The 413,497-nt window shown below is 66.3% G+C and carries 399 protein-coding genes, 4 tRNA genes, 1 other RNA gene and 4 riboswitches (1 of these 408 only partly in view); of the genes, 170 read left to right on the top strand and 234 right to left on the bottom strand.

Going from position 1 to position 413,497, the window contains the following annotated elements:
* Window positions 1–166: 166 nt before the first annotated feature.
* The 3 genes from AC5RT8_RS11480 to sp36 are packed head-to-tail and all read right to left on the bottom strand — an operon-like array spanning window position 167 to window position 1,753.
* On the bottom strand, window positions 167–1,078 hold the full coding sequence (locus tag AC5RT8_RS11480; RefSeq protein ID WP_494095830.1) for an NUDIX hydrolase: 912 nt from the start codon (window positions 1,076–1,078) through the stop codon (window positions 167–169).
* Complete coding sequence (locus AC5RT8_RS11475) at window positions 1,071–1,553, bottom strand: RidA family protein (protein WP_494095829.1); 483 nt, start codon at window positions 1,551–1,553, stop codon at window positions 1,071–1,073. Before AC5RT8_RS11475 ends, AC5RT8_RS11480 begins: the two co-directional genes overlap by 8 nt.
* Window positions 1,550–1,753, bottom strand: coding sequence for a Sp36 family protein (sp36, locus tag AC5RT8_RS11470; RefSeq protein ID WP_494095828.1), 204 nt, complete (start codon window positions 1,751–1,753; stop codon window positions 1,550–1,552). The genes AC5RT8_RS11475 and sp36 overlap by 4 nt, the downstream gene beginning before the upstream one ends.
* On the opposite strand from sp36, the gene AC5RT8_RS11465 reads away from it, so the two are divergent.
* The 3 genes from AC5RT8_RS11465 (at window position 1,744) to AC5RT8_RS11455 (ending at window position 5,177) form a co-directional block, all read left to right on the top strand.
* Window positions 1,744–3,999 carry a transglycosylase domain-containing protein gene (locus tag AC5RT8_RS11465; protein WP_494095827.1) on the top strand — a complete coding sequence of 752 codons (2,256 nt, stop codon included), beginning with the start codon at window positions 1,744–1,746 and terminating at the stop codon, window positions 3,997–3,999. The two genes, sp36 and AC5RT8_RS11465, sit on opposite strands and share 10 nt — an antisense overlap.
* Window positions 3,999–4,952: a metallophosphoesterase gene (locus AC5RT8_RS11460; protein WP_494095826.1), complete on the top strand. Its 954-nt coding sequence runs from the start codon at window positions 3,999–4,001 to the stop codon at window positions 4,950–4,952. Before AC5RT8_RS11465 ends, AC5RT8_RS11460 begins: the two co-directional genes overlap by 1 nt.
* Before the next feature lie 148 nt (window positions 4,953–5,100).
* Window positions 5,101–5,177 (top strand) — tRNA-Pro (locus AC5RT8_RS11455).
* A 65-nt stretch (window positions 5,178–5,242) separates the two neighbouring features.
* On the opposite strand, the gene AC5RT8_RS11450 is transcribed toward AC5RT8_RS11455, so the two are convergent.
* The gene (locus AC5RT8_RS11450; protein WP_494095825.1) at window positions 5,243–6,154 is read right to left on the bottom strand and encodes a phosphoribosylaminoimidazolesuccinocarboxamide synthase; all 912 of its coding nucleotides are present in this window, start codon (window positions 6,152–6,154) and stop codon (window positions 5,243–5,245) included.
* The gene (gene purD, locus AC5RT8_RS11445; RefSeq protein WP_494095824.1) at window positions 6,151–7,491 is read right to left on the bottom strand and encodes a phosphoribosylamine--glycine ligase; all 1,341 of its coding nucleotides are present in this window, start codon (window positions 7,489–7,491) and stop codon (window positions 6,151–6,153) included. The genes AC5RT8_RS11450 and purD overlap by 4 nt, the downstream gene beginning before the upstream one ends.
* Window positions 7,492–7,787: 296 nt before the next feature.
* On the opposite strand from purD, the gene AC5RT8_RS11440 reads away from it, so the two are divergent.
* The 5 genes from AC5RT8_RS11440 (at window position 7,788) to purM (ending at window position 12,316) form a co-directional block, all read left to right on the top strand.
* On the top strand, window positions 7,788–8,792 hold the full coding sequence (locus AC5RT8_RS11440) for an asparaginase (protein ID WP_494095823.1): 1,005 nt from the start codon (window positions 7,788–7,790) through the stop codon (window positions 8,790–8,792).
* A gap of 4 nt (window positions 8,793–8,796) precedes the next feature.
* Window positions 8,797–9,162: a sterol carrier family protein gene (locus AC5RT8_RS11435; RefSeq protein WP_494095822.1), complete on the top strand. Its 366-nt coding sequence runs from the start codon at window positions 8,797–8,799 to the stop codon at window positions 9,160–9,162.
* A gap of 72 nt (window positions 9,163–9,234) precedes the next feature.
* Entirely contained in the window at window positions 9,235–9,591 is a 357-nt protein-coding gene (locus tag AC5RT8_RS11430) for a hypothetical protein (RefSeq protein ID WP_494095821.1), read from the top strand.
* A gap of 50 nt (window positions 9,592–9,641) precedes the next feature.
* Window positions 9,642–11,210: an amidophosphoribosyltransferase gene (gene purF, locus AC5RT8_RS11425; RefSeq protein ID WP_494095820.1), complete on the top strand. Its 1,569-nt coding sequence runs from the start codon at window positions 9,642–9,644 to the stop codon at window positions 11,208–11,210.
* Complete coding sequence (purM, locus tag AC5RT8_RS11420; RefSeq protein WP_494095819.1) at window positions 11,207–12,316, top strand: phosphoribosylformylglycinamidine cyclo-ligase; 1,110 nt, start codon at window positions 11,207–11,209, stop codon at window positions 12,314–12,316. Before purF ends, purM begins: the two co-directional genes overlap by 4 nt.
* 175 nt (window positions 12,317–12,491) lie before the next feature.
* On the opposite strand, the gene AC5RT8_RS11415 is transcribed toward purM, so the two are convergent.
* The gene (locus tag AC5RT8_RS11415) at window positions 12,492–12,725 is read right to left on the bottom strand and encodes a DUF3073 domain-containing protein (protein ID WP_146361664.1); all 234 of its coding nucleotides are present in this window, start codon (window positions 12,723–12,725) and stop codon (window positions 12,492–12,494) included.
* A 278-nt stretch (window positions 12,726–13,003) separates the two neighbouring features.
* Between AC5RT8_RS11415 and AC5RT8_RS11410 the strand changes: the two genes are divergently transcribed.
* On the top strand, window positions 13,004–14,434 hold the full coding sequence (locus AC5RT8_RS11410; RefSeq protein ID WP_494095818.1) for a septum formation family protein: 1,431 nt from the start codon (window positions 13,004–13,006) through the stop codon (window positions 14,432–14,434).
* A 48-nt stretch (window positions 14,435–14,482) separates the two neighbouring features.
* On the opposite strand, the gene clpB is transcribed toward AC5RT8_RS11410, so the two are convergent.
* Together clpB and AC5RT8_RS11400 are read right to left on the bottom strand one after the other, a co-directional pair.
* Complete coding sequence (gene clpB, locus AC5RT8_RS11405; protein WP_494095817.1) at window positions 14,483–17,107, bottom strand: ATP-dependent chaperone ClpB; 2,625 nt, start codon at window positions 17,105–17,107, stop codon at window positions 14,483–14,485.
* Between the two features lie 93 nt (window positions 17,108–17,200).
* Complete coding sequence (locus AC5RT8_RS11400) at window positions 17,201–17,797, bottom strand: SRPBCC domain-containing protein (protein WP_494095816.1); 597 nt, start codon at window positions 17,795–17,797, stop codon at window positions 17,201–17,203.
* A gap of 251 nt (window positions 17,798–18,048) precedes the next feature.
* On the opposite strand from AC5RT8_RS11400, the gene AC5RT8_RS11395 reads away from it, so the two are divergent.
* Window positions 18,049–20,007, top strand: coding sequence for a penicillin-binding transpeptidase domain-containing protein (locus AC5RT8_RS11395; protein WP_494095815.1), 1,959 nt, complete (start codon window positions 18,049–18,051; stop codon window positions 20,005–20,007).
* Between the two features lie 16 nt (window positions 20,008–20,023).
* On the opposite strand, the gene AC5RT8_RS11390 is transcribed toward AC5RT8_RS11395, so the two are convergent.
* The gene (locus tag AC5RT8_RS11390; RefSeq protein WP_494095814.1) at window positions 20,024–20,488 is read right to left on the bottom strand and encodes a YccF domain-containing protein; all 465 of its coding nucleotides are present in this window, start codon (window positions 20,486–20,488) and stop codon (window positions 20,024–20,026) included.
* Window positions 20,489–20,575: 87 nt separating this feature from the next.
* On the opposite strand from AC5RT8_RS11390, the gene AC5RT8_RS11385 reads away from it, so the two are divergent.
* Complete coding sequence (locus AC5RT8_RS11385) at window positions 20,576–21,037, top strand: pyridoxamine 5'-phosphate oxidase family protein (protein WP_494095813.1); 462 nt, start codon at window positions 20,576–20,578, stop codon at window positions 21,035–21,037.
* 68 nt (window positions 21,038–21,105) lie between these two features.
* Here the strand turns inward: AC5RT8_RS11385 and AC5RT8_RS11380 are convergent, their stop codons facing one another.
* On the bottom strand, window positions 21,106–22,719 hold the full coding sequence (locus tag AC5RT8_RS11380; RefSeq protein WP_494095812.1) for a DEAD/DEAH box helicase: 1,614 nt from the start codon (window positions 22,717–22,719) through the stop codon (window positions 21,106–21,108).
* Window positions 22,720–23,017: 298 nt separating this feature from the next.
* Here AC5RT8_RS11380 and trmB point away from each other — a divergent pair, with 298 nt between their 5' ends.
* The gene (gene trmB / locus AC5RT8_RS11375) at window positions 23,018–23,884 is read left to right on the top strand and encodes a tRNA (guanosine(46)-N7)-methyltransferase TrmB (RefSeq protein ID WP_494095811.1); all 867 of its coding nucleotides are present in this window, start codon (window positions 23,018–23,020) and stop codon (window positions 23,882–23,884) included.
* Here the strand turns inward: trmB and AC5RT8_RS11370 are convergent.
* Window positions 23,881–24,633: an SDR family oxidoreductase gene (locus AC5RT8_RS11370; RefSeq protein ID WP_494095810.1), complete on the bottom strand. Its 753-nt coding sequence runs from the start codon at window positions 24,631–24,633 to the stop codon at window positions 23,881–23,883. The genes trmB and AC5RT8_RS11370 overlap by 4 nt on opposite strands.
* Before the next feature lie 101 nt (window positions 24,634–24,734).
* On the opposite strand from AC5RT8_RS11370, the gene AC5RT8_RS11365 reads away from it, so the two are divergent.
* The 4 genes from AC5RT8_RS11365 (at window position 24,735) to AC5RT8_RS11350 (ending at window position 28,203) form a co-directional block, all read left to right on the top strand.
* The gene (locus AC5RT8_RS11365; RefSeq protein ID WP_494095809.1) at window positions 24,735–25,568 is read left to right on the top strand and encodes a helix-turn-helix transcriptional regulator; all 834 of its coding nucleotides are present in this window, start codon (window positions 24,735–24,737) and stop codon (window positions 25,566–25,568) included.
* Window positions 25,569–25,720: 152 nt separating this feature from the next.
* Entirely contained in the window at window positions 25,721–26,701 is a 981-nt protein-coding gene (locus AC5RT8_RS11360) for an NYN domain-containing protein (RefSeq protein ID WP_494095808.1), read from the top strand.
* 7 nt (window positions 26,702–26,708) lie between these two features.
* Window positions 26,709–27,377, top strand: coding sequence for a class I SAM-dependent methyltransferase (locus AC5RT8_RS11355; RefSeq protein ID WP_494095807.1), 669 nt, complete (start codon window positions 26,709–26,711; stop codon window positions 27,375–27,377).
* Between the two features lie 199 nt (window positions 27,378–27,576).
* Window positions 27,577–28,203 (top strand): dihydrofolate reductase family protein, encoded by a 627-nt coding sequence (locus AC5RT8_RS11350; protein ID WP_494095806.1) that lies wholly within the window; start codon window positions 27,577–27,579, stop codon window positions 28,201–28,203.
* A gap of 22 nt (window positions 28,204–28,225) precedes the next feature.
* Here the strand turns inward: AC5RT8_RS11350 and AC5RT8_RS11345 are convergent, their stop codons facing one another.
* The 5 genes from AC5RT8_RS11345 to dnaK form a co-directional block, all read right to left on the bottom strand.
* The gene (locus tag AC5RT8_RS11345; RefSeq protein ID WP_494095805.1) at window positions 28,226–28,960 is read right to left on the bottom strand and encodes an MOSC domain-containing protein; all 735 of its coding nucleotides are present in this window, start codon (window positions 28,958–28,960) and stop codon (window positions 28,226–28,228) included.
* 35 nt (window positions 28,961–28,995) lie between these two features.
* On the bottom strand, window positions 28,996–29,502 hold the full coding sequence (locus AC5RT8_RS11340; protein WP_494095860.1) for a heat shock protein transcriptional repressor HspR: 507 nt from the start codon (window positions 29,500–29,502) through the stop codon (window positions 28,996–28,998).
* Between the two features lie 75 nt (window positions 29,503–29,577).
* A complete protein-coding gene (locus AC5RT8_RS11335) occupies window positions 29,578–30,576 on the bottom strand; it encodes a DnaJ C-terminal domain-containing protein (RefSeq protein ID WP_494095804.1) in 999 nt (332 codons plus the stop codon).
* A 137-nt stretch (window positions 30,577–30,713) separates the two neighbouring features.
* Window positions 30,714–31,349: a nucleotide exchange factor GrpE gene (locus AC5RT8_RS11330; protein WP_494095803.1), complete on the bottom strand. Its 636-nt coding sequence runs from the start codon at window positions 31,347–31,349 to the stop codon at window positions 30,714–30,716.
* 2 nt (window positions 31,350–31,351) lie between these two features.
* The gene (gene dnaK, locus AC5RT8_RS11325; protein WP_494095802.1) at window positions 31,352–33,232 is read right to left on the bottom strand and encodes a molecular chaperone DnaK; all 1,881 of its coding nucleotides are present in this window, start codon (window positions 33,230–33,232) and stop codon (window positions 31,352–31,354) included.
* A 231-nt stretch (window positions 33,233–33,463) separates the two neighbouring features.
* Between dnaK and AC5RT8_RS11320 the strand changes: the two genes are divergently transcribed.
* Together AC5RT8_RS11320 and AC5RT8_RS11315 are read left to right on the top strand one after the other, a co-directional pair.
* The gene (locus tag AC5RT8_RS11320; RefSeq protein ID WP_494095801.1) at window positions 33,464–34,267 is read left to right on the top strand and encodes a methyltransferase domain-containing protein; all 804 of its coding nucleotides are present in this window, start codon (window positions 33,464–33,466) and stop codon (window positions 34,265–34,267) included.
* Window positions 34,268–34,359: 92 nt separating this feature from the next.
* Window positions 34,360–34,932, top strand: coding sequence for a nucleoside/nucleotide kinase family protein (locus tag AC5RT8_RS11315; RefSeq protein WP_494095800.1), 573 nt, complete (start codon window positions 34,360–34,362; stop codon window positions 34,930–34,932).
* A 10-nt stretch (window positions 34,933–34,942) separates the two neighbouring features.
* Here AC5RT8_RS11315 and cls read toward each other — a convergent pair whose 3' ends face one another.
* Window positions 34,943–36,418, bottom strand: coding sequence for a cardiolipin synthase (gene cls / locus AC5RT8_RS11310; protein WP_494095799.1), 1,476 nt, complete (start codon window positions 36,416–36,418; stop codon window positions 34,943–34,945).
* A gap of 84 nt (window positions 36,419–36,502) precedes the next feature.
* Here cls and AC5RT8_RS11305 point away from each other — a divergent pair, with 84 nt between their 5' ends.
* Window positions 36,503–37,390, top strand: a complete 888-nt coding sequence (locus AC5RT8_RS11305) for an aminodeoxychorismate lyase (RefSeq protein WP_494095798.1) — start codon at window positions 36,503–36,505, stop codon at window positions 37,388–37,390.
* Between the two features lie 11 nt (window positions 37,391–37,401).
* Here the strand turns inward: AC5RT8_RS11305 and AC5RT8_RS11300 are convergent, their stop codons facing one another.
* From AC5RT8_RS11300 to AC5RT8_RS11290, 3 genes are read right to left on the bottom strand one after another with little or no spacing between them, the layout of a single operon-like run.
* Window positions 37,402–38,205 carry an energy-coupling factor transporter transmembrane component T family protein gene (locus tag AC5RT8_RS11300; protein WP_494095797.1) on the bottom strand — a complete coding sequence of 268 codons (804 nt, stop codon included), beginning with the start codon at window positions 38,203–38,205 and terminating at the stop codon, window positions 37,402–37,404.
* On the bottom strand, window positions 38,202–39,797 hold the full coding sequence (locus AC5RT8_RS11295) for an ABC transporter ATP-binding protein (RefSeq protein ID WP_494095796.1): 1,596 nt from the start codon (window positions 39,795–39,797) through the stop codon (window positions 38,202–38,204). The genes AC5RT8_RS11300 and AC5RT8_RS11295 overlap by 4 nt, the downstream gene beginning before the upstream one ends.
* A 2-nt stretch (window positions 39,798–39,799) precedes the next feature.
* Complete coding sequence (locus tag AC5RT8_RS11290) at window positions 39,800–40,417, bottom strand: ECF transporter S component (RefSeq protein ID WP_494095795.1); 618 nt, start codon at window positions 40,415–40,417, stop codon at window positions 39,800–39,802.
* Between the two features lie 89 nt (window positions 40,418–40,506).
* Window positions 40,507–40,641, bottom strand: a riboswitch (TPP riboswitch).
* Between the two features lie 91 nt (window positions 40,642–40,732).
* Here AC5RT8_RS11290 and AC5RT8_RS11285 point away from each other — a divergent pair.
* Window positions 40,733–40,996, top strand: a complete 264-nt coding sequence (locus AC5RT8_RS11285; RefSeq protein ID WP_494095794.1) for a DUF4235 domain-containing protein — start codon at window positions 40,733–40,735, stop codon at window positions 40,994–40,996.
* On the opposite strand, the gene mnhG is transcribed toward AC5RT8_RS11285, so the two are convergent.
* The 6 genes from mnhG to AC5RT8_RS11255 are packed head-to-tail and all read right to left on the bottom strand — an operon-like array spanning window position 40,993 to window position 47,559.
* Entirely contained in the window at window positions 40,993–41,571 is a 579-nt protein-coding gene (gene mnhG / locus AC5RT8_RS11280; RefSeq protein ID WP_494095793.1) for a monovalent cation/H(+) antiporter subunit G, read from the bottom strand. The two genes, AC5RT8_RS11285 and mnhG, sit on opposite strands and share 4 nt — an antisense overlap.
* A 4-nt stretch (window positions 41,572–41,575) precedes the next feature.
* Complete coding sequence (locus tag AC5RT8_RS11275; RefSeq protein WP_494095792.1) at window positions 41,576–41,836, bottom strand: MrpF/PhaF family protein; 261 nt, start codon at window positions 41,834–41,836, stop codon at window positions 41,576–41,578.
* Window positions 41,833–42,411, bottom strand: a complete 579-nt coding sequence (locus AC5RT8_RS11270; RefSeq protein WP_494095791.1) for a Na+/H+ antiporter subunit E — start codon at window positions 42,409–42,411, stop codon at window positions 41,833–41,835. Before AC5RT8_RS11270 ends, AC5RT8_RS11275 begins: the two co-directional genes overlap by 4 nt.
* Before the next feature lie 14 nt (window positions 42,412–42,425).
* Complete coding sequence (locus tag AC5RT8_RS11265; RefSeq protein ID WP_494095790.1) at window positions 42,426–44,036, bottom strand: Na+/H+ antiporter subunit D; 1,611 nt, start codon at window positions 44,034–44,036, stop codon at window positions 42,426–42,428.
* Window positions 44,033–44,518, bottom strand: coding sequence for a Na(+)/H(+) antiporter subunit C (locus AC5RT8_RS11260; protein ID WP_494095789.1), 486 nt, complete (start codon window positions 44,516–44,518; stop codon window positions 44,033–44,035). Before AC5RT8_RS11260 ends, AC5RT8_RS11265 begins: the two co-directional genes overlap by 4 nt.
* Window positions 44,515–47,559 carry a Na+/H+ antiporter subunit A gene (locus tag AC5RT8_RS11255; protein WP_494095788.1) on the bottom strand — a complete coding sequence of 1,015 codons (3,045 nt, stop codon included), beginning with the start codon at window positions 47,557–47,559 and terminating at the stop codon, window positions 44,515–44,517. Before AC5RT8_RS11255 ends, AC5RT8_RS11260 begins: the two co-directional genes overlap by 4 nt.
* A 222-nt stretch (window positions 47,560–47,781) precedes the next feature.
* Between AC5RT8_RS11255 and AC5RT8_RS11250 the strand changes: the two genes are divergently transcribed.
* Entirely contained in the window at window positions 47,782–49,155 is a 1,374-nt protein-coding gene (locus AC5RT8_RS11250) for an MFS transporter (RefSeq protein ID WP_494095787.1), read from the top strand.
* 48 nt (window positions 49,156–49,203) lie between these two features.
* Here the strand turns inward: AC5RT8_RS11250 and dcd are convergent, their stop codons facing one another.
* Window positions 49,204–49,824, bottom strand: a complete 621-nt coding sequence (gene dcd / locus AC5RT8_RS11245; protein ID WP_494095786.1) for a dCTP deaminase — start codon at window positions 49,822–49,824, stop codon at window positions 49,204–49,206.
* 21 nt (window positions 49,825–49,845) lie between these two features.
* Window positions 49,846–50,700 carry a tryptophan 2,3-dioxygenase gene (locus AC5RT8_RS11240; RefSeq protein WP_494095785.1) on the bottom strand — a complete coding sequence of 285 codons (855 nt, stop codon included), beginning with the start codon at window positions 50,698–50,700 and terminating at the stop codon, window positions 49,846–49,848.
* Between the two features lie 69 nt (window positions 50,701–50,769).
* Between AC5RT8_RS11240 and AC5RT8_RS11235 the strand changes: the two genes are divergently transcribed.
* The 11 genes from AC5RT8_RS11235 to AC5RT8_RS11185 all read left to right on the top strand — a co-directional run bounded on the left by AC5RT8_RS11235 (window position 50,770) and on the right by AC5RT8_RS11185 (window position 60,074).
* Window positions 50,770–51,252: an SseB family protein gene (locus AC5RT8_RS11235; protein WP_494095784.1), complete on the top strand. Its 483-nt coding sequence runs from the start codon at window positions 50,770–50,772 to the stop codon at window positions 51,250–51,252.
* Between the two features lie 136 nt (window positions 51,253–51,388).
* On the top strand, window positions 51,389–52,456 hold the full coding sequence (locus tag AC5RT8_RS11230) for a M4 family metallopeptidase (protein WP_494095783.1): 1,068 nt from the start codon (window positions 51,389–51,391) through the stop codon (window positions 52,454–52,456).
* Complete coding sequence (locus AC5RT8_RS11225) at window positions 52,453–52,731, top strand: protealysin inhibitor emfourin (protein WP_494095782.1); 279 nt, start codon at window positions 52,453–52,455, stop codon at window positions 52,729–52,731. The genes AC5RT8_RS11230 and AC5RT8_RS11225 overlap by 4 nt, the downstream gene beginning before the upstream one ends.
* 114 nt (window positions 52,732–52,845) lie before the next feature.
* Window positions 52,846–52,916, top strand: a tRNA-Gly gene (locus tag AC5RT8_RS11220).
* Between the two features lie 115 nt (window positions 52,917–53,031).
* A complete protein-coding gene (gene panD, locus AC5RT8_RS11215) occupies window positions 53,032–53,493 on the top strand; it encodes an aspartate 1-decarboxylase (protein WP_494095781.1) in 462 nt (153 codons plus the stop codon).
* A gap of 9 nt (window positions 53,494–53,502) precedes the next feature.
* The gene (locus AC5RT8_RS11210) at window positions 53,503–54,429 is read left to right on the top strand and encodes an AEC family transporter (protein WP_494095780.1); all 927 of its coding nucleotides are present in this window, start codon (window positions 53,503–53,505) and stop codon (window positions 54,427–54,429) included.
* Window positions 54,430–54,569: 140 nt separating this feature from the next.
* The gene (locus AC5RT8_RS11205; RefSeq protein WP_494095779.1) at window positions 54,570–55,892 is read left to right on the top strand and encodes an extracellular solute-binding protein; all 1,323 of its coding nucleotides are present in this window, start codon (window positions 54,570–54,572) and stop codon (window positions 55,890–55,892) included.
* Entirely contained in the window at window positions 55,889–56,851 is a 963-nt protein-coding gene (locus AC5RT8_RS11200) for a carbohydrate ABC transporter permease (RefSeq protein ID WP_494095778.1), read from the top strand. The genes AC5RT8_RS11205 and AC5RT8_RS11200 overlap by 4 nt, the downstream gene beginning before the upstream one ends.
* A complete protein-coding gene (locus tag AC5RT8_RS11195) occupies window positions 56,852–57,694 on the top strand; it encodes a carbohydrate ABC transporter permease (RefSeq protein ID WP_494095777.1) in 843 nt (280 codons plus the stop codon).
* A gap of 40 nt (window positions 57,695–57,734) precedes the next feature.
* Entirely contained in the window at window positions 57,735–58,994 is a 1,260-nt protein-coding gene (locus AC5RT8_RS11190; RefSeq protein ID WP_494095776.1) for an ABC transporter ATP-binding protein, read from the top strand.
* 102 nt (window positions 58,995–59,096) lie between these two features.
* Window positions 59,097–60,074 carry a hypothetical protein gene (locus AC5RT8_RS11185; protein WP_494095775.1) on the top strand — a complete coding sequence of 326 codons (978 nt, stop codon included), beginning with the start codon at window positions 59,097–59,099 and terminating at the stop codon, window positions 60,072–60,074.
* 95 nt (window positions 60,075–60,169) lie between these two features.
* Here AC5RT8_RS11185 and AC5RT8_RS11180 read toward each other — a convergent pair whose 3' ends face one another.
* The 10 genes from AC5RT8_RS11180 to AC5RT8_RS11135 all read right to left on the bottom strand — a co-directional run bounded on the left by AC5RT8_RS11180 (window position 60,170) and on the right by AC5RT8_RS11135 (window position 70,537).
* Window positions 60,170–62,131: an NHL domain-containing thioredoxin family protein gene (locus AC5RT8_RS11180; protein ID WP_494095774.1), complete on the bottom strand. Its 1,962-nt coding sequence runs from the start codon at window positions 62,129–62,131 to the stop codon at window positions 60,170–60,172.
* Window positions 62,131–64,335, bottom strand: a complete 2,205-nt coding sequence (locus tag AC5RT8_RS11175) for a bifunctional copper resistance protein CopD/cytochrome c oxidase assembly protein (protein WP_494095773.1) — start codon at window positions 64,333–64,335, stop codon at window positions 62,131–62,133. Before AC5RT8_RS11175 ends, AC5RT8_RS11180 begins: the two co-directional genes overlap by 1 nt.
* Window positions 64,336–64,471: 136 nt before the next feature.
* A complete protein-coding gene (locus AC5RT8_RS11170; protein ID WP_269440137.1) occupies window positions 64,472–64,759 on the bottom strand; it encodes an HU family DNA-binding protein in 288 nt (95 codons plus the stop codon).
* A 277-nt stretch (window positions 64,760–65,036) separates the two neighbouring features.
* Window positions 65,037–65,342 carry a 30S ribosomal protein S14 gene (gene rpsN / locus AC5RT8_RS11165; RefSeq protein WP_227902692.1) on the bottom strand — a complete coding sequence of 102 codons (306 nt, stop codon included), beginning with the start codon at window positions 65,340–65,342 and terminating at the stop codon, window positions 65,037–65,039.
* A 2-nt stretch (window positions 65,343–65,344) separates the two neighbouring features.
* Window positions 65,345–65,512: a 50S ribosomal protein L33 gene (rpmG, locus tag AC5RT8_RS11160; RefSeq protein WP_227919278.1), complete on the bottom strand. Its 168-nt coding sequence runs from the start codon at window positions 65,510–65,512 to the stop codon at window positions 65,345–65,347.
* Window positions 65,512–65,748: a 50S ribosomal protein L28 gene (gene rpmB / locus AC5RT8_RS11155; RefSeq protein WP_494095772.1), complete on the bottom strand. Its 237-nt coding sequence runs from the start codon at window positions 65,746–65,748 to the stop codon at window positions 65,512–65,514. The genes rpmG and rpmB overlap by 1 nt, the downstream gene beginning before the upstream one ends.
* 372 nt (window positions 65,749–66,120) lie before the next feature.
* Window positions 66,121–67,263: a glucose-1-phosphate adenylyltransferase family protein gene (locus tag AC5RT8_RS11150; protein WP_494095771.1), complete on the bottom strand. Its 1,143-nt coding sequence runs from the start codon at window positions 67,261–67,263 to the stop codon at window positions 66,121–66,123.
* Between the two features lie 83 nt (window positions 67,264–67,346).
* Window positions 67,347–67,841, bottom strand: a complete 495-nt coding sequence (locus tag AC5RT8_RS11145; RefSeq protein ID WP_494095770.1) for a MarR family winged helix-turn-helix transcriptional regulator — start codon at window positions 67,839–67,841, stop codon at window positions 67,347–67,349.
* Window positions 67,842–67,976: 135 nt separating this feature from the next.
* Window positions 67,977–69,548 (bottom strand): MFS transporter, encoded by a 1,572-nt coding sequence (locus AC5RT8_RS11140; protein WP_494095769.1) that lies wholly within the window; start codon window positions 69,546–69,548, stop codon window positions 67,977–67,979.
* Between the two features lie 215 nt (window positions 69,549–69,763).
* The gene (locus tag AC5RT8_RS11135; RefSeq protein WP_494095768.1) at window positions 69,764–70,537 is read right to left on the bottom strand and encodes an SGNH/GDSL hydrolase family protein; all 774 of its coding nucleotides are present in this window, start codon (window positions 70,535–70,537) and stop codon (window positions 69,764–69,766) included.
* A 127-nt stretch (window positions 70,538–70,664) separates the two neighbouring features.
* Here AC5RT8_RS11135 and AC5RT8_RS11130 point away from each other — a divergent pair, with 127 nt between their 5' ends.
* The gene (locus tag AC5RT8_RS11130) at window positions 70,665–71,627 is read left to right on the top strand and encodes a diacylglycerol/lipid kinase family protein (protein ID WP_494095767.1); all 963 of its coding nucleotides are present in this window, start codon (window positions 70,665–70,667) and stop codon (window positions 71,625–71,627) included.
* A 20-nt stretch (window positions 71,628–71,647) separates the two neighbouring features.
* On the opposite strand, the gene AC5RT8_RS11125 is transcribed toward AC5RT8_RS11130, so the two are convergent.
* The 9 genes from AC5RT8_RS11125 to AC5RT8_RS11085 form a co-directional block, all read right to left on the bottom strand.
* Complete coding sequence (locus AC5RT8_RS11125; RefSeq protein WP_494095766.1) at window positions 71,648–72,532, bottom strand: M23 family metallopeptidase; 885 nt, start codon at window positions 72,530–72,532, stop codon at window positions 71,648–71,650.
* A 292-nt stretch (window positions 72,533–72,824) separates the two neighbouring features.
* Entirely contained in the window at window positions 72,825–73,877 is a 1,053-nt protein-coding gene (locus AC5RT8_RS11120) for a FecCD family ABC transporter permease (RefSeq protein ID WP_494095765.1), read from the bottom strand.
* The gene (locus AC5RT8_RS11115) at window positions 73,874–74,977 is read right to left on the bottom strand and encodes a FecCD family ABC transporter permease (protein WP_494095764.1); all 1,104 of its coding nucleotides are present in this window, start codon (window positions 74,975–74,977) and stop codon (window positions 73,874–73,876) included. Before AC5RT8_RS11115 ends, AC5RT8_RS11120 begins: the two co-directional genes overlap by 4 nt.
* A gap of 4 nt (window positions 74,978–74,981) precedes the next feature.
* Window positions 74,982–76,004 (bottom strand): iron-siderophore ABC transporter substrate-binding protein, encoded by a 1,023-nt coding sequence (locus AC5RT8_RS11110; RefSeq protein ID WP_494095763.1) that lies wholly within the window; start codon window positions 76,002–76,004, stop codon window positions 74,982–74,984.
* Between the two features lie 67 nt (window positions 76,005–76,071).
* Window positions 76,072–77,073, bottom strand: coding sequence for a siderophore-interacting protein (locus AC5RT8_RS11105; RefSeq protein ID WP_494095859.1), 1,002 nt, complete (start codon window positions 77,071–77,073; stop codon window positions 76,072–76,074).
* Between the two features lie 92 nt (window positions 77,074–77,165).
* Complete coding sequence (locus tag AC5RT8_RS11100) at window positions 77,166–78,071, bottom strand: ABC transporter ATP-binding protein (RefSeq protein WP_494095762.1); 906 nt, start codon at window positions 78,069–78,071, stop codon at window positions 77,166–77,168.
* Between the two features lies 1 nt (window position 78,072).
* Window positions 78,073–79,146, bottom strand: a complete 1,074-nt coding sequence (locus AC5RT8_RS11095) for a FecCD family ABC transporter permease (protein ID WP_494095761.1) — start codon at window positions 79,144–79,146, stop codon at window positions 78,073–78,075.
* Window positions 79,143–80,252, bottom strand: coding sequence for a FecCD family ABC transporter permease (locus AC5RT8_RS11090; protein WP_494095760.1), 1,110 nt, complete (start codon window positions 80,250–80,252; stop codon window positions 79,143–79,145). The genes AC5RT8_RS11095 and AC5RT8_RS11090 overlap by 4 nt, the downstream gene beginning before the upstream one ends.
* 119 nt (window positions 80,253–80,371) lie before the next feature.
* Window positions 80,372–81,442: a glutathione S-transferase family protein gene (locus AC5RT8_RS11085; RefSeq protein WP_494095759.1), complete on the bottom strand. Its 1,071-nt coding sequence runs from the start codon at window positions 81,440–81,442 to the stop codon at window positions 80,372–80,374.
* Window positions 81,443–81,571: 129 nt separating this feature from the next.
* Between AC5RT8_RS11085 and AC5RT8_RS11080 the strand changes: the two genes are divergently transcribed.
* Window positions 81,572–82,618: an NAD-dependent epimerase/dehydratase family protein gene (locus AC5RT8_RS11080; RefSeq protein ID WP_494095758.1), complete on the top strand. Its 1,047-nt coding sequence runs from the start codon at window positions 81,572–81,574 to the stop codon at window positions 82,616–82,618.
* A 7-nt stretch (window positions 82,619–82,625) separates the two neighbouring features.
* Here AC5RT8_RS11080 and AC5RT8_RS11075 read toward each other — a convergent pair whose 3' ends face one another.
* Window positions 82,626–83,603, bottom strand: a complete 978-nt coding sequence (locus AC5RT8_RS11075; RefSeq protein WP_494095757.1) for an NAD(P)/FAD-dependent oxidoreductase — start codon at window positions 83,601–83,603, stop codon at window positions 82,626–82,628.
* A 66-nt stretch (window positions 83,604–83,669) separates the two neighbouring features.
* Between AC5RT8_RS11075 and AC5RT8_RS11070 the strand changes: the two genes are divergently transcribed.
* Window positions 83,670–85,040, top strand: a complete 1,371-nt coding sequence (locus tag AC5RT8_RS11070; RefSeq protein WP_494095756.1) for an APC family permease — start codon at window positions 83,670–83,672, stop codon at window positions 85,038–85,040.
* Window positions 85,041–85,221: 181 nt separating this feature from the next.
* Here AC5RT8_RS11070 and AC5RT8_RS11065 read toward each other — a convergent pair whose 3' ends face one another.
* The 8 genes from AC5RT8_RS11065 to AC5RT8_RS11030 all read right to left on the bottom strand — a co-directional run bounded on the left by AC5RT8_RS11065 (window position 85,222) and on the right by AC5RT8_RS11030 (window position 92,185).
* Entirely contained in the window at window positions 85,222–86,295 is a 1,074-nt protein-coding gene (locus AC5RT8_RS11065; protein ID WP_494095755.1) for a YihY/virulence factor BrkB family protein, read from the bottom strand.
* A 107-nt stretch (window positions 86,296–86,402) separates the two neighbouring features.
* The gene (locus AC5RT8_RS11060) at window positions 86,403–86,714 is read right to left on the bottom strand and encodes a PRC-barrel domain-containing protein (RefSeq protein WP_494095754.1); all 312 of its coding nucleotides are present in this window, start codon (window positions 86,712–86,714) and stop codon (window positions 86,403–86,405) included.
* Window positions 86,715–86,820: 106 nt separating this feature from the next.
* Complete coding sequence (locus AC5RT8_RS11055) at window positions 86,821–88,044, bottom strand: mechanosensitive ion channel family protein (protein ID WP_494095753.1); 1,224 nt, start codon at window positions 88,042–88,044, stop codon at window positions 86,821–86,823.
* A gap of 67 nt (window positions 88,045–88,111) precedes the next feature.
* The gene (locus AC5RT8_RS11050) at window positions 88,112–89,155 is read right to left on the bottom strand and encodes an iron-siderophore ABC transporter substrate-binding protein (RefSeq protein WP_494095752.1); all 1,044 of its coding nucleotides are present in this window, start codon (window positions 89,153–89,155) and stop codon (window positions 88,112–88,114) included.
* Window positions 89,156–89,301: 146 nt separating this feature from the next.
* Complete coding sequence (locus AC5RT8_RS11045; protein ID WP_494095751.1) at window positions 89,302–90,546, bottom strand: NAD(P)/FAD-dependent oxidoreductase; 1,245 nt, start codon at window positions 90,544–90,546, stop codon at window positions 89,302–89,304.
* Window positions 90,543–90,887 carry a bifunctional 3-phenylpropionate/cinnamic acid dioxygenase ferredoxin subunit gene (locus tag AC5RT8_RS11040; protein ID WP_494095750.1) on the bottom strand — a complete coding sequence of 115 codons (345 nt, stop codon included), beginning with the start codon at window positions 90,885–90,887 and terminating at the stop codon, window positions 90,543–90,545. Before AC5RT8_RS11040 ends, AC5RT8_RS11045 begins: the two co-directional genes overlap by 4 nt.
* 100 nt (window positions 90,888–90,987) lie before the next feature.
* Window positions 90,988–91,446, bottom strand: coding sequence for a MarR family transcriptional regulator (locus AC5RT8_RS11035; RefSeq protein WP_494095749.1), 459 nt, complete (start codon window positions 91,444–91,446; stop codon window positions 90,988–90,990).
* 109 nt (window positions 91,447–91,555) lie between these two features.
* The gene (locus tag AC5RT8_RS11030) at window positions 91,556–92,185 is read right to left on the bottom strand and encodes a TIGR03085 family metal-binding protein (RefSeq protein WP_494095748.1); all 630 of its coding nucleotides are present in this window, start codon (window positions 92,183–92,185) and stop codon (window positions 91,556–91,558) included.
* Between the two features lie 197 nt (window positions 92,186–92,382).
* Between AC5RT8_RS11030 and AC5RT8_RS11025 the strand changes: the two genes are divergently transcribed.
* Window positions 92,383–94,353 carry an acyl-CoA dehydrogenase family protein gene (locus AC5RT8_RS11025; protein WP_494095747.1) on the top strand — a complete coding sequence of 657 codons (1,971 nt, stop codon included), beginning with the start codon at window positions 92,383–92,385 and terminating at the stop codon, window positions 94,351–94,353.
* A gap of 15 nt (window positions 94,354–94,368) precedes the next feature.
* Here AC5RT8_RS11025 and AC5RT8_RS11020 read toward each other — a convergent pair whose 3' ends face one another.
* A complete protein-coding gene (locus AC5RT8_RS11020) occupies window positions 94,369–94,980 on the bottom strand; it encodes a TetR/AcrR family transcriptional regulator (protein ID WP_494095746.1) in 612 nt (203 codons plus the stop codon).
* A 113-nt stretch (window positions 94,981–95,093) separates the two neighbouring features.
* Between AC5RT8_RS11020 and AC5RT8_RS11015 the strand changes: the two genes are divergently transcribed.
* From AC5RT8_RS11015 to AC5RT8_RS11005, 3 genes are read left to right on the top strand one after another with little or no spacing between them, the layout of a single operon-like run.
* Window positions 95,094–95,876: an SDR family oxidoreductase gene (locus AC5RT8_RS11015; protein WP_494095745.1), complete on the top strand. Its 783-nt coding sequence runs from the start codon at window positions 95,094–95,096 to the stop codon at window positions 95,874–95,876.
* A gap of 29 nt (window positions 95,877–95,905) precedes the next feature.
* Window positions 95,906–97,165 carry an acyl-CoA dehydrogenase family protein gene (locus AC5RT8_RS11010; RefSeq protein WP_494095744.1) on the top strand — a complete coding sequence of 420 codons (1,260 nt, stop codon included), beginning with the start codon at window positions 95,906–95,908 and terminating at the stop codon, window positions 97,163–97,165.
* 4 nt (window positions 97,166–97,169) lie between these two features.
* Window positions 97,170–98,267 carry a phosphotransferase family protein gene (locus AC5RT8_RS11005; RefSeq protein ID WP_494095743.1) on the top strand — a complete coding sequence of 366 codons (1,098 nt, stop codon included), beginning with the start codon at window positions 97,170–97,172 and terminating at the stop codon, window positions 98,265–98,267.
* A gap of 1 nt (window position 98,268) precedes the next feature.
* Here the strand turns inward: AC5RT8_RS11005 and AC5RT8_RS11000 are convergent, their stop codons facing one another.
* The 3 genes from AC5RT8_RS11000 to AC5RT8_RS10990 all read right to left on the bottom strand — a co-directional run bounded on the left by AC5RT8_RS11000 (window position 98,269) and on the right by AC5RT8_RS10990 (window position 101,044).
* The gene (locus AC5RT8_RS11000; RefSeq protein ID WP_494095742.1) at window positions 98,269–99,306 is read right to left on the bottom strand and encodes an NAD(P)-dependent alcohol dehydrogenase; all 1,038 of its coding nucleotides are present in this window, start codon (window positions 99,304–99,306) and stop codon (window positions 98,269–98,271) included.
* A 237-nt stretch (window positions 99,307–99,543) separates the two neighbouring features.
* Window positions 99,544–99,645, bottom strand: coding sequence for an MFS transporter small subunit (locus tag AC5RT8_RS10995; RefSeq protein ID WP_494095741.1), 102 nt, complete (start codon window positions 99,643–99,645; stop codon window positions 99,544–99,546).
* Entirely contained in the window at window positions 99,638–101,044 is a 1,407-nt protein-coding gene (locus tag AC5RT8_RS10990) for an OFA family MFS transporter (protein WP_494095740.1), read from the bottom strand. Before AC5RT8_RS10990 ends, AC5RT8_RS10995 begins: the two co-directional genes overlap by 8 nt.
* Window positions 101,045–101,347: 303 nt before the next feature.
* Between AC5RT8_RS10990 and AC5RT8_RS10985 the strand changes: the two genes are divergently transcribed.
* Window positions 101,348–103,156, top strand: a complete 1,809-nt coding sequence (locus AC5RT8_RS10985; protein WP_494095739.1) for a hypothetical protein — start codon at window positions 101,348–101,350, stop codon at window positions 103,154–103,156.
* Window positions 103,157–103,262: 106 nt separating this feature from the next.
* Here the strand turns inward: AC5RT8_RS10985 and AC5RT8_RS10980 are convergent, their stop codons facing one another.
* The 4 genes from AC5RT8_RS10980 to AC5RT8_RS10965 all read right to left on the bottom strand — a co-directional run bounded on the left by AC5RT8_RS10980 (window position 103,263) and on the right by AC5RT8_RS10965 (window position 106,575).
* Window positions 103,263–104,018: an IclR family transcriptional regulator gene (locus AC5RT8_RS10980; protein WP_494095738.1), complete on the bottom strand. Its 756-nt coding sequence runs from the start codon at window positions 104,016–104,018 to the stop codon at window positions 103,263–103,265.
* A 79-nt stretch (window positions 104,019–104,097) separates the two neighbouring features.
* Window positions 104,098–104,739, bottom strand: a complete 642-nt coding sequence (locus tag AC5RT8_RS10975; protein WP_494095737.1) for a dihydrofolate reductase family protein — start codon at window positions 104,737–104,739, stop codon at window positions 104,098–104,100.
* 91 nt (window positions 104,740–104,830) lie between these two features.
* Complete coding sequence (locus tag AC5RT8_RS10970; protein ID WP_494095736.1) at window positions 104,831–105,379, bottom strand: acyl-CoA thioesterase; 549 nt, start codon at window positions 105,377–105,379, stop codon at window positions 104,831–104,833.
* A gap of 107 nt (window positions 105,380–105,486) precedes the next feature.
* Window positions 105,487–106,575, bottom strand: a complete 1,089-nt coding sequence (locus AC5RT8_RS10965; RefSeq protein ID WP_494095735.1) for an NAD(P)-dependent alcohol dehydrogenase — start codon at window positions 106,573–106,575, stop codon at window positions 105,487–105,489.
* 141 nt (window positions 106,576–106,716) lie between these two features.
* Between AC5RT8_RS10965 and AC5RT8_RS10960 the strand changes: the two genes are divergently transcribed.
* Window positions 106,717–107,013, top strand: a complete 297-nt coding sequence (locus tag AC5RT8_RS10960) for an EthD family reductase (protein WP_494095734.1) — start codon at window positions 106,717–106,719, stop codon at window positions 107,011–107,013.
* A gap of 10 nt (window positions 107,014–107,023) precedes the next feature.
* Here AC5RT8_RS10960 and AC5RT8_RS10955 read toward each other — a convergent pair whose 3' ends face one another.
* The 8 genes from AC5RT8_RS10955 to AC5RT8_RS10920 all read right to left on the bottom strand — a co-directional run bounded on the left by AC5RT8_RS10955 (window position 107,024) and on the right by AC5RT8_RS10920 (window position 113,592).
* Entirely contained in the window at window positions 107,024–107,710 is a 687-nt protein-coding gene (locus AC5RT8_RS10955; protein WP_494095733.1) for a DUF6308 family protein, read from the bottom strand.
* A 10-nt stretch (window positions 107,711–107,720) separates the two neighbouring features.
* On the bottom strand, window positions 107,721–108,722 hold the full coding sequence (locus AC5RT8_RS10950) for a glycine betaine ABC transporter substrate-binding protein (RefSeq protein ID WP_494095732.1): 1,002 nt from the start codon (window positions 108,720–108,722) through the stop codon (window positions 107,721–107,723).
* Entirely contained in the window at window positions 108,722–109,504 is a 783-nt protein-coding gene (locus AC5RT8_RS10945; RefSeq protein ID WP_494095731.1) for an ABC transporter permease, read from the bottom strand. The genes AC5RT8_RS10950 and AC5RT8_RS10945 overlap by 1 nt, the downstream gene beginning before the upstream one ends.
* Window positions 109,501–110,781, bottom strand: a complete 1,281-nt coding sequence (locus tag AC5RT8_RS10940; RefSeq protein WP_494095730.1) for an ATP-binding cassette domain-containing protein — start codon at window positions 110,779–110,781, stop codon at window positions 109,501–109,503. Before AC5RT8_RS10940 ends, AC5RT8_RS10945 begins: the two co-directional genes overlap by 4 nt.
* Window positions 110,774–111,415 (bottom strand): ABC transporter permease, encoded by a 642-nt coding sequence (locus tag AC5RT8_RS10935; RefSeq protein WP_494095729.1) that lies wholly within the window; start codon window positions 111,413–111,415, stop codon window positions 110,774–110,776. The genes AC5RT8_RS10940 and AC5RT8_RS10935 overlap by 8 nt, the downstream gene beginning before the upstream one ends.
* 641 nt (window positions 111,416–112,056) lie before the next feature.
* Window positions 112,057–112,728 carry a DUF6308 family protein gene (locus tag AC5RT8_RS10930; protein ID WP_494095728.1) on the bottom strand — a complete coding sequence of 224 codons (672 nt, stop codon included), beginning with the start codon at window positions 112,726–112,728 and terminating at the stop codon, window positions 112,057–112,059.
* A 106-nt stretch (window positions 112,729–112,834) separates the two neighbouring features.
* A complete protein-coding gene (locus AC5RT8_RS10925; RefSeq protein WP_494095727.1) occupies window positions 112,835–113,398 on the bottom strand; it encodes a DUF4352 domain-containing protein in 564 nt (187 codons plus the stop codon).
* Between the two features lie 44 nt (window positions 113,399–113,442).
* Entirely contained in the window at window positions 113,443–113,592 is a 150-nt protein-coding gene (locus AC5RT8_RS10920) for a hypothetical protein (protein ID WP_494095726.1), read from the bottom strand.
* A 586-nt stretch (window positions 113,593–114,178) separates the two neighbouring features.
* Between AC5RT8_RS10920 and AC5RT8_RS10915 the strand changes: the two genes are divergently transcribed.
* The 6 genes from AC5RT8_RS10915 (at window position 114,179) to AC5RT8_RS10890 (ending at window position 125,371) form a co-directional block, all read left to right on the top strand.
* Window positions 114,179–116,230 (top strand): helix-turn-helix transcriptional regulator, encoded by a 2,052-nt coding sequence (locus tag AC5RT8_RS10915; protein ID WP_494095725.1) that lies wholly within the window; start codon window positions 114,179–114,181, stop codon window positions 116,228–116,230.
* Complete coding sequence (locus tag AC5RT8_RS10910; RefSeq protein ID WP_494095724.1) at window positions 116,230–117,843, top strand: class I SAM-dependent DNA methyltransferase; 1,614 nt, start codon at window positions 116,230–116,232, stop codon at window positions 117,841–117,843. The genes AC5RT8_RS10915 and AC5RT8_RS10910 overlap by 1 nt, the downstream gene beginning before the upstream one ends.
* Window positions 117,843–119,012: a restriction endonuclease subunit S gene (locus AC5RT8_RS10905; protein WP_494095723.1), complete on the top strand. Its 1,170-nt coding sequence runs from the start codon at window positions 117,843–117,845 to the stop codon at window positions 119,010–119,012. Before AC5RT8_RS10910 ends, AC5RT8_RS10905 begins: the two co-directional genes overlap by 1 nt.
* 50 nt (window positions 119,013–119,062) lie before the next feature.
* On the top strand, window positions 119,063–120,106 hold the full coding sequence (locus tag AC5RT8_RS10900; protein ID WP_494095722.1) for a 5'-nucleotidase: 1,044 nt from the start codon (window positions 119,063–119,065) through the stop codon (window positions 120,104–120,106).
* Window positions 120,099–123,293: a type I restriction endonuclease subunit R gene (locus AC5RT8_RS10895; protein ID WP_494095721.1), complete on the top strand. Its 3,195-nt coding sequence runs from the start codon at window positions 120,099–120,101 to the stop codon at window positions 123,291–123,293. The genes AC5RT8_RS10900 and AC5RT8_RS10895 overlap by 8 nt, the downstream gene beginning before the upstream one ends.
* A gap of 125 nt (window positions 123,294–123,418) precedes the next feature.
* Window positions 123,419–125,371 (top strand): hypothetical protein, encoded by a 1,953-nt coding sequence (locus AC5RT8_RS10890; protein WP_494095720.1) that lies wholly within the window; start codon window positions 123,419–123,421, stop codon window positions 125,369–125,371.
* Between the two features lie 151 nt (window positions 125,372–125,522).
* On the opposite strand, the gene AC5RT8_RS10885 is transcribed toward AC5RT8_RS10890, so the two are convergent.
* On the bottom strand, window positions 125,523–125,657 hold the full coding sequence (locus AC5RT8_RS10885; protein WP_494095719.1) for a hypothetical protein: 135 nt from the start codon (window positions 125,655–125,657) through the stop codon (window positions 125,523–125,525).
* A 410-nt stretch (window positions 125,658–126,067) separates the two neighbouring features.
* On the opposite strand from AC5RT8_RS10885, the gene AC5RT8_RS10880 reads away from it, so the two are divergent.
* Window positions 126,068–126,625 (top strand): hypothetical protein, encoded by a 558-nt coding sequence (locus AC5RT8_RS10880; RefSeq protein WP_494095718.1) that lies wholly within the window; start codon window positions 126,068–126,070, stop codon window positions 126,623–126,625.
* Here the strand turns inward: AC5RT8_RS10880 and AC5RT8_RS10875 are convergent.
* The gene (locus tag AC5RT8_RS10875; RefSeq protein WP_494095717.1) at window positions 126,612–127,073 is read right to left on the bottom strand and encodes a DoxX family protein; all 462 of its coding nucleotides are present in this window, start codon (window positions 127,071–127,073) and stop codon (window positions 126,612–126,614) included. The genes AC5RT8_RS10880 and AC5RT8_RS10875 overlap by 14 nt on opposite strands.
* Window positions 127,074–127,133: 60 nt before the next feature.
* A complete protein-coding gene (locus AC5RT8_RS10870) occupies window positions 127,134–128,309 on the bottom strand; it encodes a M20 metallopeptidase family protein (RefSeq protein ID WP_494095716.1) in 1,176 nt (391 codons plus the stop codon).
* 259 nt (window positions 128,310–128,568) lie between these two features.
* Between AC5RT8_RS10870 and AC5RT8_RS10865 the strand changes: the two genes are divergently transcribed.
* The 4 genes from AC5RT8_RS10865 to AC5RT8_RS10850 all read left to right on the top strand — a co-directional run bounded on the left by AC5RT8_RS10865 (window position 128,569) and on the right by AC5RT8_RS10850 (window position 133,026).
* Window positions 128,569–129,972, top strand: coding sequence for a sensor histidine kinase (locus tag AC5RT8_RS10865; protein WP_494095715.1), 1,404 nt, complete (start codon window positions 128,569–128,571; stop codon window positions 129,970–129,972).
* A 107-nt stretch (window positions 129,973–130,079) separates the two neighbouring features.
* Complete coding sequence (locus AC5RT8_RS10860; RefSeq protein ID WP_494095714.1) at window positions 130,080–130,811, top strand: response regulator; 732 nt, start codon at window positions 130,080–130,082, stop codon at window positions 130,809–130,811.
* Between the two features lie 107 nt (window positions 130,812–130,918).
* A complete protein-coding gene (locus AC5RT8_RS10855) occupies window positions 130,919–131,800 on the top strand; it encodes an ABC transporter ATP-binding protein (protein WP_494095713.1) in 882 nt (293 codons plus the stop codon).
* Complete coding sequence (locus tag AC5RT8_RS10850) at window positions 131,797–133,026, top strand: ABC transporter permease (protein ID WP_494095712.1); 1,230 nt, start codon at window positions 131,797–131,799, stop codon at window positions 133,024–133,026. Before AC5RT8_RS10855 ends, AC5RT8_RS10850 begins: the two co-directional genes overlap by 4 nt.
* Before the next feature lie 51 nt (window positions 133,027–133,077).
* Here AC5RT8_RS10850 and AC5RT8_RS10845 read toward each other — a convergent pair whose 3' ends face one another.
* From AC5RT8_RS10845 to AC5RT8_RS10830, 4 genes are all read right to left on the bottom strand, one after another.
* Entirely contained in the window at window positions 133,078–134,643 is a 1,566-nt protein-coding gene (locus AC5RT8_RS10845) for an acyl-CoA synthetase (RefSeq protein WP_494095711.1), read from the bottom strand.
* A 4-nt stretch (window positions 134,644–134,647) separates the two neighbouring features.
* Window positions 134,648–135,658: an ABC transporter substrate-binding protein gene (locus tag AC5RT8_RS10840; protein ID WP_494095710.1), complete on the bottom strand. Its 1,011-nt coding sequence runs from the start codon at window positions 135,656–135,658 to the stop codon at window positions 134,648–134,650.
* A gap of 241 nt (window positions 135,659–135,899) precedes the next feature.
* Complete coding sequence (gene malQ, locus AC5RT8_RS10835) at window positions 135,900–138,074, bottom strand: 4-alpha-glucanotransferase (protein ID WP_494095709.1); 2,175 nt, start codon at window positions 138,072–138,074, stop codon at window positions 135,900–135,902.
* Between the two features lie 66 nt (window positions 138,075–138,140).
* Window positions 138,141–138,467 carry a DUF6221 family protein gene (locus AC5RT8_RS10830; RefSeq protein WP_494095708.1) on the bottom strand — a complete coding sequence of 109 codons (327 nt, stop codon included), beginning with the start codon at window positions 138,465–138,467 and terminating at the stop codon, window positions 138,141–138,143.
* Window positions 138,468–138,608: 141 nt separating this feature from the next.
* Between AC5RT8_RS10830 and AC5RT8_RS10825 the strand changes: the two genes are divergently transcribed.
* Window positions 138,609–138,812: a hypothetical protein gene (locus tag AC5RT8_RS10825; RefSeq protein ID WP_494095707.1), complete on the top strand. Its 204-nt coding sequence runs from the start codon at window positions 138,609–138,611 to the stop codon at window positions 138,810–138,812.
* 24 nt (window positions 138,813–138,836) lie between these two features.
* Here the strand turns inward: AC5RT8_RS10825 and AC5RT8_RS10820 are convergent, their stop codons facing one another.
* On the bottom strand, window positions 138,837–139,601 hold the full coding sequence (locus AC5RT8_RS10820) for an SDR family NAD(P)-dependent oxidoreductase (protein WP_494095706.1): 765 nt from the start codon (window positions 139,599–139,601) through the stop codon (window positions 138,837–138,839).
* Window positions 139,602–139,741: 140 nt separating this feature from the next.
* Between AC5RT8_RS10820 and AC5RT8_RS10815 the strand changes: the two genes are divergently transcribed.
* A complete protein-coding gene (locus AC5RT8_RS10815) occupies window positions 139,742–141,352 on the top strand; it encodes an AMP-binding protein (protein WP_494095705.1) in 1,611 nt (536 codons plus the stop codon).
* On the opposite strand, the gene AC5RT8_RS10810 is transcribed toward AC5RT8_RS10815, so the two are convergent.
* Window positions 141,349–144,813, bottom strand: coding sequence for a proline dehydrogenase family protein (locus AC5RT8_RS10810; RefSeq protein ID WP_494095704.1), 3,465 nt, complete (start codon window positions 144,811–144,813; stop codon window positions 141,349–141,351). The two genes, AC5RT8_RS10815 and AC5RT8_RS10810, sit on opposite strands and share 4 nt — an antisense overlap.
* Window positions 144,814–144,953: 140 nt before the next feature.
* Between AC5RT8_RS10810 and AC5RT8_RS10805 the strand changes: the two genes are divergently transcribed.
* Window positions 144,954–145,853 (top strand): LysR substrate-binding domain-containing protein, encoded by a 900-nt coding sequence (locus AC5RT8_RS10805; RefSeq protein WP_494095703.1) that lies wholly within the window; start codon window positions 144,954–144,956, stop codon window positions 145,851–145,853.
* A 29-nt stretch (window positions 145,854–145,882) separates the two neighbouring features.
* Here the strand turns inward: AC5RT8_RS10805 and AC5RT8_RS10800 are convergent, their stop codons facing one another.
* The 5 genes from AC5RT8_RS10800 to AC5RT8_RS10780 form a co-directional block, all read right to left on the bottom strand.
* The gene (locus tag AC5RT8_RS10800; protein WP_494095702.1) at window positions 145,883–146,668 is read right to left on the bottom strand and encodes a hypothetical protein; all 786 of its coding nucleotides are present in this window, start codon (window positions 146,666–146,668) and stop codon (window positions 145,883–145,885) included.
* Window positions 146,669–147,041: 373 nt separating this feature from the next.
* Window positions 147,042–147,971 carry a YsnF/AvaK domain-containing protein gene (locus tag AC5RT8_RS10795; RefSeq protein ID WP_494095701.1) on the bottom strand — a complete coding sequence of 310 codons (930 nt, stop codon included), beginning with the start codon at window positions 147,969–147,971 and terminating at the stop codon, window positions 147,042–147,044.
* Between the two features lie 213 nt (window positions 147,972–148,184).
* On the bottom strand, window positions 148,185–149,873 hold the full coding sequence (locus AC5RT8_RS10790) for a long-chain-fatty-acid--CoA ligase (RefSeq protein ID WP_494095858.1): 1,689 nt from the start codon (window positions 149,871–149,873) through the stop codon (window positions 148,185–148,187).
* 101 nt (window positions 149,874–149,974) lie between these two features.
* Window positions 149,975–150,940 (bottom strand): ATP-grasp domain-containing protein, encoded by a 966-nt coding sequence (locus AC5RT8_RS10785; RefSeq protein ID WP_494095700.1) that lies wholly within the window; start codon window positions 150,938–150,940, stop codon window positions 149,975–149,977.
* A 116-nt stretch (window positions 150,941–151,056) separates the two neighbouring features.
* A complete protein-coding gene (locus AC5RT8_RS10780; RefSeq protein WP_494095699.1) occupies window positions 151,057–151,809 on the bottom strand; it encodes an SDR family NAD(P)-dependent oxidoreductase in 753 nt (250 codons plus the stop codon).
* A 95-nt stretch (window positions 151,810–151,904) separates the two neighbouring features.
* Between AC5RT8_RS10780 and AC5RT8_RS10775 the strand changes: the two genes are divergently transcribed.
* From AC5RT8_RS10775 to AC5RT8_RS10765, 3 genes are all read left to right on the top strand, one after another.
* Window positions 151,905–152,597, top strand: coding sequence for a phosphoribosyltransferase (locus tag AC5RT8_RS10775; RefSeq protein ID WP_494095698.1), 693 nt, complete (start codon window positions 151,905–151,907; stop codon window positions 152,595–152,597).
* A gap of 125 nt (window positions 152,598–152,722) precedes the next feature.
* The gene (locus tag AC5RT8_RS10770; protein ID WP_494095697.1) at window positions 152,723–153,274 is read left to right on the top strand and encodes an HdeD family acid-resistance protein; all 552 of its coding nucleotides are present in this window, start codon (window positions 152,723–152,725) and stop codon (window positions 153,272–153,274) included.
* Window positions 153,275–153,513: 239 nt separating this feature from the next.
* Complete coding sequence (locus tag AC5RT8_RS10765; protein ID WP_494095696.1) at window positions 153,514–154,800, top strand: ammonium transporter; 1,287 nt, start codon at window positions 153,514–153,516, stop codon at window positions 154,798–154,800.
* Window positions 154,801–154,863: 63 nt separating this feature from the next.
* Here AC5RT8_RS10765 and AC5RT8_RS10760 read toward each other — a convergent pair whose 3' ends face one another.
* Complete coding sequence (locus AC5RT8_RS10760) at window positions 154,864–156,657, bottom strand: thiamine pyrophosphate-requiring protein (RefSeq protein WP_494095695.1); 1,794 nt, start codon at window positions 156,655–156,657, stop codon at window positions 154,864–154,866.
* A 140-nt stretch (window positions 156,658–156,797) separates the two neighbouring features.
* Between AC5RT8_RS10760 and AC5RT8_RS10755 the strand changes: the two genes are divergently transcribed.
* From AC5RT8_RS10755 to AC5RT8_RS10740, 4 genes are all read left to right on the top strand, one after another.
* Window positions 156,798–157,340 carry a dihydrofolate reductase family protein gene (locus tag AC5RT8_RS10755; protein WP_494095694.1) on the top strand — a complete coding sequence of 181 codons (543 nt, stop codon included), beginning with the start codon at window positions 156,798–156,800 and terminating at the stop codon, window positions 157,338–157,340.
* A gap of 191 nt (window positions 157,341–157,531) precedes the next feature.
* Window positions 157,532–158,347 carry an alpha/beta fold hydrolase gene (locus AC5RT8_RS10750; RefSeq protein ID WP_494095693.1) on the top strand — a complete coding sequence of 272 codons (816 nt, stop codon included), beginning with the start codon at window positions 157,532–157,534 and terminating at the stop codon, window positions 158,345–158,347.
* Between the two features lie 7 nt (window positions 158,348–158,354).
* Entirely contained in the window at window positions 158,355–159,953 is a 1,599-nt protein-coding gene (locus AC5RT8_RS10745; RefSeq protein WP_494095692.1) for an ATP-binding protein, read from the top strand.
* A gap of 108 nt (window positions 159,954–160,061) precedes the next feature.
* Window positions 160,062–160,538, top strand: a complete 477-nt coding sequence (locus tag AC5RT8_RS10740) for a GtrA family protein (RefSeq protein WP_494095691.1) — start codon at window positions 160,062–160,064, stop codon at window positions 160,536–160,538.
* Between the two features lie 15 nt (window positions 160,539–160,553).
* Here AC5RT8_RS10740 and AC5RT8_RS10735 read toward each other — a convergent pair whose 3' ends face one another.
* The 7 genes from AC5RT8_RS10735 to AC5RT8_RS10705 all read right to left on the bottom strand — a co-directional run bounded on the left by AC5RT8_RS10735 (window position 160,554) and on the right by AC5RT8_RS10705 (window position 165,910).
* Window positions 160,554–161,933, bottom strand: a complete 1,380-nt coding sequence (locus AC5RT8_RS10735; protein ID WP_494095690.1) for an NAD-dependent succinate-semialdehyde dehydrogenase — start codon at window positions 161,931–161,933, stop codon at window positions 160,554–160,556.
* 154 nt (window positions 161,934–162,087) lie between these two features.
* A complete protein-coding gene (locus AC5RT8_RS10730) occupies window positions 162,088–162,810 on the bottom strand; it encodes a trimeric intracellular cation channel family protein (protein ID WP_494095689.1) in 723 nt (240 codons plus the stop codon).
* 89 nt (window positions 162,811–162,899) lie between these two features.
* The gene (locus AC5RT8_RS10725; RefSeq protein ID WP_494095688.1) at window positions 162,900–163,190 is read right to left on the bottom strand and encodes an Rv3202a family protein; all 291 of its coding nucleotides are present in this window, start codon (window positions 163,188–163,190) and stop codon (window positions 162,900–162,902) included.
* Between the two features lie 100 nt (window positions 163,191–163,290).
* Window positions 163,291–164,340 carry a glucose 1-dehydrogenase gene (locus tag AC5RT8_RS10720; protein WP_494095687.1) on the bottom strand — a complete coding sequence of 350 codons (1,050 nt, stop codon included), beginning with the start codon at window positions 164,338–164,340 and terminating at the stop codon, window positions 163,291–163,293.
* Window positions 164,341–164,477: 137 nt separating this feature from the next.
* Window positions 164,478–164,847: a transfer-messenger RNA gene (gene ssrA / locus AC5RT8_RS10715) on the bottom strand.
* 209 nt (window positions 164,848–165,056) lie between these two features.
* Window positions 165,057–165,353 (bottom strand): hypothetical protein, encoded by a 297-nt coding sequence (locus AC5RT8_RS10710; protein WP_494095686.1) that lies wholly within the window; start codon window positions 165,351–165,353, stop codon window positions 165,057–165,059.
* Window positions 165,354–165,421: 68 nt separating this feature from the next.
* Complete coding sequence (locus AC5RT8_RS10705; RefSeq protein ID WP_494095685.1) at window positions 165,422–165,910, bottom strand: hypothetical protein; 489 nt, start codon at window positions 165,908–165,910, stop codon at window positions 165,422–165,424.
* A gap of 138 nt (window positions 165,911–166,048) precedes the next feature.
* Between AC5RT8_RS10705 and AC5RT8_RS10700 the strand changes: the two genes are divergently transcribed.
* The 7 genes from AC5RT8_RS10700 to AC5RT8_RS10670 all read left to right on the top strand — a co-directional run bounded on the left by AC5RT8_RS10700 (window position 166,049) and on the right by AC5RT8_RS10670 (window position 172,332).
* The gene (locus AC5RT8_RS10700; protein WP_494095684.1) at window positions 166,049–166,708 is read left to right on the top strand and encodes a nucleoside/nucleotide kinase family protein; all 660 of its coding nucleotides are present in this window, start codon (window positions 166,049–166,051) and stop codon (window positions 166,706–166,708) included.
* 99 nt (window positions 166,709–166,807) lie between these two features.
* Window positions 166,808–167,728 (top strand): SMP-30/gluconolactonase/LRE family protein, encoded by a 921-nt coding sequence (locus AC5RT8_RS10695; RefSeq protein ID WP_494095683.1) that lies wholly within the window; start codon window positions 166,808–166,810, stop codon window positions 167,726–167,728.
* Between the two features lie 175 nt (window positions 167,729–167,903).
* A complete protein-coding gene (locus tag AC5RT8_RS10690) occupies window positions 167,904–169,370 on the top strand; it encodes an amino acid permease (RefSeq protein WP_494095682.1) in 1,467 nt (488 codons plus the stop codon).
* A gap of 121 nt (window positions 169,371–169,491) precedes the next feature.
* The gene (locus tag AC5RT8_RS10685; protein ID WP_494095681.1) at window positions 169,492–169,902 is read left to right on the top strand and encodes a hypothetical protein; all 411 of its coding nucleotides are present in this window, start codon (window positions 169,492–169,494) and stop codon (window positions 169,900–169,902) included.
* A 31-nt stretch (window positions 169,903–169,933) separates the two neighbouring features.
* Complete coding sequence (locus tag AC5RT8_RS10680) at window positions 169,934–170,263, top strand: hypothetical protein (protein ID WP_494095680.1); 330 nt, start codon at window positions 169,934–169,936, stop codon at window positions 170,261–170,263.
* Between the two features lie 157 nt (window positions 170,264–170,420).
* Entirely contained in the window at window positions 170,421–170,903 is a 483-nt protein-coding gene (locus AC5RT8_RS10675; protein WP_494095679.1) for a DUF5684 domain-containing protein, read from the top strand.
* Window positions 170,904–171,072: 169 nt separating this feature from the next.
* Complete coding sequence (locus tag AC5RT8_RS10670) at window positions 171,073–172,332, top strand: Nramp family divalent metal transporter (RefSeq protein ID WP_494095678.1); 1,260 nt, start codon at window positions 171,073–171,075, stop codon at window positions 172,330–172,332.
* A gap of 34 nt (window positions 172,333–172,366) precedes the next feature.
* Here the strand turns inward: AC5RT8_RS10670 and AC5RT8_RS10665 are convergent, their stop codons facing one another.
* Window positions 172,367–173,605: an S-layer homology domain-containing protein gene (locus tag AC5RT8_RS10665; RefSeq protein ID WP_494095677.1), complete on the bottom strand. Its 1,239-nt coding sequence runs from the start codon at window positions 173,603–173,605 to the stop codon at window positions 172,367–172,369.
* A 218-nt stretch (window positions 173,606–173,823) separates the two neighbouring features.
* Between AC5RT8_RS10665 and AC5RT8_RS10660 the strand changes: the two genes are divergently transcribed.
* From AC5RT8_RS10660 to AC5RT8_RS10650, 3 genes are all read left to right on the top strand, one after another.
* Window positions 173,824–174,345, top strand: a complete 522-nt coding sequence (locus AC5RT8_RS10660) for a GNAT family N-acetyltransferase (protein ID WP_494095676.1) — start codon at window positions 173,824–173,826, stop codon at window positions 174,343–174,345.
* 212 nt (window positions 174,346–174,557) lie between these two features.
* Window positions 174,558–176,291 (top strand): HNH endonuclease signature motif containing protein, encoded by a 1,734-nt coding sequence (locus tag AC5RT8_RS10655; RefSeq protein WP_494095675.1) that lies wholly within the window; start codon window positions 174,558–174,560, stop codon window positions 176,289–176,291.
* 78 nt (window positions 176,292–176,369) lie between these two features.
* Window positions 176,370–176,831 (top strand): hypothetical protein, encoded by a 462-nt coding sequence (locus tag AC5RT8_RS10650; RefSeq protein ID WP_494095674.1) that lies wholly within the window; start codon window positions 176,370–176,372, stop codon window positions 176,829–176,831.
* Window positions 176,832–176,925: 94 nt separating this feature from the next.
* Here AC5RT8_RS10650 and AC5RT8_RS10645 read toward each other — a convergent pair whose 3' ends face one another.
* From AC5RT8_RS10645 to AC5RT8_RS10610, 8 genes are all read right to left on the bottom strand, one after another.
* On the bottom strand, window positions 176,926–177,801 hold the full coding sequence (locus AC5RT8_RS10645; protein ID WP_494095673.1) for an ABC transporter permease: 876 nt from the start codon (window positions 177,799–177,801) through the stop codon (window positions 176,926–176,928).
* Window positions 177,798–178,730, bottom strand: coding sequence for an ABC transporter ATP-binding protein (locus AC5RT8_RS10640; RefSeq protein WP_494095672.1), 933 nt, complete (start codon window positions 178,728–178,730; stop codon window positions 177,798–177,800). The genes AC5RT8_RS10645 and AC5RT8_RS10640 overlap by 4 nt, the downstream gene beginning before the upstream one ends.
* Window positions 178,731–178,752: 22 nt before the next feature.
* Entirely contained in the window at window positions 178,753–179,298 is a 546-nt protein-coding gene (locus AC5RT8_RS10635; protein WP_494095671.1) for a GNAT family N-acetyltransferase, read from the bottom strand.
* A 25-nt stretch (window positions 179,299–179,323) separates the two neighbouring features.
* Complete coding sequence (locus AC5RT8_RS10630) at window positions 179,324–179,500, bottom strand: hypothetical protein (RefSeq protein WP_494095670.1); 177 nt, start codon at window positions 179,498–179,500, stop codon at window positions 179,324–179,326.
* A 206-nt stretch (window positions 179,501–179,706) separates the two neighbouring features.
* Window positions 179,707–179,847, bottom strand: a complete 141-nt coding sequence (locus AC5RT8_RS10625; RefSeq protein WP_494095669.1) for a hypothetical protein — start codon at window positions 179,845–179,847, stop codon at window positions 179,707–179,709.
* Between the two features lie 67 nt (window positions 179,848–179,914).
* Window positions 179,915–180,640: an SDR family NAD(P)-dependent oxidoreductase gene (locus AC5RT8_RS10620; RefSeq protein ID WP_494095668.1), complete on the bottom strand. Its 726-nt coding sequence runs from the start codon at window positions 180,638–180,640 to the stop codon at window positions 179,915–179,917.
* A 225-nt stretch (window positions 180,641–180,865) separates the two neighbouring features.
* The gene (locus AC5RT8_RS10615) at window positions 180,866–181,840 is read right to left on the bottom strand and encodes an NAD(P)/FAD-dependent oxidoreductase (RefSeq protein ID WP_494095667.1); all 975 of its coding nucleotides are present in this window, start codon (window positions 181,838–181,840) and stop codon (window positions 180,866–180,868) included.
* A gap of 239 nt (window positions 181,841–182,079) precedes the next feature.
* A complete protein-coding gene (locus tag AC5RT8_RS10610) occupies window positions 182,080–182,940 on the bottom strand; it encodes a class I SAM-dependent methyltransferase (protein WP_494095666.1) in 861 nt (286 codons plus the stop codon).
* A gap of 47 nt (window positions 182,941–182,987) precedes the next feature.
* Between AC5RT8_RS10610 and AC5RT8_RS10605 the strand changes: the two genes are divergently transcribed.
* Window positions 182,988–183,563, top strand: a complete 576-nt coding sequence (locus AC5RT8_RS10605; RefSeq protein ID WP_494095665.1) for a helix-turn-helix domain-containing protein — start codon at window positions 182,988–182,990, stop codon at window positions 183,561–183,563.
* Window positions 183,564–183,758: 195 nt separating this feature from the next.
* Here AC5RT8_RS10605 and AC5RT8_RS10600 read toward each other — a convergent pair.
* A tRNA-Ala gene (locus AC5RT8_RS10600) sits at window positions 183,759–183,831 on the bottom strand.
* A gap of 222 nt (window positions 183,832–184,053) precedes the next feature.
* Between AC5RT8_RS10600 and AC5RT8_RS10595 the strand changes: the two genes are divergently transcribed.
* On the top strand, window positions 184,054–184,458 hold the full coding sequence (locus tag AC5RT8_RS10595) for a four-helix bundle copper-binding protein (RefSeq protein ID WP_494095664.1): 405 nt from the start codon (window positions 184,054–184,056) through the stop codon (window positions 184,456–184,458).
* Between the two features lie 47 nt (window positions 184,459–184,505).
* On the opposite strand, the gene AC5RT8_RS10590 is transcribed toward AC5RT8_RS10595, so the two are convergent.
* A complete protein-coding gene (locus tag AC5RT8_RS10590) occupies window positions 184,506–185,021 on the bottom strand; it encodes a mycothiol transferase (protein ID WP_494095663.1) in 516 nt (171 codons plus the stop codon).
* A gap of 145 nt (window positions 185,022–185,166) precedes the next feature.
* Here AC5RT8_RS10590 and AC5RT8_RS10585 point away from each other — a divergent pair, with 145 nt between their 5' ends.
* The 4 genes from AC5RT8_RS10585 (at window position 185,167) to AC5RT8_RS10570 (ending at window position 189,223) form a co-directional block, all read left to right on the top strand.
* Window positions 185,167–185,391, top strand: a complete 225-nt coding sequence (locus AC5RT8_RS10585) for a hypothetical protein (RefSeq protein ID WP_494095662.1) — start codon at window positions 185,167–185,169, stop codon at window positions 185,389–185,391.
* Window positions 185,392–185,447: 56 nt separating this feature from the next.
* On the top strand, window positions 185,448–186,164 hold the full coding sequence (locus AC5RT8_RS10580) for an IclR family transcriptional regulator (RefSeq protein WP_494095661.1): 717 nt from the start codon (window positions 185,448–185,450) through the stop codon (window positions 186,162–186,164).
* Window positions 186,165–186,243: 79 nt separating this feature from the next.
* Window positions 186,244–188,193, top strand: a complete 1,950-nt coding sequence (locus AC5RT8_RS10575; RefSeq protein WP_494095660.1) for a heavy metal translocating P-type ATPase — start codon at window positions 186,244–186,246, stop codon at window positions 188,191–188,193.
* Window positions 188,194–188,227: 34 nt separating this feature from the next.
* Complete coding sequence (locus tag AC5RT8_RS10570; protein ID WP_494095659.1) at window positions 188,228–189,223, top strand: magnesium and cobalt transport protein CorA; 996 nt, start codon at window positions 188,228–188,230, stop codon at window positions 189,221–189,223.
* A gap of 25 nt (window positions 189,224–189,248) precedes the next feature.
* Here AC5RT8_RS10570 and AC5RT8_RS10565 read toward each other — a convergent pair whose 3' ends face one another.
* Entirely contained in the window at window positions 189,249–190,610 is a 1,362-nt protein-coding gene (locus tag AC5RT8_RS10565) for an MFS transporter (RefSeq protein ID WP_494095658.1), read from the bottom strand.
* Between the two features lie 272 nt (window positions 190,611–190,882).
* Between AC5RT8_RS10565 and AC5RT8_RS10560 the strand changes: the two genes are divergently transcribed.
* Window positions 190,883–192,385 carry a DHA2 family efflux MFS transporter permease subunit gene (locus AC5RT8_RS10560; protein WP_494095657.1) on the top strand — a complete coding sequence of 501 codons (1,503 nt, stop codon included), beginning with the start codon at window positions 190,883–190,885 and terminating at the stop codon, window positions 192,383–192,385.
* A 104-nt stretch (window positions 192,386–192,489) separates the two neighbouring features.
* Here the strand turns inward: AC5RT8_RS10560 and AC5RT8_RS10555 are convergent, their stop codons facing one another.
* Window positions 192,490–193,371 (bottom strand): manganese catalase, encoded by an 882-nt coding sequence (locus tag AC5RT8_RS10555; RefSeq protein WP_494095656.1) that lies wholly within the window; start codon window positions 193,369–193,371, stop codon window positions 192,490–192,492.
* A 196-nt stretch (window positions 193,372–193,567) separates the two neighbouring features.
* Between AC5RT8_RS10555 and AC5RT8_RS10550 the strand changes: the two genes are divergently transcribed.
* The gene (locus tag AC5RT8_RS10550) at window positions 193,568–195,058 is read left to right on the top strand and encodes a S10 family peptidase (protein ID WP_494095655.1); all 1,491 of its coding nucleotides are present in this window, start codon (window positions 193,568–193,570) and stop codon (window positions 195,056–195,058) included.
* A gap of 29 nt (window positions 195,059–195,087) precedes the next feature.
* Here AC5RT8_RS10550 and AC5RT8_RS10545 read toward each other — a convergent pair whose 3' ends face one another.
* Window positions 195,088–195,588, bottom strand: coding sequence for a DUF456 domain-containing protein (locus tag AC5RT8_RS10545; RefSeq protein WP_494095654.1), 501 nt, complete (start codon window positions 195,586–195,588; stop codon window positions 195,088–195,090).
* 307 nt (window positions 195,589–195,895) lie between these two features.
* On the bottom strand, window positions 195,896–196,804 hold the full coding sequence (locus AC5RT8_RS10540) for an SDR family oxidoreductase (RefSeq protein WP_494095653.1): 909 nt from the start codon (window positions 196,802–196,804) through the stop codon (window positions 195,896–195,898).
* A 220-nt stretch (window positions 196,805–197,024) separates the two neighbouring features.
* On the opposite strand from AC5RT8_RS10540, the gene AC5RT8_RS10535 reads away from it, so the two are divergent.
* Window positions 197,025–197,465: a universal stress protein gene (locus AC5RT8_RS10535; RefSeq protein WP_494095652.1), complete on the top strand. Its 441-nt coding sequence runs from the start codon at window positions 197,025–197,027 to the stop codon at window positions 197,463–197,465.
* A 57-nt stretch (window positions 197,466–197,522) separates the two neighbouring features.
* Here the strand turns inward: AC5RT8_RS10535 and AC5RT8_RS10530 are convergent, their stop codons facing one another.
* Window positions 197,523–199,043, bottom strand: coding sequence for an MFS transporter (locus AC5RT8_RS10530; RefSeq protein WP_494095857.1), 1,521 nt, complete (start codon window positions 199,041–199,043; stop codon window positions 197,523–197,525).
* 130 nt (window positions 199,044–199,173) lie between these two features.
* On the opposite strand from AC5RT8_RS10530, the gene AC5RT8_RS10525 reads away from it, so the two are divergent.
* The 3 genes from AC5RT8_RS10525 (at window position 199,174) to AC5RT8_RS10515 (ending at window position 200,876) form a co-directional block, all read left to right on the top strand.
* Window positions 199,174–199,740: a TetR/AcrR family transcriptional regulator gene (locus AC5RT8_RS10525; RefSeq protein ID WP_494095651.1), complete on the top strand. Its 567-nt coding sequence runs from the start codon at window positions 199,174–199,176 to the stop codon at window positions 199,738–199,740.
* A gap of 72 nt (window positions 199,741–199,812) precedes the next feature.
* Complete coding sequence (gene rraA, locus AC5RT8_RS10520; protein WP_494095650.1) at window positions 199,813–200,280, top strand: ribonuclease E activity regulator RraA; 468 nt, start codon at window positions 199,813–199,815, stop codon at window positions 200,278–200,280.
* An 8-nt stretch (window positions 200,281–200,288) separates the two neighbouring features.
* Window positions 200,289–200,876 carry a dienelactone hydrolase family protein gene (locus tag AC5RT8_RS10515; RefSeq protein WP_494095649.1) on the top strand — a complete coding sequence of 196 codons (588 nt, stop codon included), beginning with the start codon at window positions 200,289–200,291 and terminating at the stop codon, window positions 200,874–200,876.
* On the opposite strand, the gene AC5RT8_RS10510 is transcribed toward AC5RT8_RS10515, so the two are convergent.
* Both AC5RT8_RS10510 and AC5RT8_RS10505 read right to left on the bottom strand, forming a co-directional pair.
* Window positions 200,873–201,718 (bottom strand): HpcH/HpaI aldolase/citrate lyase family protein, encoded by an 846-nt coding sequence (locus tag AC5RT8_RS10510; protein ID WP_494095648.1) that lies wholly within the window; start codon window positions 201,716–201,718, stop codon window positions 200,873–200,875. The genes AC5RT8_RS10515 and AC5RT8_RS10510 overlap by 4 nt on opposite strands.
* 107 nt (window positions 201,719–201,825) lie before the next feature.
* Window positions 201,826–202,152: a 2-oxo-4-hydroxy-4-carboxy-5-ureidoimidazoline decarboxylase gene (locus tag AC5RT8_RS10505; protein WP_494095647.1), complete on the bottom strand. Its 327-nt coding sequence runs from the start codon at window positions 202,150–202,152 to the stop codon at window positions 201,826–201,828.
* A gap of 109 nt (window positions 202,153–202,261) precedes the next feature.
* On the opposite strand from AC5RT8_RS10505, the gene AC5RT8_RS10500 reads away from it, so the two are divergent.
* Window positions 202,262–202,843 (top strand): DUF3995 domain-containing protein, encoded by a 582-nt coding sequence (locus tag AC5RT8_RS10500; protein ID WP_494095646.1) that lies wholly within the window; start codon window positions 202,262–202,264, stop codon window positions 202,841–202,843.
* Between the two features lie 63 nt (window positions 202,844–202,906).
* Here the strand turns inward: AC5RT8_RS10500 and AC5RT8_RS10495 are convergent, their stop codons facing one another.
* Entirely contained in the window at window positions 202,907–203,800 is an 894-nt protein-coding gene (locus AC5RT8_RS10495; protein WP_494095645.1) for a dihydrodipicolinate synthase family protein, read from the bottom strand.
* Window positions 203,801–204,050: 250 nt separating this feature from the next.
* Between AC5RT8_RS10495 and AC5RT8_RS10490 the strand changes: the two genes are divergently transcribed.
* The gene (locus tag AC5RT8_RS10490; RefSeq protein ID WP_494095644.1) at window positions 204,051–204,920 is read left to right on the top strand and encodes a hypothetical protein; all 870 of its coding nucleotides are present in this window, start codon (window positions 204,051–204,053) and stop codon (window positions 204,918–204,920) included.
* A 23-nt stretch (window positions 204,921–204,943) separates the two neighbouring features.
* On the opposite strand, the gene AC5RT8_RS10485 is transcribed toward AC5RT8_RS10490, so the two are convergent.
* Together AC5RT8_RS10485 and AC5RT8_RS10480 are read right to left on the bottom strand one after the other, a co-directional pair.
* On the bottom strand, window positions 204,944–205,930 hold the full coding sequence (locus tag AC5RT8_RS10485; protein WP_494095643.1) for a hypothetical protein: 987 nt from the start codon (window positions 205,928–205,930) through the stop codon (window positions 204,944–204,946).
* Complete coding sequence (locus AC5RT8_RS10480; protein WP_494095642.1) at window positions 205,927–206,265, bottom strand: PadR family transcriptional regulator; 339 nt, start codon at window positions 206,263–206,265, stop codon at window positions 205,927–205,929. Before AC5RT8_RS10480 ends, AC5RT8_RS10485 begins: the two co-directional genes overlap by 4 nt.
* A 225-nt stretch (window positions 206,266–206,490) precedes the next feature.
* Between AC5RT8_RS10480 and AC5RT8_RS10475 the strand changes: the two genes are divergently transcribed.
* The 6 genes from AC5RT8_RS10475 (at window position 206,491) to AC5RT8_RS10450 (ending at window position 211,472) form a co-directional block, all read left to right on the top strand.
* The gene (locus tag AC5RT8_RS10475; RefSeq protein ID WP_494095641.1) at window positions 206,491–206,829 is read left to right on the top strand and encodes a PadR family transcriptional regulator; all 339 of its coding nucleotides are present in this window, start codon (window positions 206,491–206,493) and stop codon (window positions 206,827–206,829) included.
* Window positions 206,826–207,848, top strand: a complete 1,023-nt coding sequence (locus tag AC5RT8_RS10470; protein WP_494095640.1) for a hypothetical protein — start codon at window positions 206,826–206,828, stop codon at window positions 207,846–207,848. Before AC5RT8_RS10475 ends, AC5RT8_RS10470 begins: the two co-directional genes overlap by 4 nt.
* Before the next feature lie 123 nt (window positions 207,849–207,971).
* A complete protein-coding gene (locus AC5RT8_RS10465; RefSeq protein ID WP_494095639.1) occupies window positions 207,972–208,937 on the top strand; it encodes a hypothetical protein in 966 nt (321 codons plus the stop codon).
* 183 nt (window positions 208,938–209,120) lie between these two features.
* Entirely contained in the window at window positions 209,121–209,900 is a 780-nt protein-coding gene (locus tag AC5RT8_RS10460; RefSeq protein WP_494095638.1) for a GNAT family N-acetyltransferase, read from the top strand.
* Window positions 209,901–209,960: 60 nt separating this feature from the next.
* Window positions 209,961–211,229, top strand: a complete 1,269-nt coding sequence (locus AC5RT8_RS10455) for a glycosyltransferase 87 family protein (protein WP_494095637.1) — start codon at window positions 209,961–209,963, stop codon at window positions 211,227–211,229.
* A 42-nt stretch (window positions 211,230–211,271) separates the two neighbouring features.
* Complete coding sequence (locus AC5RT8_RS10450) at window positions 211,272–211,472, top strand: hypothetical protein (RefSeq protein WP_494095636.1); 201 nt, start codon at window positions 211,272–211,274, stop codon at window positions 211,470–211,472.
* On the opposite strand, the gene AC5RT8_RS10445 is transcribed toward AC5RT8_RS10450, so the two are convergent.
* The 4 genes from AC5RT8_RS10445 to bsh all read right to left on the bottom strand — a co-directional run bounded on the left by AC5RT8_RS10445 (window position 211,442) and on the right by bsh (window position 214,580).
* Complete coding sequence (locus tag AC5RT8_RS10445) at window positions 211,442–212,029, bottom strand: GNAT family N-acetyltransferase (protein WP_494095635.1); 588 nt, start codon at window positions 212,027–212,029, stop codon at window positions 211,442–211,444. The two genes, AC5RT8_RS10450 and AC5RT8_RS10445, sit on opposite strands and share 31 nt — an antisense overlap.
* Window positions 212,030–212,153: 124 nt before the next feature.
* Window positions 212,154–212,651, bottom strand: a complete 498-nt coding sequence (locus AC5RT8_RS10440; protein WP_494095634.1) for a MarR family winged helix-turn-helix transcriptional regulator — start codon at window positions 212,649–212,651, stop codon at window positions 212,154–212,156.
* Window positions 212,648–213,544 (bottom strand): alpha/beta hydrolase family protein, encoded by an 897-nt coding sequence (locus AC5RT8_RS10435; protein ID WP_494095633.1) that lies wholly within the window; start codon window positions 213,542–213,544, stop codon window positions 212,648–212,650. Before AC5RT8_RS10435 ends, AC5RT8_RS10440 begins: the two co-directional genes overlap by 4 nt.
* Before the next feature lie 91 nt (window positions 213,545–213,635).
* Entirely contained in the window at window positions 213,636–214,580 is a 945-nt protein-coding gene (gene bsh, locus AC5RT8_RS10430; RefSeq protein WP_494095632.1) for a choloylglycine hydrolase, read from the bottom strand.
* A gap of 231 nt (window positions 214,581–214,811) precedes the next feature.
* On the opposite strand from bsh, the gene AC5RT8_RS10425 reads away from it, so the two are divergent.
* Complete coding sequence (locus AC5RT8_RS10425) at window positions 214,812–215,489, top strand: M23 family metallopeptidase (RefSeq protein ID WP_494095631.1); 678 nt, start codon at window positions 214,812–214,814, stop codon at window positions 215,487–215,489.
* A 506-nt stretch (window positions 215,490–215,995) separates the two neighbouring features.
* Here the strand turns inward: AC5RT8_RS10425 and AC5RT8_RS10420 are convergent.
* From AC5RT8_RS10420 to AC5RT8_RS10375, 10 genes are all read right to left on the bottom strand, one after another.
* Complete coding sequence (locus AC5RT8_RS10420) at window positions 215,996–217,438, bottom strand: MFS transporter (RefSeq protein WP_494095630.1); 1,443 nt, start codon at window positions 217,436–217,438, stop codon at window positions 215,996–215,998.
* A gap of 11 nt (window positions 217,439–217,449) precedes the next feature.
* Window positions 217,450–218,247 carry an HpcH/HpaI aldolase family protein gene (locus AC5RT8_RS10415; protein ID WP_494095629.1) on the bottom strand — a complete coding sequence of 266 codons (798 nt, stop codon included), beginning with the start codon at window positions 218,245–218,247 and terminating at the stop codon, window positions 217,450–217,452.
* Window positions 218,232–219,017, bottom strand: coding sequence for a 2-oxo-hept-4-ene-1,7-dioate hydratase (gene hpaH, locus AC5RT8_RS10410; RefSeq protein WP_494095628.1), 786 nt, complete (start codon window positions 219,015–219,017; stop codon window positions 218,232–218,234). Before hpaH ends, AC5RT8_RS10415 begins: the two co-directional genes overlap by 16 nt.
* A gap of 67 nt (window positions 219,018–219,084) precedes the next feature.
* Window positions 219,085–220,182, bottom strand: coding sequence for a 3,4-dihydroxyphenylacetate 2,3-dioxygenase (gene hpaD, locus AC5RT8_RS10405; protein ID WP_494095856.1), 1,098 nt, complete (start codon window positions 220,180–220,182; stop codon window positions 219,085–219,087).
* 50 nt (window positions 220,183–220,232) lie between these two features.
* Window positions 220,233–221,750 carry a 5-carboxymethyl-2-hydroxymuconate semialdehyde dehydrogenase gene (hpaE, locus tag AC5RT8_RS10400; protein ID WP_494095627.1) on the bottom strand — a complete coding sequence of 506 codons (1,518 nt, stop codon included), beginning with the start codon at window positions 221,748–221,750 and terminating at the stop codon, window positions 220,233–220,235.
* Between the two features lie 51 nt (window positions 221,751–221,801).
* Complete coding sequence (locus AC5RT8_RS10395; RefSeq protein ID WP_494095626.1) at window positions 221,802–222,503, bottom strand: GntR family transcriptional regulator; 702 nt, start codon at window positions 222,501–222,503, stop codon at window positions 221,802–221,804.
* On the bottom strand, window positions 222,500–223,972 hold the full coding sequence (locus AC5RT8_RS10390) for a fumarylacetoacetate hydrolase family protein (RefSeq protein WP_494095625.1): 1,473 nt from the start codon (window positions 223,970–223,972) through the stop codon (window positions 222,500–222,502). The genes AC5RT8_RS10395 and AC5RT8_RS10390 overlap by 4 nt, the downstream gene beginning before the upstream one ends.
* A gap of 269 nt (window positions 223,973–224,241) precedes the next feature.
* Window positions 224,242–226,233, bottom strand: coding sequence for a hypothetical protein (locus tag AC5RT8_RS10385; protein WP_494095624.1), 1,992 nt, complete (start codon window positions 226,231–226,233; stop codon window positions 224,242–224,244).
* Window positions 226,234–226,314: 81 nt separating this feature from the next.
* Window positions 226,315–226,920 (bottom strand): hypothetical protein, encoded by a 606-nt coding sequence (locus AC5RT8_RS10380; protein WP_494095623.1) that lies wholly within the window; start codon window positions 226,918–226,920, stop codon window positions 226,315–226,317.
* Entirely contained in the window at window positions 226,917–227,957 is a 1,041-nt protein-coding gene (locus AC5RT8_RS10375) for a hypothetical protein (RefSeq protein WP_494095622.1), read from the bottom strand. Before AC5RT8_RS10375 ends, AC5RT8_RS10380 begins: the two co-directional genes overlap by 4 nt.
* Before the next feature lie 560 nt (window positions 227,958–228,517).
* Between AC5RT8_RS10375 and AC5RT8_RS10370 the strand changes: the two genes are divergently transcribed.
* The gene (locus AC5RT8_RS10370; protein WP_494095621.1) at window positions 228,518–229,597 is read left to right on the top strand and encodes an alkene reductase; all 1,080 of its coding nucleotides are present in this window, start codon (window positions 228,518–228,520) and stop codon (window positions 229,595–229,597) included.
* Between the two features lie 113 nt (window positions 229,598–229,710).
* Here AC5RT8_RS10370 and AC5RT8_RS10365 read toward each other — a convergent pair whose 3' ends face one another.
* From AC5RT8_RS10365 to AC5RT8_RS10355, 3 genes are all read right to left on the bottom strand, one after another.
* Entirely contained in the window at window positions 229,711–230,535 is an 825-nt protein-coding gene (locus AC5RT8_RS10365; RefSeq protein ID WP_494095620.1) for an Rv1352/Rv1906c domain-containing protein, read from the bottom strand.
* Between the two features lie 295 nt (window positions 230,536–230,830).
* Complete coding sequence (locus tag AC5RT8_RS10360) at window positions 230,831–232,105, bottom strand: hypothetical protein (RefSeq protein ID WP_494095619.1); 1,275 nt, start codon at window positions 232,103–232,105, stop codon at window positions 230,831–230,833.
* A 39-nt stretch (window positions 232,106–232,144) separates the two neighbouring features.
* Window positions 232,145–232,636: a hypothetical protein gene (locus AC5RT8_RS10355; protein ID WP_494095618.1), complete on the bottom strand. Its 492-nt coding sequence runs from the start codon at window positions 232,634–232,636 to the stop codon at window positions 232,145–232,147.
* Between the two features lie 904 nt (window positions 232,637–233,540).
* Here AC5RT8_RS10355 and AC5RT8_RS10350 point away from each other — a divergent pair.
* The 4 genes from AC5RT8_RS10350 to AC5RT8_RS10335 all read left to right on the top strand — a co-directional run bounded on the left by AC5RT8_RS10350 (window position 233,541) and on the right by AC5RT8_RS10335 (window position 237,055).
* Window positions 233,541–233,729 (top strand): hypothetical protein, encoded by a 189-nt coding sequence (locus AC5RT8_RS10350; RefSeq protein WP_494095617.1) that lies wholly within the window; start codon window positions 233,541–233,543, stop codon window positions 233,727–233,729.
* Window positions 233,730–233,762: 33 nt separating this feature from the next.
* Complete coding sequence (locus tag AC5RT8_RS10345) at window positions 233,763–234,338, top strand: hypothetical protein (protein ID WP_494095616.1); 576 nt, start codon at window positions 233,763–233,765, stop codon at window positions 234,336–234,338.
* A 30-nt stretch (window positions 234,339–234,368) separates the two neighbouring features.
* On the top strand, window positions 234,369–236,057 hold the full coding sequence (locus tag AC5RT8_RS10340; protein WP_494095615.1) for an excinuclease ABC subunit UvrA: 1,689 nt from the start codon (window positions 234,369–234,371) through the stop codon (window positions 236,055–236,057).
* A 305-nt stretch (window positions 236,058–236,362) separates the two neighbouring features.
* The gene (locus AC5RT8_RS10335; RefSeq protein ID WP_494095614.1) at window positions 236,363–237,055 is read left to right on the top strand and encodes a hypothetical protein; all 693 of its coding nucleotides are present in this window, start codon (window positions 236,363–236,365) and stop codon (window positions 237,053–237,055) included.
* Between the two features lie 60 nt (window positions 237,056–237,115).
* Here the strand turns inward: AC5RT8_RS10335 and AC5RT8_RS10330 are convergent, their stop codons facing one another.
* Complete coding sequence (locus AC5RT8_RS10330) at window positions 237,116–237,847, bottom strand: AAA family ATPase (protein ID WP_494095613.1); 732 nt, start codon at window positions 237,845–237,847, stop codon at window positions 237,116–237,118.
* Between the two features lie 181 nt (window positions 237,848–238,028).
* Here AC5RT8_RS10330 and AC5RT8_RS10325 point away from each other — a divergent pair, with 181 nt between their 5' ends.
* Window positions 238,029–238,331, top strand: coding sequence for a hypothetical protein (locus tag AC5RT8_RS10325; RefSeq protein ID WP_494095612.1), 303 nt, complete (start codon window positions 238,029–238,031; stop codon window positions 238,329–238,331).
* A 70-nt stretch (window positions 238,332–238,401) separates the two neighbouring features.
* Here the strand turns inward: AC5RT8_RS10325 and AC5RT8_RS10320 are convergent, their stop codons facing one another.
* Window positions 238,402–239,316 (bottom strand): lantibiotic dehydratase C-terminal domain-containing protein, encoded by a 915-nt coding sequence (locus tag AC5RT8_RS10320; RefSeq protein ID WP_494095611.1) that lies wholly within the window; start codon window positions 239,314–239,316, stop codon window positions 238,402–238,404.
* A gap of 289 nt (window positions 239,317–239,605) precedes the next feature.
* Here AC5RT8_RS10320 and AC5RT8_RS10315 point away from each other — a divergent pair, with 289 nt between their 5' ends.
* The 4 genes from AC5RT8_RS10315 (at window position 239,606) to AC5RT8_RS10300 (ending at window position 242,648) form a co-directional block, all read left to right on the top strand.
* A complete protein-coding gene (locus AC5RT8_RS10315; protein ID WP_494095610.1) occupies window positions 239,606–240,322 on the top strand; it encodes an NADPH-dependent F420 reductase in 717 nt (238 codons plus the stop codon).
* A gap of 98 nt (window positions 240,323–240,420) precedes the next feature.
* Complete coding sequence (locus tag AC5RT8_RS10310) at window positions 240,421–241,089, top strand: MBL fold metallo-hydrolase (RefSeq protein ID WP_494095609.1); 669 nt, start codon at window positions 240,421–240,423, stop codon at window positions 241,087–241,089.
* Window positions 241,090–241,127: 38 nt separating this feature from the next.
* Window positions 241,128–241,982, top strand: coding sequence for an aldo/keto reductase (locus AC5RT8_RS10305; RefSeq protein ID WP_494095608.1), 855 nt, complete (start codon window positions 241,128–241,130; stop codon window positions 241,980–241,982).
* A gap of 27 nt (window positions 241,983–242,009) precedes the next feature.
* A complete protein-coding gene (locus AC5RT8_RS10300) occupies window positions 242,010–242,648 on the top strand; it encodes a class I SAM-dependent methyltransferase (protein ID WP_494095607.1) in 639 nt (212 codons plus the stop codon).
* A 31-nt stretch (window positions 242,649–242,679) separates the two neighbouring features.
* Here the strand turns inward: AC5RT8_RS10300 and AC5RT8_RS10295 are convergent, their stop codons facing one another.
* The 3 genes from AC5RT8_RS10295 to AC5RT8_RS10285 form a co-directional block, all read right to left on the bottom strand.
* The gene (locus AC5RT8_RS10295) at window positions 242,680–243,828 is read right to left on the bottom strand and encodes a baeRF2 domain-containing protein (RefSeq protein ID WP_494095606.1); all 1,149 of its coding nucleotides are present in this window, start codon (window positions 243,826–243,828) and stop codon (window positions 242,680–242,682) included.
* Window positions 243,829–244,066: 238 nt separating this feature from the next.
* Complete coding sequence (locus AC5RT8_RS10290) at window positions 244,067–244,795, bottom strand: Ltp family lipoprotein (RefSeq protein ID WP_494095605.1); 729 nt, start codon at window positions 244,793–244,795, stop codon at window positions 244,067–244,069.
* A 355-nt stretch (window positions 244,796–245,150) separates the two neighbouring features.
* Window positions 245,151–245,582, bottom strand: coding sequence for a MarR family winged helix-turn-helix transcriptional regulator (locus AC5RT8_RS10285; protein WP_494095604.1), 432 nt, complete (start codon window positions 245,580–245,582; stop codon window positions 245,151–245,153).
* Window positions 245,583–245,675: 93 nt separating this feature from the next.
* Here AC5RT8_RS10285 and AC5RT8_RS10280 point away from each other — a divergent pair, with 93 nt between their 5' ends.
* Window positions 245,676–246,554, top strand: coding sequence for an alpha/beta fold hydrolase (locus AC5RT8_RS10280; RefSeq protein WP_494095603.1), 879 nt, complete (start codon window positions 245,676–245,678; stop codon window positions 246,552–246,554).
* A gap of 19 nt (window positions 246,555–246,573) precedes the next feature.
* Here the strand turns inward: AC5RT8_RS10280 and AC5RT8_RS10275 are convergent, their stop codons facing one another.
* From AC5RT8_RS10275 to AC5RT8_RS10265, 3 genes are read right to left on the bottom strand one after another with little or no spacing between them, the layout of a single operon-like run.
* Window positions 246,574–248,175: a DUF6297 family protein gene (locus AC5RT8_RS10275; protein ID WP_494095602.1), complete on the bottom strand. Its 1,602-nt coding sequence runs from the start codon at window positions 248,173–248,175 to the stop codon at window positions 246,574–246,576.
* Between the two features lie 3 nt (window positions 248,176–248,178).
* On the bottom strand, window positions 248,179–248,865 hold the full coding sequence (locus tag AC5RT8_RS10270; RefSeq protein ID WP_494095601.1) for an ABC transporter ATP-binding protein: 687 nt from the start codon (window positions 248,863–248,865) through the stop codon (window positions 248,179–248,181).
* Between the two features lie 30 nt (window positions 248,866–248,895).
* A complete protein-coding gene (locus AC5RT8_RS10265) occupies window positions 248,896–249,210 on the bottom strand; it encodes a DMT family transporter (protein ID WP_494095600.1) in 315 nt (104 codons plus the stop codon).
* 10 nt (window positions 249,211–249,220) lie between these two features.
* Window positions 249,221–249,287, bottom strand: a riboswitch (guanidine-III (ykkC-III) riboswitch).
* A gap of 286 nt (window positions 249,288–249,573) precedes the next feature.
* Here AC5RT8_RS10265 and AC5RT8_RS10260 point away from each other — a divergent pair.
* The 3 genes from AC5RT8_RS10260 to AC5RT8_RS10250 are packed head-to-tail and all read left to right on the top strand — an operon-like array spanning window position 249,574 to window position 251,966.
* Entirely contained in the window at window positions 249,574–249,813 is a 240-nt protein-coding gene (locus tag AC5RT8_RS10260; protein ID WP_494095599.1) for a hypothetical protein, read from the top strand.
* A gap of 7 nt (window positions 249,814–249,820) precedes the next feature.
* A complete protein-coding gene (locus AC5RT8_RS10255; RefSeq protein WP_494095598.1) occupies window positions 249,821–251,134 on the top strand; it encodes an LssY C-terminal domain-containing protein in 1,314 nt (437 codons plus the stop codon).
* Between the two features lie 25 nt (window positions 251,135–251,159).
* A complete protein-coding gene (locus tag AC5RT8_RS10250) occupies window positions 251,160–251,966 on the top strand; it encodes an SDR family oxidoreductase (protein WP_494095597.1) in 807 nt (268 codons plus the stop codon).
* On the opposite strand, the gene AC5RT8_RS10245 is transcribed toward AC5RT8_RS10250, so the two are convergent.
* The 7 genes from AC5RT8_RS10245 to AC5RT8_RS10215 form a co-directional block, all read right to left on the bottom strand.
* Complete coding sequence (locus AC5RT8_RS10245) at window positions 251,963–252,454, bottom strand: ASCH domain-containing protein (RefSeq protein ID WP_494095596.1); 492 nt, start codon at window positions 252,452–252,454, stop codon at window positions 251,963–251,965. The two genes, AC5RT8_RS10250 and AC5RT8_RS10245, sit on opposite strands and share 4 nt — an antisense overlap.
* A gap of 86 nt (window positions 252,455–252,540) precedes the next feature.
* The gene (locus AC5RT8_RS10240; protein WP_494095855.1) at window positions 252,541–254,439 is read right to left on the bottom strand and encodes an FAD-binding monooxygenase; all 1,899 of its coding nucleotides are present in this window, start codon (window positions 254,437–254,439) and stop codon (window positions 252,541–252,543) included.
* A gap of 178 nt (window positions 254,440–254,617) precedes the next feature.
* Entirely contained in the window at window positions 254,618–255,085 is a 468-nt protein-coding gene (locus AC5RT8_RS10235) for a ribose-5-phosphate isomerase (protein ID WP_494095595.1), read from the bottom strand.
* A gap of 8 nt (window positions 255,086–255,093) precedes the next feature.
* Window positions 255,094–255,897: a triose-phosphate isomerase gene (locus AC5RT8_RS10230; RefSeq protein ID WP_494095594.1), complete on the bottom strand. Its 804-nt coding sequence runs from the start codon at window positions 255,895–255,897 to the stop codon at window positions 255,094–255,096.
* On the bottom strand, window positions 255,894–257,642 hold the full coding sequence (locus tag AC5RT8_RS10225) for a dihydroxyacetone kinase family protein (RefSeq protein ID WP_494095593.1): 1,749 nt from the start codon (window positions 257,640–257,642) through the stop codon (window positions 255,894–255,896). Before AC5RT8_RS10225 ends, AC5RT8_RS10230 begins: the two co-directional genes overlap by 4 nt.
* 96 nt (window positions 257,643–257,738) lie before the next feature.
* A complete protein-coding gene (locus AC5RT8_RS10220) occupies window positions 257,739–258,734 on the bottom strand; it encodes a 3-hydroxyacyl-CoA dehydrogenase family protein (RefSeq protein WP_494095592.1) in 996 nt (331 codons plus the stop codon).
* A 172-nt stretch (window positions 258,735–258,906) separates the two neighbouring features.
* Window positions 258,907–259,641 (bottom strand): GntR family transcriptional regulator, encoded by a 735-nt coding sequence (locus AC5RT8_RS10215; RefSeq protein WP_494095591.1) that lies wholly within the window; start codon window positions 259,639–259,641, stop codon window positions 258,907–258,909.
* A 210-nt stretch (window positions 259,642–259,851) separates the two neighbouring features.
* Here AC5RT8_RS10215 and AC5RT8_RS10210 point away from each other — a divergent pair, with 210 nt between their 5' ends.
* The 3 genes from AC5RT8_RS10210 to AC5RT8_RS10200 all read left to right on the top strand — a co-directional run bounded on the left by AC5RT8_RS10210 (window position 259,852) and on the right by AC5RT8_RS10200 (window position 262,676).
* Window positions 259,852–261,270 (top strand): GntP family permease, encoded by a 1,419-nt coding sequence (locus AC5RT8_RS10210; RefSeq protein WP_494095854.1) that lies wholly within the window; start codon window positions 259,852–259,854, stop codon window positions 261,268–261,270.
* A 47-nt stretch (window positions 261,271–261,317) separates the two neighbouring features.
* On the top strand, window positions 261,318–262,268 hold the full coding sequence (locus AC5RT8_RS10205) for a sugar phosphate isomerase/epimerase family protein (protein ID WP_494095590.1): 951 nt from the start codon (window positions 261,318–261,320) through the stop codon (window positions 262,266–262,268).
* A gap of 66 nt (window positions 262,269–262,334) precedes the next feature.
* Window positions 262,335–262,676 carry a YnfA family protein gene (locus AC5RT8_RS10200; RefSeq protein ID WP_494095589.1) on the top strand — a complete coding sequence of 114 codons (342 nt, stop codon included), beginning with the start codon at window positions 262,335–262,337 and terminating at the stop codon, window positions 262,674–262,676.
* Between the two features lie 3 nt (window positions 262,677–262,679).
* Here the strand turns inward: AC5RT8_RS10200 and AC5RT8_RS10195 are convergent, their stop codons facing one another.
* Window positions 262,680–265,073, bottom strand: a complete 2,394-nt coding sequence (locus AC5RT8_RS10195; RefSeq protein WP_494095588.1) for an ATP-binding cassette domain-containing protein — start codon at window positions 265,071–265,073, stop codon at window positions 262,680–262,682.
* Between the two features lie 350 nt (window positions 265,074–265,423).
* On the opposite strand from AC5RT8_RS10195, the gene AC5RT8_RS10190 reads away from it, so the two are divergent.
* From AC5RT8_RS10190 to AC5RT8_RS10175, 4 genes are all read left to right on the top strand, one after another.
* Window positions 265,424–266,386 carry an alpha/beta hydrolase gene (locus tag AC5RT8_RS10190; RefSeq protein WP_494095587.1) on the top strand — a complete coding sequence of 321 codons (963 nt, stop codon included), beginning with the start codon at window positions 265,424–265,426 and terminating at the stop codon, window positions 266,384–266,386.
* Window positions 266,387–266,417: 31 nt separating this feature from the next.
* Window positions 266,418–266,660, top strand: a complete 243-nt coding sequence (locus AC5RT8_RS10185) for a hypothetical protein (RefSeq protein ID WP_494095586.1) — start codon at window positions 266,418–266,420, stop codon at window positions 266,658–266,660.
* 138 nt (window positions 266,661–266,798) lie between these two features.
* On the top strand, window positions 266,799–267,053 hold the full coding sequence (locus tag AC5RT8_RS10180) for a hypothetical protein (protein ID WP_494095585.1): 255 nt from the start codon (window positions 266,799–266,801) through the stop codon (window positions 267,051–267,053).
* The gene (locus AC5RT8_RS10175; RefSeq protein ID WP_494095584.1) at window positions 267,053–267,619 is read left to right on the top strand and encodes a hypothetical protein; all 567 of its coding nucleotides are present in this window, start codon (window positions 267,053–267,055) and stop codon (window positions 267,617–267,619) included. Before AC5RT8_RS10180 ends, AC5RT8_RS10175 begins: the two co-directional genes overlap by 1 nt.
* Here AC5RT8_RS10175 and AC5RT8_RS10170 read toward each other — a convergent pair.
* Entirely contained in the window at window positions 267,606–268,451 is an 846-nt protein-coding gene (locus AC5RT8_RS10170) for an aldo/keto reductase (RefSeq protein ID WP_494095583.1), read from the bottom strand. The two genes, AC5RT8_RS10175 and AC5RT8_RS10170, sit on opposite strands and share 14 nt — an antisense overlap.
* Before the next feature lie 101 nt (window positions 268,452–268,552).
* Window positions 268,553–268,957: a VOC family protein gene (locus AC5RT8_RS10165; RefSeq protein ID WP_494095582.1), complete on the bottom strand. Its 405-nt coding sequence runs from the start codon at window positions 268,955–268,957 to the stop codon at window positions 268,553–268,555.
* Between the two features lie 252 nt (window positions 268,958–269,209).
* On the opposite strand from AC5RT8_RS10165, the gene AC5RT8_RS10160 reads away from it, so the two are divergent.
* Window positions 269,210–269,962: a glucose 1-dehydrogenase gene (locus tag AC5RT8_RS10160; protein WP_494095581.1), complete on the top strand. Its 753-nt coding sequence runs from the start codon at window positions 269,210–269,212 to the stop codon at window positions 269,960–269,962.
* 50 nt (window positions 269,963–270,012) lie between these two features.
* On the opposite strand, the gene AC5RT8_RS10155 is transcribed toward AC5RT8_RS10160, so the two are convergent.
* From AC5RT8_RS10155 to AC5RT8_RS10140, 4 genes are all read right to left on the bottom strand, one after another.
* Entirely contained in the window at window positions 270,013–270,816 is an 804-nt protein-coding gene (locus AC5RT8_RS10155) for a MerR family transcriptional regulator (RefSeq protein ID WP_494095580.1), read from the bottom strand.
* 93 nt (window positions 270,817–270,909) lie between these two features.
* Complete coding sequence (locus tag AC5RT8_RS10150) at window positions 270,910–271,152, bottom strand: hypothetical protein (RefSeq protein WP_494095579.1); 243 nt, start codon at window positions 271,150–271,152, stop codon at window positions 270,910–270,912.
* A gap of 248 nt (window positions 271,153–271,400) precedes the next feature.
* Window positions 271,401–271,781 carry a hypothetical protein gene (locus AC5RT8_RS10145; RefSeq protein WP_494095578.1) on the bottom strand — a complete coding sequence of 127 codons (381 nt, stop codon included), beginning with the start codon at window positions 271,779–271,781 and terminating at the stop codon, window positions 271,401–271,403.
* A gap of 115 nt (window positions 271,782–271,896) precedes the next feature.
* A complete protein-coding gene (locus tag AC5RT8_RS10140) occupies window positions 271,897–273,033 on the bottom strand; it encodes a serine hydrolase domain-containing protein (RefSeq protein ID WP_494095577.1) in 1,137 nt (378 codons plus the stop codon).
* Window positions 273,034–273,138: 105 nt separating this feature from the next.
* A riboswitch (TPP riboswitch) is annotated at window positions 273,139–273,228 on the top strand.
* Here AC5RT8_RS10140 and thiM point away from each other — a divergent pair.
* The 3 genes from thiM to thiD all read left to right on the top strand — a co-directional run bounded on the left by thiM (window position 273,220) and on the right by thiD (window position 275,572).
* The gene (gene thiM / locus AC5RT8_RS10135) at window positions 273,220–274,029 is read left to right on the top strand and encodes a hydroxyethylthiazole kinase (protein WP_494095576.1); all 810 of its coding nucleotides are present in this window, start codon (window positions 273,220–273,222) and stop codon (window positions 274,027–274,029) included. Its footprint overlaps the riboswitch before it by 9 nt.
* Window positions 274,026–274,706 (top strand): thiamine phosphate synthase, encoded by a 681-nt coding sequence (gene thiE / locus AC5RT8_RS10130; RefSeq protein WP_494095575.1) that lies wholly within the window; start codon window positions 274,026–274,028, stop codon window positions 274,704–274,706. The genes thiM and thiE overlap by 4 nt, the downstream gene beginning before the upstream one ends.
* On the top strand, window positions 274,694–275,572 hold the full coding sequence (gene thiD / locus AC5RT8_RS10125) for a bifunctional hydroxymethylpyrimidine kinase/phosphomethylpyrimidine kinase (protein WP_494095574.1): 879 nt from the start codon (window positions 274,694–274,696) through the stop codon (window positions 275,570–275,572). Before thiE ends, thiD begins: the two co-directional genes overlap by 13 nt.
* On the opposite strand, the gene AC5RT8_RS10120 is transcribed toward thiD, so the two are convergent.
* Window positions 275,559–276,119, bottom strand: coding sequence for a GNAT family N-acetyltransferase (locus tag AC5RT8_RS10120; protein ID WP_494095573.1), 561 nt, complete (start codon window positions 276,117–276,119; stop codon window positions 275,559–275,561). The two genes, thiD and AC5RT8_RS10120, sit on opposite strands and share 14 nt — an antisense overlap.
* Before the next feature lie 78 nt (window positions 276,120–276,197).
* A complete protein-coding gene (locus AC5RT8_RS10115; protein ID WP_494095572.1) occupies window positions 276,198–276,383 on the bottom strand; it encodes a DUF8730 family Cys-rich protein in 186 nt (61 codons plus the stop codon).
* Window positions 276,384–276,556: 173 nt separating this feature from the next.
* Here AC5RT8_RS10115 and AC5RT8_RS10110 point away from each other — a divergent pair, with 173 nt between their 5' ends.
* Window positions 276,557–277,954 carry an MBL fold metallo-hydrolase gene (locus tag AC5RT8_RS10110; protein ID WP_494095571.1) on the top strand — a complete coding sequence of 466 codons (1,398 nt, stop codon included), beginning with the start codon at window positions 276,557–276,559 and terminating at the stop codon, window positions 277,952–277,954.
* 47 nt (window positions 277,955–278,001) lie between these two features.
* On the opposite strand, the gene AC5RT8_RS10105 is transcribed toward AC5RT8_RS10110, so the two are convergent.
* Window positions 278,002–278,259 (bottom strand): metal-sensitive transcriptional regulator, encoded by a 258-nt coding sequence (locus tag AC5RT8_RS10105; RefSeq protein WP_494095570.1) that lies wholly within the window; start codon window positions 278,257–278,259, stop codon window positions 278,002–278,004.
* Between the two features lie 101 nt (window positions 278,260–278,360).
* Here AC5RT8_RS10105 and AC5RT8_RS10100 point away from each other — a divergent pair, with 101 nt between their 5' ends.
* Window positions 278,361–278,951, top strand: a complete 591-nt coding sequence (locus AC5RT8_RS10100) for a rhodanese-like domain-containing protein (protein WP_494095569.1) — start codon at window positions 278,361–278,363, stop codon at window positions 278,949–278,951.
* A 43-nt stretch (window positions 278,952–278,994) separates the two neighbouring features.
* Window positions 278,995–279,753: a sulfite exporter TauE/SafE family protein gene (locus AC5RT8_RS10095; protein WP_494095568.1), complete on the top strand. Its 759-nt coding sequence runs from the start codon at window positions 278,995–278,997 to the stop codon at window positions 279,751–279,753.
* Here the strand turns inward: AC5RT8_RS10095 and AC5RT8_RS10090 are convergent.
* Window positions 279,750–281,132 carry a DUF2254 domain-containing protein gene (locus AC5RT8_RS10090; RefSeq protein WP_494095567.1) on the bottom strand — a complete coding sequence of 461 codons (1,383 nt, stop codon included), beginning with the start codon at window positions 281,130–281,132 and terminating at the stop codon, window positions 279,750–279,752. The two genes, AC5RT8_RS10095 and AC5RT8_RS10090, sit on opposite strands and share 4 nt — an antisense overlap.
* 214 nt (window positions 281,133–281,346) lie before the next feature.
* Here AC5RT8_RS10090 and AC5RT8_RS10085 point away from each other — a divergent pair, with 214 nt between their 5' ends.
* Window positions 281,347–283,077, top strand: a complete 1,731-nt coding sequence (locus tag AC5RT8_RS10085) for an MDR family MFS transporter (protein ID WP_494095566.1) — start codon at window positions 281,347–281,349, stop codon at window positions 283,075–283,077.
* Between the two features lies 1 nt (window position 283,078).
* Window positions 283,079–283,543 carry a MarR family winged helix-turn-helix transcriptional regulator gene (locus AC5RT8_RS10080; RefSeq protein ID WP_494095565.1) on the top strand — a complete coding sequence of 155 codons (465 nt, stop codon included), beginning with the start codon at window positions 283,079–283,081 and terminating at the stop codon, window positions 283,541–283,543.
* A gap of 720 nt (window positions 283,544–284,263) precedes the next feature.
* Here AC5RT8_RS10080 and AC5RT8_RS10075 read toward each other — a convergent pair.
* From AC5RT8_RS10075 to AC5RT8_RS10045, 7 genes are all read right to left on the bottom strand, one after another.
* Window positions 284,264–285,877: an ATP-binding protein gene (locus AC5RT8_RS10075; RefSeq protein WP_494095564.1), complete on the bottom strand. Its 1,614-nt coding sequence runs from the start codon at window positions 285,875–285,877 to the stop codon at window positions 284,264–284,266.
* Window positions 285,870–286,706, bottom strand: a complete 837-nt coding sequence (locus AC5RT8_RS10070; protein ID WP_494095563.1) for an alpha/beta fold hydrolase — start codon at window positions 286,704–286,706, stop codon at window positions 285,870–285,872. Before AC5RT8_RS10070 ends, AC5RT8_RS10075 begins: the two co-directional genes overlap by 8 nt.
* Window positions 286,707–286,764: 58 nt before the next feature.
* Window positions 286,765–287,700: a hypothetical protein gene (locus AC5RT8_RS10065; protein WP_494095562.1), complete on the bottom strand. Its 936-nt coding sequence runs from the start codon at window positions 287,698–287,700 to the stop codon at window positions 286,765–286,767.
* 161 nt (window positions 287,701–287,861) lie between these two features.
* Entirely contained in the window at window positions 287,862–288,428 is a 567-nt protein-coding gene (locus AC5RT8_RS10060; RefSeq protein ID WP_494095561.1) for a WxL domain-containing protein, read from the bottom strand.
* A 465-nt stretch (window positions 288,429–288,893) separates the two neighbouring features.
* A complete protein-coding gene (locus tag AC5RT8_RS10055; RefSeq protein WP_494095560.1) occupies window positions 288,894–290,537 on the bottom strand; it encodes a sensor histidine kinase in 1,644 nt (547 codons plus the stop codon).
* Window positions 290,530–291,345 (bottom strand): alpha/beta fold hydrolase, encoded by an 816-nt coding sequence (locus AC5RT8_RS10050; protein ID WP_494095559.1) that lies wholly within the window; start codon window positions 291,343–291,345, stop codon window positions 290,530–290,532. Before AC5RT8_RS10050 ends, AC5RT8_RS10055 begins: the two co-directional genes overlap by 8 nt.
* Window positions 291,346–291,828: 483 nt before the next feature.
* A complete protein-coding gene (locus AC5RT8_RS10045) occupies window positions 291,829–292,305 on the bottom strand; it encodes a MarR family winged helix-turn-helix transcriptional regulator (protein ID WP_494095558.1) in 477 nt (158 codons plus the stop codon).
* Between the two features lie 91 nt (window positions 292,306–292,396).
* Here AC5RT8_RS10045 and AC5RT8_RS10040 point away from each other — a divergent pair, with 91 nt between their 5' ends.
* Window positions 292,397–294,253: an ABC transporter ATP-binding protein gene (locus AC5RT8_RS10040; RefSeq protein WP_494095557.1), complete on the top strand. Its 1,857-nt coding sequence runs from the start codon at window positions 292,397–292,399 to the stop codon at window positions 294,251–294,253.
* 16 nt (window positions 294,254–294,269) lie between these two features.
* Here the strand turns inward: AC5RT8_RS10040 and AC5RT8_RS10035 are convergent, their stop codons facing one another.
* The 15 genes from AC5RT8_RS10035 to gcvP all read right to left on the bottom strand — a co-directional run bounded on the left by AC5RT8_RS10035 (window position 294,270) and on the right by gcvP (window position 314,526).
* A complete protein-coding gene (locus AC5RT8_RS10035) occupies window positions 294,270–294,647 on the bottom strand; it encodes a VOC family protein (protein ID WP_494095556.1) in 378 nt (125 codons plus the stop codon).
* A 138-nt stretch (window positions 294,648–294,785) separates the two neighbouring features.
* Window positions 294,786–297,305, bottom strand: coding sequence for an MMPL family transporter (locus tag AC5RT8_RS10030; protein WP_494095555.1), 2,520 nt, complete (start codon window positions 297,303–297,305; stop codon window positions 294,786–294,788).
* The gene (locus AC5RT8_RS10025; RefSeq protein ID WP_494095554.1) at window positions 297,298–298,020 is read right to left on the bottom strand and encodes a TetR family transcriptional regulator; all 723 of its coding nucleotides are present in this window, start codon (window positions 298,018–298,020) and stop codon (window positions 297,298–297,300) included. Before AC5RT8_RS10025 ends, AC5RT8_RS10030 begins: the two co-directional genes overlap by 8 nt.
* A 111-nt stretch (window positions 298,021–298,131) precedes the next feature.
* Window positions 298,132–299,016 (bottom strand): Rieske (2Fe-2S) protein, encoded by an 885-nt coding sequence (locus tag AC5RT8_RS10020; protein ID WP_494095553.1) that lies wholly within the window; start codon window positions 299,014–299,016, stop codon window positions 298,132–298,134.
* A gap of 103 nt (window positions 299,017–299,119) precedes the next feature.
* The gene (locus tag AC5RT8_RS10015; protein ID WP_494095853.1) at window positions 299,120–300,448 is read right to left on the bottom strand and encodes an FAD-binding oxidoreductase; all 1,329 of its coding nucleotides are present in this window, start codon (window positions 300,446–300,448) and stop codon (window positions 299,120–299,122) included.
* Window positions 300,449–300,578: 130 nt separating this feature from the next.
* Window positions 300,579–302,390 carry an L-lactate permease gene (locus AC5RT8_RS10010; RefSeq protein ID WP_494095552.1) on the bottom strand — a complete coding sequence of 604 codons (1,812 nt, stop codon included), beginning with the start codon at window positions 302,388–302,390 and terminating at the stop codon, window positions 300,579–300,581.
* 206 nt (window positions 302,391–302,596) lie between these two features.
* Entirely contained in the window at window positions 302,597–303,061 is a 465-nt protein-coding gene (locus AC5RT8_RS10005) for a DUF4383 domain-containing protein (RefSeq protein WP_494095551.1), read from the bottom strand.
* Window positions 303,062–303,190: 129 nt separating this feature from the next.
* On the bottom strand, window positions 303,191–304,945 hold the full coding sequence (gene ctaD / locus AC5RT8_RS10000) for an aa3-type cytochrome oxidase subunit I (protein WP_494095550.1): 1,755 nt from the start codon (window positions 304,943–304,945) through the stop codon (window positions 303,191–303,193).
* A gap of 129 nt (window positions 304,946–305,074) precedes the next feature.
* Complete coding sequence (locus AC5RT8_RS09995) at window positions 305,075–305,497, bottom strand: ChaB family protein (RefSeq protein WP_494095549.1); 423 nt, start codon at window positions 305,495–305,497, stop codon at window positions 305,075–305,077.
* A gap of 154 nt (window positions 305,498–305,651) precedes the next feature.
* Window positions 305,652–307,226 (bottom strand): alanine/glycine:cation symporter family protein, encoded by a 1,575-nt coding sequence (locus AC5RT8_RS09990; RefSeq protein ID WP_494095548.1) that lies wholly within the window; start codon window positions 307,224–307,226, stop codon window positions 305,652–305,654.
* 101 nt (window positions 307,227–307,327) lie between these two features.
* On the bottom strand, window positions 307,328–308,743 hold the full coding sequence (locus AC5RT8_RS09985) for an L-serine ammonia-lyase (RefSeq protein ID WP_494095547.1): 1,416 nt from the start codon (window positions 308,741–308,743) through the stop codon (window positions 307,328–307,330).
* An 8-nt stretch (window positions 308,744–308,751) separates the two neighbouring features.
* Complete coding sequence (glyA, locus tag AC5RT8_RS09980; protein ID WP_494095546.1) at window positions 308,752–310,059, bottom strand: serine hydroxymethyltransferase; 1,308 nt, start codon at window positions 310,057–310,059, stop codon at window positions 308,752–308,754.
* The gene (gene gcvH / locus AC5RT8_RS09975; RefSeq protein WP_255765372.1) at window positions 310,056–310,433 is read right to left on the bottom strand and encodes a glycine cleavage system protein GcvH; all 378 of its coding nucleotides are present in this window, start codon (window positions 310,431–310,433) and stop codon (window positions 310,056–310,058) included. Before gcvH ends, glyA begins: the two co-directional genes overlap by 4 nt.
* A gap of 106 nt (window positions 310,434–310,539) precedes the next feature.
* Window positions 310,540–311,664 carry a glycine cleavage system aminomethyltransferase GcvT gene (gene gcvT, locus AC5RT8_RS09970; protein ID WP_494095545.1) on the bottom strand — a complete coding sequence of 375 codons (1,125 nt, stop codon included), beginning with the start codon at window positions 311,662–311,664 and terminating at the stop codon, window positions 310,540–310,542.
* Between the two features lie 12 nt (window positions 311,665–311,676).
* The gene (gene gcvP, locus AC5RT8_RS09965; RefSeq protein WP_494095544.1) at window positions 311,677–314,526 is read right to left on the bottom strand and encodes an aminomethyl-transferring glycine dehydrogenase; all 2,850 of its coding nucleotides are present in this window, start codon (window positions 314,524–314,526) and stop codon (window positions 311,677–311,679) included.
* Between the two features lie 147 nt (window positions 314,527–314,673).
* A riboswitch (glycine riboswitch) is annotated at window positions 314,674–314,779 on the bottom strand.
* 295 nt (window positions 314,780–315,074) lie between these two features.
* Here gcvP and cycA point away from each other — a divergent pair.
* Entirely contained in the window at window positions 315,075–316,565 is a 1,491-nt protein-coding gene (gene cycA, locus AC5RT8_RS09960) for a D-serine/D-alanine/glycine transporter (protein WP_494095543.1), read from the top strand.
* A gap of 7 nt (window positions 316,566–316,572) precedes the next feature.
* On the opposite strand, the gene AC5RT8_RS09955 is transcribed toward cycA, so the two are convergent.
* From AC5RT8_RS09955 to AC5RT8_RS09935, 5 genes are read right to left on the bottom strand one after another with little or no spacing between them, the layout of a single operon-like run.
* On the bottom strand, window positions 316,573–317,196 hold the full coding sequence (locus AC5RT8_RS09955) for a hypothetical protein (RefSeq protein WP_494095542.1): 624 nt from the start codon (window positions 317,194–317,196) through the stop codon (window positions 316,573–316,575).
* 46 nt (window positions 317,197–317,242) lie between these two features.
* On the bottom strand, window positions 317,243–317,854 hold the full coding sequence (locus AC5RT8_RS09950) for a DUF6286 domain-containing protein (RefSeq protein ID WP_494095541.1): 612 nt from the start codon (window positions 317,852–317,854) through the stop codon (window positions 317,243–317,245).
* Complete coding sequence (locus AC5RT8_RS09945; RefSeq protein WP_494095540.1) at window positions 317,851–318,249, bottom strand: Asp23/Gls24 family envelope stress response protein; 399 nt, start codon at window positions 318,247–318,249, stop codon at window positions 317,851–317,853. Before AC5RT8_RS09945 ends, AC5RT8_RS09950 begins: the two co-directional genes overlap by 4 nt.
* Window positions 318,246–318,425, bottom strand: coding sequence for a hypothetical protein (locus AC5RT8_RS09940; RefSeq protein ID WP_494095539.1), 180 nt, complete (start codon window positions 318,423–318,425; stop codon window positions 318,246–318,248). Before AC5RT8_RS09940 ends, AC5RT8_RS09945 begins: the two co-directional genes overlap by 4 nt.
* Before the next feature lie 30 nt (window positions 318,426–318,455).
* Window positions 318,456–318,914, bottom strand: coding sequence for an Asp23/Gls24 family envelope stress response protein (locus AC5RT8_RS09935; RefSeq protein ID WP_494095852.1), 459 nt, complete (start codon window positions 318,912–318,914; stop codon window positions 318,456–318,458).
* A 277-nt stretch (window positions 318,915–319,191) separates the two neighbouring features.
* Here AC5RT8_RS09935 and AC5RT8_RS09930 point away from each other — a divergent pair, with 277 nt between their 5' ends.
* A complete protein-coding gene (locus AC5RT8_RS09930) occupies window positions 319,192–319,836 on the top strand; it encodes an RNA polymerase sigma factor (RefSeq protein ID WP_494095538.1) in 645 nt (214 codons plus the stop codon).
* A gap of 103 nt (window positions 319,837–319,939) precedes the next feature.
* Entirely contained in the window at window positions 319,940–321,538 is a 1,599-nt protein-coding gene (aceB, locus tag AC5RT8_RS09925) for a malate synthase A (RefSeq protein ID WP_494095537.1), read from the top strand.
* Between the two features lie 33 nt (window positions 321,539–321,571).
* On the opposite strand, the gene AC5RT8_RS09920 is transcribed toward aceB, so the two are convergent.
* Both AC5RT8_RS09920 and AC5RT8_RS09915 read right to left on the bottom strand, forming a co-directional pair.
* A complete protein-coding gene (locus AC5RT8_RS09920; RefSeq protein WP_494095536.1) occupies window positions 321,572–322,621 on the bottom strand; it encodes an alpha/beta hydrolase in 1,050 nt (349 codons plus the stop codon).
* Window positions 322,621–323,766, bottom strand: coding sequence for an alcohol dehydrogenase catalytic domain-containing protein (locus AC5RT8_RS09915; RefSeq protein ID WP_494095535.1), 1,146 nt, complete (start codon window positions 323,764–323,766; stop codon window positions 322,621–322,623). The genes AC5RT8_RS09920 and AC5RT8_RS09915 overlap by 1 nt, the downstream gene beginning before the upstream one ends.
* Before the next feature lie 168 nt (window positions 323,767–323,934).
* Here AC5RT8_RS09915 and AC5RT8_RS09910 point away from each other — a divergent pair, with 168 nt between their 5' ends.
* Window positions 323,935–324,393 carry a helix-turn-helix domain-containing protein gene (locus tag AC5RT8_RS09910; protein ID WP_494095534.1) on the top strand — a complete coding sequence of 153 codons (459 nt, stop codon included), beginning with the start codon at window positions 323,935–323,937 and terminating at the stop codon, window positions 324,391–324,393.
* 126 nt (window positions 324,394–324,519) lie between these two features.
* On the top strand, window positions 324,520–325,638 hold the full coding sequence (gene ald / locus AC5RT8_RS09905) for an alanine dehydrogenase (protein WP_494095533.1): 1,119 nt from the start codon (window positions 324,520–324,522) through the stop codon (window positions 325,636–325,638).
* Between the two features lie 60 nt (window positions 325,639–325,698).
* Here ald and AC5RT8_RS09900 read toward each other — a convergent pair whose 3' ends face one another.
* Window positions 325,699–327,033: an MFS transporter gene (locus tag AC5RT8_RS09900; RefSeq protein WP_494095532.1), complete on the bottom strand. Its 1,335-nt coding sequence runs from the start codon at window positions 327,031–327,033 to the stop codon at window positions 325,699–325,701.
* 210 nt (window positions 327,034–327,243) lie between these two features.
* Between AC5RT8_RS09900 and AC5RT8_RS09895 the strand changes: the two genes are divergently transcribed.
* Window positions 327,244–327,699, top strand: coding sequence for a hypothetical protein (locus tag AC5RT8_RS09895; RefSeq protein ID WP_494095531.1), 456 nt, complete (start codon window positions 327,244–327,246; stop codon window positions 327,697–327,699).
* Here the strand turns inward: AC5RT8_RS09895 and AC5RT8_RS09890 are convergent.
* On the bottom strand, window positions 327,696–328,289 hold the full coding sequence (locus AC5RT8_RS09890; RefSeq protein ID WP_494095530.1) for a TetR/AcrR family transcriptional regulator: 594 nt from the start codon (window positions 328,287–328,289) through the stop codon (window positions 327,696–327,698). The genes AC5RT8_RS09895 and AC5RT8_RS09890 overlap by 4 nt on opposite strands.
* A gap of 112 nt (window positions 328,290–328,401) precedes the next feature.
* Here AC5RT8_RS09890 and AC5RT8_RS09885 point away from each other — a divergent pair, with 112 nt between their 5' ends.
* Complete coding sequence (locus AC5RT8_RS09885) at window positions 328,402–328,962, top strand: NADPH-dependent FMN reductase (RefSeq protein ID WP_494095851.1); 561 nt, start codon at window positions 328,402–328,404, stop codon at window positions 328,960–328,962.
* An 83-nt stretch (window positions 328,963–329,045) separates the two neighbouring features.
* Here the strand turns inward: AC5RT8_RS09885 and AC5RT8_RS09880 are convergent, their stop codons facing one another.
* Both AC5RT8_RS09880 and AC5RT8_RS09875 read right to left on the bottom strand, forming a co-directional pair.
* Window positions 329,046–329,261, bottom strand: coding sequence for a hypothetical protein (locus AC5RT8_RS09880; RefSeq protein WP_494095529.1), 216 nt, complete (start codon window positions 329,259–329,261; stop codon window positions 329,046–329,048).
* Window positions 329,262–329,263: 2 nt separating this feature from the next.
* On the bottom strand, window positions 329,264–330,223 hold the full coding sequence (locus AC5RT8_RS09875) for a lantibiotic dehydratase C-terminal domain-containing protein (protein WP_494095528.1): 960 nt from the start codon (window positions 330,221–330,223) through the stop codon (window positions 329,264–329,266).
* A 472-nt stretch (window positions 330,224–330,695) separates the two neighbouring features.
* On the opposite strand from AC5RT8_RS09875, the gene AC5RT8_RS09870 reads away from it, so the two are divergent.
* Window positions 330,696–331,664 carry a helix-turn-helix transcriptional regulator gene (locus AC5RT8_RS09870; protein WP_494095527.1) on the top strand — a complete coding sequence of 323 codons (969 nt, stop codon included), beginning with the start codon at window positions 330,696–330,698 and terminating at the stop codon, window positions 331,662–331,664.
* A gap of 68 nt (window positions 331,665–331,732) precedes the next feature.
* Window positions 331,733–333,028 (top strand): aminotransferase-like domain-containing protein, encoded by a 1,296-nt coding sequence (locus tag AC5RT8_RS09865; protein ID WP_494095526.1) that lies wholly within the window; start codon window positions 331,733–331,735, stop codon window positions 333,026–333,028.
* 35 nt (window positions 333,029–333,063) lie between these two features.
* On the opposite strand, the gene AC5RT8_RS09860 is transcribed toward AC5RT8_RS09865, so the two are convergent.
* The 4 genes from AC5RT8_RS09860 to AC5RT8_RS09845 all read right to left on the bottom strand — a co-directional run bounded on the left by AC5RT8_RS09860 (window position 333,064) and on the right by AC5RT8_RS09845 (window position 338,006).
* Window positions 333,064–334,479: a dihydrolipoamide acetyltransferase family protein gene (locus AC5RT8_RS09860; protein WP_494095525.1), complete on the bottom strand. Its 1,416-nt coding sequence runs from the start codon at window positions 334,477–334,479 to the stop codon at window positions 333,064–333,066.
* Window positions 334,480–334,522: 43 nt separating this feature from the next.
* Entirely contained in the window at window positions 334,523–335,500 is a 978-nt protein-coding gene (locus AC5RT8_RS09855; RefSeq protein ID WP_494095524.1) for an alpha-ketoacid dehydrogenase subunit beta, read from the bottom strand.
* Window positions 335,497–336,729: a pyruvate dehydrogenase (acetyl-transferring) E1 component subunit alpha gene (gene pdhA / locus AC5RT8_RS09850; protein ID WP_494095523.1), complete on the bottom strand. Its 1,233-nt coding sequence runs from the start codon at window positions 336,727–336,729 to the stop codon at window positions 335,497–335,499. Before pdhA ends, AC5RT8_RS09855 begins: the two co-directional genes overlap by 4 nt.
* Window positions 336,730–336,872: 143 nt before the next feature.
* Window positions 336,873–338,006 carry a histidinol-phosphate transaminase gene (locus tag AC5RT8_RS09845; protein ID WP_494095522.1) on the bottom strand — a complete coding sequence of 378 codons (1,134 nt, stop codon included), beginning with the start codon at window positions 338,004–338,006 and terminating at the stop codon, window positions 336,873–336,875.
* Between the two features lie 41 nt (window positions 338,007–338,047).
* On the opposite strand from AC5RT8_RS09845, the gene AC5RT8_RS09840 reads away from it, so the two are divergent.
* Window positions 338,048–338,467: a phage holin family protein gene (locus AC5RT8_RS09840; RefSeq protein ID WP_494095521.1), complete on the top strand. Its 420-nt coding sequence runs from the start codon at window positions 338,048–338,050 to the stop codon at window positions 338,465–338,467.
* Window positions 338,468–338,563: 96 nt separating this feature from the next.
* On the opposite strand, the gene AC5RT8_RS09835 is transcribed toward AC5RT8_RS09840, so the two are convergent.
* Window positions 338,564–339,982 carry a hypothetical protein gene (locus tag AC5RT8_RS09835; protein WP_494095520.1) on the bottom strand — a complete coding sequence of 473 codons (1,419 nt, stop codon included), beginning with the start codon at window positions 339,980–339,982 and terminating at the stop codon, window positions 338,564–338,566.
* A gap of 18 nt (window positions 339,983–340,000) precedes the next feature.
* A complete protein-coding gene (locus AC5RT8_RS09830) occupies window positions 340,001–340,243 on the bottom strand; it encodes a hypothetical protein (protein ID WP_494095519.1) in 243 nt (80 codons plus the stop codon).
* Between the two features lie 279 nt (window positions 340,244–340,522).
* On the opposite strand from AC5RT8_RS09830, the gene purB reads away from it, so the two are divergent.
* Entirely contained in the window at window positions 340,523–341,938 is a 1,416-nt protein-coding gene (gene purB, locus AC5RT8_RS09825; RefSeq protein ID WP_494095518.1) for an adenylosuccinate lyase, read from the top strand.
* Between the two features lie 208 nt (window positions 341,939–342,146).
* Window positions 342,147–342,821, top strand: coding sequence for a PadR family transcriptional regulator (locus tag AC5RT8_RS09820; RefSeq protein WP_494095517.1), 675 nt, complete (start codon window positions 342,147–342,149; stop codon window positions 342,819–342,821).
* Window positions 342,822–342,943: 122 nt separating this feature from the next.
* On the opposite strand, the gene rlmN is transcribed toward AC5RT8_RS09820, so the two are convergent.
* Window positions 342,944–344,194 carry a dual-specificity RNA methyltransferase RlmN gene (rlmN, locus tag AC5RT8_RS09815; protein ID WP_494095516.1) on the bottom strand — a complete coding sequence of 417 codons (1,251 nt, stop codon included), beginning with the start codon at window positions 344,192–344,194 and terminating at the stop codon, window positions 342,944–342,946.
* 127 nt (window positions 344,195–344,321) lie between these two features.
* On the opposite strand from rlmN, the gene AC5RT8_RS09810 reads away from it, so the two are divergent.
* A complete protein-coding gene (locus AC5RT8_RS09810) occupies window positions 344,322–344,846 on the top strand; it encodes a GNAT family N-acetyltransferase (RefSeq protein WP_494095515.1) in 525 nt (174 codons plus the stop codon).
* A gap of 12 nt (window positions 344,847–344,858) precedes the next feature.
* Here the strand turns inward: AC5RT8_RS09810 and AC5RT8_RS09805 are convergent, their stop codons facing one another.
* The gene (locus AC5RT8_RS09805; protein ID WP_494095514.1) at window positions 344,859–345,341 is read right to left on the bottom strand and encodes a nucleoside deaminase; all 483 of its coding nucleotides are present in this window, start codon (window positions 345,339–345,341) and stop codon (window positions 344,859–344,861) included.
* A gap of 271 nt (window positions 345,342–345,612) precedes the next feature.
* Here AC5RT8_RS09805 and AC5RT8_RS09800 point away from each other — a divergent pair, with 271 nt between their 5' ends.
* The gene (locus AC5RT8_RS09800; RefSeq protein ID WP_494095513.1) at window positions 345,613–346,086 is read left to right on the top strand and encodes a VOC family protein; all 474 of its coding nucleotides are present in this window, start codon (window positions 345,613–345,615) and stop codon (window positions 346,084–346,086) included.
* Window positions 346,087–346,121: 35 nt separating this feature from the next.
* Here AC5RT8_RS09800 and AC5RT8_RS09795 read toward each other — a convergent pair whose 3' ends face one another.
* The 4 genes from AC5RT8_RS09795 to AC5RT8_RS09780 all read right to left on the bottom strand — a co-directional run bounded on the left by AC5RT8_RS09795 (window position 346,122) and on the right by AC5RT8_RS09780 (window position 350,434).
* Complete coding sequence (locus AC5RT8_RS09795; RefSeq protein WP_494095512.1) at window positions 346,122–347,012, bottom strand: carbohydrate ABC transporter permease; 891 nt, start codon at window positions 347,010–347,012, stop codon at window positions 346,122–346,124.
* Between the two features lie 4 nt (window positions 347,013–347,016).
* On the bottom strand, window positions 347,017–347,961 hold the full coding sequence (locus AC5RT8_RS09790; protein ID WP_494095511.1) for a carbohydrate ABC transporter permease: 945 nt from the start codon (window positions 347,959–347,961) through the stop codon (window positions 347,017–347,019).
* A complete protein-coding gene (locus tag AC5RT8_RS09785; RefSeq protein WP_494095510.1) occupies window positions 347,961–349,343 on the bottom strand; it encodes an ABC transporter substrate-binding protein in 1,383 nt (460 codons plus the stop codon). Before AC5RT8_RS09785 ends, AC5RT8_RS09790 begins: the two co-directional genes overlap by 1 nt.
* Window positions 349,344–349,543: 200 nt before the next feature.
* Entirely contained in the window at window positions 349,544–350,434 is an 891-nt protein-coding gene (locus AC5RT8_RS09780) for an alanyl-tRNA editing protein (protein WP_494095509.1), read from the bottom strand.
* Between the two features lie 93 nt (window positions 350,435–350,527).
* Here AC5RT8_RS09780 and AC5RT8_RS09775 point away from each other — a divergent pair.
* Window positions 350,528–350,604, top strand: a tRNA-Met gene (locus AC5RT8_RS09775).
* A 55-nt stretch (window positions 350,605–350,659) separates the two neighbouring features.
* On the opposite strand, the gene AC5RT8_RS09770 is transcribed toward AC5RT8_RS09775, so the two are convergent.
* Window positions 350,660–351,418 (bottom strand): HAD family hydrolase, encoded by a 759-nt coding sequence (locus tag AC5RT8_RS09770; protein ID WP_494095508.1) that lies wholly within the window; start codon window positions 351,416–351,418, stop codon window positions 350,660–350,662.
* A gap of 2 nt (window positions 351,419–351,420) precedes the next feature.
* Window positions 351,421–352,938, bottom strand: a complete 1,518-nt coding sequence (locus AC5RT8_RS09765) for a mannitol dehydrogenase family protein (protein WP_494095507.1) — start codon at window positions 352,936–352,938, stop codon at window positions 351,421–351,423.
* Window positions 352,939–353,253: 315 nt separating this feature from the next.
* Between AC5RT8_RS09765 and AC5RT8_RS09760 the strand changes: the two genes are divergently transcribed.
* A complete protein-coding gene (locus AC5RT8_RS09760) occupies window positions 353,254–354,411 on the top strand; it encodes an alpha-hydroxy-acid oxidizing protein (protein ID WP_494095506.1) in 1,158 nt (385 codons plus the stop codon).
* A 34-nt stretch (window positions 354,412–354,445) separates the two neighbouring features.
* On the opposite strand, the gene AC5RT8_RS09755 is transcribed toward AC5RT8_RS09760, so the two are convergent.
* Together AC5RT8_RS09755 and AC5RT8_RS09750 are read right to left on the bottom strand one after the other, a co-directional pair.
* Window positions 354,446–355,075: a TetR/AcrR family transcriptional regulator gene (locus AC5RT8_RS09755; RefSeq protein ID WP_494095505.1), complete on the bottom strand. Its 630-nt coding sequence runs from the start codon at window positions 355,073–355,075 to the stop codon at window positions 354,446–354,448.
* A gap of 98 nt (window positions 355,076–355,173) precedes the next feature.
* A complete protein-coding gene (locus tag AC5RT8_RS09750) occupies window positions 355,174–355,908 on the bottom strand; it encodes a glucose 1-dehydrogenase (protein WP_494095504.1) in 735 nt (244 codons plus the stop codon).
* 244 nt (window positions 355,909–356,152) lie between these two features.
* Between AC5RT8_RS09750 and AC5RT8_RS09745 the strand changes: the two genes are divergently transcribed.
* The 4 genes from AC5RT8_RS09745 to AC5RT8_RS09730 all read left to right on the top strand — a co-directional run bounded on the left by AC5RT8_RS09745 (window position 356,153) and on the right by AC5RT8_RS09730 (window position 360,738).
* Entirely contained in the window at window positions 356,153–356,992 is an 840-nt protein-coding gene (locus AC5RT8_RS09745) for a formate/nitrite transporter family protein (protein ID WP_494095503.1), read from the top strand.
* A 292-nt stretch (window positions 356,993–357,284) separates the two neighbouring features.
* Window positions 357,285–357,797 carry a CarD family transcriptional regulator gene (locus tag AC5RT8_RS09740; protein ID WP_494095502.1) on the top strand — a complete coding sequence of 171 codons (513 nt, stop codon included), beginning with the start codon at window positions 357,285–357,287 and terminating at the stop codon, window positions 357,795–357,797.
* A gap of 546 nt (window positions 357,798–358,343) precedes the next feature.
* Window positions 358,344–359,705, top strand: a complete 1,362-nt coding sequence (locus AC5RT8_RS09735) for a hemolysin family protein (RefSeq protein ID WP_494095501.1) — start codon at window positions 358,344–358,346, stop codon at window positions 359,703–359,705.
* Window positions 359,698–360,738: a hemolysin family protein gene (locus tag AC5RT8_RS09730; protein WP_494095500.1), complete on the top strand. Its 1,041-nt coding sequence runs from the start codon at window positions 359,698–359,700 to the stop codon at window positions 360,736–360,738. Before AC5RT8_RS09735 ends, AC5RT8_RS09730 begins: the two co-directional genes overlap by 8 nt.
* Window positions 360,739–360,741: 3 nt before the next feature.
* Here the strand turns inward: AC5RT8_RS09730 and AC5RT8_RS09725 are convergent, their stop codons facing one another.
* The 4 genes from AC5RT8_RS09725 to AC5RT8_RS09710 all read right to left on the bottom strand — a co-directional run bounded on the left by AC5RT8_RS09725 (window position 360,742) and on the right by AC5RT8_RS09710 (window position 364,748).
* Entirely contained in the window at window positions 360,742–361,332 is a 591-nt protein-coding gene (locus AC5RT8_RS09725) for a DnaJ family domain-containing protein (protein WP_494095499.1), read from the bottom strand.
* Window positions 361,333–361,404: 72 nt separating this feature from the next.
* The gene (locus AC5RT8_RS09720) at window positions 361,405–361,980 is read right to left on the bottom strand and encodes a hypothetical protein (protein WP_494095498.1); all 576 of its coding nucleotides are present in this window, start codon (window positions 361,978–361,980) and stop codon (window positions 361,405–361,407) included.
* A 16-nt stretch (window positions 361,981–361,996) separates the two neighbouring features.
* Window positions 361,997–363,142 (bottom strand): zinc-dependent alcohol dehydrogenase, encoded by a 1,146-nt coding sequence (locus AC5RT8_RS09715; RefSeq protein ID WP_494095497.1) that lies wholly within the window; start codon window positions 363,140–363,142, stop codon window positions 361,997–361,999.
* Between the two features lie 52 nt (window positions 363,143–363,194).
* Window positions 363,195–364,748, bottom strand: coding sequence for an ATP-binding protein (locus tag AC5RT8_RS09710; RefSeq protein ID WP_494095496.1), 1,554 nt, complete (start codon window positions 364,746–364,748; stop codon window positions 363,195–363,197).
* A 389-nt stretch (window positions 364,749–365,137) separates the two neighbouring features.
* Between AC5RT8_RS09710 and AC5RT8_RS09705 the strand changes: the two genes are divergently transcribed.
* The gene (locus AC5RT8_RS09705) at window positions 365,138–366,088 is read left to right on the top strand and encodes a lantibiotic dehydratase C-terminal domain-containing protein (RefSeq protein WP_494095495.1); all 951 of its coding nucleotides are present in this window, start codon (window positions 365,138–365,140) and stop codon (window positions 366,086–366,088) included.
* 56 nt (window positions 366,089–366,144) lie between these two features.
* Window positions 366,145–366,876, top strand: a complete 732-nt coding sequence (locus tag AC5RT8_RS09700) for an ANTAR domain-containing protein (protein ID WP_494095494.1) — start codon at window positions 366,145–366,147, stop codon at window positions 366,874–366,876.
* A gap of 115 nt (window positions 366,877–366,991) precedes the next feature.
* Here AC5RT8_RS09700 and AC5RT8_RS09695 read toward each other — a convergent pair whose 3' ends face one another.
* The 7 genes from AC5RT8_RS09695 to AC5RT8_RS09665 form a co-directional block, all read right to left on the bottom strand.
* The gene (locus AC5RT8_RS09695) at window positions 366,992–368,470 is read right to left on the bottom strand and encodes a mannitol dehydrogenase family protein (protein ID WP_494095493.1); all 1,479 of its coding nucleotides are present in this window, start codon (window positions 368,468–368,470) and stop codon (window positions 366,992–366,994) included.
* Between the two features lie 91 nt (window positions 368,471–368,561).
* Entirely contained in the window at window positions 368,562–368,762 is a 201-nt protein-coding gene (locus AC5RT8_RS09690) for a hypothetical protein (protein ID WP_494095492.1), read from the bottom strand.
* 115 nt (window positions 368,763–368,877) lie between these two features.
* Window positions 368,878–369,993, bottom strand: coding sequence for a phosphate ABC transporter substrate-binding protein PstS (pstS, locus tag AC5RT8_RS09685; RefSeq protein WP_494095491.1), 1,116 nt, complete (start codon window positions 369,991–369,993; stop codon window positions 368,878–368,880).
* Window positions 369,994–370,212: 219 nt separating this feature from the next.
* Window positions 370,213–371,115: a DNA-3-methyladenine glycosylase family protein gene (locus AC5RT8_RS09680; protein WP_494095490.1), complete on the bottom strand. Its 903-nt coding sequence runs from the start codon at window positions 371,113–371,115 to the stop codon at window positions 370,213–370,215.
* Window positions 371,112–371,795 carry an alpha-ketoglutarate-dependent dioxygenase AlkB family protein gene (locus tag AC5RT8_RS09675; protein ID WP_494095489.1) on the bottom strand — a complete coding sequence of 228 codons (684 nt, stop codon included), beginning with the start codon at window positions 371,793–371,795 and terminating at the stop codon, window positions 371,112–371,114. The genes AC5RT8_RS09680 and AC5RT8_RS09675 overlap by 4 nt, the downstream gene beginning before the upstream one ends.
* On the bottom strand, window positions 371,792–372,421 hold the full coding sequence (locus AC5RT8_RS09670; protein ID WP_494095488.1) for a methylated-DNA--[protein]-cysteine S-methyltransferase: 630 nt from the start codon (window positions 372,419–372,421) through the stop codon (window positions 371,792–371,794). The genes AC5RT8_RS09675 and AC5RT8_RS09670 overlap by 4 nt, the downstream gene beginning before the upstream one ends.
* Window positions 372,408–372,881 (bottom strand): RNA polymerase sigma factor, encoded by a 474-nt coding sequence (locus AC5RT8_RS09665; protein WP_494095487.1) that lies wholly within the window; start codon window positions 372,879–372,881, stop codon window positions 372,408–372,410. Before AC5RT8_RS09665 ends, AC5RT8_RS09670 begins: the two co-directional genes overlap by 14 nt.
* Before the next feature lie 124 nt (window positions 372,882–373,005).
* Here AC5RT8_RS09665 and AC5RT8_RS09660 point away from each other — a divergent pair, with 124 nt between their 5' ends.
* Window positions 373,006–374,547 carry a long-chain-fatty-acid--CoA ligase gene (locus AC5RT8_RS09660; RefSeq protein ID WP_494095486.1) on the top strand — a complete coding sequence of 514 codons (1,542 nt, stop codon included), beginning with the start codon at window positions 373,006–373,008 and terminating at the stop codon, window positions 374,545–374,547.
* Window positions 374,548–374,626: 79 nt separating this feature from the next.
* Here AC5RT8_RS09660 and AC5RT8_RS09655 read toward each other — a convergent pair whose 3' ends face one another.
* Window positions 374,627–375,607, bottom strand: a complete 981-nt coding sequence (locus tag AC5RT8_RS09655) for an EamA family transporter (RefSeq protein ID WP_494095485.1) — start codon at window positions 375,605–375,607, stop codon at window positions 374,627–374,629.
* A 324-nt stretch (window positions 375,608–375,931) separates the two neighbouring features.
* On the opposite strand from AC5RT8_RS09655, the gene AC5RT8_RS09650 reads away from it, so the two are divergent.
* The 5 genes from AC5RT8_RS09650 (at window position 375,932) to AC5RT8_RS09630 (ending at window position 382,189) form a co-directional block, all read left to right on the top strand.
* Window positions 375,932–377,317: an LPXTG cell wall anchor domain-containing protein gene (locus AC5RT8_RS09650; protein ID WP_494095484.1), complete on the top strand. Its 1,386-nt coding sequence runs from the start codon at window positions 375,932–375,934 to the stop codon at window positions 377,315–377,317.
* A gap of 342 nt (window positions 377,318–377,659) precedes the next feature.
* Window positions 377,660–380,122, top strand: coding sequence for a trypsin-like serine protease (locus AC5RT8_RS09645; RefSeq protein WP_494095483.1), 2,463 nt, complete (start codon window positions 377,660–377,662; stop codon window positions 380,120–380,122).
* A 96-nt stretch (window positions 380,123–380,218) separates the two neighbouring features.
* Window positions 380,219–380,866, top strand: a complete 648-nt coding sequence (locus tag AC5RT8_RS09640; protein ID WP_494095482.1) for a hypothetical protein — start codon at window positions 380,219–380,221, stop codon at window positions 380,864–380,866.
* 98 nt (window positions 380,867–380,964) lie between these two features.
* Window positions 380,965–381,288, top strand: coding sequence for a hypothetical protein (locus tag AC5RT8_RS09635; protein ID WP_494095481.1), 324 nt, complete (start codon window positions 380,965–380,967; stop codon window positions 381,286–381,288).
* A gap of 103 nt (window positions 381,289–381,391) precedes the next feature.
* On the top strand, window positions 381,392–382,189 hold the full coding sequence (locus AC5RT8_RS09630; RefSeq protein ID WP_494095480.1) for a sigma-70 family RNA polymerase sigma factor: 798 nt from the start codon (window positions 381,392–381,394) through the stop codon (window positions 382,187–382,189).
* Window positions 382,190–382,197: 8 nt separating this feature from the next.
* Here the strand turns inward: AC5RT8_RS09630 and AC5RT8_RS09625 are convergent, their stop codons facing one another.
* Window positions 382,198–383,136 carry a glycosyltransferase family 9 protein gene (locus AC5RT8_RS09625; RefSeq protein ID WP_494095479.1) on the bottom strand — a complete coding sequence of 313 codons (939 nt, stop codon included), beginning with the start codon at window positions 383,134–383,136 and terminating at the stop codon, window positions 382,198–382,200.
* Between the two features lie 157 nt (window positions 383,137–383,293).
* Here AC5RT8_RS09625 and AC5RT8_RS09620 point away from each other — a divergent pair, with 157 nt between their 5' ends.
* From AC5RT8_RS09620 to AC5RT8_RS09590, 7 genes are read left to right on the top strand one after another with little or no spacing between them, the layout of a single operon-like run.
* A complete protein-coding gene (locus AC5RT8_RS09620; RefSeq protein WP_494095478.1) occupies window positions 383,294–383,824 on the top strand; it encodes a D-glycero-alpha-D-manno-heptose-1,7-bisphosphate 7-phosphatase in 531 nt (176 codons plus the stop codon).
* Entirely contained in the window at window positions 383,821–384,882 is a 1,062-nt protein-coding gene (locus tag AC5RT8_RS09615) for a glycosyltransferase family 9 protein (RefSeq protein ID WP_494095477.1), read from the top strand. The genes AC5RT8_RS09620 and AC5RT8_RS09615 overlap by 4 nt, the downstream gene beginning before the upstream one ends.
* Window positions 384,879–385,901 (top strand): glycosyltransferase, encoded by a 1,023-nt coding sequence (locus AC5RT8_RS09610; RefSeq protein WP_494095476.1) that lies wholly within the window; start codon window positions 384,879–384,881, stop codon window positions 385,899–385,901. The genes AC5RT8_RS09615 and AC5RT8_RS09610 overlap by 4 nt, the downstream gene beginning before the upstream one ends.
* A complete protein-coding gene (locus tag AC5RT8_RS09605) occupies window positions 385,898–387,154 on the top strand; it encodes a glycosyltransferase (protein ID WP_494095475.1) in 1,257 nt (418 codons plus the stop codon). Before AC5RT8_RS09610 ends, AC5RT8_RS09605 begins: the two co-directional genes overlap by 4 nt.
* A gap of 2 nt (window positions 387,155–387,156) precedes the next feature.
* A complete protein-coding gene (locus tag AC5RT8_RS09600; RefSeq protein WP_494095850.1) occupies window positions 387,157–387,789 on the top strand; it encodes a D-sedoheptulose-7-phosphate isomerase in 633 nt (210 codons plus the stop codon).
* Window positions 387,786–389,150 carry a D-glycero-beta-D-manno-heptose 1-phosphate adenylyltransferase gene (rfaE2, locus tag AC5RT8_RS09595; protein WP_494095474.1) on the top strand — a complete coding sequence of 455 codons (1,365 nt, stop codon included), beginning with the start codon at window positions 387,786–387,788 and terminating at the stop codon, window positions 389,148–389,150. Before AC5RT8_RS09600 ends, rfaE2 begins: the two co-directional genes overlap by 4 nt.
* A gap of 49 nt (window positions 389,151–389,199) precedes the next feature.
* A complete protein-coding gene (locus AC5RT8_RS09590) occupies window positions 389,200–389,907 on the top strand; it encodes an SDR family oxidoreductase (RefSeq protein ID WP_494095473.1) in 708 nt (235 codons plus the stop codon).
* Window positions 389,908–389,958: 51 nt separating this feature from the next.
* On the opposite strand, the gene AC5RT8_RS09585 is transcribed toward AC5RT8_RS09590, so the two are convergent.
* Together AC5RT8_RS09585 and AC5RT8_RS09580 are read right to left on the bottom strand one after the other, a co-directional pair.
* Complete coding sequence (locus AC5RT8_RS09585; protein WP_494095472.1) at window positions 389,959–391,302, bottom strand: MFS transporter; 1,344 nt, start codon at window positions 391,300–391,302, stop codon at window positions 389,959–389,961.
* 35 nt (window positions 391,303–391,337) lie between these two features.
* Complete coding sequence (locus AC5RT8_RS09580; RefSeq protein ID WP_494095471.1) at window positions 391,338–392,261, bottom strand: amidohydrolase family protein; 924 nt, start codon at window positions 392,259–392,261, stop codon at window positions 391,338–391,340.
* Window positions 392,262–392,505: 244 nt separating this feature from the next.
* Here AC5RT8_RS09580 and AC5RT8_RS09575 point away from each other — a divergent pair, with 244 nt between their 5' ends.
* Entirely contained in the window at window positions 392,506–392,952 is a 447-nt protein-coding gene (locus tag AC5RT8_RS09575) for an ATPase (protein WP_494095470.1), read from the top strand.
* Here the strand turns inward: AC5RT8_RS09575 and AC5RT8_RS09570 are convergent.
* From AC5RT8_RS09570 to gap, 5 genes are all read right to left on the bottom strand, one after another.
* Entirely contained in the window at window positions 392,937–393,206 is a 270-nt protein-coding gene (locus tag AC5RT8_RS09570) for a helix-turn-helix domain-containing protein (RefSeq protein ID WP_494095469.1), read from the bottom strand. The genes AC5RT8_RS09575 and AC5RT8_RS09570 overlap by 16 nt on opposite strands.
* Window positions 393,206–393,697, bottom strand: a complete 492-nt coding sequence (locus AC5RT8_RS09565) for a DUF2975 domain-containing protein (RefSeq protein WP_494095468.1) — start codon at window positions 393,695–393,697, stop codon at window positions 393,206–393,208. Before AC5RT8_RS09565 ends, AC5RT8_RS09570 begins: the two co-directional genes overlap by 1 nt.
* Before the next feature lie 198 nt (window positions 393,698–393,895).
* Window positions 393,896–394,930, bottom strand: coding sequence for a CU044_5270 family protein (locus tag AC5RT8_RS09560; protein ID WP_494095467.1), 1,035 nt, complete (start codon window positions 394,928–394,930; stop codon window positions 393,896–393,898).
* Window positions 394,896–395,492: an RNA polymerase sigma factor gene (locus tag AC5RT8_RS09555; RefSeq protein ID WP_494095466.1), complete on the bottom strand. Its 597-nt coding sequence runs from the start codon at window positions 395,490–395,492 to the stop codon at window positions 394,896–394,898. The genes AC5RT8_RS09560 and AC5RT8_RS09555 overlap by 35 nt, the downstream gene beginning before the upstream one ends.
* 145 nt (window positions 395,493–395,637) lie before the next feature.
* Window positions 395,638–396,645, bottom strand: coding sequence for a type I glyceraldehyde-3-phosphate dehydrogenase (gene gap / locus AC5RT8_RS09550; RefSeq protein WP_494095465.1), 1,008 nt, complete (start codon window positions 396,643–396,645; stop codon window positions 395,638–395,640).
* Between the two features lie 96 nt (window positions 396,646–396,741).
* Here gap and AC5RT8_RS09545 point away from each other — a divergent pair, with 96 nt between their 5' ends.
* Complete coding sequence (locus tag AC5RT8_RS09545; RefSeq protein ID WP_494095464.1) at window positions 396,742–397,947, top strand: ROK family protein; 1,206 nt, start codon at window positions 396,742–396,744, stop codon at window positions 397,945–397,947.
* 8 nt (window positions 397,948–397,955) lie between these two features.
* On the opposite strand, the gene AC5RT8_RS09540 is transcribed toward AC5RT8_RS09545, so the two are convergent.
* The 3 genes from AC5RT8_RS09540 to AC5RT8_RS09530 form a co-directional block, all read right to left on the bottom strand.
* On the bottom strand, window positions 397,956–398,366 hold the full coding sequence (locus tag AC5RT8_RS09540) for a VOC family protein (protein ID WP_494095463.1): 411 nt from the start codon (window positions 398,364–398,366) through the stop codon (window positions 397,956–397,958).
* Window positions 398,367–398,371: 5 nt separating this feature from the next.
* Window positions 398,372–398,860 (bottom strand): helix-turn-helix transcriptional regulator, encoded by a 489-nt coding sequence (locus AC5RT8_RS09535; RefSeq protein WP_494095462.1) that lies wholly within the window; start codon window positions 398,858–398,860, stop codon window positions 398,372–398,374.
* A 102-nt stretch (window positions 398,861–398,962) separates the two neighbouring features.
* Window positions 398,963–399,445: a hypothetical protein gene (locus tag AC5RT8_RS09530; protein WP_494095461.1), complete on the bottom strand. Its 483-nt coding sequence runs from the start codon at window positions 399,443–399,445 to the stop codon at window positions 398,963–398,965.
* Window positions 399,446–399,681: 236 nt separating this feature from the next.
* Here AC5RT8_RS09530 and AC5RT8_RS09525 point away from each other — a divergent pair, with 236 nt between their 5' ends.
* Together AC5RT8_RS09525 and AC5RT8_RS09520 are read left to right on the top strand one after the other, a co-directional pair.
* The gene (locus AC5RT8_RS09525; RefSeq protein ID WP_494095460.1) at window positions 399,682–401,187 is read left to right on the top strand and encodes an acyl-CoA synthetase; all 1,506 of its coding nucleotides are present in this window, start codon (window positions 399,682–399,684) and stop codon (window positions 401,185–401,187) included.
* A 57-nt stretch (window positions 401,188–401,244) separates the two neighbouring features.
* Window positions 401,245–402,582: an MFS transporter gene (locus tag AC5RT8_RS09520; RefSeq protein ID WP_494095459.1), complete on the top strand. Its 1,338-nt coding sequence runs from the start codon at window positions 401,245–401,247 to the stop codon at window positions 402,580–402,582.
* 78 nt (window positions 402,583–402,660) lie between these two features.
* Here AC5RT8_RS09520 and AC5RT8_RS09515 read toward each other — a convergent pair whose 3' ends face one another.
* The gene (locus AC5RT8_RS09515) at window positions 402,661–403,119 is read right to left on the bottom strand and encodes a MarR family winged helix-turn-helix transcriptional regulator (protein ID WP_494095458.1); all 459 of its coding nucleotides are present in this window, start codon (window positions 403,117–403,119) and stop codon (window positions 402,661–402,663) included.
* A gap of 175 nt (window positions 403,120–403,294) precedes the next feature.
* Between AC5RT8_RS09515 and AC5RT8_RS09510 the strand changes: the two genes are divergently transcribed.
* The 4 genes from AC5RT8_RS09510 to AC5RT8_RS09495 all read left to right on the top strand — a co-directional run bounded on the left by AC5RT8_RS09510 (window position 403,295) and on the right by AC5RT8_RS09495 (window position 406,905).
* Window positions 403,295–404,239 (top strand): SDR family NAD(P)-dependent oxidoreductase, encoded by a 945-nt coding sequence (locus tag AC5RT8_RS09510; protein ID WP_494095457.1) that lies wholly within the window; start codon window positions 403,295–403,297, stop codon window positions 404,237–404,239.
* Between the two features lie 61 nt (window positions 404,240–404,300).
* On the top strand, window positions 404,301–405,182 hold the full coding sequence (locus AC5RT8_RS09505; protein ID WP_494095849.1) for an amidohydrolase family protein: 882 nt from the start codon (window positions 404,301–404,303) through the stop codon (window positions 405,180–405,182).
* Window positions 405,179–406,375 (top strand): acyl-CoA dehydrogenase family protein, encoded by a 1,197-nt coding sequence (locus AC5RT8_RS09500; protein WP_494095456.1) that lies wholly within the window; start codon window positions 405,179–405,181, stop codon window positions 406,373–406,375. The genes AC5RT8_RS09505 and AC5RT8_RS09500 overlap by 4 nt, the downstream gene beginning before the upstream one ends.
* A 53-nt stretch (window positions 406,376–406,428) precedes the next feature.
* Window positions 406,429–406,905 carry a MaoC family dehydratase gene (locus AC5RT8_RS09495; protein ID WP_494095455.1) on the top strand — a complete coding sequence of 159 codons (477 nt, stop codon included), beginning with the start codon at window positions 406,429–406,431 and terminating at the stop codon, window positions 406,903–406,905.
* A gap of 19 nt (window positions 406,906–406,924) precedes the next feature.
* Here the strand turns inward: AC5RT8_RS09495 and AC5RT8_RS09490 are convergent, their stop codons facing one another.
* The gene (locus tag AC5RT8_RS09490) at window positions 406,925–407,152 is read right to left on the bottom strand and encodes a hexameric tyrosine-coordinated heme protein (RefSeq protein ID WP_494095454.1); all 228 of its coding nucleotides are present in this window, start codon (window positions 407,150–407,152) and stop codon (window positions 406,925–406,927) included.
* Between the two features lie 236 nt (window positions 407,153–407,388).
* Between AC5RT8_RS09490 and AC5RT8_RS09485 the strand changes: the two genes are divergently transcribed.
* Genes AC5RT8_RS09485 through AC5RT8_RS09475 form a run of 3 tightly spaced genes read left to right on the top strand, consistent with a single transcriptional unit; the run spans window position 407,389 to window position 411,687 of the window.
* Window positions 407,389–408,201 (top strand): SDR family NAD(P)-dependent oxidoreductase, encoded by an 813-nt coding sequence (locus AC5RT8_RS09485; protein ID WP_494095453.1) that lies wholly within the window; start codon window positions 407,389–407,391, stop codon window positions 408,199–408,201.
* 50 nt (window positions 408,202–408,251) lie between these two features.
* Window positions 408,252–409,421: a serine hydrolase domain-containing protein gene (locus AC5RT8_RS09480; protein WP_494095452.1), complete on the top strand. Its 1,170-nt coding sequence runs from the start codon at window positions 408,252–408,254 to the stop codon at window positions 409,419–409,421.
* Between the two features lie 22 nt (window positions 409,422–409,443).
* Window positions 409,444–411,687: a cytochrome P450 gene (locus tag AC5RT8_RS09475; RefSeq protein WP_494095451.1), complete on the top strand. Its 2,244-nt coding sequence runs from the start codon at window positions 409,444–409,446 to the stop codon at window positions 411,685–411,687.
* 18 nt (window positions 411,688–411,705) lie between these two features.
* On the opposite strand, the gene AC5RT8_RS09470 is transcribed toward AC5RT8_RS09475, so the two are convergent.
* Entirely contained in the window at window positions 411,706–412,302 is a 597-nt protein-coding gene (locus tag AC5RT8_RS09470) for a TetR/AcrR family transcriptional regulator (protein WP_494095450.1), read from the bottom strand.
* Window positions 412,303–412,379: 77 nt separating this feature from the next.
* A protein-coding gene (locus tag AC5RT8_RS09465) for a glycosyltransferase family 9 protein (RefSeq protein ID WP_494095449.1) crosses the window boundary here: on the bottom strand, window positions 412,380–413,497 show its 3' portion. It continues 79 nt past the right edge of the window; only the last 1,118 of its 1,197 coding nucleotides appear in the window; its start codon lies off the right edge, out of view — the gene reads right to left on this strand; the stop codon is at window positions 412,380–412,382.

Below are 413,497 nucleotides of genomic sequence, written 5' to 3'. Positions count from 1 at the left end.
GTTTGTTCTGTCGGAGGGCCCCCTCTTTTGGTGGGTTGGGTGGGGGAATTGGTTTGTCGGGTTCTCTGGGAGGCGAGAGCCAAAACGGTGGGGGGGTTTGTCCCGTTGAGTGTGCCCCCGCCGCTGTTTTGCGTGCACATTTGTGCACCGGCGGGACTGATGCCCGCTAGCGCCCGTGCTGGGAGGATCCTTCGGCGCCGCCGCCGGTACGCACGGCCACGCAGGGCTTTCCGTCAACTTCCACCAGTTCCGGCTGGTAGACGGCGGCGGGCCTGCGGGTCGAAAGATAGGCAATGCAGCCGCGGGCTGACGCTACCTTTTCCAAGGTGAGTTCCACGGCGGGAACCACCAGTTCCCCCAGGGTCAGGCCGGAGGTGTCCGGCAGGCCGATTTCGTCGCCGAGCTCGGTAGTCTCCCGGGCTGCAATGACGTCCGCTGCCGCCTTCCAGTCTCCCCAGACCCCCTTTCCGTCCAGCAGGGTCGCGTCCTGGCCCACCGGCTGGACCGCCGCGAAGTAGCGGGTGTCGAAGCGCCGGAGGGCAAAGTCGGGGCTGTGCCAGTTGGACAGCGGGCGCAGCAGGTCCGTGCGCAGGCCGAGGCCGCGCTTTCCGAGCAGTTCCAGGAAGGATGCCTCCTGGGTGGCAATCGCCGTTCGTGCAGCCATCCACTCGGGGCCGCGGTTGCTTTCCAGCAGCGTGGATTCGTCGGGGCCGGCGAGGAGGATGCCGGTTTCTTCGAACAGCTCGCGGATGGCCGCCACGACGTGGCGGCGGGCCAGCCGGGCGTCGTCGGCCCCCAGGGACTTCGCCCACAGCGCCGGCGCCGGACCGTACCAGGCGACCTGCGCGTCGTCGTTCTCTTCGATGCTGCCGCCCGGGAAGGCCACCTTGCCGAGGGGTGATTCGCCCCTCCGGTAGGAAAGGTAGGTCTGGGTACCGCGGGGGGAATCCCGCAGCAGCACCACGGAGGACGCCAGCCGCGGTTTGCGGGGCGTCCGGTCGGGGCGTTCAAACCAGCTCTGGGCCGCCACCCGTTCAGAGGGGGCAACCGGGAACAGCCGGACTGTTGAGTTAGGCAAATTCAACGATCATTTCTATTTCCACGGGCGCGTCCAGCGGCAGGACGGCAACGCCGACGGCGGAGCGTGCATGGCTCCCCGCCTTGCCGAAGATCTTGCCCAGCAGTTCCGAAGCACCGTTGATGACGGCGGGCTGCCCGGTAAAGGACGGGTCGGAGGCAACATAGCCGACCAGTTTCACCACCCTGCTGATGCGGTCGAGGTCACCGATCTCGGCCTTCACGGCAGCCAGTGCATTAACAGCGCAGATGGCCGCGTAGGATGCCGCGTCTTCGGCTCCGACCTCTGCCCCGACCTTGCCCGTGCCGGGAAGGACCCCGTCCACGAACGGCAGCTGGCCGGACGTGTAAACGAGGTTCCCGGTGATGACGGCCGGAACATAGACAGCCACCGGAGATGCGACCGCGGGAAGGCTCAGGCCCAGTTCCCGGAGCCGGATCTCAACGGCCGATACTGCACCGGCAGCGCCCGTCACGAGCTTTTTTCGCGTTTCATGTAGGCCACGGAACCGGTTCCGTTGGGCGCCGCAGCGATCTGCACCAGTTCCCAGCCTTCTTCCCCGTGCATATTCAGGACCTGCCCGGGTGTGTGCAGTGGAAGAGGTGTTATGAAGTATTCCCATTTGGTCATAAGGGAAAGCCTAACGTGCTTGTAGACTGTCTCGCATGGCAGCACGCAACTCACCGTTCTTTGACACGGCGACCACTCTCGGAAAGCTCGTCGCGTTCTTCGGCATCAGTGCTCTCTGCGGGGTCCTTGCAGCCGGTCTCCTGGTCCCCGTGGCCGCAGCAGCCGGCACCGCTGCCTCCGGATCCATCCAGTTCTTTGACGAACTTCCCTCGGAGTTGGAGCGCGGGGCGCTGGCCACGCCCTCCAAGATCCTGGCCAATGACGGTTCGCTGATCGCGACCGTATATGACGAAAACCGCCAGCCCGTGACCCTGGACCAGGTGTCCCCGCATATGGTGGACGCCATCCTGGCGATCGAGGATGACCGCTACTACGAGCACGGCGGCGTCGACCTCCAGGGCATCGTCGGAGCCCTGGTTTCCAATGCGACCAGCGACAACACCCGCGGCGCCTCCACCATCACGCAGCAATACGTGAACAACGTCATTATCGACACCAACCGGCAGAACGAAGAGGAAGTCGTTTTCAGCGGCGACAAGGATTACGGCGACAAGCTGCGGGAAATGAAGCTCGCCATTGCCGTGGAAAAAGAACTCAGCAAGGACGAAATCCTCGAGGGCTATTTCAACATCGTGCCCTTTAGCGGAACCACCTACGGCGTGCAGGCCGCGGCCCGCTATTTCTACAACGTTGATGCCAAGGACCTGACCATCGCACAGTCGGCCGTGCTTGCGGGTGTGGTCAACGGCACCACGTTCTTCAGCCCCGAGTTGAACCCGGAACGCTCGCTGAAGCGCCGGGACATCGTCCTTAAGCGGATGCTGGACACCGGCCGCATCACCCAGGAAGAGCACGACGCCGCGGCCGCCACCGGCCTGGACCTGCAGATCACGCCCGTGTCCAGCAACTGCGTCGGTGCCGCGCAGGCACCCTATTTCTGCGATTACGTCACCCGCCTGGTGCTCAATGATGAGAGCTTCGGTGCCACTGAAGAAGACCGGGACAAGCTGCTTCGGCGCGGCGGCCTGACCATCAAGACCACGCTGAACCCCACCTTCCAGCAAGCGGCCCAGACTGCCGTCAATGAGACTGCGAATCCCGACAGCACGGATGCCGAAATCGGGCATGCGATGATCAGCCTCGAACCCGGCACCGGCAAGATCCTGACCATGGCGCAGAACACCAGGTACACACCGGAACTCGCGGACGGCAACTCGGTCCAGAACTTCAACGTGGATTCGTACCAGAAGGGCGATCCGAGCAAACCGCTGAACGGGCTGGGCGGTTTCCAGCCCGGATCCACCTACAAGCCGTTCACGGTCGCCGCCTGGCTGGATGCGGGCAAGACGCTGAACACCACCCTGAACGGGGCCAAACGGACCTACCCGGTGGGCACCCGATGGAACGCGAGCTGCTTCGGCGGCGCGTATGTGAGCACCACCGAGTGGACGCCGATCAACTACGGCGACACGAACTACCGGAACACCACCGTCCTGGACGGCCTGGCCAACTCGCTCAACACCATCACACTGGCTGAGGCCCGTGAGCTGGACCTGTGCAAGTTCCAGGAAATGGCCTTCGCCGCCGGTGTGCACAACGGCAAGGGTGCCAACGGCGAAGAGGAGATGCTCGAGGTTAACCCGCCCTCGACCTTCGGCGGCGGCGGTGACGCTTCCCCGATGGCCATGGCCACCGGCTTCGCCACCTTCGCGGCCGAGGGCCTGAAGTGTGAACCGATTGCCCTCGAATCCGTCACCGGCCCGGACGGCACCGAATATCCGGTGCCGCCGGAGTCCTGTGAGCAGGTTATGCGCAAGGAGGTGGCCCAGGGCGTGAACATGGCCACCCAGCGGGTCATGACGAACGGCTCGGGCGTCAACCTGCAGGTGGGCGTCCCGACCGCAGGCAAGACCGGCACCAATGACACCCGCTCGCAGACCTGGTTCCTGGGCTACAGCACCGGCATGGTCACTGCCTCCTGGATCGGTAACTGGAAAGCCAACAACACCACCATGTCCGACAAGCTGATCGGCGGACGGGTCTACCCCGAAATCGACGGCTCGCTGATTGCCGGACCGTCCTGGAAGAACTACATCCAGCGCATCGCCGGCCAGTACGAGGCCAACCCGTTCGCCAATCCCCCGGCCAGCATGGTGGGCGGCAGCACCCCGCCTCCGCGCGCCAACGCTCCCGTCCCGCCGCCGGCCTCTCCCCCGGCCCCTCCGGCTCCTCCGGCAGGCGGAGAAGGTGACGACAACGGCGGAGGCGGCGACGCCGGAGGGGACGACTAGTGGGTGACTCCCCCCTGGTGTCCGCCGGGAAAAAGGCTGCCTGGCTTGCCGGCGGCCTGGCCGGCACCGGTGCTGCAGCCTTCGCTTACGGCTGCCTGATCGAACGGAACCTCTTCGGTGTCCGGGAAGAAACGGTGCGGGTGCTTCCCGCAGGCAGCGCTCCCCTGCGGGTGCTGCACCTGTCGGACATCCACTTTGTTCCCGGCCAGGACCGGAAGACACGCTGGCTGCAGGAACTGGCGGAGCTGGAACCGGACCTCGTGGTGAACACGGGTGACAACCTCAGCCACCCCCTGGCCGTGCCCGCGGTGCTCGAGGCTTTGAAGCCCGTGATGCGTTTTCCCGGCGTCTTTGTCCCCGGCTCCAATGACTACTACGCGCCGGTGCTGAAGAATCCGTTCACGTATTTCACCGGTCCGTCCAAGCACCGGAAGGATCCGGAAAAGCTGCCGTCGGGTGAGCTGTTCGGCGCCTTCGAGGACGCCGGCTGGCAGGACCTGACCAACACCGCCGCCGTGATGGATCTGTCCGGTCTGCGGCTGAATTTTTCGGGAGTGGATGACCCGCATCTGCGGCGGGACCGGTACCAGGGTTTCGCGAAGACGGCTTCGGGGGCAGACGCATCAGGTAACGCTGCGGTGCCCGAAGTGAAGATCGGCGTCGCCCACGCCCCTTACCAGCGCGTGCTGAACCAGTTTACCGGCGGCGGTGCGGAGATCATCCTTGCCGGCCACACCCACGGCGGACAGGTCTGCGTGCCGGGCTACGGTGCCCTGGTCAGCAACTGCGACCTCCCCACCTGGCAAGCCCGCGGCCTGACCTCCTGGGCCGCTGCGGGGCGGCGGGTGCCGCTGAACGTCTCGGCCGGCATCGGCACCTCCCGTTTCGCTCCGGTGCGTTTCGCCTGCCGCCCAGAGGCTGTGCTGCTGACCCTGACGGCCCGCGATTCCTGAAGGAGGCACCGGGCGGGACCGCGAAAAAGGGGTTCCTACGGGAGTCGCCGACACGTTCCCGTAGGCCCGTTTCGCGGAATCGGGATTTGTCTAGTATCCTTGTAAAGTTGCTTCGCGGGGTCGCAAAGACTTCGGGAAACAGTGGTTACGGGGTGTGGCGCAGCTTGGTAGCGCGCGTCGTTCGGGACGACGAGGTCGCAGGTTCAAATCCTGTCACCCCGACCAGAAAGGGCCCGGCCAGAGAAATCTGGCCGGGCCCTTTTGCGTTAAGCGCTTGCCGAGCGCCGGGCTCAGGCGAACTGCTCTCCGGTGAGGCGCTCATAGGCCTCCACGTACCTTGCCCTGGTCCGTTCAACGACGTCGGCGGGCAGCGCAGGCGGCGGCGTGTCCGCGGCGCGCTCCCAGCCCGAGGCCGGTGAGGTGAGCCAGTCGCGGACGTACTGCTTGTCGAAGGACGGCTGGGCCTTGCCCGGCGCATACAGCGACGCGTCCCAGAAACGGGAGGAGTCCGGCGTCAGCACCTCGTCGCCGAGCGTGACCGCGCCGGTGGCGGGGTCCCGGCCGAACTCCACCTTGGTGTCGGCGAGGATAATCCCGCGGTCCCGTGCGACGGCCTCGGCCCGGGTATAGATCTGCAGGGTCAGCGAACGCAGTTGTTCCGCCGTTTCCCCGCCGACAATCTGCTCCACTGCTTCGTAGGTGATGTTCTCGTCGTGTTCGCCCAGCTCCGCCTTCGCCGAGGGCGTGAAGACCGCCGGTTCAATCTGTGAGCCGTCCACCAGCCCGGCCGGAAGCGGAAGCCCGCAGACCGTCCGGGACACCTGGTACTCCGCCAGCCCGGAGCCGGTGAGGTAACCGCGGGCAATGCACTCCACCGGATACATCTCCAGCTTCCGGCAGATCATTGCCCGGCCGGCCACGGCCGCCGGAATGCCTTCCCGGGCGGACACCACATGGTTCGGGATGTCCGGCAGCTGGTTGAACCACCAGAGGCTGAGCTGGGTGAGGATCCTGCCCTTGTCGGGGATGGTAGTGGCGAGCACATGGTCATATGCGCTGATCCGGTCGCTGGCCACCACGAGCACCCTGTCGGGGTCGTTGCCGCCGTCAGCCGGCACGTACAGGTCCCGGACCTTGCCCGAATACACATGCTGCCAGCCCGGCAGTTCCGGAGCGGGAGCCGTACCTTCCGCCCCGCTCATGCCCGATTCCCTTCGCGGACCGCGGCGCCCTCCGGAACGGCAGTGCCGCCGGCACCCGCGCTGCCGTCCGGAACCCGCACTTCACCGCGGGCCGCCTTCAGCGCTATGTCGGTACGGTGCTGCGATCCTTCCAGCCGGATCAGGTCAACACCGGCATAGGCACGCTCCCGTGCCTCCTGCAGATCCGCACCGAGCGCGACCACGGACAGCACCCGTCCTCCCGCGCTGCGTATCTTTTCCTTCTTGATCCTGGTGCCGGCGTGCAGCACATGCACACCTTCGAGCCGTCCGGCTTTCTTCAGCCCCCGCACCCGGTCCCCCGAGCGTGGTTTGCCCGGATAGTTGCCGGCCGCCACCACCACGGCCACAGCGGGGCGGGGATCCCATTTGAGCTGTTCCATGGCATCAAGTCCGCCCTTGGCGGCCGCCATCAGCAGTCCGCCGAGCGGAGTCTTCAACCGGGCCAGCACCGCCTGCGTCTCCGGATCACCGAAGCGGGCATTGAATTCAATGACCCGCACGCCGCGCGTTGTCAGGGCGAGTCCGCAGTAGAGCACTCCCACGAAGGGGGTTCCGCGCGAAGCCATTTCATCGATGGTGGGCTGCGCGACCCGGTTCACCACGTCCTGGACCAGTCCGGCCGGCGCCCAGTCCACCGGCGAGTAGGCGCCCATCCCGCCGGTGTTGGGGCCGGCGTCGTCGTTGAAAACCCGTTTGAAGTCCTGGGCCGGAGCCAGCGGCACCACATGCCGCCCGTCGGAAAGCACGAAAAGCGAGATTTCCGGTCCGTCAAGGAATTCCTCGATGACCACGCTGCCGCCCGCTTCGAAGCAGGCCCGGGCGTGGTCGAGTGCTTCCCCGCGGTCCGAGGTCACCACCACGCCCTTGCCGGCGGCCAGCCCGTCGTCCTTGACGACGTACGGTGCGCCGAAGGTATCCAGGGCGTCGGAGGCCTCCTCGACCGTATTGGCCATGCGTGCCATGGCGGTGGGAACGTTTGCGGCCGCCATGATCTGCTTGGCGAAGGCCTTGGAGGCTTCGAGCTGGGCGGCGGCTCGCGACGGCCCGAAGACGGCAAACCCCGCTTCCCGCAGCGCGTCGGCCACACCCGCGGCCAGGGGTGCTTCGGGCCCGATCACCACCAGGTCGGAACCGAGGGTGCGCGCCAGGTCCGTCACCGCCGCCGGATCGGCAGCATCCACCGGGTGGACCGGGGCGATCTGGGCAATGCCGGCATTCCCGGGAGCCGCATGGACCTCGCGGACGTAGGGATCGGCCAGAAGCGCTCGGACAAGGGCATGTTCGCGGCCGCCGGGGCCTACTACGAGAACCTTCACAGTAGATCAGGGTACTTGCTGGAACCGACCACCTGAAAGCATCTGTCCAACATGACACAGCAGCCCCGCGGCGGACCCCCGGTGCAGGTGTTCGCCGCGGAGTTACCTAATTGCGCCCGTACGCCGCCGGTATGCCGGCGGCCCATTGCAGGTAGCGGGAACGTGCCCTGATAGTGGAACTGCGGGTGTCGCTCCGGGCGGCACCCGCCGCGGAGCAGCGGGGGGCAGCGAGATCGACGGCGGTGCCGGGGCCGTCATCGCCGGTTCGCCCCCCGCACCCCCTTAGACTGAAGAACATGAACGCAACTTTCACCGCGTCCGACGCCGTTGAACTGGCAGTGCTCGAGCGCAACGGTTTCATTGAATCCCGCCACATCGGCTCCGCTGTGGTGATGGCCGCCGACGGCACCGTGGTCACCGAACTCGGCGACATCACCTCGCCCATTTTCCCGCGGTCAACGCTCAAGCCCTTCCAGGCCATCGCGGCCATGCAGGCCGGGGTGCCGCTCCGCGGCGCACAGGTGGCGCTGGCAGCCGCCAGCCATGTCGGTTCCCGCGAACACACCGAGGTCGTCCGCGGCATGCTCGCTGCCGCCGGTGTCACCGAGGGCCATCTGCAGTGCCCCGAGGACTGGCCGCAGGAGACCGAAGCCCGCAACGAACTGATCCGTGAGGGCAAGGGACCGCAGCGGATTGCCTTCAACTGCTCAGGTAAGCATGCAGCCTTCCTCTGGGCCTGCACCGAGAACAACTGGGACCACGCCACGTATTTGGACCCCCAGCATCCGCTGCAGCGCCGCATCGCCGAGGTCATCGAGGAGTTCACCGGCGAAACGGTGCAGCACTGGGCCGTGGACGGGTGCGGCGCACCGCTGGCCGCCGTCTCCCTGACCGGCCTGGCCCGCGGCATCGGCCGACTGTCGAAGGCACCGTCCGGCAAGCACGGCAACGCCCGGGCAGCGACCGTTGCTACCGCCATGCTCGATTATCCGTGGGCGGTCCACGGCCACGGCCGCGAAAATTCGATCGTCATGGAGGACCTCGGGATCATCGCCAAGAACGGCGCCGAGGGCGTCCTGGTGCTGGGCACCGACACCGGCGTCTCGGTGGCGCTGAAGATGCTCGACGGCAACACCCGCGCCGCTTCGCTTGTGGGGCTGACCCTGCTGGCCGCAAGCGGCGCCGTCGACCCGCTGGCCGTGGAGAAGGTCCTGGACAAGATCATGCAGCCCGTGCTCGGCGGCGGCCAGCCGGTGGGAAGCCTCCGGCTGGGCGCGCCCGTCACGGCGCTGCTGGGCTAGGCCCGTGGCACGGCGCCGGATCTCCGGCGAGGACGGCCGGGCGGCCCTGCAGGCAGCAGCAGCCGGAGCGTCAGACCGCGGCACCATGGCCATGGCTGTGCGCTACGCGTTGGAGGAACTTGCCGAGCGGGCCCCCGGCAACAGCGTGGAGGTCCGTGTCCCGCCGTTCGGGGTGACGCAGTGCGTTGCCGGCCCGCGGCACACGCGGGGCACTCCCCCGAATGTCATCGAGACCGACGGCGCCACCTGGCTGGCACTGGTCACGGGCCGGCAGTCCTGGGCCGATGCCGTGGCAGCAGGAAAGGTGGCGGCCTCGGGACTGCGCGCGGACCTGTCGGACGTGCTGCCGCTGTTCCGCACCGGATCCTAGGGTCCTCCTCCGGATCCGCCTCTGTCCCCTGCGCCCGCACCCGGGAGACTGACCACCCGGTAGAATCGACGTATGGTTTCCGAGCAGCACGGCCTTTCGGGGCAGCACAGCCTTTCCGAGCAGCACAGCCCTGAACGCCGTGAGATTACGATCCGCCGCGCCCCCCGCTTCGTTCCCTTCCTGGCACTGGGCGTGATTGCCGGGTTCATTGCTGCGCTCTTTGTCGCCTACGGCGGTGCCGAGAACCCCAGCTTCACGCGCGAGGCCACCCTGGGTTTCTTCACCATGATGTTCGCTCTGCCCGGTCTGCTCCTCGGCGCCCTGGCGGCCCTGATCCTGGACAGGATCAGTGTCCGCAAGGCCCGACGATCCACGGTGGAAAGCATTGATCCTGCCGAACCCGAAGACGGGGAGCAAGCGCCGTCGTAACGGTTGCGCACAGTGCCGTCTCCGCCCCGGGAGCATGAGAGAATGCTCACATGGCACGTGGAGACGGACAGCTTTCCCATGATCTGATGCCCGGCGAGAAAGGCCCGCAGGATGCCTGCGGAGTCTTCGGCGTCTGGGCCCCCGGCGAAGAGGTAGCCAAGCTCACCTATTACGGGCTTTACGCTTTGCAGCACCGCGGACAGGAATCCGCCGGCATCGCCACCAGCGACGGCAGCCGCATCAGTGTGTACAAGGACATGGGGCTGGTGTCCCAGGTCTTCGACGAAACCACGCTCAACACCCTTCATGGGCACATCGCCGTCGGGCACTGCCGGTACTCGACCACCGGCGCCTCGCACTGGGCCAATGCCCAGCCCACGCTCGGGGCCACCGCCAGCGGTACCGTGGCACTGGCCCACAACGGCAACCTGACCAATTCCGCGGAACTGTACCAACTGATCCTCCAGCGTGAGGGCCGCCCGCGCACCGGTGAAATCGCCCAGGGCAACACCTCCGACACTGCACTTGTCACGGCCCTGCTCAACGGCAGTGACGGCCGGTCCCTGGAGGACACGGCCATGGAGCTGCTCCCCCAGCTGCGCGGCGCCTTTTCGTTCGTCTTCATGGACGAGGGCACCCTGTACGCCGCGCGTGACACCTATGGGGTCCGCCCGCTGGTACTCGGACGCCTGGAACGCGGCTGGGTGGTTGCTTCTGAAGGATCGGCGCTGGCTACCGTCGGGGCCAGCTTCATCCGCGAGATCAAACCCGGCGAGTTCATCGCGATTGACGAGTCAGGGGTGCGCAGCCGCACCTTCGGGGAGCCGACGCCGGCCGGGTGCGTATTCGAGTACGTCTACCTCGCCCGCCCCGATGCGACCATCGCGGGCCGTTCGGTCTACGAATCCCGCGTGGAGATGGGCCGCCAGCTGGCCCGGGAGCATCCGGTGGAAGCGGACATTGTCATTCCCGTCCCGGAGTCCGGCACCCCGGCTGCGGTTGGTTACGCCGAAGAATCCGGCATTCCCTTCGCCCACGGATTCGTCAAGAATTCCTATGTGGGCCGCACCTTCATCCAGCCCAGCCAGACCCTCCGCCAGCTCGGGATCAAGCTGAAGCTGAACGCCCTGGAGTCGGTGATCCACGGCAAGCGGGTGGTGGTCGTGGATGACTCGATTGTGCGCGGCAACACCCAGCGCGCCATCGTGCGGATGCTGCACGAGGCCGGTGCCGTCGAAGTCCACGTCAAGATTTCCTCACCCCCGGTGAAATGGCCGTGCTTCTACGGCATCGACTTTGCCTCCCGCGCAGAGTTGATCGCCAACGGTGCCGCCGTCGAGGAAATCCGTGTATCGATCGGCGCCGACAGCCTGGCGTACATCTCTGAAGACGGGATGATTGATGCCACCCGGCAGCCCCGGGAGCGGCTGTGCACCGCGTGTTTCACGGGTACTTATCCCATTGAGCTGCCCGATGCGGACTCACTGGGCAAGCACCTGCTGGAACCGGCCAACCCCGCCAACCCAGCCGAGGATGCCGGGTCCAACGGCTGCGATCCGGGCCCGGACAGCGAATACGAGAACCTGCTGACAGATGCCGACAAGAAGGAAGCCGTATGAACGCCACCTCCATCACCTATGCCTCCGCCGGAGTGGATGTCGAAGCCGGCGACAGGGCCGTTGAATTGATGAAGGCAGCCGTGAAGGCCACCCACAATTCGTCGGTGCTGGGCGGGGTTGGCGGTTTCGCCGGGCTGTACGACGCCTCCCGGCTGCTCACCTACCGGAAGCCGCTGCTGGCGACCTCGACGGATGGCGTCGGCACCAAGGTCGCCATCGCGCAGGCCATGGACATCCACGACACCATCGGATTCGACCTGGTGGGCATGGTGGTCGATGACATTGTGGTGGTCGGAGCCGAGCCGCTGTTCATGACCGACTATATTGCCTGCGGCAAAGTGGTCCCGGAGCGCATCGCCGATATCGTCCGCGGCATCGCGTCCGCCTGTGAAGTGGCCGGTACGGCCCTTGTCGGCGGGGAAACCGCCGAACATCCCGGCCTGCTCGGTGAGCACGAATACGACGTCGCAGGGGCCGCCACCGGAGTGGTGGAGGCAGACCGGCTATTGGGCCCGGACCGGGTCCGCAGGGGCGACGTGGTGATCGGCATGGCGTCCTCGGGCCTCCATTCCAACGGTTATTCGTTGGTCCGCCGCGTGATCAACCATGCCGGCTGGCAGCTAGAGCGCCAGGTTTCCGAGCTGGGACGGACGCTGGGAGAGGAACTGCTTGAGCCCACCCGCGTGTATGCGGCGGACTGCCTGGACCTGGCCCGCGATGACGCAGCCGGGGTGCATGGCTTCAGTCACGTAACAGGCGGCGGTCTGGCCGCCAATCTGGCCAGGGTGCTGCCCAAGGGGCTGCAGGCCACCGTGGACCGCTCCAGCTGGGAGCTTCCTCCCGTGTTCAAGCTGATTGCCGAACTGGGAAATGTTCCGCAGCCGGATCTGGAACGCACGCTGAACCTCGGCGTCGGAATGGTCGCCGTCGTCGACGCCGGCAGCGCCGACGCAGCACTCGAACGGCTCGCAGCCCGCGGCGTCCCGGCCTGGGTCATGGGCGGCGTCGGCGAGGTGGAAACGCCCGCCGGCAGCGATGTCGATTTTGTCCAAGGAGCCAAGGGCGTCGACGGCGGCGCGGTACGGCTGGTGGGCAGTTACGCCTGAGGGGGCCCTGCCGCCGCTGTTCTCTCCCCCAGAAGTAAGGCTCCGGACCGGATATCCGGTTCGGAGCCTTACCCGTTGCGTCGGGAACATCTGCCTTAACGCCGTTCAGCGGATCCACCCTAAGGTGATCCGCTGAATGGATGGCAATTGGCCAATGTCTTTGAGGAACGTACCGCTACCCTACGCGGCGGTTACCCTCATCATCGTCATCGTCGCCAAATTGATCCGCGTACTTATCTTCGTACGCCGAGTAGTCGGGCTCAGCCGGCTCCTCGGGATATCGACTGGATGGACGACTCGTCGGTCCTGAGAGCTCACGCTGGAGCGCCGAGTAGTCCGTGGCCGGAGTGAAGTACTTCATCTCCCGAGCCTGCTTAGTTGCTTTTGCCTTTTGACGGCCGCGCCCCATGGCGTGACCCCCTTTTTGCGTCGATCCGGCGGTTAGTCGTTCGGGCAGATGAACGAGGCCCCCGGAATATTTGGTCAATTTGTCGTAAGTACAGGTTACATGCTTTCCCGCTGCCTTGTGCCCCCTCAGCCGCTGCAGGGGGCACAAGCGGAGATAGCGGCCCGGCACTTCCGGCATGGCGCTCCCCTCCGCCGCCCCTCGATATTGGCTAAAGTCAGGGGTAGAGACAGTCTTGGAGTGCTTCACGGCACCGCCTACAGGGAGGACAAACGTTCACCATGAGCGATCAGAAAAATACACCGGGAGCGGGTTTTCCGCCACCGGAGCAGGAAGGCACCCCGGTCACCTTCCCGGATCTGAGCGCCCATTCGGACTCCCCCTCCTGGCTCTCGGAGGACGGCAGCCACGACGCGGGAATCTGGGACCGCAGCTTCGAGGACGCAGCGGAGGGTGACGCTTCCGCTGCATCCGCCGAACACGGGGCCGGCTCCGCAGCGGAGACCGACCCCTCAGAGGACACACCCGCGGACCTGCCTGCCGAGCCGGTGGTTGTTGCTCCCGATGACCTCACACTCGAAGAGCCTTCCCTGGACCGACCCTCACTGGGCAAAGACGCCGTAGAAGCCGCGGCACTGGACCAGATCGCTTCGGAAACCGCAGCAGCAGAGGCGGATGCAGCCGAGGCAGGACGCCTTTCCGGCCTCGAACCCGCACCCAGCGGTGCGGAAGTCCAGGTGGACCGCGGCGATGCTGAGTCCAACGTTCCGGAAACCGTGGCAGAACCCCGGGAACTCGGGGCTCCCGTCCCTCCCGCCCCGGAAGCTGCGGACCCGGAGGAACCGGAGGCGAACCCGGCACCGGGACCCGGCGCGGAAGCCGCGGAACAGGAGGGCCCGGAGGGCCCGAAGGGCCCCGAGGAACCGAAGGGCTCCGCGGAACCGGAGGGCACACCGCCGCACCCCCTGGACGGCATCGACGCGGCCGCACCCATGACGGACGCCCCTGCCGCGACGGCTGCCGATGCCGGTCCTTCACGGGAACCGGAAGCCACTACGGCAGCCGTTCCCACCGGGGAAACACGCCGATCCCGCCGGCTGGCGGAAAGCGGGCGGATCGTGGGAGCATCCGCCGCTGCCTCCCGGCCCGGCGACGCCCCGGATCACACTGCAGCAGGCCCCGGGGCGGGCGGCACGGGGTCCGCAGCCAGTGCTGCCGGAACATCCTCCCCCTCCGGCGGTGGAAAAAGCGGACGCAGCACCCGGCTCCTTCTGGTCCTGGGCGCCGTTGTACTGGCAGCGGTCGTCGCCATCCTTCTTTTCGTCTTTGTCTTCAATGACAAGGCAGAAGGTGTCCTTGCCGATGACGTCAGCCCGCTGGAACTGGAAACCGGGGCATGTCTGCAGGAATGGGATGACGTGAATTCAAGCGCTACCGTCGTCACCTGCGAAACACCGCACAACGCCCAGCTGGTTGCCACCGACAGCTTTACCGAGGACGCCGCCTTCCCCGGTACCGAGGCATTGGAGGAACGGGTCAACGATGTCTGCGCCGCAGTGGACTACGTCGACGCCGCCGCCGGCTTCCCGGACCTGAAGCTCACCAAGTCCATCCCCACGGAACAGACCTGGGCCTCGGGTGACCGCCGCGTCGACTGCTTCGTGTTCTCCCCCGAGGACCAGGACCTCACCGAATCGCTGCTCTCCGAGTAGGCCCGACAGGGCAGCGGGCTCACCCCGCCGCACCGTTGAAGTCCGGGCCTAGGAGACCGCCGCTACCGTCAGGCCGGGCTCGGCAACCAGCCCGTCACCGTTCAGGTTGTCAGCGTTCCGGTCCACCAGCACTGTGTCACCGTCGCTGATCTTTCCGGCCAGGATGCCGCGGGCCAGCTGGTCGCCGATTTCCCGCTGCACCAGCCGGCGGAGCGGCCGCGCGCCGTAGGCCGGATCATAGCCGGTCAGCCCCAGCCACTCCCGCGCCGCGTCGGTCACGTCCAGCACCAGCCGGCGCTCATGCAGCCGGTTAGCCAGGGCACGGACCTGGATGTCCACGATCCGGGTCAGATCCTCGAGGCTTAGCGGATCGAACAGGATCACGTCGTCGAGCCGGTTGAGGAACTCCGGCTTGAAGTTCGCGTTAACCATGGCCATCACGGATTCACGCTTCTGCTCCTCATTGAGCCCCGGGTCGACCAGAAACTGGGACCCCAGGTTGGATGTCAGGATCAGGATGACGTTCCGGAAGTCCACTGTCCTGCCCTGGCCGTCGGTCAACCGGCCGTCGTCGAGCACCTGCAGGAGGATGTCGAAGACATCCGGATGCGCCTTTTCCACTTCATCCAGGAGGATCACCGAATAGGGCCGGCGGCGTACCGCTTCGGTGAGCTGGCCGCCCTCTTCATAGCCCACGTATCCGGGAGGGGCTCCCACCAGCCGCGACACCGCGTGCTTCTCGGAGTACTCGCTCATATCGATGCGGACCATGGCCCGCTCGTCGTCGAAGAGGAAGTCGGCCAGGGCCTTCGCGAGCTCGGTCTTGCCGACGCCGGTGGGGCCCAGGAACAGGAAGGAACCGGTGGGACGGTCGGGGTCGCTGACGCCGGCCCGGGAGCGGCGCACCGCGTCGGAAACCGCGGCCACGGCCTTCGACTGGCCGATCAGCCGCGAGCCGATGACCTCTTCCATGTCCAGCAGCTTCTGGGATTCGCCCTGCAGCATGCGCCCGGACGGGATCCCGGTCCAGGCCGAGACCACTTCGGCAATATCGTCAGCGGTGACCTCCTCGGAAACCATCAGCTCCCGGGTTTCCTCGCCGAAACTGTCTTCCTCGGCCTGCTGCGCCGCGTCCAGTTCCTTCTGCAGGGCCGGTATTTCGCCGTACAGGATGCGCGAGGCTTCGGTGAGGTCGCCGTCGCGCTGGAACTTTTCCGCCTCGCTGCGCAGCTCGTCAATCTTCGCCTTCAGGTCGCCCACCCGGTTCAGCCCTGCCTTCTCGGCTTCCCACCGGGCGTTGAGCGCAGCCAGCTGCTCCTTCTTATTGGCCATGTCCTCGCGCAGGACGGCCAGCCGCTCCATTGAGGCCTCGTCCGTTTCATTGGCCAGCGCGAGTTCCTCCATGGTCAGCCGGTCCACGGCCCGCCGGAGCTCATCGATTTCCTCGGGGGCGGAATCGATCTCCATCCGCAGCCTGGACGCTGCCTCATCCACCAGGTCAATGGCCTTGTCCGGGAGCTGGCGGCCGGTGATGTAACGGTTCGAGAGCGTGGCTGCGGCTACGAGTGCCGAGTCGGCGATGGCGACCTTGTGGTGCGCCTCGTACCGCTCCTTGAGCCCGCGCAGGATGCCGATAGTGTCCGGAACGCTGGGCTCGCCTACGTACACCTGCTGGAAGCGCCGCTCCAGCGCAGCATCCTTTTCAATGTTTTCGCGGTATTCGTCGAGGGTGGTGGCGCCGATCAGCCGCAGCTCCCCGCGTGCCAGCATGGGCTTGAGCATGTTTCCGGCGTCCATGGACCCTTCGGCGGCGCCGGCACCCACCACCGTGTGCAGCTCATCGATGAAGGTGACAATCTGCCCTTCGGCACTGGAAATCTCCTCCAGCACTGCCTTGAAGCGCTCTTCGAACTCTCCACGGTATTTGGCCCCGGCCACCATGGAACCGAGGTCAAGGGACAGCAGCGTCTTGCCGTTAAGGCTCTCGGGCACGTCCCCCGCAACAATGCGCTGGGCCAGGCCCTCGACGACGGCGGTCTTGCCGACGCCGGGCTCGCCGATCAGCACGGGGTTGTTCTTGGTCCGCCGGCTGAGCACCTGGATGACGCGGCGGATCTCCCCGTCCCGGCCAATCACCGGGTCCAGCTTGCCCGAACGGGCCATTTCCGTCAGGTCCGTACTGAATTTCTCCAGGGCCTGGAAGGTGTTTTCCGGATCAGCATTGGTCACTTTACGGTCTCCTCGTACTGATGGAAGCACTGCGTTGAGGGCGTCATGCCCGGCGTTGTTGTCCCGCAGTGCTTTTCCTGCCGGACCGTTGTCCAGGGACAGCCCGAGCAGGAGGTGTTCAGTGGACACAAAGGCATCCCCTAGTTTCTCGGCTTCCTGCTGCGAGGCGTTGATGACCTGGAGCAGCGGCCGGGAAAACTGCGGCTGGGCCACCGAGGAACCGGAGGACGAGGGTAGCTGGTGGATGGCCGTGCTGGCGGCGGCACTGACGGTATCCACGTTGACGCCGGCTGCTTTCAGCAGTGCGACGGCTACTCCCTGCCGCTGGTCCATCAGTGCTTTCAGCAGGTGCGCAGGTTCAATCTGCGGGTTTCCTGCGGTGTTGGCGTTCATGGCCGCAGCCGACAGAGCTTCCTGGCTCTTGTTCGTGAATTTCGTGTCCACGGTGACTCCTCAGAGGCCTCAATGAAGAATGCTGGCAAAGTTGAGTCTAGTTAGCTCAACTTTTGAAGTAAAGTTCCCCGGGCCACACCGCGTCTAGGGCAGGTGCTCCTGGTCGAAATCATCCGCCGTTCGGCGCCACCGTTCATTACGGGCTTCGAAAAGCTGCGCCAGCTCTCCGCCGGACTCGATTTCGAACCGGATGCCGGCCGGCTCGTCGGGGATGCTGCCTGCTAAGTACTCCTCCAGGACATCGAGGAAATACTCCCACCCTGCACCGCCGGTCCACAGCCCGGCGCCGGGCGCCGCCGACACCGCAAATCCCTTCCGAACCGAGGCGTAGCGCAACTCGAACCGGGTATAGCCTTCCTCCCCGGTCAGGTGGAATTCCACTTCGGCCGCCGATGAACCCTCCCGGGCCCAGGACAGGGTCAGGAGCCGGGGTCCGTCGCAGCGCAGAATCGCGCCGTGGGATCCGTCCGGAAGACTGTAGCTGCCGCCGCGCCGCAGATCACCGACCGGCAGGGCCACCCATTGGCCAAGGCGTTCGGGGTCCGCAACCGCTGACCACACGTCACCGATGGGGAAGGGAATATCCCGGGTCATCACGATCATCAGGGCGTGGCCCGCCTGGATCTGCCGGCGTCCGTAGGACCGCACCGTCTTCTCAAGAATCATGTCCAGATCGGACATTTGCCCACTCCTGCCGTAGGACAACCGGCAACCGATCCGGTCCTCCAGCGGCCAACAGCGACCTTTCCGGCCGTCGGCGGGATGCCGGGGGAAGCGAGTTGTAGTCGAGCGCCAATTCCTGGCCGTTTTCCACACCGTAGCAGGGAAACCAGGCCCTGCACAGGGTCGACAGGAAGGGCCGCGCAGCGGTCCACGCAGCGCCGGAAGGCGTAATCCGCGGAGCCGGGGCCTGCTGGCGGTAGCCTGTGCGGATGGGGAAAAACCGTTCTGCCGTTTCCGTTCTTGCCGTTACCGCCCTGGCCCTGACGCTGGTGTCCTGCTCGGCGGATAAGCCGGCTCCGAATGACGCCGCCGCCACCTTTGCGAAGGGCCTGAGCCAGCTGGATGTTTCGGCATCGGCCTTCACCGCGGGCTCTCCCGACCAGGTGAACAGCGAGCTGGAGCAGCTGCTCGGCGGTATGGGCACACTCCGCCCGGCGGTTACGGTGGCGGGCGTTGACGAGGACTCCGAGAACGACGACGCCGCGACTGCCCGGCTGGCCTACGCGTGGGACTTGAACAGCGATTCACAGCCGGACTGGTCCTACGAGAGCACGGCCGAGCTGCGCCGCGGCGAAGACGACCAGTGGCTTGTGGAGTGGGCTCCGTCCGCAGTGTTCAGCTCCTTGGCGGATGGCGACCGGCTGGTCCGCAGCACCACCCCCGGCACACGAGCGCTTATCCGGGACCGCAACGGTGCGCCGTTGATGGACCTGCGCCCGGTATTGCGCATCGGCGTCAACAAACCGGACCTCACGGAAGATCAGCTGGCCTCCTCAGCGGCGGCAATGGCCAACCTGACCGGCCTGGATCCTGCCGCCTACACCGCCCAGGTCCAGGCCGCCGGCCCCGAAGCCTTCGTCGAGGCAATTGTGCAGCGCGAGGAAGCGGAGGGGCCTGCAACGGTCCCCGGGGTCGAAGCAATCCCGGGAGGGCTGGCCCTCCCGGCACAGCGGATCCTGGCTCCCACCCGCAATTTTGCCCGTGCCCTGCTCGGCACCGTGGGCGAGGCAACAGCGGAACTGGTCGAGGAGTCCGAAGGCCGGGTTTCCGCCGGCGACCAAACCGGACTCTCCGGTCTCCAGAAGCAATACAACGACCAGCTCGCGGGCAGCCCCGGCGTGACGGTCACTGTTGAGGACGACGCCGGGACCAAGGACACCCTCATGAGCATCGACCCGCAGGGCGGCACCGACCTGCAGACGAGCCTGGACCCGCGGCTGCAGCAGCTCGCCGAAGATGTCCTGGAAGAGGAGCCGTCGGCGTCCGCAATCGTCGCGATCCAGCCCTCCACCGGCGAGATCCTCACCGTGGCCAACGGTCCGGGCAGCGAGGGCCAGCAGACTGCCCTCCTCGGCCAGTACCCGCCGGGATCCACGTTCAAGACGGCCACCGCGCTGGCCATGCTGCGCAACGGCACCACGCCGGCCAGCACCGTGGAGTGTCCCTCGGAGCTCAACGTCGACGGCCGGATGTTCACCAACGTGCCCGGCTACCCGGCCGCGGCCACCGGCAGCGTTCCGCTGCGCACCGCTTTCGCGAACTCCTGCAACACCGCGTTCCTGAATGCCCGGGACAGCGTTTCCCAGCAGGACCTGTCAGCGGCTGCCGCGGACCTGGGTATCGGCATAGACGCTTCCATCGGCACCGACGCCTTCCTTGGCTCCGTCCCCGCAGAAGCCGAAGGAACCGCGCATGCCGCGTCGCTGATCGGACAGGGCGATGTCCTGGTATCGCCGCTGGCCATGGCCGTCGCGGGTGCCTCGATCAGCAAGGGCGAACGCATCTCCCCCACCTTGGTCCGGAACACGGCGGAGGAGCCCGCAGGAGCGTCGCCGTCCGGATCGGCTACGGCGTCGCCTGCCCCTGAGGAATCAAACGCTCCTGCCTCGGGCAACCTCACGTCCGAGGAGGCCGCCTCGCTGCGGGAGATGATGCGTGCCGTCGTTGCCGAGGGCGGAGTCCAGATGCTGCTCGATGTGCCGGGGGAACCCGTGCTGGCCAAGACCGGAACAGCCGAGTTCGGCAGCCAGACCCCGCCGGAAACCCACGCCTGGGTGCTGGCCGTCCAGGGCGACCTGGCCGTTGCAGTGTTCGTGGAACAGGGTGAACGCGGCTCAACCTCGGGCGGTCCGCTCATGAAGGCCTTCCTCGAGGGTGCCCAGGGCTAGCGGAAACGGGTTTCCGTCAGGAGGGCCACTGCTGCGCGGGTGCCACCCGGCCCTGGTAACCGGGCTGCCGGTAGGCGTTTCCCGCGTACGGGGTGATCTGCCAGGTATCCGTCGGAACGATGACCTTGCCCAGCGGCATCAGCGAAATAGGCAGCATTTTCAGGTTGGCAATGCCCAGCGGGATCCCGACGATGCTCACGAACATCGGGATGGCCGTCAGGACGTGGCCGATGGCGATCCAGATGCCGGCCAGCAGCAGCCAAATGATGTTGCCGATCAGGCTGAGGGGTCCGGTGAAACCGCCCCGGTCCACGACCGTCCGCCCGAACGGCCACAGTGCGTAGTTCGCGATGCGGAAGGACGCGATGCCGAACGGGATGGTCACGATCAGCAGGCAGCAGACCACGCCCGCAAGCGCATACCCCAGGGCAAGCCAAATGCCGCCGAACAGGAGCCAGATAACATTCAGGATCGCTTTCATGGCTCCATTGTTCTCCACCGGGCACTGATTGGCCACGGCAGCGCTGCCTGCATACCCGCCTGCCTGCTCCTGCCCTAGACTGGCGCCATGCCGATCAGTGACGAAAGCACCGCAGACCACTTGACCTCCAGCCAGTGCTGGGACTACGTCCGGCAGGCCCGGTTCGGCCGTCTCGCCGTCGTCGTCGACGGACAGCCGGAAATCTTCCCCGTCAACTTTGCCGTAGACCACGGCACAGTGGTTTTCCGCACCGCGGCCGGAACCAAGCTGGCCGGCGCCCTCTCGGGAAACCCCGTGGCGTTCGAAATCGACGGTTACGACGACACGCTCTCCTCCGCCTGGAGCGTGGTGCTCAAAGGCGGGGCAGACCTGCTCGAAGACGTCTCGGAGGTCCTGGACTCTGAGGATCTGCAGCTCTTTCCGTGGCAGTCCGGCACGAAGGACGCGTTTGTCCGCATTGCCCCGGAGGTGACCGCGGGCCGCCGGTTCATCATTTCCCACGCCGCACGCCGCAATATGCTGCGCGGCATGGGGCTGTATACGGAATAGCCGCAGCATTGCCGACACAAAAGGCGCCGCACCGATGGGTGCGGCGCCTTTTCAAGAGAGGCTAAGCCTTAGCGGGAACGGCGTTCGTTCGACGCCGGTGCGGTGGCACGGCGGGGGCCGCCGGACCGTGCCGGACGGCCGGAGGCTGCACCTGCGGCACCGCGGGGGGCACCGCCTGCACGCTGGCCGCTGCCGGCGCCCTCGGCACGCTGGCCGGTGGCAGGACGGCGGTTCCGGCCGGAGGCGGTGGCAGCAGAGGCGCCGTCCCGGCGGCCGGACCGTGCCGGACGCTGCGTACGGGTGTCGTCACCTGCGGCAGGGCGGTCGCCGCGGTCGGTCCGTTCGGCCGAAACGCGTCCGCGTCCGCCTGCACCGCCGCGTCCGCCGGCGCGGGGAGCACCGGCAGAGCGGGCGGCCCGCTTCCGCTGGGCATTGGCGCCGGTGGAGCGGCCTCCGCCCTGCTGCGGGGACTTCGCGGCAAGCTGTGCGGCGCGGACGTGCGGTTCCACGACGGCGGCACGCTCGCCCACGAGCTTGGCGATCGACGGCGAATTGTGGCTGACCTTCTCGATGGAGACGTCGACGCCCGCAGCCTTCATCAGCTTGGACACCTCGTTCTTCTGCTCCGGGAGGGTCAGCGTGACGACAGTTCCGCTGGACCCGGCACGGGCCGTACGGCCGGAGCGGTGCAGGTAGGCCTTGTGCTCGGTGGGCGGGTCGATGTGGACAACGAGTTCGACGTCGTCGACGTGCACGCCGCGGGCGGCGACGTCGGTGGCCACCAGTACGCGGACATCACCCGATGCGAACTCCGCCAGGTTCCGGTCACGGGCATTCTGCGACAGGTTGCCGTGCAGGTCCACTGCGGGGATGCCGTTGTCCGTGAGGAACTGCGCCATCTTGCGGGCGTGGTGCTTGGTGCGCATGAACATGATGCGGCGGCCCTGGCCGGAGGCCAGTTCCTTGACCAGCAGCTTCTTGGCCGTCTGGTCCTGGACCAGCAGCACGTGGTGTTCCATGGTGGACACCGCTGCCTGCGGCTCATCCACGGAGTGCGTCAGCGGATTGGACAGGTAGCGGCGGACGAGCTTGTCCACGCCGTTGTCCAGGGTCGCGGAGAACAGCATGCGCTGGCCCTTTTCCGGAGTGCGGTCCAGCAGCCGCTGGACCACCGGCAGGAAGCCGAGGTCGGCCATGTGGTCAGCCTCGTCGAGCACCGTGATTTCGACGGATTCGAGGCTGATGACCTTCTGCTTCATCAGGTCTTCCAGGCGACCCGGGCAGGCGATGACGATATCGACGCCGGCCTTGAGTGCCTTTTCCTGGCGCTGCTGGGACACGCCGCCGTAAATGACGGTGGTGTTCAGGCCCAGTTCCTTGGCCAGCGGCTCAATCACGTTGTTGATCTGCGTGGCCAGTTCGCGGGTCGGCGCCATAACCAGGCCCAGGGGGCGGTTCGGGCGGCGGCGGTAGGCTGCCTCGTTCTCGGCCAGCCGGGCAACCAGCGGGAGGGAGAAGGCCAGGGTCTTGCCGGATCCGGTGCGGCCACGGCCCAGGACGTCACGGCCCTTGAGGGTGTCCGGAAGGGTTTCCACCTGAATGGGGAACGGCTCTGCGATTCCGGCAGCGGCGAGGGAGGAAACAAGTGCCTTGGGCACGCCAAGGGCAGCAAAAGTGGTCATTAAAGACAGGCAACTTTCGGTAAGAGGCCCCCAACGCCGTTTGGGCCGGGGGTTCGCCGAAGAAAAGTCAGACAGTGTCTACCGCACTGAAGCGGGACAAAAGAAAGCGTTCATCGACGCAGGCTGGACTGCTTACACACGCTGTTTCATCCGCGGTTTCAACTGGAGGCTTCATCCGGGATCGGCAGTGGCAGGACCAACATCTGCCTCCAGTTTACCGTAATGCGGAAACTTTCCTAATCGGAGGCGGCTGCTGCGGTGAAATCCGTGCGCGTGCCAGCCGATAGCATTAACGGTAATGACTACTGAACCAGCCCTGCCCGACGCCGCCGAGACCGGACCCGCCGACATCGACACGGAGACCGATGCGGAGCAGCACTTCCGCTCCCCTGTCTCCTTTGTCCGGCGCGGCTCGCGCCTGCAGGGCCGCCGCCAGCAGGCGTGGGATGAGCTTTCGGACCGGTTTGTGGTGGACGTGCCGCGCGATGAAGCCGACACCTCGGTGCATCCGGACTATGTGTTCGACGCCGCGGCGGAGTTCGGGCGCACGGCACCCCTCGTCGTCGAAATCGGCTCCGGGCTGGGTGAAGCGGTGGCCCATGCAGCCGAGCAGTACCCGGAAAAGAACTTCCTGGCCGTGGAGGTTTACCTGCCGGGCCTGGCGCAGACCCTGCAGCGGATCGGCCAGAAGGGCCTGACGAATATCCGCGTGGTCCAGGCGAACGCCCCGGAGGTACTGAGCACCATGCTCCCCGCCGGCTCCGTGGACGAGGTATGGGTGTTCTTCCCCGACCCGTGGCACAAGACCCGCCACCACAAGCGCCGCCTGGTCAAGGAATCCTTCGCCGAACTGGTGGCGCGGGTGCTGGTGCCCGGCGGTACCTGGCGCCTGGCAACCGACTGGTCCGACTACGCCGTGCAGATGCGCGAGGTGCTGGATGCATCGACACAGTTCGAGAACCTGCACGCCGGTGAACGTGCCGGTGAAGACAGCCCGCTGACCCGCGTGCACCGTGAAGGCCTGGAAAACAAGGCGCCGCAGGACGAGGTTGATACCCGGGGCGGCTGGGCTCCCCGTTTCGAGGGCCGGACCCTGACCAGCTTCGAGAACAAGGCCCATGAGGCCGGCCGGCTGATTTTCGACCTGGCGTACCGCCGGGCCTAGGCCGGAACGGCGGGGTTGATAGCGGCAACCGCGGCGTCGTAGCGGCCTTCGGTTTCCGCAAAGCGTAGGAACCCCACGGCGTCGACCAGGATTTCCGTGGCGTCCGGCTGTGCCTCCAGGAGGGACATTACTTCGTCGGCAAATTCGTCCAGCGGAAGATAGCGTTCATCCGCGGAGCCGCCGGGCATCAGCTCGGTCTGCACTGCCGGCGGAACCAGTTCGATGACCTGAACCGAAGTTCCTGCGAATTGGAGCCGGATGGTCTCGCTGAACCGGTGGATGAAGGCCTTGGTGCCGTTGTAGGTGGGCGTGGCGGCCAGCGGCGTATGCGCCAGCCCGGAGGAAACCGTTATGAAGACTGCATCGGGCCTGGACTGCAGGTGCTCGGTAAACGCGGACAGCAGCCGCAGCGGTCCGTTGATATTGGTTTCGATGATGCGTTCCGCTTCGGCCAGGAAGCCTTCGCTGCGGATGTCTTCGCCCGACATGATGCCCGCCATGGCCATTACTACGTTCAGCTCCGGGAGCTTCGCCAGGACAGCATCGCGCGCTGCACGGACGGAACCGGGATCGGTGGTATCGACGGGGACGGTGGAGAAGCCGTGCTCGGCGGCCAGCCGCTCCAGCACGTCGGTCCGCCGTCCGCCGATGATGACAGTGTTCCCGGCAGCCTGCAGACGGACGGCGAGCGCCAGTCCGATACCGGAGGTGGCACCGGGAATGAAAATGGTGTTTCCGTGAATGTTCATGCCACCAGTGTTGGCCGCACCGGAAGCGGGCGGGAGAGGAGCGTTTGTCGTAGGATTCCCGATCCCTGTATAGATGCGCCGCGGTGGCCCATGATGGATTCATGGACCGCTCCACGCTTGCCGAATTCCTGAAATCACGCCGCGGTGCCCTGCGCCCGGAAGATGTGGGACTTTCCACCGGGCCGCGTCGCCGGGTAGCCGGTCTCCGCCGGGACGAAGTGGCCCAGCTGGCGGGGATGTCCGGCGATTACTACACCAGGCTGGAGCAGGCCCGCGGGCCGCAGCCGTCCGATCAGATGCTGGCGGCGCTGGCGCGTGCGCTGCGCCTCAGCATTGACGAGCGCGACTACCTTCACCGGCTCGCCGGGCGCAACCCGCCGCTGCGGGCCTCCCTTGATACGCATGTTGCCCCGGCGCTCCTTCGGGTACTGGACCGCCTGGATGACACTCCCGCGTTGATCCTTTCCGGGCTGGGCGAGACCTTGGCGCAGAACGGCTTGGCCAAGGCGTTGCTGGGAGACCATTTTCGGTTCACGGGGGCCGCCCGCAGCAGCGTCTACCGTTGGTTCACCGATCCCGCTGAACGCGCACTTTATCCGCCGGATGACCGGGTACGGCAGGGCCGGGCACAGGTGGCAGGACTGCGGATCGCGGCGCCGCAGTCCGCCCGCGCCCGCGAACTGGTGAAGCTGCTGGAGCGGTCGAGCCCGGAATTCGCTGCAATGTGGCAGGCCCATGACGTGGCCGCCCGGTTCCCCGAGCACAAAACACTCATCCACCCCGAACTCGGTGCCATCGAGCTGGACTGCCAGACCCTGTACAGCGAAGACCGGAGCCAGACCCTGCTAGTACTCACCGCCGCCCCGCGCAGTGAAGCCGCGCAGAAGCTGGGCGTGCTGGCGGTGATCGGCCAGCAGCGGTTCGCAACTGCCTGATCCCCCGGGCGGCGCAAGCCTTTGAAACAGTCCCGGCAGAGTCCGGACGGGTCTTAGGCGCAGTCCCGGTTTGCCCTGGCCGTACCGGCGGAAGGAAACTGATGGTACGGACGGCAGCTAGCCCTCCGCCGGCCCAGAAGGATTTTGCACCCATGCCCGAACCGAGCGACGCCCGCGTCGGCCTCTACATCGACTTCGACAACATCGTCATTTCGCGCTACCAGCAGCTGCACGGCCGGAACGCTTTCCAGCGCGACGGGATCCGCAACTTCGACAAGACCAGCCGGGACGCCGATTCCGAAATTGCTGCGAAGCTCAGCGCGGCCACCGTGGATTTCAACGCCATCATCGACTTCGCCGCCTCGTTCGGCACCCTGGTGGTAAACCGGGCCTACGCCGACTGGTCGGTCCCCGTGAACGCCAGTTACCAGCGGCAGCTGATGTCCCGAGCCGTGGACCTCACCCAGTTGTTCACCACCACCACCCGCGGCACCAAAAACGGCGCCGACATCCGGCTTGCCGTGGACGTGGTGGAAGACCTCTTCCGGCTGCCGGACCTCACGCACATCATCATTGTGGCCGGGGATTCGGACTACATTGCCCTGGCACAGAAGGCGAAGCGGCTGGGCCGTTTCGTGGTGGGCATCGGTGTGGCCGGTTCCACCAGCACCTCGCTGGCCGCGGCGTGTGACGAATTCGAGGATTATGACTCCCTGCCCGGCATTGTCGCGGCCGGCGCTGCGGCACCGGGTTCCGCGAAGGCACCGGCGGCCGCCATGGACCAGACGCCCAGCAAGGCACGCAAGCTCACCGTGGTGCCCATGTTTTCCCACACCGAGGACGTCCGCTTCGACGAACCGGACACCGCCGAGGACATCGATCCGCGGACCCTTGCGAGCGAACTGCTGGTGCGTGCGCTGAAGATCGGCCATGCCAAGGGCGACGACGAGTGGCTCAACACCGGCACGGTGAAGAACCAGATGCGGCGCATGGACCCTTCGTTCAACGAAAAGCCGCTCGGGTTCCGGTCCTTCACCGATTTCCTGTCCTCGCACGGCGACCTGGTGGAACTGGACGACGACGGTCCGCAGCGCCTGATCCGGCTGCGGCCCGAGGCGGAAACCCGGGACTGACACCGCCATGGACGAGAATAGCCCGCAGCAGTCGGCCGGCCCCTCCTCACGGTCTGTCCCTCCCCTGCCGGAGCCGGCAGCGGTGGAAGAAGAATGGGACCAGCGCTATGCCGCGCGGGACGCCCTCTGGAGCGGGCAGCCGAACACGGCCCTGGTCTCCGAGGCGGCAGTCCTGACACCCGGGCGCGCCCTCGACGTCGGCTGCGGCGAGGGCGCGGACGCCCTGTGGCTGGCCTCCCGCGGCTGGGACGTCACGGCACTCGATGTCTCCTCAGTGGCCCTGGAACGGGCCGCACGGCAGGCGGAGGCGCAGCGGCTGCACGTGGCGTGGGTCCACAGCGGCCTGGTCGAAGCGCAGCTCGAAACGGCATCGTTTGGATTGGTTACAGCTCAGTATCCGGCATTGCCGCGTACCGCAGGCCTTGCCGCGGAGCGGGCCCTGATGCAGGCAGTTGCCCCCGGCGGACTACTGCTGGTGGTGCACCATGCACTGCCCGCCGGCGGTCACGGGGAGGGACACGATGTGGACGGGTATGTCCTTCCGGCAGACGTCGCAGCCGCACTGGACAGCAACTGGCGGATCGAGGTGCAGGAAACCCGGCCGCGGCAGGTGGCCTCCGGCGCGGGGGCACACCATACCGAGGACGTAGTGCTTCGGGCCCGCCGCCTGCGCTGACCCCGTCAGCCGGCATTCCGCGCAGCCCGCTTTCCGGGGCGAAGTATTCACCTCCGCGCACCTCAGAACACTCCTGCTGGAGATACTGCTCGAGGGACTGCGCCCCCTAAGCTCCAACGTTTCCGTTGACAGGCGCGGGCGACCGTCGCCAGCATGGAAACCGGCGGCGCTGCCGCCTCCGCGGGAAGAGGGGAACACCATGGCCGGCCGTATTTCCATCGATCTGTTTATGACGCTCGACGGCGTCGCCCAGGCCCCGGGCGGACCGGAGGAAGACCCGGAGGGTGGCTTCGGCTACGGCGGCTGGCAGGCTCCCCTGCTCGATGAAACGGTTGGGGCCCAGGTGGACGAGGGCATCTCCTCCATGGACGCGCTGCTGCTGGGGCGGAAGACGTATGACATCTTCGCCGCCTACTGGCCGAAGCAGCTGGACGGTGAGGACTCCGGCATCGCCCGCAAGTTCGACGCCATCCCCAAGTACGTCGCGTCCCGGGGAACTCCGGACCTGGGCCGCTGGCGGGACTCGCACCTCCTCGACGGGGACCTGGCGGACGCGGTGGCCGGCCTAAGGGCGCGGCACCAGGACATCCACGTCATCGGGAGCATCGATTTCGCCCGCGCCCTGGTTGCGGGCGGTATGTTCGACTCCCTGAACCTGTGGGTGCATCCCGTGGTCCTCGGCCCCGGCAAGCGCCTATTCCCGCCGGACGGACCGCCCGCGGAACTGAAACTGCTGGGAGCTTCAGCCGCTTCGGAAAAAGGCGTAGTCCTGCTGCGCTACGGCTGGGCAGGTCCGGCCCCCGAAACCGGGCTCATCGGGTCCTGAGCAGAGCGCCTGCCCGCAGCCTTTAGCCGTTCCCGCGGCGGAGGGCAACGGGGTCTCCGACCCGCACTATCCCGGTCCGCCCCACCTGCGCCTGCAGGCCGAACTCTGCGGAGCGGCGGCTGCCGAGCAGCTTCAGGGCTTTGGTTCCTGCCGGGACACCGGCCTGCTCCTGGTCGATCATCACGCAGCGCGGCATCCCCTCCCCCAGACGCAGAAGAACTTCACCGCCGAGAGCAAGTTCGGCGCCGACCCAGTCGTCCTCGCAGAACGCCGGGCGGGACCCGGTGTCAATGACGATGTTGGCGCGGAAGCGCCGGTCATCCAGCGCGCCGCCGGCCAGGTCCTCGAGGGACGCCAGGGAAGACGTTGTCACCAGGTGCAGGGGCGTCTCGTCGTGGTGCTGGACGGCGGCCTCGGGCCGCAACTCCAGTTCCCTGTCGAAGGCAGCGCTCAGGGCCTCGGAGGCGGCCGGGTCATCCACCCGATACCGCAGGCCCCCGGGACTGCGCAGCAGCGGCACGCCGTCGCTGCCCTCGACCGTGGAGGACCAGTGCATCAGTCCGGGCACGGGACGGAACCGGCGGGTCCGCTTGCCACTGGCGATGCCGCCGTCGTCGGTGTAGACGGCCCAGCGGCGGTCATGCAGCAGTCCCCCGTCGGTGACGGCGCAGGTGTCCAGGGCCTGGCCCGCGGTCGACTTGACCGGATAGCGGTACAGCGCCCGGACCGTACCTACCGGAGTCTCCTCATATGGCATTCCGGCATTGTGCCACAGGGCGCTGCGGTGCTGCGCTAGAGGGACTGCACGTAGCCGTCGTCGGCGTAGCTCCGCTCGGCGGACTTGCCGGCGGGAAGGGCGCGCAGTCGGCTGCGCCGTTCCATCAGGGAGACCAGGCCGAGCTGCTGCACGGCTGTTGCAGCCGCCGGCGGCCGCTGCCCGGGGCTGAGCGTGACGACGTCGCCGGCCAGCCCGGCGGCGAAGACGCGGCTGCGGTCGGAGGAACGGCGCTGCGCCTCATCCAGTTCGGTGGAGAGCTCCACGATCCGCTGGCGCAGGCCGGTGACCTGGTTCTGCAGCTCCATGATCCGCTTGATGCCCTCAAGGGACACGCCCTCCTGGGACAGCTTCTGGACCTCGCGCAGCAGCTCGATATCGCGCTGGGAGTAGCGGCGTGAGCGCCCCGGCGCCCTGCTGGGCTTGACGATGCCGAGCCGGTCGTATTGCCGGAGGGTCTGCGGGTGCATTTCCGCGAGCTCAGCGGCAACGGAGATCACAAAAATAGGCGCATTCACGTCTATGCCCACTGTTCCTCCTTCACTGCTGTTGACATGGTAACGCGGAAGCGGACGCCCTCCGGCGGATGAAACCACCTGTTAAAGCCGCGCCTTGGCAGCCAGTCCGGCCCGGGGGTCCTCGCCCTTGGTTGCTTCGGCAAACGCCTCCACGGCTTCCCGGGCCTCCTTGTTCAGGTGGGTCGGGACGGCGACGTCGACGGTCACCAGCAGGTCGCCGTTGCCTTTGGAGGTGTGCACGCCGCGGCCCTTGACCCGCAGCGTACGGCCCGACCTCGTTCCGGCCGGCACCTTGAGCCGGACCGTGTCCGAGGTCAGTGTCGGCACCTCGATGGTCGCCCCCAGGGCGGCCTCCGGGAAGGACACCGGCACATGGATGCGGATGTTGTTGTCTTCCCGCACGAAGAAGTCATGAGGGGTGACGTGGACGGTGACCATCAGGTCCCCCGCACCGGCGGCGCCGGGCTGGCCCTTGCCGCGCACACGGATCTTCTGGCCGTCCTTGACCCCGGCCGGCACGCGGACTTCAACCGTTTCGCCGCTGGGTTCACGCAGCCCGATCACGGTTCCGTTGATCGAGCCGGCGAAGGAAATGGTGGTGCTGGCCGTGCGGTCTGCGCCCTTGGTGGGCGGAGCGCCGAACCCGCCGCCGCCGAAACCGCCCCCGCCGCCGAAGAGGTCGGCGAATTCGGGCGGGATGTTGCTGCCGCCGGCATTGAAGGTGGTGCGCCGGCCGCCGCCGCGCGCAGTCTGGCCGAACAGGTCCCCGAAGATATCCTCAAAGCCTGCTCCGCCGGCTCCGCCGCCACCGCCCGGAGCACCGCCGGCGGTGAAGCGTGCGCCGCTGCCCATGGCGCGGATGGCGTCATATTGCTGGCGTTCCTCGGGATCGGAGAGGACCGAATACGCCTCGGACAGGTCCTTGAACATCCGCTCGGAGTTGGCGTCCCCCTGGTTCTGGTCGGGATGGTACTTCCGTGCCAGTTTCCGGTACGCCTTCTTGATGTCGGCGTCGGACGCATCCTTGGGAACACCCAGAATTTTGTAAAAGTCCTTATCGACCCAATCCTGACTAGCCAATTGGTGTCCCTTCCTCATGTGCCAATCCCGCTGCATTGCCGCACTGATGCGGGTGCCGGGCGTGCTGCCCCTGCTGCGGGACCTGCCGATGGAAAAATGTCCGGGGCCGCTGTGCTGCGGCCCCGGACACGGTGCAACTACTGTTCCGGAACCGAAACAATCACCTGCGCGGCACGCAGGACCCGGTCGCCGGACTTGTAGCCGGCCCTCAGGATCTGCGTGACGGTATCAAACGTGACGTCCGCGCTCTGCTGCTGGATCAGCGCCTCGTGGATGTTCGGATCGAACTCCACTCCGGTCTCATCGATGCGGCTGAGTCCGTACGTCTTCAGCGAGTTCTCCAGCTTGGTGGCGATCGCAGCGAAGGGGCCCTCCGCCAGGTCGCCGTGCTGGCGTGCGGCGTCAATGTCGTCCAGGACCGGCATCAGTGAGTTCAGCACACCGATGACCGCCATTCCCCGGGCAACGTCGCGGTCGCGTTCCACCCGCTTGCGGTAGTTCACGTACTCGGCCTGCAGGCGCAGCAGGTCGTTGCGCAGTTCAGCTGCCTCCGGCGAACCGGAGGCTGCAGGCTGCGCGGGCACGTCCGCGTTGTTCAGGATCTGCTCTGCCTGGGAGAGTGCATCTCCGTCAGCCCCGGCGGCCGGGGCGGAAGCCGAAGCTTCCTCCCCTGCCGCGGCACCGTTGGCGGAATCCGCAGTCCCACCCGAATCCTGGCCGTTGACCGGCTCTTCACCTTCGGGAGTGTTCCCGTGCTCGTTTTCCGCCGCCATGGTTACTTCTTTTCTTCGTCGTCGACAACTTCGGCGTCAACGATGTCTTCATCGCCGGCACCTGCAGCGGAACCGTCACCGGCCGGAGCGCCGTCAGCCGCACCCGGGGCGCCTTCGGCACCGGCCGCGGAGGCCTGCGCGTAGATCGCTTCGCCCAGCTTGGTCTGGGAAGCCTGCAGCTTCTCAAACGCGGCCTTGACCTCGTCGTCGTTGTCGGTGCCTTCCAGCGCCTTCTTCAGCGCGTCGACGTCGGACTTGACCTCGGTCTTGACGTCTTCGGGCAGCTTGTCGTCATTGTCGGTGAGGAGCTTGTCCACCGAGTAGGCCAGCTGCTCTGCCGAGTTGCGGATATCGGCGGCCTCGCGGCGCTTCTTGTCCTCGGCGGCGTGCTCTTCGGCCTCGCGGACCATGCGGTCGATGTCTTCCTTGTTGAGGGAGGACCCGCCGGTGATGGTCATGGACTGCTCGGCGCCGGTGCCCTTGTCCTTGGCGGACACGTGCACAATGCCGTTGGCGTCGATGTCGAAGGTGACCTCGATCTGCGGGACGCCGCGCGGTGCCGGTGCAATGCCGGTCAGCTCGAACGTGCCCAGCGGCTTGTTGTCCCGGGTGAACTCGCGTTCGCCCTGGAAGACCTGGATGGCCACGGACGGCTGGTTGTCATCCGCGGTGGTGAAGGTCTCGCTGCGCTTGGTCGGGATGGCCGTGTTGCGCTCGATCAGCTTGGTCATCACACCGCCCTTGGTTTCGATGCCCAGGGACAGCGGGGTGACGTCGATGAGCAGGACGTCCTTGCGCTCGCCCTTCAGCACGCCGGCCTGGAGTGCAGCGCCAACGGCCACAACCTCGTCCGGGTTCACGCCCTTGTTCGGTTCCTGGCCGCCGGCCAGTTCCTTCACCAGTTCGGAAACGGCGGGCATACGGGTGGAGCCGCCCACGAGGATGATGTGGTCGATGTCCGAAACCTTGATGCCGGCTTCGTTGATGACGTCATTGAACGGCTTCTTGGTGCGGTCCAGCAGGTCCTTGGTCAGGTCCTGGAACTTGGCACGGGAGAGGTGCTCGTCCAGGTGGACCGGGCCTTCGGGGGTGACCGAGAGGTACTGCAGGGAGATGTTGGTGGAGGTAGCCGAGGAGAGTTCCTTCTTGGCCTGCTCCGCTGCTTCCTTCAGGCGCTGCAGGGCGATCTTGTCCTTGGACAGGTCCGCACCCTTGGCCTTGGCCTGGGACAGCAGGTAATCGACGATGCGCTGGTCCCAGTCGTCGCCGCCGAGGCGGTTGTCACCGGCGGTGGCGCGGACCTGGATGGTGGAGAACTCGTCTTCGTCCTTGCCGACTTCGAGCAGGGAGACGTCGAAGGTGCCGCCGCCGAGGTCGAAGACCAGGATGAGTTCGTCTTCCTTGCCCTTGTCCAGGCCGTAGGCCAGCGCAGCCGCAGTGGGCTCGTTGACGATGCGCAGCACGTTCAGGCCCGCGATTTCGCCGGCTTCCTTGGTGGCCTGGCGCTCGGCATCGTTGAAGTAGGCGGGAACGGTGACCACGGCGTCCGTGACCTTCTCGCCGAGGTAGGCCTCGGCGTCGTTCTTGAGCTTCATCAGGATGCGGGCGGAGATCTCCTGGGCGGTGTACTTCTTCCCGTCGATGTCCACGTTCCAGTCAGTGCCCATGTGGCGCTTGACCGAAGAGATGGTGCGGTCGATGTTGTTGACGGCCTGGCGCTTGGCGATCTCGCCGACCAGGACTTCGCCGGACTTCGCAAACGCGACGACGGACGGAGTGGTGCGGCCGCCTTCCGCGTTGGCGATGACCGTGGGCTCGCCGCCTTCCAGGACCGAGACAACCGAGTTGGTGGTACCGAGGTCAATACCTACTGCACGTGACATATTTGCTTCCTCTTTCCTTGGAAAAACCCGCATCTTCCGTGGCGCCGGGCCTGCACGGAGCCGGCCGGAACGCCACGGAGGGCAATTGAGCGTTCTGCACTCAACTTTACTCAGGGCCGCGGTTTTGTCAACAAACTTGAGCGCCCCCGACTCAACTTCTACCGGTCGGGTTGCAGAACACGGCGGTACCCGTTCCACACCGCCCGGGACCGTGGCCGGTAGGGTCCTGCCATGGCTTCCGAAACCTATTCCCACGGCCATCACCGCAGCGTGGTGGACGCCCATGCCGCCCGCACCGCGCAGGACTGCGCAGCGTATCTGCTGCCGGAACTGGCAGCCGGAATGAGCGTGCTCGACGTCGGCTGCGGCCCGGGCAGCATCACCGCCGGCTTCGCGGCGCTCGTGGCGCCGGGACCGGTGGTGGGCGTGGACTCCTCCGACGACGTCCTCGTCCGCGCGCGGGCACTGGCCGCCGGGCGCGGAGCAGCCAATGCCTCGTTTGTTGCCGGAAATATCTATGACCTCGACTTTCCGGATGAAACCTTCGACGTTGTCCACGCCCACCAGGTACTGCAGCACCTCATGGATCCCGTGGCTGCGCTGCGGGAAATGCGCCGGGTTGCCAAACCGGGCGGAACGGTGGCCGTGCGTGACGCCGATTTCTCCGCCATGGCCTGGTATCCACCCACCGCGGAGCTGAGCGAATGGCTGCGGATCTACCGGGAGATCGCCCGCGGCAACTCCGCCGAGCCCGACGCCGGCAGGCACCTGCTTGCCTGGGCGCTGGAGGCAGGCTTCACCGACATCACGCCCTCCTCCTCCAACTGGCTCTACGCCACCCCCGAGGCACGCCGCCGGCACGCGGATTCCTGGTCCGGGCGCGTGCTCCACTCGGGATTCGCGGAACAGGCCCTGGAACGCGGACTGGCGGACCGGGAACTGCTCGGGCGGCTGGCGGCGGGCTGGCAGGAATGGTCCGCCGCCCCGGACGGGTGGTTCCTGATCCCCTGCGGGGAGCTGCTGCTGCGGACCTGACGTGCCTGGCCGGATTTCTGGCTAGGGTTGAAGAATGTTCCGAACCGTTGACCCAGGCAGCCGCTGCGATGCCCGCTAGGCCGGACACCCCCGTGCTCATAGGAGTGGACGGCTTTTCCGGTGCCGGCAAAACCACTCTCGCCACGGAAGTCGCCGCTGCCATGGCCTGCTGCGGTTCCGTACAGCTGTTCCACCTGGAGGACGTCTATCCGGGCTGGGACGGGCTGGAATCGGGAATGACCTACTACCGGGAGCAGATCCTGCGGCCGCTCGCCGAGGGCCGTCCCGCCCGCTGGCAGGCCTGGGACTGGGCTGCCGGCCGCCGGGGCGGCACACGGACCACGGAACCGGCCGACGTCGTCGTTTTCGAAGGCGTCGGTGCCGCGCACCGCGCCGCCCGGCCGCTGCTGCACACCACGGTGTGGGTGGCGGGTGAGGAACCCGTCCGGCGCCGGTATGCGCTGGAACGTGACGGCGACATGTACGCTCCGCACTGGGAGCGCTGGGCCGCGCAGGAACGCCGGTGGTCGGCCGACGACGACGCCGCCTCCGCCGCCGACGTCACTGTCCGCCTCGTTGGTCCCCGCGGCAACGCATCGGCGGCACTGGCGGCGGTCCTTGCCCGGCTGCACCCGGAGCGGCTGCCCGCGGATATCCGGACCTGAGGCAGGAAACCTACTGCAGGGTCGCGGTCAGCCGGGCCACGTTGTCGATGTACCGCTGCCACAGCGGCCGCCCCACCCAGTTCTCCAGGACGAGTTCCTTGGACAGCGCACGGTAGGTGTCTTCGATGCGGCGCATCTGCTCCACGATGGTGCCGTCGAACATCATGACCGACACCTCCAGGTTCAGCGAGAAGGACCGCATGTCCATGTTGCTGGAACCGAGCACCGCCACCTCGTTGTCGATGGTGAAGTGCTTCGCGTGCAGTACCAGCGGTTTGGGGTACTGATAGATCCGGACCCCGGCCCGCAGCAGTGCCTCGTAGTAGGAGCGCTGCGCGTGGTCCACCAGGAACTGGTCTCCCCGCTCGGAAACGAACAGTTCCACCTCCACCCCGCGCTGCGCCGCCGTCGTCACGGCATACAGCAGGGTGTCGTCAGGAACGAAGTACGGGCTGGTGATGGATATCCGGTCGCTGGCCGAGTAGATAAGGGAGGCGAAGAGGCGCAGGTTGTTTTCGGTGCTGAACCCGGGGCCGCTGGGCACCACCTGGCAGGTGACGTTGCCCGGATCGAACGACCACTCGTACAGGTCCATTTCGCGTTCCAGGTTTTCGTCCGTCTCGGCATTCCAGTCGGTGATAAAGACCACGTTCAGTTCATCCACCACCGATCCTTCCACCCGGGCCATCAGCTCGACCCATTTCCGGCCCGACCGGCGGTTCCGGCGCTTGTTGTACCCCGGCTCCACCAGGTTCTGCGAACCGGTGAAGCCGACGGCACCGTCCACCACCAGGATCTTGCGGTGGTTGCGCAGGTCCGGGCGGCGCCAGCGGCCGCGGAAGGGGTTGACCGGCAGCATCCGGCGCCACTGGATGTCACTGCCACGGAGTTCGGCCAGCAGTTTCCGGTAGCCGGGGATCCGGACCGTGCCGATGTGGTCATAGAGCAGCCGAACGGTGACCCCGCGACCGGCGGCGTCCTTCAGTGCGCGGAAGAAGTCCCGTGTGACCGCGTCATAGGCCATGATGTAGAACTCCACATGGACGTACCGCTCGGCCTCCTTCACTGCGTCGGTCATCTCGGCAATGGACTCAAGGTAGTCGCGCTGCAGGTCCACCTTGTTGCCGTCGAGAGTGGGGAACGAGCCCAGCCGCCGGTTGAGTTCCGCGGCATTGAGCACCCACTCGGGACCGTCGTAAGTGGTGCCCTCGGCTTCCAGCTCCTTGGTGTTCTCACGCACCAGGCGGTTGATTTCCGCCTGCCGTCTCACCCGGTGGTCGGAGAGCCGGTGGTTGCCGAAGAAGGAAAACAGGATGATTCCGGGGATCGGGAGGAAGAAAATGCACAGCAGCCACGCCATCGCGGTGGTGGGTCGCCGGTTGCCGGGGACCACGCCCAGGGCGATGATCCGGATGGCATAGTCCACCGCCGTCAGTATCGCCGTTATCCACCCGGACGGGTCCAGGCCGGTCAGAGACCACCACACACTCAAGCTCCTCCCAGACGCCGCCTTCCGACCAGCCTATCGGTCCTGCGGTTCAGGCTGTGCCCGCGCGGCTACGCTGGGGCCATGACTGTTCTGGTTTTCCTGGATTCCGCCTTTCCCGACGGGCGTCCGGCCGACGCCGGTGTGCCGCACCTCATGGTCACTGACCTGGGTGTGACGCGCGGAGACGGGATTTTCGAATCCCTGCTGGCCGTCGACTCGGTGCCCCGCAAGCCGGACGCCCATCTGGACCGGCTGGCGTCCTCCGCCCGGCTGCTGGACCTGGAGGTGCCGCCTCGGACGGCCTGGGAACGGGCCATCGCCACCGCACTGGCGCTCCACGCGGAGGAGCAGTCCGACGGTTCCGGCCGCACCGGCCGGGCCGCAGTGAAGCTCGTGGCCACCCGCGGCGTCGAGGGTGCGCACACCCCGACGGCCTGGGTCCAGGTAACCGCCGCAGCCGATGCCGCACCGCAGCGCTCGGAGGGCCTCAAGGTCCTGCTGCTGAACCGCGGCTATGACAGCCAGGCCGCCGCCCATGCTCCGTGGCTGCTGCTCGGCGCCAAGACGCTCTCCTACGCCGTGAACATGGCGGCCCTTCGCTACGTGCGGCAGAACGGCGCCGACGACGCCATCTTCACCTCGTCCGACGGCAAGCTCCTCGAAGGGCCCACGTCCACCGTTGTGCTCGCCCGCGAACGCGGCGGGGTCCGGACCCTGCTGACCCCCGAACGGCGCAGCGGCATCCTGGCCGGAACCACCCAGGATGCCCTCTTCAGGGCCGCCGAGGCAGCCGGCTGGGAACTGGGGTACGGTCCGCTGGTGCCCGAGGACCTGTTCACGGCCGACGGCGTCTGGCTGGCCTCCAGCATCCGGCTGCTGGTGCCGGTGCGTTCGGTCGACGGCCGGGAACTGCCCTTCTCCGAGGACCTGAACACCGAACTGGGCAAGCTGGCGGACGCCGCCCTCTAGGGGAAACCGCCTCAGGTGAGGATGAAGGTGAACGTCCCGGCCGCCACGGCTGCCGCTATGGCCGCAGCGGATACGGTTATCCCGGCTCCCAGGACGAGCACGTCGATCCTGCTGAAGGTCGACGTCCGGGCCCAGGTCCGCTCCGCCGCTCCGAAGCCGCGCGCTTCCATGGCCGTGGCGAGGCGGGTGGCCCGGCGGATAGCCTGCACCAGCAGCGCCAGGGACTGCCCGGCGAAACCCCGGAGCCGGGCTGCCCGGCCGGCGTCCGATCCCGCGCCGCGGGCGTGCCGGGCCAGGCCGATGGTGCGCCATTCCTCCACGAGCAGTCCCACCAGGCGCATGGCAGCCAGCGCCCCGAGGACAAACCGGTGCGGCAGCCGCAGCTTCTGGGCAAGGGCGTCGGCCAAATCGGTGGGGTCCGTGGTGGCCAGCAGGTAGATTCCCGGCAGGGCGATTGCCAGGCCCCGCAGCCCGATGGCGATGCCCGCGCCCACCGACCCGGAGGTGAACACCAGCGGGCCCAGGTCCACCAGCACCGTTCCGGTTTTTTCCGCCAGCAGCGCGGTGCCCCACGAGCCAATCACCGCCGCGGCCAGCAGCGGCCAGATCCGCCGTGCCAGCGTGGAGGCCCGGATGTGCAGCAGCGGCAGCAGGGCCAGTTCCGCCGTGAGGACGACGGCGGCGCTGACCCAGTCCACCGTAATCAGCACCGCCGCGGTCAGCAGTACCGCCGCGGCGAGCTTGGAGAGCGGATTGGCCCGGGCCAGGAATGTTCCGGCAGGGCGGGCCGGCGCCCCGGCCACGGCGGCGCTCACCGGCGCACCTCCCCGGCTGCCGTTCCGGCGGGAACATCCGGGCCCAGGGTCCCGTCCGCGGCCCGCAGGTTCCGGGAGGCGAGCGCCCGGACAAACTCAGCGTCGTGGGTCACGGAGACCACGCACCGCCCCTCCGACAACTGTTCGCGCAGCAGTGCCACGAGCTCGGCCCAGGTCCGGGCGTCCTGCCCGAAGGTCGGTTCATCCAGGAGCAGGATGGACGGTTCCGTGGCGAGCATGGTGGCCACGGACAGGCGCCGTTTCTCCCCGCCCGAGAGGGTGAACGGGTTGGCGTCGAGCAGCGCGTCCAGCCGGAGCCGTTCGGCCAGCAGCTGTACCCGGACCAGCACCTGCGCTTCCGGCTCCCCGCCCAGCCGTCGGGGACCGAAGGCAAGTTCGTCCCGCACGGTGGTGGCCAGGAACTGGTGTTCGGGTTCCTGGAAGACAGTGCCGATGCGGTCCACGAGCTGCGCCGAGGTCCAGCGGCCCGGTTCCGTGCCCGCGGTGCCGGCCAGCGGCGGAGCTGCGGCCAGGGTGCCGTCCCGCGGCAGGAGCAGTCCGCCCAGGGTCAGGGCGAGGGTGGACTTGCCGGCACCGTTGGGTCCGGTGATCCCGACGGCGGTGCCGGCGGCCAGTGCCAGGTCCGCTCCGGCCAGTACGGCCGGACCGCGGACGGACCGCGCAACGGCCAGCCCGCGGGCTTCCAGCAGCAGGGGTCCGGCCGCTGCCGGGGTCCACGGACCTCCCGGGATCTCCGGCGCGGTGCCCGGAAGCCAGACGCCGGATTCCGCCAGGGTGCGCCGGTACCCCGGATTTCCCAGCACGTGTTCCGGCGGACCGTCCGCAAGGACGCCTCCGCCGGCGGAAAGGACCACTACCCGGTCCACGACGCCGGCCCAGACCTCCACCCGGTGTTCGACCACAATGAGCGTTGCACCGGTGCGGTCGAGCACCCGGGTCACGGCGTCGCGGATTTCCGCTACGCCGTCCGGGTCCAGGTTGGCGGTGGGTTCATCGAGCAGCAGCAGCCCCGGTTCCATGGCCATCACGGAGGCCAGCGCCAGGCGCTGCTTCTGCCCGCCCGAGAGCGCTGACGTCGAGCGGTCCAGCGGCACGGCCAACCCGACGTCGGCGAGGGCGGACCGCACCCGCGGCCAGATCTGAGCGGCCGGGACGGCCAGGTTCTCTGCGCCGAACGCCACTTCGTCCCCTACCCGGGACAGGACGGTCTGGGAGTCCGGATCCTGCAGGACCAGCCCGGTCCTGCCGCGGGCAGCGGGATCCGCCGGGTGGACGCCGTCGAGCGTCAGCGTCCCGTGTTCCTCCCCGCCGGTGTCGGGGCCCAGGACGCCGGCGAGGGCGTGCAGGAACGTGGACTTTCCGCCACCCGAGGCGCCCAGCAGCAGCACCCGCTCCCCGGGGGAAATGGCCAGGTCCAGGCCGGACACCGCCGAACCGGTCCGTCCCCCGTGCCGCCAGCCCCAGCCCCGTGCCTCCACCGCCGCGGGGCGGGAACGCCGGGAGGCCGGGAGCGGGCCGGACGGAACCGGGCCGGGCCGGCGGTTCCGACCGCCCTTCCTACCGAACAGCACCGCTACGCCGTTCCCGTCCGGCCGGACGCGAACGGGGCGAGTGCACCTGTCCGGGCCAGCGCCCGGACCGCCAGCCAGGACAGGCCGCCGGCGATGACCGCACCGGAAAGGCAGGTGAGCAGGACGTAGAGCAGCTGCCACTGTGCGGCCCATTCCACGTTGTACAGGACGTTTTCACTCAGGCCGAGGAACAGGCCCGCGCCCAGGCCGGCGAGCAGCGCCACGGGCAGGGAGAACCGGCGGTACAGGAAGAGCAGGAACACCAGTTCGGCGCCCAGGCCCTGCAGGAAGCCGGACAGCAGGACGGAAAGGCCGAACTGCGTGCCCAGCACGCCCGAAACGGCCGCGGCCAGCATTTCGCAGTAGATTGCCGCACCGGGTTTGCGGATGATGAGCCCGCCCAGCACCCCGGCAATCAGCCACCCTCCGGTATAGAGCCCTGCGAGCGGCGGAAAAGCTGCGGTGAGGGCGCTGATCCCGGCATAGCCCAGGGACCAGGCCCAGAAGATCACGCCGACGGCCACCGCAAGGACGGAGGCAACAACAATGTCGACCACCCGCCAGGTACGCCTCGAGGCTGCAGGCCGGGTGTGGTGCGGTGCTGCGGAAAGGTCTTTCATGAATATCCTCCTGATATCAGGAGGGGAGGGAGATACTGCGCCGCGAAACCGGCGCACTCCCCCGCAGGCCGTTACCGGCCAACGGGGAATTCCCTGAGCTCTCGACTCCCTTCGCCGGTACTAACCGGATCAGGTTCGAGGGTCTGCGGCTACCCGCACTCTCAGCGCCTTTTCCTTCGCGGTCCGAAGACCTGCTGCGGGACGGCGCTCCCCTGTCGTATGTTTGCGGTTCCACTCTACACACGCACCCCCGATCCGGCGACGGGCAGACGGGTACCGTAGGGTTAGGGAAAACGCCCGAAGCTAGGAGTATTCATGAACCTGATCCTCAAACTGCTGGGAACCGGAGCGAGTGTCCTCTCCGGCATCGTCGCCGCCAAGGTGCTGGACTTCGTCTGGACCAAGGCCACCGGCAACGAGCCGCCCAAGGATGCCGAAGGCAGCCTGGAAAACAGCCTCCGCTCAGCCGTGGCTTTCGCAGTGGTCTCGGGCGCCGTCAGCTCCGTCATCCGCGTGCTGACGAACCGGGGTACGCAGCGGGCTATCCAGCGCTACCAGAAGACTCCGGAAATCGTCTAGGCCGCACCGTCCTTGCCTCTGCCGCAGGCGGAGGAGCCGCGCTCAGCCCTCGGGGTTTTCTCCGGGCGCTGGGCGTCGCTGTTTAAGCCGTCCCCGGCACTTCCGCGGGCACGCAGCAGCTCGTCGTCGTCGAGCTCCCCGGTATACCGGTGCCCGGGATCGTCATCCACGCGCGGATCATCGTCCTCGTCTTCGAGGGCCTCGTCCTCTTCCGCCTCCCGGAGCAGGCGCTGTGCCCGCTCGACGACGTCGTCCAGCTCGTCGATCACCAGCAGTTCCGGCCGCAGGTGCTTGGTCCGGTACCCGGCGCGGCCCACCATGTGGGCGGAAACCGGTGCGGTCAGGAGCATGAAGATCCAGGCCACGAACAGGATGGGCAGCAGCTTCCAGCTCCGGAATTCCACAGCCAGGGCCAGCAGGAACAGGAGCAGCCCGAGCACCTGGGGTTTGGTGGCAGCGTGCATCCGGCTGAGCAGGTCCGGGAAGCGGATCAGGCCGACGGCGGCGGCCAGGGACATTGAAGCCCCGCCGATCATCAATACGGCCACGATGGCGTCATAGACGGTCTCTTCCATGGTGCTACCGCCGATCCGTCACGAAGCGGGCCACCGTCACGGAACCGATGAAGCCGATGAGGGAGATGGCGACCACCAGCGCCAGGTAGTCCAGGTTGCGGTAGACGATCATGTCGGTGATCAGGGCAGCCCCGACAATGGCCAGCAGTACGTCCGATGCCAGCACCCGGTCCAGGATCGAGGGGCCGCGGGCAATCCGGTAGATGGCGCCGGCGCCGGACACGGCCAACATGACGGACACTGCCACCACGGCTACGGTCATCATGCCCGGCCTCCGATCTTTCGTTCCCGTGTTTCTTCTGTTTCGGCGCGCAGGGCGGCCAGCTCCTCTTTGGTTCCGAGTATGCGGATCAGCCAGGCTTCCGCGTTCAGGGCATCCGCCCGCACCCTTTCGGCCTGTTCCGCCGTGGACACGTCCAGGGCGTGCAGGTAGAGAGTCGAGGTGGAGCGGTCGACGTCGACAATCAGCGAACCCGGGATCAGGGACAGCACATGGCCGGTGGCCGTGACCAAAAGGTCCGACCGGCTGCGCAGCTTCACCCCGATGACGCCGTTGCGGATCCGCGGGCCGCGGACAAGGGCCAGCCGGAACACATGGATGCTTGCCTGCACCAGCTTGTAAAGGAAGCGCCCCGCGAAGGCGACCGCGTAGAACGGGTTGAATCTGCCGCTGAGCTCCACGGGCGGGAGATAGAAGATGTTCGCCACGACAAAGGCGATGGCGGCCCCGAAGATCAGGTTGCCGGCACTGAAGTCCTGCCAGAGCGCGCCCCACAGGAACACCAGCCAAATCAGCAGGGGCAGCTCCTGCAGGAGCGGGACGCGCGACCGCTTGCGCATGCGTGCTTCCTTGGTCACTGGGCGGCCCCCTCGCCGAGCACGGCTTCAATGTACGGTGTCCGGTCCAGCAGGTCCCGCGCGGCGTCGTCGCTGAGCGAAAACAGCGGTCCGGCGGCCACCGTGAGGGCGACGCCGAGGGCAACCAGGCCCACCGTGGGGTAGACCATGGTACGGGGCAGCAGGTCCACGGATTCCCTGCCGGAGAAGCGCCCCGTGGCGTGCTCGATGACATGCTCGGAGCTGCGCAGGCTGGAACCGTCGGTGCTGGTGGCCAGCAGAATGGGGTCCGGGTGCACGGCGTCCTCGGGGGTACGCCAGAACGCGCGGTTCCACACCCGCGCCATCACCAGCAGGGTCAGCAGGCTGGTGGCGGCGCCCGCACCCACCAGGACGTATGCCAGCGGGGTGCCCAGTTCCACGCCGGCCTGCATCAGGCCGAGTTTGCCCAGGAACCCGGAGAACGGCGGGATGCCGGCGAGGTTGATGGCCGGGATGAAGTACAGGACGGCCAGCAGCGGCGCGAGTTTGGCGAGGCCGCCGAGCCGGTCCATGTTGGCGGTGCCGCCGCGGCGTTCGATCAGGCCCGTGACCATGAACAGCGATGTCTGCACCGTAATGTGGTGCACCACGTAGAACACGGCGGAACCGATGCCGACCACGGATGCGATGGCCAAGCCGAAGACCATGTAGCCGATGTGGCTTACCAGGGTGAAGGAGAGCATACGTTTAATGTCGGTCTGCGCCAGGGCACCCAGGATGCCCACCAGCATGGTCAGCCCCGCCACCACCATCAGCAGCGTGTTGATCCGGTCCCCGGGGAAGAGCAGGGTCTCGGTGCGGACCATGGCGTAGACGCCCACCTTGGTCAGCAGGCCCGCGAACACGGCGGTGACCGGGGCCGGGGCGGTGGGGTAGGAGTCCGGCAGCCAGAAGGACAGCGGGAAGACAGCGGCCTTGATGCCGAACGCCACCAGCAGCATCAGGTGCAGCATCAGCTGCGTCGCCGGGTCGAGGTCGCCGAGTTTCAGCGCCAGGTCAGCCATGTTCACGGTTCCGGTGGCGGCGTAGATCATGGCAATGGAGATCAGGAACAGCAGCGAGGACACCACGCTGACCACAACGTAGGTCACGCCGGCCCGGATGCGCGGCGTGGTCCCGCCGAGGGTCATCAGGACGTAGCTGGCGGTCAGCAGGATCTCGAAGCCGACATACAGATTGAACAGGTCCCCGGCCAGGAAGGCGTTGGACACCCCGGCGACGAGGATCAGGTAGGTGGGATGGAAGATGGAAATGGGTCCGTCTTCGTCGCCGTCGGCCATACCCTGGCCGGTCGCGTAGATCAGCACCGACAGGCTGATCGCCGAAGAGACCACCAGCATCAGTGCCGAGAACTGGTCCACCACCATCGTGATGCCGAACGGCGGAAGCCAGGCACCCAGGTTGACGGCCTGCGCCCCGGACTGCCAGACCGACCCCAGCAGGATAATCTCCAGGACCAGGGTGACACTGAGGATACTGATGCTCACTGCACGCTGGGAGCGCTGGTGGCGGATCAGGATGAACGCGAGGGCCGCACCGAGGACCGGCAGCACCACCGCCAACGGGGCAAGGCTGGCTGTGGTCATCGTGTCACCTCCGGTCCGTTTGGTGTGTTGCTGCGCTGGGAGCCGGGAGCCTCTTCGGCTTCCTCCGGCGGTGTGAATTCCGTGGTGTCCTCCGGGACGTCCGCGTCGTCTTCGGCGTCGAAGCTGCTCTGGCTGGCCACGCGCCGGTCCTCGATATCGTCCTGGACCTCGTCCTGCCGGCCCAGTACCCAGGACCGGTAAATGATGCCGAGCATAAAGGCCGTCACCGAGAAGGAGATCACGATCGAGGTCAGGATGAACGCCTGCGGGAGCGGATCGTTGTAGGCGTCCGGCGCGATGTCCTTGTTGAAGATCGGAGCCAGGCCCGCCGGTCCGCCCGTGGCGAGCAGCAGGATATTCGTTGCGTTGGTGAGCATGGCCAGGCCCAGCACCACACGCGTCAGGCTCCGCTCAAGCAGCAGGTAGATGCCGGCCGCATACAGGCAGCCCATAACCAGCAGGAGGGTGAGGTTCACCGTCACCGTGCCACCTCTTCCTCTTCGGGCCGGGGTCCGTCGCCGGCGTCGGCCCGGGAAGCAAGCTCGATGATCTGCGGTTCCTCCACAATGTCCTCGTCGTCGTCGTCGGCATCGCCCTCGCTCCGCTCGTCGATTTCCGAGCCGAGGCTGCGCAGGACATCCAGCACCAGCCCCACCACCACCAGGTACACGCCGATGTCGAAGATCGTGGAGGTGACGAATTTGACCTCTCCGAAGACCGGCCAGGTGAACTTGAGGATCATGCTCTGCAGGATCTGCCCGCCGAAGAACAGCGGTGCCGCGGCGGACAGGGCAATCACGCCCAGACCGCCGCCCAGCAGCGTACCGGCACTGACCGGGCTGGCTTCGGCCAGCTCGAAGCGCCCGCCGGCCAGGTAGCGGATGGTCAGCGCCAGCCCGGCCATCAGCCCGCCGGCGAATCCGCCGCCGGGCGCATTGTGCCCGGCGATCAGCAAATAGACCGAGAACAGCATGACGGAGTGGAACAGCAGCCGGGTGATGACCTCGAAGATGATGGACCGGCGCTCGGGTGCCAGGGTCCGTCCCGCCACCAGCCAGGCGTCGCGGCCTACGCTGGAGAATTTCCGAGCGAGGGCGAGGGTGGCCTCGCGGCGTCCGGTGGGGGCGAACTGCTCCCGGCCGCGGTCCACGGAACCGCTGGCCACGCCCTCTGCCCGGCGCCGCTTGTCGCCGCGTCCGCGGACGAAGATCAGGGAGGCAAGGCCCGTGGCCGCGATGGCCAGCACGGTGATTTCGCCGAACGTGTCCCAGGCGCGGATATCGACCAGGGTGACGTTGACGATGTTGGACCCGCCGCCGCCCTCGTAGGCCAGCTCCGGGAAATCGAGGGATACGGGCGCGGCGACGCGGGAGGCCATGGCGGTCATGGCGAACACGACCATGCTGGCACCGAAGACGATGCCCAGCAGCGCCCGCAGGAAACGGTGGCGCTTGGGTTCGCGCTTCCACAGGCGGGCGGGCAGGGACCGCAGGGCCAGCACAAAGGCGACCAGCACAATCGTCTCGACGAGCATCTGGGTCAGGGCCAGGTCCGGAGCGCCCTGCAGGGCGAAGATCAGGGCGATGCCGTAACCGCTGACGGAAACCATCAGCACCGCAAGGAACCGCTTGGTAGCACGGGCCGCGGCAACGGCACCCAGGACAACCGCCGCTCCGACCACCGCCTGCAGCGGGGTGTCGTACAGGCGGAAGTTATCCGGCATGGGCGCGGACCGCAGGATCAGGGCCGTCATCGGCGTGAGGATCGCCATGGTCAGGATGACGAACAGGTAGAACGTCAGCGAACCGCGCTGCGTGCGTCCGGTTACCCATACGGCGACGTCGTCGAGCACCCCGATGGTGCCGCGGTAGGACCGCTCGGCGTCAAGCGGGGACGCGACGTCCCGCTGGAGGGATTCCACCTGCCGGGCCATCAGGAACAGGACGACGCCGACGCCGAGCGTGAGCGCGGTCAGTCCAAGCGCCGGGGTCAGGCCGTGCCAGAGGGCCAAGTGGGTGGGTTTGCCTTCCGCCGGGAAGAGATCCGCGTAGGAGGCAATCGCGGTATCCAGCGGTGCGGGCCAGAGCCCGAAGAGCACCGTGACGCCGGCCAGGATCGCCGGAGCCGCGAGGAAGGACCAGGACACCGTCTTGAACGGGGTGGGCGCGCAGCCCTCCTTGGCGGCGAAAGCACCCCAGATGAAGCGGGCACTGTAGGCAAAGGTCAGCATGGAACCCGTCACCACGCCAGCGAGCAGGAGCCACGCCGCGATGGTGCCCTGCTGCTCGCCGTAATGTACAAACGTTTCGTAAATCGATTCCTTGGCCACGTACCCGAGGAGCGGCGGCACACCCGCCATGGACGCAGCACCGATGACGGCGACGACGGCGAGCTTCGGCGCTGCACGAAAGATGCCGGAGAGTTTGCGGATGTCCCGGGTTCCGGCCTGGTGGTCAATGATGCCGACCACCAGGAACAGGGTCGCCTTGAAGAAGCCGTGTGCCAGGAGCATGCCCATTCCGGCGACGGCGGCCTCACGGTTGCCCAGGCCCACCACCAGCGTGAGGAAGCCGAGCTGGCTGACCGTGCCGTAGGCGAGGATCAGTTTGATGTCGTACTGGCGCAGGGCGCGCCAACCGCCCAGCAGCATGGTCGCCAGGCCCAGCACCAGCACCATCGGGTGCCACAGCAGCGTCTCGGAGAAACCGGGGGCCAGCCGGGCAATCAGGTAGATGCCGGCCTTCACCATGGCCGCGGCATGCAGGTAGGCGCTGACCGGGGTGGGAGCCGCCATGGCCGCAGGCAGCCAGAAGTGGAAGGGCACCAGCGCGGACTTCGAGACGGCACCGACCAGAAGGAGGGCAATGGCCACGTCGACCAGGGTCCCGGCCTGCACCAGTTCCGGTGCCTGCGCCATGATCTCCGAAATCCGGTACGTCCCGGCAGCGGTGCCGAGCATGATCATGCCGACCAGCATGGTCAGGCCGCCGAAGGTGGTGACGATCAGGGCTTGCAGGGCCGCACGGCGGGCGGAGAGCCGGTGCGCCGCGTACCCGATCAGCAGGTAGGAAAGGATGGTGGTCAGTTCCCAGAAAATGAACAGCAGGATCAGGTCATCTGCCGTAACCAGGCCGAACATTGCGGCAGCGAAGGCCAGCAGCTGGGCACCGAAGCTGCCCATTTTCGGGTCATTGGGCCGGAAGTACCGGGCACAGTAGAACAGGACCAAGGCGCCCACGCCGAGGATCAGGATGGACAGCACAGCCGCAAGGGTGTCCATCCGGAAGGCGAGCTCCACCCGCAGGTCCGGAATCCAGGCAATGGTGACGGACGGCGGCGCGTTCGGTGCACCGGAGGCCAACGTCTGGTCCGCGCCCGTGTAGCTGCGGAAAGTCACCATCAGCCAGACAAACGCGGCGGCGGGGAAGGCCGCCAGGACGTAGAAGGCCGACCTGCCGATGCGGCGGAACAACAAGGGCGCTACTAGTGCCACCGCAAACATAACGGTGAGCACAAACAGCACTATGATCTCCCGGGCTTTTGTCGACGTCGCAGCGGTGGACAGCCGTAGCTGTCGCTGTGGTTATCGCTGTAGTTATCAAGGGGGCGGTCAAGGTCGGTACATCCATTCTACCCATGCCACATGTGCCTCCTCCTATTCGGGCCGTTCTGCAGGACGGAGCGTTCCCGGCGTTTTAGCCCTTGAATACCGCTGCCTGGCCCGTCAGCCGCTAGGCTCTGCGGCATGAGTCTCAGCACAAAAAACACGTCTAAACCCCCGGCAGCCGGGGGGCCGGCACCTGCGCGCTGGAAGCAGGTCGGGGCATGGGCTGCCTGGGACTGGGGGTCTGCGGCCTTCAACGCCGTGATGACGACTTTCGTGTTCACCGTGTACCTGACGTCCGCTTCATTCGGGGACGCGGATCGGAATTCAGCCGTCCTTGGTGCGGCTCTTGCAATCGCCGGTGTCGCCGTCGCCGTCCTCGCGCCGGTCACCGGCCAGCGCTCGGACGCGGGCGGACGCCGCCGCAAATGGCTGACCATCAACACCCTTCTGACCTGCGCATTGGTGGCCGCGTGCTGGTTTGTCCTGCCCAACCCCAACTACCTGATCCTTGGCGTGGCCCTGATCGCCGCGGCGAACCTGTTCTTCGAGTTTGCCGGCGTGAACTACAACGCCATGCTCAGCCAGGTCTCCACTCCGGCTTCCGTAGGCAGGATCAGCGGACTTGGCTGGGCCATGGGCTATGTGGGCGGCATTGCCGCACTGGCCCTGGTCCTGGTGGGTTTCGTCCAGCCTGAGGTGGGCTGGTTCGGGGTAACTGCCGAAAACGGATTGAACCTGCGGTCGGTGGCATTGTTTTCCGCCGTCTGGTTCCTGCTCTTCGCCCTGCCGCTGATGTTCGCCGTGCCCGAGGTCCCCCGGCAGGACCAGGCGGCGCGGTTGGGGATCCTGGCGTCCTACAAGCTGCTGTTCCACCGCATCAAGGTCCTCTTCCGGACCGACCGGCACACCATTTACTTCCTGCTCGCCAGCGCCGTCTTCCGGGACGGGCTCGCAGCGGTGTTCACGTTCGGCGGCGTCATCGCGGCGGGCACCTTTGGCTGGGAGCTGTCCGAAGTGATCATGTTTGCCATCTTCGGCAACGTGGTCGCTGCCGTGGGCTCCGTGATCGGCGGGTTCCTGGACGACCGCGCCGGCCCCAAGGCCGTGATTGTCGGTTCGCTGATCGGGCTGATCCTTGCCGGGACGGCCATCGTGGTCCTGGGGCCGGAGGACCAGGACCTGTTGGGGCTGCAGTGGAGCGGTGACACGACCTTCTGGATCTTTGGCCTGCTGCTATGCCTGTTCGTCGGCCCGGCCCAGTCCGCCTCCCGCGCATTCCTGGCCCGGCTTGCCCCGGAGGGCAAAGAAGGCGAACTGTTCGGCCTGTATGCCACCACCGGACGGGCGGTCAGCTTCCTGGCACCCACCCTGTTCTCCGCCTGCATCGTCATCTTCGGAGCCCAGCGCTACGGCATCATCGGCATCATGGCCGTGCTGCTGGCCGGCCTGCTGGTCCTGCTTCCGGTCCGTTCCCCTGCGGCACGGACCGCACCGGCCGCCGATAAGGGCTAAGCGCTACGGGTTCGGCCTACGGGCCTGCGGTCTCTCCCCGCCAGGCCCCTAGGAGGCGCTGATGCCCGCCGTGTCTTCGTCAGTCGAGGCAGCGCTGACATCGGTGCGGTGGAAGTTCAGGTGGCTGCGCGACGCCGTCGGGCCCCGCTGCCCCTGGTACCGGTTGCCGTAGCGGCCGGAGCCGTACGCGTGCTCCGCCGGGGAGCTCAGCCGGAAGAAGCACAGCTGGCCGATCTTCGAGCCGGGCCACAGCTTGATGGGCAGGGTCGCCATGTTGGACAGCTCCAGGGTGACATGGCCGGAGAAACCGGGGTCAATGAACCCGGCGGTGGAGTGCGTGAGCAGGCCGAGGCGTCCGAGCGAGGACTTGCCTTCCAGCCGCGCGGCGATGTCGTCCGGAAGGGTGACCTGCTCGTAGGTGGAGCCCAGGACGAACTCGCCGGGGTGGAGGATGAACGGTTCATCCGGATCCACTTCCACCAGGCGGGTCAGCTCGGGTTGGTCCTGCGAGGGATCAATGTGGGCGTACTTATGGTTGTCGAAGAGCCGGAAGAAGCGGTCGATGCGCACATCGACGCTGGAAGGCTGGACCATTGCGGGGTCATAGGGGTCCAGGGCAATCCGGTTGTCGGCAATCTCGGCTCGGATGTCGCGGTCAGAAATCAGCACTCTTCAAAAATAGCGCATGCCCTAGCGGCCGATTTCTGTCCTCACCGCATATAACTCCGGGAAAAACGTGAGTTCGAGGGCCCGCCGCAGGAAGCCCGCACCGCTGGAACCGCCGGTTCCCCGCTTCATGCCGATGGTGCGTTCCACCGTTTTCAGGTGTCGGAAACGCCACAGCTGGAAATTGTCCTCCAGGTCCACCAGCTCTTCGCAGGCTTCGTACACGTCCCAGTTCGCAGTCGGGTTTTCGTAGACGTACTTGTAGACCGCCAGCAGCGACTCGTCGTAGACATGCGCCCGGGTAACGTCCCGCTCCAGGAGTTCGGGCGCCACTGCGTAGCCCCGGCGGGCGAGGTAGCGGATAAATTCGTCGTAGATGCTGGTTTCCGAGAGCAGCCCGGACAGCAGCTCCTGAGCAGCGGGGTCTGCCGCAAACACGGCAATCATTGCCTCGTTCTTGTTGCCCAGCAGGAACTCGACGGCACGGTACTGGTAGGACTGGAATCCGCTGGATGCACCCAGGTCATCGCGGAATTCGGAATACTCGGACGGGGTCAGTGTTGCCAGCACGGACCACTGCTCCGTCAGCGAGCGCTGGATGTGCTTGATCCGGGCAATGCCCTTCATAGCCGAGCGAAGGTCGTCCGCCGCCAGGCGGGCACGCACGGCGAGCAGCTCATGCAGGACGAGCTTCAACCACAGTTCCGAGGTCTGGTGCTGGATGATGAACAGCATCTCGTCGTGGTGCTCCGGGCTGCTCACCGGATGCTGCGCGGTGAGCAGCTCGTCCAGGGCAAGGTAGGACCCGTAGCTCATCTTGTCGCTGAAGTCCCGTTCAATGCCTGCTTCGAGGCTGCGGGTGTTCTCGTTCGGGCTCATGCCCACCACGGTATCCGCTCCGTATGCCAGACTTGGAGTTTTGGCACCGATCCCTTTGAAGGAGTCCCCGTGGAACCCGACAACACCCCCGACATCCCGACCATGCCGCTGGCCCGTGAAGACGCCGAAGCGCCCGGCGCGGCACTGGAGGAAGCCATCACCGCCGGCCGCGAGGGCCGGATCACCAACCGCGAGGTCATGTCCGTCATCTGGACCTCGGAACTGCTCAGCGTGGGACGCCTCACGAAGGACGACGATCCCTCCAGCTTCCAGGCGGTGGTCCTGAAGGCGCCGGACGCCGAGTACTCCGTGGCAGCCACCTTCACCTCAGCGGAGCGCATCCCCGCGCAGCTGCGGGAGGCCGCGCCCGTTGTCGTAAAGGCCAGCGGCGAGGCAACCATCCGAAGCATCGCTGACGGGTACGGCATGTCCGTGAACCCGGGCCACGAGGTGGGACTGGAAATCGGTCCGGACGTTGTCGCCTCCCTCGTGGCCGCCTACGAACAGACCGCTGCACAGGCGCAGGAGTCAGCCCGCCCCGAACGGGACTGATTCGACGGCGGAAGGGCTCCAATCACCCGGTTAGGTTGCGTTATGGCCATTTGATGCCGTTTTGCACGCTTGCCCCTTGCAGTGTCGGTGCCGACGCCTACGCTGGGGAACCTCACCACAGAGGGAGGGCTGTACCGTGACCAACTCGAGCGTGACTGCTTCGATCTGTTCCATCGTTCCGCCGTATCTGCTGGCCCGCCTGGCCGCCGCCGAAGACCCCGCGAAGGCGACGGCTGCCAAGGCGGCCCGACGTGCCCTGACCGGGATTGAAGGGGTGGAATCGGCGCGTTCAGCGCCGCATCCGGCCCCTGCCCGCGGGTCGGGCACGGCGCTCACTCCGTCGCTGCGCCGCACCGTCTCCGATGCCCTGGGCCTGGAGGAACTGCCGGGCACCGTGGTGCGCTCCGAAGGCGGCCCGGCCACGGGCGACCCCGCCGTCGATGAAACCTACGACAGCCTCGGCGCCACCTACTCCCTCTTCAGCGACGCCTACGGCAGGTCCTCCCTTGACGGGGCCGGACGGGCGCTGGAGGCCACCGTCCACTACGGACGCGCCTATGACAACGCCTTCTGGGACGGCACCCGGATGGTGCTCGGCGACGGCGACGGCGAGGTGTTTGAGCGCTTCAGCAAATCCCTCACGGTCATTGCCCATGAGCTGACCCACGGGATCATCCAGTACACGGCGCAGCTCGATTACCGCGACCAGGCCGGGGCCCTCAACGAATCGGTGTCGGATGTCTTCGGCGTACTCGTGGAGCAGAAACTGCTGGGCGAGACTGCCGGCCAGGCGAGCTGGCTGGTGGGCGAAGGGCTGTTTACCCCCGCTGTGCAGGGGCGTGCGCTGCGGTCGCTGAAAGCACCCGGCACTGCCTACGACGACGACGTGCTCGGCAAGGACCCCCAGCCAGCGTCCATGAAGGACTTTGTGAAGACCTCCGCAGACAACGGAGGCGTCCACATCAACTCCGGAATTCCCAACCATGCCTTCTACCTGGCGGCGACCGCCCTGGGCGGGTTCGCCTGGGAGCGCGCCGGCCGGATCTGGTACGACACCATCACCCAGCGCAATTTCCCCGCCGACGCCACCTTCGCCGCCTTCGCCGCCGCTACGCTCACGGCGGCGGAAAAACGCTACGGGGCGGGGGCGGAGGAAAGTACTGCTGTTCAGGCCGCGTGGAAAGAGGTTAACGTCTTGGTATGAAACTGGTTGTAGTGCGCAGCGGCGGCTTTGCAGGCATGCAGCGCACCTGGAGCACGCAGGTCAGCTCCGAAGAGGCATACGAGAGATGGCTGCCGCTCCTGAGCAATCCGCCCGAAGCTCCTGACAATGAGCCGGACCGCTTCATGTACGAAATTTCCGTGGGCCCGGCGGCCGTAACCATCCCGGAGCGGCAGGTAAAGGGAAGCTGGCGCGAACTCGTCGAGCGCGCCAGGACCGGAGCCGCTTCGGAGGCCGGCGAGTCCCAGGGCAGCTAGGCCGCCCCGTCCAGTCCGGGTGTCCCGGCAGCGCCCCGGCACCAAGGGAGCGGATTAGGCAACCGGTCGGTTCCATGTAGAGTTAGGGACTGTGCCGGATTTCCTCCGGACGCTGCGGGCGTAGCTCAATGGTAGAGCGCTAGCTTCCCAAGCTTGATACGCGGGTTCGATTCCCGTCGCCCGCTCCGCTGCGGAGCACTGATGCACGTGCCCCCGCCCTGCGTTTTCCGCTGCACTTTCGCTGTCAGCGTGTCAACCCCCTGCTCGAAGATCCGCACAATCGGCGTAGACTTGTCCGCGATGAACCGGAAAATGTTTAAGTCCAAGATCCACCGCGCAACGGTGACCCATGCCGACCTCCACTATGTGGGGTCCGTAACGGTCGACCTGGACCTCCTTGAGGCCGCGGACATCCTCCCCGGAGAGCTTGTCTCGATTGTCGACGTCGATAACGGCGCCCGGCTGGAGACGTACACCATCGCCGGCGAGCGCGGTTCCGGAGTGCTGGGCATCAACGGTGCCGCAGCCCACCTGGTGCATGTGGGCGACACGGTCATCCTCATCACCTACGCAGACATGACCACCGAAGAGGCCCGGGCCTTCGTGCCCACGGTTGTCCACGTGGATGCCGCCAACCGGATCCTGGAGCTGGGAACAGACCCGGCCGAAGCCGTCACCGAAGGTACCGAGCGCCCTCCGCTGGCCCTGGGCAACACCCAGGCCATGGCCAGCAGCCGGGACGTACCTGCCGAAGCCGGCTAGCAGCATCCGGTGCTGGGGGTACTCACCGGATTCGCAGTTGTCTGGATCATCATCCTCACCGGGTACGGCATCGGCCGGCTCGGTGTCCTGGGAGAGAACGCCCAGACCGTTCTCAGCCGCCTGGCTTTCTTTGTCGCTTCCCCTGCGCTCCTGCTCATCACGCTCAGCGACGCAGACCTGCACACCGTTTTCTCGCTGCCGCTGCTGGTCGCTGCAGCCAGCGCCGTAGCCACGGCGGTCCTCTATGTGCTGGTAACCCGCTGGTGGCTGCGCCGGCCGCTGCCCGAGATGCTGATCTCGGCCATGTCCTCCTCCCTGGTCAATGCAGCCAACCTCGGCCTGCCTATCTGCGTGTATGTCCTGGGAGACGCGGCGTTCATCGCACCCGTGCTGATTTTCCAGCTCGCCTTTTTCACCCCGTTCTTCCTGATGATGATGGACTCGGCCACCAGCGGGCGGCGGACCTCGATCCGGGTCTTTGCCGGGCAGATCGTGCGCAATCCGATTATCGTGGGCTCACTAATCGGCCTGATTCTCGCGGGCACCGGCACGCAGCTGCCCGAAATCATCCACGAACCCGTATCCCTGATCGGCGGGGCCGCGGTTCCCGCCATGCTGCTGGCTTTCGGGCTCTCCCTGGCCGGCTCCCGGCCGCTTACGGCCGACGGCGGCAGGCGGGTCGACGTCGTCGTCGCTTCCGCATTCAAGCTGCTGGTCCAGCCCCTGCTGGCCTTCCTCCTGGCACGCTTTGTCCTCGGCATGGAGGGGCACCTGCTTTTCGCCGTCGTCGTGACCGCTGCACTGCCCACTGCACAGAACGTGTTTATTGCCGCGGGGCGCTACGAGGAAGGCGTGCTGGTGGCCAAAGACACCGTCCTGCTGACCACCATTGCCTCGCTTCCGGTGCTGGCCCTGGCGGCAGCACTGCTGGCCTGAAGCTTTACCTGTTTTGGCCGGTTTGGTTGTGGCATAAATTACGTTCAAGGCATATGGTCAAACGGAAGGCTGCTTAGTGTGCGGTCCGTCTCCTGCAACGCCGCAGGGGACCCTTACGACGAGGTGGAGGCACAGTACCGATGCCAAAGGACGCGAGAATCTGGGGGCGGACCCGGAAAGGGGCACGGGCTGCTGCCGGCGTTGCTCTGGCCCTGGGCGCCACCCTCCTATCCGGCTGCGGAACCGACGAGGGCGCAGTACCCACATTGACCTGGTACATCAACCCGGACGCGGGCGGGCAGGCAGAACTCGCGCAGCAGTGCAGCGAGGAGTCCGGGGGTGCGTACACCATCGAAACGTCCCTGCTGCCCAACGACGCAGCATCCCAGCGTGAACAGCTGGCCCGGCGGCTGGCGGCCGGGGACAAGAGCATGGACATCATGAGCCTCGACCCGCCCAACGTGCCGGAGTACGCGGAACCGGGCTATCTTGCGCCGGTCCCCGACGACGTAGCCGAGCGCACCACCGAGGGCGTCCTCCAGGGCGCCCTGGAAGGCGCCAAGTGGAAAGACAAGGTTGTTGCCGTCCCGTTCTGGGCCAACACCCAGATCCTTTGGTACCGCAAGTCGGTGGCCGAAGCGGCACAGCTGGATATGACCAAGCCCGTGACCTGGGACCAGATCATTGAAGCCGCCCAAAGCCAGGACAAGTTCATCGGCGTGCAGGGCGCACGCGCCGAATCCATGACCGTGTGGGTCAATGCCCTGGTGGCATCGGCCGGCGGCGAGATTGTGCAGAACCCGGACGCGCCGGCCGATGAAATCCAGCTGGGACTGGATTCCGACGCCGGAAAGCAGGCCGCCGAGGTGGTCTCCACCATCGGCAAGGAAGGCCTGGGCGGTCCCGGGCTGCCCACGCAGACAGAGAACACCTCCATGATCCAGTTCCAGGGCGACCAGGGCGCGTTCATGGTCAACTACCCCTTCGTCTGGCCGGCCACCAATGCGTCGGTCGAGGAAGGTTCCCTGCCGCAGTCCCTCATCGATGACATCGGCTGGACCCTGTACCCGGCCATGAACGAAGGTGAGGAGACGGCTCCCCCGCTGGGCGGCATCAACCTCGGAGTAGGTTCCAACAGCCAGCACCCGGACCTGGCATTCGAAGCCATCGAGTGCATCGTCTCGCCCGAGAACCAGGCCCAGTACTTCACGACCAACGGCAACCCGCCGTCGAACGAAGAGGCCTACAATTCCCCCGGCATTGAAGAGACCTTCCCGATGGCACCGACCATCCGCGATTCTCTGGAGCTGGCCGTGCCGCGTCCGCAGACCCCGTACTACAACGAAATCTCCACCGGCATCCAGCAGACCTGGACTCCGCCGAGCGAGGTAAACCCCGATTCCACCCCGGCCGAGAGCCAGGAATTCATCCTCGAAGTCCTTAGAGGGGAGAAACTGCTGTGAGCACTTCCGTTGAAGCGGTCCGCGAGGCTCCCGTCCGGTCCACGCCGACCAAACAACCACTGAGCGACCGCGCCAAAGCGGAGCGGCGGCTGGGGTTCTGGCTTGCCGGTCCTGCCTTCATCATCATGCTGGCCGTCACTGCCTACCCGATCCTCCTGGCCCTCTGGGAATCATTGTTCAAGTACCGCCTGACCGCTCCGGCGGACCGGGAGTTCGTGGGCCTGGGCAATTACGCCACCATCCTTTCGGACGGCCTGTTCTGGCGGGACCTGGGTGTCACGGTGCTGATTACGGTCATTACGGTCGTGATCGAGCTGATCCTCGGTTTTGCCCTGGCCCTGGTGATGAACAGCGCACTGAAGGCCGTCCGCGGCTGGCTGCGCACCGCCATCCTGGTGCCGTACGGCATCATCACCGTGGTGTCCGCCTTCGCCTGGTTCTATGCCTTTGACATCAATTCCGGGTACATCAACAGCTGGTTCGACTGGGTGCCGGGAGTAAATGCGGACCTGAACTGGTTCGCCGATACCTGGACGGCGCTGTCCGTCATCATGGCTTCGGAAATCTGGAAGACCACCCCGTTCATTTCCCTGCTGCTGCTCGCGGGCCTGGCCCAGGTCCCCGGTGAACTGACCGAAGCGGCAGAGGTCGACGGCGCCACCTGGTGGCAGCGGATGTCCAAGGTGATCATCCCGAACATGAAAGCGGCCATCATGGTGGCCGTCCTGTTCCGGGCACTGGACGCCTTCCGCATCTTCGACAACGTCTACATCATGACCAACGGCGCGTACGGCACCGAAGTGCTCTCGCTGCTGGCCTACCGGACCTCGATTACCCGCCTGGAAATCGGCATGGGCTCGGCCGTGTCGGTCCTGCTGTTCATCTGCGTCATCATCATCTGTTTCATCGCCATCAAACTGTTCAAAGTGGATCTTTCCGGCGCACGAGGGGGTAAATAAGTGAAGTCCTCACCTGCCAAGCGGCGGATAACCTGGACCATTATTTCGGTTCTGGTCATCCTCTACGCGCTGTTCCCGGTGGCGTCCATCCTGGCGACCTCGTTCAAGCTCCCGAGCGACCTGACCTCCGGGACCTTCCTTCCCACCAACTGGTCATTGAGCAACTATGAGCAGATCCTGGTGGGCGATGCACAGGGGCTGTTCCTGAGTTCCCTGCGCAACTCCATCGGCATCTGCCTGATTGCCACGTTCATCGCGGTCATCCTGGCGACCCTGTGCGCCTACGCGATTGCCCGGCTGGATTTCCCCGGCAAGAAGCTGGTGCTGACCACGGCGCTGGGCGTCTCGATCTTCCCGGTGATCTCCATCGTGACCCCGTTGTTCAACCTGTGGCGCAATATCGGCCTCTACGACACCTGGCCCGGCCTCATCATTCCCTACCTGTCGCTGACGCTGCCGATCTCCATCTGGACCCTGGCGGCCTTCTTCCGGCAGATCCCGTGGGAACTGGAGCAGGCAGCCCAGGTGGACGGTGCCACGACGTGGCAGGCGTTCCGCAAGGCCATCGTTCCCCTTGCGGCGCCCGGAGTGTTCACCACCGCGATCATTGCCTTCTTCATCGCCTGGAATGACTTCGTGTACGGCATTTCGCTGACCTCCACCGAGGCGGCCCGCCCGGTCCCGGCGGCACTGGCGTTCTTCACCGGCGCCTCCCAGTTCGAGGAACCTACCGGAGCCATTTCCGCCGCGGCGATCATCGTCACCATTCCCGTAGTTGTCCTGGTGCTGGCGTTCCAGCGCCAAATCGTCTCCGGCCTAACCCAGGGCGCCGTCAAGGGCTAATCCCCTGCGGCACCCGGATGAAAGAAAAGGATCCCAAACCATGGCATCTATCACCCTTAACCACCTCGTCAAGAAGTACGGCGACGGTTTCCCGGCCGTCAATGACGTCAGCCTGGACATTGCCGACGGCGAGTTCATCATCCTGGTGGGCCCCTCAGGCTGCGGTAAGTCAACGCTGCTCCGCATGATCGTGGGACTGGAGGACATCACCTCCGGGGATCTGCTGATCAACGGCGAGCGGGTCAATGACAAGGCGCCCCGCGACCGAAACCTGGCGATGGTGTTCCAGAACTACGCGCTCTATCCGCACCTGACCGTGTATGAAAACATCGCCTTCCCGCTCCGCCTGAACAAGGGCAAGTACAACGACGAGCAGGTGAAGAAGCTGGTCACCGATGCAGCCGCAACTCTGGAACTGACCGACCACCTGGACCGCAAGCCGGCCAACCTTTCGGGCGGCCAGCGCCAGCGGGTGGCGATGGGCCGGGCCATTGTCCGGCAGGCCGATGCCTTCCTCTTCGACGAGCCGCTTTCCAACCTGGACGCCAAGCTGCGCGGCCAGATGCGTTCGGAGATCGCGCAGATGCAGCGCCGCCTGGGCACCACCAGCGTCTATGTGACCCACGACCAGACCGAGGCCATGACGCTGGGCGACCGGGTGGCCGTCCTGAAGAAGGGCATCCTGCAGCAGGTCGCCTCCCCCCGGGAGCTTTACGAGCAGCCCATCAACTTGTTCGTGGCCGGGTTCATCGGTTCGCCGTCCATGAACTTCCTGCCTGCAACATTGGAAAACGGTGTCCTGAAGACCGCCGTGGGTGATATCCGTATTCCGGAGGAGAAGGCCGCCAAGGCCGCCGGCAAGAAGGTGGTGCTGGTGGGTATCCGGCCGGAGTTCTTCGAGGATGCTTCCCTCGTGGAGGAGAGCAAGCTGCATCACGGCTCCACGTTTACCGCACCGATCACCCACACGGAGTGGCTGGGCAACGAGCAGTACGGCTACATCCATTTCGACCCGACGCCAGAGGTCCGGGAACTGCTGGACAACCTGGCCCGGGACATGGACGCGGATGAACTGCGGCCGCAGGTGGTGGTGACGCTGGACGCCGCGAGCCGGATCCGCGGCGGCCGCGAAGCCGAACTGTGGCTGGACACCCGCAAGATCCACCTCTTCGATCCGGAAAGCGGCGACAACCTGACCCGTGACGCCGCAGCCGGTGCCGAGCTGACCGAGGAAGCCAACGCCGCCCGTGCCGAGGAAATCGCAGCTGCCAAGGAGACTGTCCCCGCGGCCGCATCCTAGCCGCCGCACCCGGATCGGCGTCGGCCGGCGAAGGGCGAACACGTTGGCCGGAGCGGGGAACCGTTCCGGCCAACGTCGGTCCGGGCAGGTAACGTAAGAGCGGTGCAGGGAACATCACCGGTAATCAAGGCAGTGGCCGTCTGGCTGCTTGCCCTTATGCTCACCATCGCGGCCGCCGTCGTCGTGATCCACTTCGTGAACGTGAAGGCCTACGGGCCCGAACAACACGTCGAGAGTTATCTGCAGAAGCTGGCCGACGGCGAGGGTGAACAGGCGCTGGGCATGCTCAACGCGCAGGTCCCGGAAGCCAATGCAGCATTGCTCGACGGCGATGCCTTGCGGGCGTCGGTCAAGGGACTGCAGGTGCGCAGCGTCGGAGAGGCCGAGGACGTCGGCGGAGGCCGCGTTGAAGTGGCGTTGGAGTATGCCTACGGCCAGTCCGAGGCAAGCACCCGTTTCGTGCTGGAAAACACCGGGAAACGCTGGCTCTTCTTTGACACCTGGGACTTCGTGCCGGCAACGCTGCCGACAGTGCAGGTGAGTGCGCCGTCGCTGCGCGAAGCCACGCTCAACGGGGTCCGGGTCGCTCTTCCGGAGGGTGCGAATACGTTCGCGGCCTTCCCGGTCTCGAGGGTTGCCGCCTCCTACAAGAGCCAATACCTTGCCGCACCGGAGCAGAGCGCCCTGATGACGGCCGAAGCGGATCCCGAGCTCGCCCTGGTGCCGGAGGCAACCAAGGAACTCGTCTCCAAGATCGATGCAGGCATCCGCGAGTTCCTCGACGGTTGCACTGGCGCCGACCGCCTCGCGCCCCCCGGATGCCCGTTCTACCACCTCACCAACAACCGGGTGGAACAGCCCATCCGGTGGAGCATCACCGAATACCCCGACGTCGAGCTGACCCAGGCGGAAGGCCGCTGGGTGCTTAGCCCGCTCAGCGGAAGCGCCCGGGTAACCGCCACCCAGGTTGACCTGTTCAGCGGTGACAAGAGCCCGCTGGTGGCCGAGGAGCCCTTCACCTTCAACGCCTCGCTACGGGTGGACGGGGAGGACGTGACCCTTAGCCCGCAGGTGGAGTAACACCGCCCGTCCAAACGCCACGGGCGGCGGCACGGGATGCTTCCGTGCCGCCGCCCGTTTCCGTAGGGGCTGCGGGTCGCCGCTGCGCGGAGTGCTTAGTCCAGTCCGCGCAGGTCCAGGACCAGTTCGGACTCGCCTCCGGCCTGCAGCACCACAGGGATGCCCCAGTCCTGCTGGTACATGTGGCATGCGGCGTGGTCCGGGATCTCCCCGCCCGGCTCACCGTCGCAGGCCGCTGCGCGGGCAGTGATGTGCAGGACGCCGTCCGTCACCGTATCGGACAGGACTAGCTCGCGGGTCAGCCCCGTGGCCGTCCCGCCGCCGGATACCAGCAGTTCCTCCGGCGAGGCCGAGATCTTCAGCTGCGTCGGATCTCCCCAGCGGTCATCGAGCTTCTGGCCCTTAGGAGCGGCGAAGCGCACGGTGAGGGACACGGGTCCGGGTTCGACGGCGGTCTTGGGCCGCTGCGTCTGCCGGGCACCTTCGTCCACGGACTGGGCGTCCTTGGGAATCGGCAGCCGCACCAGCTGGTGCCGGTTGGACTCGACCACAATCAGCAGCGGTTCGGCGGCGCTGGAATCCACCAGGACATCCGACGGCTCGGAAAGTCCGCGGGCGAGCGTGGAAACGGTACCCGTCGCGGGATCGTAACGGCGTACGGCGCCGTTGTAGGTATCGGCAACGGCGACGGAACCGTCCGGCAGCACCGCCACGCCCAGCGGGTGCTGGAGCCTGGCCACCGAGGCGTCTCCGTCGCGGAACCCGAAGTCGAACAGGCCGGTGCCGACGGCGGTTTCCACCTGCACGCTTCCGTCCGCCAGGTTCAGCTTCCGCAGGGCGGACGTTTCGGAGTCCGCCACCCAGAGGTTGCCGTCGCCGTCTTCAGCAAGGCCGGAGGACTGGGCGAACCAGGCAGCGGAGGCCCCGCCGTCGAGCAGGCCTTCCAAACCTGTGCCCGCGAGCACTGCCACCGCACCGGAGACCGGATCGAAGCTGAAGATCTGGTGGGTCCCGGCCATCGCAATGACCAGCCGCTGCAGCTTCGAGGACCACACCAGGTCCCAGGGCGAGGACAGCGATACGTTCAGGGGGTCGGCGTCGAGCAGGACATCGGCATCGGGTACATCGGCCGGGGCACTGCTGCCCGCGGTTTCATCCGATCCTGCGGCTGCCGCGCCCGCCTTGGTCTGGTTCCCGGCGTCCAGCAGCCGCTGCACGCCGTTGCCGGCAATGGTGCGCACGGCACCCGTGGCGAGGTTCACCGAGCGCAGTCGGTGGTTGACCGTGTCCGCCACCACGACGTCGTACCCGGCTTTCTCCGCAATGTCGGCGGGCAGCAGGGCCACGCCCTGGGGCTCGTTGAAGCGCGCGGATTCAGCATCGCCGTCGGCCCAGCCCTTGACCCCGTCACCGATCGTCCGGCGTACGCCGGCCAGGTCCGCTTCCAGTTCCACCAGCCGGTGGTGGCCGGTGTCGGCGACCAGGAAGGTGCCGCCCGGCAGGGCCGTCACCTTGCCCGGGAAGCGAAGGTCCCCTGCAGTGGGTTCTGCCGGCACGTAAGGGCCGTCGCCGCGGTGCAGCGTCCCCTTGGCCTCGTGTTCCTCCACGAGCTCGGCAACCAGCGATTCCAGGCCCGCTGCATGCCCTTCACCGGACAGGTGCGCCACGATGTACCCCTCGGGGTCCAGGACCACCAGGGTGGGCCAGGCACGGGCGGTGTAGGCCTGCCAGGTCAGCAGTTCCGGATCATCCAATACGGGATGGTGGATCTCGTAGCGTTCGACGGCGGCGGCGAGGGCTACCGGGTCGGCTTCGTGCTCGAACTTGGGGGAATGGACTCCCACCGTGACCAGCACATCCGAGTATTTCTCCTCCAGTGGGCGGAGCTCGTCCAGCACGTGCAGGCAGTTGATGCAGCAGAAGGTCCAGAAGTCCAGCAACACGATCTTGCCGCGCAGATCCTCCAGGTTCAGCTGCCGGCCGCCGGTGTTCAGCCAGTTGCGGCCCTCCAGCTCCGAGGCCCGCACCCGGTATCCGGCGCGCACGGTTTCAGTCATTAACGATCTCCTTGATCCGGGGTCCCGGCGTCACGCTGTGCCAGGTTTGCAAACATGTTGTTGTAAGCGGCGAGGTCGGCGTCATTATTCCGCTCGGCGGCACGGTCCGAGCGCCGGGTCTCCCGGGCGTCGCTCTTGGACCACTGGTAGGCCACGCCGATCGCCACGAAGAGGGTCGGGATTTCGCCGATGCCCCACATCAGGGATCCGCCCAGCTGCTGGTCCGCGAGGGCGGACAGCCCCCAGTCCCGGCCCATGTTGCCGAAGTAGGACGCCTGGATCAGTGCGGTTCCGCCCATGACCGCCACTCCGAAGAACGCGTGGAAGGCCATGGTGGCCAGCAGGATCACCAGCCGGAGCGGATACGGGGCGCGGCCTGGCAGCGGGTCGATGCCGATCATCGTCAGGATGAAGATGTAGCCGGTGAGCAGGAAATGCACCACCATCAGCTCGTGCCCCACATGCTCGCGCAGGGCAAAGCCGAACAGGTCCGAATAGTAGAAGACCACAATGGAGCCGGCGAAGTTGACCGCTGCGAAAATCGGGTTGGTGACGATCTTCGAGAAGCGCGAGTGCACGCCGATGAGGATCCACTCACGGATACCCCGGGTGCCGTCGGTGCGCGGGGTCAGTGCCTTCAGTGCCAGGGTGACCGGGGCGCCGAGCACCAGGAACAGCGGCACCACCATGGTCAGGGCCATGTGCCCCAGCATGTGGGTGCTGAACAGGACCATGCCGTAGATCTGCGGGGCGCCGCAGGTGATGTAGAAGAGGGCGAGGAGCCCGATCAGCCAGCAGAGGGCACGCAGCACCGGCCATTTGTCCCCGCGGCGGCGGACTTTCACCAGGCCGATGAGGTAGGAAACGGCCAGGGTCAGGATGACTGCCACCCAGAGCCAGTCCGGCCGCCACTCGGTGAGGTAGCGTTCGGCGGTCAGTTCGGGCGGCAGGTCATAACCGGTGAGGATGCGTGCCGGCGAGGCGTCCGTGGGAGGTTCCTCCGAGCGGGGCGGCGCGGTACGGCCCAGGGCTGCGGCTACGCCGGATACGGCTCCCATGATGGCCAGTTCCACCGTGATGAGCTGCCAGAGCACGCGCTGGGCGGACAGTCCGCCCTGCGGCACTCCGCCTTTCCCTTCCGGGACAGGGGTGCGGGACGGGTTGGCGCCGGCCAGCCGGGGAATGACCCAGCGGCGGTGCATCAGCCCCAGGATGCCCAGCAGCAGCGTCAGTCCGGCCTTGAGGAGCACGAGGGTGCCCCACGGCGTGCCGAGCTGGTCCAGCGAATTGATCCGGAGTGAGGCGTTCACGACGCCGGAGAGGAACACGAGCGCGAAAGCAAAGCCTGCCAAGGCGGAGAACCGGGTGAGCACTACACCGGTGATGGACCCCAGCTGCCGGGAGACGACCGCCAGCACGATGATTCCGCCGATCCACAGGCATACGCCCAGGAGGTGCAGCCCAATGGAGTTCACCGCGGCAGCGTGGTCATCCCCGCCGGCTGAGTGCCCCGTGAGCGCCATGGGCAGGAGGGCACCGACGGAGAGAACGAGGGTGAAGGCCAGCATGCCCACGGACCGCACGCCGAAGGTCAGGGCGGTGACAACGGCGGCAATGATGCTCACGGCGAGCCATGCCCGACCCGTGGCAAAGTCCGTCAGGAAGGAGCCCAGCCCCGCCGTATAGGCAGCGTCGAAACCCAGCGGCAGGCCGGAGACATCCGAATAGGTGAAGACCATGACCGCCAGGGCGGAAAGCGTCCAGGTGACGGCTGCCGCGGAGGTCAGGGCCAGGGCACGGGTGAACGCGGGGTGTTCAGGCTCTACGGGCGCGGGCCGGCCCGAAACGGGTTTGCGTTCCCGCCGAAAGTTGAGGTTCTTCGGGAGGATCGCCACGGCAAACAGCAGGGAGCCGATCACGGCGGCCATGGAGACATTCTGCAGGGCCTTCGCGGCAGGAAGGCCCCAGCGGGTCAGCGTTCCCGCTCCCCCCAGCTGGGAGACGCCGGCTGCGCCGGAAAAGAGCAGCGCCGCGGAAAGGCTCAGGAACACGAGCGCAACGGAGGCTGCAAGCGAGCCGCTGCGCACGGCCGGAACGGCTTTGCCTCGATCGCCTGCTGCGCTTGCAGAGCCGCCTTTTCCGGGCTGCGGAAGCAGGTCAGTCCCGGCGGAGCGGGCGGACTGGGTTTTCACGGATTTGGGCACAGTATCCATTCTCTACCCGCTGTAAAAATACGGCCAATTACGGGCGCCTCCCGAGGCCGACCGCACACGCATGAGGGCCGGCATCCCACGGATGCCGGCCCTCGCGGTGCTGCGGCAGTACGGCCGCTGCGTGATGCTACTTCTTGGTGGAGACCGCGGCCTTCAGCTTGGAGCCGGCGGTCAGCTTGACGCTGTGGCCTGCCGGAATCTGAATGGTTTCGCCGGTCTGCGGGTTGCGGCCCGTGCGTGCAGCGCGGTCGGTGCGCTCAACTGCCAGCCAGCCCGGGATGGTGATCTTCTCGCCCTTGGCAACGGAGTCTACGAAGATATCGAAGACGGCATCCAGTACGCCGTTGACTGCGGTCTGGCTGTTGCCGGACTTTTCTGCAACTGCGGCAACAAGTTCACTACGGTTCATAGCCAATTTATGTCCTCCTGGACTCTTGGTAACTCGAGCGGATCGCGGATGCGAAACCACCTCTGTTCGAAAACTTACCAGCTTGGACCCCCAACTCCGGCAAAATCCCCTGTATTTAGCGGATTTTTCCCGATTTTCGGGGCAAAAAGGAGCTTTTTGCATCCTTGGACCGGCGAACTAGCCTGGCCGCCTGCGACGTGCTACCCGATGCCCGGAACCCGCGGTTAACAGCAAAAAAGGACGGCCCCGAAGGGACCGTCCTTTTTCACGCGGTAGGCAGTGCTTACCAGCTGGACTTCTTGATACCCGGCAGTTCGCCTGCGTGGGCCATGTTGCGGAAACGCACGCGCGAGATACCGAACTTCTGGAGGGTACCGCGGGGGCGGCCGTCAATCTGGTCGCGGTTGCGAAGGCGGACCGGGGAAGCGTTGCGCGGGAGCTTCTGCAGGCCGAGGCGTGCAGCTTCGCGGGCTTCGTCGGTAGCGTTTTCGTCTACCAGGGTCTTCTTCAGTTCGAGGCGCTTGGCAGCGTAACGCTCAACAACAACCTTGCGCTGCTCGTTGCGGGCAATCTTGGACTTCTTTGCCATTCTTAGCGCTCCTCACGGAAATCGACGTGCTGGCGGATCTTGGGATCGTACTTCTTCAGAACCATACGATCCGGATCGTTGCGACGGTTCTTGCGAGTTACGTAGGTGTAGCCGGTGCCCGCAGTGGACTTCAGCTTGATGATCGGACGTACGTCCTTATCCTTAGCCACTACAGCTTCACACCCTTCGCGATCAGGTCGGTAACAACAGCGTCGATGCCGCGGATGTCAATCGTCTTGATGCCGCGTGCAGAAACCTGCAGCGTCACGTTGCGGCGCAGGGACGGAACCCAGTAGCGCTTCTTCTGAATATTCGGGTCGAACCGACGCTTGTTGCGGCGGTGCGAGTGCGAAATGCTGTGACCAAAGCCGGGGACGGCTCCGGTTACCTGGCAGTAAGCTGCCATGATCTCTCCTCCAGTTGTAGTAAATATGACGGTCCTCAAAAAACAGACACAAGGCTCAAGCGCCTAAGCACCTGCCATAAAGAGCGTCCCGCCACCAGTTTTGACACCGTTATTACTGCGACTTTCCGGAGGTTAACCTGGCGGGGTGAGATCCAGCCGAAGTGCCTCGCCGCGGGGAAGACGGTGAAGTTCAGGCAGCCGAACGGGGAACCCGGCTCGACAGCCTTCAATTCTAGGTTTACACGGGTGGCCACGCAAGTGTTCCGCTGCCCGCACGAAGCGGACAGATTAACACACACGCGGCTTAACGCCTTTCTATCCTAGGGCCAACAGGCGTTTCATCCAAACTCGAAAGGACCTGCGTGCCGGGTATCACGACGACGGCGCGTCCACCTTCGAATCGCGTCCCACCACTGCCACGCCGTTCTCCGGATCCAGCTCGGCGCCGTCCAGTGTCCGGCCTGCACCTATCACCGTCGTGGAGTCCACTATCAGGTTCTTCAGCCGCGCCCCCGAGCGCACCACCACCCCGTCCAGGAGGACGCAGGAGTCCACCAGGGCGCCGGCTTCCACCACTGCCCCGGCGCTCAGCACACTCCGGTGCACGGTGCCTTCCACCCGTGCCCCGGGGGCCAGCAGGCTGCCGGCCGCGCTGCCCTCCGGGCCCACATATGCCGGCAGCCGCCGCGGGCTGGCGGAGAGGATCGGCCACTGCGGGTCATCGAAGTCGAGGCCCCGGCCGTCAATGAGGTCCAGGTGGGCCTGGTGGTAGCTGGCCGGGGTGCCCATGTCCCGCCAATACCCCGGCAGCCGGTGCTCAACGACCTTTTCCTGCTCCACCAGGTACGGGATGAGCTGATCGCCGTAGTCTTCCAGCTGTCCGTCCCGCTCCACCAGCGTTTCCAGGGCATGGAGCAGGGTGTCGGCGTCGTACAGGAAGATCTCGGCAGCCACGAGGTCCGTTTTCGGTTCCTCCGGCTTGTACTCGAAACCGGTGACCAGCCCGTTGGACACCTCGACCACTCCGTGGTCACCCGGGTTGTTATTGATCTTCGTGGTGACCAGGGTCAGGGCGGCCCCGTTTTCCTGGTGCGTTTCGACTACGTCACGGTAGTCCAGCCGGTAGAGGTGGTCGGCGCTGAGCACCAGCACCAGGTCCGGGTTGAATTCGCGGATGTAGTCCGCCTGGCGGTACAGGGCGTCGGCATTGCCCTGCGCGAAGCCCTCCCCGTCGCCGCCCTGGAACGGCGGAAGCACCCGCAGTCCGCCGTTGGTGCGGTCCAGGTCCCAGGGGCGTCCGCTGACCATCTGGTCATTGAGCGACTGGGGCTTGTACTGCTCCACGATCCAGACGTCCCCGAAACCGCTGTTGTGCAGGTTGGAGAGGGAGATATCGATGAGGTTGTAGGACCCGGCCACCGGAATGGCCGGTTTGGCCCGGTGATCGGTCAGGCTGCCCAGCCGGCCGCCGGTGCCCCCGGCCAGGATGACGGTCAGGATTCGGGGTACGCGCATGCTGTGGTGCCTCTCGTCGTGCCGTTTTAGGTAGATACCACGCTAACAAGGACAGCCGCCCCCGCGACAAGTTGACGTTGGCGCTACGGTGCCTGGTTGGGTCCGAGGATCCCGTTACCGGGGTCGAGGCGGGCAAGGATTTTCTTCCCGACGCGCTCCAGATCCGCGACGTCTTCGTCGGAAAGGCCGTCGAACACGGCCCTGCGGACGGATTCCACGTGTTCCGGCGCCAGGCCCTCGAGCGCGGCCATGCCTTCGTCCGTCAGTGCCGCCGTCGTGACGCGCGCATCCGCAGGCGAGGGAGTCCGGGACATCCAGCCGCGCTGCTCGAGCTTCTTGACCACGTGGGAAAGCCGGGACAGGGACGCATTGGAGCGCGCCGCCAGTTCACTCATCGGCAGCGACCGGCCTTCGGCTTCGGAGACCATGGCCAGGACGTGGTAATCGAAGAGGGTGATCCGCGCGCGGCGGAATAGGTCGGCGTCAAGCGCGGCGGGGAGGAGGCCCGAGACGGCATACAGCGCCAGCCAGGCCTGCCGTTCCGGGGCGCTCAGCCAGCGCGGGGCGTTCTCGGTCATGCCGGCACTCCTCTCGTTAAAGCTTTACGTTTCAATGATCGCAGGGTCGGGGCTGCACTCCAACCGGCTTTTAACGGCCGAAGCCGGCCGGACGCGCGGGGCGTCCGGCCGGCTCCTGCTGCCGCGGCAGTGCGCTTAGCGGTTAATGCCGGGCTCTACGCGGTCCCCGTCGGATCCCGCCTGGCTGCCCAGGGTGTCGAACGGCAGCGAGTCGACGTCGAGCAGGGGGTTCTCATCCTGGCCGGCCACGAGCTCATGCGCCTCGGCGGGGGTGTCCACGCTCGGCATGGACCCGGGCATTGGCCGCTTGGCGGATTCCTTCATGAAGACGACGGCGATGGCACCGGCCACGGAGGTGAACATCAGCCAGTATGCCGGCATCATGTCATTGCCCGTTGCGGTGATAAGGCCCTGCATGATCAGCGGGGCGGTGCCGCCGAAGATGGCCACGGCAAAGTTGTAGGAGATGCCCATGGCGCCGTAGCGGCTGGCGGTCTCGAACAGCGAGGGCAGCGTGGCGGCCAGGTTGCCCACGTAGAAGGTCACCGGGACGGCGAGCAGCGCCAACCCCAGCAGGGTGGTGGCAACCGGGCCCTGGTCGATCAGCCAGAAGGCCGGAACGGCCAGCACAATGGTGGAACCCGCGCCGATCCACAGCACGGGGCGGCGGCCGATGCGGTCCGACAGCTTGCCGCTGAGCGGAATGCACAGTGCCATCAGCACCAGGACGGGGATGGTCAGCAGGGTGCCGTGGACCGGATCGTAGCCCTTGGAATCGGTCAGGTAGGACGGCATGTAGGAGGTGAGCGCGTAGCCCACCGTGTTGACGGCAGCCACGAGGACCATGGCCAGCACAATGGGGCGCCAGTAGGCACGGAAGATTCCCAGGGTGCCGAGGGAAGCGGTTTCGTCACCGGCCTTCGCGCTGGCCTCCTGGGCGTCCAGGGTCGCCTGGAAAGCCGGGGATTCTTCGATTTTCAGCCGGAAGTAGATGGCGATGGCGCCCAGCGGCCCGGCGATGAGGAACGGAATCCGCCAGCCCCAGTCCAGCATGGTCTGCTCGGACAGGGTCAGTTGCATCACCGAAACTACGGCTGCACCCAGGGCGAAGCCCATGTAGCTGCCCAGGTCAAGGATGCTGGCCAGGAAGCCGCGCCGCTTGTCGGAGGCGTATTCCGAGACGAATGTGGTGGCACCGGCGTACTCGCCGCCGGTGGAGAAGCCCTGCAGCACCTTCATCAGCACCAGCAGCACCGGAGCCCAGATGCCGATCGTGGCATATCCGGGCAGGAGGCCGATCGCGAAGGTGGAAGCGGCCATCATGATCAGTGTGATGGCCAGCGTCCGCTGCCGGCCGATGCGGTCTCCTAGGCGGCCGAAGATGACTCCGCCCAGCGGGCGGGCAACGAACGTGGCCGCGAAAACACCCAGGCTGAAGAGCAGCTGGGCGTCCTTGTCGGCGTCGGACAGGAAGACAGCGCCCATGGTGACGGCGAGGTAGCCGTAGACCCCGATGTCGAACCATTCCATGGTGTTGCCGACGACGGTGCCGCCGACGGCCTTTTTCATCATGGATTTATCGACGACGTTGACGTCATCGACTTCCAGGCGGCGGCGGCGCAGCGGCGACCGGCGCGGCTTGCGGACCGCCTTGGCGGGCGGTGAGTCCGGGGTTCCGGAAATGTGGGGCGGTGCATCTTTCGGCATGTCGGTCTTCCCTCGTTCGAAGTCGGCTGCTGGGAACAGAAGCAACCTCCCCGGCACCACGCGGTGCCGGGCAGGCCTACAAGTTTAGGAAAATGCTTCGTGTCCGCCGAATCGAAAGCCCGGATTTACGCGGAATCCGGGCCGGCGGGCTGCCGTTTTGCATAGGAAAACAAGGGAACTTACTAAGTTATGTGATATGGCTCACATACCGCCGGTTAGACCGGCAAAACAGGATGCGTGAGCTCCGGATAGCGGGGGCTGAGGTTATCTCCGGAGGACACTCCGCGGAGCCGTCGGCTCACCCACGGACCCAGGTATTCGCGCGCCCACTGGGCGTCCCGGCGGAGCTGTTCCACCCGGTTGCGTGCGGGCAGATCCTCCAGCTCGGGGGTGGCAATGGCGTCGGTGCCGCGCAGGACTTCCAGCACCTTTTTCGCGGTCAGCATGTGTCCCGCCGGGGACATGTGCAGGCGGTCCACGGCCCAGTACCGTTCATCCTGAAGGGTCTTCATCCGCCAGTAATCCACCAGCACGGCGTCGTTCTTCTCCACCGCCTCGCGGACCAGTTCGTTGTAGATCGCCGTGCGTCCGCGGGTGCGTCCGAAGACCGGGGACCTGCCGGAATCGAACCCGGTGAATACCAGCACCGCCGCGCCGCTAGCGCACAGCTTGGCAATCCCGGCGTCGTAGGCGGCAACAATCGCGTCAATGTCCACCTTGGGCCGCAGGATATCGTTGCCGCCCGCATAGATGGTCACCAGCGTGGGCGAGAGGGCGATGGCGGCATCCACCTGCTCGTCGAGGACCTGATGCAGTTTCTTGCCCCGGATGGCGAGGTTCGCATAGCCCCAGGTATTGTCCGCGAGCACCAGCTGCTCGGCCACGCGGTCCGCCCAGCCGCGCACGCCGTTGGGGCGGGTCTCATCGTCATCCCCCACGCCTTCCGTAAACGAATCACCCAGGGCCACGTATCGCTGCTTGAAAGTCACCCCCACAGATTACAAGCTTCCGGAACGGCCTCGGTCCGGATCCGCCGGCCCGGCAGCCGCGCCGAACCCGGGTGCCGGGCTAGACTCAGAGCCGGACCATAGTTCGCATGCTTACGATAAGGACACCATGACCAGCCCAGACACCCAGTCACGTCCCCGTGCCGCCGTCATTGTGAACCCCATCAAGAAGACGGACTTCGACGTCCGGGTGCGGGTGGCCGAAATCTGCGCGGACGAAGGCTGGGCTGAGCCGTTGTTCTTCGACACGGAGGAAGCGGACCCGGGCCATTCCATGGCACGCAAGGCGATGGAAGCCGGCGTCGACCTGGTCATCGCCGCAGGCGGGGACGGGACCGTGCGCTGCGTGGCCGCGGAGCTGGCCGGCACGTCCTTCCCCATGGGCCTGCTCCCACTGGGCACCGGCAACCTGCTGGCCCGCAACCTGGACATCGGCGTCGATGATCCGGAGCAGGCGGTCCGCGCCGCCCTCAACGGCACGGAGCGGCGCATCGACGTCGTGCACGTCACCGTTGACGAAAACGTGGACAGCGACACGTTCCTGGTGATGGCCGGGCTGGGGTACGACGCCGGCATGATGGCCGACACCAAGGACGCGCTCAAGGACAAGATCGGCTGGCTGGCCTACGTCGACGCCGGTATCCGGAACCTGCCCGGCAAGCCCGTCAAGACCACCATCTCGATCGACGGCGGCAAACCGATCCACCGCCGGCTCCGCAGCGTGATGGGCGGCAACTGCGGCAAGATCACCGGCGGACTGGAGATCTTCCCGGGCGCCAAGCTGGACGACGGCCTGCTGGACATCCTGACCCTGGCACCCAAGGGCAAGCTCGGCTGGGTGGGCGTAGTGACCGGGCTGCTGCGCCGGGGCAAGGGCAGCAGCACGGCCGTGGAGTACTACCAGTGCAAGCGTGCCGAGGTATGGACCGAGTCCCCGCTGGACTTCGAGATGGACGGCGACCATCTGGGCAACGCCACCCATATCCTGTTCGAGATGGATGCCAATGCCCTGCGCATCCGGATGCCCCACGGCAAGAAGGACCCGGCGGTCCTCACCAACCCGGTGCCGTAGGCTCCGCCGGCTTCCGGGGGCTAGAGCCAGCCCATCGGATCTTCGTAGTCTCCGTGGCGGAGCACCTCGAAGTGCAGGTGCGGCCCGGTGGAGTTCCCGGTGCTGCCGACCCCGCCGACCACGGTACCGGCGTCCACCGCCTGACCCACGCTCACGTCAATGGTGTTGAGGTGGTTGTAGGTGGTCTGCACGCCGTCGCCGTGGTCGATCACCACGCGCAGGCCGCCGCCGCCGGTGGTGTGCCAGCCGGCCTCCGTGACGGTTCCGCCCAGCATGGACTTCACCGGTGTTCCGGTGACCGCCCCGAAGTCCGTTCCGGTATGGAATTCCAGGGCGCCCGGGGCCAGCGGGTTGTTCCGGTAACCGAACGGGGACGTGACGGCCATGTCGTCCACGGGAGCCACAGGCCCCGGCGCCGGCTCCGGTTCGGGCGCCGGTTCGGGGGCGGGTTCCGGTTCCGGTTCCGGAGCCGGTCCTGTTGCGGCGGGGTCCGGTTCCGTTCCGCCGTCGGCAGCGCCGCCCTCGGGCGACTCCCCGTCCTGGGCGGCCCCGGCCTGTGATGCGGGTTGCACGACAACCTGGCGTTCCACATGCAGGTCCGGTTCGACTGATCCCGCCGTCCCGGTGACGACCCCGCCTATGGCGACGGCGGCGGCAATGGACAGCGCGCCGGTCCGCCGGTTGGGTGCATCGTTCTCCTGGTGCCAGTTTTTGGCCTGGACGCCCAATCCCTTGGCAGAGGCCCCCAGCGCCTTCGCCCGGGTGCCCGCCTGCCTGGCCGCCTGCCTGGCCGCCTGCCCGCCCAGAGCCTCGGTCCGGGCACGGAGCTTAGAGAATGTGCGGAGCAGGGCCGGGGAGGAATCGGTGTTCTTTGAATCTGCAGAGTCTAAAAAGTGCTCGGTCAACAATCACCTCAGTGTGCGTTGGTCCAGAACTCTTCTGTGATCCGGACTCTTGTCCGTTGTGTTCCGGTCCCGGGCAGCCTTCACCGGGTTCCGTGGAGCAATGAAGCCGGACTGGAATGGATGTGTTGGGCCCGTCGCGGTCCGCTGCATAACATTCCGGCCCAGCTTCAATTTTAGAAACCGGCGGGCTGCCCGTCCGCCTTATGTGGCCAATCCCAACGGCCCTGGTGACCCGCATCCGGCACCCGTGTGCCGTGGCTCTCCCGGATCCCCGGCCGGTGCCCGGTCCGGCTCAGAGCACGCCCTTCCGCGCCTCCCCGAACAACAGGTACCCCAGGTACAGGCTGCCCAGCGCCGCGGTGAAGATACCCACGGGCAGGGCCGCACCGATGTCGATCTGCTGCACCGTGAAATCGGAGAGGGCCAGCACCAACGCCCCCACCAGCGCCGGTGCAACCACGCCCGGTGACGAGACGCCCAGCAGCCGCAGGGCGATCTGCGGGGCAACCAGGGCAACGAAGGCCACCGGCCCGCACACACTCACGGCAGCCGCAGCCAGCACCACTGCCAGCAGGACGGCAATAGTGCGGGTCCGGACCACCCGGACACCGAGCGCCTCGGCCATGTCATCACCCAGCGAGACCACGTTCAGCTGCCGCTGCAGCGCCGCGGCGGCAGGCAGGACGAGGACCAGGGCGACGGCGATGGTGGCCACATGGGACCAGGACCGGGAAGCCAGGGAGCCGTTGAGGTAGAACGCCAGTGTCTGCGCCTGCTGCTCCCCCACGGTCGTCATTGCCAGCGAGGTCAAGGCGGTCGCCACCGCGGAGATGCCGATACCGGCCACAATCAGCTTCCCGGGCCGGGCGAAACCGCGCCCCGTGCTCAGCCAGACCAGTCCCACTGCGATGCCGCCGCCCACGATCGCGGCGACGGGCACGGGCAGGTAGCCTGGCCACAGCGTGCTCACGGCCGCTCCGGCAGCGGCTCCGCTGGTCAGCCCGACCACCTCCGGGCTGCCCAGCGGGTTGCGGGTCACTGTCTGGAAAAGGGAGCCCGCCACCCCCAGCGCAATACCTGCCCCGACGGCCGTCAGGAAGCGGGGTCCGCGCAGCCGTTCGAGCACAAAGGACGCGCTTCCCTCCGGCGGCGAGACGGCAAGTCCCGCCAGTTCGGACCACGTCAGGCCCAGGTCTCCGGCGGTCAGCGTGAATGCACCGACCATGAGCAGTGCGACGGAAAGAAGCAGGCAGACCAGGACGCTGCGCCTGCGGTAGTGGAAGCTCAGCCGCTTCCCCAGGCGGAAGGTGCGGGAAGACGCGGACGCGCTGCGGACGCCGCTCATGCCACGGCCCGCATCCGGCGTACGGCCAAAATCAGCAGCGGTGCGCCCAGCAGGGCGGTGATGACGCCGGTAAGCATTTCCCCCGGCTGCGCCACGAGGCGCCCGGCGACGTCGGCGAACAGGAGCAGGGCCGGGCCGACGACGGCGCTCAGGACCAGCAGCCAGCGATGGTCCGGGCCGGTGAAGCTGCGCACGATATGCGGCACCGCGAGGCCGACGAAGCCGATGGGCCCGACGGCGGCGGTTGCCGATGCGCACAGGAGTGCGGCGGCCAGCGCGGCGGCGATCTTGGTCGCCTGCGGCCGCAGGCCGAGCGACGCAGCTGCCTCCTCGCCCAGGGCCAGGGCATTCAACGACCGTCCGGTGGCGAGGGCTGCCACCAGTCCCACCAGGAAGAACGGCAGGACATCGTAGGCCTGCTCCATCGTCCGGCCGCTCAGGGAACCCACGGCCCAGAACCGGTACATGCTGAACACGTCGGGCCGGGTCAGGGCCACGGCCTGGATGTAGGACATGAGCACCGCCGAGATCACGGTGCCGGCCAAGACCAGCCGGACCGGCGTCGAACCGCGCCTGCCGGAGGCAAGGCCGTACACCACCACCACGGTGACTACGGCGCCGGGCAGGGCCACCCAGACATTCGCACTGGTGGCGCCGAGGCCGAAGAACGCCATGCCCGTGACCATTGCGGCCGCGGCGCCCGCGTTCACGCCCAGGATGCCCGGGTCTGCGAGCGGATTGCGGGTCAACCCCTGCATAATGACTCCGGCCACAGCCAGGGCGGCACCGGCCACGATGCCCAGAACGGTCCGCGGGATCCGGCTGGCCACTACGTCATCCGCGTAGGTGCTGCCGGTACCGCGGATTTCCGTCCACAGCGACGCGGCTACCTCCCCCGGGCTCAACTGATGGGCACCGACTGCAAGGCTGGTGATGACGGCGAGGAACAGCACTGCCAGCCCTGCGGCCAGCAGCGCCGTCCCGCGCCCGGCGCCCAGCAGCGGGCTTCCATGCCCGGATGCGGGACGCCGAAGAGCGGCCGGCGCACCGGCACCGGCCGCCTGCTGGTCTCCGGTTTTCACCGGGACCGGAGCCTGCATCGAATCAGTCGACCTTGGCAACTGCTTCTTCGATCATGGGCTCGAACCGGTCCAGCACCCACGGGACGCTCAGCGGGGTCAGGAAGCTGGAAGCCATCCCGACCTGGCGGTCGAGGTTGCGCACCACGGATCCCCGCTCCACTGCCGGGATGGAGGCGAACAGGCGCTGCTCTTCGGTGCGCTGCTGCTCGGCTTCGTCGTTGTACCAGGTGAACAGCACGTCGACGTCGTTCAGCTTGCCGGCGTTCTCCAACCCCAGGTCGGAGGTGAAGCTGCCCTCGCTGGAGGGAATGTCCTGAACCTCGGGGGCCACCTCCATGCCCAGCGCGGTGAGGATGTCCACCCGCGCGTCACCCTCGTTGTAGAGCACCAGGGAGCCCGGGGCACCGCCGCCCCAGACGTAGGCGAAGGTCTTGCCTTCGAACTCGGGATGCTCGGCCGCACTGTCGGCGAGGGCCTCCTTGACGCCGGACACCGCGTCCTCCGCTGCCTCCGGTTCACCCAGTGCCTTGCCGATCAGCGAAATGTGGTCGTCCCAGTCGATGTTCCAGGCCTTTTCGGGGTAGGCCACCGTGGGGGCAAGATCATTGAGGATGTCGAAATCCTCCTGGGTGATGCCGGAGTTGGGGGCCAGGATCAGATCCGGCTCCAGGGCGACAATGGCATCAATGTCGATGTCCTGTCCCCCGGTGAAGGTGGCCGGGAAATCGTCGCCGCGTTCCTCGATGGCTTCACTGACCCACGGGTAGTTGCCGTGTTCGTCGTTGCCCCAGGTGACCTCTTCGACGCCCACGGGCGTGGTGCCCAGCGCGACGGCGGTGTCCGCGGAGCCCCAGCCAATGGTGACCACCCGTTCGGGCTTCTCCTCGATCACGGCCTGCCCCAGGGCGGAGTCGATGGTCACGGGGAACTGCTCTGACCCTGAAGCATCGGGGGCGGAGTCGGTCGCGGCATCGGCGCCGCAGCCGCTCAGGGCCACCAGGACTGCGGGAACCGCCAACAGGGCAGCGAGCGGTGCTCTCTTCATCGTTTTTCCTCTCAGAAAGACCGGCCGCCGAACGGCGCGCCGGGTAAAAAAACCAGGGTGATGCGGGCTAGGAAAGCTCGGCGCGGCCCTTGCGCCAGTAGCCCATAAAGGCCACCTGTTTGCGGTCGATCCCGACGTCGCGCACCAGGTACCGGCGCAGGCCGCGCACCACGGCTGCCTCGCCGGCAATCCAGGCGTAGAACGGCAGGGCGCCGGACGGGGCGTTCGGATTCCGCGAGGCTTCCACCGCGGCAGGGTCCAGCCGCTGGGGGGTTTCCCACAGGATGTTCTCGTCCACGTTGACGTCTTCGGGTTCCCGCAGGGCGGGGCCGGGGCGGAAGGGAACGCCGTCGGCGGTCTTCACCGAGGCCCAGCCGGGCAGTGCCACGACCTGCCGCACCGCGGCGTCGAGCAGTTCGCCGTGCTCCCGGGAGCCGCGGGCCAGCCAGATCACCTGCACCCCGGAGCCGGTGTGCACCTCCTGCCGGTCGCCGCTGGAGGGAATCTCCATCACTGCGTGCCCGGTGACGTCTTCGGGCAGCGACTCCAGGATCGCGGTGATGGCCGGAACAGCGGTTTCGTCCCCGGCCAGCAGCACGTGCCGGGCCATGCCGGGACGCCATTCAATGCCTCCGTAGGATTCGGCAGTCACGCACTGGGCCACATTGGGGCCGATGATGCAGACCCGGTCCCCCGGTTCCGCCGCGGCGGCCCAGCTGGAGGCCGGTCCGCCCTTGCCGTCCTCGTCGAAGTGCATCACGAAGTCCACGTCGATCTCCGGTTCGGGACCGGAGCAGCGCGCCTCGCGGACGGTGTAGGTGCGCATGCAGCCGCGGGTGGCCGGATCCAGCTTCAGCCAGTCCTGGTACCAGCCGGCGTCGAGGGTGGACAGGTCCGGCAGCGGCAGGGAGGTGCCGTCAGCGTCCACGCAGGGCACGATCACCTTGATCCGCAGGTCGTGCGTCAGGCCCTGCACGCCGAAGTCGGCGAGGCACGGGCCGGCAAAGGTCACGCGCTGGAAGTTCGTGCCGACCCGGGCAATCCGTTTCACCTCGACGTCGAAGGACATCACGGCGCCGGCGCTGCGGGCACGGCGCCCCGGGTGGGCGGGCGCGGCTGCGGCGGGCGCGGCAGTGGCACCGGCGGCGGAGCGGACGTGGGTCATGATGCGGCCTCCATGGGCTCGTTGATGCCGGACCGGCGCTGGTGATCTCCCGGATTGGGCAGGTAGCCCTGGGGCCTTTCGGCTTCCGGTTCCGGCTCTGCTTCCGGGGCGGCCCGGTGGTGGCGTCCGAGCGGGACGACCATCGGGGTGCCCGAAACAGGGTCGGGGATGACGCGGGAGGCCAGCCCGAAGACGGTGCCCACCAGTTCTTCTGTGACGACGTCGGCCGGGGCCCCTTCTGCGGCGATCTTCCCGTCCTTCATGGCCACCAGGTGGTCCGCGTACCGGGCTGCCAGGTTCAGGTCGTGCAGCACGATGGCCACGGTGGTGCCGGCGCGGCGGTTCAGGTCCGTGATCAGGTCCAGGACCTCGATCTGGTGGGTGACATCCAGGAAGGTGGTGGGCTCGTCCAGCAGCAGGATGTCCGTTTCCTGGGCCAGGGCCATGGCAATCCAGACCCGCTGGCGCTGGCCGCCGGACAGCTCGTCCACGTTCCGCCCGGCCAGGTCCACGGTGTCCGTGGCGGCCAGCGCGGCGGCCACGGCGTCGTCGTCGGCTGCCGTCCACTGCCGGAACCAGCCCTGGTGCGGGTAGCGGCCGCGTCCCACCAGATCCGCGACGGTGATGCCTTCGGGCGCGGTGGGGGTCTGCGGCAGCAGTCCGAGCGTGCGGGCCACCTGCTTGCTGGGCACCGAGGAGATGTCCTTGCCGTTGAGGTAGACGGTGCCGGCCGCGGGCTTCAGCAGCCGGGCCAGGCCGCGCAGCAGGGTGGACTTTCCGCAGGCGTTGGCACCCACGATGATGGTGATCTTTCCCGCGGGCAGGGTGAGCGAAAGCGAGTCCACCACCTTGCGCTCGTCGTATCCGAGCTCCAGCTTGTCAGCGGAGAGCAGGTTCTCCATGTCAGCCTCCTTGGCCTACGCGGTTTGACGTGACCAGCAGCCACAGAAGAAAAGGTGCCCCGAGGGCGCCGCTCACCACGCCCACCGGCAGGGTGACGCCGGGGAGAAGGTTGGCGCCGGCGAAATCCGCAGCCAGGACAATGCAGGCGCCGACCAGGCCGGCTGTCAGCAGGGAAGCTTGCCCGCCCGTGAGCCGCCGGGCGATGGGGCCGGAGAGGAACGCGATGAACGCCACCGGACCGGCGGCTGCGGTGGCCGCGGCGGCCAGGCCGACGCCTACAATGATCAGGGCCAGCCGTGCCGTTTCCACCCGGATGCCCAGGCCCGCGGCGGCATCGTCGCCGAGTTCGAGTCCGTGCAGGCTGCGGGCGAGCAGCGCGGCGGCGGGAAGCAGGACCAGCAGGAACACAGCCAGCACCGCGGCGCGGTCCCAGCTGCTGTTGTTCAGTGAGCCGTTAAGCCACACCAGCGCTTCGGAAGCGGTGCGGATGTCCGTCCGGGTCAGCAGGAAGCTCACCATCGCCTGCATGACGGCGGCGAAGCCGATGCCCACCAGCACCAACCGGTAACCCGCTGCGCCGCCGCGGCGGGACAGCAGGTAGATGGCCAGGGCCACGGCCAGCGCTCCGACCAGGGCGGTGACGGACACCGTGGTTCCGGCAGCACCGAAGAGCACAATGGCGCCTACGGCGCTGGCGCTGGCACCGTAGCTGATCCCGATGATGTCCGGGCTGGCCAGCGGGTTGCGCAGCAGTGTCTGGAACACCGCCCCGGCTATCCCGAACGCCACTCCGATCAATGTCCCGATGACGGCACGGGGAAGCTTGCTTTCCATCAGGATGTAAGTGGCGCCGGGTATCTGCTCGCCGAACAGGATCCGGAAGAAGTCGGGAATGGTGAAGGTATAGGTGCCCAGCAGGACGTAGACCGCGAACAGCACGAACACCGCGGCGGCCAGCAGCGCCGGCACCGCTACCCGGCGGCGTCTTCCCTGTTTCCGGGCGGCCCGGACCGCTTCAGCTGCGCCGGCAGGCGGGATGCGGGGTCCGCGGGCAGTCTCGACGGCGGCGCTCACAGCTCCGCCAGCTTCCGCCGCCGCACCAGCCAGATGAAGACCGGCGCACCGATCACGGCGGTGGTGACCCCGACGGGGATCTCCCCCGGCGGCAGCAGGACCCTGCCCGCCACGTCCGCGGTGACCAGCAGTGCCGGCGCGAGGAGCATGGAGAAGGGCAGGATCCAGCGGTAATCCGGGCCGGTGAAACTGCGCACCACATGCGGGATGACCAGGCCGATGAACGCGATGGGTCCCGCCGCGGCTGTGGCCGCGCCGCACAGCAGCACCACTCCCAGGGCGGTGATCCCCCGCGTCAGTCCAACGCGCTGTCCGAGCCCGCGGGCAACGTCGTCGCCCAGGCTCAGGCCGTTCAGCGCGCGTCCGGCACCGAGCGAAATCAGGGCACCGGCCGCCAGGAACGGCAGCACTGCGGCGATGGTGTCCCAGTTCCGTCCGGACACACTGCCCACCTGCCAGAACCGGAAGGTGTCCAGGGTCTGCTGGCTGGACACCAGCACGGCGTTGAGCAGGGACATCAGTCCGGCGCTCAGCGCGGCGCCGGCCAGGGCCAGCTTCACCGGCGTGGCGCCTTCCCGGCCGAGGCTCGCGACGAGATATACGACGGCGGCGGCTCCGGCGGCGCCGGCCAGGGCAAACCAGATGTAGCCGGGCAGCTCGGTGACGCCGAAGACGTAGATGCCCAGCACCACTGCGAACGCGGCACCGGCGTTGACGCCCAGGATGCCGGGATCCGCCAGCGGGTTGCGGGCCACGCCCTGCATGGCGGCACCGGCCAGGCCGAGGGCCGCTCCGGCGGCGAGCCCCAGGACGGTGCGGGGAACGCGGGAAAGGACCACTGCGTGGTCCCCGTTGGCCGGATCGAAGGCGGTAAAGGCGTCCCAGACGGTGCCGGGAGCGACGGGCCGGGCACCAATGGCCACCGATGCGGCGCAGGCACCCGCCAGGACGGCAACGGTCAGCAGGAGAAGTGCGGTGCGGTGCCTGGCCGTCCGCGGAGCCGGGCCGCCGGGGACGGGAGCCGGAACGGGGCGGTCCGGGGAAACGGAGAGGCCGGGAATGCCGGTGGAACCTGCGGCAGAACTCACAACGGCACCTCCTCCCATGGACCAAACTTAAGTAAGGCTAGCCTATGCAGGAGGGCTTTAAGAAACGTTTATGTTGCGTATTAGGTCGACGGTTCCACTTCCCCGTCCGGGACCGGTCCGGCCCCGGACGGAGACGGCTACTCCGCGCCGTGTCCGGGGGCCACGCGCTCGGATTTCCGCACCGGTCCGGGCGCGGTTCCGTCGCCGAAAGGCCGCCCGCCCAGCTGCTCGCGGCCGTGCGCCGAGAGCCAGTTGGAGAGGTCCGGCCCCTTCGGGATGATGCCGGTGGGATTGATGTCCTCGTGCACCACGTAGTAGTGCGCCTTAATCTGCTCAAAGTCCACGGTGTCCCCGAAGCCGGGCGTCTGGAACAGGTCCCGGGCATAGCCCCACAGGGCAGGCATCTCGGTGAGCTTGTTCCGGTTGCACTTGAAGTGTCCGTGGTAGACCGGATCAAAGCGGACCAGGGTGGTGAACAGCCGTACGTCCGCCTCGGTAATGGTGTCCCCGATCAGGTAGCGCTGCTTGGAAAGCCGTTCCTCCAGCCAGTCCATGGCGGCCCAGAGCCGGTCGTAGGCGGCGTTGTAGGCCTCCTGGGAGCCGGCGAATCCGCAGCGGTACACACCGTTGTTCACCTCGGTGAAGATCCGCTTGTTGACCCGCTCCATTTCCTCCATGTGCTCGGCGGGCAGCAGGTCCGGGGCGCCCTCGCGGTGGAAGTCCTTCCACTCCGTGGAGAAATCCAGGGTGATCTGCGGGAAGTTGTTCGTCACCACGGCACCGGTGGGAATGTCCACGATGGCCGGCACCGTGATGCCGCGGGTGTAGCCGGGCACGCGCTTGAAAAAGGCCTCCTGCAGCCGTTCGATGCCCAGTACCGGGTCCTTCCCGTCGGGATCCAGGTCGAAGGTCCAGCTGCGGGCGTCATGCGTGGGGCCGGGCAGGCCCAGCGAAATGGCGTCCTCCAGCCCCAGCAGCCGGCGGACAATGATGGTCCGGTTGGCCCACGGGCAGGCGCGGGCGGCCACGAGCCGGTAGCGGCCGGCCTCCACCGGGTAGCCGTCGCGGCCGTCGCGGGTGATCCGGGTTTCGATGTAATTCGTGTCCCGGGTATATTCCGTCCCGCCGGTCACATAGGAGCCTTTGGTGCTGTGTTCTGCCCCGCCCTGCAGGGAGCGGTTCTCCTGAGCTGTTCCTTCAGTGGTCATGCCCACAAGGTTAGCCCTTTCCGCCCTGCGCCGCGGCGGCCGGCTGCCTCCGCAAAGGCTGCCGTAAAGAGAGCACGGCGGTAGAGTCGGTGGGAACGCCGGCAGCAGTGCAACGGAAGGATCGAGACCATGCGGATAGCCGTCATCGGAGCAACCGGAAACGTGGGGACGGCCATTCTGCGCCGGCTGGCCACTGCACGCAGCGAGCGTGGCGATGTGGACGTGGTGGGCATTGCGCGCCGGGTTCCGGACACTTCGCTGCCTCCGTACAACGACGTCGAGTGGCACGCCATCGACATCGGCGACACCGGGAACGTCGGCACGCTGACCGAGGCACTGCGCGGGGCTGATGCGGTAATCCATCTGGCGTGGCTGATCCAGCCCAACCGGGACGAAGCGGAACTGCACCGGGTCAATGTGCAGGGGACGGAAAACGCGCTGGCTGCCGCAGCCGCTGCCGGGGTCCGCCAGTTTGTCTGTGCCTCCTCGGTGGGCGCGTACAGCCCGGCGCCGAAGGACCGGCTGACGGACGAGTCCTGGCCCGCCCGCGGTATTGCCAGCTCGCACTACAGCCGGCACAAGGGCGAACAGGAAGCGCTGCTGGACCGGTTCGAACTGGAATACCCGGAGATCGCGGTGGCCCGCCTCCGTCCGGGCCTGATTTTCTCTTCCGAGGCCGGAAGCGAGATCGGCGGTTATTTCGTGGGCCGGCTGATCCCCAAGTTCTTCCTCAACCGGCTGCCGCTGCCCCTGATTCCGCTGCCGAACGAGTTCGTGTTCCAGGCCGTCCATGCCGATGACATTGCCGATGCCTACTGGCGGGTGGTGGACCAGCGGGCCGAGGGCGCGTTCAACATTGCCGCCGATCCGATCATCACCCCGGAGCTGCTCGCCGGTGTGCTGGGGGCCAAACGGGTCCTGAACGTGCCGGTGAAACTGGTGCGCGCCGTCGTCGGCCTGACCTGGGCAGCGCATCTGCAGGCCACTGATCCCGGCTGGATCGACATGGCCGCCGGCGCACCGGTCATGGACACCACCCGGGCGCGGGAAGTACTGGGCTGGCAGCCGCGGCGGACCTCGCTGGAATCCCTGCGGTTCGTGCTGGACGGGATGAGCGCCGGTGACGGCGTGGCGGGCTCTCCCCTGCTCGCGCCCCGCAGCCAGGTCCGCCGCTAGCGGGGTCCTAGACCGCTTCGCGCAGTGCTGCGGCCTCCACCATGCCTGCAGCCGGGTCCTCCCCGGCGGAGGCCACGGCCAGGCCGAGGTCCTCTTCGAGAAGCTTGGCGTTGACCACCACCGCCAGCCGGTACGCGTCCCCGGCTGCGGCAACCACCTGGGCGGAGGGGTCGGTGGCATTGCCCACGGCCCAGATCCGCTCCCGGCTGGTTCGCCCCAGTTCATCGGTGACGATACAGCCGTCGTGGTCCACCTCCAGATGCCCGGTGAGCCCGGCGTCCATCTCCGCTTCGGGTTCCAGGAAGAGGGCCTCGCAGGGAACGGTCCGCCCGTCGGCCAGGGCCAGGCCCGCCAGCGCGTCGGATTCAATGTCCAGTTCCGCCACCTCACCGGCGAGCACCCGGATCCCCATGGCGGCCAGCCCGTTGGCGTCCTCTTCGCTGAGGGACATGTCGGCGTGCAGCACCAGCACCACGTCCGGAGAGAAGGTGCGGACCAGCTGCGCCTGCTGGATGGAGGTTTCCCCGGTCCCCAGCACGGCCAGCTTTTTACCTGCCGTTTCGTAGCCGTGGCAGTAGGGGCACTGGAGCACATCCCGGCCCCAGCGGGAGCGCAGGCCGCCGATGTCCGGCAGGACGTCCCGCAGTCCGGTCGCCAGGATCAGCTGGCGGCCGCGGAACTCGCGGCCGTCCCCGGTCCGGACCGTGCCGGAGGGTTCCACCGCTTCCACCGTCGCCTCGATAACGTCGACGCCGTAGCCGCGCACTTCGGCGCGGGCGAGGTCGAGGAGTTCGGCCGGCGGCGTGCCGTCACGGGTGGGGAAGCCGTGGACGTGGCCGGCAGGCGCGTTGCGCGGGAATCCGGCGTCGAGCACCACCACCCTGCGGCGTGCACGCCCCAGGACCAGTGCGGCCGTGAGCCCGGCAATGCCGCCGCCGACAATAACTACGTCATACCGTGTGGGTGCAGATTTCGAACTGGTCATAGCTAATTTTTACAGGACCGCAGGCCAATCATCAGCATTCTTAGTATCTTGTCTAGACTTTCCCCTATGGAAGAAACCACGCAGGAAAAGCCTGCCTCCAAACTCAAGCAGGGCATTACCGGCCCCATGCTCTATCTGTTCATCCTCGGTGACGTACTTGGTGCAGGAATCTATGCACTCGTGGGCGAGGTCTCCGGCGAAGTAGGCGGCGCCATCTGGGTGCCCCTGGTGGTCGCCCTGGTCCTCGCGCTGCTGACCGCCGCCTCCTACGCGGAGCTGGTGACGAAATATCCGAAGGCCGGCGGTGCAGCGGTATTCGCACAGCGTGCGTTCAAGGTTCCCGCCATTTCCTTCCTGGTCGGTTTCGCCATGCTCGCTGCCGGCGTGACCAGTGCGGCCGGATTGGCGCTGGCGTTCACCGGCGACTACCTCACCCCGTTCCTGGACGTCCCCCCGGTCCCGGCGGCCATCGTGTTCCTGCTGCTGGTGGCATTGCTGAACGCCCGCGGCATCTCCGAATCGGTGCGCAGCAACGTGGTCATGACCGTCATTGAGGTTTCCGGGCTTGTGCTGGTCATTGTGCTGGTGGGGCTGATGCTGGGCAAGGGCGAGGGGTACACGGAACAGGTCACCCAGTTCCCGGCAGGCGTCAACCCTGGCACGGCGGTCCTCGCGGCCTCCGTAATCGCCTACTACTCCTTCGTGGGCTTCGAAGTCTCCGCCAACATCGCCGAGGAGGTCCGCGACGTCCGACGGGTCTACCCCCGCGCGATTTTCGCCGCCATGCTCACGGCCGGCCTGGTGTATGTCCTGATCGGCCTGGCCGCGTCGGTCGCCCTGCCCACCGAGGATCTTGCCGGTTCCTCGGGCCCGCTGCTCGACGTCGTCAGCGCCACCGGGTTCGGCGTCCCGGAGTGGCTCTTCAGCCTGATCGCCCTGGTTGCCGTGGCCAACGGAGCCCTGCTGACCATGATCATGTCCTCCCGGCTGACCTTCGGCATGGCGGAGCAGGGCCTGCTCCCGGGTGTCTTCGGCAAGGTCCTGCCTCGCCGGAAGACCCCGTGGGTGGCCATCATTGCCACCACCGCCGTGGCCATGATCCTGACCACGACCGGCGGACTGGCCTCGCTGGCGGAGACCGTGGTCCTGCTGCTGCTTTTCGTCTTCCTGAGCACCAACATTGCCGTGATTGTGCTGCGCAGGGACAAGGTGGAGGAAAAGCACTTCCGGACCCCCATCGTGGTGCCATACCTTGCCATCGCCTCCTGCGTACTGCTCCTGACCCAGCAGGACGCCACCGTGTGGCTGCGGGCCGGCATCCTGATGGCCGTCGGTCTGCTGCTGTTCGGAGTCCGGTTCCTGGCCAAGGGAAAGAACCTCGGCGCCAAGGGCCACCGCGGTGCGGATCAGTCGCCGGAGCCCGCCGCAAAGCAGTAAGCCCCGCAATCGAGAAGGCACGAATTACCGTTTTCACGCCGAAAACCGGTAATTCGTGCCTTCTCGATAAGCAGACCCGTAATTCGTGCCTTCTCGATGGGAAGCCACACCCCGCATGCAAAACCGCCCCGGACCAAACGGTCCGGGGCGGTGTCGTCTGCGCTAACGGATGCGCCGGACGCTACTCGTGGAGGTCGTCGTCGTAATCCTTGCCGGCGTGCTGCTGGCGCAGCTTCCGGCCCTCGGCAATGTCTTCCTCCTGCTGTTCCTGGCGCTTCTCCGTCTGGCGGGTATCGCGCGGGGGAAGCTGCACGGATTGCTCCGCCTGGATTCCGGCCTGGAGCTCGCGCCCGCGTTCCACCTCGGCGTCGAACTCCGCCCCGAAGAGCAGGGACAGGTTGGCCAGCCAGATCCACAGCAGCAGCACGATCACGCCGCCGATGGCACCATAGGTGGCGTTGTAGTTGCCGAAGTTGGAAACGTAGAAGCTGAAGCCGAGCGTGACCACGGCCAGGACCACCAGGGCAATGAGCGAACCCATGCTCATCCAGCGGAACTTGGGCTGCTTGACGTTCGGGGTGGCGTAGTAAAGGATCGCGATGATCAGGACCGCGAAAATCACCATGACCGGCCACTTGGCGATGTTCCAGACGGTAACGGCTTCGCTGCCCAGGCCGATGACGTTGCCAATGGCTTCGGCAATCGGGCCGCTGACCACGAGCATCAGCAGCAGTGCGGCGGCCAGCAGGATCATGATCAGGGTCACCAGCAGCTGGATGGGGCGCAGCTTCCAGATGGGCCGGCCTTCATCCACTTCGTAGATGCGGTTCATGGCCCGGCCGAAAGCGCCCACGAAGCCGGAAGCGGACCAGAGGGCACCGAGGATACCGGCAATCAACGCGAGGCCGGCACCCTGCGAGGAGGTCAGCTGTTCGATGGGGCCTTCAATGACCTTCGCTGCGTCTTCCGGCGCGAACTGCCTGACGAAGTCCAGCAGCGCGTTGGTGGTGCTTTCGCCCTGGCCCACAAGGCCGAGGATGGAGACCAGTGCCAACAGGGCCGGGAAGATCGCCAATACGGTGTAATAGGTCAACGCTGCGGCGAGGTCCGTGCACTGGTCCTTGGAGAACTCGCGGATCGTCTTCTTGAGGATGTACTTCCAACTGGGCTTGGATACCTCAGTGGGTTTATCGGGCTTACTGGCATCGTCCGGGCTGGGCGCCGTCTCAGCCTTGCTGTTAGTCTCCTGTGCCACTGCGGCCTCCTGCTGGATTGAGTGTTCTGCCCCCCATCGTATTAGTAAGCGACCTTAGCAACAAAGGGATCCTGCCGGGCCGTTGTCCCGGCAGGCGTTGGCGGGGCTCAACCGAGCCGGTAGTAATCCATCAGGACGGCCTCTTCCGCGGGGCTGAGCGGGTTTTGCGGGTTCGCCCCGGGCGAGTGCGCCACCTGGTCCTTGGAGTAGTTCACGAAGATATCCCGGCCGTCGCGGCGGGCACCGACGAGCGGCACATAGTGTTCCTCCGCTTCGAACAAACCAAGGTCCACCGTGACCCAGACAGGTTCGGAGGTGGTGCGGTCCAGGTGCACTTCGCCCACGAGCCCCAGCCGCTCACCGTCGTTCGCCCAGACGCTGGAGCCCTGGATTTCGTGGAGCACAAAGGCATCCGCCATCTTTCCGTCCCTTCGCCGGTCCGGCCGAACTGCCGGGGTTCCTATTGGTGCCCGGCAGAATGCTTGCTGTCAACACCCCGGGCTACCTGTCGACAGGAAGGGGGGGTCAGCGCCGCCCGCCGTCGTCGGCGTTTTCCTCCCGTTCGGCGAAAACCTCCTCGCCGGGTCCGGAGAAGTTCACGCGGCGTTCCACGGCGTCGATGCTTCCGGTGAACAGCTGCGAGTCACTGGTGTCCGGATTGCGCGGAAGCGGTGCCGTACGGGGGCCGCTGTGCGCGGCCGAAGAGGTCTTCCGGACCTCTTCCCAGCGCTGGCGGGGCAGGGCATCCGGATGCCATTCCTGCAGGTAGCTCACCATGGTTTCGCGGATCAGGCAGCGCAGGTCAAACAGGGTTCCGCTGTCCTCTGCGCTAACCAGGATGCGGATCCGCACCACGCCGTTGACGGCCTCGGTGACCTGCAGCACGCTGGTGCGCTTATCCCACAACTCCGTTCCGGCGAGGGTTTCCTTGAGCTTGGCGCGCAGGTCCCCTACCGGCACGCGCCAGTCCAGATCCAGCTCCACCGTGCCCAGAATGGCCGACTGGCGGCGGGTCCAGTTCTGGAAGGGCGTGGTGGTGAAGTAGGTGGAGGGCAGGATCAGGCGCCGGTCGTCCCAGATGTGGACCACCACGTAGGTCATCGTGATTTCCTCGATGGTGCCCCACTCACCCTCGACAACGACGACGTCGTCCACCCGGATCGCGTCGGTGAAGGCGAGCTGCAGGCCGGCAAAGACGTTGGTCAGTGTTCCCTGCACGGCGAGGCCGGCAACGATGGAAAGGAGGCCGGCCGAGGCCAGGATACCGGCACCGAGGGCCCGGACCTCGGGGATGGTCAGAAGCACGCAGGCAACGGCAATGACGATCAGGACGGCAACGCCGATCCGGCGGCCGAGGATGACCTGGGTCTTGAGCCGCCGCAGCCTGCGGTTGTCCCGCGTATCGGTGCTGTACTTCGTGAGGATCATGGCCTCGGCCATCAGCAGAAGCACCACTGCCAGCCAGGCAATGGCGGCGATCAGGCCCACCACCAGCACATAGTCCACCGCCGGCAGCCATGAGGCACCGGCAGCCGTGGCCCCGAGGGCAATCCGCGTGCCGATCAGCGAAAGCCCCAGCCGCAGCGGATTCCGGGCCTTGAGGGAGATCTCCCGGATACCGGGCGTCCGGCGGAGTGCCCGGTGGGCCACCTCACGGAGAATCCGGGCGAGGATCAGGGCGACCCCTACCGCCACCAGCACGGCAAAGAGCGGTTTGAAGCTGACAGCAAGCGAAAGCAGGTCATCCATGCCTTCGATCATTTCAAACTGCGGTAGGGGCCTGTCCAATCGGTGTCCCGGCCCAGATGGCGCGGTCCTACTTCGCCTCGTCGGCCGCCGTTGCGGCGTCGGCGATCATCGGCACCACGTTGTCCAGCGCGTAGGGGATGCTCAGGACGTTGATGGCCGACGTGGAGAAGACGCGGGTCGGATCCGCGTCGGCCACGAGGCCGCCGTTCTTCACGGCGGGGATCTGGCCGAGCAGCGGATCGTCGGCAATGCTGTCCGCGACCTCTTCGCTGGCCACCCAGCTGACGAAGATGTCCGAATCCAGCTGGTTGAGGTTTTCATCCGACCACGGGATGTAGAACTCGTCGCCCTTGGTGTTCTCCGCGACCACGGGAGCCATGGTCAGGCCCAGGGACTCCAGGAACTTGGGACGGTTGTCCAGGGCGGTGTAGACGGAGTTTTCCGCACCCGGAGCGAGGTTGCCGTAAATGAAGGACTTGCCCGCGAGCTGCGGGTATTCGTCCGCCTTGTCGTTGATCGCCTGCTGGGTGTCCGCCACCAGCTGCTCGGCTTCGTCGCTCTTGCCCAGGGCTTCGCCGATCATGGTGGCCGTGTCCTGCCAGGAGGTGCCCCACGCGGTTTCGGGGTAGGCGACCACGGGGGCGATCTTGCTCAGTTTGTCGTAGTCCTCCTGGGACAGGCCCGAGTAGGCGGCGAGGATGACGTCGGGGTCGGTCGCGGCGACGTCGTCGAAGGCAATGCCGTCGGCTTCGGAGTACTGCGCCGGAGCGTTGTCGGAGCCGATGGGTGCGTCCAGGTCTTCGAGTGCCTCGTCGATCCACGGGGTGGTGCCCTGGTCATTGCCGCCGAATTCGATCAGCGGCATCCCCACGGGAACCACGTCCAGCGCCAGCGCGGTTTCGGCGTTGGCCCAGGCCACGGCGGCTACCCGCTCGGGAACCCCCTCAATGGTGGTCTCGCCGAAGGCATGCTTGATGGTGACCGGGAACTGGTCTTCCGCGACCGCGGCACTGGATTCCTTGTCCCCCGCGGCACCCGTGGAGCAGGCGGAAAGGGACAGAACGGCGACGGCAGCCGCAGCGGCAACGCGGCGCATCCGGGACAGGGCCATGTTGGGCTCCTTGGAACACGTAAATGAACGGAACGGACCCCGCGGTCGCGGATCCAAAATAAGGGTAGCCCAGGTTTTCACTAATTACGCAACGCTAATCTTTCGTAATCCCCTGCCCGGGGGCGGATCCGCCGCCCGGCACCCTTTTATGCCTTCCCGCGGGCCATCCTGCGCAGGTCGACGGCCGGGTCCTGCAGCAGCTCCGGGTCGAGGATGCGGCCGGATTCAACGAGCTTCCGGGCTGCCCGGACGGCGGTTCCGCCGTCAACGGCGGCTGCTCCGGCCAGGGCTCCGTCCAGGCCCAGGCGGAACACCATAAAGCCGGCACCGGGTTCACCGCGGAGCACTGTCCGGCCCGGGACCGCCATGCTGCCGACCACCTCCAGATGTACGCCGTAGCGGTCGGACCAGAACCAGTCGGCAGCACCGGCGCCGGGCTCGTCACCAAGCATTCCGGCGGCGGCCGCTTCACCGGTGCGGCGGGCCGCATCCCAGTGCTCGAACCGCCGCCCGGGCACGCCGTCCGGACCAATACGACGGGAGGAATCACCGGCGGCGAATATGCGCGGGTGGGAGGTGCGGCCGGCTGCGTCCACCAGCAGCCCGCCGTCCACGGCGAGCCCGGCAGTTTCAGCGAGCGCCGTCTCGGCCACGCTGCCCGCGGCCACCAGGACTGCGGTGGCCGGCAAGGCGCTGCCGTCCGCGAGGTCCACCCGCAGCCTGTTTCCGTCCCGGGCGACTGCGGCTGCTGTCCCCCGCACGTCCCTTGTGCCGTGCGCGGCATGGAGGCCATGCAGGTACCCTGCCATTTCCGGGCCCACGGCGTGCGCGAACGGCAGCTCGGCGGGATCCACCAGGGTGACTTCCGCTCCCAGGTCCCGTGCCGTTCCCGCCACTTCGGCGCCGATCAGTCCCGCGCCGAGGACCACCAGATGCTCACCGACGCCGAGCCGCGACTGCAGGTCAGAGGCGTCATCGGCACTGCGCAGGGTGAGGACGCCGGGAAGATTCATTCCGGGCAGCGCCAGCCGGCGGGCGCGGGCACCGGTGGCGAGCAGGACGACGTCGGCGGAAAGTTCCCTGCCCGAGGCCAGCGCCAGGCGGGGCGCCTCGGTGCCGTTGCCGGCGTCGAGCTTGTCCACGGCATCTGCCACCACGGTGATGCGGTTCTCCGCATACCACTGCCCGGGGGCCAGCTGCAGGCGGGGCCGGTCCAAAGTACCGGCCAGGAACGCCTTGCTCAGCGGTGGCCTGTCGTAGGGCAGTCCGGCCGGGTCCACGAGCGACAGCGCACCTTCGTACCCGCGCCGGCGGAGTTCGCGAACGGCGCTGAAGCCGGCGATTCCGCCGCCTACGACGGCGATGGACGCGGGGGCTGCGACAGCGGTCAAGCGTTGAGCGGGCTTTCGTTCGGGTAGAGCCACACGGCTCCGTCCCGCACGTCCACGCGGTGCGCCTTGGTGTTGATGAGGGCCGGCAGGCACAGGGCTTCGCCGGTGCGGAGGCAGAACCGTGCGGAGTGGATGGGGCACTCCACCTCGTCCCCCTCGATCCACCCGTCGGCCAGGGAGGCGTCTTCATGGGTGCAGGTGTCGTTGAGCGCGTAAAAGCGGCCGTTGTCGCTGTGGAACACGGCAATGTCGTCCGCGGTGCCCGCCGTTTCGGCGTCCACCGTCAGCGCCTCGCCTTCGTCTATCTCATCAACATCGGCAACGCGGATACCCTCGCTCATGCCCTTCCTTCCCGGCACCAGGCCGATAACGTGCTGCTCTTAGGTCAACACGTTACCCCGGCAGCGGAGGCTCGGAGGCCGCTGCCGGGGCGGACCCGTCCTACGGGGCCGCTCCCAGGGACGGCGCGCCGCCTGCTGCCTGCGGTCCGCGCCGCTCCAGGCCGCGGACGAGCGTGATCAGTTCCGACCGCAGCTCGGGGCCGAATCCCGCGGTGGAAGTATCCTGCTCCAGGTTTTCGGCATCGGCCAGCAGCTTCTGGCCGCGCTCCGAGATGGCCATCCACCGCCCGGACCGGCCAACAACCTCGGCCGGTACCTCTTCCACGAGGCCCTGCCCGGCCATGCTCACCAGCGCCGTCCCCAGGGTCTGGGCGGTGACCCGCAGGCGCCTGGCCAGTTCCGCGCGCCGCATGGGCCCGTCGGCCAGGAGCACGCGCAGCACCGTCACGCGCTCCTGGGTCAGTCCCACGGCCCGCAGCTTGTTATCTACTTCTCGTCTAACCAGTCTTGCAGCCGTTGAGAGCAGCCGCACGGGTTCCCAGTCCCCCTCGTTCTGCATCTTCCTGCTTTCCTGATACGTCATTGGTAGGCGGTTCTGCTCCGCTGAAACAATCAGTGTGCTTACTATTTCAACGGCAAAGAGGGGGTACTTGTCAAGCCGGGTGATGTTAGCCTGCCGCCCACTGCCTGAACATGCGGACCGGTTCACCCGCACCTTCGATGCTCACATTGGCGGCGGCGCGCCGGCCCATGGCATGCAGTGCAAGGTCCACCACGCCTCCGGAGACGAGTACGGACGGTGTTCCCGCCTTCACCCGGCGCCGCCCGGAGCCCGGCAGTGCCAGTTCCACGCCTACGGGGCTGCTCCGGTATCCCATCCGTGCCATCAGGCCCAGCTGCTTCCACAGCGCCTGCTGTTCTCCGGCAGGCAGTTCCCGCGGCGCAGCCAAGCCGTCGCCGCGGCGGATGTCCTCATGGTGGATGACGTATTCCACCAGGTTCGCCGCATCCAGCCGGTAGGGCGAAAACCGGGCCGGGCCGGCGGCAAACCGGTCCACAAGAGCGGCGTATCCCTCCGGGCTGGCGGCCGCGGCCGCCACTGCGCCCAGATGCTTTTCCTGTCCGGGTTTGGGCCGGCGGACCGCATCCGCGGCGATCTTCCACGGCGCGTGCTCGCGGAGCACCAGGTGGGCGAGCAGCCGGCGCACATCCCATCCGCCGCACAGCGTCGGCGCCAGCGGATCCGCCTCCCGCAGCGTCCGCACCAGTTCCGCGCGTTCCCTCTCGACCCATGCCATGACGATCTCCTTTGCACCACTGCCGGTTTCCGCCTGCGCCGGAGGGGTTGCCTCCGACATTGCGGCCTGCGGCCAACATTAGCCACCGAACACCCTTTACCCCTACCTACTGACGCGTAGCATGGTCCCCACAGTGGGCTGCTGCGGCGGTACCGGTACCGGCACCGGCTGCGCGGCCGTGACGGAGGAGAAATCCCATGAGCACCACTGACATTCATGACGCCAGCCGGAACAGAAGTGCCCGCAGAATCAAAGAGCGCGTGGTCACCGAGCAGGACGCCCGCAACGCCACCGAAGCTGCCCGGGATACCGGGGAGTCCCGGCCGAGTTTCGCCAAGGGAATCTATCTGGGCAACTACAACCTGGATCTTCTGGGTTCCCTGCCGCCGTCCGACCCCGACGAAGAAGCCCGCGCCCAACTGTTCCTTGACGCACTGACCGGCTACTGCCGGACCATGGACGGGCGGGCCATTGAACGTACCGGCCTGATTCCGGATGAGAACCTGCGCGGGCTGGCGGACCTGGGCGTATTCGGCATCAAGATCCCCCAGCATTACGGCGGCCTGGGCCTGTCCCTGCTGAATTACGGTCGGGCACTGATGATCCTGGGCACCGTGCACCCCAGCCTCGGCGCGCTGGTCTCGGCCCATCAGTCCATCGGCGTGCCGGAACCGGTGAAGGTCTTCGGGAACGACGCGCAGAAGGAGGAGTACCTGCCGCGCTGCGCTGCGGGAGCGGTCACGGCCTTCCTGCTCACCGAGCCCGACGTCGGATCCGATCCGGCCCGCCTGCGCACCACCGCCATTCCCTCCGACGACGGCAGCGGATACGTGATTGACGGCGTGAAGCTGTGGACCACCAACGGGGTGATTGCCGAGCTGGTGGTGGTGATGGCCGCAGTTCCGCCGCACGGCGATTCCAAGGGCGGCATCAGTGCGTTCGTGGTGGAAATGGACTCTCCCGGCATCTCGGTGGAGAACCGCAACAACTTCATGGGGCTGCGCGGCATCGAGAACGGGGTCACCCGGTTCACGAACGTCCGGGTGCCGGCGGCCAACCGTCTGGGACGCGAGGGCCAGGGCCTGAAGATCGCCCTGACCACGTTGAACACCGGGCGCCTGTCCATTCCGGCCATGTGCGCGGCTGCCGGCAAATGGTCGTTGAAGATTGCCCGCGGCTGGGCAGGAGCCCGCGAACAGTGGGGCCGGCCCATCGGCAGGCACGAAGCGGTGGCCAAGAAACTTGCCTACATTGCGGCCACCAGTTTCGCGCTCGAGGCGGTCTTCGAGCTCTCGGCCGAACTGGCCGACGCCGGCACCAAGGACATCCGGATCGAGGCTGCCCTGGCCAAGCTCTGGGCGAGCGAGATGGCGTACAACATTGCCGACGAGCTGGTCCAGGTGCGCGGCGGACGGGGCTTCGAGACCGCGGATTCCCTCGCCGCCCGCGGCGAGCGAGCGGTGCCGGCCGAGCAGCAGCTGCGGGACCTGCGGATCAACCGGGTGTTCGAGGGTTCCACGGAGATCATGCACCTGTTCATTGCACGCGAGGCGGTGGATGCGCATCTGTCCGCGGCCGGAGACCTGGCGGTGGCCGACGCCCCGGCGGGGGCCAAGGCCCGTGCAGCGCTGAAGGCCAGCGGCTTCTACGGCAAGTGGCTGCCCACGCTCGCTGCGGGCAAGGGCAACATGCCGACGTCGTATGCCGAGTTCGGCGTGCTGGCGCGGCACCTGCGCTACGCCGAACGCGCCTCGCGCCGGCTGGCCCGCTCCACCTTCCTCGGCATGGCCCGCTGGCAGGCCGGCTTGGAACACCACCAGGTGTTCCTGGGCCGGATCGTGGATATCGGTGCGGAGATTTTCGCCATCTCGGCCTCGTGCGTCCGTGCGGTGAACATCCGGGAGGAGGATCCGGCGGAGGGTGCGGGCGCGTTCGAACTGGCGGATGCCTTCAGCCGCGAGGCCCGGGTCCGGATCGAGTCCCTGTTCGACGGCCTCTGGCACAACTCCGACGACACCGACCGGAAACTCGCCAAGGGCGTCCTCGACGGGCGCTACACCTGGCAGGAGGAAGGCGTGCTGGACGGGTCCGAGGGGACCGGCCCCTGGATTTCGGAGACCGCCCGCGGATCCGGGGAGAAGGAGAACCTGCACCGCCGGTACCGGTGAACCCTGCTGCCGGGGTCAGCGTGCTCCCACCGCCCCGCGGCAGATCTGCACGTAGCGCACCGCCAGTTCCTCCGGGCTCAGCGGGCCGCCGGCGCGGTACCACTGGGCCACCCCGGTGCACATGGTGGTGACCGCCCGGCTGGCCTCTTTGGAATACCCGGTGGTGAAGCGGCCTTGGCGGACGGCTTCGGCCACGACGTCGTCGAGCAGCTTTTGCTGCCGGTCCCGCGCCGCGATGTGCCCTGTCCTGGCCGCGTCTTCCAGACTGCGGATCTCGCTGGCCGCAATGAAGGCGTGTTCCCAGCGGTAGGCGTGGACCAGGACGAGGCATTCGACCAGCAGCGCAAAACGCTGCTCGACGTCGTCCCCCGCCTCGGCAAGTGCCGCGGTGCTGCGTGCGTAGAGGTCCGCCATCGCCGATTCGGCTATGCCGACGAGCAGCGCCTGCTTGGACGGGTAGTGGTGGTAGAGGCCGGGCACCGAGAGTCCGGCCCGCGTGGCGACGGAACGGATGGCGGTGCCGTGGTACCCGTGCTCCACGAAACAGTCGAGGGCGGCGCGCAGCAGCGGCGGCAGGGCGGGAACGGAGAAATCGCGCCACGAGGGCTGCAATCGGTCAACGGTCATGGGCTCCTTTCCGGCGATAGTGTGACCCTTGACACTCTTGCGGGCCTGCACCAGACTAACCGTACCGAGCGGTCGCTCGGTAGTGGGTCGGCAGAGAGAAGTTGGCGGAGCACATGACCGAACCGGAGCAGCCTGCAGCACGACTCGAGGGCAGGACCGCCATAGTCACGGGAGCCAGCCGCGGCATCGGCCTGGCCATTGCCCGCCGCCTGGCCGCCGAGGGCGCGAAGGTCTGCATCACGGCCCGCAACATCGGGCCGCTGAAGGAAGCCGCCGCCGAATTCCCCGAAGGCGCCGTCCTGGCGATGGCCGGGAAATCCGACGATCCGGACCACCGCGCCGAGGTGCTGGACGCCGTGGCCGAAACCTGGGGCCGGCTGGACATCCTGGTGAACAACGCCGGGATCAACCCGGTGTACGGTCCGCTCACCGATCTGGACCCCGAGGCGGCCCGCCGGATCCTGGACGTCAACGTGCTCGGCACCCTGGCGTGGGTTACGGCGGTCTGCGCCCACGAAGCACTGGACTTCCGCGGCCGCGGAGGCTCGGTGCTGAACCTTTCCTCCGTCTCGGCCCAGACCCCCGCCGGCGGCATCGGCTTCTACGGCATCAGCAAGGCCGCCGTGGAACAGCTCACCCGCACCCTCGCCGTCGAACTTGCCCCTTCCGTACGCGTGAACGCACTGGCACCGGCCGTGGTCAAGACACAGTTCGCCCGCGCCCTGTACGAGGGCCGCGAGGAAAAAGTCAGTTCCACCTATCCGCTGAAGCGGCTCGGCACCCCGGAGGATGTTGCCGGCGCAGCTGCCTTCCTGGCGTCCGACGACGCCGCCTGGATCACCGGGCAGATCATCAACCTCGACGGCGGCCTGCTCGTGGCCGGCGGCTCGGCCTGACATTCCCACCGCCTCCCTAAGGACCCCTCATGAGCACCGTTTCCCTGCCTGCGGACATTGAAGACCTGCGCCGGCGCACCCGCGACTTCATCCGCGGCACGGTGATGCCCGCGGAGCCGAGCCCGGGCGCCGTCGTGCCGGAACCACTGCTGGCGGAACTGCGCACCGCCGCCAAGGCCGCCGGGGTCTTCGCTCCGCATGCGCCGCGCGAATACGGCGGGCAGGGGGTGCCGCTGGAGCACTGGTCCCCCATCTTCCAGGAGGCGGGCTACTCCCTGATCGGTCCTTCGGCGTTGAACTGCATGGCCCCGGATGAGGGCAACATGCATATGCTCCACCTGATCGGCAGCGAGGAACAGAAGCACCGCTACCTTGCCCCGCTGGTCTCCGGCGAGGCCCGGTCCTGCTTCGGCATGACGGAGCCGCATCCGGGCGCCGGATCGGACCCCGCGGCCCTGCGTAGCAGCGCCGCGAAGGTGGACGGCGGCTGGGTGATCAACGGGCACAAGCGCTTTACCAGCGGCGCCAACAACGCCTCGTTCTGCATTGCCATGGTGCGCACCGACGCGGTGGGCGGTGCCCCCGCCGGGGCCACCATGCTCCTGGTGGAGATGGACGCGCCCGGGGTGCGGATCGGCGAGCAGCTGCACACCATGGACCGGGCGATCGGCGGCGGACATCCGCATGTGCACTTCGACGACGTTTTTGTCCCGGACAACGCCGTTCTCGGCGCACCGGGCGAAGGCTTCCGCTACGCCCAGGTCCGGCTGGGTCCCGCCCGGCTGACCCACTGCATGCGCTGGCTCGGGCTGGCCCGGAGGTCCCTGGATATTGCACTGGACCGCACCAACCGGCGGGAGATCTTCGGCTCGGTGATGAACGAACTCGGCCTCGCCCAGGAAATGATCGCGCAGTCAGTGATCGATATTGAAACGTCCGACGCGATCATCACCAAGACCGCGGCCCTGCTCGAAGTTGATGCCAAGGCCGGCTCGGCACTGTCCTCCGTGGCCAAGACCCACACCTCGGAGGCGGTGTACCGGGTGATCGACCGGAGCCTGCAGCTGTGCGGGGGCGACGGCGTCACCGACCGGCTACCGCTGGCCTCCTATCTGAACGAGGTCCGTGCCTTCCGGATCTATGACGGCTCCAACGAGACGCACAAGTGGGCCATCTCCCGCCGCGCCTCGGCCCGGCGCCGCCGCGAGGTGGAGCACGGGGCTCCGGATCTCGCCGATGTCTCCCACCCGGCGTCCGACGCCGGGACCCGCGCCGAAGCGAAGGCCTGAACCCATGCATTCCATCCCCGACGGCAGCGAAGTCGTTGCCACCCGTTCCGACGCCGTGGCGCTGGACTCCGCGCCGCTGCTGATCCTGGACGAGGTTACTGCGTTCTTCGACGCGCACGGCCTGGGCTCGGGGCCGCTGTCCTGGACGCAGATCGGGGACGGGCAGTCCAACATCACCTACCGGATCCGGCGTGGGAACGAGGACTTTGTGCTGCGCCGCGGGCCGCGTCCGCCGCTGCCGCGTTCCACCCACGACATGGTCCGTGAGGCGCGGATCCAGCAGCTGCTGCGCGTGCAGGGGGTGCCGGTGCCGGAAATCCTCGCCGTCTGCGAAGACGAATCGGTGCTCGGGGTGCCGTTCTATGTCATGGGCTTCCTCGACGGGCTGGTCATCACCAACACCATTCCGCCCGCGCTGTCCTCCGCCGAGGACCGCCGGGCCACAAGCGCCGCCGTCGTTGACGCCCTGGTCCGCATCCACTCAGTGGACGTCAGCGGCGGGGACCTTGCCTCCTTCGGCAGGCCGGAGGGTTACCTGCAGCGCCAGGTCGCCCGGTTCTCCGGGCTGTGGGAAGTCAACACCATGCGCAACCTGCCCGAGGTGGCGCGGATCGGCGGCTGGCTGGCGGACAACGTGCCGCACAGCCAGGCCGCAGCGGTGCTGCACGGGGATTACCGGCCCGGGAACCTGATGTTTGCCCCCTCCTCCCCCGCCCGGGTGGTTGCCGTCCTGGACTGGGAGATGTCCGCCGTCGGGGATCCGCTCGCCGATCTCGGCTACCTCACGGCCACCTACTCCGAGCCGGGCAGCACGTCGACACCCCTGGAACTGACCGGAGTAACCCGCAACCCGGGCTATTACACACGTGCCGACATCATCGAGGCGTACCGCCAGCGGATGGATCTCGATCTCGATGCCCTGCCCTGGTACCAGGCCCTGGCGCTGTGGAAGGCGTCGATTTTCTGCGAGGCCATCTACACCCGTTGGCTCAAGGGCGAACGCCCCAACGACAGGACCTTCGCCCCGTCGCTGGAGGCCGGCGTGCCGCAGCTGCTGCGTTCCGCCGCGGAATTCGCCGGGCTTGCCCCGGCGCCGCTGTAGGTTACGGAACGACGACGGCGCGACCGAGCAGCTCGTTGTTCTTCAACTTCTCGTAGGCCGCCGGCGCCTCGTCCAGGCTGAAGACTTCGGTGTGCACGTTGATGCCTTCACTCCGGGCAAGGTCCAGCACCTCGAACAACTCCGGCCGTGAGCCCCAGTATGGCGCGCGAATGGAGGTTTCCCAGGCCGCGGTGGCGTTCAGGCCCACCGGCAGGGTGCCGGCTCCGACACCCACCAGCACCTGGTCGCCCTGCGCTCCCAGCATCGCCTGGCCCAGGTCCAGGGTGGCCTGAATGGTCACGAAGTCGAAAACGGCATCCACGCCCCTGCCGCCGGTCAGGTCCCGGACCACGGCCGCGGCCCCCTGCTCGGAGGGAAAGGCGTAGTGGGCGCCGACGTCCGTGGCCAGGTTCAGCTTCGCCTCGTCGATGTCCAGCGCCACCACGGTGGCTGCGGTCATGGCCCGCAGGATCTGCACGGCCACGTGCCCCAGCCCGCCCACGCCAATGACCACGGCGGTGGCACCGGAGTGCAGCTTCTCCAACGAGCCCTTGATCGCGTGGTACGGGGTGAGCCCGGCGTCGGTCAGGGACACGTTCCGCACCGGGTCCAGGTCCCCGAGCGGGAGCAAATGCCGGGGGCTGTCCACAATGAGGTATTCAGCCATGGCCCCGGGTGCGCCGAGGCCGGGCGGGACAATGCCGAGCTTCGCCGCATTGCGGCAGTAGTTCTCCCGGCCGCTGGAGCACTCATAGCAGATCCCGCACCCCCACGGGCCGTAGACGGCCATGGAGGTGCCTTCCTCCACGTACTGCACCCCGTCGCCCACCTTGTCCACCACCCCGGCGCCCTCATGCCCCAGGGTCAGGGGCAGCCCGTAGCTGTAAACCTCCTCCGGCAGGCCCATGATGAATTCGTCGGAGTGGCAGACACCGGCGGCGGTGACCTTCAGCCGCACCTGTCCGGGCCCGGGCTCCGGGGTGTCGATCTCCACCACTTCGGGCGGCTGGCCGATGGTGCGGTACTGAAGAGCCTTCATGGGACACTCCCTACTCTTCCCGCACCGGCAGAGATCCGCCGCGGTGCGGGTGGACATATTTTGTCTTCTAAGCGTTGCACCCGTGCCCCGGATTCACAGCCCTTCAGCGGCAGGCAGCCTGCGGCGGAAGGATTTAAAACACTTCGGGCCGGCAGCGGGTGTCTTCCACACCCGCTGCCGGCCCGTTGTATTCCGTTCGGCTAGACAGCGTTTAGCTTCACGGTGCTATCCGGTTATTTATCCGAAGAGTGCCGAAGCCTTGGTCAGGGTCTGAAAGATCCCGTAGGCCAGCGGAGCTCCCACCAGCACCCAGCTCGCAGTCAGTTTTGCCTTAGTCATTAGCGTTCTCCGTTACGGTAGCGGTCTGTTCCGGAGCCGCAGGTGACTCCGGCTCGTGGTAGCGGGATGCCACCGGTGTCACCAGCAGGTTGGCGATGAAGCCCACCACCAGCAGGCCCACCATGGTCAAGAGCGCAGGCTGGTAGGCCCCGGCCGTGAGTTCACCGGGGGTGCCCTGGGAATCCAGGAACGAGTTGACGATCAGCGGTCCGGCAATGCCGGCGGCAGACCATGCCGTGAGCAGTCGGCCGTGGATCGCGCCGACCTGGTAGGTGCCGAAGAGATCCCGCAGGTAGGCCGGTGCCGTAGCGAATCCGCCTCCGTAGAAGGAGATGATGATGAACGCCAAAGCCACATAGAGGAAGGTGGAACCGCCGCCGAACAGGGACAGCAGGATGTACAAGGCGGCACCGAGGCCGAGGTAGATCATGTAGATGCGCTTGCGGCCCACCAGGTCCGACGTGGCCGACCAGACGAAACGCCCGCCCATGTTTCCAATGGACAGCAGGCCCACAAACCCGCCGGCAACGGCGGCAGAGACCAGGGAGACGCCGTCGGGCTGGCGGAAGAAGTCCTGGATCATCGGGGCAGCCTGCTCCAGGATGCCGATGCCGGCGGTGACGTTGCAGAAGAGCACAACCCAGACCAGCCAGAACTGCTTTGTCTTGATGGCGTTGGCCGCGGAGACGTTGTTGGTGGTGACCATGGCCTTGGCCTTGACCTTGGAGGGGTCGAAGCCTTCGGGCTTCCAGTCCGCTGCCGGCACGCGGATGCTCCACGCTCCGTAAAGCATGTAGACCAGGTACACCAGTCCCAGGGTCAGGAACAGTTTGCCTACGGCGTCACCGCTGGCCACCCAGCCTTCGGTTCCGGACTCCGGATCAAAGAAGCCCAGGAGGGCCGAGGACAGCGGGCTGGCGACCAGCGCACCGCCGCCGAAGCCCATGATGGCCATGCCGGTGGCGAGTCCGGGACGGTCCGGGAACCACTTCATCAGGGTGGAGACCGGGGAAATGTACCCGATGCCCAGGCCGATGCCGCCGATGACGCCGTAGCCCAGGTAGAGCAGCCAGAGCTGTCCGGTAAAGATGCCCAGGGCGCCGATCAGGAAGCCGCCCGCCCAGAACACGGCGGCGACGAACATGGCCTTGCGGGGTCCGTTGCGGTCCACCCAGGTGCCCATGACTGCGGCGGAGAGCCCGAGCATCACAATGGCAATCGAGAAAATTACGCCGATCTGCGTGAGGCTGGCGTCGAAGTACTCCACCAGAGCCGTCTTGTAAACGCTCGTGGCGTACACCTGGCCAATACACAGGTGAACGGCCAGCGCCGCAGGCGGGATCAGCCATCGGTTAAATCCGGGCGGTGCGATAGTGCGGTCGCGGTCCAGCCAGCTCATTAAAACTCCCTTTATTTACTTTGAATGTGTCTGCATACAACGATGCCCCATATGGGCCGGGTTACACCGGCGACACGCGTCACTGCCCACCGCAACCTACTCATGGGTAACTATTTCTGAAAAACCCTTGCTTTGTTACCGACCGGTAGCTTAGATGTAACCAACATCACACTTTTCCCGGCCGGCGGCGTCTGAATGTGACGCGGATCCGGCCACTTGCACCCGCACAGGCTACGCCCACCGGGGTAACCGTTGCCGCGTAACCGGTCTCAAAGCCGCATGAAAGCAGAAAAAGGATATTCAATGACGAGTTCCACGTCCGGGCGCTCCACTAGCCGCCCGCATACCCTTCTCACCGTACTTCTGGCGTTGTTCCTCATTCTCTTGCTGGCCTTCTTCGTGCTGTTCACGGGCAAGGTTGCCAGCGGGGCGACGGAACTGAGCGACGGCGCCGAGCGCGCGTCCACCGGCGCCGGAGACCTAAAGGACGGCGCCGCCAAGGCGCAGACCGGTGCCAGCGAGTTGTCCGAGGGCACCGAAAAGGTCGACGCCGGCGCCAACACCCTGGCCAAGGGAATCGGCTCGGCAAAGGCAGGGGTGACTACCCTGAAGGAAGGCGCCGCGACACTGGATGAGGGCGCGCAGAAGCTCCTTACCGGCGCGGGGTCTGCCAACGAGGGCGCCAACAAGCTTGCTGCCGGTGCCACCAACGCCCGCACGGGTGCCGGCACACTGACCGCCGGCGCCTACAGCGCCGCGGACGGTGCCAACAAGCTGGCCGCCGGTGCTACCAGTGCGAACGGCGGCGCCCAGGAACTCGTCAGCGGTGCCGACGCAGCGTCGGACGGAGCAAATAAGGTCGCCGCGGGAGCCACCGACGCCAAGAACGGATCTGCCGCCCTTTCCGCCGGTGCCACCCAGCTCTACACAGAGATGAAACCGTTGGCAGACGGTGCTCCCGCCCTCGCCAGTGGCGCCAAGGACGTTGCTGCCGGCATTGGTCAGTTAGCCTCTGGCTCCACGGCGGCGAACCTAGGCGTGCAGGATATGTGGGCCGGGATTCATGCAACCCCTGGTGAAGACGGTGAGACAGCGTACACAAACATCAGCGCCGATTTGCACCCCTACAGCGAAAACGGAAAGTCGGATGCACGTGCCAAACTCGAGTATTTGGCGAGCATCCAGATCGCCCCTGAAGCAAAAGCAGGAATTCTTGAGGCAGCTGCGAAGCTCGAGGGTCTTGAAAAGCTGGTGGCCGCTCTCGACAACGGAATAACCGGTTATGACCCCACAACAGATGGCGCTGTTCCCTATCACGTGAACCCTGATGGGACACCCCAATACGATACCGACGGGCTTCTCTATGGGAACGGTGCCATGGCTCAGGGTCTCGCCAAGCTCAACGATCCGGCAGCTGCGCCGTACCTGGCTACCAAAGCTGGAGAAGCCGCGTTGGGCATCGAACAGCTCTATGCAGGAGCCGAGCAGGTTTCCGTGGGTGCCACGGACCTCAACAAGGGTCTGAAAACCCTCGAAGACGGCGCCGGAGACCTCGCGGTAGGTAACGGTAAGTTGGCCGCAGGCGCTGGAACCCTCGCCACCGGCTTGAACACGCTGAACACCGGTGCCGCCACCCTCGCAGAAGGCAACGGCAAGCTCGCCACCGGCGCAGGAACCCTCGCCACCGGCCTGGACACCCTGGAAACCGGCGCTTACACGCTGGCCGACGGCAACTACAAGATCTACGACGGCACCATCAGCCTCTCCGACGGCACCAGCCGCCTGGTCACCGGCACCGAGTCCCTGGACGAGGGCGTGGTGAAGCTCGACGACGGCGGCAAGACGCTGACCGCCGGCACGAGCGACCTGAAGGAAGGCGCTGAGAAGCTGGCCGCCGGCAACACCGAACTGGCCGAAGGCAGCAAGACCCTGGCCGACGGCAACGGCAAGATCTCCGAAGGCGCGGACACCATGCGGGCCAGCACCACGGCGCTGACCCCGGGCGAAATCTTCACCTCCCCGAAGATCCTGGCCGTGCTCATCCCGCTGCTCCTGCTGCTGGTTCCGATCGGCATGCTCGCCGCCGGCACCCGCCGCGGGAACCAGCACTAAAGCCCGGGCACACCCGAGGAGCATCACCGCACCACATCGCCTCGCATCACTGCAGAAAGGGCAGGTGCCGCACCGCGGCACCTGCCTTTTCCGTCCCCGGGAAGCCCTAGCGGTTCAGTTCGGCGGAAATCTTCTCCACGGCCTCCCTCAGCAACGGCACCGCACGGTCCGCAAACGCCTCGTCCACCCGTGAAACCGGCCCCGAAACGGAAACCGCCGAGGGTGTGGGGGCATCGGGCACGGCCATGGCGAAGCACCGCACCCCGAGTTCCTGTTCCTGCTCGTCCACGGAGTAACCACGGGACCGGATCCGGGCCAGATCCTCCAGGAGCGACTCGACGCTGCCCAGGCTGTGCCCGGTGGGAGTGGGCATTCCTGCCCGTCCCACGATGCTGCGGACCTGTTCATCCGGCAGCTGCGCCAGGATCGCCTTGCCGACGCCGGTGTCATGGGTATGGACCCGCCGGCCGACTTCCGTGAACATCCGCATGGAATGCCGCGACGGTACCTGCGCGATGTAGACCACCATGTCGGCGTCGAGCACCGCCATGTTCGAGGTCTCCCCCAGCTCATTGGCGAGGTGTTTCAGCTGCGGCATGGCCAATGCACCCAATTGCAGGTTGGCGCCTTCACCCAGCCGGATCAGCTTCGGCCCGAGGGCATACCGCCGGTTGGGCAGCTGCCGGGCATACCCCCGGCCCACGAGCGTGCGCAGCAACCGGTGGATGGTGGGCAGCGGCAGGGACGTGGAGGCGGCGAGTTCGCTCAGCGTCACTGCCCCGCCGGCATCGGCAATCAGTTCCAGCAGTTCAAAGACCCGTTCCACTGACTGAACGCCGGATCCGGCGGCCCGTTCAGGCATGATTGCCCCTCCCCGTGAATTGCCCCCATTTTATCGCAGAGCGGAAACATTCTTCCTTATCCGCGCCTCAGGAAGGCCGTCAAAAGGAGATGCCGACTCCGGCTCCTGGGCCGGTTTCGGTACCGGTGGCGGCCGGCAGCGCCGTCGGGTGGAGGGTCACGGAGACGGCCCCGGACCGGGTGGTCAGCGGCTGGGTCATGCTGTAGGCGGCAACCTCGCGGATATCCTCGAAAAGCCGCTTGCCCTGGCCCACCACCACCGGGAAAATGATCAGCCGGTACGCGTCCACCAGCCCCGCGGCTGCCAGCGCCTGCACCAGCTGATAGCTCCCGTGCACCTGGAGTTCGCCGCGGCGCCTGGACTTCAGCCGTTCGACGCCGGCCAGCGGTTCACCTTCGAGCAGCCGGGTGTTGTGCCAGGGGGCGGTGGGCATCGTCGCGGAGACCAGATACTTCGGCAGGGTGTTCAGGGCGGTGGCAATGAAGTCCCCGGGGCGGTCCGCTGCCTCCCAATAGGGCTGCATCATGTCGTACGTGTGGCGGCCCAGCAGCAGGGCATCGGCCATGCCGTACCACTGGGTGACAATCTGCTCCAGGTCCGGATCAGCATGCGGGGCCAGCCAGCCGCCGCCGGTGAAACCGCCCGACGGGTCTTCCTCCCTGCTGCCCGGAGCCTGCATCACGCCGTTCAATGTCAGGAAAGTATTAACCGTCAGCTTCACCGAGCACCCCGTTCCTAGGCCCCTTGCTTCTAGGTTGGGCGCGGGGTGCCGGAGGTGTCAACGGTCCCGCAGAACGGAACGGAGACTGCGCCTAGGCCCAGGTGTGCGGAGCGGGCCGGCGGGTGCTGGGCAGGGCGACTGCGGAACGCCACTCATGGATCCACTCCGGCAGTTCCAGGTCCGCAGGCGGAACGGCACCCACGGCCTCGAAGATCTCCTCGTTGCTTACCGGGCCCTTCTTGGACACCAGGCGGGTGCAGATGACGGCACTGGCGTAGATCTCTCCGTCGGCCACCATGCGCTGCTCGATGTAAATGGCACGCTCATCGAATCCGATGATCCGGGTTTCAATGCTGTACTGCTGATGCAGCTGCAGTGATTTGCGGAAGCTGATGGTTTCGTTGTTCGCTACCGGATTCCAGCCGCGCTTCCTCATGACGTCCCAGACGCCGCTGCGGACCAGCAGGTCGAACCGGCCCAGGTCCATCAGCGAGAAGTACATGCCGTTGTTCAGGTGCATGGCAAAGTCGATGTCCGTCAGCAGGACCTTCATGCGCACCGAGGAGGTGTCGAAGAAATCAAGCTTGGGCCGGCGTCGGGCGCGGAACAGGGTCAGGATGGTGCGCAGAATCAGGTGCATGGCCGCTATATTACCGCTCAGTAACTTACTGTCCAGAGCGGCGCGGCGGTTTCTCGAACCGGACCCCCGTCCGGCGGACGGCGACGCAGCTTTCCCCGCCCTGCACGTCAGCGCCAGGGCTGGACGACGGCCTTCAGCGCGCCGGGTTCGCGGCCGGCGTCGAGCGCTTCCTGCACCTGGCCGAGCCCGAACTGATGGGTGACCAGCACGTCCAGGTCCACCTTGCCCTCTGCGACCAGCGCGATCGCCGTGGGCCAGGTGTTGGCGTAGCGGAAAACGCCGGTGAGCCAGATTTCGCGGTTCTGGATCACGCCGACCGGCAGTTCGACATCCTCGGCGCCCATCCCGACCAGCACCGCCCGTCCGCCGAGGGCCACCGCCCGGATGCCGGCCCGGACCGCACTGGGCGCACCGGAAGCGTCGATGAATGCATCCACCCCCAGACCGTCCACCGGCTGGGAGGCGTGGAGGGTGTGCGTGGCGCCGTGCTCGGCGGCGAAGTCCAGCCGGTCCTGCGCTATGTCGCTGATGTACACCGCGCTGGCTCCGAAGGCACGGGCCACCTGGGCAATTATGAGCCCGATCGGTCCGGCGCCGGCCACCAGCACCCGCTGTCCGGGCCCGACGCCGGCCTTCCGGCAGGCCCAGATACCCACCGACAGCGGTTCCATCAGGGCCGCGGACTCATCCGAGACAGTGTCGGGGACGGCGTGGGCAAAGTCGGATTCGATCGCCACATACTCGGCGAACGCGCCGTCGACCGGCGGGGTGGCGTAGAACGCCATGTCCGGGCAGAGGTTGTAGCGGCCCTGTTTGCACTGTTCGCAGCGGCGGCAGGGTTTCTGGGGTTCGATGGAGACGCGCTGGCCGATCCGGGCCGGATCCACTGCGGCGCCCACCGCGGCAACGGTCCCGGAGGCCTCGTGCCCGAGCACCAGCGGATCCTCCACCACGAACTGTCCGATCCGCCCGTGCCGGAAATAATGCACGTCGCTGCCGCAGACGCCGACGGCGGCCACCCGGACCAGCACCTCGTTCGGTTCCAGCTGCGGCAGCGGCCGTTCATCGACGGACAGCTGGTTGGGGGCGGCGTCGTCGTTGCCGCGGCCGGGAACCGGGACGCGCAGGACCGAGACGCGCATGCTGTCCGGAAGTTCCGGCGTCGGCGCTGAGGCTGGGCTGGTGGAAAGTGACATGGCGGTTCCTCTTGGTCGCGGGTCCGCGGGCATGGGCCCGGCGTACTGAGGACTCTAGCCCGGCACGGGACCGACTGTCCTTAACCGGCGCCGCGCCCCCGCCCCCTGTCCCGCCGCACCCGGCCGCGCTACGTTGTCGGCATGCACACGCTCGTTGTTTTGTTCCGCCAGCCGCGGGACCCCGATGCCTTCCGCCGGCACTACCGCAGCGTGCACCTGCCGCTGGTGCGCAACATTCCCGGCCTCCGCGCCCTGCGGGCCTCCGAGGAACTGAGGTCCTCAGAGGAGCGCCCCCCGTATTTTGCGTTGTTCGAGGCCGATTTCGATAGCGAATCTGCCATGCAGGAGTCCCTGACAACCGCCGAGGGGCAGGCGGCCAACGCCGATATCCCCCGCTTCGCGACCGGCGGCCTGACCGTGTTCACCTACCGGAACTAGGCGCCGCCGTTCACTCGTCGTCGCCCGGAACCGCCCGGAAACCGCGCTGCTTGGCGTCCATCCACAGCACCACGTCCATGACCCGCAGGGTGGAAATCCGTACCGGCAGCGCCGCCCGGGCCTGGACCTCGTCCAGTCGCCGGACCAGTTCCCGGTCCTTCGCGGTCAGCAGCGCGTGCCATTCTTCCCACTGCGTGAGGGACGTGCCGGCCCCGATGCTGCGGGCCACCAGCGAATCCCAGATCGGGATCAGTTTCGGCCGTTTGCGGGCCAGCAGCTTGCTGGTCTTGGTGGGCCCCATTCTCCACTGCCCGCCCTTATACCCGCGGAAGATCTCCCAGAGCAGCCACGCCGGGCTGTCCTTGCCGAGGACATGGATGTATTCGACGTCGGTGACATCCGCCAGCTCCAGGCCCACCGGTATTAGTTCCAGCAGCTCGCCGATTTCCGGTGCCTTGGTTTCAAGGAGCCCAATGACGGCCGGCCCCTTGATCTCCTCGCCCAGCAGGGCCAGCGCCACCAGGTCGTCGGCGGTAATCCGGTGGGCGGTTCCGGGCGAATCCCCGCCCCCGGCCCAGGTGTCGAACCTCGCGCCGGTCCGCACATGCCCGGAGGTCAGCTTCTGCGTGTAATAGCGGTGCAGGAGGCCGGCGGCGTCGCCGACGTGGCCGGCGTCGAGGATTACGGGCAGGTCCACGGTATGCACCTCACTCGGGAGCGGTGATCAGGCCCTTCTCGACCATCCAGTCGAACGCGACGTCGGCGGGCTCCTGGCCCTGGACGTCCACGGCCAGGTTCATCTTGCGCAGCTCCTCGTCCGTAAGCAACGGCGATACCTCCGCAAAGATGTCCGCCAGCACCGGATACTCCTCCAACGCCTTGGTATTGAAGACCGGGGCGGCGTTGTAGGCGGGGAAGTAGGCCCGATCGTCCTCGAGGACGGTCAGCCCCAGCGAGTCGATGCGTCCGTCCGTGGCAAAGACTTCGCCGAAGTTGCACTCCCCGGCGTCGGTGGCCGAGTACACGGCACCGGTGTCGTAAATGCCGATGTTGGCGTCCGGCACCCCGTTCGGGTCGCCGCGGGGAATGCCGTACTTTTCCAGCAGCGGGTTCATGCCGTCGGGACGGGAGTTGAACTCTGCCTCCAGGCAGAACGTGCGCTCCTCCACCGGCAGGTTGGCGATGTCGGAAATACTGTCCACGCCCAGCTCCTCGGCGGCTTCGCTGCGGATCGCCATGGCATAGGTGTTGTTCAATGGTGCCGGGTCGCCCCAGGTGACGCCGTTGGCCAGGTCCGCGTCATGCACGGCCTGCCACTGTTCCTGCTTGTCGGGGATGCCCTCGCTCTGGCCCAGGTAGGCGATCCACCCGGTGCCGGTGTATTCCCAGGTCATGCCTGCCTGCCCGGAGAGGAGCAGCTCCCGAGCGGGCTGGCTGCCGGGAACATTAGTCAGGTCGGTGACATCGAAACCGGCCACTTTCGTGGCCAGCACCGCGATCTTGCCCAGGACGAGCTGTTCGGTGAAGTTCTTGCTCGTGACGGTGAGCTTCGCGTCCTCGGGCAGCCCCTCGACGGGCTGGATCAGCCCGGGGTCCGCTTCCGGTACGTAGGAGGCTGCCGGCTGCAGTCCGCAGCCGGCAAGCAACAGGCCGACGGCGGCGGCTCCTGCGGCGGCGAGCCGCACGCGGATGTTTGGCTGCTTGGTCATCAGAGTCCCTTCGGCCGGGCAATGTGCTCGACCAGGCGGCCGATCCAGTCGACCACCAGCGCCAGCAGCGCCACCAGCAGGGCGCCGGCCACCAGCACCGTTGTCAGGTTCAGGTTCACGCCGGTAGTAATCAGGATCCCCAGCCCGCCGCCGTTGACGAACGTGGCCAGGGTGGCGGTGCCCACCAGAAGCACCAGGGCGGTCCGGACGCCGGAGAGCATCACCGGCACCGCGAGCGGCAGTTCCAGCCGGAACAGCACCTGGGCGTTGCTCATGCCGACGCCGCGGCCGGCCTCGACAATGCGCGGGTCCACCTGCTGCAGGCCGACCATGGTGTTCCGCATGACCGGCAGCAGGGCGTAGACCACCAGGGCGGTGATGGCGGCCCGGAAACCGAAGCCCATCCAGAAGGCCAGCAGCACCAGCAGCCCGATGGCCGGAGCTGCCTGGCCGATGTTGGCCACTGCCATGATCCCGCCGGTGAATCGGCGCATCCGTCCGCGGGTCAGCAGCACGCCCAGCGGGATGGCGATCACCAGCACGATCACCGCGGACACGCCGGTAAGCAGCAGGTGCTGCACCGTGTAGTCCCACAGTGCGGCGGGGGCGAGAGTGGTGCGCTCGGTGACGCTGAGGTCGGCGGTGGTCAGCCAGAGCATCAGGAGCCCGAAGGCCACGGCAATGCCGGCCAGCTGCAGCAGCAGCGGCCGCCACGACGTCGGGCCGGCGCCGCTCTCGGCCTCGACCCGGGCCTGGGCCGCCGTCGTCTGTGCAGTGCTCATCGGGTGCCTTGGCTGGCGGCAGTGGCACCCGCGGCGTCCGGCACCGGAGCCTGCGCCGCAGTGCTGCGCTTGATGACGCCGCTGTTCACGCCCACCGGTGCGCTGGAGGATCCCAGCTGGGCGGCCTCGTTCGCGGCCGTGATGGCTTCCATCACGGTCTGCACGGTGACCATCCCGAGGAACCGGTCGCGCGGCCCGGTCACGAGCGCAGCACCGGTGCTGGAGACCAGCATGGTGTCCAGGGCGTCGTTCAGCGTGGCCTGGTTCCCTATCACGGGAAGCTTGGGATCCACGGCGTCCGTGTGCCGGTCCAGCCGGCTGAGCTGGCGGCGGGAGAGCCACTGGATGGGGCGTTCACGTTCGTCCAGCACCACGGCATTCTGCTCGCCGGCGCCCTGCAGCCGGGAGAGGGTGTCGCTGGCAAGGTCGCCGATGCCGGCGGTGATGGGAGTCATCAGCTCCACCTCGTTCACGCGGGTCAGGGTGAGCTGCTTCAGGCCCGCGCCGGAGCCGATGAAGTTCTCCACGAACTCGTTGGCGGGGTTGGCCAGGATCCGTTCCGGCGAGTCGTACTGCACCAGCTGGGCGCCCTCGTCGAAGATCGCGATCCAGTCCCCCAGCTTCACCGCTTCGTCGAAGTCGTGGGTGACGCAGACGATGGTTTTGTGCAGCTCGGACTGGATGTGGAGCAGTTCGTCCTGCAGTCGCTGGCGGGTGATCGGATCCACGGCGCCGAACGGTTCGTCCATGAGCAGCACGGGCGGATCGGCGGCCAGTGCGCGGGCCACGCCCACGCGCTGCTGCTGTCCGCCGGAGAGCTCCTTCGGGTAGCGGTCCCGGTAGAGCGCCGGGTCCAGGGAGACCAGTTCGAGCAGCTCGTCCACCCGGGCCTGGATGCGGCCCTTGTCCCAGTCCAGCATCTTGGGCACGACGGCGATGTTCGCCGCCACGGTCATGTGCGGGAAGAGCCCGCCGGCCTGGATCACGTAGCCGATCCCGCGGCGCAGCTGGTCGCCGTCAATCCCGGTGACGTCTTCGCCGTTGAGGATGATCCGTCCGCTGGTGGGCTCGATGAGCCGGTTGATCATTTTCAGCGTGGTGGTCTTGCCGCAGCCCGACGGGCCGACCAGCATCACGATGCTGCCCTGCGGAATCTCCATGGTCAGGCCGCCGACTGCCGGTTTGTCCTGCCCGGGGTAGCGCTTGGTGACATCCTCGAGCAGGATGCCGGTGGCGGTGGCTTTGGCGTCGGTTGTGGTGGTGGGAGTCTCAGACACGGATACCTCGCGGGGTTGTGAGCCGGCCGAGGCCGACCAGGAGAAGGTCAAGGATCAGGGCCAGCAGGATGACGCCGACGACGCCGACCACCACGGACTCCAGGGAGTTCGCCCCGCCGAGGCGGGACAGGCCGGTGAAGATGAAGCCGCCCAGGCCGGGGCCGAGGGCGTAGGCCGCAATGGCGGCGATACCCATCACCATCTGGGCCGACACCCGCACGCCGGCGAGGATCACCGGCCAGGCCAGCGGCAGTTCGATGCGCAGCAGCGTGCGCATCCGGCCCATGCCGACGCCGCGGGCAGATTCGACGACGGTCGGGGAGATTCCGGACAGGCCCACCACCGCGTTGCGCAGGATGGGCAGGGTGGCATAGAACGCCACCACGATCACGGCCGGCACCGCACCAAACCCGAAGGGTGCAATGAGCAGGCCGATCAGGGCGAAGGACGGCAGCGTCAGGCCCACTGCGGAGACGCCGTTGGCCACTCCGGTGAGGGTTTTATTGCGGTACACCAGTGACGCGATGACTACGGCAATGACCGTGGCCAGGACCAGGCACTGGACGACTAGGCTGAAGTGCTGCCATCCGGCGAACAGGATCTGCTGATACCGGTCCGCCACGAATTCCCACACATCAAGACCTCATTCACTCTGGTTACGTATGTTCCTTGTTGCCGCCAGCGGTTCGGAATCCAGGCGAAAACTACGAAGCAACCTTACCGTTACCTGCCTCACAAAGCGCCCCGAAATGCTCCAAACGCCAATACCGTGACGCTTTCGCAACGGTTCGGGGCCGGGTTCGGGCCGGGTGCTGAAGGATGCGCGGGGCGGGTGAGGAGGAGTTGCGGGAGGAGTCTGGGGCCTCCGCGCACAGGGGAGGGCCGACGGCGGTGCTTCCATCCAATTCCTTGTTCGCACCGTCTGTACTGAAGACGCTGTCCGGCGGGCTTCCGGGCGGCAGCAGCTGTCCATAGGCGCCGTCCATCGGGCGACGCCGGCACAGTTTCCCACGCAGTGTGACGTTTGGGACTGTTGTTGTCCCGGCGGGAACAGAAGCACCACTGGCTGGGATGTTCTGCCGGAAAAGACGGTTCCACCGCGTTCATCGTGCAGTAGATGTCCCCTCGTCGGTCTCAGGCAGTATCTACTGCACTATGAACGTGCGGTGCGGCGGCGGTTGTGCAGATAACGGGACTTAGCTCCATCCGGTGAGCACATAACAGTAGATGCGTGTTCAGGGCAAAACCGCTTCGCCGCAGCAGCACGCTTCCAAACTAGGCCGCTTGCCGGCCGCGCATCCAGAGGACCACGTCCATGGAGCGGAGCCGGGAAACGGTGTGCGGGAGATTAGCCTGGCGCTGTATCTCATCGAGGTGATGGGCGAGCGCGCAGCCATCCGCTGTAAGCGCCGCGTGCCAATCCGTCCACTGGGTCAGGGAACCCTTCGATTCGGCCTGGTCTTCGACCACCGAGTCCCAAATCGGAATCAGCCGGGGACGCTTGCGGGCCATCAGCTTGCTCGCCCGAGTGGGTCCGATTCCCCACTTCTCCTTCTCCTCCAAATCATTGCCGCGGAGAACGTCCCAGAGCTTCCATGCTGGGCTTTCTTCCCCCAGCACGCCCTTAAATTCATCCTGCTGGAGGTCAGCCAGGTCCAGATCGAAAGGGATCCTGCTCAGCAGCCCCGCAATGTCTACACGCCGCTCGTCCAGAATGCCAATAACCGCCGTCGGCTCAAACGGGACCGAAAGGAACGATGCAGCGAGCATGTCATCGGCTGTGATGGTGTTGACGATGTCGGGTGCGTCTCCCCCTCCGGCCCAAGTGTCGAAGCGGGCTCCGGTGCGGACCTGGCCCTTGGAAAAGGGCTCGGTGTAGTACCGATGGAGGAGCCCGGCGGCTTCACTAGTAGAAATCTCTTCCAGAAGTAACTTCCGAAGCTTCATGGCCGTATCCCCCAATCGTTGGTGGGGACAATGCCCCGCTTTCGTAGATAGTACAGAGAACGTCCCCTCCGAAATGCAGAGGGGACGCTACTCCTAACGTGCTCGGCTAACCGACTTGGATCCGTGCCGCTTCCTGCAGCAGCGGGTCGGTTACGGTGACGGTCGCCGGACCGGGGGCAATATCGAAGACAACGGTCCCCCGAGACTTGTCGCCGACCTGCACCTCACCGGTTCCGAGCTGGTTATCCGCGAACAGGTACGTCTCACCCTTCCGGCCTTCGCCGTCCTTCGCATTGAAATAGAGCGGGTTGGCGGAGGTGACGCCGGACTCGGTTTCCCACAGGACGTCGAGTACCAGGAAGCTCCCATTGACAGCAGCAGGTACGTAGGACTGCGTGCTTGCCGTGTCGGCATGTTCGGCGGAGACGATCGTGATGCGGGCTACGTTGCCGTTGCCCATGTCCGCGGTAAAGGGTACGCCGACGGCGGGGGCGGCAGCGGACGGCGCTCCTTCAGTAGCGGTTGTCTGCCCGCCTTCGGGCGCATTGCCGGCACCCACCCCGGTGCTGGTTTCTGCGGAGCAGGAGGACAGTGCCAAGCCCAGCGCAAGTGCCGCGGCGGGAAGCAGGAGCCGCTTGCGGGTTACGGCTGCTGAGAGGTTTGTACGCATGGTGTTTCCTTTTGTTTGATTGGTTGGAAAGTGGGTGGTTACTGCTACTTGTCCACGATGTTGACGACTACGTTCATGCCGCTGTCCGGGTGATAGCTCCAGGACGCAGAGAAGTCCTCCCACTCGGCGGTTTGCCTTCCGTCAAGAGCTCGGGTGCTGCCCATCTGGCTGCTGACGCTGTCCGGAATCCTCACCCTCGCCGCTCATCGTGAGGCTCTGCCCTTCGTCGCCGAGCTGAATGTACGGATCATCCTCGACCTGGCATTCCGCTACTGCGTATGCGAGGGCAGTGGAAGGTGAGGAGAGATCCAGTTGGGCCAATAGGAGGCCCGCACCGAGTCCAATTAGCAGGCCCGTACCGGCAAACAAGGCATAATTCCGCCGGTTCGGAACTGTTGGGCGGTAACAGGATCCTGTGAAGCTATGGGAAGCGGAGCTGGAGGCGCCGGCGGCATACCCTCCGGAAGACCAAGCCCGGAAAGAGCCTCCGAGCCGGTATATGCTCCGGCCTGGCCAAAGGATTCCTGCGTCATGGTCTTCTTCCTTACTGCGATGGGAACTGCTTGGAGAAGCTGCGGCCGTTCCCCCAACACCTGCAACGGCCGCAGCTTGCGGGAGGCGACCGGTGGCCTCATTCCCGCTCCATCAACGTAGGCCCGGCACTTGGGCAAGTGGGTCTCAATATCCGATAACCCCCCTTATCAGTGATTTTGATCACCGTTACATTTATGGCCGTACTCTGGACCTAACGCACATACCCGACAGCAAAGGAGCCATCACATGACCACGCCGGCCCGGCTCCTCATCTCGCTTTCGGACATCGCGCTTCTGGCCAAGGTCCAGCGGCCCACCGTCTCCATGTGGCGCAGCCGTTTCCGCGGCCAGAACTCGCCGTTCCCCGAACCGGTCGCGTCCAGCAACGGACAGGAACGGTTCGACGCCGGGCAAGTGGCCAACTGGCTGGCCGCAACCGGGCACGGCAACAATCCCGATGCCGAGGCCGACCTCGGCGCCTTCGCCGTCGCCGCCGACCTGCCCCGGGACCGCACGCTGGTCTTCGCCACCCTCACGGCCCTGCTGGCCCTGCGGGTACTGACGGGTGAGCCCCTGGCCGGCAAGGATGCGGACGAGCTTCTGGACCTGGCCGACGAGCAGGACCCTGACGATGAACTGCTCTTTCGGGAACTGGATGCCGCCGGACAGGCACTGGAGCCGCTGGCCCGCTACTCGGAGCTGCTGGTGGAGGGTGCGTTCCACCCTGCTCCGGCTTTCGAGAAGCTGCTGGCGGACCGTTTCCGTCAGGGACTGCGCGCGCATTCCGACGTGGCGCTCAGCGAACAGGGACTGGAATTGGTGGCCGGCATCGCCGTCGAGCTGGCAGCAGCACACCCTGACAGCCCGGTTTTCGCCGACCCATCCAGCGGCAGTAGCGACCTGCTCCTGACGGTGGCCCGTCTCCTGGGCGACGGCAGCGACGCCACCTTGATGGCCGGGGACGACGACGGCGGCTCCGCCCGGCTGGTCCGCCGTCGCCTGCTCGTGCACGGGCTGCCGCAGAAGCGGCTGGCCGTTGAAGAATCGGGGGCCTTCAGCCTGACCGGCTCCGCCGTCCATCTGGCACAGTATCCGTCACCGGGCTCCCCGGACATGGACGCCCTGCAGGTCCTGAACGCCATCGACCACAGCGTGCTGCAAATGGATGACCGGCAGCGCGGCGTTGTGCTGGCTCCGGCCTCAGTGCTGTGCGATGTCTTGCCCAAGGGCGCCCTGCGGGCGGTCCGTTCCGGACTGATCCGTGACGGCCGCGTCCGAGCCATCGTCCGGCTGCCCAAGGGGCTGCTCAAAAGCAAACCCCGGCAGATTTCTGCCATCTGGGTGCTGGGCCCTTCACACCCCAACGTGCCCATCCCGGAACGCTGGACCATGGTCGCGGACCTCACCGGTGAAACCCTCACCCCGGACGTGGTGCAGGACCTGATCAGCGATCTGGCCGCCAGCATGGGCTCCCGGGCAGACATCCGGGCGCATTCCTTCCGGTTCGCGAGACTGATCCTCACCCGCGCCATCCTCCCCGGCGACACCTCACTGGTGACTTCCGCGCACGCCGCACCTCCGCAAAGTGTCACTGCCGGAGCCACGGCTGCGCTCCGGGCTGATGACATCCTGGAAGCACTCAGCACCAATAGTCCGGCAGATACCCTGTTCCGGTACTCGGTGGAACCGGTCACGGAAACACCCGCCCGCCGCCGGCCCCGCGCCCTCGGGGATCTTTTGGCCGAGAAGCGGGTCCGCTACGTGCAGGGAAACCGCATGTACGACGGCGAAACCGGCTCCGGGAGCGGCACACCTGTCCTCGGCGTGCCGGAGCTGCTGGGCGAGCTGCCGCTCGGTTCGCGTCGCGTGGATTTCATGGCCTTCAGCACCCTGCACGAGAACGGCCGGCTCACGGAACCCGGCGACGTCGTGTTCTGCACCGGACCGCGCGCCGCGGCCGTGGTGGACACCCAGGGGTCCGCCGTCGTCGACTATCCGGCCCGGATCCTCCGGATCAACAAGGAACGGGCCGACGGCCTGCTGCCGGAAATGCTCGCCGCGGACATCAACGCCCAGGCCGGCAACCGTGGCCCGTGGAAGCGCTGGCCGGTCCGTCAGGTCCGTGACGATCCCGGCCGGGAGGTGGCCGCGTTCCTGACCGAAATCGAAATGCAGCGCACCCGCGCCCGCGCCCGGCTCGAACAGCTTGAGGAACTCACTACGCTGGTCTTGGACGGCGTAGCCGGAGGAACCCTCACCGTGACAGACATATACGCCGCAATGGAAGGAAACAGCTAGTGCCCCCGAAAACAAAGGTTGCCGCCCTGCCGTCAACCATGAAGGAACTCAAGGACACGCTCTGGAAGGCCGCCGACAAGCTGCGCGGTTCGATGGACGCGTCCCAGTACAAGGACGTGATCCTAGGCCTGGTGTTCCTGAAGTACGTCTCCGACGCGTTCCAGGAACGCCGCAGCCAGATCCGGGCAGAGCTGGAAGCGGACGGCATGAATGATGACCAGATCGCCCAGTTGATCGACGACGTGGACGAGTACACCGGGCGCGGCGTCTTCTGGGTGCCGGCGCGGGCACGCTGGCAGTACCTGGCCGAAAACGCCAAGGGCACCCAGGCCTCCGCTGATGCCCCGGCGAAGTCCATCGGCGAACTGATCGATGACGCGATGACGCTCATCATGGGCGGCAACCCCACCCTGGCCGCCACGCTGCCCACCATCTACAACCGGGACAACGTGGATCAGCGCCGCGTCGGCGAACTGCTGGACCTGCTGAACTCCGCCCGCTTCACCGGCGACGGCGCCAAGAAGGCCCGGGACCTGCTCGGCGAGGTCTACGAATACTTCCTCGAGAAGTTTGCCCGCGCCGAGGGCAAGCGGGGCGGGGAGTTCTACACTCCCGCCGGCGTCGTCCGCGTGCTGGTGGAGGTCCTCGAACCGGACCACGGCCGCGTCTATGACCCGTGCTGCGGCTCCGGCGGCATGTTTGTGCAGACCGAGAAGTTCCTCGAAGCCCATAACAAGGAGGGCTCGGACATCTCGGTTTACGGGCAGGAGCTCAACGAGCGCACCTGGCGGATGGCCAAGATGAACCTTGCCATTCACGGCCTCAACGGCAACCTGGCCTCCCGCTGGGGCGATACCTTTGCCCGGGACCAGCACCCGGAAATGGAAGCCGACTACGTGTTGGCCAACCCGCCGTTCAACATCAAGGACTGGGCCCGCTCTGAGTCCGATCCGCGCTGGAAGTTCGGCGTCCCTCCGGCCAACAACGCCAACTACGCCTGGATCCAGCACATCATTTCCAAGCTCGCCCCCGGCGGCAAGGCCGGCGTGGTCATGGCCAACGGCTCCATGTCCTCCAACTCCGGCGGCGAGGGCCAGATCCGCGCCCAGCTGGTGGAGGCCGATTTGGTCTCCTGCATGATCGCCCTGCCCACCCAGCTGTTCCGCAGCACCGGCATCCCGGTCTGCACCTGGTTCCTCGCCAAGGACAAGACCGCCGGCCCCAACGGTTCCATCGACCGGTCCGGTCAGGTGCTATTCATTGATGCCCGCAATCTGGGCTACATGGTGGACCGCGCCGAGCGCGCCCTGTCGGAGGACGACATCAACAAGATCGCCAACACCTTCCGCGCCTGGCGCGGCAAGTCCTCCGCCGTAGAGGCCGGCCTGGAGTACGACGACGAACCCGGCTTCTGCTATTCGTCCACCTTGGAAGAGATCAAGGCTGCCGACTACGCCCTGACCCCCGGCCGCTACGTCGGTGCTGCCGCAATTGAGGACGACGGCGAGCCGATCGAGGAGAAGATCGAGCGGCTGAAGAAGGAACTGTTCGAGCAGTTCGAGGAATCCGACCGGCTTGCGAAGGCTGTGCGCGAGCAGTTGGGGCGGATCTGATGGAATCCGTCGTTTTCCGGGATCTGTTCTCGGCTCCGTTGCGGAATGGCGTAAGCTACGCGTCTAATCTGCGGGGAACTGGCGTTCCAATGATCAACATGAAGGAGATTTTCGCCTACGACCGCATATCGAATGAGGAGTGCGAGCTCGCGCCGCTTACAGATGCCCAGCGGAAAGATTACTTACTCGAGGACTATGACCTCCTATTCGCTCGTCAATCGCTCACTTACGAAGGTGCAGGAAAGTGCTCTCTAGTCCTTCCCTCGAGAAGTGAAAGGACGTGGGAAAGCCACCTAATCCGAGTTCGTATTGACCAACACCGCGCCTCTCCTGCATACCTCTATTACTACTTCAAATCACCTCAGGGACGCCGAAGTATAGAGACGATTGTCCATCAAGTCGCCGCGGCTGGTATCCGAGGATCCGAGCTTGCGCAGCTGAAGGTGCCACATCCTCCACTGAGCGAGCAGCGGGCGATCGCGGAGGTGCTGGGGGCCCTCGACGACAAGATCGCCGCGAACACCAAGCTCGCCGAAACCGCCATGAAGCTGTCCGAGGACATTTACCGCCACGGCACCGCTCCCTTCATGGAGCGGCCCATGAACGAGGTGCTGACGCCCATTCTGGGCGGAACTCCGGCCAGGGGCCGCACCGAATTCTGGGGTGGTGATGTTCTGTGGGCTTCAGCCAAGGACGTTACCGGTGCAAAGAATGGAGTTATCACAGACACAGAAGAGAAAATTTCCGCCACAGCCGCGTCTCAGACAAAGGCCAAGCCGCTTCCGTCTGGCAGCGTCATCCTGACGGCGCGCGGAACCGTGGGCGCAGTCGCACGTCTTGCTGCGCCGGCGGCTTTCAACCAATCATGCTACGGATTCGTCCCCGGAGACCTCCCCCCCGGGATGCTCTACTTCGGTATTCTCGGAGCGGCGAAGCGGGCCAAATCAATTGCCCATGGGTCTGTATTCGACACAATCACAATGAAGACGTTTGCGCACCTGCAACTCCCGGATGTGCCAGGGCACGAAATTTCTTACTTGGAATCCTTGATCGCTCCCCAGCTGGACCTAGTAGCTGAAACAGTGAAAGAAAGCGAGATCATAGCGGCGACCCGCAACGCCCTGCTTCCGCAGCTGATGTCCGGGAGGCTGCGAGTAAAGGACATTTAGAACCACGTATTCCTTCCAAAAATAATCAACATGAAGAACTTGGGGAAACTATGTCTTACAGTCTCGAAAATCGTCTCGTCATTGGTATCGCATCTAGCGCACTTTTTGACCTTACCGAATCCGATGCTTTCTTTGTACAGCACGGAGAGAAGAAATACCGCGAGTATCAAGACGAGCGAATTGATGACACGCTCAGGCCCGGTGACGCATTCCCCTTCGTAAAAGGACTACTTGAACTCAACGATCTACGCCCCGGAGATCCAGTCGTAGAGGTCATTGTTCTATCCAAGAACGACCCGTCGACCGGGCTCCGACTACTGCGCTCGGTGGAGGCTTACAAGCTGAAGATTTCTCGGGCCGTCTTCACCCAAGGAAAGGCACCTGTCGAATACATCGGGGCATTCGACATGTCACTCTTCCTGTCAGGCAACCGAAAGGACGTGGATGCCGCCACGGCGCTGGGTTTTCCAGCTGGCCATGTTTTGCCGACAACCGCTCAATACGATGAGGACGATCCTGCGCTGAGGGTAGCATTCGATTTTGACAGCGTCCTCGCAGGAGACGAGTCGGAACGGATTTATAAGAAATCAGCGGATCTCGCCGAGTACCAAAGACACGAAACAGAAAATGTTGCACGCCCGCTGAACCCAGGACCGCTCAAAAACTTGCTCGAAGATCTCAACATGATTCAAAACCTTGAGCTAGAGCGTAAAGCTGCTGACCCAGACTATGCTCCAAGACTACGTGTCTCGCTAATTACGGCAAGGAGCGCACCAGCTCATGAACGGGCCGTTCGCAGCCTGCAAGGGTGGGGTGTCGCCGTAAACGATGCCTTCTTCTTGGGAGGTATCCCAAAAACAAAGGTTCTCGAAGTCATGCACCCGCACATCTTCTTCGATGATCAGACAATGCACCTTGAACCGGCATCTTCTTTTGTCGCTGGCGTGCATGTGCCGTTCGGTGTAGCCAACCAGACCATCACGCAACCCTCGCTTTCCAACGGAAGCAAGTCTCTGCATTCTGGGTCCATACCAGACCAACGTGTCGCTGAAACCGAAGCACCAAAGCAAGAAGAGGGTTCATCGAATGACTAAGACGCAGCTGGGGTACTCCGAAGCCGACTGGGAAGGCAGCGCATTGGAGATGCTCGCCGAACCGCTCGGCTGGCTCCCAAAAACAGGCCACGACATCGCACCCGGCACCGGCGAGCGCGACACCTGGGATGAACTGCTCATCCGGCCTCGGCTGCTGGCTGCCCTGCAGAAGTTCAACCCGGCGGTACCCGTCCAGTACCTCAAACAGGCGCTGGCGGAAATCACCGCGCCCAAGTCCGCCGATGCCATTACCGAGAACAAGCGGATCCATGACTACCTCACCGGCGGCTTCCGGCTCACCTACATCGACGCGGACGGCACCGAGGTCAGCCCCACGCTGCGCCTGCTCAGCCACGACCCGGACGAGAACGATTGGCTGGCCGTCAACCAAGTCACCCTCCAGCACGGCGACTACAAACGCCGCTTCGACCTGGTGCTGTACTGCAACGGCATGCCCGTGAGCATCGTCGAGCTGAAGAAGGCCGGCAGCAAGAACGCCGACGTCGCCGCCGCGCACAACCAGCTCGCCACTTACCTGCGCGAATTCCCCATGGCGTTCCGGTTCTGCGTCTTCACGCTCGCCTCCGACGGACTGTTCGCCAAATACGGCACCCCGTTCACCCCGTTTAACCACTTCTCGCCCTGGAACGTGGACGACGACGGCAAGCCCGTCACGCCAGGTGCCCTGCTCGACGGCGAACCAGCCACCGGACTGGATACCGCACTGCTGGGCCTGTACAACCAGGAACGCTTCCTGCAGCTGGTCCACAACTTCACCGCCTTCGACGAGGGTGCCTCCGGTCTGACGAAGCGGATCGCCAAACCCCACCAGTACTTCGCCGTCACCAAGGCCGTTGGCAGCACCGTCCAGGCTGTGGGCAGCAACGGCAAGGCCGGCGTCGTCTGGCACACGCAGGGCTCGGGAAAGTCCATGGAAATGGAGCTCTACACCAACCTGGTGGTCCGCCACCCGAAGCTGCGCAACCCCACCGTCGTCGTCATCACCGACCGCAACGAACTGGACGGGCAGCTGTACGAAACCTTCGTGCAGAGCCAGCTGCTGCCCGAAACCGCACGGCAAGTCCGCAAACGCTCCGAGCTGCGCGAGGAGTTGAGCAGCCGCACCACCGGCGGCATCTACTTCACCACGCTGCAGAAGTTCGGCCGCAGCCAGGCCGAGCGCGACGCCGGCGCCGAGCACCCGCTGCTCTCGGACCGGACCAACATCATTGTGGTGGTGGACGAAGCCCACCGCAGCCACTACGACAACCTGGACGGCTACGCCCGGCACCTGCGTGACGCCCTGCCGCACGCCACCCTGATCGCCTTCACCGGCACCCCCATCTCCTTCGAGGACCGCAACACCCGCGAAGTCTTCGGCGACTACATCGACATCTACGACCTCAACCGGGCAGTCGACGACGGTGCCACCGTCCCCGTGTACTTCGAGCCGCGGCTGATCAAGGTCGGCCTGGCCGACGGCATCACCGAAGAATCCCTGGACGAGGCCGCCGACGAAGCCACCGCCGGGCTGGACGATACCGAGCGGGCACGCATCGAGCAGAGCGTCGCCGTCGTCAACGCCGTCTACGGAGCTCCGGAGCGCATCGCCAAACTTGCGCAGGACCTGGTGGAGCATTGGGAACGGCGCCGGGACCAGATGTGCAAGTTCATCGATGCGCCGGGCAAGGCCATGATCGTGGGCGCCACCCGTGAGATCTGTGCCCGGCTCTACGATGCCATTGTGCAGATCCGACCGGACTGGCACTCGGACGAGCTCGACAAGGGCAAGATCAAAGTGGTGTACTCCGGCACCGCGTCGGATACTCCCCCGGTCTCCAACCATGTGCGTCGCGACTCGATGAACGCCGTGATCAAGGAACGGCTCAAGACCGTGGATGACGAACTTGAACTGGTGATCGTCAAGGACATGATGCTCACCGGCTACGATTCCCCGCCCCTGCACACCCTCTATCTGGACCGGCCGCTGAAGGGCGCCCTGCTGATGCAGACCCTCGCCCGGGTGAACCGCACCTTCCGCGGCAAGGAGGACGGCCTGCTCGTGGCCTACGCCCCGCTGGCGGAAAACCTGGCCGCCGCGCTCAAGGAATACAGCCGGCAGGACGGCAAACAGCAGCCGCTGGGCAAGAACATCGACGAAGCCATCGCACTCACCGAAACCCTGGTGGAGAAGCTGCGGGAGCTGCTTGCCGGGCACAACTGGAAGGCCACGCTGAACAAGGGCGGACCGAAGGCGTTCCTGCACGCCGTGACCGGAGCGGTGAACTACCTACGCGATCCCCACACCCCCGGCAACCAGCCGGAGCCCGACGGCGAAAGCCTCGCCTCCCAGTACCGGCGCTATTCCGGCCAGTTGGCTCGGGCCTGGGCGCTGTGCTCGGGCTCCGAACATCTGTCCGGCCTGCTGCCGGAGATCAAGGTCTACGAGGAAATCCGGGTCTGGATGGCCAAGTGGGACGCGGAGGACCGCCAGTCCCGCGGCGAGCCCGTGCCCGAGGACATCTCCCGGCTGCTCGGTCAGCTGATCGCCACCTCGACGGTCTCCGGCGAGGTGCTGGACATTTACGAGGCAGCCGGCATGCCGAAGCCGTCCCTGGATGACCTGACCCCGGAGTTCATGGCCAAGACCCAGCAGGCCCGGAATCCCCAGCTGGCCATCGAGGCGCTGCGGAAGCTCATCTCGGAGGAAGCCACGCGGACCACGCGGAACAATGCGATCCGGGAACGGGCCTTTTCGGAGCGGATCACCGAGTTGATGAACAAGTACACCAACCAGCAGCTGACCTCCGCCGAGGTCATTGCCGCCCTGGTGGAGCTGGCCAAGGAGGTCTCGCAGGAGAAGGACCGCGGCAAGCAGTTCAATCCGGCGTTGAACGAGGACGAGCTGGCGTTCTACGACGCGGTGTCGCAGAACGAATCTGCCGTGGACGTCCAGGGCGAAGGCGTCCTGGCGAACATCGCCCGCGACTTGGTAAAGGTGATGCGCCGCGACGTCCGGACGGACTGGACCGTGCGCGACGATGTCCGGGCCAAGCTGCGTTCCTCCATCAAACGGCTCCTCGTCCTAAATGGTTACCCGCCGGACAAGCAGCCTGCCGCCATCAAGCTCGTCATGGAGCAGATGGAGTCCATGGCACCGCGGTTTGCGGAGGCGCGGACGGGCTAGGTCCCCCTTCTGAATTCACGGTGGCCCGGCCGTTATGTGCGGGGCCACCGCAGCGATCTGCTCTTTGTTCCTTCCACCTCTCCACCCGCGTCAATGATGATGCGCTGCCCGAAAGACGATCCACCTTGCTCGATAAAGAACTTCGCCAGAAACTCCAGCCCCTCCGGGATGATCTGGCCCGTGCCGCTGACCCCGAATACGACGAGAAGGTGCCGGTCCACCGCCTGGCCAAGGAACTCAACCGGTCGATCCAGTGGGTCATCCGCAAGAGTGGTGGCGACAGCGATGAAATGCACGCCAGCTACCGTCTGACGAAGGAGGGGGAATCTAGTGTTAGGGAGGCCCACTGGCAGGAGCTGGCGGTCCCCGAAGGGCATCCTGACAGCCTATCCATGACACTTTCGCGGCTCGCCCGCGATCTGATGCTGCCCCGAATCGATGTCATAAATGAAGTAATCCGCCGTGGGGTATCTCGCGAGGAAACGACCCCGAAACTGATGCTGTACGCGTCCGAAGTGGAGGTGCTGCTGGAGTTCTTCGGGGAACGCTGGAAATGGCGGCAGGACCATCCGCTCCCCTATACACCGAGTACTGACGGCAGGATCTCCTTCGAGACATACGAGCGGATCCGCCAGGACGAGCGCGAGAACCTTGAGAAGAACGGGCTGATGCCCTCACGGTTGGAGCTGTCCCGCCACCCCAAACGGGAGTGGCCACAAATCACCGAGCATTCGCAGCGTCAGAAATCGCAGCGACCGTTTCCTGCTGCCACGCGAAACAAGAGCACCGCCTCAGCGTCGAGTTCTGTGAATGTGCTTTCCTCGGCGTCCGGAGTTGAGTCTCAAAAGCCCGCAGTCGAATCTGGCAAGCTGTCCGGGAAGAACGGCATATCTGCCAAATCGGCGCTCATAGCGCCAAATCCGGAGACTGCTATCAAGCTTGCTCTGAGCCACGATGCCCACACTGCAGGTCGGGTGAAGAGATCACAGACCGCTGCAGCGACGAATACAGCCTTGATCCCACCAAAGCCTGCATCCGTGGTTCAACTTCAAACCCGGAAGGTCGTAGGCCTGATTCAAAAGGAAGTCGAGGGTGGGCAACACACGGGAAAGGCGCCCGAGCCTTTTTTCCGGACTTTCAGGACCTCCGTCAGCACCGGATCTGTGGCAGTAGAAGAGCTCCAACGGACGCTAAAGGACTTCCATCCGAGCAGGTATTCAACGTTCTTCGACCAGTTCCGGGATGTCCTGGAGCTGGACCGGAAGATTGCCCGGATTATCGCGGCCAGAAGCGGTTATGCAACCACGAATCGGGAACATATTCGCATCATCAATGAGGTTTGCGAGTACAGCTACGGGATTTTTGCCTACTGGGAGATGGGCTCCAAGATCGGCCGAAAGGCCCGAAGCCTTCCGCTGCCGTCCGCCAAGAAAATCAAAAACGTGCTGGTGAAGCTGCGTCCTATGTACATGGGTGTCCTGACCGATTTATGCCACGGGCGCTTTGTTTTCTGGCGAGTTGGGGAGATCTGGGACCTGCTGGAAGTCCGGTTCGACGACGTGCATGACTGGTTGGACGGCCTGGCAGCCGGCGAGTATGTTCCGCTTACCACCCACCATATTCCCCTCGGAAACTATAAGAACCTTGCCGCCCTTACGGCCTTGTCTAACCGCGATCAGGACATAGTGAAATTCATGTCGGAAGCCGCACAGAATCTTCGTCAGGGTGTCCACGGGGTACGAGGGAGAAAAGCTACCACCGGCTCAGCGGGATTGGGGCCTCGCACAGTGGGCACGCCGGCCTCGTCAGGACCGCGGACACTGGGATACCGACCGGAGAACACTTGGCTGGTCCCGATTACGATCACCAACGGCCAGGTAGACACAACACTCGATGAGGATTTCTTCAGCGGGTTCGATGACACGAAACCACATCAGGTCCGGTCCTTCTACCGTCGCCCGAAGGGCTCCGCCCCCACTGCGCCACGTACCGAATTTGTCAGCGGACACGTCCGCGGTGGGAGAGGCGCTTTCGCGGACATGAAGCTGCTTCCCGTTGTCACCATCCGAAGGCGTTGACCCCGGGGAAATCGACCGATTTGGGGAAATCCCTGCCACTGCGCAGTGGAGCGATTTCCCAAAGTGGCAGCAGACTCCACAACCGGCAGCACAAACCCGCCCATCCCTCGACTCCGGACCTACACAGCCCGCGCCAGCGACCCCGTCCCATCTACTGCACCCGCGCCCGAAGACGGGCAAGGACGTGTTCCTCGGCGTCGGGCTCTGCCTTGATGCCCGCCGGTACTCGGAAGAAGACCAGCCCGACCACCCACCATGCAGCGAAGATCACCCACGGCTCAAGCATCAGCTACCCAGAAGGCGGTGCCCGGGACAGACCGGATCTGGAGGATTTCCCACTCACTGTGAGGGAGTGTGACTGCTGTTGCCACACGAGAAACAGCTGCACCATTGGGTGGGAACTTCTGCGGCGCTGTATAGGCCCGGATGCGTTCATAGTGCAGTAGATGTCCCCTGGCCGGCCGGGAGGCAGCAATAACCGCACGATGACCGTGCGGGCCGGGATCTGCTGAGCAGATAACGGGGCTTCGCGGGATCTGCTGAGCAGATAACGGGGTTATTCGGCGGCGATAAGCCCGTTATCTGCTCACCAGATGGGTTTCCGGGGCTAAGCCTCTTCGTCTTCGCCGGCAGTCAGCGCGCAGGCGACCCGCCGCCGTCACCACCACACCGCGCCCGTCCCCTAGAGTGATCGCCATGGACTCTCCGCCCCAGTTTGCCGTCATTGCGTTCGCTGCCCTCGCAATATGCATCGGTCCGGTCCTGCTCACGGCGGGCATCCTGGCGTATTCCGGCCGCTGGACATTCTGGACCGGTCCGTCCAGTTTCCCCTCGACGGCGAAGCATTCCCGGTACGGCTTCATAATGTTCTGGGCAGGCTTACCGCTGACTGCCATGGACATTGTCATCGGACTGGAGGCACTCGGCGTGGACGCCAGGGTGATTGGTGAGCTCATGATGGCTCCCGCCGTGTTGTGTATGACCGTGATGATGATCCATATCTACTTCCTGCCGAAGTTCCTGCGCCCCGTCTTGCTACCCCGGTGGTACCGCGACTGGGAAGCGGAGCAGTTTGAGGTCGAGGCCCGGAACGACGAACGACGCCGGGCGCGGCGAGAACGCAGACGGGAAAAACGCCGGAAGGCAAAGGAAGAGGCCCGGCGACTGCAGGCGAAGGCACAGGCCCGGGAGGAGAAACTGCGGGCCAGGGCGTCCACCGCTGACCCTGCGCCTGACCGGGTTACCCCTTCTTAGTCGCCGCCCGCAGGGCCTTCCAGGCGCCGGTGGACCACAGCGCCCAGAGCACCAGCGGCGGCTGGAAGAACAGGCGCACCAACCGTTTGCCGTCCGAGTCGAGGCCGAAGGCATCCGTGTGGGTGACGTACTGGGAGATGTTGCCGGGGAAGATGGCAATGAAGAACGCCGCAGCAGCAAGACCCACCGGCACCCGCCGCTTGCGGAGCAGGATCAGCGCCGCACCAAGGCTGATCTCGGCCACGCCGGAAAGCAGCACCACCGCGTCCTCGTTCAGCGGCACCCACTCCGGCACCTGCGCCTGGAATTCCTGCCGGGCGAAGGTCAGGTGGGACGTTCCGGCGAAGGCCAGGAACGAGCCAAGGGCCACCGCACCCACACGCCGGGGTTTCGACGTCGGCGGCGCGGGGCGGGCGGCAAGGGCGAGGACCTTCTTCAGTGCAGACATGCCTCGACGCTACACCCCTGCCCGAATGACGCAGGGGTGCAGGGGTCGGGGGAAGCCGGCCTAGGTCAGCCGGTTGTAGGCCAGCTGCGCCAAAGCCGCAGCCTGGTCCCCCAGCACCGAGTCGTCGAAAACCACCCGCGGGGAGTGGTTCCAAGCGGCCGTCACCGGATTGAGCGACGGCGGCGTCGCACCGAGGAAGATGAAGGTGCCGGGAACCTCGTTGAGCACCAGCGAAAAGTCCTCCGACCCCATCAGCGGGTCACGGGACTCCAGCACCCGGTCCTCCCCGAAGATCTCCCGCAGCCCGGCGACGGCCTCCCGCGTCCGGTCGGCGTCGTTGCGGGTGACGGGGTAGCGGATGGTGAAGTCCACCTCGGCCGTGCAGCCGTGCGCGGCGGCAATGCCCTCGGCGAGCGCCTTGGACTCGACGATCACGCGGTCCAGGGATTCCTCGGACAGCGTGCGGACCGAGGCACCCAGGCTGGCGGTATCGGGAATGACGTTGATCGCTTCCCCTGCGGAAAGCTGGGTCACGGTCAGCACAATCGGGTCGAAGGCCGAGAACCGACGGGTGGCCATGGTCTGCAGCGCCGTGGCAATTTCGGTCAGGGCCGGAACGGGGTCAATGGCGGTCTGCGGCTGCGAGCTGTGCCCGCCGGAGCCCTTCACGGTGATCCGCAGTTCGTTTGCGCCGGCCATCAGCGTGCCCGGCTTGGTGCGGAAGACGCCCAGCGGCCCCGGCCGTACGTGGATGCCGTACGCGGCGATGGGACGTTCCCCCGCGGCGTCGAGCACTCCCTCATCAATCATCAGGCTCGCGCCGTCATGCCCTTCTTCTCCGGGCTGGAACATAAAGATCACGTTGCCGGAAAGGTCCTGCTGCTGCGCGGCGAGCAGGCGGGCGGCGCCGACCAGGCCGGCGACGTGCAGGTCATGGCCGCAGGCGTGCATGGCGCCGTTGGTGGAGGCATAGTCCAGATCGGTCAGTTCGCTCACCGGCAGCGCATCCATGTCACCGCGCAGCAGGACGGTTGGTCCGGGCTCCGCGCCGCGGAGCACGGCAACCACGGAAGTGGTCTTGACCCCCAGGGTGATGTCCAGATCCAGTCCCTCCAGGGCGGCGAGGACCTTTTCCTGCGTCCGGGGCAGGTTGATCCCGGTCTCCGGATCCCGGTGCAGCTCCCGCCGCAGGGCCACCAGTTCAGGCAGTATCGCCTGTGCTTCCTGTACAAACATGCTTCGAAGTCCTGTCATCTACGCTGATGGCCGGCTGCCGTTCGGACTGCCGCTACCTACGCAGTAAATCACTCCTTTCGCTCCAGCACAGCCGTCTGGACCCCGACCGCACCGGTTCCGGCCCGACGACGGCGGCCCCCCGACGGCGACGACGGCGGCTGCCGCCCGCCCGCGGGCCGGAGCACAGCCCTCATCCGCCGGAGGTCGCTCATCCCTGCGGCGGAGCCCCCGCGGGCGTGCAGCTCCTAGACTTGGCACCATGATCGAGACCATGGCCTTCGACAGGACCGGTGCCCGCTCGGGACAGCAGGCACGGACCCGGCCCGGCTGGCTCAGCCGTCTCCCCTGGCGCAGCGGTGAAGACTGGGAACGGCCGGGACCCACCCCTGAGCAGCAGCGACACGACATCATCGGCACCCTGGTCCTGCTGCTGGTCTCGGCCTTCATCCTGGAAGTGAGCCGCGGAATCGGCGCCCTGGCCGGCGAAACGCAGCCCATTTGGTTCCAGCACCTGGCCATGGCCGCCATCGTCGCGCCCCTGGCGGTACGCCGCCGCTATCCCGTGGCCGTCATGCTGATCTGCAGTGCCGCGTTCCTGGGCCTGGGCCTGCTGGCGCCCATGGTCTCCGCCCAGACGAGCTTCCAGGCCGCCTATTTCGCCTCGCTCTACACCGCCGTGGCCTGGGCCAAGGACCGCAGGATGCTCTGGCTCGGCACCACCGTGGTCATCGCCGTGATGGCCCTGTGGGTCATCCTTTCCTTCACCGTCTCCTCCGCCTACGACGGCATGCTGGAACGGGTTCTGGAGGGCGATGACACCTACCGCGGTTTCCTGCCGCCGCTGGCGTCCCTGGCCCTCTATAACCTGGCCATCAATGCGGCCTACTTCGGCGGGGCCATCATGTTCGGCATGAGCGCCTGGCGCAGTGCGCACCAGCGGGAACTGCTCGTCAAGCAGTCCGCCCAGCTGGAAATCCAGGCAACGGAACTGGCCCGGCAGGCGGTGCTGGACGAGCGGCTGCGCATTGCCCGGGAACTGCACGACGTCGTCGCGCACCACATCGCGGTGATCGGCGTCCAGGCCGGCGCGGCCCGGCGGGTGCTGGAGAAGAAACCCGAGGCCACCGCGGACGCCCTGCAGACCATCGAAACCTCCTCCCGCGAAGCGGTGGAGCAGATGCGGTCCCTGCTGGGCGTGCTGCGTGCGGGTGAGGAGCCGGCGGCGGAGTCCGACGGCGGTGCGCGGCGCACGCCCGAACCCGGCCTGGCGGACCTCCCGGCGCTGGTGGAAGAGCACGAACATATGGGCCTGCAGGTCTCCTACCACCGGTCCGAAGATGTTCCCGGTGCCCTGGAACTGGTCCCCGCTCCCCTGGCCCTCTCGATCTACCGCACGGTCCAGGAGTCCCTTGCCAACGTCCGCCGGCACTCCACCGCAGGCTCCGCCGTCGTCGCCCTGCGCACGGGCACTACGGAGACCGGCGGCCATTGGGTCGAGGTGGAAACGGTGGACAACGGCAGGCCGCGCACGGGCAGCACCGCCGGCTCCGGATTCGGCATCCGGGGCATCCGCGAGCGGGCGGACCTGCACGGCGGCAGCGCCGAAATCGGCCCGCGGTCCGGCGGCGGCTGGCGCGTCAGGGTCCGCTTTCCCGTGCGCTGAACGGTACCGTGGTTGCCGGGCGCGGTGTTGCCCGGGCGGCGCCGGGCCGCCCCGACCGAGGCTTGCCCGACCGAGGCCTGCCCCTTCGAAAGGAAGATACCCACACCATGGAACCGATCCGGGTCCTGCTGGCCGATGACCAGGCCCTGCTGCGGGCGGGCTTTGCCATGATGCTCTCCGTTGAGGACGAAATCGAGGTGGTCGGCCAGGCCGCCAACGGCGCCGAAGCGGTGGAATTCGCCGCAGCACACCCCGTGGACATCATCCTCATGGACGTGCAGATGCCGGTCCTGGACGGCATCCGCGCCACCGAGCAGGTAGTGCAGGCCGGCACCGCGAAGGTCATCATCCTCACCACCTTCGAACGCGACGACTACCTCTTTGACGCCATCAGAGCCGGAGCCAGCGGCTTCCTCCTGAAGAACTCCGACCCGGATGACCTGGTGGCCGCCGTCCACGCCGTCGCGGGCGGCCACGCCCTGCTGGCACCGGAAATGACGGTCCGGGTCATCGAACGCTTTGCCCGGCAGCTGCATGCCGAAGCGGCGGGCGCCGGCCCCGTCGCGCCCGCCCCCGCCACACGCCCGCCGTCGGGGTCTGCCGAACAGCAGAAACTGTTGGCATCGCTGACCTCCCGCGAGCGCGAGGTTCTGGTGCATGTTGCCGCTGGCCTCAGCAACGCCGAAACCGCTGCCAGCATGTTCGTGGCCGAAGCCACCGTGAAAACCCATGTCTCCAACCTGCTGGGCAAGATCCAGGTGCGGGACCGGGTGCAGGCCGTGGTGTTCGCCTACGAGTCCGGCCTCATCCTTCCGGGGGACAAACCCCTCCCCCGCTGACCCGCGCAGGTTCCATCCCGCGGCCGATCCGCCGTGCTGCACTTCTGCCTAAGCTCGAAGCAGAAGTTCACCACTAGGCCCGGCCCCTCCCGGGAAAGGAGCAGCCCATGCTGCAGGTCCGCAACCTCACCCGTCGCTTCGGGGACAAGACCGCCGTCGACGACGTTACGTTCGATATCCCGTCCGGCCGCATGACCGGCTTCGTCGGCGCCAACGGGGCCGGCAAGACCACCACCATGCGTATGATCATGGGCGTCCTGACAGCCACCACCGGCGAGGTGCTGCTGGACGGTTCCCCCGTCACCGCCGCGCAGCGCGCACAGTTCGGGTACATGCCCGAAGAGCGCGGTCTCTACCCCAAGCAGCCGATCATCGACCAGCTGGTCTACCTGGGCCAGCTGCACCGGATGAGCCAGTCTTCGGCCCGCCGCGAGGCCCTGGAGCTGCTGGACCGGTTTCGCCTGGCCGACCGCAGCAAGGACAAGCTCGAATCCCTCTCCCTGGGCAACCAGCAGCGCGTGCAGATTGCCGCCTCGCTGCTGCACCGGCCCACCGTCCTGATCCTGGACGAACCGTTCTCCGGCCTGGACCCCATCGCCGTGGACTCCATGGTGGAGCTGCTGCGCGAACGGACGGCGGCCGGCGTGCCGGTGCTGTTCTCCAGCCACCAGCTGGATCTGGTGGACCGGCTCTGCGACAACCTGGTGGTCCTGCAGGCCGGTCGCCTGATGGCCGCCGGCAGCGGTGACGAGCTGCGTGCCTCGGCACCCCGCCGCCACCGCATCACGGTCTCCCCGGACGCCGGCTGGCTGCGCGAGGAAACCGGACTCACCGTCATCGACGTCGCCGGTCCCTCCGCCCTGGTGGAGTTCGACGACGACGCACACGCCCAGCGCACCCTGGCCGCAGCCCTCTCCCGCGGCGCGGTGCAGGAATTTGCCCCCGTCCGCCCGTCCCTGAGCGACATCTACCGTGAGGTGACAGCATGAGCACCGCAACCCGCACCCCTGAGGCTAAGCCCGGACAGGCTCCGGACACCCCTGACACCACGCCCGCGTGGGCCATAGTGACGCTGCGGGAAGTCATGGTCAAAATGCGTGACCGCACCTACCTGCTCTCCACGGCCGCAACCCTGCTGCTCATTGTGGGCAGCATCCTGTTCAACGCCTACATGTCCTCCCGCGGCTCGGACCACACGGTGGCCGTGGCAGATACCACCGCCACGGACATCATCACCGCTGCCGATACCGCCGGCCAGGAGGGCGACGGGAACACCTCCTTCGAAGCCGTCACGGCCGACTCCCCCGAAGCCGCCCTGCAGCTGGTCCGCGATGAAGAGGCCGACGCAGCCCTGATCCAGGACGACGACGGCACGTGGACCCTGACCGGTAAGGAGGAGATCGATTCGGGGATGCGCGGACCGGTCTCCGAGGCCCTGACCAGCTATGTCATCAGCGCCAACGCCGCTGCCGCCGGCACCACCGCAGCGGAGCTGACCGCCGGGAGCGAGCTGGAAGAGGCGCTGCTCGAAGGCGACGCCGAGCAGGCCGGAATCGCCGAGCTCGTCGGCCTCGCGTTCAGCTTCCTCTTCTACATGGCCACCATCATCTTCGGGCTGGCCATCGCCACCTCGGTGCTGGAGGAGAAGCAGAACCGGGTGGTGGAGATCCTCGCCACCGCCATCCCCATCCGCCAGCTCCTCTACGGCAAGGTCATCGGCAACACCGTCCTGGCCATGGTGCAGCTGGCGCTGTACGGCGGGGCGGCGCTGCTGGCCCTCAATCTCACCGGCACCGCAGACATGGTGGGATCCATCATTCCGGTCTCCGGCTGGTTCCTGGTCTTCTTCCTGATCGGGTTCCTGATCCTGGCCGCCTTCTGGGCGATGCTCGGCTCCATGGCCAGCCGTTCGGAGGACCTGAACAGCAGCTCCGCCCCGGTCATGGCGATCATCTTCGCCGCACTGTTCGCGGGCATGTTCGCCAAGGGGCAGCTGCTGGTTGCCGCCTCCTTTGTCCCGGTCATTTCCTCGGTGGCAATGCCCATCCGGATGCTCAGCACGGAGGTGCCGCTCTGGCAGACCTTCGTCTCACTGGCCGTTGCCCTGGCCGCGGCCTACGCCCTGCTGAACTTCGCCGCGAGGATCTACCGGCGGGCCGTCCTGCAGAGCGGCGGTTCGCTGACGCTGCGCAAGGCCATGAAGCTGGAGCAGTAGCCTCGGCAGGAGCATCACGGCAGGCGGGGAGGATCGCGCTCCCCGCCTGCTTCATGTGCCCTGCGGATACCGGCGGCGCAGTTCGGCCTTGCGGATCTTTCCACTCGCCGTCCGGGGGAAGTCCTCCACCATGCTTACGGTGCGCGGCACCTTGTACCGGGCCAGACGGCTAAACAGGTGTTCCTGCACTTCCTCAGCCGTGAGCGCATACCCCTCCCGCAGACTGATGACCGCGTGGGGGACTTCACCCCATGTGCTGTCCGGCACGCCGATCACGGCAACCGAAGCCACGGCTTCCAGCTCGGCAATGGCCTGTTCCACCTCGGCCGGATAAATGTTCTCCCCGCCGGAAATGATCATGTCCTTCAGCCGGTCGGACACGAACAGGTACCCGTCGTCGTCGAAATAGCCCATGTCCCCGGAGCGGAACCAGGTGCCTTCCGCATAGGCCTCCGCGGTGGCATCTGGCCGCTGCCAATAGGAGCGGATGACGTTGGGGCCGGAGATCTGGATCTCCCCCACTTCCCCTGCCGACAGCACCCCGCCGTCCGGGCCCGTGATCCGGACGTCGGTGAAGAAGTGCGGCAGCCCGGCGGAGCCGGCTTTTTCCCGGGAGCGGGCCGCCGGAAGCGCGGTGGCGCCCGGCGCGGTTTCCGTCATTCCGTAGCCGTTGGAGAAGGACAGCCCGCGGGCTTCATAGGCTTCCAGGACCCGCAGGGGCACCGCGGAGCCGCCGCAGGTAATGGTGGTCAGCGAGCTAATGTCCCGCTTGTTCCAGTCCGGGTGTTCACACAGCATCTGGTAGGTGGTGGGCACGCCGCTGATATAGGTGGCTGCGTACTGTTCAATCGCCGCCAATGTCCTGCCCGGTTCGAAGCGGGTTTCCAGCACCACCGTTCCACCCTTGAGGAGCACGGGCAGCACGCCCATGTCCAGGGCAGCGACGTGGAACATCGGGGAGATCATCAGGGCGACCTCGGTCCCGGACACGTCGTAGTCCACCAGCACGTTGTAGCAGTTCCAGGCCAGGTTGCCGTGCGTCAGCAGGGCACCCTTCGGCTGGCCGGTGGTGCCGGAGGTGTAGAGGATCATGGCTCCGTCGTCGGCGCTGACCGGAAGGTCCAGCCGTTGCGGGGAAGCACCGGCGATCACGGCATCGAAGTCCGGCACGGATTCGCCGTCCGGTCCATCCGCGGCCGGGCCCCGGTCCGGCGCGGCGCCGTCGTTCACCTCCAGCCGCACCTCCACCGGGGTGTCGACTGCCCCCAGGTGCGCCAGCGGCGCCAGCGCACCGGTGTAGACCAGGACCAGGCTGCCCGAGTCCTGCAGGGCAAACCGGATCTCCGGCGGCGCCAGCCGGGTATTCAGCGGAACGAAGACCGCGCCCAGTGTTCCGGCGGCAAAAAACGTCTCCAGGAAGGCGGGATGGTTGTCCCCGAGGAACGCCACCCGGGTGCCGCGGTCCACGCCGGCGGCACGCAGTGCCTGCGCCAACCGGTTGATGCGCTCATCCAGCTCGGTGTAGGTGATGTCCCGGCCCTGGAAGACCAGTGCCGTCCGTCCGGCGGATTTCAGGCGCCGGCGGTGTATCCATGATCCCAGCCCCTGGTTTTCCACGGCGCTACTGCACCGTCATGGCATCGACGTCCGGTTCCTTGGCCACAAACTCGTACTTCAGCATAAGTGCGCCCAGATCATCCAGCTCGTCGCTTCGAAGTTCGCCGTCGAACTCCTCCATCTTCAGGTTTTCGGCGACTGCCGCGTCCATCCCCATGAACGCCGGAAGCGTGGCCCGGACGTCATCGACGTTGGCCTGCGCCTGGGTGAGCGTTTCCGTGACGGCCTCCTTAAAGGCCGTGACGGTTTCCGCGTTTTCCTCCGCATACCCGCCGGACGTGAACGTGACCATTGTCGGCATGCCGGGGATCGCTTCCTGGTTCGGATAGCCCACCAGGACATAGTCGGGATTCGACAGGGCCCGGCTCAGGAACGGCTCGGGCAGCCAGACAGCGTCCGTATCACCCCGCTCGAGCGCGGCTTCCATATCCGGGAACGGCAGCTCGTTGAACTTGATCTCCTCCGGATCGGCGCCGGCCAGGGCGGCGCTTTCCATGATGGTCAGATCACCCTGGGTATTGACCGCGTTGACGGTGGTGGTCTTCCCCTCCAGATCCGCGAAGGAGGTGATCCCGGAGTCCGCGCGGGCCACCACTCCGTTGATGTCATCGCCTTCGGCGAGGGAATTGGAGTACCCGGACACGATCTTCATATCCAGGCCCTTGTCCTTGGCCACCATGACCGACAGCGGGTTGCCCACGGCGAATTGGATGTCACCGGTGGAGACCGCCGGCAGCATGGCTGCCCCGCCGGTGCCGGGCTGCAGCTCGATCTCCAGCCCGTGCTTCTCGAAAATCCCTTCATCGATGCCGTACTGCATGGCCGAGGACGGGGCGATGGACAGCACCCCCACCACTACCTGCTCCAGTTCACCGGTGCCGCCGCCTTCACTCGCCGACGGCGAGGACTCGGCGTCAGAGCCGGCAGTGGAGCCGGAACAGCCTGTCAGTGCCAGGGCAAGCAGCACTCCGCCTGCGGCAGCGGTGGACAGTTTCCTGCTGATCGTGTTCCTCATGACCTACCTCTTCATTGTGGTGGTAAGAGTGGCGCCCTGCCGGACGGTAAATCGGATCCCTGCGCCCGCCAGAACGGAGGCTGGGGTCCATGTCACCCCGGATCGTTGAAAATGTCAACAGTGTCGTTTTCGTCTGCAGCAGGCGCGCCCCACCGGGGCACGCCAAAAAAACGGTGCGGTGGTCCGCACAGCAGACCACCGCACCGTTTCCTGAGTTCCCCACCCGGTACGAGGGCGGGGTCTATCCCTGGATTCCCTTCTGCATCAGGGCAGCCAGGGACCGGAACCTCTCGTTCTGCTCCAGATCATCCATCAGCACCGCTTCACCGTCGGGACCGCAGAGGGGAATCCGCCAGTTCGGGTATTCATCCGCCGTTCCCGGCTGGTTTTGGGTCTTTTTCTCGCCCACCAGGTCCGCCAGCGCCACCCCCAGAAGAGCCGAGGGGGTCTGCAGGATGAATTCGTGCAGCACCTCCACGGTCAGCTGCACCTCCTCGCCGTGCATCTGCCCGGCCACCTGGTCGGAGGCAGACGCGGGCAGCAGCCCGCGCCGGCGGAGCACGTCCAGGACGGCCTCCTGCGCCTCGCTGTCCGCCTTGCGCTCTTCCTCGACCGGACGGTTGAGCAGGCCCAGGGATTCGCGCAGGTTCACGTGTTCACCGGCCAGATAGCCGGCGGTCGGCGGGAGGTCGTGGGTGTTGACGCTGGTCAGGGCCCCCACCCGGTATTCCTCCGGGGCACGGGGTCCGTCCTCCGTCTGCTCGAACCACAGGATGGAGGTACCCAGTATCCCGCGCTCCCCGAGGTACTCCTGGACCCACGGCTCGAACACGCCCAGGTCCTCGCCGATGACGACGGCGCCGGCCCGCTGCGCTTCCAGCGCCAGGATGCCGATCATCGCCTCGTGGTCGTAGTAGACATAGGCGCCTTCGCCCGGCGACTCGGCGTCCTGCGGAATCCACCAGAGCCTAAACAGGCCCAGGATGTGGTCCACCCGGATGCCTCCGGCGTGCCGGAGGATGGTGCGGATCATGTCCCGGTAGGCGGCGTAGCCGGACTCCGCCAGGCGTCCCGGGTGCCACGGAGGCTGGCTCCAGTCCTGGCCGCGCTGGTTGAACATGTCCGGCGGGGCGCCCACCGAAATGCCGGAGGTCAGCACGTCGCGGAGCATCCAGGCATCGGCACCGCTGGGATGCACGCCGACCGCGAGGTCATGGATCACGCCGATTTCCATGCCGGCCTTCTTCGCGGCCCGCTGGACGGCTTCGAGCTGCTCATCGCAGATCCACTGCAGCCATTTGAAGAAGTCGATCCGTTCCTGCAGCCGGGGCAGCTGCCCCAGGACGTAGTCGCTGTCCGGACCGGTGGCCTCTGCCCATTCCGGGGCGCCCGGGGCCAGTTCCTCGGCCAGGGCACACCAGCGGGCGAAGCTTTCCAGGCCCTGCCCGGCGTCTGCCTTGAAGGCATCGAACTGTTTCTGCCGGCTCGTGCTGCGCTCCACCCGGTACACGTCCTCCAGCGCGTGCAGCTTCGCCGCGTAGCTGGCGTCACGGTCCAGTTCCGCTGCGGAGGTGTTGGCCGGGTACAGGGAACGGGCGGATTCTTCGGCAGCCCGCCGCTGGTCGTCGCCGAGGTAGGCGTATTCGGGCACTGCCTCCACCCGGATGTACAGCGGGTTGAAGAACCGCCGGGTGGTGGGCAGGTACGGGGAGGGCTCGATGGGGGGAACGGGTTCGGCAGCGTGGAGCGGGTTGATCAGGACGAACCCGGCGTCGTAGTCCGTGCCCGCGAGCGCGGCAAGGTCCGCCAGGTCGGTAAGGTCTCCGATTCCCCAGGACCGGGAGGAGCGGACGGAGTAGAGCTGGGCCTGCACGCCCCAGGCGCGTTCGGCTTCCAGTGCGTCCGCCGTGTCCAGCCGGTCCGGGGTGACCACCAGCACGGCACTGCCGGAGATCCCCTCGCTTGCCAGTTCCAGCCGGTGCCAGCCCAGTTCCAGGGCCTTGGGCAGGGCGACCAGGGTGCGTGCCACGGCGGCGCCGTCAACGTCACGTTCTTCCGCCGGGGTGGACGGCCAGTCAAGTTCCTGCTCGGAGCCGTCCTCCAGGCGCAGGGTCAGCTGCGCGGCTTTGCCGGGCGGCAGGTGGACGGGCACGCTGCCCGGTGTGCCTTGGCGCACGACGACGGTGGGCGGCAGCGGCCGCTTCCAGGCGGCTGTCTTTGACTCGGCCAGCGACCGTGCCAGGTCCTGCTCCGAATCGGTGGCCATGCCCATCGCGGAAAGGACGCTGCGCAGAGTGGAGTCTGAAACCGGTTGCTCGGATCCGTCCCACCCGGTGAAGGTGGTGGCTACCCTGTGGAATTCGGCAAGCTGGTGGAGAAGATCCTGTGCAGGCGGGGCTTTGGGCTTTTTCCTCATAATCCCAATCTATGGCCCCCGGCCCGCAGCGCGCATCTCCAGCCCCGGGGCCGCCTGCGGGTTCCGCTAAGGCCGTTCCTGTGTCAGCCGCCAGTTGTCCTGGAAATCCGGGTGGTCCTCGTGCACGGCGGCGAGGGCGGAGAGCGCCAGCCGCGTCCATTCCAGTTCCTCGCGGAACCGGGGATCGTCCTCCGGGTCCACCACCATGCGCGAAAGTGCCTGGCGGCGGGCGCCCCCGATGATCTCGATGAGCACGAGCTTCGTTTCGCATTCCTTCAGCAGCCGCTCCTCGTACCAGCGGTCAGAGAGGGAGACGTCGGAGGATGCGAGTAGTTTGCGGGCCTCGGAGATGTCCTCCTGGAAGCGCGTCACCAGGAAATCGACGATATCCATGGCGGAATCGTACCCGCCGAGGTGCCGGCCGGTCAGGAGTCCATGCGCGAACGGGAATATTTAGGGGCTAAGCGGTGGTTACTGTAAACATCAACTAAAAAGGAGATGCCTTTGCCGGTAGCAGACGCCCCTTGCCCACCCATGACGGCACGTGCCAAGCGCGTGCGCAGCATCCGATCCCTCCGCCGCGGAGACATCGTTGAAGCACGCAGCGGCGGCACCACCTATTTCCACGGCGAGGTCCAGGACACTGCTCCGGGCCTGTCCACCGTCTGGATCCGTGACGAATCCACCGGCCAGCGGACCGCGGCCAGCATGGATGACTTCAGCCTCTGGAAACTGTAGCCACTCCCCTGCCGCGGCACCTGTTCAGCGGTCGATCAAGGCACCGGCGCTGATGTTCAGCGTTGCCGCGGTCATGCTGGCGGCCCGGTCCGAAGCAGCAAAGGCCGCTGCATTGCCGACATCCTCCAGCGTGGCGGCGCGGCCCAGCATGGTGGAACGAACCATGGCGTCGGCGATTTCGCCGGCGCCTTCCATGTTTTCCGGCAGCGTTTCGGGGATGCCGCCGCTGCGCAGGGTGAGCACCCGGATCCCGTAGCCTCCCAGTTCGCTGGACAGCTGGCGGCGCATGGACTCCATCGCCTCAAAGGCAGTCTGCAGCCCGCCGAGGTAGAGGCCCGGCACCGGATCGCCCGACCCGCCGAACACCAGGATCACCCCGGACCGCTGGCGCATCATGTGCCGGGCGGCGGCCTGTGAGGTGAGGAAAAAGGTTTCCACGGCGGTGGCGACCGGCCGCAGATAATCGGCGACGGACATTTCGGCCATGGGTGTCCCCTGCACATCACCGTGCTGGATGACGTTCAGGGAAATGTCCAGGCTTCCGGCCGCTGCCACCACGTCGTCGGCGTGGGCGTTTACCGCCCGCTCGTTGGTGGCGTCCAGCAGCGCAGTCTCCGCCGTTCCCCCGGCGTGCCGGATCCGCTCCGCCACCGCTTCGAGCGGTTCCGGCGTCCGCCCGGCCAGGAAAACCCGCGCCCCTTCCCGGGCGAAGGCCTGCGCCACTGCCCCGCCGATGCCGCCGCCTCCGCCGTAAATCACGGCGTTCCTGCCTGCCAGCAGTTCCTCCATGGTCCCGCCTCCCGTCCGGTCCCCATCATCATGCGGCGCTCCCGAGGACACAATGTCTCCCCCGTGCGGGAGGACGCCTAGCATGGAGACTACGGCCGCGGAGTGACCTGCGGCACACCTGATGAACGGAGCCGCACAAGATGTTCAATGCCCTCACTGTCCAGGAACCCGTGGCACCCGCAGTACTGCTCTGCGACCGGCATCCCGCCGACGCGGTTGCCTTCACCGTCATTGAGCAGGATCTATCGTCGACGGATCTGACCTACGGGCAGCTGCAGGAGGGTTCCGAGCGGGCTGCGGCGGCGCTGGCCCGGCTGGGGGTGCGCAGCGGGGACCGGGTGGCAACCCTGATGGGCAAGAGCGGTGACCTCGTGACGGTGCTGCTGGGCCTGTGGCGGCTCGGAGCAGTCCATGTGCCGCTCTTCACCGCCTTCGCCACGCCTGCCATTTCGGTGCGGCTGGCCGCCAGCGGTGCCCGCGTGATGGTGGCCGACCCGACGCAGCTGGACAAGGTGGCACCCCTGGTTCCGGAGCTGGGCCTCACGGTCCTGTCCGCCGGACCGGCAACCGATCCGGCGGTTCAGGACTGGGCCGGACTGCTGGCTGCCGAGCAGCCGGGAATGCCGGCGGCGGTGCTGGACCCCGAGGACCTGCTCGTGGAAATCTTCACCTCCGGCACCACAGGTGCACCCAAGGGCGTTCCCGTGCCGGTCCGGGCGCTCGAGGCGTTCGATGCCTACTTCCGCTACGGGCTGGACGTGCAGGACGAGGACGTGTTCTGGAACGCGGCAGATCCGGGATGGGCCTACGGCCTGTACTACGGGATCCTCGCTCCGCTGGCCGCAGGCCGCCGCAACCTGCTGCTGCGCGGCAGCTTCAGCGCGAAGCTGTGCTGGCAGGTGCTGGAGCGGTTCGGCGTCACGAACTTCGCCGCCGCGCCCACCATCTTCCGCTCGCTCCGGGCCGAGGCGCCCGACGGCGTCGGCCCCCTGGCGCTGCAGCGCGCCTCGAGTGCGGGCGAGCCCCTCGACGCGGAAACCATCAACTGGGCCACCCGCTGCCTGGGGGTCCCCGTGCGGGACCACTACGGGCAGACGGAAATGGGCATGTGCATTGTCAACGGCTGGGAGGACTCGGTGTCCCGGGAGATCCGGCCCGGTTCCATGGGCCACGCCCTGCCCGGCTACCGCACCGAAGTGCTGTCCCTGGAAGAAGACATCGCTGCCGCGCCGGGTGAAAAGGGCCGGGTGGCCATCGATGTGCCGGCCAGCCCGCTGATGTGGTTCAGCGGGTACACGGACAATCCGGAGAAGACCGCCGAACGCTACAGCAGTGACGGCCGCTGGTATTACACCGGGGACACCGGCTCACGCGATGCCGACGGGTACACCTACTTCTCCTCCCGGGATGACGACGTCATCATCATGGCCGGCTACCGGATTGGCCCGTTCGAGGTGGAATCCGTGCTGGCCACGCACCCGGACGTGGCGGAGAGCGCCGTGATCGGCGTGCCCGATGAGCTGCGCGGGGAACGGCTCGAGGCGTACGTGGTGCTGCGGGCCGGCTCCGGTTCGCCCGAACTGGCGGCGGAACTGCAGCAGCTGGTGAAAACCCAGTACGCCGCCCACGCCTACCCGCGCGCCGTGTACTTTGTGGACGAGCTGCCCAAAACGCCGAGCGGGAAGCTGCAGCGCTTCGTGCTGCGTGCCTCCCGCTCGGCGTCGGATTCGGAACCTCCTGTGAACGCCTAGATCAGCGCGTCCGAGAGGAAGTTCGGCGTGCCGAAGCGGTGCGCGGTGATGCTGACGGCCTGCTCGTGCAGGAACGGCAGCAGTTCCAGGCGGCCGCTCTCGGTGACGGGCTGGGCGTAGACGGCGATGTCCGGGGTGCCCCCGGTCGCTTCGGCCAGGGCGGAGACGGAGCCGCCGATCAGGCGGACCCGTCCGGACGTCAGCGCCGCAGCGGAAGCCAGCCACGCAGCGTCGTCCTGGACCCGGAACTCCAGGCCGAGTTCGGTCAGCACGGCGCGCAGGCCGGCGGGGAGGTCGACGGCGCTGGACACGGTGACGGCCGATCCGGCGGTCAGTGCTGCGGCCAGGACCCGGACGAGCCGGGCTGCGGGCTGGCCTTCGGCGAGCCGGACGGTCACCGGAACGGGCACGTACCGGAAGACGTTCCGCTCGGCGGTGAGGGCCGAGACGTCCTTGGCGGTGCCGAACTCGCTGTTCCAGGCCCGCGCGTCGCTGTTCGCGGCGCGGCGGAGGAACGCGGCGTCGTCGGCGGTGAAGGCCGAGCCTGCGGATTCGGCCGCCGCGACGAGGCGGGCAGCCGGAGCCGCCGCAGGCAGCTCAACGGACGCGTCGGAGGTGCCGTTCACGGCTTCCCAGTTGCCCAGGCCGATCAGGTAGTTCGGGCCGCCGGCCTTGGTGCCCGCACCCACGGCGGACTTCTTCCAGCCGCCGAACGGCTGGCGGCGGACAATGGCGCCGGTGATACCGCGGTTCACGTACAGGTTGCCCGCGGCGATGCGGTTCAGCCAGACGTCCATTTCCGCAGGCTCGAGGGAGTGCAGGCCGGCGGTCAGACCGTAGTCGATGTCGTTGGCCATATCGATGGCCTCTTCCAGGGTTTCCGCGGTCATGACGCCGAGGATCGGGCCGAAGTACTCGGTGAGGTGGTACTCCGAGCCGCGGCGGACACCGGTGCGGATGCCCGGGCTCCACAGCCGGCCGCTGTCATCGAGCTGTTCGGGCTGCAGCAGCCAGGTTTCACCCTCGCCCAGCTCGGTGAGGCCGCGAAGGAGCTTGCCCTCGGCGGGCTCGATGACCGGGCCCATCTGCGTGGTGGGATCCTCCGGGTAGCCGACCTTCAATGACTGGACGGCATCCACCAGCTGGTTGCGGAACCGCGGCGACTTCGCCACGGAACCGACCAGGATCACCAGCGATGCGGCGGAGCACTTCTGCCCGGCGTGGCCGAAGGCCGAGGCGGCGACGTCGCGGGCCGCGAGGTCGAAGTCGGCGCTTGGAGTGACGATCACGGTGTTCTTGCCCGAGGTTTCGGCCAGCAGCGGCAGGTCGGGGCGGAAGGAGCGGAACAGCTCGGCGGTCTCGTAGCCGCCGGTAAGGATGACGCGGTCCACGGCCGGGTGGGAAATCAGCTGGCGGCCCAGCTCCTTTTCACCCAGCTGTACCATCTGCAGCACATCGCGCGGAACGCCGGCTTCCCAGAGCGCTTCGACCATGACGGCTCCGCAGCGGGCGGACTGGCGGGCCGGCTTGATGACGACGGCGGACCCGGCGGCCAGGGCGGCCAGGGTCGAGCCGGCCGGGATGGCTACCGGGAAGTTCCACGGCGGGGTGACCACGGTCAGGCGGGACGGTACGAAGCGGGCACCCTCCACGCTGTCGAGTTCACGGGCGAGCTCGGCGTAGTAGTGCGCGAAGTCGATGGCTTCGGAGACCTCGGGGTCCGACTGGTCCAGGGTCTTGCCGGTTTCGGCCGCCATGACCTCCATCAGGTCCGCGCGGCGGGCTTCGAGGACTTCACCGGCGCGGTGCAGGACCTCTGCACGTTCGGCACCGCTGAGCGCACCCCAGGCCTTGCCCTTGGTGACGGCGGTGGTGATCACGGCGTCGAGCTCCGCCTCGGTGCTGACGGCGGCGGCGGCCACGGCGGCCTTGCCTCGGTCGGAACCGGGAACGCGGGACAGGATGCCGCGGCCCCAGGCCTGGTTGGCGGGCAGCGACGGGTCGCTGTCCGGGGTGTTGTCGAAGCTGTCCGTGGCGGCGGCCGCCGCGGGAAGGTTGCGGTCCTGCACGCGGTGCGGGGCAGGGACGGCGGTGTCCAGGTTTTCCAGCGAGGCCAGGAAGCGCAGCTTCTCGCGTTCGAACAGGGCCTCGTTCTCGGCCAGTTCAAACACGGCGGACATGAAGTTCTCGGAACTGGCGCCCTCTTCGAGGCGGCGGATCAGGTAGGCGATGGCGACGTCGAACTCCGCCGGGTGCACCACCGGGGTGTAGAGCAGCAGGCTGCCGACGTCGCGGCGCACCACCTCGGCCTGGCCGGCGGCCATGCCCAGCAGCATTTCGAATTCGATGCCGTCCCGGACGCCGCGTTCCCCGGCCAGCAGCCAGGCGAAGGCGACGTCGAACAGGTTGTGCCCGGCCACGCCGATCCGCACATTGGAAATCCGGTCCGGGTGCAGGGCGTAGTTGATGACGCGCTTGTAGTTGGTGTCGCTGTCCGCCTTGGAGTGCCAGGTGGCCAGCGGCCAGCCATGGAGGGAGGCTTCGACCTGTTCCATGGGCAGGTTGGCGCCCTTGACCACGCGGACCTTGATGGCGGCACCGCCGTCGGCGCGGCGCTTGGCGGCGAAGTCCTGCAGGCGCATCATGGCCGAGAGGGCGTCCGGGAGGTAGGCCTGGAGCACGATGCCGGCTTCCAGGTCCTTGAATTCGGGGTTGGAGAGGATCCCGGTGAAGACCGCCATGGTCATCTCCAGGTCCTTGTACTCCTCCATGTCCAGGTTGATGAATTTCTTCACCGGGGACTGCGCGGCGCGGCGGAAGAGCGGGGTCAGGGATTCGATGACGTGCTGTACGGCCTCGTCGAACGCCCACGGGGAGTGCGGGGCCACGGTGGCGGAGACCTTGATGGAGACGTAGTCGACGTCGTCGCGGGCCAGCAGGGCGTGGGTGCCTTCCAACCGGCGGGCTGCCTCGTGCTGGCCGAGGACGGCCTCGCCGAGGAGGTTCATGTTCAAGCGGATGTTGTCCTTGCGGATGCCGGCGATGGCCTTGCCCAGCTTCGCGTCCGTGGCGTCGACAATCAGGTGCCCCACCATTTCGCGCAGCACCTTGCGCGCGGCGGGGATGACCACCTGCGGCATCACCGGGCCCAGGACGCCGCCGGCGCGGACGGCAGTGCGCATGTACCAGGGCAGGAATGCGGGCACGCGGGGGGCCAGGGCAGCCAGGTTGCGTGCGGCGACGCGGATATCTTCGGGGCGTACGACGCCGTCGACGAAGCCCACGGTGAAGCCGAGGCCCTCCGGGTCCTTCAGGACCCCGGCCAGCTGCGCGGCGGAGGCGTCCACGGGCACTGCCGCGGCTTCGGTCAGCCAGCGGCGGACGAGGGCGACGGACTGCTCTGCGAGTTCGGCGCCGGGGACGGCGTCGGCGATGACGCGGTCCTCAAAGGTGTCGGTCATGAGTTGGTGCTCTTTTCATCTAAGAGGTGGTTATCCCCCGGAGGTACTGACTCAGTATCCGCCTGTAGTTCAATTAGATAAAGCGATCTTTTCCGACTGGTACTGGTTGGTTTTCCTTATCGATTCGAAGGATGTTCCGCATGCTCGATATCCGCCGGCTGCGGCTGCTGCGCGAACTCAAGGTCCGCGGCACGCTGGCGTCCGTGGCCGTTGCCCTGAACTTCAGTCCGTCCTCGGTGTCGCAGCAGCTGGCACTGCTGGAGAGCGAGGTGGGGGTGGAGCTGCTGCGCAAGACCGGACGCCGGGTCACGCTCACCCCGCAGGCCGAAATCCTGGTGGACCATGCAGCCGGGATCCTGGACGCGATGGAGCGGGCGGAAGCGGATCTGGCCGAGTCGCTGACCACCGTGACGGGAACCGTCCGGCTGGCCGTCTTCCAGTCCGCGGCGCTGGCCCTGATGCCGGATGCCCTGACCATTCTGGGGCGGGATTATCCCGAGGTGCGGATCGAAATGACGCAGCGGGAACCGGAGACCGCACTGTACGAAACCTGGGCCCGGGATTTCGATCTGGTGATCGCCGAACAGTATCCCGGGCATGCCGCACCCCGGCATCCCGGGCTGGACCGGGTGCAGCTGACCACGGATGCCATCCATCTGGCGGTTCCGGTCGATTCACTGGGCGGCGAGGGCATCCGCTCCATAGCGGACACCGCAACGCTGGCCTGGGTGATGGAACCCCGCGGCGCGGCCTCGCGGCACTGGGCGGAGCAGGCATGCCGGCAGGCCGGGTTCGAGCCGGATGTCCGGTACGAAACGGCTGACCTGCAGGCGCAGATCCGGCTGATCGAGTCCGGCAACGCCGTCGGCCTGATGCCCGAACTGGTGTGGACCGGCCGGACACCCACGGTCCGGCTGCTGGATTTGCCGGGCAAGCCGCGGCGGACCATCTTTACCTCGGTGCGGGAAGCCGGGAGCCAGCGTCCGGCCATCCTCGCGTGCCGGGAAGTGCTGGAACGGACGGCCCGGCTGGTGGCGTAGCTGCATTGCCGGGCGCTGACCCGCCCGGCTTACTGCGGTTCCTCGGTTCCGGGCCGCACTCCGGACCAGGCAGCGGACCCGCCGGTGCCCGGAAAAATGGCGGCCTTCGTGGCCCGGTCCCCGGCCATGCCGTCCGGAACGTAGTAGGTCGACAGGTCAGGGACATCGGGGTTGTAAGGCGTGTACAGCCCCGGTGCCACTGCAACCAAGAGTCCGTCATTGAGCCGTCCCTCGAACCAGGCGGCAACACGGTAGTCCACGGATGCGGCGTTCACGACCAACGGGTAGCCCGGGTAGGACGTGCCGAGATCGAGGGCGGGCGTCTGGGCGCGGGATGTTTCTGCATTGGTGTCCGCATAGGGGGCACACCGGGTCAGGAGTTGGGCGACCGCATCCCTCCACGCATAGATATCGAAGGTTGAGGCGGCACCGGGGCCCACGGCCTGGGGTACGACGTGCTCCATCGCGGTGGACAGCTCCCGGAGCAGGGTGTCCACGCCGTCCGGTGCAACGTCGGCTATGCCGCCGATTTCCGCATGGAGCGCACTGGCACCCTCGACGCTGTCTTCGAAGCCATACGTTGCACCGTGGTCTTTCACGAAGTAGATCGCCTGGTAGAGCGGGCCGTCGCCGTCGGAGCCGAGGAGCTGCAGGCACGTCCCCTCCTCCGAGTCCAGTGCCACCGTTTCGGCGGTGGGGCCGGCGGCTGCCGGGGCGGAGGCGGGGGCGGACTCCGCTGCTTGCTCCGGAGCTTCTGAGCTGCAGCCGGTAATGAACAGCAGGGCCAGGGCCGGAATGGCTGCGGTTTTTCTCATGGTTCCCCCGGGACTTCGTGGACAGTTGCCCCAACCTAGCATCCCCTTCGGACCGGCTGGGTTTTGGGTGCCGCGGCGGAGCCGGGCTCCGGAGTCGGGACCGGAGGGGAAGTCCGCCGTCGGGTTTCGGTCGGGGCCGCCGTCGGACAGAGGGTCCCACACCCTGGTGCCGTTGTGGCAGATGGGCTTCCAGGAGGCACCAGCAGCGCCACCCCGCGGGATGCTGTGCTGAGCCGCCCGCGCAAAACCATCGCCTGATCAGTAGCCGCGCCCAGCGGAGCTACCAACGCATCCCCTACCGCGCACAACAAAAACGGCGGACCTCGGAAACCCGGGATCCGCCGTCGTGCGTTGAAGTCCTGGAGCTGGGGACCTACCGGCTGCCGCCCGAACCGGAACCGGAACCCGACCCCGAAGACCCCGACCCGCCGGAGGAGTCTCCGCGGGAGGAACGGCCGGAGGAGTCGTTGACGTCCGTGTCGATCTGTTCCTTGCGGACCTCTTCGGAGACGCTCTCGGTGTCGGTCACCGTCTCGGTGTCGAGGCGGACGCGTTCCACCGGCTCGGTGTGCTTGGACACCACAGCTTCCTCGGCATGGAGCGTCACCTCATGCTCGTCCTCGGTGAGTTCGGCACCCGACAGGGCATCCCCCGCATTGGCGTCGGTGATGGGCTCACGCTCGATCCGCACTTCCTCGTGGCTGACCGGAACCTGCTTGGTGACCGTTTCCGTCACGATGTACTTGCGCAGCCGGGCCTTGCCCACCGCACGGTTCTCCGTGCCCACATTGAGGCGTTCCTCCGAGCGGGTCATCGCGTCGTCGGAACCCGACCCGGAGCCCGAGCCGGAGGACATGCCGGACGTGCCGCTGCTAGTGGAGGTACCGGAGGTGGAGCTCTCCGATACCGTACCGCTGCTCATGCCGCCGCCCATGCTGCTATCGCGTGTTCCCGAGATGGTGTCGGACTCCGAAGAACCGTCGTCGTAGCTGAAGCCGTAGTACTGGTAGAGGGTGACCTCCTCTTCGGGGCTGATCGAACCGTCGCTTTCAATGTGCGGCGCGTTCCGGACCTCTTCCTTGGAATAGGGCACCATGACGTCGACGCCCTCAACACTTGCTTCACTGAGGGGAATGAACGTCTCCGACGTGCCGAAGAGGCCTGTGTTCACGGTGACCCATGCCGGTTCGTCGGTCTGGTCATCCAGGTAGAAGGTACCGACGGCGCCGATGCGGTCACCGTTCGGACCCACCACGTTGCCCGAACCGCTCATGAGTCCTTCGACCTGCTGATTCGTGATCATCTTGCTTCTCCTCGCGACAGCGAATCCGCCGAGTCGGTTGACCGACGGCACTTCACCACCGGCCCGAGCGGAGGCCCCAAGGTGATCCGAAATCCGCCTGCGGGTCCGGGCCGGCTGGTTGACTGGTGAGGGACCCGGCATATACCAAGCCCACTTACAATTCCAACCGCTGGCCCGTCAGACCGTCAATAGGTACTTAGCGGAAGAGAAGAACTACGCGTCCTGCAACAGGGTGTCCCGCACCTGACGGCGCAGCACCTTGCCCAGCATGGACTTGGGCAGCTCGTCGATGGCTACGATCTTCCGCGGCACCTTGTACGGGGTGAGCCGTTCACGGCAGTAGGCACGCAGCGCGGCCTCGTCGAGCTCGGCGCCTTCCTGCAGGACGACGGCGGCCACCACCTGTTCGCCGCCGTCGGCCCGGGGAAGGCCCACCACGGCGGCATCGAGGATGTACTGCTGGGTGCGCAGCACCTCCTCCACTTCCGACGGCGAAACGTTGAACCCGCCGGTGATGATCAGTTCCTTGCGCCGGTCCACCACCTTGACGAAGCCGTCCTCGTCCACGGTGACAATGTCCCCGGTACGCAGCCAGCCGCCGTCGAGCAGTATTTCTGCGGTGCCCTCAGGGTTGTTCCAGTAGCCGGCGAAGACCTGCGGTCCGCGGATCAGCAGTTCGCCGGCGGTGCCGGGTTCGACGTCGTTCTCGGGAGCTTCGGGGTCCACGACCCGCATTTCGGTGCTGGGGAAGGGGACGCCGATGGTGCCGTTGCGGCGCGATTCGGCGAACGGGTTGCCCAGGGCCACCGGGGAGGATTCCGTCAGGCCGTATCCTTCCACCAGCAGGCCGCCGGACACCTCTTCCCAGAGTTTCACGGTCGCGGCCGGCAGGGTCATGGCGCCGGAGATGGCATAGCGGATGGTGGTCAGGTCCACGCCGCGCTTCTTGGACTCCGTTGCGGTCTTTTCGTAGATCGGCGGGACCGCGCAGAAGACCGTCGGCGGGGACTTCTTCGCGGCGGCCATCACCAGGTCCACGTCGAACTTCGGGAACAGCACCAGCCGGGAGCCGGTAAGCACCGAGAAGGTCAGGTACAGGGTCAGCCCAAAGGCGTGGAACATCGGCAGTACGCCGTAAATGACTTCCTTGCCCTCCTGCGCACCGTGCATCCAGGCCTTGCCCTGCAGCGCGTTCGAGCGCAGGTTGTAGTGCGTGAGCATCACGCCCTTGGGCACGCCGGTGGTGCCGGAGGTGTACTGCAGCGCCGCGAGGTCGGTGACCTGCGGCCGGGGGTGCGCCGGGTCCAGCGGGGCGGAATCCAGCAGCTGCTCCCAGGACATGGTGTTTTCTGTCTTGACGGTCAGGCCCTCGCGGGTGCGCCGCAGGGAGGGGACCGGGAGTGCCAGGGCCATCCGCTTGAAGCGGGGCATGGCCTTGGTGATGTTCACGGCCACGATGGTTTCCACGGCCACGTCGCCGGGGAAGTCCTGGACCTTCTCCACAGCCTTGTCCCAGACAATGGCCACCTTCGCGCCGTGGTTCTCGAACTGGTGGCGCAGCTCGCGCTCCGTGTACAGCGGGTTGTGTCCGACGACGACGGCGCCCAGCCGCAGCACGGCGTAGAACGCGATGAGGTACTGCGGGCAGTTGGGCAGGATGACGGCAACGCGGTGTCCCTTGCGCACACCGAGTTTGCGCAGGCCTTCGGCTGCCCGGTTAATCCGGTCGCCGAGGTCCCGATACGTGGTTTCGGCGCCGAAGAATTCCAGGGCCACCTTGCTGCCGAACCGCTCCACTGCCTCTTCCATCATGGCCGTGAGGGATTCGGTGGGCAGCTCAATCTCCGCGGGAACGCCGGGCTGGTAGTTCTTGACCCAATGCGGTTCCAGGGCAGCGGACATGGAGGTCTCCTTCAGGTTGGGCAACACCACGACTATAGCGAGGCAGCAGTCCCGCGGATAAAAAAGTTGTGCCGCACCACGCTACCCCACTGCGGTTGCCCTCACCCCACGGCCGGCTGCAGGGACCCCAGATATCGGGCCAGGGCACGGGGAGCGGACCGCGGCGCCACCGCTTCAACGGTGGCGTTGTAGTTGGTGTTGGTGTTGACGTCGTAGGTGAGCAGGCGCCCGTCTGCGGCCTCGATGAACTCAATGCCGCAGACCTCCAGACGGTTCCTGCGGGCGAACTCCAGGTACTTGCCGATCACCGGCGAATCGAAGTCCTCGCGCAGGCTGAACAGCTGGGTGTCCGCATCCGGGGCGATGGTGGCCCCGGGCGGCATGATGGGCTTGCCCGTGGACGGGTCGATCGCGCAGGCATCGGCCGGGCACAGCTGGAATCCGCCGCGGGCGGTATCCGCCTTGATGGCGTAGACGAACTCCCCGCCCACGATTTCCGCCCGCGTGATGAAGGGTTCAGCAGCAACGATGTATTCCTGGATCAGGGTGATGCCGTCAGCAGGTTCCTCGAACTCCTCAGACGCCACATAGTCCGCCAGTTCCCCGTGGGATTCGAACTTCCGCACCCCGAGTCCCTTGCCGCCCTGGTTGTGCTTGGTGATGAACGGCGCCTCGAATTCCTTCGCCGCGGCCAGGATCTGCGAGCGCCCGACGGCGGCCACGGTGCGCGGGGTGTCGATGCCCGCGGCGCGCAGCGCGGTGAGCTGGTCCACCTTGCTCATCTCCAGTTCCAAGACCCGCCGGCCGTTGACCGTCCGCCGGCCGTGGGCTTCGAGCCAGGACAGCACCGCGCGGGCGTAGTCCTTGGACAGGCCGTGGTCCCGGGTATGCGAGGAGGCGCTGATCCGGGACCAGAAGATCCCCTCCGGCGGCACCGAGTCCAGGTCCAGGACGCCGTCGGTGAGCAGCCATTCCTCCACTTGCACGCCTTCGGCTTCGAAGGCCCGTGCAAAGGGCGGGAACCACTCGGGGTTCTCGTGCAGGGCGTAGACCGTGGGGGTGCTCATGGGGCTCGCTTTCGCCGTGTTCTCGTCGCCGGTCCGGACCGGGCCGTGGTGCAGGCAACCCTAGGCCCGGTTCCGGTGCACCGCCAGCTTGGATGACGCCGGACGACGCCGGGGCCCTACCTCCCGCGTCCGGCGATCCGGGCTACCAGTGCCTGCGGCGCCCGGTTGCCGACGGTGGCCAGGACCCGGTAGCGCTTGGACGGGATGGAGATGCCCTTGCCGGCGAAGGCATCCGCGAGGGCTTCGCGCACCACCCGGTCCGCGTTGAGCCACATCCACTTGGGGTAGACGCTCTTGTCCATTTCCATCCGGGCATGGAAATCCGTATGCACGAATCCCGGGCAGACGGCGGTCACCGTGATGCCCCGGCTCCGGTAATAAAGGTTGGCCCAGCGGCTGAAGTTGATCACCCAGGCCTTCGCGGCACTGTAGGTTCCCCGGGGGAGGAAGCCGGCCACCGACGCCACGTTGATGATCCGCCCGCCCCCGTTGGACGCCATGGCGTTCAGTGCGGCATGGCTCAGCTGCAGCGGCGCACCCACCAGCACGTTCAGGTGGTCCACCTCGGCCTGCAGTTCGTTGCGGGCAAAATCGTTCTTCAGTCCGTAACCGGCGTTGTTGACCAGGAGACCGACGTCGGGCTTCTGCACGCGGTCCGCGACGGTGTCCACGCCCTGCTGGGTGGCGAGATCAGCCACGATCCATTCAGTCTTCACTGAGTAGTCCCGAGCCAGTTCCGCCGCAGTGGATTCCAGCCGCTCGGTGTTCCTGCCCGTAAGCACCAGATCGTATCCGCGCTGCGCGAGCTGGCGGGCGAACTCCGCCCCGATCCCGGACGTGGCTCCTGTAACAACTGCTGTCTGCGTCATAAGGACACCTTTCTATGCCGCACCCGGTTTGGCAACGCGGGCCCGTTGCGGCGGCCCTTGCCGGTGTCCGCAGCGGTCCCTAGCGTGGGAGGACCATGACCTTCTCTCCGTCCGCTCCCGATGCCCGCTGGCAGGACCGCGCCGACGCCGGCCGGGCGCTCGCCGCGGAGCTGTTCCCCTATGCAGGTGCACCGGGTCTGCTGGTGCTGGGTCTTCCCCGCGGCGGGGTTCCGGTGGCCGCTGAGGTGGCCCGTGCACTGTCCGCGCCGCTGGACGTGGTGGTGGTGCGGAAAATCGGTTATCCGGAACAGCCCGAACTGGCTGCCGGCGCGGTGGCCGGCATCGCCGGAACCGTCTGCGTGGTGCGCAACGAGCCGGTGCTCCGGTACTGGCACAGCCGCACGCCGGATGCAGAGATCCTCTTCACGGCCGCCGTCGAGCAGCAGCTCGCCGAGGTCCGGAACCGGGAGGAGCTGTTCCGGCAGGGAACACCGGAACGGCGCATTGCCGGCGGCACAGTCATTGCCGTGGATGACGGGCTGGCCACCGGTTCGACCATGCGCGCGGCCCTCGGTGCCGTGCGGGAGCTGGCCCCGGCCCGCCTCGTCGCCGCTGCACCGGTGGCGTGCGGCAGCGCGGCGGGGCTCCTCGAACCGCCGGCCGACGACGTCGTGGTGCCCTGGCCGGACAGCGGCCTCGACGCCGTAGGACTGGCGTACCGCCGTTTCGGCCAGACCACCGATGAGGAAGTCCGCGATCTGCTGGGCCGATACGGAAGACCGCCCTAGAGAAGCCGGCCACCGGCGTCGGATACTGGGGATACCGGCCAGCCGGGCCGAGGGGGGAAATCTCTCTGGAGGTCGTGAGGATGTCCGCATCAGGCAGCTCTTTCCATCAAGAGGGCGGGTTCGCGTTGGACGCCCTAAACCTGGCCAAGTCCGTGGTCCGTGGAATCCGCCTCGGACTGGGCATCACCGGGCTGGTGTCCGTGGTGCTGGGGTTGCTTGTCCTTTTCTGGCCCGGAGCGACGCTCGAAGTACTCGCGGCTCTTTTCGGCCTGTACTTCGTCATTGCGGGCGCCGTCCGCATCCTGCTCGGCATCTTCACCGGACTGGGTGCGGGATTGAAAATCCTCAACATCCTGGTGGGCCTGGCGCTCCTGATCGTGGGCGTGATTGCGATGCGGAACCCCACCGAAACCCTGACCGCGCTGGGGCTGGTGATCGGGATTGCCTGGATTGTGGAGGGCGTGATGGCCCTGGCCGAGTCGGACCGCGGCGGGTCCCGCTGGTTCGCCATCGTCCTGGGCATCCTCAGCATCCTCGCCGGGGTAGTGGTGCTCTTCCTCCCCCTGGATTCCCTCGCGGTTCTGGTGATTTACGGCGGGATCTTCCTTGTGGTCCTGGGCGCTATCCAGATTATCCGTGCCTTTGCCTTCGGCCGCGGCATGCCCCGGACCGCTTAGCTCCCGGCGCTTTCCACCGCCCCGCACGTCCAGAGAGTTCCCAGCCGACGTCCAGAACGCGTTAACGCGCCGCTAACCTGCAAGTGCTCCCGGCCGTAACATGCCGGCCCCACGCTTAAACCAGCGCCGCCGGCACCGGGGCGCCGGTCAGCCCCGGGGAGCTGACCCGTCCTTATTTCTCCGCCCGGCTGCATCGGCAGAGGCAGGAACGGGCACACAACCCGAACGGGAGTACCTCCATGGACTCTGGAAACACGGCCTGGCTGCTGGCCAGTTCCGCATTGGTCTGCCTGATGATCCCGGGGATCGCTTTCTTCTACGGCGGCATGGTGGGCTCACGGCGGATCCTCAACATGATGATGATGTGCTTCGGCGGGGCCAGCCTCGTGGCGGTCCTGTGGGTGCTGTACGGCTATTCCACCGCATTCGGGAACTCCCTGGGCGGCGTGGGCCTGCTGGGCGACCCCCTGGAATACCTCGGCCTCTCCGCGCTCCTCACCGAAGATCCGGCGGCGTCCATTCCGGTGGCCCTGTTCGCCGTCTTCCAGCTGATGTTCGCCTGCGTCACCACCGCCCTCGTTGCCGGTTCAGCTGCCGGGCGAATGAAGTTCGGCGCCTGGATGGTCTTCGCCGGACTCTGGGCCACGCTGGTCTACTTTCCGGTGGCGCACTGGGTCTTCGCGTTCGACAACGAGGAGGGCACCGTCGTCGGCGGCTGGATCGCCAACCGGCTGGGAGCCATCGACTTCGCCGGCGGCACCGCCGTGCACCTGAACGCCGGGGTGGCCGCACTGGCGCTTGCGCTGGTCCTTGGCCGCAGCAAAGGCTGGCCCCACTCCCACGGCCAGCCGCACAGCCGCCCGCTGATCCTGCTCGGGGCAAGCCTGCTCTGGATCGGCTGGTACGGCTTCAACGCCGGGTCCGCCCTCAGCGCCGGCCACGCGGCCGCCGTCGTTTTCCTCAATACCGCAGTGGCCGCCGCGGCCGGCATGCTCGGCTGGATGCTGATGGAACGCCTGCGGCTGGGACGCTCCTCAAGCCTCGGGGCGGCGTCGGGCCTGATCGCCGCGCTGGTGGCCATTACCCCCGCCTGCGGAGCGGTAAGCCCCCTGGGCGCCGTCGCCATCGGCGCGATCGCCGGGCTCGTCTGCTCCCTGGCCATTGAACTGAAGTTCCGCCTCGGCTTCGACGATTCCCTGGACGTGGTGGGAGTCCACGCTGTCGGCGGCCTCCTGGGCACCCTGCTGATCGGCGTGTTCGCCACGGGTGCCGCGCCCAACGGCGTCAGCGGCCTCTTCTACGGCGGCGGTTTCTCCCTGCTCGGCAGCCAGGCCCTCGCCTGCGGAGCCGTGCTGGTCTACTCCTTCGCGGTGACCTGGGTTATTGCCAAGGTGCTGCAGCTGGCCATGGGTCTGCGCATCCCGGAGGAGAGCGAGCTGAAGGGCATCGACCTCATGGCCCATTCGGAATCTGCGTACCTGAATGATGAGGAACCCGTGGAGCTCGGCGCACCGACCCGCAGCTAGGACGGGCACCGAAAGGAGGAACGGGCGCACCCGCCGGGTGCGCCCGTTCCGGCATGCCGGGGCCTAGAGATCCCGGTACAGGCCCTCTTCCTGCTCCAGGTAGGTATCCAGCAGCCGGCGGGAATGCTCACCCGAGACGCCCTCCTGTTCCAGGCCGTCCTTCATGGTTTTGGCCTGGGCTGCGCCGCTGGGGAAGGGCGGAAGCAGCGGCACCGCTGGATCCGTCACTACCTCAATCAGGAAGGGGCGGCTGGCGGCGAGCGCCACGTCCCAGGCTTCACCCAGCAGCTCCGGGTCCTCCACGCGGATGCTTTCCAGGCCCAGCAGCTTGGCGTACTCGGCGTAGGGAAAGTCCGGCAGCGACTGGCTGTCCTCGAACCGCGGGTCGCCCTCCATCTCGCGCTGTTCCCAGGTGACCTCGGCCAGCTCGCGGTTGTTCAGCACACAGAGCACGAACCTCGGGTCCTCCCACTTCTGCCAGAGCCGGCTCAGGGTGATCAATTCGGTCACCCCGGCCATCTGCATTGCGCCGTCTCCGGAGAGCGCCACGACCGGACGGTCCGGATACGCGAGTTTCGCCGCCAGGCCGTACGGCACGGCACAGCCCATGCTGGCCAGCGTGCTGGACAGGTGTGCGGGCACCCCTTCCGGAAGGTGCAGGTGCCGGGCGTACCAGTAGACGGAGCTGCCGACGTCGACCGCCACCTGCGCGTTGCCGGGCAGGCGCCGGTTCAGCTCATAGACCACGCGTTCGGGGTTTACCGGGTCGGCAGGAGTCATGGCCCGCACCCGGGCCAGCTCGTGCCAGCGGCGGACGCTTTCCTCCACCTGCCGCCGCCAGGGCGCATCCGGTTTGGCTTCCAGTAAAGGAATCAGGGCATCGAGGCTGGCCGCCGCGTCGCCCGTGATGCCTACTTCCACCGGGTAGCGGTTGCCGATCGCCGAAGCGTCCCGGTCAATCTGCACCCCGCGGGCGGTCCCCGGCTTCGGGTAGAACTCGGTCCACGGATCGCTGGATCCAATGATCAGCAGGGTGTCGCAGTTGTCCATCACGTAACCGGCGGAACTGGTGCCAAGATGCCCCATGGTTCCGGCCGCCAGCGGTGCGGTTTCATCCACGTACGGTTTACCGAGCAGGCTGGTGGTGATGCCCGCACCGATCTTCTCGGCCAGCGCATGCACCTGGGAGCGGGCATGTCGAGCACCCTGCCCGACGAGCAGCGCCACCCGCTGGCCGGAATTGATCAGGTCCGCGGCGGCCCGGATGTCCGATTCGGCGGGCTGGGTCCGCGCGGGGCTGAACACCGGGGCGGTGTTGAGGATGCCGTGCTCCTGTTCCAACTCAGGTGCCGGTGCCTGCTGCACGTCATGCGGGATGATGACGACGGCGGGGCTGCCGGTTGCGAGTGCCTTCTTGAAGGCGCGGTCCAGCACCAGCGGAACCTGCTCGGGGGAATTGACCTGCTGCCGGAACGCGGAGGCCACATCCCGAGTCAGGTTCATCAGATCCACTTCCTGCATGTACGAAGACCCCAGCACGCTGCGGGACTGCTGTCCGACAATGGCCACCACGGGCGCTCCGTCCAACCGGGCGTCATAGAGTCCGTTCAGCAGGTGGATGGCGCCGGGGCCCTGGGTGGACATCACCACGCCCACCCCGCCGGTGTATTTGGCATGCCCCACGGCCATGAACGCCGCGTTTTCCTCGTGCCGGACCTGGATGAATTCCGGGTCGCCGCTGCGGCGCATCGCGCCCAGGACGGTGTTGATGCCGTCTCCGCTGTACCCGAAGACCCGGTCCACGTCCCAGGCCTGCAGGCGTTCCACAATCACATCCGCTACGAGCCGCTCAGTCATGTTTTTCCTTCCGCGCTGTCCCGCCCGGCCGGTGCTGTATTCCGGCCGCACCGACAAATGATCAGGCTGCTTATGGTCTATGCCTATCAACCTATCCCAGAAGCCTTCGGAGGATACCGGTGGGCCGCTATCCTCATGGCATGCCCAAGGTCATTTATTACGTTGCGTCCTCCCTGGACGGTTTTATCGCCACCAAAGACAACAGCCTGGACTGGCTGCTCCAGTTCGGTTTCGAGGCGTTTTCAGAGCACTACAACCGGTTTATTGCCGACGTCGGTGCCATTGTCATGGGGGCGGAAACCTACCGCTGGCTCATGGCGGAACAGCCCGAAAGCTGGGAGTACACCCAGCCCTGCTGGGTGCTCAGCCACCGGGAGGAGCAGGCTCCTTCAGCTGGGGACGTCCGGTTTGCCTCCGGTGATGTGCGGGAGGTCCTGGGCCACGCGCGCGAGGCCGCGGGAGAGCGGAATATCTGGATGGTGGGCGGCGGCAACGTGGCGGCGCAGTTCGCCGAGGCCGGCCTGCTGGATGAATTATGGGTCACCTATATGCCGGTGGCACTAGGGAGCGGGCGGCCGCTGCTGCCGGTGTCCGGCCCCACCCCGCCCATGCATCTGGATGCCGTTACCCGGTTCGACGGCGGGGCTGCCGAGTTCCGCTATGTCCTGCCGAAGGCACCGTAGAAGCCGTTTTCCCGGGAAAACCCGGCCGGGCAGATACCGGCCATATTTCCCCCGTTCCGCACGGTCCCGACACAGCAATTCCATTCCTGGCCAAGCTGGCCGTTAAACGGTATTGGACCTGTAACATTTGCTGAGACTCCGCTCACGGCATTGCGGGCACGGCATAACAGGAAAAGCAGGCATACAGGTAAATGAAGACAGATATCCGGACCCGAAACAATGTCCAGGTCCTTGGACGAGCGGACGGACCGGTCCTGCTTTTCGCCCATGGTTTTGGCTGCGATCAAGGCATGTGGTCGCGGGTTGTGCCCCGTTTCACCGACGACTACAAAGTGGTCCTTTTTGACCATGTAGGCGCCGGCGGTTCCGATCTGACCGCCTACACGCCGGCCAAATACGCCACTCTGGACGGCTACGTAGCCGATGTCCTGGAGCTGTGCGAGGACCTGGACCTGCAGGATGTCACCTTTGTCGGCCACAGCGTCAGCGCCATGATGGCCATCGCGGCCGGGGCTACCGCATCCGAGCGGCTTGCCCGCCTGGTCCTGGTCGCTCCCTCGCCGAGCTACATGGATTACCCCGAGGACGGGTACGAAGGCGGCTTCAGCCGGGCTGACCTGGATGGCCTCCTTGAATCCCTGGACACCAATTACCTGGTCTGGGCGGCCACCATGGCGCCGGTGATCATGGGCAACCCGGCCGCCCCGGCTTTGGGCGCCGAACTTGAGGGCAGTTTCTGCCGGGTCAACCCGAGCATTGCCCGCCAGTTCGCCCGCGTGGCGTTCCTGACCGATGTGCGGAGCCTGCTGGGCAAGGTCACCGTTCCCTCGCTCATCATGCAGGCCTCCGCAGATCTGCTGGCCCCGGACCACGTGGGGCGCTACCTGCAGGAACACCTTCCGCAGAGCACGCTGGTACAGATGAAGGCCACCGGTCACCTCCCCCACGTCAGTGCACCGGAGGAGACCGCGGACATCATCCTCGGCTACCTGCAGCAGTCTAAGTAGTCGGATCGTGGACCTGGATTTCCGGCTTGACTACCGTGCGTTGTCCCAGAACGCCCCGGCGGGGTATTTCATTACCCTGACGGACGGTACGGTGGTCGACGCCAACGGTACGGGGCAACAATGGCTCGGCAAGTCCCTGGAAGAGCTCCGCGGCACGAGTTTCCTTCAACTGCTGCCCGTGGGCGACCGGATTGTCTACACCACCCACGCAATGCCGCAGCTGCAGCTGAACGCAGCGTTCGCCGAGCTCGCCGTCGACCTCCTGGGGCCGGACGGCCAGCGGATCCCGGTCCTGCTGTCTGCGACCCGCTCCCCCGCCGCGGATGGACGGCCGCCCCTCGACCAGGTGGTGGCGTTCTACGCGCACGAGCGCAGGCTGTATGAACGGGACCTCATTTCGGCCCTCCGCACGGCCGAGGACGCAGAGGCCGCCCGCTCGGAGGCTGAAGCCAGCCTGACCGCCCAGGCGGCTGTGCTGAAGGAGAAGGATGTGGTGCTGCAGGCTTCGCTGACGGAAAGCCTGCGCAAGGAGTCGATGCTTGAGACCATCCTGAACACCATCCGGGTGGGCGTGGTGGTTATTGACGAAGACGGGCGCCGCATCCTCACCAATTCGCGCCAGCACCTGTACGAACGCCTGGCCGGCCCGTCCTTCGCCAGCCGCCCCTCCGAGGGCGAGCTGTCCATCTTCGGTCCCGACCGCATCACTCCTGTCCCCATTGACCAACGCCCGGTGCGGCGTGCAGCCCTGGGGCAGTCCTTTTCGGACCAGCTTGTCTGGTACGGAATCGGCGAGGAGCAGAAGGCCTTGAGCGTTTCGGCCCGGTCCGTGAAGGGCGACGGCGATGCTTTCCGCGGCTCAGTGATTGCCTACAGCGATGTCACCGGCCTGGTAAACGCCGTGGCGGCGAAGGATGATTTCGTGGCCAATGTGTCCCACGAGCTGCGTACCCCGCTGACATCCATCATGGGTTATCTGGAACTGGCACTGGATGAAGAAGACGCCATTCCCGCGTACGTGGCGTCCTCGCTGAAGGTCGCCCAGCGCAATTCGGAAAAGCTCCTGCATCTGGTCTCGGATCTGCTGTCCGCCGCAGCCGGGTCCGCCCATGTGGAGCAGGAACTCACCGACCTCAGCGAACTGATCCGCTCCGGCATCACCTCCGCCGCCCCGCGGGCCGAAATCAACTCCGTTGTCATTGTTGCGGAGGTTCCCGACACGCTGCCTGCCATGGTCGACTCCAAGCGGATCGCCCAGGTGCTGGACAACCTCCTCTCCAACGCGGTGAAGTACTCGCCCGACGGCGGGCGGGTAACTGTCAGTGCATGGCGCACACATACAGGGGACACCGTCCTCCGTGTAGCGGATTCCGGCATCGGCATGACCGAGGCCGAACAGTCGGAGGTCTTTACCAAGTTCTTCCGTTCGGGCACGGCACGACGGGCACAGATTCCCGGCGTCGGGCTGGGGCTGGTCATCACGAAGCGCATTGTGGAGGAACACGGCGGCACTATCGCCATGGAGAGCGAAGCCGGCAAGGGCACTGTCTTTACGGTCACACTCCCTGAACCGGCTTGCATGCGCGCGGATTTTGAGGGCAAATGAACTCTATGCCATCATCCGAAAGGTAGCAGTCCCTTCCCGCGTGCACGCGCACCCGGCCTGGGCAGGACGCTGCAGGTCGCGGCAACGGTGTGAACGGATTTTTCGGTAATGGCAGAAACCAGCAAGGTGCGCAGAATCATCGGCCGGCTGGGCTCGTTTTCGGCAGTTGGCGCTGTCGCCTTCGTGGTGGACGTGGGCCTGTTCAATCTTCTTTCTGCGACCCTGGTACCCGATCAGCCGATCGTGGCCAAAACCATCTCCGTGCTGGCCGCCACCACTGTTTCCTGGCTGGGCAGCCGCTATGTGACGTTCCGAAAGCTGCGCACCCGGAGCATCCGCAGCGAAACGCTGCTTTTTGCCCTGACCAATCTGGTGGGCCTCCTGATTTCCACCGGCTGCCTGTATATCTCGCATTACGTGCTGGGGTTCCGCAGCACGTTTGCGGACAACATATCCGGAAACGTGGTGGGCATCGCCCTGGGCAATATCTTCCGATATTTCGCGTACCGGTACGTGGTCTTCAACGGACCGAGCGACCGCGCGGAGCATCCGGCAGAAGAACCGGAAGACAGCCGCGCGGCCTAGCCGCTCCCTAAGGGGTTACCGCTTCAGCGGCGTACGGATCAGCTTCTTGTTGACGAACTCGTCCATGCCGAAGCGTCCCAGTTCGCGTCCGACACCCGAGCGCTTGACGCCGCCGAACGGCAGGTCTTCCTGCGTGCCGGAGGTGCCGTTGATCCAGACCATGCCGCTTTCCAGCCGGTCCGCTACTTCCAGGGCGCGGTCTTCATCCGCGCTGAACACCGCGCCGCCCAAGCCGAACGGAGAGTTGTTGGCCAGTTCGATGGCCTCTTCCGCGGTGGAGACCTTATAGATGACGGCTGCGGGGCCGAACAGTTCTTCCGAAAAAGCCCGCATTTCAGGAGTGACATCGGTCAGGACCGTGGGCTGCACGTACGCACCCGGACCGTCGATCAGGCTGCCGCCCGTATGCAGGGTGGCACCCTTGTCCACGGCGTCGCGGATCTGCTCCACCAGTCCGTCGGCTGCCGCCTGCGTGGAGAGCGGACCGAACCGGGTTTCCGGCTGCAGCGGATCGCCGGGTTCAATGGCAGCCATCCGTGCGGTGAATTTCTCCACGAAATCGTCATAGAGATCCTCCATCACGATGAACCGTTTGGCGGCGTTGCAGGCCTGGCCGGCGTTGCCCATCCGGCCCAGGACGGCTGACTTGACCGTGGCATCGAGGTCCTCGGTGTCCAGGACGATGAAGGGATCGCTGCCGCCGAGTTCAAGCACGTACTTCTTCAGGTTCCGGCCGGCAACCTCGGCGACGGCGGATCCTGCCCGCTCGCTGCCGGTCAGGGAAACACCCTGGATCCGCGGATCAGCGATGATGTCCGCGGCCTGCCCGTTCGTGGCGAACAGGTTGATGTAGGCGCCTTCGGGCACACCGGCGTCGGCGAAGATCTGCTCCATGGCCAGGGCCGACTGCGGGCAGTTGTTGGCGTGCTTCAGCAGAACGGTGTTGCCGAGCATCAGGTTCGGACCAGCGAAGCGGGCAACCTGGTAGTACGGGTAGTTCCACGGCATGATGCCCAGCAGCGCACCCACGGGTTCGGTACGGACCACGGCATTGCCGCCACCCTTGACGTCAAGCTGCTCGTCCGCCATGAAACCCGGGCCGCGGGTGGCGTAATACTCGTAAATGTTGGCGGAGAGGGCAACCTCGTTCTTCGCCTCACGCAGCGGCTTGCCCATTTCCAGGGCAATCAGCCTGGCGAGTTCGTCTGCGCGCTCCCGGTACAGTTCCGCCACGCGGGTGATAACTTTGGCCCGGTTTTCCACGGGCTCGTTCCGCCAGCCGGCAAAGGCGGTGTGTGCTGCCGTGACGGCCTGGCTGATTTCAGTGTCGGTGGCTTCCGCGAATTCCGAAAGGGTTTCTCCGGTTGCTGGATTTACGCTCTTGTAAGCACTCATATCGGCCACGCTACTCCGGGAAAAGGAGTCTGCAAAAGCCGTAATTTCAGGGACTAAATCCGTACCGGTTGTTGTTGGAAGGGCTTTTAATCAGCATTGACACGGGGTGAAATCCCGCCGGACCCATGCCTGCGGGCCTGTTGTCCCGGGCAGGTCAGCGGCGGGGCCGGGCTTTCCAGAACCTAGGCCGCGGCCAGCCCTGGCCAGCGCTCTTCCGGTCTTCCGTGCGGGGGCGCCGGCTCAGCCGGACACTGAACTCGCCCGGTCCGGGCAGCCGCCAACCGCGCCGCCGGGCCACCGTGCAGAGCACGGCACAGGTGCCGATGGCCACGCCCATCCCCACGTTCTGCTGGCCCAGCTGATAAAAGGCCACCATTTCGACGGCGGCCACCAGCGCTCCGGTGGCGTACAGGGTATTGCCGCCGAAGATGGCCGGGACCCGGCCCACCACAATGTCACGGATCATCCCGCCGCCCACGGCTGTGACGACGCCGATCAGGATGGCCGGCAGCCATTCCAGGCCCAGTGCCAGTGCCTTGGCCGTGCCGGTGGCCGCCCAGCACCCCAGCGCGAAGGCGTCAACCACGATGAGGAACCGGTTGGCCCATTTGCCTTTCAGCTCAATGGCATAGGCAATGAAGGCTCCTGCGATGGCCGTGAAGAGATAAGCAGGGTTGGTCAACGCCACAGGAGCACCCGCCTGCAGGAGGGTATCGCGCAGCACGCCGCCGCCCAGTGCCGAGGTAAGCGCCAGGACCAGGAATCCCACGGGGTCCATCCGCAGCTGCCGCGCCACGGCACCGCCAAGGACACCGTTGGCCAGCACACCGGCGAGGTCGACGGCGTCGAACACTGCTCCCGGGTCGAAAAAGTCCACGCCGCTCCTGCTGTTTCCGTTGCCCGTTCTCCGCCGTCCATTCTACGGGGCTGCGGGCTCCGGAAGCGGACCGGCAAGCAAACCCGGGGTCAGGCGTCGTCCCCCTGGGGATACTCGTCGTCATTTCCGGGAACGTCTGTTTTCTGCTCCAGGATGTCAGCCTCGGACCCCTCGGGATGAACGGCACCCTCAGGTCCGGCATCCCCGGCGCCCGGTACGGCGGGCATCTCCTGCTCCACACCGTCGGCCTCGGAGCCGTCGCGGTGGATCTCCCCCTCCGGTCCGGCATCACCGGCACCGGGAACGGCGGGTTGTGACTGCTCGGCCCGGTCTGCCTCGGAGCCGCCGGGAATCACCGGCGAATCAGCGTCCTTGCGCATATGCATACCTCCAATGCGGGTTGGGGTGACCGCCGCGGGCGGCTTTGGTCCTTTCTGTCTATCACCGAAGCCGCCCGGGAGAAATAGTCCGCGGAACGGCTTAGGCGTCCCGCAGGTCCAGCACCACCTTGATGTCGCCGTCGCGGTCCTCGAAGGCCTGCTCGTAGTCTGCCAGCGGGACGCGGCGGGTGATCAGCTGTTCCAGCCAGCCGGCGTCGCTCTTGGCCAGGGCTGCGGCGGCCTTAAGGTAGTGGCGGCGGTTGGCGTTGACGGTGCCGAAGACCACGCGGTTGTTCATCACCAGGTTCAGGTTCAGGGCACCCAGGTCCACCGGCTGCTCGCCCCCCGGCTCGGAAACACCGGTGAGGCAGGTGACCGAGTTCCTGGCGCCGTGCTCGAGGACGTCGCGAATCACGGCGGGCACGCCGGTGCATTCGATGATGATGTCCGGCGTGATGCCGGATTCGGGGAGGGTGTCGGTGTGGAAGACGGCCCCGAGTTCCTTGGTCAGCTTCTCCTTCGGCCCGTCTTCTTCAAGGTCGAAGACGTGCACTTCCAGTCCGCGCTGCGCTCCGAACAAGGCACCGAGCAGCCCCACGGGACCAGCCCCGGTGATGGCAACAACGCGCGGCCGGAAATAGGCGCGGCCGCCGATCCGGTCGATCTGCTCCCAGGCCTTGGCCAGGATGGTGGCAGGTTCCAGCAGCACGCCCACCCGTTCCAGCGACGGCTCGAGCTTCACCATGTCCTCGGGGGCACCGCGCCAATAGCCGCGCGCAAAACCGTCGAGCCCTTCGATGCCATGCTCGGTATAGGTGCCGGTCAGGCACATGTCCCACTCGCCGGCGGCGCAGGCACGGCAGTTTTCGGCGCAGGGACGGCGGACAATGCCGACCACCAGGTCTCCTGCGGCCAGATCGGAGCCCTCGGGGGCTTCCACGACCCGCCCCAGGTTCTCGTGTCCCATCACCAGGTAATCCCGGTCCTCGGGCGCCGTGCCGAATTCCGCCGCGATGACCTCGCGGTCCGTGGCGCACAGGCCCACCGCGAGCGTCTCCACCAGCACACTGCCTTCGGCTGCCTCCGGTTCCGGCAGCTCCCGAAGCTCCAGCGAATCCTTCTGCCCCGGGGTGATCGTCAATGCCTGCATGTGTTTCCCTTCCCGTGGCTGCTTGCTGTCTGTATCCCAGATTAGCCCGCGGTGGCAGCGGTAGAGACTCGGCTCGGAGGGGGACCGGTCCGGCCCGGATACACAAAAGGCCCACCCTTCAGGGCAGGCCTTTCGCACGGTGGAGATGGGGGGAATCGAACCCCCGTCCGATGTTGTATTGCCAGGGCTTCTCCGGGCGCAGTATGCGTCGGATTTTCTCGGCCCCGGCCCTCCTGCATACAGGTGGCCGATCCGGGCCCAGCCGTCCAAAAGTCCCGGACACCCCGACGGCGGAGGTATCCGGCAGTGGCCCTCTAAACGACGCCAGGATCCGGAGCGAGAGCGACTCCGGGCTGACGGACTACTCCGGCTGCTTAGGCAGCGAGAGCGAAGTCAGTGCGCATAGGTTTGGCACTTATTTTTTTGCAGAGAGCGTTAACGAGATAACTCTGCGTTCTCGGCCCGCTTCCCCTGGCTCAACAAACATCGTCGAAACCGATCATCCCCGTATGGAGTTACCAATCCAGCGACGACGCCGGTGATCGGCTGCCGCTGCGGGCCCTGTTCCGCCCGCATCAGGTATAACGACGACGCCGCGCCCAAGATTCCCGCCGTGCGCGGCTTTCCTACAGTGCTTTTGGGCCTGCCGTTTTTGCTCCGGCCCGCGGCCCGCCCGGGCCGGGGAGGGAACCCGTCCCCGGCCGGCCGAGTGCTGCTTAGCGCTTGCGGCCGAAAATCAAGGAGGCAGCGGCCACGGCACCGGTGACCGTGTAGACGGCGGGCCAGGCGCCCATCTTCTTTGCCAGCGGGTGCGACAGGCCGAAGGCTGCCACATAACCGGCGGTCAGCGCAGCGGCGGTCCCGGTTCCGGCGTCGCGCTTCCAGAGGGCGAAGGCACCGGCGCCCGCGGCGGCGAGCACGGCACCGCCGAGCTGGCGGTTACCCGTGGAACGAGCGGTTTTGTAGCCGCCGATCAGGCCGGCGGTGGTGATCAGGGGGGTCAGCAGGGACAAGGTTTTCTCCTCGAAGTAGGCAACAGAACCAGCTTATGCGCCGGGTTAGCCGCGTGCAGTGCCGGAGGTCAGTGGCTGGTGGTCCCCCGCCTGGATTCAAGCACCGGGGCAATCCAGGCATCCGAAACCAGTCCCGTGACCCACGCGTACACCGCCTTGTGCCAGACGTCCACGGCGGTTTCACTGGCGGGCCAGGAAGCGGGCGGAGCCCCGACACCCGTGGCATTCTCCAGCGTCTGATCCGTAGCCAGGCGCACCACGGTGAAGCCGGTGTTGGCCAACGGCCCGCGGATACCGGTCACGGACCAGACGCCGCGCAGGGCGCCGAGAACAGCTCCGGTGCCCCAGTGCATGGCATGGTTCCACACCGGCGGCTGCGCATCCGGTGCAGGGCGCCGGCCCAGCAGGCTGAGCAGGGTCCGGGCCGGAACATAGGAATTGGGCCGGCCGGTCAGAGCCTGTTCCGCCTTCTCCCCGGCGGTCATGACGGCCACACCGGCAAGGCCGGCAACGGCTCCCTGCCCGGCAGCCTTAATGAGCATGGATCCCCTGGACATATCTGCCTTCCTGCTGTGGATGTTCGTGTTTGCGCACCGTACTGTTTGGCCGCCTGCTCCGGCAACCCCGGCCGCAGGCGTCGTAGACTGGTCCTCCCCCTGGAACAGCACCTGGAACAGCACCGTGAGCGGAGGACCGTGACAGATTTCCCGGCAACCCTTGCCGAGGTGAAAAAGCGCCTTCAGGCGTTGGCTGAACGGCAGGCAGGAACCGTGGTGGTCGGCGTCGCCGGTGCACCCGGAGCCGGAAAAACCACCCTGGTGGAAACCCTGGTCCGCGAACTGAACGGCGACTCCGGCGTCGATACGCGCCGCTTTGCCCACGTGCCGATGGACGGCTTTCACCTCTCGGACCGGGAGCTGGCCCGGCAGGGCCTGCTGGAGCGGAAGGGAGCTCCGGAAACCTTCGATGCCTACGGCTATGCGGCGCTCCTCGACCGCCTCCGCGTGCCGCGGACCGAGGTGGTGTATGCACCCGGTTTTGAACGGACGCTCGAGCAGCCGCTGGCCGGGGACATCCCCGTGTTCCCGGCGGCAAGAGTGATCCTGACCGAGGGGAATTATCTGCTGCTGGACCGCCCCGAGTGGCAGGCGGCCCGGTCCCGCTGCACCGAGGTCTGGTACTGCGAGCCCGACGAAGGGCTGCGCGTGCAGCGCCTCGTGGAGCGGCATGTGCGGTTCGGCAAGGCGCCGGACGCTGCTGCCGCCTGGGTCCGCGACGTGGACGGCCCCAACGCGCGCCTGGTGCAGGAGTCAAAGGAACGGGCCGACGTCGTCATCCGCCCGGCGTGGGTCTGACCGGCGCGGGCTTTGGGCCGCTGCGCCCGCCTCGCGTATAAAAGGACGCAGACCGCAAGCGTTTGAAACCGGCCCCCTGCGGGCCCTAAGGAGACAAGCATGGACGCACGCCCCTCGACACTGCTGGAAGACGGAGCCGCACTGGAACAGGTGGGCACGGGCGCGGTCTGGGCCGAAGGCCCCACCTGGGTTCCCGAACGCAACGCCGTGCGGTACAGCGACGTGCGGTCCAACCGGATCCTTGAATACAGCGAGACCACCGGCGAGCTGAGCGTGTACGGCTCCGACGTGGAGTTCACCAACGGCCGGGCCCTGGACCCGGACGGATCCGTGGTGCAGTGCTCGCACGGGCGCCGGGCCATAGAACGGGACCGTGACGGCACCGTGGAAACCCTGGTGGACCGCTTCGGCGAGGTCCGTTTCAACTCTCCCAACGACGTCGTCGTGAAGTCTGACGGCACCATCTGGTTCTCGGATCCCTCCTACGGCATCGACAACCCGGCCGAGGGCCACGGCGGCGAGTTGGAGTACGGCGACCGGTACGTGTTCCGCTTCGACCCTGCCAGCGGGGAGCTCACCGCGGTGATCACCGACATCATGGCTCCCAACGGGCTGGCGTTCTCCCCGGACGAGTCCATCCTGTACGTCTCGGACACCGCTGAGGAGGCAATCTCTGCCTATGGTCCGGCGCAGGAAGCGGGCAATCCGATCCGCGCCTACGACGTCGTCGAGGGCCGGCAGGCGAAGAACGGGCGGGTTTTCGTGCGCGTTGCGCCCGGTGTGCCGGACGGCTTCCGGGTGGACACGGACGGGAACATCTGGTCCTCCGGCGGCGACGGCGTGCGCGTCTTCTCGCCGGCCGGCGAGCTGCTCGAACACATTCCGGTGCCCGAAACCGTCAGCAACGTCTGCTTCGGCGGGCAGGACGGCCGGACGCTGTACATGACGGCAACCTCCAGCCTGTACCGGATCCGCACCACGGGCGGCGACGCCGCGGCCGCGCTTCGCGCCAGCCGGTAGCGGCGCCCGCCCGCCCACGGCAGTCCGGGCAGGGCTGGACCAAGGCAAACGGAACACTGGTGGATAAGTAACGGTCGGGGGTACCCGGCTGCCGTACGAAGGTCCATACTTCTGCCGTAGCTGAAGCCGTACACCTTGATCCCGGCTGCACTGCCGGGCACGGAGGGGAGCCGAGATGTCCACAGTCGCCGGAAGCGGGGGTTCTGTTCTTCGCCGCAAGCCCATCGAGGAAATCGAAGACGAGAAAACCGGCAACAAGCTGTTCAAGAGCCTCGGCCTCTGGCAGCTGACCGCCATCGGCGTGGGCGGAATCATCGGCATCGGCATCTTCACCCTCGCGGGCCTGGTGGCCAACGGCGGTCCGGATGCTTCTCCCGTAGGCCCGGCAGTACTGATTTCGTTCCTGGTCGCCGGCCTGGCAAGCGCGGCTGCTGCCCTGTCCTACGCCGAGTTCGCGGGCATGGTGCCCCGCGCCGGGTCCGCCTACACCTACGGGTATGTGGCGCTGGGCGAACTCATTGGCTGGTTCATCGGCTGGGACCTGCTGCTGGAATACACCGCCATCGTGGCGGTAGTGGCCATCGGCATTTCCGGGTACTTCACCGAGTTCCTTGCCGGATTCGGCATCGACATGCCGGTCTGGATGCAGGGCACCGGGGACACAGTGGAGGGCGGGCTGATCAACCTGCCCGCCGCCGTCGTCTGCCTGTTTATCACCTTTATCCTCAGCCGCGGCACCAAGACCTTCGGACGCTTTGAGCTGGTGGCCGTGGGCCTGAAAGTCCTGCTGATCGTGTTCATCGTGGGGCTGGGCTTCTTCTACGTCAACACCGACAACTACACCCCGTTCCTGCCCAGCGGCTTTGGAGCGGTGTTCACGGGGGCAGCCACCGTCTTCTTCGCTGTCTTCGGCTACGACGCAATGAGCACCGCTGCCGAGGAAGCCAAGGACGGCAAGAAACACATGCCCAAGGCCATCCTGCTCTCCCTGGGCGTGGCCATGGTGCTGTACATCCTGGCCACGCTGGTCCTCACCGGAATGCAGAACTACCAGGACATCAGCCCCACCGCCGGGTTCGCCTCGGCCTTCCAATCCGTGGGGCTGCCCGTGATTGCCACTGTCATTTCGGCCTTCGCGGTGCTGTCCATCCTCACCGTGATGCTTACCTTCCTGCTCGGCGTCACCCGGGTGTGGTTCTCCATGAGCCGTGACGGGCTGCTGCCGGGGTGGTTTGCCGGCACCGACCGGCGCGGCACCCCGCAGCGGGTGACCTGGATAGCCGGCGGCACCTCGGCACTGCTTGCCGGGTTCTTCCCCATCCGGGCCGTGGCAGACCTGACGAACATCGGCATCCTTGCCGCGTTTGTGGTGGTTTCCGTGGCCGTGATTGTGCTGCGGTACCGCCAGCCCGATGCGCCGCGGGAGTTCCGCCTGCCGCTGATGCCCTGGGTACCCGCGTTCGGGGTGCTCGCATCGGGCTTCCTCATGCTGCAGCTGCACTGGGAAACCTGGCTGCGGTTCGGCATCTGGCTGGTTATCGGGATTCTGGTTTACGGCTTCTACGGCTACCGGCATTCACTGCTGAATCCCAACAGCCCCAGGCACCTTCCGCTTCGCGCGAATCCCCAGCCGGAAACCTGACCCCCGGCGCTGCCGCCACGAAAATGCTGCGGGCAGCATATCTTCCGATTTTGTTATTTCCGGCTATTATCTGCCTTACGGGTTCCGAATAATGGGGCTCTTAGCCGGGGGGAACAACCGAATGGGCACTCAGTCTCAGGCCTTGCCTGCTGCGCGCAGACGCTCCGCCATGCTTTTCCGCCGGGCGCGCAGCGGGCTTGTGCTCATTGCCGCTTTCTGGCTCTGGATGCTTTTCGGTGCGGCCGATTTTATTGCCGCTCTTTTCGGCTCACCGATACATGCCGCCCTCGCCGTGTTTGCCCTCGGCGCACTCACACTTGTTTCGCTGCTTTTTCTGCCCATCTGTGTGGCGTATCTCCTCCTCAACCGTCCGTCTCCGCGGGCCCGCCGCCCCTTGGCATCGCCGCAGAGCGCCGAGGCGCACGGGAACGGGCTCGCACCTGTGATCCGGATGATGCCGCGCCGTGCCGCTGCCCGCGGTGCGGCCCTGGCCAACCGCGCAGCCGCCAAGTACCGGGACCTCGCCTCCTAAACCTCTCGCCGTTCCCCAGGACGCCCCCTCCTTGGCAGGAATGTCAGAGGCGGTTGCCATTGTGGAGGTCATGAGTTCCTCCATGGTCAGGCCTTCCGCCACTGCCGGTCCGGTCACGCACGCCCACTACCGCAGGGAGCCTTACGTCCGCTGCCGCACTGCAAACGGCACCGTGGACGGCAAAGCCGTGGCCTGGACCCGGACAGAGGTCCTCCTGCATTGGATTGACGACGACGGCCAGGCCCACAACCGGTGGACGCCGGCTCCCACAGTGCGCCGGATTGCACGGGATGATTCCGCCTGGCGCGACCCCTACGACGACTTCCGGTTCTATTACGAACCCTCTCCCGCCGCCGCCTGAAGTGGCACTATTCGGAGGTAATCGCTGCGACCGAAAGTAATGGCACACCTATCCGAAATGCATCTCGTGGAAATGTTGATCCCCGGGGACGAATAACAGTTTCATAAAGACGGCCCAACCTCTTGACTTGGTTGCGCGAGCAAATATCGTTCTGGGCATGATCAATTCAGTCTCGAGCCTTCAGTCCGTCATTTCTGCGTCCGAATTCACGACGAACACCACCCCGGAAGTGGCTCCGGGCGTCGTGATCACCAGTTTCCTGGTTGTCCTCGTCATCAGCGTCCTGCTGAGTGGCCTCGCCATGATGGGGATGTTCAAGAAGGCTGGCCGCAAGACCTGGGAAGCTTTCATTCCCGTGTACTCCAGTGTGGTGCTGTTCCGCATCGCGGGCATGTCCGGCTGGTGGACGCTGGCCCTCATGGTCCCGATCCTGCAGATCGTGGCTGCGGTCCTCCTAGCCATCAACCTGGCAAAGGTCTTTGGCCAAACAGCCATCATTGCCGTGCTGATCGCACTCTTCAGCTTCGTGATGTACTTCTACCTCTCCTACAGCTCCGCCCGCTACCTCGGCCCGCAGGCCAGCAAGGGCCCCTTCGGTGCATCCGGCAACCAGAGCTACCCCAGCTACACACCGGCCTGACGCTACTCCCCCACCGTTCGTCCAAGGCGCGCATCCCGGCAGGGATGCGCGCCTTCTTCTTTGCCCGGAATCTCCCCCGTCCGGCACCCTGCCTGCTCGTTTCCCCGCTGTGACGGTCCACCCGCAACAATTGTTAGGCATGCCGAACTTTAGGTGCTAGGTTGCTGTCATGGCACGTACCGTCCCGCTCCCCGACACCTCCACGCGCCCTGCAGCCCGTCCCCGAAACATCTTCTGGCTGCTTGGCCCCGCACTGGTGGCGGGCGTTGCTTACCTCGATCCGGGCAATGTTGCCAGCAACATGACGGCGGGAGCACAGTTCGGCTACCTGCTCGTCTGGGTGGTGGTGACCGGCAACATCATGGCGTGGCTGATCCAATACCTTTCAGCCAAGCTGGGCCTGGTCACCGGCCGCAGCCTGCCCGAGTTGCTCGGCGAACGCATCGGTCCGAAACCGGCCCGGCGGCTGTACTGGCTGCAGGCCGAACTCGTGGCCATGGCCACCGACGTTGCGGAGGTCATCGGCGGCGCCGTTGCCCTCTGGCTGCTTTTCGATCTCCCGCTGTTCTTCGGCGGCGTCATCACCGGCGGCATCTCCATGGTGGTGCTGCAGTTGCAGAACAGCGGCCGGCACCGGAGCTTCGAATACGTCATTGTCACGATGATGCTGGTGATCGCCGTCGGCTTCACGGCCGGCGTCTTCCTGAGCCCGCCCGACGGCGGTGCAGTAGTCGATGGCCTGGTGCCCCGTTTCGAGGGCAGCGAGTCGGTGCTGCTGGCCGCTTCCATTCTGGGCGCAACCGTCATGCCGCACGCCATTTATGCCCATTCGGCGCTGACCCGCGACCGGTTCCCCGGCCGCACTGCCGCCCTCACCACCACCCGTCTGATCAAGGCCACCAAGTGGGACGTCACCATTGCCTTGGCTGTTGCGGGCTCGGTGAACCTGGCCATCCTGCTCCTTGCGGCAGGCTCCCTGCAGGGTGTGGAGGGCACCGACACCCTTGAAGGAGCACATGCCGCCATTGCCGGCTCGCTGGGCGGGGCAGTGGCGACCCTGTTCGCCGTCGGGCTGCTCGCCTCCGGGCTGGCCTCGACGTCGGTGGGTGCGTATGCGGGCGCGGAAATCATGCAGGGCCTGTTGAAGGTGCGCATTCCCATGCTGCTGCGCCGCCTGATCACGCTGCTTCCCGCCCTGGCGATCCTCGCCGTCGGCGTTGATCCCACCTGGGCGTTGATTCTCAGTCAGGTCATCCTGTCCTTCGGCATTCCCTTTGCACTGATTCCGCTGGTCTGGTTGACGGCGCAGCGGGACCTGATGGGCACCCACCGCAACCGCTGGTGGACCACGGGCCTGGGCGTGGTGGTCTCGGTGCTGCTGGTCGGGCTGAACGTCACCCTGCTGGTGCTGACCTTTACCGGGGCCTGAGCCCTTCAGTGACGCTCCCGTGAGCTCCCGGGTTTCACAGGGAACCCGGCAGTTTGTAGCCCTTCTGATCGAACCTATGCATGAAGGCTGCCATCGCGTCGCGCCGTACCGGCTCATAAGGCTTGAACAGCCGGGCGCCGCCGGGCTGGACCCACCCAGTAGAAATTTCCCGGGCGGCTAGCCACGAGATCTCCTTATAGAACTGGTTGGAGGTACTGACGTCGGCGAAGGGGGACACCTTTGGCGGGGTGAAGGCCGGAGACCCGGCAAGACGGTACAGGAAGGCCGCCATTGCATCGCGGTTCACTGCTGTGAGGGGACGGAAGGTGCCGTCCGGCCAGCCAGTGGACACACCGGTCTTCGACAGCCAAGACATCTCGGTAAAGAACTGCTGCCTCACCGCTACATCCTTGAACGGTGACGTTGCGGGGGCGGCGAAGGAGGGACGGTCTGCAAGCCGGTACATAAATGCCGACATGGCGTCGCGTGCAACGACGTCGAGGGGTCGGTAGGTATTGTCGGCCCAGCCAAGCGAAATTCCCTCCAGGGCCATCCATCTGATGTCGTCGGAGAACTGCATGCCGGTCGGCACATCCGCGAACGGTCCCTCGACCGGCGTCGGCTGGCCGAAGACGGGTGGTGCGGAGATCCTGTCCACCGGCCGTCCCAGCGTCGTGGCGACATAGGTTTCGTGGTCGGCCTTGGTGGCAGTGATCCGCAGCGAGAGGGACGTCCCGAACACCTGTTCGCTTATCTGGTAGGTGGGCCGGGTGGCACCGGCAATGGGCTTGCCGTTGCTGAGCCACTGATACGCATATCCCGTGGGTTCCGTGTTCCACACGCCGTTGGATGCCTTGGCGATTCCGCTGACTACAAACAGGCCCCGCCAGTCGAAGCCCGTGGTCTCCGGCAATTCCGTGGGGTACAGCTTTTCCCGTCCGACCTTTTCCGTCTCGTCAGACGTCGCCGATGCTGCAGGGTATCCCGCCATTGTTCCCGTGACCGTCACGCTCATCCGGTGGCCGTAGTCGGCGGCCACGAGCTTGTAAGTCGTCCCTCTAGCACCGGCGATCGGCTGGCCTCCCCGGTTCCACTGGTATGCCAGGGCAGCGCCGCTTTCCCACACCTCTGCCCGCAGCGTATTTCCCTGTACCAGCGGCGACCAGGTTCCGGGTTCGTTCCAGGCCACGTTTGGAACATCGACTACTTTGGCATGGATCTTCAGGCCGAGGTCGGAACCCGTGAAACGGTCCCGGTACCCCGGCTTCCTCACGATAACTTCGACGGTGACGTTTCGTCCGTCCAGATCGGCACCCGGTGTGAAGCTCTTGCCTGTGGCGCGCCGTCGTCGTACTCCGCGAGGGCACCGGTCTTTTCCGGACGGGCGCCCACCTGTTCTTCCCCTCGCTGCGTCCTTCACGTCCGGCCGGGAGCGGGTTAGGGTCGGTACCCCGGTGTTTGGCGATGCCGGAAATGGCAAAGGAGCCTGCAGTGGCAACGGTACAGATTCAGTTGATCCAGCTTCCCCGCGGAGTGATTGATGCACTTGCCACCGGGAATCTGCCCTCAGCCAACCAGCAGGCGCCTCTGGAGCTCACCGAGCATTTTTCGCGGGACCGGCAATCGCTGTGGCGGATAAGGAGCGAGCAGCTGCGGGAGCATCCGGGTGACGCGGTGTGGATTACACGGGCCATCTTTGATCCCGGGTTGGGACGGGCCGTGGGTCTGGCCGGGTTTCACGGGCCTCCGGATGAAGCCGGGATGGTGGAAGTGGGGTACTCGGTGGACCCTGCATACCGTCGCCGGGGTTATGCCCGGGCCGCGCTGGAGGCGTTGCTTGCGGTGGCCGCCCGTGAGTCGTCCATTCGTACCGTCCGTGCCACCATCAGTCCTGACAATTCCGCTTCCCGGCGTTTAGTGGAGCAGTACGGGTTCGCGGCTAACGGCGAGCAGTGGGATGACGAGGACGGGCTCGAAATCATCTATGAGGTGGCCGCTGCCGGAGTGGACTGACGTCCTTAGCCCTCGGGGGCTGGCTCTGGCTACGGCCGGCGGCCATCGGCGCTGCCGGGAACGCCCGTTTCCGAGGCTTAGTGTCCGAGCTGCAGCGTGCAGATTTCAGGTAGGTAGTTTGGTTCGAAAGACGGGTATTTCGGGTTTTCCGGAGGGGCCGTTCGAGCCTGATATTGGGCCGGAAATGTCAGTGCCGGATGAAATCCTTAAGCATGGATCAGGACGGGAACAACGGACGGATAACCCAAGATCAGACGGGCAAAGGCCGGCAGGCGGATGGTGCTGCTGGCGACACCGAAGCGGCACGTGCCGCGTGCACTTTGTCGGTGTACCGGGCGGAACTGGTTGCCGGGGATGCCGCCGCTGGCGCCTCACCTGCCGGGCCTGGATCCGGCTACCCGGACGGTTTTACCGGGGTGCTGGCCCTGCAGAACCTGGAAGCCTTCGACGAAGACACCACCGGTGATGCCCTGGCCCGGGTGGCGCATCTGCTCCGCTGGGCCCAGGCCCAGCAGGTCCGGCTGATGCACCGGATGGAGGAACTCTTCCGGGAGAGCCTCCAGACCGAGGACGGCACCGTGCTCGCTGTGGACCCGGGCATGGCCTTCAGCCTGGCGTCCTGCGAATGCGCGACCATCCTGAACGTTCCGCAGACCACCGCGCAGGGTTTGATGTCCGAAGCCGGCAGGCTCTGCGACACGCACACCGCCACGCTGGCCCGGCTCGAACAGGGACAGTTGAGCTACGGGCATGCGCAGGTGGTGCTGGACCAGACCCAGAATCTTCCTGCCGATGTGCTGCCCGGGTTCGAGGCTGACCTGCTCACGGCTGCGGTGGGGAAGACCCGGGGCCAGTTCTCTGCCAAGGCCCGGCATCTGCGGGAGAACCGGTATCCGGAGACCGTCCCGGAACGGCATTCGAGTGCTTTCGAGAAGCGCCGGGTGGTCCTGGACCGGGATGAGGACGGTATGTCCTGGCTGGCTGCCCACCTCCGGGCGGCCGAAGCGCAGCAGATCTATACGGCCTTGAGTACTGCTGCCCAGGGTGAGCAAGCCGACGGGGACCCGCGGACCCGGGACCAGCTGCGCGCGGACATCCTGACCCAGCTGCTGATGGGCGGCCTCGGATCACGCCGGCCCGGCGGGGCGGGTGGAACCGGCAGTACGGCCGGCAGGAACAGGATTGGGAGCGGCCGGACCGGGACCGGTCCCGCCGGCGCTGCCGGCACCGGCGGAACGGACGCTTACACCGGTACGGCTGGAGCCACCGGCGGCAACGGTAGGACAAAACGAACCGGCGCAGGCGACGGGCACGATTTCCACGGAGAACCCGGCGGGCCAGACATTCCGACAAACGGTGACCCTGACCGTGAGGATGGCCTCGGTGTCCTGCCGCGGGCTGAGATCATGGTCCTGATCAACGCCGAGACCCTCTTCGGCGCGGACGAACAGCCCGCAGAACTGCACGGCTACGGACCCATCAGTGCAGAGGCAGCACGGCGGCTGGCGCGCAACGCCCTTCACTGGACCGGACTGGCCCGGGACCCGGACACCGGAGAAATCCTCGGTGTCGGTCGGCGGCGGAAAGTTCCGGCAGGATTGGCCCGCTGGCTGCGCGCGAGGGACGGAACCTGTCGGTTCCCCGGCTGCCGGGTCAGCACCGCACTGACGGAAATCGACCACACCACCGACTGGGCCAAAGGCGGACCCACGGACCACGGAAACCTTGAACATTTGTGCCGAAGGCACCACCGGTTCAAGACCCTTGGCTACTGGAAAGCCTGCCAACCCGAACCCGGGGTCATCGAATGGACCTCACCTACCGGACGGACCTACCGCACTGAACCGTTCCTGGAACTAGTGACGGCACAGCGTTCCCCCGGGGCGCCAGGCCGGGAACCGATGCAGCCGGAGGACAAATCCTCACAGGAGACTGCCCCATTCTGATCTACCCTTCGCTCGGGGTCCGTTCCCCGGATCCGCCTCCCCGGAAACGTCCTAATCTGCATCGGTTAGGATTCCCGCATGACATCGTGGGAGGAAATTACGGATGCTGTGGGGGTGGCCCTCAGCGGAGACCGAAGCGAGGGCAGGCGCCGTCTCCTGGGGTGCTGGGAGGACACCATTCCTGGGGAACATGCTCACCGTTGCGTCCTGGCGCATTACTTAGCCGACACCGAAACCGATCCGGCAGCGGAAGTCGCCTGGGACGAGGCCGCATTGGCGGAACACGCCGGTGTCCGAGACGAGGACTTGGCGCCGCTAGGCATCCCCTCAGCCGTAGGGTTCCTTCCATCGCTACACCTCAACCTGGGTGATGGATACCTGCGCCTGGGGAGGCAGGACGCTGCACGCGAACAGCTTGATCTGGGACTGGCTGCCGCGGGAGTGCTGGGCAGGGAGGGGTATGGCGCGATGATCCGCTCGGGGCTGGACAATCTGGGTTTGCGCATCGATGCAGGCCCGGAGACAGCCGAGAACCTATAGGGATGGCCCTCGCCGCAGGACGCGTCCACCCCGCGAGCACACCATTTTCTGCCTAAAGTGCGGAACGCAGCGGTGGGCGCGGCGTAAAAGAAGCTCAGCGGATCCGGGAACGGATCCTCAGCGCCGCCAGCAGGACGAAAACCACGATCATGGCAACCAGGACAAACACGACATAGCCGGCGGGCACTGACCAGTCCCCCACCGAGGCAGTAATACCGAAGATGTCCTGCACCTCGGCCACGGCTTCGGGCTGGTCCGTCACGGCGCCCATGGGACCGGCGGTCATTTCCTGGCGCACCACCATGGAGGCCTGCATAAAGGGCAGCGCACTGACAAAGTTCTTCACTCCCTCGGGAAAAGCCCCCACCGGAATGTAGGACCCCGCAGCGAAGCCGAGGATGGTGCCTACCAGCGTGGACAGTGCCGCGAAAGAACCCGGGGTGCGGACGAAGGTGACGATGAAGGCGCTGAGCGACCCGAAAGCGAGACAGCTAAGCACCAGGTAACCGTAGGTGCGTGCCAGCTGCCCCAGCGTGAGCACCACCCCGTCCACAGCGGCCAGATATCCGAGGCTTATAGCCAACACCACGGTGGTCATGATCAGCGCTACCGTGACAGTGGAGAGCAGATACCCCAGGACCAGCTGCCCGCGGCTAATCGGGGAAACCAGGAAGTCCCGGAAGCGCCCGGTGGCGGAGTCGTCGACGATCACGTTCACGGCAGCGAGCCCTGTGGTGATGGCGGTGATGCCTACGATTCCGGCAAACATCCACGCGTCGACCAGCCCCTTGACGTCCTCCTCGGTGGCCTGCGGAAACATTTCCGCCAATCCTTCGGTCTGCTGGTTGCCCAGGAACAGGGTGTAGAGCAGAAACAGGACCAGCGCCCCGAGGAGGGAAAAGAACAGGTTCAACCGGTCCCGGAAGTACAGGCGAAGGTTCCGTCCGGTGATATCCAGGACAACGTTCAAGCTGCTTCCCCCTGCCGTCGTCCGGTCAGGGCCAGGAAGACGTCATCCATGGTCCCGTGGCGGAATTCGAAGTCCAGCACGCTGTCGCCGTGCGCCATGAGGAGGCGGCGGGCCGTGTCGGACCGGTCCACCCTCAACCGCAGCACGTTTTCCTCCGAATCCACGACGTCGGCCCCGGCCTCCCCGGCGAGGGACACCAATGCCTGCGGATCGGCGGAAGTGATGGAGAGAATGCTGCTGCTGTATTCGGCGCGCAGCGTGGTGGGCGTGCCGTCGGCGATGATCTGCCCCTTCTCAATCACGCAGACCCGGTCCGCTTCCTCGGTTTCCTCCATGTAATGGGTGGTCAGGAAAACAGTGAGGCCGTGGTTCTCCCGCAGGTCGTGGATGGTGGACCAGACGAGGGCACGGCTGGCGGGGTCCAGGCCGGCAGTGGGTTCGTCCAGGAAGAGGATCGACGGCGAGTGCAGCAGCGCGCGGGCGATATCCACCCGGCGTCGTTCTCCGCCGGAATAGGTGGAATAGCGGCGGTCGAGGAAGTCCCCCAGTCCCACCATCCGGCTTAGCTCCCCGATGCGGGCATCATTCGCTGCCTTGTCGGGTGAGTAGAACCGTGCCCTGGTTTGCAGGTTTTCCCTGCCGGTGAGGATGGGATCCAGCAGCGAATCCTGAAACACCACGCCAATGGCTTCACGGACACCGCTGCCGCTGCCGCGCACGTCGTGCCCCGCGACCTCGACGGTGCCGCCGTCGAACGGCAGAACCGTGGTCAGGCAGGAGATGGTGGTGGACTTCCCTGCACCGTTGGCCCCCAGGAAGGCGAAAACACTTCCCGGCTCCACGTCGAAGGACAGATTGTCCACGGCCGTGGTACGGCCGAAGTGTTTAGTAAGTCCCCGGACGGAAATGGCAGCATCCGTGGTTCCCAAGTGGCTCTCTTCTCTTTCGGTCCTAGGCGTCCAGGAGCAGGTCGTCGAATTCCAAGGGGGTCACTGTATTGTTTTCCCAGTCCGAGCGAAGTATCGCATAGGCCACGGAGGCAACCCGGGAACCATCCGCCGTCGGCCACGCCTGCCGGTAGTGCGCTTCCTTGATGAACCCGGCCTGCAGGAACGTTTTGCGCATAGCGATGTTGTCTTCGCGTGTTTGGCCTTCGAACCGGATCACCCCGGGTAGTTCGGTGAATACCAGCCGGCACAGGGCCCGGACCACGTCCACGCCCAGTCCCCTTCCGCGCCGGCTTTCCGCCAGGCGGATATCGAAGTCCAGGTTGTCATCCTGCAACCCCTCCAGAACTGCCAGCCCAATGTCTTCGCCGCCGTGCTGCACCCAGTACCCCTGGGATTCCCCGCTCCAGAAATGGCCTTCCGCCACCCGCCTACTTGCCTGGTGCTCACCGGGCACCGGATTCACGTGGAACGGGAACCGGTTGTCGGCCAGAAAGGCCGTGACGGCGCCGGCATCAGTGGGGGCCATCCTGCGGAAGGTGACGGTCATGCGGGAAGTGTAGCCTGCAGGCTTTTTAGAGCGCGCCGATACGGTCCTGACTTTCAGTCGACGCAGCCTTTTCGGCTTCTTCTTCGAGCCGGAGGCGCCAGCCGCGCGGGGGTGGCCAGGAGATACCCCAGAGTTCGAGCTGTTGTTTGGTGAAACCACCTGCTGGAGTGCGTGCTGCTTCTATTTCTTCACGGGTCGGCATTGCCAAATCATGACACGCACCCGGGGTTATGTCACCAATTAATTCCACATTTCAGGCACGGTTTCTTTGGCCTGCTATTGACAAGCCGGAGGGAGCCGAAATTTCCGTGTCATTCCGCGGATTTATCGGCCCATTTCCATATAAAAGGGACCCGCGGTATCACTAAAGAATTGTATTCGGGACTTCCGGTACCGCTAATTCAGCACTTACGGATGAGTTGTCACCATAATCAATTGCCAGCCTTCCGGGACCTGGGCCTGGAGTGCCTCCCGGGCTTCGAGGAAGCTCTCCCCCTCGGCTTCCAATTCCCGGGTTTCCGTTGGACGCATGATGCCGGTGACTTTCATGCTTCCAGCCTAGGCACTCGTGCGGGCGCCCGCTGACCGGAGGCGTGTTGTGTCTAACACCTCCGGCCTATACTGCGCCCGGCACGGCACCGGTTTCCTCTGCGAGGGCCAGTAGGAGTTGGTCTTGGAAAGCGGTGTCATGGACTGAGCGGTGGGGTTGCCGGCGTTGCCTGTGGTACCAGTAGCCGCCGGTGGTCAGTGCCTCGGGCTCCTCGCTGACCGCCAGCCATTCCTGGGTCTGATGGCCGAGATCCACATCATCCGGAGCGCTTGGTCCACCCATTCGGGTAGGCACCCAGCCCGGATCCACGGCATTGCTCAGCACGTCGGGGCGGAGGCGCGAGAGGGCGGCGGACAGGGTGGTGACAAAGAGCTTGCTGTCCGAATAGGAGCCGGCACCAGCCCAATCCACTCCGTTTAGGACGGGATGCCCGCCGAAGTGCGACCCGCTGCTCAGGTACACGTGCCGCCGTGGACCATGGAGCAGCACGCTCAGCAGATACGGTGCGACGACGTTGACGGGCATTACGTCAGGGCCGCTGTACACGCCGGCGTTGTGGATCACCGAATCGAGAGGCTCCTGGCTATTCAGCTCCGCTGCGATGCGCCGCACGGCGTCCGGATCGGAGAAATCTCCCACGACGATTCCGGCGCCGCGGCGGACCAACGATTCCAAGGCCGCGGCACGGTCCCGGTTGCGGGCATGCACCACTACGTCGTGCCCATCGGACAGCAGCGAGTCGGCAGCATAGTGCCCTAAGCCGTCCGCGGAACCAGTGACAAGAACTCTCATAAGGACCTGCCTGTTCAGAAAGGACCGGCGCCGTCGACCGCGCGGTTCGCCACACGCTAGTGGTTTCGCTGTCCTTTGAACAGGTGGATCCCCTTGGGAATCCGCCCCGGCAAATAAGGGCAGGAGGGAAAGACGCCGTCCCTAACTCGCCTTCCCGGCCATTGACCTCGGAGGCTCGCTGATCCCACGCGATTTCGGGGAACTGTCGTAGCTGGATTGCTGTTGCTAACCGGCGCCCTGGACCGCTGCATTTTTCATGCGCAACTCGTCCACTTTGTGGGCAAACTCTTCCTGCATGAGGTCGCCGTTCACCCTCAAGCCCGTGCCGAACCCGTCGGCGGCGGCCATGATGACCTGGGCCATGGGGTTGGCGACATTTCCTGCAAGCCAGAGCCCCGGCACCTCAGTCTGCCCACCATCATCGACGGGTATGTGCCGACCGATGCCCGAGATGTGCTCCTGCGTCACCAGGCCAAGAGATTTCACGCAGGAAACATCTACGTCGAAGTTCGGCATAATGACCAACGCGTCGATCTCACGTTGCGTTCCGTCGCTGAGTTCAACGCCGCTCACAGAGCCCTCCTCGCCGAGCACAACGGTAACCTCCGCTTCCACGACTTCCACACCCAGTGCTTCCAACCGTTCCAGTTCCTCGGCAGCAAGCACCTTGTTTGGGTCCTTGAACAGGGTGACATGCTTGGACCACTGGGTGAACATCGGCGCCTGGTGCATCGCCATGGCGCTGTCGAGGATGCCGAGACGCAGGTCTTTCACCTCCCATCCGTGGCAGTACGGACAGTGCAGCACGTCATTGCCCCAACGTTCGGCAAGACCGGGAATGTTGGGCAACTGGTCCTTCACCCCGGTAGCAAGGATCAGGCGCCGTGCCGAGACTTCCGTGCCGTTGCCAAGGCTGATGGTGAAGCCGGAGTCACTGCGGCGGCTGTCCAATGCGATGGTGTTGATCACCTCGACGCCGTATCTGACGAGTTCAGCGCGCCCTTCCTTGAGCAGTTCCAGTGGGTTCATCCCGTCGCGCGAGAGGAAGTTGTGCATGGCAGCCGCTGGCGCGTTGCGTGGTTCACCTGCGTCGATGACAACAACCGAACGCCGTGACCTTCCCAGCGCCTGTGCGGCGCTGAGCCCAGCGGCCCCGCCACCAATGATTGCGACGTCGTAGTTCTGTGTCCGTATTTCCATGGATTGTGCTCCCAAGTCGAGTTGTTCGCCGCGCTTTGTGCCGACGATAGTTTGATGTGATGATCTTGCTGCTGGGGCTCTGGAGGGGCTTCTTGCCTCCCGAATGTGATTCCGGCCGGGGCGGGCTGGTGTCGGCGGGGTAGATTTCCGCAGCTTGCTCGGGCTTCGGGGCAAGCGCATCCGTGTGCACGCCAAGTCGTCCAGGCAAGCCCCGCCGGGGCCTTGCAGTGCGAGGGAGCTCAGCGTCCCGGACGTGCAGCCCACACGGTGCGGCTCCCGCGCATCGACAGATCCGTGCGTCTGGTCAGGGACCGCGGGCTTTGGGGATCAAGCAATTGGTCGATAGTGGCGAGGTCCTCCGCCGACAGGGTCTCTTTCAGGCTGGTGCGCATCCTGGCGAGGAACGTCTGGGCGTTGTGTGCGATGAGTTCCCGGTTTTCATCCGTGTCATAAGCAAAGGTGCGCTGTTCGGCGATCTCCATTCCAGCTTTCCGGATGGCTGGGGCCCACTCCGGGTGCGCGTTCCAGCCAGCAAGCGTCACCGCCTCGTGGAGGCGCTGTTCAAGCCCGGGGGTGCCGAAGCCCAGGTCATCGGGCAGGTGGCGCGGCAGAGCATCCATTTCCACGACCACCAGCAGGCCGTCCGGTGACAGTGTCTTGCTGATCTGGCTCAAGATGTTGGCAGGGTCGCTCATGTGGTGCATTGAGGATGCCGCCCAAAACAGGTCGATGTCGGCAAGTTCGGGCCACGTGGCATCGAGGTCCACGTGAAGGGTGGAAACCCGGTTCGACAGCTGGTGTTTCTCAATCGCCGAAGCGAGGTGAGCGAGCATGAACTCCGACTGGTCAACGGCCACGACGCTGGCATGGGGAAAGGTTCGCGTCAGGCCGAGGGTTCCGGTGCCCGTTCCCGCGCCCAGATCTGCAATGGTGGCCGGAGCCGGCTGGTGTTTGGCCGTCCAGTCGAAGATCTCCTGCAGGTGCTCGCGTAGCAGCAGGGCATCGAGGTCCAGTGTTTCGGCCAGGGCCGGCTGCTGGTGCTCGAGGTGCCGGCCCTGCCGGTGACTGTGGTGATGTTCCTGTGCATGATCAGTAGTCATGGATCGAGCGTAACCACATGGTGCGCTGATGGCATACGCTCTTGCGTATGACGCAAGAACTTTCCATGGATACCATTATCCGCCAACGCATCAAGGGCTTGCGACTGGCCAAGGGCTGGTCGCTGGACGCGCTTGCCGCTCGCTGCTTCGTAAGTCCCTCCACGCTGAGCCGCATTGAAACAGGACATCGAAGGATTGCCCTCGACCAGCTGGTACCCCTAGCCAAGGCGCTGGGGACCACGCTTGATCAGCTGGTCGAGCCCGCATCGGATGAGGACGTTGTCATCCGCCCCGAACCCGAACACCAGCAAGGGCTGACCAGCTGGCTGCTCTCACGCGAGCACTCGGTGAACGGCACCACAGTGGCCAAGATGCGCATCACAGCCGAACGCTCCATGGCCGGCATCGACCCTAGCGTGCACCCAGGTCGCGAGTGGTTCACCGTATTGTCTGGAACCGTCAGACTGATGCTCGGGGACCGCACCATCCTGGTGCACGAGGGGCAGGCTGCGGAGTTCTCAACCATGGTCCCGCACCATGTTGCTGCACACGATGGACCGGTGGAGATTCTGAGCATCTTTGACCACGGCGGAGAACGCGCGCATCTTAGCCCTGCGGAATGATTGATCTAGGAGTGTCCGTTGATTGTCTGTCGCGGTTCACTGCCCACTGAGAAGGCGGCTGCAGAAGAGTAAGGGGCTGGCCTTGCGGCCGCGCCACACCTGCATGGGCGCGGCGCATGGGCGCGCACTTAAACCCCGACAACGCACGAAGGGGTCCGCTTCCTCACTTACAAGGAAACAGACCCCTTCGAATCGTGGAGCTTAGGGGAATCGAACCCCTGACCTTTTCATTGCGAACGAAACGCTCTACCAACTGAGCTAAAGCCCCGAAACTGCACCCTGCGGCGTCGTACCCGGTCCGCACTACGGTCCGAATCGGCCGGACAGCCGACCCCGCTAGGCTACACCGATTCTAAACACGTGCTCGGGCCGGCACCAAACCCGGGGCACCCTAGGAATGGCTTGGGACCCTCGCTACCGTCGAGGAACCGGCCCGGCTCGCCCGTGGACGAGCGGTCAGCAGAAAGCACACCGGAATAAGGAGAATGCCATGGCCCTGATCACCGAAATGCTCGAAAACCATCCCGCTGGCCCCCGCACCTCGAACCTCCGTCTCCTTACCGAATGCCTCCAGGCCTGCACCGAATGCTCGTCCGTCTGCAACGCCTGCGCGGACGCCTGCCTGGGCGAAAAGATGGTGGGTGACCTGGTCAGCTGTATCCGCACCGACCTGGACTGTGCCGAGGTCTGCGCAGCTACGTCCGCAGTACTGTCCCGGACCGGCACCACCGGTCCGGCCACCCCCAGCCTGCTGCACGCCTGCATCGCGGCCTGCGCAGCATGTGCCGAGGAATGCCAGCAGCACGCCTCCATGCACCAGCACTGCCGGATCTGCGCGGAAGCCTGCCGCCGCTGCCTGAATGCCTGCGAGAAACTGCTCGCCTCGCTGAACTGACCCTCCGCCGCGGCCCGCGGCGGCCCGACGGCGCCTACAAACCCGGCCTACGAACGTCCCGCCAGCACCATTCCCCTGACATAGGCCGCCTGCCCCACGTGTTCGAGGCAGTCCGCCAAAGTGCTCACCAGCCGGACACCCAGCGTTACGGGCGGATCCCAGGCCCGGTCCACAATCGAGTCCAGGTCTTCGGAGGACAGTCCCGAGACGAAGGCCACGGTCCGGGAGTGCACGTCGTCGTAATAGCCCAGCAGCAACTCCGCGGAGTGCACCTGTACCAGTCCCACCTGCTCCGGGGTATGCCCGTAGCCGGTGTCCTCCACGGCAAGCGGCAGCCCCACTCGTTCCGCCCACCCGCCGGCGGTCCAGGCCTGCTCCTGCCTGGCCACTTCGGCAACCTGGTGGTCCTCCACGCGGCTCAGGTGCCAAATCAGCCATGAAACGGAGTTTCCCTGCGGATAGGGCCGATGGTTCAGCGCGTCAGCATCCAGATTCTTCACGGCCCGCTGGACAGCGCCGGGCAACCGCCCGAAGGCATCAACAAGGAGATCGCTCTGGTTCATGGCGGCAGGTTCCCTCAAAGTCGGCGGCACGGTTTCGCCATCCTTTCACGGCGTCCGGGGTCCGTGAAGGGCCGTTGAAGTCCCGCAGCAGAAAACAAGCCGCGAGCCGGTGCCATTGACGGCGGACGGTCCTAAGATGGCTCGCATGAGCTGGACAGATGAGCGTCCTGCATGGCTTCCGCCCATACCTCCCCCGCACCCTGGACAGGTCCGGATTGTGCTCGGAATGATCCTGGTCTGCTCCACCATGCTGGGCATCCTTGTGGTCGCGGCCTTCGGTGCCCTGCTGAGCATGTACGTCCTATGGCCGCTGGCCGGCGGTTTGCTGCTGCTGATGTCCGGGCTGCTCAGCCGCCGCCGGGGCGTGTAGCGGCACCGAAGCGGACCGGAAGCGGACCGGAAACGCACCCGCCGTACGATGGGCCCATGACACCCCCTGACCCCACCGGTGCCGGTTCCCAGTCCCAGACCCTCTCCCGCGGCATCCGGGCACTGGAACTCCTCGCTGACGCGGAGAATCCCCTCAGCATTGCCGAGCTCTCCGAAGGGCTCGGGGTGCACCGTTCCATTGCTTACCGGATCCTGCGGACGTTGGAAGCGCACTCCCTGGTGATGCGCGACGACGCCGGGAAGGTCTCGGCCGCACCCGGCCTCGCGGCGCTGGCACGGGGCGTGTCGCGGGACCTGCAGACAGCGGCCCTGCCCGAGCTCAGCGCACTGGCCAACGAACTGTCCATGACGGCCTTCGTTGCGGTCTGGGACCGGCAGAACTGCGTGACCCTGGTGACCGTGGAACCCGCCCACAGCCGCACCGCCCTGATCCAGCGGCCCGGCACCCGGCACTCCTTCACCGCCGGCGCCCCCGGCATCGCCATCCAGTCCGCCCTGACGGAGGACCAGTGGGACCGGCTGGCTCCCGGGCAGAAATACCGTACCGAAAGCCGGGCAGCACGCGAGCGCGGTTATGCGGTCAGCCATAACGAGGTCATCGAAGGTGTTTCCGCCGTCGCCGCCCCCGTCACGGCCCCCGGACAGCTGCCCGCCGCAGTGTCGGTGGTGTATTTCGGTTCCGGCAAGGACGAAGATGCCATGGGAGTGCGCCTGGCCGAGGCGGCCCGGCGGATCGAAGCAGCACTCCGCTAGGGGCGTGAAACCGGGGCCGGAGGTTAGGTGAGCTTTCGCTTGCTGGAAACAGCACGCGGACAGGCCTACAACTAATGGCATGGCCAGTTTTACTTCGGTTCGTCGGGCGGTTCGCCGGTATCCGTTGGTGGCCGCCACCCTGCTTGCCATTGCGGCGGTCCTCCTTCTCCTCTGGACCGGCGCAGGCACTGCCGCAGCCTGGACGGCCAGCCTGTATGCCGGTGCCGTAGCGGTGAAGACCGCCGCGGAGATGGTCCGGACCCTCCGGGCCGGAGACTGGGGGCTGGACGTCCTGGCCGTCATCGCGATAGTGGCCACGGTCGCCGTCGGCGAGTACCTGGCCGCGCTGATCATCGTCCTGATGCTTTCCGGCGGCGAAGCCTTGGAGGACTACGCCGCCGGGCGTGCCCGCAGCGAGTTGGACGCCCTGCTGGAACGGGCTCCCCAACGCGCCCACCGCTTCCCCGACGGCGATACCCGGCGCAGCGCCGCGGACATCCCGGCCACCGACGTCGTCCCCGGCGACCTGCTGCTGATCCGGCCCGCCGAGGTGGTCCCCGTGGACGGAGAGCTGGTGTCCCCCGCCGCCGAGTTCGACGAATCCTCCCTCACCGGGGAATCCCTTCCCGTGGGCAGGCAGGCCGGGGACGTGGTGATGAGCGGTTCCGTGAACGGCACCCGCGCCGTCATCCTGCGGGCCACCGCGACGACGGCGGACAGCCAGTACCAGCGCATTGTCGCCCTGGTGGCGGAGGCCGCGGATTCGAAGGCCCCCGTGGTGCGTCTGGCCGACCGTTTCGCCGTGCCCTTCACCGTCGTGTCGCTGCTCATCGCCGGCCTGGCCTGGGCGTTGAGCGGAGATCCGGTCCGCTTTGCCGAGGTCCTGGTCCTGGCCACCCCCTGCCCGCTGCTGATCGCCGCGCCGGTGGCGTTCATGGGCGGCATGAGCCGCTCGGCCCGGAACGGGATCATTGTCAAGGGCGGGGCCGTCCTGGAGCAGCTGTCCAAGGCCGGAACGGCTGCCTTCGACAAAACCGGAACCCTCACGCACGGGCACCCCGAACTGGTGGACGTCCGGCCGCAGCCCGGGTTCAGCGCAGAGCAGGTGCTCGGCCTGGCGGCGTCGGCTGAACAGTATTCCTCCCATGTGCTGGCTTCCGCGGTGCTGCAGGCGGCAACGGCCCGCGGACTCACCCTGCTGCCCTCCGAGGCTGCGCAGGAAGTGGCGACCAACGGCGTAGAGGCCGTGCTGGGCGGACAGACGGTGCGGGTAGGCAAGGAACGCTTTGTCGCCGAATTCGCCGGGGACACCGTGCCCGCGACCTTGGAACCGGGTCAAATGGTCGTCTACGTCGGAATCGACGGACGCTTCGCGGGAACGTTGATCATGAGCGACGCCGTCCGGGCGGACGCCGCGGCTACCCTGGACCGGCTGGCGGCGCTGGGCATCGGCCGCACCGTAATGCTCACCGGCGACGGGCAGGCTACCGCTGATGCCGTGGCTGCCGGCTTGGGCATCACGGATGTCCGGGCGGGGCTGCTCCCCGCGGATAAAGTCGACGCCGTCCGCACGCTCTCACCGCGTCCGGTGTTCATGGTCGGCGACGGCGTCAATGACGCCCCGGTACTGGCGGTGGCCGACGTCGGCATCGCTATGGGCGCCCGCGGTTCCACCGCAGCGAGCGAATCGGCCGACGTCGTGCTGGTCGCCGATGACATTGCCAAGGTGGCCGACGCCGTCCAGATCGGCCGCCGGACCATGCAGGTGGCGCTGAGCAGCATCTGGCTGGGCATCGCCCTCAGTGTGGCCCTGATGCTGACCGCCGCGTTCGGGTTCATTCCCGCCGTGGCGGGCGCACTGACCCAGGAACTCGTGGACCTGGCCGCCATCCTCAACGCCCTGCGCGCCCTGCGGGCCCCCGGCAGGCAGCCGGGCACCTCGCCGGCGGGGGGCCGAGGCAACCGGCGGCCTTTGGAGCGGCAGGCAGGGATAATGGACAGTGGCCGCCGCACGGCGCCCGGCCGCTGACGGGTTTTTCGCTTTAGACGCTAGGGGACTGTCCATGACATTGGTCGACAACGCGGTGTATGTGGACGGCAAGCGCGTGCATGATCCGGACAGCCTCGATGAAACGTTCGAACTGACCCGCAGCTCCGGAGGCATGGCGTGGATCGGGCTGTACCGTCCGGACGAGGTGGAGCTGCTTGCCGTGGCGGAGGAGTTCGGCCTGAACCTGCTCATTGTCGAAGACGCCCTGGCCGGCCACCAGCGCTCCAAGCTGGAGCAGTACGGCGACCAGCTGTTCCTCGTCCTACGGCCCGCCCGCTACCTTGACGACGTCGAACGCGTGGAGTTCGGCGAGCTGCACCTGTTTGTGGGCCCCAACTTCGTAGTGACCGTCCGGCACGCCGAATCCCCGGACCTGGCCCGCGTCCGCAAGCGGCTGGAACAGGATCCCGACCTGCTGCGGTTGGGACCGCAGGCGGTGCTGTACGCCGTGCTGGATCAGGTGGTGGATGAGTACGCGCCTGTCGCAGCCGGGCTGGAAAACGACATCGACGAGATTGAGGACCAGCTGTTCGGCGGCGACGCCGAGGTGTCGCGCCGCATCTACGAACTCTCCCGCGAAGTCATCCAGTTCCAGCGCGCCATCAGCCCCTTGGAAAACGTCGTGGACGACTTACGCCAGCAGGCAGACCGATACAGCATTCCGGCGGAGCTGCACGATAACCTCGGGGACGTGCTGGACCACGTCCTGCGCCTGATCGACCGGGCCAACGCCTACCGCGCCATCCTGGACAACGCGCTCACCCTGTCCTCCACACTCGCGTCCAACCGCCTGGCGGAAACCAGCATTGAACAGAACGAACAGGTCAAACGGATCTCCTCCTGGGCTGCGATTCTCTTCGCCCCAACCCTGGTCGGCACCATCTACGGCATGAACTTTGAGCACATGCCCGAGCTGGGGTGGGAGTTCGGATATCCGCTGGCGATCGTCGCAATGTTCGGGATGGGCGTCATCCTGTACGTGACCTTCAAGCGCAACAAATGGCTCTGACGCGGCACCATGGAACCCTGAGCCGCTAGTGCCGCGACCGCTGCCTCGGAGCGGCTTCCACATGCAGGTCGTTGCCGCGGGTTTCCTTCACCATGGTCACGGCCGCGAAAGACACCACGCACAGCACCATGATGTAGATCCCGATGGACGGCGACCAGCCGGTCTCGTTCAGGAGCGCCTGCGCAATGGTCGGGGCGAAGGCCCCGCCCAGGATGGCCCCGAGAGCGTACCCGATGGAGACGCCCGAGTACCGCACCCGGGCCGGGAACATCTCGGCATACATGGCCGACTGCGGACCGTAGGACAGGCCCAGCCCGATGGTCAGGACGAAAATCGACACCGCGAACAGCACGATGTTGGTGGTGTCGATCAGCAGGAACATCGGAACCGACCACAGGAACACCCAGGCGTAGCCGATCTGGAAGGTGCGGATCCGGCCGATCCGGTCGGAAAGGATTCCGCCGTAGAGCGTGAAGATCAGCCAGCCGAAGGATCCCAGCGTGGTGGCCAGGAGCACCGAGGGTCGGTCCATGCCCAGCCCGCCCGCGTCCGGCTTGCCCGTGGCATAGGAGGCGAAGAAGGCAATGACCAGGTACCCGGCAGCGTTGTTCGCAACAAAGATCAACGCACTGAGGATCACCTCGCGGCTGTTGTGTCGGAAGAGCTGGCCCAGCGGCGCGGAGGATTCCCTCTTCCGCTCCTGGATCTCCTTGAAGATGGGGCTTTCGGCGACGGAACGGCGGATGAAGTAGCCCACCGCAATCAGCACCACGGAGAGCAGGAAGGGAATCCGCCAGCCCCAAGCCAGGAACTGCTCCTCGCTCAGGCTGGTGCTGAGCACGTACATGACGAACGTTGCCAGGATCATGCCGATGGGCACGCCGATCTGCGGGTACGCGCCAAACAGTCCGCGCTTGTTCACGGGAGCATGCTCCACCGACAGCAGGGCCGCGCCGCCCCATTCCCCGCCGGCCGAGAAGCCCTGCAGGATCCGCAGCACAATCAGCAGGATCGGGGCGGCGACGCCGATGGAGGCGTAGGTAGGCACCAGGCCAATCAGTGCGGTGGAGGCTCCCATCATGATCAGCGTGAAAACCAGCATCTTCTTCCGGCCGATCCGGTCCCCCAGATGCCCGGCGACCACGGCGCCGAGTGGGCGGAACAGGAAGCTTATGCCGATGGTTGCGAAGGAGACCACCTGGCCCAGCGGGCCGTCGTTGATGGGACCGAAGTACAGGGTGGCCAGCACCAGTCCCGCAGCCTGGGCGTAAATGAAGAAGTCGTACCACTCGATGGTGGTGCCGACCAGGGTTCCGGCGAGGACCTTCCGTTCCTCCCGGCTCATCCGTCCGGAAGAAGGCATGGCGGACGCGGCGTTGGTGCTCATCTAAAACTCCAGTGTTTTGAGACGGACGGTGATTTTGAAACAGACGGCGATTTTGAAACAGACAATGATGTGGAACAGACGTGGGCCCGCATCCGGATGCAGGCATCGTACGCCCGCTGCGGGCACCGGGAGCTGCACCGGGATCGGCGAGTCAGGGATGATCACACCGCGGAGCCGTTCCGGGGTTTGCGGTGCACGGAAGTAGGTCCACAATGGACTTCGGCTCTTTTCCGCCCTCCCCCGCTTCCTAGACCGAACGGCAGCAACGCATCTTGAACACTTCCACGCCGGACCTTAAACCCTGGCCGGCCCTCTGGTCCTTGGTCATCGGATTCTTCATGATTCTGGTGGACTCCACGATCGTCAATATCGCCACCCCGGCCATCATGACGGACCTGGGTGCCAGCCTGGACCAGGTGATCTGGGTCATCAGCGCCTATCTGCTGGCCTACGCCGTGCCCCTCCTGATCACCGGCAGGCTGGGCGACCGGTTCGGCCCGCGCCGGGTCTACCTGATCGGGCTGGTGGTCTTCACCCTCTCCAGCCTCTGGTGCGGCTTCGCGCACAGCGTGGACGCACTGATCCTCGCCCGGGTGGCCCAGGGCCTCGGCGCTGCGCTAATGACTCCGCAGACCATGTCCGTGATTACCCGGATCTTCCCGCCGGACAAGCGCGGCACCGCGCTGGGCCTCTGGGGCGCCACGGCCGGCGTCGCCACCCTGGTGGGTCCAATCCTCGGCGGTGTCCTGGTGGACGGACTGGGCTGGGAATGGATCTTCTTCATCAACGTCCCGGTGGGCGTAGTCGGCTTCATCCTCGCCTACCGCCTGGTGCCGAAGCTGTCCACCTCCGTGCACCGGTTCGATTACCTGGGCGTGCTGCTCAGCGCCGCCGGCATGTTCGCCCTGGTCTTCGGCATCCAGGAGGGTGAGAGCTACAACTGGGGGACCATCGCCGGACCCATCTCGGTCTGGTCGCTGATCATTTCCGGCATTGTGCTCCTGGCCCTGTTTGTGCTCTGGCAGCGCCTGAACCGTGCCGAGCCGCTGCTGCCGCTGAAGCTTTTCCGCGACCGCAACTTCTCGCTGGCCAACATTTCCATCACCGGCATGGGCTTCGCCGTCACGGCCTTCTCCCTGCCGCTGATCCTCTTTGCGCAGAACGTTCGCGGACTCAGCCCCACGCAGGCAGCCCTGCTGCTGGCACCGATGGCCATCCTGTCCGGTGTCCTGGCACCGATTGCCGGGAAGACCGTGCAGCGCGGGAATCCCAAGTTCATTGCCGTGTTCGGCTTCGCAGCCATGGCGGGCTCCCTCGTCTGGCTCGGCGCCCTCCTCAGCCCGGAAGTGCCGTACTGGCAGCTCGTGCTGCCGATGCTGCTGATGGGCCTGGCGAACGCCTGCATCTGGCCGTCAGTGTCCCTGACCGCCACCCGCAACCTGGCGGCCGACGTCGCCGGCGCCGGTTCCGGTGTCTACAACACCACCCGGCAGTTCGGTGCGGTCATCGGCAGCAGCGCCATTGCCGCCATCATGCAGTCCCGGCTGACGGCGGCCCTGGGCGGCGGAGCGGCCGACGGCGGTACCGCGCCGGCCGCAGGTGCGTTGCCCGATGCCCTCAAGGCCGGTTACTCCGAGGCCATGGGCCAGTCCCTCTACCTGCCTGCCGCCGTCATCATCGTGGCGCTGCTGGCCTCGCTGTTCTATGCCAAGCCGGCTCCGGGGCTGACCTCCGGCGGTGCCCGCCGCGACACTGCCGCGAGTACTGCCGCCTAACCTGCTGGAGCCAGGAGCAGGCCCGAGCGGGGAATCGAGGGCAGCGGTCGCACAGCGCAAACCGGGCGGAGCATTGCTCCGCCCGGTTCCGAGGTGCGCAGGGGCTATTCCTTGTTCAGCTTGTCCTGCACCGCTCCCGCTGCCTTTTCCACGGGATTCGGCACGTCCGTGGTGCCGTAGTATCGTGCGTCCGGGCGGGTGGGCGGAGGCATGGGGGCCCGGGTGGTCGGACCGTCGTGGTAACTGAATTCGCCCTTGCCGTCCGGTGTCGGGCCCTTGGCCCAGGATCCTTCGGATGCATGCTCCCCGTCGGAAAAGTTCAGGTACTGGTAGGACACCTCGCGGTGTTCCTTGTTGAGCGGGAAGTTGCTCGGGACCGGGAGTTGTTCCATGTTCTCCGCCTGAAGTTCGAGTGCCGCAGTGGTCCACTGGTTCTGGTGCATGGTGTCGCGGGCCAGCAGGAAGGCCAGCAGGTCGCGGATCCCGTGGTCATCGGTCATGTGGTACAGCCGGGCCACGGCCAGCCGGCCCTGCATTTCGATGTTGGCGTTGGACGTGAAATCGGCCAGCAGGTTGCCGCTGGCTGTCACATAGCCGCCGGTCCACGGGTTACCGTTGCTGTCCACCGGGCGGGCGCCGGCACCGGCCACAATGGCGTGCTGCACATCCATGCCGCCCACCACCGCGGCCACGGTGGGATCGGACTGGACGGCGTCGCCGGTGATGCCGAGCGGGGCCTTTTCCAGCAGCTGGGCGATCATGATGGCCAGCATTTCCACGTGGCCCATTTCCTCGGCGGCAATACCGTACAGCAGGTCCCGGTACTTGCCCGGAATATGGGTGTTCCAGGCCTGGAACTCGTACTGCATCGCAACGGTGATTTCGCCGTACTGGCCGCCCAGGACCTCCTGCAGTTTCCGGGCATACACGGCATCCGGGTTATCCGGAGTGGCTTTGAACTGGAGTTCCTGTTTATGGAAAAACATGCATTTCCTCCGCACCTTGAGGACCGGCACCTGGGACGGCTTCCCTCTGCGGGGCGACGCGGCCGGTCACGGTGTTTCCAACGTAGACCCGTGCCCCGGCCCACGGAAGAGCGGACGGGACACTTGTCCGGCGCACTGGAAATCCGTGCCGTTTTCTTTCCGGGTAATCGGCAGGACCCCGGGTAGTGTCCTGAGCATGGTCTCCCAGGAACGTCCCGACACCCCTTCCGCCTCCCCTTCCTCCGGCGTCGTCGGTTCGGAGGGAAATGGCGCACCCGGCGTCACCGACGACTTCGTCGTCCGCCGGCACACCCTCCCCACGGGCTTGGAGTACACCACCACCACCGGGCGGATGGTGTTCCGCAAGGAAGAGGTCAAGGACGGGAAATCGGACGGGTTCCAGCCGAAGGCCGAGATCTTCCTGGTCTCGTACACCGCGGACGCGCCGGAAACCGGTCGCCGCCGCCCAGTGGTCTTCGCGTTCAACGGCGGCCCCGGTTCCTCCTCCGTCTGGCTGCACATGGGGCTGCTGGGTCCGCGGATGGTGGACTCGGGCGATGCTGGTTCGCTGACCCCTCCCCCGTTCGATCTGGTGGACAACCCGCAGACCCTGCTCGAACACGCGGACCTGGTGCTCATCGATCCGGTCAATACCGGTTTCTCCCGGGTGGTGGACGGCAACGACGCCGCCGAGTTCCACGGGTTCGAGGAGGACCGGGACCTCGTGGCCGAAGTGATCCGGCTCTGGACCACGCGCAACAACCGCTGGCTGAGCCCGAAGTACCTGGTGGGCGAGTCCTACGGCACCCTGCGCGCGGTGGCCGTGGCCGGGAAGCTGTTCGATTCCTACGGCCTGGCGGTCAACGGACTGGGGCTGATCTCCACCGTGCTGAACCTGGCAACCCTGGACTTCGCGCCCGGCCGGGAGACGCCCTATCCGCTGCACCTGCCCACCTACGCGGCGATTGCCCACTTCCACGGCCGGCATCCGGGCCGCGAGCTGGCCGACGTCGTGCGCGAAGCCGAGGACTACGCGGCGCAGGACTATGTGCTGGCCCTGCATCAAGGGTCCCGGATGGGCGCGGAGGAGTACGACGACGTCGTCGCCCGCCTCGCCACCATCACCACCTTGAGCGAGGATTTCATCCGCCGCACCAACCTGCGCTGGGACTACGCCATGTTCTCCGCCGAGCTGCTGCGGGAGCAGAACCTGGCCGTGGGGCGGATCGACGGCCGCTTCACCTCCGCGCCGGCGCACCAGCAGGACTGGATCAACTGGGACGATCCCAGCCTGGTCGCCATTAACGGGCCCTACTCGGCGGCCATCAACCACTATGTCCGCGCCGAACTTGGCTACGAGAACGACCTCCCTTACGAGATCCTCAGTGGCCGGGTCCAGCCGTGGAGCTATAAGACCTTCGAGGGTGTGCCCGTGGATGTCACCGGCACCCTGGAGCGGCTGCTGGTGCATAACCCGGCGCTGCGGGTGCATGTGGACTACGGGTATTACGACGGCGCGACGCCGCATTTCGCCGCGGAGTACGTGTGGGCGCACATGCGCATGAGCGAGGAAGCGCGGTCCCGGTTCACGCACCACTACTACGAAGCCGGGCACATGATGTACGTGAACCCCGACTGCCGTGCAGACCAGCTGCGGAACCTGGCGGGGTTTGTGGCCGGGAGCTAGTTCCCCGGGCGGGGTGACAGGGCGGAGGCTTACCGGGTAGTGAAGTGCAGCCAGACGGCCCCGCCCCAGAGACCTCCTGCCGTCAGCGCCAGCGCCAGCTCAGCCAGGATCCCAAGGCCCATCGCCTTCAGCGTTGCCACGCTCGAGGACCAGGCGGCGGGCAGGTCCCGCTTGCGGAGCCACTCGCTGAGCAGCAGTCCGACGGCGAACCCGATGAACAGGCCGACGGCAGGGATGGTGAACATCCCGACGATGCCCACGCCCACGCCCGCCACGATGGAGCCCTTCGGGATTTCCCGGTCCTTGAGGCGCCGTCCGGTGAGGAAGGCACTGGCCAGCATGCCGGCGATCAGGAGTACGGCGCCGATGCCGAAGGCCCACCAGGCCGGCGCGCTTTCCACGCCGAGGGCCCAGCCCAGCAGGGCAATGATGATCAGGATGCTGCCCGGCAGCACGGGCACCACAATGCCGATCAGGCCCACGGCGATCACCAGGGCTGCGGCAATGGTTACAAGAAGGTCGGGATCCATGTCCCCAGTGTTCCACCGGTTCCCCCTGGCCTGCGCATTTCGGCCGGAGTGGTGCGGCCATCCCGGCTCGATCCGGTCCCGTTCAGGTGGGTCAACGCTCCGATGCGCATACGGATTTCCCCTGCTGGTGAAGATCCCTGCGGTTTGTGAAGATCCCTACGCTGCGCACCGCAGGGATCTTCACAAACTGCAGGGAAGTACGCGCAGCGCAGGTCGTTGGGGCGGAGCCGTCTTCGGCCAGGGTCAACAAACGGCTGAGGCCCCGCGAATGCGGGGCCTCGGCTCTAAGGGGAGAAAACCGCAGGCGTTACGGGGAAGGGGTGCCGCCGTTGACGTTCAGGGTTTCGCCGATCACGTAGCTGGATTCCGGGGACGCCAGGAAGACGTAGGCCGGAGCCAGTTCGGTCGGCTGGCCGGCGCGGCCGAGCGGCGTGCTCTGGCCGAACTCGGGCAGGTCTTCCTTGTTCTGTCCGTCGGTCGGCTGCAGCGGTGTCCAGAACGGACCCGGCGCCACGGCGTTCACGCGGATGCCCTTGGGTGCCAACTGCTGACCCAGGCCCTTGGTGAAGTTGTTGATCGCTGCCTTGGTGCTGGCGTAGTCCAGCAGGTTCGGGGACGGCTCGTAGGCCTGGATGGACGTGGTGTTGATAATGCTCGATCCCGCCGGCAGGTGCTTCAGCGCAGCCTTCGTCACCCGGAAGAACGAGTAGATGTTCGTCTTGAAGGTGTGGTCCAGCTGCTCGTCGGAAAGGTCCTCGAGGTTATCCACGGCAATCTGCTTGCCGGCGTTGTTGACCAGGATGTCCAGCCCGCCCAAGCCTGCCACGGCATCTTCGACCACCTGGCGGCAGTACTCGGCGTCCTTCAGGTCACCGGGAAGCTTGACCACCTTGCGTCCGGTCTTTTCGATGACCTCGGCAATGTGCTGCGCGTCCGGCTCCTCCTCGGGAAGGTAGGAAATGGCGACGTCGGCACCCTCACGGGCAAACGCGATGGCGACGGCCGCGCCGATGCCTGAATCGCCGCCGGTGATGAGCGCCTTGCGGCCCTCCAGACGGCCGGTGCCGCGGTAGGTGTCTTCACCGTGGTCCACATGCGGGGTCATGTCCTTATCCAGGCCCGGCTCGGGCTGGTCCTGGACCGGCGGGGCGATGGACGGGTAGCGGTCCACGGGGTTCTGGAAGGTGTACTGGTCCGAGTTGTTGCCGTTTGTCATAGAAGTTCCCACTTTCGGTAGGTCAGTCCATTCGGGCGGTCCGGCTAGGGCCGCCGTAAAAGGCGGTCGCTCACGCTAACGTAAGCATGCTTATTACCCTATGCCCGATTGCCCGTTCCGCTCAAGTCCGCGGTGCGGGCGCACAAATCGCCGCTGCTCTGGCCCTCTTCGCCGCCGGGGCGCAAACTGCTGCATATCCAACTGCCCTGGAAGGAACACCATGACTGAGGGAACCCGGAAGCGGATTGTCGTTGGCGTGGACGGCTCGGAGGAGTCGTTGGAGGCACTGCGCCTGGCCCGTCGGCTGGCGGACCTGCTGGGATGCCGTATTGAGGCCATGACGGTGTGGGAGTATCCGGCGATGCTGGCGACGCCGTTTCCCACCACCGAATGGTCTCCCCGGGTGGAAGCCGAGCGCGGTCTGGCCGAGGCGGTGGAAGCGGCTTTCGAAGGGGCGGGCATTCCGGAGGATCTCACCCAGTCTGCGGTGGCCGGTCAGACCGCACGGGTGCTGATGGAAGCCAGCCGCGGGGCGGAGATGCTGGTGGTCGGCAACCGCGGGCGCGGCGGTTTTGCGGGACTGCTGCTCGGCTCAGTCAGCACCGCAGTGGCCGCGCACGCCTACTGCCCGGTGCTCATTGCCCGTCCCCACCGGGACTGAGCGCGGCGCTGACGCCTCCGGGTCCGGCCGGCGACGGAACGCGCCAGCAGCCGCAGGCTAGCGGTGCGCGGGAACCCGGCGCAGCAGGATGCCGGCACCGACGGCGGCAACCACCATCGTGACCAGGCCGATCAGTGAGGTGATGTTGACCCCGGAGTCGAAGGCGTGTTGCGCCGACTGCAGCAGCGCAGAGGCAGTCTCCGCCGGCAGGCTCTGGGCCGCTTCGACAGCACCGCCCAGGGTTTCCCCGGCGGAAGCGGTCTGCTCCGGAGTCAGCCCGGAAGGAATCTCTACGCCGGTACGGTATGCAGCGGTCAGGATGCTGCCCAGCACGGCCGTGCCCAGGACGGATCCGATCTCGTACGCCGTCTCGGATATGGCCGAGGCAGAGCCTGCACGGGAGGGCGGGACGCTGGCCAGGATGAGGTCATTGGAGATGGTCTCCGCCGCACCCACACCCACGCCGAGCAGCAGGAACGCAATCATCAGTTCCAGTACGGTGACCGACTCCCCCGCTGCGAACACCAGCGCATAGCCTGCTCCGTTGAACAGCAGCCCGCCGGCCACCACCACGGCCGGACGGACCCGCTTCACCAGGGGCACCACTGCCAGTCCGGTGATGATCGTCAGCACCAGGCCGGGAAGCATGGTCAGGCCCGCCTCGATGGGCGTCTGGCCGACCACCAGCTGCAGATGCTGGGAAAGGAAGAAGATAAAGCCGACCATGGCGAACAGGCTGAGCAGGTTCGCAGCGATGGAGCCGGAGAAGACCGGGCTCCGGAACAGCCGGACATCGAGCATCGGCTTTTCCCGCGAGAGCTGGCGGCGGACAAACAGGAAGCCCAGCACCAGGCCGAGGGCAATGAACGGCAGGCCGGCTGCGGCGCCGTCGTGCGCAAAGGTCTTGATGCCGTAGGTGACCGAAAGCATGGCACCCATGACGAGGACGACGCCGAGCACGTCCACCGCGCCGGGGCTGGGGTCCTTGGATTCGGGCAGCAGCATCGGCGCGAAGATCAGCAGCGGCAGCAGCACCGGGATGGACAGCAGGAACACCGAGCCCCACCAGAAATGCTCGAGCAGCACGCCGCCCACGATGGGACCAAGCGCGGCACCGCCGGAGAAGCCTGCGGCCCAGATGGCCACCGCAATCCGGCGCTGGGACGGATCGGTAAAGATGTTGCGGATCAGGGACAGCGTGGCGGGCATCAGCATGGCACCGAACACGCCCATCAGGGCGCGGGCCACGATCAGCAGCGCCGCCGACGGCGCGAACGCGGCCACGAGGGAGAACACACCGAAGCCCGCGCTGCCGATCATCAGCAGGCGGAGCCGTCCGATCCGGTCGCCCAGGCTGCCCATGGGCACCAGCAGGCCGGCCAGGACCAGGGCGTACACGTCCACGATCCAGAGCAGTTCGACACCGGTAGGCGCCAACGCCTGGGACAGCGACGGGATGGCGAAGCTCAGGACGTTGTTGTCGATGGAGATGAGCAGAACGGGCAGCATCAGGACTGCGAGTCCCCACCATTCGCGCGTTCCTGCACGCGTAACTGCGGGTTTTTCCTGGACCGCCAGCACGGCATCCTCCTTCTGGGAACAGTGTTAGGACTTCTTTACGGTAAATATCCGAAAAACTACTGTACCGTCTAGACTGTATGGTGGCAAACTGCGGCTGATCCGCCTGCTGATGGCGTAGCGTAAAAGCATGTCCAACTCTCGTCCCGCCCGGGACCGCATCCTCGATGCCTACGAGGAGCTCCTGATTAACGAAGGCCCCCGCGGTGCCACCATGGATGCCGTCGTCGCGCGCGCCGAGGTTTCCAAAGGCGGCCTGCTGTATCACTTCAAGAACAAGGAAGCGATGGCCGGTGCCCTGATCGAAAAGCTCCGGGGTCTCGCCGCAGCAGACCTGCAGACCATGAGCGAGGACCCGGACGGGCCGTCGCGCTACCTGGTCCGCAGCTCCGTGTACGTCGGGAGCGAGCTGGACCGAGCGCTGATCGGCGTCGTCCGCCTGGCGCAGGCGTCCGATCCCGTGGCCTCCGAGCTGCTGCAGGACATCCACCGCAGCTGGTTTGATCTGGTCCACGAGGAGGTGGGCGATCCCGGCATTGCCCGTGCCATCACCCTGCTGGCCGACGGACTGTATTACAACGAGGGCCTGCCCGGCGGCTGGCCGCAGGCCACCAAGGACAACCGCACGCATTCCGTCTCCGACCTCCTGGAAATCGTGGACGTGTTAAAGTCCCACGCCCGCCAAATGCGCCCCTAACCTACCGACGGCTGGGCCGGTGACCGGCGTGGCAGGACGATTCCCTGCCGGACCGTCTGCCACAGTGGTGCCATGCATACGAGCACAGCTGACCTGTACGACGAACGCGGCGACGAACTGGCCTCGGTTTCCCTGCAGTTCCAGGACCTGGGCGGGCATGTGGGCTTCACCGGCCCCATCCGCACCGTCCGCTGCCTGGAGGACAACGGCATCATCAAGTCCCTGCTGAATTCGCCCGGCGAAGGCGCGGTCTTGGTGATCGACGGCGCCGGGTCGCTGAACACCGCATTGATGGGGGATATGATTGCCGGCGCCGCCGTGGAGAACGGCTGGGCCGGCGTCGTTATCAACGGCGCCATCCGTGACCGTGCCGCCGTCGCCAAGTTGCCGCTGGGCGTGAAGGCGCTGGGCTCGAATCCGCGCAAGAGCGCCAAAAACTCTGTCGGCGAGGTGGATGTGCCCGTAGAGTTCGGCGGCGTCACCTTCCGTCCCGGCGCGGTGCTGTACGCGGACGAGGACGGAATCCTCGTCGAACCCTAGGAGAAGAAATGGCCAATGTCCTGCTGTTCCACCACGCCCTGGGCCTGACCTCCGGCATGGACGCCTTTGCCGAGGTCCTGAGGGAAGCAGGGCATACCGTCACCGTTCCGGACCTCTACGACGGACGGACCTTCACTGATCTGGAAGACGGCGTCGCCTACGCACAGGACATCGGCCTGGATGCCGTTGAGGAACTCGGTGTCAGCATCGCCGAACGCTTCCCGCCGGACATGGTCTACATCGGCTTCTCACTCGGGGTGATGCCGGCACAGCGGCTGGCGCAGACCCGTCCCGGCGCCCGGGGCGCAGTGCTGGTCAGTGCCTGCCTGCCGCTGGGCACCTTCGGTGACACCTGGCCGGCCGGGGTGCCGGTGCAGATCCACGGCATGGACGCGGACGAGGAATTCGTGGACAGCGGCGACCTCGACGCCGCGGAAAACCTGGCCGCGTCCACGCCCGACGCGGAGCTGATCCTCTATATGGGTGCCTCGCACCTGTTCGCGGACATCAGCCAGCCGGATTACGACATGGACGCCGCATTCACGCTCACCCGGCTGGTGCTGCGGCTGCTCGAGCAGGCGGACGAAGGGGCCTAGGCGTTCCAGAGACCGTAGGAATCCGCCAGCGAGGAGATCTTCTGGGCCCGGGCCAGGCGCGGCAGGTAGGACCCGTCGCCGACGACGGCACCGGCAGCGTGCGCGTCCAGCAGTTCATGGGCCCAGGTGATTTCGGAGTCGCTCGGCGAGAGTCCCCGGTTGATGTAGTCGGTGGCCTCCGGCATCAGGCACAGCTTGCCGGTCATGCCCATGCTCTGGGTGACCTTGCAGGCGTCCAGCAGCTTTTCCCCGAGGGCACCGACGGTGGGGCCGTCGATCGGGCCGGGCAGCTGTCCGACGCGGGAGGCGACCACCAGCTTGGAGCGGGCGTAGGCCAGCGCCATCGGATCGTCGGAGGCGCCGGTGTCGCGGCGGAAATCGCCGACGCCGAACGCGAGGCGGAAGGTGCCGGGTGCGCTGGCGATGGCGGTGGCGTTTTCAATGCCGAGCGCCGATTCCACCAGGGCGAGGACCGGGGTGCCGGCCTGCAGCCGCATGGCGGTGTGCGTGACCTGCTCGGGCTTTTCGGTCATGGCGAGCATCACGCCGCGCAGGCCCGGAGCCTTGGAGAGGGCTGCGAGGTCATCGGCCCAGTAGTCGGTCTCGATGCCGTTGACGCGCACCCACGCGGTCATCCCGGTGGAGAGTGCCTCGACGACGCGTTCGCGGGCTTCGGCCTTGCCGCCGGCCGGAACGGCATCCTCCATGTCGAAGACCACCGAATCAGCCTCGGAGGCCAGCGCCGGCGCAAAATTCGCTTCATCTGCGGCTGATGCCAGCAGCCAGGAACGGGAAAGTTTTGCGGGGAGGGCAGCGGCGCGGCTGTTTCGGAATGGGGCCATACAGAAGACATTACTTTCAGGGTTGGCGGTTCCGAAAATGCGACGGGCGTCATGTGGCCACCGTCACGGAAATGAGGTGCGGCACGGTGCTTTCCGGACTCTCCGGGTCATTCGTTGAGCAGTTCCTCCAGCCGCAGGATGGCTCGTTCACGCAGCTCGGCGCCCGTGATGCCCGCACCGGATCCGGCCGGCCGTTCGCCCATCCGCGGATCCCCGGCGACGGCAGCTGCGACTTCCGCTTCCGTGAAGTCGGGCGCCGCCAGTTCCGCGAAGCTGAGCAGTTCTCCGGGGGCGGCGAAAGGCCTGGCTGCGGCAACTTCGTTGTACCAGCGGGAGATGTCCAGGCAGGGACGGAGCATCTGCTCCGCGGCGTCGAATCTGGCGGCGTTGAACCGTGACAGGAAACCGGACTCAGCGGCTGCTTCTGGAGGCATGGATGTCACCTTTCGCTAGGACTACCACTATTACCGGCACCGAGCCGCCTTGGCCACTTCAGCACAGGGCACTTTTCCGTGTGCCGGAACCGCTTCCACAATGATTTCCATGAACGACTCCAGGAGACCCTCCCGGGTCACGGCCCGGCCGAGGGGCAGGGAACGGTGGGGCCGCGTCTGGCTCTGGACCGCGTGTGCCGCGGGGCTGCTGCATGCCGCGTTCAGCCTGTACTGGGCGCTGGGCGGCCAATGGCTGCTGGACACGGTAGGACAGTGGGCGGTGCAGCAGGCCGATGCTGCACCGGCGCACGCCGGACTCCTGCTGGGATGCGTCGCGTTGGTCAAAGCTGCCGCGGCGCTCATTCCGACGGCGGCAGAGTACGGCACGATTCCCCGGCCCCGCATGTGGCGGGGAGTGAGCTGGTGCGGCGCCGTCCTGTTGGTTCTCTACGGCGGAGCCAACACCGTTGTCAGCAACGCGGTGCTGGCGGGCATCATCCGCCCGGATTCCGGATACGACCGGGAAGCCCTTATCGGCCACGCCTGGCTCTGGGATCCGTTGTTCCTGCTGTGGGGGCTGGCCCTGCTGGGTTACCTCGTGCTGTCGCGTTCCGCCCGTGGCCTCCCCCTCCGTGGTCGAGGAGGTGCGGATCGACGCCGGGAGGTCGGCGGAGACTCGGATCCCGCGTGAATACCTTTGTCCCACAGCTGTCCACAGCGGGGAGTATCGTGTCCGCGGCGGACGTGCCATGAGCTAGTCGGCCGCGGCGCTTGGCAGATTCCGCAGCAGCTCCCTCATCCCCGTGAAAACGTCCTCGGGCAGGGGCCGCAACGGCGCCGGCAGGTTCTCCCTCGGCAGCCGGCCAAGCTCAGTAGCCAACGCCGAGGTCACGCGCAGGCTGCCGAACCGCCGGAACAGTTCCCAGATCGGTGCCAGCTGCGCTGACAAACGTTCGGCGGTCTTAGCGTCACCTGCCTGCGCCGCCCTGGTGATCGCCAGCGCCACATCCGGCAGGGTGCCGCCCAGTACGCTGAACCACACGTCTGCGCCGGCGAGCAGCGCCGGGGCGGCAAACTCGTCGCCGCTGACCCCCAGGGCCGTGCCTGGCGGCAGAGCCGTCCGCACCTCACGGATCCGCTGGTCCGCTTCCTCCACCGGCCGGGGCGGGATCTTCACGGCCGCCACCTGCGGAAGGGCGCCAAGCCGGGCATAGATCTGGTCCGTGAAAGTGAACCGGGTGGTGGTCGGGTTGTCGTAAATGCAGATCGGCACCGAGCTGGCCGCGGAGACGGCCTCGAACAAGCCGAGCACCTCCTCCTCGGTCAGCGGCTGGTACGACACCGGAGCGAGCAGCAGACCGGCGGCACCGACATTCTGCGCATCCTCCGCTGCGCGCAGGACATCGGAGGTCCGCAGCGCTCCGATCCCTACGATCACCGGCACTGCCCCGGCTGCCTGCACAGCGGCCGCTGCCACCCGGCGTCGTTCCTCCCGGGAGAGATAGGCGTAACTGCCGGTGGAACCCAGGGCGCCGATGGAATCCACTTTGGCCTCCACCGCACGGTGTACGAGCGCGGCGAACAGGTCCTCATCCACCGTGTCATTGACAACGGGCGTGAGGGGAAAGGCGGACAGACCTGTAAACATGGGAGCTCGTTTCAGCGCGCGAAGACCGACCGGACCAGCACACCATCTGGCCCGCCCGCTGTAACGGCGCAACGCCGCTATCAAACCAACCACCCTATTCCGAATGTCTATCCCGGCAAAGGAAGGGGAAGTCCCTAGGCTGAACCCGTCGTGGAATTGTGGTTGGCTGCCTCAACGAAAGTGGGTCATTGTGGGCATTTTTGGGAACAATTCTCCCGGAACGGACATTCCGGATACCTATCTGACGTTTATGTCGGTTTCCACTGCGAATGAATTCCGGATGATGATCCGTGAGGTTTTCGCCGAGCTGGGCTTGGAGGTTGGTATTCATCCGGATCACGCGGTGGACGTCTCGGGGCGCAAGTACGGTTTCTGGAACATAGCCGCCATGTGCAATCCGGAACCGCAGTCCGTGTGGCGGAGCCTGATAGCGGAACATCTCCAACGCCTGCTGACGAGCTTCGACGTCCCGGATCCGTTCGACACCCTGCCTCCCGCGGAGATACCGGGCCGGACCTTCGCCCGCCTGTATGAAGAATCAGCCCTGCCGCCGCTGGACGGACACCCCCACCGGGAGTTCGCGCCGGGAGTGATCGAGATGCTGGCACTGGACCTCCCGGACACGGTTGCGGTGTTCCGGCATGAGAACGCCAAGAACTTCGGCGGGTTCGATGCCCTCCGGCAGCAGGGGCTTGCGAACCTTCGCGCATTGGACGTGGAACGGTTCGAGACCCTCAACCCTCCTGGCGGGGGTTCATTCAATGCCCTCATTGGCGCGTCCTTCTATACCGCCAGCAGGGCCATCCTCCTTCCTTCGTTGGCCACTGAGCTCACCGGCAAGCAGGTCCGCGACGGGTTCGGCTGGCTGATGAGTGTCCCCAACCGGCATCAGGTGGTGTGGCATGTCATTGAAGACTCGTCCGTCATCGGAGCAGTAAATGGAATGGCGCACTTTACGGCCGCGGGATACAGCGACTCCCCCGGCCCCGTGAGTCCGCACGTCTATTGGTGGGACGGAACCGGTTACGAACAGCTGACCGAGGTGTCTGACGACGGGCTCCTGAAGATCAGGGTGGGTCCGGGATTCCAGGCCGTCCTGGAAGCAGTGACGAAGGGATAGGGGTCTCTGCCCGCAACAGCGGGTTAAGCGGCGGGTGCGGCATCCCTGCCCGGGAAGCTCAACACGGGCCGTTTCCAGGCGACCCACGCACTGGCAACGCCGACCATGGAGCAACCGATATAGAAGATGCCAGGCTGCACCCCGATCAGCCCAATGGTGCTGTTGCCACCAAGCATCAGGAACATTCCCGAAAGCGGCAGAGACATCAACGGGATAAGGAAAAGGCAGGCCCAAGGGCGCATCTTCGGTCCGGCCACTGCAAGTAGCACGGAAAGAACCACCAATTCCAGGGACCACCACGCCAGCCGCTGGTCGCTGATGAGGTAGGGGCCACCCCAGAAGGTGCGTTGCGCTCCGCCTCCCTGCAGATAGCTGGTGAGGGTGAGGAAAACGCCGAGTACCGGTGCACCGGTCAGGACCAACTTCCGCAGCGCCGGCGTCCGGATCGGATCCCCGCACAGCGACAACAGGCTCGTGAGGGCAAAAACAACGAATACCAGCGGATGAACCGGAACGCCGGAACCGGTGAACTGAAGGATGACTGTAAGGGCGATGCTCGCCGCGACGACAGAAGCATGCAGGAGGACAGCCGTTCTCCGCATTCCCGCCGCCACGGCGCCGAATGCCGCAAGAGCCAGGACAAAAACTACCGCCGCCGGAGTGGTGAACGCTCCGAAGGGTTGGTCCGCCAGATTGTAGCTATTCCAACGGAACCACCGGCCCACCTCACCGAGGACCATCATCACCAAAGCGAGCGCCGTTCCGGCGACAGCACCGATGGCCGCTATCCGGTCTCGACGGCGGGACGGCAGCACCTGGGCGACCCGTGCTGCGGCTCCGTGTAACACCAGATGGAGGAGCTCGCCGCGGACCGGTTTTTCCCTGCCCTCATCGGCCGCGAGGTCGAGCATTATCCCAATGATTTCCTCCCCATGCCGGGCCCGCCATCTGGCAGGATAGGCCCGCAGCGCTCGCCGGTACTGCTCCTCGATTGCGGTTGATGGGCTCATGCCAGTGCTCCCTTGGTCCTGACACGCAGGCTTTGCCGGGCGGCGTCTGCGGCGGCTTCCATCCGGTCGGCCTCTCTTTTCAATGCGTCCGCCCCGGTGTCCGTCAGCGAGTAGTACCGACGGAGCCGGCCTGCCACCACTTCCTCACCTGCGTCCTGCACCAACCCCTCCTCTTGAAGGCGGTCAAGCGTCGTATAGAGGCTGCCGGGTTTGAGCGATACCCTCCCGCCGGAAAGCTTCTTGGTTTCCGCCAGCAGGGAGTAGCCGTGGTGCCGGCCTCTGGCGAGCGCGGTCAGGATCAGGAAGGTCGGTTCGCGCATCTCTCGGCTACTCATGGAAGCAATATATGTATGTGACATGAATATCGCAAGGAGGTCACCTTCCTGCTGCGACCGGGCAATGCCCTGGGGTCTATCGCATTCCCTGCGGCTAATAACCGCCCGTGCCCGGCACAGAGAGGGACTCGGATGAACCGCCGGGTTCCTTTGAGCAAAATCCGTAGCCTAACCGTTATATACATTTCTTCCCTATATTCAGTTTTTCTGACTATCGTTCTCGGCATGAGCAAGCATGAGATGCGCGAACCGACCTTCCTGGTCCTCTCCGCACTGGCCGATGGCCCCAAGCACGGGTACGCGCTGATAGCCGAGGCAAAAAGCCTTTCCGACGGCCGGGTGAAGCTTCAGCCCGGAACCCTCTACGGCGTGCTGGACCGGTTGCGGGAGGACGGATTGGTGGAGATTTCCGGCGAAGACGTGGTGGACGGCCGCGCCCGCCGCTACTACCGGATCACCGACGGCGGCGCCGCCACCTTGGCACGCGAAGCGGACCGCCTGGCCGCCAACGCCCGGCAGGCCATGTCCAAGCTGCGGCTGCGCGCAGCCCAGGCCGGAGCATGAACAGCGGCACCTCCACTCTGGAGGTCGCTTACACCAGAGCCCTGGCCGCTTACCCGCGCCGCTGGCGCCGGGAGCAGGGCGAGGAACTGATCGGCGTGCTGCTCTACGTTGCCCGTTCCGAGCAGCGCACCAAGGCCACCCCGGCCGAACTGCTCAACCTTGTGGGCAACGGCCTGGCAACCCGCGGCCTGGAGTTGCTCGGCAGCGTGGGCCGGCGGCGGCGCAACGGCATCGCCTTCATCGCCACGGTTCTGGCCACCTACCTGGCGCTCACCCTGACCCTGCTGGGCGAATGGGGTCCATGGGTCCGGCCGGGCTCGCTTCGCTGGCGGCCCACCGGCGAGGGATTCGGGGAGACGTTCCTGGCCGCGGGGCCGTTTACGACGGCGGCCGCAGCGGTCTATCTGGCACTGCTTGCCGGGTTCGCATCCACCCTGGCCGGGCGGCGTTCCCTGCACCGGGCCGTGTATCTCGGCGCGGCAGTTGCTGCTCCACTGATCCCCCTCTCCGGCGCCGTAACGGGAATCCTCGCGCCGCCGCTTACTCCCATGCTGGTGCTCAGTGCCCTCGCGCTGCTGACCCTCATCGGCAATCCCGCTGCCACAGCCTCCCGCCGCGCCCTGCTGGCTGCCGTCACGGCCGGTGTCTCGCTGGCGGGCCTGTCGCTGGCCGTCAGCCGGTTGACCGGCGGCGCCGCCCTGTTCTTCTACGACTCCACCAGTGTGCTCGCCGTTGATGCGCGGTCCCTGACGCTGGCAGCGGCAGCGTTGATGCTGAGCGTCGGAATGGTCCTGGTCAGCGGGCCCCGTGTCCTTCCGTGGACCGCGGGCTTGGCTGTGGCATCGGTGCCGTTGCTGGTCCGGTTCTGGTCCGGAAATTCCCTGGAGACTTGGTTTGCCTCCTCGGGCCTGCCCGGACCCGCCATCGACCACTGGGAATGGGCGTTCCTCGTACTGGCTGTGGCCGCAACAGCCCTGACCGCCGGAGGCCACCGGCCCCGCCGGCTCCTCGCCACCTGATCTGCGTCCACAGCTTCCCATTTGCCCCGCCTGCGGCACCTGACACCCGCTGTTGTTCTACGGACATGCTCCCGATGAGCCGGTCCGGCACCGCACCCTGGATCCAGTCTCGAAAGGCACCCCATGAACCGCAACCGCTTCTCCCCTGCTGCACCCGCACAGGTCACCAACTCCCTCCCCCCGGCACGCCGTCGTCGTTACCTTGCTGGCCTCGGCGTCATGGTTCTCGGAGCCGCCGCTCTCGCCGGCTGCTCCGCCGATTCCGGGCTGGCACCGGTTTCGGAGTCCTCCGCCGACCCGTTCGAAATTTATCTGGCCGAGGATATGGACGCCATCCTTATGGCCCAGGACACCCTTCGTTTCCAGTGCTACTCGGACAACGGTTATCCCGAGTATGAGGCGTTCATCCCCGAGGAACCGGCGCTGCATTGGCGCGAGGATCTGCTGGACCAGCTCACCGTCAACGATGCCTTCTTCGGAAGTGTCCAGGACGCCACGGTCAGCGGGCTCCGCGACGAACCTCTCGGCCCGTCCTCCGAGAAGGTCTTTGTTCACGACGACGCCTTCGAGGCGGTTGCCATGGCCTGTGACACGAAGGCCTGGGCAGCACTGGGAGAAAACTCCCAGCAGACACTCATGGATTACAACAGGCTCGGCAGCAAGCTGGCCGGAGGCCTGGCCGATCAGACATTTGAGGCACTGGGCCCCCTGCAGCAGCAAGTAGTCCAATGCCTGGTCGACGCCGGGGAGCCGGTGAAGCCGGCGTCCGACAAGCGGTACGGCTTCACATCGGACGTCGAGCTCGGCGCCGCGGTGGAATACCCGGAACGCACCGGCCCGAAGCAGACGTCCGGCGTGGAGATCATCCCGGCCGACGTCGAAATTGCCTACGCACCCACGGCCGCCGAAGCCGCCCTGGCCGTGAAGTACTACCACTGCTCGCTGGAAACGGGGGTGCGGGATGAGTTTGACGATTTGATCCTGGAAACCAAGAAGGAAGTGGTCGCCGAGCACGCAGCAGAGTTGGAGAAATCCAACCCCCGGGTCGCCGAAGTGGCGGCAGCCGCACAGGAGCTCATGAAACGCTGACCCACACTGATACCGGTGTCCGCCGTCACGGCGGACACCGGTTAGACTCTGGCTGAGAAGACGCGGCAGGTGCCAACAGCTGTGCAGCAGCGGTGCCCTGCCGGCAGCGCCCTGCAGGGAAGCAGCCGACGTCCCGGAAAACCCCAGGAGCGCGTCTCCGGATCAGAGTTAGAAGAAGTGGATATGCCTGGTTTCATCCCCACACCGCCGCCGGTCCGCGTTCCGGGACCGTTCCCCGGCGCGGGCCAGCAGACGACGGCGGCTCTGCCCCTTATTGCAGAGGCACACCCCACTCTTCGGGGAGCGCAGGCCGATCCACCCGCCCTCGATCCGCGCCGGGTGAGCATCCTCCGGGACGATCCGGGCAAAGCGGATGTCCGGGCGCTGCTCGACGAGAACCGTGACCTGCTGTACCCCGCCGGAACCGTCGCCGCCGGCCTGACTCCGCCGTCACTGCGGGACCCCTCCTTCACCTTCTGGACGGTCCGCGAAGGCGGCGCCTTGCTGGGCTGCGGTGCGTTGAAGGAACTTCCTGCCCTGGTCGGGGGCGCAGCAGGTGAATACGGCGAAATCACCTCGATGCGTACGGTCGAATCCGCACGAGGGAGGGGTGTGGCCCAGTTGCTCCTGCAGCACATCATCACGAACGCCCGCGCCCGCGGCTATGCCGCGCTGCTGCTGGAAACCGGCACACAGGAGTTCTTCGCATCCTCCCGGCGGCTGTATCAGCGTTCGGGCTTTGTCCCCTGCCCGCCGTTCGGCAGTTATCGTGCCGACCCGAACAGCACCTTTATGCGTCTGAACCTGCGGGTCGCCGAAACCGGCACAGCTGGTGCAGCGGCCGCTGTGCCGGGCGGGGCCCCCGAAGCCAAGGTCTACGCCAAACCCGGGACGCTGACCGCCATCCTGGCAGCACAACGGGCCCTGGCCGCACCCCCGATCCCCAATCCGCGGAAGCGCTAGGGCTTCGGGGACGCGGCCGGCCCCCGGCCGTCCCCACCTGCAGGACCTAAACTGGCAGGCATGGCTTTATCCACGGCGGACTCCACGCCGCGTACCCGCACCCGGATCCTCTGGTTCGCCCTCGGCCTGCCTGCTGCACTGGTCCTGGTGGTCCTCGGCGCGCAGATCCATGGGCTTGATTTCACCGTGTACCGCGAAGGAGCCCGGGCGTTCCTCGGCCTAGGCGAGCACCGGCTGTATGACCCGAGCCTGGTCGAAACGGATACCCGCGGCCTGCCCTTCACGTACCCGCCGTTCGCCGCCCTGCTGCTCACTCCCTTCGCGTTCCTCTCCGCGGGCGTGGGGCTGGTCCTGTTGACGGCGACGTCGTGCGCTTGCCTCGTCTTCACCGCCTTCCTCGTGGCCCGCTATCTGCAGGACAACGACGTGCTGCCGGCCAGACTGCGTTCCGCCCTGGGCGGCAGCGCCGGCGTCGTGGTCCTGGCCACCCTGCTGATCGGCGTGCTCGGACCGTGGCGGGAAGGCCTGGGCTTCGGCCAGGTCAACCCGATGCTGATGCTCCTGATCGTCGCGGACCTGCTCCGGCCGGCGTCGTCAAGAATTCCGCGCGGCATCCTCATCGGGCTCGCGGCGGGCATCAAGCTCACGCCGCTGGCCTTCGGGCTGATCTTCCTGGTCCGCCGCGACTGGCGGGCCATCCTGGCAATGGGCGCCGCGTTCGCCGCCACGGTCGCCGTCGGATGGCTCGCATCACCGGAGCAGTCCCGCACGTTCTGGTTCGACTCGCTCTTCAACTCCGACCGCGTCGGGGACACCACGGACATGTACAACGTGTCGCTGAACTCGTTCCTTGCGCATCTGGGGACCCCCGAGGCCCTGCAGCGCCCGCTCTGGCTGCTGGCCTCGGCCGCCGTCGTCGTGCTGGGCTTCTTCGCCATCCGCCGCTCGGATGCCCGCGGCGACACGGTGGCGGCGATCAGCGCGAACGCCGTGGTGATGCTCGCGATCTCGCCGATTTCCTGGTTCCACCACTGGGTCTGGATCGCGCTGGTGCTGCCAGCGCTGTGGGTGGCGGTACGACGACGGCGGGCCGGGGTCCGCGGCGCTGGCATCGCCCTGCTGGTGGCGCTGGTGCCGGTGTTTATGCTGTCCTCGATCACGGTCACGATGATGCTGACCGGCGTCGTCAGCGGCCAGGGTCCGGCGGCGCTTGAGCTGTTCACCAGCCTGGGCGTGGTGCTGCCGGTCGCTGCGCTGGGGTTCTGGGCGACGGCGCCGGCCGGGGAGGCGGCACCGGCACCGGCCGGAACACGGATTCCACGGGCCTGAGTCACCGCGCCGGATTCACAGGGGGCAGGGTATTCTGCCTGCATGAGAACTCCCGGGGGCAAAGAATCCACCGTCCGCTCCAGTGACGGCATCATGTTTTTCTGCGGCGCCGTCGCCATGCTGATGTTCGCGATACTGGCGATCGGCAACGCGTCGGAATGGTTCGACGTCGTTTCCGGTGCGGTTTACCTTGGCCTCACCGCCGTCCTGGGCTATCGGGGATTCCGGCCTTCGGCCGTCTGAACCTGGACCGCCGGCTGTCCCTCCACAGACCAGCCCACAGCGAAATAGATTTCCGGCACTCCGGCATACTCCCGGTCCAGTCCGGGATGGTGCAGCAGTCCGGCGGCCAGCGCGGTTCGCCGGGATCCGGTGTTGGTTGCCGTGACACGGGCCAGGATCGGCAGTTCCGGCAGCAGTTCCCGGCCGCGTCGCACCGCCTCGACGGCACCTTCTTTCGCATATCCGCGTCCCCAGACCGAAGGATCGTAGCGGTAGTACAGGTTGAGGATCTCCCGGCCATCGACCGCTGCGCGCTGCAGCCCGGTGAATCCGATGACGGTCTCCGGCGCGTCCACGTCCGCCACTGCCCAGTAGCCGAACCCCTCCCGGTCCCAGTGGTCCAGGAAATCCTGCAGGCTCTTTCCGGCAGCCGCGACGCTCACCGTGTTCGGATTGTGCCTGTTGGTCCGGGGATCGGTGTGGATCCGGACCGCGGCGTCATAATCCGCACGTTCCAGCCGGCGCAGCAGCAGCCGCTCGGTGCTGACGGGGGTCCATTCGCTCGGCTCTTGACGCATGCGCCCATCCTAGACAGGGCCGCCTCGCTATCCCCATCGCTGCCCCGCTGCCGCTCGAACAGGCCGCCGCGGCACACGAGCAGGTCGACGCAGCAGACAGCGTGTCGTATTGAAAGTCTGAGCCTCAATCCAGGGTATGTGCCACGTGCCGCAGCCAGCGGGCGACGACGGCGAGCTCGTCGGCGCTGAACCCTTCGGTAATCTTCCCGTTCAGTTCAGCCAGGGAGGTCTGCACGGCACCAAGCGTGGCCTTCCCGTCGGCGGTCAGGTTTACCCGGATGGTCCGGCGGTCTCCCGGATCCGGGGCGCGGCTGATCAGCCCGGCCTTCTCCAGCCGGGACAGCAGCCCGCTCAGCCCGGCCGGGGAGGCGCCCACCGCTTCAGCCACCTCGCCGGTGCTTGCCCCGGGGCGGGAGGCGAGATAGAGCAGCACCCCGGAAGCCGGCGCGCTGAGGCCCCGGTCCTCGCCCCGGCGCCCGATCCACCGGCGCAGCCGCCGCTCCGCGGTGAGCGTGAGGAAGACCAGCCGCGGCGGCCGGCGCGGGCCGCCGTCGTGCGATTCTCCGCCGCCGCTCCCACTGAGGCCCCCGCCGGTGCCCGGGCCGGCGTCGTCCGGCGTCACGGCTGGTTCGCGATCCGTCCGTCCAGCCAGGCGAGGACCTCGGGCCACAGCGTGTCCTTGACCCCACGTCGGAAGAAGCCCATGTGCCCGATTGCGGGTACTCCGGCGTCGTCGGGTGTGTAGGTGCGGCGCTCCACCGGCGCGTTGGTGAGCCGGCCATAGATGGCGTTGATCTGTCCGGGCGTGGCCCAGAGGTCGTCGCTGAAGCCGATGGAGAGCACCTCGGTCTTGACCCGGGCGGCGCGTTCGGCGGCCTGCATGCTCGGATCGTCGAAGAAGTAGTTGGGTCGGCGGGACCACTGGCTCCACTCGAGCATGGCACCGCCGGGCATGTCCTCGCCCAGGCCCATTTTCCGGCCCGGCACTACCCCGAGCAGCCGGCCGGTGAGCGGGCCGAGGACCCGGAGAACCAGTCCCACGCGCAGCCGCTCCTTTGCATCCTGGATGGTTCGAGTGACGCCGGCGTGCGAGGCGATAGCCACGAATCCCAGCAGTCCGTCCGTGCCGTTGTTCAGTGCCATCGCGTGCCCGCCGATGCTGTGCCCGACAGCGAGGTGCGGCAGGCCCGGGAACTTCTCGGCCAGCCACGCGGCCGCGGCCGGAACATCCTGACTCATCCAGTCCCGCATCCGCAGGCTCCGGTTGGCCTTCGGGCTGCCGGACGCGCCGGTCCCCCGGTAGTCATATGTCAGGACCGCATACCCGTTGGCCGCCAGGTATTCGGAAAAGCCCGTATACAGCCGTTCGGCCACTGCCGTGGCGGGATGGACGACGACGGCCGCGCGGGGCGCGCCGTCGGCCGGCAGGCGCAGGGTGCCGGCGAGCGCGCCGCCGGCAGGGACGGGGATACTGATCCGTTCGGACGTGACCGCTGCCACACTATTATTTCGCATGCGAAGTAATGTACACGGGACCTGGGTTTCGGAAACCCCTGAGCTAGGGGAATCGAACCCCTTTTCGGATCCCGCCTGCGACGCCGGACTTCTAGACCACCACCAGCTCCATGCCGTCAGCCTTGTGATCGGCCATCGCGACGCTCTGGATGGCCGGGTCTTGGTAGGTGTTCCAGTAGTAGGTCATGGTCCGGGACGAGAAGAGCCCGGTGTAGGTGGTGATCTCGAACTCGCCCGAGCCCATGGCCGCACTGCCGTCCACCATCGAGACCCCCTGCAACGTGTGGAACGCCCGGCTGACGTTCTCCTCTTCGGTGGTCTGGGGCGGGTAGTGCGCGTGGACGTAGGCCGCCCGAACAAACCGGGACGGCGAGTAGTAATCGCCGGGAATCCCCCGCATGAACGACCCCGAGCCGAACGGGGTCAGGTGTGCCTGATTGAGCACAACCTCCTCGGGGAAGTCGGGCGAGGCATTCAGGTAGTTGCGCAGGTTCTCGTGGTGCCAGCCGAAGCCGGGCTGGTTCGCCAGCACATCGACGTCGTCGTGGAAGACGTGCATGCCGTCGGCCGTGTACTCCACGACGATCGCGCGCGTCGAGTCCCCGATCAGCCAGTGCAGCAGCGAGCTCGGGTACTTCTCGTTGATCGGCCGGTCCACAATGACCACGCCCTCCAGCGCGGCCTCGACCTCGTCAACACTGGAGAACTGGGAGGCCACCCAGAGGGGAAACTCGAAGGCGGCGACGTTTGTTGCCCCCTCCACCGGCCCCGGTGCGTACTGCGCGTATCCCGGGAAATTCAGGCCTCCCACGGCCAGGCCCGCATCGTTGCCGCAGTCGAAGTAGAGCGGCGTGTCTTCCTCCACAATGCCCATGCCGATAATCGCGTGCTGGATTTTGGGCACCGCACCGAAGGGCGACTTGGTGGCGTACCCGGTGGGTGTCAGCACCACCCTTTCCCCGAAGTCGGACGTCCAGTCGAGGTTGCGTGCGAAATAGAGGTTGCTGCCGTCCGAGAACCTGATGCCTGTGCACATGTTGCTGCTCCCTGTTATGGCCCCGATGGCGCTTCGCCTGCGTGGGGTGGGTATACCGGAGACGCCGAGGAGGGGTACCTGAGCCGGCTTCCCGCCGGTGCTCCCTGCTCTTTTCAGGGTAGGCCCGCACCCCCGGCCTGCGGCAGTGTCCGCGCAAGACCTGGACCTCGGGCAGGGACAATCCGCCTGTAGGGCAGGCCTATCCAACGCGCGGGGCCTATAACGGGAACCATGATGAACGCACCCCTGCCCGTTGCGCTCCCCTTTACCGGAAAATGGAAGGTGGAGAACAGTCCCCTGCGGCGGGTTCCCAGCCACGGCACGCACCTGCTCGCCACCACATATGCCATCGATTTTGTGGGGGTCGACGACGACGGCCGGTCGGCGCCGGGCGTCACCTGGCACACTGCGTTCGGCACCGAGCCGCCGGAACTGTTCTACGCCTTCGGGCGGCCGATCCTCGCCCCGGTCGGCGGGCAGATAGTCACCGTGCACGAGGGAGAAGCCGACCATGAAGCCCGCCGGTCGCAGCTTTCCCTCATCCCCTACATGCTGGGCCAGCAGGGTCGGCTGCGGCAGGGCGCCGGGGCGATTGCCGGAAACTACGTGCTCATCGCAATGCCCGACGGCGGCGCGGTGGTCGGGGTGATGCACCTGCGGTCCGGCTCGATCCGGGTTTCCACCGGCGAGCACGTGCGCGAGGGCCAGCAGATCGGGGACTGCGGAAACTCGGGCAACTCCACCCAGCCGCATGTGCATGTGCAGGCGATGGACGGGGCGGATCCGTGGACCGCCCATGGACTGCCGTTGGTGTTCCGGTCCTTCGGGGAGAAGCCTGCCCGCGGGAAAACGTTCCTACCACGGGAGAACATGCTGCCGCAGGAGGGGTCCACGGTGCAGGCACCCTAGTGGACAACAGGGGTCGGGGGTCCGCGCCCCGGCAGCATCACCTGTACGAAGGTACGCCGGGCCAATCGACCCGACGGCTGGCCGCTCACCTAAAAGACAGCAGATGCGGTTCGGCCGCCCCCAAGGCAGCATCACGTGTACGGAAGGTACGCCCGGCCAACCGGACCCGCACAGCATCCCACCGGGTGGTACGGGTGTTGCCTGATGTGGAAACAGGAGCCCCACCAGCCCCACGTTGTGGGACGCCGTGCGGCCGGCGGGGGCTGCGGCGAACGAGAAGGCACAAATTACCGATTTTCGGACGGAAAACGGTAATTTGTGCCTTCTCGATTCCGAGGGACCCTCGGGCACGCCCAGCACCCCGGCTATGCGCAAGGACCGGCAGCCTAGGGGAATCGAACCCCTGACCTTCCAGGCCTGGAGGCTGGGGAAGACGGGGGGATTTGAACCCCCGGTGTGCCGATCGGGGCCGCTAGACGTGCGAGCCGGAACCCGCAGCGGGACAACTAGTGCCTGCCTGAACCCGACCCCGCCGAAGCCGCCGCACCCTCCGCCGCAACAGCATCGTCCGTAGACACCCCGCGGCGCTTGTCGAAGATGGTCGCCCCGACTTCCTGCTCCGCCTGGTTCCGGATGGACAGGTCGATGCCGGGGCGGTCGCGCAGCATCAGGGTGGCCGACGCCGCGAGAATAACCATCACCAGCAGGTAGCCGGACACCGCCGTCGTCGACCCCGTGGCCTCCACCAAAGCCTGGGCGATGGTCGGAGCGAAGGCGCCGCCGATGATGGCACCCAGCGCGTAGGACACCGAGACGCCGGAGAAGCGGATCGAGGCCGGGAAGATCTCGCTGTACCAGGCGGCCTGCGGGCCGTACGTCAGGCCGAGTCCGACCGTGAACAGGGCCATACCGAGGAACAGCATCCCGATGTCGCCGGTGTTGATCAGCCAGAACAGCGGGAAGACGGTCAGCGCCAGGCAGGCGAACCCGATGAGGTAGGTCTTCTTCCGGCCGATCCGATCCGCCATGAAACCGCTGACCAGGGTGAAGACGAACCACAGGGCCGCTGACCCGGAGACGGCCAGCAGCACGTCGGTGCGGTCCAGCGCCACAGCCCCGTCGGGGTTGGTGGAGTAGTTGAGGATGAAGCCGCCGGTGGTCATGTAGCCGGCGGCGCTGTTGCCCGCGAACACCAGGGCGGCCAGGATGACCAGCTTCCAGTGGTTCTTCATCAGTTCCACGATGGGCATCTGGGTCTGCTTCTTCTTCTCGGCGATTTCCTCGAAGACCGGGCTTTCGCTCACGGACATCCGGACCAGGAAACCGACCACAATCAGCACGATGCTCAACAGGAACGGCAGCCGCCAGCCCCACTCGACGAACTCGTCGCCCGGGGAAATGACGCCGGTCATCAGGGCGGTGACGCCGGAGGCCAGCAGCATGCCCAGCGGCACGCCCAGCTGCGGGAAGGAACCGAACAGACCGCGCTTGTTGCGGGGGGCGTGCTCCACGCTCATCAGTACCGCACCGCCCCATTCGCCGCCGGCGGAGATGCCCTGGATGATGCGCAGCAGCACCAGCAGGATGGGCGCCCAGATGCCGGCGGAGGCGTAGGTGGGCAGCACGCCGATCAGCGTGGTGGCCCCGCCCATCAGCAGCAGGGTGATCACCAGCATGGCCTTGCGGCCGATCTTGTCCCCGTAGTGACCGGCCAGGAACGCACCGAGCGGGCGGAACAGGAAGCTCAGGCCCACCGAGGCGAACGTGACCAGGGTGGCGAATTCGTCGCCCGCGGGGGCGAAGAACAGCTGGGAGAAGACCAGCCCTGCGGCGGTGGCGTAAATGAAGAAGTCATACCACTCCACGGTGGTGCCGATGAGGGTGGCCACGGCCACCTTTCGGGTGTCCTTGGAGGTGGCGCGTGGCGTGGTGCTGGGGGCAGTAGCCATGGGGATCCTTGTCAGTAGCTCGCGCGGACGTCGTCGTCCGCGTCGGGAAGATATTTGGCGGCCAGGGCTTCGCTGCCCCGTGCCAGGAGGGCGACGTCGGCGCCGACCAGGATAAAGTCGACGCCGGCCTCGATGTAGCGCCGGGCGGTGGCCTCGGCGAAGGCGTTCACGCCCACCGGTTTGCCGGCGGCCTTGATTTCACGGATGCAGTGTTCGACGGCGGCGACGACGTCGGGATGTTCCTGCTGGCCCAGATGGCCCATGGAGGCGGCGAGGTCCGACGGGCCGATGAACAGCCCGTCCACCCCGTCGACGGCGGCAATCGCACCAACGTTGTCGACGGCGTCGGCGGTCTCGATCTGCACCAGCAGCGTTACCGACTCGGCGGCGTTTTCGAGGTACCCCTCGATCCGGTTCCAGCGCGAGGCCCGGGCCAGGGCACTGCCCACGCCGCGGATGCCCTGCGGCGGATACCGGACGGCGCGGACCAGTTCGGCGGCCTGCTCCGGGGTGTCCACCATGGGAATCAGCAGGTTCTGCGCGCCCAGGTCCAGATACTGCTTGAGCAGCACCGCATCCCCGATGGGCGGACGGACCACCGCGCTGACCGGATAACCGTGCACAGCCTGCAGCTGGGCGAGCAGGGATTCGATCCCGTTGGGGCTGTGCTCGGCGTCGATCAGCAGCCAGTCCAGGCCGGAGCCGGCGCAGATTTCCGCGACCAGCGGGCTACCGGAGCAGACCCACATGCCGGTCTGACGGCCGCCGGACAGCCGGGCGGCGAAGGTTTCCTCTACTCGAAGCGGCATGTGATGGTTCCCAACGGTCCGTAGTCGGCAAAAACGGTGTCGCCCTTGTAGACCCACATCGGGCGGGTGAAGGAGCCGGCGAGGATGATTTCCCCGGCTTCCAGCGAGGTGCCGTGCACGGCCAGCTTGTTCGCCAGCCAGTACACGCCCGCGGCGGGATGATTGAGCACCCCGGCGGCGACGCCGGTTTCCTCGATGCCCTGGTTCCGGTAGAGCAGGGCCGACACCCAGCGCAGGTCGACGTCGGCCGGCTTCACCGGGTTCCCGCCGACCACCATGGCGCCCATCGCTGCGTTGTCCGCGATGGTGTCCACGATGGTCCGGCCCTCCATCTCGATCCGGGAGTCCAGGATTTCCAGCGCGGGCACCACGTAGTCGGTGGCGTCCAGGACGTCGAACAGCGTGCAGTTCGGGCCGGAGAGCGGCTTGCCCAGCACAAACGCCAGTTCCACCTCGATCCGCGGGTGCGTGTAGCGGTCCCACTCCAGGGTGCAGCCGTTTTCCAGCACCATGTCATCGAGGATGACGCCGTAATCGGGTTCGGTGATGCCGGTGGCGGCCTGCATGGCTTTGGAGGTGAGGCCGATCTTGTGGCCGGCCAGGGACCGCCCGGAGGCGATCAGCCGTTCCCGCCACAGGTTCTGCATCGCGTAGGAGTCCTCGATGGTCATGTCCGGGTAGCGCGCGGTCAGGCGCGGGACCGGGGTGCGGGTGCGTTGGGCTTCGAGCAGCTCGTCGGCCACCGCCCGGAGAGTTTGTTTATCTAGCACGGGACTACTTTCTGTCGCGGGTGGGTGCGACGACGGCGCCGGCTTCAGCGCCGTCGTCGGGCGCGGTCTAGAGCTGGGTGCCGATCTTGAAGCCCTTCGCGGCTTCCCCGGAGGAGCTGCCGGTGTCGTCGTCCGGGCGGGTGTAGGAGAACCCGTCCGCGCCGATGGTGACCGCCATTTCCGAGGTCTCGGTGCGGGCGGTGAGCGGCTGCGGGTTGCCGTCCAGGTCCAGGACCAGGGAGGCCTCGGTGTACCAGGACGGGACCACGGGGTTGCCCCACCAGTCGCGGCGCTGGTTGTCGTGCACGTCCCAGGTGATGGTGGGGTTGTCCGGGTCGCCGGTGTAGTAGTCCTGCGTGTAGATCTCGATGCGGTGGTCGTCCGGATCCAGGATGTAGAGGTAGAAGGCGTTGGAGACGCCGTGCCGGCCGGGTCCGCGTTCGATCCGGTCGGAGATGCGCAGGGCGCCCATCTTGTCGCAGATCTGGATGATGTTGTGCTTTTCGTGCGTGGCGAAGGCCATGTGGTGCATGCGGGGGCCGTCGCCGCCGGTCAGGGCGGTGTCATGCACGGTGTGCTTGCGGTGCATCCAGGCGGCGTAGGTGACGCCGTCGGAGTCTTTGATGTCCTCGGAGACGCGGAAGCCCAGGTCCTCCAGGTAGGCGCGGCCGCGGGGCACGTCCGGGGTGACCTGGTTGAAGTGGTCCAGGCGGACCAGTTCCCCGGCGGAGTAGAGGTCGTAGCGCTGGGTGAGGCGCTCCACGTGGTCCACGTCGTAGAAGAACTCGTAGGGGAAGCCCAGCGGGTCCTCCACGCGCACGGAGTCGCCGACGCCCTTGGTGAAGCCGTCCTTCCGGCGTTCGGTGCGGCAGCCCAGTTCCTGGTAGTACGCCTCGGCCACGTCCACGTCTTCCGGGGTGCGGACGCGGTAGGCCAGGGCGGCGACGGCGGCCACCGGGCCCTTGCGCAGCACCAGGTTGTGGTGGATGAACTCCTCGAGGGAGCGCAGGTAGATCGCGTTCTCGTCCTCTTCGGTGACGTGCAGGCCGAGGACGTCCACGTAGAACTTCCGGGACCGTTCCAGGTCGGTGACCACCAGGTCCGTGTAGGCGCAGCGGACAATGTCCGGCGGGGCGATGCTCGGGGTGGGGATGCGGTTTTCGATGTCCATGGTTTTGCTCCTTTGCAAACGGCGGGGGAAGTGTCGGGGAAGAGTTAGCCGTCGACCTTGGCGGCGTCGTCGGTCCCGAACTTGGGGGTGTGGACCTTGCCCAGGGTGATGTGCACGGCCTGCTGGTCGGTGTAGAAGTCGATGGAGCGGTAGCCGCCCTCGTGGCCCAGGCCGGAGGACTTCACGCCGCCGAAGGGGGTGCGCAGGTCGCGGACGTTGTGGCTGTTCAGCCACACCATGCCGGCCTCGGTGTTCTGCGCGAAGTTGTGCGCGCGGGTCAGGTCCTGGGTCCAGATGTAGGCGGCCAGGCCGTACTTGGTGTTGTTGGCCAGCTCCAGGGCTTCGGCTTCGGTGTCGAAGGGGGTGATCGCGACGACGGGGCCGAAGATTTCCTCCTGGAAGATCCGCGCGTCCGGGGCGACGTCGGCGAAGACGGTGGGGGCAATGTAGTTGCCCTCTTCCAGGCCTTCGGGGCGTCCGCCGCCGGCAAGCAGGCGGCCTTCGGTCTTGCCGATCTCCACGTAGGAGGCGACCTTCTTGAAGTGTTCGGGGTGCACCAGGGCTCCCACCTGGGTCTTCGGATCGTGCGGGTCGCCGACGACGATGGTCTTGGCGCGGGCGGCGAAGCGTTCGCAGAATTCGTCGTAGACCGGGCGTTCGACCAGGATGCGGGAGCCGGCGGTGCAGCGTTCCCCGTTGAGGGAGAAGACACCGAACAGGGCGGAGTCGATCGCGGCGTTGAGGTCCGCGTCCGCGAAGATGACGCAGGGGCTCTTGCCGCCGAGCTCCATGGACATGCCCTTCAGGTGTTCCGCCGCGTTGCGGAAGATCGTCTTGCCGGTGGTGGTTTCGCCGGTGAAGGAGATCAGCGGGACCTGCGGGTGCTTCACCAGCGCGTCGCCGGCTTCCTCGCCCAGGCCGTTGACCAGGTTGAAGACACCGGCGGGGACGCCGGCTTCGGTGAAGATGTCCGCCCAGAGGGAGGCGGAGAGCGGGGTGAATTCGGCGGGTTTGAGCACCACAGTGTTGCCGGTGGCCAGGGCCGGGGCGAGCTTCCAGGACTCGAGCATAAACGGGGTGTTCCACGGTGTGATCAGCCCGGCGACGCCGATGGGCTTGCGGTTGACGTAGTTGATCTGGCTCCCGGGGACCTTCATGGCGTCGTCGAACTGGGCGACGATCAGGTCCGCGAAGAAGCGGAAGTTCTCCGCGGCGCGCAGGGCCTGGCCCTTGGCCTGGGTGATGGGCAGGCCGGTGTCGAAGGTTTCCATTTCGGCCAGGCGGGACTCCTGGGCCTCCACGGCGTCGGCGATCTTGTTGAGGATGCGGGCGCGTTCGCGCGGCTTCATCTTGGGCCACGGGCCGTTGACGAAGGCTTCGCGGGCGGCGGCGACGGCGGCGTCGATGTCTTCCTTCTGCCCCGCGGCGGCGGTGGCGTAGGTCTTGTTGGTGACCGGGTCCAGCACGTCAAAGGTGGCGCCGTTGACGGAGTCCACGAACTTGCCGTTGATGAAGTGCTGGATGTGGGTGGGCAGGTTCTCCGGGACGAAGTGCGTGCTCATGGGGTGTTCCTCTTTCGTCGTTTTAGATCGGGGAGTCTTTGGAGCGGATCGTTAGATCGGGGAGGGCGGCTGGTGGTTCTGGGCCAGGAAGGCGTTGAGCGTGTTGGTGCGGTGCGCGCGGGCGGCGTGCTCGACGTCGGGAGCCGGGGCGCCGTCGTCGATCAGGTCCAGCAGCGCGTCGTGTTCCGCTACCGAAGCGTGCGCGCGGTCCGGGACGTACCGGAAGACGGAGGAGCGCATGCGGCCCAGCCGGTTCCAGCCGCGGTGGACCAGGTCCAGGATGTGCGGATTGGGGCAGCGGGCGTAGAGAAGGGCGTGGAACTCGGTGTTCAGCTGCGTGAAGCGGACCGGGTCGAAGTTGTTCAGGACCTCGCGCATCTGGTTGTTGAGTTCCCGGGCTTTCGCCAGTTCCTCGGCGCTGATGCCGGGGGCGGCGAGGGCGGTGGCGGCACCTTCGATAATGCTGAGGGTCTGCATGGTGTGCAGGTACAGGTCCGGGTCAATGCCGGCCACCGTGGCGCCGACGTTGCGGACAAAGTGCACCAGCCCTTCAGCCTCCAGCCGACGGATCGCTTCCCGGACCGGGACCACGCTGCAGCCCAGCTCCGTGGCGATGCTGCTGAGCACCAGGCGGTAGCCGGGCGTCATTTCCCCACTGAGGATGCGGTCCTTCAGCTGCGAATAGGCCTGTTCCGATTTGGAGCCGGTGCCGGTGCTGGTGGCCTGCCCGTTGCTGTTAGCTTCTGCGCTCATGCCTGTTCCGCTGCCCAGGCCTCGTACTTTTCCTTCCAGGCGGCGTTCATCGGGTAGAGCCCGTCGACGCCGTGGCCGGCCTTCACCATTTCGGCGATGAACTCTTCCTGGTGTTCCTGCTTGATGCAGGCCTCCACCAGCTCCTCGGCGATGGCCGGCGGGATGACCAGGATGCCGTCGTCGTCGGCCACGATGATGTCGCCGGGCTGCACAGTGGCGCCGCCGCAGGCGATGGTGATGTCGGTGTCCCAGGGGACGTGCTTCCGGCCGAGGACGGCGGGGTGCGGGTTGGCGCAGTAGACGGGCAGGTCGATGCCGGCCACGGTGGAGTAGTCGCGGACGCCGCCGTCGGTGATGATGGCCGCGGCACCGTTGTGCTTGGCGCGCAGGGCGAGGATGTCACCCAGAGTGCCGGTGCCCTTTTCGCCGCGGGCTTCCATGACCAGGATTTCGCCCTCGCCCACGGAGTCGATGGCGCGTTTCTGTGCGTTGTAGCCGCCCCCGTGGGTCTTGAAGAGGTCCTCGCGGTTGGGGACGAAGCGCAGCGTGCGGGCGGTACCGACGACCTGGCGGCCGGGGCGGGTGCCGGTGAGGCCGTCAATGGAGACGTTGTTCAGGCCGCGGGCACGCATCTGCGAGCTGAGTGTGGCGGTAGCGACGGATTCCAGTCTGGCCCGAAGTTCCGGGGGAAGGGTCTTGGCTTGTTCCTGTGCCGGGGCGAGGCCGGCCTTTTCCGCGGAGCCCCAGGCTTCTTCGCGCTGCTTGTCGTCGATCTTCGGCTGGGCGCCGAAGGAGGCCAGCGGCGTCGTGCCGTCGGTGACGGTGGTCGCGAGGCGGCCGGTGGTTTTGCCGGTGCCGGGGACGTCGACTTCGACTTCGAGGCGGTCGCCTGGAACGGCCACAGAGGCGCCGGCGGGGGTGCCGGTGAGGATCAGGTCGCCCGGTTCCAGGGTGAGCAGCTGGGAGAGGTCGGCGACGAGTTGGGCGAACGGGAAGAGCAGGTCTGCGGTGGTGTCGTCCTGCGCAAGTTCGCCGTTTACCCAGGTGCGGACGCGGAGGGCGGCGGGGTCGACGTCGGCCGCGTTGAGGACGTGGGGGCCTACGGGGGTGAAGCCGTCGCCGCCCTTGGAGCGGAGGTTGGAGCCTTTGTCTGCCCAGCGCAGGTCGTACACGCCGAGATCGTTGCTGGCGGTCACTCCCCCGACGTGGCTCCACGCGTCTTCGATCGAAACGCGGCGGGCGGTCTTGCCGATGATGAGCGCGATTTCGCCTTCGAAGCCGAGCAGTTCACAGCCGGCCGGACGTTCCACGCTGCCGCCGGTCAGGGCCAGGGAGGAGCTGGGCTTGAGGAAGTAGGAGGGCTGTTCCGGGGTGCGTCCGCGTTCTGCTGCCCGTGAGGGGTAGTTGATGTGGACGGCGATAACCTTGCCGGCCTGCTTCAGCGTGTCCTTGGTGGCGTCGTTGCCCATGTCTCTCCTGGATGAAGTACGAAATCGTATATCATCGAGGGTGACATGTGGTGGGGGTCACGTCAAGGGCTATTCTGCTCAACCCCCATCACGCCAACAGCAGTCGACACGAACCTACAGTTGCTTCTTCAAATCGAAAGCGGTGCTTGCGCGCTTCCAATGCTTGTGCTTCAGCCTCGACCCCAACTCCTCCGCGCGCATGCCTGAGTCACCGTGGGCACTTCACACGTGTACTGGTAACTCGATACCCGGACTCGCCACAACACCTGTCAGCGGTTCTCGGCTTCCGAAGCGTGACCGTCTTCGTTCTCGATGAGACCGTAGGGTGGATCATCAGGGCTCTGCGAGTAGCGGACAACAATGTATTGGTCGGCCACAGAGGGTGGTTGGTTATCGACGAAAATTATTTGTGCACCGGGGTGCTTAGCGAGCCAGTTCACGACGTGGCGGTAGATGTTCTCCACGATGTTGCGGCTGCGAGCGGTGATGAGCAGGCTGATTTCAGCACCGCCTTCGTCCACGTCGGGATCCGGCGTAGTCGGGACGGCGACAGCTCCCGGGACGAGGTTCTTCTGGGGGCTGTCGACGATAACGAATCCAGGATGGCCCGAACCCTCCTCGAACGCCAACTCGTAGAGAGCGAGTTCCCAGGCGAGGGCGATGAGCGTCATGGCACCAGAAGAACCTACCTTGTCGTATCGACGCCCCCGAACGAACGGCACGAGGTACCGGTCAACATGGACGCGATTGACCTTCGGATAGCCGAAGTCTTTAAGGATGCTGAGTAGGCGTTCGCCGATGCGGGTGAGGGTGGTGTCGCGAGGCGTCGCATTCTTCAGGTATTGCGCCTTGCGCGCCCTCGCTTCCTTAAGGGTGGCCGACGTCTGCAGGAGTTCCACTTCCTTTTGCTGCAGCTGCAGCAGCATCTGCCGTGCGCTCAACATCGTCTTGAGCTCGACGCGAGTGTCACCGAGCGACTGCTGGATTTCGTCACGTTGCATCAAGAAGGGCGAGATAATTTCGCCGGAGACCCGGTCGAGCGCTGATTGCGCCTCTCGTACCGCTATGTCGGCGGCGCCCAGGTCCCTCCGAAGCTTGTCGCCCTCTGCTCGCACTTCTTGGGCGAACTCGAGGAGCTGATTCAAACGGCGCACGAGACTGCGTCGCTCCGAGCTGAGGTCTGGAACGCTCTGTCCATTTGTGACGTCCGTGGTCAGATGGGAGTGGCACAGTGAGCACTCGTTCCCGACGACCGCGGGTGGTGATTGGAGCTTGCTCTGGCATGCCGGGCATGTCACCACGGTGAGCGAGTCGAAGAGGTTCAGCGATTCAGCGACGAGATCGAGTCGTCGGATCTCGTCTGCATACTGAGCGCGGAGGGGTTCAAGCCGCCTTGAAAGGGTTTCCCGGTCTCGCAACTCAGTCTGGATGCGCTGTGCTTCCTTCTCGTTCCGGGCGTAGTTCGAACGCAGCTCGGCGGTGAAATCGCTGCGGGCGGAGATGTTGCCGTCGATGACCTGTTTCTGTGCATTGAGCTCGGCGACCCGGATTCTGAGCTGGTCAGACTCGGCGTCGATCTCCTCGACGGTGGTAAGCCCCGCATCGGTCAGGAACGTCCGAAGCGTCTGTACAGCTCGCGCGAGCTCTCGTTCCTCCGTGCCGAGTTCTTCTACGGCGCGGGACAGTGTCGACTGCTCGTTGTCCGAGACGCCGAACAGGATATTCACAACCTGGTTGAGCTTGATAGAACGGTGGGCTTGTTTTTCGTACGCGAGGTCGCCGTTGTCGAGCCTCCGATTCGTGAGAAACCAGAGCGGCTGCAGGTCTCTGAAGCTCAGTGCGCTAGTTTTCGAGTCTGCCTGAGACGGCGCCTGATCCAAGCGGAGTCCGCTCAGACCACACAACTGTAGGAGATAGTGGGACAGCGAGTCTGCGTCGGCGGGGTCAGAGTTAAAGGACCGAACTGGTGTGTCGGACGTCGCGTCGAAGCTACCGGTGTAAAGGTAGGCACTCGTTGTCTTCGCCCCTAGCGCTCTCTCGATGACGTAGTGTGCAGGCTTAGCGTCGCCCGGCCCCATGACGTCGATGGCAAGCTGAGCGGATCGTACGTTCGCCATCACCTCATCATGTTCGGGATGCTCTTTCGCACCAAGACACCAGTCGACGAACTCCAGCACGGTGGTCTTACCAGTGCTGATCTCGCCTGCGATAATCGACAGCGGCCGGACTTGCTCCCCATCGTGTGGATCGCTGAAGTCCACTTGGTACGAATGCTTTGGACCGACCAAGCGGAGGGCTCGTATATTAAAGGCGGGCAGGTTCGTCATGGTTGTCGTCGTTTCCTAGAAGAGCATGGTGCGCGATGCGAGCCCGGAGGCTTCTGCCTCGAACTCCTCGATTTTCGGGCTGTCGATGAGGTCAAAGAGCACAGGGTCAACCCGAAGCCATGTTTCGAGGTGCTCGCGCATCTTTGGTGAAGACAGCTTCATCACAAGAGGAGCAACGGTTGCAACACTGAGCCGGTATGCGTCGGCGTACACAGAGCAAAGACTCTCCGCTGATCGCTGCCCCAATTCGGTAACAGTGAACACCCTCCGCCCCTCGTGTACGGTGAGCCGCACAAGCCCGAAAGCGACCAGTTGGGCGATGTCCGAGATTACGCGTTCCCGCCGAGAAACAAAGCGCTGGCTCGGCGAGGCATAGGTGATGGAGTGGCGTCCGAGTCCTTGCAGCCTTAGCTGGTTTGAGGCAGGGGAATCCGTGTCCAGCACGAGGAACGGGTTTGCCGCTAGGAACTCAATCACCGAAAGCCGCTCTAGGTCCAGCTTGCTCTCCTGGGCTTGTGCGCCTACCAGAACGAGAAGGATCTGGGACATCCGAAAAGCCGGTACGGACTCCGCGCGCAACGTCGATTCTGCGTTGTCATCGGGGTCAAGCTGGGGGCTCACGGTTCCTCCTCCGTCCCTTCCTCGTTGTTTGGGCTGGAAGCGCTGTCCGGGACCCCTGCGAGGTGGACCTTAGCGACTTCACGCCAGTCCCGCACCCATCCCGCGCGGCCGTTGTCCACGGCTTGGTGGAGTAGGCCAACGCCGTGAAGGACGTGCGCTCGGAGGCTCGCGGCCTCCTGCCCGTGACTTGTCTCGATTCCTCCGATTACCTCGCCATACAGTTGTGGTAAGCGTCGGTCCGTCGACATCTGACATGCCGTGTTGAAGGCTGTCGACCAGGTCGATGAAACCCGTACACGCCATGTGGATAGCGCCGAGACTTCGGGCTGGATACCCTTGTCCGTGACCTCACGTTCCAATATCTCGGCATTGAAGAATGCCTCTCGGGCAGCGAAAGTCTCTGGTAATCCGGCTTCATCCATCTGACGCACGAAAAGAGCGCCGTCATACTTGGTGTTGTCGACAAGTTCCTCCAGTCCCCGAGGCTCTTCGGTGTCAGCGGTTGGCGGCGGCAACGAAAAAATCGGCGAGAAGTAGTGGTTCCGAACGTCCGCCGCCGCGGCTGGCAGGAGTCGCCGACGCAGCCGCCCCGCGGTCTCGAGTTCCACAGTGAGGGCGTCGGCCTTAGACATCCGCTTTTTCCACCCTTCCCACCAGGTGAGCATCGGACCATCCAGTTCACAGGGGATACAGAGCGTCCAGGACGCAATCTTATAGCCGTTCAGTCGGGCAGCCTTCTGCGCAGAATTGTACGAGTCTCGAACATCACCCTGCTGTGTCTTAGCGAAGCCGTCGATGAAGTACTTCGACTGCCAGATATGGACTTCCCCTTCTTTTCCGAGATCGCCGACGTAGGCGTCGATGCCCCAATCGCCCGGGTTCGCTTGAACCTCCTGAACGTCGGGATGAACGATACTGACAATGTCTGCAATAAGTCGTTCGAATGCGTCGCGAGCACCTGCGGGCCCAGCGAATCGCGTTTCAAGAAACCGGAAGTCGATGTCACCCGAGCCCACCACAGCAATTTGATCTGACAACCGGCCCCCAAGCCCTATTCCGTAGCATCAACATATCCATAACCTATGCGACCGCTTATTGCGCGGTGACGCCTTAGCCTACCTTCTCATCGCCACCGAGCTTACAGAGCAAGTGGCGCGTGTTAGTGGCGTGCCGCGGAGGGTAATTGGTTCCCGTCGAACGAGTGGAGACTTCGGCCGAGACTATCTATCGGCTCGATGCGGGGCTCTTATGATGACCTCAGAAAAGCCGCCTGTGAGGCCTGTGAGCCCTGGCTCCCCATACAACGCCTGATCAAGGCGGCCCTGCCGGCAGCGCGGCGTGGGCGGGGTCGCTGCCCTGTGAGTGATCATTCTCGCGGGCGCCTGAAGCCGCCGGAACTTATCCATTTAAGCCATTGATTACGGGGATTATTCTGACTAAACGCTTCGGTCGGTCACAGTGATCATTCATCTGGCCACCCGATGTGAGTTCCAACGCTTACGGAATAACTACTCTTCTCCTCACGGTTGGGTTCTGTAGACGAATTCCCGCCTAGGATGCCTCCGCCCGGAGCACACGCAGCAGAAGGAACCCCCACTTGAAACTCTTTACCTCCCTCACCGTCGGCACCATGGAACTGCCCAACCGCCTCGTCATGGCACCGATGTCCCGGGTGCGCGCGGACCGCAGCGGCGTGCCCACCGACATCATGGTCGAGCACTACCGCCAGCGAGCCTCCATGGGCCTGATCATCAGTGACGGCATCTACCCCTCCTTCACCGGCCAGGGCAACGCCCTGATGCCCGGCCTGGTCACCGAGGAGCACGTCGTCGGCTGGAAGCGCGTCACCGATGCCGTGCACGAGGCCGGCGGCCGGATCGTCGCCCAGCTGATGCACTCCGGACGCGTCGCGCACGAGAACATCAACGGCGGGCGCCAGCCGCAGGCCCCCAGCGCGATCGCCGTCGAAGGCATGGCCCACACCTACGACGGCAAGCAGCCCTTCCCGGTGCCGCATGCCCTCACCGAAGCCGAACTCCCCGGCGTCGTGCAGGACTTCGTCTCCGCCGCGCGGAACGCGATGAAGGCAGGGTTCGACGGCGTCGAGCTGCACGGCGCCAACGGCTACCTGCTGCAGGAATTCCTCTCCCCCGTCTCCAACACCCGCACCGACAACTACGGCGGCTCCCCGGAGAACCGGGCCCGCCTGGTCATCGAGGCCTTCCGTGCCGTGGCCGAGGCCGTCGGCGCCGAGCACACCGGCATCCGCATCTCCCCGGAGCACAACATCCAGGGCGTGCTGGAAACCGACCGCGCCGACGTCACCGCCACCTACACCGCTCTGGTGGACGGCATCGCCGATCTGAAGCCGGCCTACCTGAGCATCCTGCACGCGGACCCGGCCGACGAAATGGTCCAGGACCTGCGCCACCGCTTCGGCGGCCCCGTGCTGATGAACACCGGCTTCGGCACCGTCACCAGCCGCGAGGACGCGATCATGCTGCTCGAAGAGGACCTGGCCGAGGCCGTCGTCGTCGGCCGCCCGGTCATCGCCAACCCGGATCTGGCCCGCCGCTGGCAGGAGGACCACCCGCTGAACGAGATCGATCAGGCCAACGTCTACACCGCCGGTGCCGCCGGTTACACGGACTACCCGATGCTGGCTCCGGTTTCCTAAGCGAAAACAAACGACGACGGCAGGCCTTCCGCTTTATGCGGGAGGCCTGCAGCCGTTTAGGTGCCTTCTGCTAACCGTTCTAGCCCTTCAGTCCGCGGCTCCAGCTGCGAGGGCTACGGAGAAATCTGTCGGAAGGCGCAGCCCTGAACGGTGAATCCGCCTGGCCCTGGCGGCAATTCGAGTGTGAACTGCGGGGCGGTGCTGACGAAATTGTTCGCTATAACGTTGCCCTGTGCATCCGAAATTTCCCAGTAGCAATCGCTCACCTTTTCCCCAACGGTCTGCCATATTCCGGGCTGCACATCAACACCGAGTAGGTAATTGCCCCCGCCGACTTGGCGGCCTTCAGCGACGGCCTTCCTCGACTCGGTTTCCTCGGCTTGCGTCTTCGCATACAACTCCACGCCTGCAAGCGCGGTCGCTTTCATGTCCGCCGCCATCGGATGGTTAGGGCAGAGCAGCGTTGCGCCCAGGAGTTCCTGGGATGTCGAACCACTCCACCCTGTGCTGAACTCGGTCATCCCGCAACTTCCGTACAACTGATCTAGGTTTTCCACCTTGTAGTCCTCGCCGTAGGCAGATATCAACGCCTGGACTTCCACTTCGTTGGGCTCGCCGAGGCTCTGCGACGCACTGCACTTACCTCCACCGCCCGGGAGCGCCCAGAGCTCTTCCAAAGAGGTGAAAGTCTCATAGGTGAAGTAATCCTTCTGACTCTGGCAGGAGTATGTAATTTGGATGTCCTTCGGAGTTGGTGACGATTTAGGGTTAGGGGTGGACTTCATCGGGACGTGCGTCGGTGCTGCTGAAGCTGTCGGCTTTGATGCGGACGGAGCAGAGGCTGACAGCCTTTCACCGTCGTAGAGCGGCATAAGCGCCAAGACAGCGACGATCAGAACGGTGACTATGGCACCGATGTAAAAGTAAGGTTTGTTCATTTGTTCCTAGTGGCGGTTCGGAGACGCATACCTGGATTTTGAATGGACTGCGGGAGAATTAAGGGCGATGGCGGAGGGACAGACGGTGCGCAGGGCCGGGGCGGACGCTAGCGGTGTGACTGGCGCTCCGAGCGTCAGCCATCCAGACGATGCTCATCCGTACGGCACGAACAAAATCTTTCGCTCGAAGTGGATCCCTTTGATGCCGTTGTCGTCCGCCGCCCTCATCATGGCCAAACCGGATCTGGTCAGCCGCTGACAGCAATACCTGCCGCTTCGATGTGCAGGCAGACCTCTACTCGGCGTCACGCCGCCAGCGAGAAGATCGCTCAGCGAGGCGGGAGGCTACCCTTCCCGATACCGATTTGGCCTTGTCCTTGGTCTCAGCTCCTAGACGTTTGGCGGCGTCAACACCGTCTGCGCCAAGCCGCTTGGCCGCATCCACACTGTCGGTGCCGACCTCAGCGACTCGGTCTTTGACGTCCCCCGCTGCATCAAGCCACTGTCTGGCCTCCAATGCCTCGCGTTCACTGTCGATGCCGAGCACACCCTGGAAGTTAGCAATACCGGTTGCAGCCCCGTTGCTGGATTTCACCACGGCCCGGGATGAGGAAGGGTTTAGCAGGACCTTCGAATTGGCGGTACCCGCAGCGGCGTCCAGCCGGGCCATCAGCCGACCGGTGCTCCGCGCTATCAGTTCTGTCCGGTTTTTACGGGCGCTCTTCAAACCGAGACGGTGCTGGTCCAGGTCCTCCGGAGCCGCTTCAAGCACACGGTCCAGCTCAAGTACGTTGAGGGCATCTTGGAGCTGGAAGCAGCGGGCAAGCACCGCAAGCCATTCACGCACCTTCTCTTCAGCTTCCTTGGTGGCCTTTGCAAGGTCTCCAACGGCTTTTTTGCCTTCCAGCTTTTCCGCCAAACCTTCCAACTGGCGCAGGGCGTAGGCCTGCGTTCGTCCGATCGTGCCGGAAGTTGCCTGCACCTTCGACCAGGTAACCTCGGACACCCTCCCGACTTCTCCGCGGACTATCAGTGCCTCCTCGATGACGAAGTCCACCCCCAGCATGTCCGCAAGCACTGCGTCCTTCTGAGCCCGGAGAATGTCGTCTACCTTCTCGTCGATAGCGGCGAGATAATCGGTAATTTCGTCCATGGTCTGCTGCATGGCAGCTTGGGCCATGATTCCTGCTGCGCCTGCCAGAAGTGCCGGATTGGCCAACTTGGACGCAGGACCGCTAGTGAACTGGACGATAGCTTTGATGCCGCCGCTCTGCCCCTTTGCCTGCACAACACCCATGCTGAGTCCAGTCTTGGAGTTTTTCATCAAACCGTACTTTTTAATTGCCTGGGCAGATTCCTCAGTCAGCTTTACCCAGCGGCCGGAGTTGGTAGCGAGTTGCGAACCGGCGTCCATGATTCCGGCAGCCGTGCCCAGCTTGGTGCCGAGGCGGCGCATCCCAAGGTCCTTCGACTCAAGCCCTTCCGAGGATAGGAAACGGTCGACGGCGCCGGGATCACCGATAACCGCAAGACCATCGCCGTCATTGATCAACTGGATCTCGTCATCCACCGTCTGCTCCGATCGAAAGAAAAGTAGTGCATCGCTGGATCATTCTTCCCTAAACAGGGAATAGGTATCGGTCAAGGCAGCAGGCGCGCCCCGGGAATCCTGCACCTCTTGATCCGCTTCCTTTTTCGCACCGGCAAGCATAGTGAATCCCAACGTGAAGCCGATCGCCGTAATCAGAGTCATCACCAGCCCACCGAGCACTCCGAAGAACGAATGATCTCCGGATCCCCAGAAGCCGAAAATCAGCCACATAAGAATAATCAGGAAGAACAGGAGCAACGAGATGCCGCACCCAGTAGTGCTTCCGCTACCCGCATCCTCGCCGGTTTCCATTTCTTTTCTTTCCGGGACGTTGGCTGCACTCTTCCGAGGCGACGTCGGAACGGGATCCTTGCGCAGCGTCAACGGTGACAAATCAGAATTCTTCCGTGACGGCACCGCCGGAGATTGCGACCGAGAACCTTTGCGGGCAGGTGTTGGAACAGGAGTCGGTTCTGTAATAGAGGTCGATCGCAACTGAACAATCGACATGTGTGCGACCTTGAAGTAGGTAATTGACACAGCGTCCACGAAAACAAGCTGCCCGAGTGGGGGAACGGCCACGCCACTCACCTCAAGCAATCGAACAGCACCTTCTTCCGGGACCGGTCGTAGACGGAGGAGCGTTCTATTCGTCCCTACCTCGGAGCCTTGCACCGTGAAGGCTTGATACGCAGGGCTGTAGCCGAGAGGGTCGCGGTCATCCTGATGCTGCCGTCTGCGTCGGGAAGCCTTGCCTCCACTGGGCGAAGGCTCCCGCAGCGCGGGTTCCACCGACTCGCCGCGCAGCTCAGCTGTCGCACGGGTGAAGAACGGGATATCGGTACATGGATGTTTGGGCCAGGGCGCGCCAATCTCGTCGAAATATACCCGGCTGCCGGCCTCGTTCTTATAGAAATACACGGCTGCCCCACATACCGGGCATCTTGCGTTCGGCTCAGCCCAGCGAGTGGACTTGGGCCGAGAAATTTTTGGAACAGATGGACCGGCTGAATTACTAATACGAATTGTCGCCCGTGGAGAAGGAGTATATAAGTTTGCAGAGCCTTCGGACCGCGTAACTTCATGGGGTTGAACCCAAACTTGTTGACCGTTGGGGCCCTGGCGGTAATGACCCCGACGATTAAATGTTGACATAAAGAATAGTTTCCCATGCTGGCACTCATAGGCTGCCGGCGTCGAACTACCTACCGCCACGGCCAACCGGACCGGACCACCGCTGGCAGGAGGACCTGCCCGTCCTTCGGTACCAAGAGGCCCACCCGCAAAGCCAAATCCCTGCGCTTCCTGAGGCATGAAAAGAACGTACCCATCGAGCACCACCGAGGCGCGCAGTAGCTCGGAGCCATAGTGCTTGCCGAATAAGCAGAATCAGTCGGCTCCCCGCGGAGGACCCATGGCCGAGACAAACGCCGCCGCCCCGCCGTCGTCGGCCGTTCAGATCCGCGGTGCCCGGGTGCATGACCTCAAGAACGTGGACGTCGACGTTCCGCTGGACCGGCTGGTCGCCGTCGCCTGTGTCTCCGGGTCGGGGAAATTCTCGCTGGCCATGGGCGTGCTGTACGCCGAAGGCTCCCGCCGGTAGATCGAGGCGCTGTCCACCTACACCCGCCGGCGGATGTCGCACGCCGCCCGAGCGTCCGTGGATTCCGTGCGGCACGTCCCTGCGGCGTTGGCCCTGCACCAGCGGCCCGGCGTGCCCGGCGTGCGCTCCACCTTCGGCACCTCCACGGAACTGCTGAACGTGCTGCGCGTGATGTTCTCCCGGCTCGACTCCCATCTATGTCCCAACGGGCACCGGCTGGACCCCACCATCGACGTCGCTGCGGACAAGGAACTGATCTGCCCGGTCTGCGGGGCGGTGTTCCGCCCGCCCGGCGCGGAGTCGCTGGCCTTCAATTCCGACGGCGCGTGCCCGGTGTGCGAGGTCACCGGCACGGTCCGCGAGACTGACGACGCCGCACTGGTCCCGGATCCGTCCAAGACCATCGACGACGGCGCGGTGGCCCCGTGGAACATGTTCGGCCTGACCGTGATGCCGCAGGTCGTGGCGGACTTCGGGGTGCGCACCGACGTCCCCTACGCCGATTTGACCGAGTACGAACGGCAGATTGTGATGGACGGACCTGAGGAGAAACGGCACCTCAGTATCCCGTCCAAAAACGGCAAGCCGTTCGAGCTGAACTGGACCTAGCGCAACGCCCGTCGAGCCGTCCAGGAAGCGATGAACAACGCCACCAGCGAGCAGGGCCTGGTCCGTATCAACCGCTTCGTCACGGCCCACACCTGCCCCGCCTGCCACGGCACCCGGCTCTCCCCCGCTGCCCTCGGCACCCAGGTGGCCGGCCTCAACCTCGCGGAGGCCACCGCCAAGACCCTGGGTGAAGCACTTGCCTGGGTGCCGGAGATCCCCGGGAGCCTGCCGGCGGACATGCATTCGATGACGCGGATGATCATTTCCCCGTTCTCCGAGATGGCGCGGCGGCTAGTCCAGCTCGGCCTGGGCTACCTCAGCCTGGACCGCGCCGGTGCCACTCTGTCCACGGGCGAGCGCCAGCGGGTCCAGCTCGCCCGTGCGGTACGCAATGAAACCACCGGAGTCCTCTATGTCCTGGACGAGCCGTCCATCGGCCTGCATCCGGTGAACGTGGAAGGACTCATCGGCGTCATGCGCGACCTGCTCGACGGCGGCAACTCGGTAGTGCTGGTGGATCACGACGTGCAGGTGCTGCGCGAAGCGGACTGGCTGATCGAACTGGGTCCCGGCTCCGGCGCCGAGGGCGGGGAACTCATCGCGCAGGGCACCCTGCGCGACATCGAGGCCGACCCGGCGTCGCTGATCGGTCCGTTCCTCCGCGGCGGAACCGGTGCGGTGGTGCGCGAGCGCGCCGCCGCCGCGGACATGTACAGCCAGGGAACCCTCCGGCTCGCCACATCCCCGCTGCACACCGTCTCCGCCCTCGACGTCGCCGTCCCCAGGAACCGCCTCACGGCGGTCACCGGGGTCTCCGGTTCCGGGAAAACCACCCTGGTCCTGGACAGCCTGGTTCCGGCCCTCGCCGCCGCGGAACATGCCGCGGCACTGCCGGAGCATGTCCGCTCCATTGATCCGGCCGGCATCACCCGGGTGGACGTGGTGGATGCAACCCCGATCGGAGTGAACATCCGCTCCACCGTGGCCACCTACTCGGGGATCCTGGATGACCTGCGCCGCGCGTACGCCGCCACCGGTACCGCGCGGGAACGCGGGCTGAAGGCCGGGGACTTCTCCTACAACACCGGGTCCCTGCGCTGCCCGCGCTGTGAGGGCACCGGCCAGGTGGTCCTGGACGTCCAGTTCCTGCCCGACGTCGACATCCCCTGCCCCGACTGCAACGGTTCGCGCTACACCCCCGCCGCTGATGCAGTCCTGCTGGAGACCGGACGCGGAGAACTCTCGCTGCCTGCCCTGCTCGCACTCACGGTCCGGGAGGCACGGACGGCACTGGAGACGCGGCCGAAGATCCGGCGGAAACTGCAGATCCTCATCGACCTGGGCTTGGGCTACCTGACCCTGGGCGAGGACACCCCGGCCCTGTCCGGCGGGGAGGCGCAGCGGCTGAAACTCGCCGGTGAACTGGGGAAGGACCAGTCCGGCACGCTGTTTGTCCTGGACGAACCGTCCGTGGGCCTGCATCCGCTGGACACCCGGGTCCTGATCGGAGTGCTGGACCGGCTGCTGGCTAAGGGCGCAACGATTGTGGTGATCGAACACGACCTGGACCTGATCGCCAACGCGGATAACGTGATTGATTTGGGTCCCGGCGGCGGAGTGGCCGGCGGCCGGATTGTCACCGCGGGTACACCGGAGGAGGTCGCGGCGGATCCTGCCAGCTCCACCGGCCGCTACCTGCAGGCGCACCTGCGGGAATGATGATGCTGAGCGCGCCGTGTTGACGGCCGGAGGGCGATTCTGCGGGAACGGAACCCCGTTAAGGCGTGAATGCACCCGCTTTCTCCATCTTCGTTGGCTCCTCCGCTGCGCTCCGGCCTGACTATTGGTTCCAGTCCTAGGGACGGTTGAATGTCCGCCGATGAACAGGGCACGAGTGTGTGCTTCTTGCCAGGCTACTGCGACAAACCCCTGGCTGTCCGCATCCCTTGTTCGCTGCCCTCTAAACTCTGATAAGCCACAAATGCAACTTCAGCAACACGTCAGCCAAGGAGAGCACTGCCCGTATGACCACCGAACTCGCCCAACGGCCGTCAGACGGCCCGTGTGCGGGCACATCACACACAGAATCACCCATGCGTCTGTTCGACCGTGGCGACGGCACTTTCCTCAAGCCGTCACCCGCCGCTACCGCAGAGCATTGCATCGACTTCTGGTCGCGCATTCCAGTCCCGGACGAGGTGATCGACCAGGTGCACGCGGATTATGCAGTGTTCCGTAATAAGGAGATCACGGCCCGGTTGGACGAAGAGATGACCGCGTGGGCGAGACAGTGGAAGAGCGACAACATTCCGCCAAAGCGTGAAGGCCGCCAGCTCGATCAATACCAAGCGCGGTATGTGGAGGAGTTCAATGCTTACCAGGAATCGATCAAGCTAGGGATTTTCAGCGAATACCCGAATAACCTGGGATCATACGATGCTCGCCAGCTCATCCGGGCCGCCCAGATGCTGAGGCATCGTCCGCACTCTGTGAAGTTTCCTGAAGAGTCGGCAAAGGTGCTGGATCACCCGGTTGAGCTCTTCGACGAGATCCTCACGGTGCGGCAGATAGAACACAAGTACCGCCTGACCAAGGTGGGTGCTGCGATGGAGTCGATCTATCCGAAGAAGGCAGATCCCGTCGCAGTTGAGGCTCTGGAGACATCAGCCCTCATTAACGAGAACCTGGTCCACCTGCGCAACGCTACGGACTATTGAGTTAGCTCCGGTAGGTCCGCACTGTCTCGGAGGGCTGCCGCCTGCGGCCGGTTTTATACGTCAGGGCGCGAGGATATGCCGCAGATAACGGCCGGGCTCGTTCAGGTAGGATCTCCAGTTCGTCACCAGGTCCAGGTCATCCCACTCGCGGCGGGCTATCCCGTGGGCGCCTGTCTCATAGATGGTGGCCCCGGGAAGCGAGGCCAGCACGGGGGAATGCGTGGCACACAGAATCTGCGATCCGCTCGCCGCGAGATCGCTCAGCACGCCGATCAGGGCAAGGGTGGCGCTGAAGGACAATGCGGCTTCGGGCTCGTCCAGGCAGTAAAACCCGCGGGTGTTGAGGTAGGTATCCGTAAGGGCCATAAAGGACTCTCCGTGGCTCATGGCATGGAAGTTCCCGCCGCCGGCCTGGTCCTGGAAGGTGTAGTACCCGTGCATCGTTTCCGCCCGCAGGAAGAAGCCCCATTTCGGGGCGCCCGGCTGCCGGACCAGGCTGATCCAGCCGCTCAGCGGCGATTCCGTCTGGTGCGTGCTGTGGGCCGAATGCACCGTGCCGCCCTCCGGGCCCAAGCCGTAGGCTGCCGCGACTGCCTCCACCAGCGTGGATTTGCCGCTGCCGTTCTCCCCCACCAAAAAGGTCACTCCGGGTGGAAGCTCCAATCCGGATTCCAGGACCGCAGCCACGGCCGGAACCGTGACGGGCCAGCCGGACGACGGAACATCGGCGTCCGGTCTGCGACGGATTTCGCGGATCAACCGTGGATCGTTAAGACCTCGGGAGGATGGCATTTGCCTATTCTGGCAGGCTGCGGAATCGGTGCCGAATCCGCTGGACACGCAGCGTGTCGCGGAGGCCGGGGTGTGTGCACACTGTACTGATAGCCCCTCGGGGCATTCAGCGTACGGTTTCCGAACAACACTCCCCGGCAGGGTTCGGGCAGGACCGGACCGCCGCTGCTAGATTCGGGCCATGGTTGGAGAGAACGCACAAACAGCCGCCGTCCGCGGCCAACTGGAGGAGGTGAACCGCCGCCTCCGCGCCCACCCGCTGAACTCCGAGGAATTCACCCGCGCCCGTGCGCTGATGAAAGACTCGTCCGTCGAGGACCGCTCGGCAGTTCAAGCAGCCCTGCGTGAACAGGGACTGCCGGGGGTCGGCACCCAGATGAGGATGATGCTGTTCGGCCTGTCCTCGCTGGCGCGGCTGAACCGCAAACGCCTGCATCTGGAAAACCTGCTCAGCCAGCGGGAGGCCGGCGGGCAGGGCCGCTGAACCTCCCTGCGGCTGCTCCCGTCGCCGGCGCCCCCGCGCCCCGTCGCCGGCATCCTCGCGCCCGGGGTCGTCACCTCCCGCCGCGCCGAGCCGGCTGGCCCTCCTCACCGGAATACTGCGCCTCAATCTCCGTGCTCCAGGCACGCGCGTAGAGGCCGATGGCCCCCTCCTCCCGGAGTGAAAAGCCCACTCGGTTGAGCGCCAGGTGGCCGGCCCCCATGGCCAGTTGCTGCGCACTGCGGCTGATGCGTTGCTTGTCCGCCCGGTACAGATACGTATCGACGGCACGCGCCCAGCGCTTTCGCCAGATGTCCACGGTCGGTTCCGAGGCCAGGGCGGCCATCACCCGATGTGCAGGCATGACCCGGGGCGCCATCCGGGCCAGCTGTTCCCGGCGTGCATGCTCGGACTGCGACCCGAAAGAGCCCGTACAGACATGCAGGTGCGCGTTCCAGTAGTAGTCCCAGCTGATGGTCCTGCGGTCCGGCCAGACACTGGACCGGGGTCCCCGCATCATGGCGTGGCCGGTATCGAAGAGAAGCAGGGCGGCCAGCATGGAGCGCATGCTGGTGCCGGGGAAGCGGTCGACGGCCCAAAGAGCCAGCTCCGACGTCAGCTCGGAAATCTCAGCCGCCAGTTTCAAGCCGGGCGGCCCGCCGAACCGTGCAAACGTCGCTTCCATCAGCTCAGGGAGCGGTTCGCCGGGGCGCGGCGGATATACGATGTCCGGCGACCGGGAGATCTTCACGGCACCGAGCCTGGCAGCGCTTTCATGCGCCAGCGCGTGCGCAAGCGTCCAGACCTGGTCAATGACATCTTCGGTGGCACGCAGATGCAGGTGGATGACTGGGCGGGCCGATTCCAGGCTGCGGGAAAACCCAAACCGCGAGCCATCCGATCCCCGCATCCGGGAGCACAGCGGAGCAACCATATGGCGGACGATGTCATCGCCCACGTCCTTGCGCTCCGGCTCGATATTCAGCATTGACCACAGGATGGTTGGATCGACTTGCCGCTGCCCAGGGCGGGCGGCCGATCCGCGAGACAAAGTTGTCGATGGCTTTGCGTCGTTCATTCATCCCCCAAGAAAGATGGTCACCGGTCCCCTATATTCCGTACAGCAGAAAAGGGAAGGTGTGCACCATCTTTCGGAATACACACCCCACTTTCACAAAGTACTCGTTCCCTGCGTGCGCATTGCGGCTAAGGAACGTGGAAGCTGCGGCGCAGGACACGGACCGCAGCCAACGGCGCGCCAACCGAAGGGATGAACCATGACGACACTGGGAATCATTGGAAGCGGCAACATCGGATCCGCGGTGGCCCGGCTCGCCGTCGCAGCCGGGATGAACGTTGTCATCGCGAACTCCCGCGGCCCGGAGTCGCTGCAGGATCTGGTCGCCGAGCTCGGCCCGCTGGCCCAGGCCGGAACGGTGGAAGAGGCAGCCAACGCCGGCGACGCCGTCGTTCTGTCCATTCCGCTGAAGGCGGTGTCGGAGCTGCCGGAGGGGCTGCTGGCCGGCAAGCTCGTCCTGGACACCAGCAACTACTACCCGTTCCGCGACGGCGCCATCCCCGAGCTGGTGGACAGCACCGTCACCAGCAGCGAACTGGTCCGGGACCAGCTGGGCGGGCCGCGCTACGTGAAGGTCTTCAATAACATCATGGCCGTGCACATCCCGGCGCTCGCCCGGCCGCACGGCGCCGGGGACCGTTCGGCGCTGCCCATCGCGGGCGACGACGACGCGGCGAAGGACGAGGCGAGCGCCCTCATCGACGCACTGGGCTTCGACACGGTCGATACCGGAACGCTGGCGGACAGCTGGCGGTTCGAGCCCGAAACACCGGCCTACGGACGCGTCTACTTCGAGGATCCGACCGTCTCCGATGAGCAGCTGGTGGACGCCGGCCCGGGTGCAACGCCGGCCGAGCAGCTGCAGTCCGCGCTGGACGCGGCAACGCGGGTCAACGTGGCCGAGCGCCGCTTTTAGCCGGCACGGTGCCCGCGGCGAAGTTGGCAGTGACGGTGTCGGTGGGCACCAAGCCGGAATACGCTGGAAGAGCCGTATGCCAGCGAAGGAGAGTGGCCATGGATGCACAGACCGGCACCGGAACCCCACGCCTGGACGTGAAGGAAGTGGTGCGGGAAACCGTCATCCCCGCCGGAGTGGCGGGCCCGGAACCGCTGGCGATGGACGTGCGCTGTTATGCCGTAGCGCAGCCGGCAGGCATCGTCATCATTGATACGGGCATGCCCGACGCCGAGTCGGGAATTGCAGCGGCGGTTGAAGCGCTCGGGGGAAGCTTTGCCGATGTGCGGGACATCGTCCTGACCCACCTGCATATGGACCATGTCGGGTCACTCACCGCCGTGGCCGAACGGGCGCCGCTGGCGGCCATTTACGCCGGCGGAGCCGATTCACCGGATATCCGGGCACCGCGCCGGATAACACCGATCGGAGAAGGCACCGCCATCCAGGATTTCGGAGTCCTGGCCACCCCGGGCCATACGCCGGGGCACGTGAGCCTCTTCCACGAACCCACAGGGACGCTGTTCATCGGTGACGCCGCCTTCTCCGACCTGGGCGAGGCCGTCCGCGGACCGGAAGCATTCACGGCGGATGCCGCCGTTGCCGAGGAATCCCTGGCACGGATAGCTGCCTTGGGTCCTGCCCGCATCCTGTTTGCCCACGGAGCCGAGCTGCCTTCTCCGGCGCAGGCGCTGAGCCGCCTGGCCGGCGGCCATTCCTCCGTCTGACGCGACCCGCAGTTCCGTACCTTTAAGGAGCAGGACCCATGATTCTGGACGAGACGTACATGCTGACCGACGGACGGTCCATTCCTAAGCTGGGTCTGGGCACCTGGTTCATCGAGGACGGCAGCGCCGCGCAGGCGGTCCGGGATGCCATCGAGATCGGCTACCGCAACATCGACACCGCCCAGGCCTACGGCAACGAGCGCGGCGTCGGCGAGGGGGTACGCAGCAGCGGCGTCCCGCGGGAGGAGCTGTTCGTCTCCAGCAAGCTGGCCGCCGAGATCAAGGACTACGACGGCGCCGTGGCCGCCATTGACGGGTCACTGGCCACGATGGGCCTGGACTACCTGGACCTGATGCTGATCCACAGCCCGCAGCCCTGGAACGACTGGCGCGGCGGAAACTACTCCGAGGGCAACCGGGCCGCCTGGCGGGCGCTGGAGGAAGCCCAGCAGGCGGGCAAACTCCGCTCCATCGGCGTCTCCAACTTCGAGCAGTCGGATCTGGAAAACATCATGTCGGTGTGCACGGTGGCCCCGCAGGTGAACCAGGTGCTGTTCCATGTCGGCAACACCCCGGATGACCTCCTCTCCTACTGCACCGGGCAGGGCGTCCTCATTGAGGCCTACTCCCCCATTGCGCACGGAGAGATCCTGGCGAACACCGACGTCGCCGAGATCGCGGAGCGCTACTCCGTGACCGTGCCGCAGCTGTGCATCCGCTATGCGCTGCAGCTGGGCACGGTGCCGCTGCCCAAAACCGCGAACCCGGAGCACATGCGGGAAAACGCGCAGGTCGACTTCACCATTTCCGACGAGGACATCACCACGCTGTGGCGCCTGCGGATCAGCGACTACGGGCAGTCCAGCCGGTTCCCGGTGTTCAGCGGCAAGTAGCGCCTGGACCGCGGCTACGCTTGAGCGATGGATCACAGCTTCGACAAGGACTACTGGGAGCAGCACTGGCAGGAAACTCCGGAAACGGACCCGGCCGCCGTCGCCCGTCAGCCATCCAACCCCTACGTGGCACGCCTCGCAACCGAACTTCCGGCAGGCACCGCGCTGGACGCCGGCTGCGGCACGGGTGCCGAAGCGCTGGAACTTGCGGCCCACGGCTGGGAGGTAGTGGGGGCCGACGTTTCCGCTGCAGCGCTGGCCACGGCGGCCCAGCGCGCCGAAACGGAGGCGCCCTCCGGCAGCGTGACCTGGATCGAGGCAGACCTGACCTCCTGCGAACCGGGCCGTCGCTTTGATCTGGTCACCACCAATTACGCCCACCCCGCCATGCCGCAGCTCGACTTTTATGTACGGGTTGCGGACTGGGTGGCTCCCGGCGGCACCCTGCTCATTGTCGGACACGCGCACGACCCGGAGGCAACGACGGCGCACGGGCACCACCCGCCGGACGAAACCATCGTCACCGCAGCGGGCATCTCGGCGCTCCTGGACCCCGCGGACTGGACCATCACCACGGCCGAGGAACATCCCCGAACCATGACGGCCCCGGACGGCACCCCGGTCACGCTGCGCGACGTCGTCGTCCAGGCCGCCCGCCGCCCCTGAACGCAGCGGACCGCGTTTTCTGATCCGGCCGTCAGGTCGCGTTGGCTCCGGGGGCCTCGGGTCCGGTGGGCCAGCGGAGCAGCGCGGCCACACCGACGCCGGCCGACAGGACGCCGTCGGGCACCAGGAGCAGGTCCGCGTCCGTCAGTGCACCGGCCCGCAGCAGGGCCGACGACGCGGCCACCTTGCCCAGCACCTGCGCACCCAGCGCCTGTTCCTGCGTGGTGGCCACCCATGGTTCGGCGCCGAGGGCCAGCAGCTGCCGGTCGGAAAGCTTGTTCTCATTCAGGATCAGCATCTCCACCTGTGCCTGCTGCAGCGCCTGGACCACGGCGCCGATGCCGGTGGCGGATTCCGGATTGGCCTGCCCTTCCTGTAGTGCGAGGCGGTCCATAATCTGCTCCTGCTCGGCTGCCCACAGCAGGGCAATGCGTTCCTGCACCTCGTCGTCGAAACCCTCGTGGTGGGATCCTCCGGTGCGGGTATGCGAATCCACCATGCTGACCAGCGGCTTGTGCGCCTCGGCTAGCTGGTCCCGGACCAGGCCCCGCGCGCGGACATCTCCGGCCAGCACAATCAGCCGGGCACCGCTGCTGTCCACAATCCGGTCGATCTGTTCGGCGACGTCGTCGGCGTTCCGCCGCCAGGTCTCCTCCGTCCTGCGCTGCAGCTTGTCCTGCGCCCAGCCGCCTCCGCCGGGGAGTTTGTGGATGTCCTCCCGAGACCCCTCAATGTCGCGGACATCGGCGGGACCGGGGCGTCCCACGTAGGCCAGGCGGATCTCGGCGTCCTCCCGGGAGACCTCGGCCACGATATAGGGCAGCTCCTCGGGCCGGTGCTTGAGCAGCGGCAGCAGGTCCGGAACAGGGTCCACGGAGATGTGCGCCGGGGCCACCAGCGGGCCGGGCAGAAGCTCGTTAAGTTCCACCGTGCCCTGCCGGACGAGGACAAACCGCGAGATCGGGGCGGGCAGCCCGTAGGCAGGGTCCACCGCTGTTTCCATGGCCGCCAGGTCCTCCGGCGCGGCCCCCTGGTCAGCCAGTGCCTCCCGGACGTGGCCGGGACGTACCTCGGCGGCTTCCGTGCCTTCCACCGTTCCGGCCCCGGCGTCGACGTACGCGGTGCACCACGGCCCCTGCTTCCGGTAGAGGTCCGCGTACTGGTGAAGGTGCTCAGTCACGGTGATCTCCTTCCTGCACGGGCTCTGCCGCACATCGGTTCAATCCGTGCCTCTAGCTAACACCGGCGCCTGCGGCATTTACAGGTTGCGCGGGCTGCGGGCCGCGCTGGCCGGCCTAATCCGCCGGCGGCCGGACTCTCCGGCGAAAGGCGGCCGGTTAAAAACCGAGGGATAGCCGGCAGCAACCATGCGCTGCCGGCTATCCCTTCGACGTGCCGGAGCCTCCGGCGACGGCGGACTACTTCAGGTTCGCGACGGCGTAGTCGGCTTCCTCGGGGGTGAACTGCTCACCGAACTCGGAGGTGAGCTGCTCCCGGATCGCGTCGGGAGACATGGCCATCTGCTCCTGGTACACCTGCGCCTTCTCCAGCGCGCTCTCCTTGAAGTCCACGTCCAGGTTGTCGACCGCGTACTGGGCTGCCTCCGGGGAGAACTGGCCGCCAGCGTCGGCCGTCAGCTGATCGTAGATGCCAGCCTTGCTGAGGGACATCACGGCGTAGCCCTCGGCCTGCGTCAGTGCCGACTGGTACTCCCGGGGAACGTTCGGGTCTGCTGCGGGCGTTTCCGACTCGACTGCCGTGCTGTCTCCCAGAGGTGCTGCCGGGCTGTTCTCGACAGCCGAGCCGATTGCCAGAACTCCGCCGAAGATCAGGATCATCGATACAACGACGTTCAGGACCCACACGATGATGGTGACGATCCACGCGGTCTTCTTGCCCTGCTGGTATCCCTCCAGCGGGCGGCCCTGCTTGTCCTTCTGGTTGCCGGTCAGCGTGATGATCAGGTCAACCAGCGTCCAGATACCGAAACCGCCGCCCGTGAGGAGCTTCAGGATGCCGGTTCCGATCTTGCCCAGGTAGAAGCGGTCCACACCCAGTCCGCCCAGGAAAAGCGCGAGCAGCCAGGTTGCCGTGAAGGACTTCCCGGTCCCGGTAACGGGCTTATAACTTGTTTCGGTAGTGCTCATTACGGGTTATGCCTTATCTGTATTGAGGTCGTGATTCAGTAGTCGACGACGTGAACGCGGCCAATCTTCGTCGCAACGGAGATTGCAACCGCGGTCAGTCCCCCCAGCTGTCGTACACCTGACAAATTCCCGACCTTGCGTAACCCCGCTTATATAGATCTATCCTGCTGCGCGGTTCCGGGAAAGGGAATTCGGTCGACCCAGACATAATATCCGACGGAAACGTGCCGGCTGTCCCGGCTAAAGACGGCCGAATGCCCTGGAAGTAATTGGCGGGCAGAATTCGAAGCCGCGGTCGGCAGCAGCTTTTTGGAAGCTTAAGTGCGGGCTATTGAGTATGGAAAAGAAATGCGGATCAGCGCGCGTCGGGCACCAGTTTTCGCAGGCCCGCCTCCACCAGCTCCGGCTGCCCCGGGGGCAGGTCTGCGGCCCAGCGGTCATACAGCGCATCGAAGGTCCGCCGGCCAACGGCAACCATCTGGTAGCCGTGCTCCGTCACCCGCAGGTGCTGGCGGCGCGCGTCGGCGGGGTCGTCCTCCCGGTCTACATAACCCAGCTCCTGCAGGGCGGAAATCGTCTTCGCCGCCGCCTGCCGGGAGACGCCCAGCCGCCGGGCCAGCTCCGGCGCCGTGACGGCGCCGTCGTCAATCGCCTGCAGCGCGAACTCCAGCGCGGGTGTCACGCCGGGGTGCCCCTGCCGCGCCAGTTCGGCCGAAACTTCGGCCACCAGAGCGTCGAACCCGCCCAGCAGGAGCCGGGCCAGCTGTGTACCCCGTGACTGTTCCATGGCCCGATCGTAGCCGGAATGCCAGGGCTATTGACAACCTAGTTGCCTAGTCGGAGACTGACAACCACGTTGTCATTTCGGAAGGAGCGGGCCATGACCCTCCAAGCAGCAACCCGTGCCTTCGCCTCGCACCACACCGCGGCCGTCAACGGCACCAGCCTGCATTACGTCAGCGCGGGCACGGCCGGATCCCCGATCCTCCTGGTGCACGGCTTCCCGGAATCCTGGTGGGCTTTCTCCCGGCTCCTCCCCCGGCTGACGGCAAGCCACCGCCTCTACGCCGTGGATCTGCGCGGCTTCGGGGACTCGGCGCCGGCGGACGAGGATTTCAACAGCGCCGTGGCGGCGGAGGACCTGCACCAGCTCATTCGCCTGCTCGACGTCGGCCCGGTGCACCTGGCCGGACAGGACGTAGCGGGGGCCGCACTGTTCCGGCTAGCCGCGGCGCATCCGGAGGACATCGCCAGCTTCACCGGCATCGAGCTGGGCCTGCCCGGATTCGGCCTCGAGGCCCTTGCGGACGTGACCCGGGGTGGATCCTGGCATATCGGCGTGCTGGCGGCACCGGGCATACCCGAACTGCTGTTCACCGGCCGCGAGCGCGAGCTCCTGGCCGGGTGGGCCTTTCCCTCGATGACCGCAGTTAGTGGAGCCGTCACGGAGGCCGACGTCGCCGAGTTCGCCCGCGGGTTCACCCGCCCGGGCGGCTGGCAGGGTGCGTCCGGGCTCTACCGGTCCATCCTCAGCGAAGGCGAGGAGCTCAGAAGCCTGGCGCAAGAACGGAAAATTGACTGCCCCGTGCTGGCCGTGGGCGGGTTCGGCGGGACCTTCACCGCGGACACCCTGGCCGGTGTGGCCGCCGGCGAGGTGACCTCGGTGCTGCTCGACGGCGTCGGGCACTACGTGGCGATGGAGGCACCCGGGCCCCTCGCAGAGGCCCTGCTCGGTTTCCTTGCGCGGGTGGACGACTGAGCGGATGAGAGCCTGCCGCCTACCGGGGTCGCGAATACATCACCAGCAGGACACATCCGGCAGAGAATGCCGCCTGGGCCAGCAGCAAGATCAGGGGAACGTAGCCGAGGAACAGGCCCAGCAGCAACGGCACCGCCGCCAGCAGGATCGCGTCCAGCCCCTGGGCCAGGGAACCGGTCTGCGCCGACGGCACCGGACCGAACACGGTCTCGGTAGGCGGAGCCGTCCAGTCCGGCAACGGCCGGTAGGCACCCCGGACGGCCGCGGCACCGAACCCCACCCCGGCGAACGCACCGAGCCCGATCAACGCCGGACTGCCCGCACCCAGCAGCACCAGGACCGCACAGAACGCCGTCGACCACAGGACCAGAACAGCCGCGGGCAGCGCCGTCCGGCTCAGCCGGACGGAGGCCGGGGACAGGGGCAGCAGGGAGTCCAGTCCCGGGGTGATCGCCGTCTGCCGGGCCAGGGCCCCCGCCGCCGGGACCGCCGCGCAAATGGTGAGCAGGATGATGACCAGCTGCAGCGGCGCCGGCTGCTGCCCCGCGGACAGCAGCACCGCCACGCACAGCAGGAGCAGCAGCACGGGCCGGCCCCAGATCCCGGGGGTGCGCAGGAACGCGGCGGCATCCGCCCGCAGCAGCGCACCGAACGGTGACCGGGCGCCCTTGGCATACCAGCGCCGGGCCCGGAAGGTCGTCCCGGTGCGGGCAGTACCGGCGAAGGCCCGCCCGAGCTCGTTGGTGTCCATCAGGTAGAGCGCCGCACCTGCATGCCCGGACACCCCTCCGCCGCGGACCAGTTCCCGGCCCGGGATGCGCTCCAGCCGCGCGAACACCAGCACCGAGAGTCCGACGACGGCGCCCAGCGCCGCGGCGGCGGGCCAGAGTTCCCCGGCGGCAGCTTCCCGGGGAAGGAAACTCAGCAGGGCCAGCAGCACCAGCCCAGCGGCTGCCCCGCCTGCACCGGCAGGAAACCGGGCCCGCTGCCCGTTCCCCTTCGCCGACCTGCTCTCCGTCGACAGGTTCCCCGCCGGCTGCTGGACGGCCGACTGCCGCACCGCCGCCGCCAGCAGCGCGCAGACCGCGGCTAGCCCGAAGACCACTGCCCCGGCAAGCTGCCCGGGGAGCGTTGCCTGCAGGTCGGTGATGAAGCCAACGGGCAGGTAGAGGACCGTGCCCGCCGCCCAGACCAGCCCCGTCCGGCGGACCAGCCGTCCGGCCAGGAACGGGCGCCGCTCCACGGGCAGGCCCAGCCACCAGTACCCCTCGGCCGGCGCCACGGCCACCGGCCCCACCTTCCGGGCCCCGGCCAGCACCGCCGCCAGGGCCGCGAACAACAGGACGGTGACCGCGGCGCCGTCGGGCAGGTCGGCCCAGTCCGCGGCGATGACGGTGCGGCGGCCGGCGGTACCCGCGCCCAGCGCCTTGGCGACCTCGTTCCGCATCGCCAGCACCAGCCCTCCGGCCAGGGCTCCGATAGTTGCGATTCCCAGCAGGGTGGCATAGGCATCCAGCAATACGTCCCGGATCCGGGCCTGGCCGCGGCCGTGGTTTCGGGAGGCTGCGCGGGTGTAGCGGGCCGGACGAAACGCGGTCGGCGCGGCTTCGGTACGGGTCACCGCTTACCGGCCCGCGATCTCGGCGGCGGCGCGGGCCGGCTCGATCTCCCGAACCTCGTCATCAATCAGCAGGCAGCGTTCCGCCGTCGCCAGGAGCAGCGCCGGGTCGTGCGTCACCAGCAGGACCGTACCGCCGTCGTCGGCGTACCGGCGGATCCGCTGCCCGACGCGTTCCCGCATGACCGGGTCCAGGCGCTGCTCCGGTTCGTCGAGGATCAGCAGCGAGGACGGCCGGATCAGGGCAGAGGCGAGCAGCAGCCGCCGGCGCTGGCCGGAGGAAACGGACTCCGGCACGGCATCGGCACGCTCCTGCAGGCCGAAGAAGTCCAGTTCCGCGTCGACGGCGGCATCAGGGTCCGCGACGCCGTGGCCGCGGGCCACCAGCTGCAGGTGTTCGCGCAGCGACAGGGAAGGGAAGAACGCGTCCTCGTCGAACAGGGCAGCCACCTGGCGGCGGAACGGGATGGCGTCCTCGTTGGCGGGCAGGCCGTGTACGCGCACCTCGCCGTCGAGCATCAGCTGTTTCCCCGCGATGGTGCGGGCCGCGGTGGACTTGCCGGCGCCGTTGAAGCCGACGACGCCGAGGATCTCCCCCGCGTCCGCCCGCGCGGTGATGGCGCCGCAGACGGGCGCACCCGCGTACCCCACCAGTAGGTCGGATACTTCGAGCACGGCCCCCGCAGCAGTCATGCGGTCCAATCTAGCGGTCCCGGAGCTCCTTTAGTGGAGCGACTTCAGTCCGATCACGCCGCCCACAATCATGGCCAGGAACAGGATCTTGAGCAGGGACACTGACTCTGCACCGGTGGCCATGGCGTACACGACGGTCAAGGTGGCGCCGACGCCCACCCAGACCGCGTACGAAGTCCCCAGCGGCAGTTCCCGCATGGCATAGGCGAGGCCGGCCATGCTCGCTGTGACAGCAGTGACGAAAATGGCGGACGGCCAGAACCGCGTGAATCCCTGCGACTTATCCAGGGCGGTGGCCCACACTGCTTCCAGAACGCCGGACAGCACCAGAACAATCCATGACATGGCAATCTCCCATGGGCCGTCTTGTCGCACACCGGGTACGGCACCCCTCGTCCGGGAGACCGTGTCACGGCCTCCCTTCCACGGTCGCACGCCCGGTTTCGCGGGGCAACTCCGCTTCGCGGCGGGTGAACCGCTCGGGGTTCCGGGGTTCCGGGGGGTGCCGGCCAATCGAGAGGGCACAATTTACCGTTTCCGGAATCGAGAGGGCACAAATTACCGTTTTGGGGCTGCAAATCGGTAATTTGTGCCTTTTCGATGCAGCACGGCCCTCCCCGTTGGGCCCGCCGGGGAATTCACCGCTGCCCAGTAACCGGGAAGCGCAGACCGTCGACCACGTGCTGCGAAAGTGCCAGAGTTTTAGCCATGACGGACGAACAGTTTGAGCGCGATGACCTGGGCATTGCCGCGTGGTGGCCGATGCTCACCTCCGAGTCCCGCGAGTGGCTGACCGCCAATAACGGCGACGCCGTGGAGCCGTGGATCGTGGAGGAGATCGCCCGCAGCCGCGGCATGGATACCGACGGCAGCGGAGCGTACTACCTGCCTGACGCCGCCGTGGACTGGATCGAGGCCCGGGCAAACGGCGAAATCCCCGGGCTCTGACGTCCGGATGACCTCGCCGGGCACCGTCGCGGAGCCCGACGGCGGGCCGGCGGCAACCGCCGTCGACTGGGCCTTCTTCACGGTCAGCGCCATTGGGGCGGCCTGGTTCGCTGTCCTGTTGTTTGAAGAGACCCTGCAGCTGCGGCACATCGGATTCCTGGTGGCGTTCTGGGCGGTGCTGGCCTATTTGGTGCTGCCGCGGGTGGACCGGGTGCTGACGCGGATCTTCATCCCCGATTACTTCATGGGCCGCACCCGCACCAGTGCCGGACTGTTCGGCGACGCCGTCAACCTGGCCTTCCTCGGCAGCGAAGGCCAGCTGCGCGGTGCACTGGAACGGGCAGGCTGGAAGCTCGCGGACCCGGTAACCCTGTCCAGCAGCTGGCGAATTGTTTCCTCCACCCTGCTGCACCGCAGCTACGTCCATGCCCCGGTGAGTCCCCTGCTCCTGTTCGGACGGCAGCAGGATTTTGCCTATGAGCAGGAAATGCACGGCAACCCGCGGCAACGCCACCACGTCCGTTTCTGGCGTTGCCCCGAGGGGTGGATGCTCCCCGGGGGCATTGCCGCGGACTGGCTGGGCGCTGCGTCCTTTGACCGCGCCGTCGGTCTCTCCCTGTTCACCCTGCAGGTCACGCACCGGGTCGGGGAGAACATCGACGCCGAACGGGACTATCTGGTCGGGTCACTTCGGGACTCGTCCCCCGAGACGTCCGTGGAGGTCATCAAGAACTTCTCCACTGGGTATCACTCCCGCAACGGCGGCGGGGATTCGATCGCCACCGACGGTGACCTGCCGGTGGTGAATGTGGGCAACCTTCCGGAGAACGGTCCCGCCGTGCCCGTCGGTTCGTCAACCCGGCGGGACCGGCCGCCCGCAGCCGTGATCTTCGGTGCGGTTCTGGTGCTGCTGCGCGGATTCGCTGCCCTGGCCGTGGCCGCGCCTTCCCTGGTCCACCTGGCCGACTTCTCCCTGGTGATCAACCTGCTGGGCACGCAGAGCCGCGGGGTCGCCGAGCTGGGCAGCGCCTATGCTCCCACGAGCGTCTCGCTCACCGTTTTCGCCGCGGTGGAGGCGGTGCTGGCGGTGCTCATTCTGCGCGGCAGCAACGGGGCCCGGCTCACTGCCATGTCCTTGAGCTCGATCGCCATTGCCGTGCAGCTGGCTGCCGTGTCCGCCGGCCCCGAAGCCGCGCTGCGGACCAATCTGTTCGGCTTCGCCTTCGACGTCCTGCTCATCCTCGCCCTGTCCGGTGATCAGGCCCGAATCTATGCCCGGGGGAGGCACCGGCGTCGTTCCGTCCTTCGCGGCGCTAGCTAGTCCGCCGGTTCGCTAGCATGGCCCGATGACTACCCCTCCCCTGGCCGGACGCACCGCCGTCGTCACCGGTGTCAGCCGCACGCGCGGCATTGGCTTCGCGGTTGCCGCAAGGCTGGCTGACATGGGTGCCAGCCTGTACCTGCAGCACTATGCCCCGCACGACGCCACGCAGCCGTGGGGTGCCGAGGACGTCGGCGAAGTGATGGACCTGCTGCGGGAACGGCTGCAGCCCGGTGCCCGGCTTGCGCACGGCGAGCATGACTTCACCCAGCCGGACGCCGCCGGGGACATGGTGCGCGACGCCGCCGAGGCCCTGGGACACCTGGACATCCTCATCTGCAACCACGCCCGCAGCGGCGGCGACGGCCCGCTGCTGTCCCTGGATGCAGCCATGCTGGACGCGCACTGGTCCGTCAACACCCGCTCGGTGCTGCTGGCTACGGCCCGCTTCGCCGACCAGCACGACGGCCGGCCGGGCGGCCGCGCCATCTGGTTCACGAGCGGCCAGCTGCTGGGGCCGATGCCCGGGGAAATTGCCTACGCCACCTCAAAGGCGGCCCTGGCCGGCGTTACCGCCTCGGTATCCGCAGACCTGGCGGAGCGCGGCATCCTCCTCAATACCGTCAATCCGGGACCGGTCAACACGGGCTACCTCGATCCGGAGACGGCGGACCGCCCCCTGGACGTGGTCGACGACGTCGGCTCCAGCTTCCCGGGCGGCAGCATCGGCACCCCGGATGATCCGGCCCGGCTCATCGCCTGGCTTGTTTCGGATGAAGGACGCTGGGTTATTGGCCAGACGCTCAGCACCGAAGGCGGATTCCGGCGCTAAGCCGGCCACACCACTTCGAAGCGCTCGAACACAATCTCCTCGGCTTCGGACCAGGTGGCGCCCCGTGCCGCGGCAGTGCGCTCCCAGTACTGCTGGTGTTCCCGTCGCCAGGACTCGAGGCTGCGATCGCCTTCGCCTTCGTCGCGGGCAAACGCGGCGTCGGCGTCCGCGAAGCTGCCTAGCTTCAGTTCCACCGTCCGCAGGATCACCCGCGGAACCCCGGCACTGTCGCAGACAATCCAGTGGGTGCCGATCCGCGGCAGCTGCGACCCCTCGTCCACATACTCCGCAACCAGCGAAGACGTTGAGCGTTTGCGGCCGTCCAGCACCAGGGCCAGCAGCTCATCCGCCATCTCCGGGGAATCGCCGAAGGTCTCCACGTTGTACTCGCCGTCGGCGGCGGCCTGGTCGGGGAAGGCGAGGGCGTAGTCGTCCCAGAAGAGCGCGGCGGCGTCAAAGTCGGGGGTGATGGGTGCTGGGGTGTCCATACGGGCCAGTCTGCCAGCTTGGTGCGGTTAACGCAGGACGACGGCGGCACCTAAGCCGCCGCCGTCGTCGTACGTTGTGAAGCTGCCTACGCCTGCGGCTGGCGGGCCGGCAGCAGCGGCGCGAAGAATTCCGCCAGTTCAGCGGTGGCCGTCAGCGGCAGCACATTGGCCACGTACTGATCCGGGCGGACCACCACCACGGCGCCGTCGCGGGAAATCCCGCGCTGCTCGAAGATGTCGGCGGCCGGGTCCGCACCGTAGACCTTGGAGAGATCATCCAGCTGGAACGGCCCCACCTGCGGCTTGAACACCGGCGGCACTACGCCGAGATCGATGCCGGTGTGGTCCTGCTGGTAAATCACCTTCACGTCGAACCAGGCATCCCGGTCCTCACCCTCCGGCGTGGCGGCGAGCGGGGAGTCCGGCGCGGAGTCCAGCCATTCGGCCAGCTCGGTGACCGGCGAGGGGGTTCCGGCCGGGGCGGCGTCGGCGAAGACATAGATGCGCCATTTGCCGTCCGCCCGCGCCTGGTGGCCCAGCTGCACCGGGTTCGTGTCGGACACCCGCAGCACGGGTGCGGACTTGAAGCGCTTGCCGAGGGTGAATCCGGCGGCCAGGTCCTGGTGCGTCGCGTCGGCTATGAGCATGGAGGGGGTGTACTCGGTCATGAAGCCGGCCGGGAATTCGGCGGTGCGGACGTAGAAGTCCTCCAGGTCCGAGGGGTTCTCGAACTCTTCGGGCTTCTTCGCCATGAGTGTGGACCACTCTTTATCGAAGTCGATGAGGTTCTTCGCGACCACCTGGCGCTCGGCCGAGTAGGTGGAGAGCAGGCTTTCCGGGCTGCGGCCGTCCAGCACGTGGCCGAGCTTCCAGCCCAGGTTGAAGCCGTCCTGCATGGACACGTTCATGCCCTGCCCGGCCTTGGCACTGTGCGTGTGGCAGGCGTCGCCCGTGATGAACACGCGCGGGGTGCGCGTGCCCAGGTCCTCCGGCCGGACGTCGTCGAACCGGTCGGTGAGCCGGTGGCCCACCTCGTAGACGCTGTGCCAGGCGACGTTGCGGACATCGAGGGTGTAGGGGGCCATGATGCCGTTGGCCTTGGCGATGATCTGGTCAATGGAGGTTTTGCGGACGGCACCGTTGTCGCCCTCGGGCACGACGCCGAGGTCCACGTACATACGGAACAGGTGGCCGCCCTCGCGCGGGATAAGCAGGATGGACCCGCCGTTGGAGGACTGGATGGCGCACTTGGTGCGGATGTCGGGGAAGTCGGTGTTGGCCAGCACGTCCATCACACCCCAGGCGTGGTTGGCCTTGTCGCCGGCCATGGTGCAGCCGATGGCCTCGCGGACCTTGCTGCGGGCGCCGTCGGAGCCGACCACGTACTTGGCTTTCACCGTGCGCTCGGTGCCCTTGTCCGGGCCGGCGGTGGACAGGAGGGTGACGGTGACCGGGTACTCGGCGTCGTCGTCGACCTCCAGGCTGCGGAACTCGAAGCCGTAGTCGGGCCGCATGCGGGTGGGCGAGTTGGCCATGAACCGGGCGAAGTAGTCCAGCACGCGGGCCTGGTTGACGATGAGGTGCGGGAATTCGCTGATGCCGTGCGGGTCATCCAGGGCGCGGCCGGAGCGGACGATGTTTTCCGGGTTTTCCGGGTCCGGGCGCCAGAAGCACATCTCGGTGATGCGGTACGCCTCGGCGGTGATTTCCTCCGCGAAGCCGAAGGCCTGGAAGGTTTCCACGCTGCGGGCCTGGATGCCGTCCGCCTGGCCGATCGCCAGTCGGCTGTCCCGCCGCTCCACGATCCGGGTGGTAACACCGGGGAACTGCGAGAGCTGTGCGGCGGTAAGCATCCCGGCGGGACCGGAACCGACAATCAGCACGTCCACTTCGTCGGGAAGGTCTGCGGGGCGGTCGATGCCGGTGCCGGCGGCGGGCTGGACGCGGGGGTCGCCGGATACGTAACCGTGGTGGTGGAACTGCACGGGTGTCCTCACTTCGTTGTGGCCTGATGCCGCCGATCGTGTTCGTTATTTGAACAGAACGTTCGATAGTCGAACCGCCGGCGGTGTAGCCACTGTACGGGAGGCATGACGTGCGTCACAACCTTTACAGAATGTGTGACACCCGCCGCAGCGTAGGGGGCCTGCGGAACGCGGCTCGTCAGGCGTTCTCGTAGCCGCTGATCGCTTCCACCTTCCCCGCCGAGGCGCTTTCCGGATCGAAGACGTAGCTCAGCCATTCCTTGGCCAGCCGGCGGGCCAGTTCAATCCCGACCACCCGCTGGCCCATGCACAGCACCTGGGCGTTGTTGCTCAGCACGGAGCGCTCCACCGAGTAGGAGTCGTGGGCGGTGACCGCGCGGATGCCGGGCACCTTGTTAGCGGAGATGGCCACACCCAGGCCGGTGCCGCAGACCAGCAGGGCCCGGTCCGCCTCGCCGGAGGCCACCTTCCGCGCCGCATCCACGGCGACGTGCGGATAGTCGGTGTTTTCCGTGTCGGAGACGCCGACGTCGACCACGCTTTCCACCCGCTCGTCTGCCTCGAGGTCCTTGCGCAGGATCTCCTTGTAGTCATATCCGGCGTCGTCGCCGCCGATGACAATCCGCAGCTTCCGATTCTCGCTCATGGCGTCCTTCACTTTCTTTCGATGGGGTTTGGGGTAACGGACATGAAGTGGGCGGCGGAGGGAACCGTGCCGGCGACGATTTCCAGCAGACGCAGGTAGCCTTCCGGGGTCCATGCGGACCGGCCCACGAACAGACCGTCCACATGCTCCAGCCCGAGCAGCCCGGCGGCGTTCGCCGGCGAGACGGACCCGCCGTAGAGCAACCCGGCAACCCTGCCTGCATAGGCCTCGGCGAGGGCCGCGAAGGGACCGTCGAGTTCCGCCGGTGCCGCCGGCCGTCCGCCGGACCCGATGGCCCAGACCGGCTCGTAGGCGATCAGCACCCGGGAGAGCTGGCCTTCATCCAGGCCGTCGAGGGCATGGCCGGCCTGGCGCAGGATGTACCCGGCAGATCCGCCGGCATCCTTCACCTCCGCAGGCTCCCCGATGCACAGCAGCGGGGTGAGCCCGTGGCGCAGGACGGCGGCGACCTTCCGGCGGGCCGTTTCATCCGTCTCGCCGAAATGTTCCCGCCGCTCGGAGTGGCCGATCTCCACCAGCTGCGCACCGGCGTCGGCCACCTGGGGAACCGACACCTCTCCCGTCCATGCTCCGCTGTCCTCCCAGTGGGCGTTCTGCGCGCCCACGAGTATGCGGCGGTCCGCGGACAGGATCCCGGCCACTGCGGAAAGGGCGGTGGCCGGCGGGATGATGAACGGCCTGATGCCGTGGAGGCTCTGGCCGGACAGCCCGTCCAGCAGGGCGGCTGCATACTGCCGCGCCTCGCCCACGGTTTTGTTCATCTTCCAGCTGGTGCCGAGCCAGACCGTCACGGCTGCTCCGCGGGAACCGGCGAACCCGACTGCAGGAAACCGCCCAGCGCCTGCATCAGGACGGAGAAGGAGTACGCCCCGGGATCGGGGGTGCCGAGGCTCTTCTCACCCAGGATGCGGGACCTGCCCAGCCGTGAGGTGATGTCGGCGGTGGCTTGGGCCGCATCGTGTGCCGCGGCCGAAGCCTTCAGGACGGATCCGGCCAGGTCTCCGGTTTCCGCGAACTCCGCCAGGAGGACATCGCGGAACGGCAGGGCGGCGTCCACCATCGTTTTGTCGCCGGGCCGGGCGCCGCCGAGGCGGACCACCGCGTCGATGCCGGCCGCCAGCGCCTGCACGACGTCGGCCGGGCCGACGGCGCGCGAGTCGTCAAAGACGCCGCCGGCGGCGGTCAGGGCAGCACCCCACAACGCCCCCGACGTTCCGCCGGCCTCCTCAGCCCAGGCCTCCCCCGCCTGCAGCAGCACCGTGCGGGCCCCGGCACCCTCCCCGGCGGCATCCCGGGCGGCGGCCGCGGCACCCCTGGTGCCGTAGGCCATGCCCTGGCCGTGGTCGCCGTCGCCGGCCACCGCGTCCAGCCGGCCGAACCGGTCCTCCTGTTCGGCGGCGGTGGTGCGGAACAGATCCAGCACCTCGACAATCCGGGCGGCGGATTCCCGCGACTCCTGGGCTGCTTCCGGAATGGGATCCGCACCGGGAATGTGGACGCTGGTCCGGGCCGGATCGGCCGGTGCGGCGCCCGCCGCGCGGCGGAAGGCCGGAGTGTCTGCGGGGGCCAGCCAGTACCGTTCAAGTTCTTCATCCAGGAAGACCACGCTCAGGGACAGCCCGGCCATGTTGAGGCTCGTGACATGTTCGCCCACCTCGGGGCCCACCACGGTGAAGCCCCGTTCGGCCAACTGTGCGGCAACCCGTCCGTAGACCACGAAGAGTTCCTCATACTTGACCGTTCCGAGTCCGTTCAGGACCACTGCCACCCGCCCGCCGTACCCGCCGTCCACCCGGTCCGGCTCTTCCTCCAGCACACCCTCGAGCAAAAGGTCCGCCACTTCCTCGGCGGTGCCCATCGGCACCTCCCGGATGCCGGGTTCCCCGTGAATGCCCAGTCCGATGGCCATCTGCCCTCCGGGCACATGGAACAGTGCCTCAGCCGCACCGGGCAGGGTGCAGCCCTCGAACGCGACGCCGTAGGACCGCGTGGCATCGTTGGCCTTCCACGCCACCCGCTCCGCCTCATCCAGATCCGCTCCGGCCGCAATCGCCGCCCCAGCGATCTTGAAGACCACCAGGTCCCCCGCAATCCCGCGCCGCTCCCGGTGGCTATGCGAGGGGCCCGAGGCAATGTCATCGGAGACACGAATGATGCGTACGTCCACGCCTTCGGCGCGCAGCTTTTCGGCCGCCTGCCCGAAGTGCAGGACGTCCCCGGCATAATTGCCGAAGCCCAGCAGCACGCCCCCGCCGTTTTCCGCGGACCGGGCCACGGAGTAGACCTGGGAGGCCGACGGCGAAGAGAAGATGTTCCCGCACGGCGCACCGTGGGCCAGCCCTGGCCCCACCCATCCGGCGAAGGCCGGGTAGTGGCCGGAGCCGCCGCCGATGACCAGAGCGGGCTGGTCCTTCGGTGTCTGTGTGGACCGCACCACCCCGCCGTGGGCGAGCATTACGTGTTCGGGATGGGCAGCGGTGTATCCGCGCAGGGCATCGACGGCGAAGTCCGCGGGATTGTTCAAAAGGTAGGTCATCGTTCCAGCTCTCCAGCCATGGGTGTCTGCATGCCCGCCGGCGACAGCATCGTCAACCTTCGCCCGCCCGGCGGAACGGGCGTTGTCAGCGTGGGATCATCGGGCCTGCGGCGCAGCGGAGCCGTCTTCACGGCCGGCCTGCTCGGCAGGGCTGGGGCCGAGCTCCTGCAACAGCCCGGACATGGCAACATACGCCTTGTTCCGGTACGCCACAAGGTCCTGTGTCTGGTCCGCGGGGATTTGCAGGAACCCGGCACCGGACTTGGTGCCGAGCTTGCCGGCATCCACCAGGTCCTTGAGGATGCGCGGGGTGGCAAAGCGTTCCGGGAAGGAGGTCTGCAGCGATGCATAGCAGAAGGAGTAGACGTCCAGGCCGGCCATGTCCGCAATGGCGAAGGGGCCGAAGAACGGCAGCCGGAACCCGAAGGTCGTCCGGACCAGGGTGTCCACATCCTCCGCCGAGGCAATGCCGTCCTCGACCACCTGGGCGGCCTCATGGAAGAGCGCGTACTGGAGCCGGTTCAGTACGAAGCCGGTGACATCCTTGACCACGGCCGCCTGCTTGCCGGTGAGCGCTACGATCTCCCGCGCCGTCTCAACGGTTGCCGCGGACGTGCCGGCATGCGGAATGACTTCCACGCCCGGAATGAACGGGGCGGGATTGGAAAAGTGCACGCCGAGGAACCGTTCCGGGGAGGAAACCGCTTCGGCCAGCGTGGCAATCAGGATGGTGGACGTGTTGGAACCGATGACGGAGTCGGCAGGTGCGGCCTCGCTGATCCGGCGCAGCGTCGCGTGCTTGATGTCCAGGATTTCGGGGACGGCTTCCTCGATGTAGGAGGCGTCGGCTACGGCGGCTTCAATGCTGGGGGCCGCCCACAGGTTTTTGCGCAGGTCCTCCACTGCCCCAGCGGGGAAAAGCCCGTCGGCAACGAACTGCTGCGCCTCGGTGAGCAGGCGTTCAAGGTTCTTTTCGGCCACGTCCTGTGACACGTCCGCCAGGGCGACGCGCGCTCCCCCGAGCGCGAGGACCTGGGCGATGCCGCCGCCCATGTATCCGGATCCGACTACGGCTACTGTTCGCTGGGTCAAGGTGTCCTCCGGGTGCGCGTTGGACAGTTCCGGATTGACTAACTACCGGACTGTTTCGTGTTTCCTATAGGAAACACATCCGGAAGTGTGATGTCAACCACATGCGGCCACGAAGGTTTGGCTGGTACGGGCCAGGGAGTGCAGCGGCTACCCGCCCGCCGCCCCGGCGGGTTTACCGAGGGATATCTGAGCCGTTTTCGTGCTGCTGCTCCCGGGCGGCCCGCTCGCGGACGCCGGAGATATGCGTGACCATCGCCCGCCGCGCCGCAGCGGGGTCGCCGGCCCGCATGGCAGCCAGAATGGAGTTGTGTTCCTCGATGGCAACCCGGGCATCACGCACCCCCGTGCCGCCGAACAGACGGAAACGGTGCACGTGGCCGCCGAGGGAGTTGTACGCGCCGATCAGGAAGCGGTTCCGCGTCTGCTCGGTGATCATGCGGTGGAAGCGCTCATCCGCCTCCCAGTAGGAGCTGTAGTCGGAGAAGGAGGGCCCGTTGGGCGCCCGGCGGAGATCCTCGATGGAGCGAGCCAGCTCAGCAAGGAAGGGCTCGTCCGCGCGGACGCAGGCCACCTCGGCACTGTGGGGCTCGATAAGTAGGCGCGCTTCCATCAGGTCCATGAGTTCGGCGGGGCTGAGTACGGGGGCAACCCGGTAGCCGCGCAGAGCCGCCCGCACCACCATGCCGGTGGCTTCAAGCCGGGCCAGGGCCTCCCGGACCGGAGTGGGAGAGACCCCCAGGTCCCGGGCGGTGCCGTCGATGCTCAGCGGGTCGCCCGATTTCAGCTTTCCGTCCATGAGCCGGGCCAGGATTTCCTTGTACACCTGATCGGCCAGGACGTTGCGCTGCACCCAGGTCCCGCCTGCCGCACCCGTACCCATACCACTCCCGCTGCTCGCTTCTGCCATGCCTCAGATTCTCCCATGCGTCCGCCGGAGCAAATACCCTCAGAGCTCCAAGCCCCGCCGGCTGCACGATCAGCACTCCGCGCCCGGGCCATGGACGCCGGCTGGACAGTTTTCAAAGATCCTATAGGGTATAGCCAGATCTTCCGCCTGTGGTGTGCATCACAATGCCACGGCACTGTCCGCGCGATCAAAGGTGTTCACGCCATGCATATGCTGCCTTCCGCCGTGCCGGCGGAAACGCTCGTCCTTTCCGAACGGCCCGCCTGGGCGCTCATCCTTATTGCCGTGGCGGCAATTGCCGTCCTGCTACTGCTGATCATCCGCCTCCGGGTCCATGCATTCTTCGCGCTGATCATCATCAGCATCCTCACGGCTCTGGCGGCAGGGATTGGCGTAGGCGACGTCATGACCGTCGTCGTCGCCGGGTTCAGCACCACCGTGGGCACCGTCGCCCTGCTGGTCGGCTTCGGCGCCGTCCTCGGCCGGCTGGTCGAGGTGTCGGGCGGTGCACAGGTCCTCGCGGACGTCATGCTGCGCCGGTTCGGCGAAAAACGTGCCCCGCTGGCCCTGGCCGTGGCTTCGCTGTTCTACGCCTTCCCCATCTTCCTCGACGCCGGCTTCATCGTGATGCTGCCCATCATCTACACAGTGGCCCGCCGGCTCGGCGGATCGTTCATGCTGTACGTGCTGCCTTCCATCGGTTCCTTCCTGATGATGCACGCGCTGACTCCCCCGCACCCCGGCCCCACGGCGGCGGCTACGGTCATGGGTGCCGACGTCGGCATGGTCATCCTGGTGGCCCTGCTGGTCGGGCTGCCGGCGTGGTACCTCGCCGGCTACCGGCTCGCCCTGCTCATTGCCAGGCGCTACCCGAACATGCCGGTGCCGAACCTGCTGGGCGAAGCGGACCTGGATAAGGAAACGCCGCGGCCGGGCTTTTGGACCATCATTGTTGTCCTGCTGCTGCCGCTGGTCCTGATTTTCTTCAATACCCTCTTCACCACCCTCGAGGCGAGCGGATCCGTGGATGACGGAAATGTCCTTTTCCAGCTCTCCCGCCTGATCGGGACCACCCCGGTTGCCCTGCTGATCGCCACGCTGGCGGCAATGTACCTGCTGTATATCCGTCCGCGCCGCGGCCGCGGCAGCATCGGCAGTGCCCTCGAGGACCTGGTGGACAACGCGCTGGCTCCGGTCTGCTCCATCATTCTGATTACCGGTGCCGGCGGCGCCTTCGGACGGGTCCTGACCGAGACCGGGATCGGCGGCACCATCGCCTCGGGGCTGGACGCCATCGGGCTTCCCGTGATCCTCGCCGGTTTCCTCGTGGCCGTGGCCTTCCGGGTGGCGCAGGGATCGGCCACCGTGGCCGCAACCACCGCCGGATCCATCATGGCCCCCGCCGTGGCGGAACTGGGCGTCTCCGGCGTGGCCCTTGCCGCCGTCGTCGTCGCGATCGCGGCCGGATCCATCACTTTCTCGCATGTCAACGATTCAGGCTTCTGGCTGATCGGCAAGTTCTGCGGCTTTGACACCCTCACCACGCTGAAGACCTGGACCGTAGTGGCCACCGCCATCGGCTTCCTGTCCTTCGCCCTCGCCTGGGCGGTTTACGCCATCGCCGGATAATCCTCACCCGCCCCGACCGCTGCACATCCGCACCTAAGGAGAAAGCAATGTCCTACACACCTGAAACCTGGCCGATCGGCGCCGCCCTGCTGAACTTCACCGGGGTGACGGAGGATGGCCGCGACCGCACGCTGGCGGGACCGGACGCCTGGAAACAGACCCTGCGCGAGGTGCATCTCGCCGGTTTCGAGCACGTTGACCTGACCGATTCCTGGGTCCGGGCGGCCGACCTGGGCTCCGAGGGCCGGCGGCAGCTGCTGAAAACCGCCCGCTCCTACGGCCTTGAATTCTCTGACCTGGCGGTGACCCGCAAAAGCGTGATCACCCCGGATGAGGAGCAGGCCCGGCGGAACCTCGACTACGCCAAGCGGACCATTGACGCGGCCGCCGACCTGGAAGCTCCCATGGTATGCCTGGGACTGCACGATCCCTTCACTCCGGAGCAGAAGGAGGCCACCTGGTTTTGGCTGGCCCAGGGAGCCGAGGACGAGGACACCCCGGAGAACCGGGAGAAAGCCGCAGCGCGTTTCCGCGAACTCGGGGAATACGCGGCCGGGCGCGGGGTGAGCCTGTCGCTGGAAATGTACGAGGGGACCTTCCTGGGCACGGCGGACAGCTCCGTGGAGCTGGTCACGGCGGTGGATCTGCCTAATGTGGGCCTCTGCCCGGACATCGGCAACATCGTCCGCCTGCACCGGGAGGTGGAGGACTGGCGCGAGATGCTGACGAAGATGCTGCCGCACACCAACTACTGGCAGCTGAAAAACTACTTCCGGGACTATGACCCGGCCACCGGTGCCTACGCGTCCGCACCTGCGCCGCTCGCCCTGGGCTTCATCAACTACCGCGAGGCGATCGGGATGGCCCTGGCCGCGGGCTTCGGCGGCCCGATGTGCGTGGAGCACTACGGCGGCGACGGGCTGAGCGTCACCGCCATGAACCGCGACTATATCCGCGATATCCTCCGGGCCAAGCTTCCGGAGGCAGCGGAGGGTTAAGCAGTTCACGACGCCGGTCCGGCGCCTGGCGGCGGCAGGCACCGGTCCTGCGGCAGGATGGATGCCATGACCATCGCGAAGACCGTCCTCCTTTTCCTGCTGGCGGCCGCCGCTGAAATCGGCGGTGCCTGGCTGGTATGGCAGTCCGTCCGGGAGGACCGGGCGTGGTGGTGGGCGGGTCTGGGCGTGATGGCCCTGGGCGCCTACGGGTTTGTGGCAACGCTGCAGCCGGACGCGCACTTCGGCCGGATCCTGGCCGCCTACGGCGGAGTCTTTGTTGCCGGTTCGCTGGTCTGGGGCATGGTCTTCGACGGGTTCCGGCCCGACCGCTGGGACATCCTCGGCTCGCTGATCTGCCTGGCAGGGGTCGCCGTCATCATGTTCGCGCCCCGCGGCCCGGTGTCGTAGGCGTCACCCCGCCGTGTAGGCCGCCAGATGCTCGCCGGTGAGCGTGGACGCGTCGGCCACCAGGTCCGCCGGCGTTCCTTCGAACACGATCCGCCCGCCGTCGCGCCCCGCGCCCGGACCCAGGTCGATGATCCAGTCCGCGTGCGCCATCACCGCCTGGTGGTGCTCGATCACGATCACCGACTTTCCGGAGTCCACCAGCCGGTCCAGCAACGCCAGCAGCTGCTCTACGTCGGCCAGATGCAGCCCGGTGGTCGGTTCGTCCAGCACAAAGACAGCTTCCTTGCCGCCCATATGCGTGGCCAGCTTCAGCCGCTGCCGCTCGCCGCCCGAAAGCGTGGTCAGCGGCTGGCCCAGGTGCAGGTAGCCCAGGCCGACGTCGGCCAGCTGGGTCAGGATCTTATGCGCGGCGGGGGTGGCGGCCTCCCCCTCTGCGAAAAACACCCCGGCATCGGCGACCGACAGGGCAAGCACCTCGGCAATGTCCTTGCCGCCCAGCCGATACTCCAGCACCGAGGCCTGGAACCTCCGGCCCCCGCACTCCTCGCAGACCGATTCCACCGTGGCCATCACCCCCAGCTCGGTGTAAATCACTCCGGCGCCGTTGCAGGCCGGGCAGGCTCCCTCGGAGTTGGAGGAGAACAGGGCCGGCTTCACCCCGTTGGCCTTCGCGAATGCCTTCCGGATAGGCTCCAGTAGGCCGGTGTAGGTGGCGGGGTTGCTGCGCCGGGAACCGCGGATGGGGCTTTGGTCCACGGTCACCACGCCCTCCCGTCCGGACACGGACCCGGAGATCAGCGAGCTTTTACCCGAGCCGGCCACCCCGGTGAGCACCACCAGGACGCCCAGCGGAATGTCGACGTCGATGTCGCGCAGGTTGTTGGTGGCGGCGCCGCGCACCGGCAGGGACGACGACGGCGTCCGCACCGAGTCCTTAAGCCGCGCCCGGTCCCCGAGGTGGCGGCCGGTCAGTGTGCCGCTCTCCCGCAGTCCGTCCAGCGGACCTTCGAAGGTGACGGTGCCGCCGTCGGTACCCGCCCCAGGTCCCAGATCCACCACGTGGTCCGCGATCGCGATGGTTTCGGGTTTGTGCTCCACCACCAGCACGGTGTTGCCCTTGTCCCGCAGCTGCAGGAGCAGCTGGTTCATCCGGGCAATGTCGTGCGGGTGCAGGCCGATGGTCGGCTCGTCGAACACGTAGGTGACATCGGTGAGCGAGGAGCCCAGGTGCCGGATCATCTTGGTCCGCTGCGATTCGCCGCCGGACAGGGTGCCCGAGGGCCGGTCCAGGGACAGGTAGCCCAGCCCGATTTCGGCAAACGCGTCCAGCAGGTGCTGCAGGCCGGTCAGCAGCGGGGCCACCGAGGGTTCCTTCAGTCCGCGGATCCAGCCGGTGAGGTCGCTGATCTGCATCGCGCAGACATCGGCGATGTTGACGCCGTCGATCTTTGAGGACCGTGCTTCGGGGCTGAGCCGGGTGCCGTTGCACTCGGGGCAGGTGCTGAAGGTGATGGCCCGTTCCACGAAGGCACGGATGTGCGGCTGCATCGACTCGGGGTCCTTGGACAGCATGGATTTCTGTATTTTCGGGATGAGGCCCTCGTAGGTGAGGTTGATGCCCTCCACTTTGATCTTGGTGGGCTCCTTCCAGAGCAGGTCATGCAGCTCGCGCTTGGTGAACTTCCCAATTGGCTTGTCCATGCGGAAGAACCCGGAACCGGCGAAAATCCGCCCGAACCAGCCCTCCATGCTGTAGCCGGGCACCGTGACCGCACCTTCGGCCAGCGACTTCGTGTCGTCGAACAGGGCCGTGAGGTCAAAATCCGTCACTGCCCCCGTTCCTTCACAGCGCGGGCACATGCCGCCCAGCCGGTTGTAGGTCGCTTTCTCCGCGCGGGTTTTCCCGTCGCCGCGCTCCACCGTGATGGCACCGGAAGCCTTCACGGACGGCACGTTGAAGGAATACGCATTGGGCGGGCCGATCTGCGGCTGACCGAGCCGGCTGAACAGGATGCGCAGCATCGCGTTGGCGTCGGTCGCGGTGCCGACCGTGGACCGCGGGTTCGATCCCATCCGTTCCTGGTCCACGATGATCGCGGTGGTCAGGCCCTCCAGCAGGTCCACCTCGGGACGGGCCAGCGCAGGCATGAACCCCTGCACGAAGGCGCTGTAGGTCTCGTTGATCAGGCGCTGGGATTCTGCGGCGACGGTGCCGAACACCAGCGAGCTTTTACCGGATCCGGACACCCCGGTGAACACCGTCAGCCGCCGCTTGGGGATCTCGATGTTGATGTCCCGCAGGTTGTTCACCCGCGCGCCCTGCACCCGGATCACCCCGTGGGTGTCCGCCGGGTGTGGTGTGTGCCGGTCTGTTTGCGTTTCGGTGTCCGTGCTCATGGCCGCTGCATCCCTCCGCCGGTCCGGTCCCGTCCGTGCGATTCTGCCGCTTACTCTCCAGTGGCGGCAACGGGTTTTCGGGAACGACGACGGCGGGCTGCGGGACCGCACGGCCTGCCGGCAGCGCCGGCGCGGGGTCGACGGTTCGGCAGACCGGTGCCTCAGCTACACTCGGGCGCATGCCCGCACATGCTGCACCCGCACACGTCGTACCCCTTCCCGAGTGGTGCGAGGGTGCCCCGGGCAGCCGGGACTACACCCCGTCGGGACCAGCGGAGGGCGTTCCTTGGCTCTGCCGGTAGCCGGAGGCCAGCCATGTACCGCCCGGCGACCACGAAAGAAGGAACACGATGGCAAAGCTTGATCTGCGGGTACGGCTGGTCGGCAAAGTGCTGGCGCGGACCTCGGTGGCGAACAAGAGCGACGAACAGATCCTCGCCGACCAGCAGCGCAGCATCAAGCACAACCCCGTGGTGGACTGGGTCCTGGGCGGCGTCGCGCCCGGTGTACAGCTGAAAGACGACACCGCTGCGGGAGCCGAGGGCCGGATTCCCGTCCGCGTGTACCGGCCGAAGGACACCGCCGGCACGCTGCCGCTGGTGGTCCTGATCCACGGCGGCGGCTGGACCGTCGGCAACCTGGACATCTACGACTCGCTGGCCAGCACCATTGCCCGGGACGCACGCGCCGTCGTCGTCTCCCTCGAGTACCGACTCGCGCCGACGCATCCCTGGCCCGCCGCCGCGGAGGACTGCTATGCCGCGCTGACAGAGGTAGCTTCCCGTGCCGGCGAGTGGGAGGCCGACGCTGGCCGGCTCGCCGTAGTGGGCGACAGCGCCGGAGGCAACCTGGCGGCGGTGCTGACGCTGATGTCCCGTGACCGGTCCGGTCCCGGGATCGCGTTCCAGGGGCTGATTTATCCCGCGACCGACCTGACCCTGGGCAGCGCATCCATCGAGGAAAACGCCGACGCGCCCATCCTCACCAAAGCAGACATCCACCGCTACGGCGGTCTCTACGTCCCCGCCTTGGAAGACCGCAGCAACCCGTATGCCTCGCCGCTGCTGGCGTTGGACCACTCCGGACTGCCGCCGGCGCTGATCCAGGTCGCCGAACATGATCCGATCCGTGACGACGGGCTGCGCTACGCCGACGCGCTGCGCAGGGCCGGCGTACCGGTCCGCGTCACCACCTACGTCGGCATGCCGCACGGCTATCTGGCCTTTCCGCGGCTCTGCCGCAGCGCTCCGCAGGCACTGGCCGAGCTGACCGCGGAGCTGCGACGGCAACTAAAGCCTGCCGCGGTGGGGTAGGGCACGCCGCGGCTAGGACCGGCCGGCGGCCATGACCCCCGCCCTGGACCCCGACGACATGATGGATCCGACGGACAACCAGGACATCACCGCCAGCACGGATAAAGCCGAACCGATCGACAACGCCGAGCCGAAGGACCCGACGGACCCGATGGAGCAGGCGGATCCCACACTGCCGATCGACAGCACCGAGTTCTTTGACCCGATGGACAGCACCGACCCGGAGGACCACAGTGACAAAGCTGAACTCTCCATAGGTGTTCCTTCTGCGTGAGGGCGCGCCGCTTATCGTCGCGCCGGTCCCTCCGCACCCTAGCCCCGGCCCCGGCCCCGGGCATCCATACGGGTAGCCGCGGCAAATAGATGTCAACAAACACTTGACGTTCATCAGGTGTCAAGCTCTAATTGACGCATGATGACGTATCGCAAGTATCTGGCGGCCATGGGCGCCGTGTTCCTCCTGCTGGGCCTTGCGCTGGGCGGGCTTTACCTGTGGCTGGACCTGGACGGGTTCTTCGGCGGCATGTGCGCCGGGGCCTCGGTGACATCGACCATCTTCGGCGTCTATGTGTGCGTTCGGTATCTCTGGGGGAATCGGGGACGGAACGGTGCTGAAGCCGTCGACTGGCTCCCGAGCCGAAACCGGGCGGACCGGGACCGGGATTGATGAAACCGAGCAACGCGGACCCGAGCCAGCAGCCCGCCCCTGACCTTCAGGAACAGATCGGCGCGCTGATTCTGGGAGACTACGACGACGGCGGCAGTCTCACCGAGGCCGATCACCTCGCCCTGGTCGCGCGGGCGGGTGCCGCCGAGCGGGCCAGCCAGCAGCTGCAGCACCGGGCAGTCGCGGCGGCACGCCGCGCGGGGATCAGCTGGGCCGCGCTGGGCCGGGAACTCGGCATGAGCCGGCAGGCGGTGCAGCAGCGTTTCGGCGGCCAGCAGGAGGAACCTGTTTCGGGGTCCCGCGAGCGCTGGCTCGGCCCGGTCACGGCCTTCGACGAAATGACCGAACTGAAGGCCGCCGGACGGCAAGGGTGGCGCACCATCGGCGTCGACGTGCTGCGCCACCGGATGCTGCAGACCGACACGCAGTGGGAACACCGCCGCGTGCTCTGGACCCGGCCGGCCCACCATTACGAAACGGACGGGTGGCAGGTGGGCACCCGGTCCTTCCCCTGGCTCTACCTGGTGCGGAACCTGCACCGGTCCCCCGAACCTAGTCCAGCCTGACCCCGCTCAGCCGGGCCACCGCCTCCGGGTCCCGGTGGTCGAAGAACATGGATTTCCCGGTGTCGAGATCCGCGATAGAGGCCATTTCCTGCGGGCTGAGCTCGAAGTCGAACACGTCGAAGTTCTCGGCCATCCGCTCCGGCCGCACCGACTTGGGGATCACCACCACCCCGCGCTGAATCAGCCAGCGCAGCACCACCTGGGCAATGGACTTGCCGTGCACCTCGCCGACGGCCGACAAGGTGGGGTCGGAGAAGAGGTTGTTCTTCCCTTCCGCGAACGGGGCCCAGGACTCGTGCCGGACCCCGCGCTCGGTCATTAGCTGGTTCTCGACCGTCCGCTGGTAGAACGGGTTCGTCTCGATCTGGTTCACGGCCGGGACCACGTCGTGGTGCATGATGAGATCCAGCAGCCGGTCGGAGGCGAAATTCGAGACCCCGATGGCCCGGGCGGCGCCGTCGTTGTATAGCTGTTCCATCACCCGCCACTCGCCGTAGACATCCCCGAAAGGCTGGTGGATCAGGTAAAGGTCCACGTACTCCATGCCCAGGTTCTCCAGCGAGGTTTCGAAGGCGCGGGTGGTGGTGGCCTCCCCGTTGTCCTGGATCCAAAGCTTGGTGGTGATGAACAGTTCATTGCGCGCAATGCCGCTCTTCTGCACCGCCCGCCCCACGGCGTCTTCGTTCGAGTACGCTGCGGCGGTGTCCAGTGAGCGGTAACCGGCGGCCAGCGCGTTGGTCACGGCTTCCTCGGTCTGTTCCGGCGGCACCTGGTACACACCAAAGCCTAGGATCGGCATTTCGACGCCGTTGTTCAGGGTCACGGTTTCCATCGGCTTTCCTCTCAATGGTCTTCCGGAGTGCACGCCCGACACTACAAGCAGAGGACTCCGGGCGGGAGTGCCTCCGCCACATAATGCCTCGCCGCATGTTTTCAGCTAGCTGGCGCTACGAACGCCCGCCGCTCTTCATCGCTGCGCAGGATGCAGAATTCGTTGCCCTCGGGGTCCGCGAGCACCACCCATCCGGTGCCGTCTGCGTTGCGCCGGTCCGCGATTTCACGGGCACCCAATTCCAGGAGCCGGGCAAGTTCCTGGTCGCGGGTGCCTTCCGCGGGCTTCAGGTCCAGGTGGAGCCGGTTCTTGATCTGCTTGGCATCGGGAACCTCAATGAACAGCAGCCGCTGTGTTCCGTCCGGCGAGAAGATCATGCACTCCTCCTCGCCGGGCCGGTTCGGATCCTCCGGATCTTCCCCGAAGCCGAGGATCCGGCTCCAGAACATTGACTGGCTGTACGCGTCAAGGCTGTCAAAGGAGGTGTGGGAAATCAGGGATGCCATGGGGAGGAGCCTAAAGGGTTTACCGCCGATATGACACTGGCCACAACAGGGCCCTTTCGGCGGATTCTGCTCGATTCCGCGGCCGTACGATCGGAGTTGGGGTCTCCCTCCAGCACAGCGTCCCACCCGGTGATGCCGCTGTTGGCGTGGGGGACCACAGAAGCTACCAGCAGCCCCAAACCGTGGGACCCTGTGCCCACCCCAGCGGGATCATGCCGTCGAATCCGGCAACTCAACCAGGAGGATGCACCAGTGAGCGAACGACTCAAAGACAAAGTAGCCCTGATCACCGGCGCCGCCAGTGGCATGGGCGCCTCCCACGCGCGTGCCTTTGTGCGCGAAGGCGCCAAGGTGATGATTGCCGACATCAACGACGACGCCGGCGCCGCCCTGGCCGCGGAACTGGGCGACGCCGCCCGCTACGTACACCTGAACGTCACCAGCGCCGAGGACTGGGCAGCCGCAGTGGCCGCCACCCTGGAAACCTTCGGCCGGCTGAACGTCCTGGTGAACAACGCCGGCATTCTCGACGGCGGCCCGCTCGGCCAATACCCGGTGGAGCGCTGGCAGCGGGCACTGGACATCAACCTGACCGGCCCTTTCCTGGGCATGACCGCCGCGGTCGAGGCGCTGAAGGCCTCCGCCCCGGCGTCGGTCATCAACATTTCCTCCACCGCCGGGCTGGAGGGCATTGCCGGAATGCACGGCTACACCGCGTCGAAGTTCGGCCTGCGCGGGCTGACGAAGTCCACCGCACTGGAACTCGCCGCGTCCCACGTCCGGGTCAACTCGGTGCACCCGGGGTCCATCCAGACCCCCATGACCGCCGTGATGGGCCGTCAGAAGCCGATCGACTTCACCGAAACCACCCTCACCCGGCCGGCTGCTCCGGAAGAGGTCACCAGTGTTGTCCTCTTCCTGGCCAGCGATGAGTCCAGCTTCTCCACAGGCGCGGAGTTCGTAGTGGACGGCGGGATCACCGCCGGAAAGATCTACAACGTCTAAGACGGCGTGTTTGGCGGGACCGGCACTTCGGCGCCCGTCCCGCCGTTCCGTTACGCCGGCTGGACCGGCTGCTGCAGCTCCGTGACCCAGTCCGCCTGGTCATCGGAGACGGCACGGATATACACCTCCCGGCACGGGCCGGAGAGGACAAAGCCGCGGGCAATGGTCTCCATGTGCACGGCCTGCCAGCTTTCCGCTATGCGGTCCATGGCGCCAAGGTGGATACCGCAGATGGCTGTCGGCGCGGCCGGCAGGTCCACCTGCTCCACGCCGTCGGGTCCCGCAGAGGAGACGGCATACCCGGCAGTGATGTGCATGCCGTTTTCGCTCATCTCGTACTGGGCGATCGGCGTATCCAGGGATGCGCCCGTGGGTGCCAGTGCCTTCGCGACGGCGTCGAACAGGGGCCCGACGACGCCGGCCACCTCGTGCTGTTCGGCGACGACGGCGGTGCGGGCGGCCAAGCGGACCGCGGGCAGGGACTTGGAGACTATTTCTATCTGGGACATGGCGTTTTCCTTTTCAATGAGGTGGAGCCGCCGTTCCACGTCGAGGAGCCTCGCAGCCGCCGTTCTCTGTTCGCTCTCCACCTCGGCGCGCCGGACGCGGAGCATCCGGGCGATCCGGTCGGCGTCGACTCCGGCCTCGAGAATGGAGGCAATTTCCTCCAGGCCGAAGCCGAGCTGGCGGAGGGCGACGATCCGGTGCAGCCGTTCCAGCTGGGAGGGATCGTAGGAGCGGTAACCGCTGAACTCGTTGACATAGGCCGGTACGAGCAGCCCGGCGGTGTCCCAGTGCCGCAGCATGCGGTGGGTCACCTGGCCGATCTGCGCGAAGGCTCCGATGGATAACATGTCCCAGTTCTCCCGCCTTCCACTGTGTCAGGGTCAGGTTTCACGCCGAGATGCTTTTCCCCTGCAGCCCAGCACCGCGGCACACCGCTCTGGTCAGGTCGCGAGGCCGCCACTCCACACATCGTTGGGCTCGCTGTACAGGATGAAATCGAGCACCACCCAGGAAAAATAGATGAACAATGCCATTCCGCTGACGTTGAGGATTGTAGTGATCCAGCCGAGCACCTTCCCGGCAGTCGCCGGTGCATTCAGCTTCTCGGCCTTTGCGGCGTAGTAAATGGCGAGCGGACCAAGAATGATGCCCGCCGCGAAGAAGCCCACAACTCCCAGAATCATTGCCTGCTGTGCAAGGTGCTCCCCGGGCGTGCGCTCCCGGTTCCCCGGACCTGCGTACCCGCGATCTACAAACCCGGGGTACAACGGCGGCGGTGTCCCCGGGTAACCGCCCGGAAATGCGCCGGGGTGTGGTTGGGCATGCTCCTGCGGCGGGGAGTTCGGTACGGACACGTGGGTTTCTCCTCGTCGGTGCGGATTCCGATCATCGTAAGGTTTTTGCCCGAGCCGCGCGGCGGACAGCCGTTGGGCTAGATGGCTCGGCCGCCGAAGTCGGTGAGCGCGGCAAACACCAGGAAGTAGATCAACACCTGAAAGAAGGCGACGTAGAACGCACAAATGACCACGTTGACCCAGCCGAGCACCTTGCCCGCAGTCGCCGGGACATTCAACGCCTCGGCTTTTTGGGCGTAGTGAATGGCCAGGGGCCCGAGGACGAAGCCAGCAAAAACGAAGCCAAGCGCCCCGAACAGGAGCGATTGGTTCTTAAAGCTCTCGCCCGCTGCATGCCCGCCGGGCCGCTGGGCAGACATCGGGTAGGGCGGGAACTGCGTTCGCGGCCCATCCCCTGCTTCCCCCCTCGACGGGTAGGGATACTGGTCATTCTGCGGGTCCGGGTGGGGCGTGGACACGGGGCCTCTTTCTCCTGCGCTTCGGGATTCCGTTTATCGTAGGGCCTTCACTGTGCCATCACACCCCGGGAGACGTCCTCAACCGCGCCGTCGTCCGTCATTTACACCGGGATTTTCACGGCTCACGAATACTCTCCCGCAGTTCCCCGAACGGTTTCCAGAAGAAGTCGAAATGCTCCTGCGTGCTACTCAGGAACCGCTGGGTGAATACGACGCCGATGTCTCCGTTGGGGTAGACAGCGGCGCTGGTCCCGGAGCCGCCGAGCCACCCCCACATGCCCGGCTCGGACCAAGGCGCCCCCTGTCCTGTCTGCACGGCAGTCATGAATCCCCAGGACTCGTCCGGGCCGGCCACTTCAGCCACGCCGACCTGCTGCGGGGAGGTCAGCTGGTCTGCGGTCATTTCGCGCCGCAGTTGGGCCGGCAGCACTGTGTCATCCGCGAGCCCGGTGAGGAAGCGCAGAAAGTCCGGCACGGTGGAGACCATCCCTCCGCCCAGAGACGCGAACTTCGGCGGTCCTGCCAGTGCGTCCCGGTAGGACACCGCCTCGAACAAGCCGCCGTCGTCGTTGGCCGCGTACACCACCGGGAAGTGTTCGGTGCCCGTCGGGAACCCGGTGCCGGTCAACCCGAACGGTTCGCTTATCCGTTCCTGCACCAGCTGGTCCAGGGGCGTGACGGCGGCTGCCGCGAGCAGGACCGAGAGAACGTCGGCGCTGGCGTGGTACATCCAACGCTCCCCCGGCTGGTAGGCCAGCGGCAGGCTGCCGAGCCGTGTCAGGTACTCCTCGGGGGTCATGTCCGGCGGGTTGGGTCCCCAGAGGAAATCCTGGGTGGCCGCCACATAGGGTGTCGGGTCGAAGTCGACGCCGAGCCCGGCGGTGAAGGTCAGCAGGTGGCGTACCGTCACGGGACCGCGGGCCGGGACCGTCAGCGTTAAAGGCGCATCCGGGGTCGCCAGCACCCGCAGGTTCGCCAACCTCGGCAGCCAGCGCCCGGCCTCGTCATTCAACCCGAGCGTGCCGTCGGCCACCAGGCTCATGGCCAGCGCACCGCCGATCAGTTTGCTCAGCGAGGAGATGCGGAACGGGGTCTCCTCACCCATTGGCTCGGACTGGTCGAATCCCAGCGCCCCGGTGGCGAAGATTTCGGTCTGCCCGTTGATCCGGACCCCTGCCACCAGTCCCGGGCACCAGCCTGATTGGACGGTCTCGGTCAGACTGTCCCAGAGGGGTGCGGCGATGCCTGGCATGCCTCAACTGTCCGCTTCTGCGGGGCAGGGAGTCAACGGACCGGGGCTGGGTGTGCGCTTGCCAATGCGCCTTTGCCTTTCGTCCCCACCGCTCGTAGAGTCGATCCCAGTGACACGGGGTGCCGCAAGGCTGAGATGACACCCGTTGAACCTGATCTAGTTAGAACTAGCGAAGGGATGTCGCGGATGACTATTCGCCTCACACCGTTAACCGTTTCCACCCACTTGGACCGCCTGCGGGCCGAACCGCCGCTGGTGCAGTGCCTCACCAACGCCGTGGTCACCAACTTCACCGCCAACGTACTCCTGGCCCTCGGCGCCGCTCCGGCGATGACCGACATTCCCGGCGAGGCAGGGCCGTTCGCCCGGATGGCCTCCGGCGTCCTGATCAACCTGGGCACCCCGCACGCCGAACAGCGCACCGCCATGCTCGAAGCAGCGGAGGCAGCCACTGACACCGGCACCCCCTGGGTGCTGGACCCCGTTGCGGTCGGCAGCTTGCCCGTCCGCACTGCACTGGCCGCCGATCTGCTGGTCCTGCGCCCCACCGCAATCCGTGCCAACGCGTCCGAGGTCATCGCCCTCGCCGGGCTGGGTGCAGGCGGACGCGGGGTGGACGCCACCGACGACCCGGAAGAAGCCCTCCCGGCGGCCACCCTGCTCGCCGGCAAGTACGGCAGCGTCGTGGCCGTCTCCGGCGCCACGGACGTCATCACCGACGGCACGGACACCCTGCGCCTGCGCAATGGCAGTTCCCTGCTCACCAAGGTCACCGGCGGCGGCTGCGCCCTGGGCGCGGTCACGGCAGCATTCCTTTCGGTGGCCGACGACGGCGGCCGGCTGGTTGCCGTTGCCTCCGCCACCGCTGCCTACACAATTGCCGCCGAACAGGCCGCAGGGTCCGCAGCCGGTCCGGGAAGCTTCGCCCCGGCGTTCCTCGATGCGCTGTGGAACCTCGATTCCGGGCTTATCGCCGAGCGGCTGGTGGTGGAATGAGTACCGCACCTGCCACCGCCTCCATGCGCGAACGTGCCCGGCACACCGGGATCTATCTGGTCACGGATACGGACCAGTGCGGTGCCCGTGGCGTCACCGACACGGTGCGGGCAGCCGTCGCAGGCGGCATCCGCACCGTCCAGATCCGCGAAAAGCACGCCACGGCCACGGACTTCTACTCGCTGGTGCTGGCCGTTGCCGCGGCCGCCGGACACCAGGCGCTGCTGCTGGTTGATGACCGTGTGGATGTTTATCTGGCCGCACGTGCCGCCGGCGCCGAGGTACACGGTGTCCACGTGGGCCAGAGCGACCTGCCGGTCACCGCGGTGCGGCAGCTGGTGGGGCCGGACGCCGTCGTCGGGCTGACTGCCAATACCGCGGAACACCTGGCTGCTGTCCGCGCCCTGCCCGCCGGAACCGTGGATTATCTGGGCGCTGGAGTCATCCGGCCCACCAGCACCAAACCGGACCACCCCGAACCGCTGGGAGTGGACGGATTCCGTGCCTTCGCGGCAGAATCTCCGCTGCCCTGTGTGGCCATCGGCGGAATCCAGGCCGCCGATGTCGAACCGCTGCATGCCTCGGGGGCTTCGGGGATCGCCGTCGTGTCCGCGGTCTGCGCCGCAGCCGATCCCCTCCGGGCGGCAGAGGAACTGGTGGCGGCATGGAACCGGTGAAAATCCCGCGGATCCTGAGTATTGCCGGCACCGACCCCACCGGCGGGGCCGGCATCCAGGCGGACCTGAAGTCCATTGCCGCTACCGGCGGCTACGGGATGGCCGTGGTGACAACGCTGGTGGCACAGAATACCCAGGGCGTGCGCTCTGTCCACTCCCCTCCGGCGTCCTTCCTGCTCGAACAGCTGGCGGCCGTCAGTGACGACGTGTCCATCGATGCCGTGAAGATCGGCATGCTCGGCACCGCAGATGCCATCCGGACCCTCACCGGCTGGCTGGACAGCGTCCGCCCACCCGCCGTCGTCCTGGATCCGGTGATGATCGCGACCAGCGGCGACCGGCTCCTGAATTCCGACGCCGAAGAAGCGCTGCGCGGCCTGCTGGCCCATGTAGACCTGGTGACCCCGAACCTGCCCGAACTCGCAGTGCTGCTCGGCGAAGGCCAGGCCTCGTCCTGGGAGGAGGCATTGGAGCAGGGCACCCGCCTCGCTGCTGCCTACAATCTGTCCGTCCTGGTGAAGGGCGGGCACCTGCCCGGAGCGGAGGCGCCGGATGCGCTGGTCCGGTTCGACGACGACGGCACGCGGCAGGTCACGGAGGTCCGTTCCGCGCGGGTGGATACGGCGAACACGCACGGCACGGGCTGCTCGCTCTCCTCTGCGCTGGCGACGCTCTACGCCCGGTCCGGGGACTGGGATACCGCGCTGCGGGCGGCGAAGGCGTGGCTGCAGGAGGCGCTGGAAAACGCGGACGGGCTCCAGGTGGGAGCCGGTCACGGTCCGGTGAACCATTTCCATGGAATATGGGCACGCGGGTTGGCGGACCTGCCGGAGCGGGAGGGTGCTCCAGGAACTACGATTCCCTGACTATGCCGAAAATCAGCAGGTCCCGCCGCCGGCCGGAAATCTCCAGATAACTGCGCAGCAGCCCTTCGCGCTCGAAACCCGCAAGTTCTGCGGTGCGGATTGAGGCGGTATTCCACGGCTCGATGTACGCCTCCACGCGGTGCAGCTGCGGAATGGTCCACGCGAACTCCACCGCGGCCAGGAGCGCCGAGGCGGCGTAGCGGTGGCCGCGGGCGGACGGAGTGATCCCATAACCGGCCTGGGCGCGGCCTTTCGCCAGTTCCCTGACCCACAGCCCCAGCTGACCCACGCACCGGTCGGTGCCGGCGTCGGCCACCGCAAAGGAAAAGCCGGCGCCCTCCGCGTACCGGTTCCGCTGCCGTTCCACCCACTCCAGCGCCTGTGCAACGCTGGCGTTCCCGGCGAGAGTACCGATGGCGGGGAAATACTCGTCCCGGGACATCTCCCTGACCGTGGCCGCGTCTTCATCCCGGAAGGCGCGCAGGCGCACGTTTGCGTGCTGCGGGGCGACGGACGGCCAGGCTGGCATGCCGATGCTGGTTTCCATGGCGACAGCCTGCCACAGCCACACCTGGGGTGGCCGGAGGCGCGGCTTGCAGTGGCCGGAGGCGCGGCCCGGTCCTGCTTACTTCCGGCCGAACAGCTTCCCCAGCCATCCGCCGGACGGCTGCGCGCCGGCCGGAGCTTTTCCGTCCGCGCCGCAACTGCAGCGGTCCGCCTTCGGCACCCCGCGCATCACCTGGTCAACGTGGTTTCCGCACCCGGCCCACGTGGTCTTGCCGCATTTGCGGCACGTCACTGCTCGGCACATTTTGCTTGTTCCTTGGCTCGAATTCCTACGGGACACTGCGCCCCTCCACCATCGTGGCAGATACCCCCTAGGGTATGCAAAAGCGCCCGTCTCCAGTTTGCGAACATACCCCCCTAGGTATTACCGTCGAAGCAGAACGGATACCCCCGGGGGTGTCTAGAAAAGGAGATTCCATGCTGCTCGAACGCATCTATGACGAGGACCTGGCCCAGGCAAGCTACTTCATCGGCTGCCAGCGCCAGGGCGAAGCCGTGGTGGTGGACGCCCGCCGCGACATCAACACCTACCTGGAGCTCGCCGCCGCCAACGGCATGCGCATTGTCGCGGCCACCGAGACGCACATCCATGCCGATTACCTCTCCGGCACCCGCGAGCTCGCGGCCGCCACCGGCGCCGACATGTACGTTTCCGGCGAGGGCGGCACCGACTGGCAGTACCGGTTCGAGGCAACCCGCCTGCACGACGGCGACACGATTCCCCTCGGCAACATCACCCTCCAGGCCCTGCACACCCCGGGCCACACGCCGGAACACCTTTCCTTCCTGGTCACCGACGGCGCCTTCAGCAGCGAACCCGGCTACCTGCTCTCCGGCGACTTCGTCTTCTCCGGAGACCTGGGCCGCCCCGACCTGCTGGACGAAGCCGCCGGTGGAGTGGACACCCGCTTCGAAGGCGCCCGGCAGATTTTCCGCAGCCTGCAGGAGAAGTTCCTGACCCTGCCCGACCACGTCCAGGTCTACCCCGGCCACGGCTCGGGCAGCGCCTGCGGCAAGGCACTGGGCGCACTCCCCTCCACCACCGTGGGCTACGAACGCCTCTACGCGTGGTGGGGCAAATACCTTGCCGCCACTGACGAGCAGGGCTTCGTGGAGAAACTGCTCGACGGCCAGCCTGATGCGCACGCCTACTTCGGCAGGATGAAGCGCGAAAACCGGCAGGGTCCGGCAGTGATGGGCGAACGCGCACCACTGCAGGAACTGTCCGCGGACGACGTCGCCCGCGGGCTGGCGCAGGACACCCTCACCTTCGTGGACACCCGCCCGAACGGACAGGTCCACGAGGGAACCGTGACCGGATCGGTGAATATCCCCGCCGGCACCAAGACCGCCAGTTTCGGAGCCTGGGCCGTGGACCCCGAAACCGACCACCGCCCGTTGGTGCTGCTCGCCGCCGATCAGGGCTCTGCACAGGAGATGTGGGACCATCTGGTCCGGGTCGGCATTGACCGGGTGGCCGGCTTCACCACCACCTTGGACGGCCTGCCGCAGACTCTGCCGCGCCTGATCCAGCCGGAAGAGCTGGAGGGCTTTGACGCAGCCCTGGTCCTTGATGTCCGCAACCGCACCGAGCACGCCGCCGGACACATCCCCGGCTCGAGGCAGCTCAGCGCCGGACGGGTGCTCTGGAACCTGGACCAGCTGCCGGACGAGGGCACCATCGTGACGTACTGCCAGAGCGGCGTGCGCAACTCTGTGGCCGCCAGCGCCCTGCGCCGGGCCGGGTACGACGTCGTCGAACTGGACGGCAGCTACGCCGGCTGGTCCGGCATGCAGGCCCGTACCAACAGCTGATTTCCGTGGCAGGGGCGGCCGGTGAACCGCCGCCCCCCCCCTGCCGCCTAGGCTAGGGAGAGGAAGAGCTTTTCCAGGTCCTTCTTGTCCATCGAGCCGTCCTCGGTGAGCAGGCACTGCTCCAGGCCGGCCGCGATAATTGCGAATCCCGCCTTGTCCAGCGCCTTCGACACAGCTGCCAGCTGCGTGACGATGTCCTTGCAGTCCCGCCCCTCCTCAAGCATGCGGGTGACCGCGGTCAGCTGTCCCTGAGCCCGCTTCAGCCGGTTGATGACGGGTGCGAGTTCGCTGTTATCCAGCTGCATGGACTTCTCCTCCGGTGTGATTTTCCTACCGGAAGTATACCCCCAGGGGTTTCGCTCCGGCGTTTTTCCGCAGAACTACCTATCTACAGAAATGAGGGCCCATGGCCTCCTCCGCTTCCCCCGCAACCGAGCTCGACGCCGCCACCCTGCAGAATTGGATGAGCCGGCACGAAGACCTCGTGGTCCTCGACGTCCGTTCCGCCGCCGAGTTCGAAAGCATGCACATCCGCGGCTCCTACAACGTGCCGCTGCCGCTGTTGTCCGAGCACACCGACGAGCTGGCCGAACGCCTGGGCAGCCGCGTGGTGCTGGTCTGCCAGTCCGGTGTCCGCGCCGAACAGGCCCGCACGCGCCTCGCCGGTGCGGCCGTCGCCAACGCCCGGGTCCTCACCGGCGGTGTGCCTGCGTTCACGGCGGCCGGCGGCGACGTCGTCCGCGGCGCACAGCGCTGGTCGCTGGAACGCCAGGTCCGCATGGCGGCGGGTTCCCTGGTGATCGCCGGATTGGCAGGCGGCCGGTTCATTTCCCCCAAGGTGCGCCTGCTGGCCGCGGGAATCGGCGCCGGGCTGACGTTCTCCGCTGCGACCAATACCTGCGCCATGGGCCAGGCCCTGTCGAAGATGCCCTGGAACAAGGCGGCGTCCGACCCCACGGCGCAGTCGGCCATCAGCCAGCTGCCCGCCGCCCGCTAACCCGCCCGCCCCACCACCGCTCCCCCTTCCAAGGACACCATCCATGACCGTTACCCTCGCCGCGACCCTCCTGCTTTCCGTGCTGATCGGGCTATCGCTCGGCCTGCTCGGCGGCGGCGGGTCCATCCTCACCGTCCCGATCCTGACCTACGTGGCCGGCATGAGTCCCCGCGAGGCCATTGCTTCTTCGCTGTTCGTGGTCGGCGTGACCTCGGCCTTCAGCGCCGTCGGGCACGCCCGCCGGGGCCGGGTGAAGTGGCGCACCGGGCTGCTCTTCGGCGCGGCCGGGATGGCAGGCGCGTTTGGAGGCGGCCTGCTTGGCGGTCGGATACCGGGAGTGGTGCTGATGGTCGCCTTCGCCCTGATGATGATCGCGACCTCGGTGGCAATGATCCGCGGGCGCAGGGGCGGAGCCGGAGAATCCCATAGCAAAGAGCTCCCGGTCGGGAAGGTCATTCTCGAAGGCCTGGCTGTGGGCCTGGTGACCGGCCTGGTGGGAGCCGGCGGCGGGTTCCTGGTGGTCCCGGCGCTGGCCCTGCTGGGCGGGCTTTCCATGCCCGTGGCGGTGGGAACCTCACTGGTGGTCATTTCTCTGAAGTCCTTCGCCGGGCTGGCCGGCTACCTCACCACCGTGTCCCTGGACTGGCCCCTGGTGGGCAGTGTCACCGCCGCGGCCATCGTCGGGTCACTGATCGGCGCCCGGCTGGTCGGACGTATTCCGGAGGCCGCGCTGCGCCGGGGCTTCGGGTTCTTCGTGCTGGCCATGGGCGTTTTCGTCCTGGCCATGGAACTGCTTCCCTAGACCGACCGGGTCTCCCCTGCCCGGTCCGCAAACGCGGACTCCAGGTCCCCCGCGAGGGCTTCCTCGACCCGGCGGGCCATGTCGCGGACTTCCCGCTCGTCAGCCACCGCCAGATCCCGCGAGGTGTTCGCCAGCACCAGCGAGGACTGACGGTGGATCTCCTCCCGCTGGTCATCATTGACGGCATTGGCAGCGCAGTCACGCAGCAGACGCTGCACGGCAGTGAGCACAATGGGTTCGGAATCCGCGAAGCGACGGACCGGGCCGCAGACCAGGTCCATGAAGTACCGGTAGTCGCGGCCCACGGTGACCAGGCGCAGCACACCGTCGCGATCCTTCTGCCCCTCAGGGCCCAGCCGCCGGTGCGAGATATCCACCAAGAGATCGGCACAGTAGCCCAGCGCGTGGGCGGCGGTGATCGGATCGTTGATGCTTGGGGAAATGGCTTTGACGGCAATGTCCGTCAGCTGGCGCAGCCCCAGCGCGGCATCCTGCTCCGGTGTCCGTTCGTAGCCGATCTCCAGGGCATCCACCAAGGACTCTCGTACCGCACCGAGCGGAAGCGGTCCGCCGTCGTCGCTCCAGACCCGCGCCACCGGCGTTCCGATGGTCACGTGGTCGCCGGGCTGCACCTCCATCCGCATAGTCAGTCCGTATTCGTGCAGCATTTCGACCAGGGGCTTCGCGTGCACAGCCTGCACGATGCCGCTGCGGCCGACCGGAACGGGGGCGCCGCCGTCGGGCCGAGGAAACTCCTGAACCTCGCCGATCTCGGACGCGGGGTAGGTTTCACGCAGCACCGTCAGACAGCCCTGATGTGCGTTGAGCATCATGGTGTCCACCCGCAATGACCGGGTGATGTGCCCGATGAACAGCAGCAGCACTACACCGCTGGCAATACCCAGAACGTAGACCAGGCCCACCACCAGCACCGGAACAGGCCGGTTCGCATCCATTCCGTGCAGGCCCGTGATGGAGACCATGAAGGTTCCCATCAGCACACCCAGGATGGCCTGGGTGCGGGCATCGCGGGCGAACTCGCGCAGCAGCCGGGGTGAAAACTGCTGCGAGGCCAGCTGCAGGGCCACCACGGTCAGCGAGAAGGTCACGGTGGCAGCCGTCATGACGCTGGTAGCGACGGTCTGCAGCAGGCTACTCGCGGCTTCGGCGCCGGAGGGCCAGATCCAGCTTGCCCATGCGGCGTCGTCGCCCGGGCGGACCTGCATCAGCAGCAGCGTCAGCAGCACCGCCGCAAGCGAAGCGCAGGTGGGCCAGAACCAGAGCGACGCCCGCAACGCGTCCCGGGACACCCGGAAGCGCGGCTCCGGATTCGGGTGGCGCGGCGGGAAGGTGGACGAACCATGCACGGTATTACTCATCGGGGGCCCCTTGGAATGCGGAATCTCAACCACCCTTCATTGTGCCCGGGTTCACGATTGGCTGCCCCATATGCCCGGCGAGAGTGACGACGTCGTCACTCTCCCGCATGAGATCAGTCACCGACGGGCGCATATGGCCGGGGCACTGAAAACCCCGGACGTACCGTTGATTTAAATCAACCTTTAACCGTCGTTCGGCTTTTTGGAGTACCCCATGTCCGTTTCCCCTGCCCCGCAGGGCGCTGCCCCCGCAACCCGAGCCGAGGTGCGGGCGGAAGCAAAACGCAAGCACCGCGCCGTCCTCCAGGCCTTGACCGGCCTGCTGCTGGGCATGTTCGTGTCCATGCTGGCTAACACGGTGGTCAGCACCTCGCTGCCGGTGATCATTTCGGACCTCGACGGCGATCAGGCCGCCTTCACCTGGGTGGTCACCGCCACCCTGCTGGCCACCGCCGTTTCCACCCCGGTCTGGGGCAAGCTGGCGGACCTCCTCAACCGCAAGGTCCTCATCCAGCTGGCCCTGATCATCTTCATCGTGGCCAGTGCCGCGGCAGGCTTCGCCCAGAACACGGACTGGCTGATTGCCATGCGCGTTATCCAAGGCATCGGTGCCGGCGGCCTCGGAGCGCTGACCCAGATTGTCATGGCGGACATTGTCTCCCCGCGGGAGCGCGGCCGGTACATGGGCCTGTTCGGTGCAGTGATGGCCCTGTCCACCGTGGGCGGCCCGCTGATCGGCGGGGTCATCACGGACACCGCCAACTGGCGCTGGAATTTCTATGTTGCCGTGCCGCTGGCCGTGGTCGCGCTGGTGATGATCCAGAAGACCCTGCGCCTGCCCCCGCTGAAGAAGCGCAAGGTGCAGATCGACTACGCCGGCATCGTACTGTTGTCCGCCTCGGTGTCCTGCCTGCTCATCTGGGTTTCCCTGGTAGGCACCGACTTCGGCTGGGCCAGTGCAGCCACCGCGTGGATGGTGGGCGGTTCGTTGCTGGGCCTGGCCGCTTTCGTAGCCGTGGAGCTGAAGACACCGGAGCCGCTGATCCCGCTGAGCCTGTTCCGCAACCGGACCTTCACCTTCTCGGTGATCGGCTCCCTCGCCGTCGGCGTCGCCATGTTCGGCACGTCGGTGTTCCTGTCCCAGTACATGCAGCTGGCCCGCGGTGCCTCCGCAACCATGTCCGGGCTGATGACCATCCCGATGATGGCGGGCCTGCTGATTATCTCCACCCTCGTGGGCAGGATGATCACCAAAACCGGCAAGTGGAAGGCCTACGTGGTGGTCGGCTCGGTGCTGCTGACCGTGGGCCTGGTCCTGATGGGCACCATCGAGTACGACACTAATTTCTGGCTGGTCTCCCTGTACATGTTCCTGCTCGGCGCGGGCGTGGGCATGGTGATGCAGAACCTGGTGCTCGTGGTGCAGAACGACGTCCCCACGCGGGACCTGGGCGTCGCCAGCTCCAGCATCAACTTCTTCCGCACCATCGGCGGCACCGTAGGCGTTTCTGCACTGGGTGCGGTACTGGCCACCCAGGTGACCGACCGGCTGGCCGAGAAGCAGGGCGAACTGATGGCCGCCATCGGCGCGCTCGGGGCGGAGGGCAAGGAAGTGGCCGCCTCGCTGTCCTCCGGAACCATTCCGGATGTGAATGCGCTGCCGGAGTCGGTGCGCTTCATTGTTGAATCCGTGTACGGATCTTCCGTGGCGCATATCTTCATGATCGCCGCCCCGCTTGGTGTGCTGACCCTGCTGGCCGTGTTGTTCCTGCCGAACCTGCCGCTGGGCAGCATGACCCGGCACGAGAAGATGCAGGCTGAGGAATCCGCTGCGGTTCCTGCCGGCCCCGCGGAAACTGTAGCCGACGCGTCCCAGCAGGCCGCCGGACAGAACCCCGATGTTTCGTCCGGAAAGGATGTTCCGTCGGGAAAGGACATTAAGTAGCGTGGCGACGCCGACGGCCGGGGACCCTGAGAACGTCACTTTTGAGTCCTCGGTGCTGGAGGTGGAGCAGCAGTTCTCTTCGATGCTTGCCGCGGCGCGGCACTCCGTCAAGGACGCCGCCGCGGCCGTGCATCCACACCTGCAGCCGCTGGGCTTCACCGTGCTGATGACCCTGTACCGCGAAGGCGAATGCCCGCAGGGCACTGTCGCCGACATCCTTCACGTGGACAAGGCCCTGCTCAGCCGGACGGTGTCCCAGCTGGAGGCCCTGGGTTTGGTGGCCCGCCGGACCGATCCCTCTGACGGACGGGTCCAGCTGCTGAACATGACCGCCGAGGGCCGGATCCGCTTCGAAGGGGCGCATACAGCCAAACGGTCCCGGCTGCGGGCCCAGCTGCGAAACTGGACGCCGGCCGAGCTCCGGAGCCTCACGGGCCTGCTGCGCAGACTCAACGAGGGGGGCTGAGCTCTCCGCCGCCTTCCCCCAGGATCCGGCGGCGGGCAGCCTTGGTGTCACCGGGCATAGCCCTAGCGGCGCTTGCCGGAGCCCTGAGGGGCACCGAGGCGCACCCTGCGCCAGCCAGCATCAGGCTCAAGGTCCTGGCGTGGGGCATCTTGGAATGTTGACCAATGAGCCTCCCCGGGCACCCGATACTGGCCTTGGGCGTACTTGGTTCCCGGCGGGTTCCTTATAGGTGCTGGCAGCATGTCAGGACGCTCCCGCTTGATCACAACACGGGGATTGTTCCGCGCTGACAGAGGTTTCGGAGATGGTTTCGAAACTTGTTTTTTGCGGGCTTCGGAACCTGTCCTTTATGTTTTTTCGCGGCATTGGCGGCCTTCCCGACTGCTGGCTTAGCCTTCGGCCGCTTCGAAGCGTCGAAGGCTGGTTTCCCGCTGCCGCTGCATAGCTGTCCGGTGGCGTCGGCATGCTTGCCAACCAGTCCTGCGAGCGGCTTTCCGGCCATAGTTTTCTGGCACTTTATACACTTCCAAGTTGGCCCTGCCACGGTGCACCCTCTCCCCCAAGAAAAACAACACAAGCTCTATTTGAGCACCGAGCCCATTGACCGTCGATGGTTTCGCGCGTCCTCGGGAAGCCCCCCATAAGGGACTAAACTGCTCCAGCATCGATTACCAACTGTGCCCGGTCGTCCAAGTCCAAACCGGAAAAGAACTCATCGGTCTATTCCTCATAGTCCCGCGGCAGGGTCACCGTGAACTCCGTGCCCTCTCCCGGTTCACTGGTAAAGGTCAACGTTCCGCCGTGCGCTTCCACGATGTTCTTCGTGATCACCAGCCCCAGCCCCACGCCGGGAACCGCCGTGGCGACTGCACGGCGGGAGCGGAAGAACTTGGTGAAGACCTTTTCCTGCTCGGCTGCGCTCATGCCGATGCCGGTGTCCGCCACACGGAGACAAACAGTGTCCTTATCCTGCCGCAGGCGGACCGTCACCGTTCCCCCGTCCGGAGAATACTTGACGGCGTTGGAGAGCAGGTTGTCCACCACCTGGCCCAGGCGCTGCGGATCCACGACTGCGGTCAGTGAAGCAGGGAGGTCCTGGACCAGGTGCACCTGACCGGCGGCGGCCTTCGGCGCTGCCGACTCAATACCGGCGCGCACAATGTCGGCAAGGTTCACCGGGCGGCGGTCCATCTTGGTCGCACCGGAGGCCACGGACAGCAGATCCGATACCAGAGCCAACAGGCGCTCCGAGTTGCGCAGCGCGACGTTGAGGGCCGCGGTGACCTGCGGGGGCAGCCCCTCCTCGTCCAAGGCGAGGTCGAGATAGCCCATGATCGAGGTCAGCGGGGTCCTCAGCTCGTGGGACACGCTGGCTACGAACTCCTCCTGTGCCGCTACGGCACGGACCAGTCTGGTGACATCGCTGAAAACAATCACGGATCCGGAGAAGGTGCCGTCGGTCTTGATGGGCCGGGCGGAGATGTTAATAGCCAGCTGGTCCTCGGGATGGCCGAACCACACCACCTCATTGGAGAAGGACTGACCGGCGGCCGCCCGCCCCACCGGCCGCTCCGCTACCGGGAGGGGCGTCACCCGGTCGGGACCGAAAATAGGCTTGTCGTCATACGCGTTGCCGCCCGTTATTTTTTGCCAGGTGGACACCAGATGCGCGTTGGACAGCATAGTCCTGCCCTCGGGATCAACCACGAGCAGTCCAACATCGACTGCGTTCAACACGGTTTCCAGCAGCGCTTCGCGTTTCCTGCTCTCCTCCAGGTTTCCCTGCAGGATACGATCCTTTTCCTCGAGCGCCTTCTGGTTCTGCCTCAGCTCCGCTTCGGCTGCTGCCCTGGCCGCTTCCGCCGCCTCCGCTTTCCGCAGGGCCACCACCAGCTCCTGCTCATAGAGACGGCGCTCGGAGGCCCTGAAAACGGAAATCCGGTCAATGCCGTCAACTTCGTCATCTTCCGGTTCACCGGAACGGACGCCGGACAGCAGAACGGACATCCGCTCTCCATTTGCTGCCAGCAGGTCCACGGCCATCTCGTTGAAGCACCTCGACACCGCCAGCTGGGGGACAGCATACGAAGCAAAAACCACTTTGTCCGCGACAGGTAGAAGGTCGAAAATACTGGCGCCCAGCAGCTTTTCCCGTGACCTTCCAGTCCAGGACACCAACGTGCGGTTGACGTCCAGAATGGTTCCGTCAGTCTTCAGCACCAGATACCCGGAGGCAGCGGCATGGAAATGGTTTTCGTAATCCGAGCCGCCTCCAGCGCCCGGGTCCTCCCCGCTCGCTGTTCCCTCGCTGTTCCGGCGGGCAGAACTAGTCATGGGACGTCGAGGCGAGATAGTCCTGGATGGCGCCGGCGGTCAGGACGGGGGCATTGAGGTGCGGCATATTCCCGCGTGCATCAAGGTCCACCAAAACGCTGTTGCGCAGATGTGCGTGCAGGTACCGGGAGGCCGGCGGAGGAGTCAACGGATCCGCCTGCGACTGCAGGATCAGCACCGGAACCTGCACCCGGGGCAACACGTGCCGAATGTCCACGGCGAAGGACATTTTCAGGAAGTCATAGACGTGCCTAGTATCCATGCGGCACAACCGCTCGGCCTCTTCGGTGCTGAGGCGCGACCCCGGGTCTGCGCCGACAATACCCGGAGCAATCCCCGCTGCCCACAAAGGATAGTTTGCCTCCACCGTGTGAAGGATCTGCTTCACATCCTCCGGTTCGAAACCCCCGGTATAGCCCTCGCTGTTCAGGTAGCGTGCAGAAGCACAAAGCAGGATGAGGCGCCCGATGCGACGGGACGTGGTCGCCGCTTCCAGCGCCATGGCACCGGCAATGCTGTGGCCGAGGACCGTCGCATCTTCCAGCCCCAAGACGTCCAGGACCTCGTGCAGGTCGGACAAATATCCCTCCAGCGACTCGTACTTCGCCCTGTCGCTGTCAGCAGGGCTCGCACCTCCGGTCCCTACGTGGTCCATGAGCACCACTTTGTAGGTGGAGGTGAAGTGCGGAAGTATCCCGTTCCAGATGACCTGGTCGCAGCCAAAGCCCTGGACCAAGACCAGAACCGGACCGTCCGAACGTCCAACTACACGCACATTGTTCCGGCTCATCACCGCGGCTGCCCGCCCGGTTACCGTATCCGCAATCATCCTGTCCCCTGCTTCCGTGTCGTCTTAGACCATCTGTTTTGCTTACCTAGCCGGACTGTCAGGCATTCCGGGACGCCGCCGCATGCCTCCTGCGGCGCAGCCACAACACGACGCCGCACAGGATCAGGAGAGCAGCCGCCAGCACCACAGCGGGCACCAGCGGGGAATCCGTGGATTCAACTTCGGCACTTTCAGCCCCGGGCAGGACAATTTCCGCTTCGCCTTGAGCCGAGACCAGCCCGCTGGATAACTCGAGGCGGGCCTGCCAGCTGCCGGCAGGGAGTTCCGGAGCCAGCGTCACTGTCACGGGCGCCGATTTTCCGGGCATGATTGTGACGCTTTGGTCGAGCTCCTCGGGACCGGCGGAAAGCCCGCCCGGCCCGTCAGTAAGGGTAAGGGAACCCTGCACATCGATGGTCCGGCCGCCGGTGTTGGTGACTTCCGCCGTCACCTGCGGAGCACCGTCCCCGGACTGCGACGCGGTGGGCGGATCGACGGTGAAGGCAGTGCCGGGGCCGTTGCCTGCCCCCACGGACAGGTAAACGCGTATCCCCACGCGGCTGGCGGTGACAATCTGCGTGCCCTCGGCCGGCGCGGACCGGACTTCCGCCCAGAGAGCCGCATATTGCTCCCCCTCGGGAGCATCAGCCGGAACGGCAATGCGGACGGGCACTTCTGCGCTTTCGCCCGCCGCCAGTTCCACTGTTTCTGGATCCACTGTCGTCCACGACGTGAGCTCATTCTCGGCCTCACGTTCAAGCCCGGTGAACTGACCGTTTCTGACCTCGGCGGCTGCAGGATAAACCGCGATGGATTGTTGCGCGGAGGTATTGTTTTGGACTTCCACGCGCCGTTCAATGATGGCGCCGGGGGCCACATGATCGACAATATAGGACCGCGCGCGGGGATCTGCCTGCGCAGCAGCCGGGACATCCAGCAGCCGGATACTGATGCCCTCGGGCGCAGGTGTTTCCGCGACCGCAGACGGAGTCACGGGTAAAGCTAGGAAAACGGCGGCGAGGAAACCCGCAAAGAATAAACGCACAAAAACCCCTGGCAGGCCGAACAAATGGATGAAGGCATGAAACCCCGCGGGCATAATCACCGGCTCGGGGCGCTCAGTCCCGGGAGCAGGCCCCCGGGACTGAGACACCGCTAGAGGAAGGAGTGCGTCAGCACGGCCGAGTACGTTCCGGCCAGCGCATCGTCGGGAACAACCACTTCCAGGGTTCCGTTCCACTTGGCCGTGTTGTTGCCGTGGACAGCTGTGGCGCTGATTGCCGTAATGCCTTCGCCAGCCGCAAGAGTCAGCTTTCCAGCAACCGGGGTGACGGTCGCTTCGCCGGTCTTTGCCACAGCGCCCGGCACGTAGGTGGCATTGGCGGCCTCAATGATCTCGTCGCCGACAGTTTCCTCCTGGCCGGTGAAGTCGGACAGTTCCACTGCCACGCTCCACCCCGCCGTGCCTGCGCGGTCATCCCGGACAGAGGACTCGGGAATGGCGATCTGGGCTATCGCGCCGGGCTTGAACTTCGTATCAGCAGCGAACTTCTCCGGGACGCTGATACTGAGGGCGCCACCTTCGACCTCAACAGTGGCTTCGGAACCAGCAGCAGGAGGAAGAATGCTGTCCCCGTCGGCCGCAGCAGCGGGAAGGGCAGCAGCGCCCACCAGGGCGGCAGACATGCAGAGGGCAAGCGAAATGCGGGCTGGATTGCGCATAGGAGTAGAGACCTTTGTGTAGAGACAGACAATGCTATTCGCCGGTGAGATGTCCGGTGAACGGGGGGCGCCAGAGAAGCACCCTTTTCCCCGCTCGCAATCTAACAGAAATTTTAGCCAAAGAAAATTCATGCATGTGCATGGACTTAATCTTTCGGGGACGTTTCCCGAGGGGCCGTACCGCCAGACGCCAAGGCCGTTTTTCGGCGTTTTTTGTTCGCGGAAAAGGCCCCGTATCTCAGGCGGGGCCCTTTCCGCGCGGAAACCATTGTGATTAACGGCACCGCCTATCTGCAGGGTCTCTACTTCCCACAGGGCACCGATCGTCGCATGCGCTTCTCACGTTTAGCTCAAGATTCGCTCAAGATTCGTCAAAGTTCACGGCGTCACCGTTCGGCCGACGGCTCAGATATGCGGCCTATATGGTTCCCGCGGCTGCGGACTTTCCACTCAACAGGGACCGGTTTATCGGTTGAGCGCAGCGGTTTCGGCGCTGACCGGGAGCGTCACTGTAACGACATTCCCCTCCCCCTCGGTACTGACGAAGGACAGGCCCCCTCCGAGCTCTTCGACGATCCGCCTGGAACCCTGCAGGCCCGCGTCGACTCCCGTCGCAGTGTCTGAGGATCCCCGGCGGCCACGAAAGAACTTCACAGGCGTTTTCTCCGGTTCGGCCTCGTCCGTTGCAATTGCGGTGTCCGCCACCCGCAGGCAGACCGTCTGTCCCTGCTGCCAGAGCTGCACGCAGAGGTTGCCTCCGGGGAGTGAGTGCTTCGCGGCGTTGGACAACAAACCGTCCACCAATTTCGTGAGCCTTTCCGCGTCCACGTCCGCGACCAGCGAGACCGGAATTTCCGTCAGGAAATCCAGGCGCTTGGCGTTTGCCTTCGGACGGATGGAAGCGATCCCCACACGCAGGACCTCGGCCAGGTTCACCGGGCGGCGGCCGGGTTCCATGCTTTCCGGAACTATTGACAGCAGCCGGGAAACCACCTGCAGCAGGCGGTCCGAATTACGCTTTGCCACATTGGCGGGAGCTGACAGGTGAGCCGGGAGGCGGCCGTCTTCCAATATCAGGTCAAGGTAACCCATGATCGAGGTCAGGGGTGTCCTGAGGTCATGGGACACCTTCGCGACGTATTCCTGGTGCGCTTCCAGTGCACGGACCGGTCCGCTGATGTCGGTAAAGGCGATCACCGAGCCGGAGAGCACCGCATTGGCCTCGATTGGGCGGGCCGAGACCCTAAGGGCCATCTGCTGGTCCCCGCTGCCGAACCAGAACATCTGATCTGAAAAAGCTTCACCCGCAGCGGCCCGGTGAATTGGGCCCTCTGCTTCCGGCAACGGGGTGGTCCGGTCCGCAGAAAACACCTGCCCTCCGCCCTTGGCGACCGGTATGTCTCCCATGATTTCCTGCCAGATGGAAAGCAGGTGGGTATTCGACAGCACCGTATTTCCCTGGGTGTCCACCACCAGCAAACCCACGTCGGCAGCGTTCAGCACCGTTTCCAGCAGTGCTTTCCCCCTGATGCTCTCGGCCAGATTCTCCTGCAGGACACGGTCTTTTTCTTCCAAGGCCTGAAGCTTTTGCCGAAGGTCTCCTTCAGCGGCGGCGTACACGGTTTCCGCGGCCTCCGCCTTCCGGAGGGCGTCCTCGAGGTCGCGTTCATAGAGGCGGCGCTCGGAAGCCTTGAAGACAGTGATTCGATCTATCGGGACGCCGTCATGCTCGGAGCGGGCTGCCGAGAGCAGCACCGGGATAGAGGTTCCGTCCGCAGCCCGCAGGTCCACTGCCAGCTCATCGAAGTGCCCTGTCATGGCCAGCTGCGGCACCACATAGGACGCGAACAGTACCTGGTCTCCCACCGGCATCAACTCGACGACGTTAGTGCCCACGAGCTTTTGCCTGCGCTGTCCGGTCCACAGCACCATTCTGTTATTGGCGTCGAGGATGGTTCCGTCCGCCGACAGGACCAGATAGCCCGACGCCGCCTCATGGAAGTGGGTGTCGTATCCGGCGTGCGCGGCCTCCGAACCCGATGCCCCTGCGTTTTCCCGCATCTTCGGCCGCCTGCGGGTGGTGGCGATTCTGCGCATTGTCTTAGCCACGGGGAGTACCTTCCAGGTATGCGTGGATGGCCGCAGCCGTTGCCATGGGTGAGTAGGTGTGGGGCATGCTTCCTGGAACGTCCAGGACCTCGAAGGTGCTGCCGGCGAGATGCTCGTGCAGGTACCGGGATGCCGTAGCCGGGGTCAGCGGGTCCGCCGCCGTCTGCAGGATCAGCACGGGGACGCGTACCCGCGGCAGGAGGGGGCGGATGTCCGTGGTGTAGGACATCTGCAGGAAGTCGCGGACGTATTCCGGCCGCAACCGGCAGACCCGCTCGGTCATTTCCAGGCTGAGCTTGGAACCGGCGGGGGTACCGGTGAGCTCCGGCGTCGCCTCCTTTACCCACAGGGAGAAGTTGGCTTCGACGGCTTTGAGGATGCTACCGATATCCTCCAGCTGGAAGCCGCCGGCGTAGCCTTCGTCGTTCAGGTAGCAGGGTGAAGTACACAGCAGGATCAGTTTTGCGATGCGCGGACTGCCTACCGATGCAGCCAAAGCCATGGCACCGGCAATGGTGTGGCCGACGAGCACGGCATCCTTCAGCTCCAAGGCGTCCAGGATCTCGGTGAGGTCGCCCAGGTACCCGTCCAACGATGCGTACTTGGCCCGGTCGTATGCGGCAGGGTCGGAACCGCCGGTTCCGACGTGGTCAAACAGGACCACCTTGTAGGTGTTGGTGAATTCCGGAAGCATCCGGTCCCAGATCACCTGGTCACAGCCGAATCCCTGAATGAATACGAGGGGCGGGCCGTCGGCCTGTCCCAGCACCTGCACATTGTTACGCGCAATTACTGCGTCTATGTTCATCGTTACTGCTTCCTCAAGAATCCTGGCTTGTGCATGTGGATACAGCCCCTCAACCGGCCCGTGTGATGTTTTACCCGCAGCCGGTCCGTTGTTGAGGTCCGGATGCATAGGGGTCTCGGGAAGGGCGGGCCGTGGGGATGCCGCGCCAAGGCCGGCTCGGAGCCTTGGCGGAAACTGCGTCTAGGTCCTCGGGAGGCTCACTGCTGCCGGCAGACCCGAACGCGCGCGGGCAGAATCGCCGTCGCAAAAGCGGGAAGAGGAATAGGGCCCCGCGTGGCTGCGGAGGGGCCGGGGGTACGCGAAATGCGGGTTATATGACGCATAGCAGAGACCTTCGTGTAGAGACTGAATGGTCACCGATGAGATATGGCGGTGACGGAGATGCGCGTGAGAAGCGCAAGCGATTCCCCGCACGAAATGTAACAGAGGATAGACCGCGGACGAAATCATGCATATGCATAGATAAAGAAGTGCCGCCGGCTTTTATCCGTTGCTGTCTCCGCCGAGTTTCCCGAGGATCCGGGCCAACTCCGTCATGTCGGCGGGGGCAAGGACGGAAAAGAACTCATCCGCCTCGCGCTTCCGATCCGCCAGGACCCTCTCCCGCAACCGCTTCCCCTCTTCCGTCACACGGAGCAACGTGGCCCGGCGGTCTACAGGGTGTGCGCCGCGCTCCATCAGGCCCTTCGCGGTCAGCTGGTCCACCACCTCCGTAGCCGACCGGGGTGCAATCCGCAGCCGCTCGGCCAGCTCCTTCAACCGCAGCCCCGGCCCGCTCTCCCCCGGCGCCTCCGCAGCGCCTTCAGGACCGGCAGTCCGTGCCACCGCGCTCAGCGCCCGGAACTGGTGCGGCGTCAGGTCGTACGGTGCCAGCTGCTGCAGCCAGCGCTTCCGCAGCGCGCGGAACGCCGTGTGCATCAGTTCGCCCAGAGCGGCCGGATCGTCAGAAGCAGAAGTCATGGCAACCAGTCTACCCATTTCGCGGTAACCACATAATGAGGTAACCTCTGCTTTACCTGCCTCGCATCTTCCGGCAGCGACAGGAGGAACCATGGCTATTCCCGAAGCGGCCCCCGAAGGCCCCGGAAGCGGCAGAGGTCCAGGCCGCGGCCCTGCGAAGCTGAATCCCGCCGATCAGAAGCAACTGGCCCGGCATCCGGTCCATCTGCGGCGCATCGCCGCACTGTTCGCCCCGCACAAGGGGACCATCGCCGTCGTCGTCCTGCTGATCACCGCCTCATCGGTGGTCGGCCTTGCGCAGCCGTTCCTGGTCCGCGCCGTCATTGATGATGCTCTGCCGCAGGCCAACACCCGGCTGCTGCTGTTCCTCACCGCGGCCATGGTGGGCGTGGCCGCGCTGACCGCCGCGATCGGCGTCATCCAGACCTGGCTGGCCACCGGCATGGGCCAGCGTGTCATGCACACGCTGCGTGTGAAGCTCTTTACCCATCTGCAGGCCCAGTCGCTCGGGTTCTTCACCCGCACCCGCGGTGGAGAGGTCCAGTCCCGGCTCACGCACGACATCTCCGGCATGCAGTCCGTGGTCACCACCACCGCCACCGGTGTGGCCTCGAACCTCACGACGGCGGTGGCTACTGCCGTCGCGATGGTGGCCCTCTCCCCCGGACTGAGCCTGATTTCGCTGGCGGTGCTGCCGCCGGCCATCTGGCTCTCCCGCCGCGTGGCCATCATCCGGCGCGACGTGACCGATGAACGCCAGCGCGAACTTGCCGCCCTGCACACGCAGGTGGAGGAAGGGCTGTCAGTCTCGGGCGTCCGGCTGGCCAAAACGCTCGGCACCGTTCCACGCGACGCCGAGCGGTTCCGCACCCGCTCCGAAACCCTCGTGGGACTGGAACTGCGCAGCCAGCTGGCCGGGCGCTGGCGGATGGCCACCATGCAGATCGTCTTCGCGGCCATTCCGGCAGTCATCTACCTCGCCGCAGGCTTCCCTGCCACCAGCGGCGGCATGACCATCGGCACCCTGGTGGCATTCACCGGGCTGCAGGCCGGCATTTTCCGGCCGGTCATGGGCCTGCTGAACATCGGCGTGCAGTGGGTGACCGCCCTGGCGTTCTTCAGCCGGATCTTTGAGTACCTGGACCTCGAGCCGCAGATCCGCCCGGCAAGAAACCCGGTCCGACTGGACCCGGCCGCCGTGCGGGGCGAAGTGCGGTTCGAGGACGTGCATTTTGCCTACGACGACGGCACCGAAGTCCTGCACGGCATCGACCTGACGCTGCCGGCCGGGACCGCCACCGCCGTCGTCGGACCCACCGGCTCCGGCAAGAGCACCCTGGCGTCCCTGCTGCCGCGGCTCAATGACACCGGGTCCGGCCGCGTCAGCATCGACGGCGTGGACGTACGCGAACTGGCACCCGAGGACCTGGCCCGGATTGTCGGCGTCGTCTCGCAGGAGACCTACCTGATCCACGCCACCATCCGCGAGAACCTGCTGCTGGCCGACCCGGACGCCACTGATGACCAGCTCTGGTCCGCCCTTGCCGCCGCGCAGATGGCGGACACCGTCGGCTCCCTGCCCGAGGGGCTGGACACCCTGGTGGGAGCGCGCGGCCACCGCTTTTCCGGCGGGGAGCAGCAGCGGCTCGCCATCGCCCGGACTATCCTGCGCAATCCGCCGGTGCTGGTCCTGGACGAGGCCACCTCGGCACTCGATAACACCACCGAGGCGCAGGTGCAGCTGGCCTTGGAACGGCTATCCGCCGGCCGCACCACGCTGACCATTGCGCACCGGCTCTCCACCGTGGAAAACGCGGACCAGGTGGTGGTGCTCGACGGCGGCAGGGTCATCGAAGCGGGCACGCCGGACGAACTAAGGACCGCCGACGGCGCGTTCTCCCGTTTGGCGGCGCACACCGCCACGTTGGAGGACAATCTCGCCGGCTAACCGGCCGGATGCCGGCTCAGTCGTCCTTCCAGCCAACGCAGAGGCAGAAGGGGTGCCCGGCCGGGTCGAGGAACACCCGGAAGGTCTCCCCAGGCTGGTGCTCATGCTTGGTTGCGCCGAGCAGCAGGACCGCGGCTTCGCCTTCATCCAGGTCGTCGACGTCGACGTCGATGTGCATCTGCTGGGGAACATCCTGGCCGGGCCAGGCGGGCGGCGTGTAGTTCTCCACCCGCTGGAAGGCGAAGCGCTGGCCGGTGGCGTCGGAGATTTCGGTCCAGTCGCCGTCGTACCCGTCCAAGTCCACCTTCCAATCCAGAAGGGCTCCGTAGAAGGTGGCGAGTGCCTCGGGATCCGGGCAGTCAATAACTGTGCTGGGTACTCGTGCGATAGCCATGGCCGGCAGCATAGGACGCTTTGCCGCCGTGCGCCACAGCAGCGACCTACCCCCGCGGCTGCAGCGCGCGGAACACCAAAGGTGCCGCCCTTCCCGGAGGAATGGCGGCACCTTTGGTGTTCGAGGGGACGGCGGAGGCTAGCTCCGGACCGCCTCCTCCACCTCTGCGGGCTTCTGATCGGCGTGCGGATGGCGCCGCTGCAGGGAGGCGCCCTCGACGTCGACGTCCGGCAGGATCTTATCGACCCACTTCGGCAGCCACCAGGCCTTGTCCCCGGCCAGGTGCATCAGGGCCGGGATCAGCAGCATCCGCACCACGAAGGCATCCACCAGGACACCGAACGCCAGGGCGAAGCCGATGGGCCGGATCATCGTGCTGTGCGAGAAGATGAAGCCGCCGAACACGGACGCCATGATGATGGCCGCAGCGGCCACCACCGAACGGCCGGCCCGGAAGCCCTGGGCTACGGCGAGGCGTGCCGGCGCTCCATGGACAAAGGCTTCGCGCATGCCGGAGCCGAGGAAGAGCATGTAGTCCATGGCCAGGCCGAAGAGGATGCCCGCCAGGATGGTCGGCAGGAAGCTCAGGATCGGGCCGGGCGTCTCCACGCCGAAGATCCCGGACAGCCAGCCCCACTGGTAGATGGCCACCACGCCGCCGAGGGCGGCGAAGTAGGACAGGATGAACCCGAGGGTGGCGATCACCGGTACGAAGATGGACCGGAATACCAGGATCAGGATGAGCAGGGACAGCCCTACGACCACGCCGAGGTAGAGCGGCAGGGCTTCGCCCAGCTTCTCGGAGATGTCGATGTTGCCGCTGGCGGAGCCCGCGACGCCGATCTCGTAGTCGCCGTTCTCACCCTGCACCGGTGACATCCCGCGGAGTTCGTTCACGAGGTTTTCGGTGGATTCGCTCGTGGGGCCTTCTTCCGGGATCACCTGGAAGGCGGCAACGGAGCGGTCCTCGGACGTCCCGATGGGGGCGACTGCCGCCACATCGTCCTGGTCGAAGATGGCGCTGGCAATCTCGTTCTGGGCAACCAGCGCTTCCTCTTCGCTCGGCTCACCGGGCAGCTCGGCCACCAGCAGCAGCGGGCCGTTCTGTCCCTCGCCGAACTTCTCGGAAACCGCTGCGTACGCACGGTACTGGGTGGTGTCGTGGGATTCGGCGGAACCGTCGGGAAGGTTCAGCCGCAGGTCCATGGCCGGCACCGCCAGCAGCAGCAAGGCCGCAATCGAGGCAACAACGGTCACCACGGCCCGGCCGGTGGACATGGGCTTGGCCTCTGCGAGCTGCGGGCGGCCTTCCTTGGAACCGGCGTCCGCGGCGGGTGTGATGGCCACGCGTTCCTTCCGGCTGAGAATGCGCATGCCTACGAGCTTCAGCAGGGCCGGGGTCAGGGTGACCGCAACCAGCACGGCGATGGCGACGCAGGCCGCACCGACGGTACCCATGAGGCCCAGGAACGGAATGCCGGTGATGTTCAGCGCCAGCAGGGCAATGAACACGGTGGCGCCGGCGAAGACGACGGCGTTGCCCGACGTGCCGTTGGCCAGTGCGATTGATTCCTCCAGCGCGTAGCCGCTCTTCAGCTGTCGCCGGTGCCGGTTGACGATGAACAGTGCGTAGTCAATGCCCACGGCCAGGCCGAGCATCAGGCCCAGCACAGGGGTCACGGACGCCATTTCGACGACGCCAGAGAAGGCCAGTGCCCCCAGGGCACCGATGCCGACGCCGATCAGCGCGGTCACCAGCGGCAGGCCGGCACCGATCAGGGTACCCAGCATGACAAAGAGGACAACTGCCGCGATGACGAGGCCAACAACTTCGCCGATCCCGAAGAGCGCGGGCACGGCAGCGGAAATTTCGGCGGAGTAATCAACCTGCAGGCCGTCGATGGGTTCGTCCGTAAAGGCCGCCACCAGCTCGTCCTTGGTTTCCTGCGTGATCTCCATCTGCGATTCCGTGAACGTAACGTTCACGACGGCGGCGCTTCCGTCCTCGGACACCATCCGGATTTCCTGAGACATGTCCAGCAGGGCAGCTCCCTGCTCGGCCTGCACGGCGCCTGCTTCCAGCTCCTCACGGCCTGCTTCCAGCTCCGCGCGCTTGGCGTCGAGCTCGGCCTGCTGGGCATCCAGCCCTGCGATCATCTCGGCGGGGGCGCCGGCCGCTTCAGCCTGCTGCCGGGCGGCGTCAAGCTGGGCCTGGCCTGCCTCCAGCTGGGACTCCCCGTCCTCGATCTGGGCGCGGCCCGCTTCAACCTGCGCCAGTCCGGCCTGGAGCTCCTGGCCCTGCTTGGCGCGGTCCGCCTCCGTGGCGAACGGATCGACGACGTTTTCCACCCCGTCGATTTCGGCGGCCTTGTTCACCAGGGCGGTGATTTCCTGCCGCTGCTCATCCGTGAAACTGGAACCGTCCTCCGTTTGGATCATCACGGAACCGGAGCCACCCGAGGCCTGCGGCAGCTTCTCCTGCAAGCGCTCGGTGACCTGCGTGGTGGGCGTGTCGGGGATGGAGAATGCGGTGGTGAGGGTGCCGCTGAAGAGCGTGAAGGCTACGCCTGCCACCACGAGCACTGCGAACCACGCCGCCAGCACGGTGCGCGCACGGCGTGCGGCCGCGGCTCCGAGGCGGTAGAGGAATTCAGCCATTGAGAGTCTGTCCTTTAGGGGGATGGTTGGGGGAATCGGGGTACACCGGGCCGGGAACATGCCCGGACCGGACTTTTTCAAGGAGCGCGTCCAGCAGTTCAGCCCAGACGCGGCGTGATTCAGGAGTGTCCACGGCACCGGTGGCGCAGTGCCAGTGGTGGTACAACACGCCCAGGCCACTGGTCAGGGCAGCCACCAGCAGGTCCACGCTGATCGGATCCGCCTGGGGGTGGCGGGTGTACATGACGGACGCGAGCCGGTCACTGAGTTCGGTGAACGCCCGCAGGGCCAGCGGATGCGCCTGCGTCTGGACCGGACCGGCCCCTTCACCGCCAACGGCTGAAGGAACCGTTCCCGCAATGCCCAGCAGCCGCGTCAGGTATGCCATGGGCGGTACCAGGTCCGCGGCGCGGAACGCCTCGGCTATCTCGTCAAACACGTCCCTGCGTCCGCCGTCAGCCGAGGGCACCAGGACCAGGGTCTCCACCGCCGAGCTGAGGACGTTGCTGCAGACCTCGGACACAATGTCGCGGATGGACGCGAAATGATTGAACACGGTGCGGCGGGAGACATCGGCTCGCTGCGCAAGTTCATCCACGGTGAAATCCGTGGTTTGCCGCTCATGCATCAACGCCGCCGCAGCAGCCACAATGGCCTGCCGGTGGCGGTCCTTGAGCGCCTTGCGGCGGTCTTCAACCGGGACGGTGTTCAGCACGTTTCTACACTACGTGCATCATTGCACTGGGTGCAACCGGTGCGGGACGGCACCCGGACACGGTGCCGTCCGCCCGCGACGCCGTCGCCGCGGGTGGCGGATCCGGCGGCGTCAGTCCCGGAGGCTCACCTCCAGCAGACCGTCCCGTATCCGTGTGGAAAAGGACGGCTGCGGGGAGGTGGCCGGACCGTGGACGGCTTCCCCCGATTCCACCGAGAACGTGCTGCCGTGCCAGGGACAGACAATGCACAGCTCGTTTTTCACCTGCCGCAGCTCCCCCTCGTGCAAGGGTCCGCCGAGGTGGCTGCAGGTGTCCGCCAGGACGGAGACGGCACCGTCCGCGGCGCCGTCCGTACGTTTGAGCACCATCAGATTCAGCGTGCCGAGCCGGGCCGGCTGGGGGACGCCGGACACGAACGCCGCCACGGGCCCCAGTGAGTGCCAGCCCGACGGCACTTCCCCCGGGAGGTCCTCGTTCCGGTTGACCCCGGCCCCCTGCCGGTACGACAGGTGCCCGCCCAGGAAGCCGCCCGCGCCGGTGACCGCAAGTCCGGCGAAGGCGAGGACCCGGCCCAGTGCCGTCCGGCCCCTGCCGCGCACCAGCCAGGAAGCGGAATACAGGCCGACGGCGAGTGCGTTGGCGCCCTGATGCACAATTCCGGTCCGCTGCTGCCGGGCATCCAACTGGGAGAAATCCACGGAGCCCGAGAGCGCGGTGGGGACGGCCGAAACAACGCCAACGCCCACCAATGTCCGGGCCGCCCGCTCATTTCCCGGCAGCACATCCAGCACGGCGGCGGAAACCCAGGCCCCCAGCGGCACCACGATCAGCAGCGGGTGCAGGGGATGTCCCAGGGGAACACCGTGCAGGACGTCCTTTACGGCGGGCCAGGGCACTGCCGACTTCACGGTTTTCGCCACCCATCCGGTGGCCGGATCCAGCCAGGCGGCGTTTTCCAATTTGTCGGCAACGGTAACTAAGGGCAGTCGTCGCATGGCCTCTCCTCACGGGATGGACACCTAGGTGATCCTGCACAGAGTAGGTGCCGCCCGGGGCGGGCGCCACCGCAAACCGGGCACCGGGTCCCCCGCCTTACGCTTAGAGCGCCTTTCCCGGATTGAGGATGCCCAGCGGATCCAGGGCGGTGCGGATGGTATTCATGACTTCCAGGGACACATCGCCCAGCTCCTCCTCCAGCCAGTCCCGCTTGAGCAGCCCGATGCCGTGTTCACCGGTCAGGGTCCCGCCCAGCCGTTTCGCCAGGTGGAACATCTCCCCCAGCGCCACCTTCGCCGGGCCAGTGGTGACCGAATCCTCCGGATCCATGACGATCATGGGATGGAGGTTCCCGTCGGAAGCATGCGCAATGGTAAAGATGCGGACTCCGGTGCGGGCCGAGATCTCCTCCAGCCCGCTCACCACTTCCGCCAGCCTGCCCCGGGGAACGCCGATATCGCCGATGGACACCCGACCCAGCTTCTCCAACGAGGGAATGGCTTCCCTGCGGGCGGTGATCAGTGCCGCGGCGTGCTCGTCATCGACGGCCTTCTCGCAGCTGCCCAGCGGTGAGACCACATCCATCACGACGTCCTGCTCCAGGAAGGCCCCGTACCCGTCGGTCTGCACCAGCAGGAAGGCTCCGCCCTTGGACCGGTAATCGGTGCCCATGGCCATATCCACGGCCTCCAGCGTGGGTCCGTCCATGAGCTCCATCACCGAGGGTTGGATCCGGGCGGCGACGACGGCGGACGCCGCCTGGGCCGCAGCAGTAACATCCGGGAAGAACGCGGCCACCGTGGCCGTGTGCACCGGGAGGGGACGCAGCCGCAGGGTGGCTTCCACCACTACCCCCAGCGTTCCCTCCGAGCCGATCATCAGGGCGTTGAGGTCATAGCCGCTGACTCCCTTGATGGTTTCCCGGCCGGTGCGCAGTTCCCGGCCGTCCGCCAGGATCACGCGCAGGGCCAGCACCGACTCCCGGGTGACCCCGTACTTGGCGCAGCGCATGCCGCCGGCGTTGGTGGCAATGTTTCCGCCGATGCTGCAGATGGCGGTGCTCGCCGGATCCGGTGCATAGAAAAGGCCGTGTTCCGCGGCGGCGGCGTTCAGGTCCGCATTGAGGACCCCGGGTTCCACCACGGCCAGCTGCTCCTGGGGATCGATGCGCAGGATCCGGTTCATGCCCGAGACATCGAGCACCAGTTCCCCGGCCCGGGAAGAGGATGCTGCGGCGAGCCCGGTGCCGGCTCCCCGCGGAACCACGGGAATGCGGTGCTCTGAGGCCAGCCGGAGTGTGGCCACGACGTCATCCGCGGTGCGCGCAGACACCACGCCGTCCGGCAGCGACTCCGGCACGAAACCGGACCGGTCGGTGCTCACCCGTTGCCGGTCCACTTCGAGCACGGAGAGGGACGGGAAGCTGCTCAGGACCGTGCTGCCCGGACCGGAGGCGACACTGGCGGGAATCGGATCGAGGGAGTGCGTGCTCACGGTATTTCTCCTTACAGTTCGGGGGCGGCGGCCGCCCCGGGAAGCTGGAACAGCAGTGACTCGGGGGTTACGGGACCATCCAGCCCAGCACCGAAGTCGACTGCAGCCAGATCAGCACGGTGATGAAAGCCAGCAGGCCCAGACTCCAGCCGATCAGTTTGCGCAGCAGGGTTCCTTCCGCCCCTTCCAGGCCGACGGCGGCCGATGCGATGGCCAGGTTCTGCAGCGACAGCATCTTGCCCATGACGCCTGCGGAGGAGTTTGCGGCGGCCATCAGCGTGGGTGAAAGGCCGGTCTCATTCGCCGCGGCAACCTGGAGGGCACCGAAAAGCGAGTTGGACGATGTGTCGGAGCCGGTCAAAGCCACGCCGATCCAGCCGAGCAGTGGGGAGAGCAGGGCAAAGAAGCCGCCGGCCGAGGCCAGGGCGACGCCCAGGGTGGTGGTCTGCCCGGACAGGTTCATCACGAAGGACAGCGCCAGCACGGCACAGACCGTCAGGATGGTCCAGCGCAGCTGCTTCAGCGTTTCGCCGTAGACGCGTACGCCGCGGCGCGGGGCAATCCGGTACAGCAGCATGGTGATAATGCCGGAGAAAAGCAGCAGGGTGCCGGTTGCCCGGATGTGGTCAAAGCGAAGGGTCTGGGCAGCCACGGGGTTGCCGTTATTCCCGACCACGTCCAGTCCGGGCCACTTGAAGGTGGTGCTGCCGATGGCAGTCAGCCAGGTCTTCACTGCGGGGATCTGGGCAATGGAGAACACCACGATAATCACCAGGTAGGGGGCGATGGCCATCCAGACGTCGTGCCCGGAGGGCCGCCCGGTGTGCGACGTCGTGCCGCTGGGGCCGGAGCCGCTATCGCCGCCGCCTCCCTGCCGTCCGGCGCCCACGGCAGTTGCGCCTCCGGCGGCTCCGGTACTGGTTCCTGCCCCTGCTGCCGAACCGCGGCCCGGACCCGTGAGGGTGTCAGTTCCCACGGATTCCGTTTCGGGAACCGACGCCGTTTTCCCGGCCTTTTCGTCCTCCCGGGTTTCCCCGGTCATGCCGATGATTTCGGCCGGCTGCCAGACCCGGAGCATCAGCAGCACCGCGATGACGGTCACGACGGCGGCTACGACGTCGGTCAGTTCCACGATGAAGAAGTTCGAGGCAACGAACTGCGCCAGCCCGAAAGCAGCTCCGGCTACCAGCGCAACCGGCCACGTCTGCCGCAGCCCGCGTTTCCCGTCCACCAGGAAGACCAGGATCAGCGGGACCACGAGGGCGATGAACGGCGTCTGCCGTCCGGTCATGGAGGACAGCTCCTGCAGCGGAATCCCCGTAACCCCGTTCAAGGCGATGATCGGCGCGGCCATGGCGCCGAAGGCCACCGGGGCCGTGTTGGCCAGCAGGGCGACGACGGCGGATTTCAGCGGCTTCATGCCGGCGGCCATCAGCATGGCCGCCGCGATGGCCACGGGGGCGCCGAAGCCGGCCAGGGATTCCAGCAAGGCACCGAAGCAGAAGGCAATCAGGATGGAGAGGATGCGCAGATCGTCCGAGATGGAACGGATGGTCCGCCCCAGGACCTCGAACCACGGTGTCGCGACGGTGAGCTTATAGATCCACAGGGCGTTGATCAGGATCCAGAGGATGGGGAAGATGGCGTAGAAGGCGCCCAGCCCGGTCGCCGAAAGAACCTGGCCCACCGGCATCTGCCAGCCCGCCACGGCCAGGATGAGGGACAGCGCGAGACTGATCAATGCGGCCTGGTAGGCCTTCATCCGGAACACGCCCAGCAGGACAAACAGAATCAACAGGGGCAGCGCTGCCAGGATGGCAGACAGGGCCAGGGAACCGGCAATCGGGTCGAGAGGCTGGTGAAAGGCAGCAGTCGTCACAAAAACTCCTTTGTTTTTGTTTCTCCATCCACGGTGATGATGCGTTCGACCCTAGGCCCGCCCCTTGGCAGGGTCAACGGTTTGCGCCCGCCAGACGCAAATCGGCTCACTCAAACGGAATTGCCTTAAACGACCAGCCGCCGCGGTTCCCGGCCGGAAAGGGCCGGGAACCGCGGCGGCGGTTGGAAGCGGTGAAGCTGCGTGAGTTAGGCGCGGGCTGCCGGAGCGTCGCGGCGGTCACGGGTCAGGGCCATGCCGGCACCGATCATCGCAACGGCAAGGAAGCCGTGCAGCCAGTTGTCAGCGGTGTTCAGCGGAACAAAGTTGGCGGCGGAATCGTGGCCGATGAACAGGCCGTAGACCAGCAGCAGCGCGTAGATAATGCCGCCGCCGATCAGGTAGTTGCGGGCGCCGGAAACGGTGCGGGCGAATGCCAGGCCGGCGATGCCGAACAGCAGGTGGACGATGTTGTGCAGTGCGGACACCTGGAAGATGCCCAACAGCTTCGCTTCGGAGTGGTGGCCGGCGAAGGTCAGTTCACTGTAGTTGGTGGTTGCGCCGGGGATGAATCCCAGAACGCCGACCAGCAGGAAAACGACGCCGAAGGCCAGTGCGGCCTTCTGGACATTGGTGCGCCCGGCGGTCGCAGCCGTGTTGCCATGGTTTGACATTCTGCCAATACCTCTCATTAGTTACCAACCCCCGCAGTCAAAACCTTGGGGACTTCTTGATAACATAATAAGCATACTTAGTTTGCAAGCGCCAATTATCGAATGCGGAACGTTATGCCGTTCCGGCCCCTATTGCCGGGGATCGGGATCGCGCGGATGCTCGCTGCCCATGTCCGCTGCGCCGAAGAGCTTTTCGGCCGGTGAATCCGTATCCGAGTTCGCCCGCGGCATCAGCTCCGGATGATGCAGATCCAGCGCGGGCCGTTCCGAGCGGATCCGGGGCAGCGAGGTGAAGTTGTGGCGCGGCGGCGGGCAGGAGGTTGCCCATTCCAGCGATCCGCCGAAGCCCCAGGGGTCGTCCACCTCGACCTTCTTGCCGTGACGCCAGGTGATGTACACGTTCCAGAAGAAGGGAATCATCGACAGGGCCAGAATGCCGGCACCGACAGTGGACAGCTGGTTCATGCCGGTGAAGTTGTCTTCCACCAGGTAGTCCGCGTAGCGGCGCGGCATGCCCAGGACACCCAGCCAGTGCTGGATCAGAAACGTGGTGTGGAAGCCCAAGAAAAGCAGCCAGAAATGTATCTTTCCCAACCGCTCATTGAGCATTTTCCCGGTCCACTTGGGCCACCAAAAATAAAAACCGGCAAACATCGCAAAGACCACGGTGCCAAACACGACATAGTGGAAATGCGCCACCACGAAATACGTATCCGAGACGTGGAAGTCCAGCGGCGGCGAGGACAGGATGATGCCGGTCAACCCCCCGAAGAGGAAGGTAATCAGGAAGCCGAGGCTCCACAGCATGGGGGTTTCGAACGTAATGGACCCCCGCCACAGCGTGCCGATCCAGTTGAAGAACTTCACGCCGGTAGGCACCGCAATCAGCATGGTCATGAACGCGAAGAACGGCAGCATGACGGCGCCGGTCACGTACATGTGGTGCGCCCAGACCGTAACGGACAGGGCGGCGATGGCGATGGTCGCGAAGACCAGACCCTTGTAGCCGAAGATGGACTTGCGGCTGAAGACCGGGAAAATCTCGGACACGATGCCGAAGAACGGCAGCGCGATGATGTACACCTCGGGGTGGCCGAAGAACCAGAACAGGTGCTGCCAGAGGATCGAACCGCCGCGTTCGGGATTGTAGATATCCGCGCCGAAGCGGCGGTCCGCGCCCAGGGCGAAAAGTGCAGCTGCCAGCGGCGGGAACGCCATCAGAACCAGGATGGATGTGACCAGGGTGTTCCAGGTGAAAATCGGCATGCGCCACATGGTCATGCCGGGGGCACGCAGGCAGATGATGGTGGTGATGAAGTTGACGGAGCCCAGGATGGTGCCGAAACCTGACAGCGCCAGCCCGAACACCCACAAATCACCGCCGAGGCCAGGACTGAAGGCCACGTTGGACAGGGGCGTGTAGGCGGTCCAGCCGAAGGAAGCGGTGCCCTGCGGGGTGATGAAACCGGACATCGCGACCAGTGAGCCGAACAGGAAGAACCAAAACGCAAGTGCGTTCAGGCGGGGGAAGGCTACGTCGGGTGCACCGATCTGCAGCGGCATCATGACGTTGGCGAAGCCCGCGAACAGCGGCGTGGCGAACATCAGCAACATGGCTGTGCCGTGCATGGTGAACAGTTGGTTGTACTGGTCCTTGGTCTGCAGGATCTGCATGCCCGGTTCGAACAGTTCGGCCCGGATAAGCAGTGCCATCACTCCGGCCAGGGAGAAAAAGACAAAGGACGCGATCAGGTACATGAACCCGATGGTTTTATGATCCGTGGACGTGATCCAGTTGACGACAATCCGCCCCTTGGACACGGGAACCACCCGGGGTGCAACAAAGGTTCCGTCCGGTTCCGCGGTGTATTTCACTGTCGACATGGAACTATCCCGATCCGCCGAAGGGTACTGCCCTGCCAGGAACATCCGAGACTGTGCTTGGTATCGTATGGCGGCGGCGGACCGCCCGCCAGACCCCTGGGAGATTCCGCGCCCGGCCGGGACCCGCTTCTAGTCTTCCCGCGCCTTCCGGGTCTGCTTCTCGTTGGCCTTCTGCAGGGCCTCCACCAGCTGGTCCTTGGTCATTTTCGAACGACCGGAAATGTCCAGCTTGGCCGCCAGTTCATACAGGTGCTCCTTGGAGGCGTTGGCGTCCACTCCCCCGGCAGTCTCCTTGGTGGATCCCCGCCCCTCCGCGGCCTTGGCATCCGAGGGGCCCTTCCCCTCCTTTTCCTCCCAGTGGTCGCCCACCTTTTCGTGGGTGTGCTTGAGGGAGGAATACGCCGTCCGCGCTGCCCGCTCGCCGTCGCCGTATTCCTCCGCTGCCGAGTCGTACGTCTTCGCGAACGTGTCCTGGGCCTTTCTATCCGAGCGCTGCAGGGTCGAAGGCAGCTCGCTCTTCACCGCGTGGTCGTTCTTGCCGGTCTTAGGCATTTCTCATCCCCGTCCCTCGATAGTAAGTGTCCTTATGGTTTATCATCCTTCCCGGTGCGGGCTCAACAGAAAAGGCTCCCCCGCCGCTTCCCGGCGAATAGCGGAAGCGGCGAGGGAGCCTGGAGGAAAATGCCGACGACGGCGGGCGCGTTGGCTAGGCGGTGGCGGCAGCTTCCTTGATGTCATCCTCGTCAATGCCGAGCATCTCCAACTTTCCGCTCCTGCGGTCCGCCAGGTACGCCTTCATTTCCCGCTTGATCACGGGCAGCAGCAGATACACGCCCAGCAGGTTCACGAATGCGCAGACAAAGAGGGCGGCGTCGGCGAAGCTGATGACCTGGCTGAAGGACAGAACGCAGCCGGCCACGGTGAAGAGCAGGAAGAGCACCTTGTAGGCGATCTCCCGGCGGCGGCCGCGGCCGAACAGGTACTCCCAGGACTTCAGGCCGTAGTAGGACCAGGTGACGATGGTGGAGTAGGCGAAGAGTGCCACGGCAATGGCGAGCACAATCGGGAACCACGGCAGGACGGTCGCGAAGGCGTCGGAGGTGAGGATGACGCCGTCGGGGGCGTCACCGCCGGCCTGCACCTGGTCGATTCCGGCCTGCAGGCTGGGCGTGGACGCCATGATGATGGCCAGGGCGGTCATGGTGCAGATCAGCACCGTGTCCACGAGCGGTTCGAAGAGCGCCACGAAGCCTTCGCTGACCGGACGGCGGGTTTTGACCGCGGAATGGGCGATGGCCGCGGAGCCCACGCCCGCCTCGTTCGAGAAGGATGCCCGCTGGAAACCGACGATCATGACGCCGATGATGCCGCCGGCGAAGCCCTCGGGCCGGAAGGCACCCTCGATGATCGCGCCGAACGCTGCCGGGACGTTCTCGAAGTTCACGATGATCACGAACAGGCAGGCCAGAATGTAGATACCGCCCATGGCCGGCACCAGCTTGGAGGTGGTGGCGCCGATGGATTTGATGCCGCCGAGGATCACGACGGCCACCAGGGCAGCAAGGATCAACCCGAAGATCAGGGCCGCGCCGGCGCTGCCGAGGAGGCCGTCATCGCCGCCGGTCACATTCTGGATCTGCGCGAAGGTCTGGTTGGCCTGGAACATGCTGCCGCCGGCAATGCCGAAGATGAGGATCGCCACGGCGAAGATGCCCGTGAGGATCTTGGCCGGCCAGTGGCCCAACCGTCGAAAGGCCACGGGCAGGTACTTAAACGGGCCGCCGCTGATGGTGCCGTCGTCGTGGACCACGCGGTACTTCACGCCCAGCGTGCATTCCGCGAACTTCGAGGCCATGCCCAGCAGTCCGGCCAGGATCATCCAGAAGGTGGCTCCGGGGCCACCCAGCGCCATCGCCGCACCGACGCCGGCAATGTTGCCCAGGCCTACGGTGCCCGAGAGGGCTGAGGTCAGGGCCTGGAAGTGCGGCACCTCGCCCGGATCATCCTTGGACGAAAACTTTCCCCGGATCACCTCCACCGCCACCTTCAACCCGCGGAACTGGATGAAGCCGAAGTAGACGGTGAAGATAATGCCGGCAAGGATCAGCCAGGCGACAACAATGGGAAAGCTGAAGTCGCCGATGCTGACCGGGAAGAACACGATCCCGGAAAACACCGCGGTAATCGGTTCGAAAAAGGAGTTGACGGCCGCGTCAATGGATCCGAGCCAGCCGACCTCTTCGGATGCCGGTGCCAGGGGAACTGCCCGTACTGCGTTCATTGGTTCCTCGGTTTCAGTAAGCCTGCTGTCAAAAGCGACATCACAGCCTTGCTTAACCCGGGAGTGTTCTCCAAATCACATTCAGCGGGTGAGACGGATGCTCAGCACTCCACCACGTTGACGGCCAAACCGCCGAGCGCGGTTTCCTTGTACTTAGAGCTCATGTCGCGGCCGGTTTCCCGCATCGTCACAATCACTTCATCCAGCGAGACTCGGTGTTCGCCGTCGCCCCAGAGCGCCATCTTCGCGGCGTTCACGGCCTTGGCAGCTCCGATGGCGTTGCGTTCGATGCAGGGCACCTGCACCAGCCCGCCGATCGGGTCGCAGGTCAGGCCCAGGTTATGCTCCATCGCGATTTCGGCGGCGTTTTCCACCTGCTCCGGCGTTCCGCCCAGGATTTCGGCCAGACCGGCGGCGGCCATGGACGATGCCGAACCGACCTCGCCCTGGCAGCCCACCTCCGCACCGGAAATGGAGGCCTGTTCCTTGTACAGCACGCCCACGGCGGCTGCGGCGAGCAGGAAGCGCACCACCACGTCGTCGCGCTGCTCGGGTGTGGCGTCTTCCATGCCGGGGCCGTAGTGCGTGGCGTAGAACATCACGGCGGGAATGATGCCCGCCGCACCGTTGGTGGGGGCGGTGACCACGCGTCCGCCGGACGCGTTTTCCTCATTGACGGCCAGGGCCACGAGGTTCACCCACTCCTGCCAGAACTTCGGGTCCCGGTTCGGGTCCTCGGCGCGCAGCCGGTCGTGCCAGCCCGGAGCACGACGGCGGACCTTCAGTCCGCCGGGCAGCAGGCCGGTGCGGCGGATGGCCGAGTTCTTGCATTCCTCCATCACGTCGCGGATATGCAGCAGGCCGGCGCGGATGTCGGCCTCGGGACGGGACGCCTTTTCGTTGGCCAGCATGACGTCGCTGATGCCCAGTCCCGTACCGGTGCAGTGCTGCAGCAGTTCGGCGGCGGTGCGGAAGGGATATGGCAACTCCGACTTGCTGGCCTCGAGTTCCAGGGCGTCGGCCCGTTCTTCCCCTTCGCGGACAATGAAGCCGCCGCCCACGGAGAAGAAGGTGGCTTCCTGCAGCACGGAACCGTCGGCCGCCAGGGCAGCGAATTTCATGCCGTTGGTGTGGCGGGGCAGCACGGTGAGCGGGTGCAGCACGATGTCAGCCTCGCCGTATTCCAGCGGGCATGCCACGGCGCCGGGGACCTGCGCGCACAGCTGCAGTTTCCGGGTCGCCTCGATGTCCGCGAGGCGCTGCTCCACCTGTTCCGGCAGGATCAGTTCGGGGGCGAACCCCTCCAGGCCGAGCAGCACCGCGGTCATCGTGCCGTGGCCGCGCCCGGTTGCCGCGAGGGAACCGTAGAGGTCCACACGGAGGCCGGCGACGGCGGGCACGCTGCCGGCGTCGACCAGTTCCGCTGCAAAGAGCGCAGCGGCACGCATCGGGCCCACTGTGTGGGAACTCGATGGGCCGATGCCCACGGTAAACAGGTCAAAAACGCCGACAGCCAAGGGATTTCCTAACGGTTTGCCGCAGCGGGGGCAGCGGAGAGGTCCGCCACCTCCGGGTACAGCGGATGGGCCTGGGCGAGCGCGGTGACGCGCTTACGCAGGGGTGCCAGGTCTGAATCCTCATTGGCGATGAGGGCCGAGGCAATGATGTCCGCAACTTCCCGGAACGCGTCTTCACCGAAGCCGCGGGTGGCCAGGGCGGGGGTGCCGATGCGCAGGCCCGAGGTCACCATGGGCGGCCGCGGGTCGAACGGCACCGCGTTGCGGTTCACGGTGATGTCGATCTGCGCCAGCCGGTCTTCGGCCTCCTGGCCGTTGAGGGACGCGTTGCGCAGGTCAACGAGCACCAGGTGAACGTCCGTTCCGCCGGAGACCACGGAGATGCCGGCGGCAGCGACGTCGTCGGCCAGCAGGCGCTCGGCAAGGATCCGGGCGCCGGCGAGCGTGCGTTCCTGCCGCTCTTTGAACTCGGGGGTGGCGGCGATCTTGAAGGCCGTTGCCTTGCCCGCGATGACGTGCTCCAACGGACCGCCCTGCTGGCCGGGGAACACCGCCGAATTGATCTTCTTGGCGATGTCGGCGTCGTTGGAGAGGATGATGCCGCCGCGGGGTCCGGCGAGGGTCTTGTGCGTGGTGGTGGTGACCACATGGGCGTGGGGAACAGGACTGGGATGCAGTCCCGTGGCCACCAGGCCGGCGAAGTGGGCCATGTCCACCATGAGGTAGGCGCCCACCTCGTCCGCGATGCGGCGGAATTCGGCGAAGTCCAGCTGGCGGGCGTAGGCGGACCAGCCGGCCACGATCAGCTTGGGCCGGTGTTCCTTGGCGAGGGCTTCCACATCGGCCATATCCACACGGTGGTCCTCTTCGGACACGTTGTAGGGCACCACGTTGTAAAGCCGGCCGGAGAAGTTGATTTTCATGCCGTGGGTCAGATGCCCGCCGTGCGCCAGGGACAGGCCCAGGATGGTGTCTCCGGGCCGGATCAGGGCGTGCATCACTGAGGCGTTGGCCTGCGCACCGGAGTGCGGCTGCACGTTGGCGAAGCCCGCACCGAAGAGGGACTTGGCGCGGTCGATGGCGAGCTGTTCGATGACGTCCACGAATTCGCAGCCGCCGTAATAGCGGCGTCCCGGGTAGCCCTCGGCGTACTTGTTGGTCAGCACCGAGCCCTGGGCCTGCATCACGGAGAAGGCAGTGTGGTTCTCGGAAGCGATCATCTCCAGGCCCTGCTGCTGCCGGCGGAGCTCGTTGTCGATCTGTTCTGCGACCTCGGGGTCGACCGACGCCAGGGAGTCGTTGAGGTAGTCGCTCACAGCTCGCCGCCGTTCTTCTCCGCGTATTCCTCGGCACTGAGCAGCGCACCCTCACTCGTGGCGTTCACGGTGAACAGCCAGCCGGCACCGTACGGATCTTCATTCAGCAGCGCCGGGTTGTCGATGGCCTCCTGGTTGATCTCCACGATTTCACCGGAAACCGGCGCGTACAGGTCCGAGACGGACTTCGTGGATTCGACCTCCCCGCAGGTTTCCCCGGCAGTGACCGTGTCGCCGACGGCGGGCAGGTCAACATAAACGACGTCGCCAAGCGCGTCCGCAGCGACGGCGGAAATGCCGACGCGGACGGGGCTCGAGGAGTCCACCCACTCATGTTCGGCGGAATAGCGGAGTCCTGCGTTTACTTTGCTCATCTGGTTGCCTCTCGGAAAGCTTGATCGTGGTTTGTTCAAAGTTTAGGCCGGGGCTGCGGAAGCGCGGCATTCTGCCGCGCGCCCGTGGTTGCCGTAACGGAGTCAGTTACTTGTCGCGCTTGTAGAACGGAAGGTCGACAACCGTGAAGGATTCGGGCTTGCCGCGGAGGTCGACGGCGAGCTCGGTTCCGGGTTCGGCGTAGGCCGCATCCACGTAGGCGAGGGCGATCGGGAAACCGAGGGTGGGGCTGGGCGCGCCCGAGGTGACTTCACCAATCGTTTCGCCGTCGCTGCTGAGGACCGGATAATGGCTGCGGGCCGAACGGCGGCCGGAGCCCTTCAGACCGACGAGTTTCCGCGAGGGACCCGCCTCCTTCTTGGCGGCCAGGGCCTCGCGGCCGACAAAGTCGCCTTCCTTGGACAGGGCCACCACGGGGCCGAGGCCCGCTGCGTAGGGGTCCGTATCCAGGGTGAGCTCGTTGCCGTAGAGCGGCATGCCGGCCTCCAGCCGGAGCGAATCGCGGCAGGCCAGGCCCGCCGGGATCAGGCCGGACTCCGAGCCGGCCGCGAGCAGCGCGTCCCAGAGGGCCGCGGCGTCGTCGTTCGGCACGTAGATCTCGAACCCGTCCTCGCCGGTGTACCCGGTGCGGGCGACGAGCAGGTCCAGGGTCCGCTCCCCCGCCCGGAGGCCCACCGTGGCGGCGGCGTAGTACTTCATCCCGGTGACAACTTCCGCCTGGTCGGCGGGGACCAGGTCCAGCAGGATGGCCTCGGCGGCCGGGCCCTGCACCGCCACCAGGGAGGTTTCGGCGGACACGTTGTTCACCGTGACATCGAAACCTTCGGCGCGGGCGGCCAGTTCGGCGGCCACGGTGTCCGCGTTGCCGGCGTTGGGCACCACCAGATAGGCGTCGTCGGCGAGGCGGTAGCTGATCAGGTCATCGATGATCCCGCCGTCATTGTTGGTAATCAGCGAATACTTGGCACGCCCCACCTTCACGGCGGACAGCTTGCCCGCCAGTGCGAAGTCCAGGAACGCACCGGCGTCGGGCCCGGTGACCTCCACTTCGCCCATGTGGGAGAGGTCGAACAGGCCGGCGGCGCTGCGTACGGCCTTATGTTCGGCGAGCTCGGAGCTGTACTTCAGGGGCATCTGCCAGCCGCCGAAGTCGGTGAAGGAGGCACCCAGCTGTTTGTGCGCTTCGTAGAGCGCCGTGTACTTCTCAGTCATGGAATGTTCCTTCTAGTTTTCGAAGTCTTCGATGGGCGGGCAGGAACAGATGAGGTTCCGGTCTCCTGCGGCGCCGTCGATCCTGCCCACGGGCGGGAAATACTTGTCCATGCGCAGGCTGCGCAGCGGGAAAGCGGCCTGTTCACGCGGGTAGGCGCGGTCCCAGTCGTTGGCTGCCACCACGACGGCGGTGTGCGGGGCGTTGCGCAGCGGGCTGCCCTCAAGGGTGAAGTCCCCGGCGGCCACCTGGTCGATTTCGGCGCGGATGGCGATCATTGCGTCGATAAAGCGGTCCATCTCGCCCAGGTCCTCGGACTCGGTGGGCTCCACCATCAGGGTGCCTGCCACCGGGAAGGACAGCGTGGGGGCATGGAAGCCGTAGTCCACCAGCCGCTTGGCCACGTCTTCGGCGGTGACGCCGGTCTTCGCGGTCAGCTCGCGCAGGTCCAGGATGCACTCGTGCGCCACCAGTCCGCCCTTGCCGGTGTAGAGCACCGGGAAGTACTCGTTCAGGCGGGCGGCCACGTAGTTCGCCGCGAGCAGGGCGTGCTTGGTGGCACTGGTCAGGCCCTCGCCGCCCATCAGGTTCACGTAGGCCCAGGAGATGGGCAGCACGCCGGCGGAGCCGAAGCGGGAGGCGGAGACGGGGATGTCCTCGCCGTCGGTCCAGGTGGCGGCATCGCCGGGCATGAACGGTGCCAGGTGCGCCTTCGCGGCCACGGGTCCGACGCCGGGGCCGCCGCCGCCGTGCGGGATGCAGAAGGTCTTGTGCAGGTTCAGGTGGGAGACGTCGCCGCCGAATTCGCCGGGCTGGGCCAGGCCCACGAGCGCGTTGAGGTTGGCGCCGTCAATGTAGACCTGGCCGCCGGCCTCGTGCACGGCGTCGCAGACGTCGCGGACGTCGTCGTCGAACACCCCGTGGGTGGAGGGATAGGTGATCATGATGGCGGCAAGGTTTTCGCGGTGCGCGTCGATCTTGGCGCGCAGGTCCGCGTGGTCAATGGCGCCGTCGTCGGCGGTGGCCACAACCACTACCTTCATGCCGGCCAGCACGGCCGAGGCGGCGTTGGTGCCGTGCGCGGAGGCGGGGATGAGGCAGACGGTACGCTGCTGATCGCCGCGGGAGTGGTGGTAGCCGCGAATGGCCAGCAGTCCGGCCAGTTCGCCCTGCGAACCGGCGTTGGGCTGGATGGACACCGTGTCGTATCCGGTGATGACCGCAAGCTTCTCTTCCAGGTCCGCAATCAGTTCCCGCCAGCCCTCGGTCTGGGAATCCGGAGCGAACGGGTGGATGGACGCGAATTCCGGCCAGGTCATGGCCTGCATTTCCGCGGTGGCGTTGAGCTTCATGGTGCAGGAGCCCAGCGGAATCATGGTGCGGTCCAGGGCCAGGTCGCGGTCCGAGAGGCGGCGCAGGTAGCGCAGCATCTGGGTTTCGGAGCGGTAGGAGGAGAACACCGGGTGCGTCATGAACTCGGAGGTGCGCAGCAGTCCGGCGGGCAGGTCGAAGCCTTCCACGGCGTCGACGGGGGCCGCACCGAAGGCGGCGGCGACGTCGGCGATGACGGCCGGCGTCGTCGTTTCGTCGGCGGAGATGCCCACGGTGTCCGCATCGATGGAGCGCAGGTTGATGCCCTTCGCCTCGGCGGAGGCAATAATCTCCGCTGCGCGGCCGGGGACACGGGCGGTCACGGTGTCGAAGAAGCTCTCGTGCAGCAGTTCGACGCCGGCGGCCTGCAGCGCGGCAGCCAGCGAACGGGCGGACTCATGGGCACGGCGGGCAATCGCCGTCAGGCCTTCGGGGCCGTGGTAGACGGCGTACATGGAGGCCACGATGGCCAGCAGCGCCTGCGCGGTGCAGATGTTGGATGTGGCCTTCTCCCGGCGGATGTGCTGCTCGCGGGTCTGCAGCGCCAGCCGGTAGGCGGGGGTGCCGGCGGAATCCTTCGAGACGCCCACCAGACGGCCGGGCAGGGACCGCTCCAGGCCCTTGCGGACGGCCATGTAGGCGGCGTGCGGGCCGCCGAAGAACAGCGGGACGCCGAAGCGCTGCACGGAGCCGACGGCAATGTCCGCGCCCTGCTCGCCGGGAGGAGTGATGAGCGTCAGGGCCAGCAGGTCCGCGGCCACGGTGACGAGGGCGCCGCGTTCCTTGGCGTCGGCGATCACACCGGCAAGGTCCCGGACCACGCCGGAGGCGCCGGGCTGCTGCAGGACGACGCCGGCGAGCTCGCCTTCCGGGAGGCCGGCCGCCAGGTCGGTCACGATGACCTCGAAGCCGAGCGCCTTCGCGCGCCCCTTCACCACGGCGATGGTCTGCGGGAAGAGTTCGCGGTCCAGCACAATGGCGCCGTTGCCCTTTGCCTTATTGGACCGGCGCATCAGCAGCACCGCTTCGGCCACCGCGGTGGCTTCGTCCAGCAGGGACGCGTTGGCGATGGGCAGGGCGGTGAGGTCCTGGACCATGGTTTGGAAGTTCAGCAGCGCTTCGAGGCGGCCCTGGGAGATTTCGGGCTGGTACGGGGTGTAGGCGGTGTACCAGGCCGGATCCTCCACCACGTTGCGCAGGATCACCGGCGGAGTGTGCGTGCCGTAGTAGCCCTGCCCGATCATCTGCACGGCGGTCTTGTTCTTCCCGGCAATGCGGCGCAGCGCAGCGAGGGTTTCCTCTTCGGATTGCGCGGGATCCAGGACCAGCGGGAAGCCCTGCCGGATTGCAGCGGGGACGGCCATGTCCACCAGGCCGTCAAGGGAGTCGTAGCCGACGGCCTTGAGCATGGTGTCAACGGCATCGGCACGGGCGCCGATATGCCTGTCCGCGAACGCGGCGGCAAGAGTGGAGGAGGACGGTTCTGCAGGCATGTGAGGCTCCAGGAAAGACAGACGGGGGTACGTCGACGTAGACGGATCCTCCCCGCTCTGTATTGGACCTGAGAGATTCCGCGGGTGTTCTTCCGCTTGCACCGTCGGTGAGTTTCCGGCAGGCCGGGAACTGCTTTCCAGAGTTGCCTCGCTGTGGCGGTACGGGGGCCTGAGAGATTCCCGGGGAGGGTTTGCTCCTACGGCGCCCGCCGATGCTGCTGTGCATCCGGCGGAACTCTCCCGCCACGGCTGATAAAGGCATGTTCAGTTGTTGGCTCGAGCATTTCCTCAGGCCGTGTGACACACACAACTTTAGCCTGCCTGCCGCTGCCACTCAACCAATCAACACGCCCGGCTGCGGGGCATGCCCATCGGGGCGAACCCCCGTGTGACCTGCGACGTCACAGCTGCGTGAATTTGACGGAGCCTGCAAACGGCTTCCAAACTGAAATGTCGGCGGCAGCGCCAACATCCAGGGCTGCCTTTCGGGGCGGCATAGGCGATTACGGCGGACGAGCTGCCGGCGGGTGCCTAAAAGAGAGATTCCAATGTCTGAGCACATAACCCGCCCACAGAGCGACAGCGCTGTTCCCGCGCCGCAAAACGGAGCAGAGGAACCCCACCTCGCCCGCTCCCTGTCCAGCCGGCATATTCAGCTGCTGGCCATCGGCGGCGCCATCGGCACCGGTTTGTTCATGGGATCCGGCAAGACCATCTCCGCGGCAGGACCGTCAGTGATCTTCGTCTACGCGATCATCGGCTTCATGCTGTTCTTCGTGATGCGGGCCATGGGCGAACTACTGCTCTCCAACCTCAATTACAAGTCCTTCACCGACTTCTCGGCCGACCTGCTGGGGCCGTGGGCCGGCTTCTTCACGGGCTGGACCTACTGGTTCTGCTGGGTGGTCACCGGTATCGCGGACGTGGTGGCAATTGCGCACTACGTCACCTTCTGGTGGGGCAATGCCCCGCTGTGGATACCGGCCCTGGCCTGCATCCTGGTTCTGCTCGCGCTGAATCTCCCGACGGTGAAGGCCTTCGGTGAAACCGAGTTCTGGTTTGCACTGATCAAAATCGTCGCCATCCTGACGCTCATTGTCGTGGGCCTGGTCATGATCTTCACCGGCTTCACGCACGGCGACGGCGTACGGGCAGGCTTCGGCAACCTGTGGGAACACGGCGGCTTCTTCCCCACCGGTCCCATGGGCTTCATTGCCGGCTTCCAGATTGCCGTGTTCGCGTTTGTCGGGATCGAGCTGGTGGGCACCACAGCGGCGGAGACCAAGGACCCGGAAAAGAACCTGCCCCGGGCCGTGAACTCCATTCCCATCCGCATCCTGCTGTTCTATGTGGGCGCCCTGACCGTCCTGATGGCAGTGATCCCGTGGAACGAATTCAGCGCCGATGAAAGCCCGTTCGTGGGCATGTTCACGCTGGCCGGGCTGGGCACCGCCGCAGCCATCGTGAACTTCGTGGTGCTGACTTCCGCGGCGTCTTCGGCGAATTCGGGGATATATTCCACGTCGCGTATGGTTTTCGGCCTGGCCCAGGACGGCGATGCGCCCCGGCCCTTCGGACGCCTCTCCCGGCGGAAAGTTCCCCAGAACGCCCTGTTCTTCTCCTGCACCTTCCTGCTGGGCGGTGTCGTACTGCTGTACGCCGGGGAATCGGTCAGCGCGGCGTTCACCCTGGTGAGCACCATTTCGGCACTGTGCTTTATGTTCGTCTGGTCCATCATCCTGATCAGCTACCTGGTGTACCGGAAGCGCCGGCCGCAGCTGCATGTTGCATCAAGCTTTAAGCTGCCCGGCGGCGTCGTGATGGTCTACGTGGTCCTCGCGTTCTTCGCCTTCATCCTGTGGGCGCTCACCACCCAGACCGACACACTGCAGGCCCTGCTTGTTACCCCCGCCTGGTTCCTCCTGCTGGGCGTCATTTACTCCGTCCTGCGGCGCACGCCGCTGCACCAGGCGCGTGTGGCCGCGCACCGCGACGACGTCGCCCGCGAGCGGGCTGCGCTGCCGGCCGGCAGGCCCTAGGCGGCTCCTAGTAGACGACGGTCCCCCGGGAGCTGACGGCAGCGCCGCCTCCCGGGGATCCGGCCTTGCTGCTGGCGTCGATCTCCAGCCCGAAGGTACTGAGCGGCACCTCCAGTGCCGAGACCAGGTGCGGCACCACCTCCTGCTGGATCCGGGCAATGACCCCCTGCACGTCAGTGTCGGCATTCACCGTCACCTTCATGGCCAGATCCGGTTCGTCAGGGGTACCGCGGAGGCGGACGGTGGAACCCACCACGCCGGGCAGCTGTTCGGTCTCGTGGCCGACGGCGGCGGCGAGCACCCGGGGGTCGCACACGGTGGTGCCGTGTGCAGCGTCGTCCTGGAGCCGGAACGTCCCTGCCGCCCGGGCTCGCGGAACCTGGGCCGTCAGCCACCACAGTCCCAATAGCCCCAGGATCAGCCCGGCCAGCAGCATGCCCCAGGATGCATATTCACCAGACAAAAGGCCCTGGCCGTCGGACAGCACCCGGTCCGAGCGTCCGGGGCTGCCGCCGATGAGGCGTTCCAGTGTCCCGTTGGCGATGAGCACTGCCAGCACTCCGGCAGCAAGGAAGATGATCCCGAGGACAATCAGCCACGTGCGATTGGTCTTTCCCGCATGGTGTCTCATTTTTCCGTTGCCTTTCCTCCCGGCTGCCCGCCCCGCTCCGTCACCGTCAGTCCCGCGTACGGACCGAGGCCGTCACAGCGGGCACCGGGTCCAGTCCCGTCGCGGCAAGACGCGAGCGCACGCCGTCCACTACCCAGTGCCGTACGTCGGACGTGCCGTGCAGCGCCGTCGTGACGTCCAGATGGACCTTGCGTGAAGAGGCCCTCGCCGAGGCGGAAGCCACGCCGTCGATGTGGTTGCAGGTGGATGCCGCCAGCCGGGCAACGGCCCGGCGGCTCATCACCACACGTTCCCCGCCCTGGACGGACGGCACGCCGGCGGATTCCCCGGCACCTGGCAGGTCCGGCATGGTGGCCGATTTGCCCCGTAGCGGCAGTGCCGAGAAGTCGCCGGGGATCATCCCGCACAGCACCAGGATGCCCCCGATCAGCAGCAGGACAACGGCCCCGGTCCAGCCCCGGGTACTGTCCCAGCCGGTCTGTTCGAGCCACCCCAGCGGCTGCGTCACGAACAGCGGCCAGCTTCCCTGCACCAGGCGGACGACGGCGCCCCAGACCAGGGCGACGCCGAGGGCGAGCATCAGGACGGCGCACACTGTTGCGGGAACGGACCGGCTGGGCCGGCGCCGCATGGATACCGGCGGCATTTTCGTGCTCACTGCAGGTTCCTTCTCCGGCGCAGCTCACGGGGAGGCTTCAGCCAGGACACCGTAATGTTCACCTGCCGCACCTGGACGCCGGTCAATTCCGTGACGCGTTCGGTGATCCGGCGGCGCAGCTGCTCCGTGGCCTGGCGCAGCGGCATCGGATAAGGAAGCCCCACGGTGACCTTGAGGCTCGCTGAGTTTCCGGCGAGTTCCACCTTGGCGTCCGGACGTGCGGAAAGATCAGCCCGGCTGCCGATGCCCAGGAACCCGTGCGAGCTTCCGCCGGCAAAGGTTTCGTCCCGCGCAACCTGGCTGGCTGTCTTCTCCAGTACCCGCCGGGCCAGGACGGTTTCGCCCCGGCCGCCAACGTCCCAGAGCGCCGGCAGCGCTCCCGACTGCGCGGTCATCGGCTTGTCGCTTTACCGAGCATTCCCGGAACGTCCACCTTTCCGTCCACCACCAGGCCCACCAGCAGCCCGATCAGGCCGAACAGGACCGTTATCAGGAAGGCCAGCCAGCCGCCGAAAGCCAGTACGATTCCCAGTACCAGCCCGATTACCAGACACCACTGTGTTCCGGACATGGAATCCTCCTTTTGGTTGTTGTGCTGCCTTTACTGAAGGGTCTGCGACGAGCTGGGCGCCGGACGGTCATCCTGCTCCCCGTTCTCCTCCGGCAGGTGGACGTCGGTGACATTCACGTTCACCTCCAGAACCTCCAAGCCGGTGGCGTTCTCCACGGACCGGATGACGTTGCGCCGGATCCCCTGGCTCACCTCCACCACGGAGTAGCCGTATTCGACGACGATGCTCACGTCGATCGCAGCCTGGCGTTCGCCCTTTTCCACCGTGACCCCGTTGCTGACATTGGTTTGCGATCCCGGAATACGTTCGGTCATGGAGCTGAAAGCGCGGCGTGCCGCGTTGCCCATGGTGTAGACCCCCGGAACTTCGCGGGTAGCCATCCCGGCCAGCTTCTGCACCACTGTTTCTTCGATGGTGGTGTCCCCCCGCGGTGTCTGCAGCGGCCCCGACCGGCGGCCGGCGTCGACGTCGGGCGATCCCTGCGGCATGGTCTGCCCCTGCTCCTGCCCCTGCGGGCCGGCCGTAGCGGACGTTGCCCCCGCCGTCTTTGATGGATCTGCCATGGGAATCATCTCCTGCATTCAGTAGCGGATGCACCGCTCGCGTCCCTTACAGAGGTAATGACGGGCAGGAACCGGGATCGTCACGCACAAACGGTAACTTCGGCCCACATTGCCCGGTCCGCACCGCCGTTATTCCGCACCGGCACCCGATCTGGGACAATCGCAGCAGGTCCGGCCGCCGCCGGACAGGACAAGGAACACCATGGCAGGATTCGAGCTGCCGCAGGCGGCGTATGAGCACGGGAACTCCCCCCGGAGCACGCAACCGTGGAACGGCCATGTCGACGAGGCGGCCCTGGTCGCGCGGGCACGCGACGGGGATCTGCCGGCGTTTGAATACCTCGTGGCGGTGTACCAGCGCAGGCTGTTCCGGCTCGCCTACCGGATGCTTCGGGACCGCGGGGACGCCGAGGACGTTGTCCAGGACACCCTGACGGCCGGCTGGCGGGTCCTTCCGACCTTGAACCGCGAAGAAGCCTTCGGAGGCTGGGTCTACCGCACGGCCACCAACCGCTGCCTGGATGTGCTTCGGCACCGTACGTCGCACCCCCAGGATCTGCCCGGCGCCGACCCGCTGGCGGACGCCGCGGAAGTGGTCTCCGTGCGGGAGACGGACCGGAAGCTGGACCCGCACCACAGGGCAGAGGAGGCGGCCGAGCTGGAGGCGCTGCGCCGTGCACTGTCCCTGCTGCCGGCGGACCAGCGGGCCTGCTGGCTGCTTCGTGAAATCCATGGCCAGAGCTACGCAGAGATCGGAGCCGCCCTGCTGATCAGCCCGCAGGCGGTGCGGGGCCGGCTGGCCCGGGCCCGCGGGCACCTGACGGCAGCAATGCGGCAGTGGCAGTAAACCCTTGTTATTCCACTTCTCAGACAATAATATCCACGATACGGAAGAAGTTGCCGACGTCACTGTCGTGCTGTCCACCGGCACCGCAATAGGGAGAATCATCATGGCCATCGAAGTAACCGACTCCTCGCCCGCCGAAGGCGCGGAGCGCATCCTGACGCCCGAGGCACTGGAGTTCATCGAAGAACTCCACCGCCGTTTCCGCAGCATCCGGGACGAGCGCCTTGCCGCGCGCTCGGTCCGGCGGCAGGAAGCAGCCACCACGGGAAGGCTGGATTTCCTGTCCGAGACCGCCGACATCCGCAGCGGCGAGTGGAAGGTGGCCGAAGCGCCTGCCGCACTGCAGGACCGCCGTGTGGAAATGACCGGCCCCGCATCCCCCGCCAAGATGGCCATCAATGCCCTGAACTCGGGGGCCAAGGTCTGGCTGGCGGACCTTGAGGACGCCTGCACCCCCACCTGGCACAACGTGGTGGATTCCCAGGTGAACCTGTACCGCGCGGCCCGCGGAGACCTTTCCTTCACCTCACCCGAGGGCAAGGAGTACTCGCTGCGCACGGATGCGCCGCTCGCCGTCGTCGTCATGCGCCCGCGCGGCTGGCACCTGCCCGAAAAGCACCTGCTGATCGACGGCGAGCCCGCCGTCGGCGCGCTGGTGGACTTCGGACTCCACTTCTTCGCCAACGCCCGCCAGCTGCTGGACAACGGGCAGGGCCCCTACTACTACCTGCCCAAGATGGAGAGCCACCTGGAGGCCCGCCTCTGGAACGATATCTTCACCTTCTCCGAAGACTATGTCGGCGTGCCGCAGGGCTCCGTCCGCGCCACGGTCCTGATCGAAACCATTCCGGCCGCCTTTGAAATGGAGGAAATTCTCTACGAACTGCGCAACCATGCCTCCGGGCTGAACGCCGGACGCTGGGATTACCTGTTCAGCATGATCAAGGTCTTCCGCGACGCAGGGAAGGCCTATCTGCTGCCGGACCGCGCGGATGTGTCCATGACCGCACCCTTTATGCGGGCCTACACGGAACTGCTGGTCAAGACCTGCCACCGCCGCGGCGCCTTTGCCATGGGCGGCATGGCCGCGTTCATCCCCAACCGCCGCGAACCGGAAATCACCGCGAGCGCGCTGGACAAGGTGCGGGCGGACAAAACCCGTGAGGCCGGAGACGGTTTTGACGGTTCCTGGGTGGCGCATCCGGATCTGGTGCCCGTGTGCCGGGAGGTCTTTGACAGCACGCTCGGCGACAAGCCGAACCAGGTGGACCGCCAGCGTGAGGACGTCTCCGTCACCGCCACGGACCTGCTCGATGTCAGCACGGCTCCGGGCTCCATTACGGAGGCCGGGCTGCGGTCCAACCTCTATGTCGCCGTCAACTATGTGGCCATTTGGCTCTCCGGCAACGGGGCCGTCGCCATCCGGAACCTCATGGAGGACGCCGCCACCGCGGAGATCTCCCGGTCCCAGGTCTGGCAGCAGGTACGCAACAACGTGGTCCTCGAAGACACCGGCGAGACCGTCACCGAGGCATTGGTCAGCCGGCTCCTCGCTGAGGAAACGGAGCGGCTGCGCTCAGAGGTGTCCGAGGAGATGTTCACGGGGTACTTCGAGCCGGCAAGCCGCATCATCGGAGAGATCAGCCTGTCCAAGGACTACACGGACTTCCTGACCCTTCCGGCCTACGAGCTGATCGACTAGGGCCCCGCGGCCGGGCGGATGGAACCTGTCCGGCTACCCCTTCGGCCTGCGGACCGTGCTGCCGCCCGGAAGAACGGTCCGCAGGTATCCGCTGCCCCAGCGGGTAATGGCGTTGTAGGCCTGGGCCCGGATCGCCGGCGCGGACAGGAAAACGTCATGCATCGCCTGCGGAATCCGCTCCACACTCACCGAGTTTCCGAGCGAGAGCGCGCGGTGGGCCACCACGTTGACGTCCAGGACGACGTCGGAACGTTCCGCATTTTCCGACCAGCGCGGATGCAGGTAGCTGTTGTCCGAAAGCAGCACCAGGACAGGCAGCTGCAGGTGCAGGCCTGCAGCCACCGTCGCCTGGGCCGAAAACACGGCGTGGAGGAAGGCCACCGTGACCGGGAATCCCCGCACGGGACGCCAGGCGATGTTGTAGTGCCACTCTCCCCCGAACGCAGCGGAAACGGTCCGGGTGTAGATGCCTGGATCGACCGGCGGCAACGGCCTGCGGGGATGGTGCTGCGCCTGCAGGCTGACCAGCGGGGAAATGACGCGGCGGGCCAGTTCAGTGGCCTGGAATTCCAGCCAGGGGCTGTTCAGGATCAGGGCTGCGGCCCGCCCGGGGTGGCGGTGCGCCCAGAGGGCCAGGGTCAGGCCTCCGGTGGAGTGCCCCAGCAGGATCAGCGGCCCGGTGCCCGCTGTGTTCTGCCCCATGGCGTCCAGTGCGGCGTCCAGATCCGCGTCGTAGTCGCTGAGGTCCTGGACATATCCGGGCTCCTCGCCCGGGCGCAGGCTGCGGCCGTAGTGATGCAGGTCGACGGCGAAGAACCTGGCCCCCTGCCCGGCCCAGTAGCGTGCCAGTTCGGTCTGGAAAAAGTAGTCGGACCACCCGTGTACATAAAGCACATCCGGTACGGTGCCCGCCGGAGCATCCGGCGATATGACCGGGGACGGGCCGGCCGGGCCGGACGTACCGGCCGGCGGCCGGTACCGGACCAGGGTCGCGACCCTGCCGCCGGGCAGATCCAGGGCCAGCTGCTCGAATCCCTCGCCGAGGATGTCCGGCTCCCACCGGCGCCCGGCGTGCGGTCGCATCAGGCGGGACCGCTGTCCGGCTCGAAGCGGATGACCTGGCGGATCGCCAGGCCGTCCGCCAGGGTATCCATGGCCTCATTGATGTCCTCCAGCGCTATGGTGGCGGACACCAACTCCTCCACGGGCAGTTTTCCCTCCCGCCACAGCTGGGCGTACACGGGAATGTCCCGGGCCGGGACGGCGGAACCGAGGTAGCTGCCGATGATGGTCCGGGCCTCGGCGGTGAGCGTCAGCGGCGGGATTTCTGCGGTCTGGTCCGGAGCGGGCAATCCGACCGTGACCGTAGTGCCGCCGGGGGCGGTGATCCGCACGGCCGTTTCAAAGGCACGGGGATGGCCGGCAGCTTCGATCACCAGGGCCGGCCGAATGCCGGCTTCGAGCGCCTCCTGCGGCGTGTAGACCGCATCCGCACCAAGCTCCCGGGCCCGCGCCAGTTTTTCGGGCAGCGAGTCGATGCCGATCACGCTGCGGACATCCAGGGACAGAGCCGTCAGCAGGGCCGCCATGCCGACACCGCCGAGCCCGACGATCGCGACGTCGTCATCCTTGCCCGGGCGGGCCGGGTTCAACACCGCCCCGCCGCCCGTCAGGACGGCGCAGCCCAGCAGGGCCGCCACGTGCGGGGGAATGTCATCGCCCACCGGCACCACAGATTTCCGGTTGACCACGGCGTGCGTTGCGAAACCCGAAACGCCCAGATGGTGGCGCACCTGGCCGCCGTCCGTGTCGGACAGCCGCATCCCGCCGTCGAGCAGCGTCCCGGCATTGTTCGCTGCCGATCCCGGGATGCAGGGCATCTTCCCTTCGGTCCGGCAACCGGCACATTCACCGCAGCGGGGCAGGAAGGCCATGACTACTCGCTGGCCGACGGCGAGGTCCTCCACCCCCTCTCCCAGTTCCTCCACTTTGCCCGCCGCCTCATGGCCGAGCAGCATGGGCAGCGGCCGCACGCGGCTCCCGTTCACCACCGACAGGTCCGAGTGGCACAGGCTCGCAGCCTCGATGCGCACCAGGATTTCGCCGGGGCCGGGCGGCTGCAGCTTCAGATCCTGCACCACAACCGGGCGGGACTGCGCATAGGGGCGCGGTGCGCCGATGGTCTGCAGGACCGCGCCGCGGATGGACCTGGTGCTCTCGGTGCCCATGCACTCTCCCTTGAGTAAATGCCGGACCGGGTTCCCGGTCCGTTTCAACACGACAGCCCTATTCCACCACGGCTGACGCGGGACGTCCCGCTGGCCGGCCCGGCCCCAACCGCTCCAACACGGCCGCAGGGGCCGCAGATCCGGCATTCGTTTGGCAAGATGAGGACCATGAGGAAGAGTTCCAGGACCGTGCCGGCGCTGCCGGATAAAGACACCCTCGCGCTGAAGCGGGCCTTGGCCGCCGGGGACGTCACCGTCTTCGTGGACGGGACGGCGTTGCGCCTGCCCGCCGCCGCCCGGGACGGGGTACTGGATCTGCTCTCCCGTCTTGCGGAGGGGCACCCCGTAACGGTGTCTTCCGAGCCGTCGGAGCCTGTTGATCCGCCGCTTCCCCCCGGACCGGTGCCGCTGCTCACCACCTCCCAGGCAGCCGCGGCGGCCGGCATTTCCCATACCTATCTGCGCAATCTGACGGATGCCGGAATCATCCCGGTTGAGTACCGCGGCTCGCACCGCCGCATCCGCATGGAGGACATCCAGTCCTGGCTCGAATCCCAGCAGGCCGCGAAAGCGGCAAGGGCAGCAAGGGAAGCCGGGCCGGACTCCGCCGGGCCGGCAGGCGCCTGACACGCGGAGCCGCCGGCGGAGGGAAACCGGCCGCCGGCGCCCCTGCCCGGCGGCGCGGCGGTGCACCTATGCTGGGAATGTGACGGCGGACACCCCGCCCACTGACCCTACTGACGGAGCAATACTGTGATCATCGGTATCCCCAAGGAAATCAAGAACAATGAATTCCGAGTAGCTATAACCGCCTCGGGCGTGCATGAACTGCGCGTCCACGGCCACGAGGTGCTGGTACAAAGTGGTGCCGGCACCGGCTCGAATATCACGGATGCGGAATACACCGCCGCCGGAGCGCAGATCCTGGACTCAGCCGACGACGTCTGGTCCAGGGCCGCCATGGTCCTCAAGGTCAAGGAGCCCATTGCCTCCGAGTACCGGCACTTCCGGCCTGGCCTGATCCTTTTCACCTACCTGCATTTGGCGGCCGAGCCGGAACTGACGGCGGCGCTCCTCGAACGCGGCGTCACCGCCATCGCCTATGAGACCGTGCAGCGCGGCCGCTCCCTGCCGTTGCTCGCGCCCATGTCCGAAGTGGCCGGACGGTTGTCCGTCCAGGTGGGGGCGCAGTCCATGATGGCTCCGGCGGGCGGCCCGGGCCTGCTCCTGGGCGGCGTTCCAGGTGTCCGGCCGGCCAAGGTGGTGGTGCTGGGAGCGGGCGTGGCCGGGACCAACGCCGCGGCAGCGGCCGTCGGCGCCCATGCCGACGTCACGGTCTTGGACATCAATATTGACCGGCTGCGGGAACTCGATGAGCTGTACGCGGGCCGGATCAAGACGGTGGCATCCAATGCCTTCGAGATTGAGCGGGCCGTCGTGGACGCGGATCTGGTGATCGGATCTGTACTGATTCCCGGCGCCCGTGCCCCGAAGCTGGTCACCAACGACATGGTGTCGCGGATGAAGCCGGGAAGCGTCCTGGTGGACATCGCCGTGGACCAGGGCGGCTGCTTTGAAGACAGCCATGCAACCACGCACGAGGACCCGACCTTCCGTGTGCACGGCTCCCTGTTTTACTGCGTGGCCAATATGCCCGGCGCGGTTCCGAACACTTCCACCTACGCGCTGACGAACGTGACGCTGCCGTACGCGGTGGCCCTGGCCAACCTGGGAGTGGCCGGCGCCTTTGAGAAGTACCCCGAGCTCGCGCACGGACTCAATATCGCCGCCGGCCGGGTCACCCACTCATCAGTCTCCGCAGCCCACGGGCTGGAACTGGCCTCGGAGGTGCCGGACCTGGTCACCTCCTAGTACACGGACCCGGAGTACCCGGACTGCCCGGCCCGCAGCAGCGCGGCCGGGCGGCAGCCGCTAGTGGACCGGCACCGCTGCCTTGGTGCTGGGCCCGCGGAGGACCGGCTGGCCCAGCATGGAAATGATGACGGCGCCCAGCGCCATCGGGATCACGAACAGGAAGTACAGATCGCCGGGAGTCCAACCGCCGTCTATCAGGGAGCCGGCGAGGATCGGCGAGATGATGGCGCCCACGCGGCCCATGCCGATCACCAGGCCCAGGGCGGTGCCTCGGACCTCGCTCGTGTAATAGGTGGGGCTGATCGCCAGCATGCCGGCGATGGGTGCGTTGGATCCAAAGCCCACGAGTGCTGCCGCCAGCAGCGCCCAGCCCAGCGAGCCGTCGGTCGAGTTGGCGAACACGACGAACGTGGCGGCTCCGATCACGAAAAACACGGCCAGGACCTTGCGCATGGGGAAGCGCGCCCCCAGCAGTCCCAGCAGGATGCCGCCCACAATCGCCCCGACGCTGAAGAGCACCCCTGCGTTGATGCCGTCCTGCGCGGAGAACCCGCTTTCCGTGATCAGCCGGGGAGTCCAGGAGTTCGCAAAGTAGAAGCTCGCCATGAGGACGAAGTAGGCCAGGGCCAGCAGGATGGTCCGGCGGGCGTTATAGCCGGTCAGGACGTCGGCGAACCGGGATTTACGGTGCTCCTCGGCCGCGGGTTCGGGCAGCACCTTCACGGCGGGCTGTCCGATGGCCCGGAGGCTGCGGTTGACTCGTTCGAGTGCCCCCGCCGGGCGGCGGGTCAGCAGATAGTCGACGGATTCGGGGAAGACCTTCATCACCAGCGGAATCATCAGGACGGTGACGACGGCACCGAACAGGAACGCCGAACGCCAGCCGTAGTGGCTGATCAACACACCGCTGATCAGGCCGCCCAGGACGCCGCCGATAGGCTGCCCGATGCTGACGATGGACAGGGCGGTGGAGCGACGCTTGGCATTGGAGAACTCGGAGGCAAAGACGCTGATGGTGGACTGGAGGGTTCCAATGGCCACGCCCGTCAGGAGGCGCAGAACCAGCAGCACCGCATAGTTCGGGGCGAAGTAGGAGGCCAGCATTCCGGCGGCGACAATGCAGACACCGATCAGCAGCGTTTTCTGGCGGCCGATAATGTCCGAAACCGTCGATACGAAGATCGATCCGACGGCCATTCCCACTAGTGCGGCACTGAGCAGGTACCCCAGCTGCGCGCCGTTCAACCCCCATTCCTCGGCGACATGGCTGGCGCTGAACGCCATGACCAGGACATCGAAGCCGTCGATCATATAGAGGGTGGTGCAGATGGCGATAATTGCCACCTGGCGCGGGCTCATCCGCGAATCTTCAATCCGTTCCTTAATTTGCACCACACAAAGCTAACTGAGAAGTACATCACTATAGGATTCCGTGTCGCGGAATGGCGGAATCGTTACGGAACAGGCCGCACCGCCGTCCTCGGATACCTCCTGATCCCGCTTGTTCGGCACAGAGAATTTCCCATAAGATGTCCTCTGGTCAAGACGCGGCCAGGGTCGGTTAACCATCCGTACCCATTTTTCCCCACCCTTGAGGAACCAGTGCCGTCTTGCCATGACTCTAGTAGTCCCGCCGACCCCGCGCCCGCGACGGCACCCGGGTATTTCCCCCGCCTCCTGTCCGCAGCCGCCCACGTCACCCACATCGCTTCCGACAGCGCCCTGGAGCGATTTGGCCTGAACCAGCGCAGTTTTCACCTGCTCGGCTACCTTGCCGCAGCATCAGCTTCTGAAGCCGTGCTGGCCGAGGCGACCAGCCAGCCCACAACAGTTATCCAGGGCGGTTTGACGGAACTGAAGTCCGCCGGATATTCCAGCCGGGACGGGTCCGGAACCTGGTCGGTTACCGAGGCAGGCCTCAAGGTCATCGAGTGTGCAAACCTGGCCCAGTCGGAAGCGACCTTGGATGCAGAGGACAGCCAGGAACTGCGGCGGGCCCTGCGCGCCCTCATCGCGTCGCTTCGGCTCGAGCCGGGCGGGCCCCGGACCCAGCCCTAGCTCCCGGGCCGGACGAGCGCGCCCACCAGCTCCTCCCATCCCCTCTCCAGACGGGGCAGGTCCATGCCTTCCTCACCGCAGAGGTGGAGAAGCAGGCCTGCATCCAGGAAGGCCGTCAGCTGATATGCGGCGAGTTCCGGGTCAGGAACCGTGCCGGTCAGCCGGAGCAGTCCGGCCAGGTGTTCGCGTTCAAGGCTGCGGGACGGATGCTGGTAGCGGGTCCGGGGATCGACGTCGGCCGCCCGGGCCAGCTCACCGGTCACGTTCAGCGATGCCAACCGCGCCAGGCCGAAGGCAAACAGCCGGTCGACCGGAGGTGCCCCCGGCCCCAGCGGAGGCGGACCGTACAGATACGCGGTTCGGAAACCCTGCTCGGCATGGTCCAGAAGCGCCTGCATCAAGCCGGCACGGGACCCGAAGCGCCGGAATACCGTCCCCTTGCCCAGGCGTGCCCGCTCGGCCAGATCATCCATCGTGAAGGCATTGGCGCCGCTGGCAGCAACGAGTTCCAGAGCCGCCTCGAGCACCCGGTGGCGGTTCCGGGCAGCATCCACCCGGATCCCGCCGTGTGATGGTCCTCTCCCGTCCATGCGGGCCAGTGTAACCGTCGCGGGAATAAAATCGGACTGTAGTCCGCTTAAGTTCCCAAGAATAAAACCGTGTTCGTGTCCTCAATCCGGCACGGCCTAGACAGGAGTTCCCATTTTGAGCACCACCATCCTGACCCTCGTCGGCAGCCTCCGCGCCGGTTCGATCAACCGCCAACTCGCTGAAGCCGCAGCGGCCGGCGCTCCGGAAGGCGTCGAGGTGAAACTCTTTGAGGGGCTGGGCGACATCCCGTTCTACAACGAAGACATTGACGTGGAGGGACAGGTTCCTGAAGCAGCACAGGTCCTGCGCGACGCCGCCGCCGCCTCTGACGGGCTGCTGCTGATCAGCCCCGAGTACAACGGCACCATGCCTGCCGTACTGAAGAACGCCATTGACTGGCTGTCCCGGCCCTTCGGCGCAGGTGCCATCTCCGGCATGCCCACCGCCGTCATCGGTGCCGCCTTCGGCCAGTACGGCGGCGTTTGGGCGCAGGACGATGCCCGCAAGTCCGTCGGCATCGCCGGTGCCCGCGTGGTCGAAGAAGTCCGCCTGGCCATCGGCGGATCCGTAACGCGCTACGACGGTATCCACCCGCAGGATGATCCGGACACCGTTGCACAGCTCGGCGAGGCTATCCGCATCCTTGCCGACGCCTCTGTCTCCGCAGCCTAGGCAAAGAAGGCTCGCCAAAGCAGGCACAAGAAGAGGGACGGACCGTCACTGGTCCGTCCCTCTTCTGCGTTCCCGTCTTTCTCCTAGTACCAGACCTCGTCCGCCCAGGCCGCATCCCTCAGGTATTCACGCGCCGGACCGACATTCCAGGCTTCACCGTAGGGCGCCAGGACACCGCTGTTCTTCAGGACAGCCAAGACGTCGTCGGAGCAACCAAGAACCGAACCGAGTTCCTGCGCGTCCGCTATCACTACTTCCTCATGATCGGCCACCGGATGGGCCCCCTCCCATGCCTGCACGGTCAGCGCTTATCGAGCAGAACAGACTCGCGTTCCGGGCTCCAGGTGCGCGCATACAACCCCATGGCCGCTTCTTCGCGCAGGCTTAGGCCCAGCCGGTTCAGGAGCATATGGGCCTGGTAGACCGTCAGGTGCTGGGCGCTTCGGCTCAGCCGGGCTTTGTCCGCACGGTAGAGGTACGTGTCGATACCGCGGAACCAGCGGCGGCGCCAGTTTTCGACGGCGGATTCGGCCGCTGTCGCTGCCATCAGCCGGTGCGTCGGCATGACCTTTGCCCCCACCTGGACTGTCATGGCCTGCCTCACCCCGGCTGCCCGGGGGCCGAACCCCGCAGTGCAGCTGCGCAGGTGGCTGTCCCAGTAATAGTCCCAGGAAAGACGGCGGCGGTCCGGCCAGGCAGATGCCCTCGGACCCTTCATCATGCTTCGGGCCGCATCAAACAGCAGGAGAGAACCCAGTGCCCAGCGGTTTTGGACCTTGGGGAACCGCGCGGTGGCCCAGCTGGCCAGGTCCGAGGAAAGTTCGAAGACTTCCTCGGCAAGGGCTAGCCCCTCTACGCCGCCGTACTTCGCGAGGTCCGCCTCAACCCGCGGGTCCTGCGGATCGCTGCCTCCGGGGCTGAGCCGGTCCGTGGCCGGTTCGCTGAACTGCTGGCTGGTTTCCAGGTGCCCGATGACACCGCTGGATTGTTCCTGCAGCGCCACCAGCAATGACTGCAGCCGGTCCAGCGTGTTCGTACTTGCCAGCACCCGGAGTTTTACGTGCGCATGGACCGGATCCGTGCACCGGGTGAAATACCACCGCTGCGCCCCAAGGACCTGCGCCTGAGCCGCCAGCGGGGTAACCAGTTCTCCAATGATGCCGTCCGCTACATCGAAGCCCCCGGTATGGATGGAGAGTGACCACCAATGAGCACTTGGTTGCGTTCGTGAGGCTGGGCGAACTGCAGCTAGCTGGCTCATATGCATCTTTCCCCTCGGGGTGCGGTTACCGCCGCCTGGCGGCCTTGCAATTGTTCTGTTTACGAAAGGTCGGCCCGGTGCGGGCCTTCGGTTAGAACCAGTCCCAGCTCTTCATGATCGCTATCCCCCTTGGGTCTTGGGCTGTTGCTCAGCCGGCGCCTTGATTTGACTCCGAAAGCTTCCCCCGCCGCTGCACGGCCTGTAAATAGCCTCCGCTGCCCGGTTCCGGACATGTCCGGATGTGGACCCGAAAAGTACCGTGCAGGGGTCCCGGTCGCCGCACAACGGGCAACGCCGCCGCCTTTGCGCGGCAGGGGCAGCGCGCTGGCGCCGGTGTCATTAAGCGGCCATGTCCTGCATTACAAAGTGTGTTGCAGTCATAAAACACTTTTGCCACATCCGGACCGCAATGGGCACCCGCTGGGTAGGGTAGCTCTGGGGGCTTCAGCAGATCTTGGGGAAAGGATGCGCCGTGCTGTCTCAGGTGTCGCTCGACGTCTACCGCTTTGCCGTAAGCCGCCCGGGATGGACGGCGGAGGAGGCCTCCGAAGCCTTGGGGTACACCAGCCGGGTGATCGACACCGCCATCACGGAACTGACGGCACGCTGCCTTCTGCTCAAGCAGGCTGACGACTGCCCCAGCTACACGGCCGTCTCCCCCGATGTCGCACTCGCCGAACTGGTTGATCCGGACGAACGTGCCCTGCTGGAACTGCGCGGCAGGATCAACGCCCGCCGCCGGGAGATGGCCGCATTGACACCGGCGTACGCGGAGGCACGCAAACGCCTTGCTTCCGATTCATCGGTGGAGGTGGTCGAGGAGCAGGAAAAAGTCCAGCGGGTGCTGATCGAATATGGACGCAGTGCCACCGACCGTGTCCTGATTGCCCGCCCGGGACGGGGCGCCAATGCCGACATCCACGAGGAAAGCGTGCAAAAGGACCTGGACCTGCTGCGCAGCGGCGTGAGGCGGCAAACGCTGTACCACGCGAGCACACGCGACCATGTGCCTACCCGCAAGGCGGTGCAGATCATCACCGAAGCCGGCGGGCAGTTCCGCACCCTTCCGTACATGCCCCTGCGGACCCTTATCTTCGATGAGAAAGTCGCAGTCGTCGCCCGCGACCTGCATCCGGGCGACGTAGCCGGGCTGGTGGTGCGGGATTCCAACCTGATCCGGATCTTCGGACTGCTCTTCGAGTTTGCCTGGGGCCTGGCGGAACCCTTCCTGACCGACAATCCCGGCAGGGAGGACCTCACCAGCACGCAGCGGGCGGTCCTGACGGCGCTGGCGTCCGGTTACTCGGATGAAGCCATTGCCCGCCGGGTGGGGATCAGCGTGCGCACGTGCCGCCGCCATATCGCCTGGATGCTGGAAGAGCTGGGGGCCGAGAGCCGGTTCCAAGCGGGGATCAAGGCGCATAAGGCCGGCTGGATCTAGCTTCGGGGAGACCAGTGAACTAAACAGCCGTTGCATGACGGTTAACTTGCCGGGTTAGCATGGGGTGCATGACCCGCGAGGAATTCTCCGATGCCGTAGAACTACCTGTAGACACCATGGCCGCACTGGAACGTGCCGCCGGCTCCCACCGGCACGAAATGCTCTTCTCCAACCGCGCCTTCCACATCAAGCAGTCGGCCGTGCGCGATGTCTTTGACATCTCCATCCGCCCCGGCCTGATTTCCCTGGCCGGGGGCAGCCCGTACCTGCGGTCGCTGCCGCTGGAGGACCTGGGCAGGACCGCGCAGAACATCATCGCCGAGCACGGACTCGAGGCGCTCCAGTACGGCGGCGGACAGGGGATGGAAGAGCTGCGGGCACAGGCCTGCCAGGTCATGGCGGCGGAAGGGATCCTCGACGCCGATCCGGCGGACATTGTCATCACCACCGGCTCCCAGTCGGCCCAGGACGTGGCAGCAAAGGTTTTCTGCGACCCCGGCGACGTGATCCTCTGCGAAAACCCCACCTACGTGGGGGCACTGAATGCCTTCGAGGCCTATGAAGTGGACGTGCAGACCGCGCCGATGGACGACGACGGCCTGGTCCCCGAGGCCCTCGAGCAGCGCATCGGGGAGCTGCGTGCCGAGGGGAAAACCATCAAGCTGCTCTACACGATTCCCAGCTTCAACAATCCCAGCGGCGTCACGCTGAGCGCCGAACGGCGGCAGGCCGTGGTGGACATCTGCTCGCGCAACAACATCCTGGTCCTGGAGGACAATCCGTACGGCCTGCTGCGTTTTGACGGCGAGCCGCTGCCACCAATGCGGGCAGACAACCCGCAGGACGTTCTGTATCTCGGCTCGTTTTCGAAGATCTTCGCCCCCGGGGTGCGCCTTGGATGGGCACTGATCCCGCGCCATCTCTACCGCCGCTTCTATCTGGCCTGCGAAGCCGTGGTCCTCTGCCCTTCGCCGCTGACCCAGATGCTTGTTTCCGCTTACCTGCGCGACTACGACTGGATGGGGCATGTCCGGGATTCCCGGGCACTGTATGCGGAGCGCTGCGCCTCCATGCTCGCAGCCCTGGAGGAGCACATGCCCGAGGGAGTCACCTGGACCCGGCCGGACGGCGGGTTCTTTATCTGGCTGACGCTGCCCGAGGGCGTGGACAGCTATCCCCTGCTGTATGAAGCCATCGACGCCGGGACGGTCTTCATCCCGGGGGCAGCCTTTACCCCCGGAGAGGGCCCGTCCAACAAACTGCGGCTGGCGTTCAGCGCGGTGTCCTCCGAGGACATTGCCGAAGGCGTCCGCCGGCTGGCGCCGATCCTCACCGCCGCCGTCGCGGCAGCGACAGTCCGCTAGGCAACGACGACGGCGGTTCGGCGCCCGCGGACCGCTCACTCCAGCAGCAGGGCAGGCTCCTCCAGGATGGACGCGACGTCGGCCATAAACCGGGCCGACAGGTCGCCGTCGACCACGCGGTGGTCAAAGGACCCGCCCAGGGTCGTGATCCAGCGCGGCACCACCTGTCCGTCGACCACCCAGGGCTTCTGCTTGATGGTTCCGAACGCCACGATGGCCACTTCCCCCGGGTTGATGATCGGGGTGCCCGTGTCGATGCCCAGCGACCCGATGTTGGTGACGGTCAGGGTGCCGTCCCGCATATCGGCAGGCGGCGTCCGGCCTTCCCGGGCAGTTGCCGCAAGGGTGTTCAGGGCGACCGCAAGTTCCTTCAGCGAAAGATCCTGCGCCTCCTTGATGTTCGGCACCATCAGTCCGCGCGGGGTGGCTGCCGCAATGCCGAGATTCATGAAGTGCTTGACCAGGATCTCGTCGCCGGCCCAGGTGGCGTTCACCGACGGGTTGCGCGCCGCCGCCCAGATGACCGCTTTGGCCAGGACCAGCAGCGGCGAAACCTTGATGCCCTCGAAGTCCTTGGAGGCCTTCAGTCGCTGGACGAACTCCATGGTCCGGGACGCATCCACGTCCACGAAGATGCTGACATGGGGTGCGCTGAAGGCGCTTTCCACCATGGCCTTTGCCGTAGCCCTGCGCACCCCCTTGACGGGGATCCGTTCAATCCGGGCACCATCCGCCTCACTGCCCGGCGACCGGAACCCGCCCGCCGGCTGGCGCTCTGCCTCACGCTGCGCCTGGAAGCCGATCAGGTCCTGCTTGGTCACTTCCCCGCTGGCACCCGTGGCCGGGACGTCTGCCAGATTGATGCCCAGGTCCTTTGCGGCCTTGCGGACCGGCGGCTTGGCCAGCACACGCTGGGTCATCCGGGCGGCCCGGTCCTGCTCGGTTCCGGACGGCGCCGGCGTTTCGGACGCTGCCGGTGTTTCGGATGGCGCCGGGACGGGCCGGTCCCCCGCGGGAGCGGGAGCCGGCACCGTGCCGGAGGGGCGGCGCGGACGGCGCCGCACGGCATCAGGCTTGGGGCCGGTACCTGTCAGCGAGGCACGCGGAGCTTCTGCCGCAGGCGTCGGCGGGGCCTCCGGTGCCTCCGGGGTTTCCGGAGCCTCCGCGGAAACTGCGCGGTCCGCACGCGGCGTCGCGGTCCCGGATCCGGTGCCGACCGTCACGCTGATGATGGGCGTTCCGACGTCGACGGTTTCGCCTTCCTCCACCATGAGGGAAGACACCGTGCCGGCGTAAGGCGAGGGAAGCTCCACCAGGGATTTGGCGGTTTCGATTTCCACGATCACGTCATTGACGGCAACCGTGTCGCCCGGCGCGACCTTCCACTGCACGATATCGGCTTCGGTCAGGCCTTCGCCCACGTCCGGCAGGCGGAATGTCTTTTCAGTCATGGCATCTCGTTCTTGGTCATTGGCTGGGGCAGGAAGGGGCGCATCAGTATGCGAAGGAGCGGTCCAGCGCTTCCAGCAGGCGGTCGATATCCGGCAGGTAATGTTCCTCAACCTTGGCCACCGGGTACGGCATGTGGAAGCCGCCCACACGCAGAACCGGCGCCTCGAGGGACAGGAACGCGCGTTCTGCCACGCGTGCGGCGATTTCGCCGCCGATCCCGCCGAAGGTCGGCGCCTCATGGGTCACGATCAGCCGTCCGGTCTTGCGCACGGACTCCGTAACGGTGTCGAAGTCGATCGGCGAAATGGACCGCAGATCCACCACCTCCACGGACCGTCCGTCTTCTTCCGCAGCAGCAGCCGCCGCCAGGGCAACGGGCACCAGCGGACCGTACGCAACAATGGTGGCGTCGGTGCCCTCGCGGACAACGTGCGCGGAGAACGGATCAGACGTCGGCGCAGTGGTGTCCACGTCGCCCTTGAGCCAGTAGCGGCGCTTGGGTTCAAAGACGATGACCGGGTCCTTGCAGGTCACGGCCTGCTGAATCATCCAGTAGGCGTCCTGGGGATTCGACGGCGTGATGATGCGCAGTCCTGCGGTGTGGGCAAAGAGCGCCTCGGGCGATTCCGAGTGGTGTTCGATCGAGCCGATGCCCCCGCCGTAGGGAATCCGGATGACCACGGGGGCACTGAGCACACCTTCGCTGCGGGAGTGCATCTTGGCCAGCTGCGTGGTGATCTGGTTGAAGCCCGGGAACACGAATCCGTCGAACTGGATCTCACAGACGGGCAGGTAGCCGCGCAGGGCCAGACCGATGGCCGTGCCGATGATTCCCGATTCGGCCAACGGAGTGTCCATGACGCGGTCCGCGCCGAAGTCCGCCTTCAGGCCCTCGGTGACGCGGTAGACGCCGCCGAGCGATCCGATGTCCTCGCCCATCAGCAGCGAGTTCGGGTGCGCTTCGAGGGCTGCGCGCAGGCCGGCGTTGATGGCCTTGGCCATGGTCATGGTGGTGCTCATGCGTTGTGCTCCCGGGAGGCAGGCTGGGACGTGGCGTGGTCGGGGGAAGGGGCGGCGTCGTCGTTCGCAAACCCTGCCTCATACCGGCGGTGGGCATCCAGTTCCTCGCGGATCAGCGGATGGGCTTCGGCGTACACATCGGTGAAGGCATCCTCAAACCCAGGCGCCTCCATCTGCTGGACGCTTTCCCGGAGCCGGACGGCCATGGTGCCGCCCTCTTCCCGGAGTTCCTCGAAGAACGCGTCGTCCGCCAGCCCCTGGCTGCGCAGGTACTTTTCCATCCGGAGCAGCGGGTCCCGGTCCAGCCAGGCTTCCTCGTCGGCACTGAGGCGGTATTTGGTGGGATCGTCCGCCGTCGTGTGCGCGCTCATCCGGTAGGTAAAGGCTTCGACCAAGACTGGACCGGCACCGGAACGGGCGTGTTCCAGGGCCCAGCGCGTCACCGCATGGACAGCCAGGACGTCGTTACCGTCCACCCGTATACCGGGGAAGCCGTAGCCCCGCGCCCGGTTGGCCAAGGGGATCCGCGACTGGACCTCGGTCGGGACGGAGATGGCCCAGTGGTTGTTCTGGCAGAAGAACACCACCGGCGCGTTGTAGGACGCCGCAAAGACCATGCCTTCGTGCACATCGCCTTCGGAGCTCGCGCCGTCGCCGAAGTACGCCACCGTGGCGGCTTCGGGCAGCTTGGGATCCACCAGCCGGTCACGGGACATGCCCATGGCGTAACCGACCGCGTGCGGCACCTGTGCGGCCAGCACAAGCGTGTACAGGTGGAAGTTTGCCTCCCGGGGGTCCCAGCCGCCGTGCGAGATGCCGCGGAAACGGCGCAGCAGGTGGGTAAGATCCAAGCCGCGCGTGTAGGCGACGCCGTGCTCGCGGTAGGTGGGGAAAACGTAGTCCTGTGGCAGCAGGGCACGGCCGGAACCGATCTGCGCGCCTTCCTGGCCGGTGAGCGGAACCCACATCACGAGCTCGCCCTGCCGCTGAAGCGCAGTGGCTTCTTCGTCGAACCGGCGGACCAGGAACATGTCGCGGTAGAACCCGCGGAGCTCCTCGGGGGTCAGCTCCTGGATGTAACTGCTGTAGGTCTCGTCCTGCACCAGCTCCCCATCGATGGTGAGCAGCTGCACCATGTCCGGGACAGGGTTCTCCTCCGGAGCTCCCATGAGGGATTGCTCAATCCCGGCCGAGTCGAACTCACTGGCCGGCAAGTGTCCTACGTCCATGCCTACTCCTCGCCTGGACAGCCGAAAGCCGCACCGCGCTAGAAATATACCGCACCGGGAATATATTCCCGGTTCCGCATATATGGGGAAGTTACCTTCCAAAGCCTAACGACGGCGCGGCTCTCGCCCCTACCTAAGACACGCTAGGAAACGCGGGGGCCTTTTGTATAAGTCGCACATAATGCGAGGAACCGCGTATTGGCTTCCTCCTCGCCGATGGTGACCCTCACACCTTCGTTACCGAACGCCCTCACGGCCAGGGCCTGCTGCTCCGCCAGAGCCGCAAACTCGGGGGTATTCTCGCCCAGGCCCAGCCACACGAAGTTGCCCTGCGCGGCGGGAACGGACCACCCCAGAGCCTCCAGTCCCTCCACCACGCGTGTCCGTTCGGCCACTAGTCCTTGTATTCTCTCCACAAGTTGGTCGTGGTGCCGCAGGGAAGCCACTGCCGCCTGCTCGGCAATGGTGGAGACCGCAAACGGAACTGCCGCCACCCGGAGATGCCGGGTAACGGGAGCATGCGACACGGAGTAGCCCACGCGCAGTCCGGCCAGTCCTGCACCCTTGGAGAATGTCCTCAGCACCACTACATTAGGGTGGCTGCGGTACATGTCGATGCCGTTGACCGCATCATCGTCCCGTACGAAGTCCTCGTACGCTTCATCGATCACGACGATCACATGTGAAGGAACCTTATCCAGGAAATCCACAACCTGGGCAGTGGTCAGCACCGGGCCCGTCGGGTTGTTCGGGGTGCAGAGCAGGATCACCTTGGTCCGCGCGGTGACGGCCTGGGCCATGGCCTCCAGGTTGTGCGTGCCGTCGGCGTTCAGCGGCACCTGGACGCTTTGAGCGCCGGCCAGGCCGACACTGATGGGGTACGCCTCAAAGGAACGCCAGGCGTAGATGACCTCATCGACGGCTCCGTCCGGGTTCTGTCCCGCAAAGGCAGCCAGCAGCTGGTTCAGCGCTCCCAGACTGCCTGCGCCCGTCACGATGTCTTCCGCAGGGACATCAAGGAACGCGGACAGCTCGTTCCGCAGTGCGGTGGAGAGGGGGTCGGGATAGCGGTTCACGGCAGCGGAGGCGCTGATCGCTTCCAGCACGGCGGGCAGCGGCGGGTACGGGTTCTCGTTGGAGGACAGCTTGTAGCTCGGGAGTCCTTCGACAACCACCGGCGGCTTGCCTGCCTTGTATTGGGGCAGCGCCCCGATAACGGGCCGATGGGCAATGCCGGGTGCGGGAACTTCAGCTGCGTCGGTGTCATTCGTCATCATGGGCTTAAGAGTAACGGTCACTTTTCTGCCAGCATGGGGGCATGCTTTCTCTGTTGCTACGGATAGTCCTGAACGCAGTTGCCCTCTGGGTGGCCGGGTGGCTTTTACCCGGCCTGACGGTCACCGCACCCGCGGAAAGCCTCAGCGGCAATCCAACGGTGGATACGGCGGCTGCGTATCTTTTCATCGGCCTGATTTTCGGAGTGGTCAACGCCCTTGTCCGCCCCATTGCCCAGGGGCTGACACTGCCGCTGGCCGTTCTGACCTTGGGGTTGTTCCGCATAGTCATCAATGCCGCCATGCTCGAGCTCACGGCCTGGCTCAGCAGCTACACTCCCGTCCGGTTCGAGGTTGCTTCCTTCTTCTGGACGGCCATCCTCGGTGCCGTGGTCATCAGCCTCGTCTCCATGGTGCTGGACGCCCTCACCGGCAGCCGCCGCCGGACACGGGACAGGCGCTAGTAGCTGCAGCACCCCGCGGGAGGCGGCCGGGGCCGGGACCGGGGGCAGGGGCCGGGGCCAGGGAGCCTAGGGAGGCCGCCCCCCTTGGCCGCAGTATCAAGGCCCGACCGACGGACGGTATTCCTCCCCCGGTCCCGGTACGGGACTGCGCGGAAACCGCACCCCGCGCGGTGTGGGTTCGGGCGGCAGGTTACAGCGTGCCGGTCCGGTTTCCTGCCGGAACCGCGGCACGACCCGTACGGGCCGCTCCTGCAGTTCCTCGCGGGAGAGCCGGTAGAGGTGCCGGGTTGCAACGCTTCCGGCCGCAACCGCGGCGCTGAGCGAACCGAGCACTGCCTTCAACGAGGCGTCATCGCTGGCATCTGCGCGCGCTGCCCCCTCGCGGTAGTTGTCCAACCGATGCCCCGGCCCCAAACCGGCATTCGCACCCTCCGGAGTGGCCGCAGGATCGGTCAACGTCATTGTGACCCGGTCCGGCGTGTCCGGGTTCTGCCTCCCGTCAAGTCCGGGCACCCAGTCCTGAACGTGTTCCAGATGCAGTGCCGCCAATCCGGGAGGCAGGTCGGTGCCGCCGGTCGGGCTGCCGGCGGTCATCAGGAACATGACGTCATAGCCGCCCTCCTCGGTCAGGGTCACCGCAGCACGGGCGGCGTGGTCCCCGCCCTGGCTGTAGCCGGAGAGAATGACGGCGTCCCCCGCCTCGGCTCCGGCACGCCGCAACGCCTCCGCCACTCCTGCCGTTACGTAGCGGCTGTCTTCGACGGTGGGCTCGAAAACACCCAGCAGGTCGAAGGGGTTCTCGCTCTCCTTCGAAACGAACATGCCCTGCGTGCCCGGGAGCGTGACAACGAACGTCGGTTCTCCGTCCACCCCCACCGCCCGGATCACTTCAATCACGCCCGGCCGGTTTTCCTGTTTCAATACTTCTGAGCGTCCAAGGATCCAGGCGGCGCTTCCCTCTGCCCTGATCTTTTCCGGCTCTCCGGGAAGAGCCGACACCTCGACAGGGCGCAGCCCGCCCTGTCCCGCCGCGGTCAGCAGCACCCGGGCGGCATGCATCCCGGCAACCGAGACCGGATCCGCAAGGCCTGTTTCCGTTTGAAGGAGAGTGGGGAATCCCTCCGCCCGGGGGTAGGGGCCTCGCGCGAACCAGGGGTTCTCCGGAAAGAGGCCTTTGAACCGGATCTGTGCCTGGATCCTCCCTTCGGCCTCTGTATAGGCGCGGGCGCTCTCGCGCACCCCGTCCGCAAGTTCATCCACGGCGACAGCGGAAGTCCGCAGGGTGTGTGCTGCCTCCACGATCCGTGTCCTGACCCGGTCAGCAGACGCCGAACCGCCACTCAACGCACCGGCTTCGAGCCACAGCTCCGTCACCCTCTCTGCGAGCAGGCGCATACGATCCGTGGTCGATTCCAGCCGGCCGGCGACCCGGACCAGATCCTCATACTGGACCAGAAGACCTGCTGCGCCTCCCCGCACCGTGTACATCTTCGGATCCCGGTCTCCGTCGAACATGCCTGCCGCCCCCACGGGTTAGCTCCCCGAAGCGAACATGAGCGGATCCAGCAGCAGCTCGCTGGCGGCCGAGCGCAACTGTGAAGAAGCATCGGGCAGCCTCTGTGCCGTTGCCGTCAGTCCATGCCGGAACGCAGCAGCCGCTGGAGACACCCATTTAACGTCTCCGGCCGCGGCGACCTCGCGCTCCAACTCGTCCGTTTCCATTGCGAACGCCCGAAGTAAGCGTTCCGCCTCCTGGACGTACGCTGCAGCGGCCATTTGGTTCATTGTTTCCTCCCTTAAGCGACCGATGGTCCACCCGGCATGCCCCAGCCTGGTGACGCCGGGGCCAGACGGAACCCCGGCGGGAATGAGGCCGGTCCGTCAAGGGTGCCGGGCCTGTCCCCGGAGCGCGGCGTTCCGTGCACGTCCGGTGGAGACAGGCCCGGCCCGCGCGTGCGGAAACCCTGCTGTTGAGGACCAGTCACAACGGCCAATGAAAAGCGTGAAGCAGAGTCATACACCGGCAGCGATGCAGCGGCATGAAAGAATTGCCGCATGGCCGAATCTGAATCCCGTGTCTCCCTTGCCTCCGTGACTCCCGCTATTGCGCTGGGACCGCTGGACGGACGCTACCGCAGCGCCACCGCGCCGCTGGTGGACTACCTGTCCGAAGCCGCCCTGAACCGGGACCGGACGCATGTGGAGGTGGAATGGCTGATCCACCTGACCTCCAACGCTGTCCTGCCCGGCACCGGGCCGCTCACTGAAGAACAGCAGCGCCGGCTGCGGGACATTGTCTCCGGCTTTGACGGCAGCTCCGTGGCGGAGCTGGGCGAGATCGAAAAGCGCACCGTGCACGACGTCAAGGCCGTCGAGTACTTCATTGCCTCCCGGCTTCCGGCCATCGGCATCGAACACCTGACCAGCCTCGTGCACTTCGGCTGCACCTCCGAAGACATCAACAACCTCTCCTACGCCCTGGGCATCAAGGGCGCCGTGGAAAACGTCTGGCTGCCGGCCGCGCAGGCCCTGGTGGACCAGATCGCGGCCATGGCCGATGACACCCGCTCCGTGCCCATGCTCTCCCGGACCCACGGCCAGCCGGCCACCCCCACCACCCTCGGCAAGGAACTGGCCGTTACCGTCCACCGGCTTTCCCGCCAGCTGCGCCGCATCCGCAACACCGAATTCCTCGGCAAGATCAACGGCGCCACCGGCACCTACGCGGCCCACTACGCAGCGGCTCCGCAGACCGACTGGCAGCAGGTGGCCCGCAGTTTCGTGGAAGGGCTGGGCCTGACCTGGAACCCGCTGACCACCCAGATCGAATCCCACGACTGGCAGGCCGAACTCTACGCAGACATCGCCCGGTTCAACCGCATCCTGCACAACTTCTGCACGGATGTCTGGAGCTACATTTCCATCGGCTACTTCGCGCAGGTCCCCGTCGAAGGCGCCACCGGCTCCTCCACCATGCCGCATAAGGTCAACCCGATCCGGTTCGAGAACGCCGAGGCAAACCTGGAGATCTCCAACGGCCTGCTCGACACGCTCGCCTCCACCCTGGTCACTTCCCGGTGGCAGCGCGATCTCACCGACTCCTCTTCCCAGCGCAACATCGGCGTGGCCTTTGGACATTCCATGCTCGCCGTTTCCAACGTAGCGAAGGGGCTCGAGCGGCTGCACGTTGCCGAGCAGGTGCTCGCGGAAGACCTGGACGCCAACTGGGAGGTGCTCGGGGAGGCCATCCAGATGGTGATGCGTGCCGAGGCCGTCGCCGGGACCGAAGGCATGGAGAACCCCTACGAACGGCTCAAGGACCTCACCCGCGGCCACCGCGTGGACGCGGAGCGGATGAAGGACTTCATTGCCGGTCTCGGCCTTCCCGCCGATGCCGAGGCCCGCCTGCAGGGCCTCACGCCGGCACGGTACACCGGCATCGCGGAGAGCTTGGTCGACCACCTCAAGTAATCCGGGCCTGCGGCCCTTGGCTGTCCTCCGTTCCGGAGGCAGACGTACGAGAAGGCACGAATTACCGTTTTCGGCCTGGAAAACGGTAATTCGTGCCTTCTCGATTTTCGGCGTCTCGACCCTTGAACCTCAGACCGCTCGCGATATAACGTGATGTTCTCGAAGCGTTCCTTTGAAGATTCACGGCAGCAGTCGGAAGGAAAAGGCCATGCGTAGATTCCATCCCTTTGTCACACCCGAGGCCACGGTGCAGGAGCCGCACCGCCACCACTCCCCCGGAGCCGGTGCAGGCAGCGGCGGCTTCGGCCCCGGAGGCCCCGGAGGACTGGGCGGATTCGGTCCCGGCGGACCCCGCGGCTTCGACGCGATGCCGCCGGGCATGCGCGGCCGCGGCAGGGGCCACCACGGACCGGGCGGACGTCGGGCAGGGCGCGGCGATGTACGCGCAGCCGTCCTGCTGCTGCTGGCCCAGGAGCCCATGCACGGCTACCAGCTGATCCAGGCCATCAGCGAAGGCACCAACGGCCGCTGGCAGCCCAGCCCGGGTGCCATCTATCCCACGCTGGCCCAGCTGGAGGATGAAGGCCTGGTCACCATCGAGGTCAACGGCGGCCGCAAACTGGCCAGCCTTACCGAGGAAGGCCGGGCCGCCGCGCAGGCCGAAACCTCAGACCCGTTCGGCGACTTCAACAGCGCCCACAGCGGCCCGGACCTGCGCGCCCTGCTGCACGAGCTCGCAGCGGCCACCCGCCAGGTCGGGATGGCCGGGGACCCGGAGCAGGTAACCGCCGCCGCGGCCCTGCTGGGCGAAACGAAGCGGTCCCTGTACCTGATCCTTGCCGGCGAAACCCCGGACGGGGCAACGGACTCCTCCGAAACCTGACCAACATCCGGGCCCAGGACCCTGAGGGGACCACGGAAAAGTCCGGAACAGGAGCGAGCACCGCCAAAAACGGCGGGGCCGGGCACAATTGCCCGGCCCCGCCGTCGTCGTTAATAAGCGAACTAGTCCGCCGCGGCCAGCTGGCCGCAGGCGCCGTCGATTTCCTTGCCGCGGGTGTCCCGGACCGTGGTGGGGACGCCCGCGTCAATGAGGTGCTTGATGAATTCATCGATGACCTCGGGCTCCGGGGAGGTCCAGATGGAGCCCGGTGTCGGGTTCAGCGGAATCGGGTTCACGTGCACCCAGCCGCGGCCGCGGGCATTGAGCTTCTTGGCCAGCAGGTCAGCGCGCCAGGCGTGGTCGTTCATGTCCTTGATCAACGCGTACTCGATGGACACGCGGCGGCCGGTGACGCGGTAGTAGTTGTACGCGGCGTCCAGCGCCTCATCCACCTTCCAGCGGCTGTTGACCGGGATCAGCTCATCGCGCAGCTCGTCGTCGGGCGCATGCAGGCTCAGCGCGAAGGTCACCGGGATGTTCTCCTCGGCAAGCTTCTTGATGGCCGGGACCAGGCCCACGGTGGAGACGGTGATGTTGCGGGCGCTCATGCCCAGGCCCTCCGGGGCCTCGGCGGCCATGCGGTGGACTGCGTTCATCACACGCTTGTAGTTGGCCAGCGGCTCGCCCATGCCCATGAACACAATGTTGGTGACGCGCTCGGCGTCGTGCCCGCCGTCGCGCCGTTTGCCGCCCAGGCCGCCCTCGGCGATCACCCGGTTGGCCTGGACAATCTGGTCCAGGATTTCCGCGGTCGACATGTTGCGGGTCAAGCCGGCCTGGCCGGTGGCGCAGAACGGGCAGTTCATGCCGCAGCCGCACTGGCTGGACACGCACAGGGTGATGCGGCCGGGGTAGCGCATCAGCACGGACTCGACGAGGGAACCGTCAAAGAGGCGCCAGAGGAACTTGATGGTGTCGCCGTTATCCGTGGTCAGGCGCTTGACCTCGGTGAGCAGCGTCGGGAACATCTCCCCCACCAGCTCGTCGCGGCGCTCCTTCGGGAGGTCGCTCATGGCCTCGGGATCGGTGGTGTAATGCTGGAAGTAGTGCACCGAAAGCTGCTTCGCGCGGAAGGCGGGCAGGCCCAGGGACTTGAGCTTCTCCTGGCGTTCGGCCAGCGTCATATCGGCCAGATGAGCCGGCGGCTGGGACACACGCGGCGATTTGAACTGCAGCAGGGGGCGGCCGTCGGGCTCCTTGGCCTGTTCCCAACCCTCCGTGGCGGGGCGGACCTGCGGTCCGGTGGCGGTGGGAACCGAGCGGACACGGCGCTGCTCGGACTTTTTGGCGGGGGAAGAATCGACAGTTGACATCGCCACTATTCTCGCACGGTTCGCATGTGCGGAACATTCCTTTTGCCGGGGCGGCACACTTCGGAAACACGGCCGAAACTACGGGCTCCTAGCGTGAAGGGCATACCCCCTGGCCGCTGGAGGCAGCATGTCGGATTTGCGACCCTTTTCCGGATTCCGTCCCTACTCAACCCCGCACCTGCGGATCCGCGACGTGCCCTGGAGCAACCCGGTGGGCGCGGACCTCCGCGAAGCCCAGCAGGCCGAGCTGGAGGCCCGCTACGGAACCCCGGAACAGCGTCCGGAGCCCCCGCGCGGAACGGATGCGGCGGCCTTCCTCATTGCCTACGAGCGCAGTACGGGCCAGCCGCTGGGCTGCGGCGGGCTGCGCCGGCTGGATCCGGCGACGGCGGAAATCAAGCGCGTGTACGTCCTGCCCTATGCGCGGGGGTCCGGAGTGGCGACAGCGATCCTCCGGGCGCTGGAGGCACGGGCCCGGCAGATGGCCTTCGCAATCCTGCTCGCCGAGGCTGGGTCCGCGCAGCCGGACGGGCAGCGGTTCTATGAGAATGCCGGCTACCGGGTGGTGCCCAACTTCGGCCCGTATATTTCCTCCGACGGGTCCACCTGCTACTCCAAGACCATCGGCGCGGCGCTGGAGCACCGGCACTAGGCCGCCGGTCGCCTAGTAGTCGATCCGCTCCGAAGCCGCGGTCCAGGCGTTAAACGGAGCCATGGCCGGAGCGCCTTCCACGGTCAGCTGGGTGACCTGCAGGGAGCGCTGTTCCAGCGGCGTCTCAAAGTACTCGTAGAAGGCCGCGTCGTCGAAACCCGCGCCCGCGGCGTCGTGCCTGTCCGCAGCAAACACCACGCGGTCCACGCGGGCCCAGAGCGAGGACGCCAGGCACATGGGGCACGGCTCGCAGCTGGTGTAGAGCACCGCACCTGTGAGGTCGAAGGTGCCCAGGGTGGCACATGCGTTGCGGATCGCGGTGACTTCGGCATGCGCAGTGGGATCGTTGGTAGCGGTCACCCGGTTCACGCCTTCGAAGGCGGCGCCTTCCGCGGTGACGACGACGGCGCCGAACGGCCCGCCGCCGTTTGCCACGTTTTCGGTGGCCAGGCGAACGGCCTGAGCCAGGTAGATCTCGTCGGTAGTGCTGCTCATTGGCTTCTCCCTAGGTGTGTCCTGCCAGGTAGATAGCCGGAGGTGCCGGCCCGCCTTCGCAGCTGCGAGGTTAGCAGTTATTGCTGGACAGACGCACAAGGGCCGGACACATTCGGCGGCGCTGCGGACACAGCCGGCAACCTTCCGGCTACCCGTTGTCAACGGCGGAAGGCAGTGGGAATGTGAAGAAGCAGCGTGATCACCCGGACATACATCCGCCGCGGGTTCTCCGCCATGAAACGCACCCGCGGGCTTCCCGGAAGGAACAACCATGGAACGCATGATTTTCCCGAACCTGCCGGTCGCTGACCTGCGGGCTGCAGAGAACTTCTACCTGGGCCTGGGATTCGCCAAGGACCCGCGGTTCAGCGATGAAAACGCCACCGCCGTCGTCATTTCGGACAGCATTGTGGTGATGCTGCTGCGGCAGGACTTCTACCAGGATTTCCTGCCCGAAGGGGATACGCCGCATTTGGCTTCCGCAGGCAAGGAAGTGCTGAACTGCATCAGCTGCGACAGCAGGGACGAAGTGGACAGCTTCCTGGCGGCCTGCACCTCCGGCGGGGGTGCCATGTACGCCCCGGCCGAGGAACACATGCCCGGAATGTACAGCGGCTCGGCCACGGACCCCGACGGCCACGTCTGGGAATTCATGTGGATGGATCCCGCCAGCGTGGAACCGCCGGAGCGGACCTTCGAGGTTTCCTCCAACTCCACGGTCCAGGAGCAGAATTCCGCACTGTGACCGGGATGGCGTGCATCCCGCCGCAGCGCGTCGGCCTACTTGACCGCCCCCATGGACAGGCCGCGGACCAGCTGCTTTTGGGCCACCCACCCGGCAATGACCACCGGCAGCGAGGCCAGCACCGAGGCCGCTGAAAGCTGTGCCAGGAACAGTCCTTCACTGGTCATCTGGGACACCAGGAACACCGGCACGGTAGCCGATTGCCCTGCGGTGAGGATCAGCGCGAAGAAGAACTCGTTCCAGGCGAAAATCACGCAGATCAATGCCGTGGCGGCAAGGCCGGGGGCGACCATGGGCATCAGGACCCGCCACAGCGTCTTCATCAGTCCTGCCCCGTCCATCTGCGCCGCCTCAAGCACTTCCCCGGGCACTTCCAGGAAGAACGAGCGCATCATCCACACGGCAATGGGCAGGTTCATGGAGGTGTAAAGGACCACGAGCGTCCACACGTTGTCCAGCACCTTCAGCTGCCCCGCAATGACGTAGATCGGCATGATTACCGCCACGACAGGCAGCATGCGGGTGGAAATGAAGAAGAACAGCACGTCGGACGTTTTCTTCACCGGACGGATGCTCAGGGCATAGGAGGCCGGCACCGCTAGGAGGATCACCAATATGGTGGAAACGCCGGTGGCGATGGCCGAGTTGGCGAAGTAGCTCCCTGCCCCGCTGCCCAGCACGGCGCGGTACTGGTCCAGGGTGGGAGCGAAGAAGAACACCGGCGGATCGGAGGCGGCAGCGGACTCCTGCTTGAAGGAGGTCAGCACCATCCACAGCACCGGCGAGAAGAAGATCAATGCCAGCACCCACGTCACGGTGGTCAGGATGGGCCCGGAGTTGAAGCGCCTGGCCGGCTTCCGGACCGTCCTGGCGGTGGCGGTTGTCTCTTTCCCGGCGGGAGTGGGGGCAGCAGTCTGGGTAGCCACGTCGTCAGTCCTTTACGTCGAAGCTCTTGAAGATCAGGCGCAGGGCCAAGGTGGCCACAATGATGGTGGCAACAACGACCACCACGCCCATGGCAGCGGCCTGGCCAATGTCAAAGCCCAGGAAAGCCCGCTGGTAAATGTAGAACGGAAGGTTGGCGCTGGCCGTCCCCGGCCCGCCGGCGGTCATGAGGTAGATCTGGTCGAAGGTATTCACGACGTAGATGGCCCCCAGCAGGATCCCGAGTTCTATGTAGCGGCGCAGCTGCGGCAGCGTCACCGAAATGAAGGTCCGCCACCACCCGGCTCCGTCCACCTGGGCCGCTTCCAGCACGTCCTTGGACTGCGCCTGCAGTCCGGACAGGACCAGCAGCATCATGAACGGCGTCCACTGCCACACCAGCGCCATGAGGATGGATGCGATGGGGTGCTGCGAGGTCCAGTCCACCGGGGAGATGCCCACGAGCCCGATCACCCAGTTCAGCAGGCCGTAGCTCGGATTGAGGATGGAAATGGACCACAGCAGGGAACTGGCCACCGGCATGATCAGGAACGGGGTGATCAGCAGTGTCCGCACCACTCCCCGGCCTACAAAACTGCGGTCCAGCAGGATGGCGAAAACAATGCCCAGCAGCATCGCGAAGAACACGCAGGCGACGGTGAAGAGGACGCTGTTCAGCGCTGCTCCGCGGAACGTCGAGTCGGAGAAGATATCAATGTAGTTCTCCAGGCCGACGAACTGGTTTCCCTCCGGCCGCAGCAGGTTCCAGTTCTGCAGCGAGTACCAAATCGTAAAGAGGAACGGTACCTGTGTCACGATCAGGGTGAAGATCAGGGCCGGCAGCAGCGGCAACCGCCGCCTCCACCCTTCGGCAGAGGACATCCCTCCGCCTTCCCTTTCCGTTGCGGCCTTCCTGGCCCGGACCTGCTGCCGCTCTACCAAGGTGGACATTAGCCGCCTCCGTCCTGGTAGCTTTCCGCCACCGTTTCGGCGTATCCCTGGGATTGCTCCAGGGCTTCCTGTACCGTCTGCTGCCCGGCGATGGCCGCCGAAATCTGCTGCGCCACACGGGTGCCCAGATCTTGGAACTCCGGGATGCCGACGAATTGGAGCCCGGGGTAGGGCACGCCGTTTACCATGCTGTTTTCCTGCGAGGCGCCGGCCATGGCATCGAGGGTCGGCTCGGCATAGGCCTCGGCAACCTCGGCGTATTCCGGGATTTCGTAGGTGGAAAGCCGGCTGCCGGGCGGCACCCGTTCCCAGCCGATTTCCTCTCCTACCAGCCGGATGTATTCCTTGTCCGTCATCCAGGAGATGAAATCCCAGGCGGCGTCCTTGGACTCGCTGGTGGAGGGGATGGCCAGGGACCAGCTGTAGAGCCAGCCGGCGGACTCGGTTTCCTGGACGGGCGCCGGCGCGTAACCGCTTTTCCCCACGACCAGGGACGATGCCGGGTCCTCGATGGACGACACCATGGCCGTGGCGTCGTACCACATGGCAGTGTTGCCCTGGCTGTACAGGGTCAGGCAGTCGCCGTAGCCGCTGGTGGCGGGGCCGGCCTGCCCGTAATTCTGCACGAGGTCCACATAATCGGTCACGGCCGCTTCCACTTCGGGCGCATCAAGGGTGGCGTTCCAGTCCTGGTCGAACCAGCGGCCGCCGTAGGTATTGATCATGGTGTCCAGCGGTGCCATGACCTCGCCCCAGCCGGCGAGCCCCCGCAGGCAGATTCCGGACATGTTGTTGTCCGGGTCGTTGAGCGTTTCGGCGAATCCGCGGATGTCTTCCCACGTGGGGTTCTCCGGCATGGTCAGCCCGGCTTCCTCGAAAAGGTCCTCCCGGTAGACCAGGAAGGAGGACTCTCCATAGAACGGAACGGAGTACAGGTCCCCCTCGTAGCTGAGCGCCTCACGGATGGTGGGGACGAAATCATCGGGGTCATATCCCTCGGTGGAATCTGCGTAATCCTGGAGGTTTGTGATCCAGCCGTTTTCCGCCCACATGGGTGTTTCATAGTTGGAGATCATCACCACGTCGAATTCCCCGCCCTGAGTGGCGACGGAGGCCGTGATTTTGGCGCGGGCCTCGTTTTCCGGGAGTGAGACAAAACTGACGTCAACGTCCGGATACCGGGCCTTGAATTCGTCCTGGAGCGTGATTGCGTCCTGCATCTGCGGGTTGGAAACAATAGCTACGACAATTTCGTCTTTGCCCTCAGCCTCGGTGCCTCCGCAGCCGGTCAGCACGAGGGCAGCGGCAGCCGCCGCTGCCACACCGGCAGCGAGCCGGGATCGGCCGGGGCGGCTAAACCGCCTGCTGTGTCGGAATCTCATCTGGTCACCTTTGCTCATTTGAGATATTGGTACCGCTCACGTGAGCGTGAGACTACTTCTATCCGCCCGGGCGGACAAGATCCAACCCTGCGATATCCGGGAAAACCAGTAAAGCGTCCTGCCGCCGGACAGGGTTACCTGCGTTTTGCGCGAATTCGGCGTAGTCACCGGCCCAATAACGCTCCCCGGAATGGTAGTAACTAATCCCAGACGGACAACGTGCAGCGTGTTTCCATAATTACTTCCACTGCGCCCCCCTCCCCCGAGTTGATGATCAGCCGCATTGACATCTGCGAGACCTCCTTCAGCGAGGACAGGTGGGTGCCGCCGCACGGGATGCCCACCGCGCCGTCGGGCAGCGCGCAGACCCAGCGGCGCATGCCGGTGAGGAGGTCCGATTCCCGCTCGATGCGCACGTCCGCACCGGAGGCCACCCACTCGCTCAAGGTCGCGTTCACCCCAGCTTCCACGGCGGCCGGATCCGACAGCAGTGCTTCGGGCAGGAATCCCTTCCGGCGCAGGGACTTTCCCAGCCGGTACACATCGACGGAACCGTAGGCATCGATGGTGGAGGTCTCGATTGCCAGGGCATCGAAGTTCGGGTTGCCCGCCGCGTCGGCCTGCACGTCTTTTTTCCAGGCATCAGCCAACTGCTTGTTCAGGGCCAGCGAGGCCAGATGGCACGCGGTGTGCCCGGCGGAGAGTGCGGTCCGGTGATGGCCGTTCACTTGGACCTCCACCCGCTGCCCTTCCGTAATGCCGGCGTTCCCGGGCAGCACATGAACCACCAGGAAAACCCAGCCCTCGGTGCCCTTGCGGACCGGGATGTCCGCGCCAAGGAACAGCGCGGAACGGTCCGTGGCGCCTACGACGCAGTCGAGCACGGGCACCTCCCGGCCGTCCGGCGTCGTCAGTGTTGCCTGGTCCGGCCCCTGGTCCGGCCAGCCGGCGTCTACAGGGTGCACGGGCGTGGCGTCCAGAAGTACCGCCAACCGCCCGTCGGGCAGGGCTTCGACGTGTTGCACGGTTGCCGTGCCGGTCAGGGCACCGGCGGGATAGGTGACGGTGGTATCGATTTTCGGGAGGGTCATCCGGCCCAGCGTACCGAACCGGACGGCACGGAGTGTGAGCGCCGCCACTGGATTACGTTGTGCGGCGGATCTGCGGTAAAGTCGTAACCACGCCGCGGGGTGGAGCAGTTCGGTAGCTCGCTGGGCTCATAACCCAGAGGTCGCAAGTTCAAATCTTGCCCCCGCAACCAAGTAAAAAGATCCCGATCCGGACACCGGATCGGGATCTTTTTTGTTCTGCCAGCTTTAGCCGCGCAGCAGCGGAAGCAATTCGGGCCAGGAGCTGATGACAGCTGCGACGCCGGCTTCCTCGAGCTCACGGCGCCGCTGTTCCCGTTCAGCCGGAGCCACGAAGCGCAGGTTGCCGATGACCTGGCATCCCGCGGCTACAGCCGACTGCGCACCGGGAAGCGAATCCTCAATGGCCAGGGTTTCACCGGGGGTGAGCCCCAGTTCCTTAATGGCATGCAGGTATACCGCCGGATCCGGCTTGCTTACCGGCGTCGGGAGGGAATCCTCGGCGCTGAAGACCCGCTCCGGCGCGAAGAACTGTTCCAGGTCCGTCGCCTCAAAGCACTTCTGCAGCCGCGACAGGGCGCTGGAGGACACCACGGCGAGTCCGTAGGTCTGCGCCAACGCGCCCAGGACTTCGACGACGTCGGCGTCCGGCTCCAGCCGCTTGTTCAGGTAGTCGCTGACCACCCGCTTTTCCTCGGCGATCCACCGCTCCAGGTCTTCCTGGCCGAGCTCGTGCTTCGGTGTTCCCCACTGCCCCGTTCCTGCGGACAGTTCCTTGGCCAGGGTCCGGAAGTTCTTGCCCGTGGTGGCCAGGCGCAGCTGTTCCGAGTTGAAGCGCTCCTCAATGCCCAGCTCCGCAGCCAGATCATTGGTGACTCCCACCGATGCCTCGAAGGCGATCTCTTCGGACGGAAACAGGTTACCGTCCGCGTCGCAGAGGATGGTGGTGACTGCAGCGGGATTAAGTGTCGTGGTCCGGGTGGACATGCTTAGTTCCTTTCGGCTTTCAGGCTCTGTTCGATGGTCTTGCGCGCCCCGTGGGTCCGAAGGGCGTCAACTGCTTCCTGCAGTTCAGCAACAAAAGCCTCATTGCCGCCCAGCTCCCCGAAGATGGATTCATCCGCAACGAAGGCGCGGACGTCCCCGTTCGCGGCGAGGGGCCGCAGGTCCTCCAGCAGCGCATCCTGGACATCGATGGGATTTCCGTTGATGTCCTTGCCGCCGAGGAACTCGATCCACCCTGCCACCGTAAGTACCAGCAGACGGTGTTCCCTGCCGGCAGCGAGGGCTTCCCTCAGGGAGGGCAGGACATAGGAGGGCATCTTCGTGGAGCTGCGGCGGGCCAGGCGTTCCAGCTGGTCGCTGATTTCCGGGTTGGAGAACCGGGTGATGAGTGTTTCCCGGTACTCGTTCAGGTCCATCCCGGGCACCTCGGGCAGCAGCGGAATGATTTCGCCCATGAGCCCGTGGATGTAGGCGCGGACGTCGTCGTCGCGCATCGCTTCGTCGCTGCTGCCGTGGGCCAGCAGCGAGCCAAAGTACCCCAGGCCGCAGTGGCTTCCATTGAGGAGTCGGGTCTTCATCAGCTCAAAGGGCTCAACATTCTCCACCATCTGCGCACCCACCGCATCCAGCGGAGGGCGTTCGTTGCAGAACTTATCTTCGATGATCCACTGCCGGAACGGTTCGGTCAGGACAGGCCAGCCGTCCTCAACGCCGAACTCTTCCGCAATATCGTCCCGGTCTTCCGGGGACGTGGCCGGGGTAATCCGGTCCACCATGCTGGAGGGGAAGCAGACATTCTCCTCGATCCAGTCCGCGAGTTCCGGCTCCTGCAGTCGGGCAAAGGACACCACTGAGGTGCGGGTGGTCTTACCGTTTTCCTGGACGTTGTCACAGGACAGGATGGTGAAAGGTTTGATACCGGCCGCCCGCCGGCGCCGCAGGCCCTCGACGAGGTAGCCGAAGACGGTTTCAGGCGCTCCGTCGCTCGACAGATCCCGTGCAATCTCCTCGTCCTCGGCCAGGAACTCTCCGGTATGGGCATCCACGGGATAGCTGGTGCCTGTGACGGTGAGCGTCACCAGCCGCGTGCTCTCGGCAGCCAGCGCAGCGAGGACGGCTTCGGGGTCTTCCGGCGCGTAGAGGTAGTCAACAATGGATCCGACAATCCGGGCGTGGTGGTGGTCCTCGCCCCGCTCGACGACGGTGTAGAGGTTGTCCTGGTTTTCCAGCACGTCCTTCATCTCGCGGCGGTGCAGGCCCACGCCGATGATTCCCCAGTCCTGGCTGATTCCCCTGGCCGCAATCTCGTCAAAGTAGACCGCCTGGTGGGCGCGGTGGAATCCGCCGACGCCGAAATGGACGACGCCGGCACGCAGCTTCCCGGGGTCATACGACGGCACCTCGACGGCGTCATCCTGCAGCGGCAAGGTTGCGGCCTCCAGCGGGATTGCGCCGGTTGCGGGGCCGGACCCGTTGGATGTTTCCAATGTTGCGTCAGTCATTTTTCTTTTCCTCGATCGTCATGTCCGTCATCTGGACCGGATTCCCCTGCTGAAGACGCAGAAAAAGGACTCGGAAACGGTGGGCACGGACACACCTGGACGGAAGCCTTCGTCCTGCCAGTTCCTGAATCCGTCCCTCGTTTATAAGGGTACTGATGATTGGATGGCGGCAACAAACTTAGTGGCTTCCCTCACATATCCGCAGACACCCCGCGGGACTCCACAGCGGGTCGCCGGGTCGAACCGCGCCGGCGGGAGTAGCATTCCGGGCAAAGCGGATCCGGCACAGTGGCCGGTCAGAATAGGCGGAATCCAATGGTCACGAACTACGGCGATTATCAGCTTGGCATTTACCTGAACGGCGCACGGGGCGTACTGCCGGACCTGCCGATGGACTCCGCCGCCATGGAGGACCTGGCCAAAAGCAGCATGGACCCGCGGATCCTGGGGTACGTGGCAGGCGGCGCCGGAAACGAGCAGACCCAGCGGGCCAACGTCGCGGCGTTTGAGCGGCTGGGCATCATGCCCCGGATGCTGGTGGGCGCTTCCCAGCGCAGCATGGGTATCGAACTGTTCGGGCACCGGCTGCCTTCGCCCCTGTTCTTCGCACCTGTGGGGGTGCTGGGCGCGGTGGCCGACGACGGCGACCTGGCTACCGCTGCGTCTTCCGCCGAGCTGGGCATACCGATGGTGGCGTCCACCCTCTCGCAGGCTCCGCTGGAACAGGTCCGGACCGCCACCGGAGAAACCCCGGGCTTCTTCCAGCTCTATCCGCCGGCCGACCGGGAACTGGCGGAATCCCTGGTGCGCCGCGCGGAAGCCGCAGGCTACTCCGGCATTGTGATTACCCTGGACACCTGGGTGAACGGCTGGCGGCCCCGGGACCTCAGTGCAGCCTACCTGCCGATGCTGTCCGGCCAGTGCCTCGCCAATTACCTCACCGATGACCGGTTCCGGAAGCTCCTCGCCGAGCAGGGATCCACCGACCCCGCAGCGGCGGTGATGCTGTGGGCCTCGCTGTTCGGCAACCCCACCATGACCTGGGAAGACCTGGAGTGGTTCCGTTCCCTGACGTCACTGCCGATTGTCCTCAAGGGCATCTGCTCCCCCGAAGACACCCGGCGGGCCCTCGACGGCGGGATGGACGGCATCTACTGCTCCAACCACGGAGGCCGGCAGGCCAACGGCGGGATAGCCGCCATCGACTGCCTGCCCGGCGTCGTCGAGGCGGCCGACGGCGCCCCGGTGCTCTTCGATTCGGGTGTACGCTCCGGCGTCGACGCGCTGCGGGCACTGGCGCTCGGGGCGACAGCCGTGGGCATCGGCCGGCCCTATGTCTACGGTTTGGCGGCCGGCGGACAGGCCGGGATCACCCACGTGATGCGCAGCCTGCTCGCGGAAGCGGACCTGACCATGGCGGTCAACGGGTATCCGGACCTGGACGCACTGCGGGGCAGCCTGCACCGACTCTAGGGATCATCGGAGCGGGCGACGTCGTCGGGGCGGGCTAGGGAGCCGGCGGGTACCCGACCCGCGGCCACCACTGTGGCAGCAGGTGGCGGAGGGAACCCAGCCAGCCCTCGACGTCGTCGTCGTCGGAAAGCACCCACTGCTCCACCCACGACGCGTAAGCTCCGCCCAGGTAGGCGGCAACGGCTTCCAGGTTGGCGCGGGGCACCACGCCGTGGGCCTGCCAGACGTGCAGCGACAGAAGGAACCTGCCGGCCAGACCGTTGGCCATGACCCCGAGAAAGGTCTCGGTGTGGAACAGCGCGCGGTACACGCGCGCCTCGGACTTGGTGTGCTGCAGGATCCGCCGGACGGAATCGATGTACATCAGGTTGATTTCTTCCACGGTCCGGCCCGTGCCGCGCTGATCCACGTCCACCGTGCCCAGCCGGTCCACGACTCCGGCGTAGACGGAGGCAGCGAAATCGAAGATGTTCCGGTGGTGGCCGTAGAACGTGGTGCGGTGCACCCCGGCCTGCCTGCAGAGCTCCGAGACACTGATGTCCGCCAGTTCATGGTCCCGCAGCAGCTCCCACAGGCCGGCCTGCAGCGCTTCCCGGGTGCGGGCCGTCCGGGGCTCCAGCGGGCTGGGGCGCCGCTGCGGCTTGGGGTCTTCCGGTGCAGGCATGGAAATTATCTTCTCAGATACACCGAAGGGCCCCGCCGAAGCGAAGCCCTTCCGTGCCGCGGCGCTGGGGGACGCCGCAAGCTTTTGATATATCCCGGCTAGTGGTTGGCCAGGCCTGCGGTCTCGCCGCCGTCGACCACAAACTCGGCACCGGAGGAGAAGCTGGAATCGTCGCTGGCCAGGAAGAGGATCATCTTGGAGACCTCTTCGGCTTCACCCATGCGGTGCAGCGCGACGTGGTTCATCGGGTTTTCCATGCCCTCGGTCATGGGAGTCTTGATGACGCCCGGGTGAACGGAGTTGACGCGGATACCGTACTTGCCCAGATCCAGGGCCACCGACTTGGTCAGGCCGGTCACCGCGTACTTGGTGGCCGTGTAGCCCGGCAGTTCCACGAATCCCTGCAGTCCGGCGGTAGAGGAAATATTGATGATGGAGCCGCACTTGGACTCCTTCAACGCCGGAACAGCAGACTTGATTCCCAGGAACACGCCGTTGAGGTTGATGTTCACAATCAGGTTCCACTGCTCGATGCTGTAATCCTCGATGTGGCCAAAGTTGGCAATGCCGGCGTTGTTGACCAGCACGTCCAGTCCGCCGAACTCGGTAACGGCTGTCTGCACAGCAGCGTCCCAGTCCTCGGCCTTGGTGACGTCTAGATGTACGAAGCGGGCGTTATCCCCCAACTCAGCGGCGGTCTTCTTACCGTCGTCGTCGAGGATGTCGCCGATGACGACCTTGGCACCTTCAGCCACCAGCAGGCGGGCATGCGAGGCACCCATGCCCCGTGCGCCGCCACTGATCAGTGCCACTTTGCCGCTTACGCGTCCCATTACGTACTCCTTATGTTCGTTTCTATCCTGCCCTATTCAACACATGTAGAAGAACTCGTCATTCCCTGGAACTCGAAATGTGACGGAGGAGATAGCAGCTTCCCGCTGCTCCCACCCGCGCATCGGATGAAAACACCGCCGCCCGGCAGGGACACCGGTCCCACTTCGCCGGCCGCGCCCGCCCGCGCCTGTCGGCATATGGTTGCAGGGGAACGCACATCCCGTTTCCGTGCGAAAGGACGCCATGAGCGAGGAACGCCGCAGCGAAATCGGAGAAACCGAAGCACCGGTGGAGGACGAACTAAAGCAGTCCTTCGACAACACGGTGACGGAAGGTGCTGAACGGCTGCACCGCACCTTCCGCACCATCCTGGTAACCGGGGTGTTCGGGGGCATGGAGGTTGGCCTCGGCGTGATGGCTTATCTGGCCGTGATGCATCAGACCGGAGACCACCTGCTGGCCGGCCTGGCGTTCAGCGTGGGACTGATTGCCCTTTTCCTGGCCCACAGCGAACTGTTCACGGAGAACTTCCTCATGCCGGTTGCCGCCGTCGTCGCCAAGGAAGGAAGCGTGAAGTCGCTGGGCAGGCTTTGGGGCGGAACCCTGCTGGCCAACCTGGCAGGCGGATGGATCTTCATGTGGATCGTGATGCAGGCCTTCCCGCAGTGGGCGTCCACCATTGCCACATCGGCCACGCACTTCACCGACGCACCCTTTTCACTCCAAACCGTCGCGCTGGCTGTCCTGGGCGGCAGCACCATCACCCTGATGAGCCGCATGCAGCAGGGCACCACCTCGGACCCCGCAAAAATCGCGGCCACCGTGATCGGCGGTTTCCTGCTCGCCGGGCTGCAGCTCTTCCACTCGATCCTGGATTCGCTGCTCATCTTCGGCGCCATCATTTCCGGAGCCGACATCACGTACCTCGAATGGCTGGGCTGGTTCGGCTACACCCTGCTCTTCAACATGCTCGGCGGGCTGGTGCTTGTTACGGCGCTGCGCCTGGTGCGCACCAAGGAGCTGCTGTCCCAGCGGCGCCGGGACGCACCAGGGAATCCCGATGCTGCCCGAAAGGATGCCTGAAACGTGCCGTGCGACGTGGGATTGCGCACTGCTCCGCCGCGCCGAGACCGGACACTTGCACCGGGGGGATAAGCTGGCGGGACAGCGCGGGGAACGTAGGACCGACACTTATTGGCCATGCCGTCAACCTTTCGGACCCTATCCATACCCCTCGCCTGGAAATTGACTCCTTCTCTATTGCCCGCCAGCCCTGCCGTCACCCTGCACCCGTGACCGGCATGGCCAGGTCCAAGCGGTCTCGGGAGCCCGCTTCCGAAGCATGCTCGGAACCATTGAAAAGAGGGACGTCATTTTGAACTTCACCGTCGGGCAGACCCTGGTGTACCCGCACCACGGCGCTGTTACCGTGACCGATATTTCGCCCATGGTCATCAAGGGAGTGGAGCGGGAAACCCTGACCTTCCGCGTCCACGCCACGGAGTTGACCATCAAGCTTCCGGCCGGCAACGCCGAAGACGTGGGAGTGCGCGCCGTCATTGACGACGGCGGCGTACAGGCCGTCTTTGCGGTGCTGCGCGGCCCCGTGGGAATGGAGCCGGACAACTGGTCCCGCCGGTTCAAGGCCAATGAAGGCAAAATGTCCACCGGCGAGCTGCACCTGATCGCCGAGGTCGTCCGTGACCTATGGTGCCGGGAACGCACCCATCCCCTGTCGACCGGCGAGAAGCGGATGTTGCTGAAGGCCCGGCAGCTGCTCGTTTCCGAGCTTGCCCTGGCCCGTTCCTCGTCCCTGGAAGACGCCGGCGACCTGCTCGATTCCGTCCTCATGGAAACGGTTGGCGAGCCGGAGCTGGCGACCAGCTAAAGCACGTCCCTTCCCCGCTTCCCGGCCGCGGTTCACGCCGCCGGGAAGCGCGGCGGAGGCACCGGAGCCGCCGTTTTGGACCAAGGCGGGGCGGCGTTGTATCAAGGAAAGCAGGAGGGTTTCCGCTTCCCGCGCAAAGCTCCTCCGCTGCGGATCAAGAGAACTTCGAGGGCCTTGATGCCAGGGCCCGGAAAGGCGCCCGTGAACTTTCCCTGCACCTGTTTTTGCCAGCCCGTGCCCGGCACCGGCCGGCTGGGGATTGAGATCTATGACCCGTTCTGCCTGGTGCGCCAGCACAGGGTGGCCGCGTCCACCAATCACGAGCCCACCTATAGACATGGTCAGGGCAGCTGGTAGGGAGCCGTGGCGTGCGTCCGGAAAGCAACCTGAATGAAACCTTGGAACTGCTTACAGGCTCATCCTGTAACATTCCTTGGACTATGGATGACCCTCCTTCACATAAACCCATGCCCCTCCCCGTCTTGACCGCAATGCAGACTGTGCCCACTCCGGCTGCACCGGCTATCACGAGAGAGGGGCAGCCCCATGTATGAATGGCTCATGGTCGGCGTAGGTTTGCTCCTCACCGTCGGCACCGGACTGTTTGTCGCCTCCGAGTTTTCACTCGTCAACCTGGACCGCGCGGAGCTTGAAGCCCGCCGCGACAAGGGCGAAAAACGCCTCAACCCCACCATCAACGCGCTGAAGATCACCTCCACGCATCTTTCCAGCGCACAGCTGGGCATCACGCTGACTACGCTGCTGACCGGATACACGTTCGAGCCGGCCATCAGTTCAATGCTCCGTTCCCCGCTCACGGCCCTTGGCCTTCCTGAAGGCCTGGTGCCCGGCGTTGGTGCCGTTGCCGGCATTTTCCTCGCGACCATCTTCTCGATGATCATCGGCGAACTCGTACCGAAGAACTTCGCCCTGGCCCTGCCCCTGGCAACCGCCAAGCTCGTGGTGCCTTTCCAGACCGTCTTCACCACGGTGTTCAAGCCCGTGATCCTGCTGTTCAACAACACGGCCAACGCGATCATCCGGTCCTTTGGCATTGAGCCCAAGGAAGAGCTGTCCGGCGCACGCAGCGCCGAAGAGCTGAGCTCCCTCGTGCGGCGTTCGGCGCTGGAAGGCGTGCTGGACCTGGACCACGCCGTGCTGCTGAACCGCACCCTGCGGTTTGCCGAGCACTCCGCGGCCGATGTCATGACACCGCGGGTCCGGATGCGCACAGTGCATGAGTCGGATACTGCGGAGCAGGTCGTGGCCGTTGCCACGGCAACCGGCTATTCCCGTTTCCCCGTGATCGGACGCGACCCGGACGACGTCCGCGGTGTCCTGCACCTTAAGCAGGCCTTCGCCGTTCCGCTGGCTGCCCGAGGCACGGTCACCGCCGCAGAGCTGATGGTGGAACCCCTGCATGTGCCCGAGTCCATGGGAGTGGACACCCTGCTGGGACTGCTGCGGGCCCAGGGCCTGCAGGTGGCCATCGTTTCCGATGAACACGGCGGAACCGCCGGAATCGTGACCCTTGAAGACCTCGTCGAGGAAATTGTCGGCGAACTCGAGGACGAACACGACCGCGCCCGGGTAGGCGTGGTCCGCACGGGCCGGGCCATCACGTTCGACGCCGCGCTGCGGCCGGACGAGCTCCTGGACCGCACCGGCGTCGAGGTTCCGGACGGCGAGGAGTATGACACGATCGCCGGCTTCGTCACGGACGAACTGGACCGCCTGCCGGAACTGGGCGACGAAGTGGAAATCGAGGGCGGCACGCTCCGCGTGGAGCGGGTGGTCCGGAACCACATCGAACGCCTGCGCTTCACTCCTTCGGGATCCCTGGAGGCCCCGGTAAGTGCCCACGACCGCATTGTTGACTCGCTGACCAAGGAACTGACCCATGAGTGAATACCTGCCCGGAATCATCTGGCTCGTAGTGCTGCTGGTGGTCAATGCCTTCTTCGTCGGCGCTGAATTCGCCGTCATCTCCGCCCGCCGGTCGCAGATCGAGCCCAAGGCCGAAGCCGGAAGCAAGGCCGCGAAAACCACCCTGTGGGCCATGGAACACGCCACCCTGATGCTGGCCACGAGCCAGCTCGGCATCACCGTCTGCTCCCTGGTGATCCTGAACGTCTCGGAACCGGCCATCCACCACCTGCTGGAGATACCGCTGGGCCTGACCCCGCTGTCCGCAGATGCCATCGGCATCATTGCGTTCGTTGTGGCGCTGCTGTTGGTCACCTTCCTGCACGTCGTGGTGGGCGAAATGGTGCCGAAGAACATCTCGTTCTCCGTGCCCACCCGCGCTGCACTGCTGCTGGCCCCTCCCCTGGTGATGGTGTCCAGGATTGTCCGTCCGATCATCTGGACCCTGAACGGAATCGCGAACGGCGTGCTGCGCCTGTTCAAGGTCGAGCCCAAGGACGAAGCAACCAGCTCCTACACGCTGGACGAGGTTGCGAACATCGTCCAGCAGTCCACCCGGGAAGGTGTGCTCTCGGACCGCAGCGGCACCCTGACCGCAGCGTTCGATTTCACGGAAAAGACCGTGGCCGACGTCGAGGTGCCCATCGCGCAGATGGTGCTGCTGCCCGAGACCGCCTCCCCGGCGGAGTTGCAGCAGGCCGTGGATATCCACGGATACTCCCGGTACATCCTCACCAATCAGGACGGGGATCCCGACGGCTACCTTCATTTGAAGGACGTTATGGACCTCACCACGCCGGACGAGTTTGCCGCACCCGTGCCGTCCAAGCGCATCCGCCGCCTGGCCTCGGCGTTCCGGGACGGCGAGCTGGAAGACGCCCTGGCCACCATGCGGCGCACCGGTGCCCATGTGGCACGGGTCTTCGACGCCGAGGGCAACACCACCGGCGTCCTGTTCCTTGAGGACATCATTGAAGAGCTGGTGGGTGAGGTCCAGGACGCCACCACCGTCTAGGGCCTAACGGAAGCGTTTCCACCACGGCCGCCGCTGCTCCGGTTCCGGAGCAGCGGCGGCTTCCTTTTCGGCGGCTGCAGCCTTCCGCTCCCGCCAACGCACGACCTCCTGCTCGACGTCGCGGGGAGAGGTCACCACCGGCGGGCCGCCTTCGAGCTGGCGGCGGGCATCGATCACCCGTGCATTGAAGTCCGCCAGGATGTCCCGGACCTGCGACTCGCTCCACCGGGTGTCCAGCCGGGCATCGAGCTCGGCGTCTTCGGTGCGGAGCAGGATGGCTCGAGGGCCCAGCCCGGTCACGTTTTCACGCTGCATCAGGCCCTTGATCCACCAGTCCGGATCATGGCCGTCGCCCAGGTTCGGGATAGGTTTCCCGGCGTATTTCAGGTTGTCGAAGTCCCCCCGCGCCATCGCGTCGCGGATCAGGTAGTCGGCTTTGGCGCCGTCGTCGACCTTCCGGCGCTTGTGCTGCAGCTCTTCTTCCGCCGCGGCCGCCTCCAGGTCTTCCCCGTCCATACCTCCGCCGGAGGCTGCCCTCAGCCGGGCCGCCCGTTCCATCCTGCGCCGGTACTGTTCCACGCCTCTGCTGTCCATGCTCTCCTGCCGCCTCAGCTCTCCTTTGTGAATGCCAACAGGGCCGGGGCCCGCCGGTATTCCTAGGATGAACTACTTCCGCAGCCGCCGCACCACCGCACCGACGGCAGTGGCCGCCCCGGCGCCCGCAAGCAGCCAGGGCCCGCCGACCAGGATCGGATCGATCCACTGATGGTTGACGTCGGCCCGCTTCCGGCCCGCCCGGGAGGAGTACCCGTGTCGGGTGAATTCGCTCAGCACGCCGGTCTCCGTGATCGGGTTGTCGGGGTGGAGGGTCGCGAAGGACGCCAGGTGGCTTTCCACCGCGTCCACCCGGTCCGCAGCGAGGAGGATCAGCCAGTGCGCGGCCCGGGCCTCGCTGAACCGGCGGTAGGCATAGCGGCGCATCACGCCGGACAGGCCCTTCGGCGGGCAGGAGGTGCCGAACACAGGGGTGAGGAACTTGTGCTCGATGGACCGCTCCCGCGGGTATTTTTCCTCCTGCCGCTCCGGGAATTCCCAGTGGGCTCCGCTGAGGGTGGGGTCAAACTGCAGTTTGGGCACCGCGGGGCGGTCCTTCGGGTCAAGGTCGGCACCCCAACCCGGGATCCGGGCGCGCAGCTCCTCGCTGGAGGGAGTCAGGGCCGGTTTCTGCGGCGTATAGGCCATGTCGGTGTCCTTCCTTTCAGGAGCCGGGGATGATGACGGGCTTGATGCAGTTATCCAGTTTCGCGGAGAACATGTGATAGCCCTCGGCAATGTGTTCCAGCGGAATCCGGTGCGTGATGATGTCGCTTGGCTTGAGGTAGCCGGCCTTGATGTGTTCGAACAGGCGCGGCCACTGCCGCTTCATCGGTGTCTGGTTCATGTTCAGCGTCAGTCCCTTGTTCAGTGCGTCTCCGAACTTCACGGCGCTGAAGACCGGGCCGTAGGCGCCCATCACGGAAATGGTGCCGGCCTTGCGCACCGAGTCGATGGCCCAGTTCAGCGCCACCGGGGAGCCGCCCTGCAGCTTGAGCTTGGTTCCGGTGACATGCTGCAGGAAGTTGCCGTCCGCTTCGGCACCCACGGCGTCAATGGCGACGTCGGCACCCAGGTGGTCGGTGATCTTCTTCATGTGCACCACGATGTCGTCATACTCGGTGAAGTTGTAGGTTTCGGCGTGCGCGAACGTCCGGGCCTTTTCCAGCCGGTAGTCCAGGTGGTCAATGACGATGACGCGTCCGGCGCCCATCAGCCAGGCGGACTTGGCGGCGTACAGGCCCACCGGTCCGGCGCCGAAGACAACTACGGTGTCGCCCTCCACAATGTCCCCCAGCTGGGCACCGAAGTAACCCGTGGCCAGCGCATCGGTGCACATCAGGGCGTCTTCTTCGTCCATCCAGTCCGGAATGAGGGAGGGCCCGACGTCGGCAAACGGGACCCGGACGAACTCGGCCTGGCCGCCGTCGTAGCCTCCGGTGGTGTGCGAATACCCGTAGAGGCTGCCCACGGCCGTGGCGTTGGGATTCACGTTGTGGCAGTTCGAGTAGAGCCCGCGCGCGCAGAAGTAGCAGGAACCGCAGTAGATGTTGGCCGGAACCATGACCCGGTCGCCGACCGAGAGGTTCCGGACGGAGGACCCGACCTCCTCGACCACGCCGATGAACTCGTGCCCAAAGGTGTGCCCGATCCGGGTATCGGGCATCAGGCCGTGGTAGAGGTGCAGATCGGATCCGCAGATGGCCGCCCGGGTGACCCGGACGATGGCATCGTTGGGGTGCTCGATCGGCGGCATGTCCTTCTCTTCCACCCGTACTTTGTAGGGACCTCGGTACACCATCGCTCGCACTGGGCAGTCTCCTCGTCTGACGTTGAATCCGGCCCCTTAACCATAAGCAGACTTAGTAACTTTGCAAGCCTGCAGCAGGGCCGGCGGTCGGAAGCGTCACGGTGAACACTGTCCCCTGTCCGGCTTCGCTGCTGAAGCTGATGGTCCCGCCGTGCTCTTCCACGATCCGGCGGGTGATCACCAGACCGAGCCCTGCCCCCGGAATGGCTGCGGTCAGTGCCCGGCCGGACCTGAAGAAGCGGGTGAAAACCTGTTCCTGTTCCTCCGCCGCCATGCCGATGCCGTTGTCCGCCACTGCAATCACCACTGATTCACCCTCTTGCCGGGCCGATACCTGCACCTTTCCCCCGCCGGGTGAGTACTTCACCGCGTTGGAGACCAGGTTTTCCAGCACCACCCGGATCCTTTCCCTGTCCACCGTCGCCTGCAGATCCGGCGGCACGTCGACGGTGAACTCCACTCCGCTCGTCCGCGCACGGGGGCCGAAGGAATCCACCGCCGCATTCACCACCGCGGTGAGGGACGTCTCCCGCAGTTCCAGCGCCTCGTTTCCGGCCGCCACGGAGAGGAGGTCCGTGACCAGCTGCAGCAGGCGTTCGGCGTTCCGGACGGCGGTCTGCAGAGCAGACTCGACGACGTTGGGCAGCTGGTCCTCCTGCTCAAGTGCCATGTCGAGGTAGCCCAGGATGGAAGTGAGCGGGGTCCGGAGTTCGTGCGAGACATTCCCGATAAACTCGCCCCGCGCCGCCAGCGCGCGCACCAGCTGGGTGACGTCGCTGAAGGCCAGGACCGATCCCGAGAAGTCGCCGCCGTCCGGCACCCGGCGGGCACTGACGCTCACGGCCATCTGTCCCCGCCCGGTGCCGATCCAGACGATCTGCTCGGAGAAGGATTCCCCGGACATCGCCCGGCGGATGGGACGTTCCCCGTCCGGGAGGACAGTCTTCCGGTCCGGGCCGTAGACCGGCCAGGTGCCGCCTCCGAAACTGTGGGTTTCCAGGGGTTCGCCGGAGGAGAGGAGGGGCCTGCTGCTTTCCATCCGGGCGTTGGCGAGGATTTCCCTGCCCTCGTCATCTATCACCAGCACGCCTACGTCCACGGTGTCCAGCACGGTCTTAAACAGCGATTCCCGCTGCTGTGCCCGAAGTTCGGCGGCACTGCGGGCAGCCTCCGCCTGCTGCAGCGCATCACGGACGCTGCGTTCGTCGTCCCGGCTTCCTGCGGGGACGGGAAAGACGGTGATCAGGTCAACGGTGCTGCCGCGGGAGTCCATCCGGACCGCGGAGATCCAGGCCGGCAGCCTGGCCGTGTCGGGCGCGAGGAAATCCGCGTGCAACTGTGCCGCAGGTCCTGCAGACAGCGCCCCGCTCCATCGCTCGTAGCCGGGCTGGTCCCGCGGTGAAAGCAGGTCGGTGAAGAATGTCCCGGCAAGGGCCCTCCGGCTCCTTCCGGCCCAGCCCGCAAAAGTGGAGTTCGCCTCCAGAATAATGCCGCGTTCAGAGACAATCACGTACCCCGACGGGGAACAGTCAAACAGCGTGGACCAATCCGGAATACGGGCCCGTTCCCGGCCGATGCGCGGAAAACGGCGGGAAATCAGGGGCATATCAGACCTTGGGATAAACAAATGATCAGGGAGTTTTCCGGGAACCCGCATTTACCAATGCCAATTGCGCCTCGTGCCCGGCCAGTTAATTTATCAACCTATTTGCAATAAACGAAAATATGACGGTTTCCCTGCCGCGCCTCAGCGGCTCCCGGGGGGCTAGTCCGACTCCCCCGCACGGTGCCGGACGGGCCCGCAGTGGCTGCACGCGGCACCGGGATACTACTACCAATGGGGCACTTCCGGGTGGGTTCCGGGCGTCTTGGCAGGCAGGAACTTTTGGCGGTGGACACGGCCGTCCAAGTGGGAAAGACTTCCATCCCGGGACGCGCTGCAGGAGGCGTTCCTGGAGGGGTGGCCCGGCAGCAACAGCACCGAAAGGGATGGCCATGACTCAGCCAGCCGCACTCCGCACCCCCTCCCGCCCCTCATCCCGCCTCGCGTGGTGGAACCTGACCGTTGACGCCGGCGGTTTTGAACTGGCCGACCGGATTATCGGCGACCTTGTGACACCCCTTATCGCACAGGCACGGCTGTGGGGAACCGAGCGGTGGTTCTATACCCGGCGCATGCAGCCGTCGAATGCCCAGGTCCGGCTTCGAGTGCTCGCCCCGCCGGAAACCCTGGACCGGCTCAAATCCCTGCTCGGCGCCCTGCAGGAACAGTCCGGAGATCCGGTGCGCAGCCTCGCGGTGGAGCATGAGTTCAGCGATCCGGTGTTGGACCGTACCGTCGGCACGGACGCGCTGCTGCCATCGGTGGAAGCTGATCTGGCCCGCTATGGCGGAGTTGACGGGCTTGCCCTCGCGGAAGAGGTTTTCGAGCTTTCCTCCGATCTCTGCCTCTGGGCAACGGCACGGTTTCCAAAGGCGCAGAACCGCTCAGCCCTCGCTTCACTCCTGCTCTTTGATTCCGCCTACGCCATGATGAAGGGACCACGTGCGTCCACGTGGCCGGACCGCCGCCGGGTCTCCTGGGAGTACTACTGGGACAGCCATCTCCACAGCTGCACCGCAACAGACCCGCGGGCCGCGGGCGTGCAGAAAGCCACGGGGGCACAGGCCCAGGCACAGCTGATGCCCGTCCACCGGCTGATGATGGCCACTGCCTCCGAACCGGCCGTCACGAATTGGCGCCGGCGCTGGCTGCGCACGATAGACGCCTATCTATACCGGGCAGACAAGGCCGGAGCCAGCCGCAGCGCCCAGCACCTCACCGTGTACCAGGCCCACGGCCTGCTGAACCGGCTGGGCTTCACGCTTCGCCAGGAGGCACTCATTGGTGTTTACGCCCGGACGTGGAGCAGGGAGAAAGAGACCGAACTCGCGGAGGCCACCTAGCGCCGTGTCGGGGCGGAACGCCCGCAGGAAACCACTGAGCTGGATAGACTCGACTCATGGAAATTGCTCCGGAGCGCGGCTCCGTCGCCGCTGAACTGCAACGGCTTATCCTGCAGACCGAATCGGTCGAGTTCTTCCTTGAAGGCTTCGCGTCGCACGCGGCAGACCTCTTCAGCGGTGACGTTGAAGTCCTCGCGGGCGTCACGCTCCTTCAGAACAAGCAGGGAACCACCGTGGCCAGCAGCAGTGACGGTGCCCGGGCACTGGACGAAGTCCAGTACGGCTTCGGTGACGGACCCTGCCTGCGTGCCTCCCGGACCGGAAGAACCATTCTGGTGGAGGACGTCCGCACCGATCCGCGCTGGCCCGAGTACGCGGATGCCATCCGGGACCGCGGGTTCTATTCCATTCTTGGCGTTCCGCTCATCCTGGGCACCGACGGCGGGGCCGGGCTGAACCTCTATGCCCGGGAACCCGGCTACTTCACGCCGGACCTGGTGCAGCGGGCGGAAACCTTCGCCGCCGAGGCTGCGGTTTCCCTTCAGGTGGCGGTCCAGATCGCCCGGCACAAAAGCACTGCCGACCACCTGCGTGCGGCCATGGAGGCCCGGACCGTCATTGACCTTGCGGTGGGGATTGTCATGGCGCAGAACAAGTGCGGCCAGGAAGAGGCATTTGGAATCCTCCGCGGCGCCTCCAGCAACCGGAATGTGAAACTGCGCGACATCGCCCAGGGAGTGGTGAAGTCCGTAACGTCACAGAAGGCGGAAACCCACTTCGTTGACTAAGGCAGGGACTGCCCGCCGGCAGCCCCAGCCCTGGCCTACCTCCGTTGCTCTGGTTCCGGACGGGGTCAGGCTACGCCCGGAACCGGAACCGGTACCGGACAACGGAAAGCGGCGCTCAGGCTCCGTCCACCAGCTCGGCGACGGCGGCCCGGGCACCGCTGCGGTGCAGGGTTCCGAGGACTGCCAGGTACTCGTCGGTGAACCGCGCATCCTGTGAGAGGTTGGCGAAGAACTGCTGCTGGGCAATAAAAGCCAGCGGATCCTCCCGGTTCCGCGCAGCCGCTGCCATCACCTCGTCGCGCCGGTTGTCGACCACGCGGATCGGTTCGCCTGCCTCGTCCACGCCCTCGGCGTAGCGTGCCCACGAGGCAATGATGGCGGCCGACCGGGAAGTTTCCCCGCCGGCAGCCACATTCTCCCGAACCACGGGGACCAGCCACTTCGGGATCCGGTCCGAACTTTCGGCACACAGGCGGGCGAGGGTGTCCTTGACGTGTTCATTCCCGAAGCGCTGCAGCAACGTCAGCTTGTAGGCACCCAGGTCCACGCCCGGCACCGGAAGCAGAGTGGGGGTTGCTTCCAGATCCATGTAGTCCAGAAGGAACTGCGCCAGCTGCGGATCCCGTGCGGCTTCGTGCACGTACCGGTACCCCGACAGATAGCCAAAGTAGGCCAGCGCCTGGTGGCCACAGTTCAGCAGCCGCAGTTTCATGCGTTCATACGGCTCGACGTCTTCCGTCATGCTCACCCCGGCGTCTTCCCAGGCCGGCCGCCCGCCGGGAAAGGCGTCCTCCAGCGCCCACTGCGCGAAGTCCTCGGCCACTACCGGCCAGGCGTCCTCCACGCCGAACTCCTCGGCGAGCAGGGCACGGTCCGCGTCGGTTGTCGCAGGAGTGATCCGGTCCACCATGGAGGAAGGAAAGGAGACCGCCTCCTGCACCCACTCCCCCAGCTCGGGATCCAGCAGCCGGGCGAACTCGCCAAAGGCCTTGCGTGCTACCTCGCCGTTGCCCGGAACGTTGTCACACGACATCACCGCGAACGGTGCCACCCCCCGGTCCCGGCGCCGGCGCAGCGCTTCGGTCACCAGGCCGAAGACGCTCGAGGGGACCGCTCCCGGCTGCAGGTCCGCAGCGACGTCCGCAGACGCGGGGTCGAACTCGCCGGTGGTGTCGCTGATGTTGTAGCCGCCCTCGGTGATCGTCAGCGAAACGATCCGGGTGGCCGGTGCCGCCATCTTCTCAATGACCGCTTCGGGATCTTCCGGTGCGAACAAATACTCGGCAATGGAGCCGATCACACGGGCTTCCCGGAGACCATCGGGGTGCTTCAGCATCAGGGTGTACAGGCAGTCCTGGCTATCCATCACGGTTTTCATGGCGGCGTCCTGCGGCAGGACGCCTACGCCGCAGATGGCCCAGTCCAGGGCTTTACCCTCGTTCATGAGCCGGTCCAGATACATGGCCTGGTGCGCCCGGTGGAACCCGCCGACGCCGAAATGGACAATGCCGGTGGTCAGCCGGGAGCGATCATAGCGGGGCCGGGGCAGTGCGGCCGGCAGGTGGGGAAGGAACTCTTCACTGAGCTTGGTCATAACGCCGCCTTAGGCAAAGGATTCCGCTCAATCTACCAGCTTTGACCGGGACACCCGGGTAAAAACCGTCCTGCGGCGTGCCTGGCGGCTCTCACTCCACGGCGTGGGCATCCAGTTCGATAAAGGCCCAATCCGGCTCGGCCAGGATGGGGTCAATAACCGGCCCGCCGGCCTCGGCAATGCGGTCCTGGACCTTGGGCGGCAGGCCTTCCTGGCGGAGGTTGTGCCTCAACCAGTCCTTGGCCGAACCGTCCAGGTACGGCCACCAGCGCTCGATTCGGATAGGTTCCACAGCAGCCCCCTTCAGCGTTGCGTAGGTCCACGGTGACACCGGCGGTGAGGGGGCGCAAGGGGGCGCCGAAAGAGCTGCGGCGCTACCCGAAAGTAGCGCCGCAGTTTCGAAAAGCTCAGTCCCGGACGCTGATCGATTCCAGTGCGGCGCGGGCCTCTTCGGCCAGGGAAGCGGGAATCGGGGCGCTTTTCGCCGCGTCCGCGGAGGCCTGCTGTCCCTCCTCGCTGACCACGTACTGCCCGAAGGTACGCACCCGTTCCACAAGATCGGCGTCGTCGTAGGAACTGCAGTAGATCTGGTAGGACACCAGCACCAGCGGGTAGGCTCCCGGGGCGGTGGTGCGCCGGTCCAGCTGCAGCGCAATGTCGTGTTCCCCGCGTCCGGGGACGCGCTTGGACTGCTCGACGGCGGTGCTTGCCGCCTCCGCACTGATCGGCACGAATTCGGTCCCGACGAGCAGATTGGCGGTGCCCATCGAGTCGTCGATCACGGAGTCGTCAGCGTAAGTCAGGGCTCCCTCAGTGCGCGTCACGGTGCTGACGACGCCGGAGCTTCCCTGTGCGTTTTCGCCCTGCAGCCCGCCCGGCCAGGTCCCGGACGGTGCGTCCGGCCAGGCCTCGGGTGCGACCTCGTGCAGGTATTCGGTGAAGTTCTCGGTGGTGCCCGAGTCATCCGCACGGCTGACGGGAGTGATGCGGGTGCCGGGCAGCTGCACGTCCGGGTTGAGCGCGGCTATGGCCGGATCGTTCCAGGTTTCGATTTCTCCGCGGAACATCCGGGCGATCGTGACGGCGTCCAGGTTCAGGGATTCGATGCCGGGGAGGTTGAACGCCACGGCAATCGGTGAAATGTAGGCGGGAATGTCCAGCGCCCCCTCCGGCCCGCAGACTGCCTTGGCATCCGCCATTTCCTCGTCCTGCAGATAGGCGTCGGAACCGGCGAAGTTCACCGCACCAGCCAACAGGGCGCTGCGCCCTGCACCGGAACCGTCCGGAGAGTATTGGAGCTGGACCTTGGGATGCAGCGTCCCGAAACCGGCAATCCAGGCATCCATTGCAGGACCCTGGGCGCTCGAACCGGCGCCGGACAGCACTCCGCTGAGGGTGGAGGTGCTGTTCTCGGCTGCTTCGCGCTGGGCATCCCCAAGGGGGTAATCGGATCCGCAGGCGGTCAGGGCAAGCGTTGCCAGCACCACCGTGGCCAGGGAACGGGCGGGGCGGATTGGGCGCAAAGGGTGTCCTTCCAAAGAAGCGGCTACGGCGTCCAACGCCGGGGAGGCAGATGCTAAAAGCTGCCCTTTCAAGGCTAGCGGGCAATCGGCCCCGCCTGCCAACTGAAAGCCCCGTTCCTCCTTGCGCAGCGGCGCTCCCGGCTGTCCCTGGCCCAGGGCGGCCGGCGGCCCTGTCCCTCGTCTTTTCGCTGCTCTGCACCTGGAACACCGGCAGGAACGCTAGCCGGCAGCAGGGGCCGGAACCGCATACGCTGCACGGGTCCAGAGGTGGAACAAGGCATAGGAGCGCCAGGGACGCCACGGCTGGGAGAGCTGCGCCGCCTCTCGGCCCGTGCCCACGCCCAGGGCCCTTTTGAGCACCAGGTCGTCCGCCGGGTAGGCGTCACGGTCCCCCAGCACCCGCACGGCCAGGTAATCCGCCGTCCACGGCCCGATGCCGGGCAGGGCCAGCAGGCCCGCGCGCACGGCTGCCGGCTCCGTCCCGGGGCGCAGAGCCAGGCCGGCTGCGACGGCTTCCGCCAGCGCCGAGAGGGTCCGGGCACGGGCATGGGTGATCCGGACCGCGGACTGGATGGCGGCGGGCGGCACGGCGGCGAGCCGCTCGGCCGTCGGAAAGGCGGACAACCCGTCCGGGCCCGGTTCCCCGAAGGCCGCAACCAGCCGGGCGCCGAACGTCCGGGCAGCCGCCAGGGATACTTGCTGACCGAGGACGGTCTGGACCCCGGTTTCAAAACCGTCCGTGGTGCCCGGCACCCGGAGGCCGGGATGCCGGTTCACCAGGGGTTCCAGCAGGTCGAAGCGGGACAGGAACGGGTCCACCACCTCCGGATCGGCGTCCAGGTCCAGCCAGGCCCGGACCGCCGCTACCAGTGCGCCTTCTTCGGCGGCGGGCAGCACGGGCAGGTCAAGCATGACCCCGGCTTCCCCCAGGGACACGGCCACGGCCACCGGTGCGGACGGTCCCCGGAGGAGCCGTTCCACCCGGGCGCCGTCGTCGGTCCGGGTAACGCGCTCCAGGCCGGGCACGGCGTGCGCGGCCAGCGCACTGGCAAGCGGTTCCCAGGCGAAGGGGCCGCGATGCGGCAGCCGGCGCACCCGCCTGCCGGCCGCAGGAGCGGTCACGACAGCCCGGTCATGCGCAGGGTGATGTTGATCCGCCCGGCGGGCAGGCCGGAGGACGGATCAGCGGTGCCGGCCAGCGTCCGCGGAACCCCGTGGAAGGCGAACCGGGAAGGGCCGCCGAACACGAACAGGTCACCGGATTCCAGCTCCAGATCGGTGTAGGGCCGGGTCCGCGTCTCGGTGTTGCCGAACCGGAAAACGCAGGTGTCCCCGATGCTGATGGAGACCACCGGGGCGCTGGACTTTTCGTCCTTGTCCTGGTGCATACCCATGTGGGCACCCTCGGCGTAGTAGTTGATCAGCGCCGTGTCGGGGGTGTAGTTTTCCGGCCGGTAGTCCTCGCGGGCATAGCTGCCGTCCGGCTGGCGGTAGGCCTCGCGGAGCGCGTCGCGGCCCAGCTCGACCAGCCAGTCCGGGACTTCGGCTACGCGGCCGCCGCCGACGTCGTCGGCCGTCCGCGTGTACTTGTAGGGCTGCCAGTGCCAGCCCAGGCACACGGTCTGCACGGACATGGTGTGTCCTCCGGGGAGGACGGCGGCGCGCATGGGCACCGGGCCGATGGCCCACTGCCGGCACGCCTGGACGATCTGCTGCTGCCGCTCCGGCGGCAGCCAGCCGGGCACGTGGACGGCGCCGACGGCGGGTTCGGATCGGTCGCGGGGAAACAGGGAGTTGCTCATGCAGCGGCTTCCAGGTCGAGGAGGATTTTCTTGGCGGCAGGGCCGCCGCGGTAGCCGCCGGTGGTTCCGTCGGAACGCAGGACGCGGTGGCAGGGGATCACCAGGGGCAGTGGGTTGCGACCGCAGGCGGTGCCCACTGCCCGGACGGCACCGGGGTTGCCGGTCAGGACGGCGATGCCGGCGTAGGTGGCAGTGTGCCCATAGCCGATCTGCTGCAGTGCCTGGACCACGGTGCGCCGGTACCCGGCGGTGAGCCGCAGGTCCAGGTCCAGGTCGAACCTGCGCCGGGCGCCGTCGAAGTACTCGCGGAGCTGGGCGGCGGGCCGGGCAAGGCGATCCGGGGCTTCGAGGATCCGCGGACTGATCCGGGCGCCGAGGTCCGCCAGCACGGCGTCCACACCCTCGCATTCGAAGGCGACCCGGACCAGGCCGGCGTCGGTCGCGGCAAGGATGAGCCGTCCCACGGGGCTATCGATGACCGTGTAGGCAACGTCCAGCAGGCCGGCCGAACCGGCCTCTGCGGCCAGGCGGGAGTGCAGGGCGGCGAGGACTGCGCCTTCGCCGGGATCGGGGTCCAGGAAGCCGGCGCCGGCCAGTCCGGTGCCGGAGCTCTCAAAGGATGCCATGGCGGTCCTCCTCGTACAGGGTGCGTAGTTTCTTGATCCCGTCCGCTGCGGAGCGGCGGCACGCTGCTTCGCTGCCCCCGAGCAGCCGGGCGACTTCGGCATACGGCAGGCCGGCGAGGTGGTGGTAGGCCAGCGCCTCCCGCTGGCGTACCGGCAGGGTCTTCAGTGCCGACCACAGTCCGTCCGTGTCTGCCGGCGCGGCCCGCGTCGGTTCGGGGACATCGTCCACCGGCACCGGGTTGCGGGCTGCGGAGCGGTGCTGGTCCACTGCCTTCCGTTTGGCGATGGTCACCAGCCAGGCCTGGACATTCGCGCCGTCGGGCAGGTCCGGGTAGGCGCCCAGGGCAGCGAGGAACGTTTCCGACCAGGCGTCTTCAGCCTCATCCGGGCCCAGGACGGCGCGGCAGACGCGCAGCACGGCGGGGCCGTGCTCGCGGACAATCTGCTCAAAGGGTTTCACTTCCACATACGGTAGACGTTTTCCGGCGCCGGTTTGTGAGCCGCGGCAACGGAAAAGTTTCATCCCCTCGACGGCGGTGGCTAGACTTCCCTCTACGTTGCATCGATCAAAGGAGATCACCCCCATGCATAACCTCGCCGGCATCCTGACCGACACGGTGGCACGCTTTCCGGAGCGGACAGCACTCAAACTCGATGACACCGTAGTTACCTATGCGGCCCTGGACGCCATGAGTGCCAAGGTGGCCGGCCTGCTGGCCACCCGCGGGGTGCAGGCCGGAGACCGCGTGGCACTGGTGATGCCGAACATCCCGCAGATGGCGTTCCTGTACTTCGGCGCGCTGCGCCACGGCGCCGTCGTCGTTCCCATGAACCCCCTGCTGAAGGCCCGCGAGGTGGCCTACCACCTGCAGGACTCGGGCGCCCGGATCGCCTTCGCCTGGGAGGGCGTGGCCGCCGAAGTCGCCGCCGGGGCGGAAGAAGCGGGCGGGGTCGAGGTGGTCTCCGTGGACTCGGGGGCGTTCCTGCAGCTGCTGGCCGGTGCGGACAGCCGCACCGACGTTGCCGAAGTGGATGACCAGGACACCGCAGTGATCCTCTACACCTCCGGCACCACGGGCCGGCCCAAGGGCGCTGCGCTCACGCACCGGAACCTGCTCACCAACGCCTATGTGGCGCAGTCGCTGCTGAAGACCGTGGAGACCGACGTCCACTTCGGCGGGCTGCCCTTCTTCCATGTCTTCGGCCAGACCGCGGCCCTGAACTCCTCCGTCCTTTCGGGTGCGTCCATCAGCCTGCTGCCGCGGTTTGATGCGGGCAAGGCCCTGGAAATCATCGAGCGCGACGGCGTCACCATCTTCGAGGGCGTTCCCACCATGTACGTGGGCATGCTGCGCCATCCTGCCGTCAAGAGCACCGATCTGTCCTCCCTGCGCGGAGCGATCACCGGCGGTTCGGCCATGCCGCTGGAAGTCCTGCACGAGTTCGAGGACGTCTTCGGCATCGAACTCCTGGAGGGCTACGGGCTTTCGGAAACCTCGCCGATTGTCTCCTTCAACGTGCCCGGCGGGAACCGCCGCGCCGGATCTATCGGCAAGCCCGTGGCCGGGACCGAGGTCCGCATGCTCGACCCGGACGGCAATGACGTTCCGACCGGCGAGGTCGGTGAACTGTCCGTCCGCGGCGACGGTGTCATGAAGGGCTACTGGAAGAACGACGACGCCACCGCGGCAGCCATCCCCGACGGCTGGTTCCGGACCGGGGACCTCGCCCGGTTCGACGAGGAGGGCAACATCTACATCGTGGACCGGAAGAAGGACATCATCCTGCGCGGCGGTTACAACGTCTATCCGCGCGAAATCGAAGAGGTGCTGTACGAGCACCCGGCCGTGGCGGAAGCCGCCGTCATCGGCATTCCCGACCCGCTGCACGGCGAGGAAATCGCCGCGGTGGTCGGACTCCGCGAGGGTACGGCACCTGCCGACGACGCAGCACGGGACGCGCTGATTGCGGACATCCAGCAGTTCACCAAGGACCGGCTGGCGGCGTATAAGTATCCGCGGCGCATCGAGCTCACCGACGCGCTGCCCAAGGGCCCCACGGGCAAGATCCTGAAGCGGGAAATCAAGGTTTCCACGCCCCTGGCGGCGGACTCGTCCGGGGCTTAGGTGCGCCGGGCACCTCGGCGTAAGGCCCCTGCGGGGCCGTGAAGTGTGCGGCCCCCGCAGGGGGTCGCGCCGTCGGTAGTTAGGCGTAGGGTTCGACGTCGGCCGCTGCCTCGCCGGGGAGTCCTGCCGGTTCATCGGAGCGGACCAGCACGACGCCGGCCACGATCAGGCACCCGCCCGCTAACTGGACGGTGCGCGGCAGCTCGGAGAGCAGCAGCCACGCCCACAGCACGGCGAACAGCACCTCGGTCAGGGACACGAACGAGGCGACCCGGGAGCCGAGGGAACGGGCGGCGATGATGCCCGTGACATAGGCCAGTACCGTCGACAACAGCACCAGCCCCGTCAGCGGGACCCACCATGCGGTCTGCCACCCTGCCAGGTCCACCTCCGTGGTGCTGAAATCCAGGGACAGGATGCCGGTGAAGCCCAGCACCGCCATGGTGGCGCCGCCCACGAACATACCTCCCGTTGCGAGCACCAGCGGCGGGAGGGAATCGTTCTGCTTCGCAGTGATGAAGAAATAGCTGGCCAGGCAGACCGCTGCGGCAAGCCCCCAAAGGACTCCCACCGGATCAATGCGTGTGCTGCCGCCCAGGTCCAGGACCAGCACCAGCCCTGCCACGGCGGCCAGTGCGCCTAGGACCGTGCGCATGCCGGGGCGGCGGCGGGTCGCCGCCCAAATCCACAGCACCATGAGCACCGGGGCCAGGAACTCCAGCAGCAGGGCCACGCCCACGGACAGGCGTTCCACCGCGTTGAAGTAGAAGAACTGGCACCCGGCCACCCCGACGAAACCGAACAGCACGATGGTGCGCCAGTTACTCCGGACCTGGCCCCAACGTCCGCGCAGGACGAGTGCAGTAGGAACCGCCAGCACGAGTGCTGCTCCGAGCATCCGGGCGGCAACGGCACCGGTAGGGCTCCAGCCGGTTTCCAGCAGCGATTTCGCAAAGGAACCGGAGAGCCCAAACACTGCGGACGATGCCAGCGCCACAAAGATCCCAGGGGCCCCCGGACGCAGAGCTGCACGGCTGCCTTGTGTCCGCACCCGTGCCATGGATCTCCCTGGGGTCTACGCCGGCCCGTGACTCGGCAGTCCGGGGATTACGACGGCGACGCTACCCCGGCTGACTGGGCGTTTCAATAAGCTCTTCGTACAGACAATTCACCCCTTGTCATTCCGGAAGGCACGAACTATTCTCGGCGGTGTCTGCGACGGGAGCCTTTGGCCGTTGCAGGTATTGCTTGTGTTGGCGCAGATTCAATGCGCACACCACATACGACTTCAGCAGGTTCAGTCTCGTACCCTCCGCATTCTCGAGTTGCCGCAATTACCAGCAGGGAAGCGCCGGAGGTCGACGTTTTTATGGGGGAAAATTTCATGCAGGAACATTCACGCACTATTTCGGCACGGGTGGGCGCAGTAAGCGCCGTAGCTCTTTTGGCAGTCAGCGGCGCATTGATTGCCGGCCCCGCGATGGCTGTTGAGGCGGATCCCACAGCTGATCCCACGGTCTCCCCGTCACCCACCGAGACGTCGGAACCGACGGAGACCTCCGTCCCGACACCGGAACCCAGCGGCACCGCAACGCCGACGCCGGAACCCACGGGCACGGCCACGCCGACGCCGGAACCCACCGGCACCGCCACGCCGACGCCGGAACCCACGGGCACGGCCACGCCGACACCCTCCGCTCCCGCGACGCCGCCTTCGGTGACATTGGAAGCCCCGACGTTCACCAATCTGGTGGACGGCTCCGTCATTAAGACCAACCAGATCATCTCGGGCAAGGCACCGGGGGCAACCTCAGTGGAACTGACGGCCAACGGCGCGGTGCAGTCCGTTCCGGTCACCGAAGACGGCTCCTGGGAGATCGGCGGACCCACGTTTGTACCGGAGGGAGGCAAGCTGAGCATTTCCGCCGTCGCCGTCAACGGCGAGAACAGGTCCGATGCTGCCACCCTGGAGCTGACCGTCGAGAATGCCGCTCTGCCTGCTCCCAGCATCGCCGCCGAAGGCCGCATCGTGGAACCTTTCCAGGCCGTCAGCGGTAACGGCGTCCCGGGCACCACCGTAACCGTCACAGTCGCCGGCGACGGGGCCGGCGAGACAGTGGTCGTCACCGCAGAGACCGGAGATATGGGCATCTGGGAGGCAGCCCTCCCGGCGCCGCTGGGCTACGGACGCTATGAACTGAGCGCCATACAGGCACTCGAGGGCAAGGAAACCTCCCCGGCCGGCACGAGCTCCATCACGGTCGTCCCCGCTGCTCCCGTAGTCACCTCACCGGCCAATGGGTCTGAGATTCCGGTCAATAAGCTTCCGGCCGCCATCACGGGTACCGCTGCACCCGGTGCCGAGGTTGAGCTTGTTGTCGACTACGACATCGACGGCGGCGCGGACGTGACGGAACTGCCCATCCAGGAAACCTTCGCTGATGCCAGCGGCAACTGGTCAGTTCCGATGAATGCCGTGGGCGAGGGAGCCCACAACATTGTTGCCGTTCAAGGCATTGAGGGACAGGTTTCTGAATTCTCCGAAACCACCTTCACTGTCACCGCAGCTGTGGTTGAGCCCCCGGTCACGGTCAACCCTGTACCGGCCGGCAACCCGGGAACGGGCGGCACCCCGGGAACGGGCGGCGGACTGCCCGACACAGGCGCTGCGAACCTGGGTCTGCTGGCTGGAGGCGGAGCAGCCCTGCTCACCGCCGGCGGTGCGGCCCTGCTGTTCAACCGCCGCCGCAATATGGCCTCCGAGTCCTAGGAATCCCTAAGCGGTAACGCGGCGGTCCCCGGCAATAGCCGGGGACCGCTTCTCTTTTAAAACCCAGTTTCGTGGAACTCCTGCGCCGGTAGTCCGGCAAACAAAGCGCTTCAACAGCACCCTTGCCATACCTGGAGATGACCGCTATTCTCGGGCGTGTCCATGATCTTGGCCACACAGTAATGTGTTTTCACTCGCTTTACTTCAGTAAGTGATTTCCCGCAGAACTGGCCAATATCTCGCACACTCAGTTTCAGTCTCATTACCTCCGCAGTCTCCAGGCGCCTCATGTGCGCCTGCATGGAAATGCCGGAGGCCGATGCCTTATGGGGGAAAAATTTCATGCAGGAAAGTCCACGCCCGATCTACGCACGGGTAGGCGCCCTTAGCGCCGCGGCCCTCCTGGCGGTGAGCGGCGCCTTCATTGCCGGTCCGGCCATGGCCGATACCGGCGATGCTCCGCAGTTGGCCACCACCGAAACCCCTGCAGATGCACCCCTGCAGGGCTCCGAAGCTCCGGCCGAGGGCACCGGTGAACTTGCTCCCGGTCTCGCGGAAGCACTAGAGCGGGACCTCGGCATGACTGTCGAGGAGTTCGTGGCTGCCGGCGAGCTCGGCAAGAAGGCCTCGGATGCCCTCGAGCAGCTGAAGGCCACCGAAGGCTTCGTTGGCATCGAACTCCTCGAAGGCGGCCTGGTGATTACCGGCAGCGGCGAGGAACTGGAAAAGCTAGCCGTTGAACTCGACGCCACTGTTGTTGCGCCCTCCGGTCCCGTCGAGGAGACACCAACCGAGACTCCCACTGAGACGCCCGAAGCCAGCGAGACTGCGGCCCCGGAGCCCACTAAGGCCGAAGCCCCGGAGACCAAGCCCGTTGCGGACGAAGAAACTGAAGCTCCCGCCGAAGCCAAGCAGGCCTCGGATCTCCGTAGCCTCCTAGCGGAATACGCCGCTGCCACGGGCAGTGCAGATCAGCTCCACTCCGTCAGCGGCAGTGCAGCCGAAGGGTTTGTCCTCAAGGTCGCAGCTCCTGCTGAGCCATTGGATGCGCCGATGGCTGCCCGCAGCACGTCTGCACCGATGACGCCGCAGGAATTCGATGCGCTGTACTCGAACGTCACCCTCACCTTCGACCATTTGCCCGCGATGAAGCTTCAGGACATCGCCAACGGCTCCGGCTACCTCTTCGAGGTGGGTGCAGATCTCGCCGCCTGCTCCATTGGCTTCAGCGCACACAATGCCGACGGGGACGATGCCGTTATCACTGCCGGGCACTGCCCGGAGGGATCCACGTCCCCCGTAACTGTCCTTGAACACTATGACTATGCCCTGGGCCTCTTTGGCGCCTACACCTTCAACGGCACCGAGGATAACCCCAGCACGGATATCGCCGTCATCGACGACATCAACCCCGAGCTGGACCTGCTGCCGGAAACGCTGCAGTGGAAGAGCGCCGATGACCTTTCCGCCACCACGGTAAACGTCACCGGATCCACTTCCCCCGTTGAGGGCGCACCCATCTGCAAGTCCGGACGCACCTCCTTCTGGAGCTGCGGCACCATCACGGATAATGACATCCTCGTCAACGTCGACCAGGGAACGTGGGTTGAATCGTTTGCAGCAGATCTGAAAGCCGAGCAGGGCGACTCCGGCGGATCGATGATCTCCGGCAACCTGGCTGTGGGCGTTGTCAGCTCCGGTGTACTGGGTTCCAATATCGTCTACGGTGCCGATCTCGATCGCGCCATGGCCGCGATCCCCGGTTACAGCATCGCCATTCACCTTGATGCCCCGTCGCTGACCAGCCCGGAGAACGAGGGCACGGTTGAAACCGATGCCGCCATCACCGGCACCGGTCCCGCCGGCAGCACCGTCAACGTGACCATCGACGGGGAAGACGCCAAGGCAGAGACCGCTCCCGACGGCACCTGGACGGTGAAGGCACCGACCCTGGTTCCGGAAGACAAGACGATCGAGATCACCGCGCAGGCCGTCAACGGCTTCAACAAGTCCGCGGTCAGCGAATTCGAACTGACGGTCAAGGAAGCTCCCCTGCCGGCGCCGGTCTTCACGACCCCTGCCACGGTGCTGCATTCCATCGAGACCATTGAAGGAACCGGCGTAGCCGGCGCTACCGTGGTTTTGAACGTGCCGGGCGACGCCGAGGAAGAAGACGTAGCTGCGGCTGAAGTCCTCGACACTCAGGTCGACGACGAGGGCAACTGGTCCGTAACCCTCGAGGAGCCGCTGACGTACGGCGTCTACGAACTGTCTGCCACTCAGGGCAGCCTTGCAGGCAAGGAAGACTCGGGGGAAACCACGCTGAACCTCACGGTCGCACCCGATGCACCCGTGATCACCTCCCCCACTGACGGCCAGGAGTTCGTGGAAGGTTCCCTCCCCAAGGAAATCACCGGTACCGGCACCGCCGGCTTCAGCGTGACCGTTGAGATCGATGACAACGCCCTCGAGGCCGTCGTCGTCGACGAAGACGGCACCTGGTCCGTCCCGATGAGCGACCTGAACGCAGGCGGTCACGGAATCCGGGCCGTTCAGATCGTCAATAGCGCTCCGTCAGCCGACGCGTTCGCCAGCATCATGGTCACGGAAGCTCCGGTTGTCGTAGATCCCGCACCGGCAGCCAACCCCGGACCGGGTGCAGGCAACGGCGGCGGCAACGGCGATCTGCCGGACACCGGCGCCGCCAACCTCGGCCTGCTGGCCGGTGGCGGAGCAGGCCTGCTCGCCGCCGGTGCTGCAGCACTGCTATACAACAAGCGCCGCCGGGTTTCCGTGGACGCCTAACCGGCTGACAGCACCAGCGGTAGACAACTGAAGCGGGTCCCTGCCAACGGCCGGGACCCGCTTCGGCTTAAGCTACAGTTCCGCACAGGAGGAATCATGATCCGGAACCGGACCCAGTACCCGCTCCACCTGCCTTCCACCCGTGCCCTGGCCGGGGCTGCCCTGGCGGCCGCGGTCGCCGCGGGCGCGATCAGCGGCTGCGCCGCGCAAACCGGAGGGCCGGCCACCCCGTCGGATTCCCCGTCTGCTGCGTCCTCCGGGACTGCTGCCCCGGCCGGACCCGGCACGCTCACCCCACCCATACCCGGATCGGACGCAACTATGGCAACGGATGAACCCGCCGCCCACCTCCTGGTACTGCATGCTCAACTCAAAAACGAACTGGGTTCCGAATACGCCGACGCCTGGATTGACGGCGGCGTCCTTCATGTCGCAGTAACAGCCTCGTCTGCCGAGGCCAAGGTGCGTAACGCCGGTGCGGAGCCCGTCCTCGTGGCGTTCAACGCTGACGAACTGCAGCAGGCCCGGAATCAGGTGCAGGCCTGGCTTGCGGACAAACCCGTTCCGGACCTGGAAGTGCACTCGATCAGCACCAGCGGACGCACCGGCACGGTGCTCGTCAAGGTCCCCAAGGAGCAGGTGGCTGCACTGCAGGCAGCAGCCGACGAGCAGTCGCCGGCCGGCAACATCCCGGTGATTGTGGAGGAATCCGTGGGAATAGCAACCCCGCTGTCCACAAACTAGGGACAAGCCCGGCAGAACCGGCAGCGGGACTACGTGCAGGCCTAGGGTGGATGGGTCAAGCAGGCGGCGCCTCCCTCCCACCTGCCTGGATCTTTGCCATGGAGCAACACCTGCTCGCCCTTGTCAGCCGCCGCACCGCCTGGATTGCCCTCGCCGCCTGCGCGGCGTTCTGGCTGGCCCTCGGCCTCGGGGTCTTGGAAGCACCGATGGGCACCCCGCCTACCCTGATGTTCCTCTGGATGTACTGCAGTCTCATGATCGCCTTGGGAAGCGCCCTGGTGGCTGTGGCCGCCGTCGCCGCGCTGGTCCTGAAGCGTTCCGCTGGCGGTGCGGCAGCCGGAACCGGTCCCGCCGTGAGGGAGGACGCGAGCCGTTCGCGGCGCTTATACCTTCTGCTCCGCCGAGAGCTCAAGAAGCAGTAACAAAACAGGTGGTCCCGCCTATTGATAACCCGTGACTGCTCTGGTGTTCTGATCAGCAGGTCCAGCAGCGGGCCGTACCTGCTGCTGAAAACCCCGGCTGCTCATGAGCGCTTTCTCCAGTGTTCCGTCCTCCCTGCTTCCGTTCGAACAAGCCCGCCAGGCACGCGGTGACCTGCAGCAGGCACTGCACAACGAACTGGTCCTCCGCTACCGGGACATTGCGGAAAGCGCGGCCGCCGCCTACACCGGGAAGGGACGGGAACTGGCGGACCTGCGCCAAGTCGCCTACATGGGACTCATCAAGGCGGTCCGCCGCTTTGATCCGGCGGTCGGCCCGCACTTTCCGGCCTTCGCGGTTCCGACCATTCACGGAGAACTCAAACGCTACCTCCGGGACCACTCCTGGGTGGTCCGGCCGCCGCGGCAGCTCCAGGACCTGCGTACCTCCATTGCCAGGCTGCAGCCGGAACTTCTGCAGACGCTGGGACGGGAGCCGTCGCTCCGGGAATTGTCCCAGGCTTTGGGTGCCGCCACGAAAGCCGTCTCGGAAGCCTTGAACTGCCAGAGCAGCCTTCGCCCCGAATCACTGGAAGCCCTGGCGGACACCGGCGGCGCTGAACAATGGGCAGTGGCCGACGGACGGCTGGAACGTGCCGAGAACCTTGCCATGCTCCGGCGCGCGGTGCGGAACCTGACCGATCAGGACAAGGAGCTGCTGTTCCTGCGGTATTTCCACGAGGAATCCCAGCAGGCCATCGGAGATCGGCTTGGCCTCACGCAGATGCAGGTCTCCCGCAGGCTGGCGCGGATTCTGGTGCGGCTTCAGCACGAGCTGCTGGGCGCGCCCGCCTCACCCAGCCAAACGGCCTCCCCCGCGGCCAGGGAGAGCGCAAGCGCCTGACCCGGCTGCTAGAGCGCGTCCAGCTTTTCCACTGCGGCCAGGACGTCCTCCACGGTGACGGCCAGCAGTGCCGGATCAGGATCCGGCGCGAAAGTCTCCCCGCGGCGCCGGGTGTCGTCGGTCAGGGCAATGTGCGGCCCAGGCGGCGGCCCCCATTCGCTGACCGGCGCGGGGCCGAAGAGGACCACTGACGGGCGGGCGTAGGCAGAGGCGAGATGGGCGGCACCGGTATCGGCGGAAATCACCAGCCGGGCCCGGGCGATGACGGCGGCAAATTCCTCCAACCGGAGTTCACCGGCCACAACGTGCTCCGGCGCCAGCCCGGCGGCGTCGGCCACCGCGAGCGCCCGGTGCCGCTCGGAGCCGCTGCCGGTAAAGAGGATCGGGGCGCCGGCGGCACCCAGTTCACGGGCGACGGCGGCGAACCGTGCCGCGGGCCACAGCCGGCTGCCGTAGGCCGCCCCGACGTGGATCACCACCGCTTCCGGTGCCGCCGATACCGCCGCCGGCGGGTCCAAACGGTAATCCAGCGGATCCGCGGGGATGCCGTGCCAGGACAGCAGGTCCGCCCACCGCTCACGTTCATGCACGCCGTCCTTCCACGGCGGTCCATCCCAGCCGGGTCCGGCATGCCCGATCCTGCGGGAGGGCTGTACCGCCTCAAGCCTGCTGCAGCTCTCCGGGCCGCTGCCGTGGAGGTTTACGGCAATTTCCACCCGCCCGGGTTCGAGGGGAATCGGCACATCCAGGCCGTGCAGGGGAAGCAGGTCATCCACCGCCCCGGTCAGCGGCAGGACGGGTCGCAGCCAGTCCTGCGCCGCATAGCGGATGCGGTGCCCGGGAAAGGCCCGCCGCAGGGCCTTCAGGGCCGGAACTGCCACCAGGAGATCCCCGAGTTTCAAGGCCCGGAGCACCAGCAGTTCGGGACGGTCGGCCTGCTGGGGCATGATCGCGGTGTCCTTCCGGTGGGGTAGCTGCTGCGCGGAACGTGCACATCCTGCCAGAACCCTGTGCTGCTGGGTACGGGTGGGACACGGGTGCACCGTGGCCAGGAAGTGACCGGCGGGATGTTTGGATTTCCTTCCAGCGGGGAACAGAAGCGGTATGGAGTCCTACCCGCCGCCGCGTGCCGTCCTGTTTGACCGGGACGGCACGCTGATTGTCGACGTGCCCTACAACGCGGATCCCGCGCGGGTGCGGCCCATGCCGGGCGCCTCCGAGGTTCTGGTCCGGCTGCGGCGTGCCGGCGTGCCCGTCGGGGTGGTCACCAACCAGTCCGGCATCGGCCGGGGGATGCTGTCCGCAGAAGAGGTGGCGGGAGTCAATGCCGCCGTCGAAGCCCTGCTGGGGCCGTTCGATGTCTGGGAAATCTGCCCGCATGCCCCGGATGACGGCTGCACCTGCCGCAAGCCGATGCCCGGCATGGTGCTTCGGGCCAGCCGCCGTCTGGGGCTCGAGCCGGCGGAAGTGGCCGTCGTCGGCGACATCGGGGCCGACGTCGAGGCCGCGGCAGCCGCCGGTGCACGGGGCGTGCTGGTTCCCACCCCCGTCACCCGCGCCGAGGAAACCGCCGCGGCGCCGCTCGTGGCCGGCGACCTCACCGAAGCCGTGGCGTTGCTGTGGGGCAGCCGATGAGCCGGCGGGTCCTGGTGGCCCGGCTCGACGGCGCCGGTGACGTGCTGCTCGCGGGCCCGGCTATCCGGGCCGTGGCGGCCGCACCGGGAGTGGAAGCGGTACTGCTGTGCGGTCCGCAGGGGGCGCCGGCCGGACGGCTGCTGCCCGGCGTCACCCAGGTGCTGGAGTGGTCCTGCCCCTGGATCCTGAACCCCGCTCCGGAACCCTCCACGGACCTGTTTGAGGCGCTGGCGTCAATGGTCCGCTCCGCCGGAGCCGACGAAGCGGTGATCCTCACGTCGTTCCACCAGTCCCCGCTGCCCCTGGCACTGCTGCTCCGCGAAGCGGGAATACGTGTCATTACCGCCGCGTCCACGGATTACGCCGGAGCGTTGCTGACGACCCGGCTCAAACCCGGGGAGGACTTCCCCGAAGACCAGCCCGAAGCGGAGCGAGCGCTGCGGATCGCCGCCGCGGCAGGTTACCGGCTGCCCGCCGGCGACGACGGCCGCCTGCGGCTGGGCCCGCTGCCGGACGTCTCGCATCTGGTGGGCTCCGGGCCCTACGTCGTGATGCATCCAGGCGCTGCCGTGCCGGCCCGGGCCTGGCCGCCGCTGCACCATGCCGCCGCCGTCGAATTGCTTACCGCTGCCGGTTTCCGTGTGGTGGTCACCGGCGGCCCGGGCGAAAAGGAGCTGACGGCCACCGTTGCGGCGGTGGCCGGACTCGACCTGGGCGGACGCACCGATCTGGCCGCGCTGGCGGCAGTGGTGGCCGGAGCGGACGCGGTGGTGGCGGGAAACACCGGACCGGCCCATCTTGCGGCGGCCGCAGGCACCCCGGTGGTCAGTCTCTTCGCACCGGTGGTCCCCGCCGTCCGGTGGGCCCCCTACCGGGTGCCGCTGGAACTCCTCGGCGACCAGCACGCCGCCTGCAGCGGAACCCGTGCCCGGACCTGCCCGGTGCCCGGTCACCCCTGCCTGTCCGGGGTTTCCCCCGAGCAGGTGGTGGAGGCCGTCCAGCGCCTGGTCACCGGGGTGCCGTCGCTGCAGACCCACCGTGAAATGAGGCACCGATGAAGATTCTGCTGTGGCACGTGCACGGCGGCTGGATGGAGGCCTTTGTCCGCGGCGCGCACGAGTACCTGCTCCCGGCAACGCCCGCCCGGGACGGGTGGGGGCTGGGACGCGGCGGCCGGCCCTGGCCCCGGTCCGCTGTGGAAGTAGCCCCGGAAGAGCTCCGGACGCAGCAGATCGACGTTGTGGTGCTGCAGCGGGTCGAAGAAATCGAGGCCTGCACCCGCCTGCTCGGACGGCGGCCCGGCCGGGACGTTCCGGCCGTGTTCCTGGAACACAACACGCCGCGCGGCAGTGTGCCCGAGACGCGGCATCCGCTCGCCGGCCAAACGGCAATCCCGATCGTGCACGTCACGCAGTTCAACCGCCTGTTCTGGGACAACGGCAAGGCCCGGGCCAGGGTGATCGACCACGGCATTCCCGATCCCGGCTACCTCTATACGGGGGAACGCCCGCACCTGGGCGTGGTGGTGAATGAACCGGTGCGGCGGGGCCGGGTAGCGGGGACCGACCTGCTTCCCGCCTTCGCCCGGACCGCTCCGCTGGAAGTCTTCGGCCTGGGCACCAAGCGGCTGCCGGCGTTGTTGGGCACGGACCGGCTGCTGGTCCGCGGCGACCTTCCTGTAGCCCGGCTGCACCGTGAGCTGGCCGGTTGCCGGGCCTATCTGCACCCCATGCGGTGGACGTCGCTGGGCCTGTCCCTGCTCGAAGCCATGCATCTGGGCCTGCCGGTGCTGGCCCTTGGAACGACCGAGGCCGCGCGGGCAGTTCCGCCGGAGGCCGGGGTGGTAAGCAACGATCCCGACGAGCTGCGCCGCGGAGCTCGCACGTTCCTGGCGGATCCGGCGCTGGCGCGGGCCTGCGGCCGGGCCGCCCGGCAGGCTGCGCTGGCCCGGTACGGGCTGGACCGGTTCCTGGCCGACTGGGACGGACTCTTCGCGGAGCTGCTATCAGAAAAGGCTTCCGGCACATCGACGGCGGCAGGACCCGTACCGGCACCGACAGGAGGGGGACAACAGTGAAAATCTCAATGGTGTCCGAACATGCAAGTCCGCTGGCCGCGCTGGGCGGGGTGGATGCCGGCGGCCAGAACGTGCACGTGGCCGCGCTCTCCGTGGCACTGGCTGCCCGGGGACACACCGTGCAGGTCTACACCCGGCGGGATGATCCCGGGCAGCCGGACCGGGTGCAGGTGCAGGACGGACTGGAAGTGGTGCATGTGCCCGCCGGCCCCGCCCTGCCGCTGCCCAAGGATGACCTGCTGCCGTATATGGGGCAGCTGGCCTCCGGGATCCTCCGCGACTGGGGAACCGAACCGCCCGACGTCGTGCATTCACACTTCTGGATGTCCGGCCTCGCAGCGCTGGAGGCGGCCGGAAAGGTACCGGACGGCGGCGTGCCGGTGATCCACACCTTCCATGCCCTGGGCACCGTGAAGAAACGGCATCAGGGCAGCGACGACACCTCGCCGCCGGAGCGGACCTGGCTGGAACCCTCCGTGGGGCGGCGCGCGGACCGGGTGCTGGCCACCTGTTCGGATGAAGTCTTTGAACTCAAGGCCATCGGCGTGCCCGGCAACCGGATCTCCATTGCCCCCTGCGGCGTCGACCTGTCCCTCTTCTCGCCCCAGGGACCGGCGGAACCGCGCGGACGGCGGCACCGGATTGCCGCCGTCGGCCGACTGGTCCCGCGCAAGGGCGTGGACCTGGCCATCCGCGCCCTGGCGTTGCTGCGGGATGAGGGACTGGAAGACGTGGAACTGTTGATTGTCGGCGGCTCCAGCGACAGAGCGGGGCTGGAATCGGACCCGGAGGCCCGCCGGCTGCTGTCCCTCGCCCGGTCCCTCGGCGTGGCGGACCGCGTACTGCTCCGGGGGCAGGTGCCTCGTGAGCAGATGCCCGCGGTGCTGCGCAGTGCCGACGCGGTGGTGTGTGCGCCCTGGTACGAGCCGTTCGGCATCGTCCCGCTGGAGGCCATGGCCTGCGCGGTGCCGGTGGTGGCCTCCGCCGTCGGCGGCCTGATCGACACCGTGGTCCATGGCAAGACCGGGCTGCATGTGCCGCCGCGGGACCCGGCAGCCCTGGCCGAGGCGCTCTCGGAATTACTGCAGAATCCCCGCTACGCACGGCGGCTCGGGACGTCGGGCAGCCAGCGTGCCTCCGCCCGGTACTCCTGGGACCGGGTGGCACTGGACACGGAGAAGGCCTATCAGCTGGCGCTCGGGGTCGCGGCCCGGCCCGGCCGGCTGCAGCCGCTGGGAGGGAAGGCACTGTGAGCATCGAATCATCAACCACGGCAGCACCGGCGGTTCCCGGTGCGGGGCCGGAGCAGGCGGTGCTGGACCATCTGGCGAACGCACAGCCCGCCTTGCTGTCCGTCCAGCGTCAGGCCGCCCACCTGACGGACTGGGGTATTGAGCTGGCCGGCCGCCTGCTGGCCGGGCACCGGCTGCTGACCGCGGGAAACGGCGGGTCGGCTGCCGAAGCACAGCATCTGAGTGCGGAACTGGTGGGACGGTTTGCCGGCGAGCGCCGTCCGTTTTCCGCCATCGCCCTGCACGCGGAAACCTCCGCAGTGACGGCCATCGCCAATGATTACGGCTTCGAACAGCTTTTCGCCCGCCAGGTGCTGGGGCACGGCCGGCCCGGAGACGTCCTCATCCTGTTCTCCACCAGCGGTGCGAGCCCCAACCTGCTGGCCGCCGTGCAGGCCGCGCACCGTGTGGGACTGCGGACCTGGGCGCTCACCGGTCCCGCCCCGAATCCGCTCACCGCAGCCTGCGAGGACTTTATTGCCGTCGACGCACCGGCGGCGAACGCCCAGGAAGCCCATCTGGTTGCCCTGCATGCGCTCTGCCGGTCCTTTGACGCCGAAATCGAACGGCGCAACAGTGCAGGAGGAACACCGTGAAGACGATCGTAGTGGTGGGGGACGTGCTGCTGGACACCGACATCACCGGCTCGGCGCAGCGGCTCTCCCCCGACGCGCCCGTCCCGGTGGTGGAAGTGGACGACGTCGGCCGCCGGGCCGGCGGGGCGGGACTGGTCGCGCGGATGCTGGAGCGGGACGGCCGGCAGGTCCATCTGGTGACGGTGTTGCCCGACGACGACGCCTCCGGACTGCTGCGCTCCGCCTTGGCGGGCATCCCGCTGACCTGCGGCCCGTCGGACGCCCCCACCCCGGTCAAGACCCGGGTCCGGGCCGGAACGCATGCCGTGGTCCGCTTCGACTCCGGCTGCTCCCCCGCCCCGGTGCCCGAGGTCACCGCACAGATGCTGTCCGCCGTGGCGGCCGCCGATGCGGTGGTGGTCGCCGACTACGGCCGCGGGCTCACCGCAAATCCTGCCCTGCGGGACCTGCTGGAGGCCCTCGCCGGACGCATCCCCGTGGTCTGGGACCCGCATCCGGCCGGAGCTGACCCGGTACCCGGCGTCGCGGCCGTCACCCCCAACCTGACCGAAGCCCTGCACGCCGCCGGGCAGGCGCCGGACGGGATTCCGGCGGCACTGCGGGCAGCCGAACAGCTGCTTACCCGCTGGCAGAGCCGGTCGGTGGTCATCACCATGGGGGCACACGGGGCGCTGGCCCTCCCGGCGGAAGGCCTGGCGCAGGTCCTTCCTGCCCCGAAAATCTCCGCCGATGACCCGTGCGGGGCCGGGGACCGTTTTGCTGCTTCCCTCACCGCCCGGCTGCTCGACGGCGCCGGCCTGGAAGCCGCCGCGGAAGGCGCGGTACAGGCTGCCGCCGCCTTCCTGGCTGCCGGCGGCGTGGCCGGCCTTGAAACCGGAGAACTCCTGCGCATGCCGGGTCCCGAAGCCCCGGACCCCATGGCCACGGCGGAACGGATCCGCGAACGCGGCGGAACCGTGGTGGCCACCGGCGGATGCTTCGACCTGCTCCATGCCGGTCATGCCCGGACCCTGCTGGCAGCCCGCAACCTGGGCGACTGCCTGATTGTCTGCCTCAATTCCGATGAATCCGTGCGCCGGCTCAAAGGCGAGGCGCGCCCGATTATCGGCGCTGCGGACCGGGCCGAACTGCTGCAGTCCCTGGAGTGCGTGGACGGGGTGCTGGTCTTCGAGGAGGACACCCCCGCGGCGGTGCTCGAACGCCTGCGGCCCGACATCTGGGTCAAGGGCGGGGACTACCGCGAAGACCAGCTCCCGGAGGCGGCGCTCATTCGCTCCTGGGGCGGGGAAACCGTCACCGTCCCGTTCCACCCGGCCCGGTCCACCACGGCCCTGGCCTCCGCGCTGGCGAAGGTCGGCTGAGCACAATCCGCCCTTGGACACCATCCCCGAGCAGCAAAGGAAGAACACCGTGAACAGCACACCCCAACAGCAGCAGCCCGGCCGGGTCCTGGTGACCGGCGGCAACTCCGGTCTGGGCGCAGCCGTCGTCTCGGCCGTCACCGCCGCGGGCGGCACCGCCGTCGTCCTGGACCGCGACATCAGCGGCGTGGCCGGAGCGAAAGCCTTCCAGACGGATGTTGCCGACCGTGCCGCCGTGGAGGCGGCGGTGAGCCAGGCCGCGGCCGACCTCGGCGGCCTGGACGCCGTGGTGACCGCCGCCGGCATCGACCGCTGCGGGCGGCTGGAGGACGTGGCGGCGGAGGAATGGGAGAAGGTCATCGGCGTGAACCTGCTGGGCACCGTGTCCGTGGTCCGCGCGGCGCTGCCGCATCTGCAGCGCAGCCACGGCCGGGTGGTGACCGTCGCATCCTCGCTGGGCCTCAAGGCCGTGGCCGATGCGACGGCGTACTGTGCCTCGAAGTTCGGCGTGATCGGGTTCAGCCGGGCGCTGGCGGCCGAGACCCGCGGCCAGGTGGGGGTCACGACCATGATTCCGGCCGGGATGAAGACCCGCTTCTTCGACGACCGCACCGAACAGTACCGCCCGCAGGATGATTCGCGCCTGAACGATCCGGAGAATGTGGCCGCGGCGATCCTCTTTGCACTGGGCCAGCCGAAGGGCAGCGAAGTACGGGAACTGGTCATCTGCCATGAGGAGGAGGAATCCTGGCCGTGACCGGCACCGGGGCCCAGGCGGCAAGCCCGGGCCCCGCGACCGCGCCTCCGCTCAGGCAGCCGCTGGAGCGGCAACGGCTTTGGGCTGCCGCGTCTTGGCACCGAACAGGGCCAGCGCCAGGACACCCACCATCCAGGTTCCGGCAATGAAAATGAACACGCTTTCATAGCCGCTCCTGTTGTACAGGGCAGCAATGATCAACGGACCCGCGGCGTTGGACAGCCGGCCGAATCCGTAGGAAACGCCGGTGCCGAGCGAACGGCCCCGGGTGTCGAACAGTTCCGGCGAGTAGGCGTAGGCCAGGGCCGTGTAGCCGCGCTCAAACATGTTGACAAGGAAGCCGAAAACGACAATCAGGATCGGGTTGAACGTCAGGCCGTACATCAGGCCGCACCCGGCAATCAGCGTTCCGAAGACGGCGAGGCACCACTTGCGTTCAAACCGGTCCGTGACCAGGGAGGCAACGAAGGAGCCCAGCGGTGCGCCCACGGTGGTCAGGGCTACGTAGAAGATGGAGCTTTGCACGCTGAACCCCTCCTGGGAGAGCAGCGTAGGGGCCCAGCTTGAGTAGCCGAAGAAACCGATGGTCTGCGTCACCCAGACAACGGTCAGCAGGATGGTGGGGCGAAGGTACTTTTTCTGCAGCAGCAGGGTCAGCGGCGCCTTGGGCTGCGGGGCGACGACGACGGGGTCGGCAGGGATTGGCAGGCTGCCCTTTTCCGCGGTAACGCCGGCCTCGATGCTTTGCAGCACCGCTTCGGCTTCGTCGTAGCGGCCCTTGCTCTCGTACCAGCGCGGGGATTCCTTGAGGTGCCGGGCGAAGAGGATGAAGAAGATGCCCAGCGCTCCCCACAGGTACACGAGCCGCCACGACCAGTCCGCCATGGGCACCACCCAGGCTGCAATCAGATTGGTGACCGGGGTTCCGCAGATGCCGATGACGAGCGCGTAGGCCTGGTACTTCCCCCGGACCGCTGCGGGAAAAATCTCATTCACATAGACGACGGCGACAACGGTCATAGCTGACAGGCCCGCCGAGGTCAGGACCCGGAGAACGCCCAGGGAGACAATGTCCCAGGCAAACGCCGTCGCAAACGAAAAGAACGCGAACCACAGCGTGGTGGCGGTCAAGGCGTTTTTCCGCCCCCAGCGGTCGGCGATACCGCTGGCCACGATCGAGCCGAAAAACATTCCGACGAAGGAGAGCGAGGTGACATAGGCGATCTGGTTGACGGTGACCCCCCACAGCTCCACGAGTTTAGGCGCGGTGGTGGCAAAGGAGTTGATGTCCGCAAACTCGAAGAAGTAGGCGAAGGACACGGCCACGAGGGTGACTTTGTGGAACCGGGAAATAGGCAGCCGGTCAAGACGGTTTGCTGCGTTGGAATGCCGCACTTGGTGCACCTTTTCGAAAGTTGGAGGGGTACGGATCAGGCGTCTTCGCCTGGCCAGTACAGGGACATCGGATTCGCCACGAGAAGTTTCTGCTGTTGCTCGGCCGTCACGGCAACCCGGGGGATGTAGTCAACGAGCAGCCCGTCGTCGGGCATGTGGCCCGTCAGGTTCGGGTGCGGCCAGTCGCTGCCCCAAAGCACGCGGTCCGGGAACTCCTCGACCACCCGCCGGCCGAAGGGAACCGCGTCCGCGTAGGGACGCTGTTCACCGTCAAGGGCCGGCGGGCCGGACAGGCTCAACCGTTCGGGGCAGCTGACCTTCACCCATGCCTCATGCCGCTCCACGAAGCGCAGGAACCGGGAGAATTCCGGTCCTCCCACGGGTTGGGAGACGTCCGGCCTGCCCAGGTGGTCAATCACCAGCGGCGTGGGCAGGGAGGCGAAAAAACCCTCCAACTCCGCAAGTTCCGTGCCTTCAAAGTAAATGACTACATGCCAACCCAGCGGCGCGATTTTGTCGGCGATGGTTTTCAGGTCATCCTGCGGGGCCGCACTGACCAGCCGTTTCAGAAAGTTAAACCGCACCCCCCGCACGCCGGCTCGGTGCAGCCGGCGGAGTTCGGCCTCGGACACGTCCGGGCGGACGGTGGCGATACCGCGGGCCGTCCCTCCGGATGCCTGGACGGCGTCGACCATTGCACTGTTGTCCGCGCCGTGGCAGGTGGCCTGCACAATCACGCTGCGGCTGGCGCCCAGGTGGTCCCGCAGGGCGAACAACTGCTCCTTGCCCGCGTCACAGGGGGTGTACTTCCGCTCAGGGGCATACGGAAACTCGCTGCCCGGCCCGAACACGTGGCAGTGCGCGTCCACCGTGCCGGACGGGAGCCTAAAGCGCGGAACAGAAGGGGCCGGATTCCAATCCAGCCACCCGGATGTTTTTACGAATTCCTGGACCATCATCCTCCGTCTGTAACGCGGGTCACATGAGCCGCTTTCAGAACAGAGTAGTTGTTGACGAGATTGTTGACAATACCGCCAACTTTTTTAATGTTGCTGACTCGAGCCGTGCTGGCGAACTCCGCCACTGAAACCGCTTATGCTCGCGGGGAATAACAGTTCATTACATGTTTCGGGGGGCTGCGTGACCGTTGACCAGGCTGTTTTCATTGGCGGACGGTCCGGGGTGGGGAAAACTAGCACAGCAATGGCATTGCATTCCCTGCTGTCCGGGCGCAGAATCCGGCACTGCGTTATCGAGGGCGACAATCTGGACCTGGCGTATCCCGAACCATGGGAACACGGATTGGCGGCACGGAATCTGCGCGCCATGTGGGCAAACTACCGAGAGCTCGGATATCACCGGCTGATCTACACCAACACCGTCAGCGTTCTGGAAATGGATGCCCTGGCGGCCGCCATGGGGATTGTCCCGCAGGTTCGCGGCATCCTGCTCACCGCCACAGACGAACACGCGTTGGAGCGGCTCTCCCGGCGGGAACGCGGAGCGGAACTGGAGCGGCATGCCGCCCGAAGCAACGCAGTGGCGAAAACCCTTGCCACGCAGGCACCGTCGCACGTTCTGATGCTGGAAACCGACAATAAGACGGTCGAGCAGGTTGCCGGCGAAATACTGGCCTACCTGGGCTGGTGATCCGGATGCGGCAGGACGACGTCGTCTGCGGCACCGTCGTCGTCCCGCTCCCCGGGCTCCCAGCGCAGCAGGTCACCGGGCTGGCACTCCAACACCTCGCATAAGGCGGCGAGCGTGGTGAACCGCACCGCCTTTGCCCGGCCGTTCTTCAGCACCGCCAGGTTCGCCGGGGTGATGCCGATCCGCTCGGCCAGCACGCCCACAGGCATTTTCCGCTTCGCCAGCATCACGTCAATGTCCACGATGATGGGCATCAGATGACACCGCCCAGTTCGCTACGGAGCCGGGCCGCCTCGGCAGCCGTGGCGACGGCGGAGGCCAGCAGGGCACGCATCACCACGATCAACAGGGCGCCGGCGGCAACGGTGACGCCCATGCCGCCGATCAGCAGGACGACGCCGGGGGCCACGCCCTCACCCGGCGCCAGGACGGCCCCCAGCGCAAAGAGGAGCAGGGCCGCAGCAATAACGGCACCGATGATCACATCCACGAAGCGGAAGGCAGCCGACGAGAACACCGTCCCCCGGCGCACCATGGTTAACAGCCGCCAGACACAGACCAGGCAGACCTGGAAGGCCAGGATACCCAGCACCACGATCAGCAGCACCGGCACCCGGACCGCTTCGGCCCCGGCCTCGCCCAGGTCCACGCCGAACAACGGCACCATCACCGCCTGGACAAAGACGGTGCCCAGCAGAACCAGCACCAGGACTATGCGCAGTGCAAGGATCGTTGCTTTTCCCATCACGCTCTCCCTACGGGAAGCACTTCATCGATTGAGGAACAACCAATACTTATCGACAATCGAGAGATCCCGCAAGGGGTCGGGGAAACATAGGCCCGGACCTCCCACGGACCGGGGCTGGAGTGGCGGAAGTGGCCCCACCCGCAACATCGGCACCATTACGTGGGACTCTCCGCAGGGAGGCCGGGAAGGGCACCCCTAAGGGGCCGCATCCACCACCCTAGTGGTGATTGCCGTCCACCCGGTGGCGGTCCCGGCCGGGTAAACATTCCCATCCTCCAGCACCACGCTGCGCTCACCGATCATCAGCCCAGTGTCCGGGTCGATGATGATCTCTTCCCGGAATCCCCGCTCGGGTGAGCCGATTCCCAGCGAAATGCCGGAACGCCCGTCGAGCGCCGCTTCCCGGTCAATAAGGGTGACCCCGGGGATCAGTGCGGCCGCCTTGTACAGCGCGGCACGCAGGTCCGCCGGGATGGCGCCGGTCCGCAGGGTTTCGGCAATCCTGGCAAACGCTTCCTCGTCCGGGGTCTGGCCCCCGCCCGCATTCCCTTCATAAAGCAGGTCCAGCAATTTCCGGGGGTCCCGGGGAGCACCATCCACCGCTTCCTGCAACGGCATGTCATTGAGGACGCGCTGCGCCGATCCGCCGAACTCCCCTCGCGGGGCGCGCGTCACGTCAACACTGTCGGATTTCCCCGCTCCAACGCGTTCGGCCTCCTGCCTGGACCCTTCATCGAAGAACTGCTCCGGTTTGGACGGTTCACGGATCCACACCCATTCCCCGGTCCGGTCCGCGGGGATGTACACCTGGTGGTCCCGGCGGGTCAGCCACGAGAACTCCTGCCCCTCCGGCGTGACAGTGGAGGTGGTGCCCACCATGTTGGTGTCAACCAGCAGGTACTGGCCGGGTCTCAGCACGGGGTCGGAGCTAGTAATGGTGGCCGCTGCGGCCTCAGTGAGCACCTCGGCCGCCTCCGCCGTCGCACCCGGGCGCTCATCGGAGCGGACAACATCCACCGCCACCAGCGCGGCAATCAGCGCTGCTGCCGCGGAGACAGCAAGAGCGGTGCGGCGCCAGGGCCGGCGGGGGTGCAGGACCGGTGCCGGCTCCCGCGCGGCTTCTTCCTCGGCAACTCTTTGCATCAGATTCTCCCGGCCTGCGGCGAGGACGTCCGGTGGCACGGTTCCGGTGGTATTACGCGTGGCGCGGAGCAGGTGCAGTTCGTCCATGATCACTGTCCATTTCGTCGAAAAGAGCAAAGCCGAGATCCGTCCGGAGTTTTCTCCTGGCACGGTTAATGCGGGAGCGGACGGTGCCGAGGGGTACGCCCGTGGCAGTGGCGATTCCGTCATAGGTCAGGTCCGCCCAGGCATAGAGCAGGATGGCTTCCCGGTCTATCGGAGCCAGTGCCGCCAGCGCGGCACCGATCCGGGAGCTGTCGCCGTCGGCGTCGACCTGCGCGTCCACCGCGTCCAGCCCGTCGGGGGCATGGCCGCGGCCGCCGTTCCGGGCCAAGGCCCGCAGCATCCGCGCTTCCGCCCGGTGATGCCGGCGCAGCAGGTTGGTGGCAATGCCGAAAAGCCAGGGCCGCACGGCTTCTGCGGACCCGGCAAACACCGCCCGCCGTTCAAAGGCAATCAAGAAGGTTTCCGCCATAACGTCCTCGGCGGCGAAGTCACCGGCACGGCGGGCCGCGTACCGGTAGATGTCCGGTGCGTGCCGGTCATAGAGTTCCCCGAATATGGCGGGGACGCTGCGCGAGCCCTCCACAATCTCTTTGTCTGTGTTCACAGCCTGTAATGCCCGCTCACCTTCAAAGGTTCACGGTTCCCCCGGTTTTCTTTTCTGTTTTCCTGGACACCGCATTAAACGACGACGGCGCCGCCCGGACTCGCAGGGAGTCCGGCGCGGCGCCGTCGGGCGGTGCTTGTGCTGACTAGAGCTTGGAAGCAACCAGGCCGGTCAGGTCGACCAGGCGGTTGGAGTAGCCCCACTCGTTGTCGTACCAGGCCACAACCTTGACTTCGTTGCCCATGACGCGGGTCAGGCCGGAGTCGAAGATGCTCGAGGCCGGGTCGCCCACGATGTCGGAGGAAACAATCGGATCCTCGGTGTAGGTGAGGATGCCTTCCCAGCGCGGGTCCTGTGCGGCCTTGGCGTAGGCGGCGTTGATCTCCTCGACCGTGGCTTCCTTCTCCAGGGTGACCGTCAGGTCGGTGACCGAGCCGGTGGGGACGGGAACGCGGATGGCGAAGCCGTCCAGCTTGCCCTTCAGCTCCGGCAGGACCAGGCCGATGGCCTTGGCGGCACCGGTGGAGGTGGGCACCATGTTCAGGGCTGCGGCGCGGGCGCGGCGCAGGTCCTTGTGCGGGCCGTCCTGCAGGTTCTGGTCTGCCGTGTAGGCGTGCACGGTGGTCATGAGGCCCTTTTCGATGCCGAAGGCGTCGTTGAGGACCTTGGCCAGCGGGCCCAGGCAGTTGGTGGTGCAGGAAGCGTTGGAGATGATGTCGTGCTTCTCGGGATCGTAGTCGCCGTCGTTCACACCCATGACCACGGTGAACGCGTCACCCTTGGCCGGTGCGGAGACCAGGACCTTCTTGGCGCCGGCGGAGATGTGCTTCTGGGCATCCTCGGCGTTGGTGAAGAAACCGGTGGATTCGATGACGATGTCCACGTCCAGTTCGGCCCAGGGCAGGTTGCCCGGATCGCGCTCGGCGAGGACCTTGATGGTGTGTCCGCCGACCACCAGGTTGCCGTCTTCGACGGTGACCTTCTCGGCCAGGCGTCCGGCAACCGAGTCGTACTTGAGCAGGTGGGCCAGCTGCGCGGGATCGCCGAGGTCGTTGACTGCAACAACCTCGAATCCTTCACCGTGCTGCAGTGCTGCCCGCAGGTAGTTGCGGCCAATCCGACCAAAACCGTTGATTCCGACGCGTACCGTCATGGGGGCCTCCTTGATGCCAAACCTAAATTTAGGAACTAAATTTATTGTCTCCTATAATTATGCTGTTATTGCCGCCACACGTCAAAGGCCACACCCATGGATGCCTCCGCGAACACTCCGCAGCTGCTGCGCCGCACCAACCTGCGCGCGGTGCTGGAGGTGCTCCGTGCCGCCCCGTCCGCCACCGGCACGGACCTGATCGAGGCGACCGGACTGACCCGGGCAACCGTGATTGCGGTGTGTGACGACCTGATTGCCCGGGGCTGGGCCCGGGAAATGGAGTCCCCCCGTGTCGACCGACAGAAAGGCCGGCCCGCGCGCCGGTTTACGTTCAACGAAAGTGCCGGCTACGTGCTGGGGCTCGACGTCGGCATTGCCTCCGTCCGGGTGCTGGCTGCCGACCTCGCGGGCGCCGTCGTCGGTGAATCCGAGGCGCGGTTCCCGCGTCACGGCGGGGAACCGGAACAACGACGGCGGGTGGTCGTCGAGGCGGTTGACGCCGCCCTGCAGGACGCAGGAATTTCCTCCTCGGCCGTGCTGTGTGCCGGGATGGGCATCGCCGCCCAGGTTACCGGTGCCGGCGAGGTCGCACCCGGGCAGGACGTGGCGCCGATGTTCGATCTTGGACTGAGCTCGACCTTCAGTGATTCCCGAGGCTGGCCGCTGCTGGTGGAGAACGATGCCAAGCTCGCCGCCCTGGCCGAACGCTGGCGCGGCGTGGGCGCAGGGGAAGACAATCTGGCGGTAATCCTGGCCGGCGAGCGCCTGGGCAGCGGCATCATCGAGTCCGGCCGCCTCCTGCACGGCGCATCCGGCGGAACCGGCGCCATGGGCGCCCTGGACCTGGTGGAAGGAGTGGGCAACGAGGACGGCATCGCCAAGCTCGCCCGCCTGTGGGGCAGTGCCGCCCTGAAGGAAGGCCACAACGGCCGGATCCGCGACCTCGTGGGACCAGCCACCAACCGGGCCTCGGCACGTCTGGTGTTCGAAGCGGCCGAGGCGGGGGACCCGGTGGCCGAGGAAATCCTGGACCGGATTGCCCGGCGGATGGCCCGTGTGCTGGCACTGGTGTCCTCGTTCTTCGACCCGCGGCTCATTGTGATCGGCGGCGCCGTCGCCGCGTCTGCAACTGCCCTGCTGCCCGCCATGACGCGGGAACTGAACCGGTACGTAGTGAAACCGCCCCGCCTCGCCGTCTCGGACCTGGGCACCATGCTCGTACCCACCGGTGCGGTACGCCTGGCCCTGGACTACGTGGAGACCCACCTCCTGGACCTGGTGCCCGAACCGCGCCGGGAGTAGGCCGGCGGCTAGCGCAGTTCCTGGATCCGCAGCTGGTTGCCGGCGGGGTCCCGCAGCGCACAGTCCCGCGCACCCCAGTCCTGCTCCATGGGCTCCTGGACAACCTCGGCTCCCCCGGCGACGGCGCGCTCGAACGCCGCGTCCAGATCAGCAGTGGCCAGCAGCATCCCGGCATAGGTGCCCTTCGCCATCATTTCCTCGATGGTCCTGCGCTCGGCGTCAGTGACGCCGGGGTCCGCCGCGGGCGGCTCCAGCACAATGGAGGTTCCGGGCTGGTCCGGTGGACCTACCGTAATCCACCGCATGTCGCCGTATCCCACGTCGTTGCGGACCTCGAAACCGAGTACGTCGCGGTAGAACGCCAGCGACGCATCGGGGTCCGTCTGGGGCAGAAAAACCGCATTGATGGAGATGTCCATGGCACTCACCCTCTCTGGGACGGCGGGAACCGTCCGGCCTGCTTCCTGATCGGTCGTTGCACCCTGCGTCTCACGCACCCCGGGAGGTCCAGCTCCTGTGCCGCCGCCGCACGGCGATAGGTTGCCGGCGGCACACCCGTCAACTCAGTAAACCGCGTGCTGAAGGTACCCAGGGACGAACACCCCACGGCGAAGCACACCTCCGTGACGCTCAGGGAGGTGCAGCGCAGCAGGGTCATGGCGCGCTCTATCCGGCGGGTCATGAGGTATGAATACGGAGACTCGCCGTACGCCAGGCGGAACTGGCGGCTGAGGTGTCCGGCCGACATGAACACCCCGGCGGCGAGCGCTTCCACATTCAGGGGTTTGTCATACTCCCGGTCGATACGGTCGCGCACCCGGCGCAGCCGGGCCAGGTCCGCCAGCCGGCGGGAATCCTCCCGCGTCCGGCTGGCTTGTCGACCCCTGTCCACGGTTGCTGATTGGGTACTCATTGGATGCTTCCCCGTTGCTGGCTTATCCGGTGTTCCATAAGGCTAACCACGGCCGGACGGGAGATGCTTCTTGATTCCTGACCGGTTTTGGGACTGCATCAACTACGCCGGGGCTGACCCGTCACCGGCGTCGCTGTCGGATTCCCGGTCCTGATCCGTCCCGCCGTCGTCGTGGTGTCCGTCGTTGTGGTGACCGCCGTCGTCGTGGTGATCCCCGTAGTCCCGGCCGCCGTCGTGCAGTCCTTTACCCTCCTCGGGCCCGGCGGCATCCCCGTCCTCGGCGTCCTGCCGGTCCCTGCGGTCGGGATGCTGCCCCTGGTCATCGGTGTCGTGGTCCTCGGTGTCATGGTCACCGTCCCGGCCATCGGCATCCTGCCCGTCCTCGGTCCCCTGCCCGCCCTGCTCATCGAACCAATCCCGGCCCTCGCCGTCCCCGGCGTCCTGTTCCTGGGTCGTAGTGCCGGCCTGCTCGACTTCGGCGTTGTCCGCCACCGCGGTGCCCGCGAAGAAGCTGGCTGCCAGAAGGCCAACGCCGGCCAGGGCGCTCCCGCCCCAGACAAGGCCCTTCCTGGCTCCGCTCCCCATACCCATAGTGTCTGTCACCTCCGAATACGTGCTTCGCTTACAGCTCCATTTTCGAACCGGATCCTTTGAGAATCCTTGAAAGCTTCGATGGGGCGGCTGCGTACAGGGTTCCGCGCCAGCATCCGGAACGGCCCCACCGACGCCGGCGGAACGGCCCGTAAAACCATTGACTTTTTCAATAAAAGGCTGTTTCAATGGTTTGCAGATGTGAACTAGCTCACGACGAAGGAGTCTTGGTGAACCTGGGAATCGGTTCCTGGCCGGCGCGGCGCGCAAAGGTACGCCCGCACGATCCCGCGATCGTGTTCGAGGGACGCGAGTGGACCTACGCCGACGTAGACCTCCGCGTGCGCCGCCTGGCCAATGCCCTTGCCGCGTCCGGCATCCGCCGGGGCGACCGGGTGGCGTACGCCGGCTTCAACCACCCCGCGCTGCTGGAGACCTTCTTCGCGGCGGGACTCATCGGTGCCGCGTGCGTCCTGGTCAACCCCCGGCTGCGGGAGGCGGAACTCGATTACATCCTGCGCGACTGCGGCGCCAAGACCGTGGTCTATACCCGGGAACAGCAGCAGAACGCCGAGCACCTGGCCCGCGGGCTGGCCGGAACGGCATGGCTCAGCGTCGACGGAGGCGGACCGGGGGAATTGTTCGAGGACTTCCTCACCGCCGGGAGCGACGATCCCGTCCCGGACGGGGTGGATCCCGAGGACCTCGCGTTGATTATGTACACCTCCGGCACCACCGGCAGGCCCAAGGGCGCGATGCTCTCGCACCGGAGCCTCTTCTACCAGTACGTCAATGCCCTGATCGGCGTCGATCTGCGCCAGGACGAAGTGCATCTGGCCGTGGCACCCCTGTTCCACATTGCAGGCCTGAACATGATGACCCTGCCCACCTTCACCCTGGGCGGCCGTATCGTGATCCACCGTTCCTTCAAACCCGACGCCGTGCTGCGCGAAATTGCCGGCTCCGGAGTGACGTCCACCTTCATGGTGCCGGCCATGCTGGACGCCCTGAGCGCAGACCCCGGGTTCGCCGCCGCGGACTTGTCCTCCGTACGGGGCATCATGGTGGGCGGGTCCCCGGTGCCCGAACGCATGATCCGGACCTGGGCAGAAAAGGGCGTGGCCATCATGCAGGGCTTCGGCATGACCGAGACCGCTCCCGGCGTCTGCATGCTCGAGGCCCGCGACGGCGTCGCCAAGGCCGGATCCGCCGGCCGCCCGCACTTCTTCACGGAGCACCAGGTGGTGGATCTGGACGGCAGGCCGGTGCCGCCGGGGGTGCCGGGCGAGGTCATCGTCAGAGGCCCCAACGTAATGTCCGGCTACTGGAACCGTCCGGACGAAACCGCCCAGGCGCTCGAAGGCGGCTGGTACCACTCCGGGGATATCGCCGTGCTGGACGAGGACGGCTACATCTACATCAAGGACCGGATTAAGGACATGTACATCTCCGGCGGGGAGAACGTCTATCCCGCCGAAGTCGAGAATGCGCTGCTGAACATCCCCGGCGTCCGCGACGCCGCCGTCATCGGCATTCCGGACGACAAGTGGGGCGAAACAGGGATGGCCTTCATTGTCCTGGAGGAGGGGGATCCCCGCAGCGGCGAGGAGCTCCTTGCCGAACTGCGGCGGCGCCTGGCGACCTACAAACTGCCCGGGCAGATTCGGGTAGTAGCCGAACTGCCCCGCACGGCCACCGGAAAGATCCAGAAACACGTACTGCGCGCCGAAGGCTAGGGCGCCGGACGCGATTGCACCTTCCCACCATCACGCACCCCCGTTAAGGAAACCGCCATGTCCACAGCTTCTGACGCCCCGGCGTCGCCGGCGCCCCGTACCGGCAAGACCGAGGCCCGCAGGGTCATCCTCTCCAGCTATCTCGGTTCCACCATCGAGTTCTATGACTTCCTGCTCTATGCCTCCGCCTCGGCGCTGGTATTCCCGCAGGTCTTCTTCACGGACCTCGATCCGCTGGCCGGCGCCATCGCCTCGTACGGAACGTTTGCCGCCGGATATCTTGCCCGCCCGCTGGGCGGCGCCGTCTTCGGGCACTTCGGCGACCGCCTGGGGCGCAAGAAAATGCTCATCCTGTCCATGCTGATCATGGGCATCGCCTCCACCCTCATCGGACTCATCCCCGGCGCCAACATCATCGGCTCCTGGGGTGCCGTCATCCTGATCCTGCTCCGCGTCTGCCAGGGCATTGCGGTGGGCGGCGAATGGGGCGGCGCCGCACTCATGGCACTGGAACACTCGGCTAAGGGCAGGCGCGGCTTCGCCGCCTCCTTCACGAATGCCGGCGCTCCCACCGGCGCCGCACTGGGCACCTTCATCCTGGGCCTGTTCGCTGCCATGCCCGAAGACCAGTTCCTCTCCTGGGGCTGGCGCATTCCGTTCCTGCTCTCCGCACTGCTCCTCGGCATCGGCATTTTTGTCCGGTCCCGGGTGTCCGAAAGCCCCATCTTCCAGGAAGCGGTGGCGCGGGAAGAAGCCCAGCGCGGCACGTCCAAGCCCAAACTGCCGATCCTGCAGGTACTGCGCCGTCCGCGCGCGCTGATCTTCACGATGCTGGCCGGCGCCTCCGGTTTCGCCCTGCAGGTTTTCCTGGCGACTTTCGCGGTGAGCTACGCCGTGGAGCACGGTGCGGAACGCCAGCCGGTCCTCTACACCTTCGCGGCTGCGTCCATCCTCAGCGTTGCCTTCGTCGTGGCCATGGGCCGGCTCTCGGACCGCCTGGGCCGCCGGCCGGTCATGGTGGCCGGACTGGTGCTGTTCATCGCCATGATCTTCCCGATGTTCACCTGGCTGGCCACCGGGAACGTCTGGCTGATTTTTGCGGTGTTCATGCTGGGACTGCTTTTCCATGCCGCTATTTACGGCCCCCTGGCCGCCTTCATCTCCGAACAGTTCGGCACCACCGCCCGCTACACCGGCGCCTCCCTGGGGTATCAGCTGGCCACGCTGCTGGGAGCGGGCTTCACCCCCGGCATCCTGTCCTCCATCTACGCCTCCTCAGACAAGTCCACCGGACCGGTGGTCTGGTACCTCGCAGGCATGGCACTGATCAGCGCGGTCTTTATCCTGCTGACGCGCGAATCCAAGGATTATGACCTGGCAACACACGAACACTAACCGGCACCGCGACAACGCAGCGCCGCACCTCTCCGTCGAGGTGCGGCGCTGCTGCTGCGGTACGGGCGCGGGAACGCGCTAGAACGCGACCTGCTGCAGCAGCCGGCGCAGCTCGGCGCGTTCGGCGGTGGAAAGGGAGGACATGGACGCATCGGTGGCGCCGCCGATGCGTGCCTTCGCCTCGGCATAGAGTTCCTGCCCGGCAGCCGTGGGCACAATCACCTTGGACCGGCGGTCCCTCGGGTCCGTCCGGCGTTCGACGGCGCCGCGCCCCTCCAGTTCGTCGATGATGGCCACGATCTGGCTGGGATCCAGAACCAGGAACTGGCTCAGCTCCCGCTGGGTGGGGGTACCGCCGCTGCAGGCCAGGGAGAGTACCGAGTAGTGGCGGACCTTGAGGCCCAGATCCGCCAGCCTGCGGTTGGCCTCGGCGGACCCCATGGACGCGGCACGCGCCATGAGGAATACCGGCTCCGCCCCCAGATCGGCTGCGGCGAAGCGGGTCTCGTCGGCTGGGCCGTCGGGAGAGAGGATCATGGAGTGTTTTTCCTTAGGCAGGCGCGGTCTCGGAACTCATCCTAGGAGATGCGGGCGTCGAACAGATCAGTGATCTTCTAAACTGTTGACTTTTTCAACGATATGTCATGGAATGGTCAGCAGGTCACGTGGCCACCGTCACACAGCGGCCTGTCCAAGCAAAGGAGCTTCGCACATGAGCACTGATTCCACCGGCGCACTCGCCGGAAAGGTCGCCGTCGTCACCGGGTCGGGCCAGGGCCTCGGCCTGGCCTACGCACAGGAGCTGGCCCGCCAGGGCGCCGCCGTGGTGATCAACGACGTCGTCCAGGACACTGCGGACCGCGCGGTCGAGTCCATCACCTCGGCCGGCGGCCAGGCCGTGGCCGTCGTGGTTCCGGTGGGCACCACTGAAGCCGCCACCGCCCTGGTGGACGGTGCCGTGCAGGCTTTCGGCCGGCTGGACATCCTGGTGACCAATGCCGGCGTGCTGCGGGACAAGTCCGTGCTGAAAATGACCGATGAGGACTTCGACCTGGTCATCCAGGTGCATCTGCGCGGCACCTTCACCTGCGCCCGCGAGGCCTACCGGTACTTCAAGGACAACAATGTGGCCGGACGGATCATCGCCATCGGCTCCCCCACCGGCCAGTACGGCAACTTCGGCCAGACCAACTACGCCGCGGCGAAGGCGGGCATTGTGGGCATGGTCCGCACCTGGGCGCTCGAAATGAAAAAGGCCGGGGTCACCGCCAACGCGGTCATTCCCGTGGCCGCGACGGCCATGACCGAAACGGTGCCGTACTTCCGCAGCGCGGTGGAAGCGGACCGCAGAGGCGAGCCCATGCCCGGGTTCTTCCGCAAGGACCTGGGGTTCGGCACGGCCGCCGACGTCGCGGGCCTCATCGCCTACCTCGCCTCCGACGACGCCGCGGGCATCACCGGGCAGGCGATCGGCGCCGGCGGCGACCGGCTGCAGATCTTCTCGCACCCGGTGCCCGTGGTGACCGAATACCACGAGGGAGGATGGACGTTCGAGGTGCTGCGCGAGCAGTTCCCGGCCCTCATCGAGGGCAACCTGCAGCCCGTCGGCGAGAAGCTGCCGCCCCTGCCCGAAGAGCTCGAACCGCAGGCCCGATAGAACGGAGACCGTCTTGCGCTACGAATACGGCCTGGACCTGGCCTCGCTGGATGCCATCGACATGCACGTGCATATCGAATGCTCGGACCACGGCCATCCCTCGCTGCCGGCACCGCTGACCGAAGCGTCCGCCAAGTACTTCAAGTCCGAGGACCGCAGCCCCTCACTGGACACCATCGCTGAACGCTACCGCGCCTGGAAGATGGCCGCCGTCGTCTTCACCGTGGATGCGACCACTGCCCTGGGCCATGAACCGAACTCCATCGAGGAAATCGCCGAGGGCGCCGCACGCAACAACGACGTCCTGATTCCGTTCGGGTCCGTGGATCCGCTGCAGGGCAGCCGTGCCGTAGACCGCGCCCGGATGCTCGTCGAGGACTACGGCGTCAAGGGCTTCAAGTTCCACCCGTCGCTGCAGGGCTTCGACCCGTCGGATCAGCAGTTTTATCCGCTGTATGCGGCGATCTCCGCCCTGGGCGTGCCGGCGCTGTTCCACACGGGACAGAACGGCATGGGCGCCGGCCTTCCGGGCGGCTACGGCATCAAGCTGGCATATTCCAACCCCCTGCTGCTGGACGCCGTCGCGGCTGACTTCCCCGACCTGCAGGTCATCATGGCCCACCCCTCGGTGCCATGGCAGGACGAAGCCAACTCCATTGCCACGCACAAGGCCAACGTGTGGATCGATCTCTCCGGCTGGTCGCCGAAGTACTTCCCCGAGTCACTGGTCCGCGCTTCCAACACCATGCTGCAGGACAAGGTCCTGTTCGGCACGGACTATCCCCTGCTGACGCCGCAGAAGTGGCTCGGCGCCTTCGAGCAGCAGAGCTTCAAGGACGAGGTCCGGCCGAAGATCCTCAAGGACAACGCCGTCCGCCTGCTCGGCCTGGAGCGGACGGTGGGCCCGGCGCCGTCGTCCGCTGCGACGGGAGGGACCGCATGAGCGAAGTGCTGACGGAGGCCCGCCTGTACGCGGACTGCGATCCCCTCAACGTTGAAGGACGGCTGACGGAGGCCGAGAAGGCGCCGCTGCGCCGTCTGCGCCGGGCATTGGAGGAGCAGGCCGCTCCCCTGCTGGCCGAATACTGGGAGGCCGGGGAATTCCCCCACCAGCTGGACGCCCCGCTGCGGGAACTGAACCTCATGGCGCCCCCGGAGCTGACGGCCGCAGGAGCCGAGCCCCGGGCCCTCTACCACGGCTTCCGGATCTTCGAACTGGCGCGTACCGACGCGTCCCTGGCCACCTATTACACGGCGCAGGCGGGCCTGTTCCGCACCGCGTGCCGGGTGGGCGGCACTCCTGAGCAGTTCGCCGAGTGGGACCCGCGCATCACCTCCTTTGCCATGACCGGCGTCTTCTGCCTGACGGAACCCGGGCACGGCTCGGACATCGCCGGCGGTCTGGCGACGACGGCGCGCCGCGAGGGCGGCGGATGGATCCTGGACGGCGCGAAACGGTGGATCGGCGGCGCATCCACTGCCGACTACCTCGCGGTGTTTGCCCGGGACGAGTCGGACGGGCAGGTCAAGGGGTTCCTCGTGGACCGTGAGGCGCCCGGGGTGCGGCTGGAGAAAATCCGCGGCAAAACCTCCCTGCGGATGATGCAGAACGCGGATATCCACCTCGACGGCGTCCGGGTTCCTGAATCCCTCCGCCTCGGCAACGTGAATTCCTTCCGGGATGTCGCGGCAATGCTCCGGGTCATGCGTTCGGACGTGGCCTGGATTGCCACGGGCATCCAGGCCGGCGCCTACGAGGCGGCGCTGCGGTATGTCCGCCGCCGCGAACAGTTCGGCCGGCCGCTGGGAAGTTTCCAGCTGGTGCAGGAAAAACTTGCCCGCATGCTCGGCAACGTCACCGCCTCCCTGAACCTGGTGGCCGGGCTGGCCGAACGGCAGCAGGAGGGCATTTTCCGGGATGAAGATTCCGCCCTGGCAAAGATGTGGATCAGCCTGCACATGCGCGAAACGGTGGCACTGGCCCGCGAGCTGGCGGGCGGCAACGGCATCACCCTGGCCGCCGACGTCGCCCGTTTCCATGCCGACGCCGAGGCCGTCTATTCCTACGAGGGAACCCATGAAATCAATGCGCTCGTGGTCGGCCGGGCAGTCACCGGCACCAGCGCCTTCACCTAGGCCGGGCCCATCCGGACCGGGCACCACCGAACAACACCCCCAGGAGACAGAACATGACTGAAGCACCCGCCGCCGCCAAAACCGTTGTCGCTTTCGAAGAGGTCAAAAACCTCGTCGAAAAGAACCTCGGCTACTCCGATTTCCGCGAAGTAACCCAGGGCCAGGTGGACACCTTCGCCGATGCCACCGATGACCACCAGTGGATCCACGTGGACCCCGAGCGCGCGAAGGACGGACCGTTCGGCGGTCCGATTGCGCACGGCTTCCTCACCCTGTCCCTGCTGATCCCCATGTGGGTCGAGCTGCTGGACGTCACGGGGGTCAAGACCAAGGTGAACTACGGCCTGGACAAGGTCCGGTTCACGTCCCCGGTGAAGGTTGGATCCCGCATCCGGATGAGCGCCGTCATCGCCGACGTCCAGGAAGTCAAGGGCAACGGCCTGCACGTGGTCGCCGACCTGACCATCGAGATCGAGGGCGAAGAGCGTCCCGCGGTCATTGCCCGGTTCCTCAGCCGGCTGTACGCCTAGCCCGCGAGGTGCAGGCGGCTTAGCGCCAGTAGTTGTTCGCGGCCGCCACCGTGGCGAACTCCACCGCAACCACATGCGAGGCCGCAATAATGCCGTCCGGGTTGTTGGCGTAGGCGTCGCGGATGATGTGTTCCGCCTGCCCGTCCGGCTGGATCGCAAAGGCGGTCTGCATCGCCATGTTTACCGCCAGCTGGCGCCCCTCTTCGGGGGTTGCGCATTTAAGGGAATTGTTCGGAACAAGTTCCATGATGTCCGTCCTGTCTCAGCGGGTTGGCGGACGCCGGCGGATGCACCCGTCGCCATCAGTTTCAGGCCCGAGGAAGCCGCAGCTCAAGTGCTTGCACCGCTTTGGTGCCCACGTCCGCGCTATTAACCTTCGGGCCGCCTCCCTGCAGCGACCGCAGAAAGGCATGGACTTTCACTGGACACCTGTCTACTCAAACTGGCATGATGTGGGTCACGTCACATATCAGAGGAGTTCGAGTGGACCTGCAGGACAAGATTGCCGTCATTACCGGAGCCGGTTCGGGGATGGGCCTGGCGGCCGCCCGGGCCTTCCTGGCCGAGGGCGCCACGGTCTACGCGCTGGATATCTCCCAGGAAGCGGTAGACCGTGAATTCGCCGGGGAACCGCACGCCACGGGGATGGCCGTGGACATAGCCGACTCGGCTGCCGTCACCGCCGCCTTCCGCCGGGTGGCGGATGAGCAGGGACGCCTGGACGTGCTCATCAACGCGGCCGGCGTAAACACGCCGCACCGGCAGGCCACCGAGTGGCTGGACGGCATCAACCACCGGATGCTGGCGGCCATGAAGGCCGGGGAAGCCTTCAGCCCCGAGTTCATTACGGAGATCCCGGACGAGGACTTCGACCGCGTCATGCGCATCAATGTGTACGGCACCTTCTACTGCCTGCGTGCCGCCGTCCCGCTGCTGAAGGCCGCCGGCGGGGGCGCCGTCGTCAACTTCGCCTCGGTGGCCGGACTCGTGGGCCTGCCCATGCCCACCTACTACCCCGCGTCAAAGGCCGCCGTCGTCGGAATGACCCGCACCACCGCCGGTGAGCTGGCTCCGTTCGGCATCCGGGTCAATGCCCTGGCGCCGGCGGGCATCAACACTCCCCTGCTGACCCAGTCCGGAGAGGAGCACGTGCAGGCGCTGCTGGCGCTGCAGCCCCTCAAGCGGCTCGCGGAACCGGAAGAGATTGCCCGGACCCTGGTCTTCCTGGCCTCCGACGCCGGCGCCCACTACACGGGGCAGGTGCTCTCGCCGTCCGGCGGCGCCCTCATGTCCTGACCCGCATCAAGCTTCCTCCGCCACAGACCGCAGCACCCCCGGAAGGCACCATGATCACCACCGTTGAGGGATTGAATTCCTCTGCCCTGAAAACCCTTGAAGACACCATCGAAGCCGACATCCAGCGCGGGGACTACGACGGCGTGAATATCATCGTCGCCCGCCACGGCCGGATCGGACTGCAGGGCAGTTACGGGTTCGCCGACCGGGAGTCCGGCCGGCCCACTGCACGCGGCGATGTCTACCGCATCCTGTCCATGTCCAAGGCCTTCACCAACACACTGGCCTACCGTGCCCTGGGCGAGGGCAGGCTCGCACTGTCCACCCGCGTCGTCGACCTGATTCCCGAGTTCTTCGGAACGGACCGGTTCCGCGCGGTGCGCAAGGACAAAATCAACCTCGCCCACCTGCTCACGCACCGCTCCGGGATGCCGGCCACCCCGGATCCCGGTCTCCCGGCGGAACGCTTCGGCGTCCTGGCCGACGTCATCGCCGCCCTGGGCAGCGTGGACGTGGTCAACGAACCCGGCAGCAACCTGAACTACGCCCCGTCCATCAACCACGCGTTGATCGGCGAAATGGTGCGCCGGGCCTACGGCTACGAGCACTTCCGCGACCTGGCGCGGGACCTGGTCTTCGAACCCCTGGGGATGCACGACACTGCCTTCGGGCTGCCCTCCGGGAAGAGCGGACGTGCGGTCCCGCTGAAGGTCTACGTGCCCGACGACGGCTGGCTGGCGCCGGAGGATATCGAGTGTCTGAACACCTACATCACCGAAGACGCCGAGATGCCCTGGGTCGGGGCCACCTCCACCGTGGACGACGTGTTCCGGTTTGCCGAACTGTTCCGCAACCGCGGCGCCGTCGCCGGCGGGCAGCTGCTGGCGCCGGCAGTGATCGACGCTGCCACCACGCTGCAGACCGGGGACATGCCCAACGACCTGTATGCCGGCATTGCCGCCATGCGGGGCTGGGAAACCCCGCGCGGCAACTTCGGACTCGGTTTCTCCCTGTCCGGCACCGGCACCGCCCCCACCTTCTTCGGCCCGTTCACCAGCCCCCGGACGTTCGGGAACTACGGTGCCGGCTCCACGCTGTTCTGGGTGGATCCGGAGCGTGACCTCACGTTCGTGTTCCTCTCCTCCGGTGTGATGGATGAAGGCGAGAACGTGGCCCGCTTCCAGAAAATGTCGACGCTCGCCGTCGCCGCCGCCCTCTGACCCCGCTTCCAAGGAAACCGCCATGACCGCTGCTCCAGCCGCTCCGTCCAAGTGCCCTGTGGCCCACGGCTTCGACGCCATGGGCGACGCCTATTACCGTGATCCGGCCGCCCACTTCGCCGAAGTCCGTGACGAGACCCCCACCTTCTTCTATCCGCACCTGAACGCCTGGATTGTCACCCGCCGCGAGGATGCCCTGACCGTGCTCTCCGACTGGCAGAAGTTCTCCTCCGCGTCGAACGGAGGGCTGATCGAGGTGCCGGAGGCCTACCAGTCCACCATTCCGGCCGAACTGATGTCCCGCATCCTCGTCGGTTCGGATCCGCCCGGCCACACCACGGCCCGCAGCGTGGCCCAGCTGGGCTTCCTGCAGGAACGCATGGACGCGCTGCAGCCGGAAATCGAGTCCCGCGCGCACCGCATCATCGACGGGTTCGAGGACCAGGGCAAGGGCAACCTGCTGGAGGACTACTGCCTCGAGCTGACCACCCAGACCCTGATGGCCCTGATGGACCTGGACTACCAGTATGACCCGATGATGCGGCAGCTCCGCGACGATTTCTTCCAGATCCTGGCCTCGGCACAGGAACCGTTCCCGGAGCCGAGGCGCTCCGAGGTCTGGAAGCGCTATACCGAGGCCAACCTGGTGCTGCGGGACATCATCGAATCACGCCGGGATTCACGCGCCGGCGACCTGATCAGCGTGATGGCCTCCGCCCGGAACGAGGACGGCGGATATGCCCTCGGCGCGGACCAGATCGCCGTGCACCTGACCGAGTTTGCCGCGGCAGGCACCGACACCACCGCCCAGGCCATGGCCAACGCCGTACTGTTCCTGGCCGCAAACCCGCAGTCGCGGGAGGATGCCCTGGCCGAACCCGAGCTCTGGCCGCGGGTCTTTGAGGAAACCGTCCGCCGCCGGCCTTCCTCCACGTTCGCTTCCCGCCGGTCCAACATCGACATTGAACTGGGCGGTGCGCAGATCAAGGCCGGGGATATGGTCTGGCTGGCCCTTGCCTCGGTCAACACCGATCCGGCCCACGTGGACAGCCCGTTTGCCTTCGACATCCACCGCCCGGATCCCACGGACCATCTGGCCTTCTCCACGGGCCGGCACAAGTGCCTGGGCAATCCGCTTGCCCGGGTCCAGGGCGCCGCCGGACTCAAGGTGCTGTACGAACGCCTGCCCTCGCTGCGGCCGGACGACGCCGACGCCGTGGACTTCGTCCGGTTCGCCCTGCTGCCTGCGCGCCGTTCGCTGAACGTGCATTGGGACGTGGCGGACGTTGCCCGCTCCCGGGAACGCGCCGTGCGCACCCTGAACCTGCGCATCCTCGAGCGCAGGGAGGAATCCGACGGCGTGGTCTCCCTGCTCCTGGGCCACCCCGACGGAGGCGCATTGCCCGGCTGGAAGCCCGGTGCCCACATCGACCTGCATGTGCCGGGCGAGCCGGAGACATTGGTGCGCCAGTACTCGCTGTGCTCGGATCCGGACAACACCTCCGCCTACCGGGTGGGCGTGCTGCGGTCCGACGCCGGACGCGGCGGCTCGCTCGCGGTGCACCGCACCCTGCACCAGGGCAGCACGGTCACCGTGTCCTGGCCGCGGAACAACTTCCGTTTCGCGCCGTCGCCGAAGTACCTGTTCATTGCCGGCGGCATCGGCATCACCCCGATCCTGGCGATGATCCGGGAAGCGGAGGCCTCCGGCGCCGAGTGGGAACTGATGTACGGCGGACGGACACGCACGTCGATGGCGTTCCTGGAGGAACTCGCCGCCTACGGGGACCGGGTCACCCTGGTGCCGCAGGACACCCACGGACTCATGGACCTGCCGGGGCTGCTTCGCGATGTCCGGGAGGACACGCTCATCTACTGCTGCGGACCCGAACCGGTGCTCCGGGCCGTGGAAACCCATTCCGCCCACTGGCGCAAAGGATCCCTGCGGGTGGAGCGGTTCGCCGCGAAAACACTCGAGCGCACCGAACCGGACAATGCCTTCGAGGTGGAATTCGCCGCCTCCGGCGTCACCGTGGAGGTGGGGGCGGACGAAAGCATCCTCGAGGCCGCGGACCGGGCCGGGCTGCCCGTCATTTCCTCCTGCCGGACCGGTACCTGCGGCACCTGCGAAACCCGGATCACGGCCGGCCGCGCCGACCACCGCGATTCGATTCTCACTCCGGACGAGCAGGACGCGAACGAGACGCTGATGATCTGCGTCTCGCGTGCCGAACGGGGCTGCCCCCGGCTGGTCCTGGACCGGTAAGCGGGTGGGTCGGTCCGCCTACCGGACGGTAAAGCGGTCGGCGAAGAGGCTCATGAGCTGGCGGGCGAGCGCATCGAGCACCAGCTCATGCCGGTCCTGGTGTCCGCGGACATAGAGGAAGTAGAAGTTGCGGTCCAGGCTCATCATGAACGTCACCAGATGGGTCTGGAGCTCTTCCCGGTCCTGTTCCGAGGAGCAGGACCGGTAGAGCTGGCGCATGGAGCCGCTGACCCGGCGCAGCATGCCGAGCCACTCGTCCGCCACCGCGGTGTCCGCTGCCATGGCCTGTTCCATGGCAGCGAATTCGATGCTGTACCGGGACCAGAGCTGCCGGGTATCCACCAGCCAGCCGCGCAGGGCAGCAAAATCATGCTCCGGCAGCTCGTCCAGCCGGCGGTAACCGTCAGTAATTTCCTCTTCAATGTCCCGCATCTTGGCCATGACCAGTTCCGGCTTGTTGCGGAAATGCAGGTAGAGATTGGCCCGGCTTCCGCCGGCGGCAACCGCAATCTGGTTCATGCTGGTGGCGGAAAACCCCTGCTCCTGGAACAGCCGCATGGCGGTGTCGATGAACCGCTGCCGGGTTTCGCTCCGCTGCTGCTCGCGCAGGTTCATCGGCTGCCCGCCGCGCCGCAGGGAACGCCGCCGGGCAGCTGACGGAACGGCCGATAGCAAATGTGCATACCCCGACCTTAGCGGGCCGGGGCTTCCTCCCGGCGCTGTCCCAGCAGTTCCTCGACGTCGGCCCATACGTCGGCTGCCCGCACCCGGGCCACAAACGAGTCATCATGTTCACACCGCTCCGCCGTCCAGCCGACCTGCGTGACATCCGCCTTGCAGACGGGGCACTCCGACACCCAGGACATGTGCACCCGGTGCCGGGCGCGGCCGATGGCCCCGGCGTTGACCACGTTGCCGAACCAATAGATCCCCACCGTGGCTGCGCCGACGGCCTGGGCCAGGTGCCGGGGCCCGCTGTCGTTACCCACCATCACGGCGCTGGCCTGCAGCAGGCCTGCGAGCGTGCCGATGCCCAGGTCGCCGGCGACCGAACGGATAGGTGCATCCGGGCCGGCGACGGCGAGCGCGAGGTCCACAACCTGCTGCGCCAGGTCCCTGTCGGCGTCGTCGCCCACCACCACTACCTGGCACCCCCGGCCGGCGGCATGCACCGCCAGCTCCGCGAAGTTCGACGCCGGCCACCGCCGCCGCGGGTCCGTGGCACCGGGATGAAGGGTCACCAGCCGCCGGCCCGGCACCAGCAGGGCCCGCGCCGCCGCGGCCTCGCCGACGTGGACGGACAGCTCCGGTTCCAGGCTGACGGGAGCGGCACCGGCCAGTCCGGCCACCTCCAGTGCCCGGAACACCTCGTGCTGGTAGTAAATGTAGGGAACCGTGCGCTCCAGGGCGGCGGCGTCGGGGGTGCGGGTTCCCACGGTGTGGCGGGCCCCCAGACCCAGTAGGAAGGGGTTGGAGTTGCGGCCGCCGCCGTGCACCTGCACCGCCAGGTCAAACCCCTCCTGCCGCATCCTGCCCAGGAACGCCTCCACGGCCTGCGGATCCTCCGGTCCGGAGGCAATTCCGGGGGCGGCCGGCAGCACCTCCACCCGGTGCACCGGTCCCGGACGCCCGCGCAGCAGCGCGGCATGCAGCGCCGTGCCGAGCAGCGTGATGGACGCGGCCGGGTACGCGGCGGCGAGCGCTTCGACCGCGGGCAGCACGAACATCAGGTCCCCCAACCCTCCGCCGCGAAGTACCGCGATTTTCCCGACGCCCGGGAACCGTGCTCCCACCGGTCCCACACCGCGGC

It is taken from the genome of Arthrobacter sp. Ms25, assembly GCF_059090365.1.
The sequence above is the reverse complement of the archived record's forward strand: the minus strand, read 5'-3'. Positions and strand labels throughout refer to the sequence as shown.

What these genes read in the sequence shown, in the direction of transcription:
- AC5RT8_RS11465 (WP_494095827.1), top strand. Translation starts at nt 1,744, where the DNA reads ATGGCAGCACGCAACTCACCGTTCTTTGACACGGCGACCACTCTCGGA.
- AC5RT8_RS11450 (WP_494095825.1), bottom strand. Translation starts at nt 6,154, where the DNA reads ATGAGCGGGGCGGAAGGTACGGCTCCCGCTCCGGAACTGCCGGGCTGG.
- AC5RT8_RS11440 (WP_494095823.1), top strand. Translation starts at nt 7,788, where the DNA reads ATGAACGCAACTTTCACCGCGTCCGACGCCGTTGAACTGGCAGTGCTC.
- AC5RT8_RS11430 (WP_494095821.1), top strand. Translation starts at nt 9,235, where the DNA reads ATGGTTTCCGAGCAGCACGGCCTTTCGGGGCAGCACAGCCTTTCCGAG.
- purF (WP_494095820.1), top strand. Translation starts at nt 9,642, where the DNA reads ATGGCACGTGGAGACGGACAGCTTTCCCATGATCTGATGCCCGGCGAG.
- purM (WP_494095819.1), top strand. Translation starts at nt 11,207, where the DNA reads ATGAACGCCACCTCCATCACCTATGCCTCCGCCGGAGTGGATGTCGAA.
- AC5RT8_RS11415 (WP_146361664.1), bottom strand. Translation starts at nt 12,725, where the DNA reads ATGGGGCGCGGCCGTCAAAAGGCAAAAGCAACTAAGCAGGCTCGGGAG.
- AC5RT8_RS11410 (WP_494095818.1), top strand. Translation starts at nt 13,004, where the DNA reads ATGAGCGATCAGAAAAATACACCGGGAGCGGGTTTTCCGCCACCGGAG.
- AC5RT8_RS11400 (WP_494095816.1), bottom strand. Translation starts at nt 17,797, where the DNA reads ATGTCCGATCTGGACATGATTCTTGAGAAGACGGTGCGGTCCTACGGA.
- AC5RT8_RS11395 (WP_494095815.1), top strand. Translation starts at nt 18,049, where the DNA reads ATGGGGAAAAACCGTTCTGCCGTTTCCGTTCTTGCCGTTACCGCCCTG.
- AC5RT8_RS11390 (WP_494095814.1), bottom strand. Translation starts at nt 20,488, where the DNA reads ATGAAAGCGATCCTGAATGTTATCTGGCTCCTGTTCGGCGGCATTTGG.
- AC5RT8_RS11385 (WP_494095813.1), top strand. Translation starts at nt 20,576, where the DNA reads ATGCCGATCAGTGACGAAAGCACCGCAGACCACTTGACCTCCAGCCAG.
- AC5RT8_RS11380 (WP_494095812.1), bottom strand. Translation starts at nt 22,719, where the DNA reads ATGACCACTTTTGCTGCCCTTGGCGTGCCCAAGGCACTTGTTTCCTCC.
- trmB (WP_494095811.1), top strand. Translation starts at nt 23,018, where the DNA reads ATGACTACTGAACCAGCCCTGCCCGACGCCGCCGAGACCGGACCCGCC.
- AC5RT8_RS11370 (WP_494095810.1), bottom strand. Translation starts at nt 24,633, where the DNA reads ATGAACATTCACGGAAACACCATTTTCATTCCCGGTGCCACCTCCGGT.
- AC5RT8_RS11365 (WP_494095809.1), top strand. Translation starts at nt 24,735, where the DNA reads ATGGACCGCTCCACGCTTGCCGAATTCCTGAAATCACGCCGCGGTGCC.
- AC5RT8_RS11360 (WP_494095808.1), top strand. Translation starts at nt 25,721, where the DNA reads ATGCCCGAACCGAGCGACGCCCGCGTCGGCCTCTACATCGACTTCGAC.
- AC5RT8_RS11355 (WP_494095807.1), top strand. Translation starts at nt 26,709, where the DNA reads ATGGACGAGAATAGCCCGCAGCAGTCGGCCGGCCCCTCCTCACGGTCT.
- AC5RT8_RS11350 (WP_494095806.1), top strand. Translation starts at nt 27,577, where the DNA reads ATGGCCGGCCGTATTTCCATCGATCTGTTTATGACGCTCGACGGCGTC.
- AC5RT8_RS11345 (WP_494095805.1), bottom strand. Translation starts at nt 28,960, where the DNA reads ATGCCATATGAGGAGACTCCGGTAGGTACGGTCCGGGCGCTGTACCGC.
- AC5RT8_RS11330 (WP_494095803.1), bottom strand. Translation starts at nt 31,349, where the DNA reads ATGGCGGCGGAAAACGAGCACGGGAACACTCCCGAAGGTGAAGAGCCG.
- dnaK (WP_494095802.1), bottom strand. Translation starts at nt 33,232, where the DNA reads ATGTCACGTGCAGTAGGTATTGACCTCGGTACCACCAACTCGGTTGTC.
- AC5RT8_RS11320 (WP_494095801.1), top strand. Translation starts at nt 33,464, where the DNA reads ATGGCTTCCGAAACCTATTCCCACGGCCATCACCGCAGCGTGGTGGAC.
- AC5RT8_RS11305 (WP_494095798.1), top strand. Translation starts at nt 36,503, where the DNA reads ATGACTGTTCTGGTTTTCCTGGATTCCGCCTTTCCCGACGGGCGTCCG.
- AC5RT8_RS11290 (WP_494095795.1), bottom strand. Translation starts at nt 40,417, where the DNA reads ATGAAAGACCTTTCCGCAGCACCGCACCACACCCGGCCTGCAGCCTCG.
- AC5RT8_RS11285 (WP_494095794.1), top strand. Translation starts at nt 40,733, where the DNA reads ATGAACCTGATCCTCAAACTGCTGGGAACCGGAGCGAGTGTCCTCTCC.
- mnhG (WP_494095793.1), bottom strand. Translation starts at nt 41,571, where the DNA reads ATGGAAGAGACCGTCTATGACGCCATCGTGGCCGTATTGATGATCGGC.
- AC5RT8_RS11275 (WP_494095792.1), bottom strand. Translation starts at nt 41,836, where the DNA reads ATGATGACCGTAGCCGTGGTGGCAGTGTCCGTCATGTTGGCCGTGTCC.
- AC5RT8_RS11270 (WP_494095791.1), bottom strand. Translation starts at nt 42,411, where the DNA reads ATGCGCAAGCGGTCGCGCGTCCCGCTCCTGCAGGAGCTGCCCCTGCTG.
- AC5RT8_RS11265 (WP_494095790.1), bottom strand. Translation starts at nt 44,036, where the DNA reads ATGACCACAGCCAGCCTTGCCCCGTTGGCGGTGGTGCTGCCGGTCCTC.
- AC5RT8_RS11250 (WP_494095787.1), top strand. Translation starts at nt 47,782, where the DNA reads ATGAGTCTCAGCACAAAAAACACGTCTAAACCCCCGGCAGCCGGGGGG.
- AC5RT8_RS11240 (WP_494095785.1), bottom strand. Translation starts at nt 50,700, where the DNA reads ATGAGCCCGAACGAGAACACCCGCAGCCTCGAAGCAGGCATTGAACGG.
- AC5RT8_RS11225 (WP_494095782.1), top strand. Translation starts at nt 52,453, where the DNA reads ATGAAACTGGTTGTAGTGCGCAGCGGCGGCTTTGCAGGCATGCAGCGC.
- panD (WP_494095781.1), top strand. Translation starts at nt 53,032, where the DNA reads ATGAACCGGAAAATGTTTAAGTCCAAGATCCACCGCGCAACGGTGACC.
- AC5RT8_RS11205 (WP_494095779.1), top strand. Translation starts at nt 54,570, where the DNA reads ATGCCAAAGGACGCGAGAATCTGGGGGCGGACCCGGAAAGGGGCACGG.
- AC5RT8_RS11190 (WP_494095776.1), top strand. Translation starts at nt 57,735, where the DNA reads ATGGCATCTATCACCCTTAACCACCTCGTCAAGAAGTACGGCGACGGT.
- AC5RT8_RS11180 (WP_494095774.1), bottom strand. Translation starts at nt 62,131, where the DNA reads ATGACTGAAACCGTGCGCGCCGGATACCGGGTGCGGGCCTCGGAGCTG.
- rpsN (WP_227902692.1), bottom strand. Translation starts at nt 65,342, where the DNA reads ATGGCAAAGAAGTCCAAGATTGCCCGCAACGAGCAGCGCAAGGTTGTT.
- rpmB (WP_494095772.1), bottom strand. Translation starts at nt 65,748, where the DNA reads ATGGCAGCTTACTGCCAGGTAACCGGAGCCGTCCCCGGCTTTGGTCAC.
- AC5RT8_RS11150 (WP_494095771.1), bottom strand. Translation starts at nt 67,263, where the DNA reads ATGCGCGTACCCCGAATCCTGACCGTCATCCTGGCCGGGGGCACCGGC.
- AC5RT8_RS11145 (WP_494095770.1), bottom strand. Translation starts at nt 67,841, where the DNA reads ATGACCGAGAACGCCCCGCGCTGGCTGAGCGCCCCGGAACGGCAGGCC.
- AC5RT8_RS11140 (WP_494095769.1), bottom strand. Translation starts at nt 69,548, where the DNA reads ATGCCGAAAGATGCACCGCCCCACATTTCCGGAACCCCGGACTCACCG.
- AC5RT8_RS11130 (WP_494095767.1), top strand. Translation starts at nt 70,665, where the DNA reads ATGACCAGCCCAGACACCCAGTCACGTCCCCGTGCCGCCGTCATTGTG.
- AC5RT8_RS11120 (WP_494095765.1), bottom strand. Translation starts at nt 73,877, where the DNA reads ATGAGCGGCGTCCGCAGCGCGTCCGCGTCTTCCCGCACCTTCCGCCTG.
- AC5RT8_RS11115 (WP_494095764.1), bottom strand. Translation starts at nt 74,977, where the DNA reads ATGCAGGCTCCGGTCCCGGTGAAAACCGGAGACCAGCAGGCGGCCGGT.
- AC5RT8_RS11110 (WP_494095763.1), bottom strand. Translation starts at nt 76,004, where the DNA reads ATGAAGAGAGCACCGCTCGCTGCCCTGTTGGCGGTTCCCGCAGTCCTG.
- AC5RT8_RS11105 (WP_494095859.1), bottom strand. Translation starts at nt 77,073, where the DNA reads ATGTCCTTCGACGTCGAGGTGAAACGGATTGCCCGGGTCGGCACGAAC.
- AC5RT8_RS11100 (WP_494095762.1), bottom strand. Translation starts at nt 78,071, where the DNA reads ATGGAGAACCTGCTCTCCGCTGACAAGCTGGAGCTCGGATACGACGAG.
- AC5RT8_RS11090 (WP_494095760.1), bottom strand. Translation starts at nt 80,252, where the DNA reads ATGGGAGGAGGTGCCGTTGTGAGTTCTGCCGCAGGTTCCACCGGCATT.
- AC5RT8_RS11085 (WP_494095759.1), bottom strand. Translation starts at nt 81,442, where the DNA reads ATGACCACTGAAGGAACAGCTCAGGAGAACCGCTCCCTGCAGGGCGGG.
- AC5RT8_RS11080 (WP_494095758.1), top strand. Translation starts at nt 81,572, where the DNA reads ATGCGGATAGCCGTCATCGGAGCAACCGGAAACGTGGGGACGGCCATT.
- AC5RT8_RS11075 (WP_494095757.1), bottom strand. Translation starts at nt 83,603, where the DNA reads ATGACCAGTTCGAAATCTGCACCCACACGGTATGACGTAGTTATTGTC.
- AC5RT8_RS11070 (WP_494095756.1), top strand. Translation starts at nt 83,670, where the DNA reads ATGGAAGAAACCACGCAGGAAAAGCCTGCCTCCAAACTCAAGCAGGGC.
- AC5RT8_RS11060 (WP_494095754.1), bottom strand. Translation starts at nt 86,714, where the DNA reads ATGGCGGATGCCTTTGTGCTCCACGAAATCCAGGGCTCCAGCGTCTGG.
- AC5RT8_RS11055 (WP_494095753.1), bottom strand. Translation starts at nt 88,044, where the DNA reads ATGGATGACCTGCTTTCGCTTGCTGTCAGCTTCAAACCGCTCTTTGCC.
- AC5RT8_RS11050 (WP_494095752.1), bottom strand. Translation starts at nt 89,155, where the DNA reads ATGGCCCTGTCCCGGATGCGCCGCGTTGCCGCTGCGGCTGCCGTCGCC.
- AC5RT8_RS11040 (WP_494095750.1), bottom strand. Translation starts at nt 90,887, where the DNA reads ATGAGCGAGGGTATCCGCGTTGCCGATGTTGATGAGATAGACGAAGGC.
- AC5RT8_RS11035 (WP_494095749.1), bottom strand. Translation starts at nt 91,446, where the DNA reads ATGCAGAACGAGGGGGACTGGGAACCCGTGCGGCTGCTCTCAACGGCT.
- AC5RT8_RS11030 (WP_494095748.1), bottom strand. Translation starts at nt 92,185, where the DNA reads ATGGCATGGGTCGAGAGGGAACGCGCGGAACTGGTGCGGACGCTGCGG.
- AC5RT8_RS11025 (WP_494095747.1), top strand. Translation starts at nt 92,383, where the DNA reads ATGAGCACCACTGACATTCATGACGCCAGCCGGAACAGAAGTGCCCGC.
- AC5RT8_RS11020 (WP_494095746.1), bottom strand. Translation starts at nt 94,980, where the DNA reads ATGACCGTTGACCGATTGCAGCCCTCGTGGCGCGATTTCTCCGTTCCC.
- AC5RT8_RS11015 (WP_494095745.1), top strand. Translation starts at nt 95,094, where the DNA reads ATGACCGAACCGGAGCAGCCTGCAGCACGACTCGAGGGCAGGACCGCC.
- AC5RT8_RS11010 (WP_494095744.1), top strand. Translation starts at nt 95,906, where the DNA reads ATGAGCACCGTTTCCCTGCCTGCGGACATTGAAGACCTGCGCCGGCGC.
- AC5RT8_RS11005 (WP_494095743.1), top strand. Translation starts at nt 97,170, where the DNA reads ATGCATTCCATCCCCGACGGCAGCGAAGTCGTTGCCACCCGTTCCGAC.
- AC5RT8_RS11000 (WP_494095742.1), bottom strand. Translation starts at nt 99,306, where the DNA reads ATGAAGGCTCTTCAGTACCGCACCATCGGCCAGCCGCCCGAAGTGGTG.
- AC5RT8_RS10995 (WP_494095741.1), bottom strand. Translation starts at nt 99,645, where the DNA reads ATGACTAAGGCAAAACTGACTGCGAGCTGGGTGCTGGTGGGAGCTCCG.
- AC5RT8_RS10990 (WP_494095740.1), bottom strand. Translation starts at nt 101,044, where the DNA reads ATGAGCTGGCTGGACCGCGACCGCACTATCGCACCGCCCGGATTTAAC.
- AC5RT8_RS10985 (WP_494095739.1), top strand. Translation starts at nt 101,348, where the DNA reads ATGACGAGTTCCACGTCCGGGCGCTCCACTAGCCGCCCGCATACCCTT.
- AC5RT8_RS10980 (WP_494095738.1), bottom strand. Translation starts at nt 104,018, where the DNA reads ATGCCTGAACGGGCCGCCGGATCCGGCGTTCAGTCAGTGGAACGGGTC.
- AC5RT8_RS10970 (WP_494095736.1), bottom strand. Translation starts at nt 105,379, where the DNA reads ATGCACCTGATTCTGCGCACCATCCTGACCCTGTTCCGCGCCCGACGC.
- AC5RT8_RS10965 (WP_494095735.1), bottom strand. Translation starts at nt 106,575, where the DNA reads ATGTCACTTTCCACCAGCCCAGCCTCAGCGCCGACGCCGGAACTTCCG.
- AC5RT8_RS10960 (WP_494095734.1), top strand. Translation starts at nt 106,717, where the DNA reads ATGCACACGCTCGTTGTTTTGTTCCGCCAGCCGCGGGACCCCGATGCC.
- AC5RT8_RS10950 (WP_494095732.1), bottom strand. Translation starts at nt 108,722, where the DNA reads ATGACCAAGCAGCCAAACATCCGCGTGCGGCTCGCCGCCGCAGGAGCC.
- AC5RT8_RS10945 (WP_494095731.1), bottom strand. Translation starts at nt 109,504, where the DNA reads ATGAGCACTGCACAGACGACGGCGGCCCAGGCCCGGGTCGAGGCCGAG.
- AC5RT8_RS10930 (WP_494095728.1), bottom strand. Translation starts at nt 112,728, where the DNA reads ATGAAGCTTCGGAAGTTACTTCTGGAAGAGATTTCTACTAGTGAAGCC.
- AC5RT8_RS10925 (WP_494095727.1), bottom strand. Translation starts at nt 113,398, where the DNA reads ATGCGTACAAACCTCTCAGCAGCCGTAACCCGCAAGCGGCTCCTGCTT.
- AC5RT8_RS10915 (WP_494095725.1), top strand. Translation starts at nt 114,179, where the DNA reads ATGACCACGCCGGCCCGGCTCCTCATCTCGCTTTCGGACATCGCGCTT.
- AC5RT8_RS10905 (WP_494095723.1), top strand. Translation starts at nt 117,843, where the DNA reads ATGGAATCCGTCGTTTTCCGGGATCTGTTCTCGGCTCCGTTGCGGAAT.
- AC5RT8_RS10900 (WP_494095722.1), top strand. Translation starts at nt 119,063, where the DNA reads ATGTCTTACAGTCTCGAAAATCGTCTCGTCATTGGTATCGCATCTAGC.
- AC5RT8_RS10895 (WP_494095721.1), top strand. Translation starts at nt 120,099, where the DNA reads ATGACTAAGACGCAGCTGGGGTACTCCGAAGCCGACTGGGAAGGCAGC.
- AC5RT8_RS10885 (WP_494095719.1), bottom strand. Translation starts at nt 125,657, where the DNA reads ATGCTTGAGCCGTGGGTGATCTTCGCTGCATGGTGGGTGGTCGGGCTG.
- AC5RT8_RS10880 (WP_494095718.1), top strand. Translation starts at nt 126,068, where the DNA reads ATGGACTCTCCGCCCCAGTTTGCCGTCATTGCGTTCGCTGCCCTCGCA.
- AC5RT8_RS10875 (WP_494095717.1), bottom strand. Translation starts at nt 127,073, where the DNA reads ATGTCTGCACTGAAGAAGGTCCTCGCCCTTGCCGCCCGCCCCGCGCCG.
- AC5RT8_RS10870 (WP_494095716.1), bottom strand. Translation starts at nt 128,309, where the DNA reads ATGTTTGTACAGGAAGCACAGGCGATACTGCCTGAACTGGTGGCCCTG.
- AC5RT8_RS10865 (WP_494095715.1), top strand. Translation starts at nt 128,569, where the DNA reads ATGATCGAGACCATGGCCTTCGACAGGACCGGTGCCCGCTCGGGACAG.
- AC5RT8_RS10860 (WP_494095714.1), top strand. Translation starts at nt 130,080, where the DNA reads ATGGAACCGATCCGGGTCCTGCTGGCCGATGACCAGGCCCTGCTGCGG.
- AC5RT8_RS10855 (WP_494095713.1), top strand. Translation starts at nt 130,919, where the DNA reads ATGCTGCAGGTCCGCAACCTCACCCGTCGCTTCGGGGACAAGACCGCC.
- AC5RT8_RS10850 (WP_494095712.1), top strand. Translation starts at nt 131,797, where the DNA reads ATGAGCACCGCAACCCGCACCCCTGAGGCTAAGCCCGGACAGGCTCCG.
- AC5RT8_RS10840 (WP_494095710.1), bottom strand. Translation starts at nt 135,658, where the DNA reads ATGAGGAACACGATCAGCAGGAAACTGTCCACCGCTGCCGCAGGCGGA.
- malQ (WP_494095709.1), bottom strand. Translation starts at nt 138,074, where the DNA reads ATGAGGAAAAAGCCCAAAGCCCCGCCTGCACAGGATCTTCTCCACCAG.
- AC5RT8_RS10830 (WP_494095708.1), bottom strand. Translation starts at nt 138,467, where the DNA reads ATGGATATCGTCGATTTCCTGGTGACGCGCTTCCAGGAGGACATCTCC.
- AC5RT8_RS10825 (WP_494095707.1), top strand. Translation starts at nt 138,609, where the DNA reads ATGACGGCACGTGCCAAGCGCGTGCGCAGCATCCGATCCCTCCGCCGC.
- AC5RT8_RS10820 (WP_494095706.1), bottom strand. Translation starts at nt 139,601, where the DNA reads ATGGAGGAACTGCTGGCAGGCAGGAACGCCGTGATTTACGGCGGAGGC.
- AC5RT8_RS10815 (WP_494095705.1), top strand. Translation starts at nt 139,742, where the DNA reads ATGTTCAATGCCCTCACTGTCCAGGAACCCGTGGCACCCGCAGTACTG.
- AC5RT8_RS10810 (WP_494095704.1), bottom strand. Translation starts at nt 144,813, where the DNA reads ATGACCGACACCTTTGAGGACCGCGTCATCGCCGACGCCGTCCCCGGC.
- AC5RT8_RS10805 (WP_494095703.1), top strand. Translation starts at nt 144,954, where the DNA reads ATGCTCGATATCCGCCGGCTGCGGCTGCTGCGCGAACTCAAGGTCCGC.
- AC5RT8_RS10800 (WP_494095702.1), bottom strand. Translation starts at nt 146,668, where the DNA reads ATGAGAAAAACCGCAGCCATTCCGGCCCTGGCCCTGCTGTTCATTACC.
- AC5RT8_RS10795 (WP_494095701.1), bottom strand. Translation starts at nt 147,971, where the DNA reads ATGATCACGAATCAGCAGGTCGAAGGACTCATGAGCGGTTCGGGCAAC.
- AC5RT8_RS10790 (WP_494095858.1), bottom strand. Translation starts at nt 149,873, where the DNA reads ATGTCCGCTGCCCTGGAACCGCATTGGGTCAAGAACTACCAGCCCGGC.
- AC5RT8_RS10785 (WP_494095700.1), bottom strand. Translation starts at nt 150,940, where the DNA reads ATGAGCACCCCCACGGTCTACGCCCTGCACGAGAACCCCGAGTGGTTC.
- AC5RT8_RS10780 (WP_494095699.1), bottom strand. Translation starts at nt 151,809, where the DNA reads ATGACGCAGACAGCAGTTGTTACAGGAGCCACGTCCGGGATCGGGGCG.
- AC5RT8_RS10775 (WP_494095698.1), top strand. Translation starts at nt 151,905, where the DNA reads ATGACCTTCTCTCCGTCCGCTCCCGATGCCCGCTGGCAGGACCGCGCC.
- AC5RT8_RS10765 (WP_494095696.1), top strand. Translation starts at nt 153,514, where the DNA reads ATGGACTCTGGAAACACGGCCTGGCTGCTGGCCAGTTCCGCATTGGTC.
- AC5RT8_RS10760 (WP_494095695.1), bottom strand. Translation starts at nt 156,657, where the DNA reads ATGACTGAGCGGCTCGTAGCGGATGTGATTGTGGAACGCCTGCAGGCC.
- AC5RT8_RS10755 (WP_494095694.1), top strand. Translation starts at nt 156,798, where the DNA reads ATGCCCAAGGTCATTTATTACGTTGCGTCCTCCCTGGACGGTTTTATC.
- AC5RT8_RS10750 (WP_494095693.1), top strand. Translation starts at nt 157,532, where the DNA reads ATGAAGACAGATATCCGGACCCGAAACAATGTCCAGGTCCTTGGACGA.
- AC5RT8_RS10740 (WP_494095691.1), top strand. Translation starts at nt 160,062, where the DNA reads ATGGCAGAAACCAGCAAGGTGCGCAGAATCATCGGCCGGCTGGGCTCG.
- AC5RT8_RS10735 (WP_494095690.1), bottom strand. Translation starts at nt 161,933, where the DNA reads ATGAGTGCTTACAAGAGCGTAAATCCAGCAACCGGAGAAACCCTTTCG.
- AC5RT8_RS10725 (WP_494095688.1), bottom strand. Translation starts at nt 163,190, where the DNA reads ATGCGCAAGGACGCTGATTCGCCGGTGATTCCCGGCGGCTCCGAGGCA.
- AC5RT8_RS10720 (WP_494095687.1), bottom strand. Translation starts at nt 164,340, where the DNA reads ATGCAGGCATTGACGATCACCCCGGGGCAGAAGGATTCGCTGGAGCTT.
- AC5RT8_RS10705 (WP_494095685.1), bottom strand. Translation starts at nt 165,910, where the DNA reads ATGTCCAGGGGATCCATGCTCATTAAGGCTGCCGGGCAGGGAGCCGTT.
- AC5RT8_RS10695 (WP_494095683.1), top strand. Translation starts at nt 166,808, where the DNA reads ATGGACGCACGCCCCTCGACACTGCTGGAAGACGGAGCCGCACTGGAA.
- AC5RT8_RS10690 (WP_494095682.1), top strand. Translation starts at nt 167,904, where the DNA reads ATGTCCACAGTCGCCGGAAGCGGGGGTTCTGTTCTTCGCCGCAAGCCC.
- AC5RT8_RS10685 (WP_494095681.1), top strand. Translation starts at nt 169,492, where the DNA reads ATGGGCACTCAGTCTCAGGCCTTGCCTGCTGCGCGCAGACGCTCCGCC.
- AC5RT8_RS10675 (WP_494095679.1), top strand. Translation starts at nt 170,421, where the DNA reads ATGATCAATTCAGTCTCGAGCCTTCAGTCCGTCATTTCTGCGTCCGAA.
- AC5RT8_RS10670 (WP_494095678.1), top strand. Translation starts at nt 171,073, where the DNA reads ATGGCACGTACCGTCCCGCTCCCCGACACCTCCACGCGCCCTGCAGCC.
- AC5RT8_RS10655 (WP_494095675.1), top strand. Translation starts at nt 174,558, where the DNA reads ATGGATCAGGACGGGAACAACGGACGGATAACCCAAGATCAGACGGGC.
- AC5RT8_RS10650 (WP_494095674.1), top strand. Translation starts at nt 176,370, where the DNA reads ATGACATCGTGGGAGGAAATTACGGATGCTGTGGGGGTGGCCCTCAGC.
- AC5RT8_RS10635 (WP_494095671.1), bottom strand. Translation starts at nt 179,298, where the DNA reads ATGACCGTCACCTTCCGCAGGATGGCCCCCACTGATGCCGGCGCCGTC.
- AC5RT8_RS10630 (WP_494095670.1), bottom strand. Translation starts at nt 179,500, where the DNA reads ATGCCGACCCGTGAAGAAATAGAAGCAGCACGCACTCCAGCAGGTGGT.
- AC5RT8_RS10625 (WP_494095669.1), bottom strand. Translation starts at nt 179,847, where the DNA reads ATGAAAGTCACCGGCATCATGCGTCCAACGGAAACCCGGGAATTGGAA.
- AC5RT8_RS10620 (WP_494095668.1), bottom strand. Translation starts at nt 180,640, where the DNA reads ATGAGAGTTCTTGTCACTGGTTCCGCGGACGGCTTAGGGCACTATGCT.
- AC5RT8_RS10615 (WP_494095667.1), bottom strand. Translation starts at nt 181,840, where the DNA reads ATGGAAATACGGACACAGAACTACGACGTCGCAATCATTGGTGGCGGG.
- AC5RT8_RS10610 (WP_494095666.1), bottom strand. Translation starts at nt 182,940, where the DNA reads ATGACTACTGATCATGCACAGGAACATCACCACAGTCACCGGCAGGGC.
- AC5RT8_RS10605 (WP_494095665.1), top strand. Translation starts at nt 182,988, where the DNA reads ATGACGCAAGAACTTTCCATGGATACCATTATCCGCCAACGCATCAAG.
- AC5RT8_RS10595 (WP_494095664.1), top strand. Translation starts at nt 184,054, where the DNA reads ATGGCCCTGATCACCGAAATGCTCGAAAACCATCCCGCTGGCCCCCGC.
- AC5RT8_RS10590 (WP_494095663.1), bottom strand. Translation starts at nt 185,021, where the DNA reads ATGAACCAGAGCGATCTCCTTGTTGATGCCTTCGGGCGGTTGCCCGGC.
- AC5RT8_RS10585 (WP_494095662.1), top strand. Translation starts at nt 185,167, where the DNA reads ATGAGCTGGACAGATGAGCGTCCTGCATGGCTTCCGCCCATACCTCCC.
- AC5RT8_RS10580 (WP_494095661.1), top strand. Translation starts at nt 185,448, where the DNA reads ATGACACCCCCTGACCCCACCGGTGCCGGTTCCCAGTCCCAGACCCTC.
- AC5RT8_RS10575 (WP_494095660.1), top strand. Translation starts at nt 186,244, where the DNA reads ATGGCCAGTTTTACTTCGGTTCGTCGGGCGGTTCGCCGGTATCCGTTG.
- AC5RT8_RS10570 (WP_494095659.1), top strand. Translation starts at nt 188,228, where the DNA reads ATGACATTGGTCGACAACGCGGTGTATGTGGACGGCAAGCGCGTGCAT.
- AC5RT8_RS10565 (WP_494095658.1), bottom strand. Translation starts at nt 190,610, where the DNA reads ATGAGCACCAACGCCGCGTCCGCCATGCCTTCTTCCGGACGGATGAGC.
- AC5RT8_RS10555 (WP_494095656.1), bottom strand. Translation starts at nt 193,371, where the DNA reads ATGTTTTTCCATAAACAGGAACTCCAGTTCAAAGCCACTCCGGATAAC.
- AC5RT8_RS10550 (WP_494095655.1), top strand. Translation starts at nt 193,568, where the DNA reads ATGGTCTCCCAGGAACGTCCCGACACCCCTTCCGCCTCCCCTTCCTCC.
- AC5RT8_RS10545 (WP_494095654.1), bottom strand. Translation starts at nt 195,588, where the DNA reads ATGGATCCCGACCTTCTTGTAACCATTGCCGCAGCCCTGGTGATCGCC.
- AC5RT8_RS10540 (WP_494095653.1), bottom strand. Translation starts at nt 196,804, where the DNA reads ATGACAAACGGCAACAACTCGGACCAGTACACCTTCCAGAACCCCGTG.
- AC5RT8_RS10535 (WP_494095652.1), top strand. Translation starts at nt 197,025, where the DNA reads ATGACTGAGGGAACCCGGAAGCGGATTGTCGTTGGCGTGGACGGCTCG.
- AC5RT8_RS10525 (WP_494095651.1), top strand. Translation starts at nt 199,174, where the DNA reads ATGTCCAACTCTCGTCCCGCCCGGGACCGCATCCTCGATGCCTACGAG.
- rraA (WP_494095650.1), top strand. Translation starts at nt 199,813, where the DNA reads ATGCATACGAGCACAGCTGACCTGTACGACGAACGCGGCGACGAACTG.
- AC5RT8_RS10515 (WP_494095649.1), top strand. Translation starts at nt 200,289, where the DNA reads ATGGCCAATGTCCTGCTGTTCCACCACGCCCTGGGCCTGACCTCCGGC.
- AC5RT8_RS10510 (WP_494095648.1), bottom strand. Translation starts at nt 201,718, where the DNA reads ATGGCCCCATTCCGAAACAGCCGCGCCGCTGCCCTCCCCGCAAAACTT.
- AC5RT8_RS10505 (WP_494095647.1), bottom strand. Translation starts at nt 202,152, where the DNA reads ATGCCTCCAGAAGCAGCCGCTGAGTCCGGTTTCCTGTCACGGTTCAAC.
- AC5RT8_RS10500 (WP_494095646.1), top strand. Translation starts at nt 202,262, where the DNA reads ATGAACGACTCCAGGAGACCCTCCCGGGTCACGGCCCGGCCGAGGGGC.
- AC5RT8_RS10495 (WP_494095645.1), bottom strand. Translation starts at nt 203,800, where the DNA reads ATGTTTACAGGTCTGTCCGCCTTTCCCCTCACGCCCGTTGTCAATGAC.
- AC5RT8_RS10490 (WP_494095644.1), top strand. Translation starts at nt 204,051, where the DNA reads ATGTCGGTTTCCACTGCGAATGAATTCCGGATGATGATCCGTGAGGTT.
- AC5RT8_RS10485 (WP_494095643.1), bottom strand. Translation starts at nt 205,930, where the DNA reads ATGAGCCCATCAACCGCAATCGAGGAGCAGTACCGGCGAGCGCTGCGG.
- AC5RT8_RS10480 (WP_494095642.1), bottom strand. Translation starts at nt 206,265, where the DNA reads ATGAGTAGCCGAGAGATGCGCGAACCGACCTTCCTGATCCTGACCGCG.
- AC5RT8_RS10475 (WP_494095641.1), top strand. Translation starts at nt 206,491, where the DNA reads ATGAGCAAGCATGAGATGCGCGAACCGACCTTCCTGGTCCTCTCCGCA.
- AC5RT8_RS10470 (WP_494095640.1), top strand. Translation starts at nt 206,826, where the DNA reads ATGAACAGCGGCACCTCCACTCTGGAGGTCGCTTACACCAGAGCCCTG.
- AC5RT8_RS10465 (WP_494095639.1), top strand. Translation starts at nt 207,972, where the DNA reads ATGAACCGCAACCGCTTCTCCCCTGCTGCACCCGCACAGGTCACCAAC.
- AC5RT8_RS10460 (WP_494095638.1), top strand. Translation starts at nt 209,121, where the DNA reads ATGCCTGGTTTCATCCCCACACCGCCGCCGGTCCGCGTTCCGGGACCG.
- AC5RT8_RS10455 (WP_494095637.1), top strand. Translation starts at nt 209,961, where the DNA reads ATGGCTTTATCCACGGCGGACTCCACGCCGCGTACCCGCACCCGGATC.
- AC5RT8_RS10450 (WP_494095636.1), top strand. Translation starts at nt 211,272, where the DNA reads ATGAGAACTCCCGGGGGCAAAGAATCCACCGTCCGCTCCAGTGACGGC.
- AC5RT8_RS10445 (WP_494095635.1), bottom strand. Translation starts at nt 212,029, where the DNA reads ATGCGTCAAGAGCCGAGCGAATGGACCCCCGTCAGCACCGAGCGGCTG.
- AC5RT8_RS10435 (WP_494095633.1), bottom strand. Translation starts at nt 213,544, where the DNA reads ATGCGAAATAATAGTGTGGCAGCGGTCACGTCCGAACGGATCAGTATC.
- bsh (WP_494095632.1), bottom strand. Translation starts at nt 214,580, where the DNA reads ATGTGCACAGGCATCAGGTTCTCGGACGGCAGCAACCTCTATTTCGCA.
- AC5RT8_RS10425 (WP_494095631.1), top strand. Translation starts at nt 214,812, where the DNA reads ATGATGAACGCACCCCTGCCCGTTGCGCTCCCCTTTACCGGAAAATGG.
- AC5RT8_RS10420 (WP_494095630.1), bottom strand. Translation starts at nt 217,438, where the DNA reads ATGGCTACTGCCCCCAGCACCACGCCACGCGCCACCTCCAAGGACACC.
- AC5RT8_RS10415 (WP_494095629.1), bottom strand. Translation starts at nt 218,247, where the DNA reads ATGCCGCTTCGAGTAGAGGAAACCTTCGCCGCCCGGCTGTCCGGCGGC.
- hpaE (WP_494095627.1), bottom strand. Translation starts at nt 221,750, where the DNA reads ATGAGCACGCACTTCGTCCCGGAGAACCTGCCCACCCACATCCAGCAC.
- AC5RT8_RS10395 (WP_494095626.1), bottom strand. Translation starts at nt 222,503, where the DNA reads ATGAGCGCAGAAGCTAACAGCAACGGGCAGGCCACCAGCACCGGCACC.
- AC5RT8_RS10390 (WP_494095625.1), bottom strand. Translation starts at nt 223,972, where the DNA reads ATGGGCAACGACGCCACCAAGGACACGCTGAAGCAGGCCGGCAAGGTT.
- AC5RT8_RS10365 (WP_494095620.1), bottom strand. Translation starts at nt 230,535, where the DNA reads ATGAACAAACCTTACTTTTACATCGGTGCCATAGTCACCGTTCTGATC.
- AC5RT8_RS10355 (WP_494095618.1), bottom strand. Translation starts at nt 232,636, where the DNA reads ATGTCGATTGTTCAGTTGCGATCGACCTCTATTACAGAACCGACTCCT.
- AC5RT8_RS10350 (WP_494095617.1), top strand. Translation starts at nt 233,541, where the DNA reads ATGGCCGAGACAAACGCCGCCGCCCCGCCGTCGTCGGCCGTTCAGATC.
- AC5RT8_RS10345 (WP_494095616.1), top strand. Translation starts at nt 233,763, where the DNA reads ATGTCGCACGCCGCCCGAGCGTCCGTGGATTCCGTGCGGCACGTCCCT.
- AC5RT8_RS10340 (WP_494095615.1), top strand. Translation starts at nt 234,369, where the DNA reads ATGAACAACGCCACCAGCGAGCAGGGCCTGGTCCGTATCAACCGCTTC.
- AC5RT8_RS10335 (WP_494095614.1), top strand. Translation starts at nt 236,363, where the DNA reads ATGACCACCGAACTCGCCCAACGGCCGTCAGACGGCCCGTGTGCGGGC.
- AC5RT8_RS10330 (WP_494095613.1), bottom strand. Translation starts at nt 237,847, where the DNA reads ATGCCATCCTCCCGAGGTCTTAACGATCCACGGTTGATCCGCGAAATC.
- AC5RT8_RS10325 (WP_494095612.1), top strand. Translation starts at nt 238,029, where the DNA reads ATGGTTGGAGAGAACGCACAAACAGCCGCCGTCCGCGGCCAACTGGAG.
- AC5RT8_RS10320 (WP_494095611.1), bottom strand. Translation starts at nt 239,316, where the DNA reads ATGCTGAATATCGAGCCGGAGCGCAAGGACGTGGGCGATGACATCGTC.
- AC5RT8_RS10315 (WP_494095610.1), top strand. Translation starts at nt 239,606, where the DNA reads ATGACGACACTGGGAATCATTGGAAGCGGCAACATCGGATCCGCGGTG.
- AC5RT8_RS10310 (WP_494095609.1), top strand. Translation starts at nt 240,421, where the DNA reads ATGGATGCACAGACCGGCACCGGAACCCCACGCCTGGACGTGAAGGAA.
- AC5RT8_RS10305 (WP_494095608.1), top strand. Translation starts at nt 241,128, where the DNA reads ATGATTCTGGACGAGACGTACATGCTGACCGACGGACGGTCCATTCCT.
- AC5RT8_RS10300 (WP_494095607.1), top strand. Translation starts at nt 242,010, where the DNA reads ATGGATCACAGCTTCGACAAGGACTACTGGGAGCAGCACTGGCAGGAA.
- AC5RT8_RS10290 (WP_494095605.1), bottom strand. Translation starts at nt 244,795, where the DNA reads ATGAGCACTACCGAAACAAGTTATAAGCCCGTTACCGGGACCGGGAAG.
- AC5RT8_RS10285 (WP_494095604.1), bottom strand. Translation starts at nt 245,582, where the DNA reads ATGGAACAGTCACGGGGTACACAGCTGGCCCGGCTCCTGCTGGGCGGG.
- AC5RT8_RS10280 (WP_494095603.1), top strand. Translation starts at nt 245,676, where the DNA reads ATGACCCTCCAAGCAGCAACCCGTGCCTTCGCCTCGCACCACACCGCG.
- AC5RT8_RS10270 (WP_494095601.1), bottom strand. Translation starts at nt 248,865, where the DNA reads ATGACTGCTGCGGGGGCCGTGCTCGAAGTATCCGACCTACTGGTGGGG.
- AC5RT8_RS10265 (WP_494095600.1), bottom strand. Translation starts at nt 249,210, where the DNA reads ATGTCATGGATTGTTCTGGTGCTGTCCGGCGTTCTGGAAGCAGTGTGG.
- AC5RT8_RS10260 (WP_494095599.1), top strand. Translation starts at nt 249,574, where the DNA reads ATGACGGACGAACAGTTTGAGCGCGATGACCTGGGCATTGCCGCGTGG.
- AC5RT8_RS10255 (WP_494095598.1), top strand. Translation starts at nt 249,821, where the DNA reads ATGACCTCGCCGGGCACCGTCGCGGAGCCCGACGGCGGGCCGGCGGCA.
- AC5RT8_RS10250 (WP_494095597.1), top strand. Translation starts at nt 251,160, where the DNA reads ATGACTACCCCTCCCCTGGCCGGACGCACCGCCGTCGTCACCGGTGTC.
- AC5RT8_RS10245 (WP_494095596.1), bottom strand. Translation starts at nt 252,454, where the DNA reads ATGGACACCCCAGCACCCATCACCCCCGACTTTGACGCCGCCGCGCTC.
- AC5RT8_RS10235 (WP_494095595.1), bottom strand. Translation starts at nt 255,085, where the DNA reads ATGAGCGAGAATCGGAAGCTGCGGATTGTCATCGGCGGCGACGACGCC.
- AC5RT8_RS10225 (WP_494095593.1), bottom strand. Translation starts at nt 257,642, where the DNA reads ATGACCTACCTTTTGAACAATCCCGCGGACTTCGCCGTCGATGCCCTG.
- AC5RT8_RS10215 (WP_494095591.1), bottom strand. Translation starts at nt 259,641, where the DNA reads ATGGCAGAAGCGAGCAGCGGGAGTGGTATGGGTACGGGTGCGGCAGGC.
- AC5RT8_RS10210 (WP_494095854.1), top strand. Translation starts at nt 259,852, where the DNA reads ATGCTGCCTTCCGCCGTGCCGGCGGAAACGCTCGTCCTTTCCGAACGG.
- AC5RT8_RS10205 (WP_494095590.1), top strand. Translation starts at nt 261,318, where the DNA reads ATGTCCTACACACCTGAAACCTGGCCGATCGGCGCCGCCCTGCTGAAC.
- AC5RT8_RS10200 (WP_494095589.1), top strand. Translation starts at nt 262,335, where the DNA reads ATGACCATCGCGAAGACCGTCCTCCTTTTCCTGCTGGCGGCCGCCGCT.
- AC5RT8_RS10195 (WP_494095588.1), bottom strand. Translation starts at nt 265,073, where the DNA reads ATGAGCACGGACACCGAAACGCAAACAGACCGGCACACACCACACCCG.
- AC5RT8_RS10190 (WP_494095587.1), top strand. Translation starts at nt 265,424, where the DNA reads ATGGCAAAGCTTGATCTGCGGGTACGGCTGGTCGGCAAAGTGCTGGCG.
- AC5RT8_RS10185 (WP_494095586.1), top strand. Translation starts at nt 266,418, where the DNA reads ATGACCCCCGCCCTGGACCCCGACGACATGATGGATCCGACGGACAAC.
- AC5RT8_RS10180 (WP_494095585.1), top strand. Translation starts at nt 266,799, where the DNA reads ATGATGACGTATCGCAAGTATCTGGCGGCCATGGGCGCCGTGTTCCTC.
- AC5RT8_RS10175 (WP_494095584.1), top strand. Translation starts at nt 267,053, where the DNA reads ATGAAACCGAGCAACGCGGACCCGAGCCAGCAGCCCGCCCCTGACCTT.
- AC5RT8_RS10170 (WP_494095583.1), bottom strand. Translation starts at nt 268,451, where the DNA reads ATGGAAACCGTGACCCTGAACAACGGCGTCGAAATGCCGATCCTAGGC.
- AC5RT8_RS10165 (WP_494095582.1), bottom strand. Translation starts at nt 268,957, where the DNA reads ATGGCATCCCTGATTTCCCACACCTCCTTTGACAGCCTTGACGCGTAC.
- AC5RT8_RS10155 (WP_494095580.1), bottom strand. Translation starts at nt 270,816, where the DNA reads ATGTTATCCATCGGAGCCTTCGCGCAGATCGGCCAGGTGACCCACCGC.
- AC5RT8_RS10150 (WP_494095579.1), bottom strand. Translation starts at nt 271,152, where the DNA reads ATGATTCTGGGAGTTGTGGGCTTCTTCGCGGCGGGCATCATTCTTGGT.
- AC5RT8_RS10140 (WP_494095577.1), bottom strand. Translation starts at nt 273,033, where the DNA reads ATGCCAGGCATCGCCGCACCCCTCTGGGACAGTCTGACCGAGACCGTC.
- thiM (WP_494095576.1), top strand. Translation starts at nt 273,220, where the DNA reads ATGACTATTCGCCTCACACCGTTAACCGTTTCCACCCACTTGGACCGC.
- thiE (WP_494095575.1), top strand. Translation starts at nt 274,026, where the DNA reads ATGAGTACCGCACCTGCCACCGCCTCCATGCGCGAACGTGCCCGGCAC.
- thiD (WP_494095574.1), top strand. Translation starts at nt 274,694, where the DNA reads ATGGAACCGGTGAAAATCCCGCGGATCCTGAGTATTGCCGGCACCGAC.
- AC5RT8_RS10120 (WP_494095573.1), bottom strand. Translation starts at nt 276,119, where the DNA reads ATGGAAACCAGCATCGGCATGCCAGCCTGGCCGTCCGTCGCCCCGCAG.
- AC5RT8_RS10115 (WP_494095572.1), bottom strand. Translation starts at nt 276,383, where the DNA reads ATGTGCCGAGCAGTGACGTGCCGCAAATGCGGCAAGACCACGTGGGCC.
- AC5RT8_RS10110 (WP_494095571.1), top strand. Translation starts at nt 276,557, where the DNA reads ATGCTGCTCGAACGCATCTATGACGAGGACCTGGCCCAGGCAAGCTAC.
- AC5RT8_RS10105 (WP_494095570.1), bottom strand. Translation starts at nt 278,259, where the DNA reads ATGCAGCTGGATAACAGCGAACTCGCACCCGTCATCAACCGGCTGAAG.
- AC5RT8_RS10100 (WP_494095569.1), top strand. Translation starts at nt 278,361, where the DNA reads ATGGCCTCCTCCGCTTCCCCCGCAACCGAGCTCGACGCCGCCACCCTG.
- AC5RT8_RS10095 (WP_494095568.1), top strand. Translation starts at nt 278,995, where the DNA reads ATGACCGTTACCCTCGCCGCGACCCTCCTGCTTTCCGTGCTGATCGGG.
- AC5RT8_RS10090 (WP_494095567.1), bottom strand. Translation starts at nt 281,132, where the DNA reads ATGAGTAATACCGTGCATGGTTCGTCCACCTTCCCGCCGCGCCACCCG.
- AC5RT8_RS10085 (WP_494095566.1), top strand. Translation starts at nt 281,347, where the DNA reads ATGTCCGTTTCCCCTGCCCCGCAGGGCGCTGCCCCCGCAACCCGAGCC.
- AC5RT8_RS10075 (WP_494095564.1), bottom strand. Translation starts at nt 285,877, where the DNA reads ATGACTAGTTCTGCCCGCCGGAACAGCGAGGGAACAGCGAGCGGGGAG.
- AC5RT8_RS10070 (WP_494095563.1), bottom strand. Translation starts at nt 286,706, where the DNA reads ATGATTGCGGATACGGTAACCGGGCGGGCAGCCGCGGTGATGAGCCGG.
- AC5RT8_RS10060 (WP_494095561.1), bottom strand. Translation starts at nt 288,428, where the DNA reads ATGCGCAATCCAGCCCGCATTTCGCTTGCCCTCTGCATGTCTGCCGCC.
- AC5RT8_RS10050 (WP_494095559.1), bottom strand. Translation starts at nt 291,345, where the DNA reads ATGAACATAGACGCAGTAATTGCGCGTAACAATGTGCAGGTGCTGGGA.
- AC5RT8_RS10045 (WP_494095558.1), bottom strand. Translation starts at nt 292,305, where the DNA reads ATGACTTCTGCTTCTGACGATCCGGCCGCTCTGGGCGAACTGATGCAC.
- AC5RT8_RS10040 (WP_494095557.1), top strand. Translation starts at nt 292,397, where the DNA reads ATGGCTATTCCCGAAGCGGCCCCCGAAGGCCCCGGAAGCGGCAGAGGT.
- AC5RT8_RS10035 (WP_494095556.1), bottom strand. Translation starts at nt 294,647, where the DNA reads ATGGCTATCGCACGAGTACCCAGCACAGTTATTGACTGCCCGGATCCC.
- AC5RT8_RS10030 (WP_494095555.1), bottom strand. Translation starts at nt 297,305, where the DNA reads ATGGCTGAATTCCTCTACCGCCTCGGAGCCGCGGCCGCACGCCGTGCG.
- AC5RT8_RS10020 (WP_494095553.1), bottom strand. Translation starts at nt 299,016, where the DNA reads ATGCGACGACTGCCCTTAGTTACCGTTGCCGACAAATTGGAAAACGCC.
- AC5RT8_RS10005 (WP_494095551.1), bottom strand. Translation starts at nt 303,061, where the DNA reads ATGTCAAACCATGGCAACACGGCTGCGACCGCCGGGCGCACCAATGTC.
- ctaD (WP_494095550.1), bottom strand. Translation starts at nt 304,945, where the DNA reads ATGTCGACAGTGAAATACACCGCGGAACCGGACGGAACCTTTGTTGCA.
- AC5RT8_RS09995 (WP_494095549.1), bottom strand. Translation starts at nt 305,497, where the DNA reads ATGCCTAAGACCGGCAAGAACGACCACGCGGTGAAGAGCGAGCTGCCT.
- AC5RT8_RS09990 (WP_494095548.1), bottom strand. Translation starts at nt 307,226, where the DNA reads ATGAACGCAGTACGGGCAGTTCCCCTGGCACCGGCATCCGAAGAGGTC.
- gcvH (WP_255765372.1), bottom strand. Translation starts at nt 310,433, where the DNA reads ATGAGCAAAGTAAACGCAGGACTCCGCTATTCCGCCGAACATGAGTGG.
- gcvT (WP_494095545.1), bottom strand. Translation starts at nt 311,664, where the DNA reads ATGACTGAGAAGTACACGGCGCTCTACGAAGCGCACAAACAGCTGGGT.
- gcvP (WP_494095544.1), bottom strand. Translation starts at nt 314,526, where the DNA reads ATGCCTGCAGAACCGTCCTCCTCCACTCTTGCCGCCGCGTTCGCGGAC.
- cycA (WP_494095543.1), top strand. Translation starts at nt 315,075, where the DNA reads ATGTCTGAGCACATAACCCGCCCACAGAGCGACAGCGCTGTTCCCGCG.
- AC5RT8_RS09955 (WP_494095542.1), bottom strand. Translation starts at nt 317,196, where the DNA reads ATGAGACACCATGCGGGAAAGACCAATCGCACGTGGCTGATTGTCCTC.
- AC5RT8_RS09945 (WP_494095540.1), bottom strand. Translation starts at nt 318,249, where the DNA reads ATGACCGCGCAGTCGGGAGCGCTGCCGGCGCTCTGGGACGTTGGCGGC.
- AC5RT8_RS09940 (WP_494095539.1), bottom strand. Translation starts at nt 318,425, where the DNA reads ATGTCCGGAACACAGTGGTGTCTGGTAATCGGGCTGGTACTGGGAATC.
- AC5RT8_RS09935 (WP_494095852.1), bottom strand. Translation starts at nt 318,914, where the DNA reads ATGCCGCAGGGATCGCCCGACGTCGACGCCGGCCGCCGGTCGGGGCCG.
- AC5RT8_RS09930 (WP_494095538.1), top strand. Translation starts at nt 319,192, where the DNA reads ATGGCAGGATTCGAGCTGCCGCAGGCGGCGTATGAGCACGGGAACTCC.
- aceB (WP_494095537.1), top strand. Translation starts at nt 319,940, where the DNA reads ATGGCCATCGAAGTAACCGACTCCTCGCCCGCCGAAGGCGCGGAGCGC.
- AC5RT8_RS09920 (WP_494095536.1), bottom strand. Translation starts at nt 322,621, where the DNA reads ATGCGACCGCACGCCGGGCGCCGGTGGGAGCCGGACATCCTCGGCGAG.
- AC5RT8_RS09915 (WP_494095535.1), bottom strand. Translation starts at nt 323,766, where the DNA reads ATGGGCACCGAGAGCACCAGGTCCATCCGCGGCGCGGTCCTGCAGACC.
- AC5RT8_RS09910 (WP_494095534.1), top strand. Translation starts at nt 323,935, where the DNA reads ATGAGGAAGAGTTCCAGGACCGTGCCGGCGCTGCCGGATAAAGACACC.
- AC5RT8_RS09890 (WP_494095530.1), bottom strand. Translation starts at nt 328,289, where the DNA reads ATGGACGGGAGAGGACCATCACACGGCGGGATCCGGGTGGATGCTGCC.
- AC5RT8_RS09875 (WP_494095528.1), bottom strand. Translation starts at nt 330,223, where the DNA reads ATGAGCCAGCTAGCTGCAGTTCGCCCAGCCTCACGAACGCAACCAAGT.
- AC5RT8_RS09865 (WP_494095526.1), top strand. Translation starts at nt 331,733, where the DNA reads ATGACCCGCGAGGAATTCTCCGATGCCGTAGAACTACCTGTAGACACC.
- AC5RT8_RS09860 (WP_494095525.1), bottom strand. Translation starts at nt 334,479, where the DNA reads ATGACTGAAAAGACATTCCGCCTGCCGGACGTGGGCGAAGGCCTGACC.
- AC5RT8_RS09855 (WP_494095524.1), bottom strand. Translation starts at nt 335,500, where the DNA reads ATGAGCACCACCATGACCATGGCCAAGGCCATCAACGCCGGCCTGCGC.
- pdhA (WP_494095523.1), bottom strand. Translation starts at nt 336,729, where the DNA reads ATGGACGTAGGACACTTGCCGGCCAGTGAGTTCGACTCGGCCGGGATT.
- AC5RT8_RS09845 (WP_494095522.1), bottom strand. Translation starts at nt 338,006, where the DNA reads ATGATGACGAATGACACCGACGCAGCTGAAGTTCCCGCACCCGGCATT.
- AC5RT8_RS09840 (WP_494095521.1), top strand. Translation starts at nt 338,048, where the DNA reads ATGCTTTCTCTGTTGCTACGGATAGTCCTGAACGCAGTTGCCCTCTGG.
- AC5RT8_RS09835 (WP_494095520.1), bottom strand. Translation starts at nt 339,982, where the DNA reads ATGTTCGACGGAGACCGGGATCCGAAGATGTACACGGTGCGGGGAGGC.
- AC5RT8_RS09830 (WP_494095519.1), bottom strand. Translation starts at nt 340,243, where the DNA reads ATGGCCGCTGCAGCGTACGTCCAGGAGGCGGAACGCTTACTTCGGGCG.
- purB (WP_494095518.1), top strand. Translation starts at nt 340,523, where the DNA reads ATGGCCGAATCTGAATCCCGTGTCTCCCTTGCCTCCGTGACTCCCGCT.
- AC5RT8_RS09820 (WP_494095517.1), top strand. Translation starts at nt 342,147, where the DNA reads ATGCGTAGATTCCATCCCTTTGTCACACCCGAGGCCACGGTGCAGGAG.
- rlmN (WP_494095516.1), bottom strand. Translation starts at nt 344,194, where the DNA reads ATGTCAACTGTCGATTCTTCCCCCGCCAAAAAGTCCGAGCAGCGCCGT.
- AC5RT8_RS09810 (WP_494095515.1), top strand. Translation starts at nt 344,322, where the DNA reads ATGTCGGATTTGCGACCCTTTTCCGGATTCCGTCCCTACTCAACCCCG.
- AC5RT8_RS09805 (WP_494095514.1), bottom strand. Translation starts at nt 345,341, where the DNA reads ATGAGCAGCACTACCGACGAGATCTACCTGGCTCAGGCCGTTCGCCTG.
- AC5RT8_RS09800 (WP_494095513.1), top strand. Translation starts at nt 345,613, where the DNA reads ATGGAACGCATGATTTTCCCGAACCTGCCGGTCGCTGACCTGCGGGCT.
- AC5RT8_RS09790 (WP_494095511.1), bottom strand. Translation starts at nt 347,961, where the DNA reads ATGTCCACCTTGGTAGAGCGGCAGCAGGTCCGGGCCAGGAAGGCCGCA.
- AC5RT8_RS09785 (WP_494095510.1), bottom strand. Translation starts at nt 349,343, where the DNA reads ATGAGATTCCGACACAGCAGGCGGTTTAGCCGCCCCGGCCGATCCCGG.
- AC5RT8_RS09780 (WP_494095509.1), bottom strand. Translation starts at nt 350,434, where the DNA reads ATGACCCTCCCGAAAATCGATACCACCGTCACCTATCCCGCCGGTGCC.
- AC5RT8_RS09770 (WP_494095508.1), bottom strand. Translation starts at nt 351,418, where the DNA reads ATGTCCACCCGGACCACGACACTTAATCCCGCTGCAGTCACCACCATC.
- AC5RT8_RS09765 (WP_494095507.1), bottom strand. Translation starts at nt 352,938, where the DNA reads ATGACTGACGCAACATTGGAAACATCCAACGGGTCCGGCCCCGCAACC.
- AC5RT8_RS09760 (WP_494095506.1), top strand. Translation starts at nt 353,254, where the DNA reads ATGGTCACGAACTACGGCGATTATCAGCTTGGCATTTACCTGAACGGC.
- AC5RT8_RS09755 (WP_494095505.1), bottom strand. Translation starts at nt 355,075, where the DNA reads ATGCCTGCACCGGAAGACCCCAAGCCGCAGCGGCGCCCCAGCCCGCTG.
- AC5RT8_RS09750 (WP_494095504.1), bottom strand. Translation starts at nt 355,908, where the DNA reads ATGGGACGCGTAAGCGGCAAAGTGGCACTGATCAGTGGCGGCGCACGG.
- AC5RT8_RS09745 (WP_494095503.1), top strand. Translation starts at nt 356,153, where the DNA reads ATGAGCGAGGAACGCCGCAGCGAAATCGGAGAAACCGAAGCACCGGTG.
- AC5RT8_RS09735 (WP_494095501.1), top strand. Translation starts at nt 358,344, where the DNA reads ATGTATGAATGGCTCATGGTCGGCGTAGGTTTGCTCCTCACCGTCGGC.
- AC5RT8_RS09730 (WP_494095500.1), top strand. Translation starts at nt 359,698, where the DNA reads ATGAGTGAATACCTGCCCGGAATCATCTGGCTCGTAGTGCTGCTGGTG.
- AC5RT8_RS09725 (WP_494095499.1), bottom strand. Translation starts at nt 361,332, where the DNA reads ATGGACAGCAGAGGCGTGGAACAGTACCGGCGCAGGATGGAACGGGCG.
- AC5RT8_RS09720 (WP_494095498.1), bottom strand. Translation starts at nt 361,980, where the DNA reads ATGGCCTATACGCCGCAGAAACCGGCCCTGACTCCCTCCAGCGAGGAG.
- AC5RT8_RS09710 (WP_494095496.1), bottom strand. Translation starts at nt 364,748, where the DNA reads ATGCCCCTGATTTCCCGCCGTTTTCCGCGCATCGGCCGGGAACGGGCC.
- AC5RT8_RS09705 (WP_494095495.1), top strand. Translation starts at nt 365,138, where the DNA reads ATGACTCAGCCAGCCGCACTCCGCACCCCCTCCCGCCCCTCATCCCGC.
- AC5RT8_RS09700 (WP_494095494.1), top strand. Translation starts at nt 366,145, where the DNA reads ATGGAAATTGCTCCGGAGCGCGGCTCCGTCGCCGCTGAACTGCAACGG.
- AC5RT8_RS09695 (WP_494095493.1), bottom strand. Translation starts at nt 368,470, where the DNA reads ATGACCAAGCTCAGTGAAGAGTTCCTTCCCCACCTGCCGGCCGCACTG.
- AC5RT8_RS09675 (WP_494095489.1), bottom strand. Translation starts at nt 371,795, where the DNA reads ATGAGCAACTCCCTGTTTCCCCGCGACCGATCCGAACCCGCCGTCGGC.
- AC5RT8_RS09670 (WP_494095488.1), bottom strand. Translation starts at nt 372,421, where the DNA reads ATGGCATCCTTTGAGAGCTCCGGCACCGGACTGGCCGGCGCCGGCTTC.
- AC5RT8_RS09660 (WP_494095486.1), top strand. Translation starts at nt 373,006, where the DNA reads ATGCATAACCTCGCCGGCATCCTGACCGACACGGTGGCACGCTTTCCG.
- AC5RT8_RS09655 (WP_494095485.1), bottom strand. Translation starts at nt 375,607, where the DNA reads ATGGCACGGGTGCGGACACAAGGCAGCCGTGCAGCTCTGCGTCCGGGG.
- AC5RT8_RS09650 (WP_494095484.1), top strand. Translation starts at nt 375,932, where the DNA reads ATGCAGGAACATTCACGCACTATTTCGGCACGGGTGGGCGCAGTAAGC.
- AC5RT8_RS09645 (WP_494095483.1), top strand. Translation starts at nt 377,660, where the DNA reads ATGCAGGAAAGTCCACGCCCGATCTACGCACGGGTAGGCGCCCTTAGC.
- AC5RT8_RS09640 (WP_494095482.1), top strand. Translation starts at nt 380,219, where the DNA reads ATGATCCGGAACCGGACCCAGTACCCGCTCCACCTGCCTTCCACCCGT.
- AC5RT8_RS09635 (WP_494095481.1), top strand. Translation starts at nt 380,965, where the DNA reads ATGGAGCAACACCTGCTCGCCCTTGTCAGCCGCCGCACCGCCTGGATT.
- AC5RT8_RS09630 (WP_494095480.1), top strand. Translation starts at nt 381,392, where the DNA reads ATGAGCGCTTTCTCCAGTGTTCCGTCCTCCCTGCTTCCGTTCGAACAA.
- AC5RT8_RS09625 (WP_494095479.1), bottom strand. Translation starts at nt 383,136, where the DNA reads ATGCCCCAGCAGGCCGACCGTCCCGAACTGCTGGTGCTCCGGGCCTTG.
- AC5RT8_RS09620 (WP_494095478.1), top strand. Translation starts at nt 383,294, where the DNA reads ATGGAGTCCTACCCGCCGCCGCGTGCCGTCCTGTTTGACCGGGACGGC.
- AC5RT8_RS09615 (WP_494095477.1), top strand. Translation starts at nt 383,821, where the DNA reads ATGAGCCGGCGGGTCCTGGTGGCCCGGCTCGACGGCGCCGGTGACGTG.
- AC5RT8_RS09610 (WP_494095476.1), top strand. Translation starts at nt 384,879, where the DNA reads ATGAAGATTCTGCTGTGGCACGTGCACGGCGGCTGGATGGAGGCCTTT.
- AC5RT8_RS09580 (WP_494095471.1), bottom strand. Translation starts at nt 392,261, where the DNA reads ATGATGGTCCAGGAATTCGTAAAAACATCCGGGTGGCTGGATTGGAAT.
- AC5RT8_RS09575 (WP_494095470.1), top strand. Translation starts at nt 392,506, where the DNA reads ATGGCATTGCATTCCCTGCTGTCCGGGCGCAGAATCCGGCACTGCGTT.
- AC5RT8_RS09570 (WP_494095469.1), bottom strand. Translation starts at nt 393,206, where the DNA reads ATGCCCATCATCGTGGACATTGACGTGATGCTGGCGAAGCGGAAAATG.
- AC5RT8_RS09565 (WP_494095468.1), bottom strand. Translation starts at nt 393,697, where the DNA reads ATGGGAAAAGCAACGATCCTTGCACTGCGCATAGTCCTGGTGCTGGTT.
- AC5RT8_RS09560 (WP_494095467.1), bottom strand. Translation starts at nt 394,930, where the DNA reads ATGGACGAACTGCACCTGCTCCGCGCCACGCGTAATACCACCGGAACC.
- gap (WP_494095465.1), bottom strand. Translation starts at nt 396,645, where the DNA reads ATGACGGTACGCGTCGGAATCAACGGTTTTGGTCGGATTGGCCGCAAC.
- AC5RT8_RS09545 (WP_494095464.1), top strand. Translation starts at nt 396,742, where the DNA reads ATGGATGCCTCCGCGAACACTCCGCAGCTGCTGCGCCGCACCAACCTG.
- AC5RT8_RS09540 (WP_494095463.1), bottom strand. Translation starts at nt 398,366, where the DNA reads ATGGACATCTCCATCAATGCGGTTTTTCTGCCCCAGACGGACCCCGAT.
- AC5RT8_RS09535 (WP_494095462.1), bottom strand. Translation starts at nt 398,860, where the DNA reads ATGAGTACCCAATCAGCAACCGTGGACAGGGGTCGACAAGCCAGCCGG.
- AC5RT8_RS09530 (WP_494095461.1), bottom strand. Translation starts at nt 399,445, where the DNA reads ATGGGGAGCGGAGCCAGGAAGGGCCTTGTCTGGGGCGGGAGCGCCCTG.
- AC5RT8_RS09520 (WP_494095459.1), top strand. Translation starts at nt 401,245, where the DNA reads ATGTCCACAGCTTCTGACGCCCCGGCGTCGCCGGCGCCCCGTACCGGC.
- AC5RT8_RS09515 (WP_494095458.1), bottom strand. Translation starts at nt 403,119, where the DNA reads ATGATCCTCTCTCCCGACGGCCCAGCCGACGAGACCCGCTTCGCCGCA.
- AC5RT8_RS09510 (WP_494095457.1), top strand. Translation starts at nt 403,295, where the DNA reads ATGAGCACTGATTCCACCGGCGCACTCGCCGGAAAGGTCGCCGTCGTC.
- AC5RT8_RS09505 (WP_494095849.1), top strand. Translation starts at nt 404,301, where the DNA reads ATGCACGTGCATATCGAATGCTCGGACCACGGCCATCCCTCGCTGCCG.
- AC5RT8_RS09500 (WP_494095456.1), top strand. Translation starts at nt 405,179, where the DNA reads ATGAGCGAAGTGCTGACGGAGGCCCGCCTGTACGCGGACTGCGATCCC.
- AC5RT8_RS09495 (WP_494095455.1), top strand. Translation starts at nt 406,429, where the DNA reads ATGACTGAAGCACCCGCCGCCGCCAAAACCGTTGTCGCTTTCGAAGAG.
- AC5RT8_RS09490 (WP_494095454.1), bottom strand. Translation starts at nt 407,152, where the DNA reads ATGGAACTTGTTCCGAACAATTCCCTTAAATGCGCAACCCCCGAAGAG.
- AC5RT8_RS09480 (WP_494095452.1), top strand. Translation starts at nt 408,252, where the DNA reads ATGATCACCACCGTTGAGGGATTGAATTCCTCTGCCCTGAAAACCCTT.
- AC5RT8_RS09475 (WP_494095451.1), top strand. Translation starts at nt 409,444, where the DNA reads ATGACCGCTGCTCCAGCCGCTCCGTCCAAGTGCCCTGTGGCCCACGGC.
- AC5RT8_RS09470 (WP_494095450.1), bottom strand. Translation starts at nt 412,302, where the DNA reads ATGAACCTGCGCGAGCAGCAGCGGAGCGAAACCCGGCAGCGGTTCATC.